This window comes from Vibrio tubiashii, assembly GCF_028551255.1.
Classification (GTDB): Bacteria; Pseudomonadota; Gammaproteobacteria; order Enterobacterales; family Vibrionaceae; genus Vibrio; species Vibrio tubiashii_B.
In genome coordinates, this window is sequence record NZ_CP117029.1 from 346,030 (window position 1) to 807,402 (window position 461,373).

The window sequence follows — 461,373 nt, forward strand, 5'->3', positions numbered from 1 at the left end:
CAATCTAAGATGGCACTGGCAAATGGGGTCACGATATGCTCAATATTATAGTTGTGTAATTAAACAAAATTGCATCATAAGTTGAGGGTAAAGTACAACCGATAAAGAGTAAGGATATAAGCGAACCAAGCTGAAATGCGCTAAAAAACTTGCACCGATAGCAATTCTTTGGATAATCACAATCCCTTTGAGGCGAGACCAATTTTTAAACAGGCAAAATCATGAGTGAAGTGACCACTAACGAGTACAACGAAGACGGTAAACTGATACGCAAAGTTCGCAGCTTTGTTCGACGCGAAGGTCGTTTGACCAAGGGTCAAGAAAACGCGATGAATGAGTGCTGGCCGACTATGGGTATTGATTACCAAGAACAGCTTCTTGATTGGAAAGAAGTGTTTGGTAATGATAACCCTGTCGTTCTAGAAATTGGTTTTGGTATGGGCGCATCGCTAGTAGAAATGGCGAAAAACGCTCCTGAGAAGAACTTCATCGGTATTGAAGTGCATAGTCCAGGCGTTGGTGCATGTCTTTCAGATGCGCGTGATGCAGGCATTACTAACCTGCGCGTAATGTGTCACGATGCGGTAGAAGTTTTCGCTAACATGATTCCTGACAGCAGCTTAGCGACTCTACAGCTATTCTTCCCAGACCCATGGCACAAAAAGCGTCACCACAAGCGTCGTATCGTTCAGTTAGACTTTGCTGAGATGGTTCGTCAGAAGCTTATCGAAGGTGAAGGTATCTTCCACATGGCAACAGACTGGGAGAACTACGCTGAGCATATGATTGAAGTGATGAATGAAGCGCCAGGTTACGAAAATATTGCTGAACAAGGCGATTTTGTCCCTCGTCCAGATGAGCGCCCGCTAACAAAATTTGAAGCACGTGGTCACCGTTTAGGTCACGGCGTTTGGGATATTAAGTTTAAGCGCGTAAAATAACCAAAACGAATGCAATGACCGCTTTCTGAACATGAGAGCATGCATCGAATAGAATTTAAAAGCCAACATGCCTATGTTGGCTTTTTTGACCCTACAAGAAAATAATAATAACTGATTGATTTTTAAGGTTGCTGATGAAACCGACACAACAAATATTACAAGAGATTTTAGAAGAGGTTCGTCCACTTATCGGTCAAGGTAAGGTTGCTAACTACATTCCTGCCTTGGCGAAAGTCCCAGCTTCAAAGTTTGGTATTGCTGTTTTTACCAATCAAGGTGAAGTGATCAAAGCGGGCGATGCTGATGAAGCATTTTCTATTCAATCAATCTCCAAAGCGCTCAGCCTGACACTAGCGATGTGTTTGTATAAGCCTGAAGAAATTTGGGCTCGTGTGGGTAAAGAGCCTTCAGGCCAAGCATTTAACTCTCTTATTCAGCTTGAAATGGAGCAGGGCATTCCTCGCAATCCGTTTATCAATGCCGGAGCCATTGTTGTGGCGGATTTGCTTAATAGTCGCTTGTCGGCTCCTCGCCAGCGTTTATTGGAGTTTGTTCGCCAGTTGTCTGGTGATACTCATATCTGTTACGACAAGATTGTGGCCGCTTCAGAGATGATGCACAGCGACCGCAATGCGGCAATTGCCTACCTAATGCGCTCGTTTGGTAACTTTGAAAATGAAGTCATCCCTGTACTAAACAACTATTTCCACGCGTGTGCACTTAAGATGAGCTGTGTCGATTTGGCAAAAACCTTTAGCTACCTTGCTAACAAAGGAACTTCAGTTCAGACCGGAAAGCCAGTCATTACACCAATGCAAACCAAGCAGCTGAATGCTTTGCTCGCGACCTGTGGTCTATACGATGGGGCCGGTGAGTTTGCCTACCGAGTGGGTATGCCAGGAAAGTCGGGTGTCGGTGGTGGCATTATGGCCGTTGTTCCGGGCGAAATGACGATCGCTGTTTGGTCACCAGAACTGGATCCATCAGGTAACTCTTTAGCAGGAACCAAAGCGCTAGAACTGTTAGCAGAGCGTATTGGGCGATCGATTTTTTAGATAAGTATGGTGCGCTTCGCTGCTAGAGTACTGGGTCGGGCTTCGCCCTGCTGGAAAACTAGAGTTGACGTCGGTGTTTAACCACGACACTCTAGTTTTCTAGTTTTCTAGTTTTCTAGTTTTCTAGTTTTCTAGTTTTCTAGTTTTCTAGTTTTCTAGTTTTCTAGTTTTCTAGTTTTCTAGCTCTCCATAGGACGAAGTCCGTTCCTACCGCCCGCATCCTATTTACGCTCTACTCTTCCACCATAAAGGCTTCTAGTAAGTCGTTGAGGAACAGTTTGCCTTTCTCGGTGATTTGCCAGTGAGTGTCACTCTCGTCGATGTAGCTCATTTCAATAGCCCAGTCTATGGTTTCTTGAATTGCTGCAAAGCCAAGTCCAGTCGTATCTAAGAAGTCTTGTTTAGGGCACGCTTCTATCAGGCGGAAGCGGTTCATAAAGAACTCGAAAGGGCGATCCTCATAAGCGACTTCTTGTTCGCTGTTGAGATAAGGCTTAACCATATTATCGTACGCTGCAAGATAGCCCTTAGGGTGCTTAATCTTGGTGGTACGTACAATACGACCATCAGCAAAGCTTATTTTACCGTGTGAGCCGCAGCCAATGCCTAGATAGTCACCAAAGCGCCAGTAGTTGAGATTGTGCTGACATTGATAACCGGGTTTGCTGTAGCCTGAAATCTCGTACTGCACATAGCCTGCGTCAGCTAACTTTTTATGCCCTAACTCAAAGATATCCCACAAATCATCGTCGTCAGGCAAAGTTGGCTGCTTGTAGTAGAACATGGTGTTTGGCTCGATCGTCAACTGATACCAAGATAAGTGGGGGGGATCGAGCTCGATCGCCTTTTCCAGATCGTTAAGTGCTTGATCAACAGACTGATCCGGTAGGCCATGCATAAGATCGAGGTTAAAGCTGTTAAGGCCAATTTTGTGGGCAAGCTTAGCAGCATTTACCGCTTCATCTTGGCCGTGAATACGTCCAAGCCGTTCTAGTTTCTGCTGCTCAAAACTTTGTACACCCACAGATATTCGAGTCACCCCCGCCTTTTGGTAGCCAGCAAAACGCTCTGCTTCTATGGTTCCGGGGTTGGCTTCCATTGTGATTTCGATGTCTGACTTGAATGGGATTCGTGCCTCGATACCTTGCAACAAGTCTGCGATCCCTTGGGCTGAAATTAGACTTGGCGTTCCGCCACCAATAAAAATCGAGTGCAGTTGGCGCTGATTGTCTGCAATCTGGTAGCGCTCAATATCTGCATCTAAATCCTGTAGTAGGGCTGCGATGTACTCTTGTTCTGGAATATCCGCTTTGAGCGCGTGTGAGTTAAAGTCGCAATAAGGGCACTTTTGTACACACCAAGGGATGTGTACATAAAGGCTCAGTGCTGGTGGAATTAACTGGTTCATAGTGGTGAAAAAGATGGCCTAGACCGCTTGCTCAGATAGCGTCGCAAAAAGCTGTTTTAATGCTTTGCCGCGGTGCGAAAGCTGCTTTTTACGTGCAGGCTCTAGCTCTGCCGAAGCGCAATTATCTTCAGGGACAAAGAATACCGGGTCGTAGCCAAAGCCATTCTCGCCATGTGCTTTAGTTAAGATGCGGCCTTCCCATTTGCCGTGACAGACGATCGGGGTTGGGTCGTTTTCATGACGCATCAGAACTAGCACGCAGTGAAAGCGAGCAGTGCGTTGTTCTTCAGGGACATCTTTCATGGCTTCAAGCAGTTTTTCTAGATTCTGTTGATCGCTTGCGTCTTCGCCTGCATAACGAGCCGAGTAGATACCAGGCGCACCCTTTAGAAAGTCGACTTCAAGACCGGAATCATCGGCGATAGCGGCAAGCCCAGTTTCTTTAGCAGCATGACGCGCTTTGATAATAGCGTTTTCAATGAATGTCGTTCCTGTCTCTGCTACTTCAGACACATTGAACTCGCTTTGAGCAACAACATCAAAACCAAAGTCAGACAGTAAATCTGCCATTTCGCGTACTTTGCCTTGGTTACCGGTCGCTAGAACAATCTTATTGCTTTTCATCGTATCGCCTTATCTATTTCTCGACTGTCGACTTCTATTCTTCGACATAAAATTTTTGGGTGAACTTTAATGCCCCTGCGCCTTTATTACCAGCGCTAACGTCAATGTTGAAGGTGAGTTGCTCTTCGTCTGAGATTGGAAACTCAGCAAGATAGTAAATAGCACTGCCTTCTTTCACTTCGCGGAAGCTGAGTTCGCGCGTTTGACCAATCAGGTTTTTCGCGCTGCCAGAAAGCTCTGCGGTGATCGCAGGTTTGCCCACTTGAGAGTTATCTAACACGCTAATATTGAGAATAGCTGAGTAACCGTTACGTTTGAGTTTGTAACTGCGCGCGACTTGAGGGGTTAAAAAGGTTGAGTTAAAGGCTGAATAATGTACTTCAACATCTTTAATCGTTTTAAACTGACCTGCCCATGCAGGTAGGGCTAGGGCTGTAGCAAGAATAAGAGTGATCCATTGTTTCATAATGCTTCCTTTGTATTGGGCGTGTGCTCTAAATGAACACAAATAAAAAGCCATCATAGGATGGCTTCTATCTCGTTAGGTATTTGGGATGGAGAGCTGATTCGGACTTGTTTATGTCTGCCCAGCTCGCCTTTTTCTATTGTTATTAATCCCTTTGCCACCTTAAATTGCTTGGCGAGATACTTACTCAGATGAGCGTTGGCTTTACCATCGACAGGAGGCGCTGTAATCGCTATTTTCAGCTCCTCGCCGTGTTGACCTACAATCTTATCTCGACTTGCTTTCGGCTGAATATAGAGCCGAATAACAAGGTCTTCACCATCAAACCAAGCTGCTTGTGACATTATAGTTGGAACCAGATAGGGCCGATCAGGTCACCCATCAAGAAATTGGCAAACTGTAGCGCAATAAACAGAACCAGTACGCTTAGGTCAAAGCCACCCATCGCAGGAATAATGCGACGAATCGGCGCTAGCATAGGCTCTGTTAGCTGATGGAAAACATACTCAATCGGGCTACGGCCTTGGCTCACCCAGCTTAGAATTGCGCGGATTAATAGCACCCAGAACAATAAGCCGCCTGCTGCTTTGGCCAATGACAATAGACCTAAGAATAGGAAGTCAGCACTGAATGAAACGGAGCCATTTGAAGCGATTAAAATAAGCGCGACAAATTTAAGCACACAAAGCACATAAGCAAATAGCAGAGTCGCTAAATCAATGCTGCCGACAGAAGGGATGACACGACGTAGCGGTGCAATCACTGGTTGAGTAGCCTTGACGATAAATTGCGAAAACGGGTTATAGAAGTCTGCACGGGCAGCTTGTAACCAAATACGTAAGATCACCACCATGATGTAGAGATCAAACAGGGTGGAAATCAGAAAACTCATTGAATTCATAGGTTACCCTTATTGTCTAGAGACTGTTGCTCTGGTCATTTAAAATAATTTTTCCATCTCTTCAGCGCGTGAAACCGCGGCTTGCATCGCTTTGGCTACTATATCTGAAAGTTGATGTTGGTTGAATGTTCGTAGTGCTTCTGCGGTGGTGCCACCTTTTGAAGTCACGTTCTCACGCAGGGTTGAAAGTTCAGTATCGGGATTACCTTCAACCATGCTAGCAGCGCCAAGAGCCGATTGTTGCACCAGCAAGCGAGCCGTTTGTTTATCAAAACCTTGAGCGATGGCTTCAGCTTGCATCGCTTCCATGAACAAGAAGAAATACGCAGGGGCGCTGCCGGCCGCCGCAATAATATTGTTGATGCCAGATTCTTGTTCAACCCAGCATACTTTGCCGCATGATTCCATCAGCGCGGCGGCGAAGGCTTTATCTTGCTGCGATACTTTTGTTGGCGCATAAAGGCCACTCATACCTAACCCGAGTTGCGAAGGCGTGTTCGGCATGACGCGTACAAGGTTAAGTTCACAATCAAGCATTTGGTCAAAGCGAGCACTTTGAATACCAGCAGCAATGGAAATCACCAGTTTTTGTGACCAGTCGATGTTTTGCAGTGGTTTACACACTTCTTCCATCATTTGAGGTTTTACTGACAGTACGACAACGTCTGCTTGCTGCGCCGCTTGGGTGTTGTCATCGGTGGTACGAATACCAAACTCTTGCTCTAAAGGCACTCGGCGTGTCTCTGATGGTGCAGTCGCTGTAATTATCTCCGCTGGATAACCATCAGCCACTAAGCCCGACACTATGGCTTTTACCATGTTTCCTGCGCCGATAAAGGCAATTTTCTTATGTTCCATTACTGTTGTATTCCTTGTGAACCGATTACGCTTTATTACTGTAATCTCGTGCGCCAAATATTGCTGTGCCGATGCGTACCATAGTACTGCCAGCTTCAATTGCTGCTTGCATATCGCCGCTCATCCCCATTGATAAAGTATCGATGTTTTGCTCTGGAAAACGTTGCGCAAGCTTCTCTTTGAGTTGAGCTAGCTGAGTAAAGGCGTCTAGCTGTGAGGCATAGTCTGATACGTTAGCCGGAATTGACATCAATCCTCTTAAAGTGAGGTTGGGCAGGCTAGAAATCAACTCTGCTAGCTCAAAGATTTCATCATCATTGATGCCTGATTTCGAATCTTCGCCGCTGGTGTTGACTTGGATCAGCACTTGTATTGGTGCCATATCATCAGGTCGTTGCTCGTTGAGACGCTTAGCAATCTTGGCTCTATCAACGGTATGAACCCAAGCAAAGTTCTCAGCAACATGGCGTGATTTATTGGACTGGATTGGACCGATAAAGTGCCACTCAAGCTCTAACTGTGGATGGTGCTCGGCAAAATACTCGACTTTGTTTGCGCCTTCCTGCACATAGTTCTCGCCAAAAGAGACTTGCCCGGCTTGAGCTGCCTCTAAAATTGCCTCGACTGGCTTAGTTTTACTTACTGCCAGAAGTTGCACTGTGTCTCGACCGCGTCCACACTTTTGTTGTGCGCCCTCAATCTGTGAGGTGATCTGTTCAATGTTTTGTTGAATACTAGTCATAGCAGATTTTACTTAAGGATTTTAAATGGATATCGCCGAATTACTGGATTTTAGTGTAAAGCATAATGCTTCAGATCTACATCTTTCTGCCGGAGTATCTCCAATGGTACGGATAGATGGTGAAGTAAGAAAGCTTGGCGTGCCTGCTTTTAGCCATGCAGATGTGCATCGTTTAGTATTCGAAATTATGAATGATGGTCAACGCAGTGAATTTGAAGAGCGCCTTGAAGTCGACTTTTCTTTTGAGTTGCCGAATGTTGGTCGCTTCCGTGTTAATGCATTTAACCAAGCGCGTGGTTGCGCAGCGGTATTTCGTACCATTCCGACTGAGATTCCGACCTTAGAGCAATTGTCAGCCCCACAAATCTTCGAAAGTATCTCTAACATGGAAAAGGGTTTGGTATTGGTGACAGGCCCTACAGGCTCGGGTAAATCCACTACTTTGGCGGCGATGGTTGACCATATCAACCGCAACCACAATAAGCATATTCTGACGATTGAAGACCCAATTGAATTTGTTCATAGCAATAATAAGTGCTTAATCAACCAACGCGAAGTTCATCGAGATACGCATAGTTTTAATAATGCGCTGCGCAGTGCACTGCGTGAAGACCCAGACGTGATCTTAGTGGGTGAATTGCGTGACCAAGAGACAATCAGTCTAGCACTGACAGCAGCAGAAACCGGGCACTTGGTGTTTGGGACTTTGCATACCAGTTCAGCGGCAAAAACCATCGACCGTATTATCGATGTTTTCCCGGGGAGTGATAAGGACATGGTTCGCTCTATGCTCTCTGAGTCATTACGCGCAGTCATTGCACAAAAGTTGCTGAAGCGTATTGGCGGTGGTCGTACCGCTTGCCATGAGATCATGATGGCGACACCGGCGATCCGTAACTTGATCCGTGAAGACAAGGTTGCTCAGATGTTTTCTGTGATTCAAACCGGTGCGGCACATGGCATGCAAACCATGGAGCAAAATGCCAAGCAGTTGATTGCGCAAGGTCTTGTTGATCAGGATGAAGTAGCGAAGAAGATCGAACTTGAAACTTCAATGTTCTAGGGAAAGAGTTATGGATATTGATGTTTTTTTGCAACAGATGATCGACCAGAATGCGTCTGATCTTTACATCACAGTTGATGCGCCAATTCTTTACCGTGTCGATGGAGAGCTGCGTGCACACGGAGATAAACTATCGCACGCTGTTGTGAGCTCTTTGTTGGATGGGATTATGGATCATGATCGCCAACACGAGTTTCATTCGAGCAAAGAAGCGAACTTTGCCATTGTGCGTCATTTTGGTCGATTCCGTGTCTCTGCATTCTATCAGCGCGAATTGCCCGGGGCGGTCATTCGTCGAATAGAAACCAAGATTCCGACCTTTGATGAGCTTAAGTTACCAGATGTTTTGCAAGACTTATCGATTGCGAAACGGGGTTTGGTGTTGGTGGTTGGAGCGACGGGTTCGGGTAAGTCAACAACCATGGCTGCAATGACTGGGTTTCGCAATAGTCACCGGACAGGGCATATTTTGACGGTGGAAGACCCGATAGAGTTTGTCCATGAGCATCAGCGTTGTATTGTGACACAGCGCGAGGTGGGGTTAGATACCGAAAGCTATGAAGTGGCATTGAAGAACTCACTGCGCCAAGCTCCAGATATGATCTTAATAGGTGAGATTCGAACGCGAGAGACGATGGAGTACGCGATGACATTTGCTGAAACTGGGCATTTGTGTATGGCAACCCTTCATGCAAACAATGCCAACCAAGCGTTAGAGCGTATCCTCCATCTGGTGCCTAAAGAGCAAAAAGAGCAGTTTCTATTTGATTTATCGATGAACCTACGTGGTGTGATAGGTCAGCAACTTATTCGAGATAAAAATGGTCAAGGTCGGCACGGCGTGTTTGAAGTTTTACTCAACAGCCCACGCGTGTCGGATCTGATTCGTCGTGGTGAGCTGCATGAGCTCAAAGCAACCATGGCTAAATCGAAAGAGGTCGGCATGCAAACCTTTGATCAGGCGCTTTATCAGCTAGTAGTGGAAGACAAGATCAGTGAAGAAGATGCCATGCACAGTGCGGATTCAGCCAATGATTTACGTCTAATGCTTAAAACACAACGTGGTGATGTATCTAGCTCGGGTTCACTCAGTGGTGTGAAGATTGATATGGACTAGCCATCTAGCCTCTAGCGATTACTATTTTTAACTCTGCGATATTAAAATAAACCCAGCCGTACTGGCTGGGTTTTCTCGTTTATTTTGTTACTTCTTTTTAGTTTGAGAGGCACAGTCACCGCCACATCCATTGCCACAACTGCCTTTCTTTTTCACCAAACGGAAGTAGAGGTAACCCACGGCGATGGCGACAACGACCACTAGGGTCAGGATGTCCCACATTTCTACGTTTTGTTGATACATGGCTATTTCTCAATCATCTGAATTGGGATCGGCTTACCCTGCTTTTTTTGTTGCGCACTATCGCGTAAACCTACCATGAGTAATGCCAATAGAGCGGAGAAGTAAGTCAGCGACATGACTTGAATGCCACTGAGTGCAAAACGAGTCCCAATGGTGTACACCGCTGTTGCGACTGTAAAACCGAGTAAAGTGGGTAAGAAAATCGATAGCAACAGCCATTTATACTGACCGGTTTGGACCTTAATCATCATTACTGTCGCTAGGCAAGGCGGGTAAAGAATGAAGAACAGAATAAGTGCCACTGCTGCAACCTCACCATGGCCCGCCAGTTCATCTGATTCTGCCATTCGTTGCTCAAGCTTTTGATTACTGTCCTCTTCAGGTTGAAACAGTACGCCTAAGGTTGCGACACTGCTTTCGCGTGCTGCAAAGGAAGAGAACAGCGCGACGTTGATTTTCCAATCAAAACCAGCAAATTGCGTCACAGGTTCAATGGAGCGACCAAAACTACCCAGTAAGGAAGCTTCTAAGCGTCGCTCTTTCATTTCGCGACGAATTTTCTTACGTTCGGAAGCAAGCTTGCGCAATGGTTTGTTAAGCTTCTTGGCATCTTTATCACCCTTACGAGCAGTAATCGCAAAGTAGAGCTCATTGCGAGCTTGAAAATCGGCATTTACCTTCTGTGACGCTTGTGCGCCTTTGGCATTCAGTTTCGCTTGACGATAGTCGGTGTAGAAATTGACCAGATCCGTCAAAGTATGTTGGTCAAAAGCATCAGCATATTGTGTTTTGTTGGCTGCTTTTTGGAATTGAACTACTGCTTTTTCTGCGCGTAGTTGGTAGTCATTGAGCTCTTGTTCTGAAACTCCTGGGAACTGGAGCAGAACGAAGATGACGGTTGAAACCGCAAGCACTATGGTCCCGACTTTGCGAATGTACATCCAAGTTCGCTCCATCGCCCGAGTCACGACACTGCGAGCTGTTGGCAGGTTGTAGCGTGGCAGTTCCATGACAAAGGGCGCTTGCTCGGTACGACGCAGTACCGATTTAGTTAGCAGTTTTGCCACTAGCAGCGCAGCGATAATGGAAATGGTTGAAATATAAAATGTCATCAATGACTTATCTTCAACAAAGAAAATACCGAGCAGTAGTGTATACAGGGGAACTTTAGCCAAACAGTTCATATAAGGAACCGTTAAGATGGTCGCGATACGGGCTCGGTTATCCGGTATCCCTTTGGTTGCCATAACGCCGGGTACTGCGCACCCTCCGGCAAATACGCCGGCTAAAATCATCGGTAGAGTGCTTTGCCCATGAAGGCCAAATCGGTTCAAAACTCGGTCAGAAATAAACGCGATTCGAGCCATATACCCCGAGTCTTCCAATATTGCGATTAGGGCAAAAAGGATCAAAAAGATCGGGATGTAGTTGAGTAGAGTGTTGGCTGAATCGACGATCCATAGCCCTAGTGAGCGAACATAAGGGTCGTGTAAGAAGCCCGCTTCAGGAAGTAGGCTTGCCACCAACTCACGAAATGCAGCAAGGTAAGGCCACCAATAGTTGGTCAGTTCATAGCCGTAGACGATAGAGCTCTGGTAAATGATGAACACAGTGGCAATTAAGAACAGTGGGGCGCCGAACTTATTCAGGACTACTTTATCGATTTTATCCGTGAGTGAAAGCTGATTGCTTTGGTGTTGGGATTGAGTTGTGCAGCGCTCAATAATTGTTGATACACGCTGATGGCGCTGAGCGACGATATAATCGCTGATGGTCCCACTCAATGTCTGTGTAATTTTGTCTAAGTGTTGTTCAACTCTAGCGCTTAGCTGCTTAAGCTGTGGCTCGGGCATCAAATCTTCTAACCACTTTCCGATGTGGCTATCACGTTCAAGTAGTCGTAGAGCAAGCCAGCGGGTGCTGTAGGTCTGTGGCTCAATATAGGAATCTATCCACTGGGTTAAAGAGATAAGTTCTGGCTCTAAGAGAGGATATTCAACAGGTGTTGAGCCAATTTGGGCCTCTACTAACGCAGTCGTGATGCCTTCTACTCCTTTACTTTTTCGCCCTATACATTCAACGACAGGGACTCCGAGTTCCTGACTTAAAGAATGTGAGTCGATAGTAATTCCTTCGGCTTGTGCGACATCCATCATGTTGAGAGCGAGTACGAGTGGGAGCTCCATCTCAAGTAACTGCATGGTTAGATGCAAAGAGCGATTAAGGTTGGCGGAATCAACAACATTCAAGACCACATCTGCCGCTTCGTTTCGTAATGCGTCGCGAGCGACCCTTTCTTCAAGTGAAAAGCAGCTTAAGCTATAGGTGCCAGGTAAGTCGATGAGCTGATAAGCGCCGTTATCGTTAGAGAAGTAGCCCGTTTTCTTGTCTACGGTCACTCCGGGGTAGTTGGCTACGTGCTGTCTTGCCCCTGTCAGCATGTTAAAAATGGTCGATTTGCCGGCATTTTGTTGACCAGCTAATAGTACTTTTGTCCGTTGCATTACTCTGTCCTCACTGCCTGCGCTTAATCTAAACGCACGATTACAGTGTCTGCTTCTGTTGTTCTGATCACGACGCTAGTGGCACCGACGCGAAACTCAAGTGGGTCGCCTAGTGGTGCCTTGCGTACAAATTCAATCTTGGTCTGTGGAATAAGTCCTAAATCCAGTAAGCGTTGGCGAATCGCGCCATAAGACATGTGATCTGTGATAGTCGCATGCGCCTTAATTGGTAATTGGCTTAGAGTGGTTTCCATAAAGAACACACCGAGTTGTTTTTCGTCTCAAGATTGTAATCAATATCCGTTTTGTTAAATCAAAAATAACTCCACTAAATATGATTTAAATCAATGAAGGCGCAGTTAAGAATCATTCTCACTTTCATTTAAATAAATAGATCGTTAGTCTTCCCTTCATCAAATTGAGAGCAAGTCTCAATATCTGTCTATTTGCGTAAGCTCAAAATGGAATTAGCAATGAAAAAATCAACCCTGTTGTTATTGGCTAGCACCGCCTTACCTAGCTTGGCGTTTGCCCATACCCCTCTATTTTCCTGTTATGACTTTGGTGATAACACCATTCTTTGTGAAGGTGGTTTCTCTGATGGTTCATCAGCGGCTGGCGTAGAAATTTTAGTCGTGGATGGCTCAGGAACAGAGCTAATTAAAAGTGAAATAAACGAAGACGGTGAAATTGAATTTAATAAGCCACAAGGTGCTTATAAAGTTTTGTTTAATGCAGGCCCAGGACATTCCATCGAAGTCGATGGCAAAGATATTGTTGAATAGTTATTTGTATTTAGGGAAATAAAAAATGAAAAAGCTATCTTTAGCTGTTGGTATGGCAGCACTCTCTTTATCCGCAGTTTCTCAAGCGCACTTTCAATTGATGTATACACCAACTTCTCAGCTTGAAAAACCAGCAACTGTTGACATGAAACTTGTGTTTGGTCACCCGATGGAAAATGGTCACGTGATGGACATGGGTCAACCAGAAGAGTTCTTTGTTAGCTTCAAAGGTGAGAAGACAGATCTACTAAAAGATTTGAAGAAAATCTCTTGGGCTGGTCACGATAACAAAGCCGATGCATACAAGGTAGACTACAAAATCCGTCGTAACGGCGATTACATCTTTGGTCTAGTACCAGCACCTTATTATGAAGGTGGCGAAGACATTTATATCCAACAGATCACTAAACGCTACATCAACAAAGGTGCAATGCCAACAGGTTGGGAAGAGCCTCTAGGCCTTAAGACAGAAATCGTTCCTAAGAACAAGCCTTATCAAGTGTTTGCGGGCAGCACATTCACTGGTCAACTTCTATCTGAGGGTAAGCCAGCAGCTGGCGTTGAGTGTGAGATTGAATTCCTAAACACTGATATCGATACTAAAGCCAATGCGTTTGGTAAAGACACTCACCGTGCGACTCCAGCTTCTGCTATCGTTGCGATTACAGATGACAACGGTATGTTCACTTTCGGCATCCCAACGGCTGGCAAGTGGGGCTTCGCTTGTCTAGGTTCTGGTCCAGATACCGAGTTTAAAGGTAAAGAGCTGTCGCAAGACGCAGTACTTTGGATTGAAGCACAAGATCTATAAACCACTCGATATAAAAACAAAGCTGGCAGTGGTGCCAGCTTTTGTCGTTTAGTCTCAACTAAGTGTAAGTAATTACTCACCCCACTGGGCTTCAAACCAACTTTCTAAAATGACTACCGCAGATTGGCAATCAACATTGCCTTTGCTCAAGGCTTTATAGCCGCCCATCTCGAACAGATCAGCGCGTGCTTCCATGGTAGAGAGCCTTTCGTCATGGAGTTCAACAGGCAGACCAAATCGTCCATGCAGGCGGTTGGCGAACTTTTTTGCTCTAGGCGTAATGGTTTCTAAATCTTTGCCATACAGATCGGTAGGTAAGCCAACAACCAGTAAATTGGGTTGCCACTCTTTAATCTGTTTCTCAATATCATCCCAGTTTGGAATGCCATCATTGGCTTTAAATGCTTTTAGTGGTGAAGCTGTGCCTGTGATCTCTTGTCCAATCGCACTACCAATGCTTTTGGTGCCGAAATCAAAGGCCATAATTGTTCTAGACATAAACAGGTATCTTTTTTGTTATGCGTGGCCGATATCACTTGAGAGTTGCGAGACGTCAATACCAAGCATTTGTACCGCTTTCTGCCAGCGTTCATTGATTGGTGTATCGAACATCACGTTTGGATCCGCTTCTACGGTTAACCAAGAGTTTTCAGAGAGCTCAATTTCTAGCTGACCTGCTTCCCAACCTGAATAACCTAAAGCGACGATATAGTGGTTTGGCTCAGCCTCTGTTCCAAGTACGCCAAGAATATCTTTAGAGGTGGTGACAGAGATATTCTCCGTCATCTTGATGCTTGATTCATATTCATCTTTAGGCTGATGAAGAATGAAACCGCGATCTTCAGAGACCGGGCCGCCGTTAAGCACTGGCTTGTCTAAACTCTCGGTCACAAGCTTAGGGTGAGAGGGCTCTACATCGACTCGCTCCAACATTTTACCTATGGTGATATCGATAGGAGCATTAATCATTAAACCCATCGCGCCATCTTCATTGTGCTCGCACACATAGATAACACTGCGCTGGAAGTAGGGATCTTTCATCCCCGGCATTGCCACTAAAAAATGGTTGGTTAAATTCATAAAGACTCCCACTTACAAAAGAAGGGCAACCAATAGCGTTGCCCAAATATGATTAGGCTTTTAAGCGGCGCTCAATGGCATCCATTAGCTTGCCTGTAATTGACACATCGAATGCAGCCTCGATTTCACGAATACATGTTGGGCTTGTTACATTAATTTCTGTCAGCTTGTCACCAATAACGTCGAGACCAACAAAGATCAGTCCTTTTTCTTTAAGTGTAGGCGCTACAGCCTCAGCGATCTTTTTATCTGTCTCACTAAGTGGTCGAGCTTCACCTGTGCCACCTGCTGCTAAGTTACCGCGAGTTTCACCTTTGGCTGGAATTCGCGCTAAGCAGTAAGGCATTGGTTCGCCATCAACCACAAGAATACGCTTGTCGCCATTGCTGATATCAGGAACGAAAGTCTGTGCCATTGCGTAGTTTTGACCATGATTGGTCAAGGTTTCAATGATCACCGAAACGTTAGGATCCTTCTCTGTAACACGGAAGATCGAAGCGCCCCCCATTCCATCAAGAGGCTTAAGGATCACATCACCATGCTCTTCGCGGAAAGCTTTAATCTTATCTGCTTTACGCGTCACAATCGTGGTCGGAGTGAGCTCAGGGAACCAAGCCGTGAATAGCTTTTCATTACAGTCACGTAGGCTTTGCGGCTTGTTGACGATCAAAGTGCCTTGCTCTTCAGCGCGCTCTAGAATGTATGTCGCGTAGATGTACTCAGTATCAAACGGAGGATCCTTACGCATCAAAACGGCATCTAATTCAGACAGTTCAATAGTTTGCTCCGACTTGAACTCATACCACCCGTTTGGATCTTCTTTTAGCTCAACGACTTTGGTATCTGCGATGGCTACACCTTGATCTAGATGTAGGTCGTGCATTTCCATGTAGTGAATTTCGTAGCCGCGGCGCTGCGCTTCAAGCATCATGGCAAAGCTAGAGTCTTTTTTGATGTTAATGGACGAGATTGGGTCCATTACGATACCTAATTTGATCATGTATTTTCTCCGTTTAACCAAGATCGCCGAAACGAACTTGCAAGGCTGTGATTGCAGTGAGAGCCGCTGTTTCTGTACGCAATACGCGCGGGCCAAGCAGCGTCTCTTCAAATTTGTATTCTTCAGTCATGCCGATTTCTTCTGCGGATAGTCCACCTTCAGGGCCAATCAATAGACGCACTTTTTCAACAGGTGCCGGTAGGGTATTGATGGAGTATTTTGCGCGAGGATGAAGGTTGAGTTTCAAGCCGTCATACTCTTCAGCACACCACTCTTCAAGCTGCATAATTGGGCGAATTTCAGGTACGGTGTTACGACCGCATTGCTCGCAAGCACTAATAGCAATTTTTTGCCATTGAGCGAGCTTTTTTTCAAAACGCTTTTGATCAAGCTTAACGCCACAACGTTCTGATATGAGGGGAGTAATGGTGTTTACACCCAGCTCAACAGATTTTTGAATGGTGAACTCCATTTTGTCACCACGTGAAATGACTTGACCAAGGTGTAGGTCGAGCGGTGATTCAGAGCTACGTTCGATACGCTCCGTGACGTCGACTTCTACTGATTTCTTCGAAACATTCGCAATGGTTGCTGGAAACTCAGCACCACTACCATCAAACAGTAAAATATCTTGTCCTTCCTTCATGCGCAGCACGCGGCCTATATGGCCAGCAGCGTCATCACTGAGCAGCAAAGAGCCTAACTGAGAAATGGCTTCTGGGTGGTAAATTCGTGGGATTCGCATGGTGTCTCGATTTCCAACAAGAGATTTGAAGTTCTCTCTAACATGGATGCTTTAGGTTTAAAAAACAAGGGTTAGAAAGAGTTTCCAATTAATTACCAGAAACTCTTTTGAGCTAACTTATAACGCTTGGCAAGCTTGATGCACAAATGGATTGTGATTGCCTTGAACTTTGAAGATGCGCTGCTCACGTTCGCATTCCCAGTGGTCGACCGGAAACTGTTTATTCCACGCATGCATCAACTGTGTTTGCTGCTTAGAGAGGCGAAAGCCATACTCTTGGCTCATGTACAGATAGGTACGGGCAATGGACCCCTTAGCGCGATCCGGTGGCATCACCTTACGCTGCTTAAAGTTGACCTGCATTTCACAGCGACCATAGCTTACGCCATCGACACCATTCCACTGACTGAAGTTATAGTTAGAACGGTCACCGTTAACTTCACCAATCGCAGGAGTCAGGTTGTGTAAATCCGCTTCCATCATACGGAAGGCTTTATCATTCTTAGTACAGTTTTTACGTCCACCATTTTGCCAACATTGACGTTGGTGACCAAATTGCCAAGCCGGAACAACATGTTCCCACTCAATGCGTGATGCTCGCTTTTGCTGTTTACGCACTTGATAGCCACATGATTCTAAGTCAGGTATTCCTTTGCGACCTTGCCATGAAATATTGCAGCCGCAATAAAAACTGGTTGGATGGTCAGCGTATATCTTTACCGCTTCTTTTTTGGCCTTAGAGAAAGATGAAGGGGGCGCAGCATGTACAACAGCAGTGCACAACAAGCCGATAGCAGATAACCACAGAGATTTGTTCATGATTGAGGGTTAGAAAAGTAGTAATAACTACAGTTTAACACGCAAATCCAACTTAAATTAATGATGCTCTACTTAATTATGACAGTTGCTTGCCGGTAAAGTGGAGTGGTTGCTGGCACTGCTGGCAGCGATAACTTGCTTGATTACGTAATACTTTATTATGGCGACGAATGGATAACGGATAAGTGCTACAGCCACAGTCGTACTCAAAAGTTTTCCCTTGCACTGATGTTATTTCGAAGCTGTGGGTGGTGCGAGCTGGCACGTTAAATACTGATTCCATGACCCCTTGCCACTCTTTACCATGTGGTCGAACGCGGCCATAGACTTGGTAGGTAATCAGATGAGCAACTTCATGCGGGATAACTTCCGCTAAAAATACTTGCTGATTCTCTGTGAACAAAATTGGGTTGAGGCGAATCTCATTCAGTTGCAAGTAGGCTTTACCCGCCGCTTTGCCGCGTAGATTGAAGCTTAATTGCGGGAGAGGAAATGAGCGCTTAAAGGTATGTGATGCGGTCTGGATACAGTCAGCCATGACCTTATTTGCCCGGTATTCAAGTTCCAAGTCCAACGCACACTCCAAATAAAAACGCCTCTATAGTTAGAGGCGAATCATATACTGCTTCAGCGTAGAGCGCGACTTATGGGTGATGCTTTTTCTTGATCGTTTCGTGATAAGCATGCCAAGTACCATAACCAAGAATTGGCATGGTAAACAGCATTCCGATTCCGTAGGTCGCAAAGCCCACTAAAATGCCGCCACAAATGAGGGCAGCCCAGACAATCATGGCTGGTATATTCGATTTCACTGCATTGAAGCTTGAGAAAACCGCAGTCATCATATCAACTCGGCGCTCCATCATTAATGGAATGGAGAACGCTGAGATACTGAATACAACACATGCTAGAACGAAACCGACCAGTGAACCTATGACTAAGAAAGGCATAAATTCTGTTAGTGGTGCACCTTGAACCGAAGGGTATAAAGCGTGCAATAAGGCAGCGATTCTCATCCAGAAGATCATACAGACCGCTAGCAACACGGCAAATGCCCATTGGGAAGTGGAGTTACGGCCAATTGCCTTCATTGAGTGAAGTAGGCTCGCGTGGTGGCCTTTTTCTCTTTCCCAGCTCGCATCATAAAGACCAAGCGCTAAGAAAGGACCAATAAGCATATACACAACGAGACTTGGCATCACGACTAAGTGAGTGCCCTGCCATTGGACAAGTAAAACAATACCTATTGCGGCAGCCATAAAGCACAAACCGTAAAAGGCGCTGATCAGTGGCATTCGGACAAAGTCATGAAGACCGAGCGATAACCAGTGGAATGGGGCAGAAATACTGACCTGATTGCACGGAATTGTGCGGGCGTATTCTGAGTCTTTGACTTCTTTGTTCTTGTCATCGAAGTCGTGTGGATTCACCGTACGAGGCATACATCCTCCTTGATCGATTCTCTACCTGCACTGTGCTTGTGTGAGCGACAGCGAACGAAACTCGATGCCCGGCTTGGCGACCTCTAATAATGTAAGCGGCGCATCAGTTAAACAGTTTACGAAGCAAAGTCGCTGTGCGATTTGTTCGTTAACATATTTTTAACTATTGACCGCATGGCAAAAAAATACAAATTTCTTGATGTTTTTTTGCGCATAAAAAAAGAACGTCTGGTAATCCAGACGTTCTTAATATTTTTATAGTGTAATCAAAGATTACTTCAGACCAGCGAACTCGCGCAGTAGAGCTGCTTTATCTGTCGCTTCCCACGGGAACTCTTCGCGACCGAAGTGGCCGTATGCTGCAGTCTTCTTGTAGATAGGCTGAAGCAGGTTCAGCATCTCTTGCAGACCGTATGGGCGTAGATCGAAGTTTTGACGTACAGCTTCGATGATGATGTCGTGAGATACTTTCTCAGTACCAAACGTCTCAACCATGATAGAAGTTGGATCAGCAACACCGATAGCGTAAGACAGTTGGATCTCACAACGGTCAGCCATGCCTGCTGCAACGATGTTTTTCGCAACGTAGCGTGCAGCGTATGCTGCAGAACGGTCAACTTTTGATGGATCTTTACCAGAGAAAGCACCACCACCGTGACGAGCCGCACCGCCGTAGGTATCAACGATGATCTTACGACCAGTTAGACCACAGTCACCCATAGGGCCACCGATTACAAAACGACCGGTTGGGTTGATGAAGAAGTTAGTCTCTTTATTGATCCACTCAGAAGGCAGTACAGGTTTGATGATCTCTTCCATTACTGCTTCACGTAGGTCAGGAGTCGAGATTGAATCACAGTGCTGAGTAGAAAGAACAACTGCATCAATACCAACAATCTTACCTTGGTCGTACTGGAAAGTTACCTGAGACTTAGCGTCAGGGCGTAACCATGGCAGTGTACCGTTTTTACGTACTTCAGCTTGCTTTTGAACAAGAAGGTGAGAGTAAGTAATCGGAGCTGGCATTAGGATGTCAGTTTCGTTGGTCGCGTAACCGAACATGATACCTTGGTCACCAGCGCCTTGCTCTTTAGGGTCAGCTTTATCAACACCTTGGTTGATGTCTGGTGATTGCTTACCGATGGTGTTTAGAACCGCACAAGAGTCAGCATCGAAACCCATGTCAGAGTGAACATAACCAATTTCACGAACTGTCTGGCGAGTTAGCTCTTCGATATCTACCCATGCTGAAGTCGTGATTTCACCACCAACCATCACCATGCCGGTTTTTACGTAAGTTTCACAAGCAACACGTGCTTTTGGGTCTTGCTCTAGAATCGCATCAAGGACTGCATCAGAAATTTGGTCTGCAATTTTATCTGGATGACCTTCTGAAACAGACTCAGAAGTAAACAGGTGCTTAGCCATGTGAGCTCCACTTTAAATTTTTAGAGAGCGCTCCGTTATCAAAGGGGGAGCACTAATAAATAATACTGATATCTGTAGGTGTATCTACATCTAGACGTCTATTTTAGTTTTGAATGCTCGGATTACAAGCTCTTTTTTGTTATTTGCTAAAACCAAACGTTTGCGTTAATCGGTCGAAATATTAGTAACTTTTATCGATTTGTTGCGAAAGCGAGGAAATTTGTGAGCTTTTGTCTTGGAAAACGATTGCAGTGCTGGTAGTGCTTTGAGAGAATTATCGCTCATTTTATATTTGATTCGCTTAATGCATTCAGGAGCTGACATGTCTTCTCGTCAACATCTCGCTAACGCAATTCGTGCTCTAAGCATGGATGGAGTTCAACAAGCTAACTCTGGTCACCCAGGTGCACCTATGGGTATGGCTGATATCGCTGAAGTTCTTTGGCGTTCTCACCTAAACCACAACCCTTCAAACCCAGAGTGGGCTGACCGCGACCGTTTCGTTCTATCAAACGGCCACGGCTCTATGCTGATTTACTCTTTGCTACACCTTTCTGGCTATGAGCTATCAATTGACGATTTGAAAAACTTCCGTCAGCTACACTCTAAGACTCCAGGTCACCCGGAGTATGGTTATGCACCAGGCGTTGAAACTACAACCGGTCCTCTAGGTCAAGGTATCACTAACGCTGTTGGTATGGCGCTAGCTGAGAAGACACTTGCAGCACAGTTCAACAAAGAAGGCCACGACATCGTTGACCACTTCACTTATGCATTCATGGGTGATGGCTGTCTGATGGAAGGTATCTCGCACGAAGCATGTTCTTTAGCAGGTACGCTAGGTCTGGGTAAGCTTATCGCGTTCTGGGATGACAACGGCATCTCTATCGACGGTGAAGTAGAAGGTTGGTTCTCTGACGACACACCGAAGCGTTTTGAAGCGTACGGCTGGCACGTAATCCCTGCAGTAGACGGTCACGATCCAGAAGCGATCAATGCCGCCATTGTTGCAGCGAAAGCTGACCCACGCCCAACTCTAATCTGTACTAAGACGATCATCGGTTTTGGTTCACCTAACAAGTCTGGTTCACACGACTGTCACGGTGCTCCACTAGGCGCTGAAGAAATCGCAGCAACTCGCAAAGAACTTGGTTGGGAACATGGTCCATTTGAAATCCCAGCAGACATCTATGCAGAGTGGGATGCGAAAGAAGCAGGCGCAGCTAAGGAAGCAGCGTGGAACACTAAGTTTGATGCATACGCAGCAGCTTACCCAGCTGAAGCGGCAGAGCTTAAACGTCGCCTAAACGGCGAACTACCTGCCGAGTGGGAAGAGAAAGCCAATGCAATCATTGCCGACCTTCAAGCAAACCCTGCAAATATCGCATCACGTAAAGCGTCGCAAAACGCACTAGAAGCTTTCGGTGCTATGCTACCTGAATTCCTAGGCGGCTCGGCTGACCTTGCACCTTCTAACCTAACCATGTGGTCTGGTTCTAAGTCTGTGTCTGCTGAAGATGCGTCAGGTAACTACATCCACTACGGTGTACGTGAGTTCGGTATGACAGCAATCATGAACGGTATTGCACTACACGGTGGTTTCGTACCATACGGCGCAACTTTCCTAATGTTCATGGAATACGCACGTAACGCAATGCGCATGGCTGCTCTGATGAAAGTTCAGAACATCCAAGTTTACACGCACGACTCTATCGGTCTTGGCGAAGATGGCCCTACTCACCAACCAGTTGAGCAAATGGCATCTCTACGTCTAACACCAAACATGAGCACATGGCGCCCATGTGACCAAGTGGAATCAGCAGTCGCTTGGAAATTGGCTATCGAGCGTAAAGACGGCCCTACATCGCTAATCTTCTCTCGTCAGAACCTTGCACAGCAAGAGCGTAACGAAGAGCAAGTAGCTAACATCACTAAGGGTGGTTACATCCTGAAAGATTGCGCAGGCAAGCCTGAGCTAATCCTTATCGCAACAGGCTCTGAAGTTGAGCTAGCGGTTAACGCAGCAGCTGAACTAACAGCGGAAGGTAAGAAAGTACGCGTAGTATCTATGCCTGCAACTGACGCATTCGACAAGCAAGACGCTGATTACCGTGAATCTGTGCTGCCATCTGACGTAACTGCACGCATCGCTGTAGAAGCTGGCATCGCTGACTTCTGGTACAAGTACGTTGGCTTTGGTGGCAAGATCATCGGTATGACAACATTCGGTGAATCTGCACCAGCAGGTGAGCTATTCAAGATGTTCGGTTTCACTACAGAAAACGTAGTAAACACAGCAAAAGAGCTACTAGCATAAGATTTGCTGAAGTCATGAAGTAGAAAACCGAGCCTAGTGGCTCGGTTTTTTTATGCGTTCAATCTGAGGATAAGTAGCGATTACTCAAACTCATTACCCCAGTTATCCTTCTCTTTGTGGCCGCAGACTTTACATGTGACATATCTGTCCATGTCGTAGTAGTGACCGCCATTAATAAAGGCATGAGCCATCAGTTTGACTCTACCTAACAAAGAAGTGTCCGTGTCGTAGCTGCTGGTCTTTCTTACAAGCACTTCACTATGGGGTGTTTCTTGTTCGCACTGTTTACAAAAGTGAGTGGCTGGGTACCCAGACATAGTCATTTCCTTTGGTTGATGAAACTAGATAAGAAACAGCCATAAGGAAAAACAGTCTCACACAGCGACTATCTATATTGCTGACTTATTAATCAAGTTGTGCAGTTTCAATTGTTCGGCACACATCACTAACTTAATGCGCTTTGGCCTACTATCAGGTAGTATTTGTGACACGAAAATGATGTAGGGCGATGGAGTTATGCTGAAAGTTGCGATCAACGGGTTTGGACGTATTGGCCGTAATGTTTTGCGAGCGGTATATGAAAGTGGCAAAAGCCAACAGATTAAGGTAGTGGCGGTGAATGAACTGGCGCAACCTGATGCGATGGCGCATCTGCTCCAGTATGACACTAGCCATGGGCGTTTTCGTAAGAAGATTTCCAATGACCAAGAGCATATCTATGTACACCATGATGCTCCGGGGGAGTTTGACTCAATTCGAATCCTTCACCTACGCGATATTGACCTTTTGCCATGGCGAGATCTTGAGGTTGACATTGTTCTAGATTGTACGGGTGTATTTGGCTCGCAAGCAGATGGTCAGGAGCATATCAAAGCAGGAGCTAAGAAAGTCCTGTTCTCGCATCCCGGAGCCAACGACCTTGATAACACCATCATCTATGGTGTTAATCACGAAACGCTCAAAGCGGAACACAATGTGGTTTCTAATGGCTCCTGTACCACCAACTGTATTGTGCCGATCATTAAAGCACTTGATGACGCGTTTGAAATCGAATCCGGTACTATCACTACCATTCACTCTTCAATGAACGATCAGCAAGTCATTGACGCCTACCATTCGGACCTAAGACGTACCCGAGCAGCGAGCCAGTCGATCATTCCTGTGGACACTAAGTTGCATAAAGGTATTGAAAGAATCTTCCCGAAATTTTCCAACAAGTTTGAAGCGATTTCTGTAAGAGTTCCGACGGTAAACGTCACAGCAATGGATTTAAGTGTCACAATTAATACAAATGTGAAAGTTAATGACGTAAATCAAACCATTGTTAACGCATCTCAGTGTACATTACAGGGCATTGTTGACTATACTGAAGCGCCGCTCGTTTCGATCGACTTTAATCATGATCCCCATAGCGCGATTGTCGATGGTACACAGACACGAGTGAGTAATGGGCACTTAGTAAAAATGCTCGTTTGGTGCGATAACGAATGGGGCTTTGCGAACCGTATGTTGGATACAGCGCTCGCAATGCAGAGTGCGAAATAACCACTCTTTTAATGGAGAAATATTTATTTTAACCCTTGAAATAAATATTGAGCATCTCCACTATACCAACAGCGTTTGAAGAATTAATAGGTCTGGCAGGGTTGCCGGGCTACTGAAAACTTTACTTATTGAAAATTTGAGAGGACACATCATGTCTGTAATCAAGATGACTGACCTGGATCTAGCAGGTAAACGTGTATTTATCCGTGCGGACCTAAACGTACCAGTAAAAGAAGGCAAAGTGACTTCTGATGCACGTATTCTAGCATCTCTACCAACAATCAAGCACTGTCTAGAAGCAGGCGCGAAAGTTATGGTTACTTCTCACCTAGGTCGTCCGACTGAAGGTGAATACGCAGAAGAGTTCTCTCTACAACCTGTTGTTAACTACCTAAACGACGCATTAGATTGCGAAGTTAAGCTAGCAAAAGACTACCTAGAAGGCCTAGAGCTAAACACTGGTGAGCTAGTTGTTCTTGAAAACGTTCGCTTCAACAAAGGCGAAAAGAAGAACGAAGAAGAGCTATCTAAGAAATACGCTGCCCTATGTGACATCTTTGTAATGGATGCATTCGGTACTGCTCACCGTGCACAAGCATCGACTCACGGTGTTGGCATGAATGCACCTGTAGCGTGTGCTGGTCCTCTACTAGCTGCTGAACTGGAAGCACTAGGTAAAGCAATGGACAACCCAGAGCGTCCACTTGTTGCTATCGTTGGTGGTTCTAAAGTTTCTACTAAACTAACAGTCCTAGAATCTCTATCTAAAGTTGCTGACCAACTTGTTGTTGGTGGTGGTATCGCAAACACGTTCATCGCAGCTGATGGCCACAACGTAGGTAAGTCTCTATACGAAGCAGACCTAGTTGAAACAGCTCAAAAGCTAATGAAAGAGTGTTCTATCCCAGTAGCGACTGACGTTGCATGTGCGAAAGCATTCGACGAAAACGCAGAAGCTGAAATCAAGCACGTTTCAGAAGTAGCTGATGACGACATGATCTTCGACCTAGGTCCAGAATCAACAGCGGCTCTAGCTGAAATCATCGGCAACGCGAAAACTATCCTATGGAACGGCCCTGTAGGCGTATTTGAATTCAAGAACTTCGAAGCAGGTACTAAAGGTATCTCTGAAGCAATCGCTCAGTCTGCAGGTTTCTCTGTAGCAGGTGGTGGTGACACCCTAGCGGCTATCGACAAGTTCGGTATTAAAGCTGACGTTTCTTACATCTCTACGGGTGGCGGTGCATTCCTTGAATTCGTTGAAGGTAAAGTACTACCAGCAGTTGCGATGCTTGAAGAGCGCGCTAAGTAATTAAGTGGAAGCGGGGGAGTTAATCTCCCGCTTTCTTGTTTGCTGCACATCACACTTTTTTGCTAGAATAGCGCGAGTTGTGAGCAAACGTTTGCAAGAATTTAAACTTAACAAGTTTTATTTTTAAAACGACAGATAAATAGGATTAAATCCATGTCTAAGATCTTCGATTTCGTAAAACCAGGTGTTATCTCTGGCGACGACGTACAGAAAGTTTTTGAAGTTGCTAAGGAAAACAACTTCGCTCTACCTGCAGTAAACGTAGTAGGTACTGACTCTGTAAACGCAGTACTAGAAGCAGCTGCTAAAGTTAAAGCTCCAGTTGTTGTTCAGTTCTCTAACGGCGGTGCAGCTTTCTTCGCTGGTAAAGGCGTTAAACTTGAAGGTCAAGGTGCTCAAATCCTTGGTGCTGTAGCAGGTGCTAAATACGTTCACGCTGTAGCTGAAGCTTACGGTGTGCCAGTAATCCTGCACACTGACCACGCTGCTAAGAAACTTCTTCCTTGGATCGACGGTCTACTAGACGCAGGTGAAGAGTTCTTCGCTCAAACTGGTAAGCCTCTTTTCTCTTCTCACATGCTAGACCTTTCTGAAGAGTCTCTAGAAGAGAACATCGAAACATGTGCTAAGTACCTAGAGCGCATGGCTAAAATGAACATGACAATCGAGATCGAACTTGGTTGTACTGGTGGTGAAGAAGACGGCGTAGATAACTCTCACATGGACGCATCTGAGCTATACACTTCTCCAGAAGACGTTGCATACGCATACGAGAAACTAAACGCTGTTTCACACCGTTTCACTATCGCAGCTTCTTTCGGTAACGTACACGGCGTATACAAGCCAGGTAACGTTGTACTAACTCCAACTATCCTACGTGACTCTCAAGCATACTGTGCAGAGAAGTTCGGTATTGCACCTAACGCTCTAAACTTCGTATTCCACGGCGGTTCTGGTTCTACTGAAGCTGAGATCCAAGAGTCTATCGGCTACGGTGTTATCAAAATGAACATCGATACTGATACACAGTGGGCTACATGGGATGGTATCCGTCAGTACGAAGCGGACAACCGTGATTACCTACAAGGCCAAATCGGTAACCCAACTGGCGAAGATGCGCCAAACAAGAAGTACTACGATCCACGCGTATGGCTACGTGCTGGTCAAGCTTCTATGGTTGCTCGTCTTGAGAAAGCATTCGCTGACCTTAACGCAGTAGACGTACTATAATTCATCTTTACTAAGTTAAATGAAAACCGCTCGCCTTGAGCGGTTTTTTTATGCCTGTCATTCAGCAAAGCTATTTGCTAGTGAAATGAAAGTAATGGCGAAATCGAGATTTGTTGCGTAACCTGTAATGTGCCGATATCAGAGAATTCTGATAAGTTTTTGTTTTTGCTCTCTTTGCAAAAACATAACTTTGAGATTAGTCAAAAATGGGATATCGTGCCAAAAAGCTGACATTGCTTCAGTGAATGTATAGGGATGTTGTTTCTGATTGGTAATTAAAAGCAGTTTGGTTCATAGAATCATTTTATTGAGAGGATAGAAATTATGGCGGGTGAATCAGCAGGGATTGAAACTCCTTTGGTTGATGGTTTAAGTCATGCCGAGCAGTGGTTGACTAACAATTCCGATCTTTTAGTGCAGTATGGCGTGAATATTATTTCCGCAGTTCTGATCCTATTTATCGGTAACATTATCGTGAAAGCGGTAGCTAACAGTGTCGCTAAGGTACTGAACAAGAAAAAAATGGATAAGGCCGTCGTCGAGTTTATCCATGGTCTAGTTCGTTACCTTCTATTTGTTATTGTGCTGATTGCAGCTCTAGGTCGCTTAGGTGTACAAACCGCGTCTGTGGTGGCTGTTATCGGTGCGGCTGGCTTAGCCGTAGGTTTAGCTCTACAGGGCTCGCTTTCTAACTTTGCTGCTGGTGTGCTAATTGTTGCTTTCCGTCCATTTAAGTCGGGCGACTACGTGGAAATTGGCGGTGTGGCAGGCTCGGTAGACTCAATCCAGATTTTCCAAACCGTGCTAACTACGCCAGACAACAAAATGGTCGTGGTGCCGAATGGTAGTGTAATTGGTAGTCCAATCACTAACTACTCACGTCATGAAACACGCCGAATTGATCTGATGATTGGTGTTTCGTACAGCGCAGATCTACAGAAGACCAAAGAGCTACTGACAAAGATTTGTGAATCAGATGAGCGCATTCTTAAAGAGCCTGGTGTACAGGTTGGCGTGCATACTCTAGCTGACTCTTCAGTTAACTTTGTCGTGCGCCCTTGGGTTAAAACCGCCGACTACTGGAATGTCTACTTCGACTTGATGCAAGCAATCAAAGAAGGCTTAGATAAAGAAGGTATCGAGATTCCATTCCCACAAATGGATGTTCATATGAACAAAGTGGATGCATAATCTCTAAGCGTAGATTAAACAAAGCGAGGCAAACTGCCTCGCTTTTTACATTTCTAGCACTTTATTTTCTAGCGAGCTTAAGACGGTTTTTAATTGGTTGGCTGGGATGCCAAAGGTCACCTCTGGTTTACCCGGTGTATATAAGATTTCATTGTGTTGATACAGTTTGCTATCCACAATAATTTCTACTTCAGTAGGCAGACCGAAAGGGCACACCGCTCCCGGTACGCAACCAATCTGCTCAATCATTTCCTCATTGCTGACTATCGAAGGCCGCTTCCCGGTTAGGGCTTTAATCCCCTTAGTGTCTAAACGGCTATCTTTGTCGGTGAGAAGCAACGCATAGCCAGAGCCTTTTAACTTGAGAAACAGGCTTTTACTATGAGTGCCTGTCCAACCTAATTGCTCTGCTACCCTCTCGTCGGTGGCAAAATCTAATATAGGCTCGTGTTGCCACTCTTGATAATCAACATTCAATTGCTCTAACAGCTGTTTGTTGAACTGATAAATAGCATCCAGCTTGTTCATACATCACCTACATTAACTGATTGAATAACTCTTTTGCCAACAAGGCGGCAATCACGTACATCATAATCGCAACCACAATATCAATACCTTGCTTAACTCGCGGTTGTGACAAAGTGGGACCGAGTTTGGCCGCACCAATTGAAAGAGAGAAGAACCACACCAGTGAAGCCATCATGGTGCCGATGGCAAACGCAATACGATCTTGGCCCTCAAATTGGCCGCCTATTGAGCCGAGAATTACCACAGTATCAAGGTAGAGGTGAGGGTTCAGTACCGTCACTGCTAAAGCGCCTAGAATGACAGCACGCTTACCTCTTAGTGTCTGGTTGAGCTGAGTCTCTTCCGCTTGTGGTGTAAAAGCGCTTTTGAGTGATAGTGAGCCATACACCGCAAGAAAAGCAATACCGCCGATAGTGACCAACATGAGCAAGGTTTCATTTTGTGATAGCAGAGCACCACCACCGAAGATTCCGAGCGAAATAAAAACAATATCAAGCACACTGCAGATCGTCGCGGTTGTAAGGTGGTGATGGCGCTTAATGCCTTGATTTAGTACGTAAGCGTTTTGGGCACCAATAGGGATGATCATACTTGCGCCTAGGCCAAAGCCTTGTAGTAGTAGCCAAAAGTTCACGGCTTTCTCTCCAACAAATTAACTGATATGGCGAGAAGATAAGTAAACTGTCAAAATAAGTATATTTAATAATTTTTATACTATATTAGAGTATCTAATAAACTGGTCGTTGAGAGGAATAAAAGATGCGTGGCTTGGATTATCGATGGATAGAGGCTCTAGAAGCTGTGATCAGTAGTGGTAATTTTGAGCGTGCCGCTGAAGCATTGTTTGTCTCTCAATCGGCAGTTTCACAACGACTAAAACAGCTTGAAAAGTTTCTAGCTCAACCCGTTTTAGTGCGCGAGCAACCGCCAAGACCTACCCCGATAGGGCAAAAGCTTCTGGCCCTCTACCAACAAGTCCAATTGCTAGAGTCCGAGTTGATTCCAGAGCTAGATAACGAAACGGCTGAGCGCCTACAAAACGCAGCCATTGCGACCAATGCAGACAGCTTAGCGACATGGCTGCTGCCCGCTTTAGCGCCAATTATGAAGTCACGCCGGGTTCAGTTTGAACTTGAGGTTTATGGGGAAGCGAGAACGTTAGACAAATTAAAAAATGGCGAAGTCTTGGGCGCGTTAAGCATGGAGCCCAAAGCCATGGTTGGCTGTGAAGCGAAGTACATTGGTCGGATGGATTATGTATGTGTGGCGAGCCCAGAGTTTGCGAAGGAGTATTTCCCAACTGGAGTGACGCGAGAAGGTTTAAAACAAGCTCCGGCTGTCTCTTACGACCAACACGATGAGCTACATCGTGATTTTCTTAAGCAGCATTTTAATATTTCCCCCGATTCTGTGCCGCATCATCATGTCGCAAGCTCTGAGGCTTTCGTTAACTTAGCGTTGATGGGCTGTGCTTATTGCTTGATCCCTAAGCTGCAAATAGAGCAGGAACTTGCCTCTGGAAAGTTAGTGGATTTGATGCCGGGCTTTTTTATGAGTTTCCGTATTTACTGGCATCACTGGCAACTTGAAACGGGGTTACTCAAGCAGGTGACACAGGCCATTGTCGAATACACAGAGGATTTGCTGCCGAAATAGCGGGCATGTAGCCGCGCAAGTGCTCAGTTAATTCTCTGTCAGAACTGATGGCTAGATCTTGGTGTCGATTTATTCCATGCCTATGATGTATTGAGTTAATGGCATATGGTAATTGAGTATGAAAGCTATCCCTACAGTTGTTGCAGCGTTGTCGCTGTCTTTAAGCAGTTTTGGCGTGTTGGCCAATAGCCCCGATTTTCCACATTTAGCGACCACAGGTTATGGTGAAGTGATCGCCAAGCCAGATATGGCACAATTCTCAGTTAAGATCGTTGAGTCAACCATGACGGCGGAGCAAGCAAAGCAGTCGGTTGATAAAGTTGTCCGTACATTTCTTGATGCTTTAAATACAGAAGGCGTAGAGAAGCAGGATGTGACTAGCTCAAATCTCTACATTACTCCTCAATACCATTATCCTAAAGACGGTAAACCAGAGCTAGTAGGTTACCGAGCTTCACGCAGCGTAACGGTGACGGTCGAAGATTTGGCTGACTTAAACCAATACTTGGATCTGGCGCTGAACTCAGGCATTAATCAAGTTGATAACATTCAGCTCAAGGTTAAAGATCAAGCTAAGTATCAACAGCAGGCACGAATGGCGGCGATCAAAGATGCCAACAGCAAAGCAGAATTTCTTGCAGAGGGATTTGGTAAAGAGCTGAATGGTGTTTGGCGCATTGATTACAATATGCCCGGTCATCAGCCTGTGTTGATGCGCTCTATGGCTATGGATGCTCGTTCAGAATCGAACAGTTACCAAGACTCTACTATCGTTATCCGCGACAGCGTTGATGTGATTTATAAGATCGATTGACCAGATCGACGATTTTATTGTTGGTAAAGTCGCCCCTATTCTACTTCTTGTGGTAGGGGCTTTAATCCTATTTCGATTAAATGATATACTGCTCAGCCTTATCGACACGAGTTTTCTTCACCTAATGCAGCGTAAATCCGTCTTCTCATATTTGTTCATCACTACGCTGATCTTCTTTTCACTTGTCTTCATATACTATTTCAAGAAACATCAACAACTTGAAAAAGACATCATTGCTCAAAATGCTGAGTTGGCGATTCACCAGCTTGCGTATAGTGAACGTGAATACCAAAGCGTTCGTAGCCAGTTCATCTCGATTATTGAGCTGCTTTCACACAGTCGTAACCTCTATGAGTATGTGCTAGAGCCGACAAAGACCAATAAAGGCGTTGTTGAAGAAGTTTGGTCATCGGTTGCAAGCAATCAAAAGTGGTACACCCAGATCCGTTTTTTAGATACTAACGGAATGGAGAAAATTCGTCTTAACTACAGCAATGGAGATGCTGAGGTTGAGAGCGACAAGAATCTTCAAGATAAATCACAACGAGATTATTACCTGTATGCTCAAACTCTGAATGAGAATGATATTGGTGTGTGGGGAATCGATTTAGAACATGAACATGGCAAGCTTGTTGAGCCTTATCAGCCAGCGTTACGCTTGATTACACCTGTCTATGTCGCAGAAAACCGCGCAGGATATTTGGTCCTTAATATTGATGTTCGCTACCTTTCATCACGTTTAAACTATTCACCCGATGAGCGATTTAGCCCCGAGCTTATTGGTGAGCAGGGCTTCTACTTGGCTGGCTCAAGCCTCAATGAGCTATATGGTCACCTAGTCAAAGAGCGTAACGAGCACAACTTTGCGCGTACCTTCCCAGTCACCTGGCAGATGATGCAACACAATAAGTCGGGTTACCTGATAGAGAATGAGGGATTGATTGTCTTTAATCAGATTTATCTTGCGCCACAACAACCCCTCTATCTGGTGATAGAGCTTAATAGGCTTCAGCTAGACACGATTGCTAAGTTTGAAAGTGAAGCCTTAGTGCAAGAAGCAACTTTAGTGTTCGTTTTGATGCTAGCGTTCGTTATTCCAGGCACTTTACTCGTTGTTCATTACCGAAAGCGCAGTATCGAAAGCCAATTAGCTCGTGCAGCCTTGAGTGGTATGTCTGCTGTGATCATTTCCGATCGTAACCACCGTGCGATTATGGTTAATGATCAGTTTTGTGCGCTAACTGGACTAGCCCATCGTGATATTCAATCGCGCAATATCATTAAGCGCTTACTTGGCGAAGAGCAAATTGAACTATCGCTAGAGATTTTTGAGCAAGTTGCCCATCATCAGCTATGGGAAGGTGAGATTAGTATTCAAAGAAGTAGTGATGAACGAGTCGTCACTGCATTACTGCGGGTACAGAGCGTGTTGGCCAAATCAGGTCGGGTTAGCTATTACATTACCTCGATTGTTGATATCAGTGATCGCAAAGAACTTGAAGAGCGCTTGCGTATTTTAAGTGAAAGAGATGAACTCACTCAGCTGTGGAATCGTCGTAAGTTTGAGTTAGAGCTGCGCCGTTATGCCCGCCTTATGGAGCGTTACCCTTCAACTCCAAATGCTTGCTTGGCCTTACTCGATATCGACTTTTTTAAACGCGTTAATGATGAACTTGGTCATGATGAAGGGGATCGCGTCATTACTAAGGTGGCTCAGATGCTTGAATCCACCTTACGCGAGACGGATTTTGTGGCTCGAATCGGTGGCGAAGAGTTTGCGATCATTATGCCTCATACGTCGATAAAAGAAGCCGAACTCGCTTTGGAGCGCTTACGTATAGCGATTGATTTGGAAGCCGATATCCCTGTGACGGTCAGTATTGGTGTGACCGACTTTATTACGGACAGCACGCGTTGTTACAAGTGTGCAGATATTGCGCTCTATGACTCAAAATCTTCCGGTCGTAACCGAGTTTCGGTCTGTTTTAGCTCCGAAGAGGTGGCATAAAAAATCGAGCCTGTTGGCTCGATTCTTATCACATTCCATTATGCCGCGACGGCTTGCTCATCAATGATAGCTTGAATCTGCTGTCTGTTGTGCTCTAGGTGACTATCTAGGGTCTTGGCGGCTTTTTCTCCATCTTTGGCTAACACCAGCTTCATAATTTGCTCGTAGTCATCCAAGCAAGAACTGCCATACTCTAAACCGTTAACGATTGCGTAGTAGCGATAACGTTTGATCTGGTTGATGAGATCACTGAAGAAGCCAAGCATGTTTTTCGAACGTGCTCCTTCGAGTAGTGAAATGTGGAACTGATGTTGACGCTCTTCCCACTCTTGCCAGTCAAAGCCCTCTTTTGCGTGTTGTACGCGCGACAACTTATGAAATGACGTCAGTACTTCTAGCTCCCAACCTTCATCGCCAACTTCAATCGCTTGCTTGAGGAGAATGGAAGAGATAAAGCGTAAGCTTTCATAGAGATCGTTCAGTTCCTCGATAGAGACAGGCGCTACCCAACAACCTTTTTGTGGTTGTAAGCTGACATACTTGCTCCAAGAAAGTTGTACTAGCGCTTCTCTGATAGGAGAGGCACCGACATCGTATCTCTGTTTAAGCTCTGCAACCACCAGCTTCTCGTCTGGTTGAAGTTGCCCATTCAAAATATCTTGCACAATCATTTTAGCTACTTTGTCTGTTAACGTCGGGCTAGACACGATGCATTCCTCACTACTTACACTGCTACTAAGACACCACTAATAATTATTAAACGGTATGCGGTACTGAATTTTGGTTGATAATACAGCGTACGGAATGGGTGGGCAAGAAAAATATATAAAAAAAGAGGGCCTAAGCCCTCTTTAATAGAATGTGCAATTGTATGCGTTTTATTATAGAACGTGTACAGATGCAGTGTTTGTTGTACCAGAAGCAACAAGTGCACCAGATACCATAACAACGATGTCGCCTTTGTTACCTAGGCCAGACTCTAGTGCAAGTTCTTTACCTGCTACGTAGAACGCATCTGTGTTCTCGATAGAATCAACAACAACTGGAGTAACACCTTTAGTTAGAACTAGCTGTGCTGCTGTCTTAGTGTTAGTTGTAAGCGCTAGGATGTTCGCTGTTGGGAAGTACTTACGTACTGAACGTGCTGATTTACCACCTTCAGTTGCAACAACGATTAGAGGAGCTGCTAGTTTCTCAGCTGTATCAACTGCGCCTTTACATACTGCTTCAGTGATGCGTAGACGTGGGCTATCTAGGCGAGAACCAAGCTCAGCTTTTAGTGCTGAATCAGTACGGTTCGCGATTTGAGCCATGATAGTTACCGCTTCAACAGGGTACTTACCTTTTGCAGTTTCGCCAGAAAGCATTACTGCGTCAGTACCGTCCATTACTGCGTTAGCAACGTCGCCTGCTTCCGCACGAGTAGGACGTGGGTTGTTGATCATAGAATCAAGCATTTGAGTTGCAGTGATAACCATCTTACGTGCACGGTTACACTTCTCGATCATCATCTTCTGAGCGAAGATTACTTCTTCAGCTGGAATTTCAACACCTAGGTCGCCACGAGCAACCATGATGCCGTCAGAAAGCTCTAGGATCTCGTCGAAGTTATCAACACCTTCTTGGTTTTCGATCTTAGAGATGATGTGGATGTTCTCGCCACCGTTTGCAGCAAGTACTTCACGGATTTCTTGAACGTCAGAAGCTTTACGAATGAATGAAGCAGCAACGAAGTCAACGCCTTGCTCACAACCAAACTTAAGGTCGTTCTTATCTTTTTCAGATAGAGCAGGTAGGTTTACTGAAACGCCTGGTAGGTTAACACCTTTGTTTTCACCTAGTGCACCGTTGTTAAGAACTTTACACTTAACTTCAGTTTCAGAAGTCGCAAGTACTTCCATTTCGATTAGACCGTCGTCTACTAGGATAGTGTTACCAACGTTTAGGTCTGCTGCGAAACCAGCGTAAGTTACTGCTACTTTATCTTTGTTACCTACAACTGAGATATCAGTTGTGAAAGTGAACTCTTGACCAGCTACTAGATCAACGTCATCGCCGTTTTCTAGTTTGATAGTACGGATTTCTGGGCCTTTAGTATCTAGAAGGATAGCAAGCTGCTTACCAGACTCTTCCATTACTTTGCGGAAGTTCGCGATACGAGTGCCGTGCTCTTCGTAGTCACCGTGAGAGAAGTTCAGGCGCATTACATTCATGCCTGCGTTTACTAGTTCAGTTAGCTTCTCTACAGATTCAGTTTTAGGGCCAATCGTACATACGATTTTGGTCTTTTTCATGGAAGATACTCTCCGGTCGATAATAGTTACAATTTGAAAGTCGGTTATTGGTCTGAAACCAAGGCTGTCGAATAGGCATTTTGTGCCTGCCAACTCTTCATGACAGCATTACATCTAGTTGGCTCCAGAACTGAAAGTCTTTCACATAGTTTAGTCATTTTATGACCAACTTAATGCCGTTTAACGCCGTATTTTTGTGACAACACTAGGATATAGTGGCTAGATTGCAAAAAAATAACGGTCAATTCTGTAATTTTTTTTCTTTTAGGGTGCGAATTCTACCACCTAATGATTTCAATATCACTGCTTAACAATTGTCTTAGGACAAGGTTTTTGCGCTAAATATTAATTTTTTGGATCGAAATAAATGGACATAAATGTTTCGACTTGACTATAATTTCTTTCAGTTCGAAACTTGAATGCATGAATTAAATGTCGAAACGAAACACTCAGCTAAGAAGACACGCTATTTCTAATCTAGTTAATGAGAAGGGAGAGGTCAGCGTTGAAGCACTTTCTATTCAATTTGAAACCTCTGAAGTGACGATTAGAAAGGATCTTGCTTCGCTAGAAAAAAATGGTCAGCTTCTTCGTCGCTATGGTGGTGCGATTGCCTTACCGAAAGAAGTGGTAAGCGACGAAATGAACGAAAATGTTTCGATTCGAAAGAACGAGTTGGCGGAGGCGGCGGTTAAGCTGATCCGCGAGCATAACCGTATTGTGATCGACAGTGGCAGTACAACTGGCGCTCTGATCAAAATGCTCGATGGCATGCGCGGTTTGGTGGTGATGACTAATTCTCTTAATGTCGCCAACGCGCTGAATGAGCTTGAGAGCGAACCGACTCTATTGATGACTGGCGGAACTTGGGATGCTCACTCCGAGTCGTTTCAAGGTCAAGTTGCAGAATCTGTTCTACGCTCATATGACTTCGACCAGTTATTTATTGGCGCAGATGGTGTCGATCTTGAGCGCGGGACCACCACCTTCAATGAGCTCGTTGGCCTAAGTAAAGTGATGGCTGAGGTGTCACGCGAGGTCATCGTCATGGTCGAGTCGGAAAAGATCGGCAGAAAGATCCCTAACTTAGAGTTAGCTTGGGATGCCATTGATATCTTAATTACTAACAAAGATTTAGACCCAGAGTTAAAAACAAAAATTGAATCTCATGGCGTCAAAGTGCTTTGTGCATAACGTTAAACAAAATTTTTAATCTTACTTCTCCGAATCTGGCCTTTGCTTGCTGCCTATCGGAATCAACAAATTGGAGTTGAATATGTGTGGAATCGTCGGTGCTGTTGCACAACGAGATGTCGCTGAAATTTTAGTAGAAGGATTACGTCGCCTTGAATACCGTGGTTATGACTCTGCGGGTGTGGCGATTGTTGATGGTGAGTCAAACCTAACTCGCGTTCGTCGCCTTGGTAAAGTGCAAGAGCTAGCAGACGCGGTAGATTCGGCACAAGTTGTCGGCGGAACAGGTATTGCGCACACTCGCTGGGCAACGCATGGTGAACCTTCTGAAGCGAATGCCCACCCACATATGTCAGGCGACATTGCAGTGGTGCACAACGGTATTATTGAGAACCACGAAGAGCTACGTGAGCTACTTAAGTCTCGCGGTTACGTCTTTGAATCTCAAACAGATACTGAAGTGATCGCTCATATGGTTGAGTGGGAGCTACGTAGTTCTGAAACACTATTAGAAGCAGTCCAAAAGACCGCGAAGCAACTTGAAGGTGCTTACGGCACAGTGGCATTGGATCGTAAAGACCCTTCGCGTATTGTCGTTGCTCGTTCAGGCAGCCCTATCGTGATTGGTTTTGGTGTCGGTGAGAACTTCCTTGCCTCTGACCAGCTTGCTCTGCTTAACGTGACTCGCCGTTTTATGTACCTAGAAGAAGGTGACGTTGCGGAAATTACACGCCGTGAAGTGACGGTATTTGATGCTTCAGGTGAGCATGTAGAACGTGAGATTACGGAATCTAATGCTGAGCATGATGCGGGTGACAAAGGTCAGTACCGTCACTTTATGCAAAAAGAGATTTATGAGCAGCCAACGGCACTGATCAACACCATGGAAGGCCGTATTACATCAGACTCTGTGGTAACCGAAGCTATCGGTGTTAATGCAGCGGAAATCCTAAGCAAAGTCGAGCATGTACAAATCGTTGCGTGTGGTACTTCTTACAATGCAGGTATGACAGCTCGTTACTGGTTTGAAGATCTCGCTGGCGTAAGCTGTGACGTAGAAATTGCTTCTGAGTTCCGTTACCGCAAATTTGTGACGCGTCCGAACAGCCTGTTAATCACGCTTTCTCAATCCGGTGAAACTGCTGATACTTTAGCAGCTCTGCGCCTAGCCAAAGAGAAAGGCTATATGGCTGCAATGACGATTTGTAACGTTGCTGGCTCTTCGCTGGTTCGTGAGTCTGATTTTGCCTTTATGACACGTGCTGGCGTAGAAATTGGCGTGGCGTCAACCAAAGCCTTTACCACTCAGCTTTCAGCTTTGCTGATGTTAGTGACTGCATTAGGTAAGCAACAAAGTCGTATCAGCAAAGAAAAAGAGCAAGAGATTGTTGAAGCGCTTCATGCACTACCTAAGCAAATTAATGCTGCGCTCTCTTTTGAGAAAGACATTGAAGAGTTGGCGACAGATTTTGCTGATAAGCACCATACACTGTTCTTAGGTCGTGGTGAGTTTTACCCAATCGCAATGGAAGCCTCTCTTAAACTAAAAGAGATCTCTTACATCCACGCTGAAGCTTACGCTGCTGGTGAATTAAAGCATGGCCCACTAGCACTGATTGATGCAGACATGCCAGTTGTGGTGGTCGCGCCAAGTAACGAACTGTTAGAGAAGCTAAAATCGAACGTTGAAGAAGTTCGTGCACGTGGCGGTTTATTATATGTATTCGCCGATGCAGATGCGGGCTTTGAAGCTGATGAGACAATGAAGATCATCACTATGCCGCACGTCAGCGAGATTACGGCACCGATTTACTACACCATCCCGATGCAGCTTCTGTCTTACTACGTTGCTTTGATTAAAGGAACGGATGTTGACCAACCACGTAACCTAGCGAAAGCGGTGACAGTGGAATAATGGGCGAGAGTCAGACTCGGCAATAGATAGACGAGTCTGAGTAAAGCCAAAAGAGTCTATTTAAAATCAACCTCCTGATATATGTTGAACGATATCAGGAGGTTTTTTATGTCAGACGTTAATAGGTCTGGCTGAAATGTAGCGTGTGCTTTAGCGAGTATCTATCAACTCAGACTAGGGTGTGGCTCACTTTCTCCATAGTAGTGAAAAAGTGGCGGCTCATGCATCAAGAAGTTCTGATGGGAGATGTTCCAAGCGTAGGCGCCAGCAAGGGTAAACACGACATAATCGCCAATATCTAGCTGAGTAACAGTTTTATTTCTTGCCAGAACGTCTTTGGGTGTACAAAGTTGGCCGACGAATGTTGCTTGGGTATGAGCAATTGGCTGTGAGATAGCTTTGGGTTTATTGCTCGGCAAAATCGCGAACGGATGGTCATGGCTTTGCGCTGCAGGGGTACGGAAGTGATGTGTGCCACCACGTGCAATGACAAAGTTTTCCCCTAAGTTTTGCTTGATGTCTAACACCTCCATGACGTAATAACCGCATGGCGCGGAGATAAAACGCCCGCATTCAAATCGTAGTCGCCAATCTTGAACTTGTTCTTTAGCAATCAGAAACTCTAGCTTGTCGCAAAACTCTATCCACGGGAAATGTTGCTCATCATTTTGGTAGTTAATCCCCATTCCCCCGCCAAGGTTAATCATTACCTCATCGAGCTCGAATTGTCTTTGCCACGCTTTAACGACTTGGAAGTAACGTTGCATTAAGGCGAGGTGACGATCAACGTCAAGTTGATGAGACATTAAATGGAAGTGAAAACCCTTTAAATGCACTTTGGGGAAATCGCTCAGCAGAGTGAGGGCATTACTTAGTTCACTTTCATCCAAACCAAATGGGGTCGGCTTTCCACCCATCGCGAGTTTACTTAAGCTGATATCACCAATATCGATGTTCATTCGAAGAAAAATCGCGGCGCGGCGGTCGAGCTTTTGGGTTAATGCGCCAATGCGTTGTAGCTCGGTAAGGCTTTCTACATGAATAGCGTCCACGTTGAGCTCTATCGCTTGCTCAAGTTCGCTCGGCATTTTACCTGGGCCGCCAAAGATCAAAGGCATATTGAGTTGCTGTTGGTGCAGGTGAGCTAACTCTCCGCCTGACGCCGCTTCAAAGCCGTCGACATAAGGTGCGAGAGTTTTCAAGATTGGCTCTGATGGATTGGCTTTTGCGGCGTAAAACAGTTCGACATTCTTTGGCAGTACATGGCTCATCTGCTTAATGTGTTGTTCCAGTGCCTTTAAGTCGTAGATGTAGGCGCAAAGTGGCTGCTCTTGCTGGGTTGCTAGTTGCAAAATCTCTTGTTCAATGTGCAAAGGAATCTGAGGAGAATTATTCATGACTGGCTCCTTGGTGGTTCGTCCATGGCACCTGAACTTGCGTGTAGTTGGATTCTTTATCCGCTCTTTGCATCAAGCGCGTCGTAAAGTTGTTTTTGCTCGGCAGGCAGCCACCGTTAAGCAAGGATTCAAGCTCAGCTTGTTTTCCATTGACAGATTGCCAGCGAATAATGGCACTTTTCACACAGCGCCAAAGCGTTCTCTCAAGGGATTGGTTTCCTTCGGCAATGAAGAAAATGGCTTCGCTGATATTGTTGATGAAGGTACAGTAACCTATACGATTCCAACCTTGTTCACGGCTATAGTAAACCGATTGACGAGCGCGTTCAGAGAGCTGGTTTAATGAATCCGGTGACCAGAATTCTGGAAGCAGTTTGGTCCCCTCTAGATCACGTATCCACACGCAGCAGGGCATGCCCTTTTCAAACCCAATCAGGGTGTTTTGCAAATGGGGCTCAAATGCGACGCCATGTTTAAAGTAATAGTTGAACACGCCGGGAATCAGGCAGTGTAAGTAGCGTTCAAACCACAGGGTTGCGATATCGTGATAGGGGGTTTCTGACGCTTGTGCTTTGCTTTTCAATTGTGCGGCGATACAACTTTCACCATTGCGGTCATAGGCGAATAACGCGCCCGCCAACGTTGGTTCCAAAACATCAATTTCGCTTAAGGATAAGTTCTCCCGATATAAGATACCGAAAGACTCTCGCGCTTTCGTGATGTGTTCCTTTTGTTGGTCGTCAATCGACTCTAGATTGATGGTGGTAGCAAAGGGTTCGGTCATGACCTTGAAAACCGGATTGTGCAACTGTTCGCTCTCTTTTATCGGCTGCAAAATCGAGCTCAGTTGTACTGCGCTATCGAGTTCATACCACGCGTTTTTACGCACACAATTGGTTAAGCGAACATTGATCGAAAATTTCGCGAACCACTTTGTCTCTGGGTGGTATAAGGTGCGTACCGATGAGGTTGGCAGCATTTTTTCTCCGCCTAGCCCAAGTGGCTTCACTTTACCTTGCTCAATGGCTTGCTGAATCAATGGGTTTTGCAATAGCGTGTAACTTTCCCATGGATGGCAAGGGTAAAGTGTCATACCCGCTGAGTGGGGCTTTTTTGGAGCTAGTTGCTCAATCATCGCAGTCGGTCCGTGACGTTCATCTGCACTCAGTAGGTCGAGTAGCTCATTATCCACTTCAAACCAATATAGCGAGACGCTGGCGCCTACTTCTGGTGAGCAGGCCAGTAGATCATCCATACTGACACCTGAGCGGCTTTTTGGTGTTGGGTGGAAGGAGTGGCCCCAAAGCAATGATTGCTCTGAAGCAATAAACGCATTGTGCTGTTGAGGTTTTCTGTTCGCGTTTAGAAATTGCTCCGTGACCAACAGGCTGTTTTCCATCTGAGTGACAAGCTCATGGTTGAATGGAATGGTTAAGACTTGTTTTAAATAGTTGAGTAGCAGTGTCAGGGTTTGTAGTGCGTCGAGTTGGCACCATCCGGAACCTGGCAGTTTGCTCCAAGGCATACCCATTAGTTTGACTTTACCCAGTTGACTTACGTACTCAACAGGCAATAACAAAATCCCATTTTGTTCAGGAAGATGAATCGCCACCCGCTGTTGCTGCGAATAGTTACGCTTCAATGTTTGCGGTAAAGAGCTCGAACCATACTGCCAATCGACTTGGTTATTAGGGATCGCGTACTCACGTAAATAGCAGTTGACGAGGCCCATAATAGTATTGAGCTGTGCTTTTCTATTGTTCAGTTGCGCTTGGTTTTTCGCAACTGGGTCACTCGGGGATAATGGAGTTTGTAACATGTTGATGTCCAAATTTTGAATGAATGATCAGTGCGATAAGAGTCGCCGCACTGACCAACGCAGAAAGTAGGAAAGGAACGTCGAGCGAATAGAAACGTATAATAGAAGAGGCGCCAACACCTGCTGCAACGCCGCCCCATTTAGACATCGCATCAAAGCGAGAGAACACTTTGCCGCATTGTCGTCTATTAAGTCGGGTAGCAAGCGCTTGATGTAGTCCGTGATAACAGCAAACCATGCCAAGCCCAAACAGGACGCGCGCCACGATTAGTACGGTTTGATGTTGAGCAAGGTGCATCAAGCAACTGACGGAGAGTAACGCAAAGCCGAGCCAAAGTGTGCGTTGCTGCTGGTGGCGATTGAACATCTTGTCAACAAGATGAACCTTAGGTGCAAACACTAGATAAACACCATGCGGTAGCGCATACAAAAAACCAATCCACGCCGGATTCACATCGCCGTATTGTTGAACATAAGGAGAGAAATACGGGAAGGTCACAACCATAGCGAAAGCGAAGCTAAACTGAGCTCCAAACACCCAATAGAGCACACGTAAAGAGCGCTCTGATGTCACATCCGTTTCGCCAATGGAATCTTCTAATTGAGGTGGACGGGATTCGGTGTGTTCGACCGGTAGTGTCAACGTGATCGCAAAAGCCACTAGCGGTAATACTGCTAGCCACAAATACGCATTGAGCGGGTTGGTTTCCGACAAGGTTGACCCCAGCCCAATTGGTGCCACAATCAGAGCTAATCGGGCGGATAATTGGGTTTTATTCAGCGTTTTAGCTAAGGCTTTTGCATCTTCTATTTGGCTTGAAAGGTAGCTATTCGAGGCAGCCATTGTGCCGCCAAACGTTCCTTGAATTATGAGACCAAACACAAACATGGGTAGCGTTGTTGCTAAGCCACACAGCATAAACCCTAGCGCAAGCCCAATTTGAGCTCGGAGCAGAGAACGACGCCTGCCGTATTGGTCGGCAAATTGTCCCCAAAAACGCGCCGCCATTGCAGTGCAGAAGGTAGGGAGAATGAACAAAATGCCGGCCCATTCTGCACTTACCTGAGTGCCTAATGTGGGTAACACCGTCGGTAAGAATAGCGGCATCCCTAACGCAGCAAAGGCGGCGATAAAGTGGCAAAGCAGTACGCTATAGATGAGTTTGGTCATGATCAATTAACTCACGCTGTGTTGAATGGCAGTGAGGTATTGATGTTGAGCTTCTTCGCTGGTTAGCAACAAGAAGTTGGGCGCGGATAGGCCATAATACTTATTGATGTCGCTTGCCCCAGAGGCTTCTTTTGACAGCAGGCTGCCCGAACTCAGCAGATATTTGGCATATAAGTTTGGCGAGTCAAACAAGAGCTCGCGCGCCAACTTCGTATCATGCCCTTGTGCGCCTAACTGAGCGATATGCTGCGAGAGACTGGTTGCAACGATGGAGTACAAGGTTCCGCTTGAGGCTATCCCTTGTGCTGCCATTGCCTCGACGATCGCAGCAATATCCAGCTGTAGCGTAATCGTGGTAAACATTTGGCCAAGCGCGAGTTCATTATCGACTTTGATTCGTTGGTCGAGTAATTGTTCGCACTGAACAGGAGAGCTCTTTTCAAAGCTTTTGAAACGACTTGGCCAAATACGAGCGGCATCATTGTCTTTCATCGCCAACGTCATTTTGCCTTCGTCGCTAAAGGCAATAATGGCGTTTTGCTGGTTTGATTCCAAAGCAATCCCGTAGCGCAGCCAAAGCGTTAGATGCACTTTGCACAACAGATCAACGTAGTCGGTAAACCAAGCCAATGTATCTTGTTGATAGTATTGCTCAGCGAGATGCTCAAGGAACAAGCGACTATCTGGCATTGGGCTAGCAAGAGCAGCAACAGGAACTAAGGCTTTATCTTGGCAGTGGTTAACCGGGTACTCGCGCACAATGTAAGCGAAAGTCTTGTCATCGCCAACGTGTCCGCCATGCTTTTCGTTGCAATGGAAAAGCGTGCCACAGAGTTCACTATCAGTTTGCTCTAAATGCGTAAGCAAACGCTCAAACCAATGACCGTCATAAAGTGTTGATGGCTTAATAAGGCGGATATTCTTGGTCCCTAATGAGCGCATGATAAGTGGCACTTTAATATGCACATGCGGGGCATGGTTTACGACCACAGTACGCACCGATAAGGTCGGCGTAACTTCAAGGAAAGCGTTTGGAGCTTCAATCACGCCTTGAGGTAGTGACTCTATACTGCTTAGCGTCAATGGATGAGCAGGGAAAAGCACATGGCTTAGCGCAAAGTCAGCAGGCAAGCCAACTTGTTCCATCGTCGGCCAACACTCCGGCTGGGCAGAGGTCAAGGTGACAAGTGATTTCTCGATCGCCAACCAACGTAAGGTAAAACGCTGAGCAAACTCAGGGGCATACTGGGCTAAGTCTTTATCACTCAAACCAAACTTTGCGCGAGCAGTCGGGTAGTAGGGATGATCTAAGTATGACGCGATTTGGTCTGCTTGTAACAACTTACTCGCCCAACTATCGAGTTCAGATATTGGCTGCATCAAAGTGGGTGAGTTTTGCTCGAATGCTTGGTCACACAACTGTTTATGTTTTTCAGCACATTCAAGTTCTTGTAAATACCCATTGAGCAACGGATGGGAGCCTTCATCAGCACAGGCCTTTAAGACTTCAATCCAGTCGCGGTAATCTAGCTGTGATTCAACTATGCCGTTTTTCTCAACAAACCAGCCTACTGGTGAGTGAGAATTGCTAACGCCGTATACCCAGCGCTGCATGTAATAACAAGGCTTAACAGGCAGGTAGAGATTTAAACCTTGAGCAGAGAAAGTTAGCCAAGTTTGCTCTGCGCCGTACGCCTTAAGGCTTAGTTCGTTGGGGAGCTCGTTAATGAAAACGCCTTGGGAAACTAATCCAAACAGATCTTCGCGGAGGCACGTATCGATTAAGCGCTGAGTCAGGTATAAAACGTTGGTATTCATGCTGTTACCTCCTTAGCTGGCTCAAGGTCGAAAGCGGCGAGAGCTTGTTCTAGTGAAGGTTGCAAGACTTGTCCAGACGGAGAGCAGATAGAGATTCTGGCTAGGTAGTCTTTGTTTGAAAAGCTTTGTTGGATACGTTCGCCAGCAGGTTTGAGCACCTGTTGCTGCGTAACAATATCGCCTTCTTGGTGGGTGAAAGAGGTGGATGTGCCCGTAATGGTTCCACTTGAGTCGGTGACCACATAATGCACTTGGGCGCTGCCTTGGATAGCAAAATCTTCTTCGAGCTTATGCCCAAGGTGCAGTTTTAGAATCGTGCTAAACCACTGATGGTGACTTAAGTTATTGAGTAAAAATTCTCGCCCATCACCAATACTTCGGTAATTGACTTCAACCAATACAGGGCCTGACTGGGTGATAATAAATTCGCTATGGCACACCCCAAATCCAACCCCAAATGCTTTTAACTGGCGCAGGCATTCATCACGAAACTGGACGCTGTTATCGCCATTCCAGCAGGCAGCTGTCTCTATAAAGTGAGGTGGGGCAGACAGATCGACATCAAATCCGCCAACGGCAAGCAGCTTCTCCCCGTCTCCCAAGGTTTCAATGGTGATAAGCGGCCCCTGCAGAAACTCTTCAACCAAGACAGGAGTGGTTGGGTGCTTTTGCCAGAATGCATCGCAATAACGCTCAAGTTCTGCAGTGGAGTCGCAGCGTTGAACATCCAAACTCGCCACCCCTTCTTTTGGTTTTGCAACCACAGGAAAGTTGAGTGTTTGGCCAGGCTGTGAGTCACCTTGATGCAGTAAGGCACTTGGTGTGCTTGGTAGCGATTTTTCACTGAGTACTTGGCGAGTTAAGTGCTTGTTCTTGGCTTTTAACGTCACAGTCCAGTCTTTAGCGGGCAAGTTAAAGAACTGAGCACAGATAGCGGTTGAGGTCTGTAAATGATCGCTGTTACTAAAAATGGCGGCTGGGTGCAAATCGTGCTCGGTGATGAGCTCAATCAGTTCAAGCGGATTAAAAACATCACATTCGAGAATGGCATCGGGGTTGAACGGATTATCTTCACTCGCCAATTTTAGATGGTTGAGCTTGTGATCAGTGATCAAAACGACGTGAAGACCTATCGCTTTTGCTGCAGGCACGAATCCATGGGTGACTGCATCGTTAACGACATGACTCACGATGATCATCGTTGATTTCATGGGCTTTCCTAATTTTCCTAACGTTGTTACTGAGCGCTCACAGTAGGCTTTAGTGTTTTTATTTTTATATTTATCATTATGATTCTATTGATTTTTTTATCATTAACCCCGCTGTGTGGGGCAAATAAATATAGAAGATATTATTTATATTGCAAATGCAAATGATTTCTGTTTACATTCTCGCTTATTGGCGGTTTTGTAAACTAATGGAATCAATAAAATGGAAATTAAGTTGGCCCTCTCCCCCTTAGCATTAGCCATCGGAGGAACGTTAACAGCAGTGGCAGTCGTGCCGAGTGTATCGGCATCTGAGAACGTTGAAGCGAATGAAACCGTGCAGGTTGTTGGTCATCGGTATGAAGGTTATGCCGAGCATATGCCGCAGTCAGGAACAAAAACGGATGTCGAGTGGTTAGATGTTCCGCAGGCGGTTTCGGTTGTGACTAAGACGGAAATGCAAGACCGTGGCGCTGTGCGACTAGTTGATGCCTTAGATGGTGTCGCGGGTGTAAACAATACCCTAGGCGAAGGTAGCCGAGACCAGTTTGTGATTCGTGGATTCGATGCGCTCAATGATATGTATCGTGATGGGATGAGAGACGACGGTACCTTGCAATCTTATCGCAGTCTGGCAAACATTGAGCGTGTAGAAGTGGTCAAAGGACCCGCAGGCGCACTTTATGGTCGGGGTTCGGCAGGTGGCATCATCAATTTGGTGACCAAGCGAGCTAATGGTGACAATTTCACCAATGTAAATGGCGGTGTTGGCAGTCATAACCAATTTGTTGGCCAGATTGATAGCTCTATGGCGTTTAACAACAAGGTCAATGGGCGCATCAACTTAGAGTATCGCCAAGCGGACTCTTATGTAGACCATGTCGACTCTAACGACTTCTTTATTGCCCCCACTATTCGCGTGTTACCTGCTCAAGGGCATACCATTGATTTCGATGTGGAATATGCCCACCAAGAGCTCGTGCCTTACCGCGGTGTACCATCAAAAAACGGCAAGCCAGTTGATGTTCCTGAGAGCACATTCTTTGGTGGTACCAATGACTACCAAAAGTCTGACAGTCTTCGCATCGCTGTAGACTATGAATGGCGCCTGAATGATGAGTTGGCTTGGACAAACCGAGCTTCATACAATCACATTGAGCTTGAGCAAAAGGGCACACGTCAAGGCACGGTCGTTGGCGATGAAGTGACTCAAACGGTAAACAACTTTGGCTACGATCCTCGCACAACAACCACACTTCAATCTGAGTTAGTTTGGGAGACGGCATCTAATCAGCTGATGATTGGTGCTGACTACAATCAAATCAATATTGATCTGACTTTAGCCAGTGACAAAACATTACCACCGCAAAACATTTACAACCCAACAGTGGGGACAACACCAAACCCTGGCTTTAAACCTTTCCGTGATAACACGACCACAACAGCAGGCATCTACATCCAAGATGTTTACACGCTTGGTGATTTTTCACTGATTGGTAATGTGCGTTATGACTCAATGGATCTTGAGCAGCAAAAAGCAGGGGCAGCGAAAGAAAATCTTGATGATAACAAGGTCAGTTACCGTGCTGGTGTTGTATACCGAGTCAACTATGACATGTCGGTATACGCGAGTTTAGCGCGCTCTTGGCAGCTGCCTTACTCTGGTATCTACATCAATCCAAAACTGGCTGAGTTTTTCCATACCGACCTGAAAGAAGTGGGTGTAAAAGCCTACCTACTAGACAATGCTCTGATGCTTAACGCCGCAGTGTTCCAAATTGACCAAGAACAACCGCAGACCAATACCGATGGTGATGTGATCGATAAGATTGAAGCCCGCCATCAAGGTATCGAGTTGGAAGCTCGTGGCCAGATCACGCAGCAATGGGATATCTCAGTGGGCTATAGCTACCTTGATGCGGAAGACAAAGAGACAGGTAAGAAACCTAATGATGTCTCTGATCATCTGTTCTCATTGTGGAGCACCTATCAACTCGATGATAACTGGCGTTTAGGTGGTGGGGTTAAGTATGTCGGAGATCGTTACGCAGGTAACGATGAAGCGGTTGCTCTGGGTGATTACACCACAGTGGACTTGATGGCGGCTTACACAACAGGTCGTCACAAAATACAAGCCAACGCTTACAACGTGTTTGATGAGAAGTACATCCTGGGTGCAACCAATGGCAAGTCTGGATTGAACCAGATTGGCTACGGTGCTCCAGCAGAGTTCATGCTCAGCTATGGATACCTATTCTAGATAAATTCGAATTCTCGCTACTTAGTAGCGAGCTTTGTTACCTCATTTTGAGGAATGTTAGCCCATAGGGTCAAAGCCAAATCTCTCTTTGCCCCTAAATTCTGTTAATGGAGATCCCCATGCTTTACCAAAATATGGATGGTAGCCCCCAAGCTAAGCTGCGTTTAAGTGCTCTCGCGACGGCGATAGCTTCACTTACCTCCATGAATGCATTTGCCGCGTCAGAGCCTCAGTCTACCGCGATGGAGACGGTTGTAGTGACCGCGAGTGTCATTGGCAATTCTGCGGTAGAAGACGTCAAAGAATACCCTGGTGCACGTACTGTGCTTACTAGTGATCAAATTGAAAAAACGGCTGCTCATTCAATCGATTCTGCGTTGCAAAGCGTACCTGGTATTAAAGTTCAAGATGAAACGGGCACAGGTGTGTTACCTAACATCTCGGTGCGAGGCTTAAAAGCAAGCCGTAGCGGACATGCTCAATTCTTAATGGATGGTGTTCCACTTACCCTAGCGCCATATGGTCATACTGGACAATCCATTTTCCCAGCAACCTTATCCATGATTGACCGAATCGATATTGTACGCGGTGGTGCGGCTGTTCAGTATGGCCCCAATAACGTCGGTGGTGTGATTAACTTGGTAACCAAACCGATTCCAAACACTTGGCAGACAGAGATCAGTAACCGCTTAACGGTGTTTGAAGATGGTAACACGCCACTTAACGACTTTTATTTAAGAACGGGAGGTTGGTTAACGGATACTTTCGCGATTCAATTAGAAGGTAACTTTTTGAAAGGTGAGAGCTTCCGCGCGCACTCTGATACGGATGTCAAAAACTTCCAAGTCAAAGCCGATTGGTTGTTAAGCGACACCCAAGAGCTGCAAGCTTTTATTCAAAGGTACGATGCGGATACGCAAATGCCGGGCGCTTTATCTCCTGAAGATTATCAGCAAGATCGAACTCAATCTAAGCGTCCTTATGATGAGTATCAGGGAAAATCAACGCGTTGGAGTTTGAAGTACACCCAAGAGCTAAACATTGCCGACAGTGCAGAGCTGCAAGTTCAAACCTTTGGTCATAACTCTGAGCGCTTTTTCCAGTGGGGCTTTAATGGGGCCGGAGGGCACTGGGCCGATCCTGCACTACCTTCAACTGACGTGCGTACTTCTCCACGAGAGTTCAAAATCTATGGGGTAGAGCCAAAACTCGCGATGCACTTCGGTGAGGGCAGCGCAGTAACGCAAAATTGGATCCTAGGTGCGCGCTACGTTAATGAAGACATCGATTACAAGCTGACTCAAACTCCGATTGCTGGTGGAGCGACCAGTGTCCCTCGTGACTGGCATTTAGAGACGGATGCTTTTGCGGGCTATATCAGTAATGAAGTGGGCCTGTTGCAAGATGCATTAAAAATCACTCCGGGGATTCGTTATGAATCTGTCGACATGAAGTTTGATGATTTGGGCAAAGCGCAAAGTACAGACAATAAAGTGACCGAATGGCTACCCGGTCTGACGGTTGCTTATAACCTGACGGAGCAGTGGGTTGGTTATGCGAATGCTCAAAAATCTCTGCGCGCACCTCAGATAGCTTACATTCGAGGACTGGGGCAAGAGGGGAGTGAACTGGCGTGGAACTACGAGTTAGGTGCTCGCTATACCCAAGATTCCACTAGCTTCAACGCTGCTTTGTATCGCATTGATTTTAAAGATCAACTGCAGTGGCAAAGTGCAACGCAAACATTTGAAAACATCGGTAAGACGCTTCATCAGGGGATTGAGCTATCGGCTCGTTACGTTCCTGAATCAATGCAAGCGCTTAGCCTAGGTGCAAGTTACAACTACCTAGATGCGACGTTAGAAGAAGAAGGCACAAACAAAGGTAATCAGCTTCCTTATGCGTCTAAACATCAGCTGAGTTGGGATGCTAGCTACGCATTTGTCGGTGTTGATACAACCATTTCGGGCTACTACTTCAGCGATGCCTATTCTAATAACGCCAATACAAGTGAAGAAGACTCAACGGGTGCTAAGGGTAAAGTTCCCGCTTACATGGTCTGGAACTTCAACCTTGGAACCGATCTCTACAAGGATGACAAAGGTAAGCTGCGTATGAATGTCGCGGTGAATAACCTGTTCGATGAGGATTACTATTTCCGAGGCATCGATACCAGCCCTGTTGGTCGTTACCCAGCGGCAGGGCGTTCTTACACCTTAGACCTGAACTACCAGTTCTAACTGACTATTTACTGAAGTTAACGAATTAAAAGTCGCCAATTCACTTTAGCGACTTTTATGATTTTTTATTTGGAGATACAAAAACATGGAAAATAAATCTCGGTTTCTATCTGGCAACTTATGGCTTGCTGCGTTGATCTTGTTTCTGGTAAGCGTTATGCCTTTTCAAAGCTCGGCCAAAACTCGCGTCGTCCAAGATGAGCAGGGGACATTCGAATTAGATAGCACGCCTCAACGCGTTGTTGTCTTGGAGTTTTCTTTTGTTGATGCGTTGGCTGCGGTCGGCGTGTCACCTGTTGGTGTGGCTGATGACAACGATGCGACAAGAGTTATTCCTGCAGTGCGTGATTTAGTTCAGCCATGGCAATCTGTTGGTATGCGCTCGCAGCCTAGCTTAGAGGCGATTGCGGTACTAAAACCGGATTTGATCATTGCGGATGCTGAGCGTCATCCGACGATTTATCAAGACCTCAACCGTATTGCACCGACCTTGCTGCTGAAAAGCCGCGGTGAGTCATATCATGAGAATCTAGAATCTGCGCGCAAGATCGGCATCGTGCTCAATAAGCAACAAGCGATGGAAAAGCGCATTCAGCTGCATCAACAAGCGATGGCTGAATACAAGCAGAATTTTGCACTCAAACAAACGGTTCAGTTTGCGGTTGTTTCAGACAAAGGTATGTGGCTTCATGGCCCTAAATCCTATGCCGGTGGTGTACTTACTGAGCTAGGTATCAAGAGTCCAATTACACAGGCTACAGAAAAAGCTTATCTGCCAGCAAGCTTTGAATTACTGCTAAAAACAAACCCTGATTGGCTGCTGATTGGTGCGTACTCCCAGCCAAACATTGTTAACGAATGGGAAAAGAACCCTTTGTTTAAGCTGCTTTCGTCAGCAAAAGCACAGCATATTATTGAAGTGTCTCCTGCGCTTTGGTCACTCAATCGAGGCATGTTAGCAGCGGAGAATATGGCGCAGAACCTAGAGCAGATTTTGGGCTCTTCATGAGCAACGCAACGACACTGAACCAAAACTATTGTCAGTCTAAAACCCCGTGGCGAGCGATGTTTATCATCGCCGCTATTTTTGTTTTGGTCGTGACGGGTTACGCCGCTTCAATGCTGGGTTGGTCAAACTTCTCACTCACATTCAAAGATTTAGTCGGCTACTGGTTTTCATTTGATCAAGGCAATATGAATCACCAGATACTTGCAACCTTAAGAGCTCCAAGGGCCTATGCTGGGTTAATGATTGGTGCTTGTCTTGCTGTTGCAGGTTTACTGATGCAAGGGCTGACGCGTAACTCGTTGGCATCTCCCTCGATTCTGGGCATAAACGCTGGGGCGGCGTGTTTTATGGCATTCGCTGCCATTGGCATGCCAATTGTCAGTGATATCAACCCAATTCTTAATGCAGTACTAGGGGCGCTACTGAGTGGCATGTCAGTGATGATGCTAGGCGGTTTTTTCTCTGTTCGTTCTCACCCTTTGCGCTTGGTATTAGCGGGCATTGCAATCAGTGCTCTGCTGCTTGGTCTTACTAGAGCAGCGCTTATCCTTGCTGATGATATGGCTTACAGTGTTTTGCATTGGCTGACGGGGTCTTTAGCAAGCGTTGATAATGAGCAATGGAATCAACTTTGGCCGCCTGCTTTGGTTGGATTGAGCTTAGCGATAGGGTTAGCGCGTAATCTCAACTTATTGGCGCTTGGCGAGGAAGTGGCCGTTGGGTTGGGGAGCAATATCCAACTGACTCGCCTAGTTACTGGCCTCACCATAGTTTTGTTGGCCGGAACGTGCGTTGCCATTGCAGGTCCTATCGGTTTTGTTGGTCTTCTTGTTCCCCATTTAGTCAGACCGCTAGTCGGTCATAACTATCATTTACTGATCCCTTGCTCAGCCCTTACGGGGGCGGCTCTTGTCGCTTGGTCTGATGCCTTATCTCGTGCGATTGCGTTTCCAACTGAAACTCCGGTGGGAGTGCTTACGGCATTGATCGGAACGCCATGTTTTATCCTTGTTGCGATGAGGAGGTCTTAATGCTTCATCAAACAAAATTGGCACTTTTGCTCGGGCTTGTTGGTCTGGCGGCGGCTGCTAGCCTATTGGTGGGAGCCGCCTCGCTGTCTGCTTCCCAAGTTATCGAACTTCTGTTCTCTTTTTCAAACGATGACTTTGTAATTCATCAATACCGTTTTCCTCGTACCTTGTTGGCAATTGGCGTTGGAGCGGGACTCGGACTATCGGGCTTACTGGTTCAAGGTGTGATTCGAAATCCGTTAGCTTCTCCCGATCTGATGGGAATAAGTGCTGGCGCTGGGTTAGCGGCAACAGCGAGTTTAGTATGGTTTCCTAATACGTCGTTAAACTGGCTACCATTGATTGCAATGTCTGGGGGTATCTTAGCGGCGGGATTAATTGGGGTTCTGGCATGGCGTTCGAAGCCAACACCTGCAAGGTTAGCTTTGATTGGTATCGCGGTGAGTGCTTTTCTCGCCAGTGGCATCGACTTTTTGTTGGTTACTCATCCCATTGAAATTAATACCGCCATGGTATGGTTGACGGGCAGCCTTTGGGGGCGAAATTGGCAGCAAGTTCCTGTCATTTGGGGCACTCTCGCGTTGCTGATACCACTCGCGTTATGGTTAGCATGGCGCTTAGATGTAATGGGGTTGGGTGAAGAGAGTGCGACCACTCTAGGGACCAAACCGAATCAAATCCAATCTTTAGCACTGTTAGCGGCGGTTCTTTTAGCCAGTATCAGCGTAGCTGTTGCCGGAACAATCAGCTTTGTTGGCCTATTAGCCCCTCATTTGGCACGTTTGCTGTTTGGTCATAACCATAAACTGTTGATACCCGCTTCCGCCTTGGTTGGCGCATTATTAGTTACTTGTGCTGATGGCTTAGCTCGTGGGATTCAACCGCCTATTGAATTACCAGCAGGTGTGCTCACATCCGTTATCGGAGCACCGTATTTTATTTTTCTTCTTTATCGCTATCGAGGTTGGTAATCATGCTTAAGACCCAGAACCTGACTGTCGCCTATGGCAAAAATACAATCATTCCTAATTTGTCAGTCTCAATACCGAAAGGCAAAATCACTGCGTTGATCGGCCCAAACGGCTGCGGAAAATCAACGTTATTGAAGACGTTAGCTCGAATCAATACACCTTTATCTGGTGACGTTTTGTTTAATCAAAAGCCGTTGTCGAGCTATGGAGATAAGCGCCTAGCTCGTTCCTTGTCACTGTTGCCGCAAATCTTAGTGAGTCCTGAAGGGATAACCGTCAGAAAACTGGTCGAGTATGGCCGTTCTCCCTATGTGTCACATTGGGGAAGGTTAGGGCAGGAGGATAAAGCCATTGTCGAACAAGCTATGCTGGATACAGGGGTTTTGGAGTTTGCCGATAAACCTGTTGAAGCCTTATCTGGCGGACAGCGTCAAAGGGCATGGATTGCGATGGTAATGGCACAAGACACGGAAGTGGTGATGTTGGACGAACCCACCACCTACTTGGATATGTCTCATCAAGTGGAGTTGATGAAGCTGATGCAACAAATGAATGCGAAAGGCAAAACGGTTGTGGTGGTATTGCATGATCTCAACCAAGCGTGCCGTTATTGCGATCATTTGATTGTACTTGAGCAAGGCCAGCTTATAGCAGAAGGTTCGCCCGATGAGGTGTTTACCGAGTCTTTGCTTGATGAGGTGTTTGACCTGAAAGCGAAAGTATTCCGTGGCCCTATTTCTAATACACCTATGTGTATTGCCATTTAATGGTGAATTATTACTAACCGTTATTGAGCCGAAGCTTTGCGCCTCGGCTCTTTTATTATTAGTGCAGGCTAAAAAGAATCAAGGAGCGTAATGAGTTGTTCTAGGCTCTCGACTACAGTCATCTTGTCGATGATTTCTGCTTGAGGTGGTAACAAATCTGGCACCATGACCACAGGACAACCCGCTGCCAGTGCCGCTTTTACTCCGTTATTTGAGTCTTCTAAAACTAAACATTCTTCGGCTGTCAAACCGAGATGAGTGCAAGCCATTTGGTAGCAGTCAGGGTAAGGTTTAGCGCGTTCGACATCTTCTGCTGTGATGACTAAATCAAACTGAGGTAGGTAGTCGCTGGTGGTGAAATTGTATTTGACCTCAGCAAGGTGTGAGGAGGTGACAATGGCTGTTGCGAGTCCACGTCGCTTAATGTCTTGGAATAGTGGGTCAAAACCGGGTTTGAAAGCGATGCCATTGGATCTTAAGCGATGAAAATGGTCGTCGCGAACTTGTTTATAGCGTGATAGGTCGAGTGCGTTTTGAAAGTGCTCAGCGAGAATCCGTTCGCATTCCGGGTCTTGAACACCGATGAATTGCTGATAGAAGTCGTCGCTTAAGTCGAGGTTTTGTTCACTAGCGGCATACTGCCAGCTCAGTTTGTAGATAGACTCGGTATCAAAGATAAGCCCATCCATATCGAAAAGAACCGCTTTTAACATGATGTCTCCTGTTGTAAGTCAATAGGAGGCTGACAATGATAAGTCGTCGTTGTTATTAGAATGGGCTCTCTTTGCCGAGTTCATTACATATCTCGACAATTGCCAGTGAGAGCCCTGACTTTATGATTTGCTGTTGACGTTGAAGCTGTAGTTGGTAGAACTCAAGATCGATGTCGTCATCTGGTTCGGCGACTTCAAGTTGTACCATGCCCATTTTTTTTACCAAGTTGAGCTTTTTGATTGGTTGTAAAACGTTGGGGTCAGTGAACTGATAATCAGCTGCGTCACTGTTAAGTTCATTTTTAATTTTGATGATATCTTCTATATCGTGATAGACATCATTAGGTAGAACACCTAAGCCAAACAGTAACTTCAAACGGACAGATAAATCGCCTAATGGACCGGAGTCATGGAGCAACGGGCCAACAACCGATTGCACTGCAAAGTTATCTTTCTGAAAGATTCTTTGCATCAGTGCATCAATTGAGTCATTAAATACGTCAACGGCAGCAATAAAAAAGCCGCGTACCGATGGGGCGCTATTTAATCGCTCTATAATGTCGGTTTCATTAATTTTGTCTGCCATATACTGAACTAAAACTTTTTGTTGATGGAGGAGGAGAGTTCTCCTCCCCGTATTTGTTGTTATAGTGCCGCGAAGAAGGATTCGATTTGCGCGACTTCTTTGCTGTTTTCATCCAAACCTGTGTACCTTGCTAGCGTGTGGCGAATGCCATGTTCTTGCAAAGAGGTTTGTAGCTCAATTGCTTGCGGATCATCCTCACTCTTATATTTGAGAGCTGCGGCGATACCCTTTAAAAGCGTTTGATTTTCAGTGCCATACTCAATTGTACCTAGTAATGGCTTCACTAATCTATCATTTGCGCCTAATTTGCGAATTGGTTGGCGGCCGACGCGGTCGACTTCATCGACCAAATATGGATTAGCGAATCGACTTAGAATTTTTTCGATATAAGCAGCGTGTAACTCGCGATCAAAGCCATAGCGACGAATCAGGACTTCACCACTTTCGAACATCGCTTGTTTTACATCCGCTCTAATTTCTGGGTCTTCAATAGCCTGACGTATGGTTTGGTGGCCTTTCAAGCAACCTAAATAAGCCGTAATGCAGTGACCAGTATTGAGAGTAAACAACTTACGCTCAACGAAGGCCATTAGGTTATCGGTTTTCTCCATTCCAGAAATGTCGGGAATTTCACCTTTAAACTGCTGCTCGTCAACAATCCACTCGCTAAAGCTTTCAACAGTGACTTCGAGTGGATCATCGTTGGCAGCTTCTGCGGGTGGCACAATGCGGTCAACGGCTGAATCGACAAAGCCAACCAACTCATCCGCTTTACCATGCAGTGAGCTATCTAGGTGTTTGTAAACTTCACCTTTGAGGTGAGTGGTGCCACGAACCATGTTTTCGCAGGCGATAATATTAAGCGGAGATTCATTACCAGATTCAAAGCGCTTTGTGATTCCTGTTGCGATTGTTTTTGCAATAATATCCAACACATTTGGACCAACGGCTGTGGTGACTAAATCGGTTTTCGCTATACGCTCAATTACATCTTCACTTGCTGAGTTGACCGCAGTCACGTGAGTTACGGTCTCTATTTGGCACTCAGTGCCCACAACTTTAACCTTGTACTCTTGTTTGTGACTGAGTTGATCGACAAGCGGAGTATCCACATCGGCGAACGTGACTTCAACATCCGCGTCAGCAAGTAGCTTTCCAATAAAACCGCGACCGATATTGCCTGCACCAAAATGAACTGCATTTTTCATAATTTACCTACCAAATAAAAGAATAAAAACTAACGACTCTAGGGTGAGGCCAACTGCATAGGGGGTGACAGTCGACCTCGTTTGCTCTCAGGAGCAAAGGTTTTGAGTGAAGGATTACGCGGCTTGTGGATTCCCTAAAATATTCAGAATCTTAGCCACATCTTGAGTGCTGGTTAGCGTTTCAATCGCTTCAGGCTCATCGAGTGCATTAGTGATGGTAGTGATCACTTGAATGTGTTCATCATTTTTAGCGGCAATACCAATAACCAGTTTGGCGACATCGTCTTGGTCATCAGTAAATTGAATACCTGCTGGGTATTGGCAGATGACAATACCGGTTTTCTTTACTTTGTCTTTTGCTTCAATGGTGCCGTGAGGGACAGCAATAGACTCGCCCAAATAAGTTGGGACCAATTTCTCACGTTCAAACATGGCATCAACGTATTCTGGTTCTACGTAGCCCATTTCAACCAGTTTGTTACCTGCAAAACGAATCGCGTCTTCTTTGTTGCTAGCGCTTAAGCCTAGGTGGATGTTTTCTTGTGCGATTTGGAAAACAGAAGGCTGCTGAGGCTCATAGCTGTCATCATTGGCAGCGAGTACAGAGGCTTTAACGTTTTGATCATCATTTGCTGCTGCCCCTTTCTGAGCGGCAAGAAGCTTAGTGACAAGTTGGTTGTACATTTCGCTGTCTAAAAAGTTAGTCAGAGAAATATGTTGGGCATTAGGAGCATGCTTGCGAGCACGATCCGTTAGATCTTTGTGGGTAATCACGATATCAGCGCTCTCAGTTAGGCTATTAATGGCTAGATTGTTTACATCAATGTTTAGACCTGCATCTTGGACTTTTTTACGCAGCATGCTCGCGCCCATCGCGCTAGAGCCCATACCTGCGTCACAAGCGACAATAATGCTGGTTACGTTTGCAAGATCGATGTTGCCTTTGTTTTGAGCGTTGACTGTTGAATCTGATTTTGCGCCAGACTTCATTTCTTTCATTTGTGAAGTGGCTTTTTCTAATGCCGCTTTGTCGCCATCTTCTTCCGTTGAGGTTTGAGTCTTCATCAGCAAGGCAGCAACGGTAAATGAAACACCAGTAGCCGCTGCAATAGAAGCTAATACACCAACGATAGAGCCTTTCTGCGTCATCAACAGGATGGCAAAGATAGAACCTGAAGAAGCTGGAGAGACGATGCCCGCGTTAAACATGACGAGTACGAATACGCCTGTCATACCGCCAGCAATTGCAGCTAGGATAAGACGTGGGTTCATTAGAATATACGGGAAGTAAATCTCGTGGATACCGCCAAAGAAGTGAATAATTGAAGCGCCACCTGCAGTTTGACGAGCAGTCCCTTTACCGAAAACCATGTAAGCCAACAGAATACCTAAACCAGGACCTGGGTTTGCTTCGATTAGGAAAAAGATCGACTGACCGGCCTCAGAAGCTTGCTGAATACCTAGTGGTGAGAAGATTCCGTGGTTGATCGCATTGTTGAGGAACAGAATCTTCGCTGGCTCAACAAAAATAGAGGTCAAAGGAAGAAGGTGCGCTGAGACTAAGAAGTTAACGCCAGCCGCTAGACCACCAGAAAGAACTTTGACAAAAGGTCCAATGAACATGAATGCCAAAATTGCACATAGCATACCGATGATGCCAGCAGAGAAGTTGTTGACCAACATCTCAAAGCCGCTTTTCACTTTGCCATCAATGTAGTTGTCGAATTTCTTAATTGCCCAACCACCCAGAGGGCCGACCATCATCGCGCCCATAAACATTGGTATATCAGTACCAACGATGACGCCCATGGTCGTGATGGCACCAACAACCGCACCGCGATCTCCACCAACAAGTTTACCACCGGTATAACCAATAAGGAGCGGTAGTAAGTAAGTGATCATTGGGCCAACCATAGCCGCTAGCGTTTCATTAGGTAGCCAGCCAGTTGGAATAAAGAGTGCCGTGATAAAGCCCCATGCGATAAACGCGCCGATATTCGGCATTACCATGTTAGACAGAAAACGACCAAAATTTTGTATCTTGATCTTAGCATCTGGTGATATCATAAGAGTTCCCCGTTCGATGTTCTGATGAATATTGTAGTAGTACGGTTCGCCAAAACCGCTTGATTGCTTAGTACCCAATCAATTTACCACACAAATTCAGTTTGGAACTGACAACGGGTTTTTTGTGATTAGTCGCAAATAAAACACTTCTACCTAATAGTATTTAAGCGATCTAGTTCAAATATTTTGGGTGTAACTTTTTTACAAATTAGCACTTGCTCTTTTGTCAATAAAAATTAATCGATCAATGTCTTGTTTTTGATTTTTTAATGTCTTGGCACTTAGTGATGTAGGTCACTTTATGTCTTCTTTGATTATTCGAATTAACGATTAATGTGATCCTTGTATGGTTTTGTTGTGAGGGTGTTGGGGGTTATTTTGTGACTTTTGTCAAGAAAGGGTGATTTCTGTAATTGAGTAACACATCAAACTCACCGTCTAGCCAAGTAAGTTTGTCGCTATTTAAGGCAGATCGCGTGGCAGAGTCTCCTCTGCCACAAAGTTGTGTTAGTTGGTATCTAGGTAAGCTTTAGAAGAGATGTCAGTCCATGCACGTACTTTAGTTAAGTACTGTTTTTGTGACTCAATGATCTCTTTCGCTAATGCGTCGCTACTAGCTTGCTGTTCAAGCAATTCGGTGGTTGCTGTTTGCATCGCTTTTAACACTTCCGGTGGGAAGTCTCTTACTTTTATATCTGGGTACTCCGCACTCATTGTCGCCCAACTATTTGCATTTGCATCGACTGCCTGAGTGTACATATCAAATGCTGCCACTCGGAATGCTGTTTCCAATATTGTTTGTAGATCTTTAGGTAGTGAATCCCATTTCTTTTTATTCACTAAGAACTGAGTTTCCGAACCCGGTTCATGCCACGCCGTGTAGTAATAAGGTGCGATTTTCTGAAAGCCCATTCTAAGGTCAAATGCAGGACCTACCCATTCCAGTGCGTCAATGGTTCCTCGCTCCAATGAGGTATAGAGTTCTCCCGGAGCGATGTTGGTTGGTTTTGCACCTACTTTTGCCATCACTTCACCAGCAAAGCCTGGAATACGAATTTTAAGTCCTTTTAGATCGTCTACTGAGTTGATCTCTTTTTTAAACCAGCCACCCATCTGAATGTCAGAGTTACCGCCGGGGAAAGAAAGAAGGTTGTGTGGTGCATAGACTTTTTCCATTAACTCCATACCGCCACCGCGATAAAACCAAGCATATTGCTCAGTAGAGATCATGCCAAATGGCATGGAGGAGAAGTATAACGTGTTAGGTACTTTGCCTTTCCAATAGTAGGAGCTTGAGTGGCCCAAGTCGTATTGACCAGACTTGACCATATCGAATATCCCTAAAGGGGCTTTGTGTTTATTAGCGGAATCAATACGAATTTTTAAGCGACCGTTTGACATCTCTTCGGCAAGCTTGGCCATGTTCTTGGTTGCATCACCTAAGATGGGGGTATTCGGTCCCCAAGTTTCGGCAAGTTTTAAGCGGTAGACTTTTTCTGCTGCAAGTGCAGAGAATGAACTAAGAGCAAGTGATAGTGTTAGCGTTCCTGCTAACAGTGAGCGCAGTTTTAGCTTGGATGGCAACATAACTAAGCGACTTCCTTATTGTTGTGTTTTGTTATCTCACCTAGCTTTTATCTTGTTGTTTTTTTCGTCAATCTCATTTTTATCTGATCCTGAAAGTGATCTTGGTTTTAATCTCTATAACTATATTTTCAACCAGTTTATTTTCCTAGATGTAAAGGTCGCTTCTATTGCAATCGAGCGATTAGTGAGGTGTTGTAAGCAGATAATCTGGATAACAAAAGTGCTGCCTTGGTCACGCAGCACTTAGGGGAGGGAGACATGACTTCTCTAGATCTCAATATGATGGGATTTTAAGTAAGCCTCAGCTTGGTTGGCCCCCATATATCTCGCTAAGGTTTTGAGTGGTACATCTCTTAGATCAACCATGATCAAGCCATCAAGTGCGTTATTAAAGGCAGGATCAACGTTAAAGGATACTAGCTTTCCATTTAGTCCAAGGTATTGCCTCAATAAGACTGGTACGCCTTTGCCATCATCGATTCTAGCAATGACCCTTGATAATAGCTGCAGATCGGCAAGGGCTGTGAGCATGCTTGTATTCCAGCTTGGAGCGCTAGTTGATAATGGGTTAGAAGGGGTGACGTACTCGGCTTTTTCGGAGTCATAGTGATGAAGGGTCATGGTCTCTGCGAGTAATTGTCTTGTTTGCTCACTGTAATCGTTGCTGATACTGACAGGACCAAATAGGTGGGTATACTCTGGGTTCTTATCTACATAGGCGGCAATACCTTTCCAAAGCAGCAATAGTGGCGCCATACTCTTCTGATATTTCTCATCGATTACAGAGCGCCCCATTTCTATAGATTGACTCATGGTATCGATAAAAGGCTGTTCAAAGTTAAACAAGGTTCTTGAGTAGAGTCCCTTAATCCCATGTTTACTGATGAGTTGATCGACCAGTCCTAACCGATAAGCGCCCACGAGGCATCGATGCTCTCTATCCCAAATAAAGAGATGTAAGTAATCACGATCAAACTCGTCAAGATCAAGATCCAGACCTGTTCCTTCTCCAACTTGGCGAAAGTTGTGTTCTCTCAGGCGTCCGATCTCGTGCAGCATTGAAGGGATATGCTCGGCGGTTGTACAGTAGACGTCAAACTCCGCGCTCGAAAGCAACAAATGATCTTCGGGCATGGTGCTGAGATCCGCTTCGAGATCATCAATGGGGAGTTGAGTGGCGATAGGTAGAAATGAGCTAGATGATAAGTTCTGTTTTTGCTGCGTCAGTGTTTTGCTTTGTAATAAGTAGGTGTTTAAGCGCAGGTAGTTGACGATTTGAGTGTCTGTGAGTCCATTGACTTCCTTGTATTTGATCGCCGAGCCAATAGAGATTTGAATCTTCTGATGCGTTTTATTGAGCAACTCTCGGCCAAGCATCAAGGTGCGTAGTAGAGGATGTACTTTCCCCGCGAGATAAAAGCGCTGAGAGTTTTGGCCATCGATAAACACCGGAATGGTGGTTGCTCTTGATTTGCGAATCAAACTACTGACTGAGCGACTCCACTCTTTGTCTTCAAGGCGCTGCGCTTTTCTATCGACTAACTGTGAGACCTCTCCCGCAGGAAATAGCAGCAACAGACCGCCTTGTTCTAAATGCTGGTGGGCTTTACGAAGTGCTTTTAGGTTGGACTTGTGAGCGTTTTGTCCTTCGAATACATCCACACCAATAAAGAGTTCATCAAGTTCAGGAACCGTTTTTAGGTATTGATTGGCGAGGATCTGAACGTCACTTCTTATTTGAAGGAGTAGCTCGGCAAGAATCACGCCTTCGACACAACCTAGAGGATGGTTGGCGACAATCACAGTAGAGCCCGATTGCGGAATATGGCTTAACGAACCTTTACACACCTGATAGTCAATACCGAGCACTTCAAGAGTGAAGCGAAGAAAGGCTTGAGTATCACAGCCAGCAGGGCGCTGAGCATAAAATTTATCGAGCTTATTGAGACCAGTTGCCCATTCAGTAAAGCTCTCTCCTAAGCGAAATGGGGTCTTTTTCGGTAAACGAAACGGACTAGAAACTTCCATAGCATCCTCAAAATGGTAGTGGGTCGAAATGAGGATAGGTATGGGATGTTGCAAGAAGGCTTCAGCGAGATGAGAGTTAGATGATCACCTCATGACGTTTTGATTACCAAAGGCTAATTTGGGAAGGTGATGAGCAAAGGATGCAATAATGATTTATTTAAGCATTCTAAAAAATATATTGCTCACAAAATGTACTAAGGTAATGTTAAAGATCAACCTTTAGTGCTAGGTTTGAATAGCGGGTGAGGTTATTAAAACTTTGGAGCGCAAAGACTCTAAGCATAGTAACCAGTCAAGTTACCTTCGATTTGCTGAGCTGGAACTCTCTAATAAAGAGAGAAACGGGAACCTAGAGGTTCCCGTTGTTGTATATGCAGTTTACTTATCGCAAAAATTAACTAGTGCGATGAACAGCCATATGAGCAAGCGTGACGAGTGCTTGCTTATATTCAGACTCTTCTAATACCTTGAGCTCAGCAATGGCTTTATCTGCCTCTTGGTAAGCTTTTTGGCGTGTGTACTCTAAAGAACCGGTTTGTTCCATCGCTGCGAGAATATCGTTCAAGCGTTCCATACCATTGGATTTTTCAATCGCTTCACGAATCATCTCCGTTTGTTCTGCACTACCGTTACGCATTGCATAAAGAAGAGGTAAGGTCGGTTTACCTTCAGCAAGGTCATCGCCGACATTCTTGCCCATCTCTTTACCATCAGAAGTGTAATCCATCACGTCGTCAATCAGCTGGAATGCGGTTCCGAGGTATTTGCCGTAATTCTGTAAGGCAAGCTCTACCTTTTCAGGTGCTTCGTTTAGGATGGCACCAATCTGGGTTGCCGCTTCAAACAAGCGAGCCGTCTTAGAGTAGATAACTTGCATGTAGCTTTCTTCGGTGGTGTCAGGGTCGTTGCAGTTCATCAGTTGTTGAACTTCACCTTCCGCAATGACGTTTACCGCGTCACTCATTAGCTTAAGGATCTTTAATGATCCTAGCTCCGTCATCATTTGGAATGAGCGCGTGTATATAAAGTCGCCCACCAAAACGCTCGCTGCATTACCAAAGGCTGCATTAGCTGTGGCTTTACCACGTCGCATGTCTGATTCATCGACGACATCGTCATGCAGTAGAGTCGCGGTATGAATAAACTCAATAAAAGCGGCTGCGGTGGTATGAGCCTCTCCTCTGTAGCCAAGTGCTTTAGCTGACAGAACAGCTAAAAGAGGACGTATACGCTTGCCACCACCGCTAACGATGTAGAAACCCAGTTGATTGATTAAAGAGACATCAGAGTTGAGTTGTGCGTGAATTGTTTCATTCACTTTTGCCATGTCATCGGCGGTGAGTGCTTGGATAGCTTTAAAATCCATTGTAATTCCGGCTGAAGTTAGAACTAGTAAGGTATTCTTATCTGTTTTAATTGCTGAATAATACACTAAAAAACGTTGATTAATACATGGTTAAAGGGCATCATCTGGGCACTTTTCATTGGCGATTAGCTTTTCGCCAATTTTTTCAAAATATGGCTTGTCATAGGTGCGACCTTTCTGTAGAATCTGCGCCCTATTGATGATTAGTTTAGCGCACACCCTTGATGCTCAAATAGCATACGGCTGTGCGGAAAAAGCGGAGTAAGATATGTACGCTGTTTTCCAATCTGGTGGTAAACAACACCGTGTAAGCGAAGGTCAAACTCTTCGTTTAGAGAAATTAGACGTTGAAACTGGTGCAACTGTTGAATTTGATAAAGTTCTTCTTGTTGCTAACGGTGAAGACATTAAAGTGGGTGCTCCTCTAGTAGAGGGCGGTAAAGTAGTTGCTGAAGTTGTACAACACGGTCGTGGCGATAAAGTTAAAATCGTTAAGTTCCGTCGTCGTAAGCACTCTCGTAAGCAACAAGGTCACCGTCAGTGGTTCACGGAAGTGAAAATCACTGGTATCAACGCTTAATCGATTAGGAGAGTTTAACAATGGCACACAAAAAAGCTGGTGGTTCTACTCGTAACGGCCGCGATTCAGAAAGCAAACGTCTAGGTGTTAAGCGTTTCGGTGGTGAGTCTGTTCTTGCAGGTAACATCATCGTTCGTCAACGTGGTACTAAGTTCCACGCTGGTACTAACGTTGGTATCGGTAAAGACCACACTCTATTCGCTCTTACTGAAGGTAAAGTGAAGTTCGAAGTGAAAGGTCCTAAAAACCGTAAATTCGTTAGCATCGAAGCTGAGTAATTTAAACCTAGTTTAAATCACTTATTAGCTTTCAAGCTGAATTCAAAAGCCCTGCCGATTCGGCGGGGTTTTTTATTTATGGTAGCTCAAGAGATGGCTTCGAAGCGTGGAATCTATACTAAGGCACTTTGAAAAAAGTCCCTCAATATGTATTCCTAGTTAGCAGAACGATCGAAGATCAAGGTGATCGATCTGAAAATGGAATCTGCTAGAATTTATATCATTCACTTCTCCCTAAGAGATAGGGTGTTTTGAGATGATATTTGCAACGCAGCTACGATAAGTAGCACAAGGGCGGAGTAAGAGATGAAATTCGTTGATGAAGCGGTAGTAAAAGTTCAAGCCGGTGATGGCGGTAACGGTGTAGTGAGTTTCTGGCGTGAGAAATTCGTTGCGAAAGGAGGCCCGGATGGTGGCGACGGTGGTGACGGTGGTGATGTATACATCCAAGCTGATGAAAACCTTAACACGCTAATTGATTATCGCTTCCAGCGCTTCTATGAAGCAGAGCGTGGTGAGAATGGCCGTGGCGGTAACTGTACGGGGAAGCGCGGTAAAGACAAAGTGCTTCGCGTGCCTGTTGGTACTCGTGCTGTTGACATTCACACCAATGAAATCGTTGCTGAAGTTGCTGAACATGGCAAAAAAGTCATGGTGGCAAAAGGCGGTTGGCACGGTTTGGGTAACACCCGTTTTAAATCGTCAGTAAACCGAGCACCACGTCAAAAGACGTTAGGTACTAAAGGTGAAATTCGCGAAGTTCGTTTAGAGCTGTTGCTACTTGCTGATGTGGGTATGCTTGGATTGCCGAATGCAGGTAAGTCGACATTTATTCGTTCAGTATCTGCAGCGAAGCCAAAAGTGGCGGACTACCCATTTACGACGCTTATCCCGAGTCTTGGTGTAGTGAGTGTTGTTCCAGAGAAGAGCTTTGTTGTTGCGGATATTCCAGGCTTGATTGAAGGTGCTGCTGATGGTGCTGGCCTTGGTATCCGTTTCTTGAAGCACTTAGAGCGTTGTCGCGTTCTGCTGCATATGATCGATATTATGCCGATCGATCAAAGCGATCCTGTGCAAAATGCGCTAACCATCATTGATGAATTAGAGCAATACAGCGAGAAGTTAGCAGACAAGCCGCGTTGGCTGATCTTCAACAAGGTTGATCTGATGCCTGAAGAAGAAGCAAACGAAGTGATCCAAAATATTATCGATGCTTTAGGCTGGGAAGAGGATTACTACAAGATCTCTGCAGTGAATAAACAGGGCACCAAAGAGCTTTGCTATAAACTGGCTGACTTTATGGAAAGCCTACCGCGCGAAGAGGAAGAAATCTCTGAAGAAGAGAAAGTCGATTTCATGTGGGATGATTACCACAAAGATGCGATCGCAGGTGACGATGTTATCACTGAAGATGATGACGACTGGGATGATTGGGACGATGAAGAAGATGACGGTCACGTTGTCTACGTCCGCGAATAACAGTGCATAAAATTTATAGCCGCAATATCTATTGCGGCTTTTTTGTGTCTAAATCAAATCACTACAGTAAATTTCTCTGCACAATAAAGGGCATTCTAAAGGAGTAGGATAGAATCATGGCATCTAAACAACGGGCGGTGTCTCGTTTAATCGCCCAAGCTGGGCAAATGCTTTTGGCGCATGGTGCTGAAAGTACCCTTGTAGGTGATCTTATGCGCCGCTTCGGTTTCGCCGCGGGTATGGATGAAGTCGAAGTTTCGTTATCTGCAAGTTCATTAGTCGTCACTACCGTTTATCAAGAACACTGTATTACTACCGCCCGTCGTTGCCCTGATCGCGGCATTAATATGCGAGCAATCACTCAGGTGCAACGAATCTGCATTATGCTCGAACGTGGCATTATCGATTACTCTTTAGCGCAGCAGCAGCTGGATAAGATTAGTCCTGAACGTTATAACCGCTGGTTAGTTGTGTTTATGATCGGGTTGTCATGCGCTGCATTCAGCCATTTAGCGGGTGGTGACTGGGTTGTGTTTGCGATGACTTTTATTGCTTCATCAGTCGGCATGGTAGTAAGACAAGAAATTGGTCATCGCCATTTCAATCCATTAATGAACTTTACCGCAACAGCATTTGTGACCACTGTAGTTTCAGCGCAAGCGGTTATCTATGAGCTGGGTAACTCTCCTTCACTGGTCATGGCCTCTTCGGTTTTGATGCTCGTTCCCGGCTTCCCTCTAATTAACTCAGTCGCAGATATGCTTAAAGGCTATATCAACATGGGCATAGCACGCTTTGTGATGGCAAGTTTACTGACACTGGCGACAAGTCTCGGTATCGTCGCAGCAATGAGTTTAGTCGGTGTATGGGGGTGGGTGGTATGATCTCATTAGATCTCATGTTGGGCTTACTCAATGATATGTTGTTTGCTGCTATCCCAGCAGTTGGTTTTGCATTGGTATTTAACGTACCGCAAAAGGCATTAATCTATTGTGCTTTAGGGGGAGCCATTGGTCATGGTTCACGTTATTTGATGATGCATTTTGGTGTTCCCATTGAATGGGCAACTTTCTTTGCAGCTATGATCGTCAGCATGGTTGGTATTCATTGGTCAGCACGATTTTTGGCTCACCCGAAAGTGTTTACTGTCGCGGCTCTGATTCCAATGGTACCCGGTGTGTTTGCCTTTAAAGCGATGATTGCTTTGGTTGAGCTGAATCATCGAGGATACAGTCCTGAGCTTGTGGCGATGTTGATGGAAAACTTCCTTAAAGCAATGTTCATTATCGCGGGATTAGCAGTTGGCTTAGCCATGCCTGGGTTGCTATTCTATCGCCGCAAACCTATCGTTTAGAATCCAAGGAGTTATTCAATGATCATCAGTATGATCGCCGCAATGGCCAATGATCGTATTATCGGCAAAGACAATCAGATGCCATGGCATTTACCGGCTGACTTTGCTTGGTTTAAGCGCTCAACAATGGGTAAACCGGTTGTGATGGGACGTAAAACCTATGACTCAATTGGACGTCCGCTACCGGGTAGACAAAATATTGTGATTAGCCGTGATGCGTCTTTGGTGATTGAAGGCGTTGAAACGGTAACTTCTATTGATGAAGCTCTGCAAGTAGTCGGGGATGTGGAGGAAGTGATGATCATTGGTGGCGGTACTATTTATGAGGCTTGCCTACCTAAAGCCAATAAATTATATGTCACTCATATTGAAGCAGATATTCAAGGCGATACTCAGTTCCCATCATGGGGTGATGAGTTTAAAGAAACTTACTCCGAGTCTTATTCTGCCGATGAGAAGAATGCTTACGATATGCGTTTTGTAGTTCTAGAGAGAAACGGCTAAGAACAGGCTACGCCCTGCGAGATGAGAGAACGCTTTGCTCCGAGATCGGGCTTCGCCCTTCGAGAGGGAGTTGTTGTAAGTGAGTCGAAAGTTGCAGGTAGTGCTGGCTGCTATTTGAGCTTTATTATCTGACTTGTGCAAAAAGGTTGGCAACGTACACAGTGTGCCAGCCTTTCAAGGATTAATCGTTGTTTGTTAACGACTTTTGGGAGAAAAACTGCTTATCTTCCCATCGCAGCATAGTCAGATGACCGCCCCAGACGCAGCCAGTATCTAAGCCAATCACCTCTTCTCCGGCATAACCTTCAAGTGCTGCCCAGTGACCAAATAGTATTGGTTTTTCAAGTTGTACTCTGTCTTTAACCTTGAACCAAGGAATGAGATTATCGTCATTTATTTCACTCGGTGGTAGTTTGCAGTCCATATCCAATCGGCTACCGGCCGAGCAAAAACGCATCCGGGTAAAGGCATTAATAATGTAGCGATAACGCTCGATACCTTGTAAAGAGTCTTGCCACAGGTCCGGTTGATTGGAGTACATGTTTTCAATCAACCAAGACCATCTTGCGCTACGCAATATGGTTTCCACTTCACTTGCTGCTTGGCGTGCTTGCTCCAAAGACCATTGAGGAGAGATGCCAGCATGACACATAACAAAATCATCGTGCTCGGCTAACAGAGGTTGCTCTCTTAACCAATCAAGCAGCTGTTGTTTATCATCGGCAGCAAAAATAGGTGCAGTTTTGTCTTTGTTTTTAACTTTGAACAACCCTAGCGAGACTGCAAGAAGATGCAAATCATGGTTGCCCAAAATGACTTTGGCAGAGGAACCTAGAGAGCGTACAAAGCGTAGTGTCTCAAGCGATTTTGGCCCTCTGGCAACAAGATCGCCAGCAATCCACAGCGTGTCTCGCTTCGAGTCGAATGCGACTTTATCTAACAGTAGTAAGAGCTCATCAAGGCAACCTTGTAGGTCACCGACAATGTATGTAGCCACGGATGTACCTTAGTTAAGAATATTGGGGATGGCGAGCCTAAATGGTTCAATCTCAGTGATGAACTCATTGCCATCTTGGTCATGCATAATGTATTGCCCTTGCATCACGCCAACAGGGGTTTCGATTACCGTACCGCTGTTATAAGTGTACTCGTCGCTAGCTGAGATAACGGGCTGTTGGCCAACCACGCCTTCTCCTTCAACGGTCATTTGCTTGCCGTTGGCATCAGTAATCAGCCAGCGTCGGCTGATCAGTTGGACGGCTTGTTGACTGAGATTTTTGATCGTAATGATGTAGGCAAAAACGTAGCGTTTTGCATCGGGTTGAGATTGGTCAGGAATGTATTTGGTATGGACTTGGACTTTAATACAAGGGGTAGCTTCCATGTAAACTCCTATGCAAAGCCAAAAAAAGGGTGATAAATCTGCAATTTATCACCCTTAATGTATAGCGCTTATTTGTGGTTGGCGTCTAGCCAGTTTGCCATATCGACAAATTGTTCTAGGGTGAGATTCTCTGGGCGCATGCTTGGGTTAACTCCGAGTTGCTCAAGAACCTCAGCACTGAGTAGTGCTTTATAACAGTTGCGAACTGTTTTACGGCGTTGGTTAAAGCCTTCACGACACACGCGATCAAGCCATTTTAAGCTTGTCACTGGGTGAGGGATCTCCTCGTAAGGGACAAGGCGTACCACAGCAGAATCCACTTTTGGTGGCGGAACGAATGCAGTTGGTGGCACTTCTAGTACAGGAACAACCTTACAGAAGTATTGAGCCATTACGGTTAAACGGCCGTAAGCTTTAGTCCCAGGGCCTGCTGCTAAACGGTTAACTACCTCTTTTTGCAGCATAAAGTGCATGTCTTGCACATCTTTATGAAACTCAAATAGGTGGAACATCAATGGCGTAGAGATGTTGTACGGCAGGTTACCAAAAATACGTAGTTTGTTGTTTGGTTTAACTAGCTGAGTGAAGTCGAAGCGCATTGCATCGCCTTCATGAATAGTCAGCTTGTCACCTAAATCAGGGTGGTTACGCAGGCGCTCTGCCAGGTCGCGGTCAAGCTCAATAACCGTAAACTTATCGACTTCTTTACCTACTGGTTCAGTAATCGCACCTAGACCAGGACCGATCTCAACCAAGTTTTGCCCAGGTTTTGGGTTAATTGCAGAGACAATTCCATCAATGATGTAAGGGTCATTTAGGAAGTTTTGACCAAAGCGTTTTCTTGCTTTGTGTCCTAAGTGGACATCGTTTCTCATAGTATTCTCAAGTTAATTCGATTTTTTATCGACTAGCTCAATCGCATGAGCCAAAGCCGTTCTAAAGCTTCCTGTATCCGCATTGCCAGTCCCTGCAAGGTCAAGTGCGGTGCCGTGATCAACGGAGGTCCTTATAAACGGCAAGCCCAAGGTAATGTTCACCGAGCGGCCAAAGCCTTTATATTTTAATACAGGAAGTACCTGATCGTGATACATCCCGAGCACTGCATCGGCATCTTGCAAATATTTTTCATTGAAGATGGTATCTGCAGGCAAAGGGCCAATGAGGTTGATACTTTTCTCTTGGCGCAGTCTGTTCAGAGTGGGAGTGATGGTTTTAATCTCTTCCATGCCGAGCACACCATCTTCTCCTGCATGCGGGTTTAAGCCACATACGTAGATTTTAGGCGAAGATATAGCGAATTTTTCCACCAAATCCTTGTTTAGGATGTCGATGATCTTCTCTAGTCTTTCTTCTGTTACTGCCTGCGATACATAAGCGAGTGGGATGTGTGTGGTGACCAAGGCCACTCTAAGCCCTTCGGTCGCTAACATCATTACCACAAGTGGTGTGTTGGATTTCTCAGCGAAGAACTCGGTATGACCGCTAAATGCCACACCAGCACGGTTTATCACCCCTTTATGCACAGGGCCGGTGACAATAGCATCAAATTCATTATTCATACAGCCCAATGCGGCTCTTTCTAATGTTTTTAATACATATTGACCATTAGCTTCATCGAGCTGGCCTGCAACGGCAGGATTAGCTAAAGGGATATGGTCAACCACCAGTGTCCCCGCTTTTTGAGCGACCACTTCACTATCGGCTTGATAGTCAATTAATTCGACACAAATATCAAGCTGAGCTGCACGCTCAGCTAGCATCTGTTTGTCTGCGCAGACCACGATTTGATGGCTCCAGTTCTCTTTGGAAAGAGCAAGAACCAAGTCGGGGCCAATGCCAGCAGGTTCACCTGCAGTAACAATAATGCGCTTAACGGTCATCTTGATCGTCTTCCTCAACCACTTCGACGAAGGCACTTGCACGAATCTCTTGCAGCCAAGCACTCGCTTCTTCATTGAACTTGCGGTTAAACAGAATTCGGTAAGCTTTGTTCTTTAGTGCTGAGTCAGTGCGGTCCACTTCACGGCGATCGATAACTTCCACAATGTGCCAACCATGAACCGTCTTAAATGGTTCACTAATCTGGCCGACAGGTAAAGTATCAACTTGGTGCTTAAACTCAGGGACGTAAAGATCAGAAGTTTGGTAACCTAGCTCACCATCTTGAGCCGCTGAACCAGGATCTTGGCTGTATTGCTGCGCCATTTCACCAAAGGTAGTTTCGCCAGCTTTAATGCGACGAATAATCTCGTTAAGATCGTTTTGTACACCCTCATCACTAAGAATGACGGTTGGCTTAATAAGAATATGGCGAGCATTGACTTCGGTAACCGCGACAGTTTCTAGACCTTTAACGTCTTCGATCTTGATAATGTGGAAACCAACGCCGCTGCGGAATGGGCCAATAATGCTACCTTTGTTTTGTAGATTAATTTGATCAGCAAAGATGGTTGGCATCTCTTCTTTACGCATCCAGCCCCAATCACCACCTTGTAGCGCTTTAGGACCTTTTGAGTAGGTGTAAGCCATAGTGCTGAAATCGGCGCCGTTTTTTAACTCTTTAACTAGTTGGTTGGCTTCTGCTTCAATCGCTGATTTATCATCGCCGTCATCTACGCGTAGCTGAATATGGCCGATCTTGTATTGAACTGTTGCATTAGTCTCTTGTGCAAGAATATTGGCTAGGTTGTCCACTTCCGCGGGTAAGATGTTGATGCGGCGACGTACCAGTGCATTGCGTGCTTCACTTGCTGCAATTTCTTTGCGAATTTGCTCACGAAACTCTGCGTAGCTTAAGCCCTCCTCTGCAATTGAAGCGCTAAGCTGTTCAACCGTTTGGTTGTTGTTCTTAGCAATCTCAGTGATCGCTTCATTGAGGCGGTTATCATCGATGCGCACACCAATACGTTCTGCTTCCTGTTGTTGAATCGTATCAACGATCAGTTTCTCGGTCACTTGCTCAATTAACACATCTTCATCAGGCAGCTGTTGGCCGTTCTTCTTTGCATTGGCCTTAAGCGTTTTAATTGAGACATCGATATCACTTTGCAGTACCACGCCTTCATTAACGATTACCGCCACTTTATCTAGAGGCATTGGCTCGGCTTGAACTGGGCTGATTGCACTCGCCGTTAGCATGGTAAGTAAAGTGTGTTTCCAAAATTTCATTGAAAATCCTATAAAAATAAATAGCTCGCTACGGTTAGACAGCGAGCTAAGCAATTAGTTGTTTAAGAAGAATGGACGACCATAGCCCAGAGAATTACCTGCACTATCAAGACCTGCCAGATCAGAACCGGCTCCAATCGATGTGCCGAAACCAATAACACCAAAATTAAGGCTAAAGTTATTTTCATACTCTGGAGTTGCATTTGGATAATCAGTAAATCCGTTGCCACTTAAACCATTCCAAGATGTTAACTTATTGCTGTAAGTAAAACCTATATACCAACAATCAGAGGCGTAGTTCAATCTTGCTAGCCACTCTAATGACTTGTCAGTCGTTAAATCATAATAGTACTGAGCGCTAGCATTCCACTTACGAGTTATTTGATAGCCAGTTAGCAATCCTGCTTGAGATATACCGTCTTCGGTAATACTATCTAAGTTACCCAGACTGTCGCCCAGCGTGTTCTTAATATACTCTTTTGTTACATAACGGTAGTTACCTTGGATGTAGCCATCACTAAAGCGATATTCTAAGGTGCTGTTACCGAGTTGAAGCTCACTAGATTCGATATCATATTGAACGCCACCATGGTAGAAAAGGTAGTCGTCATAGTTGAAGTCCATTTCTACTGCCCAAGCAGAGAAGTTAGATTTTGAACCCGGAGCTTTGTTTTCTCGGTCCAAATAGAAAATTTGGCCAAATGAGATATTAAGGCGCTCTTTATAAGCATCATCAAAGAAGCGTGTTGAGGCACCGTAACTAAATTGGTTGGCATCTTTGATTTCATCAACACCACTGTACTTACGGCTACGGAACAATCCATAATAATCGGTTTGCAATAATGTGGTATCGTACTTACCGATATTACTTTGGTCTTTGTTAGGGACATATAAGTATTGAACTTGTGGTTCGAGTGTCTGAGTATAATTGTCAAAAATAACCGTATCTCTTTCTAGCACGACCCCTGCATGAGTTCGAAACTCAGGGATTACTCGTGAGGCCGTTTCCTCAAGGCCGTAGTAAGGGTTGGTTGTTTTGTTACCAGAAGTGGTGTCCACCCCGTCTAAATCTTGCTGGTAGTATGTTCCTAACAGGCGAGCCTCAGTCGTCCAAGTGCCCCAAGTTGTTCCGACAGGAATGGTGAAGCCAGGTTCAACGTGCACACGAGTTGCGGAAGGTTGACCCTGAGCATCCGTATCAAAGCGTGAAACATGGCTGATCATATCGAAGTCTAAATAACGCATAAGCTCTGGTGCATAGTAGTTAAAGCTCAGCTGAGGCAGTAGACGATACGGCGTTGCACCCGGTGTTAGCGCTTGAAAGTCACGTGCTAGCAATGATGCATCCCAGTTATCAGAACGATAGGTTGCTTTTCCTTCTTGAGTTAGCTGACCATCTTCTTGCTTACCAATGCTAGAGTCCATATCCGTGAAGTAGGTAATATCACTGACTTTTGAATAGTCGATTTCAAATTTCCAGTTTTGCTCGTAAATCCCGGAGTGTTGCCACTGAAAGCCCCAGCGGTCGCCCAGTTCTGGGTTTTTCTTATCATCTACTAGATATTCAGACTTCAAGGTGCTCAAACCAAAATCAGATAAGTAACGGAACTCACTGTCTAGCTGGTTACCGCGATTTTGCATATGTTTAAAAGTGGTTGTTAAGTCGTAGTTTGGGGCTAGGTTCCAGTAGACTGGCACCGCCATCTCAAAGCCGTCTCTTGACCCATAGGAGACTTTTGGATATAGGAAGCCTGTTTTACGGGTATCACCAATCGGTACAGTTAAGAGGGGCAGATAGAACACAGGAACATTGACGATCTCAAATCTCGGGTTGTAGAAAATTGCTTGCTCTTCATTTTGGTCGATATCGATGCTCGTTGCACGCATACGCCAAGAGCTATCCCCTTCTGGACAAGAAGTGATAGTGCCATCTTCAATTTCGTATACTGCCTTGCCCGTTTTGGCAACGTATACTGCTTCACCGCGCCCCGGTTCACACAGGAACTTATAGTTGGTATTTTCTAGCGTGACTTCTTCAGTGTTGAGGTTATTGGTGGCTTTCTCTGAGATGGTTTTTACTTCACCATCACTAAAGGTTACGTTCCCTTCTGCGACAACAATGTTTTCTTGTTGATGCATGGTGACATTATCAGCCAACATGCGTTTTTTGCCTTGAACGACAACCACATTGCCACGATAGGTCGCTTTGTCGCCGTTAATGGCTTCTAAGCTGTCTGCTTCAACGTTAACAGGCAGTTGATTTGGATTTTCTGCTTCAGGTTCGTTGATCAAACATTGATCTATAGTGGGCAGTTCCTGCACACTATCGTCTGATATAGTTTCTGCTTGAGTCTGAGGCACTACGAAAGCAGCACTGATTGAAGCGGCTAGCAAGGTGCGGGGAAAACGTAACATCGAGTTTTACTATCCTGTTGAACTTGATATATCCGGTGAATAGGGACCGAACGTAAAATAAATCGGTCCTTATAATAAAGTAATTTACAGCTTACGGCACTATCAGACCGCGACGCGAAGAAAAAATTCAGAGATTGAGAGCACATAATGCATATTTTTGGCAAAATTCTCGGCACATTCTTTGGTTTCCTATTTGGAGGCCCATTTGGTGCTGTATTCGGTTTATTTATAGGCCACCAATTCGATAAAGCGCGCCGTTTACGTCAAGCGGGCTTTAATTCTAGCTTTGGCAGTGGGCCAAGTCAGGCGGAGCGACAGGAAGAGTTTTTTAAAGCTGCATTTGCGGTGATGGGCCACGTCGCAAAAGCAAAAGGACAAGTGACGCGAGAGGAAATTCAGCTAGCGACTACTATGATGGAGCGGATGAATCTTCATGGTCGACAGCGAAAAGCTGCGCAAGATGCTTTCAGAGAAGGCAAAGAAAGCGATTTCCCGCTTGAGACAGTATTGGAAAGAGTGCGAATTTCATCTGGTGGTCGATTTGACTTGATGCAATTCTTCTTAGAGCTACAAATTTCTGCAGCTTTTGCCGATGGTGATATTCACCCTAGTGAGCGTAATGTTCTGCATAAAATTGCTCGCGGGCTTGGTTTTTCATCTGAGCAGCTTGAACAACGTTTACGTATGCAAGAAGCAGCATTTCGATTCCAACAAGGAGGATTTGGTGGTCAAGCAGGTGGTGGACATTCTCATCAGTCAGGGGGAAGTTGGCAGCAAGCGTCTACTGCGGATCAACTCAGCGATGCCTATAAGCTGCTCGGCGTGGACGGCAGTGCAGATTCGAAAACAGTCAAACGAGCCTATCGTAAGCTGATGAATGAACATCACCCAGATAAGCTGATGGCAAAAGGCTTACCGCCTGAAATGATGAATGTCGCCAAAGAGAAAGCACAAGAGATTCAAAACGCGTACGATTTGATTAAGAAAGCCAAAGGGTTTTAATCTCATCGGCTAGCAAATATGTAGTAGAAAAATTTGCTACACAGCGGCTAAAAAGCAAAAGGCCTGAGAAGCGGAATCGCTCTCAGGCCTTTCTTGTTCTTTACCGAACGAATTTGGTGGCCCCTCGCAGACTTGAACTGCGGACCAATCGATTATGAGTCGACTGCTCTAACCACTGAGCTAAGGGGCCGTGTAGGGCAATGATTATAGGGGATGCAGATCTGGCTGTCTAGACGCTATCTAGGGTAAATGCGCTTAGATTTTATCCACTTAAATCGATAGGCAATAAAAAAGGTGGGCCAGTGCTCACCTTTTCATCAATCTTAGCAAAGCTGAAGAGTTTACTCGTCTAGGAAGCTGCGCAGAGTTTCTGAGCGGCTAGGGTGACGAAGTTTACGTAGTGCTTTGGCTTCGATCTGACGGATACGCTCACGTGTTACGTCAAACTGCTTACCCACCTCTTCTAGAGTGTGATCAGTGTTCATATCGATACCGAAACGCATACGTAGTACTTTCGCTTCACGCGGTGTAAGACCGGCTAGAACGTCTTTAGTTGCTACTTTTAGGCTGCCTGCAGTTGCAGAGTCTAGCGGTAGCTCAAGCGTTGTATCTTCAATGAAATCACCTAGATGCGAATCTTCGTCATCACCGATTGGTGTTTCCATTGAGATCGGCTCTTTGGCAATCTTGAGTACTTTACGGATTTTGTCTTCCGGCATTTGCATGCGTTCAGCTAATTCTTCCGGTAGTGGCTCACGCCCCATCTCTTGCAACATTTGACGAGAGATACGGTTAAGTTTGTTGATCGTCTCGATCATGTGTACCGGAATACGAATTGTACGAGCTTGGTCTGCGATTGAACGAGTGATCGCCTGACGGATCCACCATGTCGCGTAAGTCGAGAACTTGTAACCACGACGGTATTCGAACTTATCTACCGCTTTCATCAGACCGATGTTACCTTCCTGGATCAGATCCAAGAACTGTAGACCACGGTTGGTGTATTTCTTCGCGATAGATATTACTAGACGTAAGTTCGCTTCAACCATCTCTTTCTTCGCACGGCGAGCTTTCGCTTCACCGATAGACATACGACGGCTGATGTCTTTGATGTTCTGAACCGTTAGTGACGTCTCTTCTTCGATCACTTTCAGTTTCGCGATAGAGCGACGGATGTCGTCTTCGCTGCGACGAATCTTTTCAGCGTATGGCTTATCAGAAGATAGGATTTCGTCTAGCCATGCTTCGCTTGACTCGTTGCCAGTGAATAGCGTGATGAACGATTTCTTCGGCATCTTGCCGTACTCAACAGACGCTTTCATGATTAAGCGTTCTTGAGTACGTACACGTTCCATAGAAGTGCGTAGCTCTTCAACAAGGTAGTCGAACTGTTTAGGCGTTAGACGGAACTCTTTGAAGACGTCGATAACCATCTCATGTGCCAGTGTCGCTTTCGGGCTCTCGTTACCGTACTCGTTACAAGCAAGGTGGTAGTTCTGGAATGTGTTACGTAAAGCCGTGAATTTCTCTAGAGCAAGCTCAGGATCGATGCCTGTATCTTCCTCTTCTTCTTCATCGTCTTCAGACTCTTCCGCGTCTTCTTCTTCAGCATCTTCATCTTCAAGATCTGATTCAGCAAGCTCAGAACCGATGTGAGTTGCTGTTGGTGCAGCCGTCTCATCAGCGTCTGGGTCTACAAAGCCTGTGATTAGGTCAGTTAGACGTAGCTCTTCAGCTTGAACCTTGTCAAATTGCTCAAGAATGTATGGGATAGTACCTGGATACTCCGCCACTGAGTTTTGAACTTGGTTGATACCATCTTCAATACGTTTTGCAATATCGATCTCGCCTTCACGAGTCAATAGCTCAACGGTACCCATTTCACGCATGTACATACGTACTGGGTCAGTAGTGCGGCCGATTTCGTTCTCTACGCTTGAAAGCGCAGCAGCAGCAGCTTCAGCTGCATCTTCATCGGTAATTGTATCGTCATCGTTCAGCGCTAGATCATCAGCATCTGGAGCAGTTTCTACTACTCGAATGCCCATGTCGTTAATCATCTGAATGATATCTTCGACCTGCTCTGAATCGACGATTTCTGCTGGCAGGTGGTCGTTTACTTCTGCGTAGGTCAGATAGCCTTGTTCCTTGCCTTTAATGACAAGTTGTTTTAGCTGTGACTGCGGATTTTGATCCATAGACGGTATCCAACTTAGTATCTGGTGAAGGAATTAGTATGCGAGTTGCAAACCACACATCTTAACAAATTTATTTATTGCTGACTATTCGAACAGGGTTACGCTTTTAAATCTAGCATCAAAGCTAGCAGCTCCCTTCTTTCTTCGGTTGATAAACCGACACTTCTTTCTCTGGCCTGCAGGTTTTCAATTTGCTTTTCGACGCATTGGGCAAGAATCTTGTCCAATGAATCTAAAAATATATCTTGTTGATTATCTTCGTCGAGGGGGATTTCCCACCCAGCGAGACGAGATAAAAGTGCCTCATGGCTACTATTTCGCCAGCGTTCTAATAACTGACCCGTAGTGATATTGGGATGCTGATGACAATAATCAAGCACCTCAACAAATAAACTTAGTCCTGGTACTGTTAACTCTCTCACAGTAGAGAGGTCTGGTACCATTTCAGCATAGCTCGGATTTTGAATAAGCAAAGCGATCACTTCGCGCATAGGCGTACGTTTGATCTCTTTATGCGGTTGAGGTCGAGTTTCGCTGGTTTTCTTACGTGTCTGACGTAGACGATTGTCAAAACCGGTACGCTCATCCAATAGTTTTTCGAGCAGTTCTTGGAAGTAAGGATCAGGAATTTTATCAATCAATGCACTGGCATGAGCTCGAAGTGCGGATTTACCTTCATTGCTTCCAAGATTCAGGCTATGGATTTCAATCAAGTTGTCGAACAAGTAGCTCGAAAGTGGCGTTGCTTGTTCTATTTGTTCTTCAAACGCCTCTTTACCATACTTACGGACATAGCTGTCTGGGTCTTCACCATCGGGCAAAAACAAAAATTTAAGCGTATTGCCGGTTTTTAGGTATTGCAGTGCGTTCTCTAACGCTCGCCATGCGGCTTCTTTACCTGCTCGGTCACCATCGTAGCAACAAACCACGGTATTGGTCTGACGGAACAGCAGCTGAATATGATCACCTGTGGTTGAGGTGCCCAGTGATGCGACTGAATAATCGACGCCATACTGCGCTAGAGCAACCACGTCCATGTAGCCTTCCACAACTAGGATTTGCGCAGGCTCGCGGTAGGCTTGCATAACTTCATACAAGCCGTACAACTCTTTACCTTTGTGGAAAATAGGTGTTTCAGGTGAGTTAAGGTATTTCGGCGTACCATCACCGATGACTCGACCACCAAAACCAATCACTCTTCCACGGCGATCGCGAATCGGGAACATCACACGACCACGGAAGCGGTCGTAGCGGTTACCTTTGTCATTCTCAATTAACATACCGCCAGAGACTAACATCTCTTGCGTTTGCGGTGTTTGACCAAAGTTCTTGCGTATAAGGTCCCATTCATCAGCTACATAGCCAATACCAAACTTCTGCACGATTTGACCAGACAGGCCACGCTCTTTGAGATAATCAATCGCGACTTTGCTTTTAGGCTGCTTAAGTTGGTCACGGTAGAACTGACCAATACTGCCCATCAAGTCATACAGATTACGTTTCTGCTCAGAGTTGGCTTTAGGTTGGTTGGATTGAAAGCTGCCACCTTGGCGCTGCTCTCGCGGAACTTCTAAGCCTAGGTAAGAAGCGAGTTCTTCAATCGCCTCAACAAAATCGAGACGTTCATACTCCATCATAAAGTCGATGGCGTTACCGTGTACGCCACAACCAAAACAGTGATAGAACTGCTTTTCTTGAGAAACGCTAAATGATGGAGTTTTTTCGTTATGGAATGGGCAACAAGCGCCGTAGTTTTTGCCTTTTTTCTTAAGTTTTACGCGAGCGTCAATAATGTCGACGATATCAAGTCGAGCAAGGAGATCATCAATGAAACTTCGAGGGATGTGTCCTGCCATAAAACCTTAGAAAAATGCACTAACAATAAGAAAGGGTAGATACAAACAAGCCGCGCATTCCGAAGGATAGCACGGCTTGTTGCAATTGGGTTGGGTTATTAAGCCAGTTTAGCGCGAACTAAACCGCTAACTTTACCCATATCTGCGCGCCCTTGAATTTGAGGCTTAAGAACGCCCATCACTTTACCCATGTCTTGCATGCCCGCAGCACCAGATTCAGCAATTGCACTATCAATTAGCGCAGCGACTTCTTCGTCAGTAAACGGTTGAGGCATAAAGTCCTCAAGTACAGTGATTTCAGCTTTCTCAGCATCTGCAAGATCTTGACGACCTGCTGATTCAAATTGAGCCACAGAGTCGCGACGTTGTTTAACCATTTTGGTCAACACAGCAAGAATGTCGTCTTCGCCCAGAGTGATCCGTTCGTCGACTTCACGTTGCTTAATTGCTGACAGAGCTAAACGAATAGTGCCAAGGCGTATTTTGTCCTTGGCTTTCATCGCTAATTTTTGCTCTTCTTTGAGTTTGTCAATCAGAGCCATAACTATAATCCTTTAGGACTTAGTTATTAGTACAGGCGAACGCGACGAGCGTTTTCGCGAGCTAGCTTCTTAGCGTGACGCTTTTGAGCTGCTGCTTTAGCGCGTTTGCGAACTGTAGTTGGTTTTTCGTAGTGCTCACGACGACGCACTTCAGAAAGGATACCTGCTTTTTCGCAAGAGCGTTTGAAACGACGTAGAGCAACGTCGAACGGTTCGTTTTCACGTACTTTAACTACTGGCATATGCCTTTCACCTCAGGGGTTAATTCGTTAATGCTGACTTCACAGTACTTAGCTTAGTCGCTAGGTCTACAATCAGCTTGATCAAAAATGGTGCGGAATTTTAATCTGATCACACTGGCTTTGTAAAGTATTTTGTTGGGTAGAGTTTGCACAAAATTTGTTTGAGAAGCGAAGGCGCGGTAAGATTGCGCCAATTTTGAATACTAGACAGAGACATCCAAGGTAAACCATGCGCATTATTGGTATCGAAACCTCTTGTGATGAAACAGGAATTGCTATTTACGATGATGAGAAAGGACTGCTTTCGCATCAATTATATAGTCAGGTAAAACTGCACGCGGATTATGGTGGTGTAGTGCCTGAGCTGGCTTCACGCGATCACGTTAAAAAGACGATTCCGTTAATTAAAGCGGCAATGGCGGAAGCGAATCTGACGCCAAAAGATATTGATGGCGTCGCTTATACCGCGGGCCCGGGTCTTGTGGGAGCACTGCTGGTTGGTGCCACCATAGGTCGTAGTATTGCTTATGCTTGGGGTGTACCTGCTGTACCTGTTCACCATATGGAAGGGCATTTATTAGCACCAATGCTTGAAGACAATCCGCCACCTTTCCCATTTGTTGCGGTCTTGGTTTCTGGTGGTCACTCGATGATGGTTGAAGTAAAAGGTATTGGCGAATACAAGATCCTTGGTGAGTCTATTGATGATGCGGCTGGTGAAGCATTCGATAAAACCGCTAAGTTAATGGGCTTAGATTACCCGGGCGGCCCTTTGCTGTCTAAACTAGCGGAAAAAGGTACGCCTGGCCGCTTTAAGTTTCCACGTCCTATGACGGATCGACCTGGACTTGATATGAGTTTCTCGGGTCTAAAGACGTTTACTGCCAATACCATTGCTGCCAATGGTGATGATGAGCAGACCCGCGCGGATATCGCGTTGGCGTTTGAAGAAGCTGTGTGTGCGACTCTAACGATTAAATGTAAGCGAGCGCTTGAGCAAACAGCTTTTAAGCGTATCGTGATTGCTGGGGGAGTAAGCGCCAACCGTCGTCTGCGCGCTGATCTTGAGCAGCTCGCAAAGAAAATTGGTGGCGAAGTTTACTACCCACGTACAGAGTTCTGTACAGATAATGGGGCAATGATCGCATATGCAGGTATGCAGCGACTGAAAAATGGTGAAGTGGCCGATCTTTCGGTACAAGCGACACCACGTTGGCCTATCGATCAACTAGAGCCAATAGCTGAATAAGAGCAGAGTCGCCTAGCAAGGCGACTTTTTTGTATCTAAGCTCCGAGCTGTTAATGATGTAAAAAGTGCTACGCTTCGGACTTTATAAAATAAATGGATAAATAGAGATGAATAAGTTTGCGATCGACGGGCGTGAAATGGCGTACCAAGATATTGGTCAAGGTCCAGTGATTGTTCTTGGCCATAGCTATCTTTGGGATAGCGAGATGTGGGCGCCACAAGTCGCTGCATTGAGCCAAAATTACCGCTGTATCGTTCCAGAGTTATGGGCGCATGGCCAATCAGACTTTGCCCCAGAGTCGACGCGTTCTTTAACGGATTACGCTAAGCAGATTGTCGCATTGATGGATCATCTTGATATCGAAACCTTCTCAATTGTTGGTCTGTCGGTAGGGGGAATGTGGGGCACTGAAGTGGTTAGCCTAGTACCACAACGCGTTCAGTCGCTAGTATTGATGGATACTTTTGTTGGTCTTGAGCCTGAAGTTACCCATGCCAAATACTTCGGTATGCTCGATACAATTAGTCAGTTGCAAGCAGTACCAGAACCATTGGTAGAAGCGGTGACGCCACTGTTTTTTGCCAATAACGCACAGCAAGATAACCCTGAATTGGTCGAGCGCTTTACTGAATCTTTGCGCAGCTTAAAAGGTGATAGAGCGGTTGAAGTCGCTCGTGTAGGGCGCATGGTATTTGGTCGTCGCGACCAAATTGAAGAGATCGAAAAATTCGCTCTACCGGTTTTGATTGCGGTAGGCCAAGAAGATAAACCTCGTCCGGTTCTAGAGTCATACTTGATGCACGATACTATTTCTGGCTCAGAGCTCATTCAGATTCCGAAAGCGGGTCATATCTCTAATCTAGAGCAAGCGGATTTTGTTACTGAGATGCTTAAGAGCTTCTTAGAGCGCGTATACTCTTAATTAGACTAGAAAACCTCTATAAAGCCTCATAACTATGAGGCTTTATTCAATCCATTCTTCTTTTCACCCACTTTAGGCTCGGTTCCTTCAAATAGGCGCTTAATGTTTTGGTGATGACGGAAAATAATCAAACAGCACAGCATGGCTACTGGCAGTGTATATTGCGGCTTGACCATCCACGTATAAAAAGGGGCAAGCAACACAGTGACAATCGCGGCCAGAGACGAGTAGCGGAACAAAAACGCCACGCTTAGCCAAGTTGCGATGATCATGCCCGTCAGATCTAATCCAATCGGAGCAATGGCGCCCAAGGCTGTCGCTACCCCTTTGCCGCCCTTAAAGTGAAAGAACAGCGGGTACATATGACCTAAGCAGGCGGCAATCGCGATAACGCCAAGAATGATAGGATCAATATCAAGGAAGTAACCACCCCAAACAGGAATGGTGCCTTTCAACATGTCACACAGAAGAACAGCAACCGCTGCTTTCTTGCCGCCAATTCTGAGTACGTTAGTCGCGCCAGGGTTGTTTGAACCAACACCACGAGGATCCGGTAAGCGCAGTACACGACAAATCAGCACTGCACTCGATATCGAGCCTAGCAAATAGGCAAAGATGATCATGATCAGTGCTAGTGGGGTCATAGTAGAGTAACTCGTCCGAAACAGGTGTTAGCCAAGCAAGTAACTGATATCATATCGCGCTTGACGCTCTCAAACTACAATATCAGTCTAGTTTGAGCTGCAAATAGTACGACTTTTTAGGTAACTTGGGTATCCGACCTCTAAGATAACCGACTCTACAGGAAGCAACAGATGGACAAAGTATTTATTGAGCAACTCGAAGTGATCACCACGATTGGAGTTTATGATTGGGAACAAGAGATCAAACAAAAATTGGTGCTTGATATCGAAATGGCTCACGATAATCGTCCTGCAGGTAAAAGCGATGATGTGGTCGATGCGCTTGATTACGCTCAGGTTAGCCAGGCGGTGCTGTCTCATATTGAAGGCGGTCGATTCCTGTTAGTCGAGCGTGTTGCCGAAGAAGTCGCTGAACTGATTATGTCTCGCTTCAATGTACCTTGGATCAAAATTCGTTTAACTAAGCCGGGAGCTGTCCCTCAGGCAGCAGGTGTGGGTGTGGTGATCGAAAGAGGCGCTGCATGATCACTACCTATATAGGTATTGGCTCAAACATTGACAGGCGCAAACATATCCAAGCCGCCATTACTGAGTTGAATGCGATCGGTAGCGACATTCGCTTATCGACGATTTATGAGTGCGAGTCGATTGGCTTTGAGAGCAATGCCTTTTACAACCTTGTCGTAGAAATGAAAACATCGTTAACTTTAACGGAATTTTCACGACAACTGCGTAAAATTGAGCTCAAATGGGGGCGCGCTGAGAACGCTGGCAAGTTTGAGCCTCGCACTGTCGATCTCGATATTATCCTGTTTGGTGATCAAACTTGTTCATCTAAGCCTGAGATACCGCGTGGTGATATTTTTAAATATGCCTTTGTTCTCAAGCCACTGTTCGAGCTTTGTCCGCAATTAGTTGTCCCTCAAGATGGACGGACGATTGAACAAATTTGGCAGCAGACCTCGTTTGATACTGATTTAGAAGCCATCCCATTATGGTTTAACTAAGGTCACAAGACCTGAAGACGTTATGAGATTTTAATGAGTTATTTTGAAGCTTTTGTTCTTGCTTTGATTCAAGGACTAACCGAATTTTTGCCTATTTCTAGTTCTGCGCATCTGATTCTGCCATCGGCCGTTCTGGGTTGGGAAGACCAAGGGCTAGCATTTGATGTTGCAGTGCACGTTGGTACTTTAGCTGCGGTAGTGATCTATTTCCGCAAAGAAGTGATTAGCTTACTCTCCGCATTCTTAGGTTCGATTTTTAAAGGCGAGCGCAGCAAAGAAGCTAAGTTAGCATGGATGATTATCTTAGCGACCCTTCCAGCCTGTGTGTTTGGCTTGCTGATGAAAGACATTATCGAGCTGTATTTGCGTAGTGCTTGGGTTATTGCGACGACAACCATCGTATTTGGCTTACTGCTTTGGTATGTCGATAAAAACTCAAAGTTAGCCGATGATGAGTATCAAGCAGATTGGAAGAAAGCGCTGTTTATTGGTATCGCTCAGGCAATGGCGATGATCCCAGGCACGTCTCGCTCTGGTGCAACCATCACTGCGGCTCTGTATCTTGGTTTTACCCGTGAAGCGGCGGCTCGTTTTTCGTTTCTAATGTCGATTCCAATCATCTTGTTAGCGGGCGGTTATCTAGGCCTTAAGCTAGTCACGAGTGGTGAACCTATCCACTTAGGCTTTTTGCTAACAGGGATTGTGACTTCTTTTATTAGTGCCTACATCTGTATCCACTTCTTCTTGAAGCTTATTTCGCGCATGGGTATGACACCATTTGTTATCTACCGTTTGATTTTAGGTGTTGGCTTGTTTGCGTTTTTAATGATGAACTAAGTCTTTCAAACAGATACACAATCTTTACTAAGTCCACATAGTCCAATCTCGCTTGAACCACGACATTGTGATATATATGTGGTCTTTCTTTATCTCTCTTCTTTGATTGACGGTATGCGGATTTTTGCACTGACCCTAACCTTAGTTTTAGGCTGGCTACAATTTGAACTGTGGTTCGGCAAAAATGGCATTTCCGATTTTCAGGCCGTGAATGCTGAAACCCAAGTACAGCACCAAGTGAATGGCAACTTAAAAACTCGCAATGATGAAATGTTTGCGGAGATCGATGATTTACGCCAAGGGCTTGATGCGATTGAAGAACGCGCTCGCCATGAGCTTGGTATGATCAAAGAAGGGGAAACTTTCTATCGTATCGTTGGAGAGGACAATTAAATGTCTTCGACCCGTCTGTCTGTGGTAGCTGTGGTCCCCGCCGCTGGTGTAGGGAGTCGCATGAAAGCGGACCGCCCTAAGCAGTACCTCCAGATCCAAGGTCATACAGTATTAGAGCATACTGTTGAAAAACTTTTGCTCCATCCTATGGTCCATAAAGTTGTCGTCGCGATTACAGACGGTGACCCATACTATCCAGAACTTTCATTAGCAGAGAACCCGAATGTTATTCGAGTGCCGGGTGGTAAAGAACGGGCAGATTCCGTGTTATCCGCTTTGCAGTACATCGAGCAAAATCAACTCGCCGAATGGGCGCTAGTACATGATGCGGCGCGGCCATGTTTCGCACTTGAAGATGTCGATCGTTTGATGTCAGAAGCCGATAACAATCAGTTAGGCGGTATTCTTGCAGCGCCAGTTCGAGACACGATGAAACGAGCGGATAGTGAGCAAAATATTGATCATACTGTCGAAAGAGAAGCATTGTGGCATGCACTTACTCCACAACTTTTTAAAACTCAGCCGCTAACAGAAGCATTGACGAAGGCGCTCGCAAGTGGTGTTGCTATCACTGATGAAGCGTCAGCAATGGAATGGTTAGGAGAAAAGCCCGCCTTAGTACAAGGACGCGCTGACAATATAAAAATAACCCAACCAGAAGATTTAGCGTTAGCTGAGTTTTATCTAAATAGAAACAAAGGATAACTCATGATTCGAATTGGCCACGGCTTTGATGTGCATAAATTTGGTGGCGAAGGCCCGGTTATAATTGGTGGTGTTGACGTTCCATATGAGCAAGGGCTGATTGCCCACTCGGATGGTGATGTCGCTCTACACGCATTGTGTGACGCATTGCTAGGTGCAATCGCTGCTGGTGATATTGGTCGTCATTTCCCTGATACTGATGACAAGTGGAAAGGAGCCAATAGCCGAGATTTATTACGCGATGTTTACCGTCGAGTGCGAGAACAAGGCTATATTCTTGGTAATGCTGACGTTACGATCATGGCGCAGGCACCTAAAATGGCGCCGCATATTGAGTCTATGTGTCAGTTGATTGCCCAAGATCTGGAAACAGATATCGGTAATGTGAACGTGAAAGCAACGACGACTGAGCGTTTGGGTTTCACTGGGCGCAAAGAAGGTATTGCAACTGCAGCGGTTGTGGTGCTGATTAAAGAATAAATAGATTACTGGTTGGCTCGAATTGTTTTGGCTGCCAAGTAATGGAAAAAACTATGTCTGATATTTTATCTCCATTGGCTTACTTAAATGGTAAGCCAGTAGCAAAGGGCAAGCTAAAAGTTGAGCCTGAGCATTTTCAAGTCAACGAAAATTTAGGTTTTGATTTCACTGGTAGCGGCGAACACCTTATGGTGCGTATCCGTAAAACGGGTGAAAATACTAGCTTTGTCGCGAATGAATTGGCCAAAGCATGCGGTGTCAAATCTAAAGATGTGAGCTGGGCTGGCCTTAAAGACCGCCATGCAGTCACAGAGCAGTGGCTGAGTGTCCATTTGCCAAAAGGAGACACACCAGATTTTAGTGCTTTCCTCGCCCAATATCCGAGTATTGAAATACTGGCAACAGACAGACATAACAAAAAGTTGCGCCCGGGTGACTTGGTTGGCAACGAATTTACGCTGACCATCACTGAAGTGAGCGATGTGCAAGATGTGGTGTCACGTTTAGAGTCTGTGGTGAAAACAGGGGTGCCAAACTATTTTGGTAGCCAGCGCTTTGGTAATCAAGGTAATAACCTTAACGAAGCTCGTCGCTGGGGGCGAGAGAACGTCCGCACTCGCAACCAGAATAAACGTAGCCTTTATTTGTCTGCTGCACGATCTTGGATCTTCAACTCGATTCTATCAGAGCGTATTGAGAAAGACCTTTTCGCTCAGCCAGTGATGGGAGACATCGTTTTGCAAGGTGATGAGCGAGTGACTATCACTCAGGACAATCTAGCTAGTGTGACGGAGCAACTGAGTTTAGGCCAAGCGCAAATTACTGCCGCAATGGCGGGCGATAACGCTTTACCGACTTTAGAGCAAGCGCTTGAGCTTGAGCAGCCGCATTTGGATGCAGAGCCTGACCTTATGGCATTGATTCGTGGTAATCGCATGCGTCATGAGCGACGTGAGATTTCATTAATGCCTCAAGACCTCACTTGGCAAGTTAATGGTGACCAAGTGACTTTGAAGTTCTCTTTAGATGCAGGCTGTTTTGCGACTGCCATTGTTCGAGAGCTAATTGAAGAGGTCGAAGTGGAGCGCCACTATCAATGAATGATAAGCCACTAAAAATCTTAATGAGTAACGATGATGGCGTTCATGCTGAAGGGATTCATGCCTTAGCCGATTCGTTAAGAGATATGGCAGAGGTGACGATCGTTGCGCCTGACCGTAACCGCTCTGGTGCTTCTAACTCATTAACGTTAGAGCAGCCCTTACGTGTGACAGAAATTTCACCAAAGATTTTTTCAGTTCAAGGGACACCAACGGACTGTGTCCACTTTGCGCTCAATGAGTTGATGAAAGATGACTTGCCTGATCTGGTACTGGCCGGAATTAACCACGGTGCTAACTTAGGTGATGACGTGCTTTATTCGGGGACTGTAGCAGCAGCAATGGAAGGCCACTTTCTTGGCGTACAAGCGATAGCATTTTCGCTGGTGGGTAAGCATCATTTTGCAACTGCAGCAGCCATTGCGCGCGAGTTAGTCTCTCAGCATGCAGCCAAACCTATTCCAACCAACAGGCTTCTCAACGTTAATATTCCAGATGTTGAGCTTTCTCGGCTCAAAGGAACTCAGGTGACTCGACTGGGTGCGCGCCATCACGCTGAAGCAATGATTAAGCAGAAAGATCCTCGTGGTCATGATATTTATTGGTTAGGTCCTCCAGGTAAAGAGCAAGATGCTGGAGAGGGGACGGATTTCTTTGCGATTGAGCAAGGTTACGTATCAGTAACACCGCTGCAAGTTGACCTGACGGCGCACGAATCTCTGACAAGTATGGATAACTGGTTAAAGGAACAATAAGAATGGTAAACCCACATGCTGACAGATTAATCGACTTTCTTGTCGCGAGTGGCATTCAAGATCAGAAAGTGCTCGATGCTATTTATCGTTTACCGAGAGAGCAATTTGTCTCTCAAGCGATGATGCATCAAGCATACGACAACAATGCATTGCCGATTGGGCAAGGGCAAACCATCTCTCAGCCTTATATCGTCGCCAAGATGACTGAGATATTGGGCCTAACGAGGCAGAGTAAAGTCCTTGAAGTGGGCACAGGCTCTGGCTACCAAACCGCTGTGTTGGCCCAACTAGTCGATCATGTATTTTCGATTGAGCGTATTAAAGCGCTGCAATGGGAAGCTAAGCGTCGACTGAAACAGCTTGATATCTACAATGTTTCGACCAAGCATGGTGACGGATGGCAAGGCTGGGCTGCAAAAGCCCCATTCGATGCGATTATCGTTACTGCAGCAGCAGAATCAGTACCTGCGGCATTACTTGCTCAGTTAGCTGAGGGCGGCGTTATGGTGATTCCTGTCGGGAATGAAGAACAGCAATTGTTGAAGATTACCCGTAACGGTGACGATTATCTCTCCGAAGTGATAGAGATGGTGCGGTTTGTTCCTTTGGTTGCAGGTGATCTGGCATAAAGATGAAGCAGCAGTCTTACTTTCTTCTGGTATTAGCCTTGTGCAGCGTATTGATTGGATGCGCGGCGCATACTCCTGCGCCAGTGACCGGACTGAAAAAAGACTACAGCTCAGTATCAAGAGGTAGCTATCGAGGCAGTTACTACCAAGTTGAAAAAGGCGATACGCTGTATTTTATAGCCTATGTCACAGACAAGGATGTAAAAGAAATCATTAGTTACAATGGTTTGAAAGCCCCTTATACCATCTATCCAGGACAAAAGTTAAAGCTATGGCAGCCCGCTTATACCGCACCAGCGTACGGTGGTACTGGGGCGGGCGCTGTTGTGGCTGCGGCAAGCACACCATCTACCCCAAGCAATAAGTCAAGTTCGAGCAAAAACTCGAATCAAAAGGTTAGCTCAACTCAAGCTAAGAAAGATCACAAAACGGCGAAAAAAGATCCTCCAAAGAAGGTTGATCAATCGAAATCAAAGGAGTATGTTGGTTCTACAGGTAAACAAAATGTTAACAAAACTGTTAGCAAACCAGCTACCAACAACAATAAAATTTCCAAGTGGTTATGGCCAACAAAAGGGAGAGTAATCAAAAACTTTTCTGCTGGAGATCAAGGGAATAAAGGTATTGATATCGCAGGACAGCGGGGTCAATCCATCGTATCAACAGCAGGTGGCACCGTCGTTTATTCAGGCAATGCGCTACGTGGTTACGGTAATCTCGTGATTATAAAACATAACGACAATTACCTCAGTGCATATGCACATAATGATCGGTTGCTAGTACACGAAGGACAAAGTGTAAAAGCAGGCCAAAAGATTGCAACAATGGGCAGCTCAGGAACAAGCAGCGTTCGTTTGCACTTTGAAATTCGCTATCAAGGTAAGTCAGTAAATCCAAAACGCTACTTACCGTAAATTTACTGTTAGGTAAAATAGCGACATTAGACGTAGTAATGTCTTGCTAGCTCGCCAGGGGGAGGCGCTATGAGTATCAGCAATACAGCAACGAAAGTCGAAGAATTCGAAATCGGTCAAGAAACAACGGAAACGTTTCAAGCCGTAGAATCCGCAAAACCCGCACAAGAAACCAAAGAAGAGTTTGATGCATCGACCAAAAGTCTTGATGCAACCCAGCTTTACTTAGGTGAAATTGGTTTTTCTCCACTACTTACCGCTGAAGAAGAAGTTCTTTATGCGCGTCGTGCCTTGCGAGGTGACGAAGCTGCGCGTAAACGAATGATCGAAAGTAACCTTCGCTTAGTAGTGAAAATCTCACGTCGATACAGCAACCGTGGCCTAGCGCTTCTTGATCTTATTGAAGAAGGGAATCTAGGATTGATCCGCGCGGTTGAGAAGTTCGACCCAGAGCGTGGTTTCAGATTCTCTACCTACGCAACATGGTGGATTCGCCAAACCATTGAACGTGCATTAATGAATCAAACTCGCACGATTCGATTACCTATTCACGTCGTCAAAGAGCTTAATATTTACCTGCGTACCGCTCGTGAACTTTCACAAAAACTTGACCATGAGCCTACTGCAGAAGAGATAGCGACTCAGCTAGACAAGCCAGTCGATGATGTGAGTAAAATGCTCCGCCTTAATGAACGTATCAGCTCTGTTGATACACCCATTGGTGGTGATGGTGAAAAGGCTCTGCTTGATATCATTCCAGATATTAATAACTCAGACCCTGAAGTCTCAACTCAAGATGACGACATCAAAAACTCTCTAATCCATTGGTTAGATGAGCTTAATCCAAAGCAAAAAGAAGTTTTAGCGCGTCGCTTTGGCCTACTTGGCTACGAGCCATCGACTCTTGAAGAGGTCGGTCGCGAGATTAATCTTACTCGTGAACGTGTTCGTCAGATACAGGTAGAAGGTTTACGTCGCCTACGAGAGATATTGATCAAGCAGGGACTAAATATGGAAAACCTATTTAGTGTCACTGAAGATTAATCTTCAGACTGATAGCAAAAAGCCTTGGAATTCCAAGGCTTTTTTGATCTTCTAGCTTTTGTACTTGTTACTGAGTTTTGAGAACAGGAAATACTTTTACTAGCTTGATGCGGTTCTCTTCAAGCTCAACGATCTCCATTGGATGACCAGAGACTTGCACACTGAGGTGGCTTTCCGGGATATCTTCTAAGTGTTCGAGAATCAATCCGTTCAGCGTTCTTGGTCCGTCAGTAGGTAAAGTCCACTTGAGTCCTTTGTTGATGTCTCGAATATTGGCGCTGCCCTCGATAAGGAAGCTACCATCACCTTGTGGGGTAATTTCATCAGATAAACTTGGCGCAATAGAAGTAGTAAACTCACCTACGATCTCTTCCAAGATATCTTCTAAAGTAATCAGGCCGATAATATCGCCGTACTCATCAACGATTAAACCGATTCGCTCTTTGTTGCGTTGAAACTTAAGTAGTTGCACGTTGAGCGGGGTACTTTCCGGAATGAAATAAACTTCATCGGCAGCACGGAGCAAGGTTTCCTTAGTAAACTCATTCTTCTCTAGCATTAAACGGTATGACTCGCGCAAACGCAGCATACCAACCACTTCATCAATTTGATCGCGGTATAAGACAACGCGGCCATGCGGAGAGTGAGTCAACTGGCGTACGATAGATTTCCAGTCGTCATTGATATCAATACCGGTAATCTCATTACGTGGCACCATGATGTCATTTACCGTTACATGCTCTAAATCGAGAATCGAGATCAACATATCTTGGTGACGGCGTGGAATCAGGCTCCCTGCTTCATTGACGACAGTACGCAATTCTTCAGAGCTTAAGTGATCGTCACCACCATGATCGGCTTTGATACCGAGAAGGCGGATGAAACCGTTGGTGATAAAGTTAACCAAGATAACTAGCGGAGAAAGCACCTTCATCAAAATAGTCAGTACAACGCTGCTGGCATAGGAAACTCTTTCCGGATAAAGAGCAGCAAGGGTTTTTGGGGTGACTTCGGCGAAGACCAGAATGACTAAGGTGAGCGTACCAGTTGCAATGGCGACACCTAAGCTACCAAACAATCGCATACCTAGAATGGTGGCAATTGCAGAAGCAAGAATATTGACGAGGTTGTTGCCAATGAGGATCAAGCCTATCAAACGATCGGGGCGATCGAGCAGCTTTTCAACACGTTTAGCACCTTTGTGGCCTGTGTTTGCTAGGTGCTTGAGGCGGTATCGGTTCAGAGACATCATCCCTGTCTCGGAGCCTGAAAAATATCCTGAAATAACAATAAGACACGCGAGTAGCGCAAATAAGATACCCGTTGATATGTCGTCCAAAGCTTATCTTTTCCTTGTTATGTTTGGTTAATTTATGACCTAATTCTTAGGTTAAGTCAATTTCAAAAAGAGAACTGAATATTGTAAAAGAAAGGTGCATTCGATGCACCTTTGTTGAGACTAGTTAGCTAGCGAAGAATGATTTCTCGTACAAATCGGCTGCCAAAGTAAGCTAGGGTCAGTAAAGTGGCACCTGCTACGGCAAACCAAGTCACCTTCCTGCCGCGCCAGCCTTTCTGGTAGTGTCCCCAAAGCAGCACTGAATAGACAACCCAAGCAATAAACGAAAGGATGCCTTTGTGCGCTTTGCCTTGAGCAAACATATCCTGGACAAAGATAAAGCCAGTCAGTAGTGTCCCTGTCAGTAGTAGATTACCAATTAAGATGATATTGAATAGTTGACGCTCAACCATTAATAGAGGTGGCAAGTTAGGGTTGATCGCCAAGGCTTTCTTGGTCTTGAGCTTATGGTCAAGCCATGCCAACTGTAAGGCGTACAGAGCTCCAATGGTCAAAGTCGAGTATGAGAACAGTGCCAAGGAGATATGAATCAGCAGCTTAGGGTCTTGTTCTAGATGAGTAATAAAAGTACTCGGTAAAAATGCAGCCGCAACAAGATTCATTGCGGAAAAGCTGTACACCACCGGCAGCAAGAACCAGAGGCGAGTTTTTAACATCGCGCCACTCATGACTAAAGAGATAATAAAGCCGATTAATGAAGCGACATTCAGAATGCTGAGGTTTTGCCCGGAGCTGCCTAAAATAAGATCGCTTAGCAACCACGCATGAAAAGCCAGCGCTAGAATGGCACTAACGAAGACTGTTTTTACGCGGATCCCTGTTTGATGTACAAGTCCCGGAACGATGGTTGCAATGGCTAATAGATAAAGTATGGCTGCAACAACGGCGATTAGGTTATCCATTATTCTCTAGAGCTGGTGAATTTTTAATAAATTATACCTTGCATCAACGGCTTGAGCTATGACTTATCTCGCTCATTTGCGTGACTTGAGATATCAAAAGTTATCTAGGCAGTGTCAAGCATGGGTTGGCTAAGGTATACTCATAGTAATTTTTCGCCAATATTGACGGGCGAGCCTCCTTGCACACCGTCTGGGTAAAGAGACTAAGATGTTTGAGAATTTAACGGATCGCTTATCCAAAACGCTGAAAAACATCAGCGGTAAAGGTCGTCTGACCGAAGACAATATTAAAGAGACGTTGCGTGAAGTGCGTATGGCGCTTCTTGAAGCTGACGTTGCTCTTCCGGTTGTACGTGAATTTATTAAGCGTATTAAAGAGAGCGCAGTTGGGGTTGAGGTTTCGAAATCTCTAACACCAGGCCAAGAGTTCATTAAGATCGTTCAAGCTGAGCTTGAAGCGGTGATGGGTGAGTCCAATGAAGCGCTTAACCTAGCTGCTCAGCCACCTGCTGTTGTATTAATGGCGGGTCTGCAGGGTGCAGGTAAAACCACTTCTGTTGGTAAACTTTCAAAGCTATTAAAAGAGCGCGATAAGAAGAAAGTGCTGGTTGTCTCTGCCGACGTTTACCGTCCTGCAGCGATCAAACAGCTAGAAACATTGGCCTCAGATGTGGGTGTTGATTTCTTCCCATCTTCAGCTGATCAAAAGCCGATTGATATCGCTAATGCTGCCATCGACCACGCGAAGAAGAAATTCTACGACGTACTTCTTGTCGATACGGCGGGTCGCTTAGCGGTTGATGAGCAGATGATGGCTGAGATTCAAGAGCTGCATACTGCTATTAACCCTGTGGAGACTCTGTTTGTTGTCGATGCGATGACAGGTCAAGATGCGGCGAACACGGCCAAAGCTTTCGGTGATACGCTGCCTCTAACGGGTGTGGTTCTGACCAAAGTAGATGGTGATGCGCGTGGTGGTGCAGCGCTGTCTGTTCGCCATATCACAGGCAAACCAATCAAATTCCTCGGTGTTGGTGAGAAAACCGACGCACTAGAACCTTTCCACCCGGATCGTGTCGCATCTCGTATTCTTGGTATGGGTGACGTCCTGTCGCTTATCGAAGATCTGCAACGTAATGTTGACCAAGATAAAGCAGAGAAGCTGGCTAAGAAGTTTAAAGAGAAAAAAGGTTTTGACCTTGAAGACTTCCGTGAACAGCTTGGTCAGATGCAAAACATGGGCGGCATGATGGGTATGATGGATAAGCTACCTGGCATGAGCAATTTACCGGACAACGTGAAAGACAAAGTTGACGATAAGATGTTCAAGCAGATGGAAGCGATCATCAACTCAATGACCATGAAAGAGCGCCAGCGCCCTGAGCTAATTAAAGGCTCACGTAAGAAACGTATTGCTGCAGGTTCTGGTACCCAAGTACAAGACGTTAACCGCCTGCTTAAACAGTTCACTCAGATGCAGAAGATGATGAAGAAAATGCAGAAAGGTGGCATGAAAGGCATGATGCGCAACATGCAAGGCATGATGGGTGGTATGGGCGGAATGGGAGGCGGTGGCTTCAATCCATTTGGACGCTAATTTTACCCAGCAACAAAAAATTCAAGGTGTTAGCTAAGTCACAAACTTAAATCTCATTTTATGGTGGTGAAAAAGTAGCTAAATACCTTGCATTGCTCCGGAATAAGAGTAAAATTCCGGAGCTTTATTTTGGCACGAGCCCCAAACTGTTTAGCGATAAATGGTTTCTGGGGTTAATTTTATTTTTGAGAAAGCAAAGAGGACGACATGGTAACCATTCGTTTGGCACGTCACGGCGCTAAGAAGCGTCCATTTTATCAAATCGTAGTAGCGGACAGCCGCAATGCAGCAACTGGCCGTTTCATCGAGAAAGTTGGTTTCTTTAACCCAACTGCTCAAGGTCAAGAAGAAGGTCTACGTCTAGACCTAGATCGCGTTAACCACTGGGTTGGTCAAGGCGCATCTGTATCTGACCGCGTAGCTAAGCTAGTTAAAGACGCTCAAAAAGCGGCTTAATTCTTATTTTAAGAAGTAGAAATTAGCTTATGTCGATGAAAGGTAAAGAAACAATGAGCGATGACAAGATTGTTGTAGGCAAGTTTGGTGCTACTTATGGCATTCGCGGTTGGCTCAAGGTTTTTTCCTACACAGACAATACTGAAAGCATATTTGATTACGCACCTTGGTTTATTAAGCAAGGTGAAAAGTGGGTCGAGTACAAAGTAGAAAGCTGGAAGCGCCATAACAAAGGTTTGGTGGTAAAGCTGGAAGGTCTTGATGTGCGTGAAGAAGCGCAGCTCATGACTAACTTTGAAATCTCAATTGACCCTGCGGTATTACCAGAATTGCCATCAGACGAGTTCTATTGGCGTGATTTGATTGGTATGCAAGTAGTAACCGATAAAGGTTACGATCTAGGTGTCGTTTCCGACATGTTAGAAACTGGCTCCAACGATGTTCTCGTAATTAAAGCAAATCTAAAAGATGCTTTCGGACAAAAGGAACGATTAATTCCGTTCCTTGAAGAGCAAGTGATCAAAAACATTGATCGTGAAGCTCAACGGATCGAAGTTGACTGGGATCCTGGATTCTAAACTCCAAATTACCAGAGCGAGATAAACATGTGGGTTGGCGTAATTAGCCTATTTCCTGAAATGTTCCGTTCTGTTACTGATTTTGGAGTAACAGGTCAAGCGGTTAAAAAAGGTCTTTTGTCGATTGAGACTTGGAATCCTCGTGATTTCACGCACGACAAACATCGCACTGTTGATGATAGACCTTACGGTGGCGGCCCTGGCATGCTTATGATGGTTCAGCCTTTGCGCGATGCTATCCACGCAGCCAAGCAAGCGTCACCGGGTAAGACGAAAGTCATCTACCTTTCTCCTCAAGGTCGAAAACTTGACCAACAAGGGGTAGAGGAACTGGCAACAAACGAGAACTTGCTTCTTATTTGTGGCCGTTACGAAGGGGTAGATGAGCGTATCATCCAATCTGAAGTTGACGAAGAATGGTCAATTGGGGATTTTGTGATGACGGGTGGTGAAATACCAGCCATGACGTTGATTGATTCAGTGTCTCGGTTTGTTCCGGGTGTACTAGGAGATTTCGCGTCAGCAGAAGAAGACTCTTTTGCTAATGGCTTGCTAGATTGCCCTCACTATACGCGCCCTGAGGTGTTAGACGATAAAGAAGTACCTGCGGTACTCAAGTCTGGTAACCATAAGGACATTCGTCGCTGGCGACTAAAACAGTCGTTAGGCCGTACTTGGCTAAGAAGACCAGAGCTCCTGGAAAACCTAGCTCTGACTGACGAACAGGAACAATTACTGGCCGAGTTCATTAAAGAGACCCGAGCTAAGTAACCTATTAAATTTAGTATCAGTTTATTCTAGGAATATTGAAAATGAGTAACATCATCAAGGCTCTTGAAGAAGAGCAAATGAAAAAAGACCTACCTAACTTCGCACCTGGTGACACAGTTGTTGTTCAAGTTAAGGTAAAAGAAGGTGACCGTGAGCGTCTACAGGCTTTCGAAGGCGTTGTAATCGCAATCCGTAACCGTGGTCTACACTCTGCATTCACTGTACGTAAGATTTCTAACGGTGAAGGCGTAGAGCGTACGTTCCAAACTCACTCTCCAATGGTTGATAGCATCGAAGTTAAACGCCGTGGTGCAGTACGTCGTGCCAAGTTGTACTACCTACGTGAGCGTTCTGGTAAGTCTGCTCGTATTAAAGAGAAACTTGCTAAGAAGTAATGCTATAACTAGCGTTCTCATAGTATTAGCGGAGACCAATCGGTCTCCGCTTTTTTATGCGCTTCGCTTAGAGAGTCTGGAACGGGCTACGCCCTATGGAACGCTTCGCTTTTGGAAAGCTAGATCGGGCTTCGCCCTTCTCGAAGTGCTTGTGGAGTGTTGACAGAACTTACCCCTAAAGAGAGACAATCATCCAGCTCTCCAGCTCTCCAGCTCTCCAGCTCTCCAGCTCTCCAGCTCTCCAGCTCTCCAGCTCTCCAGCTCTCCAGCTCTCCAGCTCTCCAGCTCTCCAGCTCTCCAAAAAACAAAAAAGCCGATGCTTTTCACATCAGCTTTTTGTCCTCGAATCCCGAAGCGCAGCGTTCCGTATTTTCAGTACTGTTCTTCCGACCAGCCGTCAGCATCAGACATATCTGGTGCACCGGGGATCGTGTTCTCTTCGTCAGCCCACTCGCCGAAATCAATCATCTGACACTGCTTACTGCAAAACGGGCGGAAAGGGCTCTGCTCGCCCCATGTAACATCTTGGCCGCATTGAGGGCAAGGAACGATGGTAATCTTAGACATGGTGTTTCTCTGAACTTAAACAAAGGTGTGGGCTTAGTATAGCTTGAATATGGAGTCTGTTGTTAGCTACACACAGCGAGTTTGAACTCAACGTTAGCAACCGATGCTTGACCCGATTCAAACTCAATGAACTTTATCGCGAAGCGGTTCTTATGCCCTGAAATCATAGGGTAGACGCCAAAGTGCATCGGGATTTCTAAGCGGAGAATGTTGGCTTCATCGGCGTCACTTTGATAGAAACCTGAATTGGCTTGAATGGCGTGGAAGTGACCCGTTTCTCGCGTGAGTTTAAGCCAAAGCTTGAGGGCTTCAGCGAGTGGTCTTAGGGTTGAAAGCCACTGAGATGCATCGGCTTTTTTGTTTTCAAGTGGTAGGTGTAGCCAGTGATGAAGTGCTGGTAGGTCAAAGCAACATGAACCTCCTGGGAGATTGAAACGTTGTCTAATTGCACTTAGGAAGCGGTCTTCCTTAAGACTTTGCCCGAAACGTTCAGCACCCATTAGATCACTGTGTACCGCGTCGACTTCATTTAAGATATTTTGCAGCATATCTTGGTCAACTCCCTCGACATTGAGCCAAGAGCGGTATGTTAATCTTTGCTTTTCGATATCTTTGGCTAGCTCACTCTTAAGTTGAATTTGCTCGAAGATCTCAAGCAGATCAAACAAAGAACGATAGAAAATCAGGTGCTGCATATCATCACTAAACTGAGCCGCTACATCCAGTTGATTAAGCAAAGCTTCAACACGGAGGTAGATGCGAGTTTTTTCGTTTAGTGGATGTTCAAAATAATGCGTGGTCATCAATATGCAGCTCTGTATTCTTCAACCTTTATTCTCACCGATTTTCCCTACTGATTTCTAGGAACTTTTTATGTAATTCTGTGATTTGAGGCAAAAGTTTTTGGTTTTCTGTATTATTTTTAATCACATAATCCGCGATGGCTAATCTCTGCTCTCGCGTTGCTTGCGAAGAGAGAATCGCTTTCGCTTGAGCAGTATCAACTTGGTCTCGCTCAACCGTGCGCTGAATTTGCGATTGCTCATCTACATCGACCACTAGCACCTTATCTGCAAGTGCCTGTAGGTTGTTCTCCACCATTAAAGGGATGACCAGTAAGGCATACTCTGATTGTACTTCGGCAAGTTCAGAGAGCATTTGGGCTCTAATCATAGGGTGGAGTAGATTGTTCAGCCATTCCTTTTGGCTCGGATCGCTAAAGATGATTTCTCTCAGTTTTGCTCGGTTTAATGTGCCATCTTGCTGAATAACGCTTTGACCAAAGTGTTGTTCAATGGCTTGCAAGCCTTGGCTTTTGGGTTCAACCACTTGCCTAGCAACAATGTCAGCATCCACAATCTCAATGCCAAACTCTTGCTGGAATAGGTCTGCAACCGTTGTTTTACCACTGGCAATGCCACCAGTAATACCAATAACTAGTGCCATATTAGATTCCTAAAAAGTTGCTTAAATACCAATTGAGAATGTCATTTCCCCACATCATGCTCAACCAGCCTGCAATAGCTAAATAAGGGCCAAATGGGAAGGCTTTGTCGATTCCTTGGCTTTTCAATTTGAGCTGAATGAGGCCAAAAATTAAGCCAACTAAAGAAGAGAGCAAAATGATCATCGGCAAATACTGCCAACCCAGCCAAGCGCCTAAGGCGGCAAGCAGTTTAAAGTCTCCGTAACCCATCCCTTCTTTGCCTGTGGCTAGCTTAAACAGCCAGTAAATTGACCATAAAGAAAGATAGCCAGCCATTGCACCGATCACCGCGTCTTGCAGAGACACAGGACTTATTCCGAACAAAGCGAGTGTAATTCCTGCCCAAGTTAGAGGAAGAGTGAGTTGGTCTGGCAGCAGCATGGTGTCGAGATCAATAAAGGTTGCCGCGATAAGGGTAAAGGTGAAAAACAGCAAGGCAATCGAGAAGTAGCTCAATGCAAACTGATTTGCGATAACAAAACATAGACCTGCTGATAAGATCTCAATCAGAGGGTAGCGCATGCTTATTTTATTATCGCATTGACGACATTTCCCTTTCAGTATCAGCCAACTAACAACAGGAATGTTGTCTATCATGCGAATGGGGGTATCGCATTTGGGGCAAGTTGAATTTGGAACGCTGAGGTTGTAAGTCCCTTCTGGGGGCGATATTTGGTATTCAGGAAAGCTTTCCGCACATTCGGCTCGCCATTCACGTTCCATGATGATCGGCAGGCGATGAATAACCACGTTTAAAAAGCTGCCTACGATAAGACCAAACAATGTTGCTAGTGTAGGAAAAAGCCAAGGGTAATAGTCAAAAACGTCCATAAAGTAGGTACAGCTCTTTAAGTAAAAGCATTCAGTTCAATTAGATAAGCCTTGTATCTTATCCTAAGACACTCATCAAATTAAAGATAGGTAAATACATTGCGACAATCAGACCACCGACAACAATACCTAGAAAGATGATTATCGTGGGCTCTATGATCTTACCAAGGTTATCAACAGTATTATCGATCTCAAACTCATACACATCGGCAATTTTGTGTAGCATTTCTCCGAGCCGACCTGACTCTTCACCTATCATTATCATCTGCAAAACCATTTCGGGAAAACAGTCAGAGTTGCGCAGTGAAAGATACAGCGGCATACCTGCAGTGACATCGAGCAAAGCCGCTTTGATTGCTTGGTGATAATGCTGGTTACGAACCGTTTTAGCGGAGGCTCTTATACCTTCTAGAATTGGGATTCCGGCGTTAAAGCTAGTGGCAAGTGTTCGGCTAAATTTAGCAATTGCCGCTTTAGTTAAAATGTTGCCGAGCAGCGGGATCTTGAGTAGGGCACGACTAAACAGTAATTGAAGTCGGTATGATTTTGTTAAACCGAGCTTAATGACCCCTGATAGCAGCATCAATCCAATTAAGCTAGGTCCTGAATAGGTTTGTAACCAAGCGGATAAGGCCAGCACTTGTTGGGTAAGCCAAGGTAACTCAGCACCAAAGCCTGCAAACATCGCTTCAAACTGAGGTATCACCATCGTTAGCATTAGATACGTCACAGCGAAAGCCGTGGTCATCACCATAGTGGGATAGATGAGCGCTTTGGTTACCTTGGCGTTAAGTCGTTGCGATTTTTCCCGATAGTCAGCAATACGTTGGAGTACTTCCGCTAAGTTGCCAGACTGCTCTCCAGTGGCAACGAGGTCGGTATAAAGGCTATCGAATAGCGGGCTAGCGGTGCCTAAGCTCTGAGAGAGCGGGTTTCCTGATTCTACCTCTTTGCTTATGTGGCTTAAGATCGATCTCATCTCAGCTTTGGGGTGGTTAAGAGTAATAAGCTTCAATGCTTGAATAAGAGGTACTCCAGTCGCGAGCATAGTACTCAGCTGCCTCGTGAGTAGAGTGATGTCTTTCTTTTTGACTCTTTGTGTTAGGCGAGTAACGAGAGACAGTGACTTTCTTCTTAGAGATTTAACACGAATCGATTGTTCACTCAGTTTATCTTTCACTTCGTTGTCACTTAAGGCCAGCGTAGAGCCAGAGACGATCTTTCCTCGCTGGTTAACCCCCTTCCAGCGATACTGTTTGAGTTGATGAGATGTTGCTTTCATTTCAGATCACCTACAAGTAAAGAACACGTTGCAACTCTAGGTAACTGGTGACTCCTGCGAGCAGTTTCTCCGTTCCAGACTCTTTAAGCGTCTGCATTCCTTGCTTTATCGCGACCTTTTCGATGGCTTTAGCATCTGCCTCTTGATTGATGACTTGCACTAACTTGTCGTCTATCTGCATCACTTCATAGATTCCAGTTCGCCCAAAATAGCCTTGACTGCATTCACTGCACCCTTGTTCATTAGCAGCAAAAACCACGGTGTTGTTTGCTAACTCCAGTTGTTGGCAATGTGTCTCTGGCAAGGTTTGCTGCTGCTTACAATGGTTACACAGCTTTCGTGCCAAACGCTGGGCAATGATTAAGCTCAGTGATGAAGAGACATTGAATGGGGAGATGCCCATATGTTGCAAGCGAACGACGCTTTCGGCAGCCGAGTTCGTATGCAATGTTGATAGCACTAGGTGACCTGTTTGTGCCGCTTTGACTGCGATTTCAGCCGTTTCGAGGTCGCGTATCTCACCGACCATGACAATGTCCGGGTCTTGGCGTAGGAAGGCGCGCAAGGCTTGGGCGAAGTCTAATCCAATTTTGGGGTTGATTTGAACTTGGTTAACGCCCGCTAAATTAATTTCCACCGGGTCTTCTGCGGTGGCGATGTTCACTTGTGGGGTATTGATCATGTTTAACCCCGCATAAAGTGAGACTGTCTTACCGCTGCCTGTTGGTCCTGTCATCAAAATCATGCCTTGGGGTTTGCTCAGTGCTTTTTGATACAAAGCTTGTTGGTGTTGGTTGTACCCTAGTGATTGAATGTCTAACTCGGCACTGCTGCTATCGAGAAGGCGTAGCACGATCTTTTCGCCCCATAGAGTTGGTAGGGTTGAAATACGAATATCGACAGCGGTACTTGCACTGAGTTGAAGCTTGATGCGTCCATCTTGAGGTAAGCGGCGCTCGGCAATATCGAGTTTGGCGATGATCTTTAGTCTTGCCGATAAACGGCGACTTAATGTATGGCTAGGTTGTTGAGTCTCAATCAAAATGCCATCACAACGAAATCGCACACGATAAGAGGCTTCATAGGGTTCAAAGTGAATGTCAGATGCCTTTTTCCTAACCGCATCCAGTAATATTTGATTGATATACCGACTTACCGGTGAGTTATCACTACTCAGGTCTTCGACTGGGTTAATCTCATCATTAGAGAGCTCGACTAAGCTGACGAGCTCTTGTTCGCTCAGCTCTTTTGCATGACTCGCTTCTTCACCACAGATAGCGCTGCCATACAAGCGACGTACCGCGCCATTGAGCTGCTTTACGTCAGCTAAAACTAACTCAATCTGCTTTCCGGTCGCAAAGCGAAACTCTTCTTCGATTGCGATATTGGTCGGGTCGGTAACGGCGATAAGCAGTTGGTGTTCACTCTGTAGAATAGGCACTGCTCGGGAGCGGGTGATCAGTTCGCGCAGGCCTAAACTGTGGCATACCGTTTGATAATCGTAATTGGCGAAGTCGATGATGGGTAAGGCAAAAATTTGCGAGAGTTGTGAGACTAATTCTGCTTGGGTGAGCCAACCTTGCTCTACTATTACTTCGGCCACGTTAAGATTTGTGTCCTTAACCAATTCAACCAACTGAGCTTCTTGAACAGGGTCAAGAAGCTCAGCTTGGCGCAAAATAGAGGGCAGGTTGGTTAGCACTATGAGCAACCAGATATTGTTACCGTCGAGGAGAGGGTACAATTCCATTCTCCCTTGGCATTGCGCTTAAGCGTTACAGTTTGGCCTTTACCTGAGCCTTGAGTAATTGACGCAACTATATCATTAGTATCAGTCCCTGTAGCAATTGCACCTGAAGTTGCGTTAATAGTGCCAATAGCAAAAGCCTGTGAAATGCTCGGAAAAGTGCCGTCAATGGCAATGGAGTCTTCAACAATTGTTTTATAGGCAGTAGCCGATGCTAACGCTGAGCCTAATGCTCCTTTTTTTACGTAGTTTTGATATTGAGGCACTGCAATTGCTGCTAGAACGCCAATTACGGCAACCACAATCATCAACTCAATTAAGGTAAAGCCTTTGGTTTTGCGGCTTTGTAAACTTTGCATATTTCTCTCCATAGATAAAAGACGATTTGTCCGGAGAGAGTATTGAATGGGGTGCTAAGCAGAAATGTGCGAGCAGGTTGTTTCCGAGTAAGTTAGGAAAAAATAGTCCTTAGTTTCATATCAAGTACAATTTGATCCGAGCTAGGGCATGAGTTGAGATGGGTAAGCTTAGGACGAATACAAAAATAGAGGCTCGAAGCCTCTATTTTCTTGAGTAGTACGTTGTTTTTTCTGCTGATAGTTATTTAAAGCGCATGGATAAATCCATCGCCTTTAGGTGTTTAGTTAGTGCACCAACCGAGATATAGTCAACGCCAGTCTCAGCGTATTCGCGGATAGTCTCTAGCGTCACATTGCCCGAGTTTTCTAGTGCAGCGCGGCCTGCGTTAATTTTTACTGCTTCACGCATCATATCGGTGGTGAAGTTGTCGAGCATAATGATATCGGCACCTGCTTCAATCGCTTCTTGCAGTTCTATAAGGCTCTCTGTTTCGACTTCAACCGGTTTGCCAGGATTGAGCTCTTTGGCTGTTTTAATGGTTTGAGAAATACCACCATTAGCAATAATGTGGTTCTCTTTGATTAGGTAAGCGTCAAACACACCAATACGATGGTTAAAACCACCACCACAGGCTACCGCATATTTCAGTGCGCTACGCAGGCCAGGAATGGTTTTGCGGGTATCAAGTAGGCGACAACCTGTGCCTTCAATTTTCTCAGCGTATTCAGCCACGGCCGTTGCACAACCAGAAAGCGTTTGAATAAAGTTCATCGCATTGCGCTCACCAGTAAGAAGAGCACGAGATGGGCCTGAAAGTGTACACAGTACTTGATTAGGCGCTACTTTATCGCCATCTTCTACATTCCACTCAATCTTTACTTCGCCGCCTAGCTGTTTAAATACTTCGTCAGCCCAAGCTTTGCCGCAAAAAACACCATGTTCACGAGTGATAATGGTTGCCTCGTTGTGTGCATCTGCTGGGATTAGACTTGCGGTAATATCTGCGGCAGGGTCTAGAGTACCACCCAGATCTTCCTTGATGGTATCCGCGACAGCGCGGGAGATCTCTAAAGGAAGTTGCTGTTTCAAATATTCGAGACGTTCTTGGCTATTGTGTGTGTTTTTCATCGCAAATCTAATACGCAGTTGGACAAGAGGTGGGCATGATACGCTGACTGAGTGTGAAATTCAGCCATTAATCTCGCATTTCATCGCCAAAGGGATAAAATCAGAGAGTTAGTCATGATAATGAGCCGCTTATGATCGATGAAAATGGTTGGTACAACAAAGCTAGACATGTACCTTCACCTTTTTTTGACCACAGAACAGACACTACAGACATTTCGCTTTTGGTTGTGCATAACATCAGCTTACCGCCGGGTCAGTTTGGTGGTCCGTATATTGAACAGTTTTTTACTGGGCAACTAGACCCGAATGATCATCCGTTCTTTGAAGTGATCCATAATATGGGTGTTTCGGCTCATTGCTTAATCAGACGTGATGGGGAGGTAGTTCAGTTTGTACCGTTTACTGCAAGGGCATGGCACGCAGGTGTTTCGAGCTTTGCCGGGCGAGATAAGTGCAATGACTATTCGATCGGCATTGAGTTAGAGGGCAGTGACTACGTTGCCTACACAGATGAGCAATACCAAGCGTTAACGGAGCTCACCAAGCAGATTCAAGTCAGCTACCCGAAAATCACCTTACCGCGCATTACTGGCCACCAATACATTGCGCCACTGCGCAAAACCGATCCGGGTTTGGTGTTTGATTGGGGAAGGTTTAGGGGCGGGCTGCGCCCTTAGAAATAGGAACGGACTTCGTCCTGCGGGAACGAGCTCCGCTCTATGGTTCGCTTTGCTGCGGGAGAGCTAGAGTTGATACCTCAAGCAAAATGGATCAACTTTAGTTATCCAGTTATCCAGTTATCCAGTTATCCAGTTATCCGTAGGGCGAAGCCCGTTCCCGCATCCAGATTCCCGTTTTTACAGCGTCTCTTGGTACTCAACCAAGATCTGCTCGACCCAAGTGGCGATACGTTCATCGCTCAGTTCATATTGGGAATCTTCATCAAGCGCTAGGCCGACAAATTTACTGCCATCTTCGGTTAGTGCTTTTGAGGCTTCAAACTCGTAGTTCTCGTCGTTAGGCCAGTAACCAACAAAGTTAGCTCCGGTCTTTTTCAGCTCGTGGTGCAAGAGTCCCATAGCATCCAGATACCACTCGCCATAGCCTTCTTGATCGCCTAAGCCGAATAGTGCGACGGTTTTGCCATTTAGCGATACGCCATCGATTTGATCCCATAACTCATTCCAGTCTTCTTGGATCTCACCAAAATCCCAGGTTGAAATGCCGATAATCAGAAAATCATAATCTTCCATCAAAGAGAGTGGTGACTCTTTAACGTTGTGAATATCAACAAGGTCTTCACCAATGATAGCGCGGATTTTCTCTGCCGCCATTTCGGTGTAACAAGTCGTTGAGCCGTAAAATAGACCGATTTTCATAGCATTATTTTATATTTTGAGAATTGATGGTGAATTCTAACCACAAAATGGCGAGCTTTGCAGCGAATATCCACTTTCACTAGCAATTTTTATAGCTTTATTGTTTTGTGGCACTTACATTTGACCGCAGAAAAAATTTTTGAGGTTTGCCGTGTCACAACAAATGTCGCCTGACCAAGGGCTAGTAGAACAGTTTTTAGATGCGATGTGGATGGAGCGGGGTTTATCTGAAAACACCCTTGCCTCATACCGAAATGATCTCTCAAAGCTAATCCAGTGGATGACAGCCAATAATTATCGTCTCGACTTTATCAGTTTGTCTGGGCTGCAAGACTATCAGACGTGGTTGGTTGACGAAGGTTATAAGCAAACTTCACGAGCAAGAATGTTGTCCGCAATTCGACGTCTGTTTCAGTATTTGCATCGAGAGAAAGTACGCAGTGATGATCCGAGTGCACTACTGGTAAGCCCAAAACTACCCAAACGCCTGCCTAAAGATCTGACTGAAGAACAAGTGGATGCGCTACTTGATGCGCCAGATCCGAATGATCCGATGGAGCTGCGTGATAAAGCCATGCTTGAATTGCTTTATGCGACCGGGTTGCGTGTCACAGAGTTAGTCAGCCTGACAATGGAAAACGTCAGCTTGCGTCAAGGCGTTGTTCGGGTCACGGGTAAAGGTGGTAAAGAGCGTTTGGTGCCGATGGGAGAAAATGCCGTTGAATGGATTGAAACTTTTATCCACCAAGGCAGGTCTGAATTACTTGGAGAGACAACCTCTGATGTGGTGTTTCCAAGTAAACGCGCGCGACAAATGACTCGCCAGACGTTTTGGCATCGTATAAAGCACTACGCGGTGATAGCTGGAATAGATACCGAACTACTTTCTCCTCACGTGCTAAGACACGCTTTTGCGACCCATTTGTTGAACTACGGCGCAGACTTACGTGTAGTACAGATGCTTTTGGGGCATAGTGACTTGTCTACAACACAAATTTATACTCATGTAGCAACTGAACGATTGAAACAGCTACACAGTGAGCATCACCCAAGGGCTTAAGCGCTCATGGTTATAACTAAATCGATTTAAGGTGAATTGAATGAGCATATTACGCCGAATGACTCTACTTACATTGCCATTTCTACTTGCTACACAAACCGTATCTGCAGGCGAGGTGAAATTTGATAAAGCGCAGCTAGAAGAACATTTTGCCAAGCTAGGATTGGAAGTGAAGGACGTTGTTCCCGCTGATATTGATGGCTTAGTTGAAATACAAACCAGCGGTGGAATCCTGTTCGCATCACCAACTGGCGATTACTTTATCACGGGTACCTTGTACAAGCTGGACTCAAATGGCAAGTACGAAGATGTGCTAGCAAAACGCCAAGCGCCAATCAATGCGGCGAAAATTGAAGCCTTTAAAGACAGCATGATTGAGTTTAAAGCCAAAGATGAGAAGTACGTGATCTCTGTTTTCACTGATATTACATGTGGCTACTGTGTTCGTCTTCATAGTCAGATGAAAGACTACAATGATCTAGGCATTACTATTCGTTACCTCGCTTATCCTCGTCAGGGTGCGACAGGCTCAGTGGCTGATCAAATGGCTTCGATTTGGGGCGCAGAAGACCCACAATCCGCGATGCACAACGGTAAGGTAAAGCGTGAGTTCCCAGAAAAGAGTGAAGACTTTGCTAAGTATCAGCAGATTATTCAGGATCACTATGCGCTAGGTCGTGAACTGGGAATCAGTGGTACGCCAGCGATCTTCTTACCTAATGGTGAGATGGTGGGTGGTTACTTGCCACCAGAACAGATGTTGCAACGCCTGCAACAAACTCCAAAGTCGTAACTTAAACTAATCAAGTAGCCAAACTAAATATCCTCAGTTTAGTTTGGTTACTGCTATGATTGTCCCACTTAACTTATCATCACCCGATCTATTGCCATGATTGAAATCCAACGTCGCCCTGAACCTGATTTATCCTCTCTGCCGGATACCATTGCGCCTTTACTTAAACGTATCTACGCCAGTCGAGGCATCACATCGCAGCAACAACTAGATACTACAGCGCGTGCGTTGCATTCCTATCAAAAACTGCATGGTATTGAAGCGGCGGTTGAGCTGTTATTTGAGTCTATTCAGCACAACAAGCGGATAATCGTGGTGGGTGATTTTGATGCAGATGGGGCGACAAGTTCGGCTTTGTCTGTGTTGGCGCTTAGGATGTTAGGTTCGAGTAATGTCGACTACCTAGTCCCGAATCGCTTTGAAGATGGCTATGGCCTAAGTCCTGAGGTTGTTGATCAAGCGATTGAGATTGGCGCTGAGGTGATTATGACCGTCGACAATGGGGTCTCTTCGATTGATGGTGTGCGCTATGCGAAAGAGCAGGGCTTGAAGGTATTGGTGACTGACCACCACTTACCTGGTCATGAGCTGCCGAATGTTGATGCTATGGTCAACCCTAACCTGCAAGAGTGCGCGTTTCCCTCCAAGGCTTTAGCTGGCGTTGGCGTTGCCTTTTACTTGATGATGGCGCTTTGCGTTCATATGCGTAAAACCGGCTGGTTTGCCGAGCAAGGGGTGGCAGAGCCTAAGTTAATGGAGCTGATTGACTTAGTGGCACTCGGTACGGTTGCCGATGTCGTGCCTCTGGATGAAAACAATCGTATTTTGGTTCATCAAGGTTTACAGCGAATTAGAGCGGGTAAAGCGCGTCCGGGCATTCAAGCTCTGATAGAAGTAGCGAAGCGAGATTCACGTCGTTTGGTGGCTTCTGATTTTGGATTTGCGTTAGGGCCGCGTATCAATGCTGCGGGTCGTTTAGATGATATGTCGTTTGGCGTTGAGCTGTTAATGGCGAACAACATTCATGCTGCACGTCGAATGGCAAGCGAGTTAGACGGCTTGAACCAAACTCGCAAAGAAATTGAAGAGGGAATGAAGCAAGAAGCGATGGCTTTTTGTGAACGTCTGCAGTTCGGCGATCAAGATATGCCTCATGGCCTAGTACTTTTTCAGCGGGATTGGCATCAGGGCGTGATTGGTATTTTAGCCTCACGCATTAAAGAGAAGTTTCACCGTCCTGTGATTGCTTTTGCTGATGGTGGTGAAGGTTCAATTAAAGGTTCATGCCGCTCAATACCGGGTTTGCATATGCGTGATACTTTAGATCGCATCGATACCCAGAACCCTGGTTTAATCGTGAAGTTTGGTGGGCACGCGATGGCGGCAGGTCTCACCATTCTAGAGAAAGATTATGAACGCTTTTCTAATCTGTTTGATGAAGCCGTGAAACAAGACTTGGACGAAGCGGCGCTGAAAGGGGTGATTTTGTCCGATGGTGAATTGAAACCAGAAGAGTTCTCTATGCATGTCGCCGAGATGCTTCGTGCTGGTGGACCTTGGGGGCAAGCTTTTCCAGAACCTCTGTTTGACGGTGAATTTAAAGTGCTTCATCAGAAACTGGTTGGCGAGAAGCACTTAAAGCTTATGTTAGAACCTCTACACAAAGGTCACCCAACCAATATCATGATTGATGGCATTGCATTCAACGTTGATCTGCGCCGCTGGCCTGATGCTTCAGTGAAAACGGTGCGCTTAGCGTATAAGCTCGACATCAACGAGTTCCGCGGCAATCAATCGTTGCAGTTGATGATTGATCATATTGAGGCTAAGTAGAGTACGGGCATAGCCCTACAGAACGCGTTGCTCCGAGATCGGGCTACGCCCGCGAGAATCGGGAACGGACTTCGTCCTTCGAGAGTCGGGAGCGGGCTTCGCCCTTCGAAAAAGGGAAGATTTAGCGAAGTGGTTGACGGCGCTTTTTACTAGAGGGGTATAATCAATCCCGCATCCCGCATCCCGCATCCCGCATCCCGCATCCCGCATCCCGCATCCCGCATCCCGCATCCCGCAACTTCCCATCTTTTCACGACATATTCTGTTCATATTCCTTTAAAACTTACCAATTAAACTGTGATACCTAGCACGGTTTATTCCCATCTGTTTATATTTTGTAATTGGTCAGACCAATTTGATTGCTGTTTTAATCAGCTATTGTTATCAAAGTGTTGGTACATGGCTCGTTCTATGATTTGGGTCAATTTTTGTCTGGAACTTGCGTTTTAATTATGTTAATTTTCTCGCCAACTTAAAATTGGTATTACCAATTGACTGCAAAGAGTAGAAGAAAAACAACTATGGCTTATCAAAGGATTCGTCAGCCAAAACTTTCTGATGTGATTGAACAAGAGTTAGAAAGGCTGATTGTGGAAGGAACATTGTCTCCGGGGCAGCAGCTGCCTCCAGAGCGCGAACTGGCAAAACAGTTTGATGTTTCCCGTCCTTCAATCCGAGAAGCGATACAACGTTTAGAAGCTAAACGTCTTCTTACTCGCCGTCAGGGTGGTGGCACTTTTGTTAGCGAGAACATCTGGACCAGCTTTTCAGATCCTCTGCTAAATTTATTGTCTAGCCACTCCGAAACTCAGCTGGATTTACTGGAAACGCGTCATGCGATGGAAGGTATAGCCGCTTACTTTGCAGCAGTTCGTGGTACCGAGGAAGACTTCGCTCGTATTCAGGCTTGCCTGAAAAACATCAGTGAAGAGCAAACTAAGAAGAATGTCGAAGCAGAATCAGCTGCGGTAATGCAGTTTTTGATCGCTTTAACTGAAGCTGCCCATAACGTGGTACTTCTGCACATTGTTCGCAGCCTTGCACCTTTGCTAGAGCAGAATGTCTTGCAGAATTTAAAGCTCTTACATCGCCGCGATGAAGTGGTCGAAAAAGTAAGTAAACACCGAGCTAATATCGTGGATGCGATTGTTTCTGGTCAGCCTGAAAAGGCGCGTGAAATGTCTCACTCACACTTAGCTTATATTGAAGAAACATTGTTGGATTTGACTCGTGAAGAGTCTCGCAGAGAGCGTTCTTTGCGTCGAATTCAGCAAGGTAACGATTCTTAAAACAAGAAACGGTTACTTTAAATAAGTAGATCCAACCAATAGAAGGATAGATCGCCATGTCTGATATGAAGCATGACGTAGATGCACTGGAAACTCAAGAATGGCTACAAGCACTTGAGTCAGTTGTACGTGAAGAAGGTGTAGAACGTGCTCAGTTCCTACTAGAGCAAGTTCTAGACAAAGCACGTCTAGACGGTGTTGATATGCCAACAGGTATCACAACGAACTACATCAACACGATTCCTGCAGATCAAGAACCAGCTTACCCAGGTGACACAACTCTTGAGCGCCGTATTCGTTCCATCATCCGTTGGAACGCAATCATGATCGTTCTACGTGCATCTAAGAAAGACTTAGAGCTAGGCGGCCACATGGCGTCTTTCCAGTCTTCTGCTGCATTCTACGAAGTATGTTTCAACCACTTCTTCCGCGCTCCAAACGAGACGGACGGTGGCGATCTAGTATACTACCAAGGTCACATCTCACCAGGTATCTACTCTCGTGCATTCGTTGAAGGTCGTCTAACTGAAGAGCAGCTAGATAACTTCCGTCAAGAAGTAGACGGTAAAGGTATCCCATCATACCCGCACCCTAAACTGATGCCTGAGTTCTGGCAGTTCCCTACAGTTTCTATGGGTCTAGGTCCTATTTCTGCGATCTACCAAGCGCGTTTCCTTAAGTACCTAGACGGTCGTGGTATGAAAGATACTTCGGCTCAGCGTGTATACGCGTTCCTAGGTGACGGTGAGATGGATGAGCCAGAATCACGTGGTTCACTATCTTTCGCTGCGCGTGAGAAGCTAGACAACCTATGTTTCCTAGTTAACTGTAACCTACAGCGTCTAGATGGCCCTGTAATGGGTAACGGTAGCATCATCCAAGAGCTAGAGGGCCTATTCAAAGGTGCTGGCTGGAATGTTGTTAAAGTTATCTGGGGTAGCAACTGGGATGCACTACTTGCTAAAGATACGTCTGGCAAGCTTCTACAGCTAATGAACGAAACTGTAGATGGTGACTACCAAACATTTAAATCTAAAGACGGTGCTTACGTACGTGAACACTTCTTTGGTAAGTACCCAGAGACAGCTGCACTAGTTGCAGACATGACTGATGACGAAATCTTCGCACTTAAGCGTGGTGGTCACGAGTCTTCTAAGCTGTACGCAGCATACAAAAACGCGGCAGAAACTAAAGGTCGTCCAACAGTAATCCTAGCTAAGACTGTTAAAGGTTACGGCATGGGTGAAGCGGCTGAAGGTAAGAACATCGCGCACCAAGTTAAGAAGATGGATATGACTCACGTACTACACCTACGTGATCGCCTAGGTCTTCAAGACATCCTAACTGACGAAGCGGTTAAAGAGCTTCCGTACCTGAAACTTGAAGAAGGTTCTGCGGAATACGATTACCTACACGCTCGTCGTAAAGAACTAAAAGGTTACACGCCACAGCGTCTACCTAAGTTCACTCAAGAATTCAAAGTACCTGAGCTAGAAGAGTTCGCGCCGCTACTAAGCGAGCAAAAGCGTGATATCTCTACAACTATGGCTTACGTTCGTACTCTTAACATCCTGCTTAAGAACAAGAACATTGGTAAGAACATCGTTCCTATCATCTGTGACGAAGCACGTACGTTCGGTATGGAAGGTCTATTCCGTCAGATCGGTATCTACAACCCGCACGGTCAGGAATACACACCAGAAGATAAAGGCATTGTTTCTTACTACAAAGAAGCGACATCTGGTCAGGTACTACAAGAAGGTATCAACGAGCTAGGCTCAATGGCTTCTTGGGTTGCTGCTGCAACGTCATACAGCACTAACGATCTACCAATGATCCCGTTCTACATCTACTACTCTATGTTCGGTTTCCAACGTGTTGGCGACATGGCGTGGATGGCTGGTGACCAACAAGCTCGTGGTTTCCTACTAGGTGCTACTGCTGGTCGTACAACGCTAAATGGTGAAGGTCTACAGCACGAAGATGGTCACTCGCACATCATGGCGAACACTGTTCCTAACTGTATCTCTTACGACCCAACATTCGCTTACGAAGTTGCAGTCATCATGCAAGACGGTATCCGTCGCATGTACGGTGAGAACCAAGAGAACGTGTTCTACTACCTAACTGTGATGAACGAAAACTACGCAATGCCAGCAATGCCAGAAGGCGCTGAAGAAGGCATCCGTAAGGGTATCTACAAGCTTGAGTCTTACGCAGGTGACAAGTCTAAAGTTCAGCTAATGGGCTCTGGTACTATCATGAACGAAGTACGTAAAGCAGCAACTATCCTAAGTGAAGAGTACGGCATCGCTTCTGACGTGTTCTCTGTAACATCGTTCAACGAGCTAACTCGTGACGGTCAAGATGCAGAACGTTACAACATGCTTCACCCAGAAGGCGAAGCGAAAGTACCATACATTGCACAAGTAATGGGTACTGAGCCAGCTATCGCAGCGACTGACTACATGAAGAACTACTCTGAACAAGTTCGCGCGTTCATGCCTTCTGAGTCATACAAAGTACTGGGTACAGATGGTTACGGCCGCTCTGATAGCCGTGAGAACCTACGTCGTCACTTCGAAGTTAACGCAGGCTACGTGGTAGTTGCAGCGCTAACTGAACTAGCTAAGCGTGGTGATGTTGAGAAGTCAGTAGTAACTGAAGCTATTGCTAAGTTCGACATCGACACTGAAAAAACTAACCCGCTATACGCTTAATTGAGAAGGTAAATAAGAAATGGCAATCGAAATTAATGTACCAGACATCGGTGCGGATGAGGTTGAAGTTACTGAAATTCTTGTAAGCGTTGGCGACAAGGTTGAAGAAGAGCAGTCTCTTATCACAGTTGAAGGCGATAAAGCTTCTATGGAAGTTCCTGCTTCTCAAGCGGGTATCGTTAAAGAAATCAAAGTTACGGAAGGTGACTCTGTTTCTACTGGTTCTCTAATCATGATTTTCGAAGCCGAGGGTGCAGCTGACGCTGCACCTGCTCCTGCGGCAGAAGCAGCTCCAGCAGCGGCTCCAGCTCCAGCAGCAGCGGCAGAGCTTAAAGAAGTTCACGTACCAGATATTGGTGGCGATGAAGTTGAAGTGACTGAAATCATGGTTGCAGTTGGCGACAGCATTGAAGAAGAGCAATCTCTTCTAACGGTTGAAGGCGACAAAGCTTCTATGGAAGTACCTGCACCATTCGCGGGTACACTAAAAGAGATCAAGGTAGCAGCAGGCGATAAAGTTACGACTGGCTCGCTAATCATGGTATTCGAAGTAGCAGGCTCTGGCGCTCCAGCGGCACCTGCTGCAGCAGAAGCTCCAGTTGCAGCGGCTCCAGCAGCATCAGCAGCGAAAGAAGTTAACGTTCCTGATATCGGCGGTGATGAAGTTGAAGTAACTGAGATCATGGTTGCAGTTGGCGATACAGTGGAAGAAGAGCAATCTCTAATCACTGTTGAAGGTGACAAAGCTTCAATGGAAGTTCCTGCTCCATTTGCTGGTACGGTTAAAGAGATCAAGATTGCAGCAGGCGACAAAGTGTCAACTGGCTCACTAATTATGGTCTTCGAAGTGGCGGGTGCAGCACCTGCTCCAGCAGCAGCCCCAGCTCAAGCGGCGGCACCTGCAGCAGCTTCAGCTCCTAAAGCAGAAGCTCCAGCGGCACCAGCAGCAACAGGTGATTTCCAAGAGAACAATGAGTACGCACACGCGTCTCCAGTTGTTCGTCGTCTAGCTCGTGAGTTTGGCGTTAACCTTTCTAAGGTTAAAGGTACTGGTCGTAAGAGCCGTATCCTAAAAGAAGACGTACAGTCTTACGTTAAAGATGCGCTTAAGCGTCTTGAGTCTGGCACAGGTGCAGCGGCATCTGGTAAAGGCGACGGCGCGGCTCTTGGTCTACTACCTTGGCCAAAAGTGGACTTCAGCAAGTTCGGCGAAACTGAAGTTCAGAAGCTTTCTAAGATCAAGAAGATCTCAGGCGCTAACCTGCACCGTAACTGGGTAATGATCCCTCACGTTACACAGTGGGATAACGCTGACATCACTGAGCTAGAAGCATTTCGTAAAGAGCAGAACGCTATCGAAGCCAAGAAAGACACGGGTATGAAGATCACACCACTTGTGTTCATCATGAAAGCTGCGGCGAAAGCGCTAGAAGCATTCCCAGCGTTCAACTCTTCTCTATCTGAAGATGGCGAAAGCATCATTCTGAAGAAATACGTGAACATCGGTATCGCAGTAGATACGCCTAACGGCCTAGTTGTTCCTGTATTTAAAGATGTGAACAAGAAAGGCATCTACGAGCTGTCTGAAGAGCTAATGGCTATTTCTAAGAAAGCACGTGCTGGTAAGCTAACTGCTGGTGATATGCAAGGCGGTTGTTTCACAATCTCTAGCCTTGGTGGTATCGGCGGTACTGCGTTTACACCAATCGTAAATGCACCAGAAGTTGGTATCCTAGGTGTGTCTAAGTCTGAAATGAAGCCAGTGTGGAACGGTAAAGAGTTCGAACCACGTCTACAGCTTCCACTATCTCTATCATACGACCACCGTGTGATTGATGGTGCTGAAGGTGCTCGCTTCATCACGTTCTTGAACGCAGCGCTATCAGACATCCGTCGTCTAGTTCTTTAATTAAAGATTAGATGATTTAGAGGCGGCATTAGAGCCGCCTCTACTACTAATAATTATCAAACAATTTGATTGCAGACCTTAGAGTCAATAAGGTTTTCTCAAGCGAATTGTTGTCTAGCTCACAGGCTAAATTGATTTACTTTTCACACCATTAACATCTCTGTAAACTGATGGCGGTCTGAAAATAACTGTTTAAAATAAACTGACTTGAACATATAGAATCAATACCCACTCAGCCTGTTAGGGATAATGACTACAAGAGGTCAAAATGAGCAAAGAAATTAAAGCCCAAGTTGTAGTACTTGGTGCAGGTCCTGCTGGTTACTCTGCCGCTTTCCGTTGTGCAGACTTAGGTCTAGAAACGGTTCTTATCGAGCGTTACAGCACTCTTGGTGGTGTGTGTCTAAACGTGGGTTGTATCCCATCTAAAGCACTACTTCACGTATCTAAAGTTATCGAAGAAGCAAAAGCACTTGCTGACCACGGTATCGTATTTGGTGAGCCTCAAACGGATATCGACAAGGTCCGTAAGTGGAAAGAGAAAGTAATCAACCAACTAACTGGCGGTCTTGGCGGTATGGCTAAGATGCGTAAAGTTAATGTGGTTAACGGTTTTGGTAAATTCACTGGTCCTAACACTGTCGAAGTGGAAGGCGAAGAAGGCAAAACTGTTGTTAACTTCGACAACGCAATCGTTGCAGCGGGTTCTCGCCCAATCAAACTACCATTTATCCCACATGAAGACCCACGTATTTGGGACTCAACTGACGCTCTAGAGCTGAAGGAAGTTCCTGGAAAACTTCTAATCATGGGTGGTGGTATCATCGGTCTAGAAATGGGTACGGTTTACCACTCTCTAGGTTCTCAAATTGATGTTGTTGAAATGTTCGACCAAGTTATCCCAGCTGCGGATAAAGATATCGTGAAAGTTTACACTAAGCGTATCAAGAACAAGTTCAACCTAATGCTTGAAACGAAAGTAACAGCAGTTGAAGCGAAAGAAGACGGTATCTACGTTTCAATGGAAGGTAAGAAAGCACCAGCAGAAGCTGAGCGCTACGATGCTGTTCTAGTTGCTATCGGTCGTGTACCAAACGGTCAACTTCTTGATGCAGAAAAAGCGGGTCTAGAAGTAGACGAGCGCGGTTTCATCAATGTTGATAAGCAAATGCGTACTAACGTTCCTCACATCTTTGCTATCGGTGATATCGTTGGTCAACCAATGCTTGCTCACAAAGGTGTGCATGAAGGTCACGTTGCTGCTGAAGTTATTGCTGGTAAGAAGCACTACTTCGATCCTAAAGTTATTCCTTCAATTGCTTACACTGAGCCAGAAGTGGCATGGGTTGGTAAGACTGAGAAAGAAGCGAAAGCGGAAGGCATCAACTACGAAACGGCTACATTCCCATGGGCAGCTTCAGGTCGTGCAATTGCATCTGACTGTGCAGATGGTATGACTAAGCTAATCTTCGACAAAGACACTCATCGCGTAATTGGTGGTGCTATCGTTGGTACTAACGGTGGTGAACTACTTGGTGAAATCGGTCTAGCGATCGAGATGGGCTGTGATGCGGAAGATATCGCACTAACAATCCACGCTCACCCGACTCTGCACGAGTCAGTAGGTCTAGCGGCGGAAGTGTTTGAAGGTACAATCACTGACCTTCCAAACCCTAAAGCGAAAAAGAAGAAGTAATCTACTCTTCTAGCTGAATCTAAAAACCGCTGAGCTCTCTCAGCGGTTTTTTTATGCCCTGTAAATAACAAAGCCTGCTCATTGAGCAGGCTTTGTCTTAGTGTGCGTCAGACTTTTAGGTTACGCGTTTTTCGCGTGCTTGTAGATGCACAGCATGTTTAAGTAGCTTTCAGTTAGCTTCTTCATGCCGTCTTCATCTTGAGTACGGTTTGCTTGCACAAACAGTGAGTAGAAGATACCGTGGAACAGAGTTGCTAGCTCAGCAGGCTCATGCTCTTCACACACTTCACCACGTTCAATGGCCTTAACAAACATATTCTGCACCAAGAGTTGGTTAGTACGGTTTGTTGAAACAAACAGTGGCCATACTTCATCACGGGTTGATGCACTCCACTCGAACCACACTTTAAGCCAGTGGCAGTCGTTAAGTACCAGTTCAACCATTGCTGAAGTTAGATTGTTTAAGTTCTCTTTCGCGTGAATATCTAAATCGATATTGTCTGATAGGAAGTTTGAGAATTGACGAACAACGTAGTTAAGCACGTCATCGACCAGATCTTCGCGAGTAGGGAAGTAGTTGAAGACAGTAGCCACAGAAACCTGCGCAATTTCTGCGATGTCAGCGTGACCACCGCGGCCGATACCACGACGAGCGAACACTTCCAGTGCGATTTCCATTAGTTGCTGTTTTCGTTTTTGCGGTGAAAGACGCGTACGCGGTCTTTTAGCAATTGAGTCCATAATTAATTTCCTTGCCAAATGAGTTGTTTATATTTGTTTGGGCTTTTTGCCCTATTTATTAATTTATAATTTGCTGACGCCCTATGAGTGTAATGGTGCATATGGTTAAGGTCAACGGTTTCAGTCTATTTTATAATCACTTTTGTTAATATCGTGCTAAAGATCAATAAGAAATAATCCTGTGTTTCATGAATTATTTAGGCAAACGTTTTTCCTTGTCGCATGCTGGTGGTAAACTACGCGCCTAAATCTTGAGTGACTAAAGGGTCTGTTGACCTTTCGAGCTGATTTTTGCAGCAGTTTGTGGGTTCTTTATGCAAGGCAGAGGCTTTGAATTGTAGTTGCCCTACCTGATAAGCCGATAACGCAGCAGAAGGGAGCCACAAACGCTGCCCGAAGGGTTCGGCTAAAATCGTTTTTTGCTTTGTTAAGGGGTATTTACTTAGAATGCTAGGTTACACACCCCTTGCCGCGCCTAAAACGATTTTATCTCGAACAAAATTTAACCGCGAAAGGTCAACAGACCCTAGCTACGCTCTATACAGCTAACGTGAAAAACGAGATTGGTATGAAACATACAGTAGAAGTAATGATTTCTGAGCAGGAAGTCAGTGAACGAGTTAAAGAGCTAGGCAAGCAAATTAGCGAGCACTACAAGGGCAGCGAAGATGTGGTTCTAGTGGGGCTTCTGCGTGGATCATTTGTATTCATGGCTGACTTAGCGCGTGCGATCGACCTGACTCACCAAGTGGATTTCATGACCGCTTCTAGCTACGGCAATACAATGGAAAGTTCGCGAGATGTTCGTATCTTGAAAGATCTTGATGATGATATTAAAGGCAAAGATGTCCTGCTAGTCGAAGACATTATCGATACGGGCAACACTTTGAACAAAGTAAAAGAGATCCTAAGCCTTCGTGAGCCTAAGTCGATTGAAATCTGTACGCTACTAGATAAGCCTTCTCGTCGTGAAGTTGCAGTAGACGTGAAGTGGATTGGTTTTGAAATTCCAGATGAGTTTGTTGTTGGTGTTGGTATCGACTACGCACAAAAATACCGTCATTTACCTTACATTGGCAAAGTGGTTCCTCAAGAGTAACCTAATATTTAAAGCCGAATACAGTAAAACGCCCGCTAACTTAGCGGGCGCTTTTTATGGAATAGAGCATAGGTAGCCGGTTAACGACACAGAAGCTTGTGTTGCGGGTTTAGGACGCTTTCCATCGCTTTTTGGTAAGAGCTATCTACGCTTTCACGAGAATTAGAACGAGCGCCTAAGTACTCTAACTTACCATCACCGATGCCATAGACCACGCCATGAATCTCAATATCTTGTCCACGCTCCCAAGCGTTTTGCATAATGGTTGAGTTAGCAAGGTTGTAAACTTGCTCAACGACATTGATCTCGCCGAGTTTATCTGCGCGATCTTGCTCTGGCATGGTTTCTAGGTAATCACGATGCTTAAAATAGAGATCGCGGATATGCAGTAACCAGTTGTTGATTAAGCCTAGCTGAGGGTTATCAATAGCCGCTTTGACGCCACCACAGCCATAGTGACCACAGACAATGACATGTTTTACTTTCAATACGTCTACGGCGTACTGCACCACGGATAAGCAGTTAAGGTCAGTATGGATAACTTGGTTCGCGACGTTGCGGTGTACAAACAGCTCACCAGAGTAGAGTCCGGTCAATCGTTCTGCTGGGACTCGGCTATCTGAACAGCCAATCCATAGGAAGCCTGGGCTTTGCCCTTGCTCCAATTTGGCAAAGTATTCGGGACGCTCCGCTTTGATCGACTCGGACCATTTCGAATTGTTCTCAAATAACTGTTTAATTTCCGGCATCTTACTCACAACCCTTAATAAAAACTTGCATCACTATACACAATGTTACAATTCCCTTCCCGTCAAAATTGGGTAAAACGGCACTCATCTGACGTGTTCGAGCGCCAAAAATCATAAACTTAGTCGCTATCCTAACTAATGGTTATAACGTATGAGTGATGAGATGTAATTAACACTTATCTCTTTCAAGTAACATTTGTTAAGGTGATGGAGTTAGCTACATTTCGCAGCAAATTTATTACATTTCGCGTAATGTTTAGCTACAAAAACTAAGGTTATTTTTTTAACTGCTCTCAATAACCAGAATAACCTAAAACCAGTACGTTGTGACTAGGTCCAAATCAAATCTCTGTTGCTCTCTATAGAGCCGCGGAAACGTTTTTGGGCTATGACGTGTTAGACATGGAGTAACGTTTTGTTTGTTAGTCGTTTTGAAGATATGAATCTCAAAGGAGATTTATTTGGTGGTGTCACCACGGCTATTATCTCGTTGCCTTTGGCGCTAGCCTTTGGTGTGGCTTCCGGTGCCGGAGCTGAAGCGGGTTTGTGGGGCGCGATCATGGTCGGTCTGTTCGCTGCTCTGTTTGGTGGGTCAAACACACTAATCTCTGAGCCTACCGGTCCAATGACGGTTATCATGACCGCGGTGTTGACTAGCATGATGGCTAAGTACCCTGAAACAGGGATGGCGATGACCTTTACGGTTGTCATGATGGCCGGCGCATTTCAAGTTTTACTCGGGACATTAAAGTTAGGAAAATACGTAACTTTGATGCCATATAGCGTGATATCCGGCTTTATGTCAGGTATTGGCGTTATTTTGATTATATTACAAATATCACCACTACTGGGGCAAGCTGCGCCTGCTGGTGGTGTTATGGGAACCCTGTCAGCGATCCCTGATATTGTCGCCAATATGAAGTTTAGCGAGCTGTTTTTAGGCTTACTAACGCTTGGTATTCTGTTTTTCTTCCCCAAGAAATATCGCCGCTATGTACCTGCACAGCTGGTCGCTTTGGTCGCGGTGACCTTACTCTCGGTCATCATCTTCGATACAGAATCTATTCGCCGTATAGGTGAAATTCCAGCAGGTCTGCCATCATTGGTGATCCCTCATATTGATGCTGCGATGTTTACCGAGATGGTTATTGATGCCTTGGTGCTTGGTACATTGGGCTGTATTGATACCTTGTTGACAGCGGTAATTGGTGACTCTTTGACGCGTAAAGAGCACGACTCCGACAAGGAGCTGCGAGGGCAAGGGTTAGCAAATATCATCTCTGGTCTATTTGGCGCTTTACCTGGCGCAGGTGCGACCATGGGGACGGTAACCAATATTCAAGTCGGGGCTCGTTCTCCTTTATCTGGCGTGGTTCGTGCGTTAATGCTCGCTTTGGTGGTACTGGTTGCTGGTGGGCTAACAGAACCAATCCCAATGGCTGTACTGGCCGGTATTGCGGTGTACGTAGGTTTTAATATCCTAGACTGGAGCTTTATCCAACGTGCTCACAAGGTTAGCTTTGCGGGTATGGCGGTGATGTACGGCGTAATGCTGTTGACGGTGTTCGTTGATTTGATTGTAGCGGTTGGTCTTGGTGTATTTATTTCAAATATCATCATCATTGAACGCTTAAGTCGTGAACAAGCTCGTCAGGTTAAAGCCATCAGTGATGCGGATGAAGATGATGTACCGCTCACCGATAGCGAACGTGGATTGCTCGATATGGCGAATGGCAAGGTGTTGTTCTTCTATCTTTCTGGGCCAATGATCTTCAGTGTTTCAAAAGCGATATCTCGTCAACATACCAGTATTTCAGATTATGAAGTGATGATCTTAGATCTGACCGATGTGCCTATGATTGACGTAACGGTTGGCTTGGCACTTGAGAATGCGATTAAAGATGCTCTCGATGCCAATTGTCAGGTTTATTTGCTGTGTCCGAACGAGAAAACTCGCCAGCAACTAGAGAAATTCCACGTAATTGATTTGGTTCCTCAAGACAATACCTTCAAGTTCCGCTACGAAGCACTTCGCGCGGCAGTTAAGCATGTTGATACCGATGAGCATCAGTTAGAAGCTGTATAAACAACGAATTATATAAGATATCTGACGCCACTAGAGGAAACGCTAGTGGCGTTTTTTTATCTCGATAGCATTCATTTCCAAACTATTCGAAAGGTTTAATTGTAATCATCGTTATTCAACGATAAACTGATTTACAAATAAGATGTAGCAATGGCAATCGTAAATAATATGTATGCATTAGAAATCGAGCAGCTGCGTAAAACCTATGCGGGTGGGTTTGAAGCGCTTAAAGGCATTAGTTTAAATGTCGCCAAAGGGGATTTTTACGCCTTACTTGGGCCAAACGGAGCAGGTAAGTCGACCACCATAGGGGTTATCTCTTCGCTAGTGAACAAGACTTCAGGTGAAGTTAAGGTGTTTGGCTATGACATCGACAAAGATTTAGAGCTCGCTAAGCAAAACCTTGGCTTAGTGCCGCAAGAATTTAACTTTAATCAGTTCGAAACCGTCGAACAGATTGTGCTGCAACAAGCTGGTTATTACGGCGTTCCTAAGCAACTTGCTAAAGACAGAGCTAAAAAGTATCTAACTAAGCTCGATCTTTGGGAAAAACGTAGCGAACGTGCAAGAAATCTTTCTGGTGGTATGAAACGTCGTTTGATGATTGCTCGCGCGCTCATGCATGAACCACAACTGCTTATTCTCGATGAGCCGACTGCTGGGGTTGATATCGAATTACGTCGCTCAATGTGGGAGTTCTTGAAAGAGATCAACTCACAGCAAGGTATCACCATAATCTTAACCACCCACTACCTAGAAGAAGCGGAAATGCTGTGTCGTAACATAGGGATCATCAACAAGGGCGAGCTGATTGAAAACACCACGATGAAGGATCTGCTTGGTAAACTCCATGTTGAGACCTTTATTCTCGACTTAGCAGAAGGTAGCTCAGAACCACATTTGTCTGGGGTAAATAGCCAGACATTTATCAATGGATCTTTGGAGATTGAAATTGAAAAGACACAAGGTTTGAATGCGATCTTTACCCAACTTACCGAGCAAGGTATTCAAGTCTTGTCTATGCGTAACAAAGCAAACCGTTTAGAAGAACTATTTGTCAGCATTGTTAGAGAAGGAGGGAAGTAAGATGTATCAGCTATATTGGACAGCCTTTTGTAGTCTGCTAACAAAAGAGGTCAATCGATTTACTCGTATTTGGGTTCAGACCTTAGTTCCGCCTGCGATTACGATGACACTCTACTTCATTATCTTCGGTAGCCTGATCGGCTCGCGTATTGGTGAGATGAACGGCTTTAGCTATATGGAGTATATCGTTCCGGGGTTGATTATGATGTCGGTGATCACCAACTCATATTCTAATGTCGCGTCGTCATTCTTCAGTGCCAAGTTCCAGAAAAACATTGAAGAGTTGCTTGTAGCACCTGTGCCAAACTATGTGATCATTCTTGGTTTTGTTATGGGTGGTGTAGTACGTGGCTTGCTTGTTGGTACTATCGTCACCTTCGTCTCGCTTTTCTTTGTTGATCTTCAGGTCGATCACTGGGGCATTATTATTGCGACGGTATTTATGACCTCGGTGGTGTTCTCACTCGGTGGCTTGATCAATGCCGTGTATGCTAAGACCTTCGATGATATTTCGATCATCCCGACCTTTGTTCTGACACCTCTGACATACTTAGGTGGTGTGTTTTACTCAATTAGCTTGTTGCCTGAGTTCTGGCAAGGTGTATCTAAGATCAACCCGATCGTCTACATGGTCAACGCTTTCCGCTATGGTTTCTTAGGCGTCTCTGATGTCGGTATTGTGACTTCGTTTAGCGTACTGGGTGTGTTTGTGGTTGCTTTGTATGCGGTAGCCCATTACCTAGTGACTCGCGGAATAGGGTTGCGTAGTTAGCAGTTTACTGGGAACGGACTTCGTCCTATGGAGAGCGGGAGCGCTTCGCTTTTGGAAAACGGGAGCGGGCTTCACCCTTCAAGAAGAGGGATGGGGGAATGGTATGTATTCCAAAACGGGCAAAATCATCCCGCATCCCTTCTCCGTGAGCGAAGCGTTCCTAAACGAAAAAGGCTTGGTGCAATGCACCAAGCCTTTAATTTTTTCGCTTTTGCTTGTCGCTATTCGGCGCTTTCTGATGGTGCTTCTGCCGTTTCTTCTTCTTTCGATTCAACTACCATTTCGACAACTTGGTTATCGATCAGGCGAGCTTTACCTAAGAAAGCAGACATTAGAATCACAGCTTGAGTGGTATCGGCAGTGATCGCTTGCAGGGTGCGGGCGTCGCGAATAAAGATCTCATCAGGCTGTAGGCCTGCTGCGCGAAGCTGATCATTGGCATCTTCAATCACAGACGCGTAGTCATCGCGTCCGCCTCGCATAGCGCTGCTAATCCAACGCATAGTACGAGCTAAGACAGGAGCACGCTGACGCTCATCAATGGTCAGAAGGCCGTTACGTGAGCTCATTGCTAAGCCATCCATTTCACGCACTGTTGGCACACCAATGATTTCGATATCCATAGCCAAGTCTTCGGTCATCTTGCGAATTACGGCTAGCTGTTGGAAATCTTTCTCACCAAAACAAGCGAAATCAGGCTGAACAATATTGAAAAGCTTGCTTACCACAGTGGCGACACCACGGAAGTGACCTGGGCGTGAGGCACCTTCAAGGATGTTAGATAGACCCGGAACCTCCACAGAGGTTTGATTCTCTACCCCGTTTGGATAGATGATTTCAGGCGTCGGAGTAAAGACAACTTCAACACCTTCACCGCCTAGTTTGGCAAGATCATCTTCCAAGGTGCGAGGGTAGTTGTTTAGATCGTCCGCACGGTCAAACTGCATTGGGTTAACAAAGATGCTCACCACAACAATTTCGGCGTGCTCACGAGCTTTACGAACTAAGGTTAAGTGGCCTTCGTGCAGGTTGCCCATGGTTGGAACAAAAGCCACCTTGCGTCCATCTCGCTTGTACTGCTTAATCTGCTCTCTAAGAGCGGCAATTTCAGCAAAAGTTTGCATGACTATAATCCTTACGCGATGGTATGTGCGTCGCCAGGGAAAGCTCCGCTTTCGACATCTTCCTTGTATTTAGCTACAGCTTTGCGCATGTCGCCAGTTTCAGCAAGGAAGTTTTTCGAGAATTTTGGCATGTAGTTCGCTGCAATACCGAACATATCGTGCATAACTAGGATTTGGCCATCAGTAGCATTTCCGGCACCAATACCAATCACTGGCACATCACACACTTCGGTGATGCGTGCGGCAAGTTCTTTTGGAACACATTCAAGCAAAATGATCTGTGCGCCTGCTTCTTGCAGAGCCAGTGCATCACGAACCATGCGATCGGCTTTATCTTGCTCGCGACCTTGTACCTTGAAACCACCAAAGATATTCACCGATTGTGGAGTCAGTCCTAGATGGGCACACACAGGTACCGCGCGCTCCGTAAGCATTTTCACAGTGTCGACTAGCCAGTCGCCACCTTCAATTTTTACCATGTTTGCACCAGCACGCATCAGAGTTGCGGCATTTTCACATGCTTGCTCTGGTGTGGCATAGCTCATAAATGGCATATCAGCCATCAATAAACAGTTAGGGCTACCAGCACGAACACAGCGAGTATGGTAAGCAAGTTCTTCAACCGTCACTGGTAACGTTGAAGTTTCACCTTGAAGCACCATACCTAGCGAGTCGCCTACTAGCAGTACTGGCATCTCTTGGCTTTCGAATAGCTGAGCGAAGCTCGCATCGTAAGCGGTAGAAGTTGCAAATTTACGACCTTCTTGCTTCCATTTCATTAGGTCGTTGATAGAAATTTTTTTCATGATTTTTCCTTACAGGAGTTGGCTATGATTGCCAAATACGCAGACCGTTTTGCTCAACGACTTTGAGTAAGTCTTCCAGTCTGGTCCCACATGGGAGGGTTAAATTTGGTGCGATTTCTGCGAGCGGGTAGAGTACGAACTCTCGCTCTTTCATTCCGTAGTGAGGGACGACTAGGCGCTCGGAATCCATCACCTCATTGCCATAAAGCAGAATATCGAGATCTAAGGTTCTTGGACCCCAACGCTCTTCTTTACGGACGCGCCCTTGCTCTTGTTCAATAGCTTGAGTGCTATTAAGCAGTTCAAGTGGCGTTAATTTTGTTTTTACTTCAACCACGGCATTGATGTAGTCAGGTTGGTCTTGAGGGCCCATCGGTGTACTGCTGTACAAAGATGAGCTACGCACGAACTCTGACTTAGGAAGTTGTTTTAGTGCATCAATAGCCGCATTGGCTTGAGAGACAGGATCGCTAAGATTACTGCCTACTGCGATAAAGACCGTGATCATGACGAAGCCTTAGGCTTTTTCTTACGGTAGTTCTTGCGGCGACGCTGCTTTGGTAGGCCTTCAGCTGAAGAATCTAAGTCGGCAACCATTGCTTGACGCATATTGCGACCTGCATTTTGGAAGGTTTCCCACCATTTGGCTAATAGCTCGGTATCACCTTGTTCAATCTCACCGCGCATCTCAAGGAAATCGAAGCCTGCACGGAATTTGTTCAGTTCCATTAGGCGGAAAGCGCGTTTACCGTTGCGACGGGGCATGCGAAGCTGTAATTGCCAGATTTCGCGAATTGTTGCCGTATGGCGGCGTGGAATGGCGATGGTGCGTACCTGATCATCAAGTACGTAGTTGCTCGCTTCCATGATCGCGTCATAGAAAGAGAGCTTACGCTTCTCCATCAATTGCTTAGCTTTCTCTTGCAGTGGGTACCACAGCATAGCAGCGAACATAAACGCTGGGTTAATGCGTTTACCTTCTTCAATGCGCTGATCGGTAGAATCTAATACCAGATCAAGCATCTGCTCAGTTTGCGATGAGTAATCTTCAGTAAAGAACTCTGAAATCGTTGGGAACAACTGTTGGAACAAGTTGTATTCACGCATCAGGTGGTAAGTTTCTAGACCATGGCCTGATTGCAGCATCTTTAATGATTCTTCATAAAGACGTGCGGGTGGAATGTCCTGAAGTAAAGTCGAAAGCTCTTCAATCGGCTCTGCGGTGTCTTCTTCAATATCAAAGTCGAGTTTAACCGCAAAGCGAATCGCACGCAGCATACGTACTGGGTCTTCGCGATAGCGAGTTTCAGGATCACCGAGTAAGCGAATCAGCTTGTCTTCGAGGTCTTCAATGCCACCGGCGTAATCGTGAATAGAGTAGTCACCGATGCTGTAATACATCGCGTTGACAGTAAAGTCACGACGTTCTGCATCTTCATCGATGGTGCCGTAAACATTATCACGTAACAGCATGCCTTCTTTTGACTGCTGAGAGACATTCTTGCTTGGTTCTTGGTGGTGACCACGGAATGTTGCCACTTCAATGATGTCGCGGCCAAACATAATGTGGGCGAGGCGGAATCGACGACCAATCAAACGGCAGTTCTTAAATAGCTGCCTGATTTGCTCTGGGGTAGCATTGGTTGCAATGTCAAAGTCTTTAGGTGCTTGACCGAGCAATAAGTCTCGAACGCCACCACCGACAAGATATGCGTCGAAGCCTGCACCATGAAGACGGTATAGCACCTTCAATGCATTATCACTGATTTTTTTGCGCGAGATGTTATGCTCTTGGCGAGTAATAATATTTAAATCGAGTTCTGTAATTGCCCGAGATTCGCTGGGTGTATAGTCGTTTTTATTCATGTGCATTTGGCAATAATTGGTTAATCCAATCTTGCTTGAGTTTAGTTTCTTAGGCCCGCTAGGGGCGAATTTGCGGCTAATAATAGCCTACAGCGAGCGGTTTGAGAATAATGGCGTGATCTCAGTCGATGAAGGCAGCTGAGTTAGGTGCCAATTTTGTACCCCCCACTCAATGATTTCATCTAGGCTCGAATGTCGAATTTCTTCCTTAATATCAAACCCTAAGAATGTCATCGCATCAAGCAATGCAGGTTTCGGGTTTTCGTTATCAATCGCTTTCGCATGGTTCTGTTTGGATAACTTCTGACCATTTGTATCAAGTGCTAACGGAAGATGTAAATAGCCTACAGGGGCTTTGTTTAGCATTTGATAAAGACTGATTTGTCTGCCAGTCGGCTCAATCAAATCTGCCCCGCGCACTACTTCAGTAATTCCCTGCTCGATATCATCCAATACTACTGCAAGGTTATAGGCAAATAACCCGTCGCGGCGCTTTATAATAAAATCTTCATCTGCCAAGGCGTTTGGGATGTGCAAAGTGCCATGACGCTTATCTTCAAACTCATAAACCGGTTTGGTCATGCGTAATCGAATTGCGCACTGCTGATGATTGGTGAGGCCAAGGTCACGGCAAGTGCCCGAGTAGAAACCACCAAGCGCTTTAATTTGCTTGCGTGTGCACTGGCAGTAATATGCTTGTCCGCTTGCTAACCAACGCTCAATTTGCGCTTGGTATAAGTCGTGTCGTTGACTTTGGTAAACCACCTCGCCATCCCAAAACAGACGGTATGCTTCTAAGGTTTGTAAAATTAAACTAGCAGCACCGGGCATTTCGCGTGGTGGATCTAAGTCTTCAATTCTGACTAACCATTGACCATGATTTGCTTTCGCTTGGAAATAACTGCCTAAAGCGGCAATCAAGGAGCCAAAATGCAGTGGGCCGGATGGAGATGGAGCGAAGCGACCAATATAACTCATACTATTTTTATGCCGTGATACAAACCAAAAAGGGAGCCAAAGCTCCCTTCAATAGTCATTGCAAGAGTGATTAACCCTGCATTTGCTTCTCTTTGATTTCTGCAAGAGTCTTACAGTCAATACAAAGGTCAGCGGTTGGACGAGCTTCTAGGCGACGAATACCGATCTCGATACCACAAGATTCACAGAAGCCAAAATCGTCTTCTTCAATCTTGTTAAGCGTCTTTTCGATTTTCTTAATCAGACGACGCTCACGGTCACGGTTGCGTAGCTCTAAGCTGAATTCTTCTTCTTGAGAAGCACGGTCAACTGGATCTGGGAAATTTGCTGCCTCGTCCTGCATGTGGTGTACAGTGCGGTCAACTTCTTCCCTGAGCTGGTTGCGCCAAGCTGATAGAATTTTTGTAAAATGAGCCAACTGCTCAGGTGACATGTATTCTTCACCTGCTTTTTCTTGGTATGGCTCAACCCCTGCAATGGCTAGGATGCCTAGCGCTTTTTTCTTTGAGTCTGGCATGCAGCATCTCCTACTAACACCTAGTCAACTGCGCTCGCAGTTATTTTTAAGGCGGGTATCTATAGCAAAAAGAATCTTTGGAGGCAAATACTTGAGGTTAAACTTACTGTCAATGTGAAGGTCACATCATTTTTCGCCGTTAATGGCTAAATTCGAGTGACTTGACCAGTTTAATCTCATCGCTTGAAAGCTCTGCCTTGTAGCACAGTACTTCCACCCCTTGTTCTTGAGCGTATTTCAGTAATTGTGAATATTTGGCGTCTATATGGAGTGCTGGAGCGACTTTTTCAATCCCTGAATGTAAAACAGTGAATAAAAGTACTGCTCTGCTTCCAGAATGCACCATTTCTGTGAGCTCTCTCAGGTGCTTTTGTCCACGAGTAGTGACTGCATCTGGGAAATACCCTTGGCCTTGTAAATCCTCATCCAATAAGGTGACGCTTTTAACCTCTATATAGCATTTTGGTTGATTTTCTGATTTGAGCAAGATATCAATCCGGCTATTTTCATTGCCATACTTCACTTCAGTTTGAAGTTGGTCATAACCTTGCAGCTCACTAATCACACCTGTTTCTATGGCTTCCACAGCTAACTGGTTCGCGCGTGCGGTATTTATGCAGATGCGATGACCTTGACTGGTCTCCGATAATTCCCAGCTATTCGGGTACTTACGCTTAGGGTTATCCGACGTTGAGTACCAAACTTTGTTTCCTGGTGTTGCGCAGCCTGTCATTGCGCCTGTATTGGCACAGTGGATAGTGCGCTCACTGCCATCCGGTAATGTAATGTCGGCGAGAAAGCGCTTATAGCGTTTGATTAATGTGGCTGATTCTAATGATGGTTCAAACTTCATTTAGCACTGTTTTTATGTACAATAGTTGCCAACATTACACCACAAGGTTTCTCCTTTGTCACAATTGCCTATTCAGGGCGTGATGCCAGAGCTCATCTCTGGTGTACGCAACAATTCACAGCTCATTCTCAAAGCAGCCCCAGGTGCGGGTAAATCAACCCATTTCCCACTGCAATTGATTAAGCAAAGTGTGGTCAAAGGCAAGATTATTATGCTGGAGCCGAGGCGACTCGCCGCGCGTAATATTGCCCGTTACCTTGCCGATCAGCTTGGAGAGAAGGTTGGACAGCGAGTGGGTTATCGTGTTCGTGGAGAAAACAAAACCAGTCAGCAGACCCAGTTGGAAGTGGTGACCGAAGGTATTCTGACTCGCATGATTCAATCCGATCCGGAATTGACTGGCGTCGATCTGGTGATCTTTGATGAGTTTCATGAACGCAGTATTCATGCTGATACCGCGCTCGCGTTTTGTTTGGAGATCCAAGAAGCGCTACGCGATGACCTTAAATTAGTGGTGATGTCAGCGACATTAGATCAACTCGCGCTATCTCAATTGTTGCCTGACGTTGAATACGTTGAATCTCAAGGTCGAAGCTTCCCCGTCGAGCACCGATATGTCCCAGCTAAGCCAAATGAACGCTTAGAAGATCAGATGGCGAAGCAGATCACTTCGCTGATAGACAACGAATCCGGTTCTTTATTGGCCTTTCTGCCGGGCGTGGCGGCCATCAAACGTGTTGAAGAGCGGTTGCAACATCTCGCGAGTGATGTTCAGATTTGCCCTCTTTATGGGCAGCTCGACTTTGCGCAGCAACAAGCCGCAATCCAACCGGCTAAAAATGGCGAGAGAAAGGTTGTATTGGCCACCAATATTGCAGAAACCTCGCTGACCATTGAAGGAACTAGACTAGTTATTGACTCAGGTTATGAGCGTGTAGCGAAGTTTGATCTGAAAAGTGGTGTCACTCGCTTAGAACAAACTCGAATTGCTCAGTCATCGGCAGAGCAAAGATCGGGGCGTGCAGGGCGTTTAGAGCCGGGTATTTGTGTGCGCTTGTATTCTGAAGGACAGCTCAATCAGCAGCCTTATGTGCCTTCACCGGAAATACTGCATTCAGATTTGTCCAATTTGGTATTGGAGCTTGCTCAGTGGGGAGCACAAACGCCTGCTGAATTAAGCTGGCTAGATGTACCGCCTGAAAGTGCGATAAACCAAGCCAGAGCCTTGCTTGTGCAGCTTGGGCTATTGGACAGAAAAGGTCAGTTAACTGAAGCCGGTAAACTGGCCGCGAAGCTGGGATTAGAGCCTAGAGCTTGCGCTATGCTTGCCAAAGCAAATCACTCAAGCCAAACCGCTGCGGCAATTATCGCTCTTTTGGAAGAGCCTGAACGCAACACATTGGATTTTATGCACAGCGTGCACCGCTTAAAGCTGGGTAAACACAGCAAACAAAAAATGGTGATTGAGCGCGCACGAACCATTGCCAAGCGCATCGGTAGCGATTTCTCACTGACTAACGTTGACGAGTCATCCGTTGCCTGTTTGTTGGCGCTTGCTTTCCCTGATCGAATTGCTCAGGCTCGTAGTAATCAGCTAGGACGTTTCTTACTCGCCAATGGACATGGTGCACAGATAGAAGACAGTCAAAGACTCGCTGCTTGTGATTATATTGTCGTGATTGACTTGATGCGCGGTCAATCGGAATCCTCACAAATATTTTCTGCCTTGGAACTTGACCTCGCGGCGTTGCAGCAGCGTTCTCCAGAGCTGTTTACATTAATAGAATTGGTTGATTGGGATGAACAAAAAGGTCGTCTGATTGCTGAATGTCAGACTAAACTCGGCCGCTTAATTATTGGGCGAAAAACGCTTCCTGAACCGCCACGCGAAAAAATGACGCAAGCTTTACTTAATTTCGTTCAACGTAAAGGGCTTTCAGTATTAAATTGGACACCGCAAAGCGTTGAGCTTTTAGAGCGTATGCGCTGCGGACAGGAATGGTTGCCGGAACAAGAGTGGCCTCAGTTAGATGAAGCAGGCTTATTGAACCACTTATCTGATTGGTTAGAGCCTTACCTAAATGGTGTGGGTTCGGTGAAGGCATTGGCAAAGGTGGATTTAAGCGCGGCGCTTTTGGCTTATCTAGGTTGGCCACTAAATCAAGAGATAGACAAGTGGCTGCCAACACATTACCAAGTGCCAACGGGCAGCAAAAAGAAAATTCGCTATCAGCAAGGGCAGGATCCAGTCTTGTCGGTGCGCATGCAGGAAGTGTTTGGAGAACAGGCTTCGCCTGAAATTGCTCAGGGTAGGAAGCGTTTGGTATTAGAGCTACTTTCTCCCGCGCAAAGACCGCTGCAAGTAACGCGAGATCTGGCGAGCTTTTGGCGTGGTGCATACAAAGATGTGCAGAAAGAGATGAAAGGGCGCTACCCTAAGCACGTTTGGCCGGATGACCCTACTAACCATGTGGCGACAACGAAAACCAAAAGACAGCTAAACTCATGACCAAGAAAACAACGTCGGCAGGCACCAAAAAGACAACCAATAAGCCTGTGCGTAAACGCGCGACCAAATCCCCAAAACGGAGCCCAAACAAGAAACCACAGCGTTCTTGGTTAAAGGCTATCTGGAGCTTGAGCTGGAAGCTTGCTTTAGCCGGTCTTGCTGTGTTGCTAGTGGTCGGTATCTATCTTGATACATTGGTGAAACAGCGCTTTGAAGGACAGCTTTTCGACCTACCGACAGTGGTTTACGCACGTATTCTTAACCTAGCGCCGGGAGATTCGATTACCATCCAAGAAGTGCGTAACGAACTGGATGTACTTAACTATCGTAAGGTGCGTCAGCCTCGCTATCCCGGTGAGTATTCATCGTCGTCAACTAAGATCGAGCTAATACGTCGCCCGTTTGAGTTTAGCGATGGCCCTGAGCCTGATCGCCGCGTGATGCTCCACTTTTCGAAAAACAACCTTGAGCGGATTCAATCGTTAGAAAAGAAAGGCGATCTCGGATATCTGCGCATTGAGCCTAAGATGTTGGGAATGCTTGAGAAAAACCACGACGAGCAAAGGCTGTTTATTAAGCGTGAGCAATTTCCTGAGGTGATGATCGATGCTTTGCTGACCACTGAAGATCGCGATTTTTATCAGCATGATGGCGTTTCACCATTAGCGATAGCGCGTGCTCTAGTTGCTAATGTGAAGGCGGGGCGAACGGTTCAGGGGGGCAGTACTCTGACACAACAGCTTGCAAAGAATATCTTTCTATCGAGTGACCGCACCTTATGGCGAAAAATCCGCGAAGCTTATATTGCTCTCATTCTTGATCACCGTTACAGCAAAGATCGGATCTTAGAGGCGTATCTTAACGAAGTCTATCTAGGACAAAGCCGCGGACAGGCAATTCATGGTTTTGGTTTAGCCGCTCGGCTTTATTTCGGTCAGCCTATTCAAGAGCTACGTATTGATCAGTTGGCGTTGTTAGTCGGCATGGTGAAAGGCCCTTCCTATTACAACCCAGTTCGTTTCCCAGAGCGTGCCAAAAAACGTCGCGATTTAGTGCTACGTTTGATGATGCAACACGATATTCTCACAGCGCATGAGTATGATATGGCCGCCAGTCGACCGTTGGATATTCAAGATAATCCACAGATAGCCAGTCGTCAGCCTGCGTACTTCCAACAGTTGAAAATTGAACTGAGAGAGAAAGTGGGCGAAGCTTTCCAGTCAGATGTCGGCTTTAAAGTCTTTACCTCACTAGACCCTGTCTCTCAGCATGAGCTAGAGCAGGCTATTGCGAAGAAAATCCCGCAACTTGCTAGCGTCGCGGGTAAGTCATTAGAAGGTGCCGCTGTCGCCGTTGATCGCCATAGCGGAGAAATTCGCGCTATGGTTGGTGGTAAACGCACGGGATATGACGGTTTTAACCGCGCGCTAAATGCCAGTCGTCAAATCGGCTCTTTGGCTAAGCCAGCAGTCTATTTAACAGCGCTTGAGCAGCCGGACAAATACAACCTCGCGACGACTTTGCATGATAAGCCAATCAGTTTAAAGGGCAGTAAAGGTAACGTTTGGTCGCCGCGTAACTATGATCGTAAGTTTCGTGGTGATGTTCCGCTATATATTGCCTTAGCCAAGTCATTAAATGTGCCAACCGTTGAACTAGGGATGCAAGTAGGCATACCTAGCGTGGTTAAAACCTTAGAAAAGCTCGGTGTGGATAAAAATGAAATTCGCCCTGTACCGTCGATGTTCCTTGGCTCATTCACGCTGACGCCCTTCCAAGTGGCACAGATGTATCAAACCCTGACCAACTCAGGTAAGCAGGCTAGGTTGTCCGCGCTCCGTTCAGTCATCGATTTAGACGGTAATGTATTGTATCAGTCACTGCCAAGAGTTTCGCAAACCGTTGATCAGCAAGCGGCATGGCTGACGACTTATGCGATGAAACGTGGGGTGCTTGAAGGGACGGGCCGTTATCTTAATAGCCAATTTGGCTGGGCTGCACTAGCTGGTAAAACAGGCACCAGTAACGATACGCGTGACAGCTGGTTTGTTGGCGTTGATGGGCGCGAGGTGACAACCATCTGGTTAGGTCGAGATGACAATAAGCCGACTAAGCTGACAGGCTCTAGTGGCGCATTGAGAGTCTACGCTGAGTATCTAAAGCATCGAATTCCAGAGAAATTAACCCTGCCTTGGCCGCAAGGTGTCAGCACTTTAGGTTTTGCGAAAACGGCGCGGGGTAGTTTAGATCTAGATTGTTCTAATCAGTTTAAATTACCTGTGTGGGATGTTGGCGACAGTCTGAAAAAACAGTGCGAGAATCAACCCAAACAATGGATAAAAGAATTATTTAGTTGGTAGTAATCATTGTGTTGAATATTAATACTTTACGGCGATAACGTCTGACAGTATAAACACCATATAAGCCCCAGAAAGGAACTCTAATTGTGAGAAAACTCGTTGGCTTCCTAGCATGTGTCATCGGAAGTGTTGCATTTAGTGCGGTCGCTCAGCCTGAGACGGAACAAGAAGTCAGACCTAAAGTCGCCCTTGTTTTAGCGGGTGGTGGCGCTAAAGGTGCCGCGCATATCGGCGTATTAAAAGCACTGGAAGAGCTAAGAGTTCCTGTCGATATCGTCACGGGCACGAGCATGGGATCATACGTTGGTGGTTTATACGCAACAGGTATGAGTGCCGACGAAATCGAGTCCTTTATTGATACCGTCGACTGGAATAGTGGTTACCGCGATCGGGTTGATCGCAGTCAACGCAAAGTTCAAGACAAAGAGTACGAAGACAGGTACCAACTCACCACCGATCTTGGCTTAAGCTGGGGGGAGATTCGCGGTAAACGAGGCATAGTGCAAGGCCAGGGCATGCTTAAACTTTTGCGCGAAACCGCAGGTAATTTGCCTCCTTTTGAATCCTTTGATCAACTCGCTATTCCTTATCGTTCAGTGGCGACAGACATCATTGAGCTAGAGCCAGTTGTTATTGATCATGGCTATTTGGTGGATGCCATGATGGCGAGTATGTCTGTGCCGGGTGCACTACCACCGTATGAGCTTGATGGACGCTTACTTGTTGATGGTGGTGTCACCAACAACATGCCGGTCGACATTGCGCGAGATCTTGGTGCTGATGTTGTTATTGCGGTGGATATCAGTACAGCGTACAAAGATAAAGAAGACTTTACCACGCTGTTTACCGTTGCCGATCAACTCTCCAATTATCTAGTCCGTAATACGACCAATCAGCAAGCTGAACTACTCACCGAGCAAGACTTATACTTACGCCCTGAAGTGGGCGATATGGAAACGACTGAATTTGCCAAAATGCCTGAAGCATTCAATAAAGGCTATCAGGTCACCATGGAGAATAAAGAGCTCCTCAAGCAATACAGCCTCTCTTCAGCGCAATATCAACAGTATGTTGACCATAAAGAAGAGGCACGCCGTAAGCTGCGATATGGAGACGAAATTACCGTCCAGAACGTTGTGATCAACAACAATACTCACTATGCCGATGAGCTGCTGGAACAAAGGTTAAATTTAGAATCAGGCAATAAGTACAGCCTGTCTGAGGTCGAGCAAAGCGTTCAAGACTTGTATGCTTTAGATCGTTTTGAGCTTATTAAGTACCGTTATGATGTCGTTGAAGGTCAAGATACGCTGATTGTTGATGTTAATGAGAAATCATGGGGCCCTAACTACGTTAATTTTCGCTTCTTTTTGGAAGATGACTTTAGTACCGATAGCCAGTATTCACTTGGCCTTTCAAGTAACTTTACTGACCTCAATGATTATGGTGCAGAGTTAAGAACCAATTTTGAAATTGGTACTGATAAGTTATTTCAGGCTGAGCTGTATACGCCATTTTTCTCAAGCCAGAAAGCTTTTACAACTTTTGGGATTACCTTCAACAGTGAAAAGCGAAATGTGCCGGATTCAGGTTTCGAAGACACAACGTTAGATGCCACCAAAAACTATTTCCCTTTAACCTACAACGAGTGGGTTGCAGAGTGGGCGCTTGGCTATCAAGACACGCTATGGCGGCGCTTTAAAGTTGGTGCAAGATATGTTGATGGTGAAGGAGAGTTGTCGACCCTGCCGTCTTATTTGGACTTAGACTTTAAACGCTTAGGTGTCTTTGCGAATTATCGAATAGACACTTTAGATAACTACAGCTTACCGCGTAAAGGATTCTATCTTAACCTCGATTATTTAATTTCACATGATGAAAGTGTTGGCGGAACGGTCGAAACAGAGAGAGTCTACGAGGAAGATACCGCCTATGAATTTGGCGCTAAGATGATCGCTGCGCATACATTTTCTCGCCATACTTTGGTCGCAAATGTTGACCTTGGTTTTGTAAACAATAAAAACTCATCTGTCCCAATTGATCCTAAAGAAATTGGTGGTTTTCTAAATTTATCGGGCATTCCACGTAACAGTCTGATTGGACAGAATAAAGTATTTGGTAGCCTTGTTTATCGCTATCGTTGGTTTGACAATGACTTTGGATTGTTTACTTCACCATTCTATATTGGAGGTTCCTTAGAATATGGCGGTGTTTGGTCTGATCCAGATCTTGGTATTGACGATGCGCCTTTGTATGCCGCTGGCTCAGTGTTCGCGGGGGTGGATTCTCCGATAGGACCAATAATGTTTGGTTACGGCCGTACTGAGCAGAACTTTGATTCTGTTTACCTAATTATTGGCACTACATTTAAGTAACCACTTTCTCATTTAATATCACCATATCCTATTCTCAATGAGTAGGATATGGGCTGAATTGACATGAAAAATCATAGAACTTTAGTCTTAAGTTGCTATGTTGGTCAAAATGATGAGATTTTAATTTAACGTTAAATTTGCTATTCTACCGCCCACAGTTTGGCCTCTCTGGCACTGTTTATCAGTCAGCATTGAATGAAAAATATGGCAAGGAGAGCCAAGTTTCCAAGGATGTTCACTCCCTTATTCTTTGAATAAATAGCATAAGAGGGAGGAACCGCAATGAGAGGAAAAAGTCGTGCTTGAAGCCTACCGTAAACACGTCGAAGAGCGTGCTGCTGAAGGAGTTGTTCCTAAACCACTAGATGCTGAGCAAGTTGCCGGCCTAGTTGAACTTCTTAAAACCCCACCTCAAGGTGAAGAAGCATTTATTCTTGACCTACTAGAGAATCGTATCCCACCAGGTGTTGATGAAGCTGCTTACGTTAAAGCAGGTTTCCTAACGGCTGTGACTAAAGGTGAAGTGGACTCGCCGCTTGTCAGCCGTGAAAAAGCAGCAGAATTGCTTGGCACCATGCAGGGCGGTTACAACATCGCTCCATTGGTTGATTTGCTAGATGATGACGCACTCGCGTCAATCGCTGTTAAAGCACTTTCACACACGCTACTGATGTTTGATGCTTTCTACGATGTAGAAGAGAAAGCAAAAGCAGGTAACACATACGCACAGCAAGTTCTTCAGTCATGGGCTGATGCTGAGTGGTTTACCTCGAAAGAAAAAGTAGCTGAAAAAATCACCGTTAAAGTATTTAAAGTTACTGGTGAAACAAACACCGATGACTTATCTCCAGCACCAGATGCTTGGTCTCGCCCAGACATTCCAGTTCACGCTAAAGCGATGCTGAAAATGGAACGTGATGGTATCAACCCAGACGAGCCAGGAAGCGTTGGTCCTATCAAACAAATCGAAGAGCTACAAAAAGATGGTATCCCACTTGCGTATGTGGGTGACGTTGTTGGTACCGGTTCTTCACGTAAATCAGCGACTAACTCAGTGCTTTGGTTCATGGGTGAAGATATCCCATTTGTACCAAACAAGCGTACTGGTGGTATCTGTTTAGGTGGCAAGATTGCGCCAATCTTCTACAACACAATGGAAGACTCAGGTGCACTACCAATCGAGCTAAACGTTCAAGACATGAACATGGGTGATGTAATTGATATCTACCCATATGAAGGTGTAGTGCGTAAAGACGGCGCTGAGATTTCGAACTTCGAACTGAGCAAAGTATTGCTTGATGAAGTACGCGCTGGTGGCCGTATTCCACTGATCATCGGTCGTGGCTTAACAAGCCGTGCTCGTACATCTCTTGGTCTAGAAGAAACGGATCTGTTTGCTAAGCCAATTGATCCATCTGCATCTAACAAGGGTTACACACTGGCTCAGAAGATGGTCGGTAAAGCTTGTGGCGTTGAAGGTGTTCGCGCTGGTCAATACTGCGAACCTAAGATGACAACAGTAGGTTCTCAGGATACGACTGGCCCTATGACGCGTGATGAGCTAAAAGACCTTGCGTGTCTTGGCTTCTCAGCAGACTTAGTGATGCAATCATTCTGTCACACATCTGCTTATCCGAAACCAGTAGACGTAAACACTCACCACACGCTACCTGACTTCATCATGAACCGTGGCGGTGTGTCACTGCGTCCTGGTGATGGTGTAATCCACTCATGGCTAAACCGTATGCTTCTTCCTGATACAGTAGGTACAGGTGGTGACTCGCATACTCGTTTCCCATTAGGTATTTCATTCCCAGCAGGTTCTGGTCTTGTGGCATTCGCAGCTGCAACAGGTGTTATGCCACTTGATATGCCAGAGTCAATCTTGGTCCGCTTCAAAGGTGAAATGCAACCAGGTATCACATTGCGTGATTTAGTCCATGCGATTCCTTACTACGCAATTCAACAAGGTCTATTGACGGTTGAGAAAGCGGGTAAGATCAACGAATTCTCTGGCCGCGTACTTGAAATTGAAGGTGTTGAGCACCTAACGGTTGAGCAGGCGTTTGAGCTTTCAGATGCGTCAGCAGAGCGTTCAGCAGCTGGCTGTACCGTGAAACTCTCTCAAGAGTCGATCGAAGAGTACCTAAACTCGAACATCACTATGCTTAAGTGGATGATCTCGGAAGGTTACGGTGACCGCCGTACTATCGAGCGCCGCATTACAGCGATGGAAGAGTGGCTAGCTAACCCTGAATTGATGGAAGCGGATGCCGACGCAGAGTACGCTCACGTAATTGAAATCGACTTGGCTGACATCGATCAACCGATTCTATGTGCACCAAATGACCCAGATGATGCTCGCCTTCTATCTGAAGTTCAGGGCACTAACATCGACGAAGTGTTCATCGGTTCATGTATGACTAACATTGGTCACTTCCGTGCGGCCGGTAAACTGCTAGAGCAATTTGGTGGCCAGTTAGATACTCGACTATGGGTTGCGCCACCAACCAAGATGGACCGTGATCAGCTAACCGAAGAAGGATACTACGGCATTTACGGCCGTGCGGGTGTTCGTATCGAAACTCCGGGCTGTTCGCTATGTATGGGTAACCAAGCACGTGTGGCAGATAAAGCGACAGTCATGTCTACCTCTACACGTAACTTCCCTAACCGTTTAGGTACAGGTGCGAACGTATACCTATCTTCAGCAGAGCTAGCAGCTGTAGGTGCAATTCTAGGTAAGATTCCAACTAAGGAAGAGTACTTAGAGTACGCTAAGCAGATCGATGCGACAGCAGCAGATACCTACCGTTACTTGAACTTCCATAAGATGGAAGATTACACCAAGAAGGCGGATGAGGTTATCTTTCAAGAGCCTGCATAAGTAGCTCTGGAACATTGAATAGCTGATAAAGCGCCCACCTTAAGGTGGGCGCTTTTTTTTAGACAAAGGAACGGACTTCGTCCTATGGAGAGCGGGAGCGCTTCGCTCTAGATGCGAGAGTATTAGTATCTATTTTAATTCTGTCATTCCCTAGACTGACGAAGGATGGAGTAGGGAATCTCAATTAGCTATCTACTAGCTTGAGGAGATCCCCAACTCTCTCGTTCCTCGCTCTTGAGGATGACAAGGTCGATTATTTGAAACAAAAATGGTTGAGGCAAAACCCCTACCTTGAAAATTTCCCGCATCCCGTATCCCGCATCCCAATTCTCGACCCTCGAATCCCGACCCTGTATACTGCCGCCCATTAAGTTAGGCAGAACCACAAGAGGCGCCCTATGGAATTCGAGTTTATTAGAAACACTTTAATGGGCGAATACTATGTGAAGTCCAGTATGGGGCACGAAATTGTTGCACGCTGGCTGCAGGAAGAAATTGGTAAAGATTGGCAGAAAATTGATCGCGTTGATGAGTTAATTCGCGCAGCACGATCTAATCCTCAGCAAGAGCATAGTTTAGAAGGCACTGAAATTTCCCTGATGATTCAAGGTGATGAAGTCACGGTTCAAGAGAATGTTCTTACTCATGGTCAAGAGATGGACGCAGAAAGCGAGTTTGATTTTTATGACAGTGAAAGTACAGCGAACTGCGGGGTAGAAGACTTTGAAGATCTTATTGAACAATGGAAAACCTTCCTGACGACCAAGTAATGCACTTTTGTGGTGAGCCATCTTAGGCTTGCTTTAATTTTGTGAATAGGGCGCACCGAATTGGTGCGCCCTTTTTGTTTATCGAGCTATGTTTAGGGCTTGTTTTTATTTAAATCAATAACTTAACAAGTTGGCACGCACCTTGGATTATTAATAAACAAAAGGATGACAGCTTCAGAGAGGATGCGATGAAACTTATAAATGCGATTATCAAACCGTTCAAATTAGACGATGTTCGTGAGGCCCTAGCCGATGTTGGTATTGAAGGGATGACAGTATCAGAGGTTAAGGGTTTTGGCCGTCAGAAAGGTCACACCGAGCTATACCGTGGTGCCGAGTACCAAGTCGACTTTCTACCTAAGGTGAAACTTGAAATAGCGACTCAGGCAGAAAACGTTGACCGTGTGATTGAGGCGGTATCAAAAGCAGCCCACACAGGAAAAATCGGTGACGGAAAAATTTTCGTTTATGACCTCAGCCAAGCGGTGCGTATCCGTACCGGTGAAATGGACGCTGAAGCGCTTTAAGAATTCAAAGGACTGGAGACAATAAGATGGAATTAACAACAACAGTAACAGAATTACGTTACGCACTAGACACCTTTTTCTTCCTCATTTCGGGTGCGTTGGTAATGTGGATGGCAGCAGGTTTTGCTATGTTAGAAGCGGGTCTGGTTCGCTCAAAGAACACTACTGAAATTCTAACTAAAAACATCTGCTTATACGCGATCGCTTGTACTATGTACCTGATCGTTGGGTACAACATCATGTATGTTGATAATGGTGAAGGCGGTTGGCTACCATCATTTGGTGCGCTGATTGGTACTCAAGGCGAAGGAGCTGATCACTCGCTAGAGTCAGACTTCTTCTTCCAGGTCGTGTTTGTCGCAACAGCTATGTCAGTTGTGTCAGGTGCCGTTGCTGAACGTATGAAGTTATGGTCTTTCCTTATCTTCTCAGCGGTACTGACAGCGTTTATCTACCCAATGGAAGGTTACTGGACTTGGGGCGGTGGTTTCCTATCAGAGGCGGGCTTTAGTGACTTTGCAGGCTCAGGTATCGTTCATATGGCAGGTGCAGCCGCAGCTCTAGCAGGTGTTCTACTTCTAGGTGCTCGTAAAGGCAAATATGGTAAGAACGGTGAAATCTACCCAATTCCAGGCTCAAACATGCCTCTAGCAACGCTTGGTACTTTTATCCTATGGTTCGGTTGGTTCGGCTTCAACGGTGGTTCTCAGTTAATGGTCTCTGATTTTGAGAATGCAACCGCAGTGGGTCAAATCTTCCTTAACACCAACGCAGCAGCAGCAGCAGGTGCCATTGCAGCACTACTTGTCTGTAAAACAACTTGGGGTAAGGCTGACCTTACTATGATTCTTAACGGCGCATTGGCAGGTCTTGTCGCTATCACAGCAGACCCGCTATCACCTTCACCACTTTACGCGGTAGCAATTGGTGCAGTATCTGGCGCACTAGTGGTATTTAGCATTATCGGTCTAGACAAGCTTAAGATTGACGATCCTGTTGGTGCTATCTCAGTACACGGTGTATGTGGTTTCTTCGGTCTGATGGTTGTGCCGCTAAGCAATGGTGATGCAACATTTGGTGCACAGTTACTTGGTGCTGCCGTTATCTTTGCTTGGGTATTTGGTGCAAGTCTAGTGGTATGGGCCGTGCTTAAAGCAACAATCGGTATCCGAGTTTCTGAAGACGAAGAGATGGAAGGTATGGACATGCATGACTGCGGTGTTGGTGCTTACCCAGAGTTCGTAACTGTGAAGTAACATATAGTTACAAATAAAAGTATCAAAAACCTGCTCTGATGAGCAGGTTTTTTTGTTTCGCATCATTGTTTTCTAAACTATGATGAATATAATAACGCAACTGATAAACGTTATCATTACGAAGTTAAAGGACTGAACCAATGAAAAAACTGCTGACTCTTTCTGCACTAGCTTGCGCGACAATCGCACCTACAGCGGCAATCGCTGCAGAAGAAGTGAACGTATACTCTTACCGTCAACCTTTCCTAGTTGAGCCAATGTTCAACGAGTTCACTAAAGAGACAGGTATTAAAGTAAACGTTAAGTTTGCTAAGAAAGGTCTAGCAGAGAAGCTAGCTCAAGAAGGTGAATACAGCCCAGCGGACGTGATTCTAACTGTAGACATCAGCCGCCTATCTGAGCTGACTAAGAAAAACCTTGTTCAAGCTGTTGAGAGCGAAGTTCTAGAGAAAAATATTCCTGCACAGTACCAAGACTCTAACAACGAGTGGTTTGCACTAACAACGCGTACTCGTAGCGTTTACTCTTCACGTGACCGTGTTGGTCGTCTAGGCGAAGACTTCACTTACGCTGATCTAGCTAAGCCTGAATTCAAAGGCAAAATCTGTACTCGTAGCGGTAAGCACCCTTACAACGTATCTCTAGTTTCTGCAATGATTGCTCACGAAGGCGAAGCAGCGACTAAAGAGTGGTTAGAAGGCGTTAAAGCTAACCTAGCACGTAAGCCACAAGGTAACGACCGTGCTCAAGTTAAAGCAATCAAAGAAGGTCTATGTGACGTTTCTCTTGGTAACAGCTACTACCTAGGTAAGATGGTTAACGATGCAGAGCAAAAAGCTTGGGCTGATGCAGTTTACATCAACTTCCCTAACCAGAAGTCAACAGGTACTCACGTAAACATCTCTGGTATGGCGATGGCTAAGCACTCTCCAAACAAAGAGAATGCAGTGAAGCTTATGGAGTTCCTAGCGGGCGATAAAGCACAAAGCATGTACGCAGAAGTGAACTACGAATACCCAGTAAAAGATGGCGTTAAGCGTTCTGAACTGGTTGCGTCTTGGGGTGATTTCAAGCCAGATACAATTTCTCTAGATGACATCGCAAGCCACCATGAAGATGCGATCAAGCTACTAGACGAAGTTAAATTCGACCTATAATAGTTTTTAGCGAGTCATTGGCTCACTAAATAAACACAGCCTCAAGTCGCTCTTTTTGTAGGGTTACTTGAGGTTGTTTGTTTATAAGGGTATAAATACCCTAAACTATTAAAGGGATATGAGAGGTATTTGCAAACGCATTTATATTTCATAAATCCTGGTTGTAAGTAGGCGATGAAAGAAAAAAATTATTTATGGAAAACCAGTAGCGGAGCGCTCGCTTTGCTACTGGTTTTGCCGATCTTAGCGATATTCATGACTGCTGTTGGCGAAACCAATGAGCTTTTTACTCATTTGATGTCAACGGTGATGCCGACTTACGCATTTAATACGGTGGTCTTAGTTGCGGGTACTATGGCGCTGTCTCTTCTTTTTGGTATTCCTTCTGCATGGATAATGGCGATGTGCCGTATTCCTGGAGAGCGCGTTTTGCAATGGGCGCTAGTACTTCCGCTTGCGATGCCTGGTTATATCGTTGGTTACATTTTTACTGATTGGTTCGACTTTGCAGGGCCTGTGCAAATATTACTGCGTGATTTGACCGGGTGGGGACCTGGTGATTATTGGTTTCCAGACATTCGAACTTTAACTGGCGCGATTATTGTTCTCGCCTTAGTACTTTATCCTTACGTATACCTGCTATGTCGTGCGGCTTTTATGGAGCAAAACGTTTCTCTGCTCCAATCGGCGCGACTTCTGAAATGCTCGCCTTGGGAGAGCTTCCGTCGTATTTCTTTACCTTTAGTTAGACCGTCTATTGCCGTCGGGCTTTCGCTGGTGGCAATGGAAACCATTGGTGATTTTGGTACGGTCAGTTACTTCGCGGTTAATACCTTAACCACAGCGGTCTATGACACTTGGCTTGGTTACTCAAGCTTAACTGCCGCAGCGAAAATCTCAGCGATAATGTTGGTTGTCGTCATTCTATTACTTAGCTCAGAACGCTATAGTCGCCGTAAGCAGAAACTGTTTCAAAATCAGTTTAGTAGTCGAGAAGACTTCCGCTATCAGCTAGTCGGTTGGAAAAAATGGCTAGCCTTATCTTGGTGTTGGGGGCTTGTTTGTGTTGCCTTTATCTTCCCGCTTGGCCAATTGATTATCTATGCGTACAAATACTTCGCTCAAAGCTGGACGGCGGAATTTCGCGAGTATGCGCTCAATAGCTTGTATGTTTCGCTTACTGCTGCGGTGATTGGTGTTGTGGTCGCACTGATTGTTAACTTCTGCCAACGCGTTAATCCTGGGCGTAAGAGCCTTGCATTTATGCGCTTGTCCTCGATGGGGTACGCGGTGCCTGGAACGGTGCTTGCCATTGGCGTGATGGTTCCAGTGTTATTCATGGATCACTTGGTCAATGACATTGCCAAGTATATGGATTGGGGCCGACCTGGATTAATTTTTTCTGGTTCTATGTTTGCACTGATCTTTGCCATGGTAGTGCGTTTCTCGGCAGTTGCTATCGGCAGTATTGAAAGCAGTTTAAGTAAAGTCTCTCCTTCACTGGACATGGCATCAAGAACCATGGGGTGCAGCGCCAATGCCATGCTTTGGCGAATCCACTTACCACTGGTACGCAGAGGGGCTTTAATCGCGGGACTATTAGTGTTTATTGAGTCAATGAAAGAGCTTAATGCAGCCTTGCTGCTGCGTCCTTTCAACTTTGAAACTTTGGCCACCTATGTTTATAACTTTGCCTCTGACGAGCATCTAGAACTAGCGGCAATGCCCGCCGTTCTATTGGTCTTGGTCGGCTTAGTGCCTTTAGTTATTGTTAACCGTTCACTGGAGCATTCCCACTAATGAGCTGTGCATTATCAATTAAAAACTTAACGTGTAAATACGATGAGCAAACGACAGTGCTTGAGTCACTGTCGCTAGAAGTTGAGCAAGGTGAAATTGTTTGTCTACTAGGGGCGAGTGGCTGCGGTAAAACAACTCTACTCAAGGCGATTGCTGGTCTGCTGCCTTTAAGCTCGGGCACTATGAGCCTGAACTGTATGACTATCGATGATGGCGCGAATTGGCTCCCGCCAGAGCAGCGTAACATTGGTATGATTTTTCAAGATTACGCGCTGTTCCCTCACCTAACAGTGGCTGAGAATGTTGCTTTTGGTCTGCGTAAACTATCGCTTAGTGAGCAAAAATCCAAAGTTGACGAGATGTTAGCCTTGGTTCACTTGGATGGTTATGGGGATCGTTATCCTCACCAACTTTCTGGTGGTCAACAACAGCGCGTCGCAATAGCACGTTCTTTGGCGTATAAACCCGATCTCTTACTGCTCGATGAACCGTTCTCAAACATTGATACTCAAGTTCGTCATGAGCTTATTGCCCAGATCCGCAAGATCTTTAAGAAGCAAGGGGTGACGGCGATTTTCGTTACTCACAGCCGTGAAGAGGCGTTCGCCTTTGCTGACAAGATGGCAGTGATGAACCATGGTGTGATAGAGCAGTATGGCACCGCAAGTGAGCTCTACTATCAACCATCAAGCAAGTTTGTGGCAGACTTTTTGGGCGGTGGTAGCTACCTAACGGCTAAGCGTTCTTCTGAGTCTGAGTTTGAAACTGAACTGGGTTTGGTTGAAGCCACTGCTCAGCAACATATTCAAATTGGTGACCATTGCGAGCTCCTGCTTCGACCTCAGCATGTGCAGATCAGCGCGGCTGAAGAGAGTGCAGTGACTGTATTGGAACAACAGTTTATGGGTGATCACTGCCGTTATGTGATTGATGCGAGTGGCAGTCGATTGCTAGCAAGCTCAGCAGAGCCTTTGACCATAGGCCAGCAAGTGTCGGTCAAGGTTGAGACCCAAGGTGTGCTCGCTTTCTAGTTAAAAAAGTGCCCGGCTAAGTCGCCGGGCTAATTGTATTCACCTATAGGGAAGTGAATTCATTATAATTGCAAGAAGGCTTTGACTTGCTGTACGACCTGCTCAGCGGTCTCTTTGTCTGCCATTTCTGCAAAGATACGTAGCAGTGGTTCAGTACCGGAGAAGCGCGCAATCACCCAACCACCATTCTTGAAGTAGACCTTAGCGCCATCTTCATAGCTCACCTTGTCTATCTCAAACTCAAAATCAGGCAATTGTTTTTCAACATAAATACGATTGTAGAGTACCTCTTTTTGCGCAGGCTTAAAGGTACAGTCTCCCTCAGCGGTATAGGCATAGCCATACTTGCCGTATATTTCATCCAGTAGTTCTGACAGTTTCTTGCCGGTCACAGAGATCATTTCAACCAATAGGCTGGAGGCGAAAACACCGTCTTTACCCTTGATGTGTCCACGGATGGTAAGGCCACCAGAACTTTCACCACCGATCAGCGAATCATCGGCTTCCATCTGAGAACTGATATGCTTAAAGCCTACCGGTACTTCAAATGATTTCTCACCATGATCAGCGGCGATCTTATCGAGAATATGCGTCGTAGCAATATTTCGAACCACGGAGCCTTTCCAGCCTTTGTACTCTAGTAAGTAGTAGTAGAGCAGGATCAGCACTTCGTTAGGGTGAATAAAGTGGCCTTTTTCATCGATGATACCTAAACGGTCAGCATCACCATCGGTTCCAATACCAATATCGTAACCTTCTGCCGCCACAAGGTGTTTTAGCCTATACAAGGTCGCGGCACTCGGTGAAGGCATCAAACCACCAAAACCTGGGTTCTTACCATCATTGATCACATCGACATCACAACGGCCGTTAATCAGTACAGTTTGCAGCGCGTTTTTCGCCACACCGAACATAGGGTCGATCAAAACACGCAAGTTGGCTTTCTTAATTGATTCAATATCGATGAAGTTAATGATCGAATCGACAAACTCATTCATTGGGTTGATGACATCGATCAGTTTGTCTTCAACCGCTTGGTCGAAATCAACCGACTTAACCTGCTCAGCGCTTAGCTGGCTAATTTGTGTTTCGATTTTTTCAGTGATGATTTCATCAGCGTCACGCCCGCCTTGGATAAAGACTTTAATGCCATTGTAGTCGGCTGGGTTATGTGAAGCGGTGATACAGGCAGAGTAGGCACAGCCCATCTCTTTGGCCTTAAACATCACAATTGGCGTTGGAACGAATTTGTCGATAAAGCTAACGGTAATGCCGTTTGCAGCCAAAACCTCTGTAAACCAGCGACCAGCTTTATCTGATAAAAAGCGACGGTCGTAACCAATTACGAATCCTTTGTCAGCCACCTGTTCTTGATTGATGATGTTGGCCAGAGCTTGAGCCACTAAGCGAACATTGTCTTTAGTGAACTCTTCGCCAATGAATGCGCGCCAGCCACCTGTTCCAAATTTAATCATAGTGATAATCCTTTAAGTAAAAGAGCCTCTCGAAAGAGGCTCATTGCTGGCGTTAACCAAGAACAACCACAACGTCGTTGACACTGCCTTCCGCTTGAACTGGAACAGCGCCTGTCACTGCTTGTCCGTTAACCGTGATTGACTTGACTCCTTTGCTTACTGAGCTTGGGTTCTCGACCTTGATGTTGTAGGTCGCGCCTAACCATTCACGAGTGACTTCAAAGCCAGGCCAATCAGTTGGAATACATGGATCTATGGTCAAACCATCAAAACCGGTACGTACACCTAAGATGAAGTTGGTTACTGCGAAGTAAGCCCAGCCCGAAGTGCCCGTCAACCATGGATGGTTAGCGCGACCATGATCTTGGTGATCACGCCCCATAATGAACTGCACGTATGAGTAAGGTTCAGCAATACGCTTTTCTATGATGTCATTTTGGTTGTATGGGTTGAGCGCATCGTAGAATTTCATTGCGCGGTCACCACGACCTAGTTTCGCTTCTGCTACCCACGCCCAAGGGTTTGGATGCGAAAAGATAGCGCCGTTTTCTTTTACGCCTTGGTATACACGGGTGACAAAGCCGATATCATCGTTCGGTGTCGCAAATGAAGGTGCGTTAAGGTGCAGACCGTATTCTGAGAATAGATTCTCATCTACAGCATCCATCGCTTTTTCACCGCGCTCTTGCGATACTGCGCCCGATAGAACGGCAAGAGTGTTTGACTCTAAGTGGATACGGCCTTCGGTCTGTTGTGCAGTACCAATCTTATCGCCATTTTTGGTCAAGCCGCGGATGTACCATCCGCCTTCATCATCCCAAAGGTGCATTTCACACGCTTCACGAACATTGGCCGCCATTTCGGTGTATTTCTCAACATCTGCATCGCGACCTAAATATTTCGCTAGGTCGATGAACTCTTGCAGAGCCCAGAAGTGGAGGAATGAAACCATAGAAGACTCACCGCCACCTAGGTTTAGACAGTCGTTCCAGTCAGCACGTAAACCTTTACAGATACCGGTTTGACCGACATATTCTGCCGAGAAATCGAGTGCGGCTTTCATATGCTCGTAAACTGTTGCGTCTCCGCCGTCAGCGTAAGGAATGACTTCCTCGAAGAAACTATGCTCCCCAGTTTCCATTACGTACTTACAGATGGTAGGAACTAGCCATAGATGATCATCCGAACAAGTGTCTTCGATGCCGTGGATCTTATCTTCATCAGATGGTGTCGGAACTACGGTTGGAGATTTTGAAGGCTCCACATCGGCTTTTTCAGGATCGAACCAATCAGGATCAAATAGGTGTAGACCATAACCGGCTTTAACTTGACCGCGAAGAAGATCAACAAGACGCTTACGTGTCATTGCGGCATTTGAATGTGGGACTGAAATCGCGTCTTGAGCAGTATCTCGGTAACCCAGACCAGTACGCCCACCGACTTCAATGAAAGAAGCAAAGCGAGACCAAACCACACAGGTTTCAGCTTGGTATAGAGTCCAAGCATTGATCATTGTATCTAAGCCTTCGTTCGGCGATTTGACTTGGAACTTAGCACAACGCTCGTCCCAGTGCGCTTTAATGCCTGCAAACGCAGCATCGATATTCGCGAGGTCTTGATACTTTTCACGCAGACGTTCGCCATTACCTTTACCGATACCTAGAATGTAAGCAAATCGCACTTCTTCGCCAGGTTGGATGGTGAACTGCTTGTGTAGCGAACCGCAGTGGTTGTAACAAGTTTGCGCGCTGTTGGTACATTTACCTTGTTCAACGGCAATTGGATTTGCTTCGTCGCGGTATAGACCTAGGAAGCTATCACGTTGACCGTCGTATGAGTCAGGAGCGAATGTAGAGGCTAGGTAGTAGAAACCTTCAAAGTCGTTGGTGTTGTAGTACAAGTCATACTCAATCACGCCATCTTTGTACTCAGTTCCTGCCGAGTAAAGTGACATTTGGTGGTTCTGATTATCAGATTGAATGTGGCTGAATGAGAATTCAACGAATGAGAAAGCACTGATAGTACGTGGCTTATCAGATGTGTTTTTAATCACAACGTCCCACACTTCCGCATCTTCCCCTTTTGGTACAAAGAGCGTTTTTGTTGCTTCAATGCCGTTGTAATCACACTTGAATTTTGAATATGACAAGCCGTGGCGTACTTCATAACTTGCTTCATCTAAGCTTTTTGCAACTGGCTGCCATGAGATTGACCAGTAGTCGCCAGTTTGATCATCGCGCAGGTAAACATAGTGACCCGGGCGATCGAAAGTTGCGTTAGGGCGGAATTTGGTAACACGGTTATATTCAGGGGAGTTGTAGAATGAATAACCCCCTGCATTGTGCGAGATGACAGTACAGAACTTCTCTGTGCCTAAGTAGTTAGTCCATGGCGCAGGTACGTCTGGTCGAGTGATGACGTATTCACGATTGTCGTTATCGAAATAGCCGTATTTCATGTTGATTTCCTTTTTACCAAGCTGCCACTTTGGCAGCCAAAAATTTAAGCTAGTGAAAACCGCGAATGCTCACCATTCGCTCCAGTGTTATTTCCACGGTTGACGGTAGTTAATATCTTGCCTGTCGAGTAAAGGTAAATGGCCTTTTAACCGTGCTAAATAGTCTTCCCAATCCCGTTCGGATTTCTCTGTCCAACAAGCTTCTGCCATGGCAGTGAGTCGTGGGAAAACCATGTAATCCATGCGATTTTGCTGTGTGACGATTTCGCTCCATAGTGCGCACTGAATACCCAAAATGCGTTTTCTTATTGGATCGTTATCAGGAACTTGCGCTAATGGCTCATAGCGATAAGCATTTTCGAGAGGGATAACCGCTGCCCAATCGACCCCAGGTTCCTCTGGGCTGTAGTCTTGGGTCATATCTAAATAAGTCGATTGACCTGGCTGTAAAATGACATCAAAGCCTTGTTTAGCGCAGTTAAGAGCAGCCTCTTCACTGAGCCAAGAGTAAATAACCGTATCTTTGCTGACCTTATTGCCGTGTTGAGCCTCTTCCCAACCCACCATACGTTTACCCAGTGAGCGAAGCTTTTTCTCCGCATAGCCGAGAAGATGACCTTGGAGCTCTTTAGCGCTCTGATAACCCTTCTCTTGCATCAGTTTCTGGCAGGCAGGGCTTTCTAGCCACACGCCGTCAGGCACTTCATCGGCACCAATATGAACCCAAGGGGAGGGAAATAGCTCAGCGACTTCTTGTAAAACCTTGTCGAGGAACTCGTAAGTGCCAGCAAGGGCTGGCGAGAGCACATTGTCGTTGTAGTGCTGAATGCTGCGATACTGAGAACGATCATTGGGATCTTGTAATAGCTCTGGTAAAGATTTAATCGCCGCACGGCAATGGCCTGGGATATCGATCTCTGGAATTACGTTGATTCCGCGTTCGTCTGCATAAGCAATCACCTCTTTGACTTCTTCTTGGCTGTAATAACCGCCATATATGTCAGCTAGGTGACTGTATTGAGGTTCAAGCTCCGTCCCAACTCCGCGGTAGCCACCAATTTTGGTTAACTCTGGCAGCGCTTTAATTTCCAAACGCCATCCTTCATCATCGGTTAGGTGCCAGTGGAAAGTATTAAATTTGTAATGGGCGAGTTGGTTGATTAAACGCTTTACCATATCAATTGAGTGGAAGTGGCGAGCACAATCCAACATCATGCCGCGATACTTAAAACGTGGCGCATCAACGACCTTAATACACGGAAGAGATAAGCTATGGTCGTCATCTTGCTCAATTAATTGCAACAGGGTTGCGCTGGCATGAACAAAACCAGAGCGAGAACCTGCTTCAAGGCGAACGCCTGCACCACTCACCGTAAGTTGGTACTCACCTTCATCAAGAGTCGGATTATTGCGATAAACAATCTCGCTATGACCTATGGTTTGAGCTTTAAAGTCAAACAACCTTTCTAGTTCTAGCTGCAACCAGGTGGCGGCTTTCTCGGCTAGATTAGCTTGTAATGTAATTTGACTAGAGCGAGTCAGTTGAAATTTACCATCAAATAGTTCGACCTTATTTGGCTTAGGAATCAGCGCAATTTCAGGCGTATCAACACTCGGGAGCTCGGCGCGTTCACGATATGGCGAGGCAAGGGCAATAGGGGTCAAGACGACCTGATGCTTTTCCTGACCACCATTAGCAATAATGACCGCGTCTTTTAGTCCGTCGGTGTAGAAACGAAATGGAGCAGTATTGATACTAAACTCGCAGTAGTAGTGCTGATTGGCCTCAAGAATTTCGATATCAGGTTTGACCGTGCAGAAACTACCAACCTGTTTGATTTCTCCATGAGTAAAGCTATCAGGCAAGATAAAACGATCAATGATAAACTGCAGCTGCCAGTTGTCGAGTGATTGATCGGTAAGGTTATGCAAAGTTAAACCAAAACGGCAAAACTGCTTTTGTTCGGATAGGACAGCAAGTTCGACGCGAAAGCTCATAATCTTATCCTTAATAAAGATTGTGCTCAGGTTGACCGGCAAACATGATTGCGCCCTCGATGGCATCAAATTGCGGTTCAACAATCCAAGACTGTACTGGTGGCGAAAGCCAAGCTTTGATGCGCTCAGCAATGCTGCCCATTAAACAGATGCGAGTTGCACCTTTACGATTAAGTGCCACTAGGAACATTTCAATGTCTGCAGCCGTCTGCTTAAGCATGTCGATTGCTAAGCTATCGCCCTGATGGGCGTGTTGAAAAATGGCAGGAGAGAATTGTCCGTAGTCTCTTGGTAATGCCGATTTAGACCATTCCACTATTTGGTCAACATCATGGTTGAAATGAGCGAGAACGTGCTGAGCAAGTGGAGTCTTTTCGCCGATACCATCTTGAGCAAGAAGAACTTTTTGAATAAGGCGTAGGCCCATAACAGCGCCGCCACCTTGATCTGAGATTGGAAACTCACGTCCACCGACAACATGTTGTTGATCATTTTCAAGGTAGATACCACAAGAGCCTGTGCCTGCAATCATGATCGCACCAGCATCACCATTATGGGCGCCAATACAGGCGCCGTACGCGTCGGTGTTTAGCACGATCGAAGCGAATGGGTGTGGTAGTTCCATAAAGGCTTGCCATGCTGATTTTTGCTCAGCACCTGCTAGAGCAAGGCCAAGATGCATGCGCGCAAAATCATTGGAAGTTAAGCCACCTTGAGCGGCGGCTTCGGTAATAGCTTGAACAATCGAAGCCATTGCAACTTCAACGCCTAGCAAAATATTGGCGCTACCGCTTTTCGCTTCGCCGATTAAGTTGCCTTGCTCATCACGGATTCTGGCGCGGCACGAGGTACCGCCACCATCAATACCAACAAATAACTTACTCATTGGTTGTCTCCTCAGTATTGAAGTGAGCGAACTGACTTACTATCGCGAGTAAATACCAAGCGCCATGTGGAATCCATTGCTCTCCCCAACGCCAGTTTTGCAACATGTCGTCTTTCTGTTTTTCTGGGTTAAAGGCGATGTCGTTTTCGTCTTCAAATCCTGCGGTAATACCGTTACAAATGCCGCCTTTGGCATTAAAGAATCCAAGCTGTGGCAGGTAATCTGGATTGTTGATGCCATGCCCATCTAGCATGCACATATGGTAAGGGTTAAGGCCTAAGATCCAGTTGAGACTGTTTTGGGCGAATGCGAGCAGTTGTTGCTTCATCGCATGATCTTCAATATGCGCAAGGGCTAAAAATGCCATGCTACTGAGAGAGCCTAAACGTGCATTCTCTCCTTGCCACCAATAACCGCTTTCATTGTTCTGCGCGACAAAGAATGCATCGCGCTTTTCACCATCAACCGATTTGACGTATTGGCGAGGGTAACCAAATGGGTTTGCCACGCTATTGCTAATCGTCAATTCAAACTTCACCGCTCGATTGAGCACTTCGGTCACTTGTGATTTTCGTTGAGCGTTAGGCTCAACATTGAGGTACTCACATAGAGCGATAACGGGCAGGCCGGCTTCAGCGGCGTGATAGTATGGGCGACTGCCATCTTGGTTGGCAGCCCAGTAATGGTTGAAGTTTTGGTCACTTTGTTGACGTGAGACCAGTTGATTGCTCCAGTAGCGGCACTCTTCAAGATACTGTTCATTTTCTGTTGTACGCAGCAGTTCAGTCACGGCTAGCAACGCACAGTACTCATCAATGATGTTCTCTTGGCCGTCATCTAGGTATTGGCGGTTAAACTCTTTAAGGTGCCAATAGCCTTTCTCAGCAGCGGCTAAGTATTCTTGGCGAGTAAACTCACCGGATTCATCTAATCGAGCTGCCTGAGCTAATGCCGCGATAGAGATACCGCCACCTTGTCTAAAGCCTGCTTGATGGTCTTCAGACTTGTGGCCGTCTTGAGTCGCGTAGGCACAAATCTCTCGCTGTTTGGTATCTTTCGACCACTTATCAAATACGGTCATGTAAAAGTAACCGGCTTCATTTTGCATTCGCACTAGGAAATCTGCGCCGAATAGCGCCTCTTCAATTAAGCGAACTTTAGAGAAAGCGGGCAAAGCATCTCCACTACCTACAAGTTCTAAACCTTTGAGCATGTTCCAAACTACCATCGGAGTTTGCTGCGGATTTAGGTAATTGGCATACGACAAGTGACTTAGGTATTTGCTGACATCCCCTGAGGCATCATACCAGCCGCCTTGAACATTTACGGTTTGATCACTGCCGAGAATAGGAACCTGCTTATCTTGTTTGTCAAAGCGGCCACCACATCGTTGTGATTTGAAGTAGTGGAGCAGATCGGAAAAGGTTGTGTTGAGCAGTAGGCCTTGCTCAATTGCAAATACTTCAGAGCGCAGGTTTTCAACTCTTAGGTAGAAGCGTCCTGCTTGTTCAAAATCAGAGAATTCAATACGAAAAAAACTCCCTTGGTGCCAATTAGCGACCTTTGTGCCTTTCTCAATAGCAAAAGTCGCCACAGTTTGATGACTGTCGGCACATACTAACAACGCAGTGGTAGATGAAAGTCGTGTCTTGCCGGTCATCAAAACAGCCTGCTTTGGCCCAAGGGCTTCATAACCAATATGGTTAGTAAGTAGCAGCATTAAAATCTCCGAAAAATCAATCTTGGTATTAGTTGAGCCAAGAAAATCTTGGCTCTTTAGGTTTTAGTTTTCGTATAGGTAACAGCGAACAAAGTGGTTATCAGAAAGCTGAGTCACTTCTGGTAGCTGTTCGCGACATTTATCAGAAGCGTGCTGGCATCGACCGGCAAAAGGGCAGCCTACAGAGACTGGCGTCCAGAGTGGGATCTCGCCTTTGTTGCCTTTGAGTTTCTCGTGAATCGATTTGCTTGGATCTGGTACCGCAGAAACCAATAGCTGTGTATATGGGTGCTGAGGGTTATGAATGATCTCTTCAGTATCGCCCCATTCAACCATGTGGCCGACATACATAACTGCGAGATCTTCTGCAATGTAACGTGCAGTAGCGATGTCGTGAGTGATGTAAAGCAGAGACATTTGTTTCTCAAACTTCATCTCTTCCATTAGGTTGAGTACACCAGCACGAATCGAAACATCCAGCATTGACGTCGGTTCATCGGCCAACACCACTTCCGCACCTACTGCGATGTTGCGAGCTAAGTTGACACGCTGACGCTGACCACCAGATAACTGATGTGGGAACTTTTGCGCCGTTTCTTTTGGTGGGATAAGACCTACTTGCTCAAGCAGATCGTATACACGCTCTTCCTGTTCCTTTTTATTGCGAGGATCCACTTTTTTATGGATCAGCAACGGACGAAGAATATGGTGGAAGATATTGTGAGTAGGGTTTAGTGAACCAAACGGGTCTTGCCAAACCATCTGTACACCTTCGCGGTACGCCATTAGGTCAGAACGCGAGTCGATGGTTTGAATATCACGACCTTTGTACTCAATCACACCATCGGTTGGTGCATACATTTTTGCGATCATCTTGGCGGTTGTTGATTTACCTGAACCAGATTCACCAACCACAGACAGGCCGCGGCTTTTGTACATTTTAAATGATACGTCGTTGATGGCACGCATCATTGGCTGTTGTAATGCATTGCTACTGATCGGGAAATCTTTAACTAGGTTTTTCCCTTCTACCAATAGCTCGCCAAATTCTTTGCTCATAATTGTCTCCAGTAATCTTTATAGTTATTTCTCAATGGCTCTCTAGAGTTTGCTTTGAGCTATCGGGTCACCATAAAGGTGGCAATTTGAGAAACGATTAGGCTCGATTTGTCGTAGTTGAGTCGGTACGCGAGTACATGCCTCGTGAACGCGGTCACAGCGTGCTTGGAAACGACAACCTTGTGGAATTTCCAGTAGGTTGAGAGGGTTTCCTGGAATACCAGTCAACTTAGTTTTTGGCCCAGTTAATGGAGGGAAAGAACTACCTAACCCCTTGGTATAAGGGTGGTAAGGGCTTTCTAGAATTTGTTTCGAAGGCGCAACTTCAATTAACTCACCTGAGTACATGATGCCGATGCGGTCAGAGAACTCGACCATCAAAGAGATATCATGGGTAATGAATAAGATTGAGAAGCCAAACTCTTCTTTCAGTGCATAGATTTTTTGCAGAATCTCACGTTGAACCACAACATCCAGTGCTGTGGTTGGCTCATCCATGATGATCATCTTAGGATTGAGCGCGAGAGCGATCGCAATCACCAAGCGTTGACGCATGCCACCCGAGAACTGGTGCGGGTAGTCAGTGAGTCGGCTAGGGTGAATATCGACAATCTCTAACAGACCTTCAGCGCGTTTACGGGCTTGTTCACGAGTCATGTTGGTGTGGCGCATAATAACGTCACAAAACTGCTCTTCCATGGTCAGTACAGGGTTCAAAGCATTCATTGCGCTTTGGAACACCATCGACATTTCGCTCCAACGGAACGACTGCATTCGATCGTCACTGTACTTAAGGATATCTTCACCATTGAAGATAACCTCACCACCGGTAATAAATGCAGGCGGCTTATGCAGGCGCATTAGCGAGAAGGCAACGGTAGATTTACCACAACCAGACTCGCCTGCTAGACCAAACACTTCACCTGGGGCAATGTCAAAGCTGACATTGTTACAAGCACGGACGTCGCCTGCGTCAGTAATATAGTCAACGCAAAGGTTGCGGATAGAAATAAGTGGGCTAGTCATAATTATTTATCTCCGCTCCAAAGTGCATTTTGAGGTGGCATTTCAGGTGTACGTTCTTTCTTGTCTTGAGCTGCAAGCTTCTTCCAACGCTTCATGCCTTTATGTGAACGTAGCTGAGGGTTGGCAATCTCATCGACTGCGAAGTTAAGCAGTGCTAGACCCGTAACCAGTACAGTAAGTGCGATACAAGGTGTTAGAACTTCCCACCATGCGCCGATTAGCATCGCAGATGATTGGTTAACGTTGTAAAGCATGATGCCCCAGCTGATGGTATTCGGGTCACCGAGACCAAGGAACGAAATGATAGATTCCATACCAATTGCGTACATCACTGAGCCAATAAAGCTCGCACCAACGATTGGGATTAAGTTCGGTAGAATCTCAACAAAGATGATGCGGAAAGAGGACTCACCAAGCACTTCAGCGGCTTTAACAAACTCTTTCTCTCGTAAGGCAAGCGTTTGAGAGCGAATAACCCTCGCGCCCCAAGCCCAGGAGGTACAACCGATAATGATGGCAATGGTTAGCGGCCCTGCCTCACCAATGAAGGCGGCTAAAACAAATAGCAATGGGTATTGAGGGATAACCAGCATGATGTTCATCGCGGCGGTTAACACGTCATCAACACGACCTCCGAAGTAACCTGCTGAGATACCGATGATGGTTGCAAGTAGACATACTGTGATACCCGCACCAAAGCCGACACCGAGAGAAATACGCGCACCGTGAACAAGCTGAGACCAAATATCGCGGCCCATGCGGCTAGTACCAAGAACGTGATCGGCTTTTTTAGACATGATCATGGTGCGGCGATCAGTCGCTAAGTTCTGTGCAATCCAACCATCTGGGTTAGCTTTTGCTGATGTGACAACAAAACCTGGGTACTCATGTGGATTACCAGTTCTTTTATCTGGAGCATGCTTAGTCAGTACCGGTGCGAAAATCGCGACAAGTAAGAACACTGAGACAATGGCTAAACCGACACGTGCGTATGCGTTACCTAAAATTAGCTTAAATAGTTGTTTCATAATTATTTTCCTCCCTTGCGCAGGCGAGGGTCTAGAACGACATAAGCCATATCTGCAATTAAGTTAAATGACAGCATAAACAGCGTCATAATGATTAATTGACCTTGAAGAACCTGGTAATCACGTGCGTGAATCGCGTTAAGAAGAACCGTACCAAGCCCTGGGTAGTTAAAGATGATTTCTACAATCAGCTGACCGCCAATCGCCATACCGAGTGACATTGAAAGGGCAGTCACACTTGGCAGTAGCGCATTTCGTGCTGCGTAGTTGAAAACAACGCGGTTTTCGCTTAAACCCTTACCTTTCGCCATAGTGATGTAGTCTTCGGCGAGTAGGTTAATCATGTTGTTACGCATGTTGATCAAGAAGCCACCGATCTGAACCACAGAAGCACAAAACAGCGGTAGGATGGCGTGGTAGGCGACGTCTTTGATGAACTCCCAGCTTGTCCATTCAGGCACTGTACCTGCTGTGTAGGCATATCCTGTTGGGAACCATTTCAAGCCGATTGCGAAAGTAAAGAGCGCTAGCATCGCGATAACAACTTGAGGGACGGCTTGAATAATGAGCATGCCTGGTGTGACGAAAGCATCGTACTTGCTGCCGCGCTTCCATGCGGCGAAGATGCCTAAGATAGAACCTAGTGAGAATGATAGGATTACGGCTGAACCTGCAAGGAACAGTGACCAACCAAACGCACCACCAAGCAGTTTGTTTACAGATAGCGGGTAGAATTGGATTGAAGTACCCAGTTCCCAGCTAAGAATATTTTTCATGTAAGCAACGTATTGAACAAACAGGCCGCCATCGACGAAACCTAGTAGCTCTTTCATTGCTGCGATACGCTCAGGCGTTACCTGAACCGATGCGTTAGCGAACATCATGGTGACCGGATCACCCGGCATCGCACGAGGAATAATAAAGTTTAATGTCGCCGCAACTAATAGCGCGACCAAATAGAACGACAAACGTCTTAAAAAATAACCCATAACTTATACCTTACTTACCCAGATTTTCCCTGTTTCTGGCTTCAGGTCGCCCTAGCGAAAACGAAATTTAGAGCGAACAATCCCCTGACGACTAGCGCCACATAACAAACTGGTTACAGTGTGGGGGATTTTGCGGCATACGGAATGTATGCCGCATAGTTAGAACAACTACTTATTTAACTGGTTTTAGGTCCAGTACGTGTAGTAGACGCTCTGGGATACCAGCCCAAATGTTTGGACGGCCTTTTGGATTTTCTTCGTTCCACCAACCAGTAAAGCGAGTTGTGTTGTATTGGAACATGTATGCACCAGACAATACTGGAATCGTTACTTGGTCTTTAGCAATGATTTCCTGAATGCCGTGAGCGATTTCTAGCTGCTCGTTCTTATCAGCTGTTTTGTAGAAGCTGTTAAGAAGACCATCAAGTTTGTCGTTCTTGTAGTAGTGCATTGCAAAGCGAGGCATACCGTCACCAGCTTGTAGCTCAGAGTTGTAGCCACTGTTCCAGTATAGGTGTGGATCTGCGCCGTGGAAGTAGTTGGTGTAAGCAACGTCATACGTAGCTTCTAGCATCGCTTGGTTGTACACAGAGAAGTCTGGAGTACGAGCTTTTGCTTTAATACCTACTTCAGCAAGTTGCTCAACCGCTAGTTGAACTGTGTTGTTGAAGTCCGTCCAACCGTTAGGAGATTGAATCAGAAGTTCGAAAGACTTACCTGATGGAGTGTCTACGAAACCGTCATTGTTAACATCTTTAAAGCCAGCTTTTTCTAGCAGCTTTTTAGCGCCTTCAACGTTGTATGTGTTGTAACCTTGGTATTTCTTATGAGTGCCTTCATCAGACCAAGTCTTAAATGCATAACCTAGACCTGAAGCGAAGTCATTCACTGTACCGCCGCCGTAGAACGCGATGTCGATGATAGTTTGACGGTCAAGTGCCATTGAGAATGCGCGGCGGAAATCAACGTTTGTTAACGCTTCATTTTTAGCTGCGTCAGGGTGCTTAAAGTTAACAACAAATGCCTGTGTACCTGCTGGCGGGTACCAGTAGTGGTGCTTAGGACTTGCTGCTGCATAGGTACGATCGATATCTGGAATGAATGATGAAGTCCAGTCCATTTCGCTGTTTACAACTTTACCAAGGAATTGGTCGTTGTTTGCGATCTGAGGAACTCGTAGACAGTCTACATCTAGGTTATCTGCGTCCCAGTAGTTCGGGTTTTCACACTGAATGTAAAGTTGTGGAGTGAAAGTCGCGATTTCAGTAAACGGACCAGAGCCTACAGGATTTTCGTTAGTGAACGTCGATGGATCTTTAATCTTGCTCCATACGTGCTGAGGAACTACAGGTACTTTTACAATTTCGTAAGGAGCATTTGAGTTCGCTTCTTTGATATTGAATTTAACTTGGTAGTCATTCAGTTTCTCAACGCTAGAAACCCAAGAGTTGATACCACTTTGATCAAGTTCTGGCTTCTCTTTCACTAGATTAAATGAGTAGATCACGTCATCTGCGTTGAAGGTTTCACCATCAGACCATTTCACACCTTTACGTAGGTCAAATACAACGCTAAGTAGATCGTCTGCAATCGTGTAGTTCTCTGCAAGACGGAATACAGGTGTATTACCATGCATCTCGTTGAAAACAACAAGAGGCTCGTATAGGAAATCTGTTGTTGTATGTAAGTTCGTTGCACCTAAGTATGGGTTAAAGTTACGTACGAAAGTGGTGAACTCTTTAGGGTGGATAGTTAATTCACTGCGTTCAGCTGCTGCGGCTACTGAAGTAAAACCAGTTGCTGCTGTTGCGATAATTGCTGTTGCTAGTGCTGTTTTTTTAATGTTGGCAAGCATAGCTGTTCCTTACTATTTGCTTTCATTTCACTAATGGATTGGAATGTCATCAATTGAATAACACTCACTAAGGCCTACCTCTGTAGGTAACTTTTCGCCGGAGGTGACGAGCAGTCTAGAGTGGCCTGTAGGCCTTAGGCACAGTAAGAAAACACCTTAACGTCAATTTTCGCAATTGCTATTCCCGTCAAAACCGTTAAAACCCCTAATTATGACGTCAATAATGTTAAAAAAGCGCTATAGGAGTGATTTTTTGGCCAATAATTGAGTTTGAACTGAGTCGCAATAAGTCACCTTTTGCGTTCGCTTTGTTGGTGCTTACTAACTTGTCACCCCCCTTTAAAGTAAAAGGTTTTCTACCATCTTTAGAACGTGAGATCTTAGTCACGCGTGCTATAAAGCGTTAATTTTTTCCACTAAATAAAAACTGCCGTCTTGTTGTGATTGGCTTCGCAATATGAGCTTTATTTGTTCAATAGAGACGATAATAAGCTTGTTTTGGTCATTTTTAGTAAGTGGTAGAGCTTGAAAATAACACCTTGTTTGAGTTGTTTTACGCAGCGTATTAACGTCATTTAAAGTTGCTCTATTCATTTTGAATAGGCAATAAAAAAGCCTGCACAAGCAGGCTTTAGTTCGTTTGTTGCGACGCGTTAGCTGGTGAGCAAATGCTGCAATTTATCGCGTAATCCTTCTATGTGGGTTCTCTCTGGACTTTGTTCATTACAGTGCTCAAGAATGTAATCGAGAGAGCTTAATACGGTTCTCCAGCGCGGAGTCTTAGGTAGGGTTTCCGGTCGGAGGTATTTGTCCAAGGTACGGGTTTGCAGTGTACTTCGGTCGAGATACACGCGCCACAAACCGCTTTGCTCAGCAAAAGCAAACTTAGTTTGGCCTGTTACCGATTCCCAATAAATAAGCGCGTTGGTCATCGCTTCTACCAATACTTCGCGCATCACCTCTTGTTTTGATTTGTTGTCGCTTGTTGCTCGGTCTGCCAAGCGAGTAAATTCTCCACCTAGCTCTTTAAGCTCCTGCAGTTTTGCTTTATCCCCTTCAAAAGCGAAGCTAGATAACGCTTCAATTGCGGTTTCTAGGTTGTTAATACGCGCTGCATTGATACCGCCACCCACATTAAATATGTACATAGAGCGTAGCCCGGCTCCTTCAGGCAGCTTAAGGATATCCGCCGACAGGTGTTGCCTTACATCTTCTACATAGACATCAATAGTGCCGCAGTAGTGTTCTTGTTCCACGTTAAGGAACTTAGGCGCAATGATTTCGTCGGCGCTTGAACGTTTTAGCTGTTCGGTTGAGCGTTTAAACAGTCTTGATGCCGCCTCGTTGGCGAAGCGAATCTTATTGTCTTCTCGTACACAGACAATGGCCTCTGGAGCGGTCTCAAGTTGCTCAAGTAGTCGGCCTTGTGTCTCAAGTAAACTCGCTTCGACGATTGCCCGATGTTTTAGCTCTTGATGCAGCTGCTGATTTTCGATTCGACGCTGTTCCGCTTTGCTAGCGGTGAGATGAGCGACAATACGAGCAGCCAACTCTTGCTTGTTAAATGGCTTGGATAGGTAGTCGTTGGCACCCGAGTTAAAGCCGCGAACCCGATCATCAGTTTGGTTTAAAGCGGTTAGCATGATCACGGGCAGTTGTGCATGATCGTAGGTCTCGCGTAGAGTTTCACACACTTGGTAGCCACTCATTCCCGGCATCATGATATCCAGCAGCAGCAGCTCAGGTTTTTCTTTACTGATGGCTTCAAGCGCTTCATGACCATCTTTCGCGGTTCGAACACGATAGCCTTCTAGGCGTAAGAAACTATCCAGTACCCGTAAGTTTACGGGTTCGTCGTCGACGACAAGTAATAGTGGGCCGTCTGGATTTTCAGGTAAGCTTGCTGGCTCCTCTAGTTCAATCTCACCAGAGTTTGGCGCTCTAAAATGAGCGGATTCATAATGGTTTGCTTGCTCAATTTGCTCTGTATTGGCGATTGGCAGTGTGAAACTAAAGGTGGTTCCAACCATAGGTTGACTGCTGACATAGAGCGTACCTTGCATTAGTTCAATTAGCTGACGGCTAATCGACAAGCCCAATCCCGCTCCCTGACGATAACGACTCGCGTCGCTTCCTGCTTGAATAAGCGGTTCAAAGATGTGGTCAAGTTGATCCGCTGGAATGCCTTGCCCTGTATCGACCACTTGAACGCGAATGTTGTCATCTACCACACTGGCAGAGATAACGATCTTCCCTTCGCTTGTGTATTTAATCGCATTGCCGACCAAGTTATATAAAACTTGCTCTAGTCGTTGCGGATCGGCGCTAACCCAGACTGGTTCGTCAGGAACCTGATTAATGATCCGCAGAGGCTTGGAGCCAATAAGGTGAGAAGAGAGTTCCAATACCAAGCGAGTAGAACCTGCTAAATCGACGGCACTGGTCTCGATATCTAGATTGCCATAGCGCATCTTATGATAGTCGAGCAGATCATCAACCAAGGTTGCTAAACGCTGACCACTATTGATGATGATATCGAGCTGATACTTATGTTCAGAGGTGATTGGGCCATTAGCGCCAGAGGCGAGCGCTTCAGCAATACCGACCATGCCATGAAGTGGTGTGCGTAGTTCATGAGAGGTGGTGGCCAAGAACTCATCTTTGAGTTTATTCGCCAATTGCAGCTCTTCATTTTGCTTCTGGATCAGTTGAAGATTACTTTCTAGCTCTTCATTCTGCTGTTTGATCAGCAGGATCTTCTCTCTAATGGAGCGTTGCATCCGCTCGAAGCTGATCGCTAAGCGCCCGATTTCGTCTTTGCGCTGAGTGTTGTTCATGTCGGCATCAAGATCGCCTGCCGACACTTTTTCTGCTGCCCAAGTCAGTTGTAGCAGCGGTGAGGTGATGAAGTTCGACAAATAATGCGAGGCCATAACAACCAAAAGAATGGCAGTAAGCATGGCGAAGATAAATAGGGTTTCGAGCTGGTGGACACGGGCGAAGGCGACGCTTTCTGGCACTTCTACCACAATCGCCCAGTCAATGCCTTTAAAGGAAATTGGGCTGTATGCGGCAATAATCGCTTCATTTTCGGTATTAGTATAAGTGCCTACGTCGCTTGCACCTGTAAGTGCAAGGTCGACCACTTGACGGCTTTTATCAATATCTTCTTGTTGGTAGGCAAGGGTGCGTGATTGATGATCGGAGCCGACTAGTAACGTCTTCATCGACACCAGATTGCTCTTGTCGGCGACCAGTTTGGTGATGCCATTATTTGGCAACCTGAACATCGCATAACTGTGCAAATAGCCTTGCTGGATTATAGGCGCACCAAGCCAAGCTACGGGTTTTCCCTGCTCGCTAGAGAAGTCAGAAATAATCAGAGGGGTAAAATCTTCATTGGTTTTGCGTTTATCGTTAACCAGATTACGCAGCTTAGCGAAGGTTTTACCTAAATTATCGTCTTTGTATTTACCCGTCAGCAGGTTAGTTCCAAAGTTATCATGCTTGTAGATCGAGTAAGTGACATTACCTTCTCTATCGACAAGTAGAATGTCATCAAAATCAGAGCGCTTTAGAAGCTCTAGATATGCCCAGTGATAACGTTTGTGGAGTAGGCGGTAGCGCTCTGTACCGTTGTAGACACTGGACTGAGGTAAGATTGAGGTTTTAATTTGGTCGCCTGAACCTTGGATATAACGACGCTGAGCGTACTCACGAGCTTGCTCAATATCCAAACCTAAGCTGCTAAATGCGTTGACCAAGCCATAGAAACGTCCGCCACTGGCATAGGCTAATTCCGAACGGACGAAGCCCATTACCTCAGATTCCTTGGCGTATAAGTAATCGATCACTTGTTGGCGCTTACTATCTCGAACCGAGGTGAGGTGTGAGGTACTTTGCTCTTGAAGATCTTGAGTGTGGGATTGTAAGAAAAAGATCGCAATAACCGTCAGAGGGGTAATACTCAACACTAAAAATGCCAGCATTAAGGTACTCTGAAGGCGTTTAAACTTCTGTTTTCGATAAAACTTAAACATAGCCTGAGTTTAGTTTCCGTAACAATATTGCTTATATGGAAGAGGGCGCCCCAGATAAGCGAGACAAAACGTTATTTTCCTAAGATGACAAAATTAACGAGTTTTTTTACTTTGACAAGTAAGTTGCGATCAAAGCGTGGAGAGTGGCGCAAATTTAATGGGTATAGGCGGGATATTGCCCAATCCAAGCGAGGGATTGGGCAGTTGAATTACTTTTTCGCGTGGTAAATAGCGAATTTGTTGGTCTTATTTAGCGTCTCACAATTACCGTAAGCTTGCTCAATAATTGGTGGATACTTCAAAAAGCTATTGGCAACAATGTACAAGTGGCCTTGGTTTGTGCTCTGCTTTGGACCTTCGGCAAGTAAGGTTTCTGTTGCGCTATAGCTAGTGTCCAGCCCCGCGTGGAACGGCGGGTTGCTAATGATAAAGTCATAATCGTTACTGGTATCAGAATAGATATCAGAAGCAAAAACTTTACCCGTTAACCCGTTGGCTTCTAAAGTTGCTTTACTCGATGCCACTGCTAATGCGCTGATGTCGCACATTTCTAGCTCAATATCTGAATTCAATAGTGCCATCACACTACCGATAACCCCGGCACCACAACCAAAATCGAGCACCTTGCCACTTAAGTCAGGTAGCGTATCAAGCAGTAGCTTACTACCGATATCAAACTCACCATGACTAAATACACCCGGTAAGCTCTTAATCGTCAGCGAAGTTTGCTGATATTCGACTTGATAGGTTTTAAACCAAGCTTTCAGTTCAAACGGAGCGGGAGTCTGCGTACACTGTCCCCAGTAGAAGGAGCAGCGACGTGCAGAATCATATTTGGTAATCAAGCCATACGGCTTAAACATTTTCTCGATGCTTTTCACACCTGAACGGTTTTCTCCGACAACCACGATCTCTGTGTCTTTGCCAAGTTTTGCCATCAGCATGGCGAGTAAGTATTCCGCTTCGGCTTTTGCTTTCGGCCAGTAGAGCAGCACCATATCGGCTTGAGTCTGCTGGTTAAATTCAGCACCAAAGACACTTGTCACCTGCGAGTATGCGCTCAACTGTCGATGGTAACCATAGTTAGTGGTGAAGACAGTGACAGAGTGGCAGTGTTTAGTAAGTTCGACGGGAAAAAGATCTTCAGCTTCTCCAGCGACCAAAACATGCTTACCTTCGAAGTAGGCAAACTGTCTCTCAGCGATTTGACTTGGTGCAATATAAGCAGACATAGCAAACTCAGTATAAAAAAATGAGGGAGGATTTTCGCATAATCCTCCCTCATCTTGAAGTGATAAACTCGCTCAACAGAGCCTAAGGTAAACGCTAACTGCGATCTTGTTGATCAAGGAAGCCTTGGAACTCTTCTTCATAGATATTGAACAACACCATGGTGACGGCAAAGATGATTGGACCGTAGATCAAGCCAATTAAGCCAAACAGATGTAGACCACCTAGCAGTGAGAAGAAGATCATTAACGTATTCATTCCTGCACTGCCTTGCATTAGCAGTGGACGCAGCAGGTTATCAATCGAGCCAACGATCGCGACGCTCCAAACCGTTAAGAAAATCGCCCATGTGGTATCACCGATTAAGAACAAGTAAATCGCGGCAGGTATCCAGATTAGCGCGGTTCCCACGACAGGGATAAAGGAAGCAAAGCCCATCATGGTGCCCCAGAATAAGCCTGGGAATCCAGCAATCCACATACCAATACCGCCAGCAAAGCCTTGCGCAATGGCTGTTAAGAATGAACCCATTACAGCAGATTTAGCCACCTGTTCCACTTCATCGAGTAGCTTGTCTTCTTGGCTACGTGACAAGGGTAAAATGTGTCGAATCGCGCTGATGATTTTATCGTGATCGCGGAGTAAGAAAAACAACACGAACAACATTAAGAAGAAGTCCATTAAGAAGTTGGTCGCATCGCCTAAGATTTTTGCGCTGATACCAACAAGGTTACTGCCGAAAGAAGTGGCAAATTGCGCGACCTTTTGGGCAATTTCTTGAGGACTAATGGTATCAAACGGTAAGTAAGTATTGACTAACGACAGTCCATTCACTACCCAAGGGTGTTCGAAAATCGTTTGAATACCGCCATGGGTAACCCACTGATAGACATTTTGTGAAAAAGCCGAACCTTGCTGAACAATGGCTGCAAAGACAAACAACAGCGGGAAAACAATGATGAAGGTGAGCACGATACATGAGAGTAGCGATGCCAAATTAGTGTGCTTCGGCATGCGTTTTTCTATCCATTCATGAATAGGAAACATCAGTAGTGAGATGATAAATGCCATGACAATTGAGTTGATGTAAGGCTCAACTAACAAAAAGCAAGCAAGCCCAGCAGCAAGTAAGGCAACAATCAATACCCAATGGCTGGAAGTTAATTTGACTTTATCTGACACTTTTCTTGTCCAAGATTTCGATACTGTATCAGTATAATGGCTGTAAATGTCTGAGTGTTCAACGCAAAATCAAAATGTTATTCGCGGAGTGGAAAGAGTATGGGCTGTTGTGAGAAAGAGAAATGTTGCGATAGTAAGAGCGAGCCTAAGCGCAAAATACCTTGGTTTGCTCTGATGTTGTTGGGGTTGGCGGTATTAGTGGTCGTTAACTGGCAATAAAAAAGGCTGCACTCGGCAGCCTTCATTTCGTATCAAGCGCTATGATTATGCTTCTTCAGCAATAATTGCGAAACAGCGGTCAGCCGCTTCTAGTGTCGCTTCAATCTCTTTGCTACCGTGAGCAAGTGATGTGAAGCTTGCTTCGAATGCTGATGGAGCAAGGTAAACACCGTGGTCTAGCATTAGGTGGAAGAAGCGTTTGAAGCGTTCGATATCGCATTTCGTCACATCTTCGTAGCGGGTAATGCTTTCTTGGTCAGTGAAGAAGAAGCCAAACATACCGCCAACTTGGTTAACCACTAAAGGGATGTTGTGGTTGTCAGCCAAAGCTTTAAAGCCTTCTGCAAGTTGCTTGGTTTTTGAAGCTAGGCGTTTTTCATTGCCTTCTTCTTTTAACAGGTTCAAACATGCAAAGCCTGCAGCCATTGCCACTGGGTTACCAGAAAGTGTTCCCGCTTGGTAAACAGGACCTGTTGGGGCGATATGTTGCATGACTTCTTTACGACCACCGAATGCGCCAACTGGCATACCGCCACCAATAACTTTACCTAGAGTCGTTAGGTCTGGCTTGATGTTGTAGTAGCCTTGTGCGCCGCCTAGAGCAACGCGGAAGCCTGTCATTACTTCATCAAAGATTAATAGAGCGCCTTCTTCATCACAGATATGACGCAGTCCTTCGTGGAAGCCTTCTACTGGCGGAATACAGTTCATATTGCCTGCTACTGGCTCGACGATGATACAAGCGATCTCACCTTTGTTTGCTGCAAAAAGCTCACGTACTGAATCTAGGTCGTTAAATGTTGCGGTTAGCGTGTGCTTAGCAAAATCAGCAGGAACACCTGGTGAGCTTGGTTGACCTAAAGTCAGTGCGCCTGAGCCTGCTTTCACCAGTAGGCTGTCTGCGTGGCCGTGGTAACAGCCTTCAAACTTCATAATCTTGTCACGGCCTGTGTAGCCACGCGCTAGACGAATCGCACTCATTGTCGCTTCCGTACCTGAACTTACCATACGCACTTGCTCCATTGATGGAACAAGTTCTGATACAAGCTCAGCCATAGCAATTTCCATCTCAGTCGGAGCGCCAAAGCTAAGACCACGTTGTGCTGCATCAATAACCGCTTCACGAATGACTGCGTGGTTGTGACCAAGAATCATCGGACCCCAAGAGCCTACGTAGTCGATGTAGGCTTTACCATCAGCATCAAAAATCAATGGGCCGTCGGCACGTTCTACGAAGATTGGCGCGCCACCAACGCCATTAAAAGCACGTACTGGAGAGTTCACGCCGCCAGGAATGGTTTGCTGTGCTTTTTGAAATAGATCAGCTGATTTGGTCATGGGATATCCTCTTTTGATTGCTCGGACCAATTTGGCTCGCATTGTACCTGCCCTGCCGGATTCAATAAAACGCTTTGCGCCACATTCTGAATACTTTGACAGCAAATAAACCGCAAATAGTGTAAAAAATGGCTTGAAAAGTGGTGAATACTTGAACGCTTCACTCAGGTATTAGATAATCACTGCAATATTAAAAGATAAGTTCCAGATGGTGAGTGCAGTCTGGATGCAGAAGACTGAGAGAGGTCATCGTGAGCGAAGTAAATATCCCATTAACATTTTCAGATGCAGCGGCTCAGCGAGTAGGCGCTTTAATTGCTGAAGAAGAGAACCCAAACCTGAAGCTACGTGTATACATCACGGGCGGCGGCTGTAGCGGCTTCCAATACGGGTTTACGTTTGACGAAAGCGTCAATGAAGGTGATACCACGATTGTAAATAGTGGCGTGACTTTAGTCGTTGACCCTATGAGCCTCCAGTACCTAGTGGGTGGACAAGTCGATTACACTGAAGGTCTTGAAGGCTCGCGCTTCTTTGTTAACAACCCGAATGCAACCACTACCTGTGGTTGTGGTGCATCTTTTAGTGTTTAATCACTGACTGTTTTGTCAAAGGCTGCATTGATTGCAGCCTTTGTTTTATCTGCTTCTCAGATTCCAGAAACTGAGACCTACTCTGAAATACTGTCCAACTGTATTTTATTTTTGTTTGGTTAATTTATATCCTGAATAATACTTCTCACGAATGAATCTCGTGAGCCCCTATATCTAAGGCTTACCTAGTCACCGTTACGTAGGTTGTTACGGTTGAATTAGGATGCGATATAGAATTACTAAGGATAGTTATGGCTAGTATCTCTCCGTTGCGTTTTATCGCGACCAGACCTTATCTTGTATCTCTTTTTTTAGTCACTGTACTTACGCTTTGGCTTGGCGTCGGTATGTTAAATGCTGAAGACTCCACCCCGCAGCATAACGAACAGGAGATCCCTTTAGCTAAGGTTGCTTTCACTTCGTTTGTCGCCAATCCTACCCATAAGAGCATCGATCTCTATGGACGGACCGCTCCCAATAAGCAAGCAAAACTAGGCGCTGAGATTGCAGGTAAAATTACCCAGCTTAAAGTTTCCAAAGGGGACAATGTTAAGCAAGGACAAGTGATTGCGCTGATTGATAAAGGCGATCTTGAGATTCAGCTTGAGCGTGCGCAAGCCATGCTTAAGGTGAAAGAGAAAGAGTTTAAAGCGGCCAAGTCACTGCAAAGTAAAGGCTTGCAGGGTGAGGTAGCCTTCACCAACGCTCAGGCAGGCTTGGTTGAAGCTAAAGCCATGGTAAGTAATGCCAAAATTGCTTTGCGTAACACCTCTGTGACAGCGCCGTTTACTGGAATTGTCGATCATCTGTTTATCGAAACAGGGGACTTTGTCGGTGTTGGCGATCCTGTCGCGAGCTTACTTGATTTGAGTATGATTGTGATTGAAGCCGATGTCAGCGAGCGACATATTCAAGATTTAGTGCTCGGCCAACAAGCGCAAGTTCGCTTTATTAATGGCCAACAGGCACAAGGCAAAGTTCGCTACATTTCACGCGTTTCCTCTGACTCGACCAACACCTTTCCGATAGAAATTGAGCTGCCTAACCCGAAGCAGAGAATTCCTGCTGGTATCAGTACGGAAGTGACACTGAACTTGCAAGATCAACTTGCTATCAAGGTCACGCCAGCCATGCTCGCTCTAGATGATGACGGTAATCTTGGGGTGAAAACTCTAGTCGCAGATCGGATTAAGTTTGTTCCTATTAACCTAGTTAAAGCTGAACAAGATGGCGTGTGGCTGACAGGATTGGGTGAGAGCGTTGATATCGTCACTACCGGGCAGGGCTTCGTTCGCGATGGCGATCAAGTCATCGCTGTAGAACAGCAAGATTAGGAGGCGCGATTATGTTTGCATTGATTGATGCGGCGCTCTCTCGCACGCGCACCATGATGGTGTTGTTGGTGTTTATTCTTCTTGCTGGCGCTGCGACTTACGTGACGATTCCCAAAGAATCGAGTCCAGATATCACCATCCCCATTATCTATGTCTCGGTTGGGCACCAAGGTATTTCGCCATCAGACGCAGAAAGACTGCTAGTACGTCCAATCGAGCAAGAGCTAAGGTCAATTGAAGGGGTTAAAGAGATGACCTCTACCGCATCGGAGGGGCATGCCTCTGTGATGCTGGAATTTAGTGTCGGTGTCGATCTCAACAAAGCGATGGCAGATGTGCGTGAAGCCGTTGATCTCGCTAAGCCTAAGTTACCCAGTGATAGTGATGAACCTACTGTTAATGAAGTGACTTTGGCGTCAGAAGAGCCTGCCTTATCTATCGTGCTTTATGGTACGGTTCCAGAACGCACTATTGTTCAGATTGCGCGCCAACTAAGAGATAAGCTTGAGAGCTATCGTCAGATCCTTGAAGTGGATATTGCTGGTGATCGCGAAGATATTGTTGAGATCGTGGTGGATCCGCTTTTAATGGAAAGCTACGGGCTTGATCAAGCAGACATCTACAACCTGATTGCCTTGAACAATAAAGTGGTTGCGGCAGGCTTTGTTGATACCGGTTATGGGCGCTTCTCAGTGAAAGTGCCGTCAGTGTTCGATTCCTTGAAAGATGTACTTGAACTACCTGTCAAAGTAGACGGTAAGCAAGTGATCACTTTTGGTGATGTTGCGACCGTACGTCGAGCTTTCCGAGATCCAGAGAGCTACGCCAGACTCGATGGTAAATCGGCTGTAGTGCTTGATGTGAAAAAGCGTGCGGGTGAAAACATCATCGAAACCGTTGCGCTAATTAAAACGGTATTGCAAGAGGCACAAAAACGTCCTGAATGGCCGAATAACCTGTTAGTTAAGTACACTTGGGATCAATCCAAAGACGTTAAGATGATGCTTAACGATCTGCAAAACAACATCCTGTCGGCAATCATTTTAGTTGTTATCGTCATCATCGCGATTTTAGGCGTTCGAACCGCTTTCTTGGTTGGGGTGTCGATACCAGGCTCTTTCTTGACTGGGCTTTTAGTGCTGTCCGTATTTGGATTGACGGTTAATATTGTGGTGTTGTTCTCGCTAATTATGGCTGTGGGTATGTTGGTGGACGGCGCCATTGTGGTGACCGAGTTTGCCGACAGGCGCATGCAAGAAGGGACATCACGTCGAGAGGCATATCGAGATGCAGCAAAACGTATGGCGTGGCCAATTACAGCGTCAACGGCGACGACCTTAGCGGCGTTTGCGCCACTGCTTTTCTGGCCTGATGTGACTGGTGAGTTTATGAAGTACTTGCCGCTTACCTTGATCGCAACGTTAACCGCATCGCTGGCAATGGCGTTATTGCTCGTTCCTGTACTAGGGAGCTTGATCGGTCGACCGCAACACGTCACCAAAGCGCAGCGTGAAAAAATGGTAGCCTTGCATGACGGTGATTTCTCTAAAGCGACCGGTATCACTAAGCTCTATTTTCATACCTTAGATATCGCGATTCGCCATCCACTGAAGATTTTGTTGAGTGCAATTCTGCTAGCCATTGCGGTGGGCTTTACCTACGCCAAAGCGGGCTTGGGCGCTGAGTTCTTCCCTGAAGTTGATCCGCCTTTCTTTACAGTTAAAGTGCGCTCTTATGGCGATCTTTCCCTTGATGAGAAAGATGTCATCATGCGAGACATAGAGGCGGTGATGCTTGGGCATGATGAGTTTGAAAGTGTCTACACCAAAACAGGTGGCGATGACGAAATAGGACAAATCCAAATTACGCCAGTCGATTGGCAGTACCGCCGTAAAGTCAAACAGATCATTGAAGAGCTTAAACAACAAACGGATCAATATGCGGGGGTGGAAATTGAGTACAAGTTCCCAGATGCAGGCCCCCCTGTTGAGCATGACCTAGTGATTGAAATGTCAGCGCGGATCCCCGATCAACTCGATGGCGCCGCAAAGCTAGTGAGGCAATGGGCAGACAATTACCCTGCGTTTACCAACCTGAGTGATACCTCAAGCAAAGAGGGCATCGACTGGCAGATCGATATTCGTCGTGATGATGCTTCGCGCTTTGCCGCGGACGCAACATTAGTTGGTAATACAGTTCAGTTTGTCACCAATGGCTTAAAAATTGGTGACTATCTACCCGATGACGCCACTGAAGAAGTCGATATTTTGGTTCGTTATCCGGAAGAGAAACGTGATATTGGCCGCTTTGATCAATTACGAGTCAAAACAGCCGCAGGTCTTGTGCCGATTACTAATTTTGCCAATATTGTTCCTGAGCATAAACAAGATACGATTCGCCGTATCGACGGACATCGCGTGATCAACATTATGGCCGACATGAAAGAGGGCTATAACCTCGCATTGGAGTTGCCAAAGATCAATGAGGCGGTTTCCAAGCTCGATCTTCCTTCGAGTGTTGAGTTTAAGATTCGTGGTCAGAATGAAGAGCAAGAAAACTCTTCCGCTTTCCTACAAAATGCTTTCTTGGTCGCCTTGGTAGTGATGGCGCTGATCTTGATTACTCAGTTCAATAGCTTCTATCAGGCATTTTTGATTCTAAGTGCTGTGCTGTTCTCAACTGTGGGGGTATTTGTCGGCTTACTTGTGTTCCAAAAACCGTTTGGCATCATCATGTCAGGTATTGGTGTTATTGCCCTTGCAGGGATAGTGGTTAACAACAATATCGTGTTAATTGATACCTACAATCAGCTACTAAAACGCGGGCTAGATAAACGCGAAGCGATATTACGTACGGGTGTGCAGCGTTTAAGACCTGTGCTGCTAACCACGGTGACGACCATACTTGGTTTGCTGCCAATGGTGCTAGAAATGAACATCGATCTCATCAATCAGAAGATCGAGTTTGGCGCGCCAAGTACTCAGTGGTGGTCACAACTGGCAACAGCAGTAGCGGGTGGATTAGCCTTCGCTACTGTGTTGACCTTAGTACTGACACCTTGTCTGCTGATGCTTGGCAGAGTACATAAAGTGGAAGAGCAGGCTAACCAAGTCATCGAAGCTGAATAGAAACACTAGAAATGACAAAGACCCGCATGATGCGGGTCTTTGTTTTTATGGAGTCGCGAGCAACTCTCCGTAACGCTCTAGCTTCTCTAATCTTAATTTTGCGTTGGCAATATACGTGGTTTTCGCTTTGCCTGTCAGAGATTTAGATTGTGGTAGCTTAACCGTTCTTGGGTTTTTATGTACCCCGTTTACTAAGAACTCATAGTGTAGGTGAGGACCAGTGACGCGTCCTGTTCCACCTAGCGTGCCTATCGTTTGTCCTTGTTTTACACGTTGTCCTGTTTTGACTTTACGACGCTGTAAGTGGAGGTACTTAGTAATATAGGTATTGCTATGTTTGATAAACACATAGTTACCATTGAACTGGTTGTAACTCGATTTTAGAACCGTACCGTCACCAGCAGCCCATATTGGTGTGCCAACTGGTGCAGCATAGTCAGTGCCACGGTGTGCGCGGACTTTCCCTGTTACGGGATGGCGACGAGTTGGGTTGAAGTTTGAACTAACGCGACGGAAATCGAGCGGAGAGCGCAAGAAGGCTTTCTTCATTGCACGACCATTTTCGTCATAATAGTTACCAGTTTTGTCGTCGAGAATCGCTCTAAAGGTATCACCTTGGTTTTTGAAGATGGCGGCAATGATTTTACCTCGGCCAACAACTTCACCCTCTACGACTTTCTCTTGATAAAGAATCTTAAAGTTATCCCCGCCACGAATATCCAAAGCAAAGTCGATATCCCAGCCAAAAATGCCCGCTAGCTCCATGATCTGGTTTGGTGTTAAGCCAGCATTGACACCCGCGTTCCAGAAGTTTGAAGTGATATCTGCCTCAGCATAGTTGTACTGATAGTGGACCTGCTTTTTATCAATCGTAGAGGTGTAGCCACTCTCTGATTTGGTGACAAGAAAGGTCTCGTATGGGCTAATGACGCGTTTTAGCTGAATCAGTTGGTTGTCAGCATCGAAGCCTAGCTGGAATGAATCCCCCGGTCGAACTCGGGTTAACTGCCTTTCAATATCTTTATTAGTTGAAGTCAGTTGATACAGCAGGCGAGAAGAAAGCCCAGCACGTTGAAAAAGGAGTGCCATGCTGTCGCCAGAGCCTATGGTATGTTTTTCCCATCGCAGCACAGCAAGTTTTGGTGCTGACTCTTGCAAAGCGAGCAACTCAAGATCAATGGCCAATGGGTAGGCTTTACCTACTTGATAGTTGCTCTCCTCTTGACGGAGATCTTTCGGCGCTGGCAGAAACAAAGCAATGACGATAAAAGCGCTAAATAAGGCGATAAGGGCTCGGTGAATCCATGGCAATCGAGCGAAAAGAGACAACATCTTATGTCCGTTCTAAAAAATTCAGTAAAAAAGCTAAGCTGTTTAGTCTAACTGGTTTCAAAAAGCATCGCTATTCAAGTAAGATGACCAACTAACAAATTTTTGCCAAATCTGTGGGAGTGAACAAGAATGGCGAGCATTGAAGCTGCACTAGCCGAGATTAAGCGCGGTGTTGAAGAACTGATTCCAGAAGAAGAACTGATTGCTAAGTTGAAAGAGGGTCGTCCTCTTCGTATTAAGTTAGGTGCCGATCCAACTGCACCGGATATTCACCTTGGTCATACAGTGATTTTCAACAAGCTGCGTGCATTTCAGGAGCTAGGCCACGACGTTACCTTCCTTATCGGTGATTTTACTGCCATGGTTGGTGACCCAACGGGTAAGAACAATACTCGTCCGCCACTAAGTCGTGAAGATGTACTGCGCAACGCTGAAACCTATAAAGAGCAGGTATTTAAGATTCTAGATCCAGCTAAGACGAAAATTCAGTTTAACTCTGAATGGCTGTCTGAGTTAGGTGCTGAGGGCATGATTCGCCTTGCTGCTAACCAAACCGTAGCACGTATGCTAGAGCGTGATGACTTTAAAAAGCGCTATGCAGGCGGTCAGCCTATCGCTATTCATGAGTTCATGTACCCACTACTACAAGGTTATGATTCAGTCGCGATGGAAACTGACGTTGAGCTAGGTGGTACTGACCAGAAGTTCAACCTACTGATGGGACGCGAACTGCAAAAATCGAATGGTCAGAAGCCACAGGTTGTATTAATGATGCCACTTCTTGTTGGTCTAGACGGCGAGAAGAAGATGTCTAAATCGGCCAACAACTACATTGGTATCAGTGAAGCGCCAAGCGAAATGTTTGGTAAGATCATGTCGATCTCTGATGACCTAATGTGGAACTACTACGACTTGCTTTCATTCCGTCCACTGGACGAAGTTGCTCAACTAAAAGCAGATGTAGAAGCGGGTCAAAACCCACGTGATGTAAAAGTAGCTCTAGCGAAAGAGATCATTGCACGCTTCCACTCTCAGGCAGATGCTGATGCAGCAGAGCAAGAGTTCGTAAACCGTTTTGCTAAGAACCAAATCCCTGACGAAATGCCAGAATTTGCTTTTGATGCAGGCCTACCGGTAAGCAATATTCTTAAAGAAGCGGGCTTGTGTGCCTCTACCTCTGAAGCGATGCGTATGGTTAAGCAAGGTGCAGCTAAGATTGATGGCGAGAAAGTAGCAGACTCTAAGTTTACTCCTGAAGCCGGGACTTACGTATTCCAAGTGGGTAAACGTAAATTTGCTCGTATCACGATCAAATAGTTGATACCAAATATCGGTTTGATAATAGCGCCTTTCGAGGCGCTTTTTTTATGCGTGTCGCTAGAGGTTAAATATCCAACTTTTTTGCAAATTTGGGCTGCTTTAGTGGGGAACTTTTGTTATTATCCTCGCGCTGCCAAAACGGCAGTTTTTTCGGAGACTTTTATGAACAATATCGACCATCCTCCTAGTATGAAAGGGGAAAAATAGTCCGCTTCGGTATTGTCGTCTCACGTCTCTACCATTGCGGTAGAGTGCTTCTTATCTCTTTGTGAATCCTCACGTTTTTCTCCTCTAAATTCTAGAATCCAATACAGCTTTTCTGTGCACTCGTGTACGGATAGACGTGTCTATATTTTGATTCAATATCAGCTGTATTTGATGGTCGTTACCTATTGCCAATCGGGAGATTCGCCATGACGGTAATGAGCAATACTTACATTGAAAACACCCCGCACTTTTCTCAAGAGGAGATCGGTGCCGCTCGCAATGCATTTTTGCAATACGAGCAAGCCCAGCAGGTCCATTTACTTACGGTTATGCCGGTAGAGGAAGCTGTCGGGATTTTACACCACTGTTCAGTGGGTTATGTCCAACAATTGATCTCGGCGTTAGAGCTTGATGGATATGAAAAGTTGGCACGTCACTACGCGCACCAGCTTGGTTTTATTCATTCGGAAGTTGAGCCTTCGAATGGTTACCTAGATACACCAGTTATTGAGCATGTAAAGCAACGTATCGGTTGGATCATAGCGCTCGCATTACTTGGCATAGTTTCAGGTCTAATTATCGCTCAATATGAAGATACTTTGAGCCAGTTGGTGCTATTGGCGATCTATATGCCTGTAATAGCAGCGGCGGGTGGTAATACCGGTACGCAAGCGGCGACCTTGGTGATACGAGCTTTAGCGACGGGTGAGTTGCGTAAAAGGCAGTGGTTAGAAGTGTTTTGGAAAGAGAGCCGAGTGGCGATTTGCTTAGCTTTTGCCATAGCCTTGGTGATTATTGGCCGTATCTTACTTTTTAGCGATAGCAGCAGTACGGGTGGCTTTGAGCTTAACACCATCGCACTTGCGATCGCGGTTGCGCTGTTTATTCAGGTGACGATGTCGACCACGCTAGGTGGCTTGCTACCAATCCTAGCGCGTGCGTTTAAACTCGATCCAGCTGTGTTGGTTAGCCCAGTTTTGGCGTCTATTGTCGATATTTCAGGAATGTGGATCTACTTCACTGTAGTTAATTACTTCTTAGGCATCGCCTGACTGAACTGGACAATATCTTTATAGAACAAGGTTTCGAACTTGGTGATCGGGGCGATGGTAGGTTTATCATCGCCCTTTGTTTTTGGTGGATGATAGTCCGTCACAAACTGAACAAATAGCGTACTCGGCTGACCAGATTTATCTAACCCATAGCCTGCCATATTGTAGCTGCCATACACGGAACCACTCTTGGCAATCAATTCGCCTTTAATTGGCGCTTTACGCATACTGCGACGATATTTCAAAGTGCCATTGGTGCCTGACGTGGGCATTAAGGCGATCAAGCCTAATTCACTGTCATGTTGCCAAATATAGCGCAGTACCGCTGCCATGTTTTGACTGGTAAAGCGGTTATTGCGTGATAGCCCTGAACCATCCGCCAGTGGGGTATGCTCTATATCAATGCCAGTTTGGGTAAAGAGAATCTGCTTAATGGCTTTAGTTCCGTTGGCAAAACTACCAGGTTGAATAAAGAACTTTGCGCCTAGGGCCTTGGTTAGGTTATCGGCGATAAGGTTATCAGACTTTTTGAGCATGGTTTCGAGCAGCTGAGGCAGTGCTTGCGAGTAATGAGTGGCAATGACTTTGCCTTGCTGCTCGGGAGCGCCAAGCCGAATACTGCCCGCTAGTTCGATATTAAGCTGAGCAAGCAGGGTATTAACAATTCTCTGGGTATATAGCGCGGGATCTTGCACGGCAAATTTTAGCGGCAGCGGCTTGCTACGATTCTGCAGGCATCCTTGGAGTTGATAGTGGTTGTCTGGAGAAGAGAGTAACTCCAGATCGCACTGTGAGCTCTCTTGTTCGATTTTAGATACTGAACTTGCCACCGTCGTGACATAAATAGGTTGATGCTCAGGCACATAGACGCGAGTGTTCCCATCTTCTTGGGTATAGATAGAGGCTTGAACGCAGTTACCATCAAGCGAAATGGCGCTGGCTGGTGCACTGTAACAAACGCCAAGAATATCCCATGGCCACCCTACTGCTCGGTCGTAACCGGTAAACGCGCTGTTATCTAACCAGAGATCGCCACTGATTTTTTTGGTGCCACTATTACGTAGCTGACTCAGTAGTTGCTTTAAGTCTTGGGTGGTTAAAGTAGGATCGCCGCTAAAACGCAGTACCACATCGCTGTCAGTCTTCTCAATGCTAGTTGCAAACTGAAATTCATCACCGAGCTCTAATTTGGCAGCAAGCGCAGTCACAATCTTTAATGTACTAGCCGGTGGGAAGAACTGACTTTGGTTGTCGGTTTGCTGGATTTGATTCTGGCTTTGAAGAGATTCGACTTTAATTGCTGCGCGGCTACCTAAAGGCAATTCATTCAGTGGCGCATAGGCCGAGGCAGATACGCTGATTAGAGAGAGTAAGCAAACAGAGGTAAAACGATCAACAAAGCGCAGCATAAGAATTCACGGTTAGCGGTTTTAGTGGGTCAGTATAGCGGGTAAAAAAAACGCCTGCTATAGAGCAGGCGTCTTAGATTCATGACTTAATGTCAGGAAATTAGAAGTCGTAACGCATACCTAGTACTGCTTGGTCTTCAGATGCTAGCTTACCAACTTTGTCTTCTTTAAGAAGGTTGAAGTCGTAAGAAACGTATGAACGGAAGTTAGGCGTAAAGAAGTAAGTCGCGTCGATCGCTACAGAGTTAGCACTCTTTTCAGAATTGCTTTGGTACTTAACTTCTTCTACGTTGTACGTTGAAGTGAATTTAGCTTGACCTAGAGTGTAAGCTGCTGCTAATTCGTAACCTTTTGCTTTTGCAGTGTTGTTACCGTTTACTTCATCGTATTTAGTGTCGCTGTATAGACCAGCGAAGTAGAAATCACTGATTTCGTAAGATGCACCAACCATGTATTGTGAAGCATCTGCACTGATGTTTACGTTAGCTGCATCGTTTTTGTAAGAGATGCCGTTTTGCTTAGCGTAAGCAGCTGTTAGACGAACACCAGTTTCACCGATGTTGTAGATACCAGATAGTGCGTAACCATTGTTGTCATCACCAACTAGTTTATCGTTGTTTTCTTTTGAAGACTCAAAAGTGTAGTTTGCGCGAAGTTCAAAACCAGAGAATTCACCAGCGTATGCGATAGAACGGTCTGGACGGTCAGCTGACTCAACTTTGTTTGCTGCTTTAGCACCGTGGTAAGCCATGATATCTGTGAAATCAGTAACTGCTGCTAGAGAACCTTTAACAGTACCCATAGTTACTTCACCAAAGTTACCACCAAGACCAGCGTACATGTAACGATGCTCTAGAGTATCTTGCTCTGTGTCGTTGTCTTTAGTTGCTTTGTACTCACCTTCGTAGAAACCAAGACCGTAAAGGTTGTCGTTGATTTGAGAAGTACCAGCGAAGTTTAGACGTACGCGAGATTGGTCTTCAGCTTTACCATCTTTTACTGCTAGACGTGCTTCAACACGGCCGCCCATTTCGATAGAGTTGCCATCGTTGTTGTAGATTTCTGCTGCGTTTGCGCCTGTAGCTACTGCTGCAGCTGAAACTGCTAGAGCGATCAGAGTCTTGTTCATCTTATTAGTCCTAATTTACTGTCCATAAATAGTTGTATGTCGAGGAGTATCTCCACTTAACCGTGGGACTCCTCTAGTTATCAGCGCTATTAATCCAGTCTCATAACAACGCGTTATAGCAAGTTATTGAGCAATAAAGACTAATCTCGCTGAATAAGTCAGCTAAGTTTTTAACGCAAAGTTCCATGATGGGTTAGTAAAATGATATAAATCGAACTTATGAACAGTGTTTTATTAAACATAAAATAATATCAAATCATTGATTGTAAAGGGTTAAGTTGCGCTGTTGATAGGTTGGTTTATATCTAAACCTTTATTTTTTTTTAGGTAAAATATGTTTCGTGCCGCGATCGGATTCAAAAACTGCGTCGATTTATCAATTGGTTATCGCGCACATTTTGAGATAGAGATCACGCTTGATTAATTTGAGTGATTTAGGCGCCAAGTTTGTTTACACTAGAGGCAATTGATTAGTTAATGCATCTACCTAGTCCACTGGATTAGGTAGTTTTGTTTTGTCCAAAGATTGCTTTGGAATGAGGTATATAATGGAAAAAGTGCCAATGACACTACGTGGCGAGAAAAAGCTACGTGAAGAACTAGAAAGACTATTGAAGCTTCGCCCACAGATTTCTGAAGCCATTGCTGAAGCACGTGAACTAGGCGACCTTAAAGAAAATGCCGAGTACCATGCAGCTCGTGAAGAGCAGGGTATCTGTGAAGCTCAAATTCGTGATATCGAGTACAAGCTATCGGTTGCTCAGGTTATTGACGTCACCACAATGGACAACACGGGTAAAGTTATCTTCGGCTCAACCGTTACTTTGATTGACTGTGATACTGAAGAAGAGAAAACCTACCAGATCGTAGGTGATGACGAAGCTGACATTAAAGCGGGTCGTATCTCGGTAAGTTCACCAATCGCGCGCGGTCTTATCGGCAAGATGGAAGGTGACGAAGTGGTTATCTCTACACCAGGTGGTGATCGCGACTTCGAAATCGACAGCGTCGAGTACATCTAAGCAAATTAGTTGCTCTGAATATCAAAAAAGGTCGCATAGGCGACCTTTTTTCTTGCTCATGAAAGTAAAATTACTTACGTGGCAACTCGATTTTACGTTCTTCCGATTGGCGGAATAGAACTAAAGTCTTACCGATTACTTGTACTTTCTCTGCACGTGTTTCACGTACAATAGCTTCAATAATCAGGTTCTTAGTGTCGCGATCTTCTGATGCAACTTTGATTTTGATTAGCTCGTGGTGGTTAAGAGCAATTTCAATTTCCGCTAGAACAGCTTCAGTTAGTCCGTTTGCGCCCATAAGCACAACAGGTTTTAGACTGTGCGCTAGGCCTTTTAGATGCTGCTTTTGTTTGGTGCTTAGGTTCATTACGCGGCCAATTTTCTTTAATATAAGGGTTGAAAAATACCATTTTAACGCCATCTAACCCTGAAGACTATAATTTATTGGGTTAGTTGTTCCCTCTATCTATTAGGTAACAAATGAGTAAACAGAAACATTCCGCTAGCTCAGGTCGCTGGTTGAAAGAACATTTTGATGATAAATACGCCAATGAAGCCCGTAAAAAAGGCTATCGCTCACGTGCTTATTTCAAAATGGAAGAGATCCAAACTAAGGATAAATTGCTAAAACCTGGTATGACTGTGGTCGATTTAGGTGCAGCTCCCGGTGGTTGGTCTCAATATGCTGCTAAGATAGTAGGTGAGGATGGGCAAATTATTGCATGTGATTTGTTGCCAATGGACCCAATTGCAGGAGTTAGCTTTCTACAAGGTGACTTCCGTGAAGAAGCGGTTTTAGATGCTTTGCTTGATCGCATTCAACCTTCAATGGTCGATGTGGTGATGTCAGATATGGCGCCAAACATCGCAGGCAATAATTCAGTCGATCAACCTCGCGCAATGTATTTAGTTGAATTGGCTTTAGATATGTGTCGACAAGTTCTAGCACCTAATGGTAGCTTTGTTGTAAAGGTCTTCCAAGGCGAAGGGTTTGATCAATTTGTCAAAGAAGTCCGAGACACATTTAAAGTCGTAAAAATCAGAAAACCTGACTCATCGCGAGCTCGCTCACGAGAAGTCTTTGTTGTAGCCACTGGTTACAAAGGTTAACTATTTGCCCATTGATGGGTTAGTTAACACTATAGCTACAGGTTATAAACTGTAGTACCCTACCTTTAATTACAATTAGTTATCGAGAGGCTGACACCTTGAGTGACATGGCAAAAAATTTAATTCTGTGGCTTGTTATCGCTGTCGTATTGATGTCGGTTTTCCAGAGCTTTGGCCCTGGAGAGAGCAATGGCAGAGCGGTGGATTACACCACGTTTGTACAGGAAGTTGGCCAAGGCCAGATTCAGGAAGCAACTTTTAAAGACGGTGAAATCACTTTCACACGTCGTGGCGGCGGCTCGCGTTATGTTACTTACATGCCGGTCTACGACCAGAAGCTACTTGATGACTTAATTAACCAAAATGTGAAAGTACAGGGCACACCTCCAGAAGAGCAAAGCCTGCTAGGTACTATCTTCATCTCTTGGTTCCCTATGATCTTACTGATTGGTGTGTGGATTTTCTTCATGCGTCAAATGCAAGGCGGCGGCGGTAAGGGCGCGATGTCTTTCGGTAAGAGCAAAGCTCGTATGATGAGCGAAGAACAAATCAAAACAACTTTTGCTGACGTTGCTGGTTGTGACGAAGCAAAAGAAGACGTAAAAGAACTGGTTGACTACCTACGTGATCCAAGCCGTTTCCAAAAGCTGGGCGGTAAGATCCCAACAGGTGTTCTGATGGTCGGTCCTCCAGGTACAGGTAAAACGTTACTAGCTAAAGCGATTGCTGGTGAAGCGAAAGTACCATTCTTTACTATCTCTGGTTCTGACTTCGTTGAAATGTTTGTTGGTGTAGGTGCATCTCGTGTACGTGACATGTTCGAACAAGCGAAGAAAGCGGCGCCTTGTATCATCTTTATCGATGAGATTGATGCGGTAGGTCGTCAGCGTGGTGCTGGTGTAGGTGGTGGTCACGATGAACGTGAGCAAACACTTAACCAAATGCTAGTAGAGATGGATGGCTTCGAAGGTAACGAAGGTATTATCGTTATCGCCGCGACTAACCGTCCAGACGTACTAGACCCAGCGTTACTTCGTCCTGGTCGTTTTGACCGTCAGGTTGTCGTAGGTCTACCAGATGTACGTGGTCGTGAGCAGATCCTTAAAGTTCACATGCGTAAAGTGCCTCTAGCAGGTGATGTAGAGCCATCGCTAATTGCCCGTGGTACACCAGGTTTCTCAGGTGCAGATCTAGCAAACCTTGTTAACGAAGCGGCGCTATTCGCTGCACGTGGTAACAAGCGCAACGTATCTATGGTTGAGTTTGAGCTAGCGAAAGATAAAATCATGATGGGTGCAGAGCGCCGTTCTATGGTGATGTCTGAAGAGACGAAAGAGTCAACGGCTTACCACGAAGCGGGTCACGCGATTGTGGGTCGTCTAGTTCCTGAACATGATCCTGTGTACAAGGTATCGATCATTCCACGTGGTCGTGCTCTTGGTGTGACAATGTACTTACCAGAGCAAGATCGTGTAAGTATGTCTCGTCAACATCTAGAATCTATGATTTCGAGCCTGTACGGTGGTCGACTTGCTGAAGAGCTAATCTACGGCGCAGACAAGGTATCAACAGGTGCTTCGAACGATATCGAACGTGCAACTGATATCGCGCGTAAGATGGTGACTCAGTGGGGCTTCTCGGAAAAACTTGGTCCTCTTCTCTATGCAGAAGATGAAGGTGAAGTGTTCCTTGGCCGTAGCGTAACTCAGACTAAACACATGTCTGATGATACGGCGAAACTTATCGATGACGAAGTTCGTCACTTGATTGACAGCAACTATGCGCGTGCGAAACAGATCCTTGAAGATAACATGGATATCATGCACGCAATGAAAGATGCGTTGATGAAGTACGAAACCATTGATGCAGGTCAGATTGATGACCTAATGGAACGTAAAGCAGAAATCCGTGAACCTGCTGGTTGGGGTGATAACCCGAGCAACAAGTCAGACGCGAAACCTGAAGATAAGTCAGAGGGTAAAGCGGAAGAGGCTTCAGCTGCTGAAGCGAAAGCGGACGACGCTGCCACTTCTCAAGAGAGCACCTCAGCGGAAGCGACTGAGAAGAAAGACTCAGAATAATTGTTATGATTAAGAGAAACCCCGAGGCAACTCGGGGTTTTTGTGTTTATGATTCTAAAAGCAAATAATAAAACTCTCGATTTATCTCAACCACAAGTGATGGGGATTCTAAATGTTACCCCTGACTCTTTTTCTGATGGCGGTCAGTTTCGCGCTTTAGAAGATGCGCTTGTTCAAGCTCAGCGTATGATTGATTCTGGTGTAACCATTATTGACATTGGTGGTGAGTCAACCCGCCCTGGTGCTCCCGATGTTGAATTAGCTGAAGAGCTTCAACGAACCATTCCAGTGATTAAAGCGATTCGTGCGCAATCTGACGTGTGGATTTCAATTGATACCAGTAAAGCGGAAGTAATGCGCCAAGCGGCTGAAGCGGGTGCTGATATCATCAATGACGTCAGAGCTTTGCAAGAGCCTGGAGCGCTTGAGGTAGCGGCAGATACAGGATTACCTATCTGTTTAATGCATATGCAAGGCCAGCCTCGCACTATGCAAGCAAACCCTCACTATGATGATTTGGTAAAAGAAGTCGGTGAGTTTTTACAACAGCGTATTGAAGCTTGTGCAGAGGTGGGGATCGAGCGTGAAAAGCTGATACTTGATCCCGGGTTTGGTTTTGGTAAAACACTAGAACACAACTATCAGATGCTGTCTCACCTAGAAGAATTCCATCAATTTGGTTTGCCAGTTCTTGCAGGGATGTCGAGAAAATCTATGATCTTCAAACTCCTCGACAAAGCTCCGGCTGAGTGCGTGTCAGCGAGCGTGGCATGCGCTACAATCGCCGCAATGAAAGGTGCGCAAATCATTCGCGTGCACGATTTTGAACAAACGCTTGATGCTATGAGAATTGTCTCAATGACCAAAGTGAATCATTGAGCAGAATAGAAAGATAAAAAGGAACAACCATGTCTGATAAGAGACGTTATTTTGGTACGGATGGTGTACGTGGCAAAGTGGGCCAGTACCCAATTACTCCAGATTTTGTGCTTAAGCTAGGCTGGGCTGCGGGTCGCGTATTGGCTAAGCAGGGCACAAAGAAAGTAATCATCGGTAAGGACACACGCATTTCAGGTTACATGCTTGAATCTGCTCTTGAGGCGGGTTTGGCCGCAGCAGGGTTAAAAGCGACCTTTACTGGCCCAATGCCAACACCGGCAGTCGCATACCTGACGCAAACTTTCCGTGCAGAAGCGGGCATCGTTATTTCAGCATCGCACAACCCATATTACGATAACGGTATTAAGTTCTTCTCGTCAGAAGGCACTAAATTACCAGATGATATTGAGCTGGCGATTGAAGCTGAGCTTGATAAAGACATTGAATGTGTTGAGTCGGCACTACTTGGTAAAGCAAGCCGTCTTAACGACGCTGCGGGCCGTTATATTGAATTTTGTAAGAGCACTTTCCCATCAGAGCTAAGTCTAGCGGGTAAAAAGATCGTGGTCGATTGCGCGCATGGTGCGACTTACCATATTGCACCAGCTGTGTTTAGCGAGCTAGGTGCAGAAGTGATCGCCATGGGTATTGAGCCTAATGGTACCAACATTAACGCAGAAGTTGGCGCTACAGATGTACGTGCACTGCAGAAACGTGTGGTTGAAGAAGGTGCAGAGCTTGGTTTGGCTTTCGATGGCGATGGCGACCGTATCATCATGGTTGATCACCTAGGTAACAAGATTGATGGTGACCAAATTGCTTACATTATCGCACGTGATGCCCTGCGCCGCGGTGAGCTAAAAGGTGGTGTCGTTGGTACGCTGATGACCAACCTTGGTATGGAAAATGGCTTAAAACAGCTAGGCATTCCATTTGTACGCGCTGCTGTTGGTGACCGCTACGTTATGGAGCAACTGCTAGAAAAAGGCTGGAAAATCGGCGCTGAGAACTCAGGACACGTTATTTTGCTAGATAAAGTGACGACGGGTGATGCGATTGTTGCAGCGCTGCAGGTGCTTGCCTCGGTTGTGGGCAGTGATATGTCTCTCCACGAGCTTTCGCAAGGCATGACTCTTTACCCACAAGTTCTAGAGAATGTTCGTTTCTCTGGTGATTCTAACCCACTAGAAGCAGATGCTGTGAAAGCATCAGTGGTTGAAGTGGAAGCCGAATTAGGTGAAAAAGGGCGTGTATTGCTGCGCAAGTCGGGTACAGAGCCTCTAATTCGCGTCATGGTTGAAGGTGAAGATGCAGAGCTAGTTCAGTCTTCTGCGCTGAAAATTGCCGAAGCCGTTAAGTCGAGTTTCTAGATTACAGATCTTGCTGAGTTTAGAGCGCTGTCTTCGGGCGGCGCTTTTTATTGTGCATTACCCAGACAAATGCTTGATTGGAACTGGGGTTGTTATGGTAGGATTGGTGCGATTTTATGGGTGATGATTGATATGCCACAGCAAGAGTATTTACAAGAAATGGGAATCCAGTGCTATCAGCTGGCACACCCTGAAAGGTTATTGGGTTATCAATCACCGCCATTGATCTTGCCTGAAAACTGTAAATTGCTGCTTGTTTCCCCTCAACTTCCTCAGGGGAAAACGGCAGAGATGTTTGAGCGGGTATTAAAAAGCATCAAGTTGTCACTTGAACAGGCTCTACATGTTACTCCAGAGCAATTGAGCCAGCTCGATAACGATAATCATCATCTAGAGTGGATTTGGTTTGCCGGATGCGATCAGCAAGATCGTCTTGAAGCTAAAGCGCTTGTTTCCCCATTACTGACTCAAGTTGATGGTAACAACGAACAGCGTCGAGCCCTATGGCAACAGATCTGTTCTTATCAGTCATCGTGACCCTCTTATGAGCCAATCTTCAATTTTACCGCTCGCATTAGAGCATCTTGATCAAGTGTGGAATATTGAGCAAAGCGCCCACTCTCACCCTTGGTCTGAAACCATGATTCGTGACCTAAACAGTCGCGGCGCGCGTCATCATGTATTGGTGGTTGAAAACCAAGTCATGGGCTACTTCTATGCCCAGAATATCGTTGGCGAAGTCACTTTGCTTAATGTTGCGGTTAGCCCTAGTCAGCAAGGGCGAGGCTACGGCAAGCAGTTAATGGAAGCTTTCCTAGATATTTGCGAGCAAGATAAGGCGGACAGCGCTTGGCTAGAGGTGCGAGAAAGCAATAGCAGTGCGTTTGGTCTCTACGAATCGATTGGCTTTAATGAAGTCGATCGCCGCATCAACTACTACCCGACAACGTCAGGTAAAGAAGATGCGATCATCATGAGTTATATCTTTTTTTAGACAGCTACTTTTGTACCGCTTTGACGACCGAAGGGCCTTCTACGGGGTAAAAGTTCTTTTCAAACCGTTCATTCAGTTCTGAGGCTGGTAAAGGTTTGTCAAACAAGTAGCCTTGGAATTGAGCACAGCCAAGCTGTTTAAGCGCATTGAGCTCATTAGCATCTTCGACACCTTCCGCAATCACTTCTAAATTGAGTCTACGTGCGGTCATAATGATGGTATCAACGATCGCTTGGTCACTCTCATCTAAATGAAGCTGGGTAACGAAAGAGCGGTCGATTTTTAGCACGTCGACAGACAGGTGTTTCAAATAACGTAGTGAAGAGTATCCAGTACCAAAATCATCGATCGATGTTTTTAGGTTGTGCTCTTTCAACTCTGCCATTTTCTGAATCGCTGCTTCGACATTCTCTAACAGTAGATTCTCGGTAATCTCCAGCTCAATATGTTCACCGTCAATGTCCGCTTGGGCGAGAGAGTCAACGATGTGCTCCACAAACGACGGTTGAGAAAACTGTAATGGACTGATGTTAATTGCCAGTCTACGGAAAGTGCTTGGGAGTATCCCTTCTTTTTTCCAGTGAGAAAATTGATAGCAAGCTTGCTCAATGATCCAATTACCAATTTGCAGGATTTGCCCTGTCTCTTCGGCGATGGGCATAAATACCCCAGGAGGTAGCACCCCTTTTTGTGGGTGGTTCCAACGAATCAGCGCTTCAACGCCAATGATATTATGATTGTCATCGACCTGAGGTTGGTAATAAAGCTCAAGCTGCCCTTGGTTGAGTGCTTCGTGCAGCCCTTTTTCAATTTCTAGGAAAGATTCTACCTGAGCCTGCATCTCTGGCTCATAGAACATGTATTTGTTTCGCCCTGCTGTTTTAGCGCGGTATAGGGCGGTATCCGCTTGGCGCAACACATCGATATTAGTGCTGCCCACCGATGGGAAGATAGCGATACCGACACTGACCGTACAGTAGAGCTGGTGGTCATCAATAGAATACGGATTAGAGACAAGAGCGAGCAGCTGCTGAGCAAACTCATGGGCTTTGTCTGCGCTAGTATTGGGCAGTAAGATTGCAAACTCATCCCCGCCGATACGAGCCGCGGTAAAGTCATCTCGCAGCCAAGCTTCGATCCGTTTTGATATCGCCTTAATTAAATTATCCCCAATCGTATGACCGAGAGAGTCATTGATGGTTTTAAATCTGTCTAAATCTAAGTAGAAAAGTGCACCCGCTTGGTTATTAGTGTTGGCTTCTTCGATCGAGTCTTTGAGCATTTGCAAAAGTAAACTGCGGTTAGCTAACCCAGTCAGAGAATCGTAGTAAGCCAATTGATTGAGCTGTACCGCTGCAGCTTCTCTCTCTTTCCAAAGGGTATGGAAGGTCTTAGCTAACTGGCCAAGTTCATCATCTCGGTAGAGAGTCGGTGGCGGAAGGTCACTTTTGGTATTTTGTAGTGAACGTACCCATTCAATTAAGGTAACCAGTGGTTTGGAAAGCTTTTGATAGAAGAACATCAATAGGATTGACGTTAAAAGGATATTTCGAAATAGGTCAAACAGCAGTATTTGACTGGTTTTGGCAATAAAGTCTTTGGCAATATTAGCGCCATTGACGGAGAAGCTTAAGGTTCCGACCACAACGTGTGAGTTAGGTTGATGCAAGTCAGTGGTATAAATCGGCGTCGTTGGGGTGAGATAGCTAGACAGAGCTTCTGTGAAATCACCTTGCAGTGACACATTGCGCTCTTTTTCCGTTAGCGTATCGCCGAAGTCATCGACAATTTGTACCTTGTAGACCGCATTGTCCATCATCAGGCTAGACGCGACTTGTTCGGCCAACAACTGATTGAGATGGTAGGCCGCTTGACTGGCATTGGAATAGTTCTGTAGGAGCTTGAACTGGTAGTGTTCTTCTATGCGCTTTTGCTCCTGATGGAGATCCACCAAGATATGATAAAAGCTAAAGCAGATCCCTAGAATAACGGAAACTAGGAATACTGTTTTCGCTTGACGAAAAGCTAGTGAGTTTATTTTCTTGCTTTTAGGCATAGTTCAGATCGGTTCCCTCTACTCCTTTAGTTATAGCCCAATTTCATTGATATTTTAATAGACAGGGAAATTGACGTTGATTTTGTGCCATTTTCGCTGTGGAAGTTGCCCCACAGTCCATTATAAGCGAAAATACCGCGCAAAATTGAATCGACCATTTACGCTAGGGTATTTCTTGCCTTCTCTAGCGCTTAGACAGAAGAAGAACCTTTCATGTCAAATACTCCATTTCTAGGCGAAGTGTCTAAACGTAGAACATTCGCTATTATCTCGCACCCGGATGCGGGTAAAACCACGATTACAGAAAAAGTACTATTGTTCGGACGTGCAATCCAAACAGCGGGTACTGTTAAAGGCCGTGGCTCAGCTCAACACGCAAAATCTGACTGGATGGAGATGGAGAAAGAGCGTGGTATCTCGGTAACAACTTCTGTAATGCAGTTTCCGTTCAACGATTGTTTGGTAAACCTTCTCGATACCCCAGGACACGAAGACTTCTCGGAAGATACTTATCGTACACTGACGGCGGTTGACTCCTGTTTGATGGTAATCGACGCAGCGAAAGGTGTCGAGGACCGTACTCGCAAACTGATGGAAGTAACACGTTTACGTGATACACCAATCGTCACTTTCATGAACAAATTAGACCGTGATGTTCGTGACCCAATGGAAGTCCTAGACGAGGTTGAAAGCGAGCTAGGTATGATGTGTGCACCTATCTCTTGGCCAATCGGTTGTGGTAAAGAGTTTAAAGGGGTTTATCACATTCACCGTGATGAAACGATTCTTTATGAATCTGGCCACGGTCATGAGATTCAAGAAGTACGCACCATCAAAGGGCTTGATAATCCAGAGCTAGACGAAGCAGTAGGCGCAGACCTTGCTGAAAGTGTCCGTGAGGAACTTGAGTTAGTCATGGGGGCTTGTCCTGAGTTTGATCTTGAGCTGTTCCTGCAAGGTGAATTAACACCTGTCTATTTTGGTACTGCACTAGGTAACTTTGGTGTTGACCATATGTTGGAAGGTCTTACTAAGTGGGCGCCAGCACCTCAAACACGCGAAGCTAACGAGCGTTCTGTAGAAGCAACAGAAGAAAACTTCTCAGGTTTCGTCTTTAAGATCCAAGCAAACATGGATCCTAAGCACCGCGACCGTATTGCCTTCATGCGTATTGTATCGGGTACCTACAAGCAAGGTATGAAGATGAATCACGTGCGTATCGGTAAGCAAATCAATATTTCTGATGCGGTAACCTTCATGGCCGGTGACCGTTCACGTGCAGAAAACGCTTATGCAGGTGATATTATTGGTCTACACAACCACGGTACAATCCAGATTGGTGATACCTTTACTCAAGGTGAAGCGCTGAAGTTCTCAGGCATTCCTAACTTTGCACCAGAGCTATTCCGCCGTATTCGCCTTAGAGATCCACTGAAGCAGAAGCAGCTACTAAAAGGTCTAGTTCAGCTTTCTGAAGAAGGTGCAGTACAGGTATTCCGCCCGCTACAAAACAACGATCTAATCGTAGGTGCGGTAGGTGTGCTTCAGTTTGACGTCGTTGTAGCGCGCCTGAAAGCAGAATACAACGTAGAAGCGATCTACGAGAGCGTAAACGTCGCAACTGCACGCTGGGTAGAGTGTGAAGATGGTAAGAAACTGGATGAATTCCAGCGTAAGAACCAAACCAACCTAGCGCTAGATGGTGGTGATAACCTAACTTACATCGCACCAACTATGGTGAACCTGAATCTAGCGAAAGAGCGTTTTCCAGAAGTAGAATTCCGCGCCACCCGCGAACACTAATCTTCTTCGCCTTTGCTGCGATAGCGGTGTTGACTGCGTAAACTCACAACAAATGCTTTGAAGATGGAGTGATAATCTCAGTTGTATAAATGCCGTCTTAGTTAAGACGGCATTTTTTTGTCTAGGGGTTAGAACGGACTTCGTCCTGTGGAAGGCTGGAACGGGCTGCGCCCTATGGAAAACGGGATCGGGCTTCGCCCTTCTGGAAAGCGAGGGTTGATTCCTCTGCCACAAGAGAGCAACTTTAGTTATCCAGTTATCCAGTTATCCAGTTATCCAGTTATCCAGTTATCCAGTTATCCAGTTATCCAGTTATCCGTAGGACGAAGTCCGTTCCCATCTCCCGCTACCTGCATCCCATATCATTAGCGAAGCGTTCACAAACAAAGAGGGTTGATGCTCGCACATCAACCCTCCAAATTTCTCTAGCTCTCTAGCTCTCTAGCTCTCTAGCTCTCTAGCTCTCTAGCTCTCTAGCTATTTCTTCTTCTTAGCGACTTTCTTTTTGCCTTTAGCGACAGACTTTTTCTTGTCGTCTTTTTTCTTTTTCTTGAATGTCGGCTTCTTGTGCTTAGGGCGCATCTCTTTAATGAAGCGCTCTTTGATCTCTTCTTTTACGTAGCGAGCAACGCGATCCATCATTGGTTGGTCGTGTGCTTCTACTAGTGAAATAGCGTTACCTTTCTTACCTGCACGTGCGGTACGGCCGATACGGTGCAGATAGACGTCAGCGCTGCGCGGCATATCGTAGTTGATCACGTGGCTAACATCTGGAAGGTCAATACCACGAGCAGCAACATCGGTGGCTAGAAGAACATTGACGCTGCCATCACGGAAGCGGGCAATCGCATTGTTACGGCGATCTTGAGGCATTTCGCCTTGGATCCATGCACAAGGGATTTGTGCTTTCTCAAGTTCTACACGTAGCTCTGATAAGCGCTCACGAGTTTTTAGGAATACGATTGAACGCTCAGCTTGGTCGTTGATGATCTTTTTCAGTAGCTCAAGCTTGTGCGTCATATCGTCGGCACGGTGATACCACTGGGCAATCTTTTTGCGCTCACGACGTGAAGGCTCTGCGTCTATCTCTGCAGGCTCTTTAAGTAGGTCTGCAGTAAAACCTTCAACACCTTTACCTTCTAGCGTCGCTGAGAAGAGTAAAGTTTGTTTACGCCAACGACACTCAGCAGATAGGCGGTCAACGGTTGGGCCAAAGCCCATGTCTAGCATGCGGTCAGCTTCATCTAGGATCAGCCATTCGATCGCTCGACAGTCAAAACGTTCAGCGTTGATGTACTCCATCAAACGTCCTGGCGTCGCGACGACGATATCCTGAGTTTTACCTAAGATTTCAGCGTGCTCTTGATACTGAACGCCACCAGTAATGGTGAAGATATTGAGCTTAGTGTGCTTAGCCAGTGCGCGTGCTTGATCGGCAACCTGCATTGCGAGCTCACGAGTTGGCGTTAAAATTAGAATGCGTGCAGGCCCCGGTTTACGGCGAGGAAAGTCTTGCAAATATTGCAGAGCAGGCAAGACAAACGCTGCGGTTTTACCTGTCCCCGTTGGTGCGGAAGCTAAAATATCGCGGCCATCTAAAGCTTGTGGAATGGCTTCAGCTTGAATTTGCGTTGGGCGGTCGTAACCCATTTCTTCGATTGCGAGGAGTAGGTTAGGGTCTAACTCTAATTCAGCAAAATTTCTGATCACTATGATGTCTCCACAAGCCAGTTGGTGTGAACAATAAATTTAAGGGGACGTATTATAGAGTTTTCGGTGACAAGGATCACACGTTATTTTTACATCTTAAGATAAAAGTCTTTCGTCAAATCGATAAAGGCATCGCTATAGCCTCCATCACTATGAATAGTCAGGGATTCTTCAATCGTATTCGTTGCTGTTTTAGTCAGTTCAATCAACAGCCTAGTGACCTGTTTACGCTCAGTAGGCTTGATTTGGCATTGTCGACTGATATGCCAGTCTTGTTCTGCCGCTAACTGAATGAACAGATCTCCCTCTATTTTAGGTAGTACAAAGCTTGCTTTACCTTGGCTGGTCAGTAACTGCTTACATCGCGCAAGCAACGCTTGATGAGTTAAGGTATCTGTATGTCTAGCCGTTGCGCGCGAAATGTTGCTCGCTTGCTCACCTGTATTGAAGTAAGGAGGGTTACATATGATGCGATCAAACTGTTTTGGAAATTGGTACGTAAGCACATCACCTTGATGGAGCGTTAATCGTTGCGTCCAAGGTGAGCGTGCGAAATTTATACTCGCCGCTTCGATAGCATTGTCATCTATGTCAATCGCCTCGATAGTCAGTGAAAGATGACGTTGAGCGCACATCAAACTTAGCAAACCTGTCCCCGTTCCAATATCCAATAAAGACTCCGCATTTTCTAAGTTAGTCCATGCACCTAGCAGTACTCCGTCAGTACTGACAGGCATGCCTGAAAGGCCGCCATAAATGCTAAATTGTTTGAAATCGAAGTCTTTTGTTTTTTTCATAACTTTTATGTTTGTCGGAGTTCGGTTGGTTTTTGAGTTAATTGATCTGTTGTTACGCGATTGTTTGGTTTTTTGTGCTATTTGTGTCCAATGTGTAGTGGATTTTGACTAGTTTATTAAACTGGTATTTTTATTGATCTTGGTGATGTGTGCTGATTTTTAGGTCGAGTTATAAATTTTTATGGTGTTTTTAGCCTTGAGCTTGCGAGGTGATAAGGATTTCGTCATCATGCGCGCCTTAATTTTATAGAGTGAGCGCACGTTCGTATCACTCAGCAAACACAACATCTATTAAATTATAAGTAAAGGGTCGACAGTGAATCAGACTTTAAAACTAACAGATATTATTGCGGTAGGCTTTATGCTTTTCGCATTCTTTTTGGGTGCAGGTAACATTATTTTCCCACCTTTGGCTGGCCAATTAGCCGGAGAAAACTTAATTCCTGCTATGACAGGTTTTCTACTAACGGCAGTAGGTCTACCTCTTATTACTATCGTTGCAATTGCGGTTGCTGGTGGTTCTTGGGAGCACTTAACCAAAGATTTGCCAAAGCGCGTGGCGATGACTATTGCGGTACTGATTTTTATCATTATTGGTCCTGCATTTGCAGCGCCTCGTACAGGTCTTGTCGCTTACGAAATGGCAGTTAAGCCCTTCTTTATCGATGCGGCGCAAATGCATTTGACGGTTTTCTCTATCCTATTCTTTGTTGTTGCGATGTTTTTTGCCTGGTCTCAGGGCAAGTTGATCGATGTGATTGGTAAAATCCTGACTCCAGTTCTTTTCTTGGGATTGATTGTGCTTGCGGCTGCGGTATTTATTGATCCGCAAGGTGAAATGATCGCTGCGCAAGGAGAGTACCTGACGCATCCTCTACAAAAAGGTTTCCTTGAAGGCTACAACACCATGGATACTTTTGCCTCGCTGATGTTTGGTGGGCTTATCGTAGATGCACTGCGTAAAAAAGGTGTAGATGATCAAAAGGCGACGGCGAAGTACCTGATTAGCGCAGCATTTGTCGCTGCAACGGGCTTAGTCTTTGTCTATGTATCACTGTTCTACCTAGGCGCAACTAGTGCCGCAGTAGCTGCTGGTGCTGACAACGGTGGTGCGATTCTTAGCCTGTACGTTCAGTCTCTATTTGGTCCATATGGTCAGATTGTGCTGTCTGTGATTGTACTGCTTGCATGTTTGACCACGGCTATCGGTATTATCTCTGCTTGTTCTGATTACTTCAGTTCTATCACGCCAGTTTCTTACAAAGCATGGGTAGTGATCATTGGTGTTGCTTGTGCAACTGTGGCAAATGTTGGTCTATCACAGCTAATTTCTCTATCTGTGCCTGTGCTATTTGCACTATATCCAGTAGCGATTGCGCTAGTGGCACTGACGTTTGTGCGCAAAAAGCTACCAAATCCACAAGTGGCTTATCGTGTGGTTATTTTGGTCTCATTACTGTTTGCACTGATTGATGCGGCAAAAGTTGCAGGTGTCGACGTATCAGCACTGAGCATGCTGCCGCTGTTTGATGTTGGTATGGGGTGGTTGATGCCAACGGCAGTTGCGATTGCATGTATGTTTTTTGTTGGTAAGTCAGAACAACAGTCGCTAACGGAAGAAGCTGCATAATAAAGCAACTTTTTTGAATCAAAGATCCCCTGTTGCGTAAGGCGTGACAGGGGATTTTTTCTATTCAAGCATTTTTATTCGCCAATAAAATATTCCTGTATCTTCGTCACATTTTTCAGTAGAATTCTCCGGTTAAATTCTACTCATAAATGTTGAGCAAACATGTTTGAAATCAATCCAATTAAAAACCGCCTAAAGGACGTGTCTGAGCGCACAAATGTCCTGAGGGGGTACCTTTGACTATGACGCCAAGCAAGAGCGTCTAGAAGAAGTCAACGCAGAACTAGAACAACCAGATGTATGGAACGAGCCAGAGCGCGCACAAGCTCTAGGTAAAGAACGTTCTTCACTAGAAGCGGTTGTTGAAACGATTGATCAACTTGAGCAAGGTGTTGAAGACGTTGAAGGTCTTTTAGAACTTGCTGTTGAAGAAGAAGATCAAGAAACCTTCGATGAAGTTGAACCAGAATTGGCTGAGCTTGAAGCTAAACTAGAAAAGCTTGAGTTCCGTCGTATGTTCTCTGGCGACCACGATGCTTCAGACTGTTATATCGATTTACAGTCAGGCTCTGGTGGTACAGAAGCGCAAGACTGGACTTCAATGATGCTACGCATGTACTTGCGCTGGGCTGAAGCTAAAGGCTTTAAGACCGAAGTTATCGAAGTGTCAGAAGGTGAAGTTGCGGGTCTGAAAGGTGCAACGGTTAAGATTTCTGGCGAGTACGCTTACGGTTGGTTGCGCACAGAGACTGGTGTTCACCGTCTTGTTCGTAAATCGCCATTCGATTCAAGTGGCCGCCGTCATACATCGTTTGCTTCTGCGTTTATTTACCCAGAGATTGATGACAACATTCAGATCGATATTAACCCTTCTGATCTACGTATCGACGTATACCGCGCTTCAGGTGCGGGTGGTCAGCACGTTAACACCACGGAATCAGCGGTTCGTATTACTCACGTTCCTACTAACACTGTGGTTCAATGTCAGAACGATCGCTCTCAACATAAGAACAAAGACCAAGCGATGAAGCAGCTCCGTGCGAAGCTTTTTGAACTAGAGATTCAAAAGCAGAACGCAGAGAAGCAAGCGAACGAAGATGCGAAATCTGACATCGGTTGGGGTAGCCAAATCCGCTCTTACGTACTGGATGACTCGCGCATCAAAGATCTACGTACCGGCGTTGAAAATCGCAACACTCAAGCGGTTCTAGATGGCGACCTAGACAAATTTATCGAAGCTAGCCTGAAATCAGGTCTATAAGCTTTTCACCGAAAAAACTATCGTTACTAACGAAAACAGGATACATCGAAAATGACTGATGCTGTTCAAAACGAGAACGTACAAGAAGAGAACAAGTTAATTGCTGAGCGCCGCGCTAAATTGGATCATATCCGTAAGAGCTGCAAAGCAAACGGCCACCCAAATGACTTCCGTCGTGAGCACCTAGCTGGCGATCTTCAAGCGGAATTCGGTGAAAAGACGAAGGAAGAGCTAGAAGAGCTTAACCATGTTGTAGCAATCGCTGGTCGTGTTATGGCTAAACGTGGTCCATTCCTAGCTATTCAAGAAACATCTGGCCGTATCCAAGCATACGCTGCAAAAGATGTTCAAAAAGAGCTGAAAGAGAAATACCAAGGCCTAGACATTGGTGACATCATCGGTGTTAAAGGTGCACTTCACAAATCAGGTAAAGGCGACCTTTACGTGAACATGGAGTCTTACGAGCTGCTAACTAAAGCACTTCGCCCACTTCCAGAGAAGTTCCATGGCCTGACTGACCAAGAAATGCGTTACCGTCAGCGTTACGTTGATCTAATCGTGAACGAAGATTCTCGCAACGCATTTATCGTGCGTTCTAAGCTAGTATCTTCAATCCGCAACTTCATGAGCTCGAAAGGCTACCTAGAAGTTGAAACGCCAATGATGCACGTGATCCCAGGTGGTGCAACGGCTCGTCCATTCATCACTCACCACAACGCGCTAGACATCGACATGTACCTACGTGTTGCACCTGAGCTTTACCTCAAGCGCCTAGTAGTGGGTGGTTTTGACCGTGTATTCGAGATCAACCGTAACTTCCGTAACGAAGGTTTATCTCCACGCCACAACCCAGAATTCACAATGATGGAATTCTACCAAGCGTACTCTGACTACAAAGATCTGATGGATCTGACTGAAGAGATGCTAAGCACAGCAGCGATGGACGTTCTTGGTTCGACTTCTATGCCTTACGGTGACGAAACCGTTGAGTTCGGTGGTAAGTACGCTCGTATGAGCATGTTTGATGCGATCAAGCACTACAACCCTGAGCACGCTGAGATCCAAGCGCTAACAGAAGCAGACCTACAAGACCGTGACAAGATGGTAGCAATCGCGAAATCTGTACACGTAGAAGTAGAAACGTTCTGGACTTGTGGCCAGCTTCTAGAAGAGATCTTTGGTGAAACAGCTGAGCCTCAGCTTATTCAACCAACCTTCATCACTGGCTACCCAGCGGACATCTCTCCTCTAGCACGTCGTAGCGATGACAACCCGTTCTTCACTGACCGTTTTGAGTTCTTTATCGGTGGCCGTGAAGTTGCAAACGGCTTCTCTGAGCTGAACGATGCACAAGACCAAGACGAGCGTTTCAAAGCGCAAGTTAACGCCAAAGACGCAGGTGATGACGAAGCGATGTACTACGATGCAGACTACATCACTGCACTAGAGCACGGTCTACCGCCAACAGCAGGTCAAGGCATCGGTATCGACCGTCTAGCAATGCTGTTTACTAACACGCACACTATTCGTGACGTGATTCTGTTCCCAGCGATGCGCCCTCAAGCTTAAGCTGTAGGCAAACAACATAATTTAAAAAGTCACCTTCGGGTGACTTTTTTGCGTTTAGTCACCTACAGCTAAAGTTGGTTTTTTCCTCTAGTATTGGTCTAACCAGTCAATCTCTTCACTGTTTGCTAAGCAATTGAGTTACTTAGCAAAGAAAGTTTTTTTCGAGTAGCTTCTCACAACGCATGGAAAAAGTGCGATTCCCCCGCTAGTCTTATATTTGAGACAGATTATCTCTGTAAGTCTCTATAATGTAACCACATACAATTTTATGTGTGTTTACGCGCACAGCATTTACATTATCAATAAAAAGGAACTAGCTTCATGGGTAGTCAATTCCGGATGGATTCCGTTCCAGGTTCGTTGGTTGTAGTGGGAGGAACCTATGAGCCTTGGCTGTCAGTTTTAGAGCAAGTAGGTTGGAGATGTACTCAGTGTGGTGATTTACGCAAAGCCGATGCACTGTTTACTGAAACGGGCCCTTGTATCGGTATTGTTGATCTCAGCCATGATGAGTTCAGTCTCAATGGTATTGCTAACTTGGTGAGTAAACACAAACAGGTACGCTGGTTAGCCTTCATTCGTGAGTCTCAATTAAGCTCAGATACTATTTGCCAATTTATCGTTAACTTCTGTATCGACTTTTTTACCGCTCCAATTCCTGATGCTCAGTTGCTCAGCACCATTGGTCACCAATTAGGCATGCTGAAACTTGAGAAAAAAGTTTGGCCACATTACGGCAATCAAAGTGACATGGGATTAATTGGTGACTCTATCCCTGTTAAGCGTCTACGTGATCAGATTAAGCGCATTGGTCCTACTGATGTCAGTATCTTAATCTATGGAGAAAATGGCACAGGTAAAGAAACCGTTGCCCGTGCCGTCCATCGTACCTCTGCGCGAGCAAACAAAGAGTTTATCTCGGTTAACTGCCGCGCTATGTCGGAGCGTCGAATAGAGAGTGATTTATTCGGAATTAATCGTGATGATATGAGCGAGCCGTCAATTCTAGAGAGAGCGGATGGCGGTACGATATTACTCAACGATATTCTCACCTTACCTCGTTCGCAGCAGTTTAATTTATTGCGTTTCCTCCAAGAGGGGATGGTAGACACTGCATCAGGTCGTAAGGAAGTGGATGTGCGCGTTTTAGCGGCGAACTCTGCAGATATTGAAAAAGCTTTGATTGATGGTGATTTTAACGAAGAGCTCTATCACTACATCAATGTGCTGCGTATTAATGTTCCGAGTCTAAAAGAACGTGCTGGGGATATCTCTATTCTTGCCCGTCACTTCTTGCAGGAATATTCAAAAGAGTACAATGCCCAAGCGCGCAGTTTTACTGAAGAAGCAGCACGTGCCATGACCCGTTATCATTGGCCTGGTAATGTCCGCGAACTGATGAATCAGATCAAGCGTATTGTGCTGATGTCAGATACCGTGATGCTTGACGAGCCACATCTAGATCTACCTAAGCGTAGTGATAGCCGCCGTAGCTTAAAGAGTATTCGTGAGCGTAGTGAAAGGGATGCCTTGTTGTTGGTGCTAGAGTCTCACTCTGGTCAGGTGTCGATGGCCGCAAAAGAGCTAGGTGTATCGCGTGCAACCATGTATCGATTGTTAAACAAACACAACCTAATTTCAGACATACCTGCATAGCTGATTGATTTATAAATAAAAAGCCGCGCTAGAGATAGCGCGGCTTTATTTATATTACCGATATGATCTATTGCACATGCAATATTCCTTGGCTGAATATCTTATAATCAAAAGCTCAAACCGGTTGTTTTTAGGTTAAAAATTTGTTTTGAAATTTTATGCAGAAAGGTGGTTGAAATATCACCTGATATGAATAGAATTTAACCATGAGCTAAGGCTCAAACCCATCAAAATATTTGGATTAATACATTAGCTAGGAGGCGCACAATGAAACATTTCACTGTTCAATCATTTATCTGTGCGTCTGTCGATCAAACCATTCCCGCAATGGATGCTATTAAACGCAACACGTTTGTAGCCGATCGAAAACTAGATAAAACCATGTAATTAATCCGTATCCTTTTTTTAATTGGCTGCGGAAAAGCAGCGAATTAAAACATTCTTGATCTCATGATTCGTTGATCTTTTCCCAGCTTCAAATTCAACTGGAGAAAACTCATGAGTCATTCTGTATACCTAAAACTTGCCACTCTTTTGGTCAAAGCGGATCTACGTCGAGAAGAGCGTGATTGGAAACGTAAACTACGTCGTAGTGCCTACGACTTACCTTGGAACAACGAGCATTTGCTACGTGATATCGGTCTTGAGCAAGATGGTCGTCCAATAGGATTTACGGAACCAGATAGCGTCAAAGCCGAACGTCGTATTCGTCATCTTCGTCGTGTACTCAGTGCGCGAATACCAACGTAATCTCAGGGGCAGGCGCTTCACCTGCCCCGCTATTTCTGCAACGACAGATTATGGACAAGGATTGGAGTAAGTCGTCCCAATCTCTTGAATCCCTTGAAGCAACTCATCTGTTAATACGACATCTAAACTATCAATATTTGATTTAAGCTGTTCCAAGTTTGTCGCGCCAATGATGTTGGATGCGACAAACGGCCTTTGGTTAACAAATGCCAACGCCATTTGCGCCGGATCTAAACCGTGTTGCCTTGCGAGATCGACGTACGCTTGTGTCGCTTGTTCTCCTTGAGGAGTAAAGTAACGAACAAATCGTTCAAATAGAGAGCATCGAGCTCCTTCCGGACGGGCTCCATTTAGGTATTTACCACTTAGACAGCCAAACGCGAGTGGAGAATAAGCAAGCAGCTGAACGCCTTCATAGTGGCTTATTTCAGACAAACCCACTTCAAAACTTCGATTGAGTAAGTTGTAAGGGTTTTGAATCGAGACAATTCTTGGTAGTTCGTGCTTTTCCGCTAAGCGAAGCAGAGTCATTACACCCCACGGCGTCTCATTGGAAACACCGATATAGCGGACTTTTCCTGCTTTAATTAGCTCAGCGAGCGCTTCGAGCGTTTCAATTAAAGTCACCTCTTCCTGAGCGTCAGGGTAGGGGTAGTTCAGTTGACCGAAACAGTTGGTTTGCCTCTGCGGCCAATGCAGTTGGTAAAGATCAACATAATCGGTCTGCAACCGTTTCAGGCTATCATCAATCGCAAGATGGATATTTTTCCGATCTAAACTCATGTTTTCGCGGATATAAGGGATGTTTCTTGGACCCGCAACCTTGGTGGCTAACACCACTTTTTCTCGCTTACCTGATTTGGTAAGCCAGTTTCCAATGTACTGCTCGGTTAATCCCTGAGTATTCGCTTTCGGCGGCACAGGGTACATTTCTGCGGTATCAATAAAATTCACACCGCGTTCAAGTGCGTAATCAAGCTGGCTAAAAGCTTCTTGCTCAGTATTTTGCTCACCAAACGTCATGGTGCCAAGACAGATCTTACTCACTTCCAAAGTGGAATGGGGTAACTTGTTGTATTGCATCGATCTTCCTTGTCGTTACGGGTATGTGATCCCACTATAGGGGATTTGAGTATGATTAGAAAAGAGCGAGGGGTAACAAATTCGCAAATTTTGCAAAGTTGGCTAATACTGATTATTGGAGGTGAGCTATGCAAAAAAGTCAGTTAGATAAGTGGATTCATGGTCATCATAAAGACAGCTATCAGCCACCCAAGGTGTTTGTTATTGGTTGTTCAGACTTATCCCAGTATCTATTAGCCGTTGAATATAAGCACAAAATAGAGCCAATCAAGATTGATGATGAGCCCGTGCACTTCGACTCGCTAGAGCTAGTCAAAGAGGAGTTACTGAGGCTGGGTGTGGAACGAGCATACCTACGTTTACATAACGCTTATGATGAATGTGGAGCGAGTGACGGCCCTCTGTATCATGATGTGGAGCTATCGCTTACCACGCACTAAAGATAATGGTTTTCCAAAATACGCGCTGTGAATTGAGTTCTTAAATAGAATCCTCTTGGCAGCGTTTTTATTGGTTTACCGCTTGCTCCATAGGCTTCGGTCAAAACTCGGCTGTTCGCCGCTTTAGGTCGTAGCTGCAAAACCTCGCCATGACGAGCGTTAATTTGCTCGACTTTCCCTAGTACGATGAGCTCCATCAGTTCTTCCCAGTCAGCTTTAAGTTGTTGCTCTTCTTCGATGCTTGGCGACCAGATCAAAGGCGAACCGACGCAACGCTCCGCTAATGGGATCTCCCTTTCGCCTTCCACTGGAATCCACAACACTCTGGAAAGTTTATTGCGAACATGGCTTGTTTCCCAAGTGAGACCATGAACGCCAATTAGTGGTGCGACACAAACAAAGGTCGTTTCTAATGGTTTTCCTGAGTACCCAATTGGAATGGTTTTTAGCTCGATTCCGAGCTTCTCAAAATCTTGAGTCGGTTTACTGCCTGCCGTTGCCCCTAAGTGCCACTCTAATAGCTGTCCAACCCAGCCTTTATCACGACGAAGATCCGGTGGAACTTCGATCTCGGCTTCTTCTGCTAGATCGGCAAAGCTAACACCTGCGATGCTTTTTGCTCGTTCAAGCAGTTCTTGTTCTGTGGTCGGTTCAGGCTTCATTGGTATTGCAACAGTGTGGAAAGTGGGCTCATTGTAACTCAGTGAACGAAAATTACGACTGTAGAGAGAATGATCGTTGTGAGTGAAAGATCATCAATTAAAAGGTTATCCACAGCTTGGTTAGAGAAACTTGCAAATTGGCGCGGGTATGTATGAATAAACAGGGGTTCGAAGGTGAAAAAACACTTGAAATTTTAGTCATATAGTTAGGTGTAACTTAAGTAGTGTGGATAAAATCAACTATGGTTGATCTTTAACCGATCTGTGTTGGTGGATAGAAACGCTTCTATGATACAAACTAATTAATTTTGTTTTTGTTATAAGTTGTTGTTTTCATAGGGTGTAAATTTTCTTAGTTTGATCTTGTTACTGCACCAAAGTGTAGGTTGCTTAGCTATTGATCACTTTCACATTGATTCTTCACATAGTTATGCACAGAAAAGGTGAATAAATGTGGTCTATGTCTCACTGTGGTGTGAGTAACCTCGGATTTGATTAAAAGTTATCCATTGAAGGATGTGAAAGCAATATTTTCTGCCCTAGTCACACTAGTAAGTTTGCTCCTACTGGGGATATGTGGAAAAATCACTGTAATTAAAGATTTTATTAGAGGTTGGCCAGTGATAGATGGCGATGGTTACCGCTTAAATGTGGGAATTGTAATCTGTAACAGCCATGGTCAGGTCTTCTGGGCTAAACGATACGGACAACACTCTTGGCAGTTCCCTCAAGGTGGAATTGATGAAGGTGAAACCCCTGAACAGGCAATGTATAGGGAGTTGTATGAAGAGGTTGGTCTTACAAAGAAAGACGTAAAGATCGTCGCGACAAGTCGTCATTGGTTAAGATATAAGCTACCAAAGCGCCTTGTTCGTTGGGATTCAAAACCTGTTTGTATCGGTCAGAAACAGAAATGGTTTCTGCTGCGACTCGATTGTGATGAATCACGAATTGATATGTTGCGTGGCAGTTCCCCTGAATTTGATGGTTGGCGTTGGGTAAGCTATTGGTATCCAGTCAGACAAGTGGTTTCTTTTAAGCGTGATGTTTATCGTCGCGCAATGAAAGAGTTTGCATCAATGGCAATGCCATTTAAACAGCGTAAAGTAAAAGGCAAACGTAAGCACCGAAGAGGATAGACATGCTTTCTCAACTAAGGGAAATAGTTGAACAAGTTTCTAAGGTAGAAGAAGTTCATCAGGCCTTAGACATCTTAGTTAAACAAACATGCAGTGCGATGAGTACTGAGTGTTGCACCGTCTATCTTGCTAACGAAGAAATGCAGCGTCTTGAGTTAATGGCGACTCAGGGCCTGCGTTTTAAAGGCGATAAAATTCATATCCGGTTTAGCGAGGGCTTGGTTGGCCTTGTTAAACGCAGTGCTGAGCCGCTTAACCTAGCGGAAGCCTCCAAACACCCCAATTTTAAATACTTCTCTGAACTGGGAGAGGAGGTTTATCAAAGCTTCCTCGGAACCCCAATTATTCACCGTAAACAAGTGCTTGGTGTACTCGTCGTTCAGCAGAAAACCCCACGTCAGTTTGATGAGATGGAAGAGTCCTTTCTGGTCACTCTTGCCGCTCAGCTCGCTGTGATTATCGCCCATGCCCAGACTCAAGGTCAGTGGCGACTCGAAAAAAAGCAGCAAGCAATTCGTGGTGTTCCGGCCTCTTCTGGTGTGGCAATTGGCGAGTTTTGGTGGGATGACACCCAACCGGAACTGAGTAATGTTTATCCTGCTTCGACCCTCGATATTGATCGTGAGCAGGAGTGGCTGCTATTGGCAATCGAAGAAGCGCTGAATGATTTCCGTCGCATGCGTAAAAAGCTCGATAGCGAGATAAACAAAGACGCTTTAGCGATATTCGATCTCTTTACCCACTTGCTTAACGACCCTATGCTGCGCAAAGACCTTAAAGCGCAAATTCAAAAAGGGGATCGTGCAGACTGGGCGCTGCGCCAAGTGGTCGAATCCTACTCCAACCGTTTTGCTCGCATGTCTGATGTTTATTTGAGAGAACGAGCGCAAGATATCCGCGAATTAGGCCAGCGCTTGCTGTTCTTCTTGCACAATACCGATAAAGAGAAGCAGGTATTAGACAAGCCAGTTATCTTAGTGGTGCGTGAACTGACCGCGACGCTATTGGCATCGATCCCCAAAGAGAAACTGCTGGCAGTTATTTCCTTAGAGGGCGCAGCTAACTCGCATGCGGCGATTTTGTCGCGCGCATTAGGTATCCCTGCGGTCATGGGTGTCACGTTAAACCCTAAAATACTCAATGGTAAGAAAGGCGTTGTTGATGGCTATAGCGGTAAAATACTCGTTTCACCCAATCGACAACTGCTACGTGAATATCGTGCCCTTGCTAATGAAGAACGCGAGTTGGCTAATATGGTCAATCAGCGCATTGAAGAACCTGCATTTACCAAAGATGGTCAACGTATTGAAGTGATGTTGAATGCCGGGTTAAGTGCCGATACCAATATTGCCATCAACCAAGGTGTTGATGGGGTAGGGCTGTACCGAACTGAAATCTCATTTTTGCTGCAGCACCGATTTCCTTCAGAAGAAGAGCAGACTCAGCAGTATCAAGCCGTGCTAAGCAGTTATCCGAGTAAGCGCGTTGTTATGCGTACGCTCGATGTGGGTGGTGATAAAGCCTTGCCTTATCTCCCGATTGAAGAAGATAACCCATTCTTAGGATGGCGCGGTATTCGATTTACTCTCGATCATCCCGACATCTTCTTAATGCAGATACGGGCGATGATGAAAGCGAGTTCGAAGCATCAGAATCTAAGTATTTTGCTGCCTATGGTATCTGGTGCCCAAGAGCTGGATGATGCTATTGAACTGATTACCCGCGCCTATGAAGAGGTGGCTGAGCTTGATGATCAGATCGCCATGCCACAGATTGGTGTGATGATCGAAGTACCGTCGATGATCTACTTGCTGGCACTGATTGCCAGTAAAGTAGACTTTGTTTCTATCGGTACTAACGACTTAACTCAGTACATGCTTGCGGTTGACCGAAACAATGCGCGAGTGGCCGATGTTTATGAGTCAATGCACCCCTCGGTTATTATGGCTTTAAGTCATATTCACCGAACTTGTCAGCAACTAAATCTACCTGTGTGTATTTGTGGTGAGCTCGCTGGTGACCCAATTGGCGCACTCTTAATGGTTGGCTTGGGTTACCGTAGTTTGAGTATGAACACCTCGAACGTGGCAAAAGTGAAGTACCTGTTGCGCCATACTGAAACGGAAGAATTACGTTCGCTTGCTGACAAAGCCTTGATGCAACCTTACGGCCATGACATTTATGCTATGATGCAATCATTTTTTGAAAGTAAAGGCTTTGCCGGCTTTATTCGAGCGGGCAAAAAATAAGGATTATTGTGTCTATAGAACTACTTGTTTCTTTTATGCTGCTTGGCGCTGTCGTTGGCGTTATGGCGGGATTACTCGGTATTGGTGGTGGATTAATCGTTGTTCCAGCACTGCTTTTTCTTTTACCAGCAGCGGGTATTGATGCCAGCATTAGTATGCAAATCGCGTTAGCGACATCGCTTGCGACTATTGTTGCTACCTCAGGCTCATCGGCTCTTAACCATTTCAAGCTCGGTAATGTCGATATGTTCGTCGTTAAGTGGCTGATGCCCGGTGTGGTGGTCGGTGGTTTCTTAGGTGCGAATGTGGCAGAGTGGATCCCTGCTCAATACCTACCTAAAGTGTTTGGCGTAATCGTATTACTGCTAGCTATTCAAATGCTATTTTCTATCCGCGGTAAATCGCAAAAAACCATGCCAGGTAGTGCCACAACTATGGTCTATGGCACTGGGATTGGCGTCGTTTCGAGCTTAGCAGGTATTGGTGGTGGCTCGCTGTCTGTGCCGTTTCTCAACAGCCATGGCATTGAAATGCGTAAAGCGGTAGGCTCGTCTTCGGTTTGTGGTTGTATGATTGCTATCTCTGGCATGGCGGGTTTTATCTTACATGGCTACAAAGTCGATGCGCTGCCTGATTACAGTATCGGCTATGTCTATCTGCCTGCTTTGGTTGCGATTGCGTCGACCTCTATGTTGACGACGCGCATTGGGGCAAAGCTGGCGACATCCTTGCCTACACCAACTTTGAAAAAAATATTTGCAGTTTTTTTAATGTTTGTTGCTGGAACTATGTTGCTCTAGAGCACTCTCATCTATACAAATAAAATCGTCAGAACTTCAAAAAGAGTAATCCACCTATGTCTCAGGGATATCTAACTTTTCCAAATATCGATCCTGTACTTGTGTCCATTGGGCCGCTTTCTATCCGTTGGTATGGATTGATGTACCTTGTCGGCTTTGCTTTTGCCCTATGGTTGGCGAATCGCCGAGCAGACAAAGCAGATAGCGGTTGGACGCGTGAGCAAGTCTCGGATCTTCTGTTCGCTGGATTCTTGGGTGTCGTTATTGGTGGTCGAGTCGGCTACGTTATCTTTTACAACTTTGATCTCTTTATCCAAGACCCGCTTTACCTATTTAAGGTGTGGACAGGTGGCATGTCATTCCATGGCGGCCTACTGGGTGTTATTACCGCTATGTTCTGGTATGCGAAAAAGAATGGCCGCACCTTCTTTGGCGTGGCGGACTTCATTGCTCCGCTAGTACCGTTTGGTCTAGGTATGGGCCGACTCGGTAACTTTATGAATAGCGAGCTATGGGGACGCGTAACGGATGTGCCATGGGCATTTGTCTTCCCTAATGGTGGTCCACTTCCTCGTCACCCATCTCAGCTGTATGAAATGTTCCTCGAAGGGATCGTGCTGTTCTTTATCCTGAACTGGTTTATCAAGAAACCACGTCCTCTAGGCGCAGTATCAGGGCTATTTTTAGCGGGATATGGTACATTCCGTTTCCTAGTCGAATACGTACGTGAACCGGATGCACATTTAGGTCTGTTTGGTGGATTTATCTCTATGGGACAAATCTTATCCCTACCTATGGTGCTGATTGGTATCCTGATGATGGTTTGGGCGTATAAGCGCGGCCATTACAAAGATGAACTACCACAACAAACGAAGTAAGGAATTGGTGTGAAACAGTATTTAGATCTCTGTCAGCGTATCGTTGACCAAGGTGAGTGGATTGAAAATGAGCGCACCGGCAAGCGTTGCCTAACGGTGATCAATGCAGATCTAACTTACGATGTCGCGAACAACCAGTTCCCGTTAGTGACAACTCGTAAAAGCTTCTGGAAAGCCGCGGTTGCTGAGCTACTTGGTTACATTCGTGGCTACGACAATGCCGAAGATTTTCGCAAGCTAGGCACCAAAACTTGGGATGCCAACGCAAACCTCAACGAGGCGTGGCTCAATAATCCTTACCGTAAAGGTGAAGATGATATGGGGCGCGTTTACGGTGTTCAAGGTCGTGCTTGGGCTAAGCCAGATGGCGGTCATATCGACCAGCTACGTAAAATCGTTGATGATTTAACGCGTGGCGTCGATGACCGTGGTGAAATCCTAAACTTCTACAACCCTGGTGAGTTCCATATGGGCTGTCTGCGCCCATGTATGTACAGTCATCACTTCTCCTTGTTAGGTGATACCTTGTACTTGAACAGCACTCAGCGCTCTTGTGATGTCCCACTAGGGCTTAACTTCAATATGGTTCAAGTGTATGTGTTCCTCGCTATTATGGCTCAGATTACTGGCAAAAAAGCAGGGCAGGCATACCACAAGATAGTTAACGCTCATATCTATGAAGATCAACTTGAACTGATGCGTGATGTACAGCTAAAACGTGAGCCATTAAAAGCGCCTACGTTCCATATTAATCCTGAGATTAAGTCACTAGAAGATTTGGAAACTTGGGTTACACTGGATGATTTCTGGGTAGAAGGTTACGAGCACCACGATCCGATTCAATATCCGTTTTCAGTCTAGCAAGACGATATGAATTACTAAGCCGCCCAAGATAGGGCGGCTTTTTTGTAAGAGAAGGAAAGCGGGAACGGGCTGCGCCCTGTGGAACGCTTCGCTTTTGGAGAGCGGGAACGGACTTCGTCCTATGGAGCGCTTCGCTCTTGGAAAGCGGGAATGGACTTCGTCCTACGAATTGCTTCGCTTTTGGAGAGTGGGGACGGGCTTTGTCCAGATTGAGGATACCAACACCATATTGGGTCATTCCATAGAGTGACGAAGGAGCGAGTAGGGAATCTCTCAAGGTTTTCAACTTGCTATAAGAGATCCCCAACTCGTTCGTACCTCACTCTTGAGGATGACATTGTTTGTTATGGTTTGATGTATGAGCGGTCATTCCATAGAGTGACGAAGGAGCGAGTAGGGAATCTCTCATGGTTTTCAACTTGCTATAACAGATCCCCAACTCTCTCGTTCCTCGCTCTTGAGGATGACGGTAATAAAACAAAAGGCTGATATGTATATTGTGCCAACCCTTCAAGTTCTCTCCAGCTCTCCGTAGGGCGAAGCCCGTTCCCTTATCCCTCTTCCTTAGCGCTTCTTAAACGCAAAAAGCCCGCAACCTAAGTTGCGGGCTTTGTAATAAGCGATGGTCTTTTGTATTAAGCTGTCAGCGCTAGGATTGTGCCTGGCAGTGCAACGAACACTGCTAATAGGTAACCAGCTACAACCGCTTTGTTCTTCACAGCCATGTCAGAGATTAAGTCAGCACCTTTTACAGGTAGTTCACGTAGGAACGGAATACCGTAGATGAATACTGTTGCCATGATGTTGAACACTAGGTGTACTAGAGCAATCTGTAGTGCGAATACCGCAAACTCACCTGATACTGCTGTCGCTGCTAATAGAGCGGTGATACAAGTACCGATGTTTGCACCTAGAGTGAATGGGTAAACGTCACGCACTTTAAGTACACCAGAACCTACTAGTGGAACCATTAGACTTGTAGTCGTAGAAGAAGACTGTACAAGTACTGTTACGATAGAACCAGAGAAGATACCGTGGATTGGGCCACGACCAATTGCGTTCTTTAGAATTTCACGAGCACGACCAACCATTAGGCTCTTCATTAGCTTACCCATTACAGTGATTGCTACGAAGATAGTCGCGATACCTAAAACGATAAGTAAGATACCACCCATTTGGTCGCCGAATGTTGCTAGTGGCTCTTTAACTGCGCTTACGACTGGTTTAGTTAGAGGCTTAATGAAGTTCAAACCTTTAATGCTCATATCGCCAGTTGCTAGGAATGGAGATACTAACCAGTGTGAGATCTTATCAAGAATACCAAACATCATTTCGATAGGTAGGAAGATCGCAACCGCTAATAGGTTAAAGAAGTCGTGGATAGTCGCACTTGCAAATGCGCGCTTGAACTCTTCTTTGCAACGAACGTGACCTAGTGAAACTAGAGTGTTGGTTACTGTTGTACCGATGTTCGCACCCATCACCATAGGGATAGCTGTTTCTACCGGAAGACCGCCGGCCACTAGGCCCACGATAATAGAAGTTACTGTACTTGAAGATTGGATAAGTGCTGTTGCGACTAGACCGATCATCAAACCTGCTACTGGGTGAGATGCAAATTCAAATAGAACTTTAGCTTGATCGCCTGTTGCCCATTTGAAACCACTGCCTACCATAGATACCGCTAGAAGTAGCAGATACAACATGAATGCCAAGTTAGCCCAGCGCAACCAGCGAGTAGTGCTCGAAATTGGCGCCGCTGTAGTAGTAGCTTGGTTCATAATCATTTTCTCCGTGGACCGTTAATGTCTTAGTTTTGGTCTGTTGTTGAAACTGAGGGCGATGTTAGAGGGGAAATATTTCAGTAATATTACAGTTCTGTGTAATAGAATTTTTTTTAACTGAGCAGTAAGTTAATTGCTGTAATTTGAAATTTACGCACTGTTTAAGTTTTTGTTTTTATTGGCTTTATATTCAAAAAAATGAGTCTGTTTAGGATGTGATTAGAATCGAAAAAATCGCAGAAAATTTTCGGTTGTTAGCCTGTTTGTGACAACTCGCTGTCATATTCATAATTCTGGTTTCGGTAAAAGTTGAGATAAATAAATATAAAGTAGGTTTAGTCGAATTATTGTTGTCACGCGCTGCATTTGCTATAACCTACACACTAAAATAAGAAGAGTATTTCTCTATGTCACACTTAAACTACAACCACCTTTATTACTTCTGGATGGTATGTAAACAAGGCTCTGTTACCAAAGCCGCCGATGCTCTGTTTCTCACCCCGCAAACTGTGACTGGGCAGATTAAAGCGCTAGAAGAGCGTATGGATGGTAAGTTAACTAAGCGTAATGGCCGTAGCGTTGAACCTACTGAGCTAGGACAGTTAGTGTTTAAGTATGCCGATCGAATGTTTGGTCTGAGTTATGAGATGCTAGATATTGTTAACTACAGTCAGCGCTCTAACATTCTATTTGATGTCGGTGTGGCAGATGCCTTATCAAAACGATTAGTGAGCAAAATACTGTTAACCACAGTTCCTGAAGATAACAGCATTCATCTACGTTGTTTCGAATCAACTCACGAGATGCTTTTAGAGCAACTCGCACAGCATAAGCTAGATATGATTTTGTCTGATTGTCCAGTCGACTCTAGCCAGAGCCCTGGTTTGTACAGCAAAAAGCTCGGTGAATCCAATATGAGCTTCTTCTGTTCGGGTAACGTCGATAATGTTAGCTTTCCTGCAGTATTAGAGCAGCGCAAACTGCTGATTCCTGGCAGCCGTACCGCGATGGGACGTAAAGTATTGCAATGGTTTGACCGTCAGGGATTACAGCCTAATATCTTAGGTGAATTTGACGATGTCGCATTAATGAAATCTTTTGCTCGTTACCACCATGATGTGATTTTCTTAGCCCCTTCTATCTATATGTCGGAAGTCGAAAGCGATCTTCGTCTACAACTGATCGGCCATATTGATGAGTTAAAAGAAGAGTACTATGTCATATTTGCAGAGCGTATGATTCAACATCCAGCGGTGAAGAATGTTTGTGATGCAGACTTCACAACCCTATTTAATTAGACTCCGATCTATTTGAACAAATAGATTAGTTGTTACAATTCGATTAATATTTGAAATAATTCACTCTAATAGAATTAAATACACAGTGAATCTGGTGACTGATCGACGGCGTTACTTATTGAGTAAGGCTGATGTTTGTAGAAGTATTGTTGTAGGAAGAGGTAGTGGCCGATGAATCTACAAGAGATGGAAAAGAACTCTGCTCAGGCAGTAGTGCTGCTTAAGGCGATGGCCAATGAGAGGCGTCTTCAGATCTTGTGCTTATTACACAATCAAGAGCTGTCAGTAGGGGAATTGTGCAGTAAGTTGGAGCTAAGCCAATCTGCTTTATCTCAGCACCTAGCGTGGTTGCGAAGAGATGGTTTGGTGAATACTCGAAAAGAGGCACAGACAGTGTATTACACTTTGAGTAGTGAAGAAGTGAAAGCAATGATCCAATTGCTGCACGACCTTTACTGTTCAGAGAAATAGTAGATTTATCGAGGTTTGTTGTTTAGCCTCGAAATTTAGATATAAAAAAACCGGCAATTGCCGGTTTTTTCTTTCACTGGGAAATCAGAGTTCTATTAAAGAGCTTTGATTGCAGCAGCGAAACGAGACTTATGACGTGCAGCTTTATTCTTGTGAATAAGGCCTTTAGTAGCCATGCGGTCTAGGATTGGTGTAACTGCAGCAAATGCTTCAGTTGCAGCAGCTTTGTCGCCTGCTTCGATAGCAGCAACAGTTTTCTTCATGTAAGTACGCATCATTGAGCGACGGCTAGCGTTGTGCTGACGACGTTTCTCAGCCTGGATAGCGCGCTTCTTAGCAGATTTACTATTTGCCAAGGGTCTAACTCCCAAAAACTTAGTTCAGTGACAATTTAAGGGCGAGGAATATCCCTCATTTGCGCTTAAATGTCAAATAATTTGTGCAAAAACCAATCGAGCCAAACTAATTTTGGTTTGAAAGGTCTTCACGGTTAAGATGGCGGGGATTCTAACAGTATTTTTTTTTCAATGCTAATACTAATCTGCTCTGGTTATGACATTCCTGTTGTAAAGTAGAGCAAAATTTTTGATTCCCGAGGTAAATGTGAGTAAACGCCTACTCAAGTCAGGCATGATAGTCAGTGCTATGACCTTGATCTCTAGAGTTTTAGGCTTGGTTCGAGATGTTGTTGTTGCCAACCTTATGGGGGCAGGGGCCAGTGCCGATGTCTTCTTCTTTGCTAATAAAATCCCCAACTTTCTCAGGCGTCTATTTGCTGAGGGCGCATTTTCTCAAGCCTTTGTTCCTGTATTGACGGAATACCACGCTGCCGGAGAGATAGACAAAACTCGTCAGCTTATCGCGAGAGCAGCGGGTACATTAGGCGTCATTGTCTCTATTGTTACCGTGCTCGGCGTTTTAGGTTCTGGCGTGGTGACGGCGCTGTTTGGTTTTGGCTGGTTTTTAGACTGGCTCAACGGAGGACCTTCGGCAGAAAAGTTTGAGCTCGCAAGCTTAATGCTCAAAATTACTTTCCCATACTTATGGTTTATCACCTTTGTCGCTTTGTCTGGGGCGATTCTCAATACGTTAGGTAAGTTCGCTGTCTCTTCTTTTACGCCTGTTTTTCTCAATGTGATGATCATTTTATCGGCGTGGTTTATCGCGCCTCAATTATCACAACCAGAAATTGGTCTAGCGATAGGCGTTTTTCTTGGCGGCTTAGTTCAGTTTTTATTCCAGATCCCGTTCCTGATTAAAGCGGGAGTTATGGTGAAACCTAAGTGGGGTTGGCGCGATCCGGGCGTGGTTAAGATTCGTACCTTAATGATCCCTGCGCTATTTGGCGTTTCAGTTAGTCAAATCAACCTGTTGTTCGATACCTTTATCGCCAGTTTCCTTCAGACAGGTTCTATTAGTTGGCTTTATTACTCGGATCGCCTGTTAGAGTTTCCACTTGGCCTATTTGGTATCGCTATCGCGACGGTCATTCTACCAGCGTTATCTCGCAAGCATGTTGATGATCATAGTGACGGATTTGCACAAACCATGGATTGGGGCGTACGTATGGTCACCTTGCTCGGTATTCCTGCCATGCTTGGTTTGATGGTATTAGCCAAACCTATGCTAATGGTGCTTTTTATGCGTGGCGAGTTTACTCCTCAAGACGTGAACTATGCCTCGATGTCTCTGGTTGCATACGCGTCAGGTCTACTCAACTTTATGTTGATTAAAGTACTGGCTCCAGGTTACTACTCGCGCCAAGACACCAAAACGCCAGTGAAATATGGCATTATCGCGATGGTCACCAATATGGTTTTCAATGCTATCTTCGCTTGGTTCTATGGTTACGTTGGGCTTGCCATAGCAACCGCATTGTCTGCCTTTGTGAATATGTCTCTTCTATATAGAGGCTTGCATATCGCAGGTGTCTATCATCTGACCAAAAGAACGTTACTGTTTATAGCCAAGCTCGTTATTGCTGGTGGCCTAATGGTTGGCGCGATTCTGTGGCAATTAGAAGAGATGAATGTGTGGCTAACTTGGACATTGCTAGAGCGAGTAATGTGGTTAACGGCATTGATAGGATTAGGCGCGGCTGTCTACCTGTTGTCACTGCTTATTATGGGTGTTCGTTTAAAAGATCTAAAAGCAGCGACAGAATAAGGGTGATTAGTATATAATCCGTCAGTTTCACGCAACGTTAATTCTTTTTTTGAGAATTTATAATCAATAAACAAGTTTTTAGTAGTCTCCAATGGAATTGATTCGAGGTATTCACAACATCAAACCACATCATCAAGGGTGTGTATTGACGATCGGAAATTTCGATGGTGTTCACCTCGGACATCAGGAAGTTTTACGCCAAGTGTCTGAGCAAGCTAAACAATTAAGTTTGCCTTCAATTGTAATGACATTTGACCCTCAACCATTGGAGTTGTTTGCTAAAGACAAAGCGCCTGCGCGCTTAACGCGTCTTAGAGATAAGTTTGTTCAGTTGAGCAAATTGAATATCGAAAGGTTGCTTTGCGTTAACTTTAATCATCAATTCGCTAATCAAAGTGCTGACGAGTTTATTAGTGACTTGTTGGTGAAGCGTTTGGGTGTTAAGTTTCTCGTCGTAGGTGATGATTTCTGCTTTGGTCGTGGCCGAAAAGGCAATTTTGCTATGCTGCAAGAAGCAGGCAAAAAGTACGGCTTTGAAGTGGTAAGCACTCAAAGCTTCTGTTTACAACAGTTACGTGTAAGCAGTACTGCGATTAGAGAAGCCTTAGCGCAAGATAAGCTTGAGCACGCCGCTGAAATGCTTGGGCGTGATTACAGTATTAGTGGGAGAGTTTCTCACGGGAGAAAACTCGGCAGAACGATCGGTTTCCCGACGGCGAACATTCCACTAAAACGTTGCGTGTCGCCAGTTTCTGGCGTGTATACCGTGCAAGCTCTAGGCTTGGGCGAAGAACCTGTCGGCGGTGTTGCCAATATCGGTAATAGACCGACAGTTAATGGCGTACGCCAACAACTCGAAGTACATTTATTCGACTTTAAAGCCAACTTATATGGCAAACAGCTAGAAATCGTACTTTTAGATAAGATTCGCGACGAACATAAATTTGAATCGTTCGAAGCTTTGAAACAACAAATTGAATTGGATGCTGAAGCAGCAAGGGTGTGGCTGCGTCAGTATAAAGCCCAAGCGGTTTAGTTCGCTGCTTGGCATAATGTCTAACTGTCACCCAACACAACGGAATTAAGAATCGATGAGTGAGTATAAAGATACCCTGAACCTTCCTGAAACAGGGTTTCCGATGCGTGGCAATCTGGCAAATCGTGAGCCAGAAATGCTTAAGCGTTGGTATAAAGAAGACCTTTACGGTGAGATCCGTAAAGCGAAGAAAGGCAAAAAATCTTTCGTTCTACACGATGGCCCTCCATACGCGAATGGTGACATTCACATTGGTCACGCACTAAACAAGATTCTTAAAGACATTATTATTAAATCCAAAACACTTTCTGGTTTTGATGCACCGTACATTCCTGGTTGGGACTGTCACGGTCTACCAATTGAACTAATGGTAGAAAAGAAAAAAGGCAAACCAGGCCAAAAAATCTCTGCGGCTGAGTTCCGTGAAGAGTGTCGTAAGTACGCGGCAGGTCAGGTAGAAGGTCAAAAAGAGAGCTTCAAACGCCTAGGTATTATGGGTGAGTGGGATAAGCCTTACCGCACTATGGATTTTGCAACTGAAGCAAACATCATCCGTGCACTTGGTAAGATCGCTGATAACGGCCACCTACTAAAAGGTTTCAAACCAGTTCACTGGTGTACAGACTGTGGCTCTGCGCTTGCTGAAGCAGAAGTAGAGTACAAAGATAAAGTTTCTCCATCTATCGACGTACGCTTTAAAGCGGCCGATGAAGCAGCACTTCTATCTAAGTTCTCATTGAACGAAGGTCATGAAGGCGAAGGCGATATCTCAATCGTTATCTGGACAACCACACCTTGGACACTGCCAGCAAACCGCGCAGTATGTCTACGTGATGATCTAGAGTACGTCTTGATCCAAGTAGAAGGTGAGTCGAAGGAGCGTATCATCGTTGCTTCTGAGCTAGCGAAAGATGTGATGGATCGTGCGGGTATCGAGCACTTCCATAACCTTGGCTTTGCAAAAGGTAGCGACCTTGAGCTATCTCAGTTTAATCACCCATTCTACGACTTCACGGTTCCTGCGATCCTTGGCGATCACGTAACTACGGATTCTGGTACTGGTGTGGTTCACACAGCACCTGGCCACGGTCAAGAAGACTTTGCTGTCGGTAACAAATACAACCTAGAAGTGGCTAACCCAGTCGGTTCAAACGGTGTTTACCTGCCGGATACTGAGCTATTTGCTGGCCAACACGTATTCAAGGCTAATGATGCAGTTGTTGAGACGCTAAAAGAGAAAGGCGCACTGCTACATCACCACGCTTACGAGCACAGCTACCCTCACTGTTGGAGACACAAAACTCCAATCATCTTCCGTGCAACACCACAATGGTTCGTGTCTATGGACCAAGCTGGCCTACGTGCAAAAGCACTAGAGTCAATCAAAGGTGTTGAGTGGATGCCAGAGTGGGGCCAAAGCCGCATCGAAGGTATGATTGAAGGTCGCCCAGAGTGGTGTATCTCTCGTCAACGTACTTGGGGTGTGCCAATCGCTCTATTCGTTCACAAAGAAACAGCAGAGCTTCATCCAAACACTTTAGAACTGATTGAGAAAGTAGCTCAGTTAGTTGAAGAGAAAGGCATTCAAGCTTGGTGGGATCTAGAAATCTCTGACCTACTAGGCGAAGAAGCGGATAAGTACGAGAAAGTACTCGATACGCTAGACGTATGGTTCGACTCAGGTGTGACTCACTACTCAGTTGTTGATGCTCGTGAAGAGTACAACGGCGCGTCGGCTGACCTATACCTAGAAGGCTCTGACCAACACCGCGGTTGGTTCCAGTCTTCACTAATTTCATCAATCGCGATGAAAGATGAAGCGCCATACAAGCAAGTGCTTACTCACGGTTTCGTGGTTGACGGTCAAGGCCGTAAGATGTCGAAATCTATCGGTAACGTAGTTGCGCCAAAAGATGTAACTAATAAGCTAGGTGCAGATATCCTACGTCTATGGGTTGCTTCAACTGACTACACAGGTGAAGTTGCGGTTTCTGATGAAATCCTAAAACGCTCTGCAGATGCGTACCGTCGTATCCGTAACACAGCGCGTTTCTTCCTTGCTAACCTAAGCGGCTTTAACCCAGCAACGGATCTCGTTCCTGCTGAAGAAATGGTTGCTCTAGACCGTTGGGCTGTAGGTCGTGCACTAGCGGCACAAGAAGAGATCGTTAAAGCTTACGGTGAGTACAACACTCACGCAGTAACACAGCGCTTAATGCAGTTCTGTTCTATCGAAATGGGCTCATTCTACCTAGACGTGATTAAAGACCGTCAGTACACAGCGAAACTTGGCGGTCACGCTCAACGTAGCTGTCAGACTGCACTTTACTACATCGTAGAAGCGCTTGTTCGTTGGATGGCGCCAATCATGTCATTCACTGCAGACGAGATCTGGAACGAGATGCCAGGCGAGCGCGATAAGTTTGTCTTCACAGGCGAGTGGTATGAAGGTCTGTTCGGCTTAACTGAAGGCGAAGAGCTTAACAACGAATTCTGGGCTGAAATCCAAGCGGTTCGTGGTGGCGTAAACAAACTGCTAGAAGACGCTCGTAAAGAGAAGACAATTGGTGGCTCTCTGCAAGCTGAAGTGACGCTTTACGCTGATGATGCACTAGCGGCGAAACTAAGCAAGCTGGAAGATGAGCTACGCTTTGCACTACTAACTTCAGCAGCGGTTGTTAAGCCTCTAAGCGAGAAGTCAGAAGCGGCGCAAGCAACAGATGTCGAAGGTCTATTCGTTGAAGTGAAAGCAACTGAAAATGAGAAATGTGACCGCTGTTGGCACCACACTCCAGATGTTGGCACAATCGAAGGTCACGAGAAGATCTGTGGTCGTTGTGTGTCTAACGTTGATGGGGAAGGCGAAGTACGCAAATTCGCTTAATTGCTCGTCACTCTTGGCGTTGTAGCTGCGTTGACTGCACTTACTCACTCCATCACATAGGACAACTATGCTCAGGAGTCTCGTAAGTTTGTCGCCTTGCTACAACACCAATAATTTAGAGCAATCAGAAGTTGAACTTTATTGAAAATTCATAGCCCCAGTATCTACTGGGGTTATTTTTAGGGACTTTATGAGCGAACAAACATTTACTCTAAAGCAATCAGGCGTACGTTGGCTGTGGCTAGCCTTGGTTATCTTCCTTTCGGATATTGGCATCAAGCTATTCGTAATGGATAACATGGGGTATGGCTGGGCGAATCGAATTGAGGTACTGCCTTTCTTTAATCTTTTGTATGTCCATAACTATGGTGCTGCGTTTAGCTTTTTAAGCGACCAAGCTGGTTGGCAACGTTGGCTATTTACTGGTATCGCGTTTGTGGTAACAGGTATGCTGACTTATTGGATGAGCAAACTTCCGGCACAAGAGAAATGGAATAACATTGCTTACGCCATGATCATTGGTGGGGCTGTGGGCAACGTGTTTGACCGTGTCGTCCACGGCTTTGTGGTCGACTACCTAGACTTCTTTTGGGGTAATTATCACTGGCCAGCATTTAACTTAGCTGATACGACTATCTGTATTGGTGCAGCAATGATTATTCTTGATGGCTTTCGCAAGAAAGAAGATGCCAAAGCCTAATTCGTGATAAATTGAATAACCCTAGGCGCTGTCGGTTGATTCCGGTAGCGCTTTTTAGTATACCCGTCATATTTGAAGCCGCAGCGTTGTTGACTGCGATGATTCCCCCTAATCACATAGCGCACTATGCTCAAGGGTTGAATTATCTTGTCGCCTAGCTGCAACTCCAACTATTTAGGGTATACACCTATAAAAATAACGACCTCAAGGAAGCAGTAACGTGACTACCATTGCCCAAGATTCTGCAGTAACTCTGCACTTTACCATTAAGATGTATGACGGCTCTGTTGCCGACAGTACCCACAATATGGGAAAACCAGCCAAGCTAGTGATTGGTGATGGCAGCTTGAGTGATAACTTTGAACAGTGTCTTCTCGGGCTAAGTAGTGGCGAGAAAAAGGCCATTGAGCTTAAAGCGCAAGACGCGTTTGGTATGCCTAACCCAGACAATATCCACCATATGGACAGAACTAAGTTTGTCGGTGATGCAGAAGTTGAAGTTGGAACGATTATGGCGTTTTCAGGCCCCGATGGGATGGAAATTCCTGGAATCATTAAAGAAATTGCTGGGGACTCAGTGACCGTTGACTTTAACCACCCTCTAGCAGGACAAGATGTGACTTTTGAAGTTGAAATTTTGTCAGTAGAATAGCGAGCCAAAGCGAAAATATAATCATCATGAGCAATGAAATGAAAATTAAGTTAGCTAACCCACGTGGCTTTTGTGCAGGTGTTGATCGCGCGATCAGCATTGTTGAGCGAGCACTCGAAATGTACCAACCACCAATCTACGTACGCCATGAAGTGGTACACAACCGATTTGTGGTGGAAGGGCTAAAACAACGTGGCGCTATCTTTGTTGAAGAGTTACATGAAGTACCTGATGACAACATCGTAATCTTCTCAGCTCATGGTGTTTCTCAAGCGGTACGCAAAGAAGCCAAAGAGCGTGATTTAACCGTATTTGACGCCACTTGCCCACTGGTGACTAAAGTTCATATGGAAGTGGCGCGTGCAAGTCGTAAGCATATGGAAGTTGTACTGATAGGACACGCAGGCCACCCTGAAGTCGAAGGAACCATGGGGCAATATGCGAGTGAGCAAGGTGGCATGTACCTAGTTGAAACTCCGGCAGATGTGGTTAGCTTAAAAGAGAAAGTGAAAGATCCAAGCCACTTACACTACGTTAGCCAAACAACGCTGTCAGTGGATGAAACTGCGGATGTGATTGAAGAGCTGCGACGCGTATTCCCTGATATTCAAGGCCCTCGTAAAGATGATATCTGCTACGCAACGCAAAACCGTCAAGATGCCGTGCGTGAAATGGCAACCGATGTGGATGTCGTTATTGTGGTTGGTTCTAAAAACTCATCTAACTCTACTCGCTTAAAAGAGCTTGCAGAGAAGCTAGGTACGCCGGGTTACCTGACCGATTGTCCTGAAGACATCGAACCTCAGTGGTTTGAAGGTAAAGTGAGAGTCGGCGTAACCGCCGGAGCTTCTGCGCCAGAAGAACTGGTTAATAAGATCCTAGATCGTATTAAAGACCTGGTAGGTACGCGCTCTGTCGAAGAGATCCAAGGCCGTGAAGAAAACATGTTCTTTGAAGTGCCTAAAGAGCTACAAATTAAACAAGTAGACTAATCTTGCTTAACTGAATCTAGCCCCTAACTTACTCTTAAGTTAGGGGCTTTTTTATACCTGTTTTTAAACATCTAGCTTGCTAATAATCATATAAGTTTCAAGATTATATGTTGTGAGTCGTATTTTCTTGCCATTGCTTGTTGTGTATTACATTTGAGTCACGCGGAACGATATAGTGCGGTTAGTAATTGGACTAGGAGTCGTTCATGCAAGTTATTAAAAAGTGGCTTACTTTTTCTATCGTTTTACTTATCGTCGGTTGCAACAGTGACTTCGACAAATCCATTCCAGAAGACGCGAACTGGAGCCAGTATCAACTCGATAATGGGTTGCGCTACCATCTCTACCCAACAGAGGATAAAGAGGTTTCAATTCGCCTCATGATTCATGCAGGCTCGATTCAAGAGGCTGACGATCAGCAAGGCTATGCTCATTTTGTTGAGCATATGGCGTTTAATGGCAGCCGTAATTTTACAGGTAACGATGTCATTAAGCTGTTCGAGAAAACCGGCGGCAGCTTTGGTGCCGATATTAACGCGTTCACTGGGTACCAACTGACAACGTATAAAATGGATCTCTCCGATCAAGAACATCTCACACTCGCTTTGACTTGGATGAGAGATGTCGCAGACGGTATTAAGTTTGAACCTGAGCAGGTTGAGCGTGAGAAAGGCGTAATTCTCGGTGAGTTCCGCGCTACTCGACCAGAGAATGAGCCTTTGTTTACCAAAGCTTATCTAGAAGCAATAAAAGGTACGTTGGTAGAGGGGAAGGATCCACTAGGAACTCAAGAGTCAGTGGAGCAGGCGTCTGTACAAGGGCTGAAAAACTACTACCAAACATGGTACCAACCGCAAAATGCTGAGTTGATCATCTCTGGCAACATCAACAGTGAAGAGCTTTCAAAGCTTATCTCACAGCAATTTTCAACTTGGAAAAGCAACGGCAAGCCAGCGGTTAACAAGCAACGTGATTACCGTATTAAAGAAGAGTCATACACCTTATTAGTGGGGGAGATGGAGTCGCCAAGCTTACATTTCCTAGTTGATAGAGGGCCTATCGCCATCACCACTTTTAAGCAGCAGTATCAATACTGGCTAGATGATGTTACTCAGCAGTTAATCTCTCAACGACTTCACGCTGCCTTCAACAATGCCGCTCAAGCGGTGCAATATTCGGGAAGCTACACTCAATGGATTGAATACAACCGATATTCAGCAGCGAGTATCGCTTTTTCGGCTGATAACAGAGAGGCGAGTCAGCAACTGTTTTTAGAGACTTTACGCTCATTAAGAGACTATGGGGTTAGCCAAAGTGAGCTAGAGAGTATTATGACTAGCTATCGCAATAGTTTGTCTAACTTCGATAGTGAATGGGATAAGCGCAAGCCATTGCAAATCGTGGATGACAAGGTATTCGCTATTGAACAAGCCATGCCAGTACAAAGTCGAGAGACAAATCGTAAAGCCCTGAGTGAATTTGTCACGCATGTTGATCTGAAACGAGTCAATGACAACATAGATGGCCTGCTTTCGTCCGATCTCGCTTGGCTTCAAGGTTATAGTGCAGACGAATCTATGAGTGCTTTAGAGCAGCAGTTCAATAAACTCCCTGAGCGGTATGCTCAAGCTGGCTTTAAACCGTTAGCGTTGCAGCAAGTGACCTCAGAACTGAAACAACCCGCGACACAGGGTGAGATAGTGTCGCAATTGGATCGAGAACGTGACTTCACCGTATGGCAATTGAGTAACGGTGTCGAAGTGTGGTTCCAGCGTGATCCGAAAGCAGGTAAGAGAGCACATATTGTCTATGCGAGCCAAGGCGGTAAAGCAGCCCTTACTCCTGATTTGTACGCAGCAAGTGATTTACTGCCACAGTCTGCTGCCCGAAGCGGGTTAGGAGAGTTTAGCGGCGCGCAACTTGACAGCTACTTGCGTAAGAAAGATATAGCAGTGTTTCCATTTATTGGTCTGACGTTTCATGGGATAGAGATAAACACTACGGCGAAAGAGCTCCCCTTAGCTCTGAATGCTATCTTTAACATTACAACTGAGGTGAAGGTTGAGCCGCGTCAGCTCGAAGCCGTGAAGCAAGAGTTCTATGAGAACAATAGCGCTTATTACAACTCCCCTGAAGGGAAATGGTACAAAGCGATCAATGCTGGCACTTATCAACCAGATAGCCGTCACCGTTACGTATTGAACCCAGATATTGCTGGAGTGACTACCGAGCAACTGCTAGTGGTCCATCAGCGCTTGTTCCGCTATAACCGGGATAATAAGTTGGTCATTATTGCCGATCTTGAGCCTGGGCAAATTGCTCCTATGCTGCGTAAGTACATAGCTTCAATTTCGCTGCGAAAAGATAAGCCTTCCCCGCTGAACTTTGACAATGGCTACAACACAGAGCTAGCACCTCTTATTGAAGTTAATGAAGGCAATGAAAAAGGCACTATGCTGTTGACTCGTCTGATTAACACGCAACAAAGAGCGAAAACAGCCAAGGATGTTTTTGCTGAGGACGCACTAAAACGCATCGCAAGTGCACGTCTTCTTGAAGAAGTCAGGGAAAAACGTGGCTTGGATTACTCTCCAGAGATTTACCCTGTGACTCAAGATGGAGAGCAAGTCTCTGATTGGTCTGTAACGGCAAAAGTCGCAAGCGAAGATGTCAAAGAGGTACAGCAAGCTTTAGATACCATGTTTGATGGATTATCTAAGTCTATCACCGAAGAAGAGGTGTCTACTGCGACTAAGCAACTTGCCGTCGCGCTTGAGCCGATCAATGATGATCCTATTCAGCGCGCTTGGTTTTATAGCCGTTACTTAATCCATGGCTATGGTATTGATGCACTGCTTGATATTGAAGGTACGACGAATAGCATTACTTTGAGTGACATTCAGCAGCGAGCAGATTGGACATTCGGTGCCAACAGTCAAAAAATGACAGCGACCTTATCAGCAAAAAACTAAACAGTGTGCCAAGGTGAAACTTGGCCTCTCTGAATTTGGTATTTCTGACTATAGAACAAAGGCTCCCGAAGGAGCCTTTTTCGCAAGCAAAGATATTGTTGGTTTACGCAGTTTCAGTGACTGCTTTTGGTTTCTCTTCGTCTGCTAGCTCTGTTTCACCTTTACCTTTCGACGTTTTAATCACGTAACCAGTAACGGCTAGAGCAAACAAGATACCTGAGATGGTTGAAACTTGAATTGGCAGACCAAAGCCTAGTGTGCTGTTGTTCAAAATGAAGGTCGCACACACAGTTGTCATGAAGATAGCAGGAACCGTTGTAATCCAGTGCATCTTATTGTGACGAAGTAGGTAAGCTGAAGCGGTCCATAGCATCATGACAGCGGTTGACTGGTTAGCAAAACCGAAGTAGCGCCAGATAACACCGAAGTCTACTTGAGTTAGGATGCCACCGATAATGAATAGTGGAACGGCCATCATTAAGCGGTTACGCAGTGCTTTTTGGTCAACGTTAAAGTATTCAGCTAGGATCAAACGACTTGAGCGGAAAGCGGTATCACCAGAGGTAATTGGTAGAATCACTACACCTAGGAAAGCAATTACACCACCAAACACACCAAGTAGGCCAAATGATGCGCTGTAAACAACATTGCCTGGGCCACCATTGCTTACTGCCTCAGACAGTGCATCTAGGTTACCAAAGAACGATAAAGCAATCGCACACCAGATTAGCGCGATAACACCTTCACCAATCATTGCACCATAGAATACAAAGCGGCCGTTCTTCTCATTTTCCATACAGCGAGCCATCAATGGCGATTGCGTTGCGTGGAAGCCAGAGATTGCACCACAGGCGATAGTAATAAATAGCGCAGGCCATAGCGGCATATCGTTAGGGTTTAGGTTAGTGAACATGTCGCTCACTTGGAAATCACCCATCACGGTATGTTCGCTTGAGAAGGCAACCGCAGTCATTAAGCCAACAGACATGAAGATCAGTAGCGCGCCGAACAGTGGGTAGAAGCGGCCAATGATTTTATCAACAGGAACAATTGTTGCGATGATGTAGTAAGCAAAAATCGCGATGACCATAGTCGTCATGCTAACCGATAGGCTAGTTTGGTCATTGATTAGGTTAGTAATCATGCCTGCAGGCGCTGATACGAATACCACACCAACCAATAGCAATAGAACAATGGCAAAGATATTCATAAAGTGTTTTGCGCCATTGCCTAAGTAGCGGCCGGTAATGGTAGGAACAGAGGCACCGCCGTTACGAACAGACAGCATACCTGAGAAGTAGTCGTGTACTGCGCCAGCGAAAATACAACCGATAACAATCCACAGCATAGCCGCAGGGCCGTATAGGGCACCCATGATTGGGCCGAAGATTGGACCAACACCAGCAATGTTAAGTAGCTGAACGAGGTAAACTTTCTTGGTAGACATTGGCACGTAGTCAACACCATCGGCTTTGGTATGCGCAGGAGTTTGACGTTTTTCGTTAATGCCAAAGACTTTTTCTACAAAAGCCCCATAAATAAAGTATCCGCCGATTAGGGCTGCAACACAGGTTAGAAACCACAACATAGCACTTGTTCCTTAGTGAAATTGATTAAGCTCACCATGCATATTATGGGGTTACTTGGCTATCATCATCTGGTTATGGAGTGAGTGGTCGTATAACGAAGTGAGTGGTTTGCTGAGAAAATAAGTGGTTTTTACGTTCGGTGAGTGGCAATTATTAGGATTTAGTGGTTTGATTAATAGAAGTCTGCAAAAACAAGGAAAAACAATGAGAAACATCGTTATCGCAGCGTTAGTGTCAGTATTGGCGGCTTGTAGTAGTAGCCCAGAGCAGTTAGCTGAGCAAGGGGATTGGTATCAAATCGGTTATCAAGATGGCATCACTGGTCACACTCAGCGCTCTTATACTGAACTGGCGAGTTTAGGCAGTGTTAAACACTCGGATTATGAAGAAGGTTATTTAGAAGGGGTAGGCGAGTATTGTAACCCTGACTTTGCTTATCAAATTGGGTTATCCGGTCAGTATTACGAGGGTGTATGTGAAGGCACCGAAACCGCACAAAGGTTCCGTATGGAGTGGCAGCGTGGTTGGAGTGAGCACCAAAATTAATACTGTGTAGAGTAGAGGGAGAAGTGTGGTCTTCTCCCTTTTTCATTTTCTATTCGCCTTGGTGGTGTTGAACCGCTTTACGTAAGAAACCATCTTGCTTTTCTAGCTGATTCTTAGCTTGTGATAACTCCATACCAGTCAGTAGCATCAAAATCGCCAGTTTTACATCATAATCGGTTTTCTCTAGCGTTTCGGTGGCTAGGCTCTTATCACAATCTGTCGCTTGCATAACGATTCTGGCTGCGCGTGCGACGAGCTTCTTATTCGTCGCTTTCACATCGACCATCAGGTTCTGGTAGCTCTTACCCAAGCGAATCATACTGGCTGTGGTAAGCATGTTGAGCACGAGCTTTTGCGCAGTCCCTGATTTTAAACGCGTTGAGCCAGTCAGTGCTTCTGGGCCTACAACTGGGCTAATGGCTATTTGGGCAATGTCGGCAATCGTTGAATCTGGGTTACAAGATAGAGCAACTGTTGTCGCTCCAATTTCATTGGCGTATTCCAATGCTCCGATGACGTATGGAGTTCGGCCGCTTGCAGCAATACCGACTACCACATCTTTAGCGCTAAAGTTAATCGATTTGAGGTCTTCTACGCCAAACTCTAGGGAGTCTTCCGCTCCTTCCTTGGCTTTTAAAATCGCTTCTGGGCCGCCAGCAATCAGGCCAATCACCATTTGGTCTGAAACGCCAAACGTTGGAGGACACTCTGAAGCATCTAGCACACCTAAGCGACCGCTAGTGCCAGCACCCATATAAACAAGTCGGCCACCCACTTTAAATGCAGCAGTGATTTTATCGACCGCTTGGGCTATCTCAGGTAGGACTTTTTCTACCGCTAATGGGACTTGTTGATCTTGCTGATTGATTCGCTGAACAATTTCCAGAGAAGGCAATAAGTCGATATCCATCGTTTCTGGGTTACGTCCTTCAGAAACGAGATGAGAAAGAGCGGCGATTAACGCATCGTTAGTCATAGTGGTCCTTATTTATCAGCAAAGTACATCACACCAAGGGAGACCGCTTTACTGGCTCCGGTGACTTCAGGCAGATTGCTTGGCAAATTGTGAATACGGCGATAGGCGAGCCAAGCAAAGGCCATCGCTTCCATATTGTTGCTGTCTACACCCTTGTCATCGGTCAACATGACCTGCCAATCAGCTAGCTGCTGGGTGAGACAACGCATTAGAAGAGGGTTATGTGCTCCTCCGCCGCATACCAGTAGCTCTGGCGAGCTGCCAACGGCGAACTTACTTACCTCGTTGGCAATTGTTATCGCGGTATACTCGCACAAAGTCCGTTGTACATCTTCAGGCTTAATAGTGAACTTGGCGAGGATAGCTTCTAACCAAGGTAAGTTAAACAGCTCGCGACCTGTGCTTTTAGGCGCGCTGAGCGCAAGATAAGGCTCATTGAGTAGTTCACTCAGCAAATCTTGATTGAGCTTTCCTTGTAGTGCGAATTGAGCATTGTAGTCATAGGCATTGCCAGTGTGTTTAGCACACCAGGCGTCCATCAACATATTACCTGGGCCTGTATCATACCCAATAACGGTTTGTTCAGGTCGTAAAACGGAAATATTGGCGATTCCTCCAACATTAAGTACCACCACACTAGACTCTGTAGAAGCAAAAATCGATTGGTGAAATGCAGGAACCAGTGGCGCTCCTTGACCTCCAAGAGCCATGTCCTTGCGTCTAAAGTCCGCAATAGTGTCTATTCCTGTTAGGGCGGCAATAATATTGGCGTCACCGAGTTGGGTGGTAAATGGTATATCTCCGGTCGGTTGATGATAGACGGTCTGACCGTGATTGCCGATAGCTGTGATCTGTTCGGCAGCATAACCCGTTTTGTTTAACAGAGCTTGAACGGCTTGCGCGTAGAGTTGCCCGAGCAAATGATCAAGTTGACCAATTTCAACTAAGCTCGTTGCCTGACCTAGGCTAACATTTAATAGGCGCTGCTTAAGCGATTGCGGAATGGGATAGTCGAGGCTATCTAGCAAGCGAACTTGATTGTGTTCGATCTCAACCAAAACAGTATCGATACCATCAAGGCTGGTTCCAGACATAATGCCAATATACAGCTCTTTACTCATTGTTATTTTCCACTTGTTGTTTTGCTAGCCAAATCGCCCCGTCTAAGGCATCTCCTTTGGGCTGAATCACTCTAGGCTGCCATGGGTTACCAAGCCGTGATTGATAGTATGCGCCTAAACTCCCTAGAAAAGCGATATCTAAGTCATTATTTTCACAGCACTTTGCTATAAGCCTATCAATATGCCAACAGCCTTGATCCAAGATGGCGAGGCTATCAGGGCAAGATTGCTCAGCCAGTCGAATGACATCGGGAGCGAGTTGGGCAAATTCTGTTGCTGTTGCATGCTTTAGCCAAGTTATGACCTCAGCGCGAGAGTCGCCAATATTGTGTTTAAGATGATCAGTTAACGGCGAAGGCGGTGCCCCTTCGAGAGTATTGATTAACGCCCTAATGCTTTGCTGACCAAGCCAAGCACCACCACCTTGATCGCCGATAGGAAAGCCCCATCCACCAAACATTTTTACCTCTTCATCACGGTTAAGCTGACTCGCCACCGAGCCTGTACCAATCGCAATGACGTTAGTTGGCTGACCTTGATTAGCGCCTAACAGCGAAATATGAGCGTCAGTTGTGACTTGGCAATACGGGTATTTTGTTAAAGCTAATTGTAGTTGTTGTTTTAGCTCCAGATTCCCAGCTCCAGCAACACCAACAACGATTGAGACTTGCTCTGCTCGCAGTCTGTGTTGCTCAAGGCAAGCAGCAATAGCATGTTGAATAAGTTCTATTGCTTGCTTGCCTTGTTGTGTAAGGGATGACGGACCAAACGTTAAGGTGAAAAACGGGTCCGCCGTTAGGGGTTCCAGAGGTGTTAAACGAAGAGCGGTTTTGGTTCCGCCCCCGTCGACAGCAAGAAGGTGTGTAATCATATTAAGCCGTTTGTAGCTGGTCTTGCTCTTGATTGCTTGTTTTCCCACACAAACAAACACATAACGAGACCAAAGTACCAATGCAAAGCTGATATGGGAACGCGAGCTGAACACCAACCCACTCTGGGTTAATAACACCCATGATGCTGTCCCATACATAAGCTTGCAGCAGCAATGTCGTTAAGAAGCCAGCGATAAGCGCCATGGCAACCGATGCTTCACTACCACGTTTAGTAAAGATGGCGGTGAAGTAAACCCCCAGTAAGCCCGTGTAAGCAAACACCATCACGCTGAGAGCAAAAGAGAGTAGCGGCATATCCGTGTACTGTTGCCAGTAGAAACAAAGAATCCCCATGCTACCCAGTGCGGTTGCGGCCACGGCCATGCCTAATCGGCCTGCTTTGACATAGTGGAAGTCATCTTGTTTGCCATCACGAGTTTCTTTCCAAGGACGATAGAGATCTTGCACCGCCACTGAAGACATAGAGTTCAAACCAGAGTTGAGCGTAGATAATGCGGCAGCAACGACGCCAACAGTTACCAGACCACGCAATCCAGCAGGCATTTCGTTGAGGACGTAGTACATAAAGATGGTGACATTTTCGCCATTGAAGTTTTGTACTACTTCTTTACCTTCAACACCCATAAGTTCTGGTCGTTGATAAAAAACATACAGCAGCAAGCCGATGGTCATAAACACCAGTACGACAGGAATCGAGAAAATGATGGAGTTGATCATCGCCTGTGAGCCCTGCTTAGCGTTTTTACAGGTCAGAACTCGTTGAGTCATATCCTGATCAAGACCAAATGCACCGATGTTGAGTAACACAAAACCTGTTATACAAGCCCAGAAACTAAAGGTGCCGGCTGGTGAGAAATCGAGGCTAAAATCAAATAGTGTCAGCTTAGAGATTTGATCATTGCCCGGGTTTTGTAAGGCATGAACAATTTGCCCCATATCCGCTGGAATCTGTCCGAGAAGATAGACGATGACAGCAAGGGCTGCGCCCACATAAACAATCAACTGAATAAGGTCACTCCAGATGACAGAGCGAATCCCGCCCATATAGGTGTAGGCTAGACCGACGACAACCAGAATCACAACCGAGGTAATGACGCTAGAAGGTTCAATGTTCGTAAACAGAATCATCGACACGGCGATAGCGGCCATATAAAGGCGAGAACCAGAAGCAAACACACGCCCTACAAGGTACATCAAGCCTGCGCGCTGTTTGGTTTTTTCACCAAAACGAACCTTAAGCAGCTCGTAAACGGTCGAGACTTTGTTGTGGTAGAACTTAGGAATCAGTACCCAGGCAACAAACAAAGCACCTAATATCCCGCCGATATTGGTAGCTAAGTAAGTTAGGTTACCGCGGTAGCTTGATTCTGGTCCGCCAAGGAAAGTAGCTGCAGACTGAGATGTCGCCAGTACCGATACCGCAACCACCCACATTGGCATACTGTTGCCACCGAGAAAGTAATCCTTGGTTGAAGTGATTTTGACACGGCTGAAGTGCCAACCTGTGTAGGCAATCAGCGCAAAGTAAAGCGCGAATACTGCCCAATCTAATGAGGTAAATAGAGAATTCATAGCAGCTCCATAGCATGAATTGTGTAGGGTATATCTTTCTTATTTTCACCAGTATGCTGTGAAGAATAAGTGATTCAAAAAGCTATTCCTTGGTGGAATAGTGACCGGTTATTTTCTATGACCATGATCCCATTTAATCGTCGAATCTATTCCGCCGTGAATTGTTTTTTGGAATAGCTATTCCAGATACAGATTTAGCTGAGTACACTGGCATCAATTGATAGGAGGCTTGATGATGAAAGGGTTAGCGCGGATAAAAACGCTTCTGTCAAAGCTATCACCATCCGATACGCAGATTGCTCAGTTCCTTCTAGAGTACCCTGAGCAAGTCAAGGTAATGTCATCTCCAGAGCTGGCTAAAGCGGTGGGAGTGAGTCAGTCCACCATCGTTAAGTTCAGCCAGAAAATAGGCTACAGCGGGTTTTCTGAATTAAAGGTCAAGCTGTACGAAAGTGAGATAAGCTACCAGCCGACCTCGCGCAAGGCGATTCACGGCACTATCTCGCGTAGTGATGATATTCCGCTGGTAATGGCTAAGTTACTCGCGAGTAAACAGCAATCATTGGAGAGAACGATCGCGCTCAATGAAGGCGATAAGATAGAGCAGGCCACGCGTTTGCTTCATTTGGCGGGCAAGATTCAGATAGCTGGCGTTGGGGCTTCTTCGCTGGTGGCGAAAGACTTAAGTTACAAGCTAATGAAAATTGGTCATGCGGTGCATTGTGAGCACGATGCCCATATCCAAATTGCCAATGCTTCGGCTTTAAATGAGAATGATGTGCTGATCGCTTTGTCTTACTCGGGGCGAAGTCGTGAAATTCTTCGCGTTGCTCAAATAGCTAAAGGGCGTAAAGCAAAGGTGATTACCATCAGTCAATTAGCGCCAACGCCATTAGACAAGTACTCCGATATAAAGCTAATGACTGCCGCCGACGAAGAGCATATTCGTAGCTCATCGATTACTGCGCGTGACAGTCAGTTATTGATTACTGATTTACTCTTTATTGCTTTAACTCAGCAAGAAGAGAGTGCAGATCAACTGATAGAACAAAGTAAATCCGCAGTAGCGGCATTGAAACAATAAGGATTCGTTATGGGACCGTTATGGTTAGACGTAGCAGGCTGTGAATTGACTGCGGAAGATAAAGAGATTCTTGAGCACCCAACGGTGGGGGGCGTGATCTTATTTGCCCGCAACTATCATGACAGCGAGCAGCTACTGGCTTTGAACAAATCGATTCGTCAAGCGGCTAAGCGCCCAATTCTGATTGGTGTTGACCAAGAAGGAGGCCGCGTTCAGCGCTTTAAAGAAGGTTTCTCACTGATTCCGGCTGCTCAAAGATATGCTCAGTTTGATAATGGCGAGCAACTTGCTGAGCAAGGTGGTTGGTTGATGGCAGCAGAGTTGGTTGCCCATGATATTGATCTGAGCTTTGCGCCTGTTCTTGATAAAGGTTTTGATTGTAAAGCGATTGGTAGCCGTGCGTTTGGTGATGATGTTGATACCATAATCCGCCACAGTTTGGCTTACATGAAAGGGATGAAAGCGGTTGGAATGTCAACGACGGGTAAGCATTTCCCTGGACATGGCGGCGTTGTGGCGGATTCACACTTAGAAACGCCATTCGACAGCCGAGACACTATCTTTGAACAAGATATGGCGATTTTTAAAGCCCAGATTGAATCGGGAATTTTAGACGCAATGATGCCGGCGCATGTTGTTTTCCCACACTATGATGATCAGCCTGCAAGTGGATCTGACTATTGGCTTAAACAGATACTGCGTGAAAAGCTAGGCTTTAAAGGCATTATTTTCTCCGATGATCTGACAATGGAAGGTGCATCTATCATGGGCGGCCCAGCAGAGCGCTCACATCAGGCATTGGTGGCTGGGTGCGATATGATTTTGGTGTGTAATAAACGTGACGCTCAGGTGGAAGTGCTAGACAATCTGCCTGTTATGGAAACCCCTCAAGCAAGTCGCTTATTGAAAACACAGAGCTTTAGCTTGTCTGAGCTACATAGCAGTGAACAATGGAAACAGGCTTCTGAGGCCATGAAGCGTATCGTTGACGCTTAATCTCGTCGACTCACTCAACGAGCCGCACATCACGTGCGGCTTTTTGTTATTAGTGAAAACCCAGCATCTCTTTTAAAGTCTTCAAGTAACGTCGACTCACCGGAAGTGGATGGTCACTGACGGTAATAATTTCTGCTAGGCCATTTTCGAGTAGTTTTATCTCTTTGATTGCTTTGATGTTAACCAAAAACTGGCGGTGGCAGCGAACCAAAGGCGTTTTTTCTTCAAGTACTTTTAACGTCAGCTGAGATGTGGCTTTCTGTTCATGGGTTTGAACATGGACGCCACTGATATCACTGTAGGCAAACTCAACGTCTTGGGTCGGAATAATGACGATGCGGTTTAAGCCAATACATGGCACTTGATCTAAGCTCTGAGGGGCAATGGCGGCAAATTGATGGGTGTCGGTTTGTTTTGATTTGAGTAACCTCTTGACGGTTTTCTCCAAGCGACAGGTATCAACAGGTTTTAGCAAGTAATCAAAGGCATTATCTTCAAATGCTTGGACAGCAAACTCATCATAAGCGGTGACAAACACCACGTTAGGCATAGTTTCAGGGTCAAGCATCGCTAACAGCTCAATCCCAGTAATCTGCGGCATTTGGATATCAAGAAACACCACGTCAGGCTTGAGTTGATTGATTTTCTTCAGCCCTTCAATCGCATTGCTGGCTTGATCTATCACTTCAATGTGACCCGTTTCTTCGAGTAGCTCGGTCAGTTCTTCGCGAGCAAAAAGTTCGTCATCTATGACTAATGCCGAAAGCATGTTGATACCTTAGTACATGTTCTTATTTGGGATGATAAAGCTCATCCGAGTAAAATGGTTAGGCTCGACTTCAATATTGAGAGCTGAAGCGCGACCAAATTTATTGCTCAGCCGTTTGTCGACAATCTGCATCCCCAGGCCTGCATGGTCATCAGCTGGTGGCGTGTAACTGCCAGCATTGTCTTCCACCACGACTTGGAATCCCGCCTTACTTGTTTGACTGTAGATGTGAATCTTACCGCCTTCCAGAAGATTAGAGATACCGTGTTTAATGGCGTTCTCAACTAACGGCTGTAGGGTAAAGGTCGGTACTTTTCGAGTTAACAGCGCTTCATCAATATCGATCGTCACTTCTAAGCGGTCGGTAAAACGCGCCTTCTCTATCGTGAGGTAGGCATTTACGTGAGCGAGTTCTTCTTTCAGCGTGACCGTTTCAATATCTTGCTTCAAGTTGCTACGAAAGAACTGAGAAAGGTGCTGAATTAGCTCCCGAGCTTTAGGTGGATCGCGCCTGATAACGGCACTGATAGTATTGAGCGCATTGAAGAGGAAATGTGGATTTACCTGAGCGTGCAGCAGTTTGATTTCGGCTTGAGATAATAGCGTTTGTTTTTGCTGATAATCACCAAACAAGATTTGGCTCGAAAGCAGTTGCGCTATCCCTTCCGCCATCGACATATTGATGGTGGAAAATAACTTACGCTTGGGCTCATAGAGCTTAATGGTGCCGATGACCTTGTCGCCTGCGCGAAGAGGAATGATCAGCGCTGAGCCTAGCTTACAATCTGCCGAGATCGAACATTGATACGGTTTTTCTGCCCCGTCTAGGTAGATGATGTCATCTTGTTGAATTGCATCCAAGGTGCTTTGTGAAGAGATAGGGGTATTGGGTTTGTGGTGATCATCACCAATACCAACAAAGGCAAGAATCTTTTCATCATCGGTAATCGATACCGCACCGACATTGGTCTCTTCATAGACAATACGGGCAATCTTCTCAGCATTCTGCACATTGAAGCCAGAGGCCAAAATACCAACAGATCGCTCCGCAATGTTTAGCGCGCGGCGAGAAAAGGTTGCCGAGTATTCTTCGAAGATGGTTTTCCTGTCCTGCAAAATACTCATAAATAGCGCAGCGCCTACCGAGTTAGCGATGATCATTGGCGCCGCAATCGCAGAAACCAGGGAATAAGCTTGATCAAAGGGTTTGGCGACGATCAAGATGATCAGCATCTGGACAATTTCAGCGACAAGAGTAATGGCGAACACGACACTTGGGTTGAACAGTTGGTCAGATTTGTTCTTACGCACAAAGTAGATATGGAACAATCCGCCAATCAGTCCTTCTGCTGTGGTCGAGATTGCGCAGGCGAGATCGGTAAATCCACCTAGAGTATAGCGGTGGAGACCACCGGTTAGCCCGACAAAGAAACCAACGACCGGACCACCAAACAGTCCTCCCATCACTGCGCCAATCGCACGCGTATTGGCAATCGCATCATTAATCTGCAAACCAAAGTAGGTTCCCATGATACAAAATAGCGAAAACAGCACATAGACGCTCAGTTTGTGACTAAGACGGTTAGAGATATTAAGCAGAGGCAAAAAGATAGGCGTCTTGCTTAGCATATAAGCTAAAACCAAATAGACACACATTTGCTGAAGAAGAGAGAGGATTAGATCCATAACGAGTCAATTAGCGGGATTTAGGCTTATTTTAGTTAAGAATCCTTCTAGAAAACATGCTTATCTCATACTTTGACAATAAAGAGAGTTAAAAAACAAGATGTAAATTAATTTTTACGTATGTGTTTTTTCATATTTACACCTTGAAATCTATATTCAGCCTGTTATTTTATGCTTATTCCAACCTAGTAAATACGGATATAGCTAGGTGTAAAAAATAATATACAGGTTAGAGTTATGCAGAAAAGTGAATTGAGCAATATTAACATTAGTGATGAACAAGTTCTTATTACACCTGAAGAGCTAAAGGCGAAACTACCTTTGAGCGACAACGCTCGACGTTTTATCCAAGAGTCTCGTCAAACCATTGCTGATATCATCCATAAGAAAGATCACCGCTTACTTGTTGTATGTGGTCCATGTTCAATTCACGATGTTGATGCTGCAAAGGAATATGCTAAGCGTCTAAAAGTACTCTCAGAACAACTGAGTGAGCAACTGTATATTGTTATGCGTGTTTACTTCGAAAAACCTCGTACTACTGTCGGCTGGAAAGGCCTGATTAATGACCCTCATCTAGATGGCTCATTCGATATCGAGCATGGTCTGCATGTTGGCCGTGAACTGTTAGTAGAACTCGCTGAAATGGAGATTCCACTTGCGACGGAAGCGCTTGACCCAATTAGCCCACAATACCTAGCGGATACCTTTAGCTGGGCTGCAATTGGCGCTCGCACCACGGAATCACAGACACACCGTGAAATGGCGAGTGGTCTTTCAATGCCAATCGGCTTTAAAAATGGTACTGATGGCAGCTTAGCAACGGCAATCAATGCGATGCAGGCAGCTTCTTCAAGCCACCGTTTCATGGGTATCAACCGTGAAGGCCAAGTCGCTCTACTGACGACTCAAGGTAACCCAAACGGCCACGTTATCCTGCGCGGCGGTAAGCAGACTAACTACGATTCTGTTTCTGTCACTGAGTGTGAGCAAGATATGGCTAAGCACGGCTTAGAAGCGTCACTGATGGTTGACTGTAGCCATGCAAACTCGCGTAAAGATTTCCGTCGTCAGCCGCTTGTAGCTGAAGATGTGATCCATCAGATTCGCGAAGGCAACAAGTCTATTATCGGCTTGATGATTGAAAGCCATATCAATGAAGGCAATCAATCTTCAGATATTCCTCTCAATGAAATGCAATATGGCGTATCTATCACCGATGCGTGTATCAATTGGGATACAACTGAGGCACTATTACGTCATGCACATGAAGAGCTAGTCCCTTTCCTAGAAGACCGCTTGAAAGGGTAAGTAGAGAGCACAAGGAATATCAATGGCAGTTGAATTGAATGAATTGCGTGATCAGATAGACGCAGTCGATAAACAAATTCTTGATTTATTATCCCAGCGACTTTCTTTAGTTGAGAAGGTTGGTGAAGTAAAAAGTGAGCATGGTTTGCCAATCTATGCTCCGGATCGTGAAGCCGCAATGCTGGCTTCGCGTCGTGAAGAAGCCGAGAAAAAGGGCGTACCGCCTCAGCTGATTGAAGATATTTTGCGCCGTACTATGCGTGAGTCTTATGCGAGCGAGAAGGATTCTGGCTTTAAGTGCCTTAACCCTGAATTGCGTTCTGTTGTCATCGTTGGTGGTAATGGTCAACTGGGTGGATTGTTTGGTCGCATGTTCACACTGTCTGGCTACGATGTAAAAGTACTTGGCAGTAAAGATTGGCACCGCGCTGATGAACTGCTAGAGAATGCTGGCATGGTCGTAGTTACCGTGCCAATTCACCTGACTGAAGGTGTGATTGAGAAGTTGGGCAAACTGCCTGAAGACTGCATCCTGTGTGATTTAACCTCGATAAAATCAAGACCGTTACAAGCGATGCTGAACGTCCATAAAGGGCCTGTTGTTGGTTTGCACCCTATGTTCGGTCCAGATGTGCCAAGTTTAGCTAAGCAGGTGATTGTCTACTGTGATGGGCGTGGTGAAGAGCATTATCAATGGTTGTTAAAACAGTTCTCTATCTGGGGCGCGAGCTTATGCCAGATTGATGCAAGTGAGCATGACCACGGTATGACGTTGATTCAAGCGCTAAGACACTTTACATCGTTTGCTTACGGTCTACACCTAAGCCGAGAGAACCCAAATATCGATAAGCTACTGCAGCTTAGTTCACCTATCTACCGTTTGGAGTTGGCAATGGTTGGACGTCTGTTTGGCCAAGATCCTAATCTATACGGAGACATCATTCTCTCTTCTCAGGAAAACATCGATATGATTAAGCGTTTCCATCGCTGTTTTGGTGAAGCGCTAGAGATTCTCGATGGCAATGACAAACAAGCATTTGTTGAGAGCTTTGATAGAGTGAGTGACTGGTTTGGTGATTACTCAAAGCAGTTCCTTGATGAGAGCCAGAACTTGTTAAAACAAGCCAATGACTCAATCCATCGTGGCTAATAAGTCGATAATGAATAGAAAAAGAGCGACCAAACGGTCGCTCTTTTGTTTTCTCTGGAAGACTATTGCACTGTAAGATTATCGACCTGCGGTTCTTGGTCGTTTTTTACCGTGCTGACTGAACTGTCTTGGTAAGGGTTGTTGGTCAAGTTAACTTGCAGTCTGACTGTATCATCAATCAGCTTAACCAGTGGCGCCCATTTCACCTTTTTCTCTTTCTCGAACAGATAGTTAAAGTTCTCTGGCGTCCAATCCATTGTGTATTGCGGATTCAGAGCACGCCCAAGGAAGCGGACTTCGTAATGCAAATGAGGGCCAGTGGAGTTACCTGAGTTACCACAGGTGGCAATCAGATCCCCTTTACTGACAAACTGTCCGCTACGCACTTTAAACTGATGCAAGTGAGCATAGGAGCTCATAAAACCAAACGAGTGGCGAACGGTTAAGAAGTTGCCAAAGCCTTTTTTGCTTGGACGGACGGTTTCAATCACGCCATCAGCCGGCGCATAAATCTCTTCACCACGCTTACAGGTAAGATCGATCCCGGTATGAGTATGTCTCTTACCTGTGATTGGGTTAGTACGACGACCAAAGGAAGACGAAATTCGCTCGTAGTTCATTGGTGTGTCGTTTGGAATTAAGCGAAACATGGTAGCGCGAACCGCAGAGTCGACCGCTGCAGCATCAATGCGGTTTTCTAGGCTGACATCATCCGTTAAGGATTCATCTGCAAGACCAAGAACGGATTCCACATCGTAGACGCGTTTGCCCAATACATGTATTTGATTGCGCTTATCTTCTAGCTCTTGGGAAAGAGAGTGAGTGGTATCAACCTGTTCCTCATAAAGCACTTCAAGCTCGCTGAGCTTATCGACCAGCGCATGGTACTTTTGTTGAGTGGTTTGTTCGTGATGCCACTGGTAGTAGCCATAACCAACACCTGAAAAAAGGGTGCCAGCGACGACAGCTATAGAAATAAACAGAGTCTTTCTTGAAACATCAAAAGTTTGTACCCCCGATGAATTGGGGATAAAAATGGTAATTTTCTTCGACATAAACTAGTTAGTTTAGGTGTATTCACCTAAATCAGAGAGGTGTTCGATATCCCTATGTAACAGGTCATCATCACCTACATTTAATTCAACTAATCGCTTCAAATGTCCGATACTCTCAATATCAATATGATCAATGCTGACACGAATCACATTGTTATTAAGCCCAACGATATTTCCTACAAGTTGGATCGTGACATCACTTCCTGCAAGCGAAAATTCAACATCTACTTGTTTATCTGTGTCGAGCTGGTCTGACTGTTCGCTGGTGGCTAGAAGTCCATGTAGCGATAAATCACACACTAAGGCAGTCACCTCGGTGGATTCTTGAGTCAGTGTAGCTTGAGTTTGATAAACAATGCGCGAAAAACGACGACGTTCGATCATAATCTTCTCTCTATATTTCAACTCGTAAGAGTAACAAAACTAAAGTGGCTACTATGCGCGGTTGTTCGCATTCTTCGCTTTAATCAATACCAGAAGTTATCCGTATTGTGAGCTATATAATAAAGGCCGCTAATATTAGCGGCCTTTGCACAAATTTCAAGCGTATTTACTTAGCAATACGTTTGTACTTGATGCGATGCGGTTCCGCTGCTTCAGGACCAAGGGTCTTCTTCAGCCACTCCATGTATTCAGTATAGTTACCTTCGTAGAAGTTAACCTGACCTTCATCGCGGTAGTCGATGATGTGCGTAGCGATACGGTCTAGGAACCAACGGTCGTGCGAGATAACCATGGCACAGCCAGGGAACTCAAGAAGTGCTTCTTCTAGTGCACGTAGCGTTTCAACGTCAAGGTCGTTGGTTGGTTCGTCGAGTAGTAGTACGTTACCGCCAGCCTTAAGCAGCTTAGCAAGGTGTACACGGTTACGCTCACCACCAGAAAGCTCACCAATGATCTTCTGCTGATCTGAGCCTTTGAAGTTAAAGCGTGAACAGTAGGCACGAGCCGGAATTTCGAAGTTGTTGATCTTGATGATGTCAGCGCCTTCAGAAATCTCTTGGTAAACCGTTTTTGAATCATCCATAGAGTCACGGAACTGGTCAACAGACGCAAGTTTAACCGTGTCACCCATCTCAATGGTACCTGAGTCTGGCTGCTCAGTGCCGCTTAGCATCTTAAACAGAGTCGACTTACCTGCACCGTTGGCACCGATGATACCCACGATTGCACCTTTAGGCATGCTAAATGATAGGTCATCAATCAGAACGCGGCCGTCAAAAGACTTAGATAGGTTATTTACTTCGATAACCTTATCGCCTAGACGCTCACCTGGCGGGATGAAGAGTTCGTTGGTTTCGTTACGCTTCTGACGATCACCGCTTTGCAGTTCTTCAAAGCGAGCCATACGTGCTTTAGATTTAGACTGACGGCCTTTAGGGTTTTGACGAACCCACTCAAGTTCTTTCTCAATCGTTTTCTGGCGCGCTTTCTCTTGAGAGGCTTCTTGTTGTAGACGAGCATCTTTTTGCTCTAGCCAAGAAGTGTAGTTACCTTGCCATGGGATACCTTCACCACGGTCAAGTTCAAGAATCCAACCAGCTGCGTTGTCTAGGAAGTAACGGTCGTGGGTGATTGCCACAACAGTACCTGTGTAATCTACTAGGAAACGCTCCAACCAAGCAACAGACTCTGCGTCAAGGTGGTTGGTCGGTTCGTCGAGTAGTAGCATGTCTGGCTTCGAAAGAAGTAGGCGACAGATGGCGACACGGCGACGCTCACCACCAGATAGGTGCTCAATCTTCTGATCCCATTCAGGAAGGCGAAGTGCATCAGCAGCACGCTCTAGAGCATTCTCTAAGTTGTGACCTTCTTTCGCTTGGATTAGCGCTTCAAGTTCACCTTGCTCTTTTGCTAGCGCATCGAAGTCAGCATCTGGTTCTGCGTAAGCTGCGTATACTTCGTCAAGACGCTTCATCGCACCTGCAACATCGGATACCGCTTCTTCAACGATTTCACGTACCGTTTTAGATTCGTCCAGTACTGGTTCCTGTGGTAGGTAACCCACATTAAGACCTGGTTGTGGACGCGCTTCACCATCAATATCAGTATCAATGCCAGCCATGATGCGTAGTAGGGTAGATTTACCTGCACCGTTTAGACCCAAAACACCGATTTTTGCGCCAGGGAAGAAGCTTAGAGAGATGTCTTTAAGAATTTGTCGTTTTGGTGGCACAATTTTGCTCACTCGCGACATGGTATATACGTATTCAGCCATTGCCGATCGTTCCTAAATAGTCAATTCACGTAAAAGGTTATTTTATACTAACCGAGCTCAGTTTGTTACCAGAGAAAGCAAGACACTGAAATAGATTCTCTTTGCTGATGAATTACTAATCAACAATTTGCCCAAAGCAAGCTGAATGTCACAGTTGTGTGAATTTATTATTATTTACATCTACGCCCTTTACAGCGCTGATTACAATAAGCATTAATAGGGAACACCATAGATTTCTAATCTCAGGATGAGACTCTCATGACGCTGACTTTTCTCAAGTCGCTGCATCGTCTTCCTTCATCGATTTTATTTGTATCTTCGATGGTTTGCAGCGCAGGTTTTACCACATCCGTGGTGGCTTCTGATCTTCAACAACAGCGAGACTTATACGATCAAGCTCAGTCATTGCTTGATGACAAACAGGTTTCTCAGTACAAAAAATTACGTCCTCAGATAGCGAATTATCCTCTTACGCCTTACGTCGACTACCGCAGCTTCTTGGTTGATATTGGCGATAAAACGCCTAGTGAAGTGGATCAGTTTATTACCACTCATCAATCTTTCCCTTTCTCGAATCGAATGCGGGCTCCTTACATCGATGCTTTGGCAAGGAAAGGAAAGTGGCGCACGCTGTTGGAGTTTCAAACTGAAGAGCCAAGAGGCGAAACGTATCGATGTTACTTCTACAACGCTCACGCGCAGGCAGGAGACAAGCAAGTCGCATTTGCCGGGGCGGAAAAACTCTGGTTATCAGGGCACAGCATCGCCGATGCTTGTGATTCGCTTTTTGACGCTTGGGACAAGGCAGGACTCAAAACCGACCAGTTGGTCCTTGAACGTATGTTGTTGGCGTTTGAAGCTCGTAATGGCAGCTTGATGAACTATCTGAAAAAGCAGCTCAACTCGACTCAGGCAAAGCGCCAAGCCGATGAAATGAAAGCGCTGTTTAGTAAGCCTGAGTCGGTTCAGGCGTTTGCCAAAAAACACAAAGTCACTGAGTTTTACCAAACCCAAACCAAGCTCGCTTTTAAGAAGCTAGCACGCAAAGATGCCGAAATGGCGCAGCAGCAGTTCGATGGGGTGGTCAAGGGCCAATACTTCGACAAAGCCACGGCGCAGCACCTTGCTGACTATGTTTCGTTTCGTTTAATCAATACAGATTCAGAATCGTTGGCGAAGTGGCGTGACAAGAAAATTACGACCTCTTCAAGTGTGCCTTTGATTGAGCGCCGTGTGCGCCTTGCGATTCAGTTTGCTGACTGGCAGGGGGTTGAAGGCTGGATAGAGCAGTTACCGCAAGATAAACAGCAGAGTTTACGTTGGCAATACTGGCTTGCGCGCAGTGAAATGGCGCAAGGTGAGAAGCAGCTTGGCCAGCAACGTTTAGAGGCCTTGATTGGGCAGCGTAATTTTTATAGCGTCGCGGCAGCGAAAGAGCTTAAGCGTTCGATTGAGTACCCTACGTCAGTGATTGCTCTCGACCAACAGCAGATAAAGCCTTATCGCAGTGAACTGATTCGAATTGAAGAGTTGATCGATCGCGATAAGATTGCTGCAGCTAAGAGTGAGTGGCGCTGGTTACTGAAGCGAGCCGACAAATCTCAAAAAGAGATGCTAGCGGCATTCGCTTCATTCAAAGGTTGGCACCATCTGACGGTGACTGCGAGCATCCAAGCTAAGATGTGGGATAATCTTGAGATTCGTTTCCCGGTTGCGCATCGTTGGTGGTTTAACTTCTATGGTGATAAGCACAGCATTGACCCAATAACTCTGATGTCTCTGGCAAGACAAGAGAGTGCGTTAGATATTGAAGCAAGATCGCCGGTTGGTGCGCGCGGCATCATGCAAATTATGCCGTCCACCGCTAAGTACACTGCCAAGAAATACAAGATTGATTATCAGGGCTACAAAGACCTTTACCAAGTGGGTAAGAACATAGAGATAGGTAGCCACTACTTGGATGGCTTACTCAAACGCTACGATAACAATCGAATTTTCGCGTTAGCTGCGTATAATGCAGGGCCTCATCGAGTGAAAACTTGGCGTGAAAGAACGCAAGGAAAACTAGATGCTTATGCGTTTATTGAAGCAATTCCGTTTAAAGAAACTCGTGGATATGTACAAAATATCCTGATGTTTGAAACCTACTACCGTGAGGTGTTAGGTGTTGATGGCGCTTTCTTAAACCCGCATGAGCTGAACGCGAAATATTAGCGAGCACCAGTAGATGTCTTTAGAACCTGAATATAAAGAGTGGCAACAGATACTAGATCTGATTGAACATAGCACAGAGTCACAGCAACATCAGATGTTGTTGACCATGTTATTGACACCAGATGAGCGTGAAGCTCTTGTTGCGCGCGTCAATATTTTTCGGGAGTTGCTCAAAGGAGAAATGTCGCAGCGGCAGATCAGCCAGATGCTTGGGGTGGGCATTGCAACGATCACCCGTGGTTCTAACGAGCTAAAATCAAAGAGTGAAGACGAAAAGCAGCAAATCGCCGCTTTACTCGAAAACAAATAAGGATGCCTCGGCATCCTTATTTTTTTAAAACATATTATAAATTAGCAGGGAAATGCTCTGGGTTAGCAAATGGAATCAAGGCCAATATTAATGCTTGATGATACACCGAACTGCGGGTGAGCAAGTCATGAGTGAGTAAGCTTATTGCGCCACCTTTCTGTTTGATATTCTCTGTACCGAAGACTTCATCCATGACATCACCAAGTTCATTGGCGTGTTGAAGCTTTTCAATCACAACCGGTGGCAACATTAAACTGGCTGAGCGGGACTCACCGCGCTGGGTTTGTGATTCCACCACCATCCAAGCAAAAGTAACAGAACCGTCGATGCCTGCCTCTAAGCCAACATAATAGTCAGCATCGGCACGTTCAGCTTTTGCATTGACTACACGGTTAAGTGCGCCAGTATGTGTTTCTTGATTGGACATTGGCTGATCTGCGACGCCGCTATCAACACTTACGCCAGAAAAATTGAATGCTTGCTTGGGGAATGTAGCTTCAAATGCACTCTTTACCGCATTGATTTTGGCGGGATTAAGCGAAGCTACAATAACCGTCTTCACCGACATTGAGATTTCCTTTCGGGTCTATATGGACAAAACTTAACTGCGAAAGTGACAGTGGTGGCGATAGATGATAACCCTGCATGTAATCACACTTGTTATCCGCTAACCAGCGATGCATCTCTTCTGACTCGATCCCTTCCGCGGTCACCATCATAGATTGCGAGTGACAAAGGTCAACCAAAGGTTTTACCACCTGATGATTATTAGTTTTGATTAGAGTTTCTAAGAACTCGCGATCAAATTTAATCTTCTGTACCGGGTATTCGACCAACTGAGTGATTGAGGTGTAACCTGAACCAAAATCATCAATGGTTAACTTAAAGCCCATCTGTGCTAACTCATGAAGGAGTAGGTAGCTTTGTGAATCTGAAGCAAAAGTTTCGGTGATCTCGAAATCGATTAAGTGCGGTTGCACGGGATATAGCTCCATCAAACTTTGAATATCAGCCGCTAGTTGTAAAGAATCCAGTTCTGCTGATGACAAGTTAATCGATAGCTGAATAGGACTCTCAAAGCAACTCTGTAGCTGTTGGAAGTCGATAAAAGCTTGCTTGATGACCCAACGGTCAATGGTGCCAAATAGACCAATTTGCTCTGAAATAGGGATAAACTCGCTTGGAGTGACTTTGCCTAATTTTGGTGAGTCCCAACGCAACAGAGCCTCGACACCTTTGATGACCTTGCCGTCGCGGTCGTAATAAGGTTGATAGAGCAGGGTAAACTCATTCTCTAGATCGCCTTTACGCAGTGCGCGCTCTACTTGAGTTCGTCGACGTACAATTTCATCGAGCTCTTTTGAATAATGAGCAATTTGATTTTTACCCGCGCGCTTAGCTTGATACATGGCGGTATCAGCATGAGAGAGCAACTTGGCTAAATCCATTCCATCTTCTGGGTAAGAGGCAATACCAATACTGGCGGTAATCGGGAAACTCCCAATGGATGCGTTGGTATGATTTTGAATAGGATCTAACACCGCTTGAGCTAATGTGTCAGCAAAGGTGCCCGCTTTGTTGGCGGCAATAAAAATAGCGAACTCATCCCCAGATAATCGTGATGCTAGTGACTTAATACCATATTTTTTCTCGCTCTCTCCACTGAGTTTCTTGATGTGTTCAGCGAAGTTGACCAGTAAAGAGTCACCGACATGATGACCATACTTATCATTGACATACTTAAAGTTGTCTAGGTCGATGTAAAGAATCCAAGCGTGGCTGTAGTTAAACTTGTTAGCCAAGATTCGTTCCACATAGACTTGGAATTGATAGCGATTTGCCAGTTGGGTGAGGTGGTCATTCTCTGCCATCGCTTTGGTTTTTTGATAGCTAGAGTTGAGCTCCTTATACATGTCATAGAAACGGGCAGATAAACGACCTATTTCATTGTCACTCTCTAAGCGTTCGATGTTAGAGCGCTTTCGTTGTTCCACCTCTCTTAACTGGCGATCAAGGTGGGTAATAGGTTGAATGACATGACGATAAAGCAATACCAAAAGAATTAGTACCGTAATCAATGACGAAACGCCAAATGAGAGCATTAGTCGTTGTTCAATCTTGGCGAGTTTCTCTGTCGTAAGATACTGAGCTGGATCTAATACGGCATACAGGCCAGACTTTAGCTCGACTGATTGGGTAAGCCCGGATTTGATGATCGGTTCTTCAGAGAAAAAGATGCTGCTGTCATTGTCAAACTCAAGGATATGCTTGAGTTGATCGAACTTTTCTAGCGACAGCGACACCACAATAAAGAACACTTGATCCTTATTGTAGCTAAGTGGCGACACGAGCGTGTTGTTGTCCAGCACGTCGTAGCGAATCAAGATACTTTGCCCCTGATAGCTTTTAGCAAACCCCGTGTGGCTCATCTGCCCGGTTGTTTCATAGGTTTGCTGCACGTAGTGACGTACATTCTCATCTAACGCGGAAAAAGGGTCGTTTTGGTTATCGGCGTAAAAGCGTACTCTGTGCTGGCTATCGACAATAGCAACAGCGATATCATCCTGTTTATTCGGTTGCAGGTTTTCGATGGTGGTCTGCAGGTTTTCAATCAGTTTCATCTCTCGATAAGGGTTCTCTGGCTGTCCAAAATAGTGACGAATAATGTCACTTTTGGTTAGGGTCAGAGAGTAGCTGTTGATCAGCGCCATAGACTGACGAAAATGACCAGCTAGCTTTTCCATTGAGAGTTGAAGATAACTTTGCTCGCGCTTTATTAAGGCGTCTTTTTGATTGAAGTAAATGCTATAACTAGAGACAGCAGCACTTAACAAAATGACAGGCGCAACGAGTAATAAAACTCTAGTGTTTAGCTTCATGACGTTTAAGTATTTGGTTAATTATTTTTGCCCGTAGGCTTATATTCTCAGCAGAGAGTTCGCTATCTATACGTGCGTTTTTTAGTCTTTCTGCTGGTGGAAATAATGATGCATCATTTAAGTACCATTCGGGCAGTAGTTTCGTCGCACTTAAATTCGGAGTAGCGGCTTTGATATCCATTGCATTTGTTGCAGCCACTTTGGGAGACATGAGGTATTCGAGAAATGCGATAGCCTGTTGTTTTTTCTCTGAATGACTGGTTACGGCTAAGCAATCTACCCACAAGAACAGCTCTCCTTCAGGAATGACATAATCCCACTTATCTTGTTTGAAGGTTCGATTCAAAGAGTATTGGTCACCACTGTAGGCGAGGGTCATTTGCATTTGATGAACATTTGCCTGACTGCGCACATAGCTCAAAATGTACTCGTACGTGAGAACTTTTTCGCTAAATGCCATCATTGCCGGATACGCCGTTTGTAACTGTTTCGGGTCTTCTGTCGTCGGCGCAATTCCTAGGCTGTACAAGACGGGCAAAAAACTTTCCACGCTGTCGTTGATCATCCCAATCTTGCCAATCAGTTCCTCAGGCGGGTTTACGAACTCTTGCCACGTAGTGGGTGGCTGTTCGATGTTATCTTTGCGATATGCAATACCTACCGTTCCCCAAAAATAAGGGACCGCATAAGGGCCGCATGCTTGGTTCCATTTGGGGTCGTTGTTTGCGCGGTTTTTAAGACCCGATAACTCCTCGAAGGCACCTAAGCGACCATAGATTTGCGCAGAAACATTATCTAAAACAACGACATCAAAAGGCAGCTGGATGCTCTTCATCATCAGTAAACTGCGCTCATCATCATTATCGAAGTGCGACAAGGTGAGTGGGGCACCAGATTTTTGCTCCCAATCTGAATGGACATTAGGTGAGAGCGTGTCTTCCCACATATAGACATTCAGTGCTGATTCTTGAGCGATAACGGAGGCGTTAAAAAGGGCGAGTAAAGATAAGAACGAAGCTCTCATACTGACTAGGTAATACCTTATTAGATAAATCAGACGTGTACTGCTTATCAGAGTCAGTTGGTAAGGGCTGACACAACACTAATATGCAACTAAATATCCTGTGATATTAAGAATATTAATAAATTGTGTCAGCTACTAAGTGGTATTTATTTGAGCTATGTAGATATATTTATTGCAGTTTTACTTGAGTCGGTTTCACATTTTCACTCGGATAGCAGCCGAGGACTTTCAGGTGTTTTGTGATCTTAGTGAGCTCGTTAAGTGCTTGCTGCATCGCTTGAGAATCAAGGTGTGCTTCAAGGTCAACGTAAAACATCTCTTCCCAAGGGTTGCCCATAATAGGACGCGACTCTAGCTTGGTCATATTGATGCCGTAGCGCTGCAGAACCAATAGAGTTTCAACCAGTGAACCTGCCTCTTGTGACGTCGACATGATCAAGGTTGTTTTCGCTGGAATTTGAGCCGATACCTCGACTGGCTTACGTGCGACGATAATAAAGCGCGTATGGTTTTCTGTTTGATTGGCGATGTTGCCTTGAATCGGCTGCAAGCCATACAGTTTTCCACTTGATGCATTACCGATTGCTGCAACGTCCGAGCGATTCATCTCTTTAACTTTACGCATTGCATCTGCGGTACTGGCGCAAGACTCTAGTTTAACGCCGTCTAGTTTGCTTAAAAACTCGCTACATTGAGCATGGGGTTGAGGGTGTGAGTAAAGGGTTTTTATCTCTTCTAAACGTAACTCTGACGTAGCAACTAAGCAGTGCTCAATTGGTAAGGTCAGTTCACCGACGATGTAGAGAGTGGTGTGTTGGAGAAGGTCATACACCTCATTGATTGAGCCTGAGCTGGTATTTTCAATCGGTAACACGCCATAGTCTGCGTGGCCTGATTCCACAGTGTGTGTCACTTCTCTGAAGTGTTCGCAGTTCAGCTCAATCAGTTCTGTGTTCTTGCGGCTGAAGTACTCTCGGCTTGCAAGGTGGGAGTATGAGCCTTTTGAACCGAGGAAAGCGACGCGAGCGAGTGGCTTGCGGCTCAATTCAGGGTTCGCCAAGTTTTGTAGGTATGACTGTTGAAGGAGGACTGAGTCTTCAATAATAGTATGGAAAAGTTTGGTGATGTACTGAGCATCAAGCTGGTACTTGTGGTGACCATTGTTGATTAGCTTAACCAATAGTTGCTGTTCACGATCGGCATCGCGAACAGGTTTTGAGGTTTGTACTTTGCTTTTTGCTACTTCAATACTCATTTGGCGACGCTCAGACAGGAGCTGGAGCAGTTGGTCGTCCAGTTCGTTTAAACGCAGTCGTATTTCATCAAGTGAGTATTTTTGGTCAGTCATCCTGGTATTCCTTATAAAAAAAGCCTCCCTTTGGGAGGCTTTCTGTTCGTTTTTGACTTATCTTTCGAAAACGCGAGAGCCTCCAAGCTTAGTGGAGAAAAAAGAAGTCAAAAAAGAACAGAGTGGTTTGGTGCATAATAATCAACTAAGTAGTGAACCCTTGAACACAATAAGCAACACGCTATAGGGCGTCAAGCAAAAAAATAGCGCCAATCGGCGCTATTTTTACAATCCTCTAGATTTGGCTTTATTCTACTTCTTCCTCAAGCTCTGGCTTCTCAGTACGGCGTGCTTCTGGCTTGTGGCGTAGTTTGTTTAGCTGACGTTCTAGTTTCTGTTCTACCTCGTTAACGGCAGCGTATAAATCTTCGTGAGTGGCGGACGCAATAAGCTGTCCTTTAGGTACGGTGATTACAGCTTCAAATTTCTTCTGTTTGTTTGGCTCCTCGCTGAAGCTTGCCTGACAACCGATAATGTCTACTTGCCACTTTTCTAACTTTTTAAATTTGCTCTCAATGTGATTGCGGATTGCAGAGGTGATGTCGATATTTTTACCAGTGATGTTTACTTTCATAGATGTTTTCCTCTGTGTCATCCCTCATGGGTTAACTCCAGATTACTTATCCAAGGCTAAAAAGAAGTGATCTAGATCACCTTTTGGTGGGTGGTTTTAGGCGTTGAAACTAAACGTGATCTATCTCAAATACTAGCTTGATTGTGAGTCGAAAAAGCTTGTGTCACGAGAAAATCTCATTAGATTGGGAGAGGTAACTCGCTAAAATTCAACTGTTTTTTAGGGACTTCCTACGACCTAATAAAAACACTTGATTGCGAATTAACCAGCTACAAAATGTGAATTAAATTCCATTTTCTTATCCGCTCTCGTTTCTGTCTCTTTGCTGTTCGCTTGCCACCTTGTTAAGGCTCTTCTGCCACTCTGTCTAGTGCGGCCTGATTTTCCCTTATTAGCCTCAACGAGTTGAGCTGTTTGTAGATAATGAAATAGCGATTGATGTTCGAAACGTAATGCACGGGCTCTCGTCCAATGTTTCTTCTCGCCATGATTTCAACATTACGAAACCACTTATTCGGGTCATAACCATTTTTTTCAGCCAGTCGGCGCATCTTGCGAATATTAGCAGGTCCAGCGTTATAGGCCGCAAGCGCGAAGTAGACTTGGTCTTCAGGCAAGATATTCTGCTCGCTAAAGTAGCGGTCTTTAATAAATCGCATGTATTTCACACCGGCATGGATGTTGTTATCGACTTGATAGATATCCGGAATATTGACGTTAGGGTCTTTCGCTGTACTGGGTAAAACTTGCATCACGCCTACCGCACCTTTGTGCGAAACCTTGCTTTGATCTAGCCCTGATTCTTGAAAACCTTGCGCCGAGATCATCAATGAGTCGAAGCTGTATTGATCTGAATAGAGCTCGAAGATAGGCGTTAGGGATTCAAGTTTGTTGATGTGGTTAGGGTTTAAGATTCGTTTAAGCCATTGAGTGTTACCTAAGTATTTCCCATAAATAACATTACCTAGAAGGGTGCCAGAGCGATAATCTTTGAGGTATTGATTCACAAAGGCTTCTAGCTTAGGGCTATCTTTACGCATTGCCCAAGCGATCTGTCCCTCTTCTCGCAGTGGAATATTGGCATGAATCTGGATGTTTTCCATCACCTTTAACCACAGCTCGGTTTTGTGGCTATCGAGTATGGTTGCGGGAATATGTCCTTGGTTGATCATCTCAACCAGTTCGTAATCTTGCAGTGTTTCTTCAACAAATCGAATTGTGATGGGCTGTAAAGATTGGCTATCGAGTTGTTGGTTAAGCTTTTGTAAGCTTTCAAAATAACTGGAACTGGCACGAACCCATACTTCTTGCCCGCTCAGTTGTTCCAACGAAACAATCGGTTCAATGGCATTGTGGGTAACCAGTAGCTCCTGGACGCCTTTTAAAACAGGGGCACTAAAATCGATTTTTTCTAGCCTTGATTGGGTAATGGTTAGGTTGGCGACAACTAAATCTCCGTAGCCCTGCTCAAGGGATGGAATTAACTCGTCGCGGTGTACGGGAATAACTTGCAAGTTGAAGTAAGAAGATCGTTGGCGCAGCTCTTTTTCAAAATGATAGAGAAGCTCTGCGAGTATCCCTTTGGGTTTGCCTCCTTCAACATAGTAAAAACCCAAATCAGCAGCGACGAGAACTCTGATGACGCCTTTCTTTTCAAGCGCAGAAAGGTCGCCAAAATAAGGCTGTTTCTTTAATGGCGACAAAGAAAGAGCTTGAGCGCACTGGATAGAAAGCAAGATTAATAAAACGGAAACAACTGCTCGCAGCATGACGGACCTCTAAACAACATTGATTAAAATGTAGTTGTAAAGTGGTGCGGGTGCAAAAATTAGACATAAAAAAAGCGCCATACGATAAAGGCGCTTCTTCTATTAAATTAGCAAGTTACTGAGGGTTTAGCTCGATGAGTTCCTCAGTTCGCTTAACCGCATCTTCTAAACCTAGTTGCTGATAGGCTTCAAGCTGAATCTCTAAAGACTTACGTGCTGCTTCTGTGTCAGGGTAAGTTTTTTGTAGCTCTTGAGTACGATTAATCGCAGCAATCCAAGCTTCACGACGCAGGTAAAAATCCGCCGTCGCTAGGTCGTAATTCGCTAATCGATTTTTAAGAGCGTACATACGTTTTTGTGCGTCTTCTGCATATGGGCTAGCAGGGTAACGCTCAAGTAGCTTCTTAAAATCAGCAAATGCTTTTTTCACTGGTTCTGGATCGCGATCGCTACGATCCATGTTAAACACGTCATGCATAAAGTTACGATCTTGCGCCATATGAGTCAGGCCGCGCATATAAAGTACCCAATCTAATTTTTCATGAGTTGGGTTGAGGCGCATAAAGCGTTCTATGGTTGCTAAGCCTAGCGCTAAGTCGTCATTTTTGTAGTAGACGTAGATAAGGTCGAGTTGCACCTGCTCTGAGTAAGCACCAAATGGGTAGCGAGAATCTAGCGCTTCCAGTTTGCTAATTGCAGTTAGCCAGTTACCACTTTGAAGCGAAACCTGTGCTTCTGAGTAAAGCTCAGATGGTGGCACATCTGGCACAACTTCTTCGCTGCTAGAGCAGCCTACCAGTACGGATAATGCCAACAAACCAGATAAAGTATGCTTTTTCATGTCAGGATTCGATTCCTTGAGATAAATATTTCTGTTGCTTCCGTTACTTTCTTTGGCGTAACAGATACAATGTCCAAATAGTATATTTTTCCACAGTAGTGACAATTAGTCTCACAGTTTTTAAAAAAGTTCGATATGGCTCAGCAGATTGAATTAACAAATACAGTAAAAGATAGCCAATTAGGTCAGCGTTTAGACCAAGCTATCGCCGAATTATTCGCCGACTTCTCACGTTCTCGCCTCAAAGAATGGCTTCTGAATGGTAAAGTTCAAGTGAACGGAGAGGTAATCACCAAGCCACGTACCAAAGTGATGGGCGGCGAAGAGATTACTCTGCAAGCGGAACTTGAAGATGAAGAGCGTTGGGAAGCGCAAGATATTCCATTAGACATCGTTTATGAAGACGACGACATCATGGTGATCAATAAGCCTCGTGGTTTTGTGGTTCACCCGGGTGCCGGCACGCCAGATGGTACAGTGCTCAACGCATTGCTCCATCATTACCCTGATATCGCGGAAGTCCCGCGTGCGGGTATCGTGCATCGTCTTGATAAAGACACCACAGGTTTGATGGTGGTCGCGAAGACTGTTCCTGCTCAAACACGTTTGGTTCGCGCCCTTCAGAAAAAGCGCAACTTCGTTCGTGAGTATGAAGCGATTGCAATTGGCCGTATGACCGCAGGTGGTCGTGTTGAACAACCGATTGGTCGACATTCGACGAAACGTACCTTGATGGCAGTAAGCCCAATGGGTAAACCAGCGATCACGCATTATCGAGTAGCGGAACATTTCCGCGAGCATACTCGCATTCGTCTTCGCCTAGAAACCGGACGTACTCACCAGATCCGTGTTCACATGTCATACCTACAGCATCCGCTTCTAGGTGACACTGCATACGGTGGTCGCGCTCGTATACCAAGCGGAGCTTCGCAAGAGTTGGCAGAACACATCCGCTCTTTTGACCGCCAAGCTCTGCATGCGGTGATGCTTAAGTTCGAACACCCAATCACGGGTGAAGAAGTTGAGTTCCACGCACCAGTGCCAGATGACATGGTAGAAATGGCAGAAGCACTTCGCCAAGATACCCGTGACCATGGCTTAGAAGACGAGTACTAAACCTATGGATCTGATCGTTCCTAACTGGCCAGCTGCAAAACAGATTAAAGCTTTTGCTTCGACGCGATGTGACGGCTTTTCGACTGGCGTGTACCAAGGTTTGAACTTAGGTACTCATGTTGGGGACGAACTGGCAAAGGTTGAACAGAATCGTCAATGGCTCACAGAACAGGCAAACATGCCAAGTGCGCCTGTTTGGCTCAATCAAACTCATTCGACAGTCGTTGAAGAGGTGAATGCTCCAACTAGTCAGGTGCTAAACGCTGATGGAGTTTTCACTTCCACCGCTAATGTTGTTTGCTCGGCAATGACGGCGGATTGTTTGCCTGTGCTGCTAACCAATGTTCAGGGGACGCAAGTTGCCGCTGTCCATGCAGGGTGGCGCGGACTTGCCAGCGGCATTGTTGAAAATGCGGTTGAGAAGTTTGATGGTGAAGTCATGGCTTGGATTGGGCCTGCTATCGGGGCTCAAGTGTTCGAGGTAGGTAAAGATGTTGTTGATGCCTTCGTTTCTATTGAAGCAAAGGCGATGGCGGCATTTACTCCACGCAAGCAAGAAGGGAAGTGGCTAGCTGATATGAATCAACTGGTTACGCAAAGATTGCAACGAGCAGGAGTGAATCAAGTTTATTACAGCGAACTGTGTACTTTTGAAGATGCAGAGCGCTTTTACTCCTATCGCCGCGATGGGGTAACTGGGCGCCAAGCGACATTTATCTGGATTGAAAAATAATCGTCTGTTTTCATAGCGGAAACAGACTCTCTCCCCTTGAAATTCCCGTCTAGCGTATCCATCTTTCATACTGATTAGTTAATTTTTCTCAGTTGAGGTAGGAAGGTAGGTATGCGTCTTGACAGATTTACTAGCAAATTCCAAATCGCTATATCTGACGCTCAATCATTGGCTTTAGGCCGAGATCATCAATACATCGAACCTGTGCACCTAATGGTGGCACTGATGGATCAAAATGGCAGCCCAATTCGCCCACTTTTGACCATGCTTAATGTTGATGTTACCCATTTACGCTCTAAGTTAAGCGAAATTCTAGACCGATTACCTAAAGTGAGTGGTATCGGTGGGGATGTGCAGCTATCGAGTGCGATGGGCACCATGTTTAACTTGTGCGATAAAGTTGCACAGAAACGTCAAGATGCTTATATCTCATCTGAAGTATTCCTGCTTGCCGCCTTAGAAGATAAGGGGGCTTTAGGCGCTCTGCTAAAAGAACTGGGTCTAACAGAGGCTAATGTTGCTGAAGCAATAGATAAAGTTCGTGGTGGACAAAAAATCAATGACCCAAACGCCGAAGAGTTACGCCAAGCTTTAGAGAAGTTCACCATCGATCTCACTGAGCGTGCAGAACAAGGTAAGCTTGACCCTGTGATCGGCCGTGATGACGAAATTCGTCGTACTATCCAAGTCTTGCAGCGCCGAACCAAAAACAACCCTGTGATTATTGGTGAGCCTGGTGTTGGTAAAACAGCAATTGTTGAAGGTCTTGCTCAGCGAATCATTAACAACGAAGTGCCTGAAGGTCTTCGTGGTCGCCGGGTACTCTCTTTAGATATGGGCGCACTGGTGGCTGGGGCTAAGTATCGCGGCGAGTTTGAAGAACGTCTTAAGTCGGTATTGAATGAACTGTCTAAAGAAGAGGGTAACGTCATCCTCTTTATCGACGAAATTCATACCATGGTTGGAGCGGGTAAAGGCGAAGGCTCGATGGATGCAGGCAATATGCTTAAACCTGCGCTTGCCCGTGGTGAGCTTCACTGTGTTGGCGCGACGACACTGGATGAGTATCGACAATATATAGAGAAAGACCCTGCGCTTGAGCGCCGCTTCCAAAAAGTGATAGTTGATGAACCAAGTGTTGAAGATACCGTAGCGATTTTACGTGGCTTGAAGGAACGCTACGAGCTTCACCACCATGTAGAGATAACTGACCCAGCAATCGTAGCAGCGGCAAGTCTATCCCATCGTTACGTCTCTGATCGTCAGCTTCCGGATAAAGCGATTGACCTGATTGATGAGGCGGCTTCGAGCATCCGTATGCAGATCGACTCGAAACCAGAATCGCTCGACAAGTTAGAACGCAAGATCATTCAGCTTAAGATTGAACAGCAAGCCCTAACCAACGAACATGATGACGCAAGTGAAAAGCGTCTAACCATATTAAATGACGAGTTGGCCGAGAAAGAGCGAGCGTTTGCCGAACTTGAAGAAGTTTGGAATGCAGAAAAAGCGGCCTTGTCTGGTACTCAACATATTAAGTCGGAGTTAGAACAAGCTCGAATGGATATGGAGTTTGCTCGCCGAGCGGGTGACCTTAATAGAATGTCCGAGCTTCAATATGGCCGTATTCCTGAACTCGAAAAACAGCTCGATCTTGCGACTCAAGCAGAAATGCAAGAGATGACCTTGTTACGTAATAAAGTCACGGATAACGAAATCGCAGATGTTTTATCGAAGCAAACAGGTATTCCGGTATCTAAGATGCTTGAAGCAGAGAAAGAAAAACTGCTGCGTATGGAAGATGTTCTGCACAAACGTGTTATTGGCCAAACTGAAGCCGTTGAAGTGGTGGCGAATGCAATTCGTCGCAGCCGAGCTGGCTTATCCGATCCAAATCAACCCATTGGCTCGTTCTTATTCTTAGGTCCAACTGGTGTTGGTAAAACGGAACTATGCAAAACGTTAGCAAGCTTTATGTTTGACAGCGAAGATGCAATGGTACGTATCGACATGTCCGAGTTTATGGAGAAACATTCCGTTGCTCGTTTAGTCGGCGCGCCTCCTGGTTATGTTGGCTATGAAGAGGGCGGTTATCTTACTGAAGCCGTTCGTCGCAAACCTTATTCAGTGATCTTGTTAGATGAAGTAGAGAAAGCGCACCCAGACGTTTTCAATATATTGCTACAAGTGCTAGATGATGGTCGTCTCACCGATGGACAAGGTCGAACAGTCGATTTCCGTAATACCGTCGTCATCATGACCTCCAACTTGGGTTCAACTCGAATTCAAGAAAACTTTGGTTCTCTTGATTATCAGGGAATGAAAGAGCAGGTCATGGATGTGGTCGGCAAGCATTTCCGCCCAGAGTTTCTTAATCGTGTTGATGAAAGTGTTGTCTTCCATCCACTAGGTCAGGACCACATCAAGTCAATTGCCTCTATTCAATTGGAACGTCTATCTAAGAGAATGGAAGAGAAAGGTTATTCACTCGATGTTTCTGATAAAGCGCTAGATCTGATTGCTCAAGTGGGCTTTGATCCTGTGTATGGTGCAAGACCACTTAAAAGAGCCATTCAGCAGAGCGTGGAGAATCCATTAGCTAAAGCGATTCTAGCTGGGAAAGTCATTCCAGATAAACCGGTCAAACTACTGGTGAACAACGATCAGATTATTGCGCATCAGTAAATTAACTGGTTGAACAAGAAAAAGAGCCCTATTTAAGGGCTCTTTTGTTTTATTTTTAGACTTATTGTTCGTTTGCTGAGCGAACGGATTGAAGTTGGTGATTTTTTTTGATTTTGCTCTTGTGCTTCAAAGCTAACTCTCTATAATGCGCCTCCGTTGTCACGGGATACCGAGCTGAAAAGCAATGACAACAGAGACGGTGAAAGTTAAGCATTAACTTTCGAAGAAATAACGAAAAAAGTGTTTGACACTGGAAGTTATATCGATAAAATGGCCGTCCGTTTTGAGCAGAGCCCAAAACGAAGTTCTTTAAAAATATAGACCTATCAATCTGTGTGGGCACTCGTTGATGATAATCCAATTAGATACTTCTGTATCAAATTAGGTTTCAATGATACGAAGTGACCATTGAATCTTCGGATTCAGCACAGTCAATTCAAACATTACTTATGTAATGTTCAGTATTCATTGAGCCGACAAAATCTTAAATTGAAGAGTTTGATCATGGCTCAGATTGAACGCTGGCGGCAGGCCTAACACATGCAAGTCGAGCGGAAACGAGTTAACTGAACCTTCGGGGAACGTTAACGGCGTCGAGCGGCGGACGGGTGAGTAATGCCTGGGAAATTGCCCTGATGTGGGGGATAACCATTGGAAACGATGGCTAATACCGCATAATAGCTTCGGCTCAAAGAGGGGGACCTTCGGGCCTCTCGCGTCAGGATATGCCCAGGTGGGATTAGCTAGTTGGTGAGGTAAGGGCTCACCAAGGCGACGATCCCTAGCTGGTCTGAGAGGATGATCAGCCACACTGGAACTGAGACACGGTCCAGACTCCTACGGGAGGCAGCAGTGGGGAATATTGCACAATGGGCGCAAGCCTGATGCAGCCATGCCGCGTGTATGAAGAAGGCCTTCGGGTTGTAAAGTACTTTCAGCAGTGAGGAAGGTGGTAGTGTTAATAGCACTATCATTTGACGTTAGCTGCAGAAGAAGCACCGGCTAACTCCGTGCCAGCAGCCGCGGTAATACGGAGGGTGCGAGCGTTAATCGGAATTACTGGGCGTAAAGCGCATGCAGGTGGTTTGTTAAGTCAGATGTGAAAGCCCGGGGCTCAACCTCGGAATTGCATTTGAAACTGGCAGACTAGAGTACTGTAGAGGGGGGTAGAATTTCAGGTGTAGCGGTGAAATGCGTAGAGATCTGAAGGAATACCGGTGGCGAAGGCGGCCCCCTGGACAGATACTGACACTCAGATGCGAAAGCGTGGGGAGCAAACAGGATTAGATACCCTGGTAGTCCACGCCGTAAACGATGTCTACTTGGAGGTTGTGGCCTTGAGCCGTGGCTTTCGGAGCTAACGCGTTAAGTAGACCGCCTGGGGAGTACGGTCGCAAGATTAAAACTCAAATGAATTGACGGGGGCCCGCACAAGCGGTGGAGCATGTGGTTTAATTCGATGCAACGCGAAGAACCTTACCTACTCTTGACATCCAGAGAACTTTCCAGAGATGGATTGGTGCCTTCGGGAGCTCTGAGACAGGTGCTGCATGGCTGTCGTCAGCTCGTGTTGTGAAATGTTGGGTTAAGTCCCGCAACGAGCGCAACCCTTATCCTTGTTTGCCAGCACGTAATGGTGGGAACTCCAGGGAGACTGCCGGTGATAAACCGGAGGAAGGTGGGGACGACGTCAAGTCATCATGGCCCTTACGAGTAGGGCTACACACGTGCTACAATGGCGCATACAGAGGGCGGCCAACTTGCGAAAGTGAGCGAATCCCAAAAAGTGCGTCGTAGTCCGGATCGGAGTCTGCAACTCGACTCCGTGAAGTCGGAATCGCTAGTAATCGTGGATCAGAATGCCACGGTGAATACGTTCCCGGGCCTTGTACACACCGCCCGTCACACCATGGGAGTGGGCTGCAAAAGAAGTGGGTAGTTTAACCTTCGGGAGGACGCTCACCACTTTGTGGTTCATGACTGGGGTGAAGTCGTAACAAGGTAGCCCTAGGGGAACCTGGGGCTGGATCACCTCCTTATACGATGATTACTCATGATGAGTGTCCACACAGATTGATATGTCTTTATTAGAGCTTTGAAGGGGCTATAGCTCAGCTGGGAGAGCGCTTCGCTGGCAGCGAAGAGGTCATCGGTTCGATCCCGATTAGCTCCACCAATTTCCGTCTGGAAATTCAGTGTCCCGTTCGTCTAGAGGCCTAGGACACCGCCCTTTCACGGCGGTAACAGGGGTTCGACTCCCCTACGGGATACCATCTTTAAACATTCTCTTTGAGAGTTTTTAAAAATGGTTACCTCATTGAGGTGATTTGCTCTTTAACAATTTGGAAAGCTGACGAATAACAACAATCCCCATCTCTTTGAGATGCGTTGTTATTCAATTAAAAGTTCTCAAATCCTAATTCTTTGAATTAGGTACCAACACACATTCAAGTGTTCTTGGAAATTTGAGTCCGGCAAAATCGTGTCTGCACTCATGATTTGTCTTCACTTTTTAAAAGTGAAAATAAATAGAAAAATGCAGACAACTTTGGTTGTTTAAACAGAGACCCTTTGGGGTTGTATGGTTAAGTGACTAAGCGTACACGGTGGATGCCTTGGCAGTCAGAGGCGATGAAAGACGTAGTAACTTGCGATAAGCCCAGATTAGGTAGTAACAACCATTTGAGTCTGGGATTTCTGAATGGGGAAACCCAACTGCATAAGCAGTTACTGTTAACTGAATACATAGGTTAACAGGGCGAACCGGGGGAACTGAAACATCTAAGTACCCCGAGGAAAAGAAATCAACCGAGATTCCGAAAGTAGCGGCGAGCGAAATTGGACTAGCCCTTAAGCTTTTAATGAGACAGGTGAAGGCTCTGGAAAGTGCCGCGATACAGGGTGATAGCCCCGTAACCGACATCTCATCATCAGTGAAATCGAGTAGGGCGGGACACGTGATATCCTGTCTGAATATGGGGGGACCATCCTCCAAGGCTAAATACTACTGACTGACCGATAGTGAACCAGTACCGTGAGGGAAAGGCGAAAAGAACCCCTGTGAGGGGAGTGAAATAGAACCTGAAACCGTGTACGTACAAGCAGTAGGAGCACCTTCGTGGTGTGACTGCGTACCTTTTGTATAATGGGTCAGCGACTTATATTCAGTAGCAAGGTTAACCATCTAGGGGAGCCGTAGAGAAATCGAGTCTTAACTGGGCGTCGAGTTGCTGGATATAGACCCGAAACCAGGTGATCTAGCCATGGGCAGGTTGAAGGTTGAGTAACATCAACTGGAGGACCGAACCGACTAATGTTGAAAAATTAGCGGATGACTTGTGGCTAGGGGTGAAAGGCCAATCAAACCTGGAGATAGCTGGTTCTCCCCGAAATCTATTTAGGTAGAGCCTCGGACGAATACTACTGGGGGTAGAGCACTGTTAAGGCTAGGGGGTCATCCCGACTTACCAACCCTTTGCAAACTCCGAATACCAGTAAGTACTATCCGGGAGACACACGGCGGGTGCTAACGTCCGTCGTGGAGAGGGAAACAACCCAGACCGCCAGCTAAGGTCCCAAATTATAGCTAAGTGGGAAACGATGTGGGAAGGCTTAGACAGCTAGGATGTTGGCTTAGAAGCAGCCATCATTTAAAGAAAGCGTAATAGCTCACTAGTCGAGTCGGCCTGCGCGGAAGATGTAACGGGGCTAAGCTATAAACCGAAGCTGCGGCAATGCAATTTATTGTATTGGGTAGGGGAGCGTTCTGTAAGCCGTTGAAGGTGAGTTGTAAAGCTTGCTGGAGGTATCAGAAGTGCGAATGCTGACATGAGTAACGATAAAGGGGGTGAAAAACCTCCTCGCCGGAAGACCAAGGGTTCCTGTCCAACGTTAATCGGGGCAGGGTAAGTCGACCCCTAAGGCGAGGCCGAAAGGCGTAGTCGATGGGAAACGGGTTAATATTCCCGTACTTCTTACAATTGCGATGGGGGGACGGAGAAGGCTAGGTGGGCCTGGCGACGGTTGTCCAGGTTCAAGTGCGTAGGCTTGAGAGTTAGGTAAATCCGGCTCTCTTTAAGGCTGAGACACGATGTCGAGCATCTACGGATGTGAAGTCATTGATGCCATGCTTCCAGGAAAAGCCTCTAAGCTTCAGATTGTAAGGAATCGTACCCCAAACCGACACAGGTGGTCGGGTAGAGAATACCAAGGCGCTTGAGAGAACTCGGGTGAAGGAACTAGGCAAAATGGTACCGTAACTTCGGGAGAAGGTACGCTCTTGACGGTGAAGTCCCTTGCGGATGGAGCTATTGAGAGTCGCAGATACCAGGTGGCTGCAACTGTTTATTAAAAACACAGCACTGTGCAAAATCGTAAGATGACGTATACGGTGTGACGCCTGCCCGGTGCCGGAAGGTTAATTGATGGGGTTAGACGTAAGTCGAAGCTCTTGATCGAAGCCCCGGTAAACGGCGGCCGTAACTATAACGGTCCTAAGGTAGCGAAATTCCTTGTCGGGTAAGTTCCGACCTGCACGAATGGCGTAATGATGGCCACGCTGTCTCCACCCGAGACTCAGTGAAATTGAAATCGCTGTGAAGATGCAGTGTACCCGCGGCTAGACGGAAAGACCCCGTGAACCTTTACTACAGCTTGGCACTGAACATTGACCCTACATGTGTAGGATAGGTGGGAGGCTTTGAAACCGGTACGCCAGTATCGGTGGAGCCGTCCTTGAAATACCACCCTTGTAGTGTTGATGTTCTAACTTAGACCCGTTATCCGGGTTGAGGACAGTGCCTGGTGGGTAGTTTGACTGGGGCGGTCTCCTCCCAAAGAGTAACGGAGGAGCACGAAGGTGGGCTAATCACGGTTGGACATCGTGAGGTTAGTGCAATGGCATAAGCCCGCTTGACTGCGAGAATGACAATTCGAGCAGGTGCGAAAGCAGGTCATAGTGATCCGGTGGTTCTGTATGGAAGGGCCATCGCTCAACGGATAAAAGGTACTCCGGGGATAACAGGCTGATACCGCCCAAGAGTTCATATCGACGGCGGTGTTTGGCACCTCGATGTCGGCTCATCACATCCTGGGGCTGAAGTCGGTCCCAAGGGTATGGCTGTTCGCCATTTAAAGTGGTACGCGAGCTGGGTTTAGAACGTCGTGAGACAGTTCGGTCCCTATCTGCCGTGGGCGTTGGAAGATTGAAGGGGGCTGCTCCTAGTACGAGAGGACCGGAGTGGACGAACCTCTGGTGTTCGGGTTGTGTCGCCAGACGCATTGCCCGGTAGCTAAGTTCGGAATCGATAACCGCTGAAAGCATCTAAGCGGGAAGCGAGCCCTGAGATGAGTCTTCCCTGACCCCTTGAGGGTCCTAAAGGGTTGTTCGAGACTAGAACGTTGATAGGCAGGGTGTGTAAGCGTTGTGAGGCGTTGAGCTAACCTGTACTAATTGCCCGTGAGGCTTAACCATACAACACCCAAAGGGTTTTGATGGACTCAAAGCAAGAACTTTGAATGTGTAACTACAGAACTTGCTCTTTATTTTAAAGAAAGCAGCTTTCCGAATTAAAGAATTTGCTTGGCGACCATAGCGATTTGGACCCACCTGATTCCATGCCGAACTCAGAAGTGAAACAAATTAGCGCCGATGGTAGTGTGGGGCTTCCCCATGTGAGAGTAGGACATCGCCAGGCTTACATTTAGTTTTTAGATTTTAGAAAAATCTAAAGGCAAAAACTTAGACTTAGAGTCTAACCAGTGCGGAGCGGTAGTTCAGTTGGTTAGAATACCGGCCTGTCACGCCGGGGGTCGCGGGTTCGAGTCCCGTCCGCTCCGCCACTTATTTAGAGAGTCGTCTCATTAAACACGAACTACAGGGGTGTAGCTCCAATTGGCAGAGCAGCGGATTCCAAATCCGCGTGTTGGGAGTTCGAATCTCTCCACCCCTGCCACATTCAAGGCTCTAGCAGAAATGCTAGAGCCTTTTTCTTTGGAGTAAGAAAAAGGGCTGCGGACTCCGCCACTACCCATACACATTTACATGCTGCAAGCTGGAGTGTCAGCCTAGTCATATCTTTCCATTCCTGCCATATATTGAGAATCCCGTTTAAAGGATACCCTTGGGAACAATTCTTCTGATTTTTACCCCTATTTGTTTAAAGATACTGACCTTATGATCCGGGTTGAAGTCTTCGCTAATAAGCCACGCGTTTTCTGGTTCCATCTCGATTCTCATTGCAGCATTTACACCATCAGTAATCTCTGGTGAATGAATGACAGTAAAGCTTTCTGTATTGAGGTTAGCGCTACGAGGGTCAAAGTTATAAGTACCGACAATCGTTATATGGTCATCAATGGTCATCGTCTTAGCATGTAAGCCAAAGATAGGCGTGGTGGGTAAGCGTTTAAACATATGTTCAGTCATAACTCGCTGACGAACTTTGGCATCTGGCTTGAACTCATAGATCTCGACGCCTGTTTTTATTAGCGCAGAGCGATTCCTTTGATAGCCACTAAACGCTTCTAGATTGTCGTTGGAGGCCAGGCTGTTGGTGAGGATCTTTATCTCTACCCCTTTATCGACTAATTGACGAAGAAACTTACGGTCTGCCTTAGTAGTGACTAGATAAGGTGTCTGAATCAAAATACTTTTCTCAGCACTTTCTGCGAGTTCAATCAACTTGCTTCTTGTAATACTCCCACCGCCAAGAAAAGTTTGCTGATCGTTTTTACCGGGTTTATCTGAGACGTATTCCACCTTCTCAAGGAATCTAAAGCGTCCTTGGTCCATCAAGCGGTCAAAAGTTTGTGGCACTTTCTCGATTTCAGCTTTTATCTCAGGATGGAAGTTCTCAGGGTTACACGAGTAAGAATGCAGGCGGGAGAAGTCAGGGTTCTTAGGGTAAGGATTATTACCAACCAGTTTCTCAACTCCCACACTTAACTCATGGTTCCAAAATTCATTAAATGACCTTTTTAAATCTGATACCGCTTTACCCGCGAGAAAGACGTCGCGATCTCTGAAATTATACTCGTGGTCAAAACCGAAATACTCGTCCGCAATGTTGCGTCCTCCAGTAACGGCTATCTGGTCGTCGACCAAAAATACTTTGTTATGCATTCTTTGATTTAAACCGTGAAAGTCAGTAAGCAAGGTACCAAGCTTATTGATGATGTTCTTGCCTATGTTCACATTTGGGTTATAGATTTTTATCTCTATATTTTCATGGGCATCGAGCATTAGAAGTTCATCACCTTTCGCGTTTAGCATGATGTCATCAATTAACACTCTGACTTTTACTCCGCGTTCGGCCGCGCGAACAAGGTGGTCTGTTGCAATTAGGCCAATGTTGTCTACCGAGAATATAAAGTACTGAATATCAATGCTGTGTTCTGCTCTATCCGTTATCCAAGCTCTAGACATCATGGCTTCCGCACCTTGCTCCAAAACATATACGCCAGTTGCATTGTCTAGCTTTGATTGGAAGGGCTTAATGTAATGAGAGAGAGGTTCTACTTGATGCTGTTGGATTGAATCGCAATGATCTATTTCAGAAAGTGGCACACTGTCTGGGTCTGAGCCACAGCCAACTAAAAGTAGAGTAAGAGAGTAGAAAAGAGGTTTTATCTTCATGCGTTAGTATCGATACATCCGTTGTCTTCAAATAGGCATCACTTTCTTATCACACATTGCCTTAGTTATGTGTCTATAGCGACTTAATAGCTGAGTTAGCTCCCAATTATAGATAGTGTAGATACAAAAAAGCCCACTCATTGGAGTGGGCTAAAAATTTCAGCTGTGACGGAGCTTGAGATTATTTTAGTAGTGCTTCATTGCCGTTTTCACGGATGTGCTTAAGCATACCTTTAACGCCGCGAGCGCTTGAAGCCACAACGTTGCCTGACTTCATGTAGTCAGTGCCGCCTGCAAAATCAGTTACGATAGCGCCTGCTTCACGAGCAATCAGTTCGCCTGCAGCGATATCCCAAGGCTTAAGGCCAAGCTCGAAGAAACCATCAACTCGGCCAGCTGCTAGGTAACATAGGTCAAGAGCAGCTGAACCAGTGCGACGGAAATCAGAGCAATCTACGAATAGAGCTGACATGATCTTGAAGTAAGACTCAGAGTGTTGCTTTTGCTTGAATGGGAAGCCTGTTGCTAGAACAGTGCCTTGAAGGTCTTTTAGTTGTTTAACGCGGATACGAGCGTTATTTAGCTGAGCGCCAGCACCACGTTGTGCAGTGAATAGCTCGTTAAGCATTGGGTCGTATACACACGCTACTTCAGTTTTACCTTTGATACGAACAGCGATAGATACAGAGAAATGTGGCAAACCTTTAACAAAGTTTGTTGTGCCATCCAGTGGGTCGATGATCCATTGTACGTCTTTATCTTTACCTTCGATTACGCCGTTTTCCTCAGCAACGATCTCGTGCTCAGGGTAAGACGCTTTGATTGTATCGATAATTAGAGTTTCAGCTTCTTTGTCTACGTTAGTAACAAAGTCATTCGCGCCTTTTTGAGTCGATTCGATCTTCTCAGCATTTTCTAAAGATTTAGCAATATGGTTGCCTGCTTTTCGTGCAGCACGAATAGCGATATTAAGCATTGGATGCATACTAATTTCCCAACGGATGTTAAAGAACAGAAAAACGGGCGGCAGTATACCAGATAAATAGTGAAATGGAAGTGGTTAATTTTTGCACTTTTAGTTTTATTAGTAGAAAGGGTCTGACCATTTTACTCAGGTATATGGTACTATCTTGCAGCTCAAATTTTGTGTTCGGAAATCATCAATGCTTAACAACGTAAAAGTCGTCCTTGTCGGCACTTCTCACTCAGGGAATATTGGCTCAGCAGCCCGTGCAATGAAGGTTATGGGGTTATCCAACCTAGTGCTCGTCGATCCTCAGTGTAGCGTTGATGAACAAACCCTAGCGTTAGCGGCAGGCGCGGCAGATATCGCTCAGAATGCTCAAGTTGTATCGACTTTGACTGAAGCGGTAGCCGATTGCGCATTAGTCGTCGGTTCTAGTGCTCGCTCACGTACTCTAGAGTGGCCGATGCTTGAGCCGCGTGAATGCGGCCAGAAGTTTGTTGAAGAAGGTCAATCTGCACCAGTGGCTTTAGTCTTTGGACGAGAGCGCACCGGGCTGACTAACGAAGAGCTACAAACTTGCCATTATCACGTATGTATCCCTGCGAATCCTGAATACAGTTCGCTGAATTTGGCGATGGCGGTTCAGACATTGAGTTACGAAGTACGAATGGCTTACTTAGAGCGTGAGCAAAGCCAATATGAACCACAAGAGTCGGCTGAGTACCCAAGGCACAAAGAATTAGAATTATTTTTCTCACACCTTGAAAAAGTGGCTCAAGAGACCCAATTTATCAGTGAAGATCAGCCTGGCAAGGTAATGAATAAGCTACGTAGATTGTTTAATCGAGCTAGGCCCGAATCACAAGAGCTTAATATTCTGCGCGGTATCTTAACTTCAATTGAGAAGCGTATCTCTCAGCAAAAATAACCACCACAATTTAATGGTTAAATACCTGACTAAATTAGTCAATTAAATACTTGACCATTTTAGTCAGGTATGTGACAATTCATACCACATAAACGGTGTGGATATGGTGTTATATGAGACTTACATCTAAAGGAAGATACGCAGTGACAGCCATGTTAGATGTGGCTCTGCATTCGCAACAGAACCCTGTACCTCTGGCTGATATTTCAGAGCGTCAAGGTATCTCTTTGTCTTACTTAGAGCAGCTTTTTTCTAAGTTACGTAAAGCTGGCCTCGTAGCTAGTGTACGTGGTCCTGGTGGCGGTTACCGCCTCGGTGAAGACGCTCATTCAATCGCAATCGGTACTGTCATTGCCGCGGTAGATGAGTCAGTGGATGCAACAAAATGTAATGGTAAAGGAGATTGCCAAGGTGGTTCTCGTTGCCTTACGCACACACTGTGGCGTGACCTAAGTTCACGTATCAGTGACTTCTTGAATAACATCACTCTAGGTGAGTTGATGAAAGACAATGAAGTACTAGAAATTTCAGATCGACAAGATATTGATCTTGCCGTTAATCATGGGTTCGCTACTAAAAATACAAACACCGCGCCCATCGGTGTAAACGTCCGCTCATAAGCGGTTTGCCTGTTACATTGGAGTAGAAAATGAAACTGCCTATTTATTTAGATTATTCAGCGACCTGTCCTGTTGATCCTCGTGTAGCTGAAAAAATGGTTCAGTACATGACTATGGACGGTACGTTTGGCAACCCAGCGTCTCGTTCGCACCGTTACGGCTGGCAGGCAGAAGAAGCAGTAGATACCGCTCGTGAGCAGATTGCAGACCTATTAAATGCAGACCCGCGTGAAATCGTATTCACTTCTGGCGCAACTGAGTCAGACAACCTAGCGATTAAAGGTGCAGCGCGCTTCTATTCGAAGAAAGGCAAGCACGTAATCACTTGCAAAACAGAGCACAAAGCAGTTCTTGACCCATGCCGTCAACTAGAACGTGAAGGGTTTGAAGTCACTTACCTTGAGCCAGAGTCTAACGGTCTTATCGATCTTAAGAAGCTTGAAGCTGCAATGCGCGAAGATACCGTTCTTGTGTCTATCATGCACGTAAACAACGAGATCGGTGTTATCCAAGATATCTCTTCAATCGGCGAAATGTGTCGTGAGCGTAAGATTGTTTTCCACGTAGATGCCGCTCAATCAGCAGGTAAGCTACCTATCGACGTTCAAGAGATGAAAGTCGACCTGATCTCTATGTCAGCGCACAAAGTATACGGTCCTAAAGGTATTGGCGCACTATACGTACGTCGTAAGCCACGTATTCGTCTAGAAGCACAAATGCACGGTGGTGGTCACGAACGTGGTTTCCGTTCAGGTACTCTAGCGACTCACCAAATCGTGGGTATGGGTGAAGCGTTCCGCATCGCGAAAGAAGAGATGCAGAAAGACTTCGATCATGCTCTAGCTCTACGTACTCGTCTTCTTGATGGCGTTAAAGATCTTGAAGCAGTCACGATCAACGGTGACCTTGAGCAGCGTGTACCTCACAACCTAAATATCAGCTTTGCTTTCGTTGAAGGTGAATCACTACTGATGTCGCTAAAAGATCTAGCGGTTTCTTCAGGTAGTGCTTGTACTTCAGCAAGTCTAGAGCCTTCATACGTTCTACGTGCTCTAGGTTTGGATGACGAGCTAGCTCACAGTTCAGTTCGTTTCTCATTTGGTCGTGCAACGACTGAAGCAGAGATCGACTACGCAATCGAACAAATTCGTACAGCAGTGATTAAACTGCGTGACATGTCTCCTCTATGGGATATGTACAAAGAAGGAATTGACCTAAGTACAGTTGAGTGGGCACACCACTAATACTGATTCAGTCATTCCAAGGATAGAAATAGAGGATTCGAGGTAAATATCATGGCATATAGCGAAAAAGTAATTGATCACTACGAGAACCCACGTAACGTTGGTTCATTTGATAAAGAAGATCCAGCAGTAGGTAGCGGCATGGTTGGTGCTCCTGCGTGTGGTGACGTAATGAAACTTCAGATCAAGGTAACACCAGAAGGTATTATCGAAGACGCGAAGTTTAAAACTTACGGTTGTGGTAGTGCGATCGCATCAAGCTCACTTGTAACTGAGTGGGTAAAAGGCAAGAGCATTGATGAAGCAGCAGCAATTAAAAATGCTGAAATCGCTGAAGAGCTAGAGCTTCCACCAGTAAAAGTTCACTGCTCAATTCTTGCTGAAGACGCAATCAAAGCAGCGGTTGCTGACTACAAGAAAAAACACCAAGAATAAGTAATCTGTATATAATGGGGACCAGAACCCCCATTTCATTCGCGAAATAGACAAACTAAGGTGCAGTATGGCCATTACAATGACAGAAACCGCGGCAAGTCGCGTTAGAACATTCCTAGAAAACCGAGGCAAAGGTATCGGTTTACGCTTGGGTGTGAAAACGACCGGGTGTTCTGGTATGGCATATGTACTTGAATTCGTTGATGAGCTAAACGAAGAAGATTCAGTATTCGAGCATGAAGGCGTAAAGGTCATCATTGACCAAAAGAGCCTAGTGTACTTAGACGGCACTGAATTGGATTACGTTAAAGAAGGCCTCAACGAAGGGTTTGAATTCAATAACCCGAATGCTAAGAGCGAATGTGGTTGTGGTGAAAGCTTCAACGTGTAATTGATAAGGCCTGTGGGTTTAGGCTCACAGGTTTATTACCAAGGATAGAATTCTCCATGAATTACTTTGAATTATTTGGGCTACCAAGTCAGTTTAATCTGGATGGTAGCCTTCTTTCTTCACAATTCCGTGAACTTCAAAAACAGTTTCATCCTGATAACTTTGCGACTGCATCTGAACGTGACCGTTTAATGGCGGTGCAAAAAGCTGCCGAGATCAACGACGCCTACCAAGTTCTGAAGAACCCTATCTCAAGAGCAGAATACATCTTGTCTGAGAATGGCGTAGAGATTCGGGGCGAACAGCAAACGATGCAAGATCCTATGTTCTTAATGGAGCAAATGGAGTTGCGTGAAGAACTAGAAGATATCTCTTCAAGCTCCGATGCAGAAGGTGCGTTGTTCGACTTTGAAAGCAAAGTGAGCAAAATGTTTAAGCAGCAACTGACTGCGACCGAGCAAGATTTAAATCAAACGGACTGGCAGCAAGCGGCTGACCGAGTTCGTAAGCTTAAATTTATTGCCAAACTACAGAACGAAATCGAACTAGTGGAAGACAAACTCTTCGGCTAGTGCAATACAAGGACCACCCATGGCATTACTTCAAATTGCAGAACCGGGTCAAAGCTCGGCTCCACATGAGCATAAACTTGCAGCTGGCATTGACTTAGGTACGACTAACTCACTGGTGGCTTCAGTTCGAAGTGGCGACGCGGCAACATTGCAAGATGAGCAAGGTCAAAGCATCTTACCTTCTGTTGTTAACTACTCAGGAGAGACTCCCGAAGTTGGTTATGCAGCGAAAGATAAAGCAGAAGTTGATCCAGCCAATACCATTATCTCAGTGAAGCGACTGTTAGGCCGTTCACTAGAAGATATTCAAGCGCGCTATCCAAATCTTCCTTACCAGTTTAAAGCGAGTGACAACGGCCTGCCGGTACTGCAAACGGCAAGTGGGGATAAAAACCCGATTGAAGTATCCGCTGAAATTCTGAAGTCGCTAGGTCAGCGTGCTGAGAAAACACTAGGTGGAGAGTTAGCGGGTGTGGTCATTACTGTTCCTGCTTACTTTGATGACGCTCAGCGTGCTGGAACCAAAGATGCGGCTAAGCTCGCAGGTTTGCATGTATTAAGACTGCTTAATGAGCCGACAGCGGCTGCGATTGCATACGGACTAGACTCTGGTCAAGAAGGTGTAATTGCCGTATACGATTTGGGTGGCGGTACGTTTGATATCTCTATCCTACGTCTATCTAAAGGCGTGTTTGAAGTACTGGCAACGGGTGGCGATTCTGCACTTGGTGGTGACGATTTTGACCACCTACTGGCTGACTACCTGCTTGAAAAATCGGGTAACACAGAGACTTTAACCGCAACGCAGATGCGCACAGTTTTGAATGTAGCTAGTGCGACTAAAATTGCTTTCTCAGATAAAGATTCCGTAGAGGTTGATGTTCTAGGTTGGCAAGGTAGCGTTTCTCGCGATGAGTTTGAAGACTTGATTCGCCCACTCGTTAAGAAGACTTTGATGTCTTGTCGCCGTGCATTGAAAGACGCACAAGTTGACGCCGAAGATGTGCTAGAAGCGGTTATGGTAGGCGGTTCTACACGTACGCTGCTTGTAAGAGAAATGGTGGGTGACTTCTTTGGTCGTAAGCCGCTAACCAGCATTAACCCGGATGAAGTAGTGGCGATTGGCGCTGGTATTCAAGCCGATATTTTAGCGGGTAACAAGCCTGACTCTGAAATGCTACTACTCGACGTTATTCCTCTATCCCTTGGTATCGAAACCATGGGCGGATTGGTTGAGAAGATCGTCCCACGCAACACGACAATTCCAGTTGCGCGAGCTCAAGAATTTACCACGTTTAAAGATGGTCAAACGGCAATGAGCGTTCATGTTGTTCAAGGTGAACGTGAAATGGTTGATGACTGTCGCTCTCTAGCGCGTTTCTCACTCAAAGGTATCCCACCGATGGCGGCGGGGGCAGCGCATATCCGCGTGACCTATCAAGTCGATGCAGATGGCCTACTGTCTGTAACAGCGATGGAAAAGAGTACTGGTGTTCAGTCTGAGATTCAGGTTAAGCCATCTTATGGTTTGAGTGATGATGAAGTCGCTAACATGCTGCGCGATTCGATGACGTACGCTAAAGAAGACATGAATGCTAGAGCACTAGCAGAACAACGCGTTGAAGCCGATCGCGTTATCGAAGGTTTGATTGCAGCAATGCAAGCAGATGGTGATGAGCTATTGTCTGAATCAGAACGTGGTGAACTGCTTAAAGCGATTGAGTCTTTGATTGAGCTGCGCAATGGTGACAACGCTGACGCGATAGAACAAGGTATCAAAGATACTGACAAGGCGAGCCAAGAGTTTGCTTCTCGCCGCATGGACAAATCAATTCGAGCTGCTTTGTCAGGTCAATCAGTAAATGATATTTAAGAGAAAGAGTTATGCCTAAGATTATTGTATTACCGCATGAAGATTTATGCCCAGAAGGTGCGGTTTTGGAAGCAAACAGTGGTGACACCGTTCTTGATGTTGCGCTAAAAAATGGCATTGGCATTGAACACGCATGTGAAAAGTCGTGCGCTTGTACGACGTGTCACGTGGTGATTCGTGAAGGTTTTGATTCACTAGAAGAGAGTGACGAGCTTGAAGATGACATGCTAGATAAAGCGTGGGGTCTTGAGCCAGAATCTCGCCTTGGTTGTCAGGCTAAAGTCGCAGACGAAGATCTTGTGGTAGAAATTCCAAAATATACTCTGAATCACGCTTCAGAAGATCACTAAATACTCTTCATACTTGAACCTGCAGCGTTGTTAACTGCGTAAGCTCCCCCTAATCACATAGAACACCTATGCTCATAGGGATGAGCTTACTTGTTGCCTAGCTGCAACTCCAATTATTTTGAGTATCCTGCATCTAGAGATGTGAGCAACAAGAATTACATAAGGAATTGGTTATGAAATGGACAGATTCACGCGATATTGCGATCGAGCTATGCGACAAGTTTCCAGAGGTAGATCCTAAAACAGTACGTTTTACCGATCTTCATCAGTGGATTACTGAGTTAGATGAGTTTGATGATGAGCCGAACCGATCTAATGAAAAGATTCTGGAAGCGGTGATCTTGTGCTGGATGGATGAAATGGATTAATCCTTAAACGGAAACCCATCGCAGTTAACAAAATTTACTAAAAAAAACGGGCCTTATGGCCCGTTTTTTTATCAATTTCACATTAAAGTGTTAACATCCCTGAGTGAACAGAAAAAGGCGTAGGCAGCGCCAGTACAGACAAGGAGAAACCATGTCTACACAGATGTCAGTATTTCTAAGCCAAGAGGCTGCAGCGCCACATTGGGGTGAGAACGCAATTCTTTCTTTCTCTGAATCAGGTGCGACAATCCATCTTGGTGATAATCATGATTTAGGCGCAATTCAGCGTGCTGCGCGTAAGTTAGATGGCCAAGGTATCGCTTCCGTTTCTTTACAAGGGGAAGGATGGGATCTAGAGAGTATTTGGTCTTTCCATCAAGGTTACCGTGGACCAAAGAAGAAAAATCAATTCGTATGGCAAGAGCTTGAAGAGCAAGATCAAGCTGAGTTGACTGCACGCATTAAAGCGACGGACTTTACTCGCGACATTATCAACAAGCCAGCAGAAGAAGTCGCACCGCGTCAATTGGCGACGATGGCGGCGGAATTCATCAAATCTGTTGCACCAGAAGGGACAGTGAAGGCGCGTATCGTAAAAGATAAAGACCTTCTTGCTGAAGGTTGGCAAGGTATCTTTGCGGTAGGCCGCGGCTCTGAGCGTACATCGGCCATGCTTCAACTGGATTTCAACCCAACAGGCGACGAGAACGCACCAGTATTTGCTTGCCTAGTGGGTAAAGGGATCACCTTCGACTCTGGTGGTTACAGCATCAAACCGTCTGGCTTTATGACGGCAATGAAAGCGGATATGGGCGGTTCAGGTACAATTACCGGCGGTTTAGGTCTGGCGATCATGCGCGGTTTGAACAAGCGTGTGAAACTAATCCTTTGTTGTGCTGAGAACATGATTTCTGGTCGCGCACTTAAGCTTGGTGACATCATTACCTATAAAAACGGTAAGACGGTAGAGATCATGAATACCGATGCCGAAGGTCGTCTTGTACTTGCGGATGGTCTAATTTATGCGAGTGAGCAAAACCCTGAGCTAATTATTGATTGCGCTACCTTAACTGGAGCTGCTAAAAATGCTCTAGGTAATGATTACCACGCATTGATGAGCTTTGACGATGAGTTGTCTCATCAAGCGCTGAACGCGGCACGCGAAGAAAAAGAAGGCTTATGGCCACTGCCATTGGCTGACTTCCACCGTGGGATGTTGCCATCTAATTTTGCTGATCTTTCAAACATCAGCAGTGGTGACTACTCACCAGGTGCAAGTACGGCGGCAGCATTCTTGTCTTACTTTGTTGAAGACTACAAAAAAGGTTGGTTGCATTTTGACTGTGCAGCAACTTATCGTAAGTCTGCGACAGATAAGTGGGCAGCAGGTGCAACTGGCGTAGGCGTACGTAGCCTAGCTGGTCTGCTACTACAGCAAGCGAATAAATAAGCTAAGAGGCCGTAGAGCCTCTTTTAATAATATTAAGAAATAACGAAAGGATACCCTATGACTCTAGAAAGAACTTTTTCTATTGTTAAGCCCGATGCAGTAGAACGTAATCTAATTGGTGAAATCTACCACCGTATTGAAAAAGCAGGTCTGCAAGTTATTGCTGCTAAAATGGTGCGTTTAACTGAAGAACAAGCGAGCGGCTTTTATGCTGAACATGAAGGCAAACCATTCTTTGAAGATTTGAAAGCCTTTATGACTTCAGGCCCAATTATGGTTCAAGTACTGGAAGGTGAGAACGCAATTGCTCGCTACCGCGAGTTAATGGGTAAAACTAACCCAGAAGAAGCGGCTTGTGGCACTATTCGCGCTGACTACGCATTAAGCATGCGCCATAACTCAGTTCACGGCTCTGATAGCCCTGAGTCTGCGGCTCGCGAAATCGAATTCTTCTTCCCTGAATCGGAAATCTGTCCTCGATAATTAAAGGACAGCCTTAATGATAGATATGCTGCCTGTATTGTTTATAGGCAGCATTTTTATTCTGAAAAAACTTCGTCAATTCGTTGAAAATTGCCATTAAAGGGCAGATTAACTGCTAGTATTGGTGAGAAAAGTTTTTTTTACATACAGCGCATGCAAGGGTATCAGTCTTGACAGATTGTGATATACTCTGCGCGCAATTTATACCTTATAAACAGAGTAAGACAATGGCAGATTTATCAAAGTACAGAAACATTGGTATTTTCGCGCACGTTGATGCGGGTAAAACTACCACCACTGAGCGTATCCTTAAGCTTACTGGTAAAATCCACAAAACTGGTGAAGTACACGACGGTGAGTCTACAACTGACTTCATGGAGCAGGAAGCTGAGCGTGGTATCACAATCCAGTCTGCTGCCGTAACTTGTGAGTGGAATGGCCACCGCCTAAACGTTATCGATACTCCGGGACACGTTGACTTTACAGTAGAAGTATACCGTTCACTTAAAGTTCTTGACGGTGGTATCGGTGTATTCTGTGGTTCTGGTGGTGTTGAGCCTCAGTCAGAGACTAACTGGCGCTACGCGAACGATTCAGAAGTTGCTCGTCTGATCTTCGTAAACAAACTAGACCGTATGGGTGCAGACTTCTTCAACGTAGTTGATCAAGTGAAAAACGTTCTTGGTGCAAACCCACTAGTAATGACTCTGCCAATCGGTCGTGAAGACGATTTCGTTGGTGTTGTAGACGTTCTAAACCGTCAAGCTTACGTTTGGGATGACACAGGTCTTCCAGAAAACTACGAGATCACAGATGTTCCTGCGGACATGGTTGATGATCTAGAAGCTTACCGTGAAGAGCTAGTTGAGACTGCTGTAGAGCAAGACGACGACCTAATGGAAGCTTACATGGAAGGTGAAGAGCCAACTATCGAGCAGCTAAAAGCTTGTATCCGTAAAGGTACTCGTGACCTAGCGTTCTTCCCAACTTTCTGTGGTTCTGCATTCAAAAACAAAGGTATGCAGCTTATCCTAGACGCTGTTGTAGATTACCTACCAGCTCCAGCAGAAGTTGATCCTCAGCCTCTAACAGATCCAGAAACTGGTGAGCCAACTGGCGAAGTTGCAACTGTATCTCCAGATGAGCCACTAAAAGCGCTAGCATTCAAAATCATGGATGACCGTTTTGGTGCACTAACATTCGTACGTATCTACTCAGGCCGTCTGAAGAAGGGTGACACTATCCTTAACTCAGCAACTGGTAAGACTGAGCGTATCGGTCGTATGTGTGAGATGCAAGCTGATGAGCGTAACGAACTTACTGAAGCACAAGCTGGTGACATCATCGCTATCGTTGGTATGAAGAACGTTCAAACTGGTCACACTCTATGTGATCCTAAGCACGAATGTACTCTTGAAGCTATGATCTTCCCAGAACCAGTAATCTCTATCGCTGTAACTCCTAAAGACAAAGGCGGTTCAGAGAAGATGGGTATTGCTATCGGTAAGATGGTTGCAGAAGATCCATCTTTCCAAGTTGAGACTGACGAAGAGTCTGGCGAAACTATCCTGAAAGGTATGGGTGAACTTCACCTAGACATCAAGGTAGATATCCTTAAGCGTACTTACGGCGTTGAGCTTGAAGTAGGTGCTCCTCAGGTAGCTTACCGTGAAACTATCACTCAAGCAGTTGAAGATAGCTACACGCACAAGAAGCAGTCTGGTGGTTCTGGTCAGTTCGGTAAGATCGACTACCGCATCCGCCCAGGTGAGCCAAACTCTGGCTTCACGTTCTCTTCAACAGTTGTTGGTGGTAACGTACCTAAAGAATTCTGGCCTGCAGTTGAGAAAGGTTTCGCATCTATGATGGAAACTGGTGTTCTTGCTGGCTTCCCTACTCTAGACGTAGAAGTTGAACTATTCGACGGTGGTTTCCACGCAGTTGACTCTTCAGCTATCGCTTACGAAATCGCTGCTAAAGGCGCATTCCGTCAGTCTATGCCTAAAGCGGGTGCACAACTTCTTGAGCCAATCATGAAAGTTGACGTATTCACTCCAGAAGACAACGTTGGTGACGTAATCGGTGACCTTAACCGTCGTCGTGGTATGATCAAAGACCAACAAGCTGGTACTACTGGCGTTCGTATTAAAGCTGACGTTCCTCTATCAGAAATGTTCGGTTACATCGGCCACCTACGTACTATCACTTCTGGTCGTGGTCAGTTCTCTATGGAGTTCGGTCAATACGCACCATGTCCAGCAAACGTTGCTGAGCAAGTAATCGCAGAAGTTAAAGAGCGTAACGAGAAGAAGTAATTCTTTAAGTTAGCGAGATAGCTTTGAAAGCCCCAGTCGAAAGACTGGGGCTTTTTTTGTTATGGGAACGGGCTACGCCCTATGGAGAGCGGGAACGGACTTGGTCCTCCGAGATGCGGGAACGCTGCGCTTTCGGATAGCTGGAACGGGCTACGCCCTGTGGAAAACGGGAGCGGGCTTTGCCCTATGAGAATAATTGGGTCATTCCATAGAGTGACGAAGGAGCGAGTAGGGAATCTCATCAAGTCTCCAATTCGCTTCAAGAGATCCCCAACTCACTCGTTTCTCGCTCTCGGGGATGACAAAAACAAAGGGTTGACGCAAAAAGTCTCAGCATGGCAAATCATCCCAATTCCCAATTCCCAATTCCCAATTCCCAATTCCCGCTCTGGCTCACCTCGGGCTGCGGCTATCGATGATCTCCAAACCTAAATGATCGAGTTTCTGGCACTCCTTAGCTTGGGCAAAAATCCACTCACAGAAGCGTTTGATTTTCTCTCTTTTAAAGTAGGCGCGGGGTGCACACAGGAAATAGTTGTAGTCGGTACGCTGCGCTAGATTGCCGATCCTGACTAGCTTCCCTTCATCAATATAGCGTTGAGCTAAGGTATGCTTGGCGAGCGCGACGCCTTGAACGGCTAAAGCACCTTCTAATACAAAGTGGGAGCCATTGTATTTCAGTGTCGGCTTAGAGGCTTTGTGGCCCACGTTGTTAAGCCAAATTCCCCAGTCTAGGTCTCGCCAATAATCTTCAATTAAGTCCGCGCCTGTTAGGTCGCTGAGTTCGTATATGCCGTGTTGCTCTTGGTAGATAGGATGACAAACGGGATAGAGCAGCTCTTCAATAAGTAGCTCTGAAGTGATGTTTGGGTAATCCCCAGGTCCATATCGAATACACAAATCGAGATTAGAGTTTTGAAAGTCAGCCAGCTCGCTAGTGGGTTCAATCATCAACTCAAGATCTGGGTTTTGCTGCCTAAAGTGGCCAATTCTTGGCACAAGCCAGTGTTGGGCAAAGGAAGGCAATGTCGAAATGGAAAGCTGGTTAGGATTCGGATCTTGGTTGATTTGTCGAATACCGCGATGAAGATGCTCAAAGCCTCGTAGAGCCTGCTCATAGAGTATCTCTCCCTCCATGGTTAGCGTGACTTTACGATGCTGCCTCAAGAACAGTTCTGCGCCTAAAAAGTCTTCCAGTTGGCGTATCTGCTGACTAATGGCTGCGGCGGTGACATAGAGTTCCTGAGCCGCGAGTTTGAAGCTGCCTAGCCTCGCAGCGGTGTAAAAGTAATAGATACCCTGCAAAGGTGGTAATCGATCTTTCACTTTAGTTTTCCTTAACTGAAGGTCAATTTGTATCGTTTGAGCAAGATAGGTTCATGGTTAATTATTTAGTCATTAAATGCAAGAGAGGAGAGAAACCATGGAAACTTCAGAGTATGGCTACAAACAGAAACTATCTGATACTTTAGTTTGGGATAAAAAAATCTTAACTCTAATTAAACGCTGGTGGCGTAATTATCGTACTCGTAAGCAGTTAGAAAATCTGCCAGAGCATCTACTCGATGATCTTGGGCTCACGAAAGAGCAAGCTCATCAAGAGAGTATTCGTCGATTTTGGGACAAGTAGTTTTGTACTGATGATTACTCTGCAATTTCACTGTGTAGCCAGTTAGCAAATGCGGCGATACGTTGTCGACGAGGAGATTCATGGTCATAGAAAAGGTTGAACTGAATACCCGGTGTCATCCCTATCTCAAACGGCTTAATCAGTAGCCCTCTTTCAACGTAGTCGCTTGCTAACGAATCGGAAGCAAGGCAAGCGCCATGACCGGCCATAACGGCATTCATTGCGTGATCAAAGGTGCTGACATCCATCCATTGCACGGACTCTTTATTCATCGTTACGCCCGCTTGAGCGAACCAGATTTGCCAAGGGTAACCACCAGACTCATAGTGAATAAGCCAGGTATTGAGTAGCTGTTCAGGGCTGGTAAGTTGGATAGTTTTGGCTAAATTGGGTGAGCAGAAGGGATAGATAGTTTCCTCAAATAGAAACTCTTTATGCAGCTTTTGGTCACTGTTGATATCGAGTTCTTCCCCCTGCCATACCGCAAGGTCAGCGTCGCCTTGTTTTAGGTTTGGCGCATCACAACTGGTGATGATACGAATCGGGATGTTTGGGTGCTGAGTAGAAAATTTCCACAGTCTCGGCAGTAGCCAGCGAGAAGCGAAAGAAGGGGTGGAGCTGACACACAGCAAGCCTTCAACGGGTTCACTTTGGATTTGATTCAGGCCACTGATGATGTTTTCAAAACCTTGAGAAACATGTTTAAACAAGATTTTACCTTGCTCTGTTAACCGCATTTCCCGGCCTTCACGGACAAACAGTTTACAGCCTAAGCCGTCTTCTAGCTGACGAATCTTCTGACTAACAGCCGCTTGGCTGATGAATAGCTCTTCGGCAGCGCGACTATAGCTATTTAATCTCGCAGCCACCTCAAAGTAGCGTAAGCCCGGTAAGTGATGCAGCCGTGCATCCATATCCACTTCCTATGTTTGGTCCGAATGAATTGGCATCATAATCGGTTTAGTAACAAAAGCAAAAGGAGAGCTTATGCTCTCCTTTGTATTTAGTTAGTGAAGATTAATTAATCTTCCCATACCACAAGTTGTCCTTTTGGCCAGTTGTGACCAATATCGTGGTACTTTTGCTCTAGAACATGACGTTTGATCTTAAGCGTTGGCGTCAAGATACCATTCTCGATGCTCCACGGGTCTTTGATCATTAGCACACCTTTGATCTGCTCGTGAGACTCAAGGTCGGCGTTCATTCTCGCAATGACCTTTTTGGTCGTTCTCTCGTAGCGTTCTTTGTCGAAGTTAGGGAAGTCATGTGGAACCACGAGAAGAATTGGTGCTGGTAAACCAAGACCAATTAAACACATCATTTCGACTCGACTGTATTCAAAAAGCTTTTTCTCGATTGGCACAGGTGCGACAAACTTACCTTTAGCTGTCTTAAAGGTATCTTTCTTACGACCTTGAATTGTTAGATAGCCTTCACTATCAATAAAGCCAATGTCGCCTGTATGTAGCCAGCCTTCAGCATTGAATGACTCTTGCGTTGCGATATCATTTTTGTAGTAGCCAGAGAACAAGCCTTTACCGCGAACCATGATCTCTTCATCCTCAGCGATCTTAAGCTCAATACCGGGTCCAGCATTACCGACACTGCCGATTTTGTCAGCGCGGAATGGGTAGTTGAGAGTGCTGTAGGCAAAAGACTCTGTCATGCCCCACGCTTCGGTAATATGTAGACCAACGCTGTGATACCAGTCTAGAAGCGCAGGTGAAACTGGCGCAGAACCACAGCCAAGTACCCGTGCTTGATCTAAGCCCAAGCCTTCCGCGAGTTTCTTCTTAATCAGAGAGTTTACAAACGGAATCTTAAGCAGAATGTTGAGCTTTTTCTGCGGTAGCTTGTCTTGAATGCGTTGCTGGAACAGAGTCCACAGGCGAGGCACAGAAATAAACAGCGTTGGGCGCTGCATTTTAACATCTTCAATAAAGGTATCTAAAGACTCAGGGAAGGCTGTTTGAACACCACCCATGATCGAAGAGCCAAAGATATAAACACGTTCAGTGATGTGTGCTAACGGCAGGTAAGAGAACAAGCGATCGTTTTCTTGGATACCGATGTGATTGATAAGTTGTTGAACTGACCAGCTGAATGCGCCATATGTCAGCATTGCGCCTTTAGGTAGACCAGAAGTACCAGAGGTGTACACCAGTGACATTAACTTATCATCATGATGTTCCGGACGAGTTTCACTAGGCTGAGCCGAAGCAATTAACTCTTTAAACTGATACTTACAGTTTGGCGCAGTATCGTAAGGTAGTGAGATGGTAATGATATCTGGCTTAGAATCGATCACTTGCTGAGTCGCTGCAGCATCATCTAATTTACCGCCAATCAATACTTTACTTTCACTATGCGTTAAACAGTATTCGATCGTATCTGCCCCTGCAGTAGGGAAGATAGGTACACTAACAAAATCACCAAGCATCATGGCTAAGTCACAAATAAACCATTCGGCACAGTTTTTCGAGACTAAGGCGACTTTATCACGAGGTTGAACGCCAAGATCGTTTAACGCACTCACTAGCTTGAGTGCCTGATCCGCGACTTCTGCATAGGTATATTCAACAAACTTTCGATTGATCGTTTGTTTGAGATAAACCTCATTTGGGCGTTCCTCGGCCCATTTAAGGATCATCTCGTTTGGTGGTGGGAGAGCACAGGTTGGTTTGCTTAACTCGTTAGGCTGAATCATTCTCTAACTCCATGTTATTTGCAAAGTTATGTTTATATTTTTATTGTTAATAGATTGTTAACTCTAGCATGTTAATCTAAGCGGAGGAAAGTGCAAGTGGTGAGTTTTCGTGCATCTTGTGAACAACATAGGCAAACGTGCTCAATATGCATAACTCGCCCGAATGGGAGATTTCCTCGTTATCTACTACTAGTGTAGTTGACGGTAGATAGCTGGGCTGATTCCAGTCTTCTTTTTAAAGATACGAGAAAAGTATGAGACGTCGTTGTAACCACATTGAAAGGCTATAAAGGAAATCTTCTCTTTGCGGTCGTTGGTGAGAAGGTGCTTGGCGAGATTGATTCTTTTTAAGGTTAAGTAATCGCGAAAACTGACCCCGATGGTTTTATGAAAAAACTTAGAAAAGTAAGTGACTGAATAATGGCAATATTCGGCGACATCTTCTTCTCTTATTGTTCTAGATAAGTTTTTTTCGATATATCTCAGCATTTCAACGAGATCTTTACTGATATGTTTTTTCGACTGATTATCAATGAGTTTATGAATATCTAGAATCTCTTGGTGCTGAGTAAATTGGTAGTAAACCTGTTTATTTATCTCATCTGACCACAATCTAATATCATCTTTTTTAACTGAAAAAACCGAAAATATAACTTCAAGATTGGCTATTTCTTGTGGGATTTCATCATCACAAATAATAATTAAATGTTTGTCTAGATTTTGACAAAGCTTAATCGCGGTTTGCAGGAGAGAACTGTAAACCTCTTCATAATAAAAAAAACAGAAATGGATGTCAGGCTCACTCAACACAGAAACATCATAGCCATAATCAAGAACATGAAAATGCCTTTCTAAATCTCTTACCTGATCTTTTTCAATGTAAGTTACTGACTTACCGAGCCAGTAGCCCTTATGTAGTACATCCACTGTATTCAGTCCTTAGTTAATCTTAATTAGAGTAATGAGGAACTTTATCGTTGAGCTTAGTATGAGAAATCCTGCTTGGCTAATCGCCTTATTGAAGCAATTCACAATAAGTAGCTTTATTTTCTGGATAGGCGTCACATTTTTGTTTGTGGTTTATTTTGTCAAGTATCAATAATGAGAAAGGGTGCGTTATTTAATGATTGCTAGGCTTGAAGTGGATAAAAGCAGTTTTTTGCTATTTTAATCATTAATTTAAATTGTTAGATATAAATAGAGTAATTATTTTAATTGTCAATATTGTGCGTTAATTACAACAAAAAAGTACAAATTTTAAATATTAGTCTGGCAAAAAAGTACTACAGGTAGACAAATAAATCCTAACTGTTCTTTCTCAATAACTCTAAATTATCAATAAGCGCTACAGCTTAATGAACTTTGGAAGGAGACATATCATGAGCAAGCTTACTAAAAACATCACAGCATTTATGAAAGACGAAGAAGGTTTAACAGTAGTTGAATACGTAGTAGGTGCCGGCCTATTAGTTGCAGCTATGTCAGGAATCTTTGGTGGTCTAGTAACAGATATGACTACTGAGCTAGATGAAGTCTTTAATGGTACAAATAGTAACCAAGGTTAATTTACTTTTAAATTAATTAATTACTTATTGTCCAAGTAAATCTAAAAAATCCGACTATTATTATTTTAAGGCTTGTAAAACAAACTTTAGTTTTACAAGCCTTAATCTTTATATAGAGGATTTTCAGACATGGTAAACCACATTGTTCAATTTATGAAAGAAGAAGAGGGTTTGACTGTAGTTGAATACGTCGTAGGTGCAGGCGCTCTCGCACTGGCCTTAGGCGGATTTTTTACTGCTTTCGGTGAAGCCTTGGTATCAGAAATAAGCAATTTGTTTTCCGACTAAAGTTTGATGGCGCAGCATGGAAATATTTATTGGCTACCTAATCTGGATTGGGTTTGTTGTTACCGCCGTAAGTGATGCAAGAGAGCACCGCATTCCCAATCTTTATTTACTCATAATCCTTGGCTTGTGTGTCATAGAGAAAGGTCTTTCACCACAACCGCTGAACAATCTGTTGTGGGCATTGGTGGCTGGTTTATGTTTTTTTGGTGCTTCCTTATTACTGCATATCCTCCGTGTTATGGCTCCTGGAGATGTCAAACTTCTCGGTGTCGTGGGATTTTGGTTAGGGTGGGGAAATCTACGTGACGCTACATTTTGGATTGCCGTCTCAAGTGTCGCAATAGGTTTGTTGTACGCGTTAGTGAATCGAGCAGAGAACGAAGGCTCCTTAAAGGTCTTACTCACCAAGTACTCTATGCTCGCGGCCTATGGCTCTAAATCTTTTGAACCAAAACCCGCCAAAGAACGAATAGAACAAAAGTTAAGAATGCCTTTTGCACCCGTCATGGTAATTGGACTTGCCATGCACCAATATTATTAATTATGTAGACAAGGAGTCTATATGGTTCAATCTACAGCTAAAGTTAAACATAGAGTAGAATTGACACCGCAGGCGGCATCGCCCCCAGTGCCAACCTCTTTTGAAGCACTAGAACTTCCTAAAGCCGTTCTTGAAAACTTGTTGTTGAAGCATCTCGCCGCCTACCCGAAATCCGATATTCTTCAGCTAACAAAACTGATGTGCATAAATAGCCACATGATCGAAGAAATGTTGGCTGATCTTCGCTCAAAATCTCAAGTTGAAGTGTTTCAAGGGCAAAACTCAGGCTTTACTGCTTCATCCCCCGGCAGTGTCCGATATGGGCTATCAGAACAAGGAATGCAGGAAGCCGATACCGCCTTTGCAAAAGACGCTTATCTTGGGCCTGTTCCGGTTTCATTGCAAAGTTATGATGCCATGGTCAAAGCTCAAGATGTTCGAGCAAAAATGGTTAATCGCCAAGATGTTACCTACGCGCTTGAAGAAGTGTTGGGGGCTGACAGAATGATTGGCTATTTAGGCCCTGCCATTAATTCTGGTCGCGCACTTCTGTTATACGGCGATGCTGGTACCGGTAAAACGTTCGTCGCAACTAGACTCCTGAATTCTCTCAATACTTCAGTCTATATTCCTTACGCAGTCTATGCGGCGGGTAACATCATTAAAGTTTTCTCCCCGCAGCACCATAAGCGAGTCGCCAGTGCTGACACTCAAACTATTGCATTTAAAGAGCAGTTTGACCGTCGCTGGTGTTTGTGCGAGCGCCCAAGTATTCAGGTTGGTGGTGAACTGACCATGGATATGTTGGAGGTCAACCACAGCGAGCACAATCGGGTCTGGATGGCACCGCTACAAATGATGGCCAACAATGGCATTTTCATCATTGATGATTTGGGCCGACAGACAATGCCTGTGGCAACCCTGCTCAACCGCTGGATTGTGCCGATGGAGTATTTCTACGACTACTTGTCTTTACCTAACGGCCAGCAAATTACCATACCTTTTATTCTTACTTTGGCTTTCTCTACGAACTTAGATCCAGAGAAGATCAGTGACCCCGCTTTTTTACGTCGATTAGGCTACAAAATTCAATTTGGTCCCCTACTGGAAACGGAGTATCGCCAGTTGTGGGACGAGTTCTCTCAAAGTCGCCAACTGGAACTTGCTGAGGACTGTTTATCATCACTTTTAGAGTTACATCGTCAGCATAGCGTTGGCTTTTATCCTTGTATTCCAAAGGATTTAGTTGGTATCAGCCGAGATATTATAGTGTTTGAAGAAGTTGCCCCGGTCATTACCTCCGAGATTGTCTGCCGCGCATGGGAAGTCTATTTTACCGCTGACGGTAAAGGAGGAGGTGCTCGATGAGTCGAAGCCAAATAATATTTTTGTTCTTACTTTCAGTCGCGTTTGGGCTTGGTGCGGTTTTCTTTGCCAAGCAGTGGATGGATCGGCAAGTCACGCCACAGACAGAAGTTGAAGTGGTAGAGCGTGAACCCGTGATTGTCGCAGCACAAGAAATTACGTCAGGTAGCGTTATTGAAGAGCAGCATATTAGTTCTAAGTTACTTGAAGTCGCATGGCGTGATGAGTCTCAGTTTGTGGCGGAAGAAGAGTTACTCGGTCAAGTCGCAGCAACCACGATTTACCCAGGTGAAATCGTGAGTCGAAACAGACTCGCAAATTCTGGCGAGGGCTCTACGCTAGCCGCATTAATTCCTGAGAACAAGCGAGCGGTAACGATACGAGTTAATGATGTTATCGGTGTAGCCGGTTTCTTATTACCGGGGAATCGCGTCGATGTATTAAATACGATTAGCTATACCCAGACGTCGGCCACGACTTTAACGGTGCTCAAAGATATCAAGGTACTTGCCGTAGACCAAACCGCTAGAAGTAAAGAAAACAAACCCATCATAGTGAGAGCAGTGACTTTAGAAGTGTCACCAAAACAAGCTGAAAAGCTATTAACAGCGCAGAGTAAAGGCGAAATTCAACTCGCCCTTCGTAACCCTCATGAAGAGGAGAAGCCTGTTAAAAGATATGTTGCTCCAAGTGTCACCATCCTTAAAGGCACAGAGAAAAGCAACATCAGAGTCAAGGATTGAGGTGAGCTATGCGTAAGACAATCATACTAATAAGTCTTTTTATATTGAGTACGTTAAATGTACACAGCGCGACTCAGTCGGGAAAAGTGGTCAAGGTTCCGCATCATAAATCCACGCATGTCACTTTAGCGGGTAAAGCAAAACGCGTCTCTTTGGGCGACCCGGAAGTGCTTGATATTGTGATGTTGAAATCAAACGAAGTATTCCTGATTGGTAAGAAACTAGGCTCAACCAACTTGATGGCTTGGGACAGCCGCGGGCAGCTTATTGAGTCCATCAACATTGAAGTTACCCATGACCTAAACAGTTTAAAAGCCAAGCTGTACGAGTTTTTACCCGATGAGCAAGTTGAAGTTCATAGCGCACAAAATCGATTAATTCTCAGTGGGCAGATCAGTAATCAAGCCGCAATGAATATCGCTTTACGCGTGGCTGAGACATACGCCGTCGGGCAAGAAGCGGATGAAGCAAAAGAGTCACTGAGTAAGCAGACGGATAAGACTGGAGTTATCAACTTAATGACCATAGGTGGCGCACAGCAAGTGTTACTGGAGGTTACGGTCGCTGAAGTACAGAGAAGTTTGGTGCGTAAGTTTGATGCAAACTTTCAATTCTTACAGCAAAGCGGTGATTTCGCTTGGGGAGGTACGTCAGCCGGTGCAGCATTGCCAACTCTACCAGGAAGTCCAGGCTCTGTGACTCCGGTGTTTAATGCACCTTCAGTAGACACAACGGGGCTATTGGGCTCTTTTATCGACAGTAATACGCTGTTCTCTTTTGCTTTAGATATCGCTAAGCAAAATGGCACTGCCAAAGTTCTCGCCGAGCCTAACTTAACCGCGCTCAGTGGTTCAAAAGCTGAGTTTTTGGCTGGTGGCGAATTTCCAATTCCAGTTCCAGATGAAAACGGCATCACCATTGAGTACAAGGAGTACGGGGTGGGGTTAAAGTTCATACCTACTGTACTGAGTGACCAACAGATCAACTTGAACCTAGCCATTGATGTGAGTGAGATAGCTAATACGTCATCTCTGGTTTTAGATCCGGGCTCTACCAACGCCACTTATGTTATTCCGCCGATCACTCGCCGCAGTGCCTCCTCTACCCTCGAACTAGCAGATGGTCAGACTATAGGGATTGCAGGGCTCATTAGTGAAAACGTTCGTGACGTTGTGAATGAAATGCCGGGTTTCAGCGATATTCCGATCTTAGGTCAAATGTTTAATAGCCAAGAGTACATTTCTGGTGAAACGGAACTGGTCATCCTAGTTACACCTAGATTGGCTCGCCCTATTGACCGCAATCGCGTGACCCTACCGACAGACTCCTTTGTTGAGCCAAATGACTTCGAATACTACTTACTGGGTCGTGGGGCTTATATCGCTCCAACAGGCCAGTCTAAGCGTCGAAACAATGCAGAAGAAGAGTATGTCGATCATTCGAAAGGTGGCACAGAAGGCACCTTTGGACACAGTTTATAGGGGGCAACATGAATCATATAAAAGTAATCATTAGTGTACTTTGTTTACCGTTGCTGCTTATTGGCTGCGTTAACAACGCTGAGCGTCTAGGCGCTCACGTAACTAAAGTAAAAACAGAACAAACATACAATCCAAATGCGACCCAAGAGAACCTTGGTGTCATTCCGTCAGGTAGTGGTGAGCGAATGGAAAGTGCTTATCAGGTCTATACCGGTAAAAAAGGAACAGAGTTGAAAGGCACTGAGAGTCAATTCTTAGAAGGGGGCTCTAATTAGTCCTTAAGGAACCAGCTATGATTCGGCGTACCAACAAGATGGTCAGCAAACAGAAGGGTTTAACTTTAGTATTGGTGACTGCTGCCATGCTGTCTTTGATTGGCGTGGCTGCTTTCTCGATTGATGTTAACCATGCAATGCTGAACAAAACTCGACTGCAAAATAGCATAGATGCCGCGGCTTTGGCTGCCGCTATTGTGATCGATAATGGTGGAACCACCGCGCAAGCGACGGCTGCTGCTAATACAACGTTAACCAATGTCGCTAATGCAACAGGCAATACTGAGATGGATTTTTCAACTGCGACCGTCGCGGTTGAATACTCTAATGATCCTGAAGTTTTTCCTGATGGCAGCTTTAGCGCAACAGATGATACCTTTGTGCGTGTTACTGTTTCAGCCTTCGAGATAAACAACTTTTTTGCGCATATTTTTAATGCCGACAAGATCTTAGGTTCGTCCGCCGTTGCTGGCCCAAGTCCGTCTGTGACAGAAACGACCAATATTGTTCCGATAGCGGTATGTGAAGGTGAAGATGGTGGGACGAATGGCTATAACCCGGGAGAAGTTTACCCCATAAAAGTTGCCGACCATAAGAACAGTGATATGGGGCCAGGTAACTACCAATTACTCGACTTTGGCTCGGGAGCCTCTACAGTTCGTGAAGCGCTAGCGGGGGATCCTGACCCAATTGAGCAGTATCAAGCTACTCACGGTTCGATTGGTGTTGGGTCTACGGTAACCACCAAACCCGGTAACACCGTCGGCCCTGTCGGGCAGGGGTTAAATACACGCTTTGGTGTTTACAGTGGCGGTGGGGTCTCTGCCGCTGATTACCCTTCCGATGTGTATGTACGAGAGCCGGATACTTCTCCAACAACAGATAATGACGGTAACGTCACCTATACAGATACCAGTGGTGCTGGTGGTCAACCTTGGGGATACAGTGATTATAAAGATGCTTTGCCAGATTGCACTGGAGACAGTGATTGTCGCATTGCGTCAGGTGGACAGGTTAACCGTCGAGTTCTGATTCTGCCTGTTGTCGATTGTTCGAGTGCTAAAGGAGGAACGACAAGCTTGGACGTGACGGCGCTTGCCTGTTTCTTTCTACTGCAACAAGCCCCGACCAACAATGGCAGCAAAGATCCTGTCTATGGCGAGTTTATTGAAGATTGCTCGGTATTGAGTGGTCCTCCGGGGCAGAACTCAGACAGTGACGGACCTTATCGTATCGTTCTCTATAAAGATCCAAATGGAGGCGAATCATGATCCGTTCAACTTCTCAATCCAAGCAGCAAGGCTTGGCTGCCGTCGAGCTCATCATTGCGATTCCGGTATTGTTATTTGTGCTGATGGCCATCACCGAGTTTGGTAACGCTTTGATTCGCTACAATACCTTGAACAAGATGGTGCAAAACGGCATTAGATATGCGACGACCGATATTGCAGGCTCAGCAAGCTATGATCAAATCGCGGACATCAGTGAGATCAAAAATATTGTGGTCTATGGTCACTCTTCTGTCGGGGCAGGTTCCACCCCTATGGTGGAAAATGTCTCAACATCAGATGTCGCGGTCACCCACACTAATGGTTATGTGACGATTACTGTTTCGCACAACTACACACCGGTCATGACCGCTTTTCAATCCGATTATAGCTTTGCGATTCCTCTCAATGCATCGGCAATGATGAGGACGGCACCATGAAACGTCAACAAGGCTTGAGTGTTATCGAATTTTCACTGATCTCTACAGCCCTACTATTGGTTATTTTTGCTGTCATTGAAGTTGGGCGATTTGCGTATTCTTTGCAAGTCATCAACGATGTCACTCGAATTGCGGCTCGCCTAGCGGCGGTTTGCCGCGTTGAAGACCAGAATGACATCCCCGCTTTAGCCTTGCCTACTTATGCCCCCGGAGGCTTAACCGCTGCCAACATTGCTATCGATTATCTAGATGATTCAGGAAATGTTGTTACCGGAACTCTGACAGATGATGATGTCTTTTCTACAATTAGTTATGTAAGAGCAAGAGTAGTGAACTTTAATTACCAATATACAGGACTGTTGAGCTTTATAAATTTCACTGGGCTGCTTGCTGTTCCCGAGTTTGAAACGATACGGCCACGAGAGAATCTAGGTCACCACAGAAAGTCAGACGGAACGAGTAGTAGTTCAGATTGCTAGGAGGCAAATATGGGAGAGGCTGTGAAGATAACGCCAAATGGAAGCGCCCCGTTAAGACTAAAGACCAATTTAACCATTTGGGTGTTTTACTCGTCTGACGCTTTTCATTTGCATATCAGTCACGAGCTATCTAAATGCCAAAGCATTAGCTATGAAATGATCTCTTTTCATGGGTTAGTGGTCGGCAATTTAGCCCATTTTGCGCCGCCTGATTTGATTTTTGTCGAAACTGGCCCTAATTGGGCACAGAAAATTGTTGAGCTTCAGAACTACGAAGCACCAGAATCGAATAGCGAAAACCATGAAGCATCATTGATTGTGTTTGGTAATGAGAATGACAATGGTGCGTTAAAGATCTCTTTGCGTATTGGTGCGGCAGATTTTGTCTCGAATACGGCGCAGATTGAAGAACTCATTCCGCTACTTAAAAACGTTGCAGAAGAAAAAGTCGCTAGCCGCAATTTGGGTGAATTGCTGGTGTTTATGAACACCAAAGGGGGCTCAGGAGCTTCAACCATAGCTCTCAACTCTGCAATAAAGATGGCTAATCAAAACCCAGAAAAAGTGTTATTGCTCGACTTAGATCTTCAGTTTGGTGTGGTGAATGACTACTTGAGTATTAACCCTTCTTACAGCATGACGGATGCGTTGGCGAATGTGTCTGATCTAGATGAAGTCTCTCTGAGCACATTTGTCACTAAGCACTCCAGTGGTCTGCATATTCTGTCGTTTAAGCGTGAAAACAGCCACGAAAACTACGAGAAAGCCAAGTACTTAAATAAGCTCATGCCCTTACTGAGAGAGCACTACCCTTATGTGATTGTCGATCTTTCGCGAGGGTTAGATCGTCTATTTGCTCCCGTGTTGGCTCCCGCGACCAAAGTTTACCTGATTGCACAACAAAACTTAGTCGCGATTAAGAATACAACGCAAATGATCAAGCTTCTGTCTTTTGAATTTGGCATTAGCAAGGATCAATTAGAAATTGTGATTAATCGTTTTGAGAAGCGTCAATCCATTCGTCTTAAAGATATTCAAGGAACGATTGGTGATATCTCGCTTCATGTCGTTCCTAATGATTTTAAAGTGGCATTGGAGAGTGCCAATTTAGGTCGCCCATTTATTGAAGCCAAAAAAAGCAGTTCGATTTCGAAATCAATTAGCCGTTTTGTTGAGTCTATTTCTCCACAGCCTGAAGAGAAAAAAGGTTGGTTTAAGCGGTTATTCTCATAACTTTTCACTTCCAGTGACAGAGAGCGATTATGTTTTTTAAAAGAAAAAATTTGAATCCTGAGTTGCAAGAAAAAGTGAATGCAGTAGAGCAACAGCAAGAAAATTTATCGAAGACGTCAGATTCAAATACACATGCAGCAGCCAGTTCTTCTTCACCTAACTCTTTCAAAGAACAGAAAATGTTAGAGACAGAGGCCAAAGAAAAGGTCATAGAAGAAACTCGAAAGCAATTGACGCTTGAGCAGGAAGTTAAGCGTTACTATCACCAAAGATTGCTTGAGACATTAGACCTCGGACTTTTGGCAAGTTTGGAGCCGGAAAGAGCTAAGGTTGATCTGCACGATGCAATTGTTCAGTTGATGGCGGAAGATCAAACCCATGCCTTGAGTGCGGAAGGTCGTAAACGCGTTATTCAGCAAATTGAGGATGAAGTGTTTGGCCTTGGTCCTTTGGAGCCTCTGCTCAATGACGCAACCGTGTCTGATATTTTGGTCAATGGCCCAAAGCATGTGTTTGTCGAAAGGCGCGGTAAGCTTGAGCTCACCCCTTATACGTTTCTTGATGAACGGCATTTACGTAATATTATCGACCGTATTGTTAGCCAAGTGGGTCGTCGTATTGATGAAGCCTCACCTATGGTTGATGCGCGTTTGACTGATGGCTCACGTGTTAATGCGATTATTCCCCCGTTAGCGTTAGATGGCTCATCCGTTTCTATTCGTCGCTTCGCGGTTGAAAAACTCAATATGGATAACTTATTGGAGTTTAATTCTCTTTCTCCTGAGATGGCTCAGTTTGTCGAAGCGGCGGTGAACGGTGCCTTGAACGTGTTAATTTCAGGCGGTACGGGATCGGGCAAAACTACCACTTTAAATATCTTTTCCAACTTTATCCCGTCAGATGACCGCATCGTGACGATTGAAGACTCGGCAGAGCTTCAGTTGCAACAGCCTCATGTTGTGCGTTTAGAGACTCGCCCAGCCAACCTTGAAGGCAAAGGAGAAATTACTCAGCGAGATTTAGTCAAAAACTCACTGCGTATGCGACCAGACCGTATTGTGCTTGGGGAGGTACGTGGCGCTGAGGCGGTCGATATGTTAGCGGCAATGAATACCGGTCACGATGGCTCCCTAGCGACCATTCACGCCAATACCCCGCGAGACGCACTTTCAAGGGTTGAGAACATGTTTGCCATGGCTGGTTGGAACATGTCAGCAAAAAATTTACGTTCGCAGATTGCCTCGGCGATTCACTTGGTGGTTCAAATGGAGCGTCAGGAAGATGGTAAGCGGCGCATGGTGAGTATCTGCGAAATCAACGGTATGGAAGGCGAGATTATTACTATGTCGGAACTGTTCCGCTTCAATCGCCAAGGGATGGATGAAGAAGGTAATGTCCGCGGCTACTACACGGCGACAGGGGTCGTACCTCAGTGTCACGATCAATTGTCTAAAAAGGGTATGCACCTTCCATTTGATATTTTTAATGAGACATTCTCATAAGGGGGCGTTATGCAGGAAGATGCGACGTTTTTCTTTATATTACTCTTCTTTGCTGTGGTGTTTATCTCACAAGCGCTAATACTTCCTGCCGCAGGTAGTAAAGCTAAGCACAAGGAGCTGTCTCAACGACTGAAAGAGTCACAAACGAGTCTCGATGAAGAAGCTCGCTCCTTGCTTCATGAGCACTATATGAAGAGTTTGACCCCGCTCGACAGAAAGCTGGTAAAAATCGAAACCTTCTCTTCACTCAAAAAAATGATCGAGCTCTCTGGGTATGACTGGAGTTTGACTCAAACTATCTCTGTCACCTTATCCTTCTCTCTTGTCGCCTTGCTTGCTGCACTGGTGACAAGTCAGCCGATTTATGTGGCTATTGTTGCTCCGATAGGAGTGTGGCTGATTCTTTATTTTTGGTTGAGTAAAAAAATCTCTGATCGATTGTCTGCTTTTGAAGAACAGTTACCGGAAGCATTGGATATTATGCGCCGAATGCTTCAAGCCGGTCAGCCAGTGACTCAAGCCTTCAACGAAGTGGGAAGTGAAATGCCTGCGCCAATTGGGGTTGAGTTTAAGAACACCTTTAACTTACTCAATTACGGTTACGACATGCGCATGGCCATCATGCAGATGGCAGAGCGAACCCCAACCGTTTCAATGCTCGCCTTTTCTAGTGCTGTACTACTGCAAAAGGAGACCGGGGGTAACTTATCGGAGAACCTGGAAAAGGTATCTCGCGTATTGCGTGCGAGATTTAAGCTACAGAGAAAGATTAAAACCCTGTCGGCTGAGAGTCGCCTGTCGGCGTGGATTTTGGTGCTTTCACCTTTCATTCTTTTCTTATTCATGTCGTTTATTAACCCCGAATATCTAGAGCCTCTCTATAAAGATCCTAGAGGCCTAGATCTCGTTAGTGGCGGGGTAGTGAGTCTGTTTATCGGCTCAATGTGGATAAGAAACATCATTAACTTTGAGGTGTAGTTATGGAAGACCTCATCCTGCAGTTGAATGAAATCGAGTTAAATGAGCAGTTAGCTTTTTTAGCGCTTATTTTGGTCGCCTCAGTACTGATTATTTTTACGTTAGCCATGTTGTTGCTAGGCTCTAAGTCTCCCATGACGAAAAAGCTGGAAGAGATTCGGAGTAGTACGCTAAGGGATGGGCCGAAAAAAAGCCGTAAGTTAGACAACACATTAGAGTCTCTGGCTCCGATCGTTCAACCTTCTAGCGGTAAAGAGCGAGAAACTATCCGCAGTCAGTTAATGCATGCGGGTTATCATGACGCTAACGCCATTACCATTTATTACTCGCTAAAAGGGCTCTCTTTCTTACTTGGTTTAACAATAGCGGCAGCTCTCTATTTCTTTTTTCCTGATATGTCGAACTTGAATGTGGCTATGATTGGTGCCGTAGCCGCTGGCTTATATGCGCCAAATATTGCCTTGCAGCATCTTGTAAACAAAAGACAGTCGCGTATTCGAGGTGGTGTTCCGGATGCGCTAGATTTACTGGTGGTTTGTACCGAATCTGGACTCGGTTTTAATGCGGCGCTTCGCAGAGTGGCCGATGAGTTGATGATTTCTCACCCTGACTTTGCAGATGAGTTAGACACAGTTTGTGCCAAGATTAAGGCCGGTGTTGAAATGTCTGACGCTTTCAATGAGCTTGTTGAGCGGACAGGGGTGAAAGAAATTGCGGGCCTAGTGACTATGCTTTCCCACGCTTCAAAAATAGGCGGCAGTTTGGCACAAACCCTACGTGAATATACCGAAGATTTTCGAGATAAGCGCAATCAAGAAGTGGAAGAGATCGCTGCCAAGATACCAACAAAAATGATTTTCCCGTTACTTCTCTTTATCTGGCCATGTTTCTTTATCGTGGCGGTAGGACCATCAGTGTTGTACTTGAGCTCAACATGGGGAAACTAAGGAAGCTGATATGAAAAGATTAAATTATCTACTAGTGTTAGTCGTTACCTCATTGCTAATGGGCTGTGCGAGCAAGGAACCGACTCTTGATACCTCTCTCTATGACGGACGGCCCATCGATACGCTTTCATTAGAGGAACCACCGAAAACAGAAAAGGAGGCGATTCAACGCGGTGATATTGCCTTGAGTTCAGGCAACTCAGATCTCGCCTTGTATGAATATATTCGCTCACTTGCGTTTGAAAACGGGCAGTTCAGAGATAGAGCGCTGTTTAATATTGGCCGTATTCATCAGTCGCGCAATAATTTAGCGTTGGCAGAAAAGGCCTACTTGATTGCTATCGAAGAGAACCCCAACAACATCAAAGTCCTTGAGCAACTGGGTATTCTTTATAGTCGCAATGGCGATATTGAGCAAGGTCGCAGTTACTTCCTACGTGCGGTCAATGCTGACCAATTAAGGTTTAATAACGGTGAAACGCTTGAAAGTGAAGATTTAGTGACGGTGAAATCTGTTGCCAATCTTAATGTCGACCAGCATTCACCTGAGTACGCATTTATGGGGTTAGGGGTCGCGGCAGATTTAGATAAGCAGCACGAGTTAGCACAGGCGTTTTACAAACAGGCGTTAAGCATTGAGCCAGAGTCGGTCAAAACTCTCACCAATGTCGGCTATTCGTTTTACATGTCTGGAGACTATCGTAAGGCGCAGCGCTTCGTATTGCAGGCGCTCGATATAGATTCCGATAACGAAAAAGCCCTCAATAATCTAGCACTGATTTATCTAGCAAAAGGGGAGATTAATCGGGCGCTCAATGTTTTCTCACAGCATATGGATAAATCTGAAGCACTAAACAACGTCGGATACTTTCTCACTCTGCAAGGCAAACCCGATAAGGCGATCCCTTATCTTCAGCAAGCTATTAATACCAAATCGACTTACTACAAAGTCGCGAATGAGAATCTAGAAAAAGCGCTGGCTATGGTCAGGGAAGAGAAAATTAAACAGGAGCAATAAAACAAGAGTGAAAAAAGGGAGAGCACTGGCTCTCCCTTATTAGTTTCTACGACCTTCAGGTTAAGCAACGTAGCCAGTTGCTAATCCCGCAAGCATAAAGAAGGCAACCATCCAAACAATCGGCAGCTTGTGTTGCTTGAGTAAATAGAAACCAACCAGAACGAGCGAGATATCAAGTGGATTGATTACTGCGCTGGTAAATACAGGTTGGTATAACGCAGCGACCAGCAAACCAACGACCGCAGCATTCACTCCATTGACAGCGCCAGAAACTTTGTGATTTTTAGCCAGTGATTGCCAATTCTTTAGTACCCCAAGTAGCAACAAGAAGCCCGGTAAAAACACCGCTAATGTGGCTATCAATGCACCCGCAATCGGAGCTGAAGGCATCAACTCGTAACCTATGTAAGTCGCAAAGGTAAACATAGGTCCAGGCACCGCCTGTGCCGCAGCATAGCCGGTAAGGAAAGCATCTTGGCTTAGCTGATCACCGACGATGTTTTGTAGCAGTGGCAGAACCACATGGCCGCCACCGAAAACTAAACTGCCCGCTTGGAAAAAGTCATTGAATAGCCCAAGTGCAGGCAATGCTTGAGCCGCAAACGGTAGTCCAACAAGTAAAGCAACAAACAGAGCGAGAGGGGCAATAGAAGGCTCAAACTTACTGGTGCTCTGCGCATCGTCATTACCCAGACATTTCACGCCGATTAAGGCCGCGACAATCAACACGCCCATTTGGGTCGCAATACCAGGTAAAAGCAATAGTGCGACAGCTGTCATTAAACACAATGCGACAGATAGCTTCTCTTTACAGAAGTTTTTGTACATCCCCCAAGTGGCATCAGCAACTACCACAACCGCGAGCAGTTTTAAGCCATGCACAATATTTTGGAACGCACTCGCCTCAGTAAGTTGGCTACTCAGTACTGCGAGCGCCAACATAATGATGACAGACGGTAGGGTAAAGCCGATAAACGCCATACACGCACCGCCAAGGCCACCACGTTTGTAACCTAAGGCAAAGCCGACTTGGCTCGAACCTGGGCCGGGTAAGAACTGGCTCAGCGCAACAATTTGCGCGTACTCTTTGTCGTCTAGCCAGTTGAGCTTTTCAACAAAGGTATTTCTGAAATAGCCAATATGCGCCGCAGGACCGCCAAAGCTAATCCAGCCAAGCATAAAGAAGGTTTTAAAAATCGACAGCATGGTTAGGTTTACTCTTTTGCTAGGTCAATAGACCTTAAATAGTGCCAATAATGTACGCAATGAACTAAAATGACTCAAATTGATAGTCTTAATACAAACTATGAATCAAATGGGATTAGGTGAGTGAAAGAGTTTAATTGGAAAGGGGTCGATCTCAATCTGCTGGTGGCTTTTCAAGCCTTGTTCCAGACTAACAGTGTCAGCGCGGCGGCAGAGCAGTGCTTTGTTAGCCAGTCGGCAATGAGCCACACCTTACAAAGAATGCGTGTGCTGTTTGATGATCCTCTGTTTGAGAGGGTTGGAGCGAGAATGGAGCCCACACAACATGCTCAGGAGATAGCTCCGACAATCGACAGGTTGTTGGGCAGTATCAAGAACGACTTGCTAGTTAAGAAGCATTTCACAGCCAATGGCTATTCGGGAGTGTGGAAAATAGGTTTAACTGATTATGCAGAGCAGCTTTTTGCCCCAGCCCTGTATGATGCGATCAAGCAGCAGTCACCCAATTCGCAAGTGAGCTTTTTTAACGTCAACCGCAGCAACTATGTTGAGATTGCAGAGAGTGAAGGTCTAGATGTCGTGATTGGCAGCATTGAAAACCTTAACCGTCGTTTCCTCTCTGAGCATCTCTATACCGAGCAACACCTCTGTTTGTTTGATCCTAGATCCGTTACCACAAATGAACCGATGAGCCTTGAAGACTTTGTGGGCTATGAGCATGCACTCGTTAGTCCAGACGGTAGCTTACAAACTCAGGTTGATAAGCGTCTCGCTAAGTTAGGTTATGAACGCAGAGTTGGGGTCGCTTCGCGAAACTTTCTAACGATTCGACGTTTGTTACTCGGCCGAGAGCTGTTATGTATTGTGCCCAAACGTTTTGCTGAAATGGAAATGTATAGCCATGATCTGCAAGCTATTTCGAGCCCAATAGAGATTCCTGACTTTGATATTCGCTTACTGTTCTTAAAGGCGAATCAGTATGAAGAGAAAAGCATTTGGATAAGAAGGGTTGTGGCTTCAGTCGTCAATTAGTGGCTGAAGTTCTCTCAGCCACTTTGACATCTTTGATCGGCTTATTCGACTCGCAGGCCATTAGCATCAAACAGGTGGCAATCTGATGCTTTGCAGCTTAGCTCCATTTGCTGGAACTTAGACACCTCTTGGTCACCGGGCAGATGAACTTTGAAGCCATCGACACCACATGATTGACCGAACATGTAAGTACTGTTACCTAAGCGCTCGACGACCTCACTTTGGAAGTTAAGGTGTACATCACCAGAGAGATCAATTTCCAAATGCTCAGGGCGAATACCTAGGGTAAGAGTATCGCCTGCTGTTAGGTCTTGCTGCACGGCAGGCAAGGTAAACAATGAACCATCTTCGCTGACAAGCTTCAATCCTTGCTCGTTTGAAGACTCAATTTTTGTCGGGATGAAATTCATCTTAGGTGAGCCAATGAAGCCCGCCACAAATTCATTTTGTGGGTTATGGTAAAGCTCAAGGGGGGAACCTACTTGCTCAACACGCCCATCGCGCAGCACCACGATCTTGTCTGCCAACGTCATGGCTTCGACTTGATCGTGAGTCACATAGATCATCGTGTTTTGCAGATCTTGATGCAGCTTGGCAATCTGCAAACGCATATCTACTCGTAGCTCGGCATCAAGGTTAGACAAAGGCTCATCAAATAAGAACACTTTCGGGTTGCGTACGATGGCACGACCAATAGCAACACGTTGGCGCTGACCACCAGACAGCTCTTTTGGTTTGCGCTTTAGTAGATGATCAAGTTGCAGCGTTTTTGCGGCGCTGTGGACTTGTTTTTCGATCTGCTCTTTCGGGTGACCATTCATCTTTAAGCCAAAACCCATGTTCTCTTCTACTGTCATATGTGGGTAGAGAGCATAAGATTGGAACACCATAGCAACACCACGTTCGGCAGGATCAATATCGTTCACCAGTTGGTTATCGATATGAATTTCACCGTCAGAGATCTCTTCAAGTCCTGCAACAAGTCGTAATAACGTCGATTTACCGCAGCCCGATGGGCCAACGAAGACAACAAATTCACCATTCTCTATTTCTAGATCGACACCATGAATGGTTTGCACATCACCAAAACGCTTGATGACCTGTTTTAAGCTGATGTCAGCCATATCTACTCCTTGCCTTATGGCGCAAAAAACTCGTTTGATGAGCGAATTATGAGCGATAAATCACCGTTAGTTTCGCTTTGTTTATAAAACATACGCGTTTCATAGATTTTTGTTACCTGCTAACAAGGAATAGTTGATCACGATCATGGTTATTTTACGAAAATTGACCATTTTTGTGGAAACGTTTACAAAATTGATTTGTTGGTGTGTATTAAATCATCAGAGTTATTAATATATGAGTGTAGATTAGATAAAACTTCATCTTTTGGTCACTTTTCTTCTACTTTTACTAAAGTGTTTGAAACGTTCATAAACCGGAAGATGTGACAAGGAGTCACACAAAATGGAGCAATCTGTGAAAACGATATACCCAGAAAATCGTCTTCCTTCCGCAAGGCGTAAAGCAAGGGTAAGCGCAAAGCTCTCACCGTGGTTATTTTTAGCCCCAGCAATGGCGATCTTCGCTATTTATGTCATCTATCCAATTCTAGACAGTATCTGGCTTAGTTTTTACGAGTGGGATGGTTTAGGAGAGAAGGTATGGGTAGGTTTAGATAACTATCGCGAGCTGTTTGACTCTGAAGCTTTCTATACCTCTCTTAAGAACAATACCTTGTGGCTAGTCTTCTTTATGTTAGCCCCACCAATCGGTCTTGCTATCGCTTTGTTCCTTAATCAGCAGGTAAAAGGAATCCGAGTGGTGAAGTCACTTTTCTTCTTCCCTTTTGTTATTTCACAAGTAGTGGTCGGTTTGGTGTTCGCGTGGTTCTACGATCCATCGTTTGGCTTGTTTAACATGGTGCTGGGGTCATTTGGTGTAGAGCCAATTTCGATTCTTGCTAATGAAGACTACGTTACCTACGGCATCATTGCTGCCGGTCTGTGGCCGCAAATTTCTTACTGCATGATTTTGTACCTTACAGGTTTGAACAACCTCGACCCAGAGCAGATTGAAGCCGCGCGTCTTGATGGGGCGAAAAAATGGCGCATGCTTTGGTACGTGGTGATCCCTCAGCTACGTCCGGCGACCTTTATTGCCATCGTTGTGACCGTGATTGGCGCTCTGCGTTCTTTTGACTTAGTCGCAACCATGACAGCAGGCGGTCCTTGGGGCAGCTCGACGGTACTGGCTTATCAAATGTATGAAGAGTCGATCTTTAACTATCGAATGGGTTATGGCGCATCGGTTTCTGTTGTGTTGTTCCTCATCATGGACGTGTATATCGCTTACTTCTTATGGCGTATGTTGAGGAGTGAAAAATAATGTACCCACAACCGATTCAAAAAGCAGGACGCTTTACCAACATTAGCTATCGCGTGGCATTGCCAATTTCTATTGTGATGTGGTTATTGCCTCTGATCGCCGTAATGATGACCTCAATCCGCGGTATTGAAGATATCAACACAGGTAACTACTGGGGTTGGCCGAGCGAATTCCAGTTCGTGGAAAACTACACTCAGGTGTTTACCTCGACGTCTATGGGCCAATACCTGATTAACAGTTTATTGATTACCTTACCGGCTGTTGCTGGAGCGGTGGCTCTATCTACTTTGGCAGGATTTGCGTTAGCTAAATACAAGTTCAAAGCCAATATCTGGATTTTTGCGATGTTTATTGCGGGCAACTTTGTGCCTTTCCAGATTCTAATGATTCCGGTACGTGACCTAACGATCAGCTTTGGTTTATACGATACCCACTGGGCGCTGATTTTCTTCCACGTCGCGTTTCAAGCCGGTTTTTGTACTCTGTTCATGCGTAACTTTATTGTCGGAATTCCCGATGCCTTGATCGAAGCTGCGCGTGTTGAAGGGGTAACCGAATGGAAGATCTTTTGGCATGTCGTACTGCCACTCGTACGCCCTGCATTAGCTGCGCTTGCGGTACTTGTATTCACCTTTATCTGGAACGACTACTTCTGGGCATTGGTTCTGGTGCAGAGCGATGAAGTGCGTCCGGTTACCGCGGGCCTGAGCTCACTCAAAGGCCAATGGCTAGCATCTTGGCAGTTTATCTCTGCTGGTGCCATCGTCGCAGCGATTCCACCTGTTGTGTTGTTCTTTACCATGCAGCGCCACTTTATTGCCGGCTTAACACTCGGCGCGACAAAAGGTTAGTTTTCACAGCAAGCCAACTATATCCCTCACAGGTTGGCTCGCTCTTTTATGCAGTAAATAAATATAACAATTGGACCCATGAGCATAAGCTCACTAACAAGGACCTGAATATGAAATACGTGAAACATCTTGCTGCTTCCGCAATTCTCGGGGCAACATTATCTACCACCGCATGGGCGGGCACACTGGTCATTAACTCTGACCAAGCGGACCCAGCTCCTAAAGCTGCTTGGCAAGAGATTGTGAAGCGCTTTGAAGCAGAGAACCCAGACATTACCGTTGAGTACAACCTTTACGATAAAGAAGCCTACAAGACGACGATTCGTAACTGGTTGGTGACATCGCCACCAGATGTCGTGTTCTGGTATGCGGGCAACCGTATGAAAACGTTCGTCGATCGTGGTCTTTTTGAAGATGTGAGCGATATCTGGGCAGAAAACAACATGACTCAGGACTTTGCAGCGGCAGCGCCAGCAATGACGGTCAATGGTAAGCAATATGGTGTGCCTTACACTTACTACCAATGGGGCGTTTACTACCGCAAAGACCTGTTCGAAAAATATGGCATTGCAGAGCCTAAAACTTGGGAAGAGCTAAAAGCTGCCTCTGCAACGCTTAAACAAAATAACGTTGCGCCGTTTGCTATCGGTACTAAATACCTTTGGACAGCAGCAGGGTGGTTCGATTACATCAACCTACGAACTAATGGCTTAGCTTTCCATATCGATCTAATGGACGGCAAAATCCCTTACACCGATGAGCGTGTTAAGAAAACTTTTGCTAACTGGGCAGAGCTTGTTGAGCCGGGTTACTTCCTAGAAAATCACGCGTCGTACTCATGGCAGGAAGCGCAGCCGTTCCTATATAACGGTCAGGCGGCAATGTATCTGATTGGTAACTTTATTACGCCAAACTTCCCAGCAGAGATGAAAGATAACATGGGCTTCTTCCAGTTCCCTGTTATCGACCCTGCAGTACCAGTCGCTGAAGATGCGCCAATGGATACGATTCATATTCCAAGCAAGGCGAAGAATAAAGCTGACGCGCGTAAATTCCTTGAGTTTGTCGCACAGGCTGAGATTCAGCAGTTAATTAACGAATCTATCCTACAGATCCCAACCAACAACAAAGCGCAAGCGGCTGACGACCCGTTCCTTAATAAGGGTGTTGCTATGCTAGCGTCTGCCGAAGGTACTGCTCAGTTCTATGATCGCGATACGGATCCTGCCATGGCAAAAGAAGGCATGAAAGGTTTCCAAGAGTTTATGGTTAAGCCCGAGCGTCTCGATAAGATTCTGAAGAAGCTGGAAAAAGTTCGTAAGCGTACTTTTAAATAAATCAAACTGTTCTTCCTTTGTTTATCGCTGTCGTTCCCTGTTTACCATGCCAGCGATAAGCAGAGGAGGACATCAATCAAGATGAGATTGATGTGTCCAATCTTGAGCGTTTCCTTACCAACAAGGGGCGCTCTTTTTCCTCTTATCTAAAGGGTGCTGTGATGAGAACTTTTACCCAAGTCATAGCGGCGCGCGAATGGGAAAATCAGCATGTGGTTCACCACAATGTGATGCCTGCGCACGCGCCTCTTCATGCTTATTCAAGCGAACAAAACGCATTGAATAAAACGCCTTCAAGCAATCAACTTAGCTTGAACGGTCAGTGGCAGTTTGCTCTGTTCGATAGACCAGACAATGTGCCACCTGAATGTGTGAGTAAGAGTTTTGATGACAGCAACTGGAGTCAAATAGCGGTTCCGAGTAACTGGCAACTGCAAGGCTTTGATAAGCCAATCTACACCAACGTAAAGTATCCATTTGCGGATACACCACCAAAAGTTCCTGAAGATAATCCAACGGGTGTTTACCGAACTCGCTTCCAGTTTACGCCAAAGCAAGGGCAAACAACGGTCACCTTTGATGGGGTGAATAGTGCTTTCCATCTATGGTGTAACGATCAATGGGTAGGTTACTCACAAGACTCTCGACTTGCGGCGGAGTTCGACCTGTCAGACTTTCTCATCGATGGCGAGAATCAACTCACAGTCATGGTGATGCGTTGGAGTGACGGCTCATACCTTGAAGACCAAGATATGTGGTGGCTAAGCGGTATCTTTCGTGATGTTACCCTGTTAACGAAACCTGCCATTCATATCAAAGATGTCCAAGTCGTCACGCAGCTAGATAAGGCTTATCGCGATGCTGAGCTAAAAGTGGTCACGACGCTATCGAAAAAGAACCTCCCTTATCAGGTGTGTGTCAGCTTGTTTGATGCCCAGCAGAAAATGGTTGCTCAGCAAAGCTCTCAAGCAGGTCTGGAATTTGTCGATGAGAAAGGGCCTTGGTGCGATAAAGTTAATCACAGTCTATCGATTCAAGCCCCAGATCTATGGAGCGCAGAGTCGCCAACACTGTATCAAGTGGTCGTCAGTTTAATTGACGAGCAAGGCTCGCTGGTGGATTGTGAGAGCTATGATGTTGGTTTTAGACACGTCGAAATCAGCCAAGGTCAGCTAAAACTCAATGGTAAACCGCTACTGATTCGCGGTGTTAATCGTCATGAGCACCATCCAGAACTTGGCCATGTGATGACGCGCGAAGATATGATTCGCGATATCAAATTGCTTAAGCAAAACAACTTTAATGCAGTGCGCACCGCCCATTACCCCAATCACCCGATGTGGTACCAGCTCTGTGATGAATATGGGCTGTATCTGGTCGATGAAGCCAATATTGAAACTCATGGTCAGTTTCCGATGTGTCGTCTATCCGATGACAGTGAGTGGCTCAATGCTTACATGCGCAGAATAACGCGCTTAGTTGAACGCGATAAAAACCATCCTTCTATCATTATCTGGTCGTTAGGTAATGAGTCAGGGATAGGCAATAACCATCATGCGATGTACCAATGGGTGAAGCAGCGTGACCCATCACGCCCTATTCAGTATGAAGGTGGCGGTGCAATGACAGCTGCCACTGACATTATTTGCCCAATGTACGCCAGAGTGGATTGGGATTTACCTGTCGTTGCTCATCAACCTCATGTGACGCCAAGAGTTGGAATTAAAAAGTCCATCGCGCTGCCTGATGAGCAACGCCCACTGATATTGTGTGAATACGCGCATGCGATGGGAAATAGCTTAGGCAGCTTCAGCGAGTATTGGCAGGCGTTTCGCGATCATCCGCGCCTACAAGGTGGCTTTATTTGGGATTGGGTTGATCAAGGGCTAACCAAGGTCGACGAGCAAGGTAATCAATACTGGGCTTATGGTGGGGATTTTGGTGATGAGATTAATGATCGTCAGTTCTGTATCAATGGGTTGATTTTTCCTGATCGTAGTGTGCATCCCACTCTACATGAAGTGAAAAAAGCTCAGCAGTTCTACCAGTTCACTCTTGTAGAGCAAGCCCCTTTAACAGTGAAAATGACCAGCGAAAACTTATTCACTTCAAGCCAAGGAGAAAGCCTGCAGTGGCAGGTTCTTGAAGATGGCGTTGTTGTGGATGAAGGTGAAGTAGAGCTTGTTTTAGAAGCGCAGCAAAGCGCTGAGTTGGTACTGGAAAATACCGCTTTGCGTGAAAAATCAGGCGCTCGATATCACTTGAATTTAACTGTGGTACTGAGCAAAGCGACTCCATGGTCTGAAGCTGGGCATGTTACTGCCACTGAACAGTTTGAACTGAGCTCAGAGCCAGAGTTGGTGCTGCCAGATCCGAAACCAACTTGGCAAGCGAACATCTCTGATAGCGCTGAAAAGCTTTTGGTCTACAGTGATCTTTTTGCGCTTGAGTTCGACAAACGCCTTGGTGCGATTTCGAGCTGGAAGGTCAATGACAACGAAAAGCTTACCCTGCCAATCATGGATAACTTTTATCGCGCGCCGCTCGATAATGATATTGGAACCAGTGAGGCTGACCGGTTAGATCCCAATTCTTGGTTCGCTCGCTGGCAGTCGATAGAGTTAGACTCCTTAGAGCGTGAAGCAATTGATTTTGAATGGAATGAAACCAAATCTGGCTTACAAGTCACCACCAAATCGGCCTATCTTCAACAGGGTAGAGTCCTGATTGTATCCATGTGGCGTTATCTGGTGACTCAAGATGGTGAAGTGACCATCGATGTCGATGTTGAACTGGCCAATGCCCTTCCTCCACTACCTCGGATTGGTCTTGAATTATCACTATATGATCACGGAGTGAGTGAGCACCAAGAGCCAGTGAGCTGGTTTGGTCGCGGGCCTCACGAGAATTATCCTGATAGAAAAGAATCGGCGCATATAGGTCGTTATCAATCCTCCGTTAGGCAGATGCACACCGATTACATCTTCCCTTCAGAAAACGGTCTGCGCTGCAATGTGTTAGAAGCACAGATTGGCGAACTGAGCGTTCGGGGTGACTTCCATTTTGCGGTGAGTGAGTTTAGTCAAGCTAACCTCGCGATGGCAAAACACACCAATGAACTGATGAAGCAAGACACTATTTTTGTTCGGATTGATGGTTTCCATATGGGAGTCGGTGGCGATGATTCTTGGACCCCAAGCGTACACAAAGAGTACTTACTGAATGATCGACGCTACCGCTACCAAGTGGCCTTGAGCTTTTAAAGGAATAAAGAAATGAACCCATTTGTTCAGCTCCATAGCGAGCATGTCTCAGTGGTGATCAAACTGTCACCGGCACCTGAAGTCATTTATTGGGGCAAAAACATTACGCAGATTAATGACACACAGTTCACCAATCTGATGAGCAGTCAGCAGCGTGCTGTGCCTCAAGCTCGTTTGGATCATGATGTTCCTTTAACTCTATGTCCTGAATTAGGACGTGGCAGTTTTGGCTCGTCAGGCATAGAAGGTCATCGCGAAGGCTTGGCGAGTATGCCAAGGCTAGATTATGTTTCGCACTCACAATCAGGCAGCCAAGTGGATATCGTGTGCCAAGACCAACAAGCTCAACTCGCATTAGCGATACACCTTAAACTGGACAAATCCGGCGTCTTGAGTAAGCGATTAACACTCACCAATTTAGCTGCTGACGATTACAGCTTAAATAAACTAGCTTTGACTCTTCCAGTACCATACCGAGCGTCAGAGCTGGAAAGTTATCATGGTCGTTGGAGCCGTGAGTTTCAGGCGCAGCGCCAGTCAATAGCGCATGGTTCATGGGTGATCGAAAACCGTCGGGGCCGTACTTCTCATGAGTACTTTCCAGGCTGTTTATTAGGGTCGTCGGGTTTTAGTGATCAAACGGGCGAAGTATGGGGCTTTCATCTTGCATGGAGCGGAAACCATCAGTGGCGCGCCGATGTGAAAAGCGATGGCCGCCGATTGCTACAGGCAGGAGAGTGGCTAATTCCGGGTGAAGTGATTTTACCGCAAGGGGAGAGCTATACCACGCCAGAGCTTTTGGCTACCTATAGTCCAAAAGGGATAAATGGTATTCGTAAAGTGAGTCACCGCTATGTACGCGAGCAGGTAATACCGTTTGATCAGGATAAGGTACGTCCTGTTCATCTCAACACTTGGGAAGGTATCTACTTTGACCATGACCCAGAGTATATTTGTGAAATGGCGACCCAAGCAGCAAGCATTGGTGTCGAACGATTTATTATTGATGATGGTTGGTTTAAAGGTCGCAATGATGATAAGTCGTCTCTGGGTGATTGGACGCTTGATGCGACAAAATACCCGAACGGTTTAACTCCTGTTATTGAACACGTTAACGCGCTTGGGATGGAGTTTGGCATTTGGGTTGAACCTGAAATGGTCAATCCTGATTCGGATCTGTTTCGTGCTCACCCAGAATGGTTGCTGGCCGCTGAGGGCTACGCGCAGCCGACAGGCCGTTATCAATATGTTCTGAACCTGCAAAACCAAGATTGCTTTGATTACCTGTTTAACTGTTTGGATGACTTGCTACGTGAGCACAATATTGGTTACGTAAAGTGGGACATGAACCGAGAGCTAGTTCAAGCGACTCATCAAGGCAAAGGTGCGGTACATGGGCAAACTCAGGCTTTATACCGATTGATTGATAAGTTGGTCGCGGTGCATCCCGAGGTCGAAATTGAGTCATGTTCATCAGGTGGTGGGCGAATTGATTATGAGATCCTAAAGCGCACGTGCCGTTTCTGGACTTCAGACTGTAATGATGCGTTAGAGCGTCAAACAATCCAAAAGCACATGGGGATCTTTTTCCCACCAGAAGTGATGGGGGCTCATATCGGGCCTTATCATAGCCACACGACAAGACGAACCCATGATATCAACCTACGCGGTTTAACGGCGCTGAGTGGTCATATGGGGGTGGAACTCGATCCAGTCAAAGAAAGCGAACAAGAGAAGCAAGCTTTTGCTAAGTATATTGCTCTGTATAAACACTATCGCGAGTTGCTTCATAGTGGTGAGGTGTTCTATCTAGATAGTGCTGATGATACTCGTTTGGCCTATGGGGTGACAAAAGCTCAACAAACGTTAATCACCGTGTGCCAAAAAGCGATGCCGGACTATGCACTGCCAGAACCACTTATCCTTGAGCACCTTGATCGTGCACGAGATTACAAAGTCACGTTAGTCGACTATCCACAATCAAGTGCGCAATTGATGAAGCCAAGTGATGGCTGGTGGGAAGGGGAGCCTTTAGTCGTGAATGGCGATTGGTTAGCGACACTTGGACTCAGTTTACCTATCTTAGACCCAGAAGCTTGTTTACTGCTAAGTATTGAAGCCGTTTAGACAAGGATTCTAAGCTTGCCGTTGCCGCTTACCTGACAGGCTATGATAGAGTGACTATCCACTTGTTTAAATTCAGGAAGAAGCTTTGAGTGGTAAGATAACAGTGCGAGCTTATAGCCGCTCCTCGAATGGACATAGTCATAGCCATCATCAGGTGTTGCTGCCTTTACGTGGCTATATTGATTTGACGTTAGATGGACAGGCGGCGACAGTCTCTTATGGCGATTGTGTGGTGATTTTATCCGGTTGCTACCATGAGTTTCGTGCTCGTGAGGACTTTCGCTTTTTGGTGATTGATGTCAACGAGCTACCAAGTCCATTACTAGAACTAGAGTATCCAATTCTGGCGCTGGATGAAGCAACGCACCAGTATCTTGGTTTTATTGAGAAGCAGCTTGAGCAAGACATTTCCGGTGAGTTGGAAGAGAACATGTTGTCGCTCCTGTTTGAATTATTAGCTCGCCAATGTTCTATTAGCAAAATGGATATGAGGATCAAAAACAGTATCCAGTACCTTCATCAAGACATCGCTAAGAATCACTCAATTGACGAGCTCGCTCAGGTTGCCTGCTTAAGTGCGACTCAGTTTAAACACTTATTTAGCAAAGAAGTACAGCTTTCCCCACTTAAGTATCTAGCTAAGCTACGTATGGAAAAAGCGCGTACTTTGCTGATCAACACCGATATGCCGATTAGCCGGATTGCAGAGGAAGTGGGCTTTAGTACCCCATCTTCCTTTACGCGTAGTTTTAGTGGTTATTTTGGTTTGCCACCGAAAGCTTATCGCGCCCACGATTGAGTCTCGGCTGACGACGATACAAAACAATGCAAATGGCGACGATAGTCATTCCTAGCATAGTCAAAGGCGTTAACACTGTACCGAACAGCAGGTGATCAAACAGATAGGTCAGCATGGGGATTGCGTAAAACAGTACGCTGACTTTATCTGAACTGTCCCGTTTTACCATGTACATCAGCAGTAAGAGCGCCCCGACGGAAACCACCAAACTCATCCACAACACTGAGAAAACAAACTCTGGCTGCCAATCAATATAGCCTTCAGTGCCCATGCTAAGCGCGATAAACACAAGGCTCGATAAAATACATTGGTACCACATTGCTTGAAATGAATTCATCGTCACCTTGGTTTGCTTGATAGTACCTATAGTGAGGGAGAGGAGCGCTAAGACGGAAAACAGTATTCCAGCCCATTGAATGCTATCAAGGCTTTGCGCACCAGCAATTGCGATAGTGAGTCCTACGAAACCAACACCCAGTAAGATAAATTTACTCGCACCGATTTTTTGCTTGCCAAGTAAGGGGGTTATCAAAGGTTGGATACCTAAAACCAAGGTTACTAAGCCAGGAGACATGCCTGTCGCTATCGCCAGAATATAGAAAGCCAGATAGAACACCTGTAACAACAAACCGACCGACAAGACGGTTTTCAATTCTTCCTTGCTAGGTTTATGAAATTGAGTATTGAACAGTGATTTAGCAAGCAAACAAATGACGCTGACACTGACAAAAGAGATCACCGCACGTATTGCCAGAAAGCTCCATTCGGAAGAGAACTGCAATCCAAGTTTTACAATAACCGCACCACTGCTCCACATCACTAGGAATAGGATTGGAGCGAGGGAATCTAATTTAATCATCAGATTTAACCTTATTAATTCAACTGTAGAGAATGATGCGGTGGCCACCTACATGGGTACTTACTATAGCTTGGCTAAATCGGAACAACTGATCCCATCGGACGGTTTTCTGTTCCTAGAGGTCGAAATTGGTAAGAGCAAGGAAAAGAAAAAGCACCGCATGGGTGCTTTTAGCGCTAATGATATTATTGAGTGGTGTCGCTTTTAGCGAGCTGAAGTAACCATTGCTGACTTGTGATTTGTTGTGTGCCACATTCGACCATATAAGGTTTACCTGTGAACCAGCTTTTGGAGGCAACTTCGTTAATGAAGGTCTCGATATCTTTGACCTCATCTTGGGCATAGTCCCATTTATTTTTAATGTGCTCAGCGGCTTCTGTCGGGGTATAGGCTTTGCCGTTTCGATAAAAAGTACAGGATGATTGCTCAATCTTGCTGATTAAGCGGTCTACATCATTTTGAATGCTGGCAGCTGCAGAAGTAGCCAACATCGCTAACACTATGACGAGATACGATCGTTTCATCACTTCCCCTTAATCCGTGTTTGGCCCCGATCACTCACCCTGTTTGTCCTTATAGGTTCCACCAAGGTTTGAGTTCTAGTGGCTCGTTGAGTTCAACACGTTGTCCAAATTCAGGGCTGACCATGGTGACACCGCGCTTTTCACTAATCTCCATCGCTTGCTGCATAGGTTCATTCCAATCGTGCATAGCGAGGTCAAAGGTGCCGTTGTGAATCGGCATCATCACCTTACCTTTAAGATCAATGTGCGCCTGAACACTTTGCTCAGGGAACATATGAATGTCCGCCCATAAGCTATTGTAAGCTCCGGTTTCTATCATGGTGAAATCAAATGGCCCGTATTTGTCACCAATCTCTTTAAATCCTGAGAAGTAGCCAGAGTCACCACTAAAGAATACTTTATTTTGCTGACCGTTAATCACCCAGCTTCCCCATAAAGTGCCATCGCGATCAGTCAGTCCACGTCCAGAGAAGTGTTGGGTCGGAGTCAGCACATATTCGACGCCATTGTGTACGTGGGACTCCCACCAATTAAGCTCCACTATCTTCTCTTCAGGAACATTCCATTCTCTCAAGGTTTGACCGATCTTCAGCGGCACAATAAATACCGTGACTTTTTCGGTCAGTGTTTTGATCGACGCTTTGTCGAGATGATCATAATGGTCATGACTGATCAGAACGGCGTCAATACTTGGTAATTCTTGTAATGAGATCGGTGGCTGATGGAAACGCTTTGGCCCAGCCCATTGTACGGGTGATGCTCGGTCACTAAACACAGGATCTGTCAGGATGAGCTGCTGATCAATCTTCATCGCGATACTTGAATGGCCTAAGCGGTAGAGAACATCTTGCTGCTCATTGACAAGTTGCTCTGTCGTCATCGCATGGACGGGCAAATCAAAGCTTGGCGTTGGGTTAAGGCGCTCAGTTGTGAAATAGGCTTTTGCGATCTTCAGGATGTCACCAAAGCCGCTTTTGTATTCAAGCTCAGTGTTGGCAAACTTCTCTGGGTATTGCTTACCCGCTGCTTTATCTGAACTAGAACAAGAGATGATTGAGGTGGTCATAATTATCGCTCCTACAGTAGCTAACAATGTGCGTTTCATAGTGACTATCCTAAAGTAAACTATACGGTGTAGTTTACATGCTTTACTTTTAAAGTAAACTACTTGGTGTAAAATAGATCTCAGCAGAATGAGGTAGGATCGTTAACTCTATGAAAGTTAGAAAAAAAGGTCGTAGCGAAATCAAACGTGAGGCGATATTGGTTGCGGCAAAGCAGGCTTTTCAGGAATTTGGTGTGCAAAATACCAGTATGGATAAGCTATCTGCGATGGCAGAGGTTTCTAAGCGAACGGTTTACAACCATTTTGAGTCTAAAGAAGCGATCGTCATGGAACTGCTGGCGGAGTTGTGGCGCACTTCAATGGCTGAACATGAAATAGCGGGGCTTGCTGAACTGACATTAGAACAGCAGCTTATCGCACTGCTTGAAAGCGAGATTAATGTTGTGACAGAACCTCACTATGTTGATCTAGCCAAAGTGGCTTTGAGCTACTTCTTCCATAAGCCGGATGAGCTTAAAGAGCAAGAAGCGAAGATGGCAAAGCAAGAGACTGCGCTGTTTCGCTGGCTAATTGAGCAGAAGGAGCAGCAGACGCTCATTATTGAGGACGTGGTTGTGGCGAGTACCCAGTTGCACAGCTTAGTTAAAGGCAGTGCCTTCTGGCCTCAGGTTCTGGGAATGAAATCTTCGCTGACCAAACAAGAGGCGAGGGTATTGGCAGAGCAAAGCACCCGTTTGTTTATGAGTCAGTACCGCGCTTAGCGCCATATTAAAAAGCCCTTACCATGATGGTAAGGGCTTTAGTTTTACAGTGTTCAACAGACCCTAGGTTTGTTTAGCTGTCTGTAACTCTACCTCTTTGCTCGCCTGTTTTTTCTCGAAGCGAGAGATCCACCACCATGCAAGGCCAGAGAATACCGCGGTCATAAAGACGTTGATGAAGAAGGCACGTACTAAATCAACGCCAGTAGGGAAGGCTGATGCGGTCATACTTACCACAAAGATAGTGATCAATACCGATACCACACCCATACCAAACTTGCGTGAGCCCATGCGGAAATCACGTGGCGTATCATCATGTTTAAGGCGGAAGATGAAGTAAGCAGCCATGATAAAGATTGGTGGTAGCATCGCAGTACCAGCGGTTAAGTTGATTGCTTGGTTCATCATGTCTTGCACGGATTCTGAACCAAAGCCATTCACAACCAACATCACGACGACGAAGGCAAACTGCCACCAAGCCGCGCGAACTGGTACACCGTGCTCATTAAGCTCAGTGGTTTTCTCACCGTAAACGCCTTTTGGAATCTCAGAGAAGTGGATTTTCACTGGAGCCGCTGTCCACATCATCATAGAGCCAAACATTGCGATAAAGAGAATAATCCCAACAAAGCGGCCAACCACTAAGGTAGAAACCTCGAAGTACTGAGCCATACCGGTAAAGATTTCGACCATACCACCTGCGTAAGTGAGATCTTCGCGAGGGACAAAAACGTTAACCAGTAGTGAGCCAAGCGCATACATAGCACCAATCAGAACACCTGCCATGATGATGACCTTGATAAAGGCTTTCTGACCACCTTTGACATCTTTTAGGTAAGCGGCTGCGGTTTCTGCACCACCGGCTGCTTGGAAGATCCAACACATAATGCCTAAGGTTGCCCAGTTAATTGTTGGGCTCATCGCTTCTAAGGTAATCGGTTCAGCTGGTGTGTATTCACCGCCACCTAATGCCATTAACGCGCCAAGGACATAGATAGCGAACAGAGCAAAGACGCCGTATGCCACAATCTCTGAAATCTTACCTAGCCAGCTCGCACCTTTAGTTGAGATATGAGTCGCCGCAGCAAAGAGTACAATCGAAATAATCGATGTGACCATAGGTGAGAATGTGTACTCGTAGCCAAGCATGGCGTATGAGGCGTAAGCAATCACGTTGGGTAGTAAAGAGACAAACCAGAACAGGTTTACAAACCAGTATAAGAAAGAACCTAAGTATGCGGCTTTAGTGCCTAACGGTTTTTTCAGCCAGTCGTACATACCGGACTCTGAGTTCTTATTGGCCGAAACAAACTCGGCAATAATGAACACAAAAGGAATGAAGTAAACGATGGTTGCGAGTAAGAAAATAGGCGCTGAACTTAAGCCTAATTCAATGTTGTTGTTTACGATGTTACGGACGTTAAATACCGCCGCAAAGGTCATCGACAGCAGGGCAAACTTGCCAATGGTGCCACGCATAGATTCAGACATAGAGTCCTCCGATGAATCACGTCAATTCCTTTGGTACTAAAAGTCACACTGCTATTGAGCGTTCTATCATCCTGCGCGAATAGTAGGCTATGCCGCGTTAGAGTCCAGCGCTGTCACTGGCTTTTGTGACTTTAGTACCTCAGGGGTTGTAGTCGTTATTGTTTGGGTCAGTTGTGCTGACCCTGTAAGTTGTATTTATTTATTCAGGAAATAGCCGTCTTCGATGGTCACTTTAAGCACCACTTTGCGAACTCGGTTATCTCCGTGGAAACGATAGGCATTGTTGTTGTCGAAAATGGCAACTTGGCCTTCTGTGAGTTCACGTGTCGCACCTTGACCAGAGAAGTATTCTCGATCCGTTTCATCACGGTACTTATCGGCGCGCTCAAGCTGAGATTTTTCAGCGAATTCGACGCTTTCTCTTCCTTCTAAGTAGTAATGAACATCGAAATAGCGTCGGTTACCTTCAAAGGTGCCGGTATGACGAGCAACGCCATCTTCAATCATGTAAACCAATGAATCTCCAATTGAATGCATGACGCCATCTTTGATATTGGCTATGTTTTCAATCGCTTCTATACAGCGGTTCCACTTGCGGCCATCGCGGTAAACGACTTTGAATTGCGCTAAGCTCTCTAACACGATCATGGGTTATGCCTCATTTGCTGTAGTTGAAGTAAAGAAACCTTGTTCAAAGCGGTGTTGCGCCATTGTCTGTGCACTGCAATCCCCTGTTTGCAGGGGAACGAGTGTCAGCCCATAACGGAACTCATCCATATAAACTCGGTAAGAGTCGAGCACTTCGCTACCCCAAGAGTTCGAGCCAAGCCCCATCAATTTATGGTCCAAGTTGAGGGTGATGTAACCGCTCTTTTCTAGCTCAATCGTGTGCTGTGCTTGATGTAGGTTTTGATTGGTGTAGAACCAAGCGCTGAAGTTGATCTCTTGCTCTGGCTTCACTAACAAACCAGTACCATTGCGGTTGGTTAACGCCGCCCAGCGAACCTGTTGGCGATTGCCGTTGTTCTGCGGGAACGGGTAGTTCTCAAACATGTCGGCAACTGTGCTGTGGTAAACATCGATCAGGTTTGCCTGCTTGCTATCTTGATAGTTTTCTTCAGGACCACGACCGTAGTATTTCACTTGGTCAAACTCGCCGTTGATGCCAAGGTCTAGGCCGATAACTGGGATGACATGAGGGTAGTCGCCGTAACGTTCACCGCTCAGTTCTAGGTTTAATTGACCGTCAGCACTCACTTGGTAGCAGTATTCGCAGCGCATACCAAAATCAAACACCGGCGGCGCAATGATGCTGGTGGCGGTGATCTCTACTTTGCCATCAAGATACTCAAGGTGTAGGGTGCGGAAATGCTCTTGCATGATTTGCAGGTGAGCGGGCTCCCATAGACCGTCGTGCTCTTGTTTATGGTTATCGATCATCGGCTTAAAGAAGTTCAGTTTAGGTTCTGATTGAATCAGCTCTTCGCCATTGACAATCCAAGAGGTCAGCTTGCCATTCACTTTCGAGAAGTTAAGTGCAAAGTTATTGCCTGAGATCAGGTAGTTAAGGCGGCTTTCTTCAACGATAAGTGGTGTCGCATTTTGATTGATGAAGTTTGGTTCTATCGCCGTGCTTTCTTTGAGCTGGTATTGGTAAACAGCTATCTCATGGTTTGCGGCGCTGTACAGGGTGCGCGTATCTTTGCGTACCGTGAAGTTAATGAAGACTTCACGCTCATCAAGTTCAGGGATGGCGATATGAATTTCACGCGCTGAGTTTGCGCTAAGCTGTTCTACTTTGAACTGAACGCTGCGCAGTGTTTGACCTTCAGCGCGAATATCGGCGGTGATGGTGTAATCATTGAGATCGCTAAACCAAAGTTTGTTTTCAACAATGAACTTGCCTGCTTGCTCATCCACAGCGCGGATTTTCACTGGCGCAATCACTTGCTTGTACTCTTTAAGCCCCGGGCCAGGCGTTTGATCTGGATAAATCAAACCATCCATACAGAAGTTGTAGTTGTTCGGATAGTCACCGTAATCACCGCCGTATTTGTAGAAGGATTGTCCTTTTTCATCACGAGCTAAAATGCCGTGATCACACCATTCCCAAACGTAGTGGCCTTGAATATGATCATGTTGGTAGAACACATTTTGGTACTCAGTTAAACCGCCAGGGCCATTACCCATTGCGTGGGCGTATTCACAGATAATGCGTGGCTTCTCGTGAGGAAACTCACCAAAGTAGTTCATCAGTTGAGCGCGGGAGTACATGGTTGAAATCACGTCGACCACTTCTGCATCTCGGTCTTCTTCGTAATGCACTAGACGAGTGTCATCAATCGCTTTGGTCGCCTCATACATCGAGCGAATATTGCAGCCATAGCCTGACTCATTGCCTAGCGACCACATAATGATTGAAGGGTGGTTTTTTTGGGCATGAACATGACGTTCCGCTCGATCAACAAATACCGCTTCCCATGCTGCGTCGTTAGTGATTCGGCTGAGATCGCCAACGTTAGCAAAACCGTGGGTTTCCACATCCGTTTCGGCCATCACAAATAGGCCGTAAATATCACACAGTTCGTAGAAGCGTGGGTCGTTCGGGTAGTGAGCAGTACGCACAGAGTTGATATTGTGTTGCTTCATCAAGACTAAGTCTTTTTCCACACGCTCCATTCCGACAGCGCGACCTTTCAGATGATCGTTGTCGTGACGGTTAACACCATGCAGCATCACATACTGATTATTGATGTAGAACAGACCATCGCGCACCTTAATGTCACGAAAACCCACTCGTTGCGGAATGACTTCCACGGTTTTACCTAGGTGGTCTTTTAAGGTCAGAACCAGTTGGTAAAGATAAGGATTTTCTGCCGTCCAGTGGATTGGCGCATCCATTTCAATCTCAAAGCGAGCTTGTGTTGAGGTATCGATTGTCAGGTTGCTGCAAGAGCCTTGTGCAACAACCTGACCTTTATCCATCAGTGCATAGTCAAGCGCGTAGCCAGAAGCTTGTAGGTCAGATAAGTTTTCCAGTTCTACTTGGCAAGAAAGGGTTGCTGCTCGGTAATCTTCGGCGAAATCCGTGCGAACAGTGAAGTCCTGTACGTGAACTTGCTCTTTACCGACTAGGTAAACATCACGGAAGATCCCCGCAGTCCACCACATATCTTGGTCTTCGATATAAGTAGAGTCTGCCCACTGCATAACGCGCACTGACAGTAGGTTTTCACCTTGCTGAACGAACTGAGAAATATCAAATTCAGCGGTTAATCGGCTGCCTTTACTAAAGCCTGCATACTCACCGTTTACATACAGTTCGAAGTAGGTTTCAACGCCGTCAAATTTAATGATCGTTTGCTTGTTATCCCAGCTCTCACCTAGGGTGAAGGTGCGTTGGTAAGCACCGGTTGGGTTATCGGTTGGCACGAATGGCACATCAATTGGGAATGGGAAACCTTCGTCGGTGTACTGAAGGTCGCCGTGGCCTTCCATTTGCCACATGTTCGGAACCGTAATCTGGCCCCATTGGGTCATCTTTTGCGAATAGAACTCTTCGGGAACCAACAGAGGGTTAGTGAAGAAGTTAAAGTTCCATTGACCGCTCAGAAGCATAAAGCGGCTGCTGAGTTCGCGTTGGAAGGTTTGAGCTGTTTTCACTGAGTCATAAGAGAAGAAGTAAGCACGTGGTGCCATACGGTTCTCATGCAGATGTAGGAAGTTTTCCCAGTTGTTCACGTTTACTCTCCCTCGGCTAAAACGATCGAATGATCATGCCGACGTTGTAATGAAATAATTGCTCATTGAGCATCTGGGAAAGATATTAGTAAAAGTTTTACTAAAATAAATTTGTGAAAACGTTTTACTTTAACTTGATCACGATTTATTGACTGAATTGTCTGAAAGCTGTGATCTGTTTAAAAGAGTGAATATTGAACAGTAAATGTGTAGAAGCTAAGCAGTAAGCACTGGGGTAGGGAAAGGGAGATAATAAAAAAGCGCTGAAAATCAGCGCTTTATGTGAGTAATTAGCAGTGGTAACTACTTCTTGGTAGTATCTCGAAGCTTGAGTTTACTTGGGACGTATACTTGCAAAGGGAGCGCTCGTCCATCGCGCGCTTTTTCGATCAGTAAGTTAACTCCCTGAATTCCCATCATTTCAGAGTGAATTCTTACTGTTGAAAGAGAAGGGAAGGTGAACTTAGCGGTTGGAATATCGTTAACACTAATCAATGAAATGTCTTGCGGAATATTAAGGCCATGCTCATGAATCGCACGCAATACACCAATCGCAATTGAATCAGAGGCAATAAAAAGTGCGTTAGGGTAGTCCGGTTTAGCGAGCATTTCCTTAGCTAAATCATACCCTGACGAACTAGTAAAATCACCGCGGTAGATATCATCTAGAGAGACAACACCTTTTAACTGCCCATATTCTGCAAAGGCAATTTCACGAATATCGGCACTATTGGGTTCGTCTTGACCGCCGATGAAACCAATACGTTGATAGTCTTGAGCGATGAAAAAATCGGTGATTTCTTTGCTAATGCGCACGAGATCGATGTCTACCGAATCATATTCACAGTTCGCGTCACTGAAATCGACATAACAGATATTGTCGGTGAGTTTTTGGACTTCAGATAAAACATTTGGATGACTGCGACCAACTAAAAGGACACCAGTAACCTTATTGCCTTCAAGAGAAATTTCATTGTTATAACAATTGGTTAGTTCGATGCCTAGTTTGTCACATTGGGTCTCAATACCATGGCGAATCGACAAATAATAAGGGTCATTCACTTCTGCTTCTTGCTTGTAGTTGTAGACAGCAAGAAAGTGGTGATTGTGCTTTTTCCCCAGTCCAGCACGTTTTGAGCTACTGGTTTTGTATTCTAACTTTTCTGCAATTTCCAGAATGCGGTGCTTGGTTTCTTCTTTCACACTGAGTGTCGGATCATCGTTTAAGACTCGCGAAACCGTCGCTAAAGAAACGCCTGCCTCAGTTGCAATATCTTTTAGTGTTGCCATGTGTTCTTACATCCCTTTTTGAGCGGGCAATCTAACTATTGGTCTCTATTGTAAACAAACACACTGATGAAGTACTAATTTTTAGTAAAAATTGTTGTCAGCTTTGCCCTGAGTGTAAAGCAGCAGAGATGGTTAGCTAGAAAACCAATAAAAACAGGGATTAGAAGGGATTTTAAACCCATAGTTAAAATCATTTTCTGCTTAATATCTTCCCTCTTCTAATGAGTGATTTTGTGGAAACGTTTACACAATGCGAATTTGATCACGGATCTGTATGCGGTTTGATTGGTAGACTTTTTCCAACATCAAGCATTGAGTATTTAGTGCTCAAGATTATCTGGAGAGCAAACAGTGAAAGTTCTAGTCACAGGTGGGATGGGATACATCGGCAGTCATACCTGCGTTCAAATGATTGAAGCAGGGATGGAGCCAATTATCGTAGACAATCTAGTTAACTCAAAACAACAAGTGTTGAGCCGCGTTGAAGGGTTAACGGGTAAAAAGCCAACGTTTCACATGGGCGATATCCGAGACGAAGCGTTTCTAGACTCTGTGTTTGCGCAGCATGACATCGACGCCGTTATTCATTTCGCTGGACTTAAAGCGGTCGGTGAATCGGTGACAAAACCACTTGAGTACTACGATAACAATGTTAACGGCACCTTGGTCTTGGCGCGTTGTATGCGTAAAGCTGGCGTGAAAAGCATTGTGTTCAGCTCTTCAGCAACCGTGTATGGCGACCCGCAAACTGTGCCAATTACTGAAGACTCTCCAACAGGGGCCACAACCAACCCCTATGGCCGCAGTAAATACATGGTCGAGCAATGTTTGAGTGATCTCTTCAATGCAGAAAGTGATTGGAGCATCACGCTACTGCGTTATTTCAATCCGGTGGGGGCTCATCCATCAGGCACCATGGGTGAAGACCCACAAGGTATCCCAAACAATTTAATGCCTTTTATTGCTCAAGTTGCAGTGGGACGACGCGAATCTTTAGCGGTATTTGGGAATGACTACCCAACACCAGATGGCACTGGAGTTCGTGACTATATTCATGTGATGGACTTGGCCGATGGTCATATTGCAGCGCTAAAATCTGTTGGCGATAAAGCGGGCTTACATGTTTACAACCTAGGTACGGGTAAAGGTTCCAGTGTGCTTGAGATGGTGAATGCATTTGGTGCAGCTTGTGGTGCGCCTATTCCTTACGAAATCTGTCCACGTCGCCTAGGTGATATTGCTGAATGTTGGGCGAGTACAGATAAAGCGCAGCGAGATTTAGCTTGGAAAGCCACTCGCAGTGTCGATGAAATGACAGCCGATACATGGCGCTGGCAATCAGAAAACCCTAACGGCTATTCCCCTACGTAACAAGGTTGCACTCCAGTTTCATTGGCGAATGCACAAAGGTATTTTTAAAAGTTGAGTAAGTAATATGTCGAGTATTGAGTTTAACCCAGTTGATCATCCACACCGCCGCTACAACCCGCTAACAGGGCAGTGGATTTTAGTTTCACCGCATCGCGCTAAACGTCCATGGAGTGGGGCGGATGAAACCCCATCTACTGCTGATTTGCCAAGCTATGACGGTAAGTGTTTTTTATGCCCGACGAATGAGCGTATTTCTGGTGATGTGAACCCTGATTACCAAGGCACTTATGTATTTAACAATGATTTTGCTGCTTTGATGACTGACTCACCAGAGGCGCCCGAATCAGAAAATCCATTGTTTAAAACTCAGGGTGTAACAGGGTTGAGCCGGGTTATCTGTTTCTCCCCAGATCACAGCAAAACTTTACCTGAGCTTGCCGTTGAAAAAATTCGTGGCGTGATCGATACCTGGAACGAACAAATTGAAGAACTAGGTAAAGACTATGTTTGGGTGCAAGCTTTTGAGAACAAGGGTGAAGCCATGGGCTGCTCTCAGCCGCATCCGCATGGTCAGATTTGGGCGAACAGTTTTCTACCCAATGAAATTGAGCGCAAAGAACAAAATCTAAAAGCTTACTATCAAGAAAAGGGCACCAATTTACTGGTCGATTATGTTCAAGCTGAATTGAAAGATGGCGAGCGTATTGTAGTGGAGACCGAACACTGGGTAGCGCTAGTCCCTTACTGGGCGGCTTGGCCATTTGAGACCATGCTACTACCGAAAACGCATATTCGCCGTATGAGTGAGCTGACAGAAACCCAGCGTGATGATTTGGCTGTGGCAATCAAAAAACTTACCAGTCGTTATGACAACTTATTCCAATGCTCTTTCCCTTACTCAATGGGTTGGCACTACGCACCTTTCTTTGAACAGGGTACGGATATTGAACATTGGCAACTACACGCACTCTTCTATCCGCCACTGCTGCGCAGCGCAACGGTTCGTAAATTTATGGTGGGATACGAAATGCTGGCAGAAAGTCAGCGTGATTTAACCGCAGAGCAAGCGGCGCAGCGTCTGCGTGATTTGAGCGATATTCACTACAAAGAACAGTAGCCTCTGTCTTATTTAAGTTGCAGGTATTTAAGAGGCGTCATAATCGTGGTTTTAGATTGAGCCGCTATTAGAGAATTAAACAGTTTGAGAATTTACTATGTCTGATCTAATCCAAAACGTAAAAACTTCTTTTCAACAAGCGCTAGGCTATGCACCAAGCCACATTATCCAAGCGCCGGGGCGCGTTAATTTGATCGGTGAGCATACCGACTACAATGATGGTTTTGTTCTGCCATGTGCCATTGATTACCAAACTGTCGTTGCAGCAGCTAAGCGTGACGACAATATTGTTCGAGTTGTGTCGGTTGATTATGGCAATGAGCTTGACGAGTTTGATATCAGCCAAGAGATCACCTTTCAGCAAGACAAAATGTGGTCGAACTACATTCGTGGTGTAGTGAAGTACCTTATCGCACGCGGTTACGAGTTTAGTGGCGCGGATATTTCTGTCAGCGGTAACGTTCCTCAAGGCGCAGGGCTTAGCTCATCAGCAGCGCTTGAAGTGGTGATTGGTCAGACATTTAAGGTGCTTTATAACCTAGAAATATCTCAGGCTGAGATCGCTCTTAATGGTCAGCAAGCTGAGAACGAATTTGTCGGATGTAAATGCGGCATTATGGACCAGATGATTTCTGCTGAAGGTAAAGAGAACCACGCAATGCTGCTTGATTGTCGCAGCCTAGAAACGCAGGCGGTTTCAATGCCTGAAAACATGTCAGTGGTGATCATTAACTCGAACAAAAAACGTGGATTGGTCGATAGCGAATACAACACTCGCCGTGAGCAATGTGAAGAAGCGGCTCGCATCTTTGGTGTAAAAGCGTTGCGTGATGTCACTATTGAGCAGTTCAATGCTAAGGCGTCTGAATTAGATGAGATAGTAGCAAAGCGTGCGCGCCATGTGATCAGCGAAAACGACAGAACGGTTGAAGCGGCTGATGCGTTGCGTAATCACGACATGAAGCGCATCGGAGAGTTGATGGCACAATCCCATGCCTCTATGCGTGACGACTTTGAAATCACAGTCAAAGAGATCGACACCTTAGTTGAGATCGTTAAACAAGTGATCGGTGAGCAAGGTGGCGTTCGTATGACAGGAGGCGGTTTTGGTGGTTGTATTGTTGCGGTTATGCCACCTGAACTTGTAGAGCCAGTAAAAGCGGCGGTTGCAGCACAGTATCAAGCTGCGACTGGGCTGAAAGAGTCTATCTACGTGTGCCAAGCTAAAAATGGCGCAGGTGTGGTGGAGTAACTTAAATGATGGCTCATCCTCTTTTTGAGAGTATGACTAAGCAGTCTGCCTATGATGGGCAGCCTGCTCAGTTAATCGAATTGACCAATGCTAGAGGGGTTAGCATTGTGTTGATGGACATCGGAGCTACATGGCTCAGTTGTCGTTTACCTTTGGCGTGCGGGGAGCAGCGCGAAGTCTTGCTTGGTGTAGGGGCTATGGCTGACTTTGAGTGCCAACAAAGTTACATGGGGGTAACGGTTGGTCGCTATGCAAACCGCATTGCCAATGGTCTTTTTGATCTCGAAGGTCAGCAAGTTCAGTTGGTGACGAATCAAGCCGGCAATTGCTTACATGGTGGCGTCACTGGCTTTGATAAGCTGCGCTGGAAAATTGTCGAGCAAAGCGCTCAAAGGGTGACTTTTAGTTTCCAATCTCCAGATGGTGACCAAGGCTTCCCCGGTAATCTAAGTGTCTCTGTCACTTATCAGCTCGATAACGACGGCAGCGTCTCGATTGAATACTTTGCTCACACCGACAAAGCAACGCCAGTCAATCTGACGAATCATGCCTACTTTAATCTCAATGGAGCGGGCAGCGAGTTAGACGCGCGCCATCATACTTTGAATGTTTGTTCTGATTACTATTTGCCAACCAACGATGTGGGGATTCCACTCGGTGAGCTGGAAAGTGTGACTGGCACTGGATTCGACTTTCGCGTGGCAAAAAGCATCACGCAAGACTTGTTGCAAGATGAGCAACAGCAAGCGGCGAAAGGCTATGATCACAGCTATTGGTTTGAGCCAAATCGCGACCGAACATTACCTGTTGCCAGCCTAGTTAGTGAAGACAGCTTAGTGACTATGCGAGTGTTAACCGATAAGCCCGCAATGCAGCTTTATACTGGTAATTGGTTAGCAGGAACCCCAGCGCGCGATGGGGAAGAATATGCAGACTACGCAGGCGTAGCATTGGAAACCCAATTTTTGCCTGATTCGCCTAACCATCCAGAATGGCAGCAGCCAAGTTGTATTCTCTACCCAGATCAGGAATACAGGTATAAAACCACCTATCAGTTTGCGTTCTAATTGAGCTTCGAAAGCACCACCTACTAATAACGCCAGTCTGATAACTGGCGTTATTTATTCTGGTTGGTATTAAAGCCCTTCAAATTCGTCAATCGCGGCTCTTGCTTCAGAAAGAGAACACCCCGACTGAGTAACAAGCTGATTGATTGTGATATTTGGTGACTCAGCAATGATGGCTGACAGATCAACAACGGGAGTGGGCAAAGCTTTCTCTATCGCTTTCACAATCCACAATGTGTCTTCCGCAACCAAGTGTTGTTTGAGTTCTCTTAACGCTTGTTCCTCTCCATTAAGCAACCAATGCCGAGAACGTCGAATACGCTTTACTTGGCAGCCATTAGCAACAATCGCGCTGATAACCTGCGCTTTATCGTTAACGCGGTGAACAAAACTGTTTAACGGAACGGAAATCATGGTGAGTCAATTAAGGGATTAATAGATGCCACTTTATCGCAACACACCTCAAATCGCCACGCTCTCTATTTCCATGTGGAGTTGATAGATTTTCTCTATCTCGATTGATAGTGATTCCCTATCAGAGCAATAGAAACGTTCAAATTTACCTATCAACCTGGTCAGGGCAATATAACTCCATCGACGCAAGGCAGCGTTCAAACACTAGATTAGAAAGAGAGTAAAATCATGATCAACACACAAATCAAACCATTCTCAGCAACAGCATTTAAAAACGGCGAGTTTGTAGATATCACAGAGCAAGACGTGAAAGGCAAATGGGCAGTATTCTTCTTCTACCCAGCTGATTTTACTTTCGTATGTCCAACTGAGCTTGTAGACCTACAAGAGAAGTACGCTGAACTTCAATCACGTGGTGTAGAAGTTTACTCAGTATCAACTGATACTCACTTCTCACACAAAGCGTGGCACGATACTTCTGACAAGATCGGTACTATCGAATACTTCATGGTAGGTGACCAAACTGGCACTATCACTAACAACTTCAACGTGATGCGTGAAGGTCAAGGTCTTGCTGACCGTGCTACTTTCCTAATCGACCCAGAAGGTACTATCCAAGCAATGGAAATCACTGCTGAAGGTATCGGTCGTGACGCAGAAGACTTACTACGTAAAGTTAAAGCGGCACAGTACGTTGCAGCAAACCCAGGTGAAGTTTGCCCAGCGAAATGGAAAGAAGGTGAAGAGACTCTAGCGCCATCTCTAGACCTAGTAGGTAAAATCTAACCTCATTACCAGGTTTGTACAGGTATGCCTTGCTCTGCTCCTATTGAGCTTGGCATACCGCCTTTACTGATAAAGCCATACCCGAATAGGGTGTGGCTTTTTGCGTCTGGTTTTTTGCAGAAAAGAATTCTGATGGCGTGTGATTTTCGATAGGTTTTGCCTACCAAACTAATAGAAACGTTCAAATTTACCTATCTACGACCGCAGGGCAATATAACTCCATCAGCGCAGTAGAGCGCATCTGAATCACAAATGAATAGTAGGTAATATCATGTTAGACCAAGCGATGAAGCAGCAGCTTAAAGCATACCTAGAAAACTTAAAAACAGACGTTCAGCTTGTATTGAGCCTTGATGAAAGCGAAACAGCAAGCAAGCTCCAAGCACTGGCGGATGATATCGCTTCACTGACAGACAAAATCCAAGTAACGCGTGACGACAACGCAAGCTCACGCAAACCAATTATGCAGGTTGTGAACCAAACACAAGGGACAGCGATTGGTTTTGCAGGCTTGCCAATGGGTCACGAGTTTACATCTCTGGTTCTCGCTCTTCTTCACAGCGGCGGCCACCCAATCAAGCTAGAAGCGGAAGTGATTGAGCAGATCAAGCAGCTAGACCAAGCACTAAACGTGGAAATCTTTATTTCACTATCATGCCAAAACTGTCCTGAAGTAGTTCAGGCGTTCAACATGATGTCTGCGATTAACCCTCTAATCAAAACAACCATGATTGATGGTGCTGCATTCCAAGATGAAGTGAAATCACGCGATATCATGGCGGTGCCTAGTGTCTTCATCAACGGTGAGCTGTTTGGTCAAGGCCGTATGTCACTGGCTGAGATTCTTAACAAAGTTGACTCCGGTGCAGCAGCGAAAAAAGCAGCCAGCCTAAACGAACAAGCACCATTTGATGTTTTGGTTGTTGGCGGTGGTCCTGCGGGTTCTTCAGCGGCAATCTACGCAGCACGTAAAGGCATTCGCACAGGTGTCGTCGCTGAGCGCTTCGGTGGTCAGGTGATGGATACTATGGCGATTGAGAACTTTATCTCAGTCAAAGCGACAACCGGTCCTAAGTTAGTTGCGAGTCTAGAAGAGCACGTTAAAGAATACGGTGTGGAAGTGATGACTGAGCAACGTGCTGCTAACGTTATTGATGCAGAGCAGACCGAAGATGGTTACATCCATGTTGAGCTTGAAAGCGGCGCAGTACTAAAAGCTCGTACAGTGATTACCAGTACAGGTGCACGCTGGCGTGAAATGAATGTTCCTGGTGAGCAAGAGTACCGTAACAAAGGGGTTGCTTACTGCCCACACTGTGATGGTCCATTATTTAAAGGCAAGAAAACAGCGGTAATCGGTGGTGGTAACTCAGGTATTGAAGCAGCGATTGACCTAGCCGGTATTGTTGAACATGTTACCGTTTTGGAGTTTGCAGACACCCTACGTGCTGACCAAGTTTTGATCGATAAAGCCAATGCGACACCTAATATTGAAATCATCAAGATGGCGCAAACCACACAAGTGCTAGGCGACGGCAACCGTGTTACTGGCTTGGAATACCAAGACCGCAACACAGGTGAGATTAAGAAAATCGAATTAGCCGGTATCTTTGTTCAAATTGGCCTAATGCCAAACAGCGAATGGTTGAAAGGTACTAAGGTTGAGCTTTCACCACGCGGTGAAATTGAAATCGATGCGCACGGTGCAACTACGATGAGCGGTGTTTTTGCTGCGGGTGACGTAACTACGGTACCGTACAAGCAAATCATCATCGCCATGGGTGAGGGTGCTAAAGCAAGCTTAGGCGCGTTCGATTATCTAATTCGCACACCTGCTCCAGCAAAGGTTGCTGAAACAGCGTAAAGCGCTTATCCCTGTCCATATTCATTTGCAAACATTTTGTCGGTAATTTCGACGCCACTTCCAAGCGATTGGAAGTGGCTTTTTTTGTTTGTATGTAGCGACTACTTATCTTCAAACCACTTTTGGGTGAAATCGATAAAAGCGGCAAGCTTGTTGCTGCTACGTAATTGCGGTGGGTAGATAAGATAAATATTGCTTCTGGCAATAAAGTAATTCGGTAGTAGTTGTACTAACTGCCCACTATCTAATGAAGGCTGCACCAAGTAGCTCGGCATTTTGATAATGCCTATGCCTTGTTGTGCGGCGGTTAGAAGCAGCAAGTTGTCGTTAAGCAACATGTTGCCGTCCGTTTCTACCTCGATGGTTTTAGTCCCATCGACAAACTGCCAACGACATAAGTTAGGATCGGATAAACAGTTGTGATTGACCAGCTCGTCGGGGTGAGTGGGTTCGCCATGTTTCTCTAGATATTCTGGAGCCGCGCAGCAGATGTGTTGATAAGGAATTAGCTTCTTTGCCACCATGTTGTCTGGTGGATTGTTGGTGGCTCTAATTGCTAAGTCGAAATGACTTTTGGTCAGATCTTCGCGGTTATAACCGACATCAAGATCAAACTCGATTTCAGGGTATTGCTGCTGAAATTGATGACAAATATCGATCAAGAAGCGATGGCTAAAAATGGTGGGTGCAGTAATTCGAAGTAGGCCACTGACATCGCTCTTGGTGTGGTCGAGCTCTTTTTCCAACTCAAGGATAGAAGTATTGATAAACTGCATCTTCGCCAGAATTTTTTCTCCCGCCGCAGTTAGACGCACATTGCGTGTCGAACGAATCAGTAGACTGGTTTCTAGTTCTTGCTCTAACTGATTGATTTGTGAAGAAAGGTAGCTGCGTGAAATACCTAAATTGTCCGCTGCTTTAGAAAAGCTGAGTTGTTTTGCCACTTCACTAAACAACGCATAGCGCTCGAAGCGTTTGTGCATCTTCTGCATATCTGACTCACCTGAGTTCTTGAATCTGTCGTTAATTATATCGTTCTATATAGGAAATTAAATCTCATCTATTGTGCTGTATATCGAATTATCTTTTCTTGTTAGCTAGTTTAATCCCTAGCTTTAGTACCAGTATACTGAGTGCAGAACAGAGTAAACTCACGGCAATATTGCAATGGTGAGGTCTATAAATCAGGGGATAGAGATGAATAAGACACATCCGGTGTTTTCACCAATGATCCAAGGTTACTGGCGTATGGCTGAGTGGGGAATGACCACTCAGCAGCAACTGTCGTTTGTTAAGCAACACCTAGAGTTAGGTATTACAACGGTAGACCATGCACCTGTTTATGGCCCAGACTCTGCGTGCGAGCGTATGTTTGGGCAAGTGTTGGCGTTAGATAGCAGCTTGCGCGATCAAATTGAGATCGTCTCTAAATGCGGAATTTACCGTGGTGAAGATCCTCAGGTTAACCATTACAACAGTGGTAAAGCCGCCATTATTGAATCCGTTGATCAATCGTTAACTCGACTCAATACCGATCATCTAGATGTGTTACTCCTGCATCGCCCAGACTTACTGATGGATGCTGATGAAGCGGCTGAAGCATTCGCTCAGTTAAAAGCCGCGGGTAAAGTAAAACATTTCGGTGTGTCTAACTTTACCCCTGCTCAGTTTGCTCTATTGCAATCAAGAGTTGAGCAGCCGTTGATCACCAATCAAGTCGAGATCAATCCGGTCAACCTGCAAATGACGGAAGATGGCACGCTAGACCAATTACAGCAACATCGCGTGCAACCAATGGCGTGGTCTTGTCTTGCTGGTGGGCGTATCTTCAGTGAAGAGAGTGAACAGATGGATCGCATTCGCCACACCTTGACACAAGTGGCGCAAGAAATCGGCGCAAGCTCGATCGACCAAGTCATTTTTGCATGGGTATTACGTTTACCTTCCAACCCAATCCCAATCTTGGGCAGTGGTAACATTGAGCGTGTTCACGCTGCGGTTGGGGCGCTTGAACTGTCATTGACTAATGAGCAGTGGTACCGAATTTGGGTTGCATCGAAAGGTCATGGTGTGGCTTAAATGCCTAAAACAACAAAGGCGTTACTCAGGTAACGCCTTTGTTTTATTTAGCGAGTGTTACGTTTAGGTCACTTTCTCAACTGAATTGCGGCGTACTAAGGTCGGCGTGAACATCAGTGCCTCATCGTTTGAGCTTTGCTCTTTGGCTAGGTTCAGCGCTAAACGCGCCGCTCGTTCTGCCATCATCGCGATTGGATAGCGGATAGTTGTCAGGCGAGGGCTGACATAGCGAGCGATCAAGCCATCATCAAAACCAAGCATTGAAATTTGATCCGGCACCTTGATGCCATTTTCGTCTAGCACCGACAGCGCACCCGCGGCCATGTAGTCGTTGTAGGCTACAACGCCAGTGATGTCTAAAGATTTAGTCAGCAGATTGGTCATGGCAACTTCACCGCCATCGTTGTTTGGCTCACCATATTCAATATAGCTTTGCGGAAGTTCGATATTGTTGTCTCGCAGGGCTTGCAAGTAACCATCAACACGTTGATCCGAGTCTTCAATACGATGCGCTGAAGCGACGCAAGCTATCTTAGTATGACCATGGCGGATAAGGTATTCCGTGGCGAGGTAGGCACCTCGGCGGTTGTCTAAAGCAATGCAGCGCTCGGCCATTTCAGGAATATGGCGATTGATAAAAACCAGGCCTTTGACTTCTTTGGCATAGCCGATCAATTCTTCATCTGACAAACCTTTCGAGTGAATAACCAAGGCATCGCAACGGTTGTTGATCAATAGTTCAATTGCCTTTCGCTCTTCTTCCGGGCTGTGGTAGCCGTTGCCGATCAAGATATGTTTACCGTGTTCATGGGCAACATTGTCGACGGCTTTGACCAAAGTGCCAAAAAAAGGATCAGATACATCGCCAACTAATACCCCAACCGTATTACTGCTTTGACTGACCAAAGCTTTCGCTGCGGCATTCGGTCGATAGCCTAGTTTGGCCATCGCCTGTGTCACTGAAGCAATCGATGCTTTGCTCGCTTTTGGTGATTTGTTAATGACCCGAGAAACCGTCGCGATTGATACGCCCGCTTCTTTGGCGACATCTTTAATAGTTGCCATGTGTGACCTCGAAAAATACTCCTAGGGTTATTTAACCCTTTGAATGTAAATAAGGCAAATTGTATAGCATTCAGTTTCTTGAAATGCGATCTTTACCACTTGCAATATAAGCGATTGCTGATAGTGTAAACGTTGTCTTTTAGTAAAATTTTACCAGCTTTAAGTTCGAGGTTTATCATGGAAACGATCGCATACACCGACTTCGCAAAATTAGAAATGCGTACAGGAAAAATCATCGAAGTCGCTCGCCACGAAAATGCAGACAAACTCTACATCGTTCAAATTGATGTTGGGGAAAAGACGCTGCAAACCGTCACTAGCTTAGTGCCTTATTACACCGAGCAGGAGTTGATGGGAAAAGAAGTTGTGGTGCTATGTAACTTGGCGAAAGCCAAAATGCGTGGAGAAACCTCGGAATGTATGTTGCTTTGCGCTGAGACGGACGATGAATCACAAAGTGTTCTGTTAACCCCAGAGCGTTCTATGCCTGCTGGGGTTCGTATTGTATAGAGTTCTCTTTTCGGCTGAGGGTTTTTAATTAGGTTCTTGCTTCAGCCACCAGAGCATCAATTGTGTTGTGGTGCTCTGGTTTTACTCCTGCCAAATTGCCATATTTGGGCTGATGGCGATCATTCTCCAATGGAAAGTTCCAGCCAATGGTATGTTCTACAAACTGCTGGGCAAACTGCTCGGAAATTTCTAGACACCCTGCGAGTACAGTATCGACGTAAGTCTGCATGATAGGGCTCAATGAACAAGGCGGTTCAGGGTTGTCTTTGATGTAAACCCACACATGATCATTGGTCGATAATGCTAGTTCAGCATCAAGTTTATCCGCTGAGATTAAAACTCGGTGATACCCTCGTTCGCGAATGTCGAATTCTTGCAGTCCTTCATCGCTGACTTCCAGCAAAACCCCATTGACCTGTCCCTGTCCTTTGTCTACCACCAGTGGCGATAGAATATAGCTATCATCGACTTTGCCCCAGTAACGCCTGAAGCCATGTGCGGTAGCGGGAATCGCTGCGGAAGTTTGGCCAGTCAGTTGTCGTGAGGCAGAGTTCATCAGACTGCCGTAGCCAAAGATATATTTTGCCATTCTGCTCTCCTTATTGATTGGCATGATCAGCAGAGTTCTAAACTAGCGACTTTTCGAGATAAAAGGAAGTGATACAAATTGTTTCATTAAGGTCATAATGACATGTATTTATTGTGTCATTATGACCTTAAATAGAGTGGTTAGAGCGCTGAACGCAAGAGTCTATAACGCTTTAACAAACTGGAACACTTCTTGCGATAGTGAAACAAGTTAGAGATTTAAATTTGTTTAGGAGTATTTCAGTGCTCAATATTACCGACAAAAAGGTCGAAGAATCCATTCCACCCGTTTTACGTCTTGGGTTTCGACCTTTCTTTCTTCTTGGTTCTATTTATGCCGTTATTGCGATAGTGGTTTGGGTATGGATGTTTCAATCCGGCCAGCCAACAACATTGCAAGTGCCTGCGCTGTGGTGGCACGTACATGAAATGATATTTGGCTTTGCGATGGCGATTGTTGTCGGCTTTGTGTTAACTGCAGTGCAAAACTGGACGGGCATTAACGGCACTAAACATCACCGTTTAGCCATCTTGGTTGGGTTGTGGTTAGCGCCTCGCGTACTGTTATGGACGCCAACGCCGTTGTGGCTCACTTCCTCTATTGAAGCGCTGTTTTTAGCTATGACAGCATTTGAAGTCGGGACTCGGGTGGTCAAAGCAAAAGGGTGGCGTAACCTGTTTTTCGTTCCCTTGTTTGTTCTGGCAATCGTGGCTAACTTTGCCAGTTACGCAACAGTGAAGGGGATGCCACCGTTTCCTTCATCGGCGGTGTGGCAAGCTATGCTGTGGTGGTTCACCCTGTTGCTGTCTATTATGGGGAGCAGAGTGATCCCATTCTTTACGGCTCGTCGGTTTAATTTCGAAAAGCCTCAACCTATTGTCTGGTTAGATTGGGTGGCGAATTTGCCATTGGTAGGACTGTTTATTCTCAGCTTCTTCCCGATGACGTTTGCACAATTAGGTCAACCGCTAATGGTAATTTCAGGGTTAGCGCATTTGATTAGAGTGATGAGGTGGCAGCCGTGGCGAACTCTCAGTGAGCCTCTAGTCTGGTCACTGCACGCAACCTACTTATGTATTCCAGTGAGTTTGTTGCTGCGTGGTTTACTCGACAACCCATTTGCCAGCCACAATATGCTGCACATGTTTGCTATTGGCGCCATTGGTGGTGTGATCTTAGCGATGATTGCACGTGTGACGATGGGGCATACCGGGCGCGCGATTTACCAAGGTCCAAACATGAGTGTTGCTTTCGCAGCGATTATATTGGCTGCTTTGGTTCGTAGCTTAGGCGTTGCGTTTTTCCCTCAATATCTGATTGAATCGGTCAACATCAGCGCCGCATTGTGGATACTCGCATTCGCTATGTATGTGGGAATGTTTGGCAAGATGCTGATCACACCAAGAGTCGATGGACACCCTGGTTAAAGTGAATTAAATCAAAAGAAAAGGCTTGGCGAGTGCCAAGCCTTTTTCATTGCGATAGGAAAGTGGGGGCTAACCTACCTCAGAAAACGGGACCACTGTGGCAGGTTGCTTACTCTTTAGATAGTCACTTAGCGCCTGTTGCTCTTGGCTATTTAGGTACAAGCCAAGTTTGGTACGACGCCACAATATATCCTCTTCGGTGACTGACATTTCATGTTCAACGAGATAGTCGATTTCACGTTGGAAAACACCTTGAGCTGCGTCCGAGAACTTAATCCCCAGCGCATCGATATTTTCCATTCCTTCCAGTAGCTTCCATGTATAGGTGCCAAACTGCGTTACGTAGCGTAGCAATAATGCTTCGGGTAACCAAGGGTAGGCGTTGTGAATCGTTGAGGCTAGCTGCTCACGTGAGCAACTGAAGTTACCGCCAGGAAGCGCATGGTTTGCTGTCCAAGGTGTACCCATATTAGGTAGGTAAGGCTTGAGCTTTTCTAACGCCGCTTCACCTAACTTACGGTAGGTAGTGAGCTTGCCACCAAATACGGAAAGTAGTGGTGCTTGGTCGTATTCCGCTTCTAGTTCAAGTGTATAGTCGCGCGTGATCGCTTGTGGGGAGTCTGATTCGTCATCACATAAAGGGCGTACGCCGCTGTATGTCCAAACCACGTCCTCACGTTTAAGTTGCTGAACGAAGTGTTGGTTGACGATGTCGATGAGGTAATCGACTTCATCATCAGAGATGGCAACTTCACGTGGGTCACCTTTGTATTCCACATCGGTGGTACCTATGATCGAGAACTTATCTAAATAAGGAATCATGAACACGATTCGGTGATCTTGGTTTTGAAGAATGTAAGCTTGAGGCTCATCATGAATACGAGGAACGACAATATGCGATCCTTTGATCAAGCGAATATTGCGAGGAGAAGCTTGCTCTAAACCATCATCAAAGAACTGTTTGACCCACGGCCCTGCCGCGTTGACTAAGGCTTTCGCCTTGCGTTCTATTGCTTGGCCTGTCAGTTCATCACGAATAGTCACGCTCCACAGTTCGCCTTCACGTCGAGCGCTTTCTACACGGCTGTAGTTACGGATCTCTGCATTGTTCTCCTGAGCAGCAAGGACATTGAGCAGCACTAAGCGCGCGTCGTCTACCCAGCAGTCTGAATACTCAAAGCCTTTTTTCATTTCAGGCTTAAGTATGCCGGACTTGGCTAAATCAATCCCTTTACTTGCAGGTAGTGTGGTGCGTTTACCTAGGTTGTCGTAAAGGAATAGTCCACAACGGATCATCCAAGCTGGGCGGAGAAATGGTCGATGAGGTAAGCGAAAACGCATCGGTTGAGCAACATGGGGCGCTTTCTGGAGTAACACTTCCCGTTCGGCGAGCGCTTCCGAAACCAAACGAAACTCATAATGCTCTAGATAGCGTAAGCCACCGTGGATCAGTTTAGAACTGGCCGACGAAGTGGCTGATGCGAAATCTTGTGCTTCGTATAGACCGACTGATAGTCCACGACCTGCCGCATCTGCAGCAATACCTGCGCCATTGATACCACCACCAATAACGATCAAATCTAAAACTTTTTGCGAATTAGCCGAAATCTGGTTGTTACTCATGAATATGACCTTGTGTTGAGCGAACGAGCATTTTTGAACATAATTGAATCCTAGCTCAGCTTTCGTTTTTGATCACTATTTATTTTCGTTTACGCTCGTTTGTGTGATTTGTGCACAAAAAAACCTTTATCTCGCGATAAAGGTTTCAATAAGGTTAAATTCAAATGAAGAAATGTTGATTATTCTTCTTTGTTCACCACTTCTAAAGGAATGGAATGTTCTTTAAGGATTGAAAGGATTTCTTTTGGTGGCTGCTTATCGGTAAACAGCATGTGGAGTTGAGAGATGTTGCCTAGTTTGACCATTGCATTACGACCAAACTTGGAGTGGTCAACGGCTAAGAACACACTACGGCTGTTCTCAATAATCGCTTGTTTCACTCTGACTTCATGGTAGTCAAAGTCGAGTAGAGAACCATCAAAATCAATGCCACTAATCCCCAGAATACCAAAGTCTAGTCTGAACTGTTTGACGAAATCGAGTGTTGCTTCGCCGACAATACCGCCGTCTCGATTGCGCACCTCTCCGCCCGCGAGAATCACTTTAAATTCTGGATTCGGAAGCAAGATAGTCGCGACATTGATGTTATTGGTGACAACACGTAATTGCTTGTGATTTTTACTCAGTGCACGAGCGATGGCCTCTGGGGTGGTACCGATGTCGATAAATAGCGTCGCGCCATCTGGAATGTGTTTGACCACTTCGTCAGCGATCACATCCTTTTCATTGAAGTTCATGCTCTTACGATCGGTATAAGAGGTGTTTTCTGAACTTAATGGGATCGTAGCACCGCCGTGATAGCGGCGAATTTTGTTTTCGTCCGCTAACTCATTCAGATCTCGTCTGATGGTTTGTGGACTGACATTAAACTTTTCAACTAACTCATCAGTACTCACATAGCCCTGCTTTTGTACAAGAGCAATGATTTGCTGATGTCTTGGTATTTGCTTCACTCGCCGCTCCCTGTGTTCGAACTATTAGAATTAATACACTAATATTCGAAAATAATAACTCGCGCTATTGTGCGCGAATTCTTTCGTTCTGAGAAGAGAAGCGTGTACGGAATAGGGGACAAGGCGCAAAAAAGGGCGACTCAATACCAAGCGGCACAAATATCTGGTCATTCTTGCTGGTTAAAATCGCTTATAGCGTCGTTATAGATTTTGTAGGTAGGTCAACTAGCTAGCTGCAATCTATGCCTTGCTCTAAGCGATTTTTCCTGCGCAATTTTCTGAACATCTATTTATCCCGATTGGTATAAGACGCCCCACTTTCGTTAATCGAATGCCGGATTTAGGTACTAGTCTTCTTCATTATGCATTTCAGCCCATACCTGAGCACACTTCACGGCGCGCTTCCATCCTTTGTAGCGGCGATTACGTTTCTCTTCGTCATGATGAGGCTCAAAGGTGCGATCGAGTTCGGCTTTGTTTTGCAGCTCATCAATGCTATTCCAATATCCAACAGCAAGGCCTGCAAGGTAAGCTGCGCCCAATGCGGTAACTTCGGTTACTTTAGGACGGTGAACCTCAGTATCTAAAACATCTGATTGGAACTGCATAAGGAAATTATTGGCAACTGCACCGCCATCAACACGTAAGTTGGCCAGTTTAATGCCCGAGTCCGCCTGCATCGCATCAAGAACATCTCTGGTTTGATAGGCAATACCTTCTAGCGTCGCTCTTATGATGTGGTTAGAGCTGACACCACGAGTTAGGCCAACAATAGTGCCACGCGCCCAAGCATCCCAATACGGAGCACCAAGGCCGGTAAAAGCAGGGACGACATACACCCCATTGGATGAGTCGACTTTGGTGGCGAAGTATTCAGAATCTTTTGCGTCAGCAAGCAGTTTCATCTCATCACGTAACCATTGGATAGAAGCGCCACCCATGAATACCGCGCCTTCTAATGCATAAGCAGGTTCCCCTGAAGGTCCACAAGCCAATGTAGTGAGCAAACCATGGGTAGAGTTGACCTTCTCTTGTCCGGTGTTCATCAGTAGGAAACAACCTGTTCCATAGGTGTTTTTAGCTTGACCAGCTTCGACACACATTTGACCGTAGAGTGCGGCTTGCTGGTCTCCAGCGATACCGGCAATAGGGATCCTTGTACCGCCTTTACCACCAATGTTGGTTTGTCCGTAAATCTCAGAAGAGCGTTTAACTTCTGGCATCATTGAAGCTGGAATTCCTAGCTCATCAAGTAGTTTTTGATCCCAACACAGGTCATTGATGTTAAACAGCATGGTGCGAGACGCGTTGGTATAGTCAGTGACATGAACACGGCCTTGAGTCATTTTCCAAACTAACCAAGTATCAACGGTGCCGAACAAGAGCTTGCCAGCTTCGGCATCTTCTCTTGCTCCTTCAACATTGTCGAGTATCCATTTTACTTTGGTTCCCGAGAAGTAAGGGTCTAGAACTAATCCGGTATTTTCTCTGACGTACTCTTCCAATCCTCGCTCTTTGAGCTGCTCACAAATTTCTGCAGTTCGGCGGCATTGCCATACGATCGCATTGTAAACAGGTTTACCCGTCTCTTTATTCCAAACGATGGTGGTTTCACGTTGGTTAGTGATGCCAATAGCTGCGAGCTGATCACTGCTTATGCCAGACTTAGCCAGTGTTTCAATCAAGGTTGAGCTTTGGGTCGCCCAGATTTCGAGAGGGTCATGTTCCACCCATCCTGACTGAGGATAGATTTGTGTGAATTCACGTTGCGAGATACTAACGATGTTTGCATCGTGATCCAAAATCACCGCGCGTGAGCTTGTTGTGCCTTGGTCTAGGGCAACAATGTACTTTTGCTCAGTCATGGTAAGAGTCCTTTTGTTTCGTTATTACTATTTTAGCTAATCTTGGTCTGCTTATCTTTGCCGTGCGAGTCGAGACAGGGCGGTTTGAGCAGTAAAGATTGGTGTAGTTTCCCTGTTTATGCACATTAATTTTGCACATATCACAGCAATCGAAAACAAACGAGCATAAAAAATGAGCGTTTAAGCATGTAAATGTTAAGTAAACGCGCTTTGTTTGTTAACCCTCTCTGTCTGTTTGCTATCTAAGAGTAGTTGTCGAAAGCCCCAAAGAATTGATGTTAGCCCTTAATGAGCGTGCCTTTCAGTCACTCTGTTATCGAGAGCATCACTGTTGTGATTAGCTTTATTTGAGATTTTGTACGGTAGGGGAGTTGGTGTTTTGTTCAATATGGTCATTCGAACAGTAACTAAATATGTGAAAAGTGGAAGCGCGCGCTAACTATTTTGCCTTAATACACTGTATTTACTCAGATTTAATTCTTATGCAACATTTGTCACAGAAATAAATTGAATTTCTAATAGAATGCGCAGGCTTTCGAACGAAACTTTATTTTGCTCGTTCGAGTTTTTAAAGACCCTACCATCGCTCAAATTATAATGAGGCCCCTATGTTTGGAATATTTAAACCTAAGGCGCACATCGATCGCTTACCCACAGATAAGATTGATGGCGCTTATTCCCGTTTACGTTGGCAGCTCTTTATCGGCATCTTTGTCGGTTATGCAGGCTACTATCTAGTACGTAAAAACTTCAGTCTGGCTATGCCATACCTAATTGAACAAGGCTTTAGTCGTGGTGATCTTGGCGTTGCGCTTGCCGCGGTATCTATTGCTTATGGTCTGTCCAAATTTTTGATGGGCAGTGTGTCGGACCGCTCTAACCCACGTTATTTCCTAAGTGGCGGTCTGTTGATGTCAGCCTTGGTGATGTTCTGTTTTGGCTTTATGCCTTGGGCTACTGGAAGCATCGCAGCCATGTTCATTCTGTTGTTCTTGAATGGCTGGTTCCAAGGAATGGGATGGCCTGCCTGCGGTCGAACTATGGTTCACTGGTGGTCGCGTAAAGAGCGGGGTGAGATCGTTTCGGTTTGGAACGTGGCACACAACGTTGGCGGCGGCTTAATTGGCCCTCTGTTTATTCTTGGATTATGGGCATTCAACGATGATTGGCGAACTGCTTTCTATGTTCCCGCTTTCTTTGCCACTCTCGTTGCGATTTTTATCTGGTTTACTGTTCGAGATACGCCTCAGTCTTGTGGCTTGCCTCCGATTGAAGAGTACAAAGAAGATTACCCAGATGACTACGACAAGTCACATGAGAAAGAGATGACCGCAAAAGAGATCTTCTTTAAATATGTTTTCTCTAACAAGCTGTTGTGGTCGATTGCGATTGCCAATGCGTTTGTCTACTTGATTCGTTACGGAGTATTGGATTGGGCACCTGTGTATCTCAAAGAAGCGAAAGATTTTTCAGTCGACAAATCCTCATGGGCTTACTTCCTATATGAGTGGGCGGGGATCCCTGGCACTCTGCTTTGTGGCTGGATTTCCGATAAGTTGTTCAAAGGTCGCCGAGCACCTGCAGGTATCTTGTTTATGGTTCTCGTTACCGTCGCAGTTCTAGTTTACTGGTTTAACCCAGCCGGTAACCCTACGGTTGATATGATGGCTCTCGTGGCGATCGGCTTCTTAATTTACGGCCCAGTAATGCTAATCGGTCTCTATGCATTAGAACTGGCGCCGAAGAAGGCGGCGGGAACGGCGGCAGGACTGACTGGCTTGTTTGGTTACTTAGGTGGCGCTGTGGCGGCGAATGCGATTCTCGGCTATACGGTTGACCACTTTGGCTGGGATGGCGGATTCATCATCTTGGTTGGCTCTTGTATTACATCTATCGTTTGTTTGACCTATGCCTTCTTAGGTGAAAGAGCGCACCACGAACAAAAAGCACGCGAGAAAGAAGCGCTAGCCTGATCTCAGGTTGTTGCTTCTTAAGTAAAAAACAATAAAAACAACGTCAGTGACTATAAAGCTTACTATTACTAATAGCTAAGCGAAAAAATCCCCCAGCAGGTATCTGCTGGGGGATTTTATTATTAACAAGAGCTAACTTTGTCTACTGTGCAATTAGTTGTTGCTGTGCAGCTCAGAGTTCAGTTCTACAGCCGTCTTGTTAGCAAGACATTCAATTTGGCCTGTTACTGAGTTACGACGGAAGAGCAGGTCAGATACGCCAGCAAGATCACGAGCTTTAACCACTTCTACTTCATTGCCATCTGAATCAAGCATACGCACTTTAGAGCCCGCAGTTACATAAAGGCCAGATTCAACAGTACAACGATCGCCTAGTGGGAAACCAAGACCTGCGTTAGCACCAAGCAGTGAGTTTTCACCGATAGATACGACAACAGTACCACCGCCAGATAGCGTACCCATGATAGATGCACCGCCACCGATATCTGAACCGTCGCCAACAACCACACCAGCAGAAATACGGCCTTCAACCATGCTTACACCTGTTGTGCCCGCATTGAAGTTAATGAAGCCTTCGTGCATAACCGTAGTACCTTCGCCCACGTGCGCACCAAGACGTACGCGAGATGTGTCAGCGATACGAACGCCTGCAGGAACCACGTAATCAACCATTTTAGGAAACTTATCGACACAATCTACAGATAGTGCGCGACCTGCTAGGCGAGCTTCAATTTGACGCTCAGCCAGTTCTGGTAGATCGATAGGACCTTCGTTAGTCCAAGCAATGTTGTGCAGTAGACCGAAGATACCGTCAAGCACAGTACCGTGAGGTTGAACAAGGCGGTTAGAGATCAATTGCAGCTTAAGGAAGCCTTCTGCTACTGACGCTGGTTTCTCGTCCGATGCTAGAACAACTAGTACGAGTGGCTGAGAAGATTCCGCTGCTTTTGCCGCGAATGATGCGTTTGCTGCGTCGCCATTTGCTTCAAATGCAACAGCAAGCTCAGCACTTTGAGCCGCAGAGATTTCGATAGCTTGGTTACCTTGCTCATAACCTGCCACTTTTGCTACCGCTTCAACTAGAGCATCAGCTGGGTTAAGAACTGGGTTTGGGAAAAACGCTTCGATGATTTTTCCATCACGGTTTTTGGTTGCCGTACCAAAGGCTAGAGAAAAGTAAGCCATGTTTCATCTCCATGTAGATATCGTTTCGACAGGGCGTTGTTGCTCTGTCTCAAATTAAGTTAGATTCATCATAAAGAGACGATTTAAGAGTTTAAAGACCTGAAATGGAGAAAGTCTGTAAGCCGATATTTTTTGTCTCTTTAGCGATATGTTGTCTTTTTGCCTATATTGGCGATTTTGCTACCCGCAATAAAAAGAGCCCGAAGCAGTGCTTCGGGCTCTTTAGTAAGACTTTACTTATAACTGATTGGCGCTGCGCTTTTTGCGCTTATTACTGTTTATATAGCTTTATACTACCAACCGTTCATACCCGTGAGCTTGGGTATGTGAAGCAAGTAATTACTTGCTTAGGTCTTCTGCGTGCTCAGATAGGAACGCTGCAACACCTTTTGGAGATGCGTCCATACCTGCTTTACCTTCTTCCCACTGTGCAGGACATACTTCACCGTTCTTCTGGTGGAAGTTTAGAGCGTCAACCATGCGTAGCATTTCGTCGATGTTACGGCCTAGTGGTAGGTCGTTAACTACTTGGTGACGTACAACGCCTTCTTCGTCGATTAGGAAAGAACCACGGAAAGCAACGCCTGCTTCTGGGTGCTCAACGTCGTATGCTTTACAGATTTCGTGCTTAACGTCAGCAACTAGTGGGTACTTAACTTGACCGATACCGCCATCTTCGATAGCAGTGTTACGCCATGCGTTGTGAGAGAACTGAGAATCGATAGAAACACCGATTACTTCAACACCTTTAGCTTGGAAATCAGCTAGACGGTTGTCGAAAGCGATTAGCTCAGATGGGCAAACGAAAGTGAAATCTAGTGGGTAGAAGAAAACAACTGCTTTCTTACCTTTAGTGAACTCTGCAAAGTTGAAGTTATCAACGATTTCACCGTTACCTAGAACAGCTGCAGCAGTAAAATCTGGGGCTTGACGACCTACTAGTACCATTTTTTTGCTCCTAAAATATATGGTTAGTTCCAAACCAAGATAAGTGTTTTTGGTTTGGTCCGTGTTTGTACGCGACAAACTATAGTACACATTGTAGTATGTAAAAAAGCGAATTAAATAGATTAAGTTAATCGAAAAAAGCGATAAATTAGTTTTTATTAACTTGGTCAATATCTAGTCAGAAGTAATAAACAAATCTATGAATAAGTGGCCTAGCCTCAAGCAGTTACACTATCTAATCACTTTGTATGAAACACGTCATTTTAGCGATGCTGCTGAAAAGTGTTTTGTTAGCCAGTCAACCTTAAGTAAAGGCATTCAAAATCTCGAAGAGCTGATTGGCTGTCCTCTCTATGAAAAGAAAGATAAGAAGAGCCCACTGGTTTTTACTCAGGCAGGAGAACTCGTTGTCCAGCAAGGGCGAGAGCTACTGGCTAAAGGACAAGACTTAGTTGAACTCGGGCGTCTGTGCCAAGGGGATGAAATGGAAGGTCAGCTACGGGTTGGCTGTATTCCAACGATTGCTCCTTTCTTATTGTGCGATTTAGTTCAGGAAGTGAACCAGCGCTTCCCGCAACTCAACCTTCTATTAAGAGAAGACACCACGACTAATTTATTAGATGCGCTTCGTCACGGTGAGCTTGATGTGCTGATTTTGGCCTTACCGGTTGAGATTGACGGAATGGACAGCCGAATTGTCGGTAACGACCCTTTCCGGATGATCATCAGTCAAAACCAAGCCGATGCAATTCAAACACCGATTAAATATGCTGACTTGCCAAATGAGTTCGTCTTTCTACTAGAGAAAGAGCACTGTTTAACCGAGCATGCGGTATCGGCTTGTCAATTAACCGATAAAGAAAAGATCAATCCGTTTTCTGCCACTAGCTTGCACACGCTGGTTCAAATGGTGGCAAACGGCATGGGCACGACGTTTATTCCGCAAATGGCGATTGATCATGGATTGATTGAAAACCAGAATTTGGTCGTAGTCGACGCGCCGGGGCAACAGGCTCATCGCCATATCGGACTCGTTTGGCGACCAAGTTCGTCGCGTGTAAATACTTTTAATCAATTAGCAGATGTAGTGTCAGAGCTACTTTAGCGATAAGTAGTAGCCATTAATCATCAATACTTCTTAAAAAGCGCACTAGTTTTAGTGCGCTTTTTAGCATTTTATTCTGTCGGTGAACTTTAACTTGTAAAATTTTACAAAGAAATCTTGATGAAGCTTTCATTAAATTGTGAAATTTCACACTGTGAATTTTACAACTAGTCAAATTTACTCTGTTTGATCTCTTCGTTGCATATCCTCTAAAAGCCCAGTTATCGCTAGGTTTCCTTTCTATTACTAATAATCAAACGTCTGTTTGAAACGGTTTTACAGGTGTAATTTTACTGTAATTAAATTACGTAACTACTTACATTTTGGTGATCGAAATCAATAGCTTGGAGCTGACCGAATAAAACTTTGAATTTAACGATTTGTTTACTTTAGGACTTTTACTCTAACGGATGTTGGTATAGTTTAAATGCAGGTCTTGTAAGACTTATGTCTAGATTGAAAAGCGAATTAGGCTCAGTCAATCTAACAACCAACGAAACAAAAAAATCAATCAAGTGATGGTCAATGTGGATGTTTGACTGTTGTTTGATAGTTACAAATGTAACTTGAAATAGACCAAGCAATACCCGAGTGACAGAAACAGATTAAAGGTGAGTGAACAGCACCTAGTTTCAACACTCTGGATAGTTAAGGAAGAAATTATGCTTGCCAACACACCAGATAGAGAAAAAACAACAGTAGAAGCCCAAGAAACCCTACTAACCGAAGGCATGCTTGATGTCACTGGTACCCTTTCACCAGAGCATCAGGCGATTTTCCCTGTTGAAGCCCAAACCTTTTTGTCTCTGCTGTGTGACAAGTTTGCTGGCCGAGTTGATGAGCTACTGGCAACTCGTGAAGAGAAGCAAGCGCGCATTGATGCTGGCGAACTGCCGGATTTCCTTGAAGATACGCTAGATATCAGAGAAGGAAGCTGGAAGATCCAAGGGATTCCAAAAGATCTGCAAGATCGCCGTGTTGAAATCACAGGTCCTACTGACCGTAAAATGGTGATTAATGCACTGAATGCCAACGTAAAAGTGTTCATGGCAGATTTTGAAGACTCTTTGGCTCCCGCTTGGGATAAGGTGCTTGATGGTCAAATTAACCTGCGCGATGCGGTAAATGGCGACATCAGTTACACCAATCCGGTGAATGGTAAGCACTATAAGCTGGAACAAGATCCAGCCGTTTTAATCTGCCGTGTACGTGGTCTACATCTAAAAGAAAAACACGTGACATTTAACGGTCAGATTATCCCAGGGGCGCTGTTTGACTTTGCGCTTTACTTTTACAACAACTACACCAGCTTGTTGAAAAAAGGCAGCGGCCCTTATTTTTATCTTCCTAAGTTGCAGTCTCATCACGAAGCGAAATGGTGGAGCGACGTATTCCACTTTACTGAGGACTACTTTGGTTTAGACACTGGCACTATCAAAGCAACGGTACTGATAGAAACGCTCCCTGCGGTATTTGAGATGGATGAAATTTTGTTCTCTCTTAAAGAGCATATCGTAGGTCTAAACTGTGGTCGCTGGGACTACATCTTTAGCTACATTAAAACCCTAAAAAGACACCCCGATCGCGTGCTGCCGGATCGTCAGGTGGTGACCATGGACAAGCCGTTCCTAAATGCATACTCGCGTTTACTTGTTCGAACGTGTCACAAGCGTGGTGCTTTCGCTATGGGAGGGATGGCCGCCTTTATCCCAGCGAAAGACCCACAAACCAATCAGCAAGTGCTCGATAAGGTTTATAACGATAAGTCACTGGAAGCGAGCAATGGCCATGATGGCACTTGGGTTGCGCACCCGGGCCTTGCCGACACAGCGCTGGTGGTGTTTGACCAAGCTCTAGGAGAGCGTACCAACCAGCTTAATGTCTCTCGTAGTCAAGATGTTCCGGTTACGGCAGAAGATCTGCTAGCCCCATGTGACGGAGCGATTACTGAGCAAGGCATGCGTCACAATATCCGTGTTGCGCTGCAATATATCGAAGCTTGGATATCTGGTAACGGCTGTGTGCCTATCTATGGCTTGATGGAAGATGCCGCGACAGCAGAAATCTCTCGCGCTTCTATCTGGCAATGGATTCAGCACGGCAAATCACTCGATAACGGACAAACCGTGACCAAACCTCTATTCGAGCAGTACCTAATAGAAGAGATCGAAGTGGTGAAAAGTGAGATTGGCCAAGAGCGTTATGACTCAGGTCGATTTGAACAAGCCGCCGAGCTAATGGCTAAGCTCACCACCAGTGATGAACTGACCAATTTCTTAACCGTCCCAGGATATGACTTCTTGGACTAAGTAAACCAATAACAACTCAACAATAACGTGAATGTTCTAAGGCAGAGATGGATGTACTGCCAAGGATAAAAGAAACATAGCGCCCATTTACCCACATAAGAAGCGCTCATCAAAAGAGGGATAGACCGATGACTAACTTAACTCGCCGCCAACAAATCGAAGCTCTGGAAAAAGACTGGGCTACTAATCCACGCTGGAAAAATGTTAAACGTCCTTACACAGCTGAAGAAGTCGTAGAACTACGTGGTTCAATGGTGCCTGCTAACACTATCGCTCAACGTGGTGCAGACAAGCTATGGTCACTGGTCAACGGTGACGCGAAAAAAGGCTACGTAAACTGTTTAGGTGCTCTAACAGGCGGTCAAGCGGTGCAGCAAGCAAAAGCGGGTATCGAGGCAATCTACTTATCAGGTTGGCAGGTAGCTGCAGATAATAACACTGCATCAACCATGTACCCTGACCAATCGCTATACCCAGTGGATTCTGTACCTTCTGTGGTTAAGCGTATTAACAACTCATTCCGTCGCGCTGACCAAATCCAATGGTCTAACGGTAAATCACCAGCGGATGAAGGAGGCATTGACTACTTCCTACCAATCGTAGCGGATGCAGAAGCAGGCTTTGGTGGTGTACTTAACGCTTACGAGCTGATGAAGTCGATGATTGATGCGGGCGCAGCAGGCGTACACTTTGAAGATCAGCTAGCGTCAGTGAAAAAATGTGGCCATATGGGTGGTAAAGTTCTTGTACCAACTCAAGAAGCGGTACAAAAGCTAGTAGCAGCGCGTCTAGCGGCAGACGTATCAGGCACAACAACACTTGTGATTGCGCGTACAGATGCGAACGCTGCAGACCTAATCACTTCAGACTGCGATCCATACGATGCAGATTTCATTCAAGGTGAGCGTACTCAAGAAGGTTTCTACCGAGTTCGTGCAGGTATCGACCAAGCAATCGCTCGTGGCCTAGCTTACGCACCATACGCAGACCTTATCTGGTGTGAAACAGCAACACCATGTCTGGAAGAAGCTCGTAAGTTTGCTGAAGCGATTCATGCTGAGCACCCTGGTCAGCTATTGGCATACAACTGTTCTCCTTCATTTAACTGGGAGAAGAACCTAGATGCTGAAACTATCGCGAAATTCCAGCAAGAACTATCGGATATGGGCTACAAGTACCAGTTCATCACACTGGCAGGTATTCACAACATGTGGTTCAACATGTTTGAACTAGCGCATGACTACGCGAAAGGTGAAGGTATGCGCCACTACGTTGAGAAAGTACAGCGCCCTGAGTTCCAAGCGGCTGAAAAAGGTTACACCTTCGTAGCGCACCAACAAGAAGTAGGTACAGGTTATTTTGATAAGATGACCAACACCATTCAAGGTGGTAACTCTTCAGTAACGGCTCTGACAGGTTCTACCGAAGAAGACCAATTTTAATCCCTAGGTCTATAGACCCTAACCACTGTTCCTAACTAGCGAGTTAAAAATGCAGGCTTTAACTCGCTAGATTTGGGAATTGGTATTCTGTTAAGCATAAACTTTGACATGCTTTGAGCGGTGCAGACCGCTCTTTTTTATTTACAGTTTAAAGAAACTCAGCAAGTCTTTTTGTTTCACCGCGAGTGATGACAGTTCCTCACTGGCTTTTTTACTCTCCTGTATCCCTGTCACATTGTGATTCACAATATCAAAGGTTTGCGACACGTTTCTTGAGATATCTTGTGTCACCCCAGATTGTTCTTCAGATGCAGTTGCCACTTGGGTGTTCATATCCGAAATTAGCGTGACCGATTCCGTGATCGAAGAGAATGCTGACCTTAACTGCTCACTGTAGCTTCGAGAGTCTTCTGCTAAGGCTAAGTTTGATTGCATAAACTGATTTGCCTCTTTTGCCTGAGCTTGAAGGCGAGAAATGATCTCTTGGATATCAACGGTAGACTGTTGAGTCTTAGCGGCGAGGGAGCGTACTTCATCGGCAACCACCGCAAAACCGCGTCCTTGTTCACCAGCTCGCGCCGCCTCTATTGCAGCATTCAATGCCAACAAGTTTGTTTGCTCTGAAATCGAGTTAATCACCTCTACAACGGTGCCAATTTCTACCGAGTATTCTTGCAGCTGATTGACAATTTTCGATGTTTCACCAATGGAATCATCCACTTTTCGAGAGATTTCATCGGAAGAGTCGAGTGAGCGACCCCCTTCTTGAACATTAGACGTCGCATCAGAGGCCGCATTTTCAGCATTAGCTGCGTTTTGGCTGACTTCACTAGCGGTACTCGATAGTTCGTTAATTGCGGTTGCAATCTGCTCCATCTGACTCAACTCTTTCTGGGCATTACTTTCCGTTTCACTCATGACTGCAGTCAGTTCAACGGATGCAGAAGAAACGTTGTCTGAAATATTGTGGAATCCATCAATGATTCGACGTAGCTCAAGGCGCATCTGGACAATATTGGCGTAAATGCCTGTTTCCTTGCCGGTAGTTTGAATTTGTTTTGATAAATCGCCAGACGCCACTTCCGCCACTATTTTTTGAATATCGCTAGGTTCACCGCCGACGACTTTAAGCACGCTACGGTAGATGAGAACGGCGATAACTAACGCAATCGCAATGACGATCACCGATAGGACGCTAATAATCAGTTGAGCATTAGAAAAACGTTCCACCATTTCAGGGCCGACGCTATCTTGTGTATCTTTGGTTGACAGCTTTATCTCTTCGATCGATTGAGCCGCTGAGGCGCCTAAGACATCGAGTGTACCTGCAATAATGTCATTTCTAGAGTTGATGGTTTGCACCACTTGGCTGAACGTAGAGCGATATTTCTCAAATGCGGTTTGAAAAGATTTTAAATAATCGAGTTGGACTCTAGACATGAGTTGAGCTTCAACTTGCTGTGAGAGGCTTTCTACTTGCGAAAACTCTTGCTCTGCTCTTGCGGCATCTTGCGGTGCGTTACTGGTTAGAAATTTGGATGCGTAGAGGCGAGCGAGTAATAGGTGTTGTTGCAATGTCCCGGCACTGACTGCCACGTCTAAATCATCCTCTGTCGCGGCTTGGTTCATGATATTGGTGACAGACTTTCTCATGCTTAAACCCGCAGGATCGAGCTGCTCTGATACCAGTTGGTTTCGCTGGTTAACTAATCGAACAACCTGACTAAATCCTTGCTTGTATTGTTCTAGTTGGTTTTCAATCTCAATAAATTCAGACTTGTGAGTATCATCAATATGCGAATTAAGGACTTCTTCCACTAAGTTTATTGAGGCTGCGATACGCTTTTCTAGCTCAGCAATATTGGATTGATCGTGGTTTTTTATGTACTTCAATGCGGCTAGACGTGCCTCCAATATATTGGCTTGAACTCTGCCCGTTGAAACGCTAGTTAGTGCGAGAGCCCGATAATTGTTGAAACCATCGCTAGACTGGAAGAAACGTAGTGATGCAACGATAGAAATGACTAAGATTAGGCCAAGGATTACCCCAAAACCTAAGGTTAATAGTTTTTTAAGGCTCATACTAATGTCCCTATTTCGCAGATAAGAGTGATCGGTAGGTACTGACGTTACGTATAAATTTGCATTTTTTGTTACTTAATTAAGTAAAATTATAAGAGGCTTTTTTAAGACGTGCTGATATTTGACTCAATTACATACTGCGCGGGTATTTCGAGTGTTCGTTTTATCCTTTAGGGGTAGGGAATGTGGCAAAGAGGCCGCGGCTCGTTGTAGAGCGCAGCCCTCATAGGTACTGATTGGCTAGACATGACACATAGCTAATGTGTTCTGGGTTATTCGACTTCTTCCGGCTCAACCTCTTCTTGCAGTTCAAGCAAGTTGATCGCAATAGCAACAAAGTCGCTGTCAGTGATAATTCCCACTAGGTGGCCTTTTTCCACTACGGGTAAGCAGCCGACCTTATGTTTCTGCATGTAGATCGCACTCTCTTTCAAGCCTGCTTGTGGTGAAACGGTCATGACACCCGTTTTCATGACTTCATATAGAGGTGTATCGAGAGTGAAGGACTGATTTTCTGGTATTTTTTGTAAGCTTGATTCTTGAGCGGCCAATACATCACGTTGAGAAACCACGCCAAGCAAACACTTGTTCGCGTCGACGATAGGAACATGGCGAATATCTAGTGCTTCCATGGTGTGTTTTGCATCGGCAAGGTTATGTGAGCGTAGCAAGGTATGCGGGTTACGCGTCATCATGTCTTCTACCTTAATCATGGCTGCCTCCTGAGTTATTGTTGTTTATAACTAAGTAACCTTTACTTTGGCAGTACCTTTAATCTTTGTAATCTACCCACTGTCGGTATCGACGAAAGCTACTTAGGTATACCTTTAATATAGTAACTTTTGCGACTAGATATTGAGAGCTAGTTGGGTTTTTATTCCGATTTTTTGAAAAACCTGTAGCGAAATATGAACAGCGATTGTCAGCAGCTCAGAACCATTGCCTACAAAGCGTTTTCATCCGCACGAAAATCGAATTTGATTACAATAATTCACATCTCTTTCCTTGCTATTGCCGGTGTGCAGAATATACTAGTCGGCTGCGAAAAACTCGTCGTCTGTTTGTGACAGAATCAGTTCGACTTCCATCACGACAAGATAAACCACGACAAAAGATTTAGTAACATGCAAGTATCTGATTTCCACTTTGACTTACCTGATGAGCTGATTGCTCGTTACCCTCAGCCTGAACGTACTGCTAGCCGTCTGCTTCAACTTGATGGAAATAGCGGTGAGCTTAATGATGGCACCTTCACCGATGTACTGGATCAAGTACAAGCGGGTGACCTAGTGGTTTTCAATAACACGCGCGTGATTCCAGCACGACTGTTTGGTCGTAAAGAGTCCGGCGGTAAGCTTGAGGTACTTGTTGAGCGAGTGCTGGATGAAAAGAGCATTCTGGCCCACGTGCGCTGTTCTAAATCACCTAAGCCGGGTTCAACCATCTTTATTGGTGAGAACGACGAGTATTCGGCACAAATGGTGGCACGCCATGATGCACTGTTTGAACTGAAATTTAATTCTGACCAGAACGTGTTGGCGGTATTGGAAGAGATTGGTCATATGCCTCTTCCTCCTTATATTGACCGCCCTGACGAAGATTCAGATAAAGAGCGTTACCAAACGGTTTACAACGAAAAACCGGGTGCTGTTGCGGCGCCAACGGCAGGCTTGCACTTTGATGAGCCTTTAATAGAAAAAATCAAAGCAAAAGGTGCAGAGCTCGCTTACGTGACACTTCACGTTGGCGCGGGTACGTTCCAGCCGGTAAAAGTGGACAATATCAATGACCACCATATGCATGCGGAATATGTTGAAGTTCCGCAACAAGTGGTAGAGGCGATTAAAGCAACTAAAGCGCGTGGCGGTCGTATCATCGCGGTAGGCACCACATCGGTTCGCTCGCTAGAAAGTGCCGCGCAAGATGCAATCAAGAAAGGCACTGAACTTGTTCCTTTCTTTGGTGACACTGAAATCTTTATCTACCCAGGTTATGAGTACCAGTTAGTCGATTGTTTAATCACTAACTTCCACTTGCCAGAGTCGACACTGATTATGTTGGTGAGTGCATTCGCTGGTTATGAAAATACGATGAACGCTTATAAACATGCCGTAGAGAACAACTACCGTTTCTTCTCGTATGGTGATTCTATGTTCATTAAAAAGAAAACTGTATAGGTTACTTTGAGAGATTCCTGATATCTCGTTCCTCGATTCAGGAATGACGGTTTTGTCATTCCATAGAGTGAGGAACGAGCGAGTAGGGAATCTCTTATGTTCAGCATTGCGCTGAACGCAAACAATTTACGAGTGCTAGCAGTAGGCTAGGAAGTAGAGTAATCGGATACTCTACATCTCGCATGGAAGGCGACCGCTCCTCATAGAGCTAAAAGCTCTGAACTTAATGTCAGACTGTTTCTCTGACAACCGGAGGCTTCGTGAAGTTAAAATTCGATCTTAAGAAAAAAGACGGTGTTGCACGTCGTGGTCAACTGACCTTCGAACGTGGCACAGTTCAAACCCCTGCATTTATGCCAGTAGGTACATACGGTACTGTGAAAGGCATGACGCCAGAAGAAGTAAAAGGCACGGGTGCTGAAATTCTTCTTGGTAACACTTTCCACCTATGGCTACGCCCAGGTCAGGAAGTGATGAAAATGCACGGCGACCTGCACGATTTTATGAACTGGCACGGTCCTATTCTTACTGATTCAGGCGGTTTCCAAGTATTCAGCCTAGGTAAAATGCGTACCATCACTGAACAAGGTGTACATTTCCGTAACCCTGTAAACGGTGACAAGATTTTCATGGACGCTGAAAAGTCGATGGAAATCCAAAAAGACCTTGGTTCAGACATCGTGATGATTTTCGACGAGTGTACGCCATACCCAGCGACACACGACGAAGCGAAAAAATCGATGGAAATGTCACTGCGTTGGGCACAACGTTCACGTGACCACTTCGATAAGCTAGAAAACCCGAACAACCTATTTGGTATCGTTCAGGGTGGTGTTTATGAAGACTTGCGTGATGTATCGGTTAAAGGTCTAACGGATATTGGTTTTGACGGCTACGCGGTTGGTGGTCTTGCTGTTGGTGAGCCTAAAGAAGACATGCACCGTATTCTAGAGCACACTTGTCCACAACTTCCGGAAGACAAACCTCGTTACCTAATGGGTGTTGGCAAACCAGAAGATTTAGTAGAAGGTGTACGTCGCGGTATCGACATGTTTGACTGTGTAATGCCAACGCGTAACGCACGTAACGGTCACCTATTTGTGACTGGTGGTGTGATCAAGATCCGTAATGCGAAACATAAAACAGATACAACGCCATTAGATCCACACTGTGACTGTTACACTTGTCAGAACTACAGCAAGTCGTACCTTCACCACTTAGAGCGTTGTAACGAAATTTTAGGTGCTCGCCTAAACACGATTCACAACCTGCGCTACTACCAGCGTCTAATGGAAAGTATTCGTAAAGCGATTGATGAAGATCGTTTTGATGAGTTTGTTACTGAGTTCTATGAGCGTCGTGGTCGTGAAGTACCACCGCTAGCAAAAGAGCAGTAATTGACGGGTTAAAAGAATTAAAGCCTTTGGCATTGTGCCAGAGGCTTTTGCTAATAAAGTAGGCGAACGCAGGTTATTTTTGAGAGAGCGATCTCTATTAGTCACTCTCAGACTTGAAACTAAAATGCGAAAGCCCAACTTGGATATTAATAAAAAATAATAGAGGACTTTTTAATGTTTATTTCTCAAGCTCACGCAGCAGCAGAAGGCGCTCCAGCAGGCGGCGGTTTTGAAATGCTAATCATGCTAGGTATGTTCGCGGTGATCTTCTACTTCATGATCTACCGTCCACAAGCTAAGCGTGTAAAAGAGCACAAGAGCCTAATGTCTTCGATGGGCAAAGGTGATGAAGTTCTAACAAGCGGTGGTCTAGTAGGTAAAATTACTAAAATCGCAGAAGACAACGACTACATCTCTATCGAGCTGAACACAAATAACGAAGTTGTGATCAAGAAAGATTTCGTTACTGCAGTGCTACCAAAAGGTACGCTTAAGTCTCTATAAAACAGCTAGAGGATCCTCGCTGTGCTAAACCGCTATCCTATGTGGAAGTACCTAATGGTGGTGTTCGCCATCGCCATTGCTGCATTGTATGCACTTCCAAATATCTACGGTGAAGATCCGGCTATTCAAGTTACAGGGGCGCGTGGCGCCTCTGTAGATATGTCAACGCTGGATTCTGTCACTAAAGCTCTTGATGAACAGGGCTTATCTCATAAATCCATTGCTCTCGAAAATGGATCTATTCTCGTACGTTTTAACGACACTGACACGCAAATCAGTGCTCGCGATATTATCAACGAAGCGCTTGGCAGCGATAAAATTGTTGCTCTTAACCTTGCTCCTGCAACACCAGACTGGCTAGAGTCTATTGGTGCGGCACCAATGAAGCTTGGTCTTGACCTGCGTGGTGGTGTTCACTTCTTGATGGAAGTGGATATGGACGCTGCAATGGAAAAGCTAGTTGGTCAGCAAGAAGAAGCTTTCCGTAGCGAACTTCGTGAAGAGAAAATTCGTTACCGTGCTATTCGCCCTTCAGGTAAAGATGCCGTTGAAGTACTGCTTCGTAACGAAGAACAGTTAGCGGATGCTGAGCGCATTCTAAAGCAAAACCATCCAGATATGATCTTCACAGAATCAGACTCTGATGGTCGCTACGCGTTAACCGCAACCTTTACTGAGCAGCGCTTAACTGAAATTCGTAACTACGCTGTTGAGCAGAACATCACCATCCTACGTAATCGTGTAAACGAACTTGGTGTTGCTGAGCCTCTTGTTCAACGCCAAGGCGCAAGCCGTATTGTTGTTGAGCTTCCTGGTGTACAAGACACGGCTCGTGCTAAAGAAATTCTTGGTGCAACAGCGACGCTTGAGTTCCGTGAAGTGGATTCGAAAGCGGATCTAGCCGCTGCAGCAAATGGTCGTGCGCCAGCAGGTAGTGAGATCAAGCAAGACCGTGATGGTCGCCCAGTTGTGCTTAAAAAGCGTGTCATTCTAGGTGGTTCAAGCATTACGGATGCAAGCTCAAGTGTTGATGAATATGGTCGTCCGCAAGTTAACATCTCGCTAGACAGCGAAGGTGGTAACAAGATGTCTGCGTTCTCGAAAAAGAACATTGGTAAGCTAATGGCTACCGTGTTTGCAGAGTACAAAGACAGTGGCCGTAAAACGCCTGATGGTCGAGTGATTCTGACTAAGCATGAAGAAGTGATCAACCAAGCAACGATTCAATCTGCTCTTGGTCGTAACTTCCGTATCACAGGTATTGATTCAGCTTCAGAAGCACATAACCTAGCGCTTCTACTACGCGCAGGTGCTCTGATTGCGCCAATCTCTATCGTTGAAGAACGTACCATTGGTCCTTCTATGGGTCAGCAGAACATCGATATGGGTATTCAAGCGTGTATCTTTGGTTTAGTTGCGGTGATGCTTTTCTGTCTGGTTTACTACCGTAAGTTTGGTATTTTTGCTAACTGTGCCTTGATTGCTAACATCGTACTTATCATAGGTATCATGTCGATGATACCTGGTGCGACGATGACGCTACCCGGTATTGCTGGTATCGTTCTGACGGTGGGTATGGCGGTCGATGCCAACGTACTTATCTTTGAGCGTATTCGTGAAGAGCTGCGTGAAGGTCGTAACCCTCAACAAGCGATTCACCAAGGTTACGCCAACGCGTTCAGTACCATTGCCGATGCGAACATCACAACCCTTATCACTGCGATTATCCTATTTGCAGTAGGTACAGGTGCGATTAAAGGTTTCGCAGTAACGCTATCTATCGGTATCTTGACCTCAATGTTTACAGCCATCATTGGTACACGTTGTATCGTGAACCTATTGTACGGCGGTAAACGAATCAAAAAATTGTCGATCTAGGGAAGTATTATGTTTCAGTTATTGAAAACAGACAAAACGATCGACTTTATGCGTTGGTCAAAGCTGGCATTTGTTTTCTCAATCCTAATGATTGGTGCGTCAATCTTTACTCTATCAACCAAGTGGTTGAATTGGGGTCTAGACTTTACTGGCGGTACCTTGATCGAAGTCGGTTTTGAGCAACCAGCTAACCTTGAAGATATTCGTAGTGCTCTAGAAGCGAAAGGCTTCGGTGATGCGACAGTACAGAACTTTGGAAGTGCTCGTGACGTTATGGTGCGTCTGCGTCCGCGTGAAGATGTTGCCGGTGAAACACTAGGTAACCAGATCCTAGATGCTATTAAAGATGGTACAGGTGAAAGCGTTGAGATGCGTCGTATCGAATTCGTTGGTCCGAACGTCGGTGATGAGCTAACAGAAGCAGGTGGTCTTGCGATCCTTGTTTCCCTTATCTGTATCTTGATCTACGTATCGGTGCGATTTGAGTGGCGTTTGGCAGCGGGTGCTGTAATGGCTCTGACTCATGACGTTATCATTACGCTAGGCATCTTCTCACTGCTACAAATCGAAGTTGACCTGACGATCGTGGCGGCGCTATTAACCGTTGTGGGTTACTCGCTCAACGATACCATAGTTGTATTCGACCGCATCCGTGAAAACTTCCGTAAGATGCGTAAAGGCGAGCCTGCTGAGATCATGAACAACTCAATTACTCAAACATTGAGCCGTACATTGATTACTTCGGGTACAACCTTGTTCGTAGTTATCGCTCTGTTTACACAGGGTGGTGCTATGATTCACGGCTTCGCGACAGCACTTCTACTGGGTATTACGGTAGGTACTTACTCATCAATCTACGTAGCTTCGGCACTGGCATTGAAACTGGGTATTACCAAAGAACACCTAATGCCGCCTCAAGTAGAAAAAGAAGGTGCAGAGTTCGACGAGATGCCATAAGGCACATCAAACTCGCTATACGAAAGCCGCTGAAATTTCAGCGGCTTTATTGTTTTTAAAGGAAACCCAATGAACCGTTGTTTTGCGTTTTGTGTCTCTGTGCTGCTGAGTTCAACACTATCAGCGAACACATTAGTCATATCAGACGATACGGGCGATGAGTTGAAAGCGACGATTCAATCATCGTGGATGCATTGTGAGGAGCAACGTTGGTGTGCGGATAAGCTTTATTACTATCGAGAGAGCTTTATTGCCGAAGCGCAAATTAGCGAGCAGAGCCTAACCGTTGAGCTGTTTGCTGAATACTCACCTCACTTATTTTCTCAATTGCAGCTGCATCTACGTCAAGACGGCTTTGAACTGCTTAGAGCTGAGATTGAAGGGGTAGAGTTTGACGTTGCCTCTGCGGTTAAAGAGTCGTCGCTGGCGGAAGCGGATAAAGCGCTGATTCTGTTTCTTAATCGCTATACCTCTAGCGCTAAACGGACACTTGAATGGCAAAGTAGCATTTGGCATGCTCGGCTACAAAGTGATGGCGAAGTGGTGTCGTTAACATTGACTATTCACGAGCCTTTGTGAGAGCGAAGTCGCCAAATATCCTCTTGATTAATTAGTAAGCAAGACTTTATTCAATAACTTGTTATGATGAATGAAAATAAAATAATAGGAATCAAGTCATGCCACATTTACGTTTTAGAGCAGTAGAGCCACAAACGGTCCAGACATTATCGAAATCGTTAATCGATGAACTCCAGCCGCACATGGACTGTCCGCGTGAGGATTTCACCTTTGAGTACATCTACAGCACTTTTTATCACGAAGGTGAGGTAAACCAAGCTTATCCGTTTGTCGAAGTGTTGTGGTTCAACCGTGGGCAAGAGACACAAGATGAAGTGGCTAAGATCATTACACATCAAGTGCGTGGCATGATCGGTGAAGATGTCGATGTCGCGGTGATCTTCACAGCGCTGGATGCAAGTGGCTACTATGATAATGGTCAGCACTACTAAAAGAGCATAAATGAGTGAGGTAAGGATGAGAAACACAATCGCGATGACAATAGCGGCGTTCTTATCCTTTCTGAACGTGATTCCGGTGACGGCGCATGCCACGCCCTGGGAGCAGATTCAAACCCCTTCCAAACAGAACCCTCAAGCCATTGGCAGCTATGCGAACGGCTGTTTAGCAGGTGGTGCCGCTTTACCACTTGAAGGTGAGGGCTATCAAGTGCTCCGCAGTCAGCGAGCACGCTACTATGGTCACCCTAATGCCGTGAGTTTCATTCAGAGATTGGCTAGCCTGACTAAAGATAAGCTCAATACCAGGCTGCTTATTGGTGATATCTCTTTACCACAAGGTGGGCGTTTTTCTTCTGGCCATTCTAGTCATCAAACTGGTCTTGATATTGATATTTGGCTGCGTTTGGCTGACTCTCCGCTGTCGCCAACAGATCTAGAAAAGCCCACACCTGTTAGCGTAGTGAACCTAAAGCAGTATCAACTGCTAAAGAAAAGCTGGGACAATCGTCACTTTCAATTGATTAAAATGGCAGCGAGTGATGAGCAGGTTGCACGGATATTCGTTCATCCAGTGATTAAAGAAAAGTTATGCGCTAGCGAAGAGGGAAGTGAAAGAGAGTGGCTGCGAAAGGTACGTCCTTGGTGGGGCCATCACTATCATATGCACGTACGATTACAGTGCCCTGAAGGAAGTATGAATTGTAAATCGCAGGCGGAGCCACCTCAAGGTGATGGCTGTGGGGCAGAGCTAGCGAGTTGGAAACCTCAACCCAAACCTGCAGCTCCCAAAGTAACGACAGCCAAACCGAAAAAGAAGCCTGTTAAAGTGATGCACCAACAGTGTCAGCAATTACTCAACAAAAACGCCGCTCGATGAGCGGCGTTTTCAATTAAGCTAAACCTTGAATAATGACGAACTTTTCGAGCAGTTCTTCATCGGTCTCAACATGGTTTGGATCTGTGATGATACATTTAGTTATTGGACACACAGACTGACACGTTGGCTTTTCATAGTGACCTTTACACTCAGTGCAGAGATCTGGGTCGATCTCAAAGATAGTGTCACCCATGGTAATTGCGCCGTTTGGGCACTCAGGGTCACACATATCGCAGTTGATGCACTTGTCGGTAATCAGTAACGCCATTGCTTATTTACCAGTTGGGTTACGGGTATCCTGACCTGAGTTTAGGTTACGCATTAATAGGCCGTATTCTAGATCCATATCTTCTGGAACTGGAATGAATACGAAGTGGCCGTTTCCTTTTGCGTCCTCAATCTTCTCTGACTTGCGGTTTTCCATCGCTTCAAGTGTGAAGATAACGTTGCCTTTTGGCGTCATTAGCTCAAGGCTATCACCAACAACGAATTTGTTTTTCACTTCAACTTCAGCAAGGTCACCACGGCGTTTGCCTGTGAATTCACCGACAAATTGCTGAGCGTCAGAAACTGAATAACCGTAGTCGTAGTTTTGGTAAGCATCATGAGTGTGACGACGTAGGAAGCCTTCTGTGTAGCCACGGTGAGCTAGGCTTTCTAGAGTGGTCATCAGGCTCTCATCAAATGGCTTGCCTGCAACCGCATCATCGATCGCTTTGCGGTAAACTTGCGCTGTACGAGCACAGTAGTAGAAAGACTTAGTACGGCCTTCAATCTTGAGTGAGTGAACACCCATCTTAGTCAAGCGCTCAACGTGTTGGATTGCACGCAAGTCTTTTGAGTTCATGATGTAAGTGCCGTGCTCATCTTCGTAAGCTGCCATCTTCTCTTCTGGACGGTGTGCTTCAGAAAGTAGAACCACTTCATCAGTTGGCTTACCACGACCGATTGTCGTTTCTGGACGCTCGTCTTGAACTTCGACTGTTTGCGCTTGTGCTGGGTCGAACTTTTCTACGATGTCGCCAGTGTCGTTTTCCTTGCCTTCTTCAACCTTGTATTCCCAACGACATGCATTGGTACATGTACCTTGGTTAGGGTCACGTTTGTTGATGTAGCCAGAAAGTAGGCAACGACCAGAGTAGGCCATACATAGAGCACCGTGAACGAACACTTCGAGTTCGGTTTCAGGACAGTGCTCGCGAATTTCTTCGATCTCTTCCAGAGAAAGCTCACGAGAAACAATCACACGCTCAACGCCGTTTGCCGCCCAGAACTTCACTGTTGCCCAGTTTACCGCGTTCGCCTGTACAGACAGGTGAATTGGCATTTCAGGGAAGGCTTCACGAACCATCATGATTAGACCAGGATCAGACATGATTAGCGCGTCTGGGCCCATTTCAACCACAGGTTTAAGGTCGCGGATGAAGGTTTTTAGCTTAGAGTTGTGCGGTTGGATGTTACAAACCACGTAAAGCTTTTTGCCAAGGGCATGAGCTTCGTCGATACCAATCTTTAGGTTTTCGTGGTTGAACTCGTTGTTACGTACACGAAGGCTGTAACGAGGTTGGCCTGCGTATACCGCGTCTGCGCCGTAGGCAAATGCGTAACGCATGTTTTTCAGGCTACCTGCTGGTGACAGTAGCTCAGGTACGAATGCTTTCTCAGTCATGTGTAATTCTCTTAATCTGATCTCAAGTCAGGCCGATTCCACCAGATGGGATCGGGGGCGCAAATTTTACGCCAAAATGTGACTTGTGACTAGGAAAAAGTCCATAACTAAGATGGGGAATTGCAAAAGGTGCCCGAATAGGTCGAGCACCTAGGAGGCATTAAGCGTTAGGGTGAGGTAAACCACCTAAGCATTCGTACAGGTTAGGTAAGAAAGCGCTTAGCTCGCCACATAGTAGAGAGAAGTCAGCGTCAAAGCGCGCTGCTTGATCTTCACGTGGAATATCATCATTTTGGTCTTTAAGCTCATCAGAGAACTTCAAGCGTTTGATGCTACCATCTTCAGCTAAGATGAACTCGATACGCTCTTGCCACCATAATGCCAGTTTAGTCACGACTTTATCAGCATCAATATGGCTGCGGATCTCGTCTGCGGTTAGCTCTTGCTTCTTACAACGAATCACACCGCCTTCTTCAAGCACTGATTTAAGCTCGGCTTCATCAAGCATTTGAATGCCAACCGGCGTCTCACCCGTTTTCACCCACTCAGTAAGGGTTGTTTCTACCGCTTTCTCAGGGATAGCTGGAACTACAGGTAAGCTGCCCATCGTCTTACGTAGTAGGGCTAAAACATCTTCCGCTTTTTTGAAGCTGCTCGCATCGACTAAAATAAAACCTTCTTTAGGCAGGATAAGAACATAAGTGTGGTTGCTACGGCTAAAGGCGCGCGGAAGCAAATCCATCACAATATCTTCTTTGAGGTTATCTTTTTCTTTCTTTTTAAGAGGGCGACCTTCTTGCGCTTCAAGAGCTTCTACTTTGGCATTCAAAGAGTCTTTGATGACTGACGCAGGTAGCATTTTTTCTTCTTTCTTAGCGCAGATAAGGATGCGGTTTTCAGAGACGTGAGTCATCATGTCACCATGCTTGCCCATGGCGGTAACCCAGCCAAATTTCTGCTTATCTTGGCTGCCACACGGGGTAAAACGAAACTCAGCTAATTGTTTCTCAAGCTGATCTGCGTTGAACTCAATTTCACGGTTAAAACGATACACCAGACAGTTTTTAAACCACATACTCTTTCTCTATACCTTTAAATTAGCAGCCAATCATAAAGACTTTTGTCGCGCTTGTCTTACTGCAAACACACAATAGTGGGATGAAAGTTATATGAAAATTTGTTTTCAAAGGTCACAAAAGTGTCATAATTGCTAGTAATAATGCCTATGCATCAAGAGGCGGCAGAACTGCCTTAATCATGAGAAAACTCAATTAACATAAGGTTATGCGATTATGTCTAGAAGGATTCTGGTTGTTGAAGACGAAGCACCAATTCGCGAAATGCTTTGCTTTGTTCTTGAACAGAAAGGTTACCAAGCGGTGGAAGCGGAAGATTACGACAGTGCGGTAACTAAACTGGCTGAACCCTTCCCAGATCTAGTGCTACTAGATTGGATGCTACCAGGTGGCAGCGGTATCAATTTTATTAAACATATGAAGCGTGAAGAGCTGACTCGTAACATTCCTGTTGTGATGTTAACGGCGCGTGGTGAGGAAGAAGACAAAGTCCGCGGACTTGAAGTCGGCGCTGACGACTACATTACCAAGCCATTCTCACCTAAAGAGCTGGTGGCTCGCTTAAAAGCTGTGATTCGTCGTGTGACACCAACCGCGCTAGAAGACGTGATTGACGTTCAAGGTCTTAAACTAGACCCAGTTTCACACCGAGTTACGGCTAACGATGAAGCGTTAGACATGGGCCCGACTGAGTTCAAAATGTTGCACTTCTTTATGACGCATCAAGAGCGCGTATATAGCCGTGAGCAACTGCTGAACAATGTTTGGGGAACCAACGTTTATGTTGAAGACCGCACAGTGGATGTACATATTCGTCGCTTGCGTAAAGCGCTAGAGGCAGCAGGGCATGACAAACTGATTCAGACAGTTCGTGGTGCAGGCTACCGATTCTCGACGAAAGCGTAACAAGCAATACCATTTGGAGAGGTAAGTGGTAGAACGGTTAACTTGGAAAAAGCTAGCCTGGGAGCTAGCTTTTTTTTACACCCCTTGGGTGATTGTAGGCTGGATTTTCGGATATATGCCGTGGTTGCTATTAGCTGCCACGGTTTTGCAGCTTGTATGGCATTTACATAACCAGATGCGCTTATCTGCATGGTTGTGGGACGAAAAGCGTCTTACGCCACCTTCGGGTAGTGGCAACTGGGAATCGTTGTTTAATGGTATTTACCGTTTGCAGCAACGCCAACGTAAAAAACGCAAAGAGTTAACCAACCTAATTCGCCGTTTCCGCAATGGTGCGGAATCCTTACCTGATGCCGTCGTCGTGTTTCGCGGTGAGGGCAATATTGTCTGGTGCAACAAACTTGCCCAGCACCTGCTTGGTTTTAAATGGCCCGATGATTCTGGTCAGCCTATTTCGAATCTGATTCGAACGCCGGATTTTATTAAGTACCTCAACAAGCAAGACTTCTCTGAACCCCTTGAGATGCGTTCACCACTCAATGTTGAACGTATGCTTGAGCTGCGTATCGTACCCTACACAGAAGGCGAGCACTTGATGGTGGTGCGTGACGTCTCTCAGCTTAAACAGCTGGAAGGGATGCGTCGTAACTTCTTCGCCAATGTCTCTCATGAGCTAAGAACGCCAATGACGGTGCTGCAAGGTTATCTTGAAATGACCGAAGACCCAGACATGGTGGTTGGCCCAATGTGGACCAAAGCTCATGGCGTAATGACTGAGCAGCTTAATCGCATGAACAGTCTGGTTAATCAGTTGCTGACGCTCTCTAAGATTGAAGCTGCGCCGATGCATGAGCTTGAAGAGGTCGTCAATGTTCCCGCGATGCTTGAAGTGCTAGAGAAAGAAGCGGCGAGTTTAAGCGGCGAGCTCGAACATAAATTGTCATTCGATGTCGATAGCAGCCTACGTGTATTAGGCGATGACGACCAGCTACGCAGTGCAATATCGAACCTGGTATACAACGCGGTGAAATATACTCCGGCAGGGGCAGATATTCGAGTTCGTTGGTATCAGTCTGCACAAGGTGCGCACTTAGAAGTGGAAGACAGTGGTGACGGTATCGAGCCGCAACACTTACATCGACTGACAGAAAGATTCTATCGCGTTGATAAAGCTCGCTCTCGTGATACTGGTGGTAGTGGCTTAGGCTTAGCCATTGTAAAACACGCGCTTAGCCATCATGACTCACACCTTGAAATTCAAAGTGAGGTCAATGTTGGCAGTAAGTTCTCGTTTATTTTGCCACCGCGATTAGTGGTGAGTTAATGAGAATAGCCATAGCGTCAATGTTATTGAGTGTTTGTATCTCGGCTTTTGCTGCGGATGAATTGCCAAGCTACAAGAAAAAGTCTGGGATTACGGGCAGTTTGACTAGCGTCGGCTCTGATACTTTGGCAGGTATGACGACCTTGTGGGTTGAGGAATTTAAAGAGCTATACCCGAGCGTTAATGGTCAGGTACAAGCTTCTGGCTCTTCGACTGCGCCACCTGCGCTGACTGAACGCACCGCTCAGTTTGGCCCTATGAGCCGGCCAATGCGAAATCGTGAGATTGAGGCATTTGAAAGAGAGCATGGTTACAAGCCGACTGAACTAAGAATTGCCATTGACGCAATTGGGATTTTTGTTCATCGCGATAACCCAATCAAAGGGCTGAACTTTTCACAGCTCGACAGTATTTTCTCGGCGACACTCCGTTGTGGTTCAACGCAACATATCAATACTTGGTCAGAGCTAGGTTTAGACTATCAGTGGTCTAAACGAGGCATGCAGCTGTTCGGCCGAAATTCCGTTTCTGGAACCTACGGCTATTTTAAGAAGAACGCACTTTGTGGTGGTGATTTTAAAAATAGTGTCAATGAGCAGCCAGGTTCGGCGTCTGTCGTTCAATCTGTCAGCTCTGCAATCAACACCATTGGCTACTCCGGTGTTGGCTATCAGGTTTCTGGAGTGAAGCTGTTACCGATAGCGAAACAGGGTCAAGATTACATCCAAGCGAGCCAAGAGAATATTCTATCTGGTAAGTACCCACTATCGCGCTACTTGTACGTCTATGTAAACAAGAACCCAGTCAAACCACTCAGTCCCATCGAGCAAGAGTTCATTCGCTTTATTTATTCAAAGCAAGGGCAGGCCTTGGTGGCAAAAGATGGTTATATTCCCATCTCGACGGATATCGCTCGCCGAGAGCTAGCGAAAGTCGGTATTTCGGAATAAAAGTAAATTTTGCTAGAGCCTCATTTAAGAGGCTCTATCTACACCTAGAAGCTTAACTCCCAGCCGGCAGCCAGCCAATATTCTTGCTCACTGGTTAGGTCCGCATCGAGCAATTTATTTGCTTCCAACCAGTTTTCATCTTGCGAAGTGAGTGACCACTTGTCGCCATCGATAGAGAGTTTGAGTTCTGGTAGCGGTTCATCATTACGTTGACCATTGAGTAAGATTGCCAAGCGTAGAATACGTATCAAACCGACGATGTGCTTTTTCTTAAACAGGGTAAACTCTTCCATCTCATGCAGTTTAAGAGCCTTTCTTTGGAATCGAACTAGCATGGCTAGCACGCGTTGCTGCTCACGGTTAAAGCCCGGCATGTAAGTATTACGAAGAATGTATGCGGAATGACGGTGAAAAGCTTGCAGGCTGATACTTAACCCTACTTCATGTAGCAGTGCGCTCCACTCTAGCAAGTCGAACAGCTCTGAGCTCTTTTTGATGCCGAGATCTTTATGGACTTGCTGTAAAAACTCGGTCGCTTGGCCTTTTATTTTTGCCGCGTGTTCTAAATCTACGAGATGCTTACTGGCGAGGTTCTCAGTGGTTCGCATACGAATATCAGAGCGTTTAAAGCTGTCTTCCATTTCAAACAGTAGACCTTCACGTAATGCGCCCTCGGAAAAGTGCATCTCAGTAACATTGAGGCTTTTTACTATTGCGGACAAGATAGCAACGCCGGCGGCAAAGACGGGTTTTCGTTCTGGGGTGAGCCCACTTAGCTCAATCTCATCAATGGTTTCCCACTCGCACAGCGTATCGATCACTTTATCCAGTCTTTTGGCGTTGATGAGACCATCCTCATAACCTAAGCCGACTAGAACTTCTCGGATTGCCTTGATAGTGCCAGAAGAGCCAAAAGCAATATCCCAACCTTTCTTGTTGTAGCGATAGGCCAAAGACTCCATCTTTTGCTCGGCGGCGAGAATAGCTTTAGCGAAATTTTTCTTAGATAACTTGCCGTTAGCGAAGTAACGTTTGGTGTAACTAACGCAGCCCATTTGCTTGCTGTTAATCAATTGGGGCTCGAATCCGCTTCCAATGATCATCTCAGTACTCCCCCCACCAATATCGACCACCAGTTTTGAGTCTGATTCGGGTTGGGTGTGAGCCACACCAAGGTAGATTAAGCGCGCCTCTTCAATTCCGGGAATAATTTCAATCGGAAAAGGGAGGACTTCCCGAGCGCGCTGCAAAAAGATATGTGCGTTATTGGCTTGGCGAAGCGTGTGGGTTGCTGCAATGCGAACGTTTTGCTGGTCAAAGCCTTGTAAGCGCTCAGCAAAAATCGCAAGGCATTCTAATCCACGTTCAATAGAAGCATTGTCTAGGTTTTTTTGTGCGTCGAGCCCAGCAGCTAGCCTAACTCGCTGCTTATGGCGACTGACAAGTTGTAAGTCTTGGTCAATGACTTTTGCTACCACCATATGGAAGCTATTGGAGCCCAAATCTATAGCGGCAACGTCACGAATGTCCGAGGTCATGTTTTATTAACGGCTCTTTACGTTTCTGATTCTTAGTTTGTTTTTCTATATTTTTAAGATAGTCGTAAATGGCAATTTGTGAGCGAACTTTCTTTCGGTTTCCGCGCGCTACGTAGCTATTACTCATTTCTTTATCGATCCATCTCGCCTTCACTGTATCGGTAAAGTGGATGTTAATGATATCAATAATACGCTGTTTAAGACGTTCGTCACGAATAGGGGTTGCGACCTCAATGCGATGGTCAATATTACGTGTCATCCAATCTGCTGAAGAAATGTAAACCTGTGGGTCACCGTTATTGTGGGTAATCATAACCCTTGGATGCTCTAAGAATCGATCAACAATACTGATGATCTTGATGTTGTCACTGACACCTTCGACCCCAGGAACTAAAGAGCACATCCCGCGAATGATCATGCGAATGTTGACCCCAGCCCCACTGGCTTCGTAGAGTTTATTGACCAAGCCCTTATCGACTAAGTTATTCGCTTTGAGAGTTAGCTCTGCTTTAAGACCTTGCTCTGCATTAGCGATTTCATTGTCTATCAGGCGGTAAAGTTGTTTACGCGAGTTGCGCGGTGAAACGATCAAGTGGTGAAACTTAATCGGTCGGTAAGGATTTTCTATGTAGTTGAATACCCCACGAACCTCGTTGGTCAGCTCTGAGTCCGCGGTGAGCAGAGAAAAGTCGGTATAGATTCGCGCATTTGTTTCGTGAAAATTACCGGTTCCGATGTGCGCGTAACGAACAATCTCGTCCTCTTCTCGGCGGCTAATGAGCAGTAGTTTGGAGTGAATCTTCAGCCCCGGAACGCCAAATATGACATGAACGCCAGCTTCTGTGAGTACTTTTGACCACTCGATATTCGCCTCTTCATCAAAGCGTGCTTGCAGCTCAACGACAACAGTCACCGCTTTGCCATTATGAACCGCGTCAATCAGCGAGTTCATTAGACGTGAGTCCTTGGCGACACGATAGATGTTGATCTTAATACTCAGCACCTTAGGGTCGAACGAAGCTTGGCGTACCCATTCACTGATATGCTCAAAAGTGTGGTAGGGGTAGTGCAGCAAGATGTCCTGCGCCTTTATGGCATCAAATTTATTGGCATATCCGCTAAAGTCAGCACATGCCATTGGCGGTAATGGTTTGTTTTCTAAGTAGTCTCTTCCTACATTAGGAAAGTCGATAAAGTCTTTAAAGTTATGGTAGCGTCCACCTGGAATTAAGCTGTCATAATTGGATACCTTGAGTTTTCTACATAGAAAGTCGAGCATAGCTTGAGGCATATCTCGCTCGTAGATGAACCTGACCGGCATGGCAGTTAAACGTTGGTTGACCCCTTCAGACATTTGCTCAATTAAGCTGTGTTCGACTTCATAGTTAAGATCATATTCAGCATCGCGTGTCATCTTCATCGCATAGCCGTTGAGTTCGTCGTAGTCGAAGAATCCGCTGAACAACTCATCTAAACAGTAGCGAATAATATTATCGAGTAAGATGATGGTTTTACGATGCTTGCGCTTTTGTTCTGGCACCATCACAAAACGAGGTAGGTGATCGGTCGGGACTTCAATCAACGCATACTGACTTTGTTCACCACTACGCAAATCAACGGCAATGTAGGCATATTCATCTTTTAGAAACTGCAGCACATCAATATCATCACGCATCATCAGTGGGGTGATGTGAGGCAGAACTTGTTTGCGGAAGTATTTTCTTACCCAATTTTGTTGAGTTTCGTTGAGCTGAGTCTCATTGACTAAAAAGATTCTATGCCTTGCCATATCGCGGATAAGCTCGGCGTATAGCTCATCGAAACGCTCATTGAGTCGTAGCGCTTTGGTCTGCATCTTGGTCAACAAGTGTTTGGAATTATCGTTTATTCCACGTTCTTGATTGATCAGAATTCGGCGTTTTACATCGGCAAAGCGAACTTTGTAAAACTCATCTAAGTTATTGGAAAATATGCCAAGAAAACGGATCCTTTCGATTAAAGGTACGCTTTTATCTGCGGCTTCTTGTAAGACGCGCTCATTGAAAGAGAGCCAACTTAATTCCTTTTCAATATACAGTTTCTCTGCGCTCATGATCTTACCTTTAACCGAAGTGACGAAGTAAAGTATTGAGAAAACTCTCAGATGAATAGCAACTTAAGGTGCTGAGATGACAGTTTTATTGCAAATTTTTATTGCATTGTTTTCAGTTGTTTATTGCGATCTGTAATATAATTGTCACCTAATAGAAATATTATACCCTCGGACGAAAATAGGTAAGAGAAACAGATGGGCCAAGCAGAATTCTCATTGAGAGAGCGAGATCAAAAGCGACTAATCAAAGATCGATTAGTTCGACTCGCTGTATCTGCTGGTGGTGTGGGCGTATTGGCGGCTCTGGTTCTGATCTTTGTCTACCTTGCCATGATGGTATTGCCTTTGTTTAGCGATGCCAAAATAACGCCTAATGTTCGTTCAGTTCCCATTTCAACCGTACAGCCAATAGCGCTAGGTGTCGATGACTCTGGCGAAAGCGCTTTTGTCATCTCTGAGCAAGGAACAATCGACTTCTGGTCACTGACCAAATCAAGTAGTGAGCCCGAGCTGTCACAGCAGGTTGGTCAACTCAATGACTTATTCGCTCAGTCACTCTCTGCGCAAGGTTTATATGGTTTTGCTTCGCCACAAGGACAAATAAAAATCATCAAGCCAAACTTAGATTCAGAGATGAAGCAAGGCGTTAGAGTACTAACCCCGAGTGTCACTGAACTCAAGCTACCATTTGATCTACGTACTGATAAGCACAAGTTAGTTAAATTTGCTTTTGCTACCCAAGACAGTATGGCGTTGGCGGGTTGGTATGATGACGGTTTTGTTAGAGTCCGTTGGTTAGAGCAGGGGCAAGCCTACCACTTTACTTTTGCCGCGCCAATGCCTGATTTGGATCAGCTAGTATTGACGCCTGATGGCAAGACACTTTATTTGCGCTCTGGCTCAGAGCTTATCGTGGCACTAAAGAAACAGAACCGATTTGAGGTTCGTGAGGTGGTGGACTTGAGCCAAGGTCGCCCTGAACATGCCGTCACTGATATCGATTTATTGCCGGGCGCCTACTCAGTTTTGGTCACTCACCAAGACGGTCTTGTATCTCAATGGTTTGATGTACTGATGGATGGAGAACGTTATTTAACTCACATTCGCCAGTTCAAGCTCGCTTCCGAGCTGCAATTCTTATTGCCAGATACCTACCGTAAAGGGTTCTACAGCTTTTATATCAACGGCACGGTGCAAAGTCACTATACCACCAGTGAAAAACTGGTGATGTTTGAGCGCGCATATCAGAAAGCCCCTCAGCTTGCAGCTATGTCGAACAATGAATCTTATCTGCTTGCCATTGATGACAGCACGCTCAGCTTATCTGTGATTGATAACCCGTACCCTGAAGTGTCGCTCTCTTCGCTTTGGCAGAAAGTGTGGTATGAAGGTTATCCAGAGCCTGAATTTGTTTGGCAAACGACGTCTGCCAGTGATGAGTTTGAGGCTAAGTTCAGCATAGTACCGATTGCATTTGGTACTTTAAAAGCAGCAGCGTTTGCGATGCTTTTTGCGATTCCTATCGCGGTGTTAGGTGCCATCTACACTGCCTACTTTATGACGCCGAAAATGCGCCGAGTCGTCAAACCTTCGATTGAACTGATGGAAGCACTACCTACGGTGATCATAGGTTTCCTCGCTGGATTATGGTTTGCGCCGATTGTAGAGAGCCATCTCGCAGCAGTTGTCGCCTTGATGCTGTTTCTACCTGTTTCTACGATACTATTTGGCCTGTTGTGGCATCAGTTTTCTGACCGATGGTCGGGCAAATTTTCTAACGGCTGGCATGCTGCGATTTTAATGCCAATCATTGTGGTGATTACCGTGGTGATTTTGTCGCAGAGCGGCAATATTGAAGCCTTATTGTTTAATGGTGATGTTAGGGTTTATCTGGCTGAGCACGGTATCGATTTTGATCAACGCAATGCGCTAGTGGTTGGCTTTGCGATGGGATTTGCGGTTATCCCTACGATCTTTACTATTGCCGAAGATGCTATTTTCTCAGTACCTAAGCATTTGTCGGATGGTTCGCTTGCTCTAGGGGCGACACCATGGCAAACACTGATTCATGTTGTTCTATTGACGGCGAGTCCCGGTATTTTTTCCGCGATTATGATGGGGCTCGGGCGCGCGGTAGGTGAAACCATGATTGTACTTATGGCGACAGGTAACACGCCTATTATGGATTGGAACATCCTTGAGGGGATGCGCACTCTATCTGCCACGATTGCGGTCGAAATGCCAGAGTCAGCGGTCGGTAGCTCCCACTATCGAATCTTGTTCTTAGCAGCCTTGTTGTTGCTAGTTTTTACCTTTGCGGTTAACTCTTTAGCTGAGTGGGTACGTGAGCGTTTACGCGCTAAGTATCGCTCGCTGTAAATCAGAATTATTAGGAAACCTTCTAAGTGTTTAAGTGGTTAAAGTCAGGCTCTCCTTGGATATGGTTAACAGGTGGTGCAGTCAGTATCAGCTTGTTGTCTGTGTTAGGGCTTTTGCTGCTTATTGGCTGGAAGGGGCTTTCTTACTTTTGGCCTGCCCCCTTGTATCAGTGGCAAACAAAGCAAGGCGACAATCTGGTTGGTCAAGTCTACTCGCAAGAGTACGTCCCTATCAGTCACTTACGTGAGATGGATATTGAACTGCCACAGGACGTGGTAGAAAAAGGTCTGGTAAAGCGGGTGAGCATTAAGGTTGCCAACCGCGACTTATACTCTTCCGACTTTGTATCGCTGTTAGAAATTGACCTTGATGAGCCAACGAAACCAGAAAACTGGGCGGTTATAGAGCGAACTCGTGGAGGTGACTTTTATGGTCGCCCGGTTGGATACATGCATGCGGATGGACGTGTAAGTAGCGATATTCTTCAAGACTACACGCAGGGAATCGCGTTTGCGGAAAAGTTACGCGATGAGATCGAAAATCTCATTGAGCGTGATGTTAGAGTGATTAATGCTCAAGCTGAGCGACTAAGATTAGAGAGAAAAAAGCGTAGCCTAAATGGCACGCTGGACGATGATTTCATTGCTTTGTATCAAAGCCAGAGTAACAAGTACACTGAGGCGTTAGCGGCAACAGAAGCAGAGTTAGACCGACTGCGCAATCAGTTGGCGAATCAAGGTTTGCTAGTTGAAGATATGACTGGTCAGCAGGTAACGATTCCACTAAGTGAGATTCTTGATTTGTGGTATCCGAACCAAATGAACTTAGCAGAGAAAACTGCTAGATGGGGTAAGCAGGCGTGGAAGTTCTTATCCGATGATCCTCGCGAGTCTAACTCTGAGGGTGGTGTGTTCCCTGCGATGTTCGGTACCGTGCTACTGGTGCTGATCATGTCGGTCATAGTGATGCCACTGGGTGTGATTGCGGCTATCTATCTTCACGAGTACGCTAAGAACAATGCGTTCACCCGCTTAATTCGAGTGGCAGTAATTAACCTTGCAGGGGTACCTTCAATTGTCTATGGCGTATTTGGACTGGGCTTCTTTGTTTACACGCTAGGCGGCTCAATCGACTCGCTATTCTATGCAGAGAAACTGCCAACCCCGACCTTTGGTACTCCCGGCCTGTTATGGTCAGCATTAACACTTGCAGTACTAACGCTGCCGGTGGTGATTGTGGCTACCGAAGAAGGTTTGACTCGAATTCCGAGCTCAGTTCGTCACGGTTCTTTAGCGTTAGGCGCGACTCAGTTTGAAACCATGTGGCGAATTGTCTTGCCGATGGCAAGTCCGGCGATTATTACTGGTTTGATCCTTGCGGTCGCTCGCGCAGCGGGTGAGGTTGCTCCGTTGATGTTAGTCGGGGCAGTAAAACTGGCGTCGAGCTTGCCTGTGGATAGCCAATTTCCGTTTTTGCATTTAGAGCGTAAGTTCATGCATTTGGGCTTCCATATCTATGATGTTGGCTTCCAAACCACTAACATTGAAACAGCAAGACCTTTGGTTTATGCCACGTCATTTTTGCTTGTAACAGTGATTGTTGGCCTGAATTTAACCGCGATCAGTATTCGAAATAATTTGCGCGAGAAGTACCGAACTCTAGGACAAGATTAACCATGTTTTCAGTCAATCAAACACTCGGCTACCAAGCCCCCTTAGATGTGAATAATCTGAGCGATGAGCAAACGGCGATTGCTATCGAAGGGTTGAACTTGTACTACCAAAACAGCCAGGCATTAAGTGATATCTCGATGCGAATTCCAAAAGGGCAGGTTACCGCGTTTATCGGTCCTTCTGGTTGTGGAAAATCGACACTGCTTCGTTGCATAAACCGCATGAACGATCTTGTTGATGGTTGCCGTGTCGAAGGCAAGGTCAAACTACACGGAAAAAACGTTTACCACCCGAAAGTCGATGTCGCCACGCTTCGCCGCCGAGTGGGTATGGTGTTCCAGCGCCCGAATCCGTTTCCCAAGTCTATCTACGAAAATGTGGTGTATGGCTTGCGTCTGCAAGGAATCAAAAATAGCCGCGCTCTCGATGATGCTGTCGAGCGCTCATTACGTGCTTCAGCGCTATGGGATGAGGTTAAAGATCGCTTACATGAAAATGCATTTGGATTGTCGGGTGGTCAGCAGCAGCGTTTGGTTATCGCGCGTGCAATAGCGATTGAACCTGAGGTACTGTTACTTGATGAGCCGACCTCAGCACTTGATCCTATTTCCACTTTAACCATTGAAGAGCTGATCAACGACCTGAAAACCAAATATACTGTAGTTATCGTTACCCATAACATGCAGCAGGCAGCGCGAGTGAGCGATCACACAGCCTTTATCCATATGGGTAAGTTGATCGAGTACTCAGATACCGACTCAATTTTTACGTCGCCATTGAAAAAGCAGACTGAAGATTATATTACGGGTCGATACGGCTAATTCGTCGTATTAGACTTTTTACTTATCCATTGGGAGATTAACGTTAACTATGAATTTTGGACGCCATATATCAGGTCAGTTTAATGTAGAGCTAGAGTCGATCCGAACCCATGTCTTGACGATGGGTGGTTTGGTCGAGCAGCAGTTGTCGTTTGCGATGCAAGCGCTGCACAAAGAAGACATTGAACTGGCGAGAAAAGTGGTGCGCGATGATCATAAAGTTAACGCGATGGAAGTCTCAATCGATGAAGCCTGTACTCGTATCATTGCCAAACGTCAGCCGACAGCAAAAGATTTACGACTGATTATGGCGATCATCAAGACGATTACGGATTTAGAACGTATTGGTGACGTCGCGACTAAAATTGCATATGTGGCGATAGAAAGTCCATCTTCCAAAGAGCGCCAGTTCCATGTTTCGTTGGAGCCGCTTTGCCGTCAAGCAATCAGCATGCTGCACCAAGTGCTTGATGCCTTTGCACGTATGGATGTTGATGCGGCAGCAGAAGTATACAAGCTCGATGATAAGATTGACGCTGAATACGAAGCGGTGATCCGTCAGTTGATGACCTATATGATGGAAGACCCGAAAAATATTCCCAATATCCTTCAGGTCATGTGGTCTGCTCGTGCGATAGAACGAGTTGGGGATCGCTGTCAAAACATCTGTGAATACATCATCTACTTTGTCAAAGGCAAAGATGTTCGCCACTTGGGTGAACAAAGTATTGATGATGCACTTCGTTAGAAGTGGAAGATAACCCCAGTAGAGAGGGTAGCAGACCAGTTTGAACTTAGCAGGGTTTTGTTCTTGTCGATATAGTTGAAATCGCCACCTAGTCTAAAGCCAATATTATCAGTGGCAAAAATGACCCAAGCTGCTGAAAAGCTTGCTCCAGTGCCTTCTGTATAACGTGTTTCATTCGAGAAGATATTATCTCGACTACCTTCGTATTCAACCAAACCAGCCTCCAATTGCAGCCCAAATTTAACAGGTTGGTCCATAAAGTGGTATTGCCCACCAATTCGGTAAGTTTTAAGCCTATCTTTATCCCAGAGTACTTCAGCTGAAGTGTGTGAATAGCTCAAGTAAAGCGCATCAAGGCCCAATACATCCGTCATCCCAAGTTGCAGACCGCCACCGGAGAGTCCTGCATCAAGGTAAGGTCCCATTTTGATTTCAGGAGAGATATGTAGCCCAGAAGCCAGTGTGCTAAATGGTGCTAGAAGAGTCAGTGCTAATATGTGCTTTTTCATCGTTGGAAGACCACTACAGAGTTTAAATTACTCTCTTCCTTGAGATGTGCTTGTCCTATAGTGGGATGATAGGTAATACGTTCATCTGGCTCTAATCTAAGTTACTTATATCGGTGATAAGTATTGGTTATTACCCTAGTGACCTAGCACTTGCTTTTCCAGAGCGGTTTGAATTTCTTTATGTAGCCATCTAATGAGGGGGTTATTGCGGTTTTTAATATGGTAATGGCTATATACGCTTGCTGTTTTTAACTCGTGATCTACATTGACTTCAATCGCGCGTAAAGACGGATATTGCTCTATTGGGAAAAGATTCGAGTGAGGCATAAACATATCGGTATGTTGAATGACGTCAATAACCGCCATTATCATCTCTGAGCGAAAACCAGTCTTCGCTGTCACCCCTTGCGATTTTAATATTTTCTCAGCAAGGCTCGCCTGTTCGTTCCAGCCTGGAACAATAAACGAGGCTATTTCATATCCTTCAAAATCTTGTGGCTCTGCGACCGTTTTGGTTATCGGGTGATCTTTTCGCACCAGTACAAGGCCATTTACGTCGATTAGATGGTTAATATAAACTTCTTTTGGTTTAGGTAGTTCATAGTTTACGCCAATCAATACTTGGCCTTTACTAATGTCCTCTAAGGTCGTTCGCGTCCAACTAACCAATTCAATTTCTGCGTTCGGTGCTTGAGACTTAAGTTGTTGGAATAAAGTACCCGATAAGCAAGTCAGAACCATTGGGGCGAGTGCGATTTTTAGTTTGGAGTTGACTTCGCTAGGGTCGAATTCTTGTGAGGCATTGAGTGCGTTAGCCAATCCATCTAAGTGGGGGGTGATTGACTCGGCAAGCTCAATGGCAAAAGAGGTCGGTTCTAATCCTTTGGGAACTTTGACGAAAAGATCATCATCAAAATGATGACGTAGCTTCTGCAAAGCTTGGCTAATTGCGGGCTGAGAGACAAATAGACGCTGAGAAGCCTTGCGCATATTAAGCTCTTGAGAGAGGACTAAGAAGGTTCTCAAAAGGTTTAAATCTAAGTTGTAAAACAGATCTTTTGCCATGCACTAATAACTCTAATACTTCTCAGGAACAAAGGTTTGTTCTTCAATTGGAGCTCGAATATATCCTTCTTTGTTGAGCTCTGGTAGCTCGATCTCTGGATAGGTAATATCCTGATACTCAATTTGTTCAAGTAGGTGGTTAATGCAGTTTAGGCGAGCACGTTTTTTATCATCTGAAGGGACTACCCACCATGGGCACTGCTTGGTGTCTGTATAGGCAAACATCTTATCTTTGGCCTCAGAGTATTCAGCCCAGCGGTTGCGCGATTCTAAGTCCATTGGGCTGAACTTCCAGCGCTTGATGGGAGTTTTGATTCGTTCCAAAAAGCGTTTTTCCTGTTCTTCGTCAGAGACGGAAAACCAATATTTGAGCAAGATGATGCCAGAACGCTGCAACATGCGCTCAAATTCAGGGCAAGATCGCAGAAATTCATCGTACTGCTCATCAGAGCAAAAGCCCATCACCTTTTCAACACCCGCTCGGTTGTACCAACTGCGGTCAAAAAGGACTATTTCACCCGCAGCAGGTAGGTGTGCAACGTAACGTTGGAAGTACCACTGGGTTTTCTCTTTTTCGGTAGGAGCGGGTAATGCAGCGATTCTACAAATGCGAGGGTTGAGTTTTTCTGTGATGCGTTTAATAACGCCACCTTTGCCAGCGGCGTCACGTCCTTCAAAGATCACAACGACTTTGAGGCCTTCCTGTTTTACCCACTCTTGCAGCTTTACCAACTCAATTTGAAGGCGTTGAAGCTCCTTTTCGTAAAACTTCTTATCCAGTTTGCTCTTAGCCATAGCGCACTCCTTTGTTATCAAAAGGTTAGCACTTGTGGAGTAGGGATGAGAGTTTTATCGCTGAGAACTGAGAGCCTCTACGACCTTTTCGATAGCCGAGCTACTGGTTACTGGAATCATGAAATCGTCGACGTTCTGATTGCCCATTTTTGCTTCTTCGCTGACGTTAGTCATATAGCTTGAGCGAGTACTCTTACCGGATAGATGAACTTCTCTGACGCCAGTGTGTTGAACGATGTTTTGAACATTGTCAGCTGTTAGCCCAGCACCGGCCATGATTGAGATTCTACCGTCAGCGATTTTGACCATCTGTTGCAGAACCTCTTTTCCTTGTTCTACATTGGTAGCCAAACCTGAAGTGAGGATACGCTCGCAGCCTAACGAAATTATCTCTTCAAGAGCTTGCTGCCAGTTACTGCTCTGGTCAATGGCACGGTGGAAGGTGATACCTAAGTTATATAACTTGGCACGTTGAGTCAGCTGTTCGGCTAACGGCATATCGACACGTCCATCTGCACTTAGAACCCCCAGTACTACACCTGCTAATCCCGCCTCTGCTGCCGCTTCGATATCGAGTAACATCGCCTCAATATCATCTTGGTCGTACAAGAAGTCTCCTTGCCTTGGTCTAATCATGGCGTAGACAGGGATAGGGGAGATTTGCGCCGCTTTTTTCATAAAACCAATGCTAGGCGTTAATCCACCAAGCGCTAGAGAGGAGCATAGCTCGATGCGTGTTGCGCCACCTGTAATCGCATTATGCAGTGATTCAAGATTATCGATACAAACTTCAACGTGGTACTTCATAGGTAGTGCTCTCTGAGGATAAGGTTGGCGTTATTTTAGCAGTCGAAGAGAAAGATATTAGGGTAAAGGTCGAAGATTTGATTTCCTCAAAAATGAGTGGGAGAAAATAAAAAACCTCAGCATGTGCTGAGGTTTAAGATTTTGAGCAGGAGCTAGATTAAGCTGCGTCGTCTTGTGCTGGTTCAGCGTCTTCGACGGCTTCAACCTTTTTAGGCTTCTTAGGTGCAGGTTTGCGTTTTGCACCCAGTGCGTAGAGCACTTCTTCTTTGTTTTGCGCTAGGAACATAGCCAAGTCTTCTTTCTTGCCTTCGTCTTCTAGCAGTTCACTTTTACCTAGTAGCTCAAAAAGCTCATCAGCCATATCAAGCATCTTGTCATATGCGTCAGCTTCCGCTTTAGAGGTAAAAGTCATTTTCTCTTCTCCGTTGCGTTCTACCACGTACTTGACGATTACAGCCATGGTTGGTCCTCTAACTCAAATTATCAAAAGTATTTACTGTCTGTTTATACAGCTTATTGGCGCTAAAGTCTAGGTAGCACAGGCGATCATGAGGTTGAGATCGGCAAAAATTTGATAACGCACTGTTCGTTATTGAGAAGATAGCGGTAAGCAGAATTGGAAAAGGTGTTCCGCCGCTATCTTGGCAACACTTTCTAGCATCTCTGGGGGAGGATTATCTATCGAGTGAATCTGCAGTCCATCGAGCATGGTCACAGCATAATGTGTCATGACTTGAATGTCGGCATTTTGCACGAGTTGACCATCATTGGCGGCTCTTTCAAATCGATTTTGAATGAGCTGAATGAATTCTACACGCATCTTCAAAGCGGATATTTTAACCACACTAGATTCATCGCTACAGGCCAGAGAACTCTGGATCATTAAGCAACCTTTGTTCTTCTCGTTGCTGCATTTTGCTTCGGCAGTTCGGGAAAAAATAGTCTCAATCACATCGCGAATTTGAGGTTGCTCCAATGCACTAAAGAATGGTGCGCCCTCACGATTCTTATACATCTCTACCGCTTGAAAATAGAGTTGCTCTTTATTGCCAAACGTTGCGTACATACTTGGTTTATTGATGCCCATCGCTTGGGTGAGATCTTTGAGTGACGCGCCGTCGTAACCTTGTGTCCAAAAGACATCCAAGGCTTTCTCTAGAGCGATTTCTTTATCAAAGCTTTTTGGGCGACCACAGGTTAAACGGACCATAACGTTATTCAACAACTTCTCAAATATGACACTCAAATGGTAAATCGCAGGCCGTGCGTTGTCCATATCGCAAATGTATTCATTTGGTAAATTTAACTTGATCAATGTCAAAAGTTGGGATTATTATACCGATCGGTACAAAATTAATGTAAGGATAGCGAGATGGTAGGTAAACACCTTAAAACACCCCTTCTACTTATCTCAATTGCAGCACCTTTGGTGTTGTCGGGATGTCAGGATTCACATGCAGAAGTGACTCAGTCTGCACCACCACCGCCAGGTGTTGAGGTGGCAGAAGTGCTGGTTGAAACCATCACTGAGCTTGATGAATATACGGGTCGTTTAGAATCACCTCAGACTGTATCGGTGATCCCGCGAGTGTCGGGCTACGTTGAACAAGTGCATTTTGAAGAAGGCACCATGGTTGAAGAAGGCGACGTTCTTTTCTCCATTGATGACCGAGCATTTGTGGCGGAAGTAGAGCGACTTGAAGCGGAACTGAGCAGCGCTAAAGCTAGTTACAACCAATCGATCAAAGATCACCAGCGCGCGCTTAAGCTCAATAAGAACAATGCTATTTCGCAAGAAACGGTAGATGCACGTTTTACCGCTAAGCAGCGCGGTGCGGCGAGTGTTGCTGCGATTAAAGCTTCGCTATCTCAAGCCAAATTAGATTTAGCCTTTACCAAAGTCACTGCGCCGATCACAGGCAAAGTGTCTAGGGCTGATATCACTAAAGGCAACTATGTATCAGCAGGTGATACTCAGTTAACCACGCTCGTGTCGACTGCTCATATGTACGCTTACTTCGATGTTGATGAAGTGACCTTCCTTAAGTACCAGAAGTTGAACAAGCTTAAAGCGGGTGAAGGTTACGCGAAGCAGCTAGTGCAGCTTGGCTTAGCGAATGACGCGGCTTACCCACGAGTAGGGCACATCGACTTTGTTGATAACGCAATCAATCAAGCAACAGGCACAATTCGAGTTCGCGCTGTCTTCGACAATGAAGATCAGTCTTTATGGCCTGGTATGTTTGCGAAACTGCGTATCACTGGTTCAAGCAGCTATGAAGGTGTGTTGATCGACAATCGTGCTGTGGGCACAGACCTCAACAATAAATACGTGTTGGTTCTTGATGAGAACAATATCGTTCAGTATCGCGCGGTTTCGCTAGGTGAAAAACTCAATGGTTTACGCATTGTGGCGGATGGTTTATTGCCGGGCGATAAAGTGGTGGTGAATGGTCTGCAACGTGTGCGTGCCAACATGCCAGTGACACCAAGTGAAGTCACTATGGCGAACGAATTGACCTTATCAATGTTGCGTGACCAACAAGATCTGATTGACCAACAGCGCCAATCTCTTACTACAGCGGCATTAAACGAGAAGGGATAACGGGATGTTTTCTCAGTATTTTATTCGTAGGCCGATATTCGCATCGGTCCTGTCGATACTCATTTTTATCGCAGGTGCACTGTCAGTGTGGCAGCTGCCTATCACTGAGTATCCAGAAGTTGTGCCTCCTACGGTCGTTGTTACGGCAACCTATCCAGGCGCAAACCCTAAAGTCATAGCCGATACGGTTGCATCTCCTCTCGAAGAGGAAATTAACGGTGTCGAAGATATGTTGTATATGTCTTCGCAAGCCACCTCTGATGGGATGATGACCTTAACGGTAACCTTTGAAATTGGCACTGACGCTGACAAAGCGCAAACCTTAGTGCAAAGTCGCGTTGACCGCGCATTGCCAAGGTTGCCAGAAGAGGTTCAGCGTTTAGGTGTGGTTACCGAGAAGTCGTCTCCTGATTTGACCATGGTGGTTCACCTTTACTCTCCAGACGAACGCTACGATTTGCTCTACTTGGCAAACTATGCGGCGCTTAATGTACGTGATGAAATTACCCGTATTGAAGGTGTTGGCGCGGTGCGTGTATTTGGTGGCGGCGAGTACAGCATGCGTATCTGGCTTGACCCTAATAAGGTCGCTGCACTGGGCTTAAACCCTACCGAAATCATTGCAGCAGTACGTGAGCAAAACCAACAAGCAGCGGCAGGTAGCCTAGGTGCGCAGCCAAGCGGCAATTCTGACTTCCAATTGCTCATCAATGTGAAAGGTCGACTCACTGATGTTGAAGAGTTTGAAAACATCATCATCAAAGTCGGTGAAAACGGTCAGGTTAACCGTCTTAAAGATGTTGCTCGAATTGAGCTTGGCGCAGAAACCTACTCACTACGTTCACTATTGGATAACCAAGATGCGGTAGCGATCGGTGTTTTCCAAGCTTCTGGTTCGAATGCAATCCAGATCTCTGAAGATGTGCGTAGCAAGATGGCTGAGCTTGAGCAGAGCTTCCCACAAGGTGTTGCATACGACATCGTTTATGACCCGACAGTCTTTGTTCGTGGCTCAATTGAAGCGGTTGTTCAAACATTACTAGAGGCGGTTTTACTGGTTGTTTTGGTTGTGGTGCTATTCCTACAAACGTGGCGCGCTTCAATCATCCCGCTGGTGGCTGTTCCGGTTTCTTTGGTCGGTACCTTTGCGTTCATGCATCTGATGGGCTTTTCACTCAATGCGTTATCGCTGTTTGGTTTAGTACTGGCGATAGGTATTGTTGTCGATGATGCCATCGTGGTGGTGGAGAATGTTGAACGAAACATAGCAGAAGGCTTGGCCCCGATTCCCGCAACGGAAAAAGCGATGCGTGAAGTGACAGGGCCTATCGTCGCGACGACCTTAGTTCTTGCTGCGGTATTTATTCCCACCGCTTTTATGTCAGGCTTAACGGGGCAGTTCTATAAGCAGTTTGCGCTGACGATTACCATCTCGACCTTTATATCTGCGATTAACTCATTGACCTTGAGCCCTGCGTTATCGGCACTATTACTAAAAGGTCATGATCAGCCTAAAGACTGGCTAACTCGTGTGATGGATTCACTGTTTGGGCGCCTGATTTTTGCTCCGTTTAATAAGCTGTTTAACAAAGGTGCTAGTGCCTACGGTTACGTGGTGAAGAAAACCATCCGTCTCGGTGCCTTGATTGGTGTTATCTATGTTGGACTACTAGGCTTAACGGCTTATCAGTTTGATCAAACGCCGACAGGTTATGTACCCGGGCAAGATAAGCAGTATTTAGTTGCTTTTGCTCAGTTACCTGATGCGGCTTCACTTGAGCGTACTGATGCTGTGATTCGTGAAATGTCTGAGATTGCACTTGCTCAACCGGGCGTTGAACATTCGGTGGCTTTCCCGGGATTAAGTATCAATGGATTTACCAACAGCCCTAACAGCGGCATTGTTTTCACGCCACTGTCTGATTTTGAAGACCGACAAGATCCTAGCTTGAGTGCAGGTGCAATCGCGATGCAACTTAACCAGAAGTTTGCTGCGATTCCCGATGCCTTTATTGCCATCTTCCCACCGCCACCGGTTCAAGGTCTGGGTACGATTGGTGGCTTTAGGCTACAAATCCAAGATAGAGGTAATCACGGCTATGAGGCTTTGTATCAGGTCACTCAACAAGTCATCATGAAGGCTTGGGCTGATCCCGCTTTAACAGGCGTGTTCTCAAGCTATCAGGTTAATGTGCCACAACTAGAGCTAGACGTAGATCGTACTAAAGCGCTGAAACAAAATGTCTCTTTAGATGAGGTCTTTGCAACGCTGCAATCTTACATGGGCTCAACTTACGTCAACGACATCAACCGATTTGGTCGCACCTATCAGGTGAATGTTCAGGCTGATGAAGCGTTTCGTCAAAACCCAGAGCAGATCCGCCAACTTAAGGTAAGAAATGCCGATGGCGAAATGATCCCACTTGGCTCATTTGTCAATGTTGATAACGTCGCAGGTCCTGATCGCGTCATGCACTACAACGCCTATAAGACCGCAGAAATTAACGGTAGCCCAATGCCGGGTGTAAGCTCTGGTGAAGCACAGGCAGCGATTGAAAAGATTCTCGCTGAGACTTTGCCAATCGGCATGACTTATGAATGGACGGAGCTCACTTATCAGCAAAAACTTGCAGGTAATACAGCCACCTTAATCTATCCATTGGTGATTCTATTGGTGTTCTTAGTACTGGCTGCACAGTATGAGAGTGTGCGTTTACCTATGGCGATTATCTTGATTATACCAATGACGCTGTTGTCAGCGATCAGTGGTGTGATCTTGTGGGGAAGTGACAACAACATCTTCACCCAAATAGGTTTAATTGTATTGGTTGGTTTGGCGACTAAGAACGCAATTTTAATTGTTGAGTTTGCCAAGGAATTACAAGATAGAGGTCGTACAGTCATGGAGGCAATCTTAGAGGCATCTCGCCTACGTTTGCGCCCGATTCTGATGACATCTATCGCCTTTATTATGGGCGTGGTTCCTATGGTGTTCTCAACTGGCGCAGGTGCGGAAATGAGGCAAGCAATGGGCATTGCCGTCTTTTCCGGCATGATTGGTGTCACTGTGTTTGGACTACTGCTAACACCGCTGTTCTACTACGTACTGGCAAAACGTAGCCAACAGAAGAAACAAGCAGCTGAGCACAATATTGCACTTGAACCTGCAAATGAATCCACTGTCTGATCCCGCTAATTAGGATTCGTAGGGCAACTCTGGTTATTGGAGTTGCCCTTTTTTTAATCCCATTGATGGCAATATTCGATAAAGGATTTGAGCAATGGGCTCTGATATTTTTCTTTATGCACCAGCAACCAGTAGCGCCTTTTCATATCCAAAGAGAGTTTAAGTTCTATCACTCTACCATCGGTTAACGCCGGCTGAGCCGCGAGTTTAGATAAGCAACCCAAGCCCAGCCCAGCAGATACACTATTAATCAATGCTTCTGTGGTGTTGAGCTGAAATGATTCATGCCACTGTTCAATACGCGGAGCAATTGCGCGAAGGAAAAACTCTCGCGAACCTGAACCAGGCTCGCGCAATATCCACTCACTCTCTTCTAAATCACCAACACTAAACCTTTGTTTATTTGCTAGTGGCGAATCAGGGGAGCAGATCACGCACATTTCGTCTTGGCTGAATTGGGTAGAAATCAGCTCGGGGTGCAGTGTTTTCCCTTCAATCAGTGCAAGATCAAGCTCATAGTCGACCAACTTCTGACAGATCAATGCAGAGTTGGAGATAAACAAGCTTTGGGAATGGTGATTGGTATGGCGGCGAAAATCACTAATTAAGTAGGGTGCAACTTGATTACCTATAGTGTCACTGGCTCCTATTCTTAATTCACCCGTCAATGTCTGGTCATTATCAAATAACTGTTCAATATCTTGCGCCCGCTCAATGAGTTCGTCCGCTAAAGGCAGTAGTTTCTGCCCTTCTTGATTGAGGATAAGTCGGTTATTGACTCTATCGAACAATGAATGGCCGATTTGTTTTTCTAGCTCGGACAACGCCATGCTGACCGCCGCCTTGGACAAAAACAAGGCTTCTGACGCTGCCGTTAACGTGTCATGTTGCGTGATTGAGATAAACACTCTGAGCTGTTTTAGAGAAATATTCGTGGCCATAGCTTCGTTAAGATTGTCTGAACATATGTTCTAAATAATTAGATATTATCGAACAATTGGCAAGCGTAAACTAGCTCCATGGTAAGCAAACTAGGTAAACAAAGATGATTAAAGCAGCAAAAGCAAAAGTGATGGGTGCGCCTACTCCTATGGCAGGCTTAGCGCTTGGTATTGCCAGTTTAGGATGGTGTTGGGAAAATGCGGCCCCATTTGATGGCTATGCTCAGTGGAGTGGAGCGGCAATCGCAAGTGTATTGCTGGCTGTTCTAGCCGTAAAATTTCTCTTTCATAATCATCTATTGCGTGAAGATCTTGCTCACCCTGTTGTGGGTAGTGTTGTACCAACGTTTGCGATGGGCACTATGGTAGTTTCGAATTCTTTAGGGCACTTTTACCCTTTAGCTGGCGATTTACTTTGGCTTTTTGCGGTTGGTCTTCACATTGTGTTTCTAGTCAGTTTTATCTATCACAGAGCGCAAGAGTTTGAATTGCACCATATGGTACCGAGTTGGTTTGTACCACCGGTAGGCATTATTGTGGCTGATGTATCTTTCTCAGGTAACCCTGTTTTGAGCCATATTGCAGATGGCGCGCTATTGTTCGGAATGGTCGCCTATGCCGTGATGCTGCCAATGATGATCTATCGCTTTATGTTTACTCATGAGATTCCAGACGCAGCCAAACCAACCATGGCGATCATGGCAGCACCTGCCAGCCTATCGTTAGCGGGATATTTAACGGTCACTGCTGACCCTTCACCTGTGATCATTGGTCTGCTGTTTGGCATTGCGATTTTGATGACAGCTATTATCTACTTGGCTTTCTTTAAATTACTCAGACTGCCATTCAGCCCAGGCTATGCTGCATTTACTTTCCCAATGGTGATTGGTGCAACAGCGCTATTTAAACTTGCCGCATGGATGGAAACCATTGGCGTTGCAAACAAGTACATTGTGCAAGTGCAATGGATAGCCGCCATTGAACTGGTTGTGGCGACCTTAGTCGTTAGCTACGTGGCCCTAAGATATCTCACCTTCTACAAACCTGTGAGCAATGCATTGGGCTTAGCATCAAACTAACGCAGTCCTTGTTCTCTCAACCGTTTATACAAGGTGTTTCGGCTGATATTCAAATCTTTCGCGGTCGCAGAAACATTGCGGCCGTTTTGCTCATAAACGCTTAGCCAGTCTCCCTGGTCTAACTCGGATTGCTCGGGAGGAGTCAGCAGACTGATATTGGTTGTTGCCATCGCGATTGGCTCTGGTTGCTGTGCTTCAAGGTCGTGCAGTTCAAGATCATGCAGAAAGTCATCAGGAAGGTGTTCGACACAGATAGTCTCATCGCCAGCCATCGCAATCGCAATTTGAATCACACTGACCATCTGCCTGATGTTACCCGGCCAAGGGTGTGACTTAAACATGGCTAGCACTTCTAGGCTGATGTTGGGCGTTTCCTCATCAAGCGCGTATTTGGCTAGCAAGAATTTCACCAATGCTTCTTTGTCTGTTCTCTCCCTCAGAGCGGGCAGAGATAGATTGAGTCCAGTGACTCGGTAGTATAAATCTTGGCGAAATGTCCCTCGCTCTACATCCTGTTTTAAATTCCGGTTTGTCGCGGAAACTAATTTAAAATCAACAGGGTATGATGTGGTTGAACCGAGTGGTGTTACTTTACGCTCTTGCAAGACACGCAGCAGTCTAGCCTGAACATTCATTGGCATATCGCCCAATTCATCTAAGAACAAGGTGCCTTTGTCTGCCTTGCGGATTAATCCGATATAGCCTTTATTGTTCGCTCCGGTGAAAGCCCCTTTTTCGTATCCGAATAGCTCTGATTCCACTAACTCGGCCGGAATTGCTGCGCAGTTCACGGCAATCATAGGAGCGTGCTTTCGCTCACTAGATAGGTGTAGAGCGTTGACGAACACCTCTTTACCTACGCCCGTTTCACCGTGAATCAAGATAGGAATATCAGTATTTAGAATGCGACTTGCCTGAGTGATGGCCTTTGCCAATCTAGGATCACCCATGTTCAAGCGCTCCAAATCCAGCGGTGCTTTTGCGTCTTTTAAGTCAGTCTTAGGAATCGATTTACGGTAGTCGATTTGCCTTCCTTGAGGCACCTTTGGTGGGGTAATAATGCCAAAAAAACTAAAGCGTGAATGGGTGCTAATCGCCGTCGGATTGAAAGGAGGGTGAGACAACAGCTGCTCAAGCTTAATATCAAAAATCTGTTCTAGTCTTTGCAAAGCTAGATCTTGTCCGAGTACGACTTCTGCACGTCGATTAGCAGAAACGATCACACCTTGTTCATTGAACACCAGCAAAGATGACCACTGGCTATCAATGTTTTCAGGGGAAGTGTTAAACCACAGTAGATAGTGATCAGATTGAAATTTAGAGGCGATGAGTTGGTTCTCAATCGCTTGTGACATCAACTTCACCATACCCAAGGTATGAGCCGTCGGCATGTACGCATCGCTAGAAATAGACAATACACCAGCCATCTTTCTATCGGCATCAAATAGTGGCGCAGCTGAACCCGTCATAAATCGATTGGATGTCAAAAAGTGTTCATCGTGAAACACCTGAACAATAGAACCCGTCTCAAGAGCGGTACCTATCGCGTTGGTGCCGATAAGTCCTTCCTGCCAATGCACACCGTTTTGGAAAACCTGCGGTTGCCTTTGTGAGAAAAAGCGTTGTTCACCCCAGCTGTTCAACACCTGACCATTCGTGTTTGCTAGCGTGATCAAGCAATTGCTATTGGAAAGTAAACTGTCATAGAAAGGCAATACCTTTTGCTGAGTTGTGGTCAGCAACCCCGAGTGTTCTTCGAGAGTGTGAGAGAAGGCTTGTCCTGTTTCCATCTCTATTATCGGGTTGCTGTTGTGAACTAGCCCAGCATCCCGACAGCGTTGCCAAGAGCTCTCGATCATTGATTGATGTTTTTTGTCCATAGTGTTGGCCAATAGCAGCGATACAAAGTCACTTTTAAGTAATTATTCTAATTGTTCGTATGTGAACGTTAATGATCACAAACGCTCACTTAACATATCACTCATCTGAACACCTTGAACATGTTTTGAACACATTTTATTAACAAATGTTACGGTGGTCTCATATGTGGAATGAGTATGAAATCTAGGCCCTTACTGAGTTTTTAGTCACAATATCCTTATGTTTAAAGGGCTGGAAAACTGTATTGTAAAATAATTGTTTCAAATTTTGTAAGTTGGCATGACTCTCGCTCTACCGAACAATATCGAAAAAATTATTGTTCGAATGGTAAGGAGTTTTTAGTGTCATTAACACTTGAGCAGGTAAGCAAATACGTTGACGGTGAGATGCATATCTCAGACGTTAACCTCACCTTTGAGCCTGGTTCGTTCAATGTGTTGCTAGGACGCACATTGGCAGGAAAGACCTCGTTGATGCGACTTATCGCAGGTCTAGACAAACCAACATCAGGGAAGATTCTGGTAAACGGCGTGGATGTCACGGGAGTCTCCGTAAGGGAGCGTAACATCTCGATGGTGTACCAGCAGTTTATTAACTATCCCAACCTAAGCGTGTTTGAAAACGTGGCTTCACCACTACGCTTGGCGGGCATGCCAGAGAAAGAAATTCAAGAGCGTGTTCACGCAACCGCAGAAATGTTGCGTATTACTGAACACTTGAAGAAACATCCATTAGAGCTTTCTGGCGGTCAGCAGCAGCGTACTGCGATGGCTCGCGCTTTAGTTAAAGATGCGGAAATCATTCTTTTTGATGAACCGCTCGTCAACCTTGACTACAAGCTACGTGAAGAGTTGCGTCAAGAAATGCGTGAGTTATTCCAAACCAGGCACACCATTGCGATTTACGCGACAACGGAGCCGAATGAAGCGCTTGCGCTTGGCGGTACAACCACCATTCTGCATGAAGGTCAGGTGATTCAATCTGGCCCGACTGCCTCGGTTTACCACCAACCAGATAACGTCGATTCAGCAACCTTGTTTAGTGAGCCACCTATCAACCTGATCTCGGGTGCAGTAACCAGCAATGAAGTGACGTTTGATAAGAGTGCTCATTTTCCACTTAACCAGTCACTCAGTAAGTTAGATAAAGGGGAGTACCAATTTGGCATTCGCCCGAGCCATCTGAGCTTACTGCCAAAAAATGACGATGATGTAGAGCTAACCGTTCAGGTAGAAGTTGCAGAGATCAGTGGCTCTGAGACGTTTCTCCATGTACGTAATGCGCACCTCGATATGGTACTGCACTTACCAGGCGTACATACCTACGATGTGGATGAGACGATCAAAATCTATATTCCAATCCACAAATTCTATGTCTTTGGTATGGATCAGAACCTTATCCATGCCCCGATTCGTGATGTTAGGGGGTAGTCGTCATGGTTCAAATTACACTCAATTCACTCGCGCATACTTATGATAAGAAACCAACGGCTTCATCACCTTATGCGATTAAAGAGATGAATCACGTTTGGAAGCAGGGCGGTGCATACGCTCTATTGGGGCCATCGGGCTGTGGTAAGTCGACACTGTTGAACATTATTTCTGGATTGATGAGCCCATCTCAAGGTGATGTGATGTTTGACGACATGCGAGTCAACGAGCTTCGCCCGCAAGACCGTAATATCGCTCAGGTTTTCCAGTTTCCAGTCATCTACGACACCATGTCTGTCTACGACAACTTGGCGTTTCCACTACGCAACATGAAGGTACACAAAGCAAAGGTTCACTCCAAAGTGACCGAAATTGCTGAAATCTTAGAGCTGACCAATGTGCTGTCGAAAAAAGCACAACACCTTACCGCAGATGAAAAGCAGAAAGTGTCGATGGGGCGAGGTCTGGTGCGAGATGACGTGTCGGCGATTTTGTTCGATGAACCGCTCACCGTTATCGATCCGCAGTTGAAGTGGAAACTGCGCCGCAAGCTAAAGCAAATCCATCAGCAGTTCAATATCACCATGGTGTACGTCACACACGATCAGCTTGAAGCGTCGACGTTCGCTGATGAAATTGCCGTGATGTACAACGGTCAGATTGTTCAATTTGGTACCCCAAGAGAGTTGTTTGAAAGACCGAACCACACCTTTGTTGGTTACTTTATTGGCAGTCCAGGCATGAACTTAATGGAGGTGACGCCAACGGATAATGGCGTGATGTTCGATGGTGTTGAAGTGCCGTTATCTGAGTCCTACCGTCATGCCGTTGCTCAAGCAGGTAGCAACAACATCAAGATCGGTATTCGACCTGAATTTGTCCATGTGTGGGAGAAGGGCAATGAGTCTGCGCTGCGTTGTGAAGTGTTACACGTTGAAGACTTAGGTACCTATAAGATTGTCACACTGCAATTGGGTAATAAACAAATCAAAGCACGTCTTCAAGAGGATCAACCTGTTCCAGAAAAAGAGGCTTACATCAGCTTCCCTGAACAATGGACCATGCTGTATGTCGATGAATTCTTAGTCAATGTAGGGGAAGAGTAATGGATAAGGTAGCAAACAATAAAGCGTGGTTCCTCGTTCTACCCGTCTTCATACTGGTCGCATTCAGTGCGATTGTGCCCTTGATGACCGTAGTGAACTATTCCTTGCAGGATATTTTTGATGCTAACACCGCATACTTTGTTGGCACCGAGTGGTATCGAGAAATTCTCAATGATGATCGATTACATGGCGCGCTGCTTCGTCAGTTTGGTTTTACTTTCACGATTTTGCTTATTGAAGTTCCGCTAGGGATCATTGTTGCTCTGACAATGCCAACCAAAGGTAAGTGGTCTGCATTTTGTCTGATTGTGTTAGCGATTCCATTGCTTATTCCACTTAACGTGGTCGGCACAATCTGGCAGATCTTTGGTCGTGCAGATATCGGTTTGTTTGGTTGGGCACTCAATGGCATGGGGATTGACTACAACTACGCCGGCAACCCAATTGATGCATGGCTAACGGTTATTCTGATGGATGTCTGGCACTGGACATCGTTAATCGCGTTGCTGTGTTATTCAGGTTTACGTGCGATTCCTGACGCTTACTATCAGGCGGCGAACATCGACCGCGCTTCTACTTGGTCAATCATTCGTTATATTCAGTTGCCGAAGCTAAAGAGTGTGCTGTTAATCGGCATTCTTATCCGCTTTATGGACAGCTTCATGATTTACACCGAACCGTTTGTCTTGACGGGTGGTGGACCGGGTAACTCAACGACCTTCCTCAGCCAAACGTTGACCAAAATGGCCATTGGCCAGTTCGATATTGGTCCTGCAGCGGCTTTCTCAATTATCTATTTCCTAATCATCTTGTTGGTGAGTTGGGTGTTCTATACCGCAATGACGCACGGTGAAAACAAGTAAGGAAACTACAATGGCGATGACAAAATCAAAATACACCCGCTATACACAAATTGTCGGGTTAGCGTTCTACATCATCTGTTTGATGCTGCCGATTTACTGGTTACTTAACATGTCTTTCAAGGAGAACCAGGAAATCTTAGGTGGACTGAGCTTCCTACCAGAGACTTGGACGCTGAAAAACTATGCGACCATCTTCTCTGATTCAAGCTGGTACATGGGGTACGTGAATTCCATCATTTACGTAGTCATGAATATGGTCATTACCCTAACAGTGGCACTGCCAGCGGCATACGCTTTCTCGCGTTTTAAGTTTATTGGCGACAACCACCTGTTCTTTTGGCTGTTGACCAACAAAATGGCGCCACCTGCGGTATTCCTGCTGCCATTCTTCCAGCTTTACTCGTCGGTTGGTCTTTTCGATACCCATATTGCGGTCGCGCTTGCGCACTGTTTGTTCAATGTCCCTTTGGCGGTATGGATTCTTGAAGGCTTTATGTCGAGTGTGCCACGTGAAATCGATGAGACCGCTTACATTGACGGTTACAGCTTTCCGAAGTTTTTCGTGAAAATCTTTTTGCCGATGATCCGTTCGGGGATTGGGGTCTCGGCTTTTTTCTGCTTTATGTTCAGCTGGGTAGAGCTGCTACTCGCACGCACGCTGACCTCTATTGATGCCAAGCCTATATCTGCGGTTATGACCCGTACGGTCAGTGCGTCTGGTATTGACTGGGGCGTACTGGCGGCTGCCGGTGTGCTGACCATTTTGCCAGGTATTTTGGTTATCTGGTTCGTGAGAAACCATGTTGCGAAAGGCTTCGCACTGGGTCGAGTTTAAGGAGACAAATCATGGCTTGGATGGCATGGACAACACCTTCAGCACTGTTCTTTCTGGGGATTGCGCTGATCTTACTCACAATGACGATTCAAGAAATTCGTACGCCATGTATTGAGCGTAAAGGGTTTCTTCCTATCACGACCACACGTGGCGATCGTCTGTTTATCGGTTTATTAAGCTCCGCATTTATCCATCTTGGGTTTGTAGGGCTGACAGAATTATCAATTTGGGTGCCATTCACGCTCTGCGTGATCTGGCTGGGTACAGTTTTGAAATGGGGATAAAGACAACTGACTGACATGTGCTCATTACCAGTCTGACAGGATGCCATAGTCGCTAGGTAATGAGTGTAATCAATAACGTAAGAGACAGAATACTCATAACTGGAGTTACACAATAATGAAAAAGGATATCAAAAAGTCTTACCTTGCACGTAGCTTAGCACTGACCTTTGCGCTTGCTGCAATCTCTCCTGCTGCGCTAGCTGACATGGCGGCGGCAAAAAAATGGATGAGTGAAGAGTTTACTCCGACGACTTTGTCACAGGATGAACAAACGCAAGAGATGCAGTGGTTTATCGATGCTGCTAAGCCTTACCAAGGTATGGAAATCAATGTTGCTTCTGAAACCATTACTACGCACGAGTACGAAGCGAAAGTATTGGCAAAGGCATTCTATGAAATCACAGGTATCAAGGTAAATCATGACCTGATTCAAGAAGGTGATGTAGTAGAAAAGCTACAAACTCAGATGCAGACAGGGCGTAACATCTACGACGCCTACATTAACGATTCCGACTTGATTGGTACTCACGTTCGTTACGGTAAAGTTGTACCTATTTCAGACTTCATGGAAGGTGAAGGGAAAAGCGTAACTAACCCATACTTAGACCTGCAAGATTTTATTGGCTTGGACTTCACGACAGGCCCTGACGGTAAGCTCTATCAACTTCCTGACCAACAGTTCGCGAACCTGTACTGGTTCCGAGCAGACTGGTTTGAGCGCGAAGATTTGAAAGCTAAGTTCAAGAAAGAGTATGGCTATGAGCTTGGTGTACCTTTGAACTGGTCAGCGTATGAAGATATCGCCGAGTTCTTTACCGATAAAGTTAAGACCATCGATGGCGAGCCTGTATACGGTCACATGGATTACGGTAAGAAAGATCCTTCGCTAGGTTGGCGTTTCACGGACTCGTGGTTCTCAATGGCGGGTGCGGGTGACAAAGGTATTCCAAACGGCCTGCCTGTTGATGAATGGGGTATTCGTATCGAAGGTTGTAAGCCAGTTGGCTCAGATGTCGCTCGTGGCGGCGCAACTAACGGCCCAGCAGCAGTTTATGCAACGACCAAATATGTGGATTGGCTTAAGCAGTACGCGCCACCAGAAGCTCAGGGTATGACATTTGGTGAAGCAGGCCCAGTTCCAGCTCAAGGTTCTATCGCGCAGCAAATTTTCTGGTACACCGCCTTTACTGCTGACATGACCAAGCCAGGTCTTCCTGTTGTCAATGAAGACGGCACACCTAAATGGCGTATGGCTCCATCACCACGTGGCCCATACTGGGAAGATGGTATGAAGCTTGGTTACCAAGATGCGGGCTCGTGGACATTCCTCAACAGTACCCCTGTTGATCGTCGTCAGGCTGCATGGTTATACGCTCAGTTTGTGGTTTCTAAATCAGTCAGCTTGAAGAAAACTTTGGTTGGTCTAACGCCAATTCGTGAGTCGGATATCAACTCAGACGCGATGACGGAAGCGGCGCCAAAACTGGGTGGCTTGGTTGAGTTCTACCGCAGTGATGCTCGTAAACAATGGACACCAACAGGTACCAACGTGCCAGATTATCCAAAACTGGCTCAGCTATGGTGGCAATACGTTTCTGAAGCAGCAAGCGGTGAGAAAACACCTCAAGAAGCATTGGATGGTCTAGCAAAAGCCCAAGACCGAGTACTGCAACGTCTAGAGCGTAGTGGTGCACAAGGTGAGTGTGGTCCTCAGCTGAATCCGAAGAAAGACCCAGAACACTGGTTATCTCAGCTAGGTGCTCCAAAAGCGAAACTGGCTAACGAGAAGCCACAAGGTAAGACTATCGCTTACAAAGATCTCATCGCTCAATAAGGTTTTATCGCCTTAATTGATGATTTCTCCCTCCTACCCGCTCTTGTCTGTTTAAGGCTTGAGCGGGTATTTTGATTCGAGCCAAATCATACGCTTATAACGCTCTCGAAATTGATCAGCTTGTGCTAGTCTCACCCTAGTTGCGGCAATATTAGTGTGAGTGCATTTTGTTTACTGTCTACCATTCCAACCAAGTCGACGTCTTAAAGTCACTACTTGTTGAACTCGTTCGTCTCAATCCATTAGAAAACCCTTTCGATAAAGAGCAGATCTTGGTTCAAAGCCCGGGTATGTCTCAGTGGTTGAAGATGGAACTGGCTAAAGAGTTTGGCGTAGCGGCAAACATTGATTTTCCTCTGCCAGCGACATTTATCTGGAACATGTTTACAGAGGTATTGCCAGATGTACCTAAGCGTAGCGCCTTTAACAAAGAGTCGATGACGTGGAAGCTGATGCACATCTTACCTGGGCTTTTGATTCAGCCAGAGTTCGAACCACTTAAACGCTATCTAGAGCAAGACGAAGACAGTTCCAAGCTTTACCAACTCTCAGAGAAAATTGCCGATATCTTTGATGGTTATTTGGTTTATCGACCAGAGTGGATTGCCAGTTGGGAAGCGGGGCAAGCGGTACTGGAATTGGAAGATGAGCACCCTTGGCAGCCGATTTTATGGCAAGCGCTTTACGATCATACCGTTGCTTTAGGTCAGTCACCTTATCATCGCGCCAACTTGTACGAACACTTTATCGATACCTTAGAAAACTTTCAGGGCAGTTTTGAACATTTGCCTCAGCGCTTGTTTGTGTTCGGAATTACCTCACTGCCGCCACGTTATATGGATGCGCTTAAAGCCATTGGTGAGCATATTGATGTCCACCTGATGTTTACCAACCCTTGTCGTTACTACTGGGGCGAGGTACGAGACAGAAAGTTCTTGGCGCGTTTAGCGGCAAAACACCGTAAACATGTGGTGTGGAATCAAGACCACTCAGAGCAACAGGGTGAGAGTGAGCAGCTTAAAGGCTCGATTGAAGATAACGTACTTGATGAGCTACATACCAATGCGGTGGGGAACAGCTTACTCGCTTCAATGGGTAAGTTGGGGCGCGACAACATGTATCTTCTCTCGCAGCTAGAGTCCCATGAGATTGAAGCCTTTGTTGATGTTGAGCGAGATTCATTGCTTCATCAACTTCAAGCAGACATTCTCAATCTTGAAGAGCATCAAGATGATCATCAGTTAGAAACCAGTACGCATAAACAAGTGGTGCAATTAGGCGATAAATCCCTCACGCTGCATGCTTGCCATAGCCCGATGCGTGAAGTGGAAGTCTTACATGATCAGCTATTGGCGATGTTCGATGCCGATCCAAGTTTAAAGCCACGCGATATCATTGTCATGGTGGCGGACATCAATGCCTACAGCCCCGCCATTCAAGCCGTGTTTGGCAACGCCCCCGGTGAACGATTTATCCCTTACTCTATTTCTGACCGTACCGCCGACCAAGAAAGCCCAATTCTTAATGCATTTATGCAGTTGGTTAACCTGCCAAACACCCGTTGTTTAGCGTCTGAGTTACTCGAACTGCTTGAAACCCCGGCGATCTTGGCTCGATTTGGGTTAACGGAAGATGAGTTTATTTTAGCTAAACAGTGGGTAGAAGAGTCGGGTATTCGCTGGGGATTGAATTCGACCACAGGACAAGAGTTTGATTTACCTGAGACAGCGCAAAATACTTGGCAGTTTGGTATTGAGCGCATGTTGCTTGGCTACGCCATGCCAGAATCAGCAGGGCTGTTTGAATCCAAGTCAGGGGCGCTGTCACCATACAATGAAGTGCAAGGAATGGGCGCGGAGTTAGCGGGCAAGCTGGCGCACTTTATTGAAACGATCAGCGATTACCGACACAAACTAGTACAAACTCAATCAATTGATAGTTGGCGTGAAATACTTACCTTGCTGCTGGATGATTTCTTTAGTATTGAACTGGAAGGTGAGGCGGCGCTCAAATCGATTCGTGACACCTTAGCCAACTTAAAAGAACAACTGACTGACGCTGCCTTCGAGCAGTCATTATCTCCGGCGATTATTACCACCTATTTGAACAACAAATTGTCTGGGACGCGGATCAGCCAACGCTTCCTTGCTGGACAAGTGAACTTCTGTACTTTGATGCCGATGCGCTCTATTCCATTTAGAACGGTGTGCTTACTGGGCATGAATGATGGTGTCTATCCACGTTCTATGCCGCCAGAGGGCTTCGACCTGATGAATGGGCGAACCAAACCAGGGGATCGCTCTCGCCGAGATGATGACAGATACCTATTCTTAGAGGCCATGCTTTCTGCACAGCAAACGCTATACATCAGCTATGTTGGCCGCTCAATCCAAGATAATACCGAGCGTGTGCCATCGGTGCTAGTTTCTGAACTGATGGAGTATTGCCATCAAAACTACCGCCTAGATGGAGACGAGGTGTTAGCGAGTGATGAGTCTGGAGAAAAACTGCTATCAGAACTTATCACTCACCACTCTATGGTGCCGTTTAGTGCTACCGCGTTTGTCGGTGAGCATCCAAGTTATGCTAAAGAGTGGTTACCTGCGGTGAACCGATTAGGTCAGGTAAGCGGTGAGTTTAATCGACAACTGCAAGATTACTTACTCGATGCGACCTATCCATTAGAGCTGGATCTGGTTGAGCTGCAACGCTTCTGGCGTTTGCCAGTGCAATACTTTTTCAATCGCCGCTTAAAAGTATTGTTTGAGCCGCCGCTACCGGTTATGGAAGATGACGAGCCCTTTGTACTCAATGGCTTAGAAAGCTATCAAATGCGCGACAGTTTATTAGATAGCTTACTCAAACAGCAGCTCTCGGGTGGTCAAGATAGCAAGGGTGTGATTGAAAGCTTTGTTAAGCAGCAACGTGCGCAAGGGAGATTACCGGTTGGCGCATTTGGTGATATTGAGTTTGAAACTAACCGAGTTCAGGCGCAGGAGCTGGTGGAAAAACTGACCTTCTTATGTGGCAGCGAAGCGAATGACCTCGAAGTAAAACTGACATTTGACGTCTTAGGTGAGGATAAAAAGATCAACCTAACTGGCTGGCTGACACAATATTATCAGTCAGGCTTAATTCGTTTTCGCAGCGGTAAGGTTCGTTCACAAGACTACTTGTCGGCTTGGATAGACCACCTAGCGATGTCGGCGATGGGCATTAGCAAGCGCACCCATATGATTGGCTATGATCGCAAAGAAGGGGTTGTTCATCTTATCTACCCTGAAATTGCAGATTCTAGCTACGCTCATAGTTTGTTATCTGAGCTGGTTCGTTTGTTCTACCAAGGTATGACCGAGCCGTTGTGCTATTTCCCGAAAACCGCATTAGCGGGTGTTGAAGCGGGATTCAGTCGCGGGAATTGGGTGGATGATGAAGAGAAATCACTCAAGAAAATGGCCGATACATTTAACGATAGTTTTATGGCAGCAGGTGAAGGCAATAATCCTTACATCTCGCGTATCTGGCCAAGTTGGAACGACAACTTAGCAGCGCAGGCACGCACTATTACAGCATTGGTACTGCAAACTCCTCGACTAGAGGCAACGACCAGTGAAGACGCGCAATAGATCAGCTTAGTAGAAAACAGGTTGAAGGAAAGTAGGTGGCCGCCAGTAAATCATTATAGTGTAGGGCGTTCGCTGTACGGCCACAGGTCAGAGGGACCATTATTCTGTCGGTTTGTTGCAACTTCGCAGCTTAGACAAGCTCGGAGTTGCTCAACACATGGCGCGCATAGTAGCGGTTAGCTAACGAGCCTGCCGTGAGAAAGATCTCATAAAGTCCCAAGTTTTTAGGGATTTATATTAATAACAATCGTTTTTAAGTCTGGATCACATTTGGATCTCGGGTTTTCATACAAAGGGCAAATATTTTATGACAGCAACGTCAATGGTTACTCCGCTTAATGCCATGACTTTTCCCTTGCACGGTGCACGATTAATTGAGGCATCGGCGGGTACGGGGAAAACCTTTACTATCGCTGGCTTATACCTAAGGTTACTTCTCGGTCACGGTACATCCGAGACCAAACATCAGGTGCAGTTGACTGTCGACCAGGTTTTAGTGGTGACATTTACTGAAGCGGCAACTGCAGAACTTAGAGACCGAATCCGCGCTCGTATTCATGATGCTCGTCTTGCCTTTGCCCGAGGTAAAAGTAGCGACCCTGTGATTGAGCCTTTACTTGATGAGTTCAGTGACCACAAACAAGCCGCGGAGATCCTTTTGCAAGCGGAAAGGCAAATGGATGAAGCCGCGGTTTATACCATCCACGGCTTTTGCCAACGTATGCTAACCCAAAATGCATTTGAATCAGGCAGTCGCTTTAACAACGAATTTGTGACCGATGAGAGTCATCTCAAAGCTCAGATTGTTGCCGATTACTGGCGACGTAATTTCTATCCTTTGCCGCTGAATTTAGCCGGAGAAGTGCGCCGAATCTGGAATGCCCCCTCGGATTTACTGCGCGATGTGACTAACTATCTGACTGGTGCGCCACTGAGCTTATCTGTTGCTGCGATGAGTGGAAGTTTAGCGGACTTACACCAACAAAATCTAAAGCGTATCGATGAATTGAAATCGCTATGGCGAGAGCATCAGGATGACTTTTTTGCCCTGATTAGTGACTCGGACGTCAACAAACGCAGTTACACCAAAAAGTCGTTACCGACTTGGCTCGAAGCGGTCAATGTGTGGGCGGCAACAGAAACGACGGGCTATGACTATCCAGACAAACTGGAGAAGTTTGCCCAGAATACCTTGGTTGAGAAAACGCCGAAAGGCACCGCGCCGCAGCACCTTGTTTTTGAAGCGATCGATGCTTTCCTTGCTGCGCCAATCAGTCTCAAAGCGCCTATTCTTGCCCATGCGATTGAACATTGTCGCGAAATGTTGGCAAAAGCCAAACAGCAGAAACAGTGGCTTTCTTTTGATGACTTGCTGACCAATCTCTCTGCCGCTATTGATGGTGATGAATCTGAGCTACTGGCAGAGCGGATTCGAACTCTTTATCCGGTCGCTATAATTGATGAGTTCCAAGATACCGATCCTCTTCAATACAGCATTTTTAGCCGTATCTATTTGAACAATCCTGAATGTGGTTTGTTTATGATCGGTGATCCTAAACAGGCAATCTACGGCTTCCGTGGCGCAGATATTTTTACTTACATCAAAGCGCGTAATCAGGTTTCGTCGCACTTCACTCTAGGTACTAACTGGCGTTCTAGCGCGGATATGGTCAGTGCGGTAAACCAGATTTTTGAATTGCCTTCGAGCCCGTTTATTTACGATAAAGATATTCCGTTCTTGCCTGTCGACGCTAGCCCCAACGCGGATAAACGCGTTTGGACTATCGGTGGTCAAAAGCAACCCGCGCTCACTTATTGGCTGCAAGATGCCGACGAGAAGCCATTACCCAAAGGTGAGTACCTAGAGGCAATGGCTAAGGCTACCGCGGATCAAATCCAAGCGATTCTCACGGCTGCGCAAAATGAGCAAGCGTTCTTTAACGATGGCAAAGGAGAGCATTCGATTCAGGCGGGTGATATTGCAGTATTGGTTCGAACCGGTAATGAAGGTCGTATGGTGAAAGAGGCACTCGCCAAGCAAGGTATTGCGAGTGTTTATCTATCAAACCGAGACAGTGTGTTTACCTCGCCTGTCGCCCAAGATATTCAGCGTTTATTGCAAGCGGTACTGACGCCGGAAAATGATCGCGCCTTACGAGCAAGCTTGGCTTCTGAAATGTTTGCTCTCGATGCGGGTAGTTTAGATAAGCTCAACAACGATGAGAATGAGTGGGAAAACGCCATCAATGAGTTTAAAGAGTATCGTAAGCTCTGGACTCAGCGAGGTGTGCTCCCTATGTTGCGCAGTGTGATGAGCAAGCGACATATTGCCGAGCGTTTATTAGAGGAAGAAGGTGGGGAGCGTGCACTGACTGATTTGATGCACATCGGTGAGCTACTACAGCAAGCAAGTCAGGAGCTCGATAGTGACCATGGTTTACTGCGTTGGTTGGCTCAAGCAATCAGTGATGCACAAAATGGTTTAGGTGGCAGCGAAGACCAAATCCAACGCTTGGAATCAGAGCGTAATTTGGTGCAAATCGTAACAATCCACAAATCGAAAGGTCTGGAATATGATCTGGTGTTCTTGCCTTTTGTTCTCAGCTATCGCGAGGCCAGCGAAGCAAAATACTATGATGAGCAACAAGACAAAACCATTTTAGATATCACTGGGCAAGATGCATCTTTAGCACAAGCTGATAAAGAGCGCCTTGCTGAAGATTTACGCCTAATCTACGTAGCGCTTACCCGTGCCGTTTATGGCTGTTTTGTTGGGGCTGCGCCACTGAGAAACGGTCGCTCTACTAAAGAGCCAACCGGTGTTCATCACAGTGCGATGGGGTATTTGCTACAAGATGGTAAAGAAGGGGGGATCAATGATCTCACTAACGCTATTCAACAGCATGTGGATGGGCTTGAAAGTGTGCGATTAAGCGACTTACCTGAGCAGCAAGGAGAGGTCTTTGTTGCCCATACTTCGCAGCAGCAAGATTTAACCGCAAGTGAACTGAAAAGTGTTATTGACCGAGATTGGCGAATTACCAGTTATTCTGGATTGGTAAAACAGGGCTCTCATCATAGCTCAGATGCCTTTACCGACTTAATGCATCTTGATATTGATTCTTCCGATGAGCACGATGAAGATGAGTTAGTTGAGCCAGAGCAATCCATCTTCACTTTCCCGCGCGGCGCTAGACCCGGTACTTTCCTGCATACGTTATTCGAAGAAGTCGAATTTACCGAGCCAAGTACTAGCGAAGCGAATACTGAGATAATCACTCATCTTCTCGACAGTGAGCAGCTAGACCCAAGCTGGCTACCGATTTTACAGCAGTTGATTGATACCGTGTTAGCCACGCCACTAGACGGAAAGTCTTTGCTGCTTAACCAGAAAGGGCCAAGCCAACGATTAGTTGAGATGGAGTTCTTGCTACCGATTGAGGTATTGGCGGCGCCCGCATTAAATCGCGTTATCCAACGTCATGATCCTTTATCTGCAAAGGCTGGTGACCTAGGTTTCTATACTGTTCAAGGTATGTTGAAGGGCTTTATAGACTTGGTGTTTGAGCATCAAGGTAAATACTATGTCCTTGACTGGAAATCGAACCACCTTGGTGACGAAGTCGGTTTCTATCACGGAGAGGCGCTAAAATCTGCCATGGCAGATCATCGTTATGATCTGCAATATCAAATCTATGCCTTAGCGCTACATCGCTTCTTACGCAGTCGAATCGCAGATTATGACTACGATCAGCACTTTGGCGGTGTCTACTATCTATTCCTTAGAGGGATGGATGGAGAAAGTGAGCATGGTATTTTCTCTGCCAAACCTAGCCTAGAGTTTCTTAACGATATGGACAGACTCATCGATGGGAAAAGTGTCGATGCGAAAACGAATCAAGCTGGCCAGATGGAGCTACTGTAATCATGACAACTCTTATTTCCGTGCTTAAACAATTGGCAAACAAATCCAGCATCAGACAACTTGATTATCAGTTTGCCCGCTTTATCGATAGCCAATCGCAGGATGATCAGCTCGCTTTTATTGCAGGAGTCGTCAGCCACGAACTTGGCAAAGGCCATATTTGTCTACCGCTGTTTGATGCAGAAGGGCAGCCTGTCGATCTCGCTGCTAAGCTGGGTTTGTTTGGCGAAGCGGCGTTAGAGTTAAATCAAACATTGGTGGCGATTGACTGGGTGTCCTTGCTCAACAACTCTTGTTTGGTGGCCAAAAACTCAGCTGAAGAGAGTGAAGCGCTACCGCTGATATTTGATGGTGAGCGACTCTATTTACACCGCTATTGGCACTATGAAGTGACCTTGGCTGAGCGTTTGAATAGCTTTGGGTCACCTATGATCCTAAAGCCTAATGAAGTCCAAAAACTTTCCAATCTTCTTGATCATCTATTTGCTCGAAACTATCGCTATCTATTTGAAGCAATTAATAAATCTCAGCAAGAAGGTGACTCTACCCCTGTGATGCGTCAGCGTATGGTTTGTGACCATCTAGATGTGGTGGCAGAGGATAAACTGGATTGGCCTACCATAGACCAAAAACTCCTAGCCGCTAAAAACATTGAGCAACTTTCGGTGCTGGACGAGTTAGTTCCTTTATCTGCCTGTGTGAATTGGCAGAAAGTTGCAGCTGCGGTTGCACTGAGTAAAAGGTTTGCCGTGATCTCTGGTGGTCCGGGCACAGGTAAAACGACCACGGTAACCAAACTGCTTGCCGCTCTGATTGAGCAAGCTCAAAGCTCATCGCAACAAAACGCTCAAGCTGATCAGCCAACGATTAAGTTGGTCGCACCGACGGGCAAAGCGGCAGCAAGATTAACCGAGTCGATTGGTAAAGCCGTGGCAGAGTTACCTGTAGCACCTGAGCTAAAACAGGCCATTCCAACTGATGCCAGTACATTACATCGCTTGCTCGGCGCATTGCCTAACAGCTCGGAATTTCGACACAACAGAGATAATCCACTCCACCTAGATATGCTGGTGGTAGATGAAGCCTCAATGGTCGATCTGCCTATGATGTACAAATTGGTTGATGCGTTACCTAAGCATGCCAGATTGATTCTACTGGGTGATAAAGATCAGTTGGCATCAGTAGAGGCGGGGGCGGTTCTGGGGGACATTTGTTCATTCAGCCAACTAGGTTTCAGCCATGGTCAAGCGGCTCAAATTGCTCGCTTAACCGGTTTTGAAACACTGGCCCACACTACGAATACGCAGCCCTCTATTGCTGATAGCTTATGTATGCTGAAGAAGAGCTATCGATTTGATGCTCGTTCTGGAATCGGTCAATTAGCGCAAGCCATTAATGCTGGTTCGGCACAAAAAGTTGACTGGGTTTGGCAGAAAGATTTCTCTGATATCGCTAAGTTTCCGATTGATAGCCAACACTACAATCAAATGGTGCAGACTTTGGTTGCCGAGTATAGCCATTACCTTAAGCGAATTGATGTGCAGCAACTCGATTCAGCAACAGGCGAAGTCGAAACCATGGCGAAGCGGGCCAAATCGGTATTGGATCAGTTTGCGCGTTGTCGTTTGTTGTGTGCTATTCGCGAGGGCGACTTTGGTGTTACTGGGCTCAATCAACGTATTGAACGTGCACTAGCGGCTAAAAAGTTGATTCAGACCCAAGACGAGCTTTGGTATCACGGTAGACCTGTGATGGTGGCGAGAAATGATCACGCATTAGGTTTGTATAACGGTGATATCGGTATTTGTATGCTGGACGACTCGGAAAGCGAGCCAAGATTGAAAGTTTTCTTCGAACTGCCAGATGGCAGCGTCAAGTCAGTGCTACCAAGCCGTGTACCAGAACACGAAACCGCTTATGCGATGACGATTCATAAATCTCAAGGGAGCGAGTTTGAGCATACGCTAATGATTTTGCCACCAGACTTTACTCCGATTCTGACACGCGAGTTGATCTACACAGGGATAACGCGAGCGAAGAAACGTTTGAGTTTATACATCGATGAGCGAGTGATGAAGCGCGGAATTAAGGTTCGTACTGAGCGAGCGAGCGGATTGATACATAGGTTGCAGCGAAGGGGATAACCATCCGTGGCTACCGTATTAAACGATTAAAGTGCTTTAGAGAAAGAGATACTGCGAATGCGGTACTTTTTCTGATAGTTCAGAATGAACGCCTTTAAGCCTTCTGTCACTGGGAAGACACAATGAACGTCTAGATCTTCTAGTAGTTCATTGTCGGCCATGTCCCAAAAACTCTGTACTGAGTTACAGATAATTTTCTTCATCGATAGTTTGCTCTTAGTGACGTAGTCAGTAACCTCAAGCAATCCTTGCGACTCAACTGTGTAAAAAGTTAAGTAGAGAAGTGAATCCTATCTAGCTCCTCACTAGAGGTGAGGAGCTGAAATATTAACCAATTGGAAATATGAAATAAAGCTTATAGTGTAAGAAAAATAAGCAATTTGGTCGCAAGTGTAAGAATTACAATCGCTTAGAGAAGAAGTGCTAAGATCTTCGATTTGCGTTGATAATTGTATAAGTTTAGCTTCTGAGAAGGTAAGAAATCGACCCCCATCTCATGGAAACCTTGCTCTCTAAACCAGTGAAGACTGTGGGTGGTTAAAACAAAGATGTGCTCAATCCCCTGAGCCTTAGATTGTAAGCGCATGTGGTTAAGCAGCAGTAAGCCTCTGTTGCCGTCACGATACTCAGGATGAATCGCAACACAGGCCATCTCTGCCATCTTTTCATCTGGGTATGGGTAGAGAGCAGCGCAGCCAATGATCAGTCCATCTTTTTCTATGATGGTGAATTGATGCAGCTCTTGCTCCAACTGTTCACGTGAACGCCTAACTAGCACGCCTTGTTCTTCCAGTGGCTGAATCAGATCCAAGATGCCACCAATATCATCAATGTCGGCAACGCGAACTTGCTCAGCACTGGCTTTCACCACTTGGGTTCCGATACCATCGAGTGAAAACAGTTCTTGAATTAGAGCACCATCAACTTTATAGCTCACTAGGTGGCTGCGAGGAACTCCAGCGCGGCAAGCCGCGGTCGCTGCGCGTAAGAACCTTAGTGTGCCTGAGGAATTATCAACGCCTTCGATTCGGTCTGTTTCAAGTCTGGATAAAATTCTTTCCGCATCTTTTGGGAACAGTTCAGCAACGACGTCGCCATTTTCGTCGATGATGCCCTGTTCTGAACAAAAGCCGATTAACTTGTCCGCATTGAGCTTAATGGCGACCTGAGTTGCTACCTCTTCTGAAAGCAGGTTAAACGACTCTCCGGTAACAGAACTCGCTATTGGGCCAAGGAGAACAATCGAACCTTGATCCAACATGCGATTGATCCCTTCCACATCGATGCGTCGAATCCGGCCGCTGTGACAATAGTCGATACCATCGTCGACTCCGAGAGGTTGAGAGGTAATGAAGTTACCGCTAACAACGTTCAGTTGAGTTCCAGCCATAGGGGTATTGCTTAAGCTCATCGACAGCTGAGCAGTGATGGTCAGTTGCAATTGTCCCGCTGCTTGCATGACATAATTGAGTGATCTTTCATCAGTAACGCGGATTCCTTTGTGATATGGGCTATCGTACTGATTTTGCTCAAGAAGGTGATTAATTTGTGGTCGCGCTCCATGAACGAGAACAATTTTGACACCTAAGCTATGCAGTAGAGCCAGATCACTGATAATATTCGAAAAATTGCCGTCAGCCACGGCTTCGCCACCCAGCATAATGACCATGGTCTTATCTCGGTGAGCGTTGACGTAAGGAGCAGATTGCCTAAACCCTTTGACTAGGGCAGTACTTCGAATCTTCACAATATCTTCCGTGGATTGAATTTATATACAAATATATTGCAATTTTATTCGGTGTTCAGCAAGGTTTTTTTCAATGTGATGTAAGTGCTTCTTTGTGTTCTTAGTGTAAGGAGCGGATTTCGACTTTGAGACTCAGAGCCATTGAGCAGGTCAAAATGGTTTTGTAATTCGCGGTAAACACATTTTTGGTTAACAATTAATGGTGAAATTATCAGTAGTACATTGGTGACAAAGAAAGTGAGTGGTGTAAGCGGTAAGAAGAAGTTTCTTGAGCGAGCAATAGTGTTAGGTGCAATTATTGCTGCGGTAGCGGCTGTTATGATGACAAGCAGCTTGTATCAGTTCTACTTAGCTAAAACGTATCCTAAATCGAATGTTTATGGCACTTGGGTTGAGCAAAACGTTGCGTCTTATGCGGCGGAAGAATTTGTGGTCAGCTCTGCAGGTATTTCTATTAACGGTGGGATTGTCGATACTCAGTACAGTTGGGACGGCTCCCATCTGGAGTATCGCCTTGGTGATAAGGTACGTAAGTTTAAAGCGCTCAATGAGGAATTTACCGAGCTGCAGTTAGTCTCAGAACCCAACTACCAACCTGTGTATCGATTGTCAGAAAAAGTTAAAAATAACATTCATTAACGACGACTCGATTGCGAATTCCTAACAAGTTTGTCATGCTCATGACATAGCTTGTTAGGGATAAAACCAGTGTTTAAAAAATATCTTCCTCTTGCAGCCGCCAGTGTACTGTTCGGCTGTGCTCAACCTACCGACCGCGCTCAGCAATATGTCGATGATGAATTCAATTCAATTTTGAATAAATCTGCAGTTGTCGAATCGACTAAGCCACGCGATTTTACCGAGTTTCATCGTCAGGCTGAACAAGTCGTTGATAACTCGCCTTCTATGGCAAAGATCTATCAGCCCTTATATGACAAGTTAAATGAATGGGTATTGCAAAGCGGTGAACCTACCGATCTCGCCAGCTTTGGCATTCAAGCTGCTCAATTAGGTGGTGGTGACAAGCAAGGTAATGTTTTATTTACCGGATACTTTTCTCCGGTGATGGAGCTTCGCCATGAGCCCAATGAGAAATTTAAATACCCAGTTTATGCCAAACCTGAGTGTGATAGCGATTGCCCGACCCGAGCTCAAATCTATGATGGTGCGCTAGAAGGTCAAGGTCTGGAGCTAGGTTACGCATCAAATAGGATCGATCCGTTTTTGATGGAAGTTCAGGGTAGTGGTTTTGTCCATTTCGAAGATGACGATACTTTGGAGTACTTCGCCTACGGAGGCAAAAACAACAAGGCGTATGTCAGCATCGGTAAGGTGTTAATAGAAAGAGACTTAGTGCCAAGAGCAAAAATGTCGATGAAGGCGATCAAAGAGTGGGTCATGGAAAATGATGAAGCAACCGTTCGTGAGCTTCTTGAACAGAATCCTTCTTTCGTTTTCTTCCAGCCTCGCGCTGACGCACCAGTGACTGGCTCGGCAGGTATTCCACTTCTACCTATGGCCTCTGTCGCTGGCGATCGTTCCATATTCCCGATGGGTACACCAATCCTTGCTGAAGTACCATTGCTAAATCCGGATGGTTCATGGAGTGGTGCGCATCAGCTGCGTCTATTGATCGTGCTAGATACTGGCGGTGCAGTAAAACAGAACCATCTCGACCTTTATCATGGGATGGGGCCGCGAGCGGGTACCGAAGCTGGTCACTACAAACATTTCGGCCGAGTGTGGAAACTGGGGCTTGAAGGGAGTGCGACACAAGCGCCTTGGGCATTGCCTCCAGAAAAGCTACAATAGCTTCATCTAGACTTTTTAATAAAGAGTGCGTATAAATCGCACTCTTTGTTTTTGTACCCAGCGGAATACCCATATGCGTGAACTCGACACTCCAGCTTCTGATAATTACAACCAACGTTTTGGTGGCACACGCCGTCTTTACGGTAATAGTGAAGTTGAGATTTTGCGCGCTGCGCATGTCTGCGTAATCGGTATTGGTGGTGTGGGTTCATGGGCTGTTGAAGCACTGGCAAGAACAGGTATCGGTGAGCTAACCCTGATCGATATGGATGATGTATGTGTGACTAACATTAACCGTCAGATTCACGCAATGAACGGAACCGTGGGTCAAAGCAAAATCGAAGTGATGGCAGAAAGGGTTAAGCTGATTAACCCGGAGTGTAAAGTGAATCTGATTGATGATTTTATTACACCAGACAACCAACATGAGTACCTGAGTAAAGAATACGACTATGTGCTGGATGCGATTGATAGCGTCAAAGCAAAAGCGTCGTTATTGGCGTACTGTCGCAGCAATAAAATCAAAGTTATTACGACGGGCGGTGCTGGTGGCCAGGTTGACCCAACTCAAATTAAAGTCGCAGACCTGACAAAGACGATTCAAGACCCATTGGCGAAGAAAATCAAAGATACGCTGCGTCGTCATCATAACTTCCCAACTAATCCAGCGCGTAAGTTTGGTATTGAATGTGTATTTTCCACTGAGCAACTAAAATACCCTCAGCCGGATGGCAGTGTATGTGGGGTAAAATCAACCGCGGAAGGACCAAAGCGCATGGACTGTGCCAGCGGTTTTGGCGCGGCTACGGTTGTGACGGCGAGCTTTGGTTTTGTTGCGGTATCACGCATCGTTGAAAAGCTTATCCAGAAATACAATAAATAAGGTTCGAGAAAAATGTCACCGTTTCCTCAATCACCATTTGGCACTGAAATTACGGCCGAAGAGATAGCCCAAACCATGCAAGGTTTCAAAGGCTGGGAAGATCGCTATCGTCAGGTTATCCAATGGGGCAAGAAACTGCCAAAGATGCCTGAAGAGCTTAAGTCTGAGCAAGTGACGGTCTCAGGTTGTGAAAGCACGGTATGGCTAGTGAGTGAAAATTCCGATGGAATCTGGCATTTCTGTGCAGATTCCGACGCACGTATTGTGCGTGGTCTGATTGCTTTGGTGATGGCGGCATTTGATGGTAAATCTTCGCAACAAATTCAATCTTTTGATATTGATGCCTATTTTGACAAGCTGGGCTTGATTGCCCACTTAAGCCCTTCTAGAGGTAATGGCTTGAAAGCGATTGTTGAGCAGATTAAGCAAATCTCTGAAGACTAATTCCCTCTGTACAAAAAATAAACACCACTATATTAACGCCTTAGTAAATACAGGGCTTTACAGGTCTTGTTGTCGCTGCGTAAAGGCTGTACAATTCGCGCCCTTAATTAATGTTCCGTCGCTTGAGAGGCCACATGACCACTGAAAAAATCAATCTACTCGACTTTGATCGCCAAGGTTTGCGTAAGTTTTTTGCCGATGAGCTTGGTGAAAAAGCATTCCGTGCAGATCAGGTGATGAAGTGGATCTACCATTTCGGTGTCGATAACTTCGATAATATGACCAACATTAATAAGAAGTTACGTGAAAAGCTGCAACGTCGTTGCGAAATTAAAGCGCCAACCGTAGCGGAAGCTCAGCACTCGTCAGATGGTACGATTAAGTGGGCGATGAAGGTGGGCGATCAAGACGTAGAAACGGTATACATCCCAGAAGATGACCGTGCTACCTTGTGTGTTTCTTCGCAAGTTGGCTGTGCGCTAGAGTGTAAGTTCTGTTCGACTGCTCAACAAGGTTTCAACCGCAACCTGAAAGTCTCTGAAATTATTGGTCAGGTATGGCGCGCTGCGCGTGAGATCGGTTTAGAAAAAGAGACAGGTCGTCGTCCAATCACCAACGTAGTAATGATGGGGATGGGCGAACCACTACTCAACATGAAGAACCTGATTCCTGCGCTTGAGCTAATGCTTGATGATTTAGCCTTTGGTTTGTCTAAGCGCCGCGTGACGGTATCAACATCTGGTGTGGTCTCTGGCCTCGACCAGATGACAGGTAAGATTGACGTTGCACTGGCTATCTCACTGCATGCGCCTAACGATAAGCTACGTAGTGAAATCATGCCAATCAACGATCGTTGGGATATTGAAGATTTCTTAGCGTCTGTACGTCGTTATATTCAGTCTTCTAACGCTAATCGCGGTAAGGTAACAGTAGAGTATGTTCTGCTTGACCATGTTAATGATGATATGGACCACGCACGAGAGCTTGCTGAGCTGTTAAAAGACACGCCTTGTAAGATCAACTTGATTCCGTTTAACCCGTACCCGGGGTCGCCATACAAGAAACCAAGTAACTCGCGTATCGATCGTTTCCAAAAAACCTTGATGCAGTACGAGCACACGGTAACGGTACGTAAAACTCGTGGTGATGATATTGATGCAGCATGTGGTCAGCTAGTTGGTGACGTCATCGACCGAACTAAGCGTACAGCGACCATTAAAGCGGCCAAAGGTGAAACAATTGAAGTTAAAGCAGTTTCATAAAGCGCGCTAATTTTGCGAAAGCCAGAGCCTAGCTCTGGCTTTTTTGTTACTTCTGGTAGCGATCTCTCTGTCAAAATAACGAAAAACCTTGAGCTGCTTGTAAATTATGCGCTTTGTTAGTGTTGTTTCATCTATGATATCTATTAGAATTAATGGTTAACGCTTTCGGGGTACTTACCTCTGTCTATTGAGTGGAGCGTTGATTGACATAAATTAAGGATTATTCCTTACATAATTCAGAGTTTGGTTAGTAGCACGCAACGAAAAATAAATAATTAAGCGGCGATATGGCGAAACTGAAACGAGAAGAGAATTTTTAGTATCATGACATCTGAACAACAACTTCAAGCGAGCGACGAGATCGTCGAAAAAGTGCAAGCGGGCACTCTATTAAAAAACAAACGCGAATCGCTTGGCCTCAGTCAAAAACAAATTGCCGACCGTTTACGCCTACGCGTATCTATCATCGAAAATATCGAAAGCAATAATTTTACTTCTGACCAGGTAGCCACTTTTACTCGTGGCTATTTACGTTCATATGCGCGAGCGGTAGGGATTGCGGAGTCAGAAGTCTTATGTGCATTAGATGGTTGTGAAGATACTCAACCAGAAGAGCAAGAAATGAAAAGCTTCTCGCACAAAACTAAGCGCGAAGCCCATGATAGCCGCATAATGACCCTAACCTTGGGTATTGTGATTATTGTGTTAGGCATTTCATCTGTTTGGTGGTGGCAAAACCAAGAAAAAAGCATGGAGTCACTGACCGACCAAACGGATCAAGAAATACAGCTAGAGCAGGAAATAGAGAATCAACCGCTTGATTTTACAACCTTAACTGAAGCAGAGCTGGAGCCTACAGTTGGTGAAGATGCGATTGAAGCACTCGACTCAACGCCAGCGCCTGCTACTGAAGAGGAAGTCTCGACTGAACCTGTTGCTACAGAGATAGTCGAAGAGACTCAACCCGCTCAAGCTGCGCCTGTAAGCGAAACGAAAGAAGTTGTTCAGCCAGAGCCTGTAGAAGAAACCGCGCCAACAGAACAAGCTGCCGCGGCTAACTTACTGGTGATGTCATTCACTGATGATTGCTGGATTCAAGTCAAAGATGCCTCGGGTAAAACCCTTTCTACTGGTGTGAAGAAAGCGGGTCAGAGCCTCAATTTAAGCGGCAATTTACCTTATAGTGTCATTTTAGGTGCACCAGAAAACGTTTCAATGACATTAGCGAGTGAACCTGTCGACCTTTCTGGGTATACTTCAGGCAAAGTAGCAAGATTCAACTTACCTTAAAAAATTACTATGCAATACGAATCTCCTATCAAACGTCGCCCATCGACTCGTATCTATGTGGGCGACGTACCTATTGGTGACGGTGCACCGATTGCTGTGCAGTCGATGACTAACACTAGAACAACAGACGTTGAAGCGACTGTTGCTCAAATTAAATCACTGGAAAATGTCGGTGCTGATATCGTTCGCGTATCGGTTCCAACTATGGATGCTGCGGAAGCGTTCAAGCAAATTAAGCAGCAAGTGAATATCCCACTCGTGGCGGATATTCATTTTGACTATCGTATCGCGCTAAAAGTGGCGGAGTACGGCGTAGACTGTTTACGTATCAACCCGGGCAATATCGGTAACGAAGACCGTATCCGCTCTGTGGTTGACTGTGCGCGCGACAAAAACATTCCGATTCGTATCGGTGTGAATGGTGGCTCGCTAGAAAAAGACATTCAGATGAAGTACGGCGAACCAACTCCAGAGGCGTTGGTAGAGTCTGCGATGCGTCATGTCGATATTCTTGATCGTCTTAACTTCGACCAGTTTAAAGTGAGTGTGAAAGCATCAGATGTTTTCCTTGCGGTCGATTCTTATCGCTTACTTGCGAAGAAGATCGATCAGCCGCTTCACTTAGGTATTACTGAAGCCGGCGGCGCACGAGCTGGCGCAGTGAAATCTTCAGTTGGCCTTGGGATGCTGTTGGCAGAAGGGATTGGCGATACGCTGCGTATCTCTCTTGCGGCTGACCCAGTAGAAGAGATCAAAGTTGGTTTCGATATCCTAAAATCTCTGCGTATTCGCTCTCGCGGTATTAACTTTATTGCTTGTCCAAGCTGTTCGCGCCAAGAATTTGATGTGATTGGTACCGTGAACGCACTAGAGCAGCGTCTAGAAGATGTGATTACGCCGATGGATGTGTCCATTATCGGCTGTGTGGTCAATGGTCCGGGTGAAGCAGAAGTTTCTCATTTAGGCTTAGCAGGAAGTAACAAGAAGAGCGCATTCTACGAAGACGGTAAACGTCAGAAAGAGCGTTTCGACAACAATGACCTTGTTGATCAGCTAGAAGCTAAAATTCGTGCAAAAGCTTCAACATTAGACGAAGCAAATCGCATCGACGTTAAAGTACAAGATTAATCTCAACGTAACCCAAATTACGGTAACTATTTTTTACGGTAAATAACTGTGGCAAAGAAAATCCAAGCAATTCGAGGCATGAACGACTGCCTTCCAACTCAATCACCACTGTGGCAGAAACTTGAGAACACAGTGAAGAACGTAATCAGCGCCTACGGTTACAACGAAGTGCGCATGCCAATCGTTGAGATGACTCATCTATTCAGTCGCGCTATCGGTGAAGTGACCGACGTGGTTGAAAAAGAGATGTACACATTTGAAGACCGTAACGGCGACAGCTTAACCCTTCGTCCAGAAGGCACGGCTGGCTGTGTACGTTCTTGTATTGAAAACAGCCTGATCAACCGTGATGAGCAGCGCCTATGGTACATGGGTCCAATGTTCCGTCACGAGCGTCCGCAAAAAGGTCGTTACCGTCAATTCCACCAATGTGGTGTTGAGGTATTTGGTCTAGACGGCCCAGATGTTGATGCAGAACTTATCATGATGACGGCTCGTCTATGGCGTGAGCTTGGTATTGATAAGCACGTTCGACTAGAGCTTAACTCAATTGGTTCACTGGAAGACCGTGCGAACTACCGTACTGCACTGATTGCCTTCCTAGAGCAGCACATTGATATTCTAGATGATGATTGTAAACGTCGTATGCACACTAACCCGCTACGCGTTCTGGATACTAAGAACCCAGACGTGCAAGCGATTCTAGGTGATGCACCACGCCTATCTGATTACCTAGGTGAAGAATCAAAGCAACATTTTGCAGGTCTTTGTGAACTTCTTGACGCGGCAGGTATCGAATACACAGTTAACGAGCGTTTAGTTCGTGGTCTGGATTACTACAACCGCACTGTATTTGAGTGGATTACTGAAAGCTTAGGTGCTCAAGGCACCGTGTGTGGTGGTGGCCGTTATGATGGTCTAGTCGAACAGCTAGGCGGCAAAGCAACACCAGCAGTGGGCTTTGCTATGGGTCTTGAGCGTCTGGTTCTTATGCTAGAAACTCTAGAGCTAACAGAAGTTCGTCGTAGCGTTGATGTTTACATGGTAACGGCAGGCGAAGGTACTATGTTAGCGGGTATGAAGCTAGCAGAGTCACTACGTGAACAAGTCCCTGGACTACGTGTTATGAGCCACTTCGGTGGTGGTAACTTCAAGAAGCAGTTCAAGCGCGCAGACAAAGTAGGCGCAGCTGTAGCTCTAGTACTTGGTGAAAACGAAGTCGCTGACAACACAGTGGTACTAAAAGATCTGATTGGCGGTACTCAAGATACACTGAGCCAAGCAGATGTCATCGCTAAGCTAGCAGAGCTCGTTTAATATTAATGAATTTTGAGTGGCAGTCTCGGCTGCCATTTTGATGTAAGAGGACAGGAAGTGGAACTCTACGATACTGAAGAACAACAAGTAGAAGCGATCAAAGATTGGTGGAAAGAGAACGGCAAAGCAGTCATTTTAGGTGCTGTTGTTGGTCTAGGCGGTCTGTTTGGCTGGCGTTACTACCAAGATTCAGTGACGTCGGCTCAAGAAGCAGCGTCAGAAAGCTACACGAAAGCGGTTCAAGCGCTTGCTGAAAAAGGCGCGTCTGCAGAAGGCGATATTCAAGCTTTCATCGATGCCAACAAAGAAACTGAATACTCAGTATTAGCTGCGCTACAACTGGCAAAAGTTCAAGTAGAAGCGGGTAACCTTGATGAAGCTTTGGCTCAACTAGAGTGGGCAAAATCAGCAACCAAAGATACAGCAGTTTCAGCGGTACTTGATTACCGTTTAGCTCGCGTTAAAGCAGAACAGGGCGAATTTGATGCAGCTGTTGCTCAGCTAGCTAACATTACAGATGAAAGCTGGGCTGGTCGAGTGGCTGAGCTAAAAGGTGACATCCTATTGCGTAAAGGTGATGCACAAGCGGCTTACGCAGCATACACCGAAGCACAGCAGTCAGGTGATGCGAGCCAGACGCTACAGATGAAACTGGATGATCTAGCCAAGTAAGGGCGTCGCATGAAGAATATGCTGAAAAAAGCACTCACAACGGCGATGTTCGTTGGTGTTCTCGCGGGCTGTGCTGGCGAAGAAGATACCATCATTATGTCACCGGTACCGCAAGTTGACAGTGAGTTCACTCCATCAAGTCAATGGAGTACTTCTGTTGGTAATGGTGTTGGTCAATACTACTCTAAGCTCACTCCAGAATACGCTTATGGCAAAGTGTTTGTCGCAAGTCGTGATGGTGTCGTCAAAGCCTTGGATCCTGAAAGTGGTAAAACCTTATGGGAAACCGAGATTGAAGCGGATGTCTCTGCTCGTCTAGCAGGTGGCATTACCGCAGGTTACAGTCAAATCTTTATTGGTAGTGAAAACGGTCAAGTGATCGCCTTCAATGAAGAAACAGGTGAAGTGAACTGGCAAGTCGACGTTGACGGCGAAGTGCTAACGGCACCAGCAACAGACAGTAACTACGTTATCGTTCATACCAATAGCGGTATGTTAGTGGCGCTAGACCAAGAAACGGGCGAAACCAAGTGGACCATCAGTACTGAAGTTCCAAACCTAACTTTGCGTGGTAATAGTACTCCAGTAACCGCTTCTGGTGGTGTTTTCTGGGGTACGGCAAACGGCCGACTCGCAGCCGCGATTGTTGAACGTGGACAGCTCATTTGGCAACAACCAATTGGTATGCCACAGGGCGCAACTGAGATTGATCGCCTAGTTGATGTCGATGCTGCACCGCTGATTTTGGGTAGCTCACTATACATCGTAGGTTACAACGGGCAGCTAACAGCAATTGATCTGCGCTCGGGCAAACCGGCTTGGAAACGCAGCTATTCTTCAGCAACTGATCTGGCGAGCGACGGCAGTCGTCTGTACTTAGTGACAGAAAAAGATCATCTTGTCGCTGTAGATGCTCGTAGTGGTACTGAGCTGTGGACTAATGACCAACTAGAACACCGACTACTCACTGCTCCTGTCATGATTGACGAGTACGTTGTGGTTGGCGATAGCGAAGGCTATTTGTACTGGATCGATCGCAGCAGCGGCGAATTTGTTTCAATGCAGCAAGTAAATACCACAGGTTTTGCTGTGGCACCGATTGCAGTGCCCGGTGGTTACGTGTTGATGACTCGCAATGGCGATGTAAAGAAACTGACGATCAACGAGTAATCGTGTGATATAATTCACATTCGGCTCCTAGCTGGTAACAGTTGGGAGCCGTTTGTTTGTTTTAGAACCCATAGTTAGATGTGGTTATAGGTAAAGCGCTCAAAGTGTGGACTCTGCTGAGTTGTTACCTATAACTACATAAAGAAAAGAATATTGTAGAGGTTGTTATGGTACCTGTTGTTGCTCTGGTAGGGCGTCCAAACGTTGGTAAATCAACGTTATTTAACCGATTGACTCGTACTCGCGACGCATTGGTTGCGGATTTCCCTGGCTTAACTCGTGACCGTAAATATGGCCAAGCGAAGCTTGGTGAGCATGAATTTATCGTGATTGATACCGGCGGTATCGATGGCACGGAAGAAGGTGTTGAAACCAAAATGGCTGAGCAGTCATTGGCAGCGATTGACGAAGCTGATGTTGTGCTGTTTATGGTTGATGGCCGCGCAGGTCTGACGCCATCTGATATTGCGATTTCTAATCACCTACGCAAAATTGAAAAGCCGTCAATGCTTGTAGTGAACAAGGTTGATGGTATCGATGCTGACGCCGCATCGGCTGACTTTTGGCAGCTAGGTGTTGAAAACATGTATCAGATCGCTGCTGCTCACGGCCGAGGTGTTGGCGCATTGATCGACCGAGCTCTGAATCCATTTGCTGAAAAAATGGCAGAAGAAGCGCAAGGTGAAATCGAAGACTTAACTGAATTCGTTGACGAAGACGAAGAGAAACTCGACTACACCGAAGAAGAAGCGGAAGAAGAGTTCAAGCGTCTACAAGATCAGCCGATTAAATTGGCAATTATCGGTCGTCCTAACGTAGGTAAATCAACCCTAACTAACCGTATTCTCGGTGAAGAGCGCGTGGTAGTTTACGATATGCCAGGTACGACTCGTGACTCTATCTACATTCCTATGGAACGTGATGGTCGTGAATATGTTCTTATCGATACTGCGGGTGTACGTCGTCGTAAGCGTATCAACGAAACCGTTGAGAAGTTCTCTGTAGTTAAGACGTTGAAGGCAGTTGAAGACGCTAACGTTGTTCTACTGGTTATCGACGCTCGTGAAAATATCTCAGATCAAGATCTAAGCCTTCTTGGTTTTGCACTTAACGCGGGTCGCTCAATTGTGCTTGCAGTGAACAAGTGGGATGGTCTGGATATGGACGTGAAAGAGCACGTTAAGAAAGAACTTGATCGTCGTTTAGGTTTCGTCGACTTTGCTCGAATCCACTTTATCTCTGCACTTCACGGTACAGGTGTTGGTCACTTATTTGAGTCTGTTCAAGAGGCATACAAATCAGCGACAACTCGCGTAGGGACTTCTGTGCTGACGCGTATCATGAAAATGGCTACTGACGATCACCAACCGCCACTAGTGCGCGGTCGTCGTGTTAAACTCAAATACGCGCACGCTGGTGGATACAACCCACCGATCGTTGTGATTCACGGTAACCAAGTAAATGAACTACCAGATTCGTACAAACGTTATCTGATGAACTACTACCGTAAGTCATTGGAAATCATGGGTACACCAATTCGTATCCAGTTCCAAAGCAGCGATAACCCATTTGAGGGCAAATCGAACAAAATGACTATGTCTCAAGAGCGTAAACGTAAACGCCTAATGAGCATGATGAAAAATCGTAAGAAGTAACTCTGCTTCCTAACGGTAGAAACGACTAATTTCGACAAAAGCGCCTGATAATCTCGGCGCTTTTTTTATACCAGTCGGGATAAATAGGTGATCCGCGATGTTCACTAGCAAGAATGACCAGATGTTTATTCTGGTTAGTATGATATGGAAAGAATAGAAAGATGCACATTACACCCACCATTACACAATTCTGTCATCAAACTTGGCAGCTAGAAGCCAATATTCAACTGACCAAGTTAACCGACGAGCACTTCTATGTAGTAACCGATACCACGCCTTTTCACCCTGTAAGCCATATTTGGCCTGATCATCCAGCAGATAAAGGCACACTGAATGGCTACATTGTGCAAGATTGCCAAGTCGGTGCTGTCGATACTGAAAGCGGTGAACTTTATGTTGGACAGGCGATTCCGGTTAAACGTGATGAAGCGGGGTGGGTGTTTGTCACCGTGCATTGTTTATCAGTAGATTGTTCTGATTTAACTCTAGGACAGAGCGTGAGCCTATCTGTTGATAAAGAGTACCAACTGTCACTCAGTCGAGGTCATAGTGCGGGTCACTTATCCTACCTTGCGTTAAACAAAGTGCTTACCGAACAAGGCTATTGGCGTAAAGATGCCGATCGCAAAGACCCTCACGGAAACTATGATTTTAACAGCTACGCGCAAGTGACCAGTTTTGTCACCCCAGATAAGTGCTTAGATACCTATCGTTTAGGCAAAACGCTGCGTAAACGAGGTTTAAATAGCGCTGATATGCTGTCAGATTTAAGTCATATCGAGCAGCAAGTTAACGAACAATTGATCAACTGGCTTGAGCTCAAATCTGACATCAAAGTTGAGCGCGATGGTGAGGCTTTAACCGATTCTCGATATTGGCAATGTGACTTGAAAGAATCCACCATGGCAGTCATTCCGTGCGGTGGCACCCATGCCAGTTCATTGACAGAATATCTCGCTATTGAGGTGAGTTTACGTCATGTTGATGAGCAAAATATTGAAATGCACACCCATGTAAAACCGGCTTAATGGAATCTGATCTTTTTATTAAATTCTAATAATTGCAATAAATCTGATGGGTATGAAGTTTTATGCTTTTTAAAATCCAAATACAGCACATGTAACTTATGCTTTCGGTATGTGGTTATATAAATGTTCTTTTTGGGGCAGATCGCTGATCACTTTGGATTTTGCCGACGATCAGACTTGGATCTTTTATCATCTTAACGTTGTTTGTGGTAAAGATTAATTGCTTATGGCTATTAATGAGCTTGCGATCGGCTAAAAAGCTCAAATTTTATGCTAGTGTTCGAGGTGAATAACTAAAACAAATAAAGTAGTCGCCTTATGAGTCATCTTGAACTTCTCACTGCTCACAGAGAAGTAAATAAGCTGCTCGCAAAACTAGCCTTGGGAATGGGAAAAGAAGAGCTCAATCGTAGAGTTGTTGATCTCTCTGAAAGCTGGTTTGGCGAGCGTAGAGCATCTATTCTTCGTTTAGAGCCGAACACCGCGAAATTACATTTGGAATATGCGCCTAATTTGCCAAAGTTGTATAACGACGCAATTGAGGGTGTTGAGATTGGGGCTAATGTGGGCTCTTGTGGTGCTGCGGCATATCTAAAGCAGACAGTGGTCGTCGAGGATATTAATCACCATCCAAATTGGACACCATTCCTTTCACTGACTACTCAAGCCAATTTGAGAGCGTGCTGGTCGGTGCCTATCTTATCAAGCGAAGATACTGCAATGGGGACATTTGCAATCTATAGCTCAACGCCATCTGCTCCCGCGGCTCATGAGCTCGAAGTACTTGAGATGTTAGCCTCATTGTATGCTGTTGCCTGGGAAAAATATCAGCTTGAAGAGCAGCTTTATTATCATGCGCGGTATGATTCGCTAACCAAGTGCTTAAATCGCTCTGCATTGCTAGACCAAGTCGCTGATTGTTTAAATACCGATCTTCAGTATGTCTCTTGCTTCTTCGCCGACATAGACCAGTTTAAGTTGATTAATGATCGTTTTGGTCATGAAGTCGGTGACAAAGTACTGTCTACCGTTGGAGCGCTGCTTAACCAAACCTTTAAAGGTTGTAGTCTAAAAGGTCGCTATGGAGGAGACGAGTTTGTTGTGTTTTCCTTCTCGAATAGTAGAGAAGTGTTCACAGAGCTCGAAGAAATGTTTAATCAACAGCTGAAGAATGTCTCCCCAATAGAAGGCTTAACGATCAAAGTGAGTGTGGGTAAGGCCGTATGCGAAGTAAGCCGAGTGACGTCACTACAAAGCTTAATAAAGCTTGCTGATCAGCAGATGTATAAGGTTAAACACCAGCGCAGGCATGATAAAGATCAAGGCAAACTCACCGCAGAACATTAAAGTTAGCGTAAGTGATGAAAGATTATTGAGTGTCGTTTATGAACGAGAATAATTGCCCTGTGTGCGAAGACGAACTCGAGTGGACAGGTAAATACCACTGTTCTGCTTGCGATGAAAACTATATCAAGGTGGGGTTCTGTCCTGATTGCGAAGCCGAGTTAGAAAAGCTCCAAGCATGTGGTGCGGCGAACTACTTTTGCAATAACTGCAATGAACTGAAATCTAAATCTCGCGTTCGATTCGAGTTTCAACCAAACTAGCTCTCCAGTTCTCCAGTTCTCCAGTTCTCCAGTTCTCCAGTTCTCCAGTTCTCCAGTTCTCTAGTTCACTGTTGAACGGACTTCGCCATCAGAAAGACGGGTGACCAAAGTGTCACCTGTTTTTATTTGCCCGGTTTCAGTCACCACTTTACCTTGTTCGGTCTGAGTGATCGAATAACCGCGTTTAAGTGTGGCGAGTGGGCTTACGGTTTCAAGCTTTTCCGCTGCCATTGCAAGTTGGTGGCGAGTATTGAGCAGTTTTCTATCCATCGCATCCAATAACTTTTGCTCCAATCTTTGTAATGACGCTTTTTGCTCGGCCAGTCGTTTGATTGGAGAATTGAGCTGAATTTTGTGCTGCTGACGTTCAATCTTCTGATTGCGCTGAGAGATAAATTGCCCCATCGCACGGTGCAGTCTAGCTTCAAGCTCGTCTAGTTGCTGGCTTTGACGCTGCAATTGATAATTAGGATGGTGGCGCTCGATACGGTGAAGTAAAGAAGTGGTCGTTCTTTTTTGCTCAGCCAAGTAGTAACGCATTGAGCTAACCAGTTTGTGCTGGCGAGTGGTGAGCGCTTGTTCTTTGTGGCTGTTATCTCGACTAACCAGTTCCGCTGCGGCTGATGGAGTCGGGGCACGCATGTCCGCAACAAAGTCGGCAATCGTCACATCGACTTCATGACCGACTGCACTGATGATCGGAATTTGGCTCGCGGCAATGGTGCGCGCCAGTATTTCATTGTTAAAACACCACAAGTCTTCCAGTGAGCCACCGCCACGTCCAACAATTAGAACGTCACACTCATTGCGGCTATTTGCACAGCCAATGGCTTGTGCGATTTGGATAGCGGCTTCTTCTCCCTGAACCATGGTTGGATAAACAACCACAGGAAGGGAAGGATCACGACGCTTAAGCACATCGAGGATATCAAATAGTGCAGCGCCCGTTTTCGACGTGACAACTCCGACGCGTTTAGGGTGCTCTGGTAACGGCTGTTTACTGGTTTGGGCAAATAAACCTTCCCCCGCCAGTTTCATCTTCAGTTCTTCAAACTGCTGTTGAAGTCTGCCATCACCCTCAGGCTGCATACTTTCAATGATCAATTGATAGTCGCCGCGAGGCTCATAAAGAGATAAGCGTGCTTTGACTAGGACTTGATTGCCGTTTTGCGGTTTGAAAGTAACGCGACGACTGTTACCACGGAACATGGCACATTTAACTTGAGCGCGAGAGTCTTTAAGAGTGAGGTACCAGTGCCCAGAAACAGGCGCAGAGAAATTAGAGATTTCTCCCACTAACCAAACAATGCCCATTTCATTTTCTAGTAACAGACGGACTTCAGCATTAAGACGAGAAACGGTGAAGATGTTTTGATTGGTCAGAGAAGACACAGCTAATCCCGTGGACGTGGGTATGGAAATTAGCGGCAATATAATACATAGCAAGGGGGTAAATGCAAGAAAAAAATTAAAAAATTTGTGGTCAAGCGATTGCGTTAGCCGTATAATCCGTCCGCAATATCTAATCCAAATGCAGCCAAGCATCTCCGCTTACTGCCCTCATTATGCGAAACGATGAGATTGGATTGTTCTTTTTACTCCTCTAATTGTGAGATATTGCAAATGCTAAGAATTGCCAAAGAAGCGCTGACATTCGATGACGTACTACTTGTGCCAGCACACTCCACTGTTCTCCCAAACACAGCTGATCTTCGCACTCAGCTAACTAAGAACATCACCCTAAACATCCCAATGATTTCGGCGTCTATGGACACCGTTACTGAAGCGCGCCTAGCAATTGCACTAGCGCAAGAGGGTGGCATTGGCTTTATCCACAAGAACATGTCGATTGAGCAGCAAGCAGAAATGGTTCATCAGGTTAAGATTTACGAAGCAGGTGTGGTTTCTCACCCTGTGACAGTTAGTCCAGATGCATCAATTGCTGATGTGGTTGCTCTTACTGAAAAGCATGGTTTTGCAGGTTTCCCTGTAGTGACGGATAACAACGAATTGGTTGGTATCATCACTGGTCGTGACGTTCGTTTCGTAACGGACCTTTCTAAGAAAGTAGAAGTTGTCATGACGCCTAAAGAGCGTCTAGCGGCTGTTAAAGAAGGTGCAACTCGTGAAGAAGTTCAAGAGAAAATGCACGAAGCGCGCGTAGAGAAAGTACTGGTTGTGAACGATGAGTTCCAATTAACCGGTATGATCACCGCAAAAGACTTCCATAAAGCAGAGCGTAAACCAAACGCATGTAAAGACGAGCAAGGTCGCCTACGTGTGGGTGCAGCTGTTGGTGCAGGCGCGGGTAACGAAGAGCGAGTAAAAGCTCTAGTCGAAGCTGGCGTAGACGTACTACTTATCGACTCTTCACATGGTCACTCTGAAGGTGTTCTAAACCGTATTCGCGAAACTCGCGCGGCATACCCAGATCTAGACATCATTGGCGGTAACGTAGCAACAGGTGCAGGCGCGAAGGCTCTGATTGAAGCTGGCGTAAGCGCAGTAAAAGTGGGTATCGGCCCTGGCTCTATCTGTACAACTCGTATCGTTACTGGTGTTGGTGTACCTCAAGTTACTGCTATTGCAGACGCAGCAGAAGTTGCTGGCGAGTACGGCATTCCAGTTATCGCTGACGGCGGTATTCGTTTCTCAGGTGATATCTGTAAAGCAATCGTTGCTGGCGCATCTTGTGTGATGGTTGGTTCAATGTTTGCTGGTACTGAAGAAGCTCCGGGTGAAGTGATTCTATACAACGGTCGTTCATACAAAGCATACCGTGGTATGGGTTCACTAGGCGCTATGTCTCAAGGCTCTTCTGATCGTTACTTCCAGTCAGATAACGCAGCAGACAAGCTAGTACCAGAAGGTATCGAAGGTCGTATCGCATACAAAGGCCGCCTAAAAGAGATCGTTCACCAACAGATGGGTGGTCTACGTTCAAGCATGGGTCTTACAGGTAGTGCAACGGTTGAAGATATGCGTACTAAAGCTGAATTCGTACGTATTTCAGGCGCTGGCATGAAAGAGTCTCATGTACACGACGTTCAAATTACGAAGGAAGCACCAAACTACCGTTTAGGTTAATCGCAACGCGATAAGTACAAACCTGACGGAAACGTTTGCTTTTTTCCTTGAAGCATTAATAAGAGGCGAGTAAACTCGCCTCCGTTTTAATAACCTAGCTTATAAGACTGCTCAAAATGACTAAAAATATCCATGACCAACGTATTCTGATCTTGGACTTCGGTTCTCAGTACACTCAACTTGTAGCACGCCGCGTACGTGAAATCGGCGTTTACTGTGAACTTTGGAGCTGGGATGTAGAAGAAGCGGATATTCGTGAATTCAACCCAGATGGCATCATCCTATCTGGTGGCCCTGAAAGTGTAACCGAGGACAACTCTCCTCGCGCTCCTCAATATGTATTTGACTCAGGTGTTCCTGTGCTTGGTGTATGTTACGGCATGCAGACAATGGCAGAGCAGCTAGGTGGTAAAGTATCAACGTCTGATGAGCGTGAATTCGGTTACGCTGCAGTACAAGTTTCTGGCGAATCATCAATCTTTAAAGATCTTGAAGCTTCTCAAGATGTATGGATGAGTCACGGTGATAAAGTTGTCGAGATCCCTGAAGGTTTCGTGAAAGTCGGTGAGACAGACACATGTCCTTACGCTGCGATGGCGAACGAAGAGAAAAAATACTTCGGCGTTCAGTTCCACCCAGAAGTAACGCACACTAAAAATGGCTTACAAATGCTAGAGAACTTTGTTCTTGGTGTATGTGGCTGTGAGCGTCTATGGACTTCAGAATCTATCATCGAAGATGCGGTAGCACGTATTAAAGAGCAAGTGGGTGATGACGAAGTTATCCTAGGTCTTTCGGGTGGTGTTGACTCATCTGTTGTTGCGATGCTTGTTCACCGTGCAATTGGCGACAAACTAACATGTGTATTTGTTGATAACGGTCTACTTCGTCTAAACGAAGGTCAACAAGTGATGGATATGTTTGGCGACAAGTTTGGCCTAAACATTATCAAGGTTGACGCAGAAGATCGCTTCCTTGCGGCTCTTGAGGGTAAGTCTGATCCAGAAGAGAAGCGTAAGACAATCGGTCACGTATTCGTAGACGTATTCGATGAAGAGTCGAAGAAGCTGAAAAACGCGAAATGGCTTGCTCAAGGTACGATTTACCCAGACGTAATCGAATCTGCTGCATCTAAGACGGGTAAAGCGCACGTCATCAAATCACACCATAATGTGGGCGGTCTTCCAGATGATATGGAAATGGGCCTTGTTGAGCCACTACGTGAGCTGTTCAAAGATGAAGTTCGTAAGATTGGTCTAGAGCTTGGTCTGCCTTACAACATGCTTTACCGCCACCCATTCCCAGGTCCTGGCTTAGGTGTTCGTGTTCTTGGTGAAATCAAGAAAGAGTACTGTGATTTGCTACGCCGCGCTGACGCTATCTTCATTGAAGAGCTGCACGCTGCTGACCTATACAACAAAGTATCTCAAGCGTTCACCGTATTCCTACCTGTACGTTCTGTAGGTGTAATGGGCGATGGTCGTAAGTATGACTGGGTTGTTTCTCTACGTGCAGTTGAAACTATCGACTTTATGACAGCGCACTGGGCACACTTGCCATACGACTTCCTAGGTAAGGTATCTAACCGCATCATCAATGAAGTTGACGGTATTTCTCGCGTAGTTTACGACATCTCAGGTAAGCCACCAGCGACAATCGAATGGGAATAATCCCTGTTTGAATAGATAAACTAAGCCAGTCATCAGACTGGCTTTTTTTATTTTGGGAGATTTAAAGTGTGGCTTTTGTTTTTTTTACCGAATGATCACACTATTTAGGTGGGCAGTTTTAGTATTTTCGGTTTTTGAACCCACTAGACACTTTTTACTAAACTCATAGTTTCAAATTCCGTTGCAACTTAAGAGTCACTCGCAAGTTGACCTTGCCACATCACACTAGCCGTGAAGTTGGTGCTCGAGTTTTCTAGTCTTTTCATCAGAAATTCACATAAGGACTTGTCTGATGAAGAAAACAAGCTACCTCGCCGCAATGGCTATGCTATCTGCGGTACCTACCTCTTGGGCGACGATGAATATCCAGCCCGATCCTCAAAACCCTACTGGTTATGTCGTTTCACGTGCTGACATCCAAGCAGCAGAGAGTCAAAAGACGGCGGAGCCTATGTACCAAATCTGGTCTCAAGCGCTGAGCACAGCCCCCAACACGGTTGTTGAAGCGATTGATTCTGGGTTAGCAACTAACCCAGATAACGTCAAAAGAGCAGAACGTGTTTTCCCAAGAGCGGAATGGGATTTTCTGACCCATATGGCAGCACCGGAATACACCTATACGCGCTTCTTGCGCGCCATTGGTAAGTTTCCCGCATTTTGTGCCGAGTACACCGATGGACGTGATTCTGATGCCATCTGTAAACGTTCGATCGTGACTGCATTTGCGCACTTTGCGCAAGAAACAGGTGGCCACATCGCTAAAGATAATACCTCTGATAACCCGTTAGCGTTGGAAGAGTGGCAACAAGCTCTAGTACATGTGCGTGAAATGGGCTGGTCTGAAGGTCAGGAAGGCTACACAACCGGGTGTGGACAAAACGACTGGCAAAACAAAAAATGGCCATGTGCTGCAGGGCAGGGCTATTTTGGTCGTGGTGCTAAACAGCTTTCTTATCACTTCAACTATGGTGCATTCTCTGAAGTCATGTTTGATGGTGACGCGTCTGTGTTGCTCAACAATCCTGGTTTAGTTGCCGACTCTTGGTTAAACCTAGCTTCTGCGATTTGGTTCTTTTTAACGCCACAAGCACCTAAGCCAGCTATGCTGCATGTCATTGATAAAACATGGACGCCTTCTCAGCGCGAAATAGACGCTGGTATTGGTTACGGTTTTGGTACCACCATCAACATTATCAATGGTGGTATTGAATGTGGTGAGCAAAACAAAAACAAAGGCCAGCCAGTTAACCGTATTCGCTACTGGGAAGGTTTATCGGCTCACTATCAGATTCCTATTGAAGCCGATGAAAAGAACACCTGCTGGCAGCAAACGCCTTACGGCAGCCTAAATCTTAATGGCGCAACGGATGTGCTTTACACCAACTGGGATGGTAACTGGAAATACTATGCAGACAGACCGGGTGGGTACTCGTTTGAGTGTGAACTGGTGGGCTTCCAGACGGCGTATTCAGCACTGGTTCCGGGTGACTACGAGAAGTGTGTAACCAACCTCTACGGCTCACACGCTAGCTGGCCTGAAGTCCGAGTTGTCGATAAGTTAGACCCCGTCGATCCTAATCCAGACAATGGAACAGGCTGGAGCGCGACTAAGGTATATAACACAGGCGATCAAGTGACATACAAAGGAGCCACTTACAAAGCGAAGTGGTGGACGCAAGGTGATGATCCAAGCTTAGGTGGCCCATGGGAGCTAGTGGCTGGTACACCAGAGCCTACTCCAGACCCAACCCCAACGCCTGATCCGCAGCCGACGCCAACTCCGGACCCAGAACCAACACCGGATCCAAATACGTTTATTCAGTGGCAACCGGGTGCTTCTCAGGTCGCGAATGGCGATAAAGTGACCTACAACGGTAAGTGCTTTATTGCGAAAAATGGTCCAGGAATGTGGGATACACCAACTCAAGCAAACTGGTTCTGGGACGAAATTTCTTGCCAGTAAGTCTTTAAAACAAGATAAATTGATTGAATAGGCCCTGAATTTATTTCAGGGCCTATTTTTTATTGCTCTATGTTGTACGGATTTCACGTGTTTTATATCCCTTATCGGCTCAAATACGGTCAAAGTTCTCATTTGATGATTTGCGCAACCTTAGATTGCGATTCCGAACACTATCTTTTTTGTTGAACGTCACTAAAATTTGCGCGTAAATTTTATTAACTTTTTTTAAAGGTGCGCAAAATGTCAACAAAACTGGCAAACCCGGCTCCACTGGGCCTAATGGGTTTCGGTATGACAACCATCCTGCTAAACATCCACAATGCAGGTTTTTTCCCTATTGATTCAATGATCCTAGCAATGGGTATTTTCTATGGTGGTCTGAGCCAAGTTTTTGTCGGCATGATGTGTTTCAAGCGTGGTGATACTTTTGGTACTACGGCGTTTACTTCTTACGGCCTGTTCTGGTTAACACTGGTTGGAATTCTTGTTATGCCTTACATGGGGCTACCTGCAAGCCCAGCAAGCTTTATGGGTTGGTACCTAGCGCTTTGGGGTATTTTCACAGGCTTTATGTTTATTGGCTCACTATGCTACCCAGTAGCAAAGCAAGTGGTATTTGGCTCACTAACAATCCTGTTCTTCTTACTGGCAGCACGTGATTTCACTGGAAGTCAGCTTATCGGCACGATTGCTGGCTTTGAAGGTATCTTCTGTGGCGCGAGTGCGATTTACTTCGCTATGGCACAAGTACTAAACAACGAATACGGTCGCACTATTCTGCCAATTGGTGAGAAGAAGCCAGTCCAAGAAATGCCGCTAGAACAGGTAGCTGCATAATTAAAAAGAATTTGGTTGATGGTGTGCCTGAAGCAACATTGACTAAACCTAAGTTATCTAACTTAGTAAATTTTTGGGAACAATAAGATGAAAGGGGTTAGCCATTGGCTAACCCCTTTTTTTACCACTGCATTTTCTTATTTTTTATAGCGTGTCGCTATTAGGTTGAAGGTTGTTCAACCGGTTTAGACTCAGTTTCAGCCGAAGGCTCTTTGCCTGTCTTACGGCGGTACTTGTCTTCCCAGTAGTCAGCACCTTTGATGCCTAGTTTTACTGGGTTGAACGTGTACTCTGTAACACCTTGTTTTTGTTGCTCTTCATAATCATTTAGAGCTTTCAAAGCAGGCTTAGACATGAAGAAGATGATTAGGATACCAACGATGTTTAGCCACGCCATTAGACCTACACCTACGTCACCCATTGCCCATGCAAGGTTTGCTGTCTTAACTGTACCGTAGAACACGACTGCGATTAGTGCCACTTTTAGTAGGAACATCAGGCCATTAACTTTGATGTGGCGACGGATGTAAGCCACGTTAGTTTCTGCGATGTAGTAGTAAGCAAGAATCGTAGTAAATGCGAAGAAGAACAGTGCGATTGCGATGAATGGCTTACCAATGCCTGGTAGTGCACTTTCAATCGCCATCTGAGTGAATACAGGGCCGTTTGCAGCAATATCAGCAGCAACGTTCTGTACTAGGAAGCCTTCAGCGCCATGAACGTTGTATGCACCAGTGATGATGATCATAAATGCAGTTGCAGAACATACTAGTAGTGTATCGATGTAGATAGAGAACGACTGTACTAGACCTTGTTGCGCAGGGTGATCAACGCTCGCTGCGGCCGCTGCGTGAGGACCAGTACCTTGGCCTGCTTCGTTTGAGTAAACACCACGTTTAACACCCCAACCGATAGCAGCACCAACACCCGCCATAGGTGTGAATGCATCGCCAATGATCATAGAGAATACGCGTGGTACTTCGCCGATGTTGAGAAGGATGATGATGAACGCCGTCACGATGTACGCAAGCGCCATGAAAGGAACAACAATCTGCGTGAAGTTAGCGATACGTTTAACGCCACCGAAGATGATAAACGCTAGGATGACTGAAATCAGTGTACCCGTGAAGATCTTCGCAAAGCTGAATGTACCGATAGCTGTTTCAATCATTTCACCAGAACCGAATGCTGCTTCAACCGCATTCCCGATACTGTTTGACTGAACGCCAGGTAGTAGGAAACCACAAGCAAAGATAGTCGCGATTGCGAAGATCCATGCGTACCAAGTTTGACCCATTGCTTTTTCAATGTAGTAAGCCGGGCCACCACGGAATTGACCTTCGTCTTCTTCCTTGTAGATCTGTGCCAGTGTTGACTCTGCATATGCAGTCGCTGCGCCAAAGAAGGCAACAACCCACATCCAGAATACTGCACCAGGACCACCAAAACCGATAGCCGCCGCAACACCTGCAATATTACCTGTACCCACACGACCAGATAGCGAAACCGCTAAAGCTTGGAATGATGAGATACCCTTAGTAGAACTTTTCCCTGAAAGAAGTAAGCGCCACATTTCACTAAAGTGACGAACTTGAACAAATCGAGTCATGATCGAATAGAACAAACCAGCGCCAAGGCAAAGGTAAATCAATACCGGGCTCCAGATAATTCCATTCAGAAAATCAACTAATGACTGCATAAGTATTTTCCCTGTTTTGTTTTGTAGTGGTTGTTTTCTGAACAGGATATTACCCTTTCTGTAATGTAATTGTTAATTTATTTATTTGTTAGTGTTAATTAGCGTGACCCAAAACACAAAGTGCTAAAAAATTGTTAAATAGTAGCGATTGATTACTTACTGAGCTTCAATTGGAACGCTATATGGTCGATTGGGGAGGTTTAGCGGTGGATTATACGTACGACAAATAACCCAGTTACGTTGCTATATATTTTGTTAATAGAACGTAAATGAGTTAATTGTGTTGATATGAAAAGTGCGGTTAGCTTAGCTTTTAGGCATACCTCTCCATACTGAGTTCTGAAAGAGGCTTCTGACCGTTTGATGCCATCAACTCGGCTAAGATATCAGCTGAACCACACGCCATCGTCCAGCCCAATGTTCCATGCCCTGTGTTGGTGAACAAATTACTGAACTTTGTTTGGCCTATGATTGGCGTTCCATCAGGTGTCATGGGGCGAAAGCCTGTCCAGTACTCAGCCTGAGAGAAATCCACGCCTTGTGGGAACAGGTTACTGACGACGTGATTCAGTGTTGCGAGGCGCTTGTCAGGTAAGGCAGGATCAAACCCTGCTAACTCTGCGGTGCCCGCGACACGGATCCTTTGGTCAAAGCGGGTGAGTGCCACTTTATAGGTTTCATCCATAATGGTGGACGAAGGGGCTTGCCGCTCGTTAGTCACTGGCAGGGTCAATGAGTAGCCCTTAACCGGATAAACCGGAATATCGATACCGATCGGGTTAAGTAGAGCTTTCGAGTAGCTGCCTAATGCGACCACAAAGTGATCGGCACTTAACGTCCCTAGAGAGGTTTTAACACCCACCACCTTAGTGCCTTCTGTCAGCAGAGCCTCAACATCGGTGTTAAACATAAACTCAACTCCGGCTTGCTCTGCCATCTTATGTAGCTGTTGGCAAAACAGATAGCAATCTCCGGTTTCGTCATCGGGCAGGTAAAGCCCACCAACCAACTCACCTTGCATATTAGCCAGTCCAGGTTCTTGATTGAGGCATTGCTTGGCATCGAGTAACTTGAACTGGGTGCCACTCTCTTCGAGCAGCGCCATATCTTTTTCTATGGCTTTAAGCTGGGTAGAAGTACGGAATATTTGCAGCGTGCCTTGAGTACGTCCTTGGTAATCGAGCTCAAACTGTTGGTTTAATGCGGCTAAACACTCACGGCTACGATTGGCGATGGTAAGCATGCGAGATTTGTTGACACGGTACTTATCCAACTGGCAATTGCCGAGCATTTGGCTCGCCCAATGGAGCAAATCAGGGTTGAGGGAAGGTTTAATTTTCAGCGGGGCATGTTGTTCAAATAGCCACTTAATAGCTTTAGTGGGAATACCGGGCGCTGCCCAAGGTGAAGAGTAACCATATGAGATTTGGCCTGCATTGGCAAAGCTGGTTTCTTCTCCCGCTTTAGCTTGTCTGTCTATCACAGTGACATCGAATCCAGCTTGATTTAAGTACCAAGCACTGGTTAATCCGATGACCCCACTCCCTAAAACAATAACCTTCACGAACGCTACTCACAGTTTGAAATTTTGCTAAGGATGAAGAATTTACATCTGCTTAACAATCGATAAGAATTGATATTAGGTTTTAGTTTCTCTAAAGGCTTAATATGAAATCGACCTTGCTGCACGGGGTGAACTTAATCTGCATTGTTGCTCGCCATCAGAGCCTAACAAGCGCGGCTAAAGAGCTGAACCTGACACTCGGTGCTGTCAGCCAACAACTTCAGCAAATTGAACATCGGTTAGGGTTTAGTGTATTTGAACGTCATGCTCGTGGAATCCGCTTAACAGAGCAGGGCGCGAAATTGGTTGATGCGACTAGCCATCATCTGGCTTCGATTGAAGAAAATGTCTTTCAGCTGACGCAGGTTTCAGAGCGCAAACAGATCCGCCTCAAACTAACGCCTTCTTTTGCCTTTAAATGGCTGGTGCCAAGACTAGAAAACTTCCACAAACAGTATCCAGACATTCAAATTCATACCTTTGCAGAAGGGGCGCTCGTTGATAGTGACAAGCGCAACTTCGATATTGCTATTGATTATGGGCCGCTCCCTTACAAGCACTCAGATGCCGAGCTGTTGATGGAGGAGTCACTGATCCCAGTCATGAGCCGTGACTACTTACGCTCACATCCGCAGTTAACGGAAGGAAACACTGAGTGGCAACAAGTGACACTTTTGCATGATGTTATGCCTTGGCATGGTGCGCCGAAAGATTATGAATGGCTCTATTGGGCGTCTCAGCAGCAGCTAGATTTTGAAACCAATCGCGGCCATTTCTTTAATCGTACCGACATGGCGATGTCTGCAGCAGAGGCTGGAGTAGGGATAGCGCTAGCTAGGGTTGCACTATTAGGTGATGAGATTGAACAGGGGAAATTGGTTGCGCCTTTTCCTGCCATCGAAGCCAATGCGGGCTATTTTGTTCTAACCCATATCGATGATCCTTACACCCGATTGTTCAAACAATGGTTGAGAGAGCAGGTCAACTAAATTTCTTACGTAAAGTCAGACATTAAGCCTAAGTGTTATTAATTAAATTATAAATAACAATGGCGCGACCATATGCACCCACTACACTTAGTAATGTGTCTATGTTGGCCTCTGCCGAGATAGATAATGTTAGGGGCAGCGCATATGGAATCTCACCAAGGCAAATGCAGCTATCAAAATCCTGATGGCTGGTGCTGCGATCAACCGTGTGGGGAGTCAGGCTTGTGTTACTGGCATGACCCAAAAGTCGATAAAAGCAAAGATGATATAAAAGACCAGGTTGAAGAATGGGCCGCAGCAGGTAAACCTTTAGACGGATTTCAGTTGGCAAAAACAAACCTCGAAGACATAGATTTAGTAAACCGAGGCTGTAAAGAAGGTTATCTATGTCGAGATGTTGATTTTTATCGAGCAAACTTAACCGATGCTCACTTTTTTGGCTTAGATTTACGTGGCTCATCTTTGATGAAAGCTAAGCTTATTGGCGCGAATTTACATTGTGCCAAGTTAGACAATTGCAACTTACTTGGGGCAGAGCTCTCTCGGGCCAAGTTAGAAAATATCGAATGGGGTGGCTGTTTAAAGCAAGAACTTGAAGCGAAGAAAGCGTTAAGACAGAGGGAGCGCAAGAAATCGGTTATGCTGTGTCAGGAAGCGGAAGAAGTGTGTCGTAACATTCGTAAGCAGTGTGAGAAGCAAGGGCTATTTGAAATGGCGGGGGACTTCTTTAAGCGTGAAATGCGTTTCAGGCGCTACCAAATGCCTTTGTTAAGCGTAAAAAGGATGATCTCTAAATTAGTCGATATCTTTTGTGGTTATGGCGAAGATCCCGTACGAGTAGTAGGCTTCTCTATCTTCTTGATACTGGTCTGTGCGCTAGCTTACTTCTTTTTAGACACCACAGGTGCACATCCTATTTATGAAGGAGTCACGGGGTGGAAGTTTTACGCTTTAGAGTTTTTCAATTCGCTCTATTTCAGCGTCGTGACTTTTACCACTTTGGGTTATGGAGATATATCGCCCGTCGGGGTCGCGAGATTTATCGCTGCCTGCGAAGCTTTCTTAGGCAGCTTTACCATGGCGCTGTTTGTGGTGGTGTTTGTTAAGAAGATGACTCGCTAAATTAGCTAATCTGCTTTGTAGTCACTATCTAGCCAGTCTGAGAGGATTATTTGGTCGTCTTTGTACTGGTTAGAAAAGTGCTCAACCAGAGCAGCAAGGTGCTCGCCCGTGTCGCACATGGTGTCGGCAACTAAATCTTCAGAGACGGTAATCGCGCCGCCTTGAGGGGTAGCATTTGTGGCTATCTGCACAGGGACAATGAACTTCGACTTACTTTCAAGATGGCACTCTTTCAGTCGCCTAGCTTGCTGGTGGATATTGGCTTTTGACTCTTCAGTATAGCCTTGGTGAACAAGGTCAATGGTGACTGGGAACACCAAACCGCGATAAAGAATAACAACCTCTATACCCAAATTAGAATCTGCTTGCGACAAACCCAAAACAATATCGCCCGCCAAATGTGGCAGTAGATTGAATTGCTGTTTAAGTAGGTCAATTTTTGTCTGCCAGTCTGAAGTCGAGTGTGAAAGTTGCGCGCAGATGTCTGAGTTTTCAGATTGGACAAAATCGAGAATGGAAGCGGTATATTGGGCGTGTAAAGTCATCTGGGTTTATTGGAAAATAAGCGAAAAGCAGAGGCTAACTAAGATAGGAGAGCGAAGCTAGTGAGTTAGCTGAATTGTTTGAACTTAGTGTCGCGGAAAACAAAAAGGGTTACCCGAGGGTAACCCTTTATGCAGAAATTTTTGCTGATTAAGCAGCGTTTGCAAACTCGGCTAAGAAGCACTCTTTGCGCGCGTTAAAACGCTCGACAAGATCGTCAACCGCATCTTGGTCATAAGGTTTCAAGCCGCTTGCCACCATGCGCTTAATGCCTTTGCCAACCACTTCGCCATCTTCTTTAAAGCTGAAGTTTAGTGTGACAACACCACGCTTGCCTTCTACGTCAAAGGTCGCGCCCGCAAACTCAACTTCAGGGTGAGTCAGATCAAGACGATCAAACTCCACTTCCATGCTTTCGTAAATCACGAGTGGACGTTGGCAGTTAATCATCATTTGCGCTTCTTCCATGAGCGGCACCATGATGTGAGGGAAGTTCATGCCAGAGAACTGAACATAGCTAGTAACAACATGTTCGATAAATGCAGCATCACGGCTAACTTCACCTTCGCGCGACATGTGTAGGTATTCTTTCGCGTTCTCATCGACCAACGCGCTTTCTTTCTCACACTTGTTCTCAATTGATAGCGAAATTCCATCGTTAACCATGCCAGAGAAGTCAAAGCGCATTTTTTGGCTAATGCCTTCTTTGCTTAGCAATACCGCAAATAGAAGATCGCCAGGTACGCAAAAGCGTTTGTTGTCTTCATCATGGATAGGGTTAAAGTCACCCGCGACCTTCTTAGCAAAGTGGCTTGCTTGTTGGCGAGTGAACTGGAACTGATTGTTATCTTGTGAAAAATACGGTGTCAGAAACATACTTTTATTCATGTGGCTATAACTGCCGCGCAGTATACATGAAGCTATGCAATTAAATGGTCTATCCAGATGATATTGACCAAAGCTTAACCTTTGCAGTGAAAGTGACTTTGAAAATAATGCGCCTCTGAATGTGAATGAATCCACATATTTGCGTAATTAATAAACAAGTTAGTGATGATTGCTGATATGACAATACACATAATTCACGTTACTCACGCAAGGAAGGCACATGAAAGACGAAACGCTCTCAATCCACTTTGGTTACGAAACGGACCCAACAACAAAATCTGTTGCTACACCCATCTATCAAACAGTCGCTTATGAGTTTGATAATGCTCAGCATGGCGCCGACCTGTTTAACCTAGAAGTTCCGGGCAATATTTATACGCGCATCATGAATCCAACCAATGATGTATTGGAAAAACGCATGGCAGCTTTAGAAGGCGGGATTGCTGGTCTTGTTGTGAGTGCGGGTAGCGCGGCAATCAACTACGCAATCCTGACTTTGGCTCAAGCAGGTGACAATATTGTTTCGACACCTCAGCTTTACGGTGGCACTTATACGCTGTTTGCGCACATGCTGCCAAGTCAGGGCATCAATGTTAAATTTGCCAAAGATGATAAGCCTGAGAGCCTTGCCGAGCTGATAGATGAGAACACCAAGGCCGTGTATTGTGAAAGTATCGGTAACCCAGCCGGTAACATCATTGACTTAGAGCGAGTAGCAGAGCTTGCTCATGCTCAGGGTGTACCAGTCATTGTCGATAACACCGTTGCAACACCAGCGCTTTGTAAGCCAATCGAGTTTGGTGCTGATATTATCGTACACTCACTGACTAAGTATGTCGGCGGTCATGGTACGACACTCGGTGGAGTCATTATCGACTCCGGTAAATTCCCATGGGCCCAGCACAAAGATCGCTTCCCTGTATTTAATCAGCCAGAGCCTTCATATCATGGTGTTGTTTACACCGAAGCCTTTGGCGAAGCGGCCTTTATTGGTCGTGCGCGTACCGTACCATTGCGTAATACAGGGGCGGCTTTGTCACCGATGAATGCCTTTATGCTAATGCAAGGGCTAGAAACATTATCTTTGCGCATGGAGCGCCACACTGAGAACGCGAAGAAAGTAGCCGAGTACTTACAACAGCACGAGAAAGTGAGCTGGGTGAGCTACGCAGGTCTGCCAAGTTCAGAGTTTTTCCCACTTGCAGAAAAATACATGAAAGGTAAACCTTCAGCGATTTTATCTTTTGGTCTAAAAGATGGTTACGATGCCGGTGTGCGTTTCTATGATGCACTGCAGATCTTTAAGCGTTTGGTCAACATAGGTGATGCTAAGTCGCTCGCTTGCCACCCTGCCTCAACCACGCACCGTCAGTTAAGTGAAGCCGAGCAGAAACAAGCTGGCGTCTCACCAGAGATGATCCGCCTATCTGTAGGTATTGAGCATATCGACGATATTCTTGCTGATTTGGAGCAGGCGCTAAATGCATAGAGGCGGGAACGGACTGCGTCCTATGGATCGCTTCGCTCCTGGAAAACTAGAGCGGGCTTAGCCTTGCTAGAAAACTAAAGTTGGCTTCACAACCACTGTGGAGCAACTTTAGTTATCCAGTTATCCAGTTATCCAGTTATCCAGTTATCCAGTTATCCAGTTATCCGAACCACCCTAACCTGCAATATCCGGTTGTTTTGTACCTTCAAAACCTCAAACTGCCATTCTTGATACTCAATCACTTCGCCTACTTCAGGGACTCGGCCGATTAGCCAGGTTAGAAAACCATTCAGGGTTTGGAATCCTTCGCTCTCTTCCCCTTCGAATGTGCTGATGTCTAAACGTCGTTTTAGCTCATTAAGAGGGATCAGTGCATCCATCCACCAGCTACCATCTTGATGTTGCCTTGCCCATGTGTGTTGGGGCGCTAAGCCGAGTTCTCCTGCTACTGACTCAAGAATGTCGTAGTGGGTGACTATTCCTTGAATGTCTCCATATTCATCGACGATAAACGCCATCTCACAGTTGTTTTGTTGCATTTGATTGAGCAAAGGCAAGCCTTTCATTGATTCGGGGAAGTATCGCGGCTTTCTTACTAAGCGAGCAATCTTTTCAATCGAAAGCGACTCATATTGGTCGAGCAGAACCTTAGAGGAGATCGTCCCGATAATATTGTCTAAGCCACCATGACAAACAGGCCAAACTGAGTGCTGAGTCTGACGAATCTGCTTCAAACAAGACTCTATGGGCTGCTCAATATCGAGATAATCCATATCGCAACGCGGCGTCATCAAAGAGGTCACTAATCGGTCATTCAAATGCAGAATATTACGGATCATCTCTTGTTCTTGCGGTTCAATTGCACCGGACTCGGAGCCTTCATTGACCACAGCAAAAATATCTTCTTCGGTGATTTGGTCATTATCGCCGCCGTTTTGACGAAATAGCTTGAGTAACGCATCGGTAGAGGAACTCAGCAGAACCACAAAAGGGGTGGTAATAATGGCTAGCCAATGGATCGGGTAGGCGACAATAACCGCAATCTTCTCTGCATTTCGCTGAGCAAAACGTTTTGGCACCAACTCACCAACCACAATCGCAAAGTAAGTGATTAATACAACGACACTGGCGGTTGCGACGATAGAAGCCAATTCAGCATCAAGCCCTTGCTGGGTAAGCCACACCGAAAAAGGTGCAGAAAGGGTCGCTTCACCAAAAATACCACTCAAAATACCAATAGCCGTGATACCAATTTGAATGGTTGATAAAAAGCGGGTTGGGTTGTTCTTTAGCTCAAGAGCGAGCTGTGCGGAAGGTTGAGTCTGAGCTAGGCCTTTTAAACGACTCGATTTAGCGGCAACAAGCGCCAGTTCTGACATGGCAAACAAGCCATTAAGGGTGATAAGCCCCACCAGTATGAATATGTCCATTGAAAGTTCCAGTGATAAACACCTGCTCAGAATAGCGCCACTAGAGAGTAAAAGATATCGACATGTCAGCGAATAGTTTTTGTGGATTCGATTAAAAAGAGTAATGCCTAAACGAGACTCTTTTATCCCAGGCTTCGCTGCTGTTCAAAATGATTCACAAGGAAATCTATCAGGGCTCTTACAGGATGAGATAAGTGTTTGCGAGAAGGGTAGAGCAGATACATTTGCAGTGTATTTAGTTGCCAGTCTGGCAGTATCCATTCCAGCTCGCCAGTGGCTATTTTTCTATCGGCTAGGTAGGTTGGCTGCATGGATATTCCTAACCCAGAGAGTGAGCCATGGAGTAACACGGTAGCTTCATTAGCAGTGATATCACAATTCACCTCGACCTGATGTTTCTGCTCACCTTTCGTCAATTGCCAGATATGGCGACCAAAGTTTTTGTAGCCGAGGCAAGCATGCTGTTCTAAATCTGATGGGTGGGTAATTGCGGCTCGCGCATCTAAGTACGCTTTAGATGCCACTAGCTTAGAGTGACAAACTGCAAACGGGCGTCCTATTAAGGCAGGATTTGGATCATTAGTGGTGCGAATAGCCAGGTCGATTCTTTCGCTGACCATATCTACGGCTCTGTCTTGAGCATCAATATCGAGCCTTATTCCCGGATATTGTTGGCGAAAAACCGTCAAAGCAGGCATCAGTTCTGAAAATCCAAACGACATGCTGACTGACACGCGCACAAAGCCTTGTATCGCCTGGGTAGGCATTAGGCTTTCTTCAATTTGCTGCGCTTGTTCAACCCAGCGCTGTAAGTCTGGCAGCATTTGTTCCCCAGTATTGGTCAGGGAGACTTTGCGGGTGGTACGTTGCAAGAGCCGTGCACCGAGCCAGTTTTCTACCGCTTCAACATGGCGAGTAACCATAGGGCGAGAAATATCTAAACGGTCGGCAGTGGCGGTAAAGCTCTCTGTTTGGGCTACATCCAGTAGCACTTTTGCTGCGGTTAACTTATCCATTGATATGATCGTTCTACGAAATAATGATGAAAAGAATAGGCTCTATTTAGAAATAAAACCAGAGGCTAACATGCTTAGCAACAAAACAAGCAATCCATTAGGAGACAGCATGAAAGCCTTAACAACACTCGCTTTACTACTTACCACTTCTTCAGCTGCGATGGCGGCAACCGATTTGAACTTTGAGGTTTACAACGCCGATGAGCACAGCTTCAACGTCACTTCGACACTGGTTGTTGGAGAAACAGAATCGTTACTTATTGATACTGGCTTCACCCGCGCGGACGCACTCCGTATTGCAGCTAAAGTATTGGATGCAGGTAAGCCACTAAAAACCATCTTCATCAGTCAGGCCGATCCAGATTATTACTTTGGCGCCTCTGAACTGCTCACCATCTTCCCTGATGCGCATGTAGTCACCACGGCCGCGGTAAGGGAGGCGATTGCGAAAAAACTTGAGAAAAAAGTCAGCTTCTGGGGGCCGAAAATGGGCTTAAATGCGCCTAAAGATCCCGTTCTTCCAGAGGTGGTGAAAGGTAACGAGTTAACGATTGATGGTGAAAAGATCGAAATACGTGGTACAGAGGGAGTGCTAGCGCATCGACCATATTTGTGGGTGCCAAGTGAAAAAGCCGTCTTGGGTAACGTTGGCATTGTTCAAGGTATGCATGTGTGGATGGCCGATACTCAAACCGACCGAGAAGTTAAAACATGGTTGGCGCAGTTGGAAGAGATGCAGGCACTAACCCCAGAATTTGTTGTGCCTGGACATATGCAAAAATCGGGTCGATTAGATGCCAGCACCATTGCTTATACTCATACATGGATAGAGCGTTTTGTTGAAGCGAAAAAACAGAGTAAAAACAGTGCTCAACTGATCAAGATGATGACTAACCACTACCCAAAACTCGGTTCAGATTTTAGTCTAGAACTTGGTGCTCAGGTCCACATGAAAGAGGCGAGCTGGTAACAGCCGTTTAGCCGATATCAATGGCTATATAGCGAACAGCTCAACGCTGTTCGCTTTGGTTAGTCGAGTCGCTTCTCACTTCGAACCCAAGCGCTTTAAGTTCAGATGCAAACTGCGTTTGTGTGTCGGGTTCACCATGAATCAAGTGAATTTGCTTTGGTTTTTCAGCAATGCCCTGGATAAAGCGCAGCAGATCGTGTTTATCTGCATGGGCAGAGTAGCCTGACATGGTATGAATCTGCGCTTTGACTTCGACCTCTTCACCGTCAATTTCCACATCCATCGCGCCAGCTTGAATTTCCCGGCCCAAAGTCCCTTGCGCTTGATAACCTGCTAGAAGAACATCGGTTGTTTCCAAAGGCAGTAGCGCTTTCAGATAGTCCATGATACGACCACCTTGGCACATTCCAGAGGCAGCAACGACTATCGCAGGCTCTTGGGTTGATTGGAGACGATTAACCAAGCGCTGATGAGTGCGATGATCTTCGACCGTAATACATTGCTCAAATGCGAGTGGGTGGCGATGCCTCTCTAGCCGCTGTTTCGCTTCCTTGCCCCATAACTGTTTGAAATGGCGATAGGAACGAGTGACACGCTGGGCCATGGGAGAATCGAGAATGATAGAGATAGAAACATCAATTTGATGGTGGTGGATGAGCTGCTCAATATCGAACAACAATTCTTGAGTACGTCCAACACTAAACGCAGGAATCAAGATCGCTCCTCCATCTTCAAGAGAGCGATCTATGATGGCTTTTAACCGTTCACCGCGTGTTGCAATGTCTTCATGCTGCTTGTCGCCATAGGTTGTTTCAATCAGTAGGTAATCAGCACGCTGTGGAGGTTTAGGATCAGGCAGGAGTGGGGTGTTACTTGGACCGAGATCGCCAGAAAAGACCACCACTTCTTGATTCGCCAAGCGCACTTCCACATAGGCGGAACCGAGTATATGCCCCGCAGGTTGAAAACGTATCGTCATCGAACCAAGGGAGTTAATCTCGTCTAGACAATGCCAACAATTGTAGTCCAATGGCTTAATTAGGCGACGTATCTTGTTTAACACGCGCTCGGTTTGTTTGCGGTCTAAACCGAGTTGCAGCTTTAGGCTATCTTCGAGCATTAACGGGATCAGTTCGGCTGTTGCGGTAGTGCAGTAAATAGGTTGGTTATAGCCAGTTGCGAGTAACCACGGCAGTCGACCTATGTGGTCAATATGGGCGTGGGTAATGACAATCGCGGTCAAGTGAGAGGTTTCAAATTCAATATCCAATGGCCGAGCATCAGCGCCTTGAAACAGTCCGCAGTCGATAAGAATGGCTTGAGCCTCTGATCTTAGCTCATGGCAAGAGCCAGTAATCGTTTGTTTGCCGCCATGGTGAATGATCTTCATGTTAAATCCTCGCAACCGTTTCAAGCTGACTGTGCCGACAAAGCTATTTTATGACAACTAGCCCAGCCAAATTTGCGAGGATTGAACACTTTTGGCAGTAAGTTATAGAGTACTCAGTGGTTTATCTGCGACTGAGTTACTCTTTGATCGTATTATCCTGCGTACTTACGCCACAGTTTTGTTGCGCTTCGATCGCTGCCACTTCTTTATCCAGCTCTGCGATTTTAGCTTCCATTAACTGGTGACAATGCTCAGCAAGAGCGCGGGCATCACTCAGGTTGTATTGAGTGGTATCAATTGGCTCAAGCATTTCAGTGATCACCACACCATTGTTACGACGGTTAAGGTCAATCTTGTTGTGCGTGGTGCTTACTACCATAGGTGTGATGGGCACACCGGCTTCAATTGCCATACGAAAGGCACCGGTTTTAAACGGTAGCAATCCTCTCCCTTTACTGCGGGTACCTTCCGGGTAGGCCCAAACGGACAGATCGCGTTGGTGGATGGCTTCCGCAACTTGCTTAATCGTATCGCGAGCTTTGGACTTATCTTGGCGGTTAATCAAAATATTGCCTGTGATCCAATACAGTTGACCAAAAAACGGTACCCAAATCAGTTCTTTCTTACCTAATGAAACGGTACGTGGTCTTAGCATTCCCGGTGAGGTAACGAAGTCATACACGCTTTGGTGGTTAGAAATATAAACACTGTTTTTCGGCGTAGGCGCTCGTTCTAACCCGCGCTGAATCAGTTTTAAACCTACCAGTTTGTGCAGTTGGTTAAACCAACGACAAAAGAAATACACATGCCGCGGATTTCTGGGGCTAAACAGGCAATAAACCATAGCGAAGAGGGTCATAAATACGATAAAAATAGCAGCCAATACAAGGCGAAGAATACTTAACAAAACGCGCTCCTTCCGTTACTCAACCCACGTATGAGTGGTCAATCTGGTTGATACAGTTAGAGTTTTAATTCTATTTAACCAAATTGCAACAAGTTTTGCTGGCACTTGGGTGGTAATCAATTATAAAGCCAATTACTATGCAGTAAGTTCCACTTCGGTAGCAAAACTATGTCTTCAAGTTCTTCTTTTTACGAGCAAAATGCAGAACAACTGTGCGCTCAATATAACGCTCTCCAAGCGGAATCAGTGAATAGCGCTTGGTGTCTCTATTGGCCTATTTCGGGGGATAAAGTCCTTGATGTCGGTGCGGGTTGTGGGCGTGATGCGAAGTGGATGGCAGAGTCTGGTTGTGAAGTGTATGCCATCGAACCTTGTCAGGCTTTACGCAATTTAGGCAGTGAACACACAGGGGAATCTATTGTTTGGCTTGATGATTCGTTACCCGCTTTGTCTCGCACAACCAACTTAAGTATTCGGTTTGATGTGATTCTGGTCAGTGCTGTTTGGATGCATCTTGCTCCGACATACAGAAAGCGCGCATTCAGAAAGCTCGCCAACCTTCTCGCACCCAATGGAAAGTTGATCATTACTCTCCGTCACGGTGAATTTGATGATGGTCGGGTGAGCTATGACGTCTCGGTTGAGGAGTTGGAACAACTCTCTAAAGACAGTGCTCTATTGGTGCACGACGTTACTGACCAATCGGATCAACTCAATCGCTGTGATGTTTCATGGCAAACCGTTGTCATGACATTACCTGATGATGGATCTGGTGACTTAAATAGAGTCCGCCATATCATCGTTAATGACACCAAAGCAGCTACGTACAAATTGGCGTTACTACGTACTTTGTTACGTATCGCTGACGCACACTCTGGGGCGGTTATAGATCGAAGTGACGGCAAGGTAGCTATCCCATTGGGGTTGGTTGCTCTTTACTGGAACCGTCAGTTTAAGCGCTTGATAGACATTGAAGATATTCAGCAAAGTGCCAATTCTTCGGCTGGACTTGGTTTTGTAAAGCCTGAAGGTTGGGGGAAGCTAACTCACTTAGCTGCTGAAGATCTCGCGGTTGGTTCATTCTTTACGGGTGAAGAGGCAAAAGCTTTAGACAAGGCTATTCGCGATACTTTAGCTACATTGAAGAGTGGTCCGGTCAAATACACTTACCAAAGTGATATTTCGAACCCCTATTTTCATATGAACCGTAAAACGTCCAAGAAAACTAACTCGTATATTATCGATTTGGATTTCCTAGAAAGTTACGGTGAGTTTGTTTTGGACGAGAGTCTGTGGGACTGTTTCCGTTTGTACCATTCTTGGATAGAGCCACTAGTTGTAAATCAATGGATCTTAGAAATGCAGCGCTTTGAAAAGAATAAGCAGCGCAATATTTCTTTGCAAACTTACCATGACTGCCTTGTCTGGATAGATCAGAAGCATAATACGCGCGATGTTCGAACTAGGGTTGAGGTATTACGTAAAGACAGTTTAGTGATGAAAAGTGTTTGGAGTGGTAAGTCCCTCAAAAATGACTACCACATTGATCACTGCTTACCTTTTGCTCATTGGCCGAATAACGATAAGTGGAACTTACTGCCAACCACGGCAAAAGAGAATCTTGATAAAAAAGATCGTCTTCCTACTCACTACCGTCTTTGCTCATCTCGTCAAAGGATTCTAGAGTGGTGGCAATTAGCTTGGGGTGAGAACGAGCAATTACAACAATGCTTTTTCTCGGAAGCCACGCTTGCCTTACCGAATGTCCCAAACCAATGTCGCGACTTTGAACAAGTCTTTGAAGCTCTTGGTCTTCAAGTAAGAGGGGTTAAGAGTCGATTATTGGTTGGTGAGTGGTGATGCCTTTGGCGATGTGTATTGAGTCTTATGACCACATTCGCAGGTTCGTGTATAGACACTTTTGTTTTTCGAGACACCTACTGCTTTTCCCCCACACGAGAGGCACACTTGCTTCATTGATGTATTTGTTTGGCAGTTCTCACATTGGACATAGTAACCAAATCGTCCCGACTTTTCTGTTGTATGGTAACTGCCGCAAGCTCGGCACTTAAACCATGAGTTTTGTTTGTTAGAAGAGGTTGTTTGCGGTTGAAGATCTGACTTGGTTTCAAGGTTTTGGTTTAAAGACTCTTCTGGGCAACTAGGTGATGTGTGGTTTTGCGCTGTTCCTAATGGCTTATGTTGACCAAGCAAGAAATTGCGTACTTTCATCATTTCTTCGGGTGAAAAACTAGGGTTAGTATTAAACATAGTGCTGCTTGAAGAAATCAGAGAACTAACTTTGTTTGCTATTTGTTCCGCTTTTACTATCTGATTAGAAATGGATTTAGGCATTGAATCCCTTTCAATCAAAGTCTCATTTGAAGAGGCACAAACGAGATCCCAACATCTTCCGCCAAAATACGCTTGTATTCCTATCAAAGCGAGCTTGTTGAGCATGATGTCTGCATTCTCATTAAGTAACTGCTTTAAAAGCTTTTTCTGTAGATGTGCTTGAGCAATAGGAGATGCCATACCTTGCCAGTGGCCGTTAAATGTTCTTTGCCACTCTAGTTGCTTGTTTACTCTTACCTTGCCTTTGATCGACTTTGATTCAATTAGAATAAAGCCTTTTTTATACAGGATTAGGTGATCAATTTGGGCAAACTGCTCATTGTGCTCAACTCTTAAATCATTGAAGACAAAAATGTCTTCTCTATCTGCAAACTCTCTGGATAGGTAGAAAGAAACATCTTTTTCTACCTTTTCTCCGCTTTTCTGTCTCTTGTTGTTCGCGGATTTTCCATCTCGGTTTTTAACTATCATAACAACTGGCCTTTTTCTTTTTATGCTACCAGATGTGTATTTTGCTTAGAAAGTGTTCTTATGACTCGCTCTTAAGGAAAGAGATGTGAATCACTAACTTATTTAAGTCTGATATTTTAGTTCTCTAGAGTGATCCTATTGCTATCCAACTGCGTTTTAGAATGAGAGTCTCTTGCTTTCTCCATCTGCAAAATTGTAGCTTGAATTGGGATGGCGAACTCAGCGTTGTTTTGTTTGATGATGCGTTCGATGCTAAACAGCAGTTCTTGTTGCAGCTCCAAGAAGCGTTCTCGGTTGGTGGTATCTAGGTGAGCAAGAATCTCTAAATTGATGCGATAGTTATCGAATGTCGAGAAATGGACGCGTACGGGGGACTCTAGCGTGTCTGGATGAGCGACAAGCATCGCCTCAATTTCGTGCGTGATCTTTGTAACTACGGTGGCTGGGGTACCAAATCGCAGCGCGATGTCAGTTTTAAATGGGTATCGATCACGGCGACTGTAGTTAACGATCTCCATTTTAACTAATGCGCCATTGGCGATGGTGATTTGCGTACGGTCTTTGGCGCGGATTCGGGTTGAACGCACACCAATACGCTCAACAACACCCGAGACTTTGCCCATCTGGCAGAAATCACCGACCGAGAGTGACTTGTCTAAGAATAGAATCACACCACCAATCAGGTTTTCCATCGTTGGTCGAATGGCAAGTGCAATCGCCATCCCGCCTAAACTTAGTCCAGTAACGATGCCATACACAGGTACGCCGATTCGGTGTAATCCATAGCCGAAAATGCTGACAGCTAATGCTGAACCAACCAGTGTGCCGATAATTTGAGTAATGCTTTGGCGCAGATTTGAGGCGTTGCGAGTTTTTGCCATGGCACTGCACGTTTTATAGCCAAGCAAATAGGCGGCCTGTGCGACCAATAACCAAACAATGAGCTCGCCAGATATCGACATAACAGACATTAACTTACCCGTCAGATTGAGCTGGTGGTTGCTCAAATATACAAGCGAGCCAATACCTGCCGCCATAAGTAGCGGGCGCAATAGCGCTAGTTTGTTGGCGCGATAAACGAGCAAGGCATAAAGTACCAATCCAGCAGATAACACCGCTAAACCTATCCATTGCCATACCGCTTGATCGGCAACTTCTAGCATGAAGAACGGCGGTAAGCTTTCAACCCAAGTAAACCAATTTGGAGGCACGAGCTTACCAGCAGACAGTGAGAAGTAGCGGTAGAAATCTTTTACTGTGCCATCACGATTGGGTAGGTGCTTGACTAATTGATAGTTGGAATGCAGTGCTTCGACAGTTTGAGCAGAAAAAAGGAATTGTCCGTTTGGCTGCTTTTCAATCGACAGTTGAGTATTGGGGATCGTCCATCGCTCAATGCTATTTGTATCGGGAATAGAGTTAAGATCAAATGCTGGAATTCGGTCGAGGATCTCTTTCATCAGCATGACGGATTCTAGAGAGATACGTGGGTACTCAGATTTAGGTTGCTGCGAAAAGTCAAAGCATTGCACTGCTTTGTTGAACAGCGCATAGACAGACTGCCGAGCGCCTTCTTGCTGATCGCTCGGTAAGTTTGGTAACTGTGCGAGTTGGTTGTTTGCCGCGTCGACTAGCTGATGAAAACTATCAAATGTGGCTTTGGGGCTACTGGTGTCTGGTGGGGCGAGGGGGAACCGATCTTGTGCGTAACCCCCTGTAGTGATCACCAATAGCAAGGTTGAAATAAATACATTAATAGCTGTTTTAAACATGTTTGATAAACCTAGTCTTTCCCTGACATTTATAAGCTAATTCATATCCTTTTGATTGCATACCTATGCTTTTTGCTCTCAGCCTTTTTTCACTGGATTGTGTGCTGTTCATCAAGTCAGGCTTGATTGGTACTTTCGTTTAGTTATGTGGCGTGCAACTGGCCCCTAGATTTTGAGTTCTTGGATTAAGGTTAGCTGGTTGTTTAAGAGGTGTCTAAGCATAATAAGTGTTATTAAGTAATTGCTTTTTAAGGAAATAATTTTTCTAATGAGTGTTCACTTTTTAGATGTAAAGGGTGAGCCTTAGCGTAAAAATAGAGCATTAACTTTATAAAATGTTGGCGGTTTTATAATCATTCTTTATAGCTAGATAGCTTGTGAATCATCACTAGAAATGATGATTCATGAGTGGAAAATGAATAAAAATAGCTCAATGAGGAATAGAGCAGATGCATAACATAACAAGTAAAACCAAAGGGTTATTTACCCTTTCAACTATCGCAGTGGCTATGGCTGGAATCTCAGTGGCGAACGCTTCGCCTTCAATGGGATTCAATGAGGCTGATCTACCAACTAAGTACATCGTTAAATTTAAACAAGACGCACCTATGCCGTTTACTCGTGCTGGTGAGCCAGTTATGGCTGCTAGTGAAGTTCGCGAATCGGTGCTTCAGCAAGTTAAAGCTCGTAAGGTCGAAAAGCTAGGCTCTGAGCCAATCTACAGTGTAGAAATGGATGACAACGAGCTGTCTTCTTTGCGTACTAACGCGCAAGTGGAATACGTCGAGGTCGATCCCCCACGTTACCTGCTAAGTGAAACGACGCCGTGGGGCTACAATGCTGTGAATGCTCAGCTTTTGAATGATTCAAATGCTGGTAATCGCACGGTATGTATTATCGATTCTGGCTATGACATCAGCCACAATGACCTAAGTGGTAACCGTGTTAACGGTACCAACGATAGCGGCACAGGCTCATGGAGTTCTCCGGGCAACAACAATGCCCACGGTACGCACGTGGCTGGTACGATTGCGGCGATTGCCAATACCGAAGGTGTTAAAGGGGTAATGCCGAACCAGAATGTGAACTTACACATTGTTAAAGTGTTCAACGAATCTGGTTGGGGTTACTCATCGAGCTTAGTTAAAGCAATTCAAACTTGTGCGGATAATGGCGCCAACGTGGTTAACATGAGCTTGGGTGGTAGCCGTTCAAGCATTACTGAACAAAACGCGATGCAAGACCTTTACGACAAAGGTGTTCTGCTTATCGCAGCGGCAGGTAACTCAGGTAACACGGCACACAGCTACCCAGCATCTTATGATGCGGTAATGTCAGTTGCAGCGGTTGATACAAACAACGACCACGCTGCGTTCTCTCAAGCAACCGACCAAGTAGATATTGCAGCGCCAGGTGTGGCGGTACTTTCAACTGTGACAGTAGGTGAAGGTGTTCTGTCTGATATTACCATCAACGGTGCAAGCAGCTTTGATCGCGGCGTTGTGCCACATAACCGTAAAATCAAAACTTCCGGCAGTTACGAATCAGCACCAGTGGCAGGTTCGTTTACCGCTCCTATCGCTGCATGTGATATCTCTTCAGGTAGCTACAACTGTGGTGATATGACGGACAAGATCTGTCTGACTGAACGTATCGAAAACCAAAGAACGGGTGTTCGACCTGAAATCAACCCAGTGAAAGCATGTTCTGATGCGGGCGCTAAAGCGGCAATCGTATACAGTAATCAAGATCTACCTGGTCTTCAAAACCCATTTGTTCTGGATGACAACGATAGCTACCGCATGGTTTCAGTTACCGTTGATCGAGCATTTGGTTTAGAGCTAGCAGGTAAAGTTGGTGATACCGTGACGGTTTCTACGGAAACGGGTAAAGACTACGAGTACTACAATGGTACTTCTATGGCGACGCCACACGTAGCAGGTGTTGCAGGGCTAGTGTGGAGTTACCACCCAACCTGTACAGCCGCGCAAGTACGTAAAGCACTAAACGCAAGTGCGACAGATATTGATGTAGCAGGACGCGATGATCGCACGGGTCATGGTCTGGTTAATGCAGATGCTGCAAAAACTTACCTAGATGTGGGCTGTAATGGTCCTGTAGATACAAGCACTGTACTAGAAAACGGAGTGGCGAAAGGCCCTCTATCTGGCGCAAGCAAATCAGGCACGGTTTACACCTTTGAAGTCCCTGCAAGTGCAACAAAAGCGACATTCAAGCTAACTGGCGGTAGCGGTGATGCGGATATGTATGTTCGTTTTGACGGTACACCGACAACAAGAACATACGATTGCCGTTCATGGGAAAGCGGTAACAACGAATCTTGTTCTCTTGATGTCACTCAAGCTGGCACATACCAAGTGTTAGTCGATGGCTACTCGGCGTACTCAGGTGCTTCGCTTGTTGCTACGCATAACGGTTCTGACAATGGTGGTCAAGTGCCATCAAACTACAGCAACCAAAATGCAATGGCGATTCCAGACAACAGCGCGCTAGGTGCAACGAGTGAGATCGATGTACTGCGTTCTGGTGATTCTGGTACAGTGACAGTTGCAGTTGATATTAGCCATAGCTATGTGGGTGACCTTAAAGTCACGCTGACTTCACCAACCGGTGGTCAAGTAGTGCTGCATGAAAATACTGGCGGGTCAGCAAATGACATTCGTACTAGCTTCCAAGCAAACTTTACTGGCTTTGAGTCAAAAGGTAACTGGAAACTAAAAGCGGTAGATAGCGCACGCCAAGATACAGGTACGATCAACAGCTGGTCACTGTCATTTCAATAAGGAGTGAATATGAAGAAGCAAGTGTTTTATGGCGTTGGTATAGTTGCCTTGCTGATGAGTGCGGTTGCTACATTGAGCCATGCTGATAACCCAGCGTTTCCACCTGTTGATGAAAGGCAGGCAGAAGCAGAGGCTCAATCAACCCGATTCTTTGTGAAGTATCATAAAGGCACTGAACAGCAGACTCGCGAGCTTCTTCAATCTTACCAGCTAGACGTTGTCGAAACGTTAGACAGCCAACAAGTGCTGGTAGTATCGGGTAGTCAGCAGCAAGTCGATAAACTGACATCCAGTCAATACATCGACTATGTTGAGCCAGAACCGATTCGAAGCTTATACTCACAATAATAAAACGCCCCATCGAGAGATGGGGCGTTTTTTATTTTGTCTTAACCACTTAAACTACGTTCATTAAGGCGCAGGAAAGAAATTATGAGAGCGATAGGAATAGACGGTTGTAAAGCCGGCTGGGTAATTTGGCAGGTTTCAGATGTTGTTCCCACCTGCCAAATTGTGCCTGAGATAGCAGATGCGGTACCGTTGATCCAACAAGGCGCAGCTTTGATTGATATTCCTATTGGTTATAGTGATGCTGCTAGTCCCGATCGAGCATGTGACAAAGCGGCGCGTCGATTTTTAAGCCCCAAACGTGGTTCGTCGGTTTTCCCGGTTCCTTGCCGAGAGGCGGTTTACGCAAACACGTACCAACAGGCGTGTGATATCAACGTTACTCAGCTTGGTAAGAAGCTATCTAAGCAAAGCTGGTTTATTTTGCCAAAGGTCAAGCAAATTGATCAGCTGCTTAACCAATTTCCTAATCTATATCTTCGTGAGTCACACCCAGAAGTAGTTTTTGCAGCGCTAAATAATAGACAGCCATTAGACTATGGGAAGAAGAGTCGGGAAGGTTATCAAGAACGACTGGCGATCATCCAAGCCATCACTCCATTAGAGTGGGTAAGGGCTTTAGAGCATCAGATAGAATCGACGTTAGCGAAACATGCCAGCCCAGATGATTTAGTGGATGCTTTTGTTTTGATGTTGGCTGCAAAGCATCCTCAGCACTTAAGCTGCTTACCCGAAGTTCCAGATAAAGACTCAACAGGGCGAGTGAGGGAAATTGTTTACTGGCAGCCACAAAGCCAATAACAGGTGAGCGCAATCAAAAACGCCAGAAGATGGGGCTTCTGGCGTTTTGTTTTAATTTATTGGCCTGAGCTTAAAGCTTAGACTGTGCTCGACTTAATCGGTCATGAACAGCCAACCACTCGTCTGAGATAGGTGGATGTTCAACCCAGATTTCTTCGCAGCCCCATTTATCTGCCTCGTCTAAAGCGCGATAAAGGTCATGAGAATAGTCAGCCACATCTGATGGCATTTGCTTCGACTTAAAGCTTTGGTTTTCAATCGCAGAAATATGCAGGCAGGCAATGTTACTCCCTTCAGCGTTTTCAATCTCAGCGAGGTCAACCAAACGTACTCTGGTATTAGGTTGGTAGTGGCTAGTCACATTCCCAGGAACGGCAACAGTGTGTGCCTTCGGTGACAGTACTTCTTCGCCCAGCGTTTCTGATAGCTGCGCTGCTGTCACCGGACCGCTGCGCAAAATACGGAAAGGCTTTTGGGTTAGGTCAATGATGGTTGACTCTAAACCATGAGCACAGTTACCGCCGTCGAGTACAGCCGCAATTCTGCCCCCTAAAGAGTTGAGTACGTGCTCTGCTGAAGTTGGGCTGAGCTTTTTATATGGATTTGCTGAAGGCGCTGCAACAGCCATACCTGAAGATTTCAGCAAAGTAGCAAACACTTCATGAGCGGGCATGCGAATGCCTATGGTGTCTAAACCGCCGGTTACCACTGGTGTCGCTTGGTCTGCTTTATTGAGCAGTACAGTTACAGGCCCAGGCCAGTATGCTTTGGCAATAGTGTACGCTTCTTGAGGAATGTCTTTTGCCCACTCAGACAGTTGCTCGACCTCTCCAATATGAACGATCAGTGGATGATTCGCTGGTCTACCTTTGGCGGCAAAGATCTTTTTCACCGCTTCTGGGTTTGATGCATCTGCAGCAAGGCCATAAACGGTTTCAGTCGGAATCGCAACAAGCTCGCCAGACGCGAGAATGTCTTTAGCTTGTTCGATATCTTTGCTGTCACTTGCCAAAAGGTGTTGCGTGTTCAATGTCTCTTCCTCAAACAACCAATAGGGTTAGAAAATCTAAGCGGGCTATTTTAACCATGTTTCACAAAGTTTCGACGTTTAATTGAGTATGAATTGTATCTATCGATAAGTTTTTTCTATATCAGTCGATCTTTCAATCGCTTAACGTCACGATTAATATTGGTGGCTAGGATTAGTTTGGCGGCAAGGAGCAATAGAGTGGATCAGAGTTACGATTACATTGTGATAGGTGGTGGGATAGTCGGTGTCTCGACGGCTTGGCAATTGCAAAATCGTTATCCGGACAAATCCATTCTCTTGCTAGAAAAAGAGCAGCAACTCTCATCTCACCAAACCGGGCATAACAGTGGTGTGATTCACGCTGGTGTCTACTATGCGCCGGGAAGTTTGAAAGCGGAGTTTTGTAAGGCCGGAGTTGCCGCTACAATGGACTTCTGTAATAAGCATGATATTAAGGTCGAGAATTGTGGCAAATTGCTGGTTGCAACAAGCCCAATTGAAGTCGAGCGTATGCAAGCGCTGTATACCCGTTGTCAGCAAAATGGCATAGAGGTTGAGCTGATTGATCAGCAAGAGCTTAAAAGGCGCGAACCTAACATTGTTGGGTTGGGGGCTATTGCCGTTTCAGCCACCAGTATTGTGGATTATCGCCAAGTCACCGAGGCGATGGCACAAGAGTTCCGCCAAGCGGGTGGACAGGTGCGCCTTGGAACACCTGTGGTGAACTTACAAGAGTACTCAGATAGGGTAGAGGTCTCGGTTGTCAGTGACGGCCGGGCGCAATTACTTCGAGGTCAGTTTTTGGTCGTCTGTTCAGGGTTAATGGCCGACCGCATGACCAAGATGATGGGGCTACAAAGGGATTTTCAGATCATTCCTTATCGCGGTGAATATTACCGCCTTGCGCCTAAGTACAACCAGATCGTCAACCATCTAATTTACCCAATTCCTGATCCCGATTTACCTTTTCTTGGGGTTCATCTTACTCGTATGATCGATGGCAGTGTCACGGTTGGACCGAATGCGGTGCAAGGATGGAAAAGGGAAGGTTACTCACGCATTAACTTTAGTTTTCGTGACGTGTGCGAAATGCTCTCGTTCAGTGGTTTCTGGAAACTGACGGCCAAGCATCTAAAAACGGGGTTAATTGAGACGAAAAACTCTTGGTGGAAAGCAGGCTATTTGAAATTGGTGAATAAATACTGCCCAAAAATTCAAGTTGAAGATCTTGAACCCTATCCTGCGGGGATTAGAGCTCAAGCTGTGTTAAAAGATGGCACACTAGTACACGATTTTCTGTTTGCAGAAAGCCCACGTAGCTTGCATGTGTGCAATGCCCCTTCACCCGCAGCGACCTCTTCTATCCCAATAGGTAGCTATATTTGCGACAAGATTGCTAGCAAGCAAGCTAAGACTATTCAAGACCATTAATTTGCTTAATAAGGTCGAGAAACAAAGCGTGCCCAATAGGGATTAGCTCGTCATCAAAGTCATAGTCAGGGTTATGTAGCTGAGGAGTGTCGACACCGGCTCCTAAAGCAAACATTGCCCCTTGTTTTGCTACTGCGGTGAATTGGCCAAAATCTTCAGACCAGCGCATAGGCTCATGCAGCAAGATGTATTCCGTGGACGTGTTGCGGCAAGCCTGAACGACGCGATCACAGCCTTCATTTGAGTTAACACTTGCCTGAAAAACATCATCAAAACTGAATTCTATTTCCAATCCGGCCTTATGAGCACAATCGCGCGCGAATGTTTGTGTCACCTCTACTAAGTTATCCATTGCTTGATTGGTCTCGCTACGAAGTGTCGCCATGACAACGGCATCTCCCGGTGCAGTACCAAAAGCTACTTCGCCAAGTTTGGCATGGATGACGGTAACCCATAGTTTATCTTCGACGCCTTGTTCGGCTAGCTCTTCTGGAAGCTGGTTGAGTTTTTCGATGATCTGGCACATTGCGCTAGCGGGGCTAATACCATCTTCAGGATGTGCCGCATGTGATGTTTTGCCACTGAGCTTAATGATGATGCCGCGAGAAGCACAATTAAAAGTCCCTGCTCTTACTGCTACCGAGCCAAGTTTTAGGCCTGGGTAGTTATGTAGCGCAAAGGCGTAGTCTGGTTTTAGGGAAGCGAATTTCTCATCGTTGACCATATCAATCGCGCCAGCCCCTGTTTCTTCCGCTGGTTGAAAGCACAGTATCACTCTTCCAGATTGCGGTTTGCGAGTCGCGAGTGTCGCGCCCAAAGCAGAGATAATCGCCATATGACCATCGTGGCCACATTTATGTGACACGCCATCAAGGATAGAGCGATGGTCAAAGGTGTTTTGTTCTTGTATTGGTAGGGCGTCTAATTCGCAGCGTATTAAAGTTGAAGGCCCTATTTCTTGACCGTGGAAGACAAATGCGACGCCATGACCACCAAGCTGAGTGTGGACTTCATCCGGCGAGAAACTTTCAAACACGCGAGTTATACGCAGAGCCGTTTGTTGCTCTTGATGTGAAAGTTCAGGGTGCTGATGAATGTTTTTTCTAAGCTGAGTAAGTTGGGGGAGATCTAACATGCGCTATCCATACACTTTTTAACCAGTGAAATACTATACGCTGAGGCTAAAAACAGTATGTTGATGAGGTTCTAACTATCTAAATCCGAGTGGCTTTCTAATTGGTGGTCATTTTAAAGGGTTTAAGTTCCACAACATTGCCCTCAGGATCCTCTACGTAAACAGAGCGACCGTACCCTTGTGCGCCGTATCGTTCGGCAAAGCCTGATGTAGTTATATTGTGTTGCTTTAGATAGTCGAGCAATTCCTCTTCCTCAAATGCGGATATTTGCAGACAGAAATGGTCAACGTTTCTACCGTTTTGTTGTGGTGCTATGCCTCCCATTCGACCTAGCTCACTATCGACTGTCACGATGTCAATTAATGCGTTACCCGCTCTGAGTTGGGTAAGCCCAATATCGAGCTTTTCTCGTTTAATCACGCAGCCAAGGATGTCTTGATAAAAGTGCACCATGTTATCGAGCTGGCTCGTTCGCAGTACAATATGATCGATTGCGATGATATTGATAGGCCGTTTACTCATTGATTGCTGCCTCCTCTAAAGCCATAAATTTAGTATACGCAGTTGTGGAAGAGGTGATCGATTGAGAAAAATAAAAAAGGGCGCTAGAAATAGCGCCCATTGAGTTTGTCTCGCTTAGAGTTAGGCCGTTACTTGTCGAGTCGAGGACTGATAAGCCGGTAGCTCTGAGCGCAAGCCTTTGATCAGGCTGACACACATTACAAGTAGGACAAGAGTGAAAGGAAGACCTGTTGCAACAACCCCAGATTGAAGCGCTTGCAATGCCTCTTTACCACCAATCCAAAGCATAACCGCTGCAATCGAACCTTCAATACATGCCCAGAAGATACGTTGTGGGACAGGTGCATCAATTTTGCCACCAGCGGTGATACTGTCGATAACGAGTGAACCAGAGTCTGATGAGGTAATAAAGAACACCAAAATTAGGATAATTGAAAGCACAGAAATGACTGAGCTGTATGGCAGAGCATCATAAATCTGGAACAAGGTCAGCGAAATATCGGTTAAGCCATTAGCACCAAGCTCACCGACTTGGTTGACTACCTGATCAAGAGCAATACCGCCAAATACCGACATCCAAATAAGCGTCACTGTGGTTGGAATAATGATCACTGCAAACAGGAATTCACGTACAGTTCGACCTTTTGATACACGCGCGATAAACATACCAACAAATGGTGACCAAGAAACCCACCAAGCCCAATAGAACACTGTCCAGCCGTGCATCCAGCCAGTATCCTCGCGGCCGTGAGGGTTACTTAGCGGGATAAGGTTTTGCGCATAGGCAATGGTCGTGTCCCAAAGTGACAGCATTGCAGTGTCAAAACTGATGAACAATACAAACGCAAGTAATGCAAAAGCAATCACCATGTTGATGTTGCTTAAAAGCTTAACGCCTCCATCGATACCGCGAATAACAGAGAGCACCGCAATGCAGGTCACGAAAGTGATCACAATCATCTGCATGCCGATACCACCATCAAGACCAAATACATGGTTGATGCCGCTGGTGGCTTGCTGTGCGCCTAACCCTAAAGAAGTGGCTAATCCAAACAAAGTAGCGAGGACGGCGAGAATATCGATTACATGACCTAGCCAGCCCCAAGCTTTATCGCCAAACAGTGGGTAGAAAGCAGATCGAAGTGAAAGAGGTAGTCCTTTATTGAAGGCAAAGAAGGCCAAAGATAGCGCCACAATAGCGTAGATTGCCCAACCGTGAATACCCCAGTGGAACATAGTGGCACCCATAGCAAGCGCTTTCGCTTCTTCACTATATGCTTCTGCGTTAAGCGGTGTACCGTACCAATCAGTAAAGTATGCCGTTGGCTCGGCAACGCTCCAGAAAAGTAACCCTATTCCCATACCGGCGGCAAACAGCATGGATAACCATGAAATGGTCGAGTGCTCGGCTTTGGCATCGATCCCTCCAATACGGATCTTGCCTAGAGGGGAGAGTAGGAGCACTGCGGCGAACAAAATGAAGAAGTTTGCTGACCACATAAAGAAGGAGTCAAAATCTACAATAATGCTGTTTTTAAGACCGTTCAGAGCGTCTCGAGCAGTAGTTGGGTCAACAATTAAAAGAGTCAGTAGACAAAGGATCACAAGGCCAGCACTAATCCCAAATACCGGATTGTGGATATCGAATCCCCACTTTTGTACGTTGTCTTGTCCAACTTGATAATCAGTGGTTTCGATACTGTATTTTTTTAATGCATTTTCCATAAATACAAGGTTTACGTTTTTATAATGTGTTTCACTTTTTCAAGAAAAACACTAAAAGCGCCCTCCATTTGTTTTGAGTTCAAAGTAATTTTTGCGGCGCAACTATAACCTTTAGTGTATTTAACTGCAAATTTGCTGCGGAAATGAATAGTAAGCTCTCTTGTCTTGGTTAGTTTTCTAATGTTTTGATGTGTAATGTTTTTGGCAGTTGCATTATTTAAACCCGAGGAAAAGGAAAGATTTCAAACAGTTATTGTGGGCGGGAGAAAGTGTAGTGATTTCTCTTGCTCGCTAATCTGAATCTAGAGAGGTACTAATGGTTGCGGCATGTGGCACTAAACTTTTATGTGAGTTTATTTGCATAAAATTACTTTACTTTAGATTTGCCAACCTATCAGATATAGGATGCTTTTGTGAAAATAAATACAATTAATCAATAGGTTAAATTAGGTTGTTATGAACAAAAGCCAATGTACTATCCTCACATGTTTCTCGTTATTAATATCCACTCAGGCGCTTTCTTATGATCTTAGTTGGGAGCTGTTTGAAGGTGATGACCTCGCGCTGCTAAAAGAGGCTGAAACGTCAAACGACCCAGATGTGCTTTATAAAGCAGCTAACTTGTTGATAGATGAGTCTGTTATGCAAGCGAATATAGACAGAGCTCATGAATATCTAGAACAAGCACTAAAGTCAGGTCATGATGGCGCTGAAACTCTGAAAGCAGATTTAGAGTATTCGGATGGTAACTATGAAGAGGCACTCTCTTGGTATCACAAAGCTGAAGACGGGCAAGATCCCTATGTGTTGTATAGCCTAGGGGTTATGTACTTTGATGGTGAAGGTACAGAGCAAGACGTCAAAAAAGGCAACGAGTACTATTTAGCTTCAGCAAAACTTGGAGATGATGACGCTATGTATCAACTCGCATTTTCTTACAATGATGGTGTTGGAGTCGAAAAAGACTACGCCAAAGCTGCATATTGGTTTGAGCAAGCCGCAAAACAACAGAATACCAGTGCGATCTATAACTTAGGGATCGCTTACCTTAATGGCGAAGGCGTTGAGATGAACTGCCAAAAAGCAATGCAACACTTCGAGCATGCCATTGAACTCGAAGACCATACTCGCTCGGTGGCGAAACTTGGTGATATTTACTACTACCCTAAATACAAACAGCGTTGCGGTTTTAAAACGACGGATTACGCTAAGTCCTTTGAATACTTTCAAAAAGCAGCGATGCTAGATGATACTTACGCCCAATTTATGGTGGGATACGCGTATCGAAATGGTCATGGTGTATTCAGTGATTTTGCCAAATCATTAGCATGGTTTGAGATTGCTCAGGAAAATGGCGATGAGGATGCCGAAAAAGAAATCCTTAATGTGAAGCAATATATGTCTAACGATGAACTTGCTAAAGCACAGCAGTATAAAAACGAAATCATCGACGAAATTTGGTAAGTATATAAATAAGTACGAATAAAGAGGCGTAGAGTACGGTTATCTGTGCCTCATTCCCCCCTCCTCAGGATACTCTCAGAATTTGTAATAAATCCACGTGTATCATGGAGCTTGTTGACGCTAAACTTTTGGCGTCAATAAGGCAAAAGTAAGTCACTCACATTCACGAGCAACCTATCTCTAATGGGTTTTGAATATCACTTTTTGCTGTCACAACCGTTTTTATCTGTAAAGCGCGATATTTTGGCTATGCTAAAGGTAAGAGACTGAGTTTTCAGTAAAGTCACGGCTGCGATATTCAAAATCCAATGGCTAATCATATGCGATAGCAAAGAGCTGTTGGCACAAGTTAGTCACTATTTATCCAATAGCCTTGTATCGGGAGCTGAATTATGAACGATGCTGATATTAGCCCTTGTCAAGAAAAGTTGCATCTGCTGCTGCTCGATGACGAGCCAGAAATTCTAAAATCTCTAACGCGAGTACTGCGCTTTGATTATCGTGTGGTTTCGTTTGATAACGGTCACGATGCTCTAGCTCACCTTGAGGAGCATGATGTGTCTATCATCATTTCCGACATGCGGATGGCTGAGATGGATGGGGCGGAGTTTCTCGCTAAAGCGCGAGCGATTCGCCCTGAGTCGATTCGTTTTTTACTGACTGGATACAGTGATATGGAATCGACCGTACTCGCCGTCAACGAGGGGGGGATTCATTCCTATATTGCTAAACCTTGGGATAACGAAGCGCTGAAACTGACTCTGTCTAAGGCGTCTGAATTGTTAGAATTGAGGCGCCAGAAGCAGGTACTGACCGATGAATTACAGTCTAAGAATACGCAATTGAATGAGTGGAACGATGCGTTGGAAGACAAAATCAAGCAGCGCACCGCTGCGTTGCAGGACTCCAATAAAAAAATGAGTGCTCTGTTAGCGAATCGGACACGTACCTTCAAAGATATTCTGTCAGCCTTATCTGCTATCATCCAGCATGCAACGGGGCAGCCACATCAACACAGTGAGCGGGTAGCTGAATATGCTAAATTGGTCGCTACTCATATGGGATTGTCTGAGGCGCAGGTGTCACATTGTTACTTGAGCGCTTTATTGCACGAGATTGGATTAATCGGTGCGATACCTGATTCATTTGAGCCTTCTATTCAGCCTGACGGAACGCAAATTTGTCTTGCTCCGCTTGCTAATGCAGAAGTGGGTGCCGCCATCATTGGTCAAATACAGCGGTTCAGGCCACTTGTGGACATTATTCGACATCAAGATGAAAACTATGATGGGACAGGCTTTCCCGAGCATCTAGCTAAAGACGAGATCCCAATAGGTTCCCGTATCTTAAGAGTGATCAAAAACTACGAGTTCTTTGTGTCAGGTTTGCAAAACTCTGCACGGCTCAAGCCCAGTAGCGCGCGAGCATTTATAGAGCAGCAAGCAGGATGCTTGTACGATCCTGCAGTGGCGCGTAGTTTTTTTGAGGTCCTCAAAACGGATATTCACAACACTGATCTTGAGATTTGTGTAGGCTTAGATGAGCTTAGAGTTGGGGCAGTACTCAAGCAGGATGTCTATCATCCAAATGGGCAAATGATGTTATCTGCAGGTCAAGAGATCAATGAAGCATTACTAAGCAAGCTTAAACAAATTGAAGAGTCTGTCGAAGTACCTATCGCGCTTTACGTCTGATCTACCAAGTTCGTGCGAAGTAATTGTAATAAAATTACCCACGGATATTCAGCAAGCGTAATGATAGGGGGGATAGGACAAGCAGGCAGAGGTGAATTACCCACCGAATACTAGGTGCTAGTTAATCAATACCTCTAGAGGGTCCTATAATGCCCTAGGTAAACGGGTCATTCCACGTTTACTGCACTGCATGCTTGAACAAGTCCAGCAGTTAAATTATGCACTATTTGCAGTAGCAATAGTGACGTGATTGGTGAGACTGAGGGGGAAGGCAAGAGTGACGTTCACCCCCCCAGTGTTGCGGTTTTGAATGCGTATCGCCCCTTCATGAGAACGTATGATACTGTATGAAAAGGTTAACCCAAGGCCCATACCTTGCCCCACTGGCAAGGTAGTAAAGAACGGATCGTACAGACGCTTCAGGTGCGCGTCGTCGACACCTACACCATTGTCGGCAATCAGGATGATGAGATGATGTTCGTGCATTTGGGCAGAGATGGAGATCTGGCCTTCGGACGGTTTCGCCATACGCTCACATGACTGAATAGCGTTTTTCAATAGTTCGGTAAACAACTGGCGAAAATCGTCCACGTGTACATGTAACGTAGGTAAATTGTTTAATGAAGGGCTCAAGGATACGGTCAGGTGCTCTGAAGGCGCCAAACTTTCTAGGCAGTGCTTGAGTAGCTGCTTTAGTAACAGAGGTTCACGTTCGCCTTTATCTTGGTTCAGCTGAGTGGCGTAGCGTTGCAGGGCAGTAACGATGGAACGCACTCGATCAACACTCACCATCGCTTCGTTTAGGCTATCGCGAAAATCTTCCTCTATACAGTCCACATAATGGGTCTGTTTCCACTGCTGTAGCTGTTGCAAGGCTTTGTCATTGCTGCTGTCGTATAATGCTTCGCTACGCTCTATCCAGGCTAGGTAGGTACTCAAGTAGCTCTGGCACATCTGGAGATTACTGCTGACTGCTCCCATCGGGTTGTTGATCTCATGTGCGACTCCGGCCGCCATAGTACCGATAGAAGCCAACTTTTCTGATTCGACTAATCTTTCTTGAGTGCTTTTTAAGCGCTCGTTGGTATCGGTCAATTGGCGGTTGGCGTCGGTTAGAGCTTGCGTCCGTTTCTGTACCCGAGTTTCTAAAGAAGCATTGCTATGCTCAAGTTCATTTCGATAACGTTCTGCATTGTGCTCGGACTCTTTGATCTGCGCCACCATGTTGATAAAGGCACGCGACACCGTAGCTAGTTCATCTTTACTATCTGTATGAATATCAACTTGGCGTGAACCCGCCGCAATGTCATCGGCAGCGCGCTTAAGTTCGCTTAAGCGACGGGTAAGATAGGCCCCAAGCACATAGGAAAACAATGCGACTAAGGCCATTTCTCCCAGCACGATCAATGTGCTCCATTTTTTCGCTGAATCGATGGCCTTATTGAGTGCGGACATATCAAACCCAAGCCATACTTCGCCAAATTTGATACCGGATTCTTCGATCGGGCTAGACACATCAAAGGTTCCATCCTTCACGCGACTAGATCCCTGCTCTAGCCGACTAGGACTGTAATCACCGGGTAGGTTACCTAAGCTTGACAACAATTGTCCTTCCTCACCAAACACAGCAACATAGACGATGTCTTTGTTATGTAATAACTCCTGAGTGAAGGACTCCACGGTAGCAAGATCATAAGACAGGACGGCGTTTTTAACCGTCGAGGCAAATAAATCGGATGTTGATACAGCTCGCTGATCCAATCCGTCAAAGTTGGTTGTTCGCAAGTAATTGAGCGTTAAAGTCAGTAAAATGGCCAGCAATACTGCTTCTATTAAGGCTATCCCGAGGATGGTCTTCACTCTCAGTGACATGGCGAAAGCCTATGGTTCTAGATACTTATCGAGTAATGTGATGTTTAAGGCACGGACATCATCCCAATCGCTGTTTTGTGCTTGCTCAACCCCTCTGAACTTGATTCGTTCGAGCAAGGCTTGACCCGCTTCGCTGTCATTTAGAGCCAGTAGTGCTTGAGTAATATTGTCACTTACGGCTTTGGGTAGTTCGGGGTGGGAGGCAAATGCATGGGGTGTATAACCAGGGGTGCGCCATAGGACCTTTAGATTATCGCGTATCGCACTGTCGGTGTTGTTTAGCGTGCGCTCAATACCACCTCCTGCAGGGAAAAAGTCTTTGGCAACATTGATGTATACTGAGTCGTGTGAAGAAACATACTGAGGCGTAAAGTTAATGCCCATGGCCTTGAGCGAGGATCGTGGGATGACACTTGCGGCGAAGGCGGCTGGGGATGGGAAGACCAAAGTTTTGCCATTTAAGTCTTGCAAATCCTGGATAGGACTGTCGTATTTGGTCACCAAAATGCCGCGAATTTGCTTGTCCTTTTGCTTAGCAAAGGCTTTGTAGCCGGGATTTTGATGAAATACTGTGTAGTGATAGGGGTTCATGTAAGCAATATCATATTCCCCCTTCAGGACGCGTTGTTCAAACTCAGGAATGTCTTTAGCGGTGCGAAAGACAATCTTATATCCAGTCTCTTCAGACAAGTGTTTCAAAATAGGACCCCAATTTTTGGCGAGTACGATCGCTGATTGCTGCGGAACGATACCAAACGTCAGTGTTTGTTCTTGCGCTTGTGCCGGTAAGCTAAGCAGTAGTGCGAGCAATCCGAGTTTCTTCATGTTCTTCCCTTTTGAGTAGCCGAGTTATTTAAAGCGTAGCTAAATGGTGGGGCTTTACGAATTTTTTCAGCTTTTCATAACGTTGAAGTGGGTAAGTGGACTAATCCGTCTAGTTTTGGATATTGAGTGTAGCTTAAATTTAAATGCTTCATTGCCGAAATACATTTGGCATGTTTACAGGCAGTATTCCGGTTTTTTCCGATTTTTTATCTATTTGATGCTATACATAGTAACAAGAGGTGTGCCATATGTTACTAGCCCTTTTGTAGCTATATTTAACTCAGCGCTAAGGAGATTGGGATGCAAGGAGCTGTGTTTACTGCTTTTTCCGATATGATTGTCGAAAAAATGGGTATGGAAATGCTCGATGAGTTGATAGAGACTACAGAGCCTGAATCAGGTGGTATTTATACGGCAGGGGGGAGCTACGCCGATAGTGAGTTGTTTAACATGGTGGGTGTATTGTCAGACAAGACGAATATTCCTGCAGAGGAACTGGTACGGTCTTTTGGTCACTACTTATTCAAAAAACTTTATGCGAGTTGCCCTACCGACATCTCACAAATCACTGATCTGAAGGCTTTTTTACTCGCGATTGATAGCGTGATTCACAAAGAGGTGAAACGACTCTACCCTCAAGCGTATCTGCCTAGGTTTTCCTATGAAGAACAAGAAGATGGACGCCTAGTCATTTACTATAATTCAGGTCGTGAACTATGTGAACTTGCCGAGGGTTTGATTGTCGGTGCTTCGGAACACTTCAAGCAGCCTATCCACTTGGCTCACCCTGATTGTCTTCATCGTGGCGACAAGCACTGCAAAATCGTTGTGGCATTTGATACGCAGGAGAATCAATGAGCGGTCAGGTTAATTATCAGCGAGCCTATGAGCGAGAACGTGCAGCGAGACTTGAAGCCGAGCGATTGCTTGCGGACAAAACTCGGGATTTATATGACAACGTGATGGTCTTGGAGAAAACACTCGAAGAACTGAAAATCAGTCAGAAGCAACTTGTTCAGGCTGAGAAGATGGCGTCGATTGGTCAATTAGCTGCGGGGGTAGCGCATGAGATCAATAATCCAGTCGGTTTTTCAATGAGCAATGTTCAAACACTAAGCGAATACGTTGCGCAGCTTTTCCAGTTGGATCGGTGGTTTATGACTCAGGCTGAACTACCAGAAGAGATCCGATATAAGTATCAACAACAGCGCCAAGCACTCTCGATAGATGAGTTACAGGACGATACAAGTGAGTTGATCGAAGAAACTCTAGGGGGGCTTAATCGAGTACGAGATATCGTCGCGAGTTTAAAACAAGTTACTCACGTTGGTGGTACTAGGCACGATCTTTGCGATATTAATGAGTGTATTGATCTAGCTCTTAAAGTGGTATGGAGCGAAATAAAATATAAGATGGAGGTAGTCAAGCATTTGCTTCCGGAGTTACCGTTGGTTCACGCAGATGGGCAAAGTATCCAACAAATTCTGATTAATATGTTTATAAATGCGGCTCATGCATGTGAGGAGAAGGGAGGTGTTCTAACAGTGAGCACCCAGACGCAGGTTTATAAAGGCATTCATGGGATACTCATTAAGGTGAAAGATAACGGGTCGGGTATTCCCGAGGATATCAAAGAAAAGATTTTTGACCCTTTCTTTACGACCAAAGAGGTTGGTGTAGGGACTGGGTTGGGGCTGTCGGTAACTCATAATTTAGTCGAAAAACACGGTGGCCATATTAGCTTGAACAGCAAAGTGGGGCTCGGTACTTGTTTTGGTATTTTCTTCCCGATAAGTTAGCCGTATTCTGCATTTAGTGTGGAGCTATCGAACCTATTCGTTTCGTATGCGTATCGTTGTACTAAGAGCCAAAGTTAGAATGATGAGTCAAATAAGAAAAAGGCGCTAACTCTATGAGTTAGCGCCTTTCCAAACGTTTGGTGGAGCTGGCGGGAGTTGAACCCGCGTCCAAAAACCATTCATCATTGGTACTACATGCTTAGTCGATCTTTAAATTCACCAAGTACCTGCGAACCGACACGCTAGTAAATGACTATCCTGAATTAGAATTCGCCGTTCATCTCTCAGGCGGGAGAATCCGGGCTAGCGCGTTTGGGTTTGATCTCTCGTTGGTCCCCGTCTTACGTGCGGAAGCTAGGGCGAGAGAGCTCTGAGCAGGTTATTAAGCTGCTAGTGCGTAGTTTTCGTCGTTTGCGACTATTTTTTTGCGGCTTTTTACGTGGCCAACCGCCCCACGGCATGCACCTCAGACTGCAAAATTCCTGTCGAATCCTAAATCAGCCCCAAAGTGTTCTTCGCATAGTACCAGAAAAGTGTAACCTGTCTAGACTTGTGCGTTTAAGTGCTCAATATTAGCGCAGTGAACTCTTCATTACGCGCGCTTTTTCGCGAGCCCAATCTTTTTCTTTAAGATCAGTACGTTTATCGTGCAGCTTCTTACCTTTCGCTACGCCGACTTTCATCTTCACCCAAGAGCGAGACCAGTATAGGGAGAGGGCCGCAAGTGTCATACCTTCGCGGTTGATTCGACCTAGCAGGTTATCAAGTTCGCGACGGCTCATTAATAATTTACGCACACGAGTAGGGTTCGCCACAACGTGTGTCGATGCTTGGTTAAGAGGGGTAATGGTCATGCCACTCACGAAGGCTTCGCCGTCACGCATAAACACGTAGCTTTCTGCGATGTTAGCTTTGCCTTGACGAAGGGCTTTTACTTCCCAGCCTTGAAGCTCCACACCTGCTTCGATTTCATCGTCGATGAAATACTCGTGGCGAGCTTTCTTATTGACAGCGATGGTATTGCTACCCGCTTTTTGTTTAGATTTTTTCTTTGCCATAATGGCTGCATTATACGGCTAGGAGTTAAGTTAGGAAATCCCTTTATTTGCGCTGAGTGCAAATAAAAGTAAAATTGCACCAAGCTTGAAGTTCAAGCAGATGTTACGAGGAGTCAATATGAAGCAAGTTAGTCGTTCTGCTTTAGTGTCGTTTAGTGCCCAGCAGATGTTCAATCTAGTGAACGACGTCGCGAGCTACCCTGAGTTTTTACCGGGTTGCTCTGGTTCGCGTGTGATTGAGTCGAGCTCGGATGCGATGGTGGCTTCTGTTGATGTTGCAAAAGCAGGGATTAGCAAAACGTTTACCACGTCGAATGAGTTGGTTGATGGTGAGGCGATCCTGATGAATTTAGTCGATGGGCCGTTTAAAACACTTAAAGGTGGATGGTTCTTTACTCCGCTTGATGAGCAGGCGTGTAAAGTTGAGCTTAAGCTTGAGTTTGAGTTTTCAAGCAAGATGATTGAAATGGCGTTTGGTAAGGTTTTTAATGAACTGACCAGTAATATGGTCAACGCTTTTACGAAGCGCGCAAAACAGGTGTACCCAGCTTATGAGTATTGAGTCTGAAATGATTCATGTTGAAGTCGTCTATGCTCTGCCGCAAGAGCAGCGTGTATTTACGTTAGTGGTTAATCAGTCAATGACCGTCGAAGAGATCATTGCTCAGTCTGGTGTGCTTGAGTTATACCCTGAGATTGACCTAAAGAAGAATAAGGTCGGCGTATTTAGCCGTAATGTTAAGCTGGATGCTACGATCAATGATAAAGACCGCATCGAGATTTATCGTCCACTTCTAGCCGATCCAAAAGAGATCCGCCGCAAGCGAGCCGAGCAAGCCAAAGCCGCAGGCTCTGCCGATCCGGTCACGGGTGGTAAGAAAAATCCGTTGAGGAAGGAAGGCTAGATAGAACGGGCTTCGCCCTATGGACCGCTCCGCTTTTAGATAACGGGATCGGACTTCGTCCTTCGAGAGGCTGGAACGCTTCGCTCCGAGAGCCGAGACCGGGCTGCGCCCTTTGAGAGGAATGCGGTGCTATATACCGTCATTCCCTAGACTGACGAAGGAAGAAGTAGGGAATCTCCATACTTCATCGACTTGCTTTAAGAGATCCCCAACTCACTCATTCTTCGTTCTTGAGGATGACAGCTTAATTTATTGAAATAAAAAGGGTTGACACAAAATGCCAACCCTTAAAACTTTTCTCGCTTCTCGCTTCTCGCTTCTCGCTTCTCGCTTCTCGCTTCTCGCTTCTCGC

The 461,373-nt window shown here is 45.6% G+C and carries 390 protein-coding genes, 5 tRNA genes, 3 rRNA genes, 1 other RNA gene and 1 other annotated feature (1 of these 400 only partly in view); of the genes, 229 read left to right on the forward strand and 170 right to left on the reverse strand.

Annotated elements, in window-relative coordinates:
• Window positions 1–32: the start of an A/G-specific adenine glycosylase gene (gene mutY, locus LYZ37_RS01675; protein ID WP_272786209.1), read on the reverse strand. It extends 1,024 nt beyond the left edge of the window; only the first 32 of its 1,056 coding nucleotides appear in the window; its start codon is at window positions 30–32; its stop codon lies off the left edge, out of view.
• Window positions 33–221: 189 nt separating this feature from the next.
• Between mutY and trmB the strand changes: the two genes are divergently transcribed.
• Together trmB and glsB are read left to right on the forward strand one after the other, a co-directional pair.
• On the forward strand, window positions 222–941 hold the full coding sequence (trmB, locus tag LYZ37_RS01680; RefSeq protein WP_239826820.1) for a tRNA (guanosine(46)-N7)-methyltransferase TrmB: 720 nt from the start codon (window positions 222–224) through the stop codon (window positions 939–941).
• Between the two features lie 134 nt (window positions 942–1,075).
• A complete protein-coding gene (glsB, locus tag LYZ37_RS01685; RefSeq protein ID WP_272786211.1) occupies window positions 1,076–1,996 on the forward strand; it encodes a glutaminase B in 921 nt (306 codons plus the stop codon).
• Window positions 1,997–2,228: 232 nt separating this feature from the next.
• Here glsB and hemW read toward each other — a convergent pair whose 3' ends face one another.
• From hemW to LYZ37_RS01720, 7 genes are read right to left on the reverse strand one after another with little or no spacing between them, the layout of a single operon-like run.
• The gene (hemW, locus tag LYZ37_RS01690; RefSeq protein WP_272786212.1) at window positions 2,229–3,404 is read right to left on the reverse strand and encodes a radical SAM family heme chaperone HemW; all 1,176 of its coding nucleotides are present in this window, start codon (window positions 3,402–3,404) and stop codon (window positions 2,229–2,231) included.
• Window positions 3,405–3,422: 18 nt separating this feature from the next.
• Complete coding sequence (locus tag LYZ37_RS01695; protein ID WP_272786213.1) at window positions 3,423–4,028, reverse strand: XTP/dITP diphosphatase; 606 nt, start codon at window positions 4,026–4,028, stop codon at window positions 3,423–3,425.
• Window positions 4,029–4,062: 34 nt separating this feature from the next.
• A complete protein-coding gene (locus LYZ37_RS01700; RefSeq protein ID WP_004742507.1) occupies window positions 4,063–4,494 on the reverse strand; it encodes a DUF4426 domain-containing protein in 432 nt (143 codons plus the stop codon).
• A gap of 53 nt (window positions 4,495–4,547) precedes the next feature.
• On the reverse strand, window positions 4,548–4,838 hold the full coding sequence (gene yggU, locus LYZ37_RS01705) for a DUF167 family protein YggU (protein WP_004742508.1): 291 nt from the start codon (window positions 4,836–4,838) through the stop codon (window positions 4,548–4,550).
• Window positions 4,838–5,395: a YggT family protein gene (locus LYZ37_RS01710; protein ID WP_272786214.1), complete on the reverse strand. Its 558-nt coding sequence runs from the start codon at window positions 5,393–5,395 to the stop codon at window positions 4,838–4,840. The genes yggU and LYZ37_RS01710 overlap by 1 nt, the downstream gene beginning before the upstream one ends.
• 39 nt (window positions 5,396–5,434) lie before the next feature.
• The gene (gene proC / locus LYZ37_RS01715; protein ID WP_272786215.1) at window positions 5,435–6,253 is read right to left on the reverse strand and encodes a pyrroline-5-carboxylate reductase; all 819 of its coding nucleotides are present in this window, start codon (window positions 6,251–6,253) and stop codon (window positions 5,435–5,437) included.
• A 25-nt stretch (window positions 6,254–6,278) separates the two neighbouring features.
• Window positions 6,279–6,995, reverse strand: coding sequence for a YggS family pyridoxal phosphate-dependent enzyme (locus tag LYZ37_RS01720; protein WP_239826815.1), 717 nt, complete (start codon window positions 6,993–6,995; stop codon window positions 6,279–6,281).
• A gap of 25 nt (window positions 6,996–7,020) precedes the next feature.
• On the opposite strand from LYZ37_RS01720, the gene LYZ37_RS01725 reads away from it, so the two are divergent.
• Together LYZ37_RS01725 and LYZ37_RS01730 are read left to right on the forward strand one after the other, a co-directional pair.
• Window positions 7,021–8,058, forward strand: coding sequence for a type IV pilus twitching motility protein PilT (locus LYZ37_RS01725; protein ID WP_004742512.1), 1,038 nt, complete (start codon window positions 7,021–7,023; stop codon window positions 8,056–8,058).
• A gap of 10 nt (window positions 8,059–8,068) precedes the next feature.
• Window positions 8,069–9,175, forward strand: coding sequence for a PilT/PilU family type 4a pilus ATPase (locus LYZ37_RS01730; protein ID WP_239826814.1), 1,107 nt, complete (start codon window positions 8,069–8,071; stop codon window positions 9,173–9,175).
• Between the two features lie 87 nt (window positions 9,176–9,262).
• On the opposite strand, the gene LYZ37_RS01735 is transcribed toward LYZ37_RS01730, so the two are convergent.
• From LYZ37_RS01735 to LYZ37_RS01745, 3 genes are read right to left on the reverse strand one after another with little or no spacing between them, the layout of a single operon-like run.
• Window positions 9,263–9,418, reverse strand: coding sequence for a FeoB-associated Cys-rich membrane protein (locus LYZ37_RS01735; RefSeq protein WP_004742514.1), 156 nt, complete (start codon window positions 9,416–9,418; stop codon window positions 9,263–9,265).
• Window positions 9,419–9,420: 2 nt separating this feature from the next.
• Entirely contained in the window at window positions 9,421–11,922 is a 2,502-nt protein-coding gene (gene feoB, locus LYZ37_RS01740) for a ferrous iron transport protein B (protein ID WP_272786216.1), read from the reverse strand.
• A gap of 23 nt (window positions 11,923–11,945) precedes the next feature.
• Window positions 11,946–12,176 carry a FeoA family protein gene (locus tag LYZ37_RS01745; RefSeq protein ID WP_272786217.1) on the reverse strand — a complete coding sequence of 77 codons (231 nt, stop codon included), beginning with the start codon at window positions 12,174–12,176 and terminating at the stop codon, window positions 11,946–11,948.
• A gap of 219 nt (window positions 12,177–12,395) precedes the next feature.
• Between LYZ37_RS01745 and LYZ37_RS01750 the strand changes: the two genes are divergently transcribed.
• On the forward strand, window positions 12,396–12,707 hold the full coding sequence (locus LYZ37_RS01750) for a hypothetical protein (RefSeq protein ID WP_069667657.1): 312 nt from the start codon (window positions 12,396–12,398) through the stop codon (window positions 12,705–12,707).
• Between the two features lie 25 nt (window positions 12,708–12,732).
• The gene (locus LYZ37_RS01755) at window positions 12,733–13,518 is read left to right on the forward strand and encodes a DUF4198 domain-containing protein (RefSeq protein ID WP_171326114.1); all 786 of its coding nucleotides are present in this window, start codon (window positions 12,733–12,735) and stop codon (window positions 13,516–13,518) included.
• A 72-nt stretch (window positions 13,519–13,590) separates the two neighbouring features.
• Here the strand turns inward: LYZ37_RS01755 and ruvX are convergent, their stop codons facing one another.
• The 8 genes from ruvX to metK all read right to left on the reverse strand — a co-directional run bounded on the left by ruvX (window position 13,591) and on the right by metK (window position 20,032).
• Window positions 13,591–14,016: a Holliday junction resolvase RuvX gene (gene ruvX, locus LYZ37_RS01760; RefSeq protein WP_045957217.1), complete on the reverse strand. Its 426-nt coding sequence runs from the start codon at window positions 14,014–14,016 to the stop codon at window positions 13,591–13,593.
• Between the two features lie 18 nt (window positions 14,017–14,034).
• Window positions 14,035–14,598 (reverse strand): YqgE/AlgH family protein, encoded by a 564-nt coding sequence (locus tag LYZ37_RS01765; protein WP_239854250.1) that lies wholly within the window; start codon window positions 14,596–14,598, stop codon window positions 14,035–14,037.
• A gap of 52 nt (window positions 14,599–14,650) precedes the next feature.
• Window positions 14,651–15,598, reverse strand: coding sequence for a glutathione synthase (gene gshB, locus LYZ37_RS01770; RefSeq protein ID WP_272786220.1), 948 nt, complete (start codon window positions 15,596–15,598; stop codon window positions 14,651–14,653).
• A gap of 13 nt (window positions 15,599–15,611) precedes the next feature.
• A complete protein-coding gene (rsmE, locus tag LYZ37_RS01775; RefSeq protein ID WP_272786221.1) occupies window positions 15,612–16,343 on the reverse strand; it encodes a 16S rRNA (uracil(1498)-N(3))-methyltransferase in 732 nt (243 codons plus the stop codon).
• 117 nt (window positions 16,344–16,460) lie between these two features.
• Window positions 16,461–17,162: an endonuclease gene (locus tag LYZ37_RS01780; RefSeq protein WP_272786222.1), complete on the reverse strand. Its 702-nt coding sequence runs from the start codon at window positions 17,160–17,162 to the stop codon at window positions 16,461–16,463.
• Between the two features lie 76 nt (window positions 17,163–17,238).
• Window positions 17,239–17,736, reverse strand: a complete 498-nt coding sequence (locus LYZ37_RS01785; protein ID WP_272786223.1) for a SprT family zinc-dependent metalloprotease — start codon at window positions 17,734–17,736, stop codon at window positions 17,239–17,241.
• Between the two features lie 70 nt (window positions 17,737–17,806).
• On the reverse strand, window positions 17,807–18,604 hold the full coding sequence (locus tag LYZ37_RS01790; protein WP_171326131.1) for a DUF2189 domain-containing protein: 798 nt from the start codon (window positions 18,602–18,604) through the stop codon (window positions 17,807–17,809).
• A gap of 273 nt (window positions 18,605–18,877) precedes the next feature.
• Entirely contained in the window at window positions 18,878–20,032 is a 1,155-nt protein-coding gene (metK, locus tag LYZ37_RS01795) for a methionine adenosyltransferase (RefSeq protein WP_272786224.1), read from the reverse strand.
• A gap of 322 nt (window positions 20,033–20,354) precedes the next feature.
• Here metK and tkt point away from each other — a divergent pair, with 322 nt between their 5' ends.
• Window positions 20,355–22,349 carry a transketolase gene (gene tkt / locus LYZ37_RS01800; RefSeq protein ID WP_272786225.1) on the forward strand — a complete coding sequence of 665 codons (1,995 nt, stop codon included), beginning with the start codon at window positions 20,355–20,357 and terminating at the stop codon, window positions 22,347–22,349.
• A gap of 80 nt (window positions 22,350–22,429) precedes the next feature.
• Here the strand turns inward: tkt and LYZ37_RS01805 are convergent, their stop codons facing one another.
• Window positions 22,430–22,666: a hypothetical protein gene (locus LYZ37_RS01805; protein WP_171382726.1), complete on the reverse strand. Its 237-nt coding sequence runs from the start codon at window positions 22,664–22,666 to the stop codon at window positions 22,430–22,432.
• Window positions 22,667–22,865: 199 nt separating this feature from the next.
• On the opposite strand from LYZ37_RS01805, the gene epd reads away from it, so the two are divergent.
• The 4 genes from epd to mscS all read left to right on the forward strand — a co-directional run bounded on the left by epd (window position 22,866) and on the right by mscS (window position 27,627).
• A complete protein-coding gene (gene epd / locus LYZ37_RS01810; RefSeq protein WP_272786226.1) occupies window positions 22,866–23,894 on the forward strand; it encodes an erythrose-4-phosphate dehydrogenase in 1,029 nt (342 codons plus the stop codon).
• Window positions 23,895–24,045: 151 nt separating this feature from the next.
• The gene (locus LYZ37_RS01815) at window positions 24,046–25,206 is read left to right on the forward strand and encodes a phosphoglycerate kinase (RefSeq protein ID WP_171324792.1); all 1,161 of its coding nucleotides are present in this window, start codon (window positions 24,046–24,048) and stop codon (window positions 25,204–25,206) included.
• A gap of 153 nt (window positions 25,207–25,359) precedes the next feature.
• Window positions 25,360–26,436: a class II fructose-bisphosphate aldolase gene (gene fbaA, locus LYZ37_RS01820; protein WP_239854243.1), complete on the forward strand. Its 1,077-nt coding sequence runs from the start codon at window positions 25,360–25,362 to the stop codon at window positions 26,434–26,436.
• Between the two features lie 324 nt (window positions 26,437–26,760).
• A complete protein-coding gene (gene mscS, locus LYZ37_RS01825; protein ID WP_272786227.1) occupies window positions 26,761–27,627 on the forward strand; it encodes a small-conductance mechanosensitive channel MscS in 867 nt (288 codons plus the stop codon).
• Window positions 27,628–27,672: 45 nt separating this feature from the next.
• On the opposite strand, the gene LYZ37_RS01830 is transcribed toward mscS, so the two are convergent.
• On the reverse strand, window positions 27,673–28,155 hold the full coding sequence (locus tag LYZ37_RS01830; RefSeq protein ID WP_239826799.1) for a YbaK/EbsC family protein: 483 nt from the start codon (window positions 28,153–28,155) through the stop codon (window positions 27,673–27,675).
• A 7-nt stretch (window positions 28,156–28,162) separates the two neighbouring features.
• Window positions 28,163–28,789 carry a LysE/ArgO family amino acid transporter gene (locus tag LYZ37_RS01835; RefSeq protein WP_239854241.1) on the reverse strand — a complete coding sequence of 209 codons (627 nt, stop codon included), beginning with the start codon at window positions 28,787–28,789 and terminating at the stop codon, window positions 28,163–28,165.
• 125 nt (window positions 28,790–28,914) lie between these two features.
• Between LYZ37_RS01835 and LYZ37_RS01840 the strand changes: the two genes are divergently transcribed.
• The 3 genes from LYZ37_RS01840 to LYZ37_RS01850 all read left to right on the forward strand — a co-directional run bounded on the left by LYZ37_RS01840 (window position 28,915) and on the right by LYZ37_RS01850 (window position 32,633).
• Window positions 28,915–29,811, forward strand: coding sequence for a LysR family transcriptional regulator ArgP (locus LYZ37_RS01840; RefSeq protein WP_272786228.1), 897 nt, complete (start codon window positions 28,915–28,917; stop codon window positions 29,809–29,811).
• 118 nt (window positions 29,812–29,929) lie between these two features.
• Window positions 29,930–30,625, forward strand: coding sequence for an oxidative stress defense protein (locus tag LYZ37_RS01845; protein WP_272786229.1), 696 nt, complete (start codon window positions 29,930–29,932; stop codon window positions 30,623–30,625).
• Window positions 30,626–30,749: 124 nt separating this feature from the next.
• Window positions 30,750–32,633, forward strand: coding sequence for a sensor domain-containing diguanylate cyclase (locus LYZ37_RS01850; protein WP_272786230.1), 1,884 nt, complete (start codon window positions 30,750–30,752; stop codon window positions 32,631–32,633).
• Window positions 32,634–32,671: 38 nt separating this feature from the next.
• Here LYZ37_RS01850 and LYZ37_RS01855 read toward each other — a convergent pair whose 3' ends face one another.
• Complete coding sequence (locus LYZ37_RS01855; protein ID WP_272787131.1) at window positions 32,672–33,304, reverse strand: GntR family transcriptional regulator; 633 nt, start codon at window positions 33,302–33,304, stop codon at window positions 32,672–32,674.
• A 210-nt stretch (window positions 33,305–33,514) separates the two neighbouring features.
• Complete coding sequence (gene pykF, locus LYZ37_RS01860; RefSeq protein ID WP_004742539.1) at window positions 33,515–34,927, reverse strand: pyruvate kinase PykF; 1,413 nt, start codon at window positions 34,925–34,927, stop codon at window positions 33,515–33,517.
• A 432-nt stretch (window positions 34,928–35,359) separates the two neighbouring features.
• Between pykF and LYZ37_RS01865 the strand changes: the two genes are divergently transcribed.
• The gene (locus tag LYZ37_RS01865) at window positions 35,360–36,121 is read left to right on the forward strand and encodes a DeoR/GlpR family DNA-binding transcription regulator (protein ID WP_272786231.1); all 762 of its coding nucleotides are present in this window, start codon (window positions 35,360–35,362) and stop codon (window positions 36,119–36,121) included.
• Between the two features lie 82 nt (window positions 36,122–36,203).
• Window positions 36,204–38,036: a glutamine--fructose-6-phosphate transaminase (isomerizing) gene (glmS, locus tag LYZ37_RS01870; RefSeq protein WP_272786232.1), complete on the forward strand. Its 1,833-nt coding sequence runs from the start codon at window positions 36,204–36,206 to the stop codon at window positions 38,034–38,036.
• 164 nt (window positions 38,037–38,200) lie between these two features.
• Here the strand turns inward: glmS and LYZ37_RS01875 are convergent, their stop codons facing one another.
• The 5 genes from LYZ37_RS01875 to LYZ37_RS01895 are packed head-to-tail and all read right to left on the reverse strand — an operon-like array spanning window position 38,201 to window position 45,452.
• Window positions 38,201–39,433 carry a type III PLP-dependent enzyme gene (locus tag LYZ37_RS01875; RefSeq protein WP_272786233.1) on the reverse strand — a complete coding sequence of 411 codons (1,233 nt, stop codon included), beginning with the start codon at window positions 39,431–39,433 and terminating at the stop codon, window positions 38,201–38,203.
• Window positions 39,426–41,252 carry an IucA/IucC family protein gene (locus tag LYZ37_RS01880; RefSeq protein WP_272786234.1) on the reverse strand — a complete coding sequence of 609 codons (1,827 nt, stop codon included), beginning with the start codon at window positions 41,250–41,252 and terminating at the stop codon, window positions 39,426–39,428. The genes LYZ37_RS01875 and LYZ37_RS01880 overlap by 8 nt, the downstream gene beginning before the upstream one ends.
• Window positions 41,224–42,423: an MFS transporter gene (locus tag LYZ37_RS01885; RefSeq protein ID WP_272786235.1), complete on the reverse strand. Its 1,200-nt coding sequence runs from the start codon at window positions 42,421–42,423 to the stop codon at window positions 41,224–41,226. Before LYZ37_RS01885 ends, LYZ37_RS01880 begins: the two co-directional genes overlap by 29 nt.
• A gap of 6 nt (window positions 42,424–42,429) precedes the next feature.
• Entirely contained in the window at window positions 42,430–44,241 is a 1,812-nt protein-coding gene (locus LYZ37_RS01890; protein ID WP_272786236.1) for an IucA/IucC family protein, read from the reverse strand.
• On the reverse strand, window positions 44,238–45,452 hold the full coding sequence (locus tag LYZ37_RS01895; RefSeq protein ID WP_272786237.1) for an ATP-grasp domain-containing protein: 1,215 nt from the start codon (window positions 45,450–45,452) through the stop codon (window positions 44,238–44,240). Before LYZ37_RS01895 ends, LYZ37_RS01890 begins: the two co-directional genes overlap by 4 nt.
• 220 nt (window positions 45,453–45,672) lie before the next feature.
• On the opposite strand from LYZ37_RS01895, the gene LYZ37_RS01900 reads away from it, so the two are divergent.
• From LYZ37_RS01900 to fecE, 6 genes are all read left to right on the forward strand, one after another.
• Window positions 45,673–47,709: a TonB-dependent receptor gene (locus LYZ37_RS01900; protein WP_272786238.1), complete on the forward strand. Its 2,037-nt coding sequence runs from the start codon at window positions 45,673–45,675 to the stop codon at window positions 47,707–47,709.
• Window positions 47,710–47,828: 119 nt separating this feature from the next.
• Window positions 47,829–49,949 carry a TonB-dependent receptor family protein gene (locus tag LYZ37_RS01905; protein ID WP_272786239.1) on the forward strand — a complete coding sequence of 707 codons (2,121 nt, stop codon included), beginning with the start codon at window positions 47,829–47,831 and terminating at the stop codon, window positions 49,947–49,949.
• Between the two features lie 85 nt (window positions 49,950–50,034).
• The gene (locus LYZ37_RS01910) at window positions 50,035–50,958 is read left to right on the forward strand and encodes a Fe(3+) dicitrate ABC transporter substrate-binding protein (protein WP_272786240.1); all 924 of its coding nucleotides are present in this window, start codon (window positions 50,035–50,037) and stop codon (window positions 50,956–50,958) included.
• A gap of 56 nt (window positions 50,959–51,014) precedes the next feature.
• Window positions 51,015–51,989 (forward strand): FecCD family ABC transporter permease, encoded by a 975-nt coding sequence (locus tag LYZ37_RS01915; RefSeq protein ID WP_272787132.1) that lies wholly within the window; start codon window positions 51,015–51,017, stop codon window positions 51,987–51,989.
• Window positions 51,989–52,960, forward strand: a complete 972-nt coding sequence (locus LYZ37_RS01920) for an iron chelate uptake ABC transporter family permease subunit (protein WP_272786241.1) — start codon at window positions 51,989–51,991, stop codon at window positions 52,958–52,960. Before LYZ37_RS01915 ends, LYZ37_RS01920 begins: the two co-directional genes overlap by 1 nt.
• Before the next feature lie 2 nt (window positions 52,961–52,962).
• On the forward strand, window positions 52,963–53,727 hold the full coding sequence (gene fecE, locus LYZ37_RS01925) for a Fe(3+) dicitrate ABC transporter ATP-binding protein FecE (RefSeq protein WP_272786242.1): 765 nt from the start codon (window positions 52,963–52,965) through the stop codon (window positions 53,725–53,727).
• A gap of 68 nt (window positions 53,728–53,795) precedes the next feature.
• On the opposite strand, the gene LYZ37_RS01930 is transcribed toward fecE, so the two are convergent.
• The 7 genes from LYZ37_RS01930 to ispB all read right to left on the reverse strand — a co-directional run bounded on the left by LYZ37_RS01930 (window position 53,796) and on the right by ispB (window position 63,282).
• Window positions 53,796–54,440, reverse strand: coding sequence for an HAD family hydrolase (locus tag LYZ37_RS01930; protein WP_272786243.1), 645 nt, complete (start codon window positions 54,438–54,440; stop codon window positions 53,796–53,798).
• Window positions 54,441–54,495: 55 nt separating this feature from the next.
• Complete coding sequence (locus LYZ37_RS01935; RefSeq protein WP_272786244.1) at window positions 54,496–55,026, reverse strand: MltR family transcriptional regulator; 531 nt, start codon at window positions 55,024–55,026, stop codon at window positions 54,496–54,498.
• A 59-nt stretch (window positions 55,027–55,085) separates the two neighbouring features.
• Entirely contained in the window at window positions 55,086–56,234 is a 1,149-nt protein-coding gene (locus tag LYZ37_RS01940) for a mannitol-1-phosphate 5-dehydrogenase (RefSeq protein ID WP_272786245.1), read from the reverse strand.
• Between the two features lie 114 nt (window positions 56,235–56,348).
• Window positions 56,349–58,301: a PTS mannitol transporter subunit IICBA gene (locus LYZ37_RS01945; RefSeq protein ID WP_272786246.1), complete on the reverse strand. Its 1,953-nt coding sequence runs from the start codon at window positions 58,299–58,301 to the stop codon at window positions 56,349–56,351.
• A 507-nt stretch (window positions 58,302–58,808) separates the two neighbouring features.
• Entirely contained in the window at window positions 58,809–59,888 is a 1,080-nt protein-coding gene (locus LYZ37_RS01950) for a TRAP transporter substrate-binding protein (RefSeq protein WP_272786247.1), read from the reverse strand.
• Between the two features lie 267 nt (window positions 59,889–60,155).
• The gene (locus LYZ37_RS01955) at window positions 60,156–61,916 is read right to left on the reverse strand and encodes a lysophospholipid acyltransferase family protein (protein WP_272786248.1); all 1,761 of its coding nucleotides are present in this window, start codon (window positions 61,914–61,916) and stop codon (window positions 60,156–60,158) included.
• Between the two features lie 394 nt (window positions 61,917–62,310).
• Complete coding sequence (gene ispB / locus LYZ37_RS01960; protein WP_272786250.1) at window positions 62,311–63,282, reverse strand: octaprenyl diphosphate synthase; 972 nt, start codon at window positions 63,280–63,282, stop codon at window positions 62,311–62,313.
• Between the two features lie 268 nt (window positions 63,283–63,550).
• On the opposite strand from ispB, the gene rplU reads away from it, so the two are divergent.
• The 6 genes from rplU to folA all read left to right on the forward strand — a co-directional run bounded on the left by rplU (window position 63,551) and on the right by folA (window position 67,477).
• Window positions 63,551–63,862, forward strand: coding sequence for a 50S ribosomal protein L21 (gene rplU, locus LYZ37_RS01965; protein ID WP_000271393.1), 312 nt, complete (start codon window positions 63,551–63,553; stop codon window positions 63,860–63,862).
• A 20-nt stretch (window positions 63,863–63,882) separates the two neighbouring features.
• On the forward strand, window positions 63,883–64,140 hold the full coding sequence (gene rpmA, locus LYZ37_RS01970) for a 50S ribosomal protein L27 (RefSeq protein WP_004409945.1): 258 nt from the start codon (window positions 63,883–63,885) through the stop codon (window positions 64,138–64,140).
• 306 nt (window positions 64,141–64,446) lie between these two features.
• Window positions 64,447–65,619, forward strand: a complete 1,173-nt coding sequence (cgtA, locus tag LYZ37_RS01975) for an Obg family GTPase CgtA (protein WP_171324753.1) — start codon at window positions 64,447–64,449, stop codon at window positions 65,617–65,619.
• 116 nt (window positions 65,620–65,735) lie between these two features.
• The gene (locus LYZ37_RS01980) at window positions 65,736–66,503 is read left to right on the forward strand and encodes a threonine/serine exporter family protein (RefSeq protein ID WP_004742550.1); all 768 of its coding nucleotides are present in this window, start codon (window positions 65,736–65,738) and stop codon (window positions 66,501–66,503) included.
• Entirely contained in the window at window positions 66,485–66,973 is a 489-nt protein-coding gene (locus LYZ37_RS01985; protein WP_272786251.1) for a threonine/serine exporter family protein, read from the forward strand. Before LYZ37_RS01980 ends, LYZ37_RS01985 begins: the two co-directional genes overlap by 19 nt.
• An 18-nt stretch (window positions 66,974–66,991) precedes the next feature.
• On the forward strand, window positions 66,992–67,477 hold the full coding sequence (gene folA / locus LYZ37_RS01990; RefSeq protein ID WP_272786252.1) for a type 3 dihydrofolate reductase: 486 nt from the start codon (window positions 66,992–66,994) through the stop codon (window positions 67,475–67,477).
• Window positions 67,478–67,658: 181 nt separating this feature from the next.
• Here folA and apaH read toward each other — a convergent pair whose 3' ends face one another.
• The 6 genes from apaH to lptD all read right to left on the reverse strand — a co-directional run bounded on the left by apaH (window position 67,659) and on the right by lptD (window position 74,444).
• The gene (apaH, locus tag LYZ37_RS01995) at window positions 67,659–68,474 is read right to left on the reverse strand and encodes a bis(5'-nucleosyl)-tetraphosphatase (symmetrical) ApaH (RefSeq protein ID WP_272786253.1); all 816 of its coding nucleotides are present in this window, start codon (window positions 68,472–68,474) and stop codon (window positions 67,659–67,661) included.
• A 9-nt stretch (window positions 68,475–68,483) separates the two neighbouring features.
• Window positions 68,484–68,861, reverse strand: a complete 378-nt coding sequence (gene apaG / locus LYZ37_RS02000; protein WP_272786254.1) for a Co2+/Mg2+ efflux protein ApaG — start codon at window positions 68,859–68,861, stop codon at window positions 68,484–68,486.
• A gap of 68 nt (window positions 68,862–68,929) precedes the next feature.
• Window positions 68,930–69,736 (reverse strand): 16S rRNA (adenine(1518)-N(6)/adenine(1519)-N(6))-dimethyltransferase RsmA, encoded by an 807-nt coding sequence (rsmA, locus tag LYZ37_RS02005; protein ID WP_272786255.1) that lies wholly within the window; start codon window positions 69,734–69,736, stop codon window positions 68,930–68,932.
• 12 nt (window positions 69,737–69,748) lie between these two features.
• Window positions 69,749–70,741: a 4-hydroxythreonine-4-phosphate dehydrogenase PdxA gene (gene pdxA, locus LYZ37_RS02010; RefSeq protein WP_272786256.1), complete on the reverse strand. Its 993-nt coding sequence runs from the start codon at window positions 70,739–70,741 to the stop codon at window positions 69,749–69,751.
• Window positions 70,731–72,029, reverse strand: a complete 1,299-nt coding sequence (gene surA, locus LYZ37_RS02015) for a peptidylprolyl isomerase SurA (RefSeq protein WP_272786257.1) — start codon at window positions 72,027–72,029, stop codon at window positions 70,731–70,733. Before surA ends, pdxA begins: the two co-directional genes overlap by 11 nt.
• A gap of 54 nt (window positions 72,030–72,083) precedes the next feature.
• Complete coding sequence (gene lptD / locus LYZ37_RS02020; RefSeq protein ID WP_272786258.1) at window positions 72,084–74,444, reverse strand: LPS assembly protein LptD; 2,361 nt, start codon at window positions 74,442–74,444, stop codon at window positions 72,084–72,086.
• A gap of 147 nt (window positions 74,445–74,591) precedes the next feature.
• Between lptD and djlA the strand changes: the two genes are divergently transcribed.
• A complete protein-coding gene (djlA, locus tag LYZ37_RS02025; RefSeq protein ID WP_272786259.1) occupies window positions 74,592–75,446 on the forward strand; it encodes a co-chaperone DjlA in 855 nt (284 codons plus the stop codon).
• Window positions 75,447–75,560: 114 nt separating this feature from the next.
• Here the strand turns inward: djlA and LYZ37_RS02030 are convergent.
• The 5 genes from LYZ37_RS02030 to rpsU all read right to left on the reverse strand — a co-directional run bounded on the left by LYZ37_RS02030 (window position 75,561) and on the right by rpsU (window position 80,284).
• Window positions 75,561–75,636 (reverse strand) — tRNA-Ile (locus tag LYZ37_RS02030).
• A 151-nt stretch (window positions 75,637–75,787) separates the two neighbouring features.
• A complete protein-coding gene (gene rpoD, locus LYZ37_RS02035; protein ID WP_272786260.1) occupies window positions 75,788–77,644 on the reverse strand; it encodes an RNA polymerase sigma factor RpoD in 1,857 nt (618 codons plus the stop codon).
• A 98-nt stretch (window positions 77,645–77,742) separates the two neighbouring features.
• Window positions 77,743–79,500, reverse strand: a complete 1,758-nt coding sequence (gene dnaG, locus LYZ37_RS02040; RefSeq protein ID WP_272786261.1) for a DNA primase — start codon at window positions 79,498–79,500, stop codon at window positions 77,743–77,745.
• A 98-nt stretch (window positions 79,501–79,598) separates the two neighbouring features.
• Window positions 79,599–80,042, reverse strand: a complete 444-nt coding sequence (locus LYZ37_RS02045; RefSeq protein WP_272786262.1) for a GatB/YqeY domain-containing protein — start codon at window positions 80,040–80,042, stop codon at window positions 79,599–79,601.
• Window positions 80,043–80,068: 26 nt separating this feature from the next.
• Window positions 80,069–80,284: a 30S ribosomal protein S21 gene (rpsU, locus tag LYZ37_RS02050; RefSeq protein WP_001145625.1), complete on the reverse strand. Its 216-nt coding sequence runs from the start codon at window positions 80,282–80,284 to the stop codon at window positions 80,069–80,071.
• A 229-nt stretch (window positions 80,285–80,513) separates the two neighbouring features.
• On the opposite strand from rpsU, the gene tsaD reads away from it, so the two are divergent.
• A complete protein-coding gene (gene tsaD / locus LYZ37_RS02055; protein ID WP_272786263.1) occupies window positions 80,514–81,533 on the forward strand; it encodes a tRNA (adenosine(37)-N6)-threonylcarbamoyltransferase complex transferase subunit TsaD in 1,020 nt (339 codons plus the stop codon).
• Between the two features lie 107 nt (window positions 81,534–81,640).
• Complete coding sequence (locus LYZ37_RS02060; protein ID WP_272786264.1) at window positions 81,641–82,456, forward strand: alpha/beta fold hydrolase; 816 nt, start codon at window positions 81,641–81,643, stop codon at window positions 82,454–82,456.
• 32 nt (window positions 82,457–82,488) lie between these two features.
• Here LYZ37_RS02060 and plsY read toward each other — a convergent pair whose 3' ends face one another.
• On the reverse strand, window positions 82,489–83,100 hold the full coding sequence (gene plsY / locus LYZ37_RS02065; RefSeq protein ID WP_171324721.1) for a glycerol-3-phosphate 1-O-acyltransferase PlsY: 612 nt from the start codon (window positions 83,098–83,100) through the stop codon (window positions 82,489–82,491).
• A 171-nt stretch (window positions 83,101–83,271) separates the two neighbouring features.
• Here plsY and folB point away from each other — a divergent pair, with 171 nt between their 5' ends.
• From folB to rpoS, 11 genes are all read left to right on the forward strand, one after another.
• Window positions 83,272–83,625 carry a bifunctional dihydroneopterin aldolase/7,8-dihydroneopterin epimerase gene (gene folB / locus LYZ37_RS02070; RefSeq protein ID WP_272786265.1) on the forward strand — a complete coding sequence of 118 codons (354 nt, stop codon included), beginning with the start codon at window positions 83,272–83,274 and terminating at the stop codon, window positions 83,623–83,625.
• A complete protein-coding gene (folK, locus tag LYZ37_RS02075; RefSeq protein WP_272786266.1) occupies window positions 83,622–84,107 on the forward strand; it encodes a 2-amino-4-hydroxy-6-hydroxymethyldihydropteridine diphosphokinase in 486 nt (161 codons plus the stop codon). The genes folB and folK (LYZ37_RS02075) overlap by 4 nt, the downstream gene beginning before the upstream one ends.
• A gap of 33 nt (window positions 84,108–84,140) precedes the next feature.
• Window positions 84,141–84,944, forward strand: coding sequence for an undecaprenyl-diphosphate phosphatase (locus tag LYZ37_RS02080; RefSeq protein ID WP_272786267.1), 804 nt, complete (start codon window positions 84,141–84,143; stop codon window positions 84,942–84,944).
• Between the two features lie 114 nt (window positions 84,945–85,058).
• The gene (gene ftsB, locus LYZ37_RS02085) at window positions 85,059–85,337 is read left to right on the forward strand and encodes a cell division protein FtsB (protein WP_004742582.1); all 279 of its coding nucleotides are present in this window, start codon (window positions 85,059–85,061) and stop codon (window positions 85,335–85,337) included.
• Window positions 85,338–86,042 (forward strand): 2-C-methyl-D-erythritol 4-phosphate cytidylyltransferase, encoded by a 705-nt coding sequence (gene ispD / locus LYZ37_RS02090; RefSeq protein WP_272786268.1) that lies wholly within the window; start codon window positions 85,338–85,340, stop codon window positions 86,040–86,042.
• Between the two features lie 3 nt (window positions 86,043–86,045).
• Window positions 86,046–86,522, forward strand: a complete 477-nt coding sequence (ispF, locus tag LYZ37_RS02095) for a 2-C-methyl-D-erythritol 2,4-cyclodiphosphate synthase (protein WP_272786269.1) — start codon at window positions 86,046–86,048, stop codon at window positions 86,520–86,522.
• 53 nt (window positions 86,523–86,575) lie between these two features.
• Entirely contained in the window at window positions 86,576–87,622 is a 1,047-nt protein-coding gene (truD, locus tag LYZ37_RS02100) for a tRNA pseudouridine(13) synthase TruD (protein WP_272786270.1), read from the forward strand.
• Window positions 87,619–88,377 carry a 5'/3'-nucleotidase SurE gene (surE, locus tag LYZ37_RS02105; RefSeq protein WP_272786271.1) on the forward strand — a complete coding sequence of 253 codons (759 nt, stop codon included), beginning with the start codon at window positions 87,619–87,621 and terminating at the stop codon, window positions 88,375–88,377. Before truD ends, surE begins: the two co-directional genes overlap by 4 nt.
• A gap of 2 nt (window positions 88,378–88,379) precedes the next feature.
• Complete coding sequence (locus LYZ37_RS02110) at window positions 88,380–89,006, forward strand: protein-L-isoaspartate(D-aspartate) O-methyltransferase (protein ID WP_239826767.1); 627 nt, start codon at window positions 88,380–88,382, stop codon at window positions 89,004–89,006.
• Between the two features lie 2 nt (window positions 89,007–89,008).
• A complete protein-coding gene (gene nlpD, locus LYZ37_RS02115) occupies window positions 89,009–89,920 on the forward strand; it encodes a murein hydrolase activator NlpD (protein WP_272786272.1) in 912 nt (303 codons plus the stop codon).
• Between the two features lie 69 nt (window positions 89,921–89,989).
• Entirely contained in the window at window positions 89,990–90,964 is a 975-nt protein-coding gene (gene rpoS, locus LYZ37_RS02120) for an RNA polymerase sigma factor RpoS (RefSeq protein ID WP_004742589.1), read from the forward strand.
• Window positions 90,965–91,031: 67 nt separating this feature from the next.
• On the opposite strand, the gene LYZ37_RS02125 is transcribed toward rpoS, so the two are convergent.
• Together LYZ37_RS02125 and LYZ37_RS02130 are read right to left on the reverse strand one after the other, a co-directional pair.
• Complete coding sequence (locus LYZ37_RS02125; protein ID WP_272786273.1) at window positions 91,032–92,303, reverse strand: HlyC/CorC family transporter; 1,272 nt, start codon at window positions 92,301–92,303, stop codon at window positions 91,032–91,034.
• Window positions 92,304–92,431: 128 nt separating this feature from the next.
• The gene (locus LYZ37_RS02130; protein WP_004742591.1) at window positions 92,432–93,226 is read right to left on the reverse strand and encodes a cytochrome C assembly family protein; all 795 of its coding nucleotides are present in this window, start codon (window positions 93,224–93,226) and stop codon (window positions 92,432–92,434) included.
• A gap of 208 nt (window positions 93,227–93,434) precedes the next feature.
• Between LYZ37_RS02130 and ffh the strand changes: the two genes are divergently transcribed.
• From ffh to rplS, 5 genes are all read left to right on the forward strand, one after another.
• Entirely contained in the window at window positions 93,435–94,823 is a 1,389-nt protein-coding gene (gene ffh, locus LYZ37_RS02135) for a signal recognition particle protein (RefSeq protein WP_004742592.1), read from the forward strand.
• A gap of 207 nt (window positions 94,824–95,030) precedes the next feature.
• Window positions 95,031–95,279 (forward strand): 30S ribosomal protein S16, encoded by a 249-nt coding sequence (gene rpsP / locus LYZ37_RS02140; RefSeq protein ID WP_004742593.1) that lies wholly within the window; start codon window positions 95,031–95,033, stop codon window positions 95,277–95,279.
• Between the two features lie 29 nt (window positions 95,280–95,308).
• Window positions 95,309–95,857, forward strand: a complete 549-nt coding sequence (gene rimM, locus LYZ37_RS02145; RefSeq protein ID WP_004742594.1) for a ribosome maturation factor RimM — start codon at window positions 95,309–95,311, stop codon at window positions 95,855–95,857.
• A 27-nt stretch (window positions 95,858–95,884) separates the two neighbouring features.
• Window positions 95,885–96,628, forward strand: coding sequence for a tRNA (guanosine(37)-N1)-methyltransferase TrmD (gene trmD / locus LYZ37_RS02150; protein WP_004742595.1), 744 nt, complete (start codon window positions 95,885–95,887; stop codon window positions 96,626–96,628).
• Window positions 96,629–96,669: 41 nt separating this feature from the next.
• Window positions 96,670–97,023, forward strand: coding sequence for a 50S ribosomal protein L19 (rplS, locus tag LYZ37_RS02155; protein ID WP_004742596.1), 354 nt, complete (start codon window positions 96,670–96,672; stop codon window positions 97,021–97,023).
• A gap of 372 nt (window positions 97,024–97,395) precedes the next feature.
• Here the strand turns inward: rplS and yacG are convergent, their stop codons facing one another.
• The 8 genes from yacG to nadC form a co-directional block, all read right to left on the reverse strand.
• Window positions 97,396–97,590 (reverse strand): DNA gyrase inhibitor YacG, encoded by a 195-nt coding sequence (gene yacG, locus LYZ37_RS02160; protein WP_272786274.1) that lies wholly within the window; start codon window positions 97,588–97,590, stop codon window positions 97,396–97,398.
• Between the two features lie 62 nt (window positions 97,591–97,652).
• The gene (gene zapD, locus LYZ37_RS02165) at window positions 97,653–98,393 is read right to left on the reverse strand and encodes a cell division protein ZapD (RefSeq protein ID WP_272786275.1); all 741 of its coding nucleotides are present in this window, start codon (window positions 98,391–98,393) and stop codon (window positions 97,653–97,655) included.
• A 34-nt stretch (window positions 98,394–98,427) separates the two neighbouring features.
• Entirely contained in the window at window positions 98,428–99,036 is a 609-nt protein-coding gene (gene coaE / locus LYZ37_RS02170; RefSeq protein ID WP_272786276.1) for a dephospho-CoA kinase, read from the reverse strand.
• A gap of 1 nt (window position 99,037) precedes the next feature.
• Window positions 99,038–99,907 (reverse strand): prepilin peptidase, encoded by an 870-nt coding sequence (locus tag LYZ37_RS02175; RefSeq protein ID WP_272786277.1) that lies wholly within the window; start codon window positions 99,905–99,907, stop codon window positions 99,038–99,040.
• Between the two features lie 58 nt (window positions 99,908–99,965).
• Window positions 99,966–101,189: a type II secretion system F family protein gene (locus LYZ37_RS02180; protein WP_272786278.1), complete on the reverse strand. Its 1,224-nt coding sequence runs from the start codon at window positions 101,187–101,189 to the stop codon at window positions 99,966–99,968.
• A 10-nt stretch (window positions 101,190–101,199) separates the two neighbouring features.
• On the reverse strand, window positions 101,200–102,891 hold the full coding sequence (gene pilB, locus LYZ37_RS02185) for a type IV-A pilus assembly ATPase PilB (RefSeq protein WP_272787133.1): 1,692 nt from the start codon (window positions 102,889–102,891) through the stop codon (window positions 101,200–101,202).
• Window positions 102,891–103,295, reverse strand: coding sequence for a pilin (locus tag LYZ37_RS02190; RefSeq protein WP_272786279.1), 405 nt, complete (start codon window positions 103,293–103,295; stop codon window positions 102,891–102,893). The genes pilB and LYZ37_RS02190 overlap by 1 nt, the downstream gene beginning before the upstream one ends.
• 241 nt (window positions 103,296–103,536) lie before the next feature.
• Window positions 103,537–104,424, reverse strand: a complete 888-nt coding sequence (nadC, locus tag LYZ37_RS02195) for a carboxylating nicotinate-nucleotide diphosphorylase (protein WP_272786280.1) — start codon at window positions 104,422–104,424, stop codon at window positions 103,537–103,539.
• A gap of 131 nt (window positions 104,425–104,555) precedes the next feature.
• Between nadC and ampD the strand changes: the two genes are divergently transcribed.
• Window positions 104,556–105,101 carry a 1,6-anhydro-N-acetylmuramyl-L-alanine amidase AmpD gene (gene ampD / locus LYZ37_RS02200; RefSeq protein WP_272786281.1) on the forward strand — a complete coding sequence of 182 codons (546 nt, stop codon included), beginning with the start codon at window positions 104,556–104,558 and terminating at the stop codon, window positions 105,099–105,101.
• 180 nt (window positions 105,102–105,281) lie between these two features.
• Here the strand turns inward: ampD and fldB are convergent, their stop codons facing one another.
• A complete protein-coding gene (gene fldB / locus LYZ37_RS02205) occupies window positions 105,282–105,803 on the reverse strand; it encodes a flavodoxin FldB (protein ID WP_272786282.1) in 522 nt (173 codons plus the stop codon).
• A gap of 163 nt (window positions 105,804–105,966) precedes the next feature.
• On the opposite strand from fldB, the gene xerD reads away from it, so the two are divergent.
• The 7 genes from xerD to lpdA all read left to right on the forward strand — a co-directional run bounded on the left by xerD (window position 105,967) and on the right by lpdA (window position 117,103).
• Window positions 105,967–106,863, forward strand: a complete 897-nt coding sequence (xerD, locus tag LYZ37_RS02210; protein ID WP_004742607.1) for a site-specific tyrosine recombinase XerD — start codon at window positions 105,967–105,969, stop codon at window positions 106,861–106,863.
• 40 nt (window positions 106,864–106,903) lie between these two features.
• Window positions 106,904–107,656, forward strand: a complete 753-nt coding sequence (locus LYZ37_RS02215) for a thioredoxin fold domain-containing protein (protein ID WP_272786283.1) — start codon at window positions 106,904–106,906, stop codon at window positions 107,654–107,656.
• Between the two features lie 96 nt (window positions 107,657–107,752).
• A complete protein-coding gene (gene recJ / locus LYZ37_RS02220) occupies window positions 107,753–109,489 on the forward strand; it encodes a single-stranded-DNA-specific exonuclease RecJ (RefSeq protein ID WP_272786284.1) in 1,737 nt (578 codons plus the stop codon).
• Between the two features lie 521 nt (window positions 109,490–110,010).
• Window positions 110,011–110,778: a pyruvate dehydrogenase complex transcriptional repressor PdhR gene (pdhR, locus tag LYZ37_RS02225; RefSeq protein ID WP_004742610.1), complete on the forward strand. Its 768-nt coding sequence runs from the start codon at window positions 110,011–110,013 to the stop codon at window positions 110,776–110,778.
• A gap of 56 nt (window positions 110,779–110,834) precedes the next feature.
• A complete protein-coding gene (gene aceE, locus LYZ37_RS02230) occupies window positions 110,835–113,498 on the forward strand; it encodes a pyruvate dehydrogenase (acetyl-transferring), homodimeric type (protein ID WP_004742611.1) in 2,664 nt (887 codons plus the stop codon).
• A 19-nt stretch (window positions 113,499–113,517) separates the two neighbouring features.
• Window positions 113,518–115,407: a pyruvate dehydrogenase complex dihydrolipoyllysine-residue acetyltransferase gene (gene aceF / locus LYZ37_RS02235; protein ID WP_272786285.1), complete on the forward strand. Its 1,890-nt coding sequence runs from the start codon at window positions 113,518–113,520 to the stop codon at window positions 115,405–115,407.
• A gap of 268 nt (window positions 115,408–115,675) precedes the next feature.
• Complete coding sequence (gene lpdA / locus LYZ37_RS02240) at window positions 115,676–117,103, forward strand: dihydrolipoyl dehydrogenase (RefSeq protein WP_272786286.1); 1,428 nt, start codon at window positions 115,676–115,678, stop codon at window positions 117,101–117,103.
• Between the two features lie 120 nt (window positions 117,104–117,223).
• On the opposite strand, the gene LYZ37_RS02245 is transcribed toward lpdA, so the two are convergent.
• Window positions 117,224–117,844 (reverse strand): LuxR/HapR/OpaR family quorum-sensing transcriptional regulator, encoded by a 621-nt coding sequence (locus LYZ37_RS02245; protein ID WP_272786287.1) that lies wholly within the window; start codon window positions 117,842–117,844, stop codon window positions 117,224–117,226.
• 568 nt (window positions 117,845–118,412) lie between these two features.
• On the opposite strand from LYZ37_RS02245, the gene hpt reads away from it, so the two are divergent.
• The gene (hpt, locus tag LYZ37_RS02250) at window positions 118,413–118,943 is read left to right on the forward strand and encodes a hypoxanthine phosphoribosyltransferase (protein ID WP_004742615.1); all 531 of its coding nucleotides are present in this window, start codon (window positions 118,413–118,415) and stop codon (window positions 118,941–118,943) included.
• Between the two features lie 80 nt (window positions 118,944–119,023).
• Here the strand turns inward: hpt and can are convergent, their stop codons facing one another.
• A complete protein-coding gene (gene can, locus LYZ37_RS02255; protein WP_272786288.1) occupies window positions 119,024–119,692 on the reverse strand; it encodes a carbonate dehydratase in 669 nt (222 codons plus the stop codon).
• Between the two features lie 415 nt (window positions 119,693–120,107).
• On the opposite strand from can, the gene LYZ37_RS02260 reads away from it, so the two are divergent.
• The 3 genes from LYZ37_RS02260 to LYZ37_RS02270 all read left to right on the forward strand — a co-directional run bounded on the left by LYZ37_RS02260 (window position 120,108) and on the right by LYZ37_RS02270 (window position 123,636).
• Window positions 120,108–121,778: a SulP family inorganic anion transporter gene (locus LYZ37_RS02260; protein WP_004742617.1), complete on the forward strand. Its 1,671-nt coding sequence runs from the start codon at window positions 120,108–120,110 to the stop codon at window positions 121,776–121,778.
• Between the two features lie 168 nt (window positions 121,779–121,946).
• Window positions 121,947–122,864: an ABC transporter ATP-binding protein gene (locus LYZ37_RS02265; protein ID WP_272787134.1), complete on the forward strand. Its 918-nt coding sequence runs from the start codon at window positions 121,947–121,949 to the stop codon at window positions 122,862–122,864.
• Window position 122,865: 1 nt separating this feature from the next.
• Window positions 122,866–123,636: an ABC transporter permease gene (locus LYZ37_RS02270; RefSeq protein ID WP_004742619.1), complete on the forward strand. Its 771-nt coding sequence runs from the start codon at window positions 122,866–122,868 to the stop codon at window positions 123,634–123,636.
• Window positions 123,637–123,857: 221 nt separating this feature from the next.
• Here LYZ37_RS02270 and panC read toward each other — a convergent pair whose 3' ends face one another.
• From panC to sfsA, 7 genes are all read right to left on the reverse strand, one after another.
• Window positions 123,858–124,760: a pantoate--beta-alanine ligase gene (gene panC, locus LYZ37_RS02275; protein ID WP_272786289.1), complete on the reverse strand. Its 903-nt coding sequence runs from the start codon at window positions 124,758–124,760 to the stop codon at window positions 123,858–123,860.
• A gap of 11 nt (window positions 124,761–124,771) precedes the next feature.
• Complete coding sequence (panB, locus tag LYZ37_RS02280) at window positions 124,772–125,566, reverse strand: 3-methyl-2-oxobutanoate hydroxymethyltransferase (RefSeq protein WP_004742621.1); 795 nt, start codon at window positions 125,564–125,566, stop codon at window positions 124,772–124,774.
• A 22-nt stretch (window positions 125,567–125,588) separates the two neighbouring features.
• The gene (gene folK / locus LYZ37_RS02285; RefSeq protein ID WP_272786290.1) at window positions 125,589–126,074 is read right to left on the reverse strand and encodes a 2-amino-4-hydroxy-6-hydroxymethyldihydropteridine diphosphokinase; all 486 of its coding nucleotides are present in this window, start codon (window positions 126,072–126,074) and stop codon (window positions 125,589–125,591) included.
• Window positions 126,071–127,438 carry a polynucleotide adenylyltransferase PcnB gene (pcnB, locus tag LYZ37_RS02290; protein WP_272786291.1) on the reverse strand — a complete coding sequence of 456 codons (1,368 nt, stop codon included), beginning with the start codon at window positions 127,436–127,438 and terminating at the stop codon, window positions 126,071–126,073. The genes folK (LYZ37_RS02285) and pcnB overlap by 4 nt, the downstream gene beginning before the upstream one ends.
• An 81-nt stretch (window positions 127,439–127,519) precedes the next feature.
• Window positions 127,520–128,410 (reverse strand): tRNA glutamyl-Q(34) synthetase GluQRS, encoded by an 891-nt coding sequence (gene gluQRS / locus LYZ37_RS02295; protein WP_171324671.1) that lies wholly within the window; start codon window positions 128,408–128,410, stop codon window positions 127,520–127,522.
• A 70-nt stretch (window positions 128,411–128,480) separates the two neighbouring features.
• On the reverse strand, window positions 128,481–128,927 hold the full coding sequence (dksA, locus tag LYZ37_RS02300) for an RNA polymerase-binding protein DksA (RefSeq protein WP_171324669.1): 447 nt from the start codon (window positions 128,925–128,927) through the stop codon (window positions 128,481–128,483).
• 139 nt (window positions 128,928–129,066) lie between these two features.
• On the reverse strand, window positions 129,067–129,780 hold the full coding sequence (gene sfsA, locus LYZ37_RS02305) for a DNA/RNA nuclease SfsA (RefSeq protein ID WP_272786292.1): 714 nt from the start codon (window positions 129,778–129,780) through the stop codon (window positions 129,067–129,069).
• A 55-nt stretch (window positions 129,781–129,835) separates the two neighbouring features.
• Here sfsA and hrpB point away from each other — a divergent pair, with 55 nt between their 5' ends.
• The 10 genes from hrpB to LYZ37_RS02355 all read left to right on the forward strand — a co-directional run bounded on the left by hrpB (window position 129,836) and on the right by LYZ37_RS02355 (window position 146,452).
• Complete coding sequence (gene hrpB / locus LYZ37_RS02310; RefSeq protein WP_272786293.1) at window positions 129,836–132,289, forward strand: ATP-dependent helicase HrpB; 2,454 nt, start codon at window positions 129,836–129,838, stop codon at window positions 132,287–132,289.
• Window positions 132,286–134,649 (forward strand): penicillin-binding protein 1B, encoded by a 2,364-nt coding sequence (gene mrcB, locus LYZ37_RS02315; protein ID WP_272786294.1) that lies wholly within the window; start codon window positions 132,286–132,288, stop codon window positions 134,647–134,649. Before hrpB ends, mrcB begins: the two co-directional genes overlap by 4 nt.
• 86 nt (window positions 134,650–134,735) lie before the next feature.
• Entirely contained in the window at window positions 134,736–137,024 is a 2,289-nt protein-coding gene (locus tag LYZ37_RS02320) for a patatin-like phospholipase family protein (RefSeq protein ID WP_272786295.1), read from the forward strand.
• 298 nt (window positions 137,025–137,322) lie between these two features.
• The gene (gene acnB / locus LYZ37_RS02325) at window positions 137,323–139,911 is read left to right on the forward strand and encodes a bifunctional aconitate hydratase 2/2-methylisocitrate dehydratase (protein ID WP_171324659.1); all 2,589 of its coding nucleotides are present in this window, start codon (window positions 137,323–137,325) and stop codon (window positions 139,909–139,911) included.
• Window positions 139,912–140,309: 398 nt separating this feature from the next.
• Window positions 140,310–140,681, forward strand: a complete 372-nt coding sequence (locus tag LYZ37_RS02330) for a YacL family protein (RefSeq protein ID WP_272786296.1) — start codon at window positions 140,310–140,312, stop codon at window positions 140,679–140,681.
• A 188-nt stretch (window positions 140,682–140,869) separates the two neighbouring features.
• Window positions 140,870–141,208 (forward strand): P-II family nitrogen regulator, encoded by a 339-nt coding sequence (glnK, locus tag LYZ37_RS02335; RefSeq protein ID WP_004742633.1) that lies wholly within the window; start codon window positions 140,870–140,872, stop codon window positions 141,206–141,208.
• 26 nt (window positions 141,209–141,234) lie between these two features.
• Window positions 141,235–142,464: an ammonium transporter gene (locus LYZ37_RS02340; RefSeq protein ID WP_004742634.1), complete on the forward strand. Its 1,230-nt coding sequence runs from the start codon at window positions 141,235–141,237 to the stop codon at window positions 142,462–142,464.
• A gap of 140 nt (window positions 142,465–142,604) precedes the next feature.
• Entirely contained in the window at window positions 142,605–143,621 is a 1,017-nt protein-coding gene (locus LYZ37_RS02345) for a Fe(3+) ABC transporter substrate-binding protein (protein ID WP_272786297.1), read from the forward strand.
• A 174-nt stretch (window positions 143,622–143,795) separates the two neighbouring features.
• Complete coding sequence (locus LYZ37_RS02350; RefSeq protein WP_272786298.1) at window positions 143,796–145,421, forward strand: ABC transporter permease; 1,626 nt, start codon at window positions 143,796–143,798, stop codon at window positions 145,419–145,421.
• Complete coding sequence (locus LYZ37_RS02355) at window positions 145,421–146,452, forward strand: ABC transporter ATP-binding protein (RefSeq protein WP_272786299.1); 1,032 nt, start codon at window positions 145,421–145,423, stop codon at window positions 146,450–146,452. The genes LYZ37_RS02350 and LYZ37_RS02355 overlap by 1 nt, the downstream gene beginning before the upstream one ends.
• Before the next feature lie 62 nt (window positions 146,453–146,514).
• Here LYZ37_RS02355 and LYZ37_RS02360 read toward each other — a convergent pair whose 3' ends face one another.
• From LYZ37_RS02360 to hemL, 14 genes are all read right to left on the reverse strand, one after another.
• Window positions 146,515–147,927, reverse strand: coding sequence for a phosphoglucomutase/phosphomannomutase family protein (locus tag LYZ37_RS02360; protein WP_272786300.1), 1,413 nt, complete (start codon window positions 147,925–147,927; stop codon window positions 146,515–146,517).
• Window positions 147,928–147,979: 52 nt separating this feature from the next.
• A complete protein-coding gene (locus LYZ37_RS02365) occupies window positions 147,980–150,385 on the reverse strand; it encodes a GH36-type glycosyl hydrolase domain-containing protein (protein ID WP_272786301.1) in 2,406 nt (801 codons plus the stop codon).
• Between the two features lie 87 nt (window positions 150,386–150,472).
• Window positions 150,473–152,383, reverse strand: a complete 1,911-nt coding sequence (locus LYZ37_RS02370; protein WP_272786302.1) for a beta-N-acetylhexosaminidase — start codon at window positions 152,381–152,383, stop codon at window positions 150,473–150,475.
• A 10-nt stretch (window positions 152,384–152,393) separates the two neighbouring features.
• Window positions 152,394–153,269: an N-acetylglucosamine kinase gene (locus LYZ37_RS02375; RefSeq protein WP_272786303.1), complete on the reverse strand. Its 876-nt coding sequence runs from the start codon at window positions 153,267–153,269 to the stop codon at window positions 152,394–152,396.
• Window positions 153,262–154,989 (reverse strand): glycoside hydrolase family 9 protein, encoded by a 1,728-nt coding sequence (locus LYZ37_RS02380; RefSeq protein ID WP_272786304.1) that lies wholly within the window; start codon window positions 154,987–154,989, stop codon window positions 153,262–153,264. The genes LYZ37_RS02375 and LYZ37_RS02380 overlap by 8 nt, the downstream gene beginning before the upstream one ends.
• Window positions 154,990–155,052: 63 nt before the next feature.
• Complete coding sequence (locus LYZ37_RS02385) at window positions 155,053–156,048, reverse strand: ABC transporter ATP-binding protein (protein WP_004742643.1); 996 nt, start codon at window positions 156,046–156,048, stop codon at window positions 155,053–155,055.
• A 42-nt stretch (window positions 156,049–156,090) separates the two neighbouring features.
• Window positions 156,091–157,074 (reverse strand): ABC transporter ATP-binding protein, encoded by a 984-nt coding sequence (locus LYZ37_RS02390; protein WP_004742644.1) that lies wholly within the window; start codon window positions 157,072–157,074, stop codon window positions 156,091–156,093.
• Window positions 157,075–157,076: 2 nt separating this feature from the next.
• Window positions 157,077–158,102 carry an ABC transporter permease gene (locus tag LYZ37_RS02395; protein WP_004742645.1) on the reverse strand — a complete coding sequence of 342 codons (1,026 nt, stop codon included), beginning with the start codon at window positions 158,100–158,102 and terminating at the stop codon, window positions 157,077–157,079.
• A 2-nt stretch (window positions 158,103–158,104) separates the two neighbouring features.
• A complete protein-coding gene (locus LYZ37_RS02400) occupies window positions 158,105–159,091 on the reverse strand; it encodes an ABC transporter permease (protein ID WP_069667556.1) in 987 nt (328 codons plus the stop codon).
• A 172-nt stretch (window positions 159,092–159,263) separates the two neighbouring features.
• On the reverse strand, window positions 159,264–160,946 hold the full coding sequence (locus LYZ37_RS02405) for an ABC transporter substrate-binding protein (RefSeq protein WP_004742647.1): 1,683 nt from the start codon (window positions 160,944–160,946) through the stop codon (window positions 159,264–159,266).
• 653 nt (window positions 160,947–161,599) lie between these two features.
• Window positions 161,600–164,986 (reverse strand): response regulator, encoded by a 3,387-nt coding sequence (locus tag LYZ37_RS02410; protein WP_272786308.1) that lies wholly within the window; start codon window positions 164,984–164,986, stop codon window positions 161,600–161,602.
• Window positions 164,987–165,195: 209 nt separating this feature from the next.
• The gene (gene rsmC, locus LYZ37_RS02415; protein ID WP_272786310.1) at window positions 165,196–166,218 is read right to left on the reverse strand and encodes a 16S rRNA (guanine(1207)-N(2))-methyltransferase RsmC; all 1,023 of its coding nucleotides are present in this window, start codon (window positions 166,216–166,218) and stop codon (window positions 165,196–165,198) included.
• A gap of 94 nt (window positions 166,219–166,312) precedes the next feature.
• Entirely contained in the window at window positions 166,313–167,398 is a 1,086-nt protein-coding gene (locus LYZ37_RS02420) for an AI-2E family transporter (RefSeq protein ID WP_171324633.1), read from the reverse strand.
• Between the two features lie 264 nt (window positions 167,399–167,662).
• The gene (hemL, locus tag LYZ37_RS02425) at window positions 167,663–168,955 is read right to left on the reverse strand and encodes a glutamate-1-semialdehyde 2,1-aminomutase (RefSeq protein WP_272786311.1); all 1,293 of its coding nucleotides are present in this window, start codon (window positions 168,953–168,955) and stop codon (window positions 167,663–167,665) included.
• 251 nt (window positions 168,956–169,206) lie between these two features.
• On the opposite strand from hemL, the gene erpA reads away from it, so the two are divergent.
• From erpA to LYZ37_RS02440, 3 genes are all read left to right on the forward strand, one after another.
• Entirely contained in the window at window positions 169,207–169,548 is a 342-nt protein-coding gene (gene erpA, locus LYZ37_RS02430; RefSeq protein ID WP_004742653.1) for an iron-sulfur cluster insertion protein ErpA, read from the forward strand.
• A 251-nt stretch (window positions 169,549–169,799) separates the two neighbouring features.
• Complete coding sequence (locus LYZ37_RS02435; protein ID WP_272786313.1) at window positions 169,800–170,882, forward strand: efflux RND transporter periplasmic adaptor subunit; 1,083 nt, start codon at window positions 169,800–169,802, stop codon at window positions 170,880–170,882.
• A gap of 11 nt (window positions 170,883–170,893) precedes the next feature.
• Complete coding sequence (locus tag LYZ37_RS02440) at window positions 170,894–174,010, forward strand: efflux RND transporter permease subunit (RefSeq protein WP_272786314.1); 3,117 nt, start codon at window positions 170,894–170,896, stop codon at window positions 174,008–174,010.
• A 45-nt stretch (window positions 174,011–174,055) separates the two neighbouring features.
• On the opposite strand, the gene LYZ37_RS02445 is transcribed toward LYZ37_RS02440, so the two are convergent.
• Window positions 174,056–175,342: a peptidoglycan DD-metalloendopeptidase family protein gene (locus LYZ37_RS02445; RefSeq protein WP_272786315.1), complete on the reverse strand. Its 1,287-nt coding sequence runs from the start codon at window positions 175,340–175,342 to the stop codon at window positions 174,056–174,058.
• Between the two features lie 129 nt (window positions 175,343–175,471).
• Here LYZ37_RS02445 and tyrS point away from each other — a divergent pair, with 129 nt between their 5' ends.
• Both tyrS and LYZ37_RS02455 read left to right on the forward strand, forming a co-directional pair.
• Complete coding sequence (gene tyrS, locus LYZ37_RS02450) at window positions 175,472–176,659, forward strand: tyrosine--tRNA ligase (RefSeq protein ID WP_272786316.1); 1,188 nt, start codon at window positions 175,472–175,474, stop codon at window positions 176,657–176,659.
• A 416-nt stretch (window positions 176,660–177,075) separates the two neighbouring features.
• Entirely contained in the window at window positions 177,076–177,921 is an 846-nt protein-coding gene (locus LYZ37_RS02455; RefSeq protein WP_272786317.1) for a magnesium transporter, read from the forward strand.
• Here the strand turns inward: LYZ37_RS02455 and dacB are convergent.
• Both dacB and LYZ37_RS02465 read right to left on the reverse strand, forming a co-directional pair.
• Window positions 177,900–179,330 (reverse strand): serine-type D-Ala-D-Ala carboxypeptidase, encoded by a 1,431-nt coding sequence (gene dacB, locus LYZ37_RS02460; RefSeq protein ID WP_272786318.1) that lies wholly within the window; start codon window positions 179,328–179,330, stop codon window positions 177,900–177,902. The two genes, LYZ37_RS02455 and dacB, sit on opposite strands and share 22 nt — an antisense overlap.
• A 100-nt stretch (window positions 179,331–179,430) precedes the next feature.
• Window positions 179,431–180,459 (reverse strand): porin, encoded by a 1,029-nt coding sequence (locus tag LYZ37_RS02465; RefSeq protein WP_272786319.1) that lies wholly within the window; start codon window positions 180,457–180,459, stop codon window positions 179,431–179,433.
• A 548-nt stretch (window positions 180,460–181,007) separates the two neighbouring features.
• On the opposite strand from LYZ37_RS02465, the gene greA reads away from it, so the two are divergent.
• The gene (gene greA / locus LYZ37_RS02470; protein ID WP_004742661.1) at window positions 181,008–181,481 is read left to right on the forward strand and encodes a transcription elongation factor GreA; all 474 of its coding nucleotides are present in this window, start codon (window positions 181,008–181,010) and stop codon (window positions 181,479–181,481) included.
• 70 nt (window positions 181,482–181,551) lie between these two features.
• Here greA and yhbY read toward each other — a convergent pair whose 3' ends face one another.
• Entirely contained in the window at window positions 181,552–181,848 is a 297-nt protein-coding gene (gene yhbY, locus LYZ37_RS02475; RefSeq protein ID WP_004742662.1) for a ribosome assembly RNA-binding protein YhbY, read from the reverse strand.
• 113 nt (window positions 181,849–181,961) lie between these two features.
• On the opposite strand from yhbY, the gene rlmE reads away from it, so the two are divergent.
• From rlmE to rimI, 6 genes are all read left to right on the forward strand, one after another.
• Window positions 181,962–182,591, forward strand: coding sequence for a 23S rRNA (uridine(2552)-2'-O)-methyltransferase RlmE (gene rlmE, locus LYZ37_RS02480; RefSeq protein WP_004742663.1), 630 nt, complete (start codon window positions 181,962–181,964; stop codon window positions 182,589–182,591).
• Window positions 182,592–182,698: 107 nt separating this feature from the next.
• Window positions 182,699–184,672 (forward strand): ATP-dependent zinc metalloprotease FtsH, encoded by a 1,974-nt coding sequence (ftsH, locus tag LYZ37_RS02485; protein WP_272786320.1) that lies wholly within the window; start codon window positions 182,699–182,701, stop codon window positions 184,670–184,672.
• Between the two features lie 48 nt (window positions 184,673–184,720).
• Window positions 184,721–185,551, forward strand: coding sequence for a dihydropteroate synthase (gene folP / locus LYZ37_RS02490; RefSeq protein WP_272787135.1), 831 nt, complete (start codon window positions 184,721–184,723; stop codon window positions 185,549–185,551).
• Between the two features lie 29 nt (window positions 185,552–185,580).
• Window positions 185,581–186,921, forward strand: a complete 1,341-nt coding sequence (glmM, locus tag LYZ37_RS02495) for a phosphoglucosamine mutase (protein WP_272786321.1) — start codon at window positions 185,581–185,583, stop codon at window positions 186,919–186,921.
• Between the two features lie 126 nt (window positions 186,922–187,047).
• Window positions 187,048–187,458: a DNA polymerase III subunit psi gene (locus LYZ37_RS02500; protein WP_272787136.1), complete on the forward strand. Its 411-nt coding sequence runs from the start codon at window positions 187,048–187,050 to the stop codon at window positions 187,456–187,458.
• Window positions 187,459–187,465: 7 nt separating this feature from the next.
• Complete coding sequence (rimI, locus tag LYZ37_RS02505; protein ID WP_239826722.1) at window positions 187,466–187,915, forward strand: ribosomal protein S18-alanine N-acetyltransferase; 450 nt, start codon at window positions 187,466–187,468, stop codon at window positions 187,913–187,915.
• 4 nt (window positions 187,916–187,919) lie between these two features.
• Here rimI and LYZ37_RS02510 read toward each other — a convergent pair whose 3' ends face one another.
• Entirely contained in the window at window positions 187,920–189,971 is a 2,052-nt protein-coding gene (locus LYZ37_RS02510; protein WP_171324608.1) for a putative bifunctional diguanylate cyclase/phosphodiesterase, read from the reverse strand.
• Window positions 189,972–190,184: 213 nt separating this feature from the next.
• Between LYZ37_RS02510 and prfC the strand changes: the two genes are divergently transcribed.
• Window positions 190,185–191,774, forward strand: a complete 1,590-nt coding sequence (prfC, locus tag LYZ37_RS02515; RefSeq protein ID WP_004744875.1) for a peptide chain release factor 3 — start codon at window positions 190,185–190,187, stop codon at window positions 191,772–191,774.
• Between the two features lie 477 nt (window positions 191,775–192,251).
• Here prfC and srmB read toward each other — a convergent pair whose 3' ends face one another.
• A complete protein-coding gene (gene srmB / locus LYZ37_RS02520; RefSeq protein WP_004744874.1) occupies window positions 192,252–193,484 on the reverse strand; it encodes an ATP-dependent RNA helicase SrmB in 1,233 nt (410 codons plus the stop codon).
• 89 nt (window positions 193,485–193,573) lie between these two features.
• Window positions 193,574–194,281 carry a tRNA1(Val) (adenine(37)-N6)-methyltransferase gene (locus tag LYZ37_RS02525; RefSeq protein ID WP_272786323.1) on the reverse strand — a complete coding sequence of 236 codons (708 nt, stop codon included), beginning with the start codon at window positions 194,279–194,281 and terminating at the stop codon, window positions 193,574–193,576.
• Window positions 194,282–194,597: 316 nt separating this feature from the next.
• Between LYZ37_RS02525 and brnQ the strand changes: the two genes are divergently transcribed.
• The 5 genes from brnQ (at window position 194,598) to LYZ37_RS02550 (ending at window position 201,147) form a co-directional block, all read left to right on the forward strand.
• The gene (gene brnQ, locus LYZ37_RS02530) at window positions 194,598–195,911 is read left to right on the forward strand and encodes a branched-chain amino acid transport system II carrier protein (protein ID WP_272786324.1); all 1,314 of its coding nucleotides are present in this window, start codon (window positions 194,598–194,600) and stop codon (window positions 195,909–195,911) included.
• 162 nt (window positions 195,912–196,073) lie between these two features.
• Window positions 196,074–197,172 (forward strand): peptide chain release factor 2 gene (gene prfB / locus LYZ37_RS02535; protein WP_100225195.1). Its coding sequence is split into 2 segments (ribosomal slippage): window positions 196,074–196,148 and window positions 196,150–197,172, totalling 1,098 coding nucleotides; the frame shifts between segments, so codons are not numbered across the junction.
• Window positions 197,173–197,223: 51 nt separating this feature from the next.
• Window positions 197,224–198,741, forward strand: a complete 1,518-nt coding sequence (lysS, locus tag LYZ37_RS02540; RefSeq protein ID WP_171325726.1) for a lysine--tRNA ligase — start codon at window positions 197,224–197,226, stop codon at window positions 198,739–198,741.
• 321 nt (window positions 198,742–199,062) lie between these two features.
• Entirely contained in the window at window positions 199,063–200,397 is a 1,335-nt protein-coding gene (gene vpsR / locus LYZ37_RS02545; protein ID WP_171325725.1) for a cyclic-di-GMP-binding transcriptional regulator VpsR, read from the forward strand.
• A 498-nt stretch (window positions 200,398–200,895) separates the two neighbouring features.
• The gene (locus LYZ37_RS02550; RefSeq protein WP_004744867.1) at window positions 200,896–201,147 is read left to right on the forward strand and encodes a hypothetical protein; all 252 of its coding nucleotides are present in this window, start codon (window positions 200,896–200,898) and stop codon (window positions 201,145–201,147) included.
• 48 nt (window positions 201,148–201,195) lie between these two features.
• Here LYZ37_RS02550 and LYZ37_RS02555 read toward each other — a convergent pair whose 3' ends face one another.
• The gene (locus tag LYZ37_RS02555; RefSeq protein ID WP_272786325.1) at window positions 201,196–202,230 is read right to left on the reverse strand and encodes an NADP(H)-dependent aldo-keto reductase; all 1,035 of its coding nucleotides are present in this window, start codon (window positions 202,228–202,230) and stop codon (window positions 201,196–201,198) included.
• A 128-nt stretch (window positions 202,231–202,358) separates the two neighbouring features.
• Between LYZ37_RS02555 and LYZ37_RS02560 the strand changes: the two genes are divergently transcribed.
• Window positions 202,359–202,670: a DUF6482 family protein gene (locus LYZ37_RS02560; protein WP_004744865.1), complete on the forward strand. Its 312-nt coding sequence runs from the start codon at window positions 202,359–202,361 to the stop codon at window positions 202,668–202,670.
• Here the strand turns inward: LYZ37_RS02560 and mutH are convergent.
• Window positions 202,667–203,332 carry a DNA mismatch repair endonuclease MutH gene (gene mutH / locus LYZ37_RS02565; protein WP_272786326.1) on the reverse strand — a complete coding sequence of 222 codons (666 nt, stop codon included), beginning with the start codon at window positions 203,330–203,332 and terminating at the stop codon, window positions 202,667–202,669. The genes LYZ37_RS02560 and mutH overlap by 4 nt on opposite strands.
• Window positions 203,333–203,952: 620 nt before the next feature.
• Between mutH and rppH the strand changes: the two genes are divergently transcribed.
• From rppH to LYZ37_RS02590, 5 genes are read left to right on the forward strand one after another with little or no spacing between them, the layout of a single operon-like run.
• Window positions 203,953–204,471 (forward strand): RNA pyrophosphohydrolase, encoded by a 519-nt coding sequence (gene rppH / locus LYZ37_RS02570; RefSeq protein ID WP_004744863.1) that lies wholly within the window; start codon window positions 203,953–203,955, stop codon window positions 204,469–204,471.
• A 2-nt stretch (window positions 204,472–204,473) separates the two neighbouring features.
• Window positions 204,474–206,720 carry a phosphoenolpyruvate--protein phosphotransferase gene (ptsP, locus tag LYZ37_RS02575; RefSeq protein ID WP_272786327.1) on the forward strand — a complete coding sequence of 749 codons (2,247 nt, stop codon included), beginning with the start codon at window positions 204,474–204,476 and terminating at the stop codon, window positions 206,718–206,720.
• Window positions 206,721–206,755: 35 nt separating this feature from the next.
• Window positions 206,756–207,520, forward strand: a complete 765-nt coding sequence (locus LYZ37_RS02580) for a sulfite exporter TauE/SafE family protein (RefSeq protein WP_420794623.1) — start codon at window positions 206,756–206,758, stop codon at window positions 207,518–207,520.
• Between the two features lie 56 nt (window positions 207,521–207,576).
• Entirely contained in the window at window positions 207,577–208,398 is an 822-nt protein-coding gene (gene lgt / locus LYZ37_RS02585) for a prolipoprotein diacylglyceryl transferase (protein WP_069667527.1), read from the forward strand.
• A gap of 9 nt (window positions 208,399–208,407) precedes the next feature.
• Entirely contained in the window at window positions 208,408–209,259 is an 852-nt protein-coding gene (locus LYZ37_RS02590) for a thymidylate synthase (protein ID WP_239826714.1), read from the forward strand.
• Window positions 209,260–209,897: 638 nt separating this feature from the next.
• Here LYZ37_RS02590 and LYZ37_RS02595 read toward each other — a convergent pair.
• Complete coding sequence (locus tag LYZ37_RS02595; RefSeq protein ID WP_004744858.1) at window positions 209,898–211,043, reverse strand: Na/Pi symporter; 1,146 nt, start codon at window positions 211,041–211,043, stop codon at window positions 209,898–209,900.
• Between the two features lie 410 nt (window positions 211,044–211,453).
• Here LYZ37_RS02595 and nhaR point away from each other — a divergent pair, with 410 nt between their 5' ends.
• Entirely contained in the window at window positions 211,454–212,344 is an 891-nt protein-coding gene (gene nhaR / locus LYZ37_RS02600; RefSeq protein ID WP_272786329.1) for a transcriptional activator NhaR, read from the forward strand.
• 171 nt (window positions 212,345–212,515) lie between these two features.
• Window positions 212,516–212,815, forward strand: a complete 300-nt coding sequence (locus LYZ37_RS02605) for an ArsR/SmtB family transcription factor (protein WP_004744856.1) — start codon at window positions 212,516–212,518, stop codon at window positions 212,813–212,815.
• 95 nt (window positions 212,816–212,910) lie between these two features.
• Here LYZ37_RS02605 and rpsT read toward each other — a convergent pair whose 3' ends face one another.
• Window positions 212,911–213,171 carry a 30S ribosomal protein S20 gene (rpsT, locus tag LYZ37_RS02610; protein ID WP_004744855.1) on the reverse strand — a complete coding sequence of 87 codons (261 nt, stop codon included), beginning with the start codon at window positions 213,169–213,171 and terminating at the stop codon, window positions 212,911–212,913.
• Window positions 213,172–213,418: 247 nt separating this feature from the next.
• Between rpsT and murJ the strand changes: the two genes are divergently transcribed.
• The 7 genes from murJ (at window position 213,419) to LYZ37_RS02645 (ending at window position 224,217) form a co-directional block, all read left to right on the forward strand.
• A complete protein-coding gene (murJ, locus tag LYZ37_RS02615) occupies window positions 213,419–214,981 on the forward strand; it encodes a murein biosynthesis integral membrane protein MurJ (protein WP_272786331.1) in 1,563 nt (520 codons plus the stop codon).
• 91 nt (window positions 214,982–215,072) lie between these two features.
• Window positions 215,073–216,017, forward strand: coding sequence for a bifunctional riboflavin kinase/FAD synthetase (ribF, locus tag LYZ37_RS02620; protein ID WP_272786332.1), 945 nt, complete (start codon window positions 215,073–215,075; stop codon window positions 216,015–216,017).
• Window positions 216,018–216,072: 55 nt separating this feature from the next.
• Window positions 216,073–218,901 carry an isoleucine--tRNA ligase gene (gene ileS, locus LYZ37_RS02625; RefSeq protein ID WP_171325713.1) on the forward strand — a complete coding sequence of 943 codons (2,829 nt, stop codon included), beginning with the start codon at window positions 216,073–216,075 and terminating at the stop codon, window positions 218,899–218,901.
• Window positions 218,902–219,091: 190 nt separating this feature from the next.
• Window positions 219,092–219,601: a signal peptidase II gene (lspA, locus tag LYZ37_RS02630; protein WP_272786333.1), complete on the forward strand. Its 510-nt coding sequence runs from the start codon at window positions 219,092–219,094 to the stop codon at window positions 219,599–219,601.
• Window positions 219,602–219,821: 220 nt separating this feature from the next.
• Window positions 219,822–220,253: an FKBP-type peptidyl-prolyl cis-trans isomerase gene (fkpB, locus tag LYZ37_RS02635; protein WP_272786334.1), complete on the forward strand. Its 432-nt coding sequence runs from the start codon at window positions 219,822–219,824 to the stop codon at window positions 220,251–220,253.
• Between the two features lie 26 nt (window positions 220,254–220,279).
• Window positions 220,280–221,245, forward strand: coding sequence for a 4-hydroxy-3-methylbut-2-enyl diphosphate reductase (gene ispH, locus LYZ37_RS02640; protein WP_171325709.1), 966 nt, complete (start codon window positions 220,280–220,282; stop codon window positions 221,243–221,245).
• Between the two features lie 206 nt (window positions 221,246–221,451).
• Window positions 221,452–224,217, forward strand: a complete 2,766-nt coding sequence (locus LYZ37_RS02645) for a M16 family metallopeptidase (protein ID WP_272786335.1) — start codon at window positions 221,452–221,454, stop codon at window positions 224,215–224,217.
• Window positions 224,218–224,320: 103 nt separating this feature from the next.
• Here LYZ37_RS02645 and LYZ37_RS02650 read toward each other — a convergent pair whose 3' ends face one another.
• Complete coding sequence (locus LYZ37_RS02650; RefSeq protein ID WP_239826706.1) at window positions 224,321–225,805, reverse strand: carbon starvation CstA family protein; 1,485 nt, start codon at window positions 225,803–225,805, stop codon at window positions 224,321–224,323.
• A 205-nt stretch (window positions 225,806–226,010) separates the two neighbouring features.
• Here LYZ37_RS02650 and LYZ37_RS02655 point away from each other — a divergent pair, with 205 nt between their 5' ends.
• The gene (locus LYZ37_RS02655) at window positions 226,011–226,352 is read left to right on the forward strand and encodes a DUF2799 domain-containing protein (protein ID WP_171325703.1); all 342 of its coding nucleotides are present in this window, start codon (window positions 226,011–226,013) and stop codon (window positions 226,350–226,352) included.
• A 49-nt stretch (window positions 226,353–226,401) separates the two neighbouring features.
• Here LYZ37_RS02655 and murQ read toward each other — a convergent pair whose 3' ends face one another.
• From murQ to LYZ37_RS02675, 4 genes are read right to left on the reverse strand one after another with little or no spacing between them, the layout of a single operon-like run.
• Window positions 226,402–227,328 (reverse strand): N-acetylmuramic acid 6-phosphate etherase, encoded by a 927-nt coding sequence (gene murQ / locus LYZ37_RS02660; protein WP_272786336.1) that lies wholly within the window; start codon window positions 227,326–227,328, stop codon window positions 226,402–226,404.
• Between the two features lie 8 nt (window positions 227,329–227,336).
• Window positions 227,337–228,449, reverse strand: coding sequence for an anhydro-N-acetylmuramic acid kinase (locus LYZ37_RS02665; protein WP_272786338.1), 1,113 nt, complete (start codon window positions 228,447–228,449; stop codon window positions 227,337–227,339).
• Window positions 228,442–229,320, reverse strand: coding sequence for a BadF/BadG/BcrA/BcrD ATPase family protein (locus tag LYZ37_RS02670; RefSeq protein ID WP_272786339.1), 879 nt, complete (start codon window positions 229,318–229,320; stop codon window positions 228,442–228,444). Before LYZ37_RS02670 ends, LYZ37_RS02665 begins: the two co-directional genes overlap by 8 nt.
• A gap of 1 nt (window position 229,321) precedes the next feature.
• On the reverse strand, window positions 229,322–230,914 hold the full coding sequence (locus tag LYZ37_RS02675) for a sodium:solute symporter (RefSeq protein ID WP_272786340.1): 1,593 nt from the start codon (window positions 230,912–230,914) through the stop codon (window positions 229,322–229,324).
• Window positions 230,915–231,149: 235 nt separating this feature from the next.
• Here LYZ37_RS02675 and LYZ37_RS02680 point away from each other — a divergent pair, with 235 nt between their 5' ends.
• Complete coding sequence (locus LYZ37_RS02680; RefSeq protein WP_336314492.1) at window positions 231,150–231,998, forward strand: MurR/RpiR family transcriptional regulator; 849 nt, start codon at window positions 231,150–231,152, stop codon at window positions 231,996–231,998.
• 9 nt (window positions 231,999–232,007) lie between these two features.
• Entirely contained in the window at window positions 232,008–232,994 is a 987-nt protein-coding gene (gene nagZ, locus LYZ37_RS02685) for a beta-N-acetylhexosaminidase (protein WP_272786342.1), read from the forward strand.
• A gap of 49 nt (window positions 232,995–233,043) precedes the next feature.
• Here the strand turns inward: nagZ and btsR are convergent, their stop codons facing one another.
• Both btsR and LYZ37_RS02695 read right to left on the reverse strand, forming a co-directional pair.
• Window positions 233,044–233,763, reverse strand: a complete 720-nt coding sequence (gene btsR, locus LYZ37_RS02690; RefSeq protein WP_272786343.1) for a two-component system response regulator BtsR — start codon at window positions 233,761–233,763, stop codon at window positions 233,044–233,046.
• Window positions 233,764–233,772: 9 nt separating this feature from the next.
• Window positions 233,773–235,449, reverse strand: a complete 1,677-nt coding sequence (locus LYZ37_RS02695) for a sensor histidine kinase (protein WP_272786344.1) — start codon at window positions 235,447–235,449, stop codon at window positions 233,773–233,775.
• 237 nt (window positions 235,450–235,686) lie between these two features.
• Between LYZ37_RS02695 and LYZ37_RS02700 the strand changes: the two genes are divergently transcribed.
• Window positions 235,687–236,760 carry a 3-deoxy-7-phosphoheptulonate synthase gene (locus LYZ37_RS02700; protein WP_272786345.1) on the forward strand — a complete coding sequence of 358 codons (1,074 nt, stop codon included), beginning with the start codon at window positions 235,687–235,689 and terminating at the stop codon, window positions 236,758–236,760.
• Between the two features lie 22 nt (window positions 236,761–236,782).
• The gene (gene tyrA / locus LYZ37_RS02705; RefSeq protein ID WP_272786346.1) at window positions 236,783–237,910 is read left to right on the forward strand and encodes a bifunctional chorismate mutase/prephenate dehydrogenase; all 1,128 of its coding nucleotides are present in this window, start codon (window positions 236,783–236,785) and stop codon (window positions 237,908–237,910) included.
• Window positions 237,911–237,972: 62 nt separating this feature from the next.
• Here tyrA and LYZ37_RS02710 read toward each other — a convergent pair whose 3' ends face one another.
• The 3 genes from LYZ37_RS02710 to ettA form a co-directional block, all read right to left on the reverse strand.
• Window positions 237,973–238,965, reverse strand: coding sequence for a M23 family metallopeptidase (locus LYZ37_RS02710; protein ID WP_272786347.1), 993 nt, complete (start codon window positions 238,963–238,965; stop codon window positions 237,973–237,975).
• 12 nt (window positions 238,966–238,977) lie between these two features.
• Window positions 238,978–239,349, reverse strand: a complete 372-nt coding sequence (locus tag LYZ37_RS02715) for a PilZ domain-containing protein (protein ID WP_054962720.1) — start codon at window positions 239,347–239,349, stop codon at window positions 238,978–238,980.
• A gap of 166 nt (window positions 239,350–239,515) precedes the next feature.
• Window positions 239,516–241,183, reverse strand: coding sequence for an energy-dependent translational throttle protein EttA (ettA, locus tag LYZ37_RS02720; protein ID WP_272786348.1), 1,668 nt, complete (start codon window positions 241,181–241,183; stop codon window positions 239,516–239,518).
• Window positions 241,184–241,441: 258 nt separating this feature from the next.
• On the opposite strand from ettA, the gene sltY reads away from it, so the two are divergent.
• Together sltY and trpR are read left to right on the forward strand one after the other, a co-directional pair.
• Window positions 241,442–243,397 (forward strand): murein transglycosylase, encoded by a 1,956-nt coding sequence (sltY, locus tag LYZ37_RS02725; protein WP_272786349.1) that lies wholly within the window; start codon window positions 241,442–241,444, stop codon window positions 243,395–243,397.
• A 13-nt stretch (window positions 243,398–243,410) separates the two neighbouring features.
• On the forward strand, window positions 243,411–243,707 hold the full coding sequence (gene trpR / locus LYZ37_RS02730) for a trp operon repressor (RefSeq protein WP_004749076.1): 297 nt from the start codon (window positions 243,411–243,413) through the stop codon (window positions 243,705–243,707).
• Window positions 243,708–243,741: 34 nt separating this feature from the next.
• On the opposite strand, the gene yjjX is transcribed toward trpR, so the two are convergent.
• The 7 genes from yjjX to LYZ37_RS02765 all read right to left on the reverse strand — a co-directional run bounded on the left by yjjX (window position 243,742) and on the right by LYZ37_RS02765 (window position 252,142).
• Window positions 243,742–244,275 (reverse strand): inosine/xanthosine triphosphatase, encoded by a 534-nt coding sequence (yjjX, locus tag LYZ37_RS02735; protein WP_272786350.1) that lies wholly within the window; start codon window positions 244,273–244,275, stop codon window positions 243,742–243,744.
• Window positions 244,241–246,586: a putative bifunctional diguanylate cyclase/phosphodiesterase gene (locus LYZ37_RS02740; protein WP_272786351.1), complete on the reverse strand. Its 2,346-nt coding sequence runs from the start codon at window positions 246,584–246,586 to the stop codon at window positions 244,241–244,243. Before LYZ37_RS02740 ends, yjjX begins: the two co-directional genes overlap by 35 nt.
• On the reverse strand, window positions 246,570–247,610 hold the full coding sequence (locus tag LYZ37_RS02745) for a polyamine ABC transporter substrate-binding protein (protein WP_272786352.1): 1,041 nt from the start codon (window positions 247,608–247,610) through the stop codon (window positions 246,570–246,572). The genes LYZ37_RS02740 and LYZ37_RS02745 overlap by 17 nt, the downstream gene beginning before the upstream one ends.
• Window positions 247,611–247,779: 169 nt before the next feature.
• Window positions 247,780–248,958, reverse strand: a complete 1,179-nt coding sequence (pheA, locus tag LYZ37_RS02750) for a prephenate dehydratase (protein ID WP_272786353.1) — start codon at window positions 248,956–248,958, stop codon at window positions 247,780–247,782.
• Between the two features lie 13 nt (window positions 248,959–248,971).
• Window positions 248,972–249,092: a sequence feature (Phe leader region), on the reverse strand.
• A gap of 113 nt (window positions 249,093–249,205) precedes the next feature.
• Window positions 249,206–249,532 carry a ribosome hibernation-promoting factor, HPF/YfiA family gene (hpf, locus tag LYZ37_RS02755; protein WP_069667500.1) on the reverse strand — a complete coding sequence of 109 codons (327 nt, stop codon included), beginning with the start codon at window positions 249,530–249,532 and terminating at the stop codon, window positions 249,206–249,208.
• Between the two features lie 344 nt (window positions 249,533–249,876).
• Complete coding sequence (locus tag LYZ37_RS02760; RefSeq protein ID WP_272786354.1) at window positions 249,877–251,301, reverse strand: lytic transglycosylase F; 1,425 nt, start codon at window positions 251,299–251,301, stop codon at window positions 249,877–249,879.
• A 115-nt stretch (window positions 251,302–251,416) separates the two neighbouring features.
• Window positions 251,417–252,142, reverse strand: coding sequence for an outer membrane protein assembly factor BamD (locus LYZ37_RS02765; RefSeq protein ID WP_069667498.1), 726 nt, complete (start codon window positions 252,140–252,142; stop codon window positions 251,417–251,419).
• Window positions 252,143–252,277: 135 nt separating this feature from the next.
• Between LYZ37_RS02765 and rluD the strand changes: the two genes are divergently transcribed.
• The 10 genes from rluD to LYZ37_RS02815 all read left to right on the forward strand — a co-directional run bounded on the left by rluD (window position 252,278) and on the right by LYZ37_RS02815 (window position 262,630).
• On the forward strand, window positions 252,278–253,258 hold the full coding sequence (gene rluD / locus LYZ37_RS02770; protein WP_272786355.1) for a 23S rRNA pseudouridine(1911/1915/1917) synthase RluD: 981 nt from the start codon (window positions 252,278–252,280) through the stop codon (window positions 253,256–253,258).
• Window positions 253,259–253,262: 4 nt separating this feature from the next.
• Window positions 253,263–253,991 carry a peptidoglycan editing factor PgeF gene (pgeF, locus tag LYZ37_RS02775; protein ID WP_272786356.1) on the forward strand — a complete coding sequence of 243 codons (729 nt, stop codon included), beginning with the start codon at window positions 253,263–253,265 and terminating at the stop codon, window positions 253,989–253,991.
• Window positions 253,992–254,102: 111 nt separating this feature from the next.
• Window positions 254,103–256,676, forward strand: coding sequence for an ATP-dependent chaperone ClpB (clpB, locus tag LYZ37_RS02780; RefSeq protein ID WP_004742796.1), 2,574 nt, complete (start codon window positions 254,103–254,105; stop codon window positions 256,674–256,676).
• Window positions 256,677–257,162: 486 nt separating this feature from the next.
• A 16S ribosomal RNA gene (locus tag LYZ37_RS02785) occupies window positions 257,163–258,715 on the forward strand.
• A gap of 61 nt (window positions 258,716–258,776) precedes the next feature.
• A tRNA-Ala gene (locus LYZ37_RS02790) sits at window positions 258,777–258,852 on the forward strand.
• A gap of 21 nt (window positions 258,853–258,873) precedes the next feature.
• Window positions 258,874–258,949: transfer RNA gene (locus tag LYZ37_RS02795), tRNA-Glu, on the forward strand.
• A 310-nt stretch (window positions 258,950–259,259) separates the two neighbouring features.
• Window positions 259,260–262,149, forward strand: a 23S ribosomal RNA gene (locus LYZ37_RS02800).
• A 107-nt stretch (window positions 262,150–262,256) separates the two neighbouring features.
• Window positions 262,257–262,372, forward strand: a 5S ribosomal RNA gene (rrf, locus tag LYZ37_RS02805).
• Together the 16S, 23S and 5S rRNA genes with 4 tRNA genes alongside form the textbook arrangement of a ribosomal RNA operon.
• A gap of 68 nt (window positions 262,373–262,440) precedes the next feature.
• Window positions 262,441–262,517 (forward strand) — tRNA-Asp (locus LYZ37_RS02810).
• Between the two features lie 36 nt (window positions 262,518–262,553).
• Window positions 262,554–262,630, forward strand: a tRNA-Trp gene (locus LYZ37_RS02815).
• A 155-nt stretch (window positions 262,631–262,785) separates the two neighbouring features.
• On the opposite strand, the gene LYZ37_RS02820 is transcribed toward LYZ37_RS02815, so the two are convergent.
• A complete protein-coding gene (locus LYZ37_RS02820; RefSeq protein WP_272786357.1) occupies window positions 262,786–264,312 on the reverse strand; it encodes a phospholipase D family protein in 1,527 nt (508 codons plus the stop codon).
• Between the two features lie 181 nt (window positions 264,313–264,493).
• Window positions 264,494–265,297 (reverse strand): inositol-1-monophosphatase, encoded by an 804-nt coding sequence (gene suhB, locus LYZ37_RS02825; protein ID WP_239826461.1) that lies wholly within the window; start codon window positions 265,295–265,297, stop codon window positions 264,494–264,496.
• Window positions 265,298–265,475: 178 nt separating this feature from the next.
• Here suhB and trmJ point away from each other — a divergent pair, with 178 nt between their 5' ends.
• The 12 genes from trmJ to fusA all read left to right on the forward strand — a co-directional run bounded on the left by trmJ (window position 265,476) and on the right by fusA (window position 276,308).
• Window positions 265,476–266,207 (forward strand): tRNA (cytosine(32)/uridine(32)-2'-O)-methyltransferase TrmJ, encoded by a 732-nt coding sequence (trmJ, locus tag LYZ37_RS02830; RefSeq protein WP_171322084.1) that lies wholly within the window; start codon window positions 265,476–265,478, stop codon window positions 266,205–266,207.
• A gap of 113 nt (window positions 266,208–266,320) precedes the next feature.
• On the forward strand, window positions 266,321–266,827 hold the full coding sequence (gene iscR, locus LYZ37_RS02835) for a Fe-S cluster assembly transcriptional regulator IscR (protein WP_004747795.1): 507 nt from the start codon (window positions 266,321–266,323) through the stop codon (window positions 266,825–266,827).
• Window positions 266,828–266,856: 29 nt separating this feature from the next.
• Window positions 266,857–268,071, forward strand: a complete 1,215-nt coding sequence (locus LYZ37_RS02840; protein WP_004747796.1) for an IscS subfamily cysteine desulfurase — start codon at window positions 266,857–266,859, stop codon at window positions 268,069–268,071.
• A 51-nt stretch (window positions 268,072–268,122) separates the two neighbouring features.
• Window positions 268,123–268,506, forward strand: coding sequence for a Fe-S cluster assembly scaffold IscU (gene iscU / locus LYZ37_RS02845; protein ID WP_004412993.1), 384 nt, complete (start codon window positions 268,123–268,125; stop codon window positions 268,504–268,506).
• Between the two features lie 67 nt (window positions 268,507–268,573).
• Window positions 268,574–268,897: an iron-sulfur cluster assembly protein IscA gene (iscA, locus tag LYZ37_RS02850; RefSeq protein WP_004747799.1), complete on the forward strand. Its 324-nt coding sequence runs from the start codon at window positions 268,574–268,576 to the stop codon at window positions 268,895–268,897.
• 56 nt (window positions 268,898–268,953) lie between these two features.
• The gene (hscB, locus tag LYZ37_RS02855; RefSeq protein ID WP_272786364.1) at window positions 268,954–269,469 is read left to right on the forward strand and encodes a co-chaperone HscB; all 516 of its coding nucleotides are present in this window, start codon (window positions 268,954–268,956) and stop codon (window positions 269,467–269,469) included.
• A gap of 19 nt (window positions 269,470–269,488) precedes the next feature.
• Entirely contained in the window at window positions 269,489–271,342 is a 1,854-nt protein-coding gene (gene hscA, locus LYZ37_RS02860) for a Fe-S protein assembly chaperone HscA (RefSeq protein WP_272786365.1), read from the forward strand.
• 11 nt (window positions 271,343–271,353) lie between these two features.
• A complete protein-coding gene (fdx, locus tag LYZ37_RS02865) occupies window positions 271,354–271,692 on the forward strand; it encodes an ISC system 2Fe-2S type ferredoxin (RefSeq protein ID WP_004747803.1) in 339 nt (112 codons plus the stop codon).
• A 173-nt stretch (window positions 271,693–271,865) separates the two neighbouring features.
• The gene (gene iscX, locus LYZ37_RS02870; RefSeq protein WP_038197960.1) at window positions 271,866–272,060 is read left to right on the forward strand and encodes a Fe-S cluster assembly protein IscX; all 195 of its coding nucleotides are present in this window, start codon (window positions 271,866–271,868) and stop codon (window positions 272,058–272,060) included.
• Between the two features lie 151 nt (window positions 272,061–272,211).
• Complete coding sequence (pepB, locus tag LYZ37_RS02875; RefSeq protein WP_272786366.1) at window positions 272,212–273,510, forward strand: aminopeptidase PepB; 1,299 nt, start codon at window positions 272,212–272,214, stop codon at window positions 273,508–273,510.
• Between the two features lie 57 nt (window positions 273,511–273,567).
• Window positions 273,568–273,993 carry a nucleoside-diphosphate kinase gene (ndk, locus tag LYZ37_RS02880; RefSeq protein ID WP_004747808.1) on the forward strand — a complete coding sequence of 142 codons (426 nt, stop codon included), beginning with the start codon at window positions 273,568–273,570 and terminating at the stop codon, window positions 273,991–273,993.
• Window positions 273,994–274,220: 227 nt separating this feature from the next.
• Window positions 274,221–276,308 carry an elongation factor G gene (gene fusA, locus LYZ37_RS02885; protein WP_272786368.1) on the forward strand — a complete coding sequence of 696 codons (2,088 nt, stop codon included), beginning with the start codon at window positions 274,221–274,223 and terminating at the stop codon, window positions 276,306–276,308.
• Window positions 276,309–276,701: 393 nt separating this feature from the next.
• Here fusA and LYZ37_RS02890 read toward each other — a convergent pair whose 3' ends face one another.
• Entirely contained in the window at window positions 276,702–277,634 is a 933-nt protein-coding gene (locus tag LYZ37_RS02890; RefSeq protein ID WP_272786369.1) for a LysR substrate-binding domain-containing protein, read from the reverse strand.
• Between the two features lie 97 nt (window positions 277,635–277,731).
• Between LYZ37_RS02890 and LYZ37_RS02895 the strand changes: the two genes are divergently transcribed.
• Window positions 277,732–277,938, forward strand: coding sequence for a DUF1127 domain-containing protein (locus LYZ37_RS02895; RefSeq protein WP_272786370.1), 207 nt, complete (start codon window positions 277,732–277,734; stop codon window positions 277,936–277,938).
• A gap of 14 nt (window positions 277,939–277,952) precedes the next feature.
• On the opposite strand, the gene LYZ37_RS02900 is transcribed toward LYZ37_RS02895, so the two are convergent.
• The 3 genes from LYZ37_RS02900 to LYZ37_RS02910 form a co-directional block, all read right to left on the reverse strand.
• Window positions 277,953–278,852 carry a LysR substrate-binding domain-containing protein gene (locus LYZ37_RS02900; RefSeq protein WP_272786371.1) on the reverse strand — a complete coding sequence of 300 codons (900 nt, stop codon included), beginning with the start codon at window positions 278,850–278,852 and terminating at the stop codon, window positions 277,953–277,955.
• 107 nt (window positions 278,853–278,959) lie between these two features.
• Window positions 278,960–280,645: an AMP-binding protein gene (locus LYZ37_RS02905; RefSeq protein WP_272786372.1), complete on the reverse strand. Its 1,686-nt coding sequence runs from the start codon at window positions 280,643–280,645 to the stop codon at window positions 278,960–278,962.
• Window positions 280,646–280,834: 189 nt separating this feature from the next.
• Window positions 280,835–281,572: a helix-turn-helix domain-containing protein gene (locus LYZ37_RS02910; RefSeq protein ID WP_272786373.1), complete on the reverse strand. Its 738-nt coding sequence runs from the start codon at window positions 281,570–281,572 to the stop codon at window positions 280,835–280,837.
• 452 nt (window positions 281,573–282,024) lie between these two features.
• Between LYZ37_RS02910 and LYZ37_RS02915 the strand changes: the two genes are divergently transcribed.
• From LYZ37_RS02915 to LYZ37_RS02985, 15 genes are all read left to right on the forward strand, one after another.
• Window positions 282,025–282,210 carry a Flp family type IVb pilin gene (locus LYZ37_RS02915; RefSeq protein ID WP_272786374.1) on the forward strand — a complete coding sequence of 62 codons (186 nt, stop codon included), beginning with the start codon at window positions 282,025–282,027 and terminating at the stop codon, window positions 282,208–282,210.
• A 129-nt stretch (window positions 282,211–282,339) separates the two neighbouring features.
• Complete coding sequence (locus tag LYZ37_RS02920) at window positions 282,340–282,498, forward strand: Flp family type IVb pilin (RefSeq protein WP_272786375.1); 159 nt, start codon at window positions 282,340–282,342, stop codon at window positions 282,496–282,498.
• A gap of 16 nt (window positions 282,499–282,514) precedes the next feature.
• Window positions 282,515–283,039, forward strand: coding sequence for an A24 family peptidase (locus LYZ37_RS02925; RefSeq protein WP_272786377.1), 525 nt, complete (start codon window positions 282,515–282,517; stop codon window positions 283,037–283,039).
• 21 nt (window positions 283,040–283,060) lie between these two features.
• Complete coding sequence (locus LYZ37_RS02930) at window positions 283,061–284,407, forward strand: AAA family ATPase (protein ID WP_272786378.1); 1,347 nt, start codon at window positions 283,061–283,063, stop codon at window positions 284,405–284,407.
• Window positions 284,404–285,147, forward strand: coding sequence for a Flp pilus assembly protein CpaB (gene cpaB, locus LYZ37_RS02935; protein WP_272786379.1), 744 nt, complete (start codon window positions 284,404–284,406; stop codon window positions 285,145–285,147). Before LYZ37_RS02930 ends, cpaB begins: the two co-directional genes overlap by 4 nt.
• Window positions 285,148–285,155: 8 nt before the next feature.
• The gene (locus tag LYZ37_RS02940; RefSeq protein ID WP_272786380.1) at window positions 285,156–286,628 is read left to right on the forward strand and encodes a type II and III secretion system protein family protein; all 1,473 of its coding nucleotides are present in this window, start codon (window positions 285,156–285,158) and stop codon (window positions 286,626–286,628) included.
• An 8-nt stretch (window positions 286,629–286,636) separates the two neighbouring features.
• Window positions 286,637–286,903: a hypothetical protein gene (locus LYZ37_RS02945; protein ID WP_272786381.1), complete on the forward strand. Its 267-nt coding sequence runs from the start codon at window positions 286,637–286,639 to the stop codon at window positions 286,901–286,903.
• Window positions 286,904–286,920: 17 nt separating this feature from the next.
• Window positions 286,921–288,174: a Tad domain-containing protein gene (locus LYZ37_RS02950; protein WP_272786382.1), complete on the forward strand. Its 1,254-nt coding sequence runs from the start codon at window positions 286,921–286,923 to the stop codon at window positions 288,172–288,174.
• Window positions 288,171–288,611, forward strand: a complete 441-nt coding sequence (locus LYZ37_RS02955; RefSeq protein ID WP_272786383.1) for a TadE/TadG family type IV pilus assembly protein — start codon at window positions 288,171–288,173, stop codon at window positions 288,609–288,611. Before LYZ37_RS02950 ends, LYZ37_RS02955 begins: the two co-directional genes overlap by 4 nt.
• Window positions 288,608–289,090 (forward strand): TadE/TadG family type IV pilus assembly protein, encoded by a 483-nt coding sequence (locus tag LYZ37_RS02960; RefSeq protein WP_272786384.1) that lies wholly within the window; start codon window positions 288,608–288,610, stop codon window positions 289,088–289,090. The genes LYZ37_RS02955 and LYZ37_RS02960 overlap by 4 nt, the downstream gene beginning before the upstream one ends.
• 9 nt (window positions 289,091–289,099) lie before the next feature.
• A complete protein-coding gene (locus LYZ37_RS02965; RefSeq protein WP_272786385.1) occupies window positions 289,100–290,323 on the forward strand; it encodes an AAA family ATPase in 1,224 nt (407 codons plus the stop codon).
• A gap of 29 nt (window positions 290,324–290,352) precedes the next feature.
• Window positions 290,353–291,825 (forward strand): CpaF family protein, encoded by a 1,473-nt coding sequence (locus LYZ37_RS02970; RefSeq protein WP_272786387.1) that lies wholly within the window; start codon window positions 290,353–290,355, stop codon window positions 291,823–291,825.
• Window positions 291,826–291,834: 9 nt separating this feature from the next.
• A complete protein-coding gene (locus LYZ37_RS02975) occupies window positions 291,835–292,803 on the forward strand; it encodes a type II secretion system F family protein (RefSeq protein WP_272786389.1) in 969 nt (322 codons plus the stop codon).
• 2 nt (window positions 292,804–292,805) lie between these two features.
• Window positions 292,806–293,750 carry a type II secretion system F family protein gene (locus LYZ37_RS02980; RefSeq protein WP_272786390.1) on the forward strand — a complete coding sequence of 315 codons (945 nt, stop codon included), beginning with the start codon at window positions 292,806–292,808 and terminating at the stop codon, window positions 293,748–293,750.
• Window positions 293,751–293,760: 10 nt separating this feature from the next.
• On the forward strand, window positions 293,761–294,768 hold the full coding sequence (locus LYZ37_RS02985; protein ID WP_272786392.1) for a tetratricopeptide repeat protein: 1,008 nt from the start codon (window positions 293,761–293,763) through the stop codon (window positions 294,766–294,768).
• Window positions 294,769–294,828: 60 nt separating this feature from the next.
• Here LYZ37_RS02985 and chrA read toward each other — a convergent pair whose 3' ends face one another.
• Window positions 294,829–295,974 (reverse strand): chromate efflux transporter, encoded by a 1,146-nt coding sequence (gene chrA / locus LYZ37_RS02990; RefSeq protein ID WP_272786393.1) that lies wholly within the window; start codon window positions 295,972–295,974, stop codon window positions 294,829–294,831.
• Window positions 295,975–296,097: 123 nt separating this feature from the next.
• Between chrA and LYZ37_RS02995 the strand changes: the two genes are divergently transcribed.
• Window positions 296,098–297,006 carry a LysR family transcriptional regulator gene (locus LYZ37_RS02995; RefSeq protein WP_272786394.1) on the forward strand — a complete coding sequence of 303 codons (909 nt, stop codon included), beginning with the start codon at window positions 296,098–296,100 and terminating at the stop codon, window positions 297,004–297,006.
• A 41-nt stretch (window positions 297,007–297,047) separates the two neighbouring features.
• Here the strand turns inward: LYZ37_RS02995 and LYZ37_RS03000 are convergent, their stop codons facing one another.
• The gene (locus LYZ37_RS03000) at window positions 297,048–298,130 is read right to left on the reverse strand and encodes an ABC transporter ATP-binding protein (protein ID WP_272786395.1); all 1,083 of its coding nucleotides are present in this window, start codon (window positions 298,128–298,130) and stop codon (window positions 297,048–297,050) included.
• Window positions 298,131–298,581: 451 nt separating this feature from the next.
• Here LYZ37_RS03000 and LYZ37_RS03005 point away from each other — a divergent pair, with 451 nt between their 5' ends.
• The 6 genes from LYZ37_RS03005 (at window position 298,582) to LYZ37_RS03030 (ending at window position 307,771) form a co-directional block, all read left to right on the forward strand.
• The gene (locus tag LYZ37_RS03005; RefSeq protein WP_417801472.1) at window positions 298,582–299,394 is read left to right on the forward strand and encodes a carbohydrate ABC transporter permease; all 813 of its coding nucleotides are present in this window, start codon (window positions 298,582–298,584) and stop codon (window positions 299,392–299,394) included.
• Entirely contained in the window at window positions 299,394–300,245 is an 852-nt protein-coding gene (locus LYZ37_RS03010; RefSeq protein ID WP_171322120.1) for a carbohydrate ABC transporter permease, read from the forward strand. Before LYZ37_RS03005 ends, LYZ37_RS03010 begins: the two co-directional genes overlap by 1 nt.
• A gap of 110 nt (window positions 300,246–300,355) precedes the next feature.
• Window positions 300,356–301,582, forward strand: coding sequence for an ABC transporter substrate-binding protein (locus LYZ37_RS03015; protein ID WP_239826440.1), 1,227 nt, complete (start codon window positions 300,356–300,358; stop codon window positions 301,580–301,582).
• 161 nt (window positions 301,583–301,743) lie between these two features.
• Window positions 301,744–304,845, forward strand: a complete 3,102-nt coding sequence (locus LYZ37_RS03020; RefSeq protein ID WP_272786396.1) for a beta-galactosidase — start codon at window positions 301,744–301,746, stop codon at window positions 304,843–304,845.
• A 12-nt stretch (window positions 304,846–304,857) separates the two neighbouring features.
• A complete protein-coding gene (locus LYZ37_RS03025; protein WP_272786398.1) occupies window positions 304,858–306,972 on the forward strand; it encodes an alpha-galactosidase in 2,115 nt (704 codons plus the stop codon).
• Between the two features lie 85 nt (window positions 306,973–307,057).
• Window positions 307,058–307,771, forward strand: a complete 714-nt coding sequence (locus LYZ37_RS03030) for a helix-turn-helix domain-containing protein (protein ID WP_272786399.1) — start codon at window positions 307,058–307,060, stop codon at window positions 307,769–307,771.
• Here the strand turns inward: LYZ37_RS03030 and LYZ37_RS03035 are convergent.
• Window positions 307,722–308,630, reverse strand: coding sequence for a DMT family transporter (locus LYZ37_RS03035; protein WP_272786400.1), 909 nt, complete (start codon window positions 308,628–308,630; stop codon window positions 307,722–307,724). The two genes, LYZ37_RS03030 and LYZ37_RS03035, sit on opposite strands and share 50 nt — an antisense overlap.
• A gap of 40 nt (window positions 308,631–308,670) precedes the next feature.
• Here LYZ37_RS03035 and LYZ37_RS03040 point away from each other — a divergent pair, with 40 nt between their 5' ends.
• Window positions 308,671–308,838 (forward strand): hypothetical protein, encoded by a 168-nt coding sequence (locus LYZ37_RS03040; protein ID WP_272786401.1) that lies wholly within the window; start codon window positions 308,671–308,673, stop codon window positions 308,836–308,838.
• On the opposite strand, the gene LYZ37_RS03045 is transcribed toward LYZ37_RS03040, so the two are convergent.
• Both LYZ37_RS03045 and LYZ37_RS03050 read right to left on the reverse strand, forming a co-directional pair.
• Window positions 308,816–309,154 carry a DUF5329 family protein gene (locus tag LYZ37_RS03045; RefSeq protein ID WP_272786402.1) on the reverse strand — a complete coding sequence of 113 codons (339 nt, stop codon included), beginning with the start codon at window positions 309,152–309,154 and terminating at the stop codon, window positions 308,816–308,818. The two genes, LYZ37_RS03040 and LYZ37_RS03045, sit on opposite strands and share 23 nt — an antisense overlap.
• A 49-nt stretch (window positions 309,155–309,203) precedes the next feature.
• Window positions 309,204–310,220: an MBL fold metallo-hydrolase gene (locus LYZ37_RS03050; RefSeq protein ID WP_272786404.1), complete on the reverse strand. Its 1,017-nt coding sequence runs from the start codon at window positions 310,218–310,220 to the stop codon at window positions 309,204–309,206.
• A gap of 149 nt (window positions 310,221–310,369) precedes the next feature.
• On the opposite strand from LYZ37_RS03050, the gene LYZ37_RS03055 reads away from it, so the two are divergent.
• A complete protein-coding gene (locus LYZ37_RS03055) occupies window positions 310,370–310,981 on the forward strand; it encodes a TetR/AcrR family transcriptional regulator (protein ID WP_272786405.1) in 612 nt (203 codons plus the stop codon).
• A 63-nt stretch (window positions 310,982–311,044) separates the two neighbouring features.
• On the opposite strand, the gene LYZ37_RS03060 is transcribed toward LYZ37_RS03055, so the two are convergent.
• The 4 genes from LYZ37_RS03060 to ebgR all read right to left on the reverse strand — a co-directional run bounded on the left by LYZ37_RS03060 (window position 311,045) and on the right by ebgR (window position 317,503).
• On the reverse strand, window positions 311,045–312,472 hold the full coding sequence (locus LYZ37_RS03060) for an amino acid permease (protein WP_272786406.1): 1,428 nt from the start codon (window positions 312,470–312,472) through the stop codon (window positions 311,045–311,047).
• 195 nt (window positions 312,473–312,667) lie between these two features.
• Complete coding sequence (locus tag LYZ37_RS03065; protein WP_272786408.1) at window positions 312,668–313,120, reverse strand: beta-galactosidase subunit beta; 453 nt, start codon at window positions 313,118–313,120, stop codon at window positions 312,668–312,670.
• Window positions 313,121–313,123: 3 nt separating this feature from the next.
• Window positions 313,124–316,213 (reverse strand): beta-galactosidase subunit alpha, encoded by a 3,090-nt coding sequence (gene ebgA, locus LYZ37_RS03070; protein WP_272786409.1) that lies wholly within the window; start codon window positions 316,211–316,213, stop codon window positions 313,124–313,126.
• Window positions 316,214–316,516: 303 nt separating this feature from the next.
• On the reverse strand, window positions 316,517–317,503 hold the full coding sequence (gene ebgR, locus LYZ37_RS03075; RefSeq protein ID WP_004747873.1) for a transcriptional regulator EbgR: 987 nt from the start codon (window positions 317,501–317,503) through the stop codon (window positions 316,517–316,519).
• A 351-nt stretch (window positions 317,504–317,854) separates the two neighbouring features.
• On the opposite strand from ebgR, the gene galE reads away from it, so the two are divergent.
• The 4 genes from galE (at window position 317,855) to galM (ending at window position 322,310) form a co-directional block, all read left to right on the forward strand.
• Window positions 317,855–318,874 (forward strand): UDP-glucose 4-epimerase GalE, encoded by a 1,020-nt coding sequence (gene galE, locus LYZ37_RS03080; protein WP_272786411.1) that lies wholly within the window; start codon window positions 317,855–317,857, stop codon window positions 318,872–318,874.
• 64 nt (window positions 318,875–318,938) lie between these two features.
• A complete protein-coding gene (locus tag LYZ37_RS03085) occupies window positions 318,939–319,991 on the forward strand; it encodes a UDP-glucose--hexose-1-phosphate uridylyltransferase (RefSeq protein WP_272786412.1) in 1,053 nt (350 codons plus the stop codon).
• Window positions 319,992–320,088: 97 nt separating this feature from the next.
• Window positions 320,089–321,243 carry a galactokinase gene (gene galK, locus LYZ37_RS03090; RefSeq protein ID WP_272786413.1) on the forward strand — a complete coding sequence of 385 codons (1,155 nt, stop codon included), beginning with the start codon at window positions 320,089–320,091 and terminating at the stop codon, window positions 321,241–321,243.
• An 8-nt stretch (window positions 321,244–321,251) separates the two neighbouring features.
• Window positions 321,252–322,310, forward strand: a complete 1,059-nt coding sequence (galM, locus tag LYZ37_RS03095; protein ID WP_272787137.1) for a galactose-1-epimerase — start codon at window positions 321,252–321,254, stop codon at window positions 322,308–322,310.
• Between the two features lie 69 nt (window positions 322,311–322,379).
• Here galM and LYZ37_RS03100 read toward each other — a convergent pair whose 3' ends face one another.
• On the reverse strand, window positions 322,380–322,724 hold the full coding sequence (locus LYZ37_RS03100; protein ID WP_272786415.1) for a ribosome recycling factor family protein: 345 nt from the start codon (window positions 322,722–322,724) through the stop codon (window positions 322,380–322,382).
• A 228-nt stretch (window positions 322,725–322,952) separates the two neighbouring features.
• Here LYZ37_RS03100 and ahpC point away from each other — a divergent pair, with 228 nt between their 5' ends.
• Both ahpC and ahpF read left to right on the forward strand, forming a co-directional pair.
• Window positions 322,953–323,510 (forward strand): alkyl hydroperoxide reductase subunit C, encoded by a 558-nt coding sequence (gene ahpC, locus LYZ37_RS03105; RefSeq protein ID WP_004747884.1) that lies wholly within the window; start codon window positions 322,953–322,955, stop codon window positions 323,508–323,510.
• Between the two features lie 271 nt (window positions 323,511–323,781).
• Window positions 323,782–325,374: an alkyl hydroperoxide reductase subunit F gene (ahpF, locus tag LYZ37_RS03110; protein ID WP_272786416.1), complete on the forward strand. Its 1,593-nt coding sequence runs from the start codon at window positions 323,782–323,784 to the stop codon at window positions 325,372–325,374.
• Window positions 325,375–325,475: 101 nt separating this feature from the next.
• On the opposite strand, the gene LYZ37_RS03115 is transcribed toward ahpF, so the two are convergent.
• A complete protein-coding gene (locus LYZ37_RS03115) occupies window positions 325,476–326,366 on the reverse strand; it encodes a LysR family transcriptional regulator (RefSeq protein ID WP_272786418.1) in 891 nt (296 codons plus the stop codon).
• 205 nt (window positions 326,367–326,571) lie between these two features.
• Between LYZ37_RS03115 and LYZ37_RS03120 the strand changes: the two genes are divergently transcribed.
• On the forward strand, window positions 326,572–327,453 hold the full coding sequence (locus LYZ37_RS03120) for an aldo/keto reductase (RefSeq protein ID WP_272786419.1): 882 nt from the start codon (window positions 326,572–326,574) through the stop codon (window positions 327,451–327,453).
• 63 nt (window positions 327,454–327,516) lie between these two features.
• Here the strand turns inward: LYZ37_RS03120 and LYZ37_RS03125 are convergent, their stop codons facing one another.
• Complete coding sequence (locus tag LYZ37_RS03125; RefSeq protein WP_171322159.1) at window positions 327,517–328,518, reverse strand: substrate-binding domain-containing protein; 1,002 nt, start codon at window positions 328,516–328,518, stop codon at window positions 327,517–327,519.
• A 177-nt stretch (window positions 328,519–328,695) separates the two neighbouring features.
• Here LYZ37_RS03125 and LYZ37_RS03130 point away from each other — a divergent pair, with 177 nt between their 5' ends.
• Window positions 328,696–329,028, forward strand: coding sequence for a tRNA-binding protein (locus tag LYZ37_RS03130; protein WP_004747893.1), 333 nt, complete (start codon window positions 328,696–328,698; stop codon window positions 329,026–329,028).
• Between the two features lie 28 nt (window positions 329,029–329,056).
• On the opposite strand, the gene LYZ37_RS03135 is transcribed toward LYZ37_RS03130, so the two are convergent.
• Window positions 329,057–329,617: a gamma-glutamylcyclotransferase family protein gene (locus LYZ37_RS03135; protein ID WP_272786420.1), complete on the reverse strand. Its 561-nt coding sequence runs from the start codon at window positions 329,615–329,617 to the stop codon at window positions 329,057–329,059.
• A 242-nt stretch (window positions 329,618–329,859) separates the two neighbouring features.
• Between LYZ37_RS03135 and LYZ37_RS03140 the strand changes: the two genes are divergently transcribed.
• Window positions 329,860–331,044 (forward strand): NnrS family protein, encoded by a 1,185-nt coding sequence (locus LYZ37_RS03140; protein WP_272786421.1) that lies wholly within the window; start codon window positions 329,860–329,862, stop codon window positions 331,042–331,044.
• Window positions 331,045–331,113: 69 nt separating this feature from the next.
• Here the strand turns inward: LYZ37_RS03140 and glpD are convergent, their stop codons facing one another.
• The 3 genes from glpD to glpK all read right to left on the reverse strand — a co-directional run bounded on the left by glpD (window position 331,114) and on the right by glpK (window position 335,485).
• Complete coding sequence (gene glpD / locus LYZ37_RS03145) at window positions 331,114–332,667, reverse strand: glycerol-3-phosphate dehydrogenase (protein WP_272786422.1); 1,554 nt, start codon at window positions 332,665–332,667, stop codon at window positions 331,114–331,116.
• Between the two features lie 179 nt (window positions 332,668–332,846).
• Window positions 332,847–333,620 (reverse strand): DeoR/GlpR family transcriptional regulator, encoded by a 774-nt coding sequence (locus LYZ37_RS03150; RefSeq protein ID WP_171322168.1) that lies wholly within the window; start codon window positions 333,618–333,620, stop codon window positions 332,847–332,849.
• Window positions 333,621–333,967: 347 nt separating this feature from the next.
• A complete protein-coding gene (gene glpK / locus LYZ37_RS03155; protein WP_004747901.1) occupies window positions 333,968–335,485 on the reverse strand; it encodes a glycerol kinase GlpK in 1,518 nt (505 codons plus the stop codon).
• Between the two features lie 608 nt (window positions 335,486–336,093).
• Here glpK and glpT point away from each other — a divergent pair.
• Window positions 336,094–337,458, forward strand: a complete 1,365-nt coding sequence (glpT, locus tag LYZ37_RS03160; protein WP_171322171.1) for a glycerol-3-phosphate transporter — start codon at window positions 336,094–336,096, stop codon at window positions 337,456–337,458.
• Between the two features lie 153 nt (window positions 337,459–337,611).
• Here the strand turns inward: glpT and dapD are convergent, their stop codons facing one another.
• Together dapD and LYZ37_RS03170 are read right to left on the reverse strand one after the other, a co-directional pair.
• Window positions 337,612–338,643, reverse strand: coding sequence for a 2,3,4,5-tetrahydropyridine-2,6-dicarboxylate N-succinyltransferase (gene dapD, locus LYZ37_RS03165; protein WP_272786424.1), 1,032 nt, complete (start codon window positions 338,641–338,643; stop codon window positions 337,612–337,614).
• Between the two features lie 339 nt (window positions 338,644–338,982).
• Window positions 338,983–339,591 (reverse strand): peroxiredoxin, encoded by a 609-nt coding sequence (locus LYZ37_RS03170; protein WP_019274128.1) that lies wholly within the window; start codon window positions 339,589–339,591, stop codon window positions 338,983–338,985.
• 199 nt (window positions 339,592–339,790) lie between these two features.
• On the opposite strand from LYZ37_RS03170, the gene LYZ37_RS03175 reads away from it, so the two are divergent.
• From LYZ37_RS03175 to aceA, 3 genes are all read left to right on the forward strand, one after another.
• On the forward strand, window positions 339,791–340,696 hold the full coding sequence (locus tag LYZ37_RS03175; RefSeq protein WP_004747908.1) for a hydrogen peroxide-inducible genes activator: 906 nt from the start codon (window positions 339,791–339,793) through the stop codon (window positions 340,694–340,696).
• Window positions 340,697–341,358: 662 nt separating this feature from the next.
• On the forward strand, window positions 341,359–343,005 hold the full coding sequence (aceB, locus tag LYZ37_RS03180; RefSeq protein WP_272786426.1) for a malate synthase A: 1,647 nt from the start codon (window positions 341,359–341,361) through the stop codon (window positions 343,003–343,005).
• Window positions 343,006–343,133: 128 nt separating this feature from the next.
• Window positions 343,134–344,447 (forward strand): isocitrate lyase, encoded by a 1,314-nt coding sequence (aceA, locus tag LYZ37_RS03185; RefSeq protein ID WP_272786428.1) that lies wholly within the window; start codon window positions 343,134–343,136, stop codon window positions 344,445–344,447.
• Between the two features lie 141 nt (window positions 344,448–344,588).
• Here the strand turns inward: aceA and LYZ37_RS03190 are convergent, their stop codons facing one another.
• Both LYZ37_RS03190 and LYZ37_RS03195 read right to left on the reverse strand, forming a co-directional pair.
• Window positions 344,589–346,529: a HAMP domain-containing methyl-accepting chemotaxis protein gene (locus LYZ37_RS03190; RefSeq protein ID WP_272786429.1), complete on the reverse strand. Its 1,941-nt coding sequence runs from the start codon at window positions 346,527–346,529 to the stop codon at window positions 344,589–344,591.
• Window positions 346,530–346,801: 272 nt separating this feature from the next.
• Window positions 346,802–347,242 carry a CBS domain-containing protein gene (locus tag LYZ37_RS03195; RefSeq protein ID WP_171322175.1) on the reverse strand — a complete coding sequence of 147 codons (441 nt, stop codon included), beginning with the start codon at window positions 347,240–347,242 and terminating at the stop codon, window positions 346,802–346,804.
• Window positions 347,243–347,653: 411 nt separating this feature from the next.
• Here LYZ37_RS03195 and queA point away from each other — a divergent pair, with 411 nt between their 5' ends.
• The 8 genes from queA (at window position 347,654) to mepA (ending at window position 355,338) form a co-directional block, all read left to right on the forward strand.
• The gene (gene queA, locus LYZ37_RS03200; RefSeq protein WP_272786430.1) at window positions 347,654–348,706 is read left to right on the forward strand and encodes a tRNA preQ1(34) S-adenosylmethionine ribosyltransferase-isomerase QueA; all 1,053 of its coding nucleotides are present in this window, start codon (window positions 347,654–347,656) and stop codon (window positions 348,704–348,706) included.
• 260 nt (window positions 348,707–348,966) lie between these two features.
• Window positions 348,967–350,103 carry a tRNA guanosine(34) transglycosylase Tgt gene (tgt, locus tag LYZ37_RS03205; protein ID WP_004747915.1) on the forward strand — a complete coding sequence of 379 codons (1,137 nt, stop codon included), beginning with the start codon at window positions 348,967–348,969 and terminating at the stop codon, window positions 350,101–350,103.
• Window positions 350,104–350,277: 174 nt separating this feature from the next.
• Complete coding sequence (yajC, locus tag LYZ37_RS03210) at window positions 350,278–350,607, forward strand: preprotein translocase subunit YajC (RefSeq protein ID WP_004747918.1); 330 nt, start codon at window positions 350,278–350,280, stop codon at window positions 350,605–350,607.
• 21 nt (window positions 350,608–350,628) lie between these two features.
• The gene (secD, locus tag LYZ37_RS03215) at window positions 350,629–352,485 is read left to right on the forward strand and encodes a protein translocase subunit SecD (RefSeq protein ID WP_084656669.1); all 1,857 of its coding nucleotides are present in this window, start codon (window positions 350,629–350,631) and stop codon (window positions 352,483–352,485) included.
• Window positions 352,486–352,494: 9 nt separating this feature from the next.
• Window positions 352,495–353,442: a protein translocase subunit SecF gene (secF, locus tag LYZ37_RS03220; RefSeq protein WP_171322180.1), complete on the forward strand. Its 948-nt coding sequence runs from the start codon at window positions 352,495–352,497 to the stop codon at window positions 353,440–353,442.
• A 69-nt stretch (window positions 353,443–353,511) separates the two neighbouring features.
• Window positions 353,512–354,021: a hypothetical protein gene (locus LYZ37_RS03225; RefSeq protein ID WP_272786432.1), complete on the forward strand. Its 510-nt coding sequence runs from the start codon at window positions 353,512–353,514 to the stop codon at window positions 354,019–354,021.
• Window positions 354,022–354,119: 98 nt separating this feature from the next.
• Window positions 354,120–354,452 carry a DUF1904 domain-containing protein gene (locus LYZ37_RS03230; RefSeq protein ID WP_171382638.1) on the forward strand — a complete coding sequence of 111 codons (333 nt, stop codon included), beginning with the start codon at window positions 354,120–354,122 and terminating at the stop codon, window positions 354,450–354,452.
• A 25-nt stretch (window positions 354,453–354,477) separates the two neighbouring features.
• The gene (mepA, locus tag LYZ37_RS03235) at window positions 354,478–355,338 is read left to right on the forward strand and encodes a penicillin-insensitive murein endopeptidase (protein ID WP_420794621.1); all 861 of its coding nucleotides are present in this window, start codon (window positions 354,478–354,480) and stop codon (window positions 355,336–355,338) included.
• A 13-nt stretch (window positions 355,339–355,351) separates the two neighbouring features.
• On the opposite strand, the gene LYZ37_RS03240 is transcribed toward mepA, so the two are convergent.
• The 3 genes from LYZ37_RS03240 to rdgC form a co-directional block, all read right to left on the reverse strand.
• Window positions 355,352–355,606, reverse strand: coding sequence for a YfhL family 4Fe-4S dicluster ferredoxin (locus LYZ37_RS03240; RefSeq protein WP_004747928.1), 255 nt, complete (start codon window positions 355,604–355,606; stop codon window positions 355,352–355,354).
• 3 nt (window positions 355,607–355,609) lie between these two features.
• A complete protein-coding gene (gene trhP / locus LYZ37_RS03245) occupies window positions 355,610–357,007 on the reverse strand; it encodes a prephenate-dependent tRNA uridine(34) hydroxylase TrhP (protein ID WP_272786435.1) in 1,398 nt (465 codons plus the stop codon).
• 160 nt (window positions 357,008–357,167) lie between these two features.
• Entirely contained in the window at window positions 357,168–358,082 is a 915-nt protein-coding gene (gene rdgC / locus LYZ37_RS03250) for a recombination-associated protein RdgC (RefSeq protein WP_004747930.1), read from the reverse strand.
• Between the two features lie 217 nt (window positions 358,083–358,299).
• Here rdgC and phoB point away from each other — a divergent pair, with 217 nt between their 5' ends.
• Genes phoB through LYZ37_RS03265 form a run of 3 tightly spaced genes read left to right on the forward strand, consistent with a single transcriptional unit; the run spans window position 358,300 to window position 361,263 of the window.
• The gene (phoB, locus tag LYZ37_RS03255) at window positions 358,300–358,989 is read left to right on the forward strand and encodes a phosphate regulon transcriptional regulator PhoB (protein ID WP_004747931.1); all 690 of its coding nucleotides are present in this window, start codon (window positions 358,300–358,302) and stop codon (window positions 358,987–358,989) included.
• Window positions 358,990–359,014: 25 nt separating this feature from the next.
• Window positions 359,015–360,313 carry a phosphate regulon sensor histidine kinase PhoR gene (gene phoR / locus LYZ37_RS03260; protein WP_004747932.1) on the forward strand — a complete coding sequence of 433 codons (1,299 nt, stop codon included), beginning with the start codon at window positions 359,015–359,017 and terminating at the stop codon, window positions 360,311–360,313.
• A gap of 20 nt (window positions 360,314–360,333) precedes the next feature.
• Window positions 360,334–361,263, forward strand: a complete 930-nt coding sequence (locus LYZ37_RS03265) for a PstS family phosphate ABC transporter substrate-binding protein (RefSeq protein WP_420794624.1) — start codon at window positions 360,334–360,336, stop codon at window positions 361,261–361,263.
• Between the two features lie 44 nt (window positions 361,264–361,307).
• Here LYZ37_RS03265 and ppx read toward each other — a convergent pair whose 3' ends face one another.
• Window positions 361,308–362,801 (reverse strand): exopolyphosphatase, encoded by a 1,494-nt coding sequence (gene ppx, locus LYZ37_RS03270; protein WP_272786438.1) that lies wholly within the window; start codon window positions 362,799–362,801, stop codon window positions 361,308–361,310.
• The gene (gene ppk1, locus LYZ37_RS03275) at window positions 362,782–364,893 is read right to left on the reverse strand and encodes a polyphosphate kinase 1 (protein WP_272786439.1); all 2,112 of its coding nucleotides are present in this window, start codon (window positions 364,891–364,893) and stop codon (window positions 362,782–362,784) included. The genes ppx and ppk1 overlap by 20 nt, the downstream gene beginning before the upstream one ends.
• A gap of 195 nt (window positions 364,894–365,088) precedes the next feature.
• On the opposite strand from ppk1, the gene LYZ37_RS03280 reads away from it, so the two are divergent.
• From LYZ37_RS03280 to phoU, 4 genes are read left to right on the forward strand one after another with little or no spacing between them, the layout of a single operon-like run.
• A complete protein-coding gene (locus LYZ37_RS03280; protein WP_272786440.1) occupies window positions 365,089–367,272 on the forward strand; it encodes an ABC transporter permease subunit in 2,184 nt (727 codons plus the stop codon).
• Between the two features lie 26 nt (window positions 367,273–367,298).
• Window positions 367,299–368,945, forward strand: coding sequence for a phosphate ABC transporter permease PstA (gene pstA, locus LYZ37_RS03285; protein WP_272786441.1), 1,647 nt, complete (start codon window positions 367,299–367,301; stop codon window positions 368,943–368,945).
• 2 nt (window positions 368,946–368,947) lie between these two features.
• Entirely contained in the window at window positions 368,948–369,766 is an 819-nt protein-coding gene (gene pstB / locus LYZ37_RS03290) for a phosphate ABC transporter ATP-binding protein PstB (RefSeq protein ID WP_004747940.1), read from the forward strand.
• A gap of 49 nt (window positions 369,767–369,815) precedes the next feature.
• Window positions 369,816–370,514 (forward strand): phosphate signaling complex protein PhoU, encoded by a 699-nt coding sequence (gene phoU / locus LYZ37_RS03295; RefSeq protein ID WP_004747942.1) that lies wholly within the window; start codon window positions 369,816–369,818, stop codon window positions 370,512–370,514.
• Here phoU and LYZ37_RS03300 read toward each other — a convergent pair.
• The 6 genes from LYZ37_RS03300 to LYZ37_RS03325 form a co-directional block, all read right to left on the reverse strand.
• On the reverse strand, window positions 370,511–371,023 hold the full coding sequence (locus LYZ37_RS03300) for a hypothetical protein (protein WP_272786442.1): 513 nt from the start codon (window positions 371,021–371,023) through the stop codon (window positions 370,511–370,513). The genes phoU and LYZ37_RS03300 overlap by 4 nt on opposite strands.
• A 135-nt stretch (window positions 371,024–371,158) precedes the next feature.
• On the reverse strand, window positions 371,159–372,088 hold the full coding sequence (locus LYZ37_RS03305; RefSeq protein WP_272786444.1) for a LysR family transcriptional regulator: 930 nt from the start codon (window positions 372,086–372,088) through the stop codon (window positions 371,159–371,161).
• Window positions 372,089–372,100: 12 nt separating this feature from the next.
• Complete coding sequence (gene ppk2, locus LYZ37_RS03310) at window positions 372,101–372,883, reverse strand: polyphosphate kinase 2 (RefSeq protein ID WP_272786445.1); 783 nt, start codon at window positions 372,881–372,883, stop codon at window positions 372,101–372,103.
• A gap of 54 nt (window positions 372,884–372,937) precedes the next feature.
• Window positions 372,938–373,690, reverse strand: coding sequence for a copper homeostasis protein CutC (locus LYZ37_RS03315; RefSeq protein WP_272786447.1), 753 nt, complete (start codon window positions 373,688–373,690; stop codon window positions 372,938–372,940).
• Window positions 373,691–373,847: 157 nt separating this feature from the next.
• Complete coding sequence (locus LYZ37_RS03320; protein ID WP_004747950.1) at window positions 373,848–374,150, reverse strand: YebG family protein; 303 nt, start codon at window positions 374,148–374,150, stop codon at window positions 373,848–373,850.
• Between the two features lie 129 nt (window positions 374,151–374,279).
• Window positions 374,280–374,966 (reverse strand): TetR/AcrR family transcriptional regulator, encoded by a 687-nt coding sequence (locus LYZ37_RS03325; protein WP_272786451.1) that lies wholly within the window; start codon window positions 374,964–374,966, stop codon window positions 374,280–374,282.
• Between the two features lie 96 nt (window positions 374,967–375,062).
• Here LYZ37_RS03325 and LYZ37_RS03330 point away from each other — a divergent pair, with 96 nt between their 5' ends.
• Window positions 375,063–376,295 carry an efflux RND transporter periplasmic adaptor subunit gene (locus LYZ37_RS03330; protein ID WP_272786453.1) on the forward strand — a complete coding sequence of 411 codons (1,233 nt, stop codon included), beginning with the start codon at window positions 375,063–375,065 and terminating at the stop codon, window positions 376,293–376,295.
• A gap of 4 nt (window positions 376,296–376,299) precedes the next feature.
• Window positions 376,300–379,482: an efflux RND transporter permease subunit gene (locus LYZ37_RS03335; RefSeq protein WP_272786455.1), complete on the forward strand. Its 3,183-nt coding sequence runs from the start codon at window positions 376,300–376,302 to the stop codon at window positions 379,480–379,482.
• 53 nt (window positions 379,483–379,535) lie between these two features.
• Here the strand turns inward: LYZ37_RS03335 and LYZ37_RS03340 are convergent, their stop codons facing one another.
• Window positions 379,536–380,423, reverse strand: coding sequence for a LysR substrate-binding domain-containing protein (locus LYZ37_RS03340; protein WP_272786456.1), 888 nt, complete (start codon window positions 380,421–380,423; stop codon window positions 379,536–379,538).
• A gap of 104 nt (window positions 380,424–380,527) precedes the next feature.
• On the opposite strand from LYZ37_RS03340, the gene LYZ37_RS03345 reads away from it, so the two are divergent.
• Window positions 380,528–381,502 carry a TDT family transporter gene (locus tag LYZ37_RS03345; protein WP_239826399.1) on the forward strand — a complete coding sequence of 325 codons (975 nt, stop codon included), beginning with the start codon at window positions 380,528–380,530 and terminating at the stop codon, window positions 381,500–381,502.
• On the opposite strand, the gene LYZ37_RS03350 is transcribed toward LYZ37_RS03345, so the two are convergent.
• Entirely contained in the window at window positions 381,499–383,382 is a 1,884-nt protein-coding gene (locus LYZ37_RS03350) for a sigma-54-dependent Fis family transcriptional regulator (RefSeq protein ID WP_272786458.1), read from the reverse strand. The genes LYZ37_RS03345 and LYZ37_RS03350 overlap by 4 nt on opposite strands.
• 342 nt (window positions 383,383–383,724) lie before the next feature.
• On the opposite strand from LYZ37_RS03350, the gene LYZ37_RS03355 reads away from it, so the two are divergent.
• From LYZ37_RS03355 to recD, 9 genes are all read left to right on the forward strand, one after another.
• Entirely contained in the window at window positions 383,725–384,813 is a 1,089-nt protein-coding gene (locus LYZ37_RS03355) for an ABC transporter ATP-binding protein (RefSeq protein WP_004746257.1), read from the forward strand.
• 5 nt (window positions 384,814–384,818) lie between these two features.
• A complete protein-coding gene (locus tag LYZ37_RS03360; RefSeq protein ID WP_171322221.1) occupies window positions 384,819–385,919 on the forward strand; it encodes an ABC transporter ATP-binding protein in 1,101 nt (366 codons plus the stop codon).
• Complete coding sequence (locus tag LYZ37_RS03365; protein WP_004746259.1) at window positions 385,919–386,782, forward strand: carbohydrate ABC transporter permease; 864 nt, start codon at window positions 385,919–385,921, stop codon at window positions 386,780–386,782. The genes LYZ37_RS03360 and LYZ37_RS03365 overlap by 1 nt, the downstream gene beginning before the upstream one ends.
• Window positions 386,783–386,798: 16 nt before the next feature.
• Window positions 386,799–387,617, forward strand: a complete 819-nt coding sequence (locus LYZ37_RS03370; protein ID WP_004746260.1) for a carbohydrate ABC transporter permease — start codon at window positions 386,799–386,801, stop codon at window positions 387,615–387,617.
• Window positions 387,618–387,628: 11 nt separating this feature from the next.
• Window positions 387,629–387,901, forward strand: a complete 273-nt coding sequence (locus tag LYZ37_RS03375; protein ID WP_272786462.1) for a DUF2160 domain-containing protein — start codon at window positions 387,629–387,631, stop codon at window positions 387,899–387,901.
• Window positions 387,902–388,016: 115 nt separating this feature from the next.
• Window positions 388,017–389,735: an ABC transporter substrate-binding protein gene (locus LYZ37_RS03380; protein ID WP_171322223.1), complete on the forward strand. Its 1,719-nt coding sequence runs from the start codon at window positions 388,017–388,019 to the stop codon at window positions 389,733–389,735.
• 167 nt (window positions 389,736–389,902) lie between these two features.
• Window positions 389,903–393,361: an exodeoxyribonuclease V subunit gamma gene (gene recC, locus LYZ37_RS03385; RefSeq protein ID WP_272786465.1), complete on the forward strand. Its 3,459-nt coding sequence runs from the start codon at window positions 389,903–389,905 to the stop codon at window positions 393,359–393,361.
• A 307-nt stretch (window positions 393,362–393,668) separates the two neighbouring features.
• On the forward strand, window positions 393,669–397,286 hold the full coding sequence (recB, locus tag LYZ37_RS03390) for an exodeoxyribonuclease V subunit beta (RefSeq protein ID WP_272786466.1): 3,618 nt from the start codon (window positions 393,669–393,671) through the stop codon (window positions 397,284–397,286).
• 2 nt (window positions 397,287–397,288) lie between these two features.
• Window positions 397,289–399,430 carry an exodeoxyribonuclease V subunit alpha gene (gene recD / locus LYZ37_RS03395; RefSeq protein ID WP_272786467.1) on the forward strand — a complete coding sequence of 714 codons (2,142 nt, stop codon included), beginning with the start codon at window positions 397,289–397,291 and terminating at the stop codon, window positions 399,428–399,430.
• 26 nt (window positions 399,431–399,456) lie between these two features.
• On the opposite strand, the gene LYZ37_RS03400 is transcribed toward recD, so the two are convergent.
• Window positions 399,457–399,633 carry a hypothetical protein gene (locus tag LYZ37_RS03400; RefSeq protein WP_004746266.1) on the reverse strand — a complete coding sequence of 59 codons (177 nt, stop codon included), beginning with the start codon at window positions 399,631–399,633 and terminating at the stop codon, window positions 399,457–399,459.
• Between the two features lie 206 nt (window positions 399,634–399,839).
• Window positions 399,840–401,177 carry an amino-acid N-acetyltransferase gene (argA, locus tag LYZ37_RS03405; RefSeq protein ID WP_272786468.1) on the reverse strand — a complete coding sequence of 446 codons (1,338 nt, stop codon included), beginning with the start codon at window positions 401,175–401,177 and terminating at the stop codon, window positions 399,840–399,842.
• A 225-nt stretch (window positions 401,178–401,402) separates the two neighbouring features.
• On the opposite strand from argA, the gene LYZ37_RS03410 reads away from it, so the two are divergent.
• The 14 genes from LYZ37_RS03410 (at window position 401,403) to LYZ37_RS03475 (ending at window position 415,445) form a co-directional block, all read left to right on the forward strand.
• Entirely contained in the window at window positions 401,403–401,816 is a 414-nt protein-coding gene (locus LYZ37_RS03410) for a DUF2850 domain-containing protein (RefSeq protein WP_272786470.1), read from the forward strand.
• 69 nt (window positions 401,817–401,885) lie between these two features.
• The gene (gene mltA / locus LYZ37_RS03415) at window positions 401,886–402,989 is read left to right on the forward strand and encodes a murein transglycosylase A (RefSeq protein WP_272786472.1); all 1,104 of its coding nucleotides are present in this window, start codon (window positions 401,886–401,888) and stop codon (window positions 402,987–402,989) included.
• Window positions 402,990–403,062: 73 nt separating this feature from the next.
• Window positions 403,063–403,872: a tRNA cyclic N6-threonylcarbamoyladenosine(37) synthase TcdA gene (gene tcdA, locus LYZ37_RS03420; protein ID WP_272786474.1), complete on the forward strand. Its 810-nt coding sequence runs from the start codon at window positions 403,063–403,065 to the stop codon at window positions 403,870–403,872.
• Between the two features lie 12 nt (window positions 403,873–403,884).
• Window positions 403,885–404,316 (forward strand): cysteine desulfurase sulfur acceptor subunit CsdE, encoded by a 432-nt coding sequence (csdE, locus tag LYZ37_RS03425; protein WP_272786475.1) that lies wholly within the window; start codon window positions 403,885–403,887, stop codon window positions 404,314–404,316.
• Window positions 404,317–404,450: 134 nt separating this feature from the next.
• Entirely contained in the window at window positions 404,451–405,578 is a 1,128-nt protein-coding gene (locus LYZ37_RS03430; RefSeq protein ID WP_272786476.1) for a bifunctional tRNA (adenosine(37)-C2)-methyltransferase TrmG/ribosomal RNA large subunit methyltransferase RlmN, read from the forward strand.
• Between the two features lie 324 nt (window positions 405,579–405,902).
• The gene (gene rodZ, locus LYZ37_RS03435; protein WP_272786477.1) at window positions 405,903–406,868 is read left to right on the forward strand and encodes a cytoskeleton protein RodZ; all 966 of its coding nucleotides are present in this window, start codon (window positions 405,903–405,905) and stop codon (window positions 406,866–406,868) included.
• Between the two features lie 9 nt (window positions 406,869–406,877).
• On the forward strand, window positions 406,878–407,996 hold the full coding sequence (gene ispG, locus LYZ37_RS03440) for a flavodoxin-dependent (E)-4-hydroxy-3-methylbut-2-enyl-diphosphate synthase (protein ID WP_004746274.1): 1,119 nt from the start codon (window positions 406,878–406,880) through the stop codon (window positions 407,994–407,996).
• A gap of 48 nt (window positions 407,997–408,044) precedes the next feature.
• A complete protein-coding gene (gene hisS / locus LYZ37_RS03445) occupies window positions 408,045–409,313 on the forward strand; it encodes a histidine--tRNA ligase (RefSeq protein ID WP_004746276.1) in 1,269 nt (422 codons plus the stop codon).
• A 57-nt stretch (window positions 409,314–409,370) separates the two neighbouring features.
• Entirely contained in the window at window positions 409,371–409,985 is a 615-nt protein-coding gene (locus tag LYZ37_RS03450) for a YfgM family protein (protein WP_239826388.1), read from the forward strand.
• A gap of 9 nt (window positions 409,986–409,994) precedes the next feature.
• The gene (gene bamB / locus LYZ37_RS03455; protein WP_272786478.1) at window positions 409,995–411,155 is read left to right on the forward strand and encodes an outer membrane protein assembly factor BamB; all 1,161 of its coding nucleotides are present in this window, start codon (window positions 409,995–409,997) and stop codon (window positions 411,153–411,155) included.
• Between the two features lie 167 nt (window positions 411,156–411,322).
• Window positions 411,323–412,810: a ribosome biogenesis GTPase Der gene (gene der, locus LYZ37_RS03460; protein WP_272786479.1), complete on the forward strand. Its 1,488-nt coding sequence runs from the start codon at window positions 411,323–411,325 to the stop codon at window positions 412,808–412,810.
• 161 nt (window positions 412,811–412,971) lie between these two features.
• Window positions 412,972–413,838, forward strand: coding sequence for an alanyl-tRNA editing protein (locus LYZ37_RS03465; protein ID WP_272786480.1), 867 nt, complete (start codon window positions 412,972–412,974; stop codon window positions 413,836–413,838).
• A 318-nt stretch (window positions 413,839–414,156) separates the two neighbouring features.
• The gene (locus tag LYZ37_RS03470) at window positions 414,157–415,185 is read left to right on the forward strand and encodes a sensor domain-containing diguanylate cyclase (protein WP_272786481.1); all 1,029 of its coding nucleotides are present in this window, start codon (window positions 414,157–414,159) and stop codon (window positions 415,183–415,185) included.
• A 38-nt stretch (window positions 415,186–415,223) separates the two neighbouring features.
• The gene (locus tag LYZ37_RS03475) at window positions 415,224–415,445 is read left to right on the forward strand and encodes a zinc ribbon domain-containing protein (RefSeq protein WP_171322252.1); all 222 of its coding nucleotides are present in this window, start codon (window positions 415,224–415,226) and stop codon (window positions 415,443–415,445) included.
• A gap of 60 nt (window positions 415,446–415,505) precedes the next feature.
• Here the strand turns inward: LYZ37_RS03475 and xseA are convergent, their stop codons facing one another.
• Complete coding sequence (gene xseA / locus LYZ37_RS03480) at window positions 415,506–416,837, reverse strand: exodeoxyribonuclease VII large subunit (RefSeq protein WP_272786483.1); 1,332 nt, start codon at window positions 416,835–416,837, stop codon at window positions 415,506–415,508.
• A gap of 231 nt (window positions 416,838–417,068) precedes the next feature.
• Between xseA and guaB the strand changes: the two genes are divergently transcribed.
• The 4 genes from guaB (at window position 417,069) to LYZ37_RS03500 (ending at window position 423,002) form a co-directional block, all read left to right on the forward strand.
• Window positions 417,069–418,532, forward strand: coding sequence for an IMP dehydrogenase (gene guaB, locus LYZ37_RS03485; RefSeq protein WP_004746284.1), 1,464 nt, complete (start codon window positions 417,069–417,071; stop codon window positions 418,530–418,532).
• Window positions 418,533–418,648: 116 nt separating this feature from the next.
• Window positions 418,649–420,202 carry a glutamine-hydrolyzing GMP synthase gene (gene guaA, locus LYZ37_RS03490; protein ID WP_272786485.1) on the forward strand — a complete coding sequence of 518 codons (1,554 nt, stop codon included), beginning with the start codon at window positions 418,649–418,651 and terminating at the stop codon, window positions 420,200–420,202.
• 292 nt (window positions 420,203–420,494) lie between these two features.
• Window positions 420,495–422,165, forward strand: coding sequence for a chitinase (locus tag LYZ37_RS03495; protein ID WP_272786486.1), 1,671 nt, complete (start codon window positions 420,495–420,497; stop codon window positions 422,163–422,165).
• Between the two features lie 240 nt (window positions 422,166–422,405).
• The gene (locus LYZ37_RS03500; protein WP_004744424.1) at window positions 422,406–423,002 is read left to right on the forward strand and encodes an acetate uptake transporter; all 597 of its coding nucleotides are present in this window, start codon (window positions 422,406–422,408) and stop codon (window positions 423,000–423,002) included.
• A 160-nt stretch (window positions 423,003–423,162) separates the two neighbouring features.
• Here LYZ37_RS03500 and LYZ37_RS03505 read toward each other — a convergent pair whose 3' ends face one another.
• Both LYZ37_RS03505 and LYZ37_RS03510 read right to left on the reverse strand, forming a co-directional pair.
• Window positions 423,163–424,701, reverse strand: a complete 1,539-nt coding sequence (locus LYZ37_RS03505; protein ID WP_004744423.1) for an alanine/glycine:cation symporter family protein — start codon at window positions 424,699–424,701, stop codon at window positions 423,163–423,165.
• Window positions 424,702–425,014: 313 nt separating this feature from the next.
• Window positions 425,015–426,265: a D-amino acid dehydrogenase gene (locus LYZ37_RS03510; protein WP_272786488.1), complete on the reverse strand. Its 1,251-nt coding sequence runs from the start codon at window positions 426,263–426,265 to the stop codon at window positions 425,015–425,017.
• Between the two features lie 104 nt (window positions 426,266–426,369).
• Between LYZ37_RS03510 and LYZ37_RS03515 the strand changes: the two genes are divergently transcribed.
• Entirely contained in the window at window positions 426,370–427,254 is an 885-nt protein-coding gene (locus LYZ37_RS03515; RefSeq protein WP_272786489.1) for a LysR substrate-binding domain-containing protein, read from the forward strand.
• A 144-nt stretch (window positions 427,255–427,398) separates the two neighbouring features.
• Complete coding sequence (locus LYZ37_RS03520; protein ID WP_272786490.1) at window positions 427,399–428,376, forward strand: ion channel; 978 nt, start codon at window positions 427,399–427,401, stop codon at window positions 428,374–428,376.
• Window positions 428,377–428,381: 5 nt separating this feature from the next.
• Here LYZ37_RS03520 and LYZ37_RS03525 read toward each other — a convergent pair whose 3' ends face one another.
• Complete coding sequence (locus tag LYZ37_RS03525) at window positions 428,382–428,921, reverse strand: hypothetical protein (protein ID WP_272786491.1); 540 nt, start codon at window positions 428,919–428,921, stop codon at window positions 428,382–428,384.
• Between the two features lie 148 nt (window positions 428,922–429,069).
• On the reverse strand, window positions 429,070–429,795 hold the full coding sequence (locus LYZ37_RS03530) for a DUF3581 domain-containing protein (protein ID WP_004744418.1): 726 nt from the start codon (window positions 429,793–429,795) through the stop codon (window positions 429,070–429,072).
• A gap of 232 nt (window positions 429,796–430,027) precedes the next feature.
• On the opposite strand from LYZ37_RS03530, the gene LYZ37_RS03535 reads away from it, so the two are divergent.
• Window positions 430,028–431,296 carry an O-acetylhomoserine aminocarboxypropyltransferase/cysteine synthase family protein gene (locus tag LYZ37_RS03535; protein WP_272786492.1) on the forward strand — a complete coding sequence of 423 codons (1,269 nt, stop codon included), beginning with the start codon at window positions 430,028–430,030 and terminating at the stop codon, window positions 431,294–431,296.
• 152 nt (window positions 431,297–431,448) lie between these two features.
• Here LYZ37_RS03535 and LYZ37_RS03540 read toward each other — a convergent pair whose 3' ends face one another.
• Window positions 431,449–432,726 carry a hemolysin family protein gene (locus LYZ37_RS03540; protein ID WP_272786493.1) on the reverse strand — a complete coding sequence of 426 codons (1,278 nt, stop codon included), beginning with the start codon at window positions 432,724–432,726 and terminating at the stop codon, window positions 431,449–431,451.
• Window positions 432,727–432,848: 122 nt separating this feature from the next.
• A complete protein-coding gene (locus tag LYZ37_RS03545; protein ID WP_272786495.1) occupies window positions 432,849–433,742 on the reverse strand; it encodes a LysR family transcriptional regulator in 894 nt (297 codons plus the stop codon).
• 109 nt (window positions 433,743–433,851) lie between these two features.
• On the opposite strand from LYZ37_RS03545, the gene LYZ37_RS03550 reads away from it, so the two are divergent.
• Complete coding sequence (locus tag LYZ37_RS03550; protein WP_272786497.1) at window positions 433,852–434,712, forward strand: MBL fold metallo-hydrolase; 861 nt, start codon at window positions 433,852–433,854, stop codon at window positions 434,710–434,712.
• A gap of 40 nt (window positions 434,713–434,752) precedes the next feature.
• Here LYZ37_RS03550 and LYZ37_RS03555 read toward each other — a convergent pair whose 3' ends face one another.
• Together LYZ37_RS03555 and LYZ37_RS03560 are read right to left on the reverse strand one after the other, a co-directional pair.
• Window positions 434,753–436,102 carry an MBL fold metallo-hydrolase RNA specificity domain-containing protein gene (locus LYZ37_RS03555; protein WP_272786499.1) on the reverse strand — a complete coding sequence of 450 codons (1,350 nt, stop codon included), beginning with the start codon at window positions 436,100–436,102 and terminating at the stop codon, window positions 434,753–434,755.
• 136 nt (window positions 436,103–436,238) lie between these two features.
• Window positions 436,239–437,009, reverse strand: coding sequence for a 1-acylglycerol-3-phosphate O-acyltransferase (locus tag LYZ37_RS03560; protein ID WP_239826372.1), 771 nt, complete (start codon window positions 437,007–437,009; stop codon window positions 436,239–436,241).
• Window positions 437,010–437,177: 168 nt separating this feature from the next.
• On the opposite strand from LYZ37_RS03560, the gene LYZ37_RS03565 reads away from it, so the two are divergent.
• Complete coding sequence (locus tag LYZ37_RS03565) at window positions 437,178–438,869, forward strand: class I SAM-dependent methyltransferase (protein ID WP_272786500.1); 1,692 nt, start codon at window positions 437,178–437,180, stop codon at window positions 438,867–438,869.
• On the opposite strand, the gene LYZ37_RS03570 is transcribed toward LYZ37_RS03565, so the two are convergent.
• Together LYZ37_RS03570 and LYZ37_RS03575 are read right to left on the reverse strand one after the other, a co-directional pair.
• A complete protein-coding gene (locus LYZ37_RS03570; RefSeq protein WP_272786502.1) occupies window positions 438,849–439,835 on the reverse strand; it encodes a nuclease-related domain-containing protein in 987 nt (328 codons plus the stop codon). The two genes, LYZ37_RS03565 and LYZ37_RS03570, sit on opposite strands and share 21 nt — an antisense overlap.
• A 116-nt stretch (window positions 439,836–439,951) precedes the next feature.
• Complete coding sequence (locus tag LYZ37_RS03575) at window positions 439,952–441,607, reverse strand: mechanosensitive ion channel family protein (RefSeq protein ID WP_272786503.1); 1,656 nt, start codon at window positions 441,605–441,607, stop codon at window positions 439,952–439,954.
• Between the two features lie 449 nt (window positions 441,608–442,056).
• Between LYZ37_RS03575 and LYZ37_RS03580 the strand changes: the two genes are divergently transcribed.
• The 3 genes from LYZ37_RS03580 (at window position 442,057) to LYZ37_RS03590 (ending at window position 445,560) form a co-directional block, all read left to right on the forward strand.
• Window positions 442,057–444,411, forward strand: a complete 2,355-nt coding sequence (locus tag LYZ37_RS03580) for a S8 family serine peptidase (RefSeq protein ID WP_272786504.1) — start codon at window positions 442,057–442,059, stop codon at window positions 444,409–444,411.
• Between the two features lie 9 nt (window positions 444,412–444,420).
• Window positions 444,421–444,759, forward strand: a complete 339-nt coding sequence (locus tag LYZ37_RS03585; protein WP_272786505.1) for an ATPase — start codon at window positions 444,421–444,423, stop codon at window positions 444,757–444,759.
• 84 nt (window positions 444,760–444,843) lie between these two features.
• The gene (locus LYZ37_RS03590; RefSeq protein WP_272786507.1) at window positions 444,844–445,560 is read left to right on the forward strand and encodes a DUF429 domain-containing protein; all 717 of its coding nucleotides are present in this window, start codon (window positions 444,844–444,846) and stop codon (window positions 445,558–445,560) included.
• 70 nt (window positions 445,561–445,630) lie between these two features.
• On the opposite strand, the gene LYZ37_RS03595 is transcribed toward LYZ37_RS03590, so the two are convergent.
• Window positions 445,631–446,590 carry an L-threonylcarbamoyladenylate synthase gene (locus tag LYZ37_RS03595; RefSeq protein ID WP_004744406.1) on the reverse strand — a complete coding sequence of 320 codons (960 nt, stop codon included), beginning with the start codon at window positions 446,588–446,590 and terminating at the stop codon, window positions 445,631–445,633.
• Between the two features lie 198 nt (window positions 446,591–446,788).
• Here LYZ37_RS03595 and lhgO point away from each other — a divergent pair, with 198 nt between their 5' ends.
• The gene (gene lhgO / locus LYZ37_RS03600; protein WP_272786509.1) at window positions 446,789–448,021 is read left to right on the forward strand and encodes an L-2-hydroxyglutarate oxidase; all 1,233 of its coding nucleotides are present in this window, start codon (window positions 446,789–446,791) and stop codon (window positions 448,019–448,021) included.
• Here lhgO and LYZ37_RS03605 read toward each other — a convergent pair.
• From LYZ37_RS03605 to LYZ37_RS03615, 3 genes are all read right to left on the reverse strand, one after another.
• Window positions 448,005–449,156: an amidohydrolase gene (locus tag LYZ37_RS03605; protein ID WP_272786511.1), complete on the reverse strand. Its 1,152-nt coding sequence runs from the start codon at window positions 449,154–449,156 to the stop codon at window positions 448,005–448,007. The two genes, lhgO and LYZ37_RS03605, sit on opposite strands and share 17 nt — an antisense overlap.
• A 97-nt stretch (window positions 449,157–449,253) precedes the next feature.
• Complete coding sequence (locus LYZ37_RS03610; protein WP_272786513.1) at window positions 449,254–449,679, reverse strand: VOC family protein; 426 nt, start codon at window positions 449,677–449,679, stop codon at window positions 449,254–449,256.
• 120 nt (window positions 449,680–449,799) lie between these two features.
• Window positions 449,800–451,404 carry a BCCT family transporter gene (locus LYZ37_RS03615; protein ID WP_272786515.1) on the reverse strand — a complete coding sequence of 535 codons (1,605 nt, stop codon included), beginning with the start codon at window positions 451,402–451,404 and terminating at the stop codon, window positions 449,800–449,802.
• 456 nt (window positions 451,405–451,860) lie between these two features.
• Between LYZ37_RS03615 and LYZ37_RS03620 the strand changes: the two genes are divergently transcribed.
• Both LYZ37_RS03620 and LYZ37_RS03625 read left to right on the forward strand, forming a co-directional pair.
• Window positions 451,861–452,868 carry a tetratricopeptide repeat protein gene (locus tag LYZ37_RS03620; protein ID WP_272786517.1) on the forward strand — a complete coding sequence of 336 codons (1,008 nt, stop codon included), beginning with the start codon at window positions 451,861–451,863 and terminating at the stop codon, window positions 452,866–452,868.
• A 392-nt stretch (window positions 452,869–453,260) separates the two neighbouring features.
• Entirely contained in the window at window positions 453,261–454,562 is a 1,302-nt protein-coding gene (locus tag LYZ37_RS03625) for an HD domain-containing phosphohydrolase (protein WP_272786519.1), read from the forward strand.
• A 216-nt stretch (window positions 454,563–454,778) separates the two neighbouring features.
• Here the strand turns inward: LYZ37_RS03625 and LYZ37_RS03630 are convergent, their stop codons facing one another.
• Together LYZ37_RS03630 and LYZ37_RS03635 are read right to left on the reverse strand one after the other, a co-directional pair.
• Window positions 454,779–456,434: a HAMP domain-containing sensor histidine kinase gene (locus LYZ37_RS03630; protein WP_272786521.1), complete on the reverse strand. Its 1,656-nt coding sequence runs from the start codon at window positions 456,432–456,434 to the stop codon at window positions 454,779–454,781.
• 9 nt (window positions 456,435–456,443) lie between these two features.
• Window positions 456,444–457,259 carry a phosphate/phosphite/phosphonate ABC transporter substrate-binding protein gene (locus LYZ37_RS03635; protein ID WP_272786522.1) on the reverse strand — a complete coding sequence of 272 codons (816 nt, stop codon included), beginning with the start codon at window positions 457,257–457,259 and terminating at the stop codon, window positions 456,444–456,446.
• A gap of 300 nt (window positions 457,260–457,559) precedes the next feature.
• Between LYZ37_RS03635 and LYZ37_RS03640 the strand changes: the two genes are divergently transcribed.
• Together LYZ37_RS03640 and LYZ37_RS03645 are read left to right on the forward strand one after the other, a co-directional pair.
• Complete coding sequence (locus tag LYZ37_RS03640) at window positions 457,560–458,117, forward strand: heme NO-binding domain-containing protein (protein ID WP_272786524.1); 558 nt, start codon at window positions 457,560–457,562, stop codon at window positions 458,115–458,117.
• Complete coding sequence (locus LYZ37_RS03645) at window positions 458,114–459,058, forward strand: sensor histidine kinase (RefSeq protein WP_272786526.1); 945 nt, start codon at window positions 458,114–458,116, stop codon at window positions 459,056–459,058. The genes LYZ37_RS03640 and LYZ37_RS03645 overlap by 4 nt, the downstream gene beginning before the upstream one ends.
• Before the next feature lie 138 nt (window positions 459,059–459,196).
• On the opposite strand, the gene ssrA is transcribed toward LYZ37_RS03645, so the two are convergent.
• Both ssrA and smpB read right to left on the reverse strand, forming a co-directional pair.
• Window positions 459,197–459,563: a transfer-messenger RNA gene (ssrA, locus tag LYZ37_RS03650) on the reverse strand.
• Window positions 459,564–459,630: 67 nt separating this feature from the next.
• Entirely contained in the window at window positions 459,631–460,116 is a 486-nt protein-coding gene (smpB, locus tag LYZ37_RS03655) for an SsrA-binding protein SmpB (RefSeq protein ID WP_004744371.1), read from the reverse strand.
• 118 nt (window positions 460,117–460,234) lie between these two features.
• Here smpB and LYZ37_RS03660 point away from each other — a divergent pair, with 118 nt between their 5' ends.
• Window positions 460,235–460,678 (forward strand): SRPBCC family protein, encoded by a 444-nt coding sequence (locus LYZ37_RS03660; RefSeq protein WP_004744370.1) that lies wholly within the window; start codon window positions 460,235–460,237, stop codon window positions 460,676–460,678.
• A complete protein-coding gene (locus tag LYZ37_RS03665) occupies window positions 460,668–461,021 on the forward strand; it encodes an RnfH family protein (RefSeq protein ID WP_004744369.1) in 354 nt (117 codons plus the stop codon). Before LYZ37_RS03660 ends, LYZ37_RS03665 begins: the two co-directional genes overlap by 11 nt.
• Window positions 461,022–461,373: the final 352 nt, after the last annotated feature.

Coding starts and splice junctions, on each gene's coding strand:
- trmB (WP_239826820.1), top strand. CDS start 222: ATGAGTGAAGTGACCACTAACGAGTACAACGAAGACGGTAAACTGATA.
- glsB (WP_272786211.1), top strand. CDS start 1,076: ATGAAACCGACACAACAAATATTACAAGAGATTTTAGAAGAGGTTCGT.
- hemW (WP_272786212.1), bottom strand. CDS start 3,404: ATGAACCAGTTAATTCCACCAGCACTGAGCCTTTATGTACACATCCCT.
- LYZ37_RS01695 (WP_272786213.1), bottom strand. CDS start 4,028: ATGAAAAGCAATAAGATTGTTCTAGCGACCGGTAACCAAGGCAAAGTA.
- LYZ37_RS01700 (WP_004742507.1), bottom strand. CDS start 4,494: ATGAAACAATGGATCACTCTTATTCTTGCTACAGCCCTAGCCCTACCT.
- yggU (WP_004742508.1), bottom strand. CDS start 4,838: ATGTCACAAGCAGCTTGGTTTGATGGTGAAGACCTTGTTATTCGGCTC.
- LYZ37_RS01710 (WP_272786214.1), bottom strand. CDS start 5,395: ATGAATTCAATGAGTTTTCTGATTTCCACCCTGTTTGATCTCTACATC.
- proC (WP_272786215.1), bottom strand. CDS start 6,253: ATGGAACATAAGAAAATTGCCTTTATCGGCGCAGGAAACATGGTAAAA.
- LYZ37_RS01720 (WP_239826815.1), bottom strand. CDS start 6,995: ATGACTAGTATTCAACAAAACATTGAACAGATCACCTCACAGATTGAG.
- LYZ37_RS01725 (WP_004742512.1), top strand. CDS start 7,021: ATGGATATCGCCGAATTACTGGATTTTAGTGTAAAGCATAATGCTTCA.
- LYZ37_RS01730 (WP_239826814.1), top strand. CDS start 8,069: ATGGATATTGATGTTTTTTTGCAACAGATGATCGACCAGAATGCGTCT.
- LYZ37_RS01735 (WP_004742514.1), bottom strand. CDS start 9,418: ATGTATCAACAAAACGTAGAAATGTGGGACATCCTGACCCTAGTGGTC.
- feoB (WP_272786216.1), bottom strand. CDS start 11,922: ATGCAACGGACAAAAGTACTATTAGCTGGTCAACAAAATGCCGGCAAA.
- LYZ37_RS01745 (WP_272786217.1), bottom strand. CDS start 12,176: ATGGAAACCACTCTAAGCCAATTACCAATTAAGGCGCATGCGACTATC.
- LYZ37_RS01750 (WP_069667657.1), top strand. CDS start 12,396: ATGAAAAAATCAACCCTGTTGTTATTGGCTAGCACCGCCTTACCTAGC.
- LYZ37_RS01755 (WP_171326114.1), top strand. CDS start 12,733: ATGAAAAAGCTATCTTTAGCTGTTGGTATGGCAGCACTCTCTTTATCC.
- ruvX (WP_045957217.1), bottom strand. CDS start 14,016: ATGTCTAGAACAATTATGGCCTTTGATTTCGGCACCAAAAGCATTGGT.
- LYZ37_RS01765 (WP_239854250.1), bottom strand. CDS start 14,598: ATGAATTTAACCAACCATTTTTTAGTGGCAATGCCGGGGATGAAAGAT.
- gshB (WP_272786220.1), bottom strand. CDS start 15,598: ATGATCAAATTAGGTATCGTAATGGACCCAATCTCGTCCATTAACATC.
- rsmE (WP_272786221.1), bottom strand. CDS start 16,343: ATGCGAATCCCACGAATTTACCACCCAGAAGCCATTTCTCAGTTAGGC.
- LYZ37_RS01780 (WP_272786222.1), bottom strand. CDS start 17,162: ATGAACAAATCTCTGTGGTTATCTGCTATCGGCTTGTTGTGCACTGCT.
- LYZ37_RS01790 (WP_171326131.1), bottom strand. CDS start 18,604: ATGCCTCGTACGGTGAATCCACACGACTTCGATGACAAGAACAAAGAA.
- metK (WP_272786224.1), bottom strand. CDS start 20,032: ATGGCTAAGCACCTGTTTACTTCTGAGTCTGTTTCAGAAGGTCATCCA.
- tkt (WP_272786225.1), top strand. CDS start 20,355: ATGTCTTCTCGTCAACATCTCGCTAACGCAATTCGTGCTCTAAGCATG.
- LYZ37_RS01805 (WP_171382726.1), bottom strand. CDS start 22,666: ATGTCTGGGTACCCAGCCACTCACTTTTGTAAACAGTGCGAACAAGAA.
- epd (WP_272786226.1), top strand. CDS start 22,866: ATGCTGAAAGTTGCGATCAACGGGTTTGGACGTATTGGCCGTAATGTT.
- LYZ37_RS01815 (WP_171324792.1), top strand. CDS start 24,046: ATGTCTGTAATCAAGATGACTGACCTGGATCTAGCAGGTAAACGTGTA.
- fbaA (WP_239854243.1), top strand. CDS start 25,360: ATGTCTAAGATCTTCGATTTCGTAAAACCAGGTGTTATCTCTGGCGAC.
- mscS (WP_272786227.1), top strand. CDS start 26,761: ATGGCGGGTGAATCAGCAGGGATTGAAACTCCTTTGGTTGATGGTTTA.
- LYZ37_RS01830 (WP_239826799.1), bottom strand. CDS start 28,155: ATGAACAAGCTGGATGCTATTTATCAGTTCAACAAACAGCTGTTAGAG.
- LYZ37_RS01840 (WP_272786228.1), top strand. CDS start 28,915: ATGCGTGGCTTGGATTATCGATGGATAGAGGCTCTAGAAGCTGTGATC.
- LYZ37_RS01845 (WP_272786229.1), top strand. CDS start 29,930: ATGAAAGCTATCCCTACAGTTGTTGCAGCGTTGTCGCTGTCTTTAAGC.
- LYZ37_RS01850 (WP_272786230.1), top strand. CDS start 30,750: ATGCAGCGTAAATCCGTCTTCTCATATTTGTTCATCACTACGCTGATC.
- LYZ37_RS01855 (WP_272787131.1), bottom strand. CDS start 33,304: ATGATTGTGCAAGATATTTTGAATGGGCAACTTCAACCAGACGAGAAG.
- pykF (WP_004742539.1), bottom strand. CDS start 34,927: ATGAAAAAGACCAAAATCGTATGTACGATTGGCCCTAAAACTGAATCT.
- LYZ37_RS01865 (WP_272786231.1), top strand. CDS start 35,360: ATGTCGAAACGAAACACTCAGCTAAGAAGACACGCTATTTCTAATCTA.
- glmS (WP_272786232.1), top strand. CDS start 36,204: ATGTGTGGAATCGTCGGTGCTGTTGCACAACGAGATGTCGCTGAAATT.
- LYZ37_RS01875 (WP_272786233.1), bottom strand. CDS start 39,433: ATGAATAATTCTCCTCAGATTCCTTTGCACATTGAACAAGAGATTTTG.
- LYZ37_RS01880 (WP_272786234.1), bottom strand. CDS start 41,252: ATGTTACAAACTCCATTATCCCCGAGTGACCCAGTTGCGAAAAACCAA.
- LYZ37_RS01885 (WP_272786235.1), bottom strand. CDS start 42,423: ATGACCAAACTCATCTATAGCGTACTGCTTTGCCACTTTATCGCCGCC.
- LYZ37_RS01890 (WP_272786236.1), bottom strand. CDS start 44,241: ATGAATACCAACGTTTTATACCTGACTCAGCGCTTAATCGATACGTGC.
- LYZ37_RS01895 (WP_272786237.1), bottom strand. CDS start 45,452: ATGAAATCAACGATGATCATCGTGAGTCATGTCGTTAACGATGCAGTC.
- LYZ37_RS01900 (WP_272786238.1), top strand. CDS start 45,673: ATGGAAATTAAGTTGGCCCTCTCCCCCTTAGCATTAGCCATCGGAGGA.
- LYZ37_RS01905 (WP_272786239.1), top strand. CDS start 47,829: ATGCTTTACCAAAATATGGATGGTAGCCCCCAAGCTAAGCTGCGTTTA.
- LYZ37_RS01910 (WP_272786240.1), top strand. CDS start 50,035: ATGGAAAATAAATCTCGGTTTCTATCTGGCAACTTATGGCTTGCTGCG.
- LYZ37_RS01915 (WP_272787132.1), top strand. CDS start 51,015: ATGTTTATCATCGCCGCTATTTTTGTTTTGGTCGTGACGGGTTACGCC.
- LYZ37_RS01920 (WP_272786241.1), top strand. CDS start 51,989: ATGCTTCATCAAACAAAATTGGCACTTTTGCTCGGGCTTGTTGGTCTG.
- fecE (WP_272786242.1), top strand. CDS start 52,963: ATGCTTAAGACCCAGAACCTGACTGTCGCCTATGGCAAAAATACAATC.
- LYZ37_RS01930 (WP_272786243.1), bottom strand. CDS start 54,440: ATGTTAAAAGCGGTTCTTTTCGATATGGATGGGCTTATCTTTGATACC.
- LYZ37_RS01935 (WP_272786244.1), bottom strand. CDS start 55,026: ATGGCAGACAAAATTAATGAAACCGACATTATAGAGCGATTAAATAGC.
- LYZ37_RS01940 (WP_272786245.1), bottom strand. CDS start 56,234: ATGAAAAATGCAGTTCATTTTGGTGCAGGCAATATCGGTCGCGGTTTT.
- LYZ37_RS01945 (WP_272786246.1), bottom strand. CDS start 58,301: ATGATATCACCAGATGCTAAGATCAAGATACAAAATTTTGGTCGTTTT.
- LYZ37_RS01950 (WP_272786247.1), bottom strand. CDS start 59,888: ATGTTGCCATCCAAGCTAAAACTGCGCTCACTGTTAGCAGGAACGCTA.
- LYZ37_RS01955 (WP_272786248.1), bottom strand. CDS start 61,916: ATGGAAGTTTCTAGTCCGTTTCGTTTACCGAAAAAGACCCCATTTCGC.
- ispB (WP_272786250.1), bottom strand. CDS start 63,282: ATGGATTTTAAAGCTATCCAAGCACTCACCGCCGATGACATGGCAAAA.
- rplU (WP_000271393.1), top strand. CDS start 63,551: ATGTACGCTGTTTTCCAATCTGGTGGTAAACAACACCGTGTAAGCGAA.
- rpmA (WP_004409945.1), top strand. CDS start 63,883: ATGGCACACAAAAAAGCTGGTGGTTCTACTCGTAACGGCCGCGATTCA.
- cgtA (WP_171324753.1), top strand. CDS start 64,447: ATGAAATTCGTTGATGAAGCGGTAGTAAAAGTTCAAGCCGGTGATGGC.
- LYZ37_RS01980 (WP_004742550.1), top strand. CDS start 65,736: ATGGCATCTAAACAACGGGCGGTGTCTCGTTTAATCGCCCAAGCTGGG.
- LYZ37_RS01985 (WP_272786251.1), top strand. CDS start 66,485: ATGGGGGTGGGTGGTATGATCTCATTAGATCTCATGTTGGGCTTACTC.
- folA (WP_272786252.1), top strand. CDS start 66,992: ATGATCATCAGTATGATCGCCGCAATGGCCAATGATCGTATTATCGGC.
- apaG (WP_272786254.1), bottom strand. CDS start 68,861: ATGGAAGCTACCCCTTGTATTAAAGTCCAAGTCCATACCAAATACATT.
- rsmA (WP_272786255.1), bottom strand. CDS start 69,736: ATGAGAAACGATGTCCACTTAGGACACAAAGCAAGAAAACGCTTTGGT.
- pdxA (WP_272786256.1), bottom strand. CDS start 70,741: ATGACCGTTAAGCGCATTATTGTTACTGCAGGTGAACCTGCTGGCATT.
- surA (WP_272786257.1), bottom strand. CDS start 72,029: ATGAAATTTTGGAAACACACTTTACTTACCATGCTAACGGCGAGTGCA.
- lptD (WP_272786258.1), bottom strand. CDS start 74,444: ATGTTACGTTTTCCCCGCACCTTGCTAGCCGCTTCAATCAGTGCTGCT.
- djlA (WP_272786259.1), top strand. CDS start 74,592: ATGCATATTTTTGGCAAAATTCTCGGCACATTCTTTGGTTTCCTATTT.
- rpoD (WP_272786260.1), bottom strand. CDS start 77,644: ATGGATCAAAATCCGCAGTCACAGCTAAAACAACTTGTCATTAAAGGC.
- dnaG (WP_272786261.1), bottom strand. CDS start 79,500: ATGGCAGGACACATCCCTCGAAGTTTCATTGATGATCTCCTTGCTCGA.
- LYZ37_RS02045 (WP_272786262.1), bottom strand. CDS start 80,042: ATGGCTCTGATTGACAAACTCAAAGAAGAGCAAAAATTAGCGATGAAA.
- rpsU (WP_001145625.1), bottom strand. CDS start 80,284: ATGCCAGTAGTTAAAGTACGTGAAAACGAACCGTTCGACGTTGCTCTA.
- tsaD (WP_272786263.1), top strand. CDS start 80,514: ATGCGCATTATTGGTATCGAAACCTCTTGTGATGAAACAGGAATTGCT.
- LYZ37_RS02060 (WP_272786264.1), top strand. CDS start 81,641: ATGAATAAGTTTGCGATCGACGGGCGTGAAATGGCGTACCAAGATATT.
- plsY (WP_171324721.1), bottom strand. CDS start 83,100: ATGACCCCACTAGCACTGATCATGATCATCTTTGCCTATTTGCTAGGC.
- folB (WP_272786265.1), top strand. CDS start 83,272: ATGGACAAAGTATTTATTGAGCAACTCGAAGTGATCACCACGATTGGA.
- folK (WP_272786266.1), top strand. CDS start 83,622: ATGATCACTACCTATATAGGTATTGGCTCAAACATTGACAGGCGCAAA.
- LYZ37_RS02080 (WP_272786267.1), top strand. CDS start 84,141: ATGAGTTATTTTGAAGCTTTTGTTCTTGCTTTGATTCAAGGACTAACC.
- ftsB (WP_004742582.1), top strand. CDS start 85,059: ATGCGGATTTTTGCACTGACCCTAACCTTAGTTTTAGGCTGGCTACAA.
- ispD (WP_272786268.1), top strand. CDS start 85,338: ATGTCTTCGACCCGTCTGTCTGTGGTAGCTGTGGTCCCCGCCGCTGGT.
- ispF (WP_272786269.1), top strand. CDS start 86,046: ATGATTCGAATTGGCCACGGCTTTGATGTGCATAAATTTGGTGGCGAA.
- truD (WP_272786270.1), top strand. CDS start 86,576: ATGTCTGATATTTTATCTCCATTGGCTTACTTAAATGGTAAGCCAGTA.
- surE (WP_272786271.1), top strand. CDS start 87,619: ATGAATGATAAGCCACTAAAAATCTTAATGAGTAACGATGATGGCGTT.
- LYZ37_RS02110 (WP_239826767.1), top strand. CDS start 88,380: ATGGTAAACCCACATGCTGACAGATTAATCGACTTTCTTGTCGCGAGT.
- nlpD (WP_272786272.1), top strand. CDS start 89,009: ATGAAGCAGCAGTCTTACTTTCTTCTGGTATTAGCCTTGTGCAGCGTA.
- rpoS (WP_004742589.1), top strand. CDS start 89,990: ATGAGTATCAGCAATACAGCAACGAAAGTCGAAGAATTCGAAATCGGT.
- LYZ37_RS02130 (WP_004742591.1), bottom strand. CDS start 93,226: ATGGATAACCTAATCGCCGTTGTTGCAGCCATACTTTATCTATTAGCC.
- ffh (WP_004742592.1), top strand. CDS start 93,435: ATGTTTGAGAATTTAACGGATCGCTTATCCAAAACGCTGAAAAACATC.
- rpsP (WP_004742593.1), top strand. CDS start 95,031: ATGGTAACCATTCGTTTGGCACGTCACGGCGCTAAGAAGCGTCCATTT.
- rimM (WP_004742594.1), top strand. CDS start 95,309: ATGTCGATGAAAGGTAAAGAAACAATGAGCGATGACAAGATTGTTGTA.
- trmD (WP_004742595.1), top strand. CDS start 95,885: ATGTGGGTTGGCGTAATTAGCCTATTTCCTGAAATGTTCCGTTCTGTT.
- rplS (WP_004742596.1), top strand. CDS start 96,670: ATGAGTAACATCATCAAGGCTCTTGAAGAAGAGCAAATGAAAAAAGAC.
- yacG (WP_272786274.1), bottom strand. CDS start 97,590: ATGTCTAAGATTACCATCGTTCCTTGCCCTCAATGCGGCCAAGATGTT.
- zapD (WP_272786275.1), bottom strand. CDS start 98,393: ATGACCACGCATTATTTTGAACATCCACTAAACGAAAAAACTCGCATC.
- coaE (WP_272786276.1), bottom strand. CDS start 99,036: ATGGCACTAGTTATTGGTATTACTGGTGGCATTGCCAGTGGTAAAACA.
- LYZ37_RS02175 (WP_272786277.1), bottom strand. CDS start 99,907: ATGGACGTTTTTGACTATTACCCTTGGCTTTTTCCTACACTAGCAACA.
- LYZ37_RS02180 (WP_272786278.1), bottom strand. CDS start 101,189: ATGAAAGCAACATCTCATCAACTCAAACAGTATCGCTGGAAGGGGGTT.
- LYZ37_RS02190 (WP_272786279.1), bottom strand. CDS start 103,295: ATGCAAAGTTTACAAAGCCGCAAAACCAAAGGCTTTACCTTAATTGAG.
- nadC (WP_272786280.1), bottom strand. CDS start 104,424: ATGAAAAACACACACAATAGCCAAGAACGTCTCGAATATTTGAAACAG.
- ampD (WP_272786281.1), top strand. CDS start 104,556: ATGATCGATGAAAATGGTTGGTACAACAAAGCTAGACATGTACCTTCA.
- fldB (WP_272786282.1), bottom strand. CDS start 105,803: ATGAAAATCGGTCTATTTTACGGCTCAACGACTTGTTACACCGAAATG.
- xerD (WP_004742607.1), top strand. CDS start 105,967: ATGTCGCCTGACCAAGGGCTAGTAGAACAGTTTTTAGATGCGATGTGG.
- LYZ37_RS02215 (WP_272786283.1), top strand. CDS start 106,904: ATGAGCATATTACGCCGAATGACTCTACTTACATTGCCATTTCTACTT.
- recJ (WP_272786284.1), top strand. CDS start 107,753: ATGATTGAAATCCAACGTCGCCCTGAACCTGATTTATCCTCTCTGCCG.
- pdhR (WP_004742610.1), top strand. CDS start 110,011: ATGGCTTATCAAAGGATTCGTCAGCCAAAACTTTCTGATGTGATTGAA.
- aceE (WP_004742611.1), top strand. CDS start 110,835: ATGTCTGATATGAAGCATGACGTAGATGCACTGGAAACTCAAGAATGG.
- aceF (WP_272786285.1), top strand. CDS start 113,518: ATGGCAATCGAAATTAATGTACCAGACATCGGTGCGGATGAGGTTGAA.
- lpdA (WP_272786286.1), top strand. CDS start 115,676: ATGAGCAAAGAAATTAAAGCCCAAGTTGTAGTACTTGGTGCAGGTCCT.
- LYZ37_RS02245 (WP_272786287.1), bottom strand. CDS start 117,844: ATGGACTCAATTGCTAAAAGACCGCGTACGCGTCTTTCACCGCAAAAA.
- hpt (WP_004742615.1), top strand. CDS start 118,413: ATGAAACATACAGTAGAAGTAATGATTTCTGAGCAGGAAGTCAGTGAA.
- can (WP_272786288.1), bottom strand. CDS start 119,692: ATGCCGGAAATTAAACAGTTATTTGAGAACAATTCGAAATGGTCCGAG.
- LYZ37_RS02265 (WP_272787134.1), top strand. CDS start 121,947: ATGTATGCATTAGAAATCGAGCAGCTGCGTAAAACCTATGCGGGTGGG.
- LYZ37_RS02270 (WP_004742619.1), top strand. CDS start 122,866: ATGTATCAGCTATATTGGACAGCCTTTTGTAGTCTGCTAACAAAAGAG.
- panC (WP_272786289.1), bottom strand. CDS start 124,760: ATGCAAACTTTTGCTGAAATTGCCGCTCTTAGAGAGCAGATTAAGCAG.
- panB (WP_004742621.1), bottom strand. CDS start 125,566: ATGAAAAAAATTTCTATCAACGACCTAATGAAATGGAAGCAAGAAGGT.
- folK (WP_272786290.1), bottom strand. CDS start 126,074: ATGATCACGGTCTTTATCGCAGTAGGCAGTAATCTTAGCGATCCTGTC.
- pcnB (WP_272786291.1), bottom strand. CDS start 127,438: ATGCACATGAATAAAAACGACTATACACCCAGCGAATCTCGGGCAATT.
- gluQRS (WP_171324671.1), bottom strand. CDS start 128,410: ATGAGTTATATTGGTCGCTTCGCTCCATCTCCATCCGGCCCACTGCAT.
- dksA (WP_171324669.1), bottom strand. CDS start 128,927: ATGCCAGACTCAAAGAAAAAAGCGCTAGGCATCCTAGCCATTGCAGGG.
- sfsA (WP_272786292.1), bottom strand. CDS start 129,780: ATGAAGTTTGAACCATCATTAGAATCAGCCACATTAATCAAACGCTAT.
- mrcB (WP_272786294.1), top strand. CDS start 132,286: ATGACCAAGAAAACAACGTCGGCAGGCACCAAAAAGACAACCAATAAG.
- LYZ37_RS02330 (WP_272786296.1), top strand. CDS start 140,310: ATGGAATTCGAGTTTATTAGAAACACTTTAATGGGCGAATACTATGTG.
- glnK (WP_004742633.1), top strand. CDS start 140,870: ATGAAACTTATAAATGCGATTATCAAACCGTTCAAATTAGACGATGTT.
- LYZ37_RS02340 (WP_004742634.1), top strand. CDS start 141,235: ATGGAATTAACAACAACAGTAACAGAATTACGTTACGCACTAGACACC.
- LYZ37_RS02345 (WP_272786297.1), top strand. CDS start 142,605: ATGAAAAAACTGCTGACTCTTTCTGCACTAGCTTGCGCGACAATCGCA.
- LYZ37_RS02350 (WP_272786298.1), top strand. CDS start 143,796: ATGAAAGAAAAAAATTATTTATGGAAAACCAGTAGCGGAGCGCTCGCT.
- LYZ37_RS02355 (WP_272786299.1), top strand. CDS start 145,421: ATGAGCTGTGCATTATCAATTAAAAACTTAACGTGTAAATACGATGAG.
- LYZ37_RS02360 (WP_272786300.1), bottom strand. CDS start 147,927: ATGATTAAATTTGGAACAGGTGGCTGGCGCGCATTCATTGGCGAAGAG.
- LYZ37_RS02365 (WP_272786301.1), bottom strand. CDS start 150,385: ATGAAATACGGCTATTTCGATAACGACAATCGTGAATACGTCATCACT.
- LYZ37_RS02370 (WP_272786302.1), bottom strand. CDS start 152,383: ATGAGCTTTCGCGTCGAACTTGCTGTCCTATCCGAACAAAAGCAGTTT.
- LYZ37_RS02375 (WP_272786303.1), bottom strand. CDS start 153,269: ATGAGTAAGTTATTTGTTGGTATTGATGGTGGCGGTACCTCGTGCCGC.
- LYZ37_RS02380 (WP_272786304.1), bottom strand. CDS start 154,989: ATGCTGCTACTTACTAACCATATTGGTTATGAAGCCCTTGGGCCAAAG.
- LYZ37_RS02385 (WP_004742643.1), bottom strand. CDS start 156,048: ATGAGCAAAGAATTTGGCGAGCTATTGGTAGAAGGGAAAAACCTAGTT.
- LYZ37_RS02390 (WP_004742644.1), bottom strand. CDS start 157,074: ATGACTAGCCCACTTATTTCTATCCGCAACCTTTGCGTTGACTATATT.
- LYZ37_RS02395 (WP_004742645.1), bottom strand. CDS start 158,102: ATGAAACAACTATTTAAGCTAATTTTAGGTAACGCATACGCACGTGTC.
- LYZ37_RS02400 (WP_069667556.1), bottom strand. CDS start 159,091: ATGGGTTATTTTTTAAGACGTTTGTCGTTCTATTTGGTCGCGCTATTA.
- LYZ37_RS02405 (WP_004742647.1), bottom strand. CDS start 160,946: ATGCTTGCCAACATTAAAAAAACAGCACTAGCAACAGCAATTATCGCA.
- LYZ37_RS02410 (WP_272786308.1), bottom strand. CDS start 164,986: ATGTTTAAGTTTTATCGAAAACAGAAGTTTAAACGCCTTCAGAGTACC.
- rsmC (WP_272786310.1), bottom strand. CDS start 166,218: ATGTCTGCTTATATTGCACCAAGTCAAATCGCTGAGAGACAGTTTGCC.
- hemL (WP_272786311.1), bottom strand. CDS start 168,955: ATGACCAAATCAGCTGATCTATTTCAAAAAGCACAGCAAACCATTCCT.
- LYZ37_RS02435 (WP_272786313.1), top strand. CDS start 169,800: ATGGCTAGTATCTCTCCGTTGCGTTTTATCGCGACCAGACCTTATCTT.
- LYZ37_RS02440 (WP_272786314.1), top strand. CDS start 170,894: ATGTTTGCATTGATTGATGCGGCGCTCTCTCGCACGCGCACCATGATG.
- LYZ37_RS02445 (WP_272786315.1), bottom strand. CDS start 175,342: ATGTTGTCTCTTTTCGCTCGATTGCCATGGATTCACCGAGCCCTTATC.
- tyrS (WP_272786316.1), top strand. CDS start 175,472: ATGGCGAGCATTGAAGCTGCACTAGCCGAGATTAAGCGCGGTGTTGAA.
- LYZ37_RS02455 (WP_272786317.1), top strand. CDS start 177,076: ATGACGGTAATGAGCAATACTTACATTGAAAACACCCCGCACTTTTCT.
- dacB (WP_272786318.1), bottom strand. CDS start 179,330: ATGCTGCGCTTTGTTGATCGTTTTACCTCTGTTTGCTTACTCTCTCTA.
- LYZ37_RS02465 (WP_272786319.1), bottom strand. CDS start 180,459: ATGAACAAGACTCTGATCGCTCTAGCAGTTTCAGCTGCAGCAGTAGCT.
- greA (WP_004742661.1), top strand. CDS start 181,008: ATGGAAAAAGTGCCAATGACACTACGTGGCGAGAAAAAGCTACGTGAA.
- yhbY (WP_004742662.1), bottom strand. CDS start 181,848: ATGAACCTAAGCACCAAACAAAAGCAGCATCTAAAAGGCCTAGCGCAC.
- rlmE (WP_004742663.1), top strand. CDS start 181,962: ATGAGTAAACAGAAACATTCCGCTAGCTCAGGTCGCTGGTTGAAAGAA.
- ftsH (WP_272786320.1), top strand. CDS start 182,699: ATGGCAAAAAATTTAATTCTGTGGCTTGTTATCGCTGTCGTATTGATG.
- folP (WP_272787135.1), top strand. CDS start 184,721: ATGATTCTAAAAGCAAATAATAAAACTCTCGATTTATCTCAACCACAA.
- glmM (WP_272786321.1), top strand. CDS start 185,581: ATGTCTGATAAGAGACGTTATTTTGGTACGGATGGTGTACGTGGCAAA.
- rimI (WP_239826722.1), top strand. CDS start 187,466: ATGAGCCAATCTTCAATTTTACCGCTCGCATTAGAGCATCTTGATCAA.
- LYZ37_RS02510 (WP_171324608.1), bottom strand. CDS start 189,971: ATGCCTAAAAGCAAGAAAATAAACTCACTAGCTTTTCGTCAAGCGAAA.
- prfC (WP_004744875.1), top strand. CDS start 190,185: ATGTCAAATACTCCATTTCTAGGCGAAGTGTCTAAACGTAGAACATTC.
- LYZ37_RS02525 (WP_272786323.1), bottom strand. CDS start 194,281: ATGAAAAAAACAAAAGACTTCGATTTCAAACAATTTAGCATTTATGGC.
- lysS (WP_171325726.1), top strand. CDS start 197,224: ATGACTGATGCTGTTCAAAACGAGAACGTACAAGAAGAGAACAAGTTA.
- vpsR (WP_171325725.1), top strand. CDS start 199,063: ATGGGTAGTCAATTCCGGATGGATTCCGTTCCAGGTTCGTTGGTTGTA.
- LYZ37_RS02550 (WP_004744867.1), top strand. CDS start 200,896: ATGAGTCATTCTGTATACCTAAAACTTGCCACTCTTTTGGTCAAAGCG.
- LYZ37_RS02555 (WP_272786325.1), bottom strand. CDS start 202,230: ATGCAATACAACAAGTTACCCCATTCCACTTTGGAAGTGAGTAAGATC.
- LYZ37_RS02560 (WP_004744865.1), top strand. CDS start 202,359: ATGCAAAAAAGTCAGTTAGATAAGTGGATTCATGGTCATCATAAAGAC.
- mutH (WP_272786326.1), bottom strand. CDS start 203,332: ATGAAGCCTGAACCGACCACAGAACAAGAACTGCTTGAACGAGCAAAA.
- ptsP (WP_272786327.1), top strand. CDS start 204,474: ATGCTTTCTCAACTAAGGGAAATAGTTGAACAAGTTTCTAAGGTAGAA.
- LYZ37_RS02580 (WP_420794623.1), top strand. CDS start 206,756: ATGCTGCTTGGCGCTGTCGTTGGCGTTATGGCGGGATTACTCGGTATT.
- lgt (WP_069667527.1), top strand. CDS start 207,577: ATGTCTCAGGGATATCTAACTTTTCCAAATATCGATCCTGTACTTGTG.
- LYZ37_RS02595 (WP_004744858.1), bottom strand. CDS start 211,043: ATGAACCAAGCTACTACTACAGCGGCGCCAATTTCGAGCACTACTCGC.
- nhaR (WP_272786329.1), top strand. CDS start 211,454: ATGTCACACTTAAACTACAACCACCTTTATTACTTCTGGATGGTATGT.
- LYZ37_RS02605 (WP_004744856.1), top strand. CDS start 212,516: ATGAATCTACAAGAGATGGAAAAGAACTCTGCTCAGGCAGTAGTGCTG.
- ribF (WP_272786332.1), top strand. CDS start 215,073: ATGGAATTGATTCGAGGTATTCACAACATCAAACCACATCATCAAGGG.
- ileS (WP_171325713.1), top strand. CDS start 216,073: ATGAGTGAGTATAAAGATACCCTGAACCTTCCTGAAACAGGGTTTCCG.
- lspA (WP_272786333.1), top strand. CDS start 219,092: ATGAGCGAACAAACATTTACTCTAAAGCAATCAGGCGTACGTTGGCTG.
- ispH (WP_171325709.1), top strand. CDS start 220,280: ATGAGCAATGAAATGAAAATTAAGTTAGCTAACCCACGTGGCTTTTGT.
- LYZ37_RS02645 (WP_272786335.1), top strand. CDS start 221,452: ATGCAAGTTATTAAAAAGTGGCTTACTTTTTCTATCGTTTTACTTATC.
- LYZ37_RS02650 (WP_239826706.1), bottom strand. CDS start 225,805: ATGTTGTGGTTTCTAACCTGTGTTGCAGCCCTAATCGGCGGATACTTT.
- LYZ37_RS02655 (WP_171325703.1), top strand. CDS start 226,011: ATGAGAAACATCGTTATCGCAGCGTTAGTGTCAGTATTGGCGGCTTGT.
- murQ (WP_272786336.1), bottom strand. CDS start 227,328: ATGACTAACGATGCGTTAATCGCCGCTCTTTCTCATCTCGTTTCTGAA.
- LYZ37_RS02665 (WP_272786338.1), bottom strand. CDS start 228,449: ATGAGTAAAGAGCTGTATATTGGCATTATGTCTGGAACCAGCCTTGAT.
- LYZ37_RS02670 (WP_272786339.1), bottom strand. CDS start 229,320: ATGATTACACACCTTCTTGCTGTCGACGGGGGCGGAACCAAAACCGCT.
- LYZ37_RS02675 (WP_272786340.1), bottom strand. CDS start 230,914: ATGAATTCTCTATTTACCTCATTAGATTGGGCAGTATTCGCGCTTTAC.
- LYZ37_RS02680 (WP_336314492.1), top strand. CDS start 231,150: ATGAAAGGGTTAGCGCGGATAAAAACGCTTCTGTCAAAGCTATCACCA.
- nagZ (WP_272786342.1), top strand. CDS start 232,008: ATGGGACCGTTATGGTTAGACGTAGCAGGCTGTGAATTGACTGCGGAA.
- btsR (WP_272786343.1), bottom strand. CDS start 233,763: ATGCTTTCGGCATTAGTCATAGATGACGAACTTTTTGCTCGCGAAGAA.
- LYZ37_RS02695 (WP_272786344.1), bottom strand. CDS start 235,449: ATGGATCTAATCCTCTCTCTTCTTCAGCAAATGTGTGTCTATTTGGTT.
- LYZ37_RS02700 (WP_272786345.1), top strand. CDS start 235,687: ATGCAGAAAAGTGAATTGAGCAATATTAACATTAGTGATGAACAAGTT.
- tyrA (WP_272786346.1), top strand. CDS start 236,783: ATGGCAGTTGAATTGAATGAATTGCGTGATCAGATAGACGCAGTCGAT.
- LYZ37_RS02710 (WP_272786347.1), bottom strand. CDS start 238,965: ATGTCGAAGAAAATTACCATTTTTATCCCCAATTCATCGGGGGTACAA.
- LYZ37_RS02715 (WP_054962720.1), bottom strand. CDS start 239,349: ATGATCGAACGTCGTCGTTTTTCGCGCATTGTTTATCAAACTCAAGCT.
- ettA (WP_272786348.1), bottom strand. CDS start 241,183: ATGGCTGAATACGTATATACCATGTCGCGAGTGAGCAAAATTGTGCCA.
- sltY (WP_272786349.1), top strand. CDS start 241,442: ATGACGCTGACTTTTCTCAAGTCGCTGCATCGTCTTCCTTCATCGATT.
- trpR (WP_004749076.1), top strand. CDS start 243,411: ATGTCTTTAGAACCTGAATATAAAGAGTGGCAACAGATACTAGATCTG.
- yjjX (WP_272786350.1), bottom strand. CDS start 244,275: ATGTCGGTGAAGACGGTTATTGTAGCTTCGCTTAATCCCGCCAAAATC.
- LYZ37_RS02740 (WP_272786351.1), bottom strand. CDS start 246,586: ATGAAGCTAAACACTAGAGTTTTATTACTCGTTGCGCCTGTCATTTTG.
- LYZ37_RS02745 (WP_272786352.1), bottom strand. CDS start 247,610: ATGAGAGCTTCGTTCTTATCTTTACTCGCCCTTTTTAACGCCTCCGTT.
- pheA (WP_272786353.1), bottom strand. CDS start 248,958: ATGACTGACCAAAAATACTCACTTGATGAAATACGACTGCGTTTAAAC.
- hpf (WP_069667500.1), bottom strand. CDS start 249,532: ATGAAAGTAAACATCACTGGTAAAAATATCGACATCACCTCTGCAATC.
- LYZ37_RS02760 (WP_272786354.1), bottom strand. CDS start 251,301: ATGCTGCGAGCAGTTGTTTCCGTTTTATTAATCTTGCTTTCTATCCAG.
- LYZ37_RS02765 (WP_069667498.1), bottom strand. CDS start 252,142: ATGAAAAAGCATACTTTATCTGGTTTGTTGGCATTATCCGTACTGGTA.
- rluD (WP_272786355.1), top strand. CDS start 252,278: ATGGCTCAGCAGATTGAATTAACAAATACAGTAAAAGATAGCCAATTA.
- pgeF (WP_272786356.1), top strand. CDS start 253,263: ATGGATCTGATCGTTCCTAACTGGCCAGCTGCAAAACAGATTAAAGCT.
- clpB (WP_004742796.1), top strand. CDS start 254,103: ATGCGTCTTGACAGATTTACTAGCAAATTCCAAATCGCTATATCTGAC.
- LYZ37_RS02820 (WP_272786357.1), bottom strand. CDS start 264,312: ATGAAGATAAAACCTCTTTTCTACTCTCTTACTCTACTTTTAGTTGGC.
- suhB (WP_239826461.1), bottom strand. CDS start 265,297: ATGCATCCAATGCTTAATATCGCTATTCGTGCTGCACGAAAAGCAGGC.
- trmJ (WP_171322084.1), top strand. CDS start 265,476: ATGCTTAACAACGTAAAAGTCGTCCTTGTCGGCACTTCTCACTCAGGG.
- iscR (WP_004747795.1), top strand. CDS start 266,321: ATGAGACTTACATCTAAAGGAAGATACGCAGTGACAGCCATGTTAGAT.
- LYZ37_RS02840 (WP_004747796.1), top strand. CDS start 266,857: ATGAAACTGCCTATTTATTTAGATTATTCAGCGACCTGTCCTGTTGAT.
- iscU (WP_004412993.1), top strand. CDS start 268,123: ATGGCATATAGCGAAAAAGTAATTGATCACTACGAGAACCCACGTAAC.
- iscA (WP_004747799.1), top strand. CDS start 268,574: ATGGCCATTACAATGACAGAAACCGCGGCAAGTCGCGTTAGAACATTC.
- hscB (WP_272786364.1), top strand. CDS start 268,954: ATGAATTACTTTGAATTATTTGGGCTACCAAGTCAGTTTAATCTGGAT.
- hscA (WP_272786365.1), top strand. CDS start 269,489: ATGGCATTACTTCAAATTGCAGAACCGGGTCAAAGCTCGGCTCCACAT.
- fdx (WP_004747803.1), top strand. CDS start 271,354: ATGCCTAAGATTATTGTATTACCGCATGAAGATTTATGCCCAGAAGGT.
- iscX (WP_038197960.1), top strand. CDS start 271,866: ATGAAATGGACAGATTCACGCGATATTGCGATCGAGCTATGCGACAAG.
- pepB (WP_272786366.1), top strand. CDS start 272,212: ATGTCTACACAGATGTCAGTATTTCTAAGCCAAGAGGCTGCAGCGCCA.
- ndk (WP_004747808.1), top strand. CDS start 273,568: ATGACTCTAGAAAGAACTTTTTCTATTGTTAAGCCCGATGCAGTAGAA.
- fusA (WP_272786368.1), top strand. CDS start 274,221: ATGGCAGATTTATCAAAGTACAGAAACATTGGTATTTTCGCGCACGTT.
- LYZ37_RS02895 (WP_272786370.1), top strand. CDS start 277,732: ATGGAAACTTCAGAGTATGGCTACAAACAGAAACTATCTGATACTTTA.
- LYZ37_RS02900 (WP_272786371.1), bottom strand. CDS start 278,852: ATGGATGCACGGCTGCATCACTTACCGGGCTTACGCTACTTTGAGGTG.
- LYZ37_RS02905 (WP_272786372.1), bottom strand. CDS start 280,645: ATGATTCAGCCTAACGAGTTAAGCAAACCAACCTGTGCTCTCCCACCA.
- LYZ37_RS02915 (WP_272786374.1), top strand. CDS start 282,025: ATGAGCAAGCTTACTAAAAACATCACAGCATTTATGAAAGACGAAGAA.
- LYZ37_RS02920 (WP_272786375.1), top strand. CDS start 282,340: ATGGTAAACCACATTGTTCAATTTATGAAAGAAGAAGAGGGTTTGACT.
- LYZ37_RS02925 (WP_272786377.1), top strand. CDS start 282,515: ATGGAAATATTTATTGGCTACCTAATCTGGATTGGGTTTGTTGTTACC.
- LYZ37_RS02930 (WP_272786378.1), top strand. CDS start 283,061: ATGGTTCAATCTACAGCTAAAGTTAAACATAGAGTAGAATTGACACCG.
- cpaB (WP_272786379.1), top strand. CDS start 284,404: ATGAGTCGAAGCCAAATAATATTTTTGTTCTTACTTTCAGTCGCGTTT.
- LYZ37_RS02940 (WP_272786380.1), top strand. CDS start 285,156: ATGCGTAAGACAATCATACTAATAAGTCTTTTTATATTGAGTACGTTA.
- LYZ37_RS02945 (WP_272786381.1), top strand. CDS start 286,637: ATGAATCATATAAAAGTAATCATTAGTGTACTTTGTTTACCGTTGCTG.
- LYZ37_RS02950 (WP_272786382.1), top strand. CDS start 286,921: ATGATTCGGCGTACCAACAAGATGGTCAGCAAACAGAAGGGTTTAACT.
- LYZ37_RS02955 (WP_272786383.1), top strand. CDS start 288,171: ATGATCCGTTCAACTTCTCAATCCAAGCAGCAAGGCTTGGCTGCCGTC.
- LYZ37_RS02960 (WP_272786384.1), top strand. CDS start 288,608: ATGAAACGTCAACAAGGCTTGAGTGTTATCGAATTTTCACTGATCTCT.
- LYZ37_RS02965 (WP_272786385.1), top strand. CDS start 289,100: ATGGGAGAGGCTGTGAAGATAACGCCAAATGGAAGCGCCCCGTTAAGA.
- LYZ37_RS02970 (WP_272786387.1), top strand. CDS start 290,353: ATGTTTTTTAAAAGAAAAAATTTGAATCCTGAGTTGCAAGAAAAAGTG.
- LYZ37_RS02975 (WP_272786389.1), top strand. CDS start 291,835: ATGCAGGAAGATGCGACGTTTTTCTTTATATTACTCTTCTTTGCTGTG.
- LYZ37_RS02980 (WP_272786390.1), top strand. CDS start 292,806: ATGGAAGACCTCATCCTGCAGTTGAATGAAATCGAGTTAAATGAGCAG.
- LYZ37_RS02985 (WP_272786392.1), top strand. CDS start 293,761: ATGAAAAGATTAAATTATCTACTAGTGTTAGTCGTTACCTCATTGCTA.
- chrA (WP_272786393.1), bottom strand. CDS start 295,974: ATGCTGTCGATTTTTAAAACCTTCTTTATGCTTGGCTGGATTAGCTTT.
- LYZ37_RS03000 (WP_272786395.1), bottom strand. CDS start 298,130: ATGGCTGACATCAGCTTAAAACAGGTCATCAAGCGTTTTGGTGATGTG.
- LYZ37_RS03005 (WP_417801472.1), top strand. CDS start 298,582: ATGGCGATCTTCGCTATTTATGTCATCTATCCAATTCTAGACAGTATC.
- LYZ37_RS03010 (WP_171322120.1), top strand. CDS start 299,394: ATGTACCCACAACCGATTCAAAAAGCAGGACGCTTTACCAACATTAGC.
- LYZ37_RS03015 (WP_239826440.1), top strand. CDS start 300,356: ATGAAATACGTGAAACATCTTGCTGCTTCCGCAATTCTCGGGGCAACA.
- LYZ37_RS03020 (WP_272786396.1), top strand. CDS start 301,744: ATGAGAACTTTTACCCAAGTCATAGCGGCGCGCGAATGGGAAAATCAG.
- LYZ37_RS03025 (WP_272786398.1), top strand. CDS start 304,858: ATGAACCCATTTGTTCAGCTCCATAGCGAGCATGTCTCAGTGGTGATC.
- LYZ37_RS03035 (WP_272786400.1), bottom strand. CDS start 308,630: ATGATTAAATTAGATTCCCTCGCTCCAATCCTATTCCTAGTGATGTGG.
- LYZ37_RS03045 (WP_272786402.1), bottom strand. CDS start 309,154: ATGAAACGATCGTATCTCGTCATAGTGTTAGCGATGTTGGCTACTTCT.
- LYZ37_RS03050 (WP_272786404.1), bottom strand. CDS start 310,220: ATGACCACCTCAATCATCTCTTGTTCTAGTTCAGATAAAGCAGCGGGT.
- LYZ37_RS03055 (WP_272786405.1), top strand. CDS start 310,370: ATGAAAGTTAGAAAAAAAGGTCGTAGCGAAATCAAACGTGAGGCGATA.
- LYZ37_RS03060 (WP_272786406.1), bottom strand. CDS start 312,472: ATGTCTGAATCTATGCGTGGCACCATTGGCAAGTTTGCCCTGCTGTCG.
- LYZ37_RS03065 (WP_272786408.1), bottom strand. CDS start 313,120: ATGATCGTGTTAGAGAGCTTAGCGCAATTCAAAGTCGTTTACCGCGAT.
- ebgR (WP_004747873.1), bottom strand. CDS start 317,503: ATGGCAACACTAAAAGATATTGCAACTGAGGCAGGCGTTTCTTTAGCG.
- LYZ37_RS03085 (WP_272786412.1), top strand. CDS start 318,939: ATGTCGAGTATTGAGTTTAACCCAGTTGATCATCCACACCGCCGCTAC.
- galK (WP_272786413.1), top strand. CDS start 320,089: ATGTCTGATCTAATCCAAAACGTAAAAACTTCTTTTCAACAAGCGCTA.
- galM (WP_272787137.1), top strand. CDS start 321,252: ATGGCTCATCCTCTTTTTGAGAGTATGACTAAGCAGTCTGCCTATGAT.
- LYZ37_RS03100 (WP_272786415.1), bottom strand. CDS start 322,724: ATGATTTCCGTTCCGTTAAACAGTTTTGTTCACCGCGTTAACGATAAA.
- ahpC (WP_004747884.1), top strand. CDS start 322,953: ATGATCAACACACAAATCAAACCATTCTCAGCAACAGCATTTAAAAAC.
- ahpF (WP_272786416.1), top strand. CDS start 323,782: ATGTTAGACCAAGCGATGAAGCAGCAGCTTAAAGCATACCTAGAAAAC.
- LYZ37_RS03115 (WP_272786418.1), bottom strand. CDS start 326,366: ATGCAGAAGATGCACAAACGCTTCGAGCGCTATGCGTTGTTTAGTGAA.
- LYZ37_RS03120 (WP_272786419.1), top strand. CDS start 326,572: ATGAATAAGACACATCCGGTGTTTTCACCAATGATCCAAGGTTACTGG.
- LYZ37_RS03125 (WP_171322159.1), bottom strand. CDS start 328,518: ATGGCAACTATTAAAGATGTCGCCAAAGAAGCGGGCGTATCAATCGCG.
- LYZ37_RS03130 (WP_004747893.1), top strand. CDS start 328,696: ATGGAAACGATCGCATACACCGACTTCGCAAAATTAGAAATGCGTACA.
- LYZ37_RS03135 (WP_272786420.1), bottom strand. CDS start 329,617: ATGGCAAAATATATCTTTGGCTACGGCAGTCTGATGAACTCTGCCTCA.
- glpD (WP_272786422.1), bottom strand. CDS start 332,667: ATGAGTAACAACCAGATTTCGGCTAATTCGCAAAAAGTTTTAGATTTG.
- glpK (WP_004747901.1), bottom strand. CDS start 335,485: ATGACTGAGCAAAAGTACATTGTTGCCCTAGACCAAGGCACAACAAGC.
- glpT (WP_171322171.1), top strand. CDS start 336,094: ATGTTTGGAATATTTAAACCTAAGGCGCACATCGATCGCTTACCCACA.
- dapD (WP_272786424.1), bottom strand. CDS start 338,643: ATGGCTTACTTTTCTCTAGCCTTTGGTACGGCAACCAAAAACCGTGAT.
- LYZ37_RS03170 (WP_019274128.1), bottom strand. CDS start 339,591: ATGGTACTAGTAGGTCGTCAAGCCCCAGATTTTACTGCTGCAGCTGTT.
- LYZ37_RS03175 (WP_004747908.1), top strand. CDS start 339,791: ATGAATAAGTGGCCTAGCCTCAAGCAGTTACACTATCTAATCACTTTG.
- aceB (WP_272786426.1), top strand. CDS start 341,359: ATGCTTGCCAACACACCAGATAGAGAAAAAACAACAGTAGAAGCCCAA.
- aceA (WP_272786428.1), top strand. CDS start 343,134: ATGACTAACTTAACTCGCCGCCAACAAATCGAAGCTCTGGAAAAAGAC.
- LYZ37_RS03190 (WP_272786429.1), bottom strand. CDS start 346,529: ATGAGCCTTAAAAAACTATTAACCTTAGGTTTTGGGGTAATCCTTGGC.
- LYZ37_RS03195 (WP_171322175.1), bottom strand. CDS start 347,242: ATGATTAAGGTAGAAGACATGATGACGCGTAACCCGCATACCTTGCTA.
- queA (WP_272786430.1), top strand. CDS start 347,654: ATGCAAGTATCTGATTTCCACTTTGACTTACCTGATGAGCTGATTGCT.
- yajC (WP_004747918.1), top strand. CDS start 350,278: ATGTTTATTTCTCAAGCTCACGCAGCAGCAGAAGGCGCTCCAGCAGGC.
- secF (WP_171322180.1), top strand. CDS start 352,495: ATGTTTCAGTTATTGAAAACAGACAAAACGATCGACTTTATGCGTTGG.
- LYZ37_RS03225 (WP_272786432.1), top strand. CDS start 353,512: ATGAACCGTTGTTTTGCGTTTTGTGTCTCTGTGCTGCTGAGTTCAACA.
- LYZ37_RS03230 (WP_171382638.1), top strand. CDS start 354,120: ATGCCACATTTACGTTTTAGAGCAGTAGAGCCACAAACGGTCCAGACA.
- mepA (WP_420794621.1), top strand. CDS start 354,478: ATGAGAAACACAATCGCGATGACAATAGCGGCGTTCTTATCCTTTCTG.
- LYZ37_RS03240 (WP_004747928.1), bottom strand. CDS start 355,606: ATGGCGTTACTGATTACCGACAAGTGCATCAACTGCGATATGTGTGAC.
- trhP (WP_272786435.1), bottom strand. CDS start 357,007: ATGACTGAGAAAGCATTCGTACCTGAGCTACTGTCACCAGCAGGTAGC.
- rdgC (WP_004747930.1), bottom strand. CDS start 358,082: ATGTGGTTTAAAAACTGTCTGGTGTATCGTTTTAACCGTGAAATTGAG.
- phoB (WP_004747931.1), top strand. CDS start 358,300: ATGTCTAGAAGGATTCTGGTTGTTGAAGACGAAGCACCAATTCGCGAA.
- LYZ37_RS03265 (WP_420794624.1), top strand. CDS start 360,334: ATGTTATTGAGTGTTTGTATCTCGGCTTTTGCTGCGGATGAATTGCCA.
- ppx (WP_272786438.1), bottom strand. CDS start 362,801: ATGACCTCGGACATTCGTGACGTTGCCGCTATAGATTTGGGCTCCAAT.
- ppk1 (WP_272786439.1), bottom strand. CDS start 364,893: ATGAGCGCAGAGAAACTGTATATTGAAAAGGAATTAAGTTGGCTCTCT.
- LYZ37_RS03280 (WP_272786440.1), top strand. CDS start 365,089: ATGGGCCAAGCAGAATTCTCATTGAGAGAGCGAGATCAAAAGCGACTA.
- pstB (WP_004747940.1), top strand. CDS start 368,948: ATGTTTTCAGTCAATCAAACACTCGGCTACCAAGCCCCCTTAGATGTG.
- phoU (WP_004747942.1), top strand. CDS start 369,816: ATGAATTTTGGACGCCATATATCAGGTCAGTTTAATGTAGAGCTAGAG.
- LYZ37_RS03300 (WP_272786442.1), bottom strand. CDS start 371,023: ATGAAAAAGCACATATTAGCACTGACTCTTCTAGCACCATTTAGCACA.
- LYZ37_RS03305 (WP_272786444.1), bottom strand. CDS start 372,088: ATGGCAAAAGATCTGTTTTACAACTTAGATTTAAACCTTTTGAGAACC.
- ppk2 (WP_272786445.1), bottom strand. CDS start 372,883: ATGGCTAAGAGCAAACTGGATAAGAAGTTTTACGAAAAGGAGCTTCAA.
- LYZ37_RS03315 (WP_272786447.1), bottom strand. CDS start 373,690: ATGAAGTACCACGTTGAAGTTTGTATCGATAATCTTGAATCACTGCAT.
- LYZ37_RS03320 (WP_004747950.1), bottom strand. CDS start 374,150: ATGGCTGTAATCGTCAAGTACGTGGTAGAACGCAACGGAGAAGAGAAA.
- LYZ37_RS03325 (WP_272786451.1), bottom strand. CDS start 374,966: ATGGACAACGCACGGCCTGCGATTTACCATTTGAGTGTCATATTTGAG.
- LYZ37_RS03330 (WP_272786453.1), top strand. CDS start 375,063: ATGGTAGGTAAACACCTTAAAACACCCCTTCTACTTATCTCAATTGCA.
- LYZ37_RS03335 (WP_272786455.1), top strand. CDS start 376,300: ATGTTTTCTCAGTATTTTATTCGTAGGCCGATATTCGCATCGGTCCTG.
- LYZ37_RS03340 (WP_272786456.1), bottom strand. CDS start 380,423: ATGGCCACGAATATTTCTCTAAAACAGCTCAGAGTGTTTATCTCAATC.
- LYZ37_RS03345 (WP_239826399.1), top strand. CDS start 380,528: ATGATTAAAGCAGCAAAAGCAAAAGTGATGGGTGCGCCTACTCCTATG.
- LYZ37_RS03350 (WP_272786458.1), bottom strand. CDS start 383,382: ATGGACAAAAAACATCAATCAATGATCGAGAGCTCTTGGCAACGCTGT.
- LYZ37_RS03360 (WP_171322221.1), top strand. CDS start 384,819: ATGGTTCAAATTACACTCAATTCACTCGCGCATACTTATGATAAGAAA.
- LYZ37_RS03365 (WP_004746259.1), top strand. CDS start 385,919: ATGGATAAGGTAGCAAACAATAAAGCGTGGTTCCTCGTTCTACCCGTC.
- LYZ37_RS03370 (WP_004746260.1), top strand. CDS start 386,799: ATGACAAAATCAAAATACACCCGCTATACACAAATTGTCGGGTTAGCG.
- LYZ37_RS03375 (WP_272786462.1), top strand. CDS start 387,629: ATGGCTTGGATGGCATGGACAACACCTTCAGCACTGTTCTTTCTGGGG.
- LYZ37_RS03380 (WP_171322223.1), top strand. CDS start 388,017: ATGAAAAAGGATATCAAAAAGTCTTACCTTGCACGTAGCTTAGCACTG.
- recB (WP_272786466.1), top strand. CDS start 393,669: ATGACAGCAACGTCAATGGTTACTCCGCTTAATGCCATGACTTTTCCC.
- recD (WP_272786467.1), top strand. CDS start 397,289: ATGACAACTCTTATTTCCGTGCTTAAACAATTGGCAAACAAATCCAGC.
- LYZ37_RS03400 (WP_004746266.1), bottom strand. CDS start 399,633: ATGAAGAAAATTATCTGTAACTCAGTACAGAGTTTTTGGGACATGGCC.
- tcdA (WP_272786474.1), top strand. CDS start 403,063: ATGCGTGAACTCGACACTCCAGCTTCTGATAATTACAACCAACGTTTT.
- csdE (WP_272786475.1), top strand. CDS start 403,885: ATGTCACCGTTTCCTCAATCACCATTTGGCACTGAAATTACGGCCGAA.
- LYZ37_RS03430 (WP_272786476.1), top strand. CDS start 404,451: ATGACCACTGAAAAAATCAATCTACTCGACTTTGATCGCCAAGGTTTG.
- rodZ (WP_272786477.1), top strand. CDS start 405,903: ATGACATCTGAACAACAACTTCAAGCGAGCGACGAGATCGTCGAAAAA.
- ispG (WP_004746274.1), top strand. CDS start 406,878: ATGCAATACGAATCTCCTATCAAACGTCGCCCATCGACTCGTATCTAT.
- bamB (WP_272786478.1), top strand. CDS start 409,995: ATGAAGAATATGCTGAAAAAAGCACTCACAACGGCGATGTTCGTTGGT.
- der (WP_272786479.1), top strand. CDS start 411,323: ATGGTACCTGTTGTTGCTCTGGTAGGGCGTCCAAACGTTGGTAAATCA.
- LYZ37_RS03465 (WP_272786480.1), top strand. CDS start 412,972: ATGCACATTACACCCACCATTACACAATTCTGTCATCAAACTTGGCAG.
- LYZ37_RS03470 (WP_272786481.1), top strand. CDS start 414,157: ATGAGTCATCTTGAACTTCTCACTGCTCACAGAGAAGTAAATAAGCTG.
- LYZ37_RS03475 (WP_171322252.1), top strand. CDS start 415,224: ATGAACGAGAATAATTGCCCTGTGTGCGAAGACGAACTCGAGTGGACA.
- guaB (WP_004746284.1), top strand. CDS start 417,069: ATGCTAAGAATTGCCAAAGAAGCGCTGACATTCGATGACGTACTACTT.
- guaA (WP_272786485.1), top strand. CDS start 418,649: ATGACTAAAAATATCCATGACCAACGTATTCTGATCTTGGACTTCGGT.
- LYZ37_RS03495 (WP_272786486.1), top strand. CDS start 420,495: ATGAAGAAAACAAGCTACCTCGCCGCAATGGCTATGCTATCTGCGGTA.
- LYZ37_RS03500 (WP_004744424.1), top strand. CDS start 422,406: ATGTCAACAAAACTGGCAAACCCGGCTCCACTGGGCCTAATGGGTTTC.
- LYZ37_RS03505 (WP_004744423.1), bottom strand. CDS start 424,701: ATGCAGTCATTAGTTGATTTTCTGAATGGAATTATCTGGAGCCCGGTA.
- LYZ37_RS03515 (WP_272786489.1), top strand. CDS start 426,370: ATGAAATCGACCTTGCTGCACGGGGTGAACTTAATCTGCATTGTTGCT.
- LYZ37_RS03520 (WP_272786490.1), top strand. CDS start 427,399: ATGGAATCTCACCAAGGCAAATGCAGCTATCAAAATCCTGATGGCTGG.
- LYZ37_RS03525 (WP_272786491.1), bottom strand. CDS start 428,921: ATGACTTTACACGCCCAATATACCGCTTCCATTCTCGATTTTGTCCAA.
- LYZ37_RS03530 (WP_004744418.1), bottom strand. CDS start 429,795: ATGTTTCTGACACCGTATTTTTCACAAGATAACAATCAGTTCCAGTTC.
- LYZ37_RS03535 (WP_272786492.1), top strand. CDS start 430,028: ATGAAAGACGAAACGCTCTCAATCCACTTTGGTTACGAAACGGACCCA.
- LYZ37_RS03540 (WP_272786493.1), bottom strand. CDS start 432,726: ATGGACATATTCATACTGGTGGGGCTTATCACCCTTAATGGCTTGTTT.
- LYZ37_RS03545 (WP_272786495.1), bottom strand. CDS start 433,742: ATGGATAAGTTAACCGCAGCAAAAGTGCTACTGGATGTAGCCCAAACA.
- LYZ37_RS03550 (WP_272786497.1), top strand. CDS start 433,852: ATGAAAGCCTTAACAACACTCGCTTTACTACTTACCACTTCTTCAGCT.
- LYZ37_RS03555 (WP_272786499.1), bottom strand. CDS start 436,102: ATGAAGATCATTCACCATGGCGGCAAACAAACGATTACTGGCTCTTGC.
- LYZ37_RS03565 (WP_272786500.1), top strand. CDS start 437,178: ATGTCTTCAAGTTCTTCTTTTTACGAGCAAAATGCAGAACAACTGTGC.
- LYZ37_RS03570 (WP_272786502.1), bottom strand. CDS start 439,835: ATGATAGTTAAAAACCGAGATGGAAAATCCGCGAACAACAAGAGACAG.
- LYZ37_RS03575 (WP_272786503.1), bottom strand. CDS start 441,607: ATGTTTAAAACAGCTATTAATGTATTTATTTCAACCTTGCTATTGGTG.
- LYZ37_RS03580 (WP_272786504.1), top strand. CDS start 442,057: ATGCATAACATAACAAGTAAAACCAAAGGGTTATTTACCCTTTCAACT.
- LYZ37_RS03585 (WP_272786505.1), top strand. CDS start 444,421: ATGAAGAAGCAAGTGTTTTATGGCGTTGGTATAGTTGCCTTGCTGATG.
- LYZ37_RS03590 (WP_272786507.1), top strand. CDS start 444,844: ATGAGAGCGATAGGAATAGACGGTTGTAAAGCCGGCTGGGTAATTTGG.
- LYZ37_RS03605 (WP_272786511.1), bottom strand. CDS start 449,156: ATGTTAGATCTCCCCCAACTTACTCAGCTTAGAAAAAACATTCATCAG.
- LYZ37_RS03610 (WP_272786513.1), bottom strand. CDS start 449,679: ATGAGTAAACGGCCTATCAATATCATCGCAATCGATCATATTGTACTG.
- LYZ37_RS03615 (WP_272786515.1), bottom strand. CDS start 451,404: ATGGAAAATGCATTAAAAAAATACAGTATCGAAACCACTGATTATCAA.
- LYZ37_RS03620 (WP_272786517.1), top strand. CDS start 451,861: ATGAACAAAAGCCAATGTACTATCCTCACATGTTTCTCGTTATTAATA.
- LYZ37_RS03625 (WP_272786519.1), top strand. CDS start 453,261: ATGAACGATGCTGATATTAGCCCTTGTCAAGAAAAGTTGCATCTGCTG.
- LYZ37_RS03630 (WP_272786521.1), bottom strand. CDS start 456,434: ATGTCACTGAGAGTGAAGACCATCCTCGGGATAGCCTTAATAGAAGCA.
- LYZ37_RS03635 (WP_272786522.1), bottom strand. CDS start 457,259: ATGAAGAAACTCGGATTGCTCGCACTACTGCTTAGCTTACCGGCACAA.
- LYZ37_RS03640 (WP_272786524.1), top strand. CDS start 457,560: ATGCAAGGAGCTGTGTTTACTGCTTTTTCCGATATGATTGTCGAAAAA.
- LYZ37_RS03645 (WP_272786526.1), top strand. CDS start 458,114: ATGAGCGGTCAGGTTAATTATCAGCGAGCCTATGAGCGAGAACGTGCA.
- smpB (WP_004744371.1), bottom strand. CDS start 460,116: ATGGCAAAGAAAAAATCTAAACAAAAAGCGGGTAGCAATACCATCGCT.
- LYZ37_RS03660 (WP_004744370.1), top strand. CDS start 460,235: ATGAAGCAAGTTAGTCGTTCTGCTTTAGTGTCGTTTAGTGCCCAGCAG.
- LYZ37_RS03665 (WP_004744369.1), top strand. CDS start 460,668: ATGAGTATTGAGTCTGAAATGATTCATGTTGAAGTCGTCTATGCTCTG.